Origin of the sequence: Halohasta litorea, assembly GCF_024494645.1 — an archaeon.
GTDB lineage: Archaea > Halobacteriota > Halobacteria > Halobacteriales > Haloferacaceae > Halohasta > Halohasta litorea.
The window spans coordinates 56,103-500,343 of record NZ_JANHDJ010000001.1 but is presented as its reverse complement, the minus strand read 5'-3'; the positions used below and the strand labels follow the sequence as shown (position 1 = coordinate 500,343).

460 protein-coding genes, 4 tRNA genes and 6 pseudogenes (2 of these 470 only partly in view) are annotated in these 444,241 nt (G+C 62.0%); 245 read left to right on the top strand and 225 right to left on the bottom strand.

The window, feature by feature from the left end; translation table 11 throughout:
* The 6 genes from NO877_RS02615 to NO877_RS02590 form a co-directional block, all read right to left on the bottom strand.
* Positions 1-17 carry the 5' portion of a hypothetical protein gene (locus tag NO877_RS02615; RefSeq protein WP_256394737.1) on the bottom strand. 682 nt of this gene lie to the left of the window's left edge, so 17 of the gene's 699 nt are visible here — the first part of the coding sequence; its start codon is at positions 15-17; the stop codon falls past the left edge of the window.
* A 67-nt stretch (positions 18-84) separates the two neighbouring features.
* Positions 85-990, bottom strand: coding sequence for an aminotransferase class IV (locus NO877_RS02610; protein WP_256394736.1), 906 nt, complete (start codon positions 988-990; stop codon positions 85-87).
* Positions 983-1,633, bottom strand: a complete 651-nt coding sequence (locus tag NO877_RS02605; protein WP_256394735.1) for an anthranilate synthase component II — start codon at positions 1,631-1,633, stop codon at positions 983-985. The genes NO877_RS02610 and NO877_RS02605 overlap by 8 nt, the downstream gene beginning before the upstream one ends.
* Positions 1,630-3,204 carry an anthranilate synthase component I family protein gene (locus tag NO877_RS02600; protein ID WP_256394734.1) on the bottom strand — a complete coding sequence of 525 codons (1,575 nt, stop codon included), beginning with the start codon at positions 3,202-3,204 and terminating at the stop codon, positions 1,630-1,632. The genes NO877_RS02605 and NO877_RS02600 overlap by 4 nt, the downstream gene beginning before the upstream one ends.
* Positions 3,205-3,270: 66 nt before the next feature.
* Positions 3,271-4,008 (bottom strand): helix-hairpin-helix domain-containing protein, encoded by a 738-nt coding sequence (locus NO877_RS02595; protein ID WP_256394733.1) that lies wholly within the window; start codon positions 4,006-4,008, stop codon positions 3,271-3,273.
* 76 nt (positions 4,009-4,084) lie between these two features.
* Entirely contained in the window at positions 4,085-4,897 is an 813-nt protein-coding gene (locus tag NO877_RS02590) for a shikimate dehydrogenase (RefSeq protein ID WP_256394732.1), read from the bottom strand.
* 95 nt (positions 4,898-4,992) lie between these two features.
* On the opposite strand from NO877_RS02590, the gene NO877_RS02585 reads away from it, so the two are divergent.
* From NO877_RS02585 to NO877_RS02570, 4 genes are all read left to right on the top strand, one after another.
* A complete protein-coding gene (locus NO877_RS02585) occupies positions 4,993-6,378 on the top strand; it encodes a D-aminoacyl-tRNA deacylase (protein ID WP_256394731.1) in 1,386 nt (461 codons plus the stop codon).
* Positions 6,379-6,445: 67 nt separating this feature from the next.
* Positions 6,446-7,624 (top strand): cell division protein FtsZ, encoded by a 1,179-nt coding sequence (gene ftsZ, locus NO877_RS02580; RefSeq protein WP_256394730.1) that lies wholly within the window; start codon positions 6,446-6,448, stop codon positions 7,622-7,624.
* 124 nt (positions 7,625-7,748) lie between these two features.
* A complete protein-coding gene (locus tag NO877_RS02575; RefSeq protein ID WP_256394729.1) occupies positions 7,749-7,922 on the top strand; it encodes a protein translocase SEC61 complex subunit gamma in 174 nt (57 codons plus the stop codon).
* A complete protein-coding gene (locus tag NO877_RS02570; protein ID WP_256394728.1) occupies positions 7,922-8,359 on the top strand; it encodes a transcription elongation factor Spt5 in 438 nt (145 codons plus the stop codon). The genes NO877_RS02575 and NO877_RS02570 overlap by 1 nt, the downstream gene beginning before the upstream one ends.
* Positions 8,360-8,532: 173 nt before the next feature.
* Here the strand turns inward: NO877_RS02570 and NO877_RS02565 are convergent, their stop codons facing one another.
* Both NO877_RS02565 and NO877_RS02560 read right to left on the bottom strand, forming a co-directional pair.
* Entirely contained in the window at positions 8,533-9,510 is a 978-nt protein-coding gene (locus NO877_RS02565) for a Gfo/Idh/MocA family protein (protein WP_256394727.1), read from the bottom strand.
* Positions 9,511-9,604: 94 nt separating this feature from the next.
* Positions 9,605-9,913, bottom strand: coding sequence for a DUF7565 family protein (locus NO877_RS02560; RefSeq protein ID WP_256394726.1), 309 nt, complete (start codon positions 9,911-9,913; stop codon positions 9,605-9,607).
* A 127-nt stretch (positions 9,914-10,040) separates the two neighbouring features.
* Between NO877_RS02560 and NO877_RS02555 the strand changes: the two genes are divergently transcribed.
* On the top strand, positions 10,041-10,805 hold the full coding sequence (locus NO877_RS02555) for a PHP domain-containing protein (protein ID WP_256394725.1): 765 nt from the start codon (positions 10,041-10,043) through the stop codon (positions 10,803-10,805).
* Between the two features lie 33 nt (positions 10,806-10,838).
* Here NO877_RS02555 and NO877_RS02550 read toward each other — a convergent pair whose 3' ends face one another.
* Complete coding sequence (locus NO877_RS02550) at positions 10,839-11,624, bottom strand: DUF7839 domain-containing protein (RefSeq protein WP_256394724.1); 786 nt, start codon at positions 11,622-11,624, stop codon at positions 10,839-10,841.
* An 86-nt stretch (positions 11,625-11,710) separates the two neighbouring features.
* Between NO877_RS02550 and NO877_RS02545 the strand changes: the two genes are divergently transcribed.
* Together NO877_RS02545 and NO877_RS02540 are read left to right on the top strand one after the other, a co-directional pair.
* Entirely contained in the window at positions 11,711-12,403 is a 693-nt protein-coding gene (locus NO877_RS02545; protein ID WP_256394723.1) for a metallophosphoesterase, read from the top strand.
* A gap of 106 nt (positions 12,404-12,509) precedes the next feature.
* A complete protein-coding gene (locus NO877_RS02540; RefSeq protein ID WP_256394722.1) occupies positions 12,510-13,550 on the top strand; it encodes an NAD(P)-dependent alcohol dehydrogenase in 1,041 nt (346 codons plus the stop codon).
* Between the two features lie 6 nt (positions 13,551-13,556).
* Here NO877_RS02540 and NO877_RS02535 read toward each other — a convergent pair whose 3' ends face one another.
* Both NO877_RS02535 and NO877_RS02530 read right to left on the bottom strand, forming a co-directional pair.
* The gene (locus tag NO877_RS02535) at positions 13,557-14,828 is read right to left on the bottom strand and encodes an NAD(P)/FAD-dependent oxidoreductase (RefSeq protein WP_256394721.1); all 1,272 of its coding nucleotides are present in this window, start codon (positions 14,826-14,828) and stop codon (positions 13,557-13,559) included.
* Positions 14,829-14,874: 46 nt separating this feature from the next.
* Entirely contained in the window at positions 14,875-15,849 is a 975-nt protein-coding gene (locus NO877_RS02530; RefSeq protein ID WP_256394720.1) for an alpha/beta fold hydrolase, read from the bottom strand.
* Positions 15,850-15,975: 126 nt separating this feature from the next.
* Here NO877_RS02530 and NO877_RS02525 point away from each other — a divergent pair, with 126 nt between their 5' ends.
* The 6 genes from NO877_RS02525 (at position 15,976) to NO877_RS02500 (ending at position 20,963) form a co-directional block, all read left to right on the top strand.
* On the top strand, positions 15,976-17,166 hold the full coding sequence (locus NO877_RS02525; protein WP_256394719.1) for a threonine synthase: 1,191 nt from the start codon (positions 15,976-15,978) through the stop codon (positions 17,164-17,166).
* 47 nt (positions 17,167-17,213) lie between these two features.
* On the top strand, positions 17,214-17,888 hold the full coding sequence (locus tag NO877_RS02520; protein WP_256394718.1) for a metal-dependent transcriptional regulator: 675 nt from the start codon (positions 17,214-17,216) through the stop codon (positions 17,886-17,888).
* Positions 17,889-17,978: 90 nt separating this feature from the next.
* Positions 17,979-19,034, top strand: a complete 1,056-nt coding sequence (locus NO877_RS02515; protein WP_256394717.1) for an NAD(P)-dependent glycerol-1-phosphate dehydrogenase — start codon at positions 17,979-17,981, stop codon at positions 19,032-19,034.
* A gap of 55 nt (positions 19,035-19,089) precedes the next feature.
* Positions 19,090-19,713, top strand: a complete 624-nt coding sequence (locus NO877_RS02510; RefSeq protein ID WP_256394716.1) for a DUF420 domain-containing protein — start codon at positions 19,090-19,092, stop codon at positions 19,711-19,713.
* 89 nt (positions 19,714-19,802) lie between these two features.
* Entirely contained in the window at positions 19,803-20,480 is a 678-nt protein-coding gene (locus NO877_RS02505; protein WP_256394715.1) for an NAD(+)/NADH kinase, read from the top strand.
* Between the two features lie 42 nt (positions 20,481-20,522).
* Positions 20,523-20,963 (top strand): DUF7313 family protein, encoded by a 441-nt coding sequence (locus NO877_RS02500; RefSeq protein WP_256394714.1) that lies wholly within the window; start codon positions 20,523-20,525, stop codon positions 20,961-20,963.
* Between the two features lie 359 nt (positions 20,964-21,322).
* Here the strand turns inward: NO877_RS02500 and NO877_RS02495 are convergent, their stop codons facing one another.
* The 7 genes from NO877_RS02495 to NO877_RS02465 form a co-directional block, all read right to left on the bottom strand.
* Positions 21,323-21,598, bottom strand: a complete 276-nt coding sequence (locus NO877_RS02495) for a DUF7314 family protein (protein WP_256394713.1) — start codon at positions 21,596-21,598, stop codon at positions 21,323-21,325.
* Positions 21,591-21,980: a DUF7315 family membrane protein gene (locus NO877_RS02490; RefSeq protein ID WP_256394712.1), complete on the bottom strand. Its 390-nt coding sequence runs from the start codon at positions 21,978-21,980 to the stop codon at positions 21,591-21,593. Before NO877_RS02490 ends, NO877_RS02495 begins: the two co-directional genes overlap by 8 nt.
* A gap of 45 nt (positions 21,981-22,025) precedes the next feature.
* A complete protein-coding gene (locus NO877_RS02485) occupies positions 22,026-22,799 on the bottom strand; it encodes a cytochrome b family protein (protein ID WP_256394711.1) in 774 nt (257 codons plus the stop codon).
* A gap of 4 nt (positions 22,800-22,803) precedes the next feature.
* On the bottom strand, positions 22,804-23,598 hold the full coding sequence (locus tag NO877_RS02480) for a cytochrome b (protein ID WP_256394710.1): 795 nt from the start codon (positions 23,596-23,598) through the stop codon (positions 22,804-22,806).
* Positions 23,599-23,600: 2 nt separating this feature from the next.
* Positions 23,601-23,990, bottom strand: a complete 390-nt coding sequence (locus tag NO877_RS02475) for a DUF7318 family protein (protein WP_256394709.1) — start codon at positions 23,988-23,990, stop codon at positions 23,601-23,603.
* Positions 23,990-24,628: a halocyanin domain-containing protein gene (locus NO877_RS02470; protein ID WP_256394708.1), complete on the bottom strand. Its 639-nt coding sequence runs from the start codon at positions 24,626-24,628 to the stop codon at positions 23,990-23,992. Before NO877_RS02470 ends, NO877_RS02475 begins: the two co-directional genes overlap by 1 nt.
* A 97-nt stretch (positions 24,629-24,725) precedes the next feature.
* Positions 24,726-25,631, bottom strand: coding sequence for a DUF7319 domain-containing protein (locus tag NO877_RS02465; protein WP_256394707.1), 906 nt, complete (start codon positions 25,629-25,631; stop codon positions 24,726-24,728).
* Between the two features lie 193 nt (positions 25,632-25,824).
* Here NO877_RS02465 and dph2 point away from each other — a divergent pair, with 193 nt between their 5' ends.
* Complete coding sequence (gene dph2 / locus NO877_RS02460) at positions 25,825-26,883, top strand: diphthamide biosynthesis enzyme Dph2 (protein WP_256394706.1); 1,059 nt, start codon at positions 25,825-25,827, stop codon at positions 26,881-26,883.
* Between the two features lie 71 nt (positions 26,884-26,954).
* Positions 26,955-27,434: a DUF7321 family protein gene (locus NO877_RS02455; RefSeq protein ID WP_256394705.1), complete on the top strand. Its 480-nt coding sequence runs from the start codon at positions 26,955-26,957 to the stop codon at positions 27,432-27,434.
* A gap of 78 nt (positions 27,435-27,512) precedes the next feature.
* Here NO877_RS02455 and nth read toward each other — a convergent pair whose 3' ends face one another.
* Complete coding sequence (gene nth, locus NO877_RS02450) at positions 27,513-28,199, bottom strand: endonuclease III (protein ID WP_256394704.1); 687 nt, start codon at positions 28,197-28,199, stop codon at positions 27,513-27,515.
* Positions 28,200-28,294: 95 nt separating this feature from the next.
* Between nth and NO877_RS02445 the strand changes: the two genes are divergently transcribed.
* The gene (locus NO877_RS02445) at positions 28,295-28,528 is read left to right on the top strand and encodes a DUF2061 domain-containing protein (RefSeq protein ID WP_256394703.1); all 234 of its coding nucleotides are present in this window, start codon (positions 28,295-28,297) and stop codon (positions 28,526-28,528) included.
* A 30-nt stretch (positions 28,529-28,558) separates the two neighbouring features.
* Here the strand turns inward: NO877_RS02445 and pan1 are convergent, their stop codons facing one another.
* The gene (gene pan1, locus NO877_RS02440; protein ID WP_256394702.1) at positions 28,559-29,773 is read right to left on the bottom strand and encodes a proteasome-activating nucleotidase Pan1; all 1,215 of its coding nucleotides are present in this window, start codon (positions 29,771-29,773) and stop codon (positions 28,559-28,561) included.
* Positions 29,774-29,917: 144 nt separating this feature from the next.
* On the opposite strand from pan1, the gene NO877_RS02435 reads away from it, so the two are divergent.
* The 3 genes from NO877_RS02435 (at position 29,918) to rad50 (ending at position 34,272) form a co-directional block, all read left to right on the top strand.
* Positions 29,918-30,178 carry a MarR family transcriptional regulator gene (locus tag NO877_RS02435; protein WP_256394701.1) on the top strand — a complete coding sequence of 87 codons (261 nt, stop codon included), beginning with the start codon at positions 29,918-29,920 and terminating at the stop codon, positions 30,176-30,178.
* A 150-nt stretch (positions 30,179-30,328) separates the two neighbouring features.
* Positions 30,329-31,576: a DNA double-strand break repair protein Mre11 gene (mre11, locus tag NO877_RS02430; protein WP_256394700.1), complete on the top strand. Its 1,248-nt coding sequence runs from the start codon at positions 30,329-30,331 to the stop codon at positions 31,574-31,576.
* Positions 31,573-34,272 carry a DNA double-strand break repair ATPase Rad50 gene (gene rad50 / locus NO877_RS02425; RefSeq protein WP_256394699.1) on the top strand — a complete coding sequence of 900 codons (2,700 nt, stop codon included), beginning with the start codon at positions 31,573-31,575 and terminating at the stop codon, positions 34,270-34,272. Before mre11 ends, rad50 begins: the two co-directional genes overlap by 4 nt.
* Here rad50 and NO877_RS02420 read toward each other — a convergent pair.
* The 3 genes from NO877_RS02420 to NO877_RS02410 all read right to left on the bottom strand — a co-directional run bounded on the left by NO877_RS02420 (position 34,269) and on the right by NO877_RS02410 (position 35,444).
* The gene (locus NO877_RS02420; protein ID WP_256394698.1) at positions 34,269-34,697 is read right to left on the bottom strand and encodes a DUF7346 family protein; all 429 of its coding nucleotides are present in this window, start codon (positions 34,695-34,697) and stop codon (positions 34,269-34,271) included. The two genes, rad50 and NO877_RS02420, sit on opposite strands and share 4 nt — an antisense overlap.
* A gap of 27 nt (positions 34,698-34,724) precedes the next feature.
* The gene (locus NO877_RS02415; RefSeq protein WP_256394697.1) at positions 34,725-35,186 is read right to left on the bottom strand and encodes a DUF7322 domain-containing protein; all 462 of its coding nucleotides are present in this window, start codon (positions 35,184-35,186) and stop codon (positions 34,725-34,727) included.
* A gap of 84 nt (positions 35,187-35,270) precedes the next feature.
* On the bottom strand, positions 35,271-35,444 hold the full coding sequence (locus NO877_RS02410) for a DUF7331 family protein (protein WP_256394696.1): 174 nt from the start codon (positions 35,442-35,444) through the stop codon (positions 35,271-35,273).
* A 131-nt stretch (positions 35,445-35,575) separates the two neighbouring features.
* On the opposite strand from NO877_RS02410, the gene NO877_RS02405 reads away from it, so the two are divergent.
* The 4 genes from NO877_RS02405 (at position 35,576) to sufD (ending at position 42,050) form a co-directional block, all read left to right on the top strand.
* Positions 35,576-38,314, top strand: coding sequence for a DNA-directed DNA polymerase (locus NO877_RS02405; RefSeq protein WP_256394695.1), 2,739 nt, complete (start codon positions 35,576-35,578; stop codon positions 38,312-38,314).
* A gap of 134 nt (positions 38,315-38,448) precedes the next feature.
* Positions 38,449-39,366, top strand: a complete 918-nt coding sequence (locus NO877_RS02400; protein ID WP_256394694.1) for an ABC transporter ATP-binding protein — start codon at positions 38,449-38,451, stop codon at positions 39,364-39,366.
* Between the two features lie 51 nt (positions 39,367-39,417).
* Positions 39,418-40,845, top strand: a complete 1,428-nt coding sequence (gene sufB / locus NO877_RS02395) for a Fe-S cluster assembly protein SufB (protein ID WP_256394693.1) — start codon at positions 39,418-39,420, stop codon at positions 40,843-40,845.
* A complete protein-coding gene (sufD, locus tag NO877_RS02390) occupies positions 40,842-42,050 on the top strand; it encodes a Fe-S cluster assembly protein SufD (protein WP_256394692.1) in 1,209 nt (402 codons plus the stop codon). The genes sufB and sufD overlap by 4 nt, the downstream gene beginning before the upstream one ends.
* 125 nt (positions 42,051-42,175) lie before the next feature.
* Here the strand turns inward: sufD and glpK are convergent, their stop codons facing one another.
* A complete protein-coding gene (gene glpK / locus NO877_RS02385; RefSeq protein WP_256394691.1) occupies positions 42,176-43,717 on the bottom strand; it encodes a glycerol kinase GlpK in 1,542 nt (513 codons plus the stop codon).
* A 316-nt stretch (positions 43,718-44,033) separates the two neighbouring features.
* On the opposite strand from glpK, the gene NO877_RS02380 reads away from it, so the two are divergent.
* Positions 44,034-44,849, top strand: a complete 816-nt coding sequence (locus NO877_RS02380) for a manganese catalase family protein (RefSeq protein WP_256394690.1) — start codon at positions 44,034-44,036, stop codon at positions 44,847-44,849.
* A gap of 162 nt (positions 44,850-45,011) precedes the next feature.
* A complete protein-coding gene (locus NO877_RS02375; RefSeq protein WP_256394689.1) occupies positions 45,012-46,547 on the top strand; it encodes a TrkH family potassium uptake protein in 1,536 nt (511 codons plus the stop codon).
* A 16-nt stretch (positions 46,548-46,563) separates the two neighbouring features.
* On the opposite strand, the gene NO877_RS02370 is transcribed toward NO877_RS02375, so the two are convergent.
* The 3 genes from NO877_RS02370 to hisS form a co-directional block, all read right to left on the bottom strand.
* The gene (locus NO877_RS02370; protein WP_256394688.1) at positions 46,564-46,959 is read right to left on the bottom strand and encodes a universal stress protein; all 396 of its coding nucleotides are present in this window, start codon (positions 46,957-46,959) and stop codon (positions 46,564-46,566) included.
* 81 nt (positions 46,960-47,040) lie between these two features.
* The gene (locus tag NO877_RS02365; protein WP_256394687.1) at positions 47,041-48,564 is read right to left on the bottom strand and encodes a TrkH family potassium uptake protein; all 1,524 of its coding nucleotides are present in this window, start codon (positions 48,562-48,564) and stop codon (positions 47,041-47,043) included.
* 60 nt (positions 48,565-48,624) lie between these two features.
* Positions 48,625-49,923: a histidine--tRNA ligase gene (hisS, locus tag NO877_RS02360; RefSeq protein WP_256394686.1), complete on the bottom strand. Its 1,299-nt coding sequence runs from the start codon at positions 49,921-49,923 to the stop codon at positions 48,625-48,627.
* Between the two features lie 191 nt (positions 49,924-50,114).
* Here hisS and NO877_RS02355 point away from each other — a divergent pair, with 191 nt between their 5' ends.
* On the top strand, positions 50,115-50,582 hold the full coding sequence (locus NO877_RS02355) for a hypothetical protein (protein WP_256394685.1): 468 nt from the start codon (positions 50,115-50,117) through the stop codon (positions 50,580-50,582).
* On the opposite strand, the gene NO877_RS02350 is transcribed toward NO877_RS02355, so the two are convergent.
* The 7 genes from NO877_RS02350 to NO877_RS02320 all read right to left on the bottom strand — a co-directional run bounded on the left by NO877_RS02350 (position 50,579) and on the right by NO877_RS02320 (position 55,442).
* The gene (locus NO877_RS02350; protein WP_256394684.1) at positions 50,579-51,457 is read right to left on the bottom strand and encodes a DMT family transporter; all 879 of its coding nucleotides are present in this window, start codon (positions 51,455-51,457) and stop codon (positions 50,579-50,581) included. The two genes, NO877_RS02355 and NO877_RS02350, sit on opposite strands and share 4 nt — an antisense overlap.
* 96 nt (positions 51,458-51,553) lie before the next feature.
* A complete protein-coding gene (locus NO877_RS02345) occupies positions 51,554-52,150 on the bottom strand; it encodes a DUF7411 family protein (protein WP_256394683.1) in 597 nt (198 codons plus the stop codon).
* Between the two features lie 6 nt (positions 52,151-52,156).
* Entirely contained in the window at positions 52,157-52,516 is a 360-nt protein-coding gene (locus tag NO877_RS02340) for a DNA-binding protein (RefSeq protein ID WP_256394682.1), read from the bottom strand.
* Between the two features lie 112 nt (positions 52,517-52,628).
* Positions 52,629-53,381: a DUF7537 family lipoprotein gene (locus NO877_RS02335; protein WP_256394681.1), complete on the bottom strand. Its 753-nt coding sequence runs from the start codon at positions 53,379-53,381 to the stop codon at positions 52,629-52,631.
* Positions 53,378-54,109, bottom strand: coding sequence for a cytochrome c biogenesis CcdA family protein (locus tag NO877_RS02330; protein WP_256394680.1), 732 nt, complete (start codon positions 54,107-54,109; stop codon positions 53,378-53,380). Before NO877_RS02330 ends, NO877_RS02335 begins: the two co-directional genes overlap by 4 nt.
* Positions 54,106-54,633, bottom strand: coding sequence for a TlpA family protein disulfide reductase (locus tag NO877_RS02325; protein ID WP_256394679.1), 528 nt, complete (start codon positions 54,631-54,633; stop codon positions 54,106-54,108). The genes NO877_RS02330 and NO877_RS02325 overlap by 4 nt, the downstream gene beginning before the upstream one ends.
* A 353-nt stretch (positions 54,634-54,986) precedes the next feature.
* Entirely contained in the window at positions 54,987-55,442 is a 456-nt protein-coding gene (locus NO877_RS02320; RefSeq protein ID WP_256394678.1) for a 30S ribosomal protein S19e, read from the bottom strand.
* A 187-nt stretch (positions 55,443-55,629) separates the two neighbouring features.
* Between NO877_RS02320 and NO877_RS02315 the strand changes: the two genes are divergently transcribed.
* Complete coding sequence (locus NO877_RS02315; RefSeq protein ID WP_256394677.1) at positions 55,630-56,013, top strand: hypothetical protein; 384 nt, start codon at positions 55,630-55,632, stop codon at positions 56,011-56,013.
* 105 nt (positions 56,014-56,118) lie between these two features.
* On the top strand, positions 56,119-59,337 hold the full coding sequence (gene carB, locus NO877_RS02310; protein ID WP_256394676.1) for a carbamoyl-phosphate synthase large subunit: 3,219 nt from the start codon (positions 56,119-56,121) through the stop codon (positions 59,335-59,337).
* Between the two features lie 177 nt (positions 59,338-59,514).
* On the opposite strand, the gene NO877_RS02305 is transcribed toward carB, so the two are convergent.
* Entirely contained in the window at positions 59,515-60,342 is an 828-nt protein-coding gene (locus NO877_RS02305; protein ID WP_256394675.1) for an NAD(+)/NADH kinase, read from the bottom strand.
* A gap of 163 nt (positions 60,343-60,505) precedes the next feature.
* Here NO877_RS02305 and NO877_RS02300 point away from each other — a divergent pair, with 163 nt between their 5' ends.
* A complete protein-coding gene (locus NO877_RS02300; RefSeq protein ID WP_256394674.1) occupies positions 60,506-62,071 on the top strand; it encodes a KaiC domain-containing protein in 1,566 nt (521 codons plus the stop codon).
* 18 nt (positions 62,072-62,089) lie between these two features.
* Here the strand turns inward: NO877_RS02300 and NO877_RS02295 are convergent, their stop codons facing one another.
* Positions 62,090-62,842, bottom strand: coding sequence for a hypothetical protein (locus NO877_RS02295; protein ID WP_256394673.1), 753 nt, complete (start codon positions 62,840-62,842; stop codon positions 62,090-62,092).
* Positions 62,839-64,194 (bottom strand): protein kinase domain-containing protein, encoded by a 1,356-nt coding sequence (locus NO877_RS02290; protein ID WP_256394672.1) that lies wholly within the window; start codon positions 64,192-64,194, stop codon positions 62,839-62,841. The genes NO877_RS02295 and NO877_RS02290 overlap by 4 nt, the downstream gene beginning before the upstream one ends.
* A gap of 213 nt (positions 64,195-64,407) precedes the next feature.
* Here NO877_RS02290 and NO877_RS02285 point away from each other — a divergent pair, with 213 nt between their 5' ends.
* A complete protein-coding gene (locus NO877_RS02285; RefSeq protein ID WP_256394671.1) occupies positions 64,408-64,683 on the top strand; it encodes a UPF0058 family protein in 276 nt (91 codons plus the stop codon).
* A 3-nt stretch (positions 64,684-64,686) separates the two neighbouring features.
* On the opposite strand, the gene NO877_RS02280 is transcribed toward NO877_RS02285, so the two are convergent.
* The 5 genes from NO877_RS02280 to NO877_RS02260 all read right to left on the bottom strand — a co-directional run bounded on the left by NO877_RS02280 (position 64,687) and on the right by NO877_RS02260 (position 68,362).
* Complete coding sequence (locus tag NO877_RS02280; protein WP_256394670.1) at positions 64,687-65,136, bottom strand: GtrA family protein; 450 nt, start codon at positions 65,134-65,136, stop codon at positions 64,687-64,689.
* Entirely contained in the window at positions 65,137-66,573 is a 1,437-nt protein-coding gene (locus NO877_RS02275) for a sulfatase family protein (RefSeq protein ID WP_256394669.1), read from the bottom strand.
* A 105-nt stretch (positions 66,574-66,678) separates the two neighbouring features.
* Complete coding sequence (locus NO877_RS02270; RefSeq protein WP_256394668.1) at positions 66,679-67,380, bottom strand: type I 3-dehydroquinate dehydratase; 702 nt, start codon at positions 67,378-67,380, stop codon at positions 66,679-66,681.
* Between the two features lie 71 nt (positions 67,381-67,451).
* Positions 67,452-67,886, bottom strand: a complete 435-nt coding sequence (locus NO877_RS02265) for an FAD synthase family protein (RefSeq protein WP_256394667.1) — start codon at positions 67,884-67,886, stop codon at positions 67,452-67,454.
* Positions 67,883-68,362: a Mov34/MPN/PAD-1 family protein gene (locus tag NO877_RS02260; RefSeq protein ID WP_256394666.1), complete on the bottom strand. Its 480-nt coding sequence runs from the start codon at positions 68,360-68,362 to the stop codon at positions 67,883-67,885. Before NO877_RS02260 ends, NO877_RS02265 begins: the two co-directional genes overlap by 4 nt.
* Before the next feature lie 105 nt (positions 68,363-68,467).
* On the opposite strand from NO877_RS02260, the gene han reads away from it, so the two are divergent.
* Positions 68,468-70,366, top strand: coding sequence for a Hef-associated nuclease (han, locus tag NO877_RS02255; protein WP_256394665.1), 1,899 nt, complete (start codon positions 68,468-68,470; stop codon positions 70,364-70,366).
* A 6-nt stretch (positions 70,367-70,372) separates the two neighbouring features.
* On the opposite strand, the gene NO877_RS02250 is transcribed toward han, so the two are convergent.
* Entirely contained in the window at positions 70,373-70,819 is a 447-nt protein-coding gene (locus tag NO877_RS02250) for a DUF7979 domain-containing protein (protein WP_256394664.1), read from the bottom strand.
* Positions 70,820-70,887: 68 nt separating this feature from the next.
* Positions 70,888-72,549 (bottom strand): phospholipase D-like domain-containing protein, encoded by a 1,662-nt coding sequence (locus tag NO877_RS02245; RefSeq protein WP_256394663.1) that lies wholly within the window; start codon positions 72,547-72,549, stop codon positions 70,888-70,890.
* Positions 72,550-72,651: 102 nt separating this feature from the next.
* On the opposite strand from NO877_RS02245, the gene NO877_RS02240 reads away from it, so the two are divergent.
* The 3 genes from NO877_RS02240 to NO877_RS02230 all read left to right on the top strand — a co-directional run bounded on the left by NO877_RS02240 (position 72,652) and on the right by NO877_RS02230 (position 73,905).
* Complete coding sequence (locus NO877_RS02240; protein ID WP_256394662.1) at positions 72,652-73,134, top strand: DUF456 family protein; 483 nt, start codon at positions 72,652-72,654, stop codon at positions 73,132-73,134.
* A 9-nt stretch (positions 73,135-73,143) separates the two neighbouring features.
* Positions 73,144-73,269, top strand: a complete 126-nt coding sequence (locus NO877_RS02235; protein ID WP_256394661.1) for a hypothetical protein — start codon at positions 73,144-73,146, stop codon at positions 73,267-73,269.
* Positions 73,270-73,374: 105 nt separating this feature from the next.
* Positions 73,375-73,905, top strand: coding sequence for a DUF4352 domain-containing protein (locus NO877_RS02230; protein ID WP_256394660.1), 531 nt, complete (start codon positions 73,375-73,377; stop codon positions 73,903-73,905).
* Between the two features lie 30 nt (positions 73,906-73,935).
* Here the strand turns inward: NO877_RS02230 and NO877_RS02225 are convergent, their stop codons facing one another.
* Positions 73,936-74,799, bottom strand: a complete 864-nt coding sequence (locus tag NO877_RS02225; RefSeq protein ID WP_256394659.1) for a 2-oxoacid:ferredoxin oxidoreductase subunit beta — start codon at positions 74,797-74,799, stop codon at positions 73,936-73,938.
* The gene (locus NO877_RS02220) at positions 74,796-76,559 is read right to left on the bottom strand and encodes a 2-oxoacid:acceptor oxidoreductase subunit alpha (RefSeq protein WP_256394658.1); all 1,764 of its coding nucleotides are present in this window, start codon (positions 76,557-76,559) and stop codon (positions 74,796-74,798) included. Before NO877_RS02220 ends, NO877_RS02225 begins: the two co-directional genes overlap by 4 nt.
* Before the next feature lie 197 nt (positions 76,560-76,756).
* Between NO877_RS02220 and NO877_RS02215 the strand changes: the two genes are divergently transcribed.
* Positions 76,757-77,395 (top strand): FAD-dependent oxidoreductase, encoded by a 639-nt coding sequence (locus tag NO877_RS02215; RefSeq protein ID WP_256394657.1) that lies wholly within the window; start codon positions 76,757-76,759, stop codon positions 77,393-77,395.
* 55 nt (positions 77,396-77,450) lie between these two features.
* On the opposite strand, the gene NO877_RS02210 is transcribed toward NO877_RS02215, so the two are convergent.
* Complete coding sequence (locus tag NO877_RS02210) at positions 77,451-80,252, bottom strand: PAS domain S-box protein (protein WP_256394656.1); 2,802 nt, start codon at positions 80,250-80,252, stop codon at positions 77,451-77,453.
* Between the two features lie 39 nt (positions 80,253-80,291).
* On the opposite strand from NO877_RS02210, the gene NO877_RS02205 reads away from it, so the two are divergent.
* The 7 genes from NO877_RS02205 (at position 80,292) to NO877_RS02175 (ending at position 86,097) form a co-directional block, all read left to right on the top strand.
* The gene (locus NO877_RS02205; RefSeq protein ID WP_256394655.1) at positions 80,292-80,453 is read left to right on the top strand and encodes a hypothetical protein; all 162 of its coding nucleotides are present in this window, start codon (positions 80,292-80,294) and stop codon (positions 80,451-80,453) included.
* A gap of 113 nt (positions 80,454-80,566) precedes the next feature.
* Positions 80,567-82,558: an acetate--CoA ligase gene (gene acs / locus NO877_RS02200; RefSeq protein WP_256394654.1), complete on the top strand. Its 1,992-nt coding sequence runs from the start codon at positions 80,567-80,569 to the stop codon at positions 82,556-82,558.
* A 136-nt stretch (positions 82,559-82,694) separates the two neighbouring features.
* Positions 82,695-83,156 (top strand): DUF4212 domain-containing protein, encoded by a 462-nt coding sequence (locus tag NO877_RS02195; protein WP_256394653.1) that lies wholly within the window; start codon positions 82,695-82,697, stop codon positions 83,154-83,156.
* The gene (locus tag NO877_RS02190; RefSeq protein ID WP_256394652.1) at positions 83,153-84,853 is read left to right on the top strand and encodes a sodium:solute symporter family transporter; all 1,701 of its coding nucleotides are present in this window, start codon (positions 83,153-83,155) and stop codon (positions 84,851-84,853) included. Before NO877_RS02195 ends, NO877_RS02190 begins: the two co-directional genes overlap by 4 nt.
* Positions 84,854-84,855: 2 nt before the next feature.
* On the top strand, positions 84,856-85,320 hold the full coding sequence (locus tag NO877_RS02185) for a universal stress protein (protein ID WP_256394651.1): 465 nt from the start codon (positions 84,856-84,858) through the stop codon (positions 85,318-85,320).
* Between the two features lie 10 nt (positions 85,321-85,330).
* Positions 85,331-85,555: a DUF8119 family protein gene (locus tag NO877_RS02180; protein WP_256394650.1), complete on the top strand. Its 225-nt coding sequence runs from the start codon at positions 85,331-85,333 to the stop codon at positions 85,553-85,555.
* A gap of 113 nt (positions 85,556-85,668) precedes the next feature.
* Entirely contained in the window at positions 85,669-86,097 is a 429-nt protein-coding gene (locus NO877_RS02175) for a hypothetical protein (RefSeq protein ID WP_256394649.1), read from the top strand.
* A gap of 171 nt (positions 86,098-86,268) precedes the next feature.
* Here the strand turns inward: NO877_RS02175 and NO877_RS02170 are convergent, their stop codons facing one another.
* The 7 genes from NO877_RS02170 to NO877_RS02140 form a co-directional block, all read right to left on the bottom strand.
* On the bottom strand, positions 86,269-86,487 hold the full coding sequence (locus NO877_RS02170; RefSeq protein ID WP_256394648.1) for a hypothetical protein: 219 nt from the start codon (positions 86,485-86,487) through the stop codon (positions 86,269-86,271).
* A gap of 57 nt (positions 86,488-86,544) precedes the next feature.
* On the bottom strand, positions 86,545-87,468 hold the full coding sequence (locus NO877_RS02165; protein WP_256394647.1) for a MinD/ParA family ATP-binding protein: 924 nt from the start codon (positions 87,466-87,468) through the stop codon (positions 86,545-86,547).
* Between the two features lie 80 nt (positions 87,469-87,548).
* Positions 87,549-87,953 carry a DoxX family protein gene (locus tag NO877_RS02160; protein WP_256394646.1) on the bottom strand — a complete coding sequence of 135 codons (405 nt, stop codon included), beginning with the start codon at positions 87,951-87,953 and terminating at the stop codon, positions 87,549-87,551.
* A 109-nt stretch (positions 87,954-88,062) separates the two neighbouring features.
* Positions 88,063-88,809, bottom strand: coding sequence for a GNAT family N-acetyltransferase (locus tag NO877_RS02155; protein WP_256394645.1), 747 nt, complete (start codon positions 88,807-88,809; stop codon positions 88,063-88,065).
* Between the two features lie 137 nt (positions 88,810-88,946).
* Entirely contained in the window at positions 88,947-89,345 is a 399-nt protein-coding gene (locus NO877_RS02150; RefSeq protein ID WP_256394644.1) for a DUF7520 family protein, read from the bottom strand.
* A 214-nt stretch (positions 89,346-89,559) separates the two neighbouring features.
* The gene (locus NO877_RS02145; protein WP_256394643.1) at positions 89,560-90,405 is read right to left on the bottom strand and encodes a DUF7847 domain-containing protein; all 846 of its coding nucleotides are present in this window, start codon (positions 90,403-90,405) and stop codon (positions 89,560-89,562) included.
* 111 nt (positions 90,406-90,516) lie between these two features.
* A complete protein-coding gene (locus tag NO877_RS02140) occupies positions 90,517-92,292 on the bottom strand; it encodes a cbb3-type cytochrome c oxidase subunit I (RefSeq protein WP_256395170.1) in 1,776 nt (591 codons plus the stop codon).
* Between the two features lie 257 nt (positions 92,293-92,549).
* On the opposite strand from NO877_RS02140, the gene NO877_RS02135 reads away from it, so the two are divergent.
* On the top strand, positions 92,550-93,854 hold the full coding sequence (locus NO877_RS02135; RefSeq protein ID WP_256394642.1) for an RNA-guided endonuclease InsQ/TnpB family protein: 1,305 nt from the start codon (positions 92,550-92,552) through the stop codon (positions 93,852-93,854).
* Positions 93,855-93,903: 49 nt separating this feature from the next.
* Here NO877_RS02135 and NO877_RS02130 read toward each other — a convergent pair whose 3' ends face one another.
* From NO877_RS02130 to NO877_RS02120, 3 genes are read right to left on the bottom strand one after another with little or no spacing between them, the layout of a single operon-like run.
* Complete coding sequence (locus NO877_RS02130) at positions 93,904-94,296, bottom strand: DUF6684 family protein (RefSeq protein ID WP_256394641.1); 393 nt, start codon at positions 94,294-94,296, stop codon at positions 93,904-93,906.
* A gap of 41 nt (positions 94,297-94,337) precedes the next feature.
* On the bottom strand, positions 94,338-94,712 hold the full coding sequence (locus NO877_RS02125; RefSeq protein WP_256394640.1) for a DUF7541 family protein: 375 nt from the start codon (positions 94,710-94,712) through the stop codon (positions 94,338-94,340).
* Positions 94,713-94,769: 57 nt separating this feature from the next.
* Positions 94,770-94,973, bottom strand: coding sequence for a VNG_1110C family protein (locus NO877_RS02120; RefSeq protein WP_256395169.1), 204 nt, complete (start codon positions 94,971-94,973; stop codon positions 94,770-94,772).
* A 158-nt stretch (positions 94,974-95,131) separates the two neighbouring features.
* Between NO877_RS02120 and NO877_RS02115 the strand changes: the two genes are divergently transcribed.
* From NO877_RS02115 to NO877_RS02100, 4 genes are all read left to right on the top strand, one after another.
* Complete coding sequence (locus NO877_RS02115; protein WP_256394639.1) at positions 95,132-96,241, top strand: OBG GTPase family GTP-binding protein; 1,110 nt, start codon at positions 95,132-95,134, stop codon at positions 96,239-96,241.
* A complete protein-coding gene (locus tag NO877_RS02110; protein ID WP_256394638.1) occupies positions 96,242-96,709 on the top strand; it encodes a TIGR04206 family protein in 468 nt (155 codons plus the stop codon). It begins immediately after the preceding gene.
* Positions 96,710-96,891: 182 nt separating this feature from the next.
* Entirely contained in the window at positions 96,892-99,315 is a 2,424-nt protein-coding gene (locus NO877_RS02105) for a hypothetical protein (protein ID WP_256394637.1), read from the top strand.
* A gap of 391 nt (positions 99,316-99,706) precedes the next feature.
* Positions 99,707-100,351: a helix-turn-helix domain-containing protein gene (locus NO877_RS02100; RefSeq protein ID WP_256394636.1), complete on the top strand. Its 645-nt coding sequence runs from the start codon at positions 99,707-99,709 to the stop codon at positions 100,349-100,351.
* A 66-nt stretch (positions 100,352-100,417) separates the two neighbouring features.
* Here NO877_RS02100 and NO877_RS02095 read toward each other — a convergent pair whose 3' ends face one another.
* The 3 genes from NO877_RS02095 to NO877_RS02085 form a co-directional block, all read right to left on the bottom strand.
* Positions 100,418-101,662, bottom strand: coding sequence for a transposase (locus NO877_RS02095; protein WP_256394635.1), 1,245 nt, complete (start codon positions 101,660-101,662; stop codon positions 100,418-100,420).
* Positions 101,663-101,892: 230 nt separating this feature from the next.
* Positions 101,893-102,525: a restriction endonuclease gene (locus NO877_RS02090; protein ID WP_256394634.1), complete on the bottom strand. Its 633-nt coding sequence runs from the start codon at positions 102,523-102,525 to the stop codon at positions 101,893-101,895.
* Positions 102,518-103,045, bottom strand: coding sequence for a hypothetical protein (locus NO877_RS02085; protein WP_256394633.1), 528 nt, complete (start codon positions 103,043-103,045; stop codon positions 102,518-102,520). Before NO877_RS02085 ends, NO877_RS02090 begins: the two co-directional genes overlap by 8 nt.
* Before the next feature lie 177 nt (positions 103,046-103,222).
* Here NO877_RS02085 and NO877_RS02080 point away from each other — a divergent pair, with 177 nt between their 5' ends.
* On the top strand, positions 103,223-103,450 hold the full coding sequence (locus NO877_RS02080; RefSeq protein ID WP_321169421.1) for a hypothetical protein: 228 nt from the start codon (positions 103,223-103,225) through the stop codon (positions 103,448-103,450).
* A 399-nt stretch (positions 103,451-103,849) separates the two neighbouring features.
* Here NO877_RS02080 and NO877_RS02075 read toward each other — a convergent pair whose 3' ends face one another.
* The 3 genes from NO877_RS02075 to NO877_RS02065 form a co-directional block, all read right to left on the bottom strand.
* Positions 103,850-105,049 carry an orc1/cdc6 family replication initiation protein gene (locus tag NO877_RS02075; RefSeq protein ID WP_256394632.1) on the bottom strand — a complete coding sequence of 400 codons (1,200 nt, stop codon included), beginning with the start codon at positions 105,047-105,049 and terminating at the stop codon, positions 103,850-103,852.
* A 640-nt stretch (positions 105,050-105,689) separates the two neighbouring features.
* On the bottom strand, positions 105,690-106,505 hold the full coding sequence (locus tag NO877_RS02070; protein ID WP_256394631.1) for a glycosyltransferase: 816 nt from the start codon (positions 106,503-106,505) through the stop codon (positions 105,690-105,692).
* Between the two features lie 97 nt (positions 106,506-106,602).
* Positions 106,603-107,712, bottom strand: coding sequence for a glycosyltransferase family 4 protein (locus NO877_RS02065; protein WP_256394630.1), 1,110 nt, complete (start codon positions 107,710-107,712; stop codon positions 106,603-106,605).
* Positions 107,713-107,820: 108 nt separating this feature from the next.
* Between NO877_RS02065 and NO877_RS02060 the strand changes: the two genes are divergently transcribed.
* The 4 genes from NO877_RS02060 to NO877_RS02045 all read left to right on the top strand — a co-directional run bounded on the left by NO877_RS02060 (position 107,821) and on the right by NO877_RS02045 (position 112,285).
* Complete coding sequence (locus tag NO877_RS02060; protein ID WP_256394629.1) at positions 107,821-109,203, top strand: sulfatase-like hydrolase/transferase; 1,383 nt, start codon at positions 107,821-107,823, stop codon at positions 109,201-109,203.
* Between the two features lie 331 nt (positions 109,204-109,534).
* Positions 109,535-110,488 (top strand): D-glucuronyl C5-epimerase family protein, encoded by a 954-nt coding sequence (locus tag NO877_RS02055; protein ID WP_256394628.1) that lies wholly within the window; start codon positions 109,535-109,537, stop codon positions 110,486-110,488.
* A 485-nt stretch (positions 110,489-110,973) separates the two neighbouring features.
* Positions 110,974-111,450: an alkaline phosphatase family protein gene (locus NO877_RS19785; protein WP_256394627.1), complete on the top strand. Its 477-nt coding sequence runs from the start codon at positions 110,974-110,976 to the stop codon at positions 111,448-111,450.
* A complete protein-coding gene (locus NO877_RS02045; protein WP_256394626.1) occupies positions 111,443-112,285 on the top strand; it encodes a sulfatase-like hydrolase/transferase in 843 nt (280 codons plus the stop codon). The genes NO877_RS19785 and NO877_RS02045 overlap by 8 nt, the downstream gene beginning before the upstream one ends.
* Positions 112,286-112,669: 384 nt before the next feature.
* Here the strand turns inward: NO877_RS02045 and NO877_RS02040 are convergent, their stop codons facing one another.
* The 3 genes from NO877_RS02040 to NO877_RS02030 form a co-directional block, all read right to left on the bottom strand.
* On the bottom strand, positions 112,670-113,959 hold the full coding sequence (locus NO877_RS02040) for a sulfatase-like hydrolase/transferase (RefSeq protein WP_256394625.1): 1,290 nt from the start codon (positions 113,957-113,959) through the stop codon (positions 112,670-112,672).
* A 51-nt stretch (positions 113,960-114,010) separates the two neighbouring features.
* A complete protein-coding gene (locus NO877_RS02035) occupies positions 114,011-115,483 on the bottom strand; it encodes an oligosaccharide flippase family protein (protein WP_256394624.1) in 1,473 nt (490 codons plus the stop codon).
* A 245-nt stretch (positions 115,484-115,728) separates the two neighbouring features.
* Entirely contained in the window at positions 115,729-117,126 is a 1,398-nt protein-coding gene (locus NO877_RS02030; RefSeq protein ID WP_256394623.1) for a sulfatase-like hydrolase/transferase, read from the bottom strand.
* A 450-nt stretch (positions 117,127-117,576) separates the two neighbouring features.
* On the opposite strand from NO877_RS02030, the gene NO877_RS02025 reads away from it, so the two are divergent.
* Positions 117,577-118,776 (top strand): hypothetical protein, encoded by a 1,200-nt coding sequence (locus NO877_RS02025; protein WP_256394622.1) that lies wholly within the window; start codon positions 117,577-117,579, stop codon positions 118,774-118,776.
* A gap of 176 nt (positions 118,777-118,952) precedes the next feature.
* Here NO877_RS02025 and NO877_RS02020 read toward each other — a convergent pair.
* Positions 118,953-119,048, bottom strand: a pseudogene (locus NO877_RS02020) (IS6 family transposase); the annotation flags it as partial.
* 18 nt (positions 119,049-119,066) lie between these two features.
* On the opposite strand from NO877_RS02020, the pseudogene NO877_RS02015 reads away from it, so the two are divergent.
* Positions 119,067-119,236 (top strand): annotated as a pseudogene (locus NO877_RS02015) (IS5/IS1182 family transposase); the annotation flags it as partial.
* Positions 119,237-119,754: 518 nt separating this feature from the next.
* On the top strand, positions 119,755-120,612 hold the full coding sequence (locus NO877_RS02010) for a hypothetical protein (RefSeq protein WP_256394621.1): 858 nt from the start codon (positions 119,755-119,757) through the stop codon (positions 120,610-120,612).
* 529 nt (positions 120,613-121,141) lie between these two features.
* On the opposite strand, the gene NO877_RS02005 is transcribed toward NO877_RS02010, so the two are convergent.
* The 8 genes from NO877_RS02005 to NO877_RS01970 form a co-directional block, all read right to left on the bottom strand.
* Positions 121,142-122,110 (bottom strand): glycosyltransferase, encoded by a 969-nt coding sequence (locus NO877_RS02005; RefSeq protein WP_256394620.1) that lies wholly within the window; start codon positions 122,108-122,110, stop codon positions 121,142-121,144.
* A 47-nt stretch (positions 122,111-122,157) separates the two neighbouring features.
* Positions 122,158-123,231: a non-hydrolyzing UDP-N-acetylglucosamine 2-epimerase gene (gene wecB / locus NO877_RS02000; protein ID WP_256394619.1), complete on the bottom strand. Its 1,074-nt coding sequence runs from the start codon at positions 123,229-123,231 to the stop codon at positions 122,158-122,160.
* Between the two features lie 65 nt (positions 123,232-123,296).
* Positions 123,297-124,661 (bottom strand): nucleotide sugar dehydrogenase, encoded by a 1,365-nt coding sequence (locus NO877_RS01995; protein ID WP_256394618.1) that lies wholly within the window; start codon positions 124,659-124,661, stop codon positions 123,297-123,299.
* On the bottom strand, positions 124,654-125,637 hold the full coding sequence (locus tag NO877_RS01990) for a Gfo/Idh/MocA family protein (protein ID WP_256394617.1): 984 nt from the start codon (positions 125,635-125,637) through the stop codon (positions 124,654-124,656). Before NO877_RS01990 ends, NO877_RS01995 begins: the two co-directional genes overlap by 8 nt.
* Before the next feature lie 46 nt (positions 125,638-125,683).
* Positions 125,684-126,775, bottom strand: a complete 1,092-nt coding sequence (locus NO877_RS01985; RefSeq protein WP_256394616.1) for a DegT/DnrJ/EryC1/StrS family aminotransferase — start codon at positions 126,773-126,775, stop codon at positions 125,684-125,686.
* Positions 126,772-127,332: an acyltransferase gene (locus NO877_RS01980; protein WP_256394615.1), complete on the bottom strand. Its 561-nt coding sequence runs from the start codon at positions 127,330-127,332 to the stop codon at positions 126,772-126,774. Before NO877_RS01980 ends, NO877_RS01985 begins: the two co-directional genes overlap by 4 nt.
* Positions 127,333-127,883: 551 nt before the next feature.
* A complete protein-coding gene (locus NO877_RS01975) occupies positions 127,884-128,189 on the bottom strand; it encodes a hypothetical protein (RefSeq protein ID WP_256394614.1) in 306 nt (101 codons plus the stop codon).
* Between the two features lie 1,313 nt (positions 128,190-129,502).
* Complete coding sequence (locus NO877_RS01970) at positions 129,503-130,963, bottom strand: sugar transferase (RefSeq protein ID WP_256394613.1); 1,461 nt, start codon at positions 130,961-130,963, stop codon at positions 129,503-129,505.
* A gap of 154 nt (positions 130,964-131,117) precedes the next feature.
* Between NO877_RS01970 and NO877_RS01965 the strand changes: the two genes are divergently transcribed.
* The 4 genes from NO877_RS01965 (at position 131,118) to NO877_RS01950 (ending at position 133,597) form a co-directional block, all read left to right on the top strand.
* A complete protein-coding gene (locus tag NO877_RS01965) occupies positions 131,118-131,594 on the top strand; it encodes an OB-like fold-containing membrane protein (protein WP_256394612.1) in 477 nt (158 codons plus the stop codon).
* Entirely contained in the window at positions 131,587-132,078 is a 492-nt protein-coding gene (locus tag NO877_RS01960) for a metal-dependent hydrolase (RefSeq protein WP_256394611.1), read from the top strand. The genes NO877_RS01965 and NO877_RS01960 overlap by 8 nt, the downstream gene beginning before the upstream one ends.
* Before the next feature lie 93 nt (positions 132,079-132,171).
* On the top strand, positions 132,172-132,987 hold the full coding sequence (locus tag NO877_RS01955) for a DUF4330 domain-containing protein (protein WP_256394610.1): 816 nt from the start codon (positions 132,172-132,174) through the stop codon (positions 132,985-132,987).
* Positions 132,988-133,081: 94 nt separating this feature from the next.
* Positions 133,082-133,597 (top strand): hypothetical protein, encoded by a 516-nt coding sequence (locus tag NO877_RS01950; RefSeq protein WP_256394609.1) that lies wholly within the window; start codon positions 133,082-133,084, stop codon positions 133,595-133,597.
* Between the two features lie 51 nt (positions 133,598-133,648).
* Here the strand turns inward: NO877_RS01950 and NO877_RS01945 are convergent, their stop codons facing one another.
* Positions 133,649-134,476: an undecaprenyl-diphosphate phosphatase gene (locus NO877_RS01945; RefSeq protein WP_256394608.1), complete on the bottom strand. Its 828-nt coding sequence runs from the start codon at positions 134,474-134,476 to the stop codon at positions 133,649-133,651.
* Between the two features lie 326 nt (positions 134,477-134,802).
* On the opposite strand from NO877_RS01945, the gene NO877_RS01940 reads away from it, so the two are divergent.
* The gene (locus tag NO877_RS01940; RefSeq protein ID WP_256394607.1) at positions 134,803-136,086 is read left to right on the top strand and encodes a COG1361 family protein; all 1,284 of its coding nucleotides are present in this window, start codon (positions 134,803-134,805) and stop codon (positions 136,084-136,086) included.
* A gap of 31 nt (positions 136,087-136,117) precedes the next feature.
* Here the strand turns inward: NO877_RS01940 and NO877_RS01935 are convergent, their stop codons facing one another.
* On the bottom strand, positions 136,118-136,534 hold the full coding sequence (locus NO877_RS01935; RefSeq protein ID WP_256394606.1) for a zinc ribbon domain-containing protein: 417 nt from the start codon (positions 136,532-136,534) through the stop codon (positions 136,118-136,120).
* A 166-nt stretch (positions 136,535-136,700) separates the two neighbouring features.
* Between NO877_RS01935 and NO877_RS01930 the strand changes: the two genes are divergently transcribed.
* The 3 genes from NO877_RS01930 (at position 136,701) to NO877_RS01920 (ending at position 142,338) form a co-directional block, all read left to right on the top strand.
* Positions 136,701-140,255: a carboxypeptidase-like regulatory domain-containing protein gene (locus NO877_RS01930; protein ID WP_256394605.1), complete on the top strand. Its 3,555-nt coding sequence runs from the start codon at positions 136,701-136,703 to the stop codon at positions 140,253-140,255.
* A gap of 137 nt (positions 140,256-140,392) precedes the next feature.
* Positions 140,393-141,187, top strand: coding sequence for a VOC family protein (locus NO877_RS01925; protein ID WP_256394604.1), 795 nt, complete (start codon positions 140,393-140,395; stop codon positions 141,185-141,187).
* Positions 141,188-141,234: 47 nt separating this feature from the next.
* Entirely contained in the window at positions 141,235-142,338 is a 1,104-nt protein-coding gene (locus NO877_RS01920; RefSeq protein ID WP_256394603.1) for a tubulin/FtsZ family protein, read from the top strand.
* A gap of 4 nt (positions 142,339-142,342) precedes the next feature.
* Here NO877_RS01920 and NO877_RS01915 read toward each other — a convergent pair whose 3' ends face one another.
* Positions 142,343-143,635, bottom strand: a complete 1,293-nt coding sequence (locus NO877_RS01915; protein ID WP_256394602.1) for a COG1361 S-layer family protein — start codon at positions 143,633-143,635, stop codon at positions 142,343-142,345.
* Between the two features lie 652 nt (positions 143,636-144,287).
* Between NO877_RS01915 and NO877_RS19880 the strand changes: the two are divergent.
* The 4 genes and pseudogenes from NO877_RS19880 to artA form a co-directional block, all read left to right on the top strand.
* Positions 144,288-144,395: pseudogene (locus tag NO877_RS19880) on the top strand (surface glycoprotein); the annotation flags it as partial.
* Positions 144,396-144,521: 126 nt separating this feature from the next.
* On the top strand, positions 144,522-146,915 hold the full coding sequence (locus tag NO877_RS19780; protein WP_256394601.1) for a BGTF surface domain-containing protein: 2,394 nt from the start codon (positions 144,522-144,524) through the stop codon (positions 146,913-146,915).
* 163 nt (positions 146,916-147,078) lie between these two features.
* The gene (locus tag NO877_RS01905; protein WP_256394600.1) at positions 147,079-147,519 is read left to right on the top strand and encodes a universal stress protein; all 441 of its coding nucleotides are present in this window, start codon (positions 147,079-147,081) and stop codon (positions 147,517-147,519) included.
* Positions 147,520-147,615: 96 nt separating this feature from the next.
* Positions 147,616-148,632, top strand: a complete 1,017-nt coding sequence (gene artA, locus NO877_RS01900; protein ID WP_256394599.1) for an archaeosortase A — start codon at positions 147,616-147,618, stop codon at positions 148,630-148,632.
* 41 nt (positions 148,633-148,673) lie between these two features.
* Here the strand turns inward: artA and dph5 are convergent, their stop codons facing one another.
* Both dph5 and NO877_RS01890 read right to left on the bottom strand, forming a co-directional pair.
* Entirely contained in the window at positions 148,674-149,483 is an 810-nt protein-coding gene (gene dph5 / locus NO877_RS01895) for a diphthine synthase (RefSeq protein ID WP_256394598.1), read from the bottom strand.
* A gap of 45 nt (positions 149,484-149,528) precedes the next feature.
* Positions 149,529-150,215 (bottom strand): DUF6517 family protein, encoded by a 687-nt coding sequence (locus NO877_RS01890; RefSeq protein ID WP_256394597.1) that lies wholly within the window; start codon positions 150,213-150,215, stop codon positions 149,529-149,531.
* 182 nt (positions 150,216-150,397) lie between these two features.
* On the opposite strand from NO877_RS01890, the gene NO877_RS01885 reads away from it, so the two are divergent.
* The 4 genes from NO877_RS01885 to NO877_RS01870 all read left to right on the top strand — a co-directional run bounded on the left by NO877_RS01885 (position 150,398) and on the right by NO877_RS01870 (position 153,735).
* Positions 150,398-151,771, top strand: coding sequence for a geranylgeranyl reductase family protein (locus NO877_RS01885; protein WP_256394596.1), 1,374 nt, complete (start codon positions 150,398-150,400; stop codon positions 151,769-151,771).
* Positions 151,772-151,839: 68 nt separating this feature from the next.
* Entirely contained in the window at positions 151,840-152,676 is an 837-nt protein-coding gene (locus NO877_RS01880) for an aldo/keto reductase (RefSeq protein ID WP_256394595.1), read from the top strand.
* 111 nt (positions 152,677-152,787) lie between these two features.
* Entirely contained in the window at positions 152,788-153,498 is a 711-nt protein-coding gene (locus tag NO877_RS01875; protein WP_256395167.1) for a hypothetical protein, read from the top strand.
* 45 nt (positions 153,499-153,543) lie between these two features.
* The gene (locus NO877_RS01870) at positions 153,544-153,735 is read left to right on the top strand and encodes a DUF7333 family protein (protein WP_256394594.1); all 192 of its coding nucleotides are present in this window, start codon (positions 153,544-153,546) and stop codon (positions 153,733-153,735) included.
* Here NO877_RS01870 and NO877_RS01865 read toward each other — a convergent pair.
* The 3 genes from NO877_RS01865 to NO877_RS01855 all read right to left on the bottom strand — a co-directional run bounded on the left by NO877_RS01865 (position 153,732) and on the right by NO877_RS01855 (position 156,312).
* Positions 153,732-154,832, bottom strand: coding sequence for a DUF373 family protein (locus NO877_RS01865; RefSeq protein WP_256394593.1), 1,101 nt, complete (start codon positions 154,830-154,832; stop codon positions 153,732-153,734). The genes NO877_RS01870 and NO877_RS01865 overlap by 4 nt on opposite strands.
* An 80-nt stretch (positions 154,833-154,912) precedes the next feature.
* Positions 154,913-155,824, bottom strand: a complete 912-nt coding sequence (locus NO877_RS01860) for a coiled-coil protein (protein WP_256394592.1) — start codon at positions 155,822-155,824, stop codon at positions 154,913-154,915.
* Positions 155,825-156,105: 281 nt separating this feature from the next.
* The gene (locus NO877_RS01855; protein WP_256394591.1) at positions 156,106-156,312 is read right to left on the bottom strand and encodes a hypothetical protein; all 207 of its coding nucleotides are present in this window, start codon (positions 156,310-156,312) and stop codon (positions 156,106-156,108) included.
* A gap of 111 nt (positions 156,313-156,423) precedes the next feature.
* Between NO877_RS01855 and NO877_RS01850 the strand changes: the two genes are divergently transcribed.
* Complete coding sequence (locus NO877_RS01850; RefSeq protein ID WP_256394590.1) at positions 156,424-156,846, top strand: DUF371 domain-containing protein; 423 nt, start codon at positions 156,424-156,426, stop codon at positions 156,844-156,846.
* Positions 156,847-156,894: 48 nt separating this feature from the next.
* On the top strand, positions 156,895-157,875 hold the full coding sequence (locus tag NO877_RS01845; protein WP_256394589.1) for an arsenic resistance protein: 981 nt from the start codon (positions 156,895-156,897) through the stop codon (positions 157,873-157,875).
* Positions 157,876-157,899: 24 nt separating this feature from the next.
* On the opposite strand, the gene NO877_RS01840 is transcribed toward NO877_RS01845, so the two are convergent.
* The gene (locus tag NO877_RS01840) at positions 157,900-158,346 is read right to left on the bottom strand and encodes a zinc ribbon domain-containing protein (RefSeq protein WP_256394588.1); all 447 of its coding nucleotides are present in this window, start codon (positions 158,344-158,346) and stop codon (positions 157,900-157,902) included.
* A 97-nt stretch (positions 158,347-158,443) separates the two neighbouring features.
* Between NO877_RS01840 and NO877_RS01835 the strand changes: the two genes are divergently transcribed.
* Complete coding sequence (locus tag NO877_RS01835) at positions 158,444-160,204, top strand: DNA mismatch repair protein (protein WP_256394587.1); 1,761 nt, start codon at positions 158,444-158,446, stop codon at positions 160,202-160,204.
* A 15-nt stretch (positions 160,205-160,219) separates the two neighbouring features.
* On the opposite strand, the gene ileS is transcribed toward NO877_RS01835, so the two are convergent.
* Together ileS and coxB are read right to left on the bottom strand one after the other, a co-directional pair.
* Positions 160,220-163,375, bottom strand: a complete 3,156-nt coding sequence (ileS, locus tag NO877_RS01830) for an isoleucine--tRNA ligase (RefSeq protein ID WP_256394586.1) — start codon at positions 163,373-163,375, stop codon at positions 160,220-160,222.
* A gap of 119 nt (positions 163,376-163,494) precedes the next feature.
* On the bottom strand, positions 163,495-164,262 hold the full coding sequence (gene coxB / locus NO877_RS01825; protein WP_256394585.1) for a cytochrome c oxidase subunit II: 768 nt from the start codon (positions 164,260-164,262) through the stop codon (positions 163,495-163,497).
* 150 nt (positions 164,263-164,412) lie between these two features.
* Here coxB and NO877_RS01820 point away from each other — a divergent pair, with 150 nt between their 5' ends.
* The 3 genes from NO877_RS01820 to NO877_RS01810 all read left to right on the top strand — a co-directional run bounded on the left by NO877_RS01820 (position 164,413) and on the right by NO877_RS01810 (position 166,818).
* Positions 164,413-165,813 carry a heme o synthase gene (locus tag NO877_RS01820; RefSeq protein WP_256395166.1) on the top strand — a complete coding sequence of 467 codons (1,401 nt, stop codon included), beginning with the start codon at positions 164,413-164,415 and terminating at the stop codon, positions 165,811-165,813.
* Positions 165,810-166,487: a DUF7546 family protein gene (locus NO877_RS01815; RefSeq protein WP_256394584.1), complete on the top strand. Its 678-nt coding sequence runs from the start codon at positions 165,810-165,812 to the stop codon at positions 166,485-166,487. The genes NO877_RS01820 and NO877_RS01815 overlap by 4 nt, the downstream gene beginning before the upstream one ends.
* Before the next feature lie 94 nt (positions 166,488-166,581).
* Positions 166,582-166,818, top strand: coding sequence for a SelT/SelW/SelH family protein (locus NO877_RS01810; protein WP_256394583.1), 237 nt, complete (start codon positions 166,582-166,584; stop codon positions 166,816-166,818).
* A 5-nt stretch (positions 166,819-166,823) separates the two neighbouring features.
* Here NO877_RS01810 and NO877_RS01805 read toward each other — a convergent pair whose 3' ends face one another.
* A complete protein-coding gene (locus tag NO877_RS01805) occupies positions 166,824-168,392 on the bottom strand; it encodes an FGGY-family carbohydrate kinase (protein ID WP_256394582.1) in 1,569 nt (522 codons plus the stop codon).
* 227 nt (positions 168,393-168,619) lie between these two features.
* Here NO877_RS01805 and NO877_RS01800 point away from each other — a divergent pair, with 227 nt between their 5' ends.
* Together NO877_RS01800 and NO877_RS01795 are read left to right on the top strand one after the other, a co-directional pair.
* Positions 168,620-169,690 carry a 2-hydroxyacid dehydrogenase gene (locus NO877_RS01800; RefSeq protein WP_256394581.1) on the top strand — a complete coding sequence of 357 codons (1,071 nt, stop codon included), beginning with the start codon at positions 168,620-168,622 and terminating at the stop codon, positions 169,688-169,690.
* 41 nt (positions 169,691-169,731) lie between these two features.
* A complete protein-coding gene (locus NO877_RS01795) occupies positions 169,732-170,403 on the top strand; it encodes a class II aldolase/adducin family protein (RefSeq protein ID WP_256394580.1) in 672 nt (223 codons plus the stop codon).
* A gap of 37 nt (positions 170,404-170,440) precedes the next feature.
* On the opposite strand, the gene NO877_RS01790 is transcribed toward NO877_RS01795, so the two are convergent.
* The 3 genes from NO877_RS01790 to NO877_RS01780 form a co-directional block, all read right to left on the bottom strand.
* Positions 170,441-171,457, bottom strand: a complete 1,017-nt coding sequence (locus NO877_RS01790; RefSeq protein ID WP_256394579.1) for an aldo/keto reductase — start codon at positions 171,455-171,457, stop codon at positions 170,441-170,443.
* Between the two features lie 131 nt (positions 171,458-171,588).
* Positions 171,589-173,229, bottom strand: coding sequence for a DUF255 domain-containing protein (locus NO877_RS01785; RefSeq protein WP_256394578.1), 1,641 nt, complete (start codon positions 173,227-173,229; stop codon positions 171,589-171,591).
* A 168-nt stretch (positions 173,230-173,397) separates the two neighbouring features.
* Positions 173,398-173,964, bottom strand: coding sequence for an archaellin/type IV pilin N-terminal domain-containing protein (locus NO877_RS01780; RefSeq protein WP_256394577.1), 567 nt, complete (start codon positions 173,962-173,964; stop codon positions 173,398-173,400).
* 209 nt (positions 173,965-174,173) lie between these two features.
* On the opposite strand from NO877_RS01780, the gene NO877_RS01775 reads away from it, so the two are divergent.
* Together NO877_RS01775 and NO877_RS01770 are read left to right on the top strand one after the other, a co-directional pair.
* Positions 174,174-174,761 carry an FxsA family protein gene (locus NO877_RS01775; RefSeq protein ID WP_256394576.1) on the top strand — a complete coding sequence of 196 codons (588 nt, stop codon included), beginning with the start codon at positions 174,174-174,176 and terminating at the stop codon, positions 174,759-174,761.
* Between the two features lie 156 nt (positions 174,762-174,917).
* Positions 174,918-174,991: transfer RNA gene (locus NO877_RS01770), tRNA-Ile, on the top strand.
* 289 nt (positions 174,992-175,280) lie between these two features.
* On the opposite strand, the gene NO877_RS01765 is transcribed toward NO877_RS01770, so the two are convergent.
* Positions 175,281-175,625: a four-helix bundle copper-binding protein gene (locus tag NO877_RS01765; RefSeq protein WP_256394575.1), complete on the bottom strand. Its 345-nt coding sequence runs from the start codon at positions 175,623-175,625 to the stop codon at positions 175,281-175,283.
* 235 nt (positions 175,626-175,860) lie between these two features.
* Here NO877_RS01765 and NO877_RS01760 point away from each other — a divergent pair, with 235 nt between their 5' ends.
* The gene (locus NO877_RS01760; RefSeq protein ID WP_256394574.1) at positions 175,861-176,229 is read left to right on the top strand and encodes a DUF8062 family protein; all 369 of its coding nucleotides are present in this window, start codon (positions 175,861-175,863) and stop codon (positions 176,227-176,229) included.
* Between the two features lie 37 nt (positions 176,230-176,266).
* Here the strand turns inward: NO877_RS01760 and NO877_RS01755 are convergent, their stop codons facing one another.
* Positions 176,267-177,223 (bottom strand): DUF5787 family protein, encoded by a 957-nt coding sequence (locus NO877_RS01755; RefSeq protein WP_256394573.1) that lies wholly within the window; start codon positions 177,221-177,223, stop codon positions 176,267-176,269.
* Between the two features lie 73 nt (positions 177,224-177,296).
* Here NO877_RS01755 and NO877_RS01750 point away from each other — a divergent pair, with 73 nt between their 5' ends.
* A complete protein-coding gene (locus NO877_RS01750; protein WP_256394572.1) occupies positions 177,297-177,698 on the top strand; it encodes a hypothetical protein in 402 nt (133 codons plus the stop codon).
* Complete coding sequence (locus tag NO877_RS01745; RefSeq protein ID WP_256394571.1) at positions 177,691-178,248, top strand: NUDIX hydrolase; 558 nt, start codon at positions 177,691-177,693, stop codon at positions 178,246-178,248. The genes NO877_RS01750 and NO877_RS01745 overlap by 8 nt, the downstream gene beginning before the upstream one ends.
* A 10-nt stretch (positions 178,249-178,258) precedes the next feature.
* Here the strand turns inward: NO877_RS01745 and NO877_RS01740 are convergent, their stop codons facing one another.
* Both NO877_RS01740 and NO877_RS01735 read right to left on the bottom strand, forming a co-directional pair.
* Entirely contained in the window at positions 178,259-178,765 is a 507-nt protein-coding gene (locus NO877_RS01740; RefSeq protein WP_256394570.1) for a universal stress protein, read from the bottom strand.
* Positions 178,766-178,866: 101 nt separating this feature from the next.
* On the bottom strand, positions 178,867-179,388 hold the full coding sequence (locus tag NO877_RS01735; RefSeq protein ID WP_256394569.1) for a universal stress protein: 522 nt from the start codon (positions 179,386-179,388) through the stop codon (positions 178,867-178,869).
* A gap of 152 nt (positions 179,389-179,540) precedes the next feature.
* On the opposite strand from NO877_RS01735, the gene NO877_RS01730 reads away from it, so the two are divergent.
* Positions 179,541-179,894: a rhodanese-like domain-containing protein gene (locus tag NO877_RS01730; protein ID WP_256394568.1), complete on the top strand. Its 354-nt coding sequence runs from the start codon at positions 179,541-179,543 to the stop codon at positions 179,892-179,894.
* A 98-nt stretch (positions 179,895-179,992) separates the two neighbouring features.
* Here the strand turns inward: NO877_RS01730 and NO877_RS01725 are convergent, their stop codons facing one another.
* Positions 179,993-181,744 carry a M61 metallopeptidase family protein gene (locus NO877_RS01725; protein WP_256394567.1) on the bottom strand — a complete coding sequence of 584 codons (1,752 nt, stop codon included), beginning with the start codon at positions 181,742-181,744 and terminating at the stop codon, positions 179,993-179,995.
* A 120-nt stretch (positions 181,745-181,864) separates the two neighbouring features.
* On the bottom strand, positions 181,865-182,158 hold the full coding sequence (yciH, locus tag NO877_RS01720; RefSeq protein WP_256394566.1) for a stress response translation initiation inhibitor YciH: 294 nt from the start codon (positions 182,156-182,158) through the stop codon (positions 181,865-181,867).
* 250 nt (positions 182,159-182,408) lie between these two features.
* Here yciH (NO877_RS01720) and mutS point away from each other — a divergent pair, with 250 nt between their 5' ends.
* Both mutS and mutL read left to right on the top strand, forming a co-directional pair.
* The gene (gene mutS / locus NO877_RS01715) at positions 182,409-185,249 is read left to right on the top strand and encodes a DNA mismatch repair protein MutS (protein WP_256394565.1); all 2,841 of its coding nucleotides are present in this window, start codon (positions 182,409-182,411) and stop codon (positions 185,247-185,249) included.
* A gap of 79 nt (positions 185,250-185,328) precedes the next feature.
* The gene (gene mutL, locus NO877_RS01710; protein ID WP_256394564.1) at positions 185,329-186,990 is read left to right on the top strand and encodes a DNA mismatch repair endonuclease MutL; all 1,662 of its coding nucleotides are present in this window, start codon (positions 185,329-185,331) and stop codon (positions 186,988-186,990) included.
* Positions 186,991-187,012: 22 nt separating this feature from the next.
* Here mutL and NO877_RS01705 read toward each other — a convergent pair whose 3' ends face one another.
* The 3 genes from NO877_RS01705 to pyrH are packed head-to-tail and all read right to left on the bottom strand — an operon-like array spanning position 187,013 to position 189,655.
* Positions 187,013-187,243 carry a DUF7573 domain-containing protein gene (locus NO877_RS01705; RefSeq protein WP_256394563.1) on the bottom strand — a complete coding sequence of 77 codons (231 nt, stop codon included), beginning with the start codon at positions 187,241-187,243 and terminating at the stop codon, positions 187,013-187,015.
* A gap of 40 nt (positions 187,244-187,283) precedes the next feature.
* The gene (lysS, locus tag NO877_RS01700; protein ID WP_256394562.1) at positions 187,284-188,939 is read right to left on the bottom strand and encodes a lysine--tRNA ligase; all 1,656 of its coding nucleotides are present in this window, start codon (positions 188,937-188,939) and stop codon (positions 187,284-187,286) included.
* Positions 188,936-189,655, bottom strand: a complete 720-nt coding sequence (gene pyrH / locus NO877_RS01695; protein WP_256394561.1) for a UMP kinase — start codon at positions 189,653-189,655, stop codon at positions 188,936-188,938. Before pyrH ends, lysS begins: the two co-directional genes overlap by 4 nt.
* A 109-nt stretch (positions 189,656-189,764) precedes the next feature.
* Between pyrH and NO877_RS01690 the strand changes: the two genes are divergently transcribed.
* The 3 genes from NO877_RS01690 to NO877_RS01680 all read left to right on the top strand — a co-directional run bounded on the left by NO877_RS01690 (position 189,765) and on the right by NO877_RS01680 (position 192,407).
* A complete protein-coding gene (locus NO877_RS01690; RefSeq protein WP_256394560.1) occupies positions 189,765-190,568 on the top strand; it encodes a molybdopterin synthase in 804 nt (267 codons plus the stop codon).
* Positions 190,569-190,857: 289 nt separating this feature from the next.
* On the top strand, positions 190,858-191,130 hold the full coding sequence (locus NO877_RS01685) for a DUF7123 family protein (protein WP_256394559.1): 273 nt from the start codon (positions 190,858-190,860) through the stop codon (positions 191,128-191,130).
* A gap of 134 nt (positions 191,131-191,264) precedes the next feature.
* A complete protein-coding gene (locus tag NO877_RS01680; RefSeq protein WP_256394558.1) occupies positions 191,265-192,407 on the top strand; it encodes a site-2 protease family protein in 1,143 nt (380 codons plus the stop codon).
* Between the two features lie 30 nt (positions 192,408-192,437).
* Here NO877_RS01680 and thiL read toward each other — a convergent pair whose 3' ends face one another.
* On the bottom strand, positions 192,438-193,298 hold the full coding sequence (gene thiL / locus NO877_RS01675) for a thiamine-phosphate kinase (RefSeq protein ID WP_256394557.1): 861 nt from the start codon (positions 193,296-193,298) through the stop codon (positions 192,438-192,440).
* 135 nt (positions 193,299-193,433) lie between these two features.
* Here thiL and NO877_RS01670 point away from each other — a divergent pair, with 135 nt between their 5' ends.
* Positions 193,434-193,856 (top strand): DUF2391 family protein, encoded by a 423-nt coding sequence (locus NO877_RS01670; RefSeq protein ID WP_303646866.1) that lies wholly within the window; start codon positions 193,434-193,436, stop codon positions 193,854-193,856.
* On the opposite strand, the gene NO877_RS01665 is transcribed toward NO877_RS01670, so the two are convergent.
* A complete protein-coding gene (locus NO877_RS01665; RefSeq protein WP_256394556.1) occupies positions 193,853-194,281 on the bottom strand; it encodes a VOC family protein in 429 nt (142 codons plus the stop codon). The genes NO877_RS01670 and NO877_RS01665 overlap by 4 nt on opposite strands.
* Before the next feature lie 59 nt (positions 194,282-194,340).
* Positions 194,341-194,850, bottom strand: coding sequence for a DUF7097 family protein (locus tag NO877_RS01660; protein ID WP_256394555.1), 510 nt, complete (start codon positions 194,848-194,850; stop codon positions 194,341-194,343).
* Between the two features lie 50 nt (positions 194,851-194,900).
* Here NO877_RS01660 and NO877_RS01655 point away from each other — a divergent pair, with 50 nt between their 5' ends.
* The 3 genes from NO877_RS01655 (at position 194,901) to NO877_RS01645 (ending at position 197,397) form a co-directional block, all read left to right on the top strand.
* A complete protein-coding gene (locus NO877_RS01655; RefSeq protein ID WP_256394554.1) occupies positions 194,901-195,269 on the top strand; it encodes a DUF192 domain-containing protein in 369 nt (122 codons plus the stop codon).
* A 189-nt stretch (positions 195,270-195,458) separates the two neighbouring features.
* Positions 195,459-196,988 (top strand): (R)-citramalate synthase, encoded by a 1,530-nt coding sequence (locus tag NO877_RS01650; RefSeq protein ID WP_256394553.1) that lies wholly within the window; start codon positions 195,459-195,461, stop codon positions 196,986-196,988.
* A gap of 79 nt (positions 196,989-197,067) precedes the next feature.
* Positions 197,068-197,397: a DUF8081 domain-containing protein gene (locus tag NO877_RS01645; protein WP_256394552.1), complete on the top strand. Its 330-nt coding sequence runs from the start codon at positions 197,068-197,070 to the stop codon at positions 197,395-197,397.
* Positions 197,398-197,598: 201 nt separating this feature from the next.
* Here NO877_RS01645 and NO877_RS01640 read toward each other — a convergent pair.
* The 5 genes from NO877_RS01640 to NO877_RS01620 all read right to left on the bottom strand — a co-directional run bounded on the left by NO877_RS01640 (position 197,599) and on the right by NO877_RS01620 (position 199,304).
* Positions 197,599-197,683 (bottom strand) — tRNA-Ser (locus NO877_RS01640).
* Between the two features lie 107 nt (positions 197,684-197,790).
* Positions 197,791-198,132, bottom strand: a complete 342-nt coding sequence (locus tag NO877_RS01635; RefSeq protein WP_256394551.1) for a hypothetical protein — start codon at positions 198,130-198,132, stop codon at positions 197,791-197,793.
* Between the two features lie 148 nt (positions 198,133-198,280).
* Positions 198,281-198,583, bottom strand: a complete 303-nt coding sequence (locus NO877_RS01630; RefSeq protein WP_256394550.1) for a DUF8036 family membrane protein — start codon at positions 198,581-198,583, stop codon at positions 198,281-198,283.
* Positions 198,584-198,856 (bottom strand): winged helix-turn-helix domain-containing protein, encoded by a 273-nt coding sequence (locus NO877_RS01625; protein ID WP_256394549.1) that lies wholly within the window; start codon positions 198,854-198,856, stop codon positions 198,584-198,586. It lies immediately after the preceding gene.
* Between the two features lie 172 nt (positions 198,857-199,028).
* Positions 199,029-199,304 carry a DNA polymerase V family protein gene (locus tag NO877_RS01620; RefSeq protein ID WP_256394548.1) on the bottom strand — a complete coding sequence of 92 codons (276 nt, stop codon included), beginning with the start codon at positions 199,302-199,304 and terminating at the stop codon, positions 199,029-199,031.
* A gap of 160 nt (positions 199,305-199,464) precedes the next feature.
* Between NO877_RS01620 and NO877_RS01615 the strand changes: the two genes are divergently transcribed.
* Positions 199,465-200,607 carry an MBL fold metallo-hydrolase gene (locus NO877_RS01615; RefSeq protein WP_256394547.1) on the top strand — a complete coding sequence of 381 codons (1,143 nt, stop codon included), beginning with the start codon at positions 199,465-199,467 and terminating at the stop codon, positions 200,605-200,607.
* Here NO877_RS01615 and NO877_RS01610 read toward each other — a convergent pair whose 3' ends face one another.
* The 3 genes from NO877_RS01610 to NO877_RS01600 form a co-directional block, all read right to left on the bottom strand.
* Positions 200,608-200,838, bottom strand: coding sequence for a DUF6684 family protein (locus NO877_RS01610; protein WP_256394546.1), 231 nt, complete (start codon positions 200,836-200,838; stop codon positions 200,608-200,610). It lies immediately after the preceding gene.
* Positions 200,839-200,935: 97 nt separating this feature from the next.
* Positions 200,936-202,468: a cobyric acid synthase gene (locus tag NO877_RS01605; RefSeq protein ID WP_256394545.1), complete on the bottom strand. Its 1,533-nt coding sequence runs from the start codon at positions 202,466-202,468 to the stop codon at positions 200,936-200,938.
* Between the two features lie 8 nt (positions 202,469-202,476).
* A complete protein-coding gene (locus NO877_RS01600; RefSeq protein WP_256394544.1) occupies positions 202,477-203,175 on the bottom strand; it encodes a cob(I)yrinic acid a,c-diamide adenosyltransferase in 699 nt (232 codons plus the stop codon).
* 102 nt (positions 203,176-203,277) lie between these two features.
* Between NO877_RS01600 and NO877_RS01595 the strand changes: the two genes are divergently transcribed.
* The 5 genes from NO877_RS01595 (at position 203,278) to NO877_RS01575 (ending at position 208,158) form a co-directional block, all read left to right on the top strand.
* Positions 203,278-204,009, top strand: a complete 732-nt coding sequence (locus tag NO877_RS01595; RefSeq protein ID WP_256394543.1) for an ABC transporter ATP-binding protein — start codon at positions 203,278-203,280, stop codon at positions 204,007-204,009.
* Positions 204,002-205,234 carry an ABC transporter permease gene (locus tag NO877_RS01590; protein ID WP_256394542.1) on the top strand — a complete coding sequence of 411 codons (1,233 nt, stop codon included), beginning with the start codon at positions 204,002-204,004 and terminating at the stop codon, positions 205,232-205,234. Before NO877_RS01595 ends, NO877_RS01590 begins: the two co-directional genes overlap by 8 nt.
* A 101-nt stretch (positions 205,235-205,335) precedes the next feature.
* Entirely contained in the window at positions 205,336-205,551 is a 216-nt protein-coding gene (locus NO877_RS01585; RefSeq protein WP_256394541.1) for a zinc ribbon domain-containing protein, read from the top strand.
* A gap of 3 nt (positions 205,552-205,554) precedes the next feature.
* The gene (locus tag NO877_RS01580; RefSeq protein ID WP_256394540.1) at positions 205,555-205,755 is read left to right on the top strand and encodes a DUF8143 family protein; all 201 of its coding nucleotides are present in this window, start codon (positions 205,555-205,557) and stop codon (positions 205,753-205,755) included.
* Positions 205,756-205,803: 48 nt separating this feature from the next.
* Positions 205,804-208,158 carry a DEAD/DEAH box helicase gene (locus NO877_RS01575; protein WP_256394539.1) on the top strand — a complete coding sequence of 785 codons (2,355 nt, stop codon included), beginning with the start codon at positions 205,804-205,806 and terminating at the stop codon, positions 208,156-208,158.
* 6 nt (positions 208,159-208,164) lie between these two features.
* Here the strand turns inward: NO877_RS01575 and ppk1 are convergent, their stop codons facing one another.
* Positions 208,165-210,567, bottom strand: a complete 2,403-nt coding sequence (ppk1, locus tag NO877_RS01570) for a polyphosphate kinase 1 (RefSeq protein ID WP_379826930.1) — start codon at positions 210,565-210,567, stop codon at positions 208,165-208,167.
* A 98-nt stretch (positions 210,568-210,665) separates the two neighbouring features.
* Positions 210,666-211,382, bottom strand: coding sequence for a metallophosphoesterase family protein (locus tag NO877_RS01565; RefSeq protein ID WP_256394537.1), 717 nt, complete (start codon positions 211,380-211,382; stop codon positions 210,666-210,668).
* 183 nt (positions 211,383-211,565) lie between these two features.
* Here NO877_RS01565 and NO877_RS01560 point away from each other — a divergent pair, with 183 nt between their 5' ends.
* The 4 genes and pseudogenes from NO877_RS01560 to NO877_RS01550 all read left to right on the top strand — a co-directional run.
* A complete protein-coding gene (locus NO877_RS01560; protein WP_465262054.1) occupies positions 211,566-211,883 on the top strand; it encodes a DUF7999 family protein in 318 nt (105 codons plus the stop codon).
* A complete protein-coding gene (locus tag NO877_RS01555; protein WP_256394535.1) occupies positions 211,880-212,032 on the top strand; it encodes a hypothetical protein in 153 nt (50 codons plus the stop codon). The genes NO877_RS01560 and NO877_RS01555 overlap by 4 nt, the downstream gene beginning before the upstream one ends.
* 9 nt (positions 212,033-212,041) lie before the next feature.
* Positions 212,042-212,338: pseudogene (locus tag NO877_RS19875) on the top strand (hypothetical protein); the annotation flags it as partial.
* A 29-nt stretch (positions 212,339-212,367) separates the two neighbouring features.
* A pseudogene (locus tag NO877_RS01550) lies at positions 212,368-212,905 on the top strand (transposase); the annotation flags it as partial.
* Between the two features lie 152 nt (positions 212,906-213,057).
* On the opposite strand, the gene NO877_RS01545 reads toward NO877_RS01550, so the two are convergent.
* Genes NO877_RS01545 through phnD form a run of 5 tightly spaced genes read right to left on the bottom strand, consistent with a single transcriptional unit; the run spans position 213,058 to position 217,546 of the window.
* Complete coding sequence (locus tag NO877_RS01545; protein ID WP_256394534.1) at positions 213,058-213,912, bottom strand: glycerophosphodiester phosphodiesterase; 855 nt, start codon at positions 213,910-213,912, stop codon at positions 213,058-213,060.
* 42 nt (positions 213,913-213,954) lie between these two features.
* On the bottom strand, positions 213,955-214,749 hold the full coding sequence (gene phnE / locus NO877_RS01540; RefSeq protein WP_256394533.1) for a phosphonate ABC transporter, permease protein PhnE: 795 nt from the start codon (positions 214,747-214,749) through the stop codon (positions 213,955-213,957).
* Positions 214,749-215,564, bottom strand: a complete 816-nt coding sequence (gene phnE, locus NO877_RS01535; RefSeq protein WP_256394532.1) for a phosphonate ABC transporter, permease protein PhnE — start codon at positions 215,562-215,564, stop codon at positions 214,749-214,751. Before phnE (NO877_RS01535) ends, phnE (NO877_RS01540) begins: the two co-directional genes overlap by 1 nt.
* Positions 215,565-215,569: 5 nt before the next feature.
* On the bottom strand, positions 215,570-216,385 hold the full coding sequence (gene phnC, locus NO877_RS01530) for a phosphonate ABC transporter ATP-binding protein (protein ID WP_256394531.1): 816 nt from the start codon (positions 216,383-216,385) through the stop codon (positions 215,570-215,572).
* Between the two features lie 30 nt (positions 216,386-216,415).
* Positions 216,416-217,546 carry a phosphate/phosphite/phosphonate ABC transporter substrate-binding protein gene (gene phnD / locus NO877_RS01525; protein WP_256394530.1) on the bottom strand — a complete coding sequence of 377 codons (1,131 nt, stop codon included), beginning with the start codon at positions 217,544-217,546 and terminating at the stop codon, positions 216,416-216,418.
* A gap of 349 nt (positions 217,547-217,895) precedes the next feature.
* Here phnD and NO877_RS01520 point away from each other — a divergent pair, with 349 nt between their 5' ends.
* Positions 217,896-219,161, top strand: coding sequence for an MgtC/SapB family protein (locus NO877_RS01520; RefSeq protein ID WP_256395164.1), 1,266 nt, complete (start codon positions 217,896-217,898; stop codon positions 219,159-219,161).
* A gap of 4 nt (positions 219,162-219,165) precedes the next feature.
* Here NO877_RS01520 and NO877_RS01515 read toward each other — a convergent pair whose 3' ends face one another.
* Entirely contained in the window at positions 219,166-219,837 is a 672-nt protein-coding gene (locus tag NO877_RS01515; protein ID WP_256394529.1) for a phosphoglycolate phosphatase, read from the bottom strand.
* Positions 219,838-220,061: 224 nt separating this feature from the next.
* On the opposite strand from NO877_RS01515, the gene NO877_RS01510 reads away from it, so the two are divergent.
* Positions 220,062-220,847 carry an HAD-IIA family hydrolase gene (locus NO877_RS01510; protein WP_256394528.1) on the top strand — a complete coding sequence of 262 codons (786 nt, stop codon included), beginning with the start codon at positions 220,062-220,064 and terminating at the stop codon, positions 220,845-220,847.
* A 33-nt stretch (positions 220,848-220,880) separates the two neighbouring features.
* Positions 220,881-221,636 (top strand): sulfite exporter TauE/SafE family protein, encoded by a 756-nt coding sequence (locus NO877_RS01505; RefSeq protein WP_256394527.1) that lies wholly within the window; start codon positions 220,881-220,883, stop codon positions 221,634-221,636.
* A 393-nt stretch (positions 221,637-222,029) separates the two neighbouring features.
* Here the strand turns inward: NO877_RS01505 and NO877_RS01500 are convergent, their stop codons facing one another.
* The 5 genes from NO877_RS01500 to NO877_RS01480 all read right to left on the bottom strand — a co-directional run bounded on the left by NO877_RS01500 (position 222,030) and on the right by NO877_RS01480 (position 228,064).
* Positions 222,030-223,049: a phosphate signaling complex PhoU family protein gene (locus tag NO877_RS01500; RefSeq protein ID WP_256394526.1), complete on the bottom strand. Its 1,020-nt coding sequence runs from the start codon at positions 223,047-223,049 to the stop codon at positions 222,030-222,032.
* 383 nt (positions 223,050-223,432) lie between these two features.
* Entirely contained in the window at positions 223,433-224,368 is a 936-nt protein-coding gene (gene pstB, locus NO877_RS01495) for a phosphate ABC transporter ATP-binding protein PstB (protein ID WP_256394525.1), read from the bottom strand.
* Between the two features lie 2 nt (positions 224,369-224,370).
* Complete coding sequence (pstA, locus tag NO877_RS01490) at positions 224,371-226,008, bottom strand: phosphate ABC transporter permease PstA (protein WP_256394524.1); 1,638 nt, start codon at positions 226,006-226,008, stop codon at positions 224,371-224,373.
* 40 nt (positions 226,009-226,048) lie between these two features.
* A complete protein-coding gene (gene pstC, locus NO877_RS01485; RefSeq protein WP_256394523.1) occupies positions 226,049-226,981 on the bottom strand; it encodes a phosphate ABC transporter permease subunit PstC in 933 nt (310 codons plus the stop codon).
* A 78-nt stretch (positions 226,982-227,059) separates the two neighbouring features.
* Positions 227,060-228,064, bottom strand: a complete 1,005-nt coding sequence (locus tag NO877_RS01480) for a PstS family phosphate ABC transporter substrate-binding protein (protein ID WP_256394522.1) — start codon at positions 228,062-228,064, stop codon at positions 227,060-227,062.
* A gap of 585 nt (positions 228,065-228,649) precedes the next feature.
* Between NO877_RS01480 and phoU the strand changes: the two genes are divergently transcribed.
* On the top strand, positions 228,650-229,312 hold the full coding sequence (phoU, locus tag NO877_RS01475) for a phosphate signaling complex protein PhoU (RefSeq protein ID WP_256394521.1): 663 nt from the start codon (positions 228,650-228,652) through the stop codon (positions 229,310-229,312).
* Positions 229,313-229,322: 10 nt separating this feature from the next.
* Here the strand turns inward: phoU and NO877_RS01470 are convergent, their stop codons facing one another.
* Entirely contained in the window at positions 229,323-229,685 is a 363-nt protein-coding gene (locus NO877_RS01470) for a hypothetical protein (protein WP_256394520.1), read from the bottom strand.
* 260 nt (positions 229,686-229,945) lie between these two features.
* The gene (locus NO877_RS01465; RefSeq protein WP_256394519.1) at positions 229,946-230,344 is read right to left on the bottom strand and encodes a 2Fe-2S iron-sulfur cluster-binding protein; all 399 of its coding nucleotides are present in this window, start codon (positions 230,342-230,344) and stop codon (positions 229,946-229,948) included.
* Positions 230,345-230,476: 132 nt separating this feature from the next.
* Between NO877_RS01465 and NO877_RS01460 the strand changes: the two genes are divergently transcribed.
* Positions 230,477-231,130, top strand: coding sequence for a DsbA family protein (locus NO877_RS01460; RefSeq protein ID WP_256394518.1), 654 nt, complete (start codon positions 230,477-230,479; stop codon positions 231,128-231,130).
* 4 nt (positions 231,131-231,134) lie between these two features.
* Here NO877_RS01460 and NO877_RS01455 read toward each other — a convergent pair whose 3' ends face one another.
* A complete protein-coding gene (locus NO877_RS01455) occupies positions 231,135-232,436 on the bottom strand; it encodes a DUF7405 family protein (RefSeq protein WP_256394517.1) in 1,302 nt (433 codons plus the stop codon).
* Positions 232,437-232,549: 113 nt separating this feature from the next.
* On the opposite strand from NO877_RS01455, the gene NO877_RS01450 reads away from it, so the two are divergent.
* The 3 genes from NO877_RS01450 to NO877_RS01440 all read left to right on the top strand — a co-directional run bounded on the left by NO877_RS01450 (position 232,550) and on the right by NO877_RS01440 (position 235,232).
* On the top strand, positions 232,550-232,819 hold the full coding sequence (locus tag NO877_RS01450) for a hypothetical protein (protein ID WP_256394516.1): 270 nt from the start codon (positions 232,550-232,552) through the stop codon (positions 232,817-232,819).
* Positions 232,820-232,906: 87 nt separating this feature from the next.
* Positions 232,907-233,974 carry a DUF7350 domain-containing protein gene (locus NO877_RS01445; RefSeq protein WP_256394515.1) on the top strand — a complete coding sequence of 356 codons (1,068 nt, stop codon included), beginning with the start codon at positions 232,907-232,909 and terminating at the stop codon, positions 233,972-233,974.
* A gap of 7 nt (positions 233,975-233,981) precedes the next feature.
* Positions 233,982-235,232, top strand: coding sequence for an MFS transporter (locus NO877_RS01440; RefSeq protein WP_321169419.1), 1,251 nt, complete (start codon positions 233,982-233,984; stop codon positions 235,230-235,232).
* Positions 235,233-235,253: 21 nt separating this feature from the next.
* On the opposite strand, the gene msrA is transcribed toward NO877_RS01440, so the two are convergent.
* Genes msrA through NO877_RS01420 form a run of 4 tightly spaced genes read right to left on the bottom strand, consistent with a single transcriptional unit; the run spans position 235,254 to position 238,476 of the window.
* A complete protein-coding gene (gene msrA / locus NO877_RS01435; RefSeq protein ID WP_256394514.1) occupies positions 235,254-235,802 on the bottom strand; it encodes a peptide-methionine (S)-S-oxide reductase MsrA in 549 nt (182 codons plus the stop codon).
* Positions 235,803-235,848: 46 nt separating this feature from the next.
* Positions 235,849-237,312, bottom strand: a complete 1,464-nt coding sequence (locus tag NO877_RS01430) for a small ribosomal subunit Rsm22 family protein (protein WP_256394513.1) — start codon at positions 237,310-237,312, stop codon at positions 235,849-235,851.
* The gene (locus NO877_RS01425) at positions 237,309-238,067 is read right to left on the bottom strand and encodes a prephenate dehydrogenase/arogenate dehydrogenase family protein (RefSeq protein WP_256394512.1); all 759 of its coding nucleotides are present in this window, start codon (positions 238,065-238,067) and stop codon (positions 237,309-237,311) included. Before NO877_RS01425 ends, NO877_RS01430 begins: the two co-directional genes overlap by 4 nt.
* Positions 238,068-238,113: 46 nt before the next feature.
* Positions 238,114-238,476, bottom strand: a complete 363-nt coding sequence (locus NO877_RS01420) for a hypothetical protein (protein WP_256394511.1) — start codon at positions 238,474-238,476, stop codon at positions 238,114-238,116.
* Positions 238,477-238,648: 172 nt separating this feature from the next.
* On the opposite strand from NO877_RS01420, the gene NO877_RS01415 reads away from it, so the two are divergent.
* Positions 238,649-239,689 carry a LolA family protein gene (locus NO877_RS01415; protein WP_256394510.1) on the top strand — a complete coding sequence of 347 codons (1,041 nt, stop codon included), beginning with the start codon at positions 238,649-238,651 and terminating at the stop codon, positions 239,687-239,689.
* Positions 239,690-239,713: 24 nt separating this feature from the next.
* On the opposite strand, the gene lpdA is transcribed toward NO877_RS01415, so the two are convergent.
* Both lpdA and NO877_RS01405 read right to left on the bottom strand, forming a co-directional pair.
* Entirely contained in the window at positions 239,714-241,111 is a 1,398-nt protein-coding gene (gene lpdA / locus NO877_RS01410) for a dihydrolipoyl dehydrogenase (protein WP_256394509.1), read from the bottom strand.
* Between the two features lie 112 nt (positions 241,112-241,223).
* The gene (locus NO877_RS01405; RefSeq protein WP_256394508.1) at positions 241,224-241,511 is read right to left on the bottom strand and encodes a hypothetical protein; all 288 of its coding nucleotides are present in this window, start codon (positions 241,509-241,511) and stop codon (positions 241,224-241,226) included.
* Between the two features lie 135 nt (positions 241,512-241,646).
* Here NO877_RS01405 and NO877_RS01400 point away from each other — a divergent pair, with 135 nt between their 5' ends.
* Positions 241,647-242,117 carry a carotenoid biosynthesis protein gene (locus NO877_RS01400; RefSeq protein WP_256394507.1) on the top strand — a complete coding sequence of 157 codons (471 nt, stop codon included), beginning with the start codon at positions 241,647-241,649 and terminating at the stop codon, positions 242,115-242,117.
* 185 nt (positions 242,118-242,302) lie between these two features.
* On the opposite strand, the gene NO877_RS01395 is transcribed toward NO877_RS01400, so the two are convergent.
* Together NO877_RS01395 and NO877_RS01390 are read right to left on the bottom strand one after the other, a co-directional pair.
* Complete coding sequence (locus NO877_RS01395) at positions 242,303-242,758, bottom strand: hypothetical protein (RefSeq protein ID WP_256394506.1); 456 nt, start codon at positions 242,756-242,758, stop codon at positions 242,303-242,305.
* Between the two features lie 560 nt (positions 242,759-243,318).
* The gene (locus tag NO877_RS01390) at positions 243,319-243,786 is read right to left on the bottom strand and encodes a hypothetical protein (protein ID WP_256394505.1); all 468 of its coding nucleotides are present in this window, start codon (positions 243,784-243,786) and stop codon (positions 243,319-243,321) included.
* 203 nt (positions 243,787-243,989) lie between these two features.
* Here NO877_RS01390 and thrS point away from each other — a divergent pair, with 203 nt between their 5' ends.
* Positions 243,990-245,921 carry a threonine--tRNA ligase gene (gene thrS, locus NO877_RS01385; protein WP_256394504.1) on the top strand — a complete coding sequence of 644 codons (1,932 nt, stop codon included), beginning with the start codon at positions 243,990-243,992 and terminating at the stop codon, positions 245,919-245,921.
* Positions 245,922-246,003: 82 nt separating this feature from the next.
* Here thrS and NO877_RS19705 read toward each other — a convergent pair whose 3' ends face one another.
* Positions 246,004-246,105 carry a C2H2-type zinc finger protein gene (locus NO877_RS19705; RefSeq protein ID WP_303646864.1) on the bottom strand — a complete coding sequence of 34 codons (102 nt, stop codon included), beginning with the start codon at positions 246,103-246,105 and terminating at the stop codon, positions 246,004-246,006.
* A gap of 149 nt (positions 246,106-246,254) precedes the next feature.
* On the opposite strand from NO877_RS19705, the gene NO877_RS01380 reads away from it, so the two are divergent.
* From NO877_RS01380 to NO877_RS01365, 4 genes are read left to right on the top strand one after another with little or no spacing between them, the layout of a single operon-like run.
* A complete protein-coding gene (locus NO877_RS01380) occupies positions 246,255-246,704 on the top strand; it encodes a pyridoxamine 5'-phosphate oxidase family protein (RefSeq protein WP_256394503.1) in 450 nt (149 codons plus the stop codon).
* A 44-nt stretch (positions 246,705-246,748) separates the two neighbouring features.
* Positions 246,749-247,780 (top strand): M48 family metallopeptidase, encoded by a 1,032-nt coding sequence (locus NO877_RS01375; RefSeq protein WP_256394502.1) that lies wholly within the window; start codon positions 246,749-246,751, stop codon positions 247,778-247,780.
* Between the two features lie 41 nt (positions 247,781-247,821).
* The gene (locus NO877_RS01370) at positions 247,822-248,802 is read left to right on the top strand and encodes an alcohol dehydrogenase catalytic domain-containing protein (RefSeq protein ID WP_256394501.1); all 981 of its coding nucleotides are present in this window, start codon (positions 247,822-247,824) and stop codon (positions 248,800-248,802) included.
* Positions 248,803-248,861: 59 nt separating this feature from the next.
* Complete coding sequence (locus tag NO877_RS01365; RefSeq protein WP_256394500.1) at positions 248,862-249,566, top strand: SDR family oxidoreductase; 705 nt, start codon at positions 248,862-248,864, stop codon at positions 249,564-249,566.
* A gap of 12 nt (positions 249,567-249,578) precedes the next feature.
* On the opposite strand, the gene NO877_RS01360 is transcribed toward NO877_RS01365, so the two are convergent.
* On the bottom strand, positions 249,579-250,904 hold the full coding sequence (locus tag NO877_RS01360) for a sodium-dependent transporter (RefSeq protein WP_256394499.1): 1,326 nt from the start codon (positions 250,902-250,904) through the stop codon (positions 249,579-249,581).
* 193 nt (positions 250,905-251,097) lie between these two features.
* On the opposite strand from NO877_RS01360, the gene NO877_RS01355 reads away from it, so the two are divergent.
* The 3 genes from NO877_RS01355 to NO877_RS01345 all read left to right on the top strand — a co-directional run bounded on the left by NO877_RS01355 (position 251,098) and on the right by NO877_RS01345 (position 254,912).
* Positions 251,098-252,903, top strand: coding sequence for a hybrid sensor histidine kinase/response regulator (locus NO877_RS01355; protein WP_256394498.1), 1,806 nt, complete (start codon positions 251,098-251,100; stop codon positions 252,901-252,903).
* A gap of 124 nt (positions 252,904-253,027) precedes the next feature.
* Complete coding sequence (locus NO877_RS01350; protein WP_256395163.1) at positions 253,028-254,572, top strand: acyl-CoA carboxylase subunit beta; 1,545 nt, start codon at positions 253,028-253,030, stop codon at positions 254,570-254,572.
* A 1-nt stretch (position 254,573) separates the two neighbouring features.
* Positions 254,574-254,912: a DUF8022 family protein gene (locus NO877_RS01345; protein ID WP_256394497.1), complete on the top strand. Its 339-nt coding sequence runs from the start codon at positions 254,574-254,576 to the stop codon at positions 254,910-254,912.
* 1 nt (position 254,913) lies between these two features.
* Here the strand turns inward: NO877_RS01345 and NO877_RS01340 are convergent, their stop codons facing one another.
* Together NO877_RS01340 and NO877_RS01335 are read right to left on the bottom strand one after the other, a co-directional pair.
* A complete protein-coding gene (locus NO877_RS01340; protein ID WP_256394496.1) occupies positions 254,914-255,273 on the bottom strand; it encodes a DsrE family protein in 360 nt (119 codons plus the stop codon).
* The gene (locus NO877_RS01335) at positions 255,270-255,536 is read right to left on the bottom strand and encodes a glutaredoxin family protein (protein WP_256394495.1); all 267 of its coding nucleotides are present in this window, start codon (positions 255,534-255,536) and stop codon (positions 255,270-255,272) included. Before NO877_RS01335 ends, NO877_RS01340 begins: the two co-directional genes overlap by 4 nt.
* A gap of 196 nt (positions 255,537-255,732) precedes the next feature.
* Here NO877_RS01335 and NO877_RS01330 point away from each other — a divergent pair, with 196 nt between their 5' ends.
* Positions 255,733-256,629 carry a methyl-accepting chemotaxis protein gene (locus NO877_RS01330; RefSeq protein WP_256394494.1) on the top strand — a complete coding sequence of 299 codons (897 nt, stop codon included), beginning with the start codon at positions 255,733-255,735 and terminating at the stop codon, positions 256,627-256,629.
* A 2-nt stretch (positions 256,630-256,631) separates the two neighbouring features.
* Here the strand turns inward: NO877_RS01330 and NO877_RS01325 are convergent, their stop codons facing one another.
* Complete coding sequence (locus NO877_RS01325; protein WP_256394493.1) at positions 256,632-256,844, bottom strand: DUF7987 family protein; 213 nt, start codon at positions 256,842-256,844, stop codon at positions 256,632-256,634.
* A gap of 154 nt (positions 256,845-256,998) precedes the next feature.
* Here NO877_RS01325 and NO877_RS01320 point away from each other — a divergent pair, with 154 nt between their 5' ends.
* Positions 256,999-258,801, top strand: coding sequence for an acetyl-CoA carboxylase biotin carboxylase subunit (locus NO877_RS01320; protein WP_256394492.1), 1,803 nt, complete (start codon positions 256,999-257,001; stop codon positions 258,799-258,801).
* Here NO877_RS01320 and NO877_RS01315 read toward each other — a convergent pair whose 3' ends face one another.
* Positions 258,802-259,416: a DUF7509 family protein gene (locus NO877_RS01315; RefSeq protein ID WP_256394491.1), complete on the bottom strand. Its 615-nt coding sequence runs from the start codon at positions 259,414-259,416 to the stop codon at positions 258,802-258,804.
* 102 nt (positions 259,417-259,518) lie between these two features.
* Here NO877_RS01315 and NO877_RS01310 point away from each other — a divergent pair, with 102 nt between their 5' ends.
* From NO877_RS01310 to meaB, 8 genes are all read left to right on the top strand, one after another.
* Positions 259,519-259,929 carry a winged helix-turn-helix domain-containing protein gene (locus NO877_RS01310; RefSeq protein WP_256394490.1) on the top strand — a complete coding sequence of 137 codons (411 nt, stop codon included), beginning with the start codon at positions 259,519-259,521 and terminating at the stop codon, positions 259,927-259,929.
* An 84-nt stretch (positions 259,930-260,013) separates the two neighbouring features.
* Positions 260,014-261,237: an HD domain-containing protein gene (locus tag NO877_RS01305; protein ID WP_256394489.1), complete on the top strand. Its 1,224-nt coding sequence runs from the start codon at positions 260,014-260,016 to the stop codon at positions 261,235-261,237.
* Positions 261,238-261,285: 48 nt separating this feature from the next.
* On the top strand, positions 261,286-262,299 hold the full coding sequence (locus NO877_RS01300; protein WP_256394488.1) for an amidohydrolase family protein: 1,014 nt from the start codon (positions 261,286-261,288) through the stop codon (positions 262,297-262,299).
* 85 nt (positions 262,300-262,384) lie between these two features.
* Entirely contained in the window at positions 262,385-262,627 is a 243-nt protein-coding gene (locus tag NO877_RS01295) for an amphi-Trp domain-containing protein (RefSeq protein WP_256394487.1), read from the top strand.
* Positions 262,628-262,687: 60 nt separating this feature from the next.
* Positions 262,688-262,882 (top strand): cold-shock protein, encoded by a 195-nt coding sequence (locus NO877_RS01290; protein ID WP_256394486.1) that lies wholly within the window; start codon positions 262,688-262,690, stop codon positions 262,880-262,882.
* 253 nt (positions 262,883-263,135) lie between these two features.
* A complete protein-coding gene (locus tag NO877_RS01285) occupies positions 263,136-263,840 on the top strand; it encodes a CAP domain-containing protein (RefSeq protein ID WP_256394485.1) in 705 nt (234 codons plus the stop codon).
* 42 nt (positions 263,841-263,882) lie between these two features.
* Positions 263,883-264,299 (top strand): cobalamin B12-binding domain-containing protein, encoded by a 417-nt coding sequence (locus tag NO877_RS01280; protein ID WP_256394484.1) that lies wholly within the window; start codon positions 263,883-263,885, stop codon positions 264,297-264,299.
* On the top strand, positions 264,296-265,387 hold the full coding sequence (gene meaB, locus NO877_RS01275; RefSeq protein WP_256394483.1) for a methylmalonyl Co-A mutase-associated GTPase MeaB: 1,092 nt from the start codon (positions 264,296-264,298) through the stop codon (positions 265,385-265,387). Before NO877_RS01280 ends, meaB begins: the two co-directional genes overlap by 4 nt.
* Positions 265,388-265,415: 28 nt before the next feature.
* On the opposite strand, the gene NO877_RS01270 is transcribed toward meaB, so the two are convergent.
* Positions 265,416-265,907, bottom strand: a complete 492-nt coding sequence (locus NO877_RS01270; RefSeq protein WP_256394482.1) for a metal-dependent hydrolase — start codon at positions 265,905-265,907, stop codon at positions 265,416-265,418.
* Positions 265,908-266,007: 100 nt separating this feature from the next.
* Between NO877_RS01270 and NO877_RS01265 the strand changes: the two genes are divergently transcribed.
* Positions 266,008-267,114, top strand: coding sequence for a pyridoxal phosphate-dependent aminotransferase (locus tag NO877_RS01265; protein ID WP_256394481.1), 1,107 nt, complete (start codon positions 266,008-266,010; stop codon positions 267,112-267,114).
* Between the two features lie 50 nt (positions 267,115-267,164).
* A complete protein-coding gene (locus tag NO877_RS01260) occupies positions 267,165-268,337 on the top strand; it encodes an ArsA family ATPase (RefSeq protein ID WP_256394480.1) in 1,173 nt (390 codons plus the stop codon).
* A 10-nt stretch (positions 268,338-268,347) separates the two neighbouring features.
* Here the strand turns inward: NO877_RS01260 and NO877_RS01255 are convergent, their stop codons facing one another.
* From NO877_RS01255 to NO877_RS01235, 5 genes are all read right to left on the bottom strand, one after another.
* Positions 268,348-269,172, bottom strand: a complete 825-nt coding sequence (locus NO877_RS01255; protein WP_256394479.1) for an SDR family oxidoreductase — start codon at positions 269,170-269,172, stop codon at positions 268,348-268,350.
* 107 nt (positions 269,173-269,279) lie between these two features.
* Positions 269,280-270,104 carry an endonuclease V gene (locus NO877_RS01250; RefSeq protein ID WP_256394478.1) on the bottom strand — a complete coding sequence of 275 codons (825 nt, stop codon included), beginning with the start codon at positions 270,102-270,104 and terminating at the stop codon, positions 269,280-269,282.
* Positions 270,105-270,107: 3 nt separating this feature from the next.
* Complete coding sequence (locus tag NO877_RS01245) at positions 270,108-271,034, bottom strand: rhomboid family intramembrane serine protease (protein WP_256394477.1); 927 nt, start codon at positions 271,032-271,034, stop codon at positions 270,108-270,110.
* A gap of 58 nt (positions 271,035-271,092) precedes the next feature.
* On the bottom strand, positions 271,093-271,239 hold the full coding sequence (locus NO877_RS01240; RefSeq protein WP_256394476.1) for a hypothetical protein: 147 nt from the start codon (positions 271,237-271,239) through the stop codon (positions 271,093-271,095).
* Positions 271,240-271,378: 139 nt separating this feature from the next.
* On the bottom strand, positions 271,379-271,909 hold the full coding sequence (locus NO877_RS01235; RefSeq protein WP_256394475.1) for an inorganic diphosphatase: 531 nt from the start codon (positions 271,907-271,909) through the stop codon (positions 271,379-271,381).
* A 293-nt stretch (positions 271,910-272,202) separates the two neighbouring features.
* Between NO877_RS01235 and NO877_RS01230 the strand changes: the two genes are divergently transcribed.
* Positions 272,203-272,562 carry a PadR family transcriptional regulator gene (locus tag NO877_RS01230; protein WP_256394474.1) on the top strand — a complete coding sequence of 120 codons (360 nt, stop codon included), beginning with the start codon at positions 272,203-272,205 and terminating at the stop codon, positions 272,560-272,562.
* Positions 272,563-272,564: 2 nt separating this feature from the next.
* Here NO877_RS01230 and NO877_RS01225 read toward each other — a convergent pair whose 3' ends face one another.
* Together NO877_RS01225 and rnhA are read right to left on the bottom strand one after the other, a co-directional pair.
* Positions 272,565-273,122, bottom strand: coding sequence for a DUF7108 domain-containing protein (locus tag NO877_RS01225; protein WP_256394473.1), 558 nt, complete (start codon positions 273,120-273,122; stop codon positions 272,565-272,567).
* Complete coding sequence (gene rnhA / locus NO877_RS01220; RefSeq protein ID WP_256394472.1) at positions 273,115-273,705, bottom strand: ribonuclease HI; 591 nt, start codon at positions 273,703-273,705, stop codon at positions 273,115-273,117. Before rnhA ends, NO877_RS01225 begins: the two co-directional genes overlap by 8 nt.
* Positions 273,706-273,808: 103 nt before the next feature.
* Between rnhA and NO877_RS01215 the strand changes: the two genes are divergently transcribed.
* The 3 genes from NO877_RS01215 to NO877_RS01205 all read left to right on the top strand — a co-directional run bounded on the left by NO877_RS01215 (position 273,809) and on the right by NO877_RS01205 (position 276,601).
* Positions 273,809-274,762, top strand: a complete 954-nt coding sequence (locus NO877_RS01215) for a transcription initiation factor IIB (protein ID WP_256394471.1) — start codon at positions 273,809-273,811, stop codon at positions 274,760-274,762.
* Between the two features lie 67 nt (positions 274,763-274,829).
* Positions 274,830-276,092, top strand: coding sequence for a DNA repair protein NreA (nreA, locus tag NO877_RS01210; RefSeq protein ID WP_256394470.1), 1,263 nt, complete (start codon positions 274,830-274,832; stop codon positions 276,090-276,092).
* Between the two features lie 53 nt (positions 276,093-276,145).
* Positions 276,146-276,601 carry a ferritin-like domain-containing protein gene (locus NO877_RS01205; RefSeq protein ID WP_256394469.1) on the top strand — a complete coding sequence of 152 codons (456 nt, stop codon included), beginning with the start codon at positions 276,146-276,148 and terminating at the stop codon, positions 276,599-276,601.
* 16 nt (positions 276,602-276,617) lie between these two features.
* Here the strand turns inward: NO877_RS01205 and NO877_RS01200 are convergent, their stop codons facing one another.
* Together NO877_RS01200 and NO877_RS01195 are read right to left on the bottom strand one after the other, a co-directional pair.
* Complete coding sequence (locus tag NO877_RS01200) at positions 276,618-277,073, bottom strand: DUF302 domain-containing protein (protein WP_256394468.1); 456 nt, start codon at positions 277,071-277,073, stop codon at positions 276,618-276,620.
* A 38-nt stretch (positions 277,074-277,111) separates the two neighbouring features.
* A complete protein-coding gene (locus NO877_RS01195) occupies positions 277,112-277,396 on the bottom strand; it encodes a DUF5789 family protein (protein WP_256394467.1) in 285 nt (94 codons plus the stop codon).
* Positions 277,397-277,549: 153 nt separating this feature from the next.
* On the opposite strand from NO877_RS01195, the gene NO877_RS01190 reads away from it, so the two are divergent.
* Positions 277,550-278,467, top strand: a complete 918-nt coding sequence (locus NO877_RS01190; RefSeq protein WP_256394466.1) for a cell division protein CdpA domain-containing protein — start codon at positions 277,550-277,552, stop codon at positions 278,465-278,467.
* A 110-nt stretch (positions 278,468-278,577) separates the two neighbouring features.
* Here NO877_RS01190 and polX read toward each other — a convergent pair whose 3' ends face one another.
* Positions 278,578-280,344: a DNA polymerase/3'-5' exonuclease PolX gene (polX, locus tag NO877_RS01185; RefSeq protein ID WP_256394465.1), complete on the bottom strand. Its 1,767-nt coding sequence runs from the start codon at positions 280,342-280,344 to the stop codon at positions 278,578-278,580.
* A 93-nt stretch (positions 280,345-280,437) separates the two neighbouring features.
* On the opposite strand from polX, the gene NO877_RS01180 reads away from it, so the two are divergent.
* Positions 280,438-281,382: a zinc ribbon domain-containing protein gene (locus NO877_RS01180; protein WP_256394464.1), complete on the top strand. Its 945-nt coding sequence runs from the start codon at positions 280,438-280,440 to the stop codon at positions 281,380-281,382.
* Positions 281,383-281,386: 4 nt separating this feature from the next.
* On the opposite strand, the gene NO877_RS01175 is transcribed toward NO877_RS01180, so the two are convergent.
* Positions 281,387-281,824: a DUF5788 family protein gene (locus tag NO877_RS01175; protein ID WP_256394463.1), complete on the bottom strand. Its 438-nt coding sequence runs from the start codon at positions 281,822-281,824 to the stop codon at positions 281,387-281,389.
* 147 nt (positions 281,825-281,971) lie between these two features.
* On the opposite strand from NO877_RS01175, the gene NO877_RS01170 reads away from it, so the two are divergent.
* The gene (locus NO877_RS01170; protein ID WP_256394462.1) at positions 281,972-283,318 is read left to right on the top strand and encodes an alkaline phosphatase family protein; all 1,347 of its coding nucleotides are present in this window, start codon (positions 281,972-281,974) and stop codon (positions 283,316-283,318) included.
* Here NO877_RS01170 and NO877_RS01165 read toward each other — a convergent pair whose 3' ends face one another.
* Positions 283,319-284,407 (bottom strand): tubulin/FtsZ family protein, encoded by a 1,089-nt coding sequence (locus NO877_RS01165; protein WP_256394461.1) that lies wholly within the window; start codon positions 284,405-284,407, stop codon positions 283,319-283,321.
* Between the two features lie 104 nt (positions 284,408-284,511).
* Between NO877_RS01165 and NO877_RS01160 the strand changes: the two genes are divergently transcribed.
* From NO877_RS01160 to NO877_RS01135, 6 genes are all read left to right on the top strand, one after another.
* A complete protein-coding gene (locus NO877_RS01160; protein ID WP_256394460.1) occupies positions 284,512-284,940 on the top strand; it encodes a DUF5791 family protein in 429 nt (142 codons plus the stop codon).
* Entirely contained in the window at positions 284,941-285,849 is a 909-nt protein-coding gene (locus NO877_RS01155; protein ID WP_256394459.1) for an SDR family oxidoreductase, read from the top strand.
* Positions 285,850-286,020: 171 nt separating this feature from the next.
* The gene (locus NO877_RS01150) at positions 286,021-287,202 is read left to right on the top strand and encodes a DHH family phosphoesterase (protein WP_256394458.1); all 1,182 of its coding nucleotides are present in this window, start codon (positions 286,021-286,023) and stop codon (positions 287,200-287,202) included.
* A 36-nt stretch (positions 287,203-287,238) separates the two neighbouring features.
* Positions 287,239-288,327, top strand: a complete 1,089-nt coding sequence (locus NO877_RS01145; RefSeq protein ID WP_256394457.1) for an aldo/keto reductase — start codon at positions 287,239-287,241, stop codon at positions 288,325-288,327.
* 59 nt (positions 288,328-288,386) lie between these two features.
* Positions 288,387-288,752 (top strand): methylglyoxal synthase, encoded by a 366-nt coding sequence (locus NO877_RS01140; protein WP_256394456.1) that lies wholly within the window; start codon positions 288,387-288,389, stop codon positions 288,750-288,752.
* Between the two features lie 79 nt (positions 288,753-288,831).
* Positions 288,832-289,314 carry a DUF7332 family protein gene (locus tag NO877_RS01135; RefSeq protein WP_256394455.1) on the top strand — a complete coding sequence of 161 codons (483 nt, stop codon included), beginning with the start codon at positions 288,832-288,834 and terminating at the stop codon, positions 289,312-289,314.
* Between the two features lie 3 nt (positions 289,315-289,317).
* On the opposite strand, the gene NO877_RS01130 is transcribed toward NO877_RS01135, so the two are convergent.
* Positions 289,318-290,139, bottom strand: coding sequence for an endonuclease III domain-containing protein (locus NO877_RS01130; protein WP_256394454.1), 822 nt, complete (start codon positions 290,137-290,139; stop codon positions 289,318-289,320).
* A 243-nt stretch (positions 290,140-290,382) separates the two neighbouring features.
* Here NO877_RS01130 and NO877_RS01125 point away from each other — a divergent pair, with 243 nt between their 5' ends.
* From NO877_RS01125 to NO877_RS01110, 4 genes are all read left to right on the top strand, one after another.
* On the top strand, positions 290,383-291,360 hold the full coding sequence (locus NO877_RS01125; protein WP_256394453.1) for an HPP family protein: 978 nt from the start codon (positions 290,383-290,385) through the stop codon (positions 291,358-291,360).
* Between the two features lie 128 nt (positions 291,361-291,488).
* Positions 291,489-291,836 (top strand): hypothetical protein, encoded by a 348-nt coding sequence (locus NO877_RS01120; RefSeq protein ID WP_256394452.1) that lies wholly within the window; start codon positions 291,489-291,491, stop codon positions 291,834-291,836.
* Positions 291,837-292,037: 201 nt separating this feature from the next.
* Positions 292,038-292,952, top strand: coding sequence for a serine/threonine-protein kinase RIO2 (locus NO877_RS01115; RefSeq protein WP_256394451.1), 915 nt, complete (start codon positions 292,038-292,040; stop codon positions 292,950-292,952).
* 178 nt (positions 292,953-293,130) lie between these two features.
* A complete protein-coding gene (locus NO877_RS01110; protein ID WP_256394450.1) occupies positions 293,131-293,964 on the top strand; it encodes a hypothetical protein in 834 nt (277 codons plus the stop codon).
* A 214-nt stretch (positions 293,965-294,178) separates the two neighbouring features.
* Here the strand turns inward: NO877_RS01110 and NO877_RS01105 are convergent, their stop codons facing one another.
* The 7 genes from NO877_RS01105 to NO877_RS01075 form a co-directional block, all read right to left on the bottom strand.
* Entirely contained in the window at positions 294,179-295,450 is a 1,272-nt protein-coding gene (locus NO877_RS01105; RefSeq protein WP_256394449.1) for a DUF6498-containing protein, read from the bottom strand.
* Between the two features lie 26 nt (positions 295,451-295,476).
* A complete protein-coding gene (locus NO877_RS01100) occupies positions 295,477-296,541 on the bottom strand; it encodes an ABC transporter ATP-binding protein (RefSeq protein WP_256394448.1) in 1,065 nt (354 codons plus the stop codon).
* Positions 296,542-296,544: 3 nt separating this feature from the next.
* Entirely contained in the window at positions 296,545-297,351 is an 807-nt protein-coding gene (locus NO877_RS01095) for an ABC transporter permease (RefSeq protein ID WP_256394447.1), read from the bottom strand.
* Positions 297,326-298,234 (bottom strand): extracellular solute-binding protein, encoded by a 909-nt coding sequence (locus tag NO877_RS01090; protein ID WP_256394446.1) that lies wholly within the window; start codon positions 298,232-298,234, stop codon positions 297,326-297,328. The genes NO877_RS01095 and NO877_RS01090 overlap by 26 nt, the downstream gene beginning before the upstream one ends.
* A gap of 56 nt (positions 298,235-298,290) precedes the next feature.
* Positions 298,291-298,470 (bottom strand): hypothetical protein, encoded by a 180-nt coding sequence (locus NO877_RS01085; protein WP_256394445.1) that lies wholly within the window; start codon positions 298,468-298,470, stop codon positions 298,291-298,293.
* A gap of 107 nt (positions 298,471-298,577) precedes the next feature.
* Positions 298,578-299,624, bottom strand: coding sequence for a TrmB family transcriptional regulator (locus NO877_RS01080; RefSeq protein WP_256394444.1), 1,047 nt, complete (start codon positions 299,622-299,624; stop codon positions 298,578-298,580).
* 59 nt (positions 299,625-299,683) lie between these two features.
* Positions 299,684-301,846: an alpha-amylase family glycosyl hydrolase gene (locus tag NO877_RS01075; RefSeq protein ID WP_256394443.1), complete on the bottom strand. Its 2,163-nt coding sequence runs from the start codon at positions 301,844-301,846 to the stop codon at positions 299,684-299,686.
* A gap of 103 nt (positions 301,847-301,949) precedes the next feature.
* Between NO877_RS01075 and NO877_RS01070 the strand changes: the two genes are divergently transcribed.
* The 11 genes from NO877_RS01070 to NO877_RS01020 all read left to right on the top strand — a co-directional run bounded on the left by NO877_RS01070 (position 301,950) and on the right by NO877_RS01020 (position 314,097).
* A complete protein-coding gene (locus NO877_RS01070) occupies positions 301,950-303,998 on the top strand; it encodes a DUF7997 domain-containing protein (RefSeq protein ID WP_256394442.1) in 2,049 nt (682 codons plus the stop codon).
* Positions 303,999-304,186: 188 nt separating this feature from the next.
* Entirely contained in the window at positions 304,187-304,720 is a 534-nt protein-coding gene (locus tag NO877_RS01065; RefSeq protein ID WP_256394441.1) for a GNAT family N-acetyltransferase, read from the top strand.
* A 373-nt stretch (positions 304,721-305,093) separates the two neighbouring features.
* A complete protein-coding gene (locus tag NO877_RS01060) occupies positions 305,094-305,684 on the top strand; it encodes a 50S ribosomal protein L15e (protein WP_256394440.1) in 591 nt (196 codons plus the stop codon).
* A 178-nt stretch (positions 305,685-305,862) separates the two neighbouring features.
* Positions 305,863-307,689, top strand: a complete 1,827-nt coding sequence (locus tag NO877_RS01055) for a methyl-accepting chemotaxis protein (RefSeq protein WP_256394439.1) — start codon at positions 305,863-305,865, stop codon at positions 307,687-307,689.
* Between the two features lie 57 nt (positions 307,690-307,746).
* Positions 307,747-308,580 (top strand): SAMP-activating enzyme E1, encoded by an 834-nt coding sequence (gene ubaA, locus NO877_RS01050; protein WP_256394438.1) that lies wholly within the window; start codon positions 307,747-307,749, stop codon positions 308,578-308,580.
* A gap of 49 nt (positions 308,581-308,629) precedes the next feature.
* Positions 308,630-308,803 (top strand): ribbon-helix-helix domain-containing protein, encoded by a 174-nt coding sequence (locus NO877_RS01045; protein ID WP_256394437.1) that lies wholly within the window; start codon positions 308,630-308,632, stop codon positions 308,801-308,803.
* Entirely contained in the window at positions 308,793-309,533 is a 741-nt protein-coding gene (locus NO877_RS01040; RefSeq protein ID WP_256394436.1) for a queuosine precursor transporter, read from the top strand. The genes NO877_RS01045 and NO877_RS01040 overlap by 11 nt, the downstream gene beginning before the upstream one ends.
* Before the next feature lie 206 nt (positions 309,534-309,739).
* A complete protein-coding gene (locus tag NO877_RS01035) occupies positions 309,740-312,076 on the top strand; it encodes a cation:proton antiporter domain-containing protein (protein ID WP_256394435.1) in 2,337 nt (778 codons plus the stop codon).
* A gap of 77 nt (positions 312,077-312,153) precedes the next feature.
* Positions 312,154-312,696: an NADPH-dependent FMN reductase gene (locus NO877_RS01030; protein WP_256394434.1), complete on the top strand. Its 543-nt coding sequence runs from the start codon at positions 312,154-312,156 to the stop codon at positions 312,694-312,696.
* Between the two features lie 180 nt (positions 312,697-312,876).
* A complete protein-coding gene (locus tag NO877_RS01025) occupies positions 312,877-313,182 on the top strand; it encodes a hypothetical protein (RefSeq protein WP_256394433.1) in 306 nt (101 codons plus the stop codon).
* 144 nt (positions 313,183-313,326) lie between these two features.
* The gene (locus NO877_RS01020; RefSeq protein ID WP_256394432.1) at positions 313,327-314,097 is read left to right on the top strand and encodes a pirin family protein; all 771 of its coding nucleotides are present in this window, start codon (positions 313,327-313,329) and stop codon (positions 314,095-314,097) included.
* Between the two features lie 35 nt (positions 314,098-314,132).
* Here the strand turns inward: NO877_RS01020 and NO877_RS01015 are convergent, their stop codons facing one another.
* Positions 314,133-314,444, bottom strand: a complete 312-nt coding sequence (locus NO877_RS01015) for a DUF7964 domain-containing protein (RefSeq protein WP_256394431.1) — start codon at positions 314,442-314,444, stop codon at positions 314,133-314,135.
* 138 nt (positions 314,445-314,582) lie between these two features.
* Positions 314,583-314,653: transfer RNA gene (locus tag NO877_RS01010), tRNA-Gly, on the bottom strand.
* Positions 314,654-314,809: 156 nt separating this feature from the next.
* Between NO877_RS01010 and NO877_RS01005 the strand changes: the two genes are divergently transcribed.
* The 4 genes from NO877_RS01005 (at position 314,810) to rpiA (ending at position 317,655) form a co-directional block, all read left to right on the top strand.
* Positions 314,810-314,989: a DUF5786 family protein gene (locus NO877_RS01005; RefSeq protein WP_256394430.1), complete on the top strand. Its 180-nt coding sequence runs from the start codon at positions 314,810-314,812 to the stop codon at positions 314,987-314,989.
* A gap of 44 nt (positions 314,990-315,033) precedes the next feature.
* Positions 315,034-315,594, top strand: a complete 561-nt coding sequence (gene thpR, locus NO877_RS01000; protein ID WP_256394429.1) for an RNA 2',3'-cyclic phosphodiesterase — start codon at positions 315,034-315,036, stop codon at positions 315,592-315,594.
* Positions 315,595-315,763: 169 nt separating this feature from the next.
* On the top strand, positions 315,764-316,888 hold the full coding sequence (locus NO877_RS00995; protein WP_256394428.1) for an ORC1-type DNA replication protein: 1,125 nt from the start codon (positions 315,764-315,766) through the stop codon (positions 316,886-316,888).
* 74 nt (positions 316,889-316,962) lie between these two features.
* Positions 316,963-317,655 carry a ribose-5-phosphate isomerase RpiA gene (gene rpiA / locus NO877_RS00990; RefSeq protein WP_256394427.1) on the top strand — a complete coding sequence of 231 codons (693 nt, stop codon included), beginning with the start codon at positions 316,963-316,965 and terminating at the stop codon, positions 317,653-317,655.
* Positions 317,656-317,727: 72 nt separating this feature from the next.
* Here rpiA and NO877_RS00985 read toward each other — a convergent pair whose 3' ends face one another.
* The gene (locus NO877_RS00985; protein ID WP_253737876.1) at positions 317,728-317,895 is read right to left on the bottom strand and encodes a DUF1931 family protein; all 168 of its coding nucleotides are present in this window, start codon (positions 317,893-317,895) and stop codon (positions 317,728-317,730) included.
* Positions 317,896-318,079: 184 nt separating this feature from the next.
* Between NO877_RS00985 and larB the strand changes: the two genes are divergently transcribed.
* From larB to NO877_RS00965, 4 genes are all read left to right on the top strand, one after another.
* The gene (gene larB, locus NO877_RS00980; RefSeq protein ID WP_256394426.1) at positions 318,080-318,847 is read left to right on the top strand and encodes a nickel pincer cofactor biosynthesis protein LarB; all 768 of its coding nucleotides are present in this window, start codon (positions 318,080-318,082) and stop codon (positions 318,845-318,847) included.
* Positions 318,848-318,949: 102 nt separating this feature from the next.
* Positions 318,950-319,096, top strand: a complete 147-nt coding sequence (locus NO877_RS00975; RefSeq protein ID WP_256394425.1) for a DUF7563 family protein — start codon at positions 318,950-318,952, stop codon at positions 319,094-319,096.
* A gap of 121 nt (positions 319,097-319,217) precedes the next feature.
* Complete coding sequence (locus NO877_RS00970; protein WP_256394424.1) at positions 319,218-319,484, top strand: GIY-YIG nuclease family protein; 267 nt, start codon at positions 319,218-319,220, stop codon at positions 319,482-319,484.
* A gap of 52 nt (positions 319,485-319,536) precedes the next feature.
* Positions 319,537-320,910 carry a phosphoglucomutase/phosphomannomutase family protein gene (locus tag NO877_RS00965; RefSeq protein ID WP_256394423.1) on the top strand — a complete coding sequence of 458 codons (1,374 nt, stop codon included), beginning with the start codon at positions 319,537-319,539 and terminating at the stop codon, positions 320,908-320,910.
* Between the two features lie 15 nt (positions 320,911-320,925).
* Here NO877_RS00965 and NO877_RS00960 read toward each other — a convergent pair whose 3' ends face one another.
* Positions 320,926-322,659 (bottom strand): ATP-binding protein, encoded by a 1,734-nt coding sequence (locus NO877_RS00960; protein ID WP_256394422.1) that lies wholly within the window; start codon positions 322,657-322,659, stop codon positions 320,926-320,928.
* Between the two features lie 197 nt (positions 322,660-322,856).
* Between NO877_RS00960 and NO877_RS00955 the strand changes: the two genes are divergently transcribed.
* From NO877_RS00955 to NO877_RS00945, 3 genes are all read left to right on the top strand, one after another.
* Positions 322,857-323,600 (top strand): DNA polymerase sliding clamp, encoded by a 744-nt coding sequence (locus NO877_RS00955; RefSeq protein ID WP_256394421.1) that lies wholly within the window; start codon positions 322,857-322,859, stop codon positions 323,598-323,600.
* Between the two features lie 142 nt (positions 323,601-323,742).
* Entirely contained in the window at positions 323,743-323,988 is a 246-nt protein-coding gene (locus tag NO877_RS00950) for a PRC-barrel domain containing protein (protein WP_256394420.1), read from the top strand.
* Position 323,989: 1 nt separating this feature from the next.
* Positions 323,990-324,187 carry a DUF1328 domain-containing protein gene (locus tag NO877_RS00945; protein WP_256394419.1) on the top strand — a complete coding sequence of 66 codons (198 nt, stop codon included), beginning with the start codon at positions 323,990-323,992 and terminating at the stop codon, positions 324,185-324,187.
* 20 nt (positions 324,188-324,207) lie between these two features.
* Here the strand turns inward: NO877_RS00945 and NO877_RS00940 are convergent, their stop codons facing one another.
* Entirely contained in the window at positions 324,208-324,804 is a 597-nt protein-coding gene (locus NO877_RS00940; RefSeq protein WP_256394418.1) for a DUF7474 family protein, read from the bottom strand.
* Positions 324,805-324,902: 98 nt separating this feature from the next.
* Here NO877_RS00940 and NO877_RS00935 point away from each other — a divergent pair, with 98 nt between their 5' ends.
* On the top strand, positions 324,903-326,009 hold the full coding sequence (locus NO877_RS00935; RefSeq protein WP_256394417.1) for a DNA primase large subunit PriL: 1,107 nt from the start codon (positions 324,903-324,905) through the stop codon (positions 326,007-326,009).
* A 55-nt stretch (positions 326,010-326,064) separates the two neighbouring features.
* Here the strand turns inward: NO877_RS00935 and NO877_RS00930 are convergent, their stop codons facing one another.
* Positions 326,065-326,289, bottom strand: coding sequence for a DUF7472 family protein (locus tag NO877_RS00930; protein ID WP_256394416.1), 225 nt, complete (start codon positions 326,287-326,289; stop codon positions 326,065-326,067).
* A gap of 142 nt (positions 326,290-326,431) precedes the next feature.
* Between NO877_RS00930 and NO877_RS00925 the strand changes: the two genes are divergently transcribed.
* The gene (locus NO877_RS00925; RefSeq protein WP_256394415.1) at positions 326,432-327,133 is read left to right on the top strand and encodes an SWIM zinc finger family protein; all 702 of its coding nucleotides are present in this window, start codon (positions 326,432-326,434) and stop codon (positions 327,131-327,133) included.
* Between the two features lie 5 nt (positions 327,134-327,138).
* On the opposite strand, the gene NO877_RS00920 is transcribed toward NO877_RS00925, so the two are convergent.
* The 8 genes from NO877_RS00920 to NO877_RS00885 all read right to left on the bottom strand — a co-directional run bounded on the left by NO877_RS00920 (position 327,139) and on the right by NO877_RS00885 (position 332,502).
* The gene (locus NO877_RS00920) at positions 327,139-327,576 is read right to left on the bottom strand and encodes an Ig-like domain-containing protein (RefSeq protein ID WP_256394414.1); all 438 of its coding nucleotides are present in this window, start codon (positions 327,574-327,576) and stop codon (positions 327,139-327,141) included.
* A gap of 79 nt (positions 327,577-327,655) precedes the next feature.
* Complete coding sequence (gene hjc / locus NO877_RS00915) at positions 327,656-328,078, bottom strand: Holliday junction resolvase Hjc (protein WP_256394413.1); 423 nt, start codon at positions 328,076-328,078, stop codon at positions 327,656-327,658.
* 103 nt (positions 328,079-328,181) lie between these two features.
* Positions 328,182-328,376 carry a hypothetical protein gene (locus tag NO877_RS00910; RefSeq protein ID WP_256394412.1) on the bottom strand — a complete coding sequence of 65 codons (195 nt, stop codon included), beginning with the start codon at positions 328,374-328,376 and terminating at the stop codon, positions 328,182-328,184.
* A 45-nt stretch (positions 328,377-328,421) separates the two neighbouring features.
* Positions 328,422-329,711, bottom strand: coding sequence for an adenosylhomocysteinase (locus tag NO877_RS00905; protein WP_256394411.1), 1,290 nt, complete (start codon positions 329,709-329,711; stop codon positions 328,422-328,424).
* A 43-nt stretch (positions 329,712-329,754) separates the two neighbouring features.
* Entirely contained in the window at positions 329,755-329,931 is a 177-nt protein-coding gene (locus NO877_RS00900; RefSeq protein ID WP_256394410.1) for a hypothetical protein, read from the bottom strand.
* Between the two features lie 56 nt (positions 329,932-329,987).
* Positions 329,988-330,443, bottom strand: coding sequence for a DUF6653 family protein (locus NO877_RS00895; protein WP_256394409.1), 456 nt, complete (start codon positions 330,441-330,443; stop codon positions 329,988-329,990).
* Positions 330,444-330,499: 56 nt separating this feature from the next.
* Entirely contained in the window at positions 330,500-331,789 is a 1,290-nt protein-coding gene (locus tag NO877_RS00890) for an amidohydrolase (RefSeq protein WP_256394408.1), read from the bottom strand.
* Between the two features lie 32 nt (positions 331,790-331,821).
* Positions 331,822-332,502, bottom strand: coding sequence for a M48 family metalloprotease (locus NO877_RS00885; RefSeq protein ID WP_256394407.1), 681 nt, complete (start codon positions 332,500-332,502; stop codon positions 331,822-331,824).
* 82 nt (positions 332,503-332,584) lie between these two features.
* Here NO877_RS00885 and hisG point away from each other — a divergent pair, with 82 nt between their 5' ends.
* On the top strand, positions 332,585-333,430 hold the full coding sequence (gene hisG, locus NO877_RS00880; protein ID WP_256394406.1) for an ATP phosphoribosyltransferase: 846 nt from the start codon (positions 332,585-332,587) through the stop codon (positions 333,428-333,430).
* A gap of 7 nt (positions 333,431-333,437) precedes the next feature.
* Here the strand turns inward: hisG and NO877_RS00875 are convergent, their stop codons facing one another.
* From NO877_RS00875 to NO877_RS00860, 4 genes are all read right to left on the bottom strand, one after another.
* On the bottom strand, positions 333,438-334,412 hold the full coding sequence (locus NO877_RS00875) for a CPBP family intramembrane glutamic endopeptidase (RefSeq protein WP_256394405.1): 975 nt from the start codon (positions 334,410-334,412) through the stop codon (positions 333,438-333,440).
* Positions 334,413-334,475: 63 nt separating this feature from the next.
* A complete protein-coding gene (locus tag NO877_RS00870; protein WP_256394404.1) occupies positions 334,476-334,853 on the bottom strand; it encodes a DUF7473 family protein in 378 nt (125 codons plus the stop codon).
* Positions 334,854-334,899: 46 nt separating this feature from the next.
* Positions 334,900-335,460 (bottom strand): TATA-box-binding protein, encoded by a 561-nt coding sequence (locus NO877_RS00865; protein WP_256394403.1) that lies wholly within the window; start codon positions 335,458-335,460, stop codon positions 334,900-334,902.
* 59 nt (positions 335,461-335,519) lie between these two features.
* On the bottom strand, positions 335,520-335,837 hold the full coding sequence (locus NO877_RS00860) for a DUF5658 family protein (protein ID WP_256394402.1): 318 nt from the start codon (positions 335,835-335,837) through the stop codon (positions 335,520-335,522).
* Between the two features lie 158 nt (positions 335,838-335,995).
* Here NO877_RS00860 and NO877_RS00855 point away from each other — a divergent pair, with 158 nt between their 5' ends.
* From NO877_RS00855 to NO877_RS00840, 4 genes are all read left to right on the top strand, one after another.
* On the top strand, positions 335,996-336,994 hold the full coding sequence (locus NO877_RS00855; protein ID WP_256395162.1) for a methyltransferase domain-containing protein: 999 nt from the start codon (positions 335,996-335,998) through the stop codon (positions 336,992-336,994).
* A gap of 52 nt (positions 336,995-337,046) precedes the next feature.
* The gene (gene pyrE / locus NO877_RS00850) at positions 337,047-337,568 is read left to right on the top strand and encodes an orotate phosphoribosyltransferase (RefSeq protein WP_256394401.1); all 522 of its coding nucleotides are present in this window, start codon (positions 337,047-337,049) and stop codon (positions 337,566-337,568) included.
* A gap of 51 nt (positions 337,569-337,619) precedes the next feature.
* On the top strand, positions 337,620-337,808 hold the full coding sequence (locus tag NO877_RS00845) for a multidrug transporter (RefSeq protein WP_256394400.1): 189 nt from the start codon (positions 337,620-337,622) through the stop codon (positions 337,806-337,808).
* 67 nt (positions 337,809-337,875) lie between these two features.
* A complete protein-coding gene (locus tag NO877_RS00840) occupies positions 337,876-338,466 on the top strand; it encodes a DJ-1/PfpI family protein (RefSeq protein ID WP_256394399.1) in 591 nt (196 codons plus the stop codon).
* A 7-nt stretch (positions 338,467-338,473) separates the two neighbouring features.
* Here NO877_RS00840 and NO877_RS00835 read toward each other — a convergent pair whose 3' ends face one another.
* Positions 338,474-339,592, bottom strand: coding sequence for a DUF373 family protein (locus tag NO877_RS00835; RefSeq protein ID WP_256394398.1), 1,119 nt, complete (start codon positions 339,590-339,592; stop codon positions 338,474-338,476).
* Positions 339,593-339,737: 145 nt separating this feature from the next.
* Here NO877_RS00835 and NO877_RS00830 point away from each other — a divergent pair, with 145 nt between their 5' ends.
* Positions 339,738-340,733, top strand: coding sequence for a radical SAM protein (locus NO877_RS00830; protein ID WP_256394397.1), 996 nt, complete (start codon positions 339,738-339,740; stop codon positions 340,731-340,733).
* Positions 340,734-340,880: 147 nt separating this feature from the next.
* Here the strand turns inward: NO877_RS00830 and NO877_RS00825 are convergent, their stop codons facing one another.
* Positions 340,881-342,065, bottom strand: a complete 1,185-nt coding sequence (locus NO877_RS00825) for an inorganic phosphate transporter (protein ID WP_256394396.1) — start codon at positions 342,063-342,065, stop codon at positions 340,881-340,883.
* A 91-nt stretch (positions 342,066-342,156) separates the two neighbouring features.
* Here NO877_RS00825 and NO877_RS00820 point away from each other — a divergent pair, with 91 nt between their 5' ends.
* From NO877_RS00820 to NO877_RS00795, 6 genes are all read left to right on the top strand, one after another.
* Entirely contained in the window at positions 342,157-343,026 is an 870-nt protein-coding gene (locus NO877_RS00820) for an HVO_0234 family beta-propeller protein (RefSeq protein WP_256394395.1), read from the top strand.
* A 51-nt stretch (positions 343,027-343,077) separates the two neighbouring features.
* Complete coding sequence (prs, locus tag NO877_RS00815) at positions 343,078-343,938, top strand: ribose-phosphate diphosphokinase (protein ID WP_256394394.1); 861 nt, start codon at positions 343,078-343,080, stop codon at positions 343,936-343,938.
* Between the two features lie 51 nt (positions 343,939-343,989).
* Entirely contained in the window at positions 343,990-344,220 is a 231-nt protein-coding gene (locus NO877_RS00810; protein ID WP_256394393.1) for a DUF7860 family protein, read from the top strand.
* 36 nt (positions 344,221-344,256) lie between these two features.
* The gene (locus tag NO877_RS00805; protein ID WP_256394392.1) at positions 344,257-344,901 is read left to right on the top strand and encodes a uracil-DNA glycosylase; all 645 of its coding nucleotides are present in this window, start codon (positions 344,257-344,259) and stop codon (positions 344,899-344,901) included.
* 61 nt (positions 344,902-344,962) lie between these two features.
* A complete protein-coding gene (locus tag NO877_RS00800) occupies positions 344,963-345,382 on the top strand; it encodes an HIT family protein (protein WP_256394391.1) in 420 nt (139 codons plus the stop codon).
* A gap of 152 nt (positions 345,383-345,534) precedes the next feature.
* Positions 345,535-346,395, top strand: a complete 861-nt coding sequence (locus tag NO877_RS00795) for a transcription initiation factor IIB (protein WP_256394390.1) — start codon at positions 345,535-345,537, stop codon at positions 346,393-346,395.
* Between the two features lie 278 nt (positions 346,396-346,673).
* Here the strand turns inward: NO877_RS00795 and NO877_RS00790 are convergent, their stop codons facing one another.
* Positions 346,674-347,786, bottom strand: coding sequence for a 60S ribosomal export protein NMD3 (locus NO877_RS00790; protein WP_256394389.1), 1,113 nt, complete (start codon positions 347,784-347,786; stop codon positions 346,674-346,676).
* Positions 347,787-347,856: 70 nt separating this feature from the next.
* Positions 347,857-348,483 (bottom strand): phosphoribosyltransferase, encoded by a 627-nt coding sequence (locus tag NO877_RS00785; protein WP_256394388.1) that lies wholly within the window; start codon positions 348,481-348,483, stop codon positions 347,857-347,859.
* Positions 348,484-348,605: 122 nt separating this feature from the next.
* Here NO877_RS00785 and htpX point away from each other — a divergent pair, with 122 nt between their 5' ends.
* A complete protein-coding gene (gene htpX / locus NO877_RS00780) occupies positions 348,606-349,478 on the top strand; it encodes a zinc metalloprotease HtpX (protein ID WP_256394387.1) in 873 nt (290 codons plus the stop codon).
* Positions 349,479-349,524: 46 nt separating this feature from the next.
* Entirely contained in the window at positions 349,525-349,926 is a 402-nt protein-coding gene (locus NO877_RS00775; protein ID WP_256394386.1) for an SHOCT domain-containing protein, read from the top strand.
* Between the two features lie 34 nt (positions 349,927-349,960).
* Here NO877_RS00775 and NO877_RS00770 read toward each other — a convergent pair whose 3' ends face one another.
* A complete protein-coding gene (locus NO877_RS00770) occupies positions 349,961-350,881 on the bottom strand; it encodes a PhzF family phenazine biosynthesis protein (protein ID WP_256394385.1) in 921 nt (306 codons plus the stop codon).
* 47 nt (positions 350,882-350,928) lie between these two features.
* Entirely contained in the window at positions 350,929-351,840 is a 912-nt protein-coding gene (locus NO877_RS00765) for a PLP-dependent cysteine synthase family protein (protein WP_256394384.1), read from the bottom strand.
* Between the two features lie 109 nt (positions 351,841-351,949).
* Between NO877_RS00765 and NO877_RS00760 the strand changes: the two genes are divergently transcribed.
* Positions 351,950-352,327 (top strand): TlpA family protein disulfide reductase, encoded by a 378-nt coding sequence (locus NO877_RS00760; protein ID WP_256394383.1) that lies wholly within the window; start codon positions 351,950-351,952, stop codon positions 352,325-352,327.
* Between the two features lie 17 nt (positions 352,328-352,344).
* Here the strand turns inward: NO877_RS00760 and NO877_RS00755 are convergent, their stop codons facing one another.
* From NO877_RS00755 to NO877_RS00745, 3 genes are all read right to left on the bottom strand, one after another.
* Positions 352,345-353,598 (bottom strand): Glu/Leu/Phe/Val family dehydrogenase, encoded by a 1,254-nt coding sequence (locus tag NO877_RS00755; protein ID WP_256394382.1) that lies wholly within the window; start codon positions 353,596-353,598, stop codon positions 352,345-352,347.
* A gap of 188 nt (positions 353,599-353,786) precedes the next feature.
* Positions 353,787-355,895, bottom strand: a complete 2,109-nt coding sequence (locus NO877_RS00750; RefSeq protein WP_256394381.1) for a thioredoxin domain-containing protein — start codon at positions 355,893-355,895, stop codon at positions 353,787-353,789.
* Between the two features lie 67 nt (positions 355,896-355,962).
* On the bottom strand, positions 355,963-356,472 hold the full coding sequence (locus NO877_RS00745; RefSeq protein ID WP_256394380.1) for an OmpH/Skp family outer membrane protein: 510 nt from the start codon (positions 356,470-356,472) through the stop codon (positions 355,963-355,965).
* Positions 356,473-356,569: 97 nt separating this feature from the next.
* On the opposite strand from NO877_RS00745, the gene NO877_RS00740 reads away from it, so the two are divergent.
* The 7 genes from NO877_RS00740 to NO877_RS00710 all read left to right on the top strand — a co-directional run bounded on the left by NO877_RS00740 (position 356,570) and on the right by NO877_RS00710 (position 363,752).
* On the top strand, positions 356,570-356,875 hold the full coding sequence (locus tag NO877_RS00740) for a DUF8152 family protein (protein WP_256394379.1): 306 nt from the start codon (positions 356,570-356,572) through the stop codon (positions 356,873-356,875).
* 81 nt (positions 356,876-356,956) lie between these two features.
* Positions 356,957-357,544 carry an AsnC family transcriptional regulator gene (locus NO877_RS00735; RefSeq protein ID WP_256394378.1) on the top strand — a complete coding sequence of 196 codons (588 nt, stop codon included), beginning with the start codon at positions 356,957-356,959 and terminating at the stop codon, positions 357,542-357,544.
* Positions 357,545-357,620: 76 nt separating this feature from the next.
* Positions 357,621-358,619 (top strand): DUF7490 domain-containing protein, encoded by a 999-nt coding sequence (locus NO877_RS00730; protein ID WP_256394377.1) that lies wholly within the window; start codon positions 357,621-357,623, stop codon positions 358,617-358,619.
* Positions 358,616-358,963, top strand: coding sequence for a DUF8060 family membrane protein (locus tag NO877_RS00725; protein WP_256394376.1), 348 nt, complete (start codon positions 358,616-358,618; stop codon positions 358,961-358,963). Before NO877_RS00730 ends, NO877_RS00725 begins: the two co-directional genes overlap by 4 nt.
* Positions 358,964-359,072: 109 nt before the next feature.
* On the top strand, positions 359,073-361,667 hold the full coding sequence (locus tag NO877_RS00720; RefSeq protein ID WP_256394375.1) for a heavy metal translocating P-type ATPase: 2,595 nt from the start codon (positions 359,073-359,075) through the stop codon (positions 361,665-361,667).
* Between the two features lie 65 nt (positions 361,668-361,732).
* Positions 361,733-362,983: a HEAT repeat domain-containing protein gene (locus NO877_RS00715; RefSeq protein WP_256394374.1), complete on the top strand. Its 1,251-nt coding sequence runs from the start codon at positions 361,733-361,735 to the stop codon at positions 362,981-362,983.
* Between the two features lie 76 nt (positions 362,984-363,059).
* Positions 363,060-363,752: a DJ-1/PfpI family protein gene (locus NO877_RS00710; RefSeq protein ID WP_256394373.1), complete on the top strand. Its 693-nt coding sequence runs from the start codon at positions 363,060-363,062 to the stop codon at positions 363,750-363,752.
* Between the two features lie 17 nt (positions 363,753-363,769).
* On the opposite strand, the gene NO877_RS00705 is transcribed toward NO877_RS00710, so the two are convergent.
* Positions 363,770-364,057, bottom strand: coding sequence for a transcriptional regulator (locus NO877_RS00705; RefSeq protein ID WP_256394372.1), 288 nt, complete (start codon positions 364,055-364,057; stop codon positions 363,770-363,772).
* A 278-nt stretch (positions 364,058-364,335) separates the two neighbouring features.
* On the opposite strand from NO877_RS00705, the gene NO877_RS00700 reads away from it, so the two are divergent.
* The 3 genes from NO877_RS00700 to NO877_RS00690 all read left to right on the top strand — a co-directional run bounded on the left by NO877_RS00700 (position 364,336) and on the right by NO877_RS00690 (position 366,375).
* On the top strand, positions 364,336-365,316 hold the full coding sequence (locus NO877_RS00700; RefSeq protein ID WP_256394371.1) for an ABC transporter ATP-binding protein: 981 nt from the start codon (positions 364,336-364,338) through the stop codon (positions 365,314-365,316).
* Positions 365,313-366,077 (top strand): ABC transporter permease, encoded by a 765-nt coding sequence (locus NO877_RS00695; RefSeq protein WP_256394370.1) that lies wholly within the window; start codon positions 365,313-365,315, stop codon positions 366,075-366,077. Before NO877_RS00700 ends, NO877_RS00695 begins: the two co-directional genes overlap by 4 nt.
* A gap of 61 nt (positions 366,078-366,138) precedes the next feature.
* Positions 366,139-366,375 carry a hypothetical protein gene (locus tag NO877_RS00690; protein WP_256394369.1) on the top strand — a complete coding sequence of 79 codons (237 nt, stop codon included), beginning with the start codon at positions 366,139-366,141 and terminating at the stop codon, positions 366,373-366,375.
* Between the two features lie 110 nt (positions 366,376-366,485).
* Here the strand turns inward: NO877_RS00690 and dpsA are convergent, their stop codons facing one another.
* Entirely contained in the window at positions 366,486-367,034 is a 549-nt protein-coding gene (gene dpsA, locus NO877_RS00685; RefSeq protein ID WP_256394368.1) for a DNA starvation/stationary phase protection protein DpsA, read from the bottom strand.
* A 156-nt stretch (positions 367,035-367,190) separates the two neighbouring features.
* On the opposite strand from dpsA, the gene NO877_RS00680 reads away from it, so the two are divergent.
* Positions 367,191-367,649, top strand: a complete 459-nt coding sequence (locus NO877_RS00680; protein ID WP_256394367.1) for a transporter — start codon at positions 367,191-367,193, stop codon at positions 367,647-367,649.
* A gap of 83 nt (positions 367,650-367,732) precedes the next feature.
* On the opposite strand, the gene NO877_RS00675 is transcribed toward NO877_RS00680, so the two are convergent.
* Both NO877_RS00675 and NO877_RS00670 read right to left on the bottom strand, forming a co-directional pair.
* The gene (locus NO877_RS00675; protein ID WP_256394366.1) at positions 367,733-368,158 is read right to left on the bottom strand and encodes an FxLYD domain-containing protein; all 426 of its coding nucleotides are present in this window, start codon (positions 368,156-368,158) and stop codon (positions 367,733-367,735) included.
* Between the two features lie 266 nt (positions 368,159-368,424).
* Positions 368,425-368,497: transfer RNA gene (locus tag NO877_RS00670), tRNA-Arg, on the bottom strand.
* Between the two features lie 294 nt (positions 368,498-368,791).
* On the opposite strand from NO877_RS00670, the gene NO877_RS00665 reads away from it, so the two are divergent.
* The 4 genes from NO877_RS00665 to NO877_RS00650 all read left to right on the top strand — a co-directional run bounded on the left by NO877_RS00665 (position 368,792) and on the right by NO877_RS00650 (position 372,572).
* Positions 368,792-370,282 (top strand): single-stranded DNA binding protein, encoded by a 1,491-nt coding sequence (locus NO877_RS00665; RefSeq protein ID WP_256394365.1) that lies wholly within the window; start codon positions 368,792-368,794, stop codon positions 370,280-370,282.
* A gap of 102 nt (positions 370,283-370,384) precedes the next feature.
* Positions 370,385-370,816, top strand: a complete 432-nt coding sequence (locus NO877_RS00660) for a histone family protein (protein WP_256394364.1) — start codon at positions 370,385-370,387, stop codon at positions 370,814-370,816.
* Positions 370,816-371,823, top strand: coding sequence for a histone deacetylase family protein (locus tag NO877_RS00655; protein WP_256394363.1), 1,008 nt, complete (start codon positions 370,816-370,818; stop codon positions 371,821-371,823). The genes NO877_RS00660 and NO877_RS00655 overlap by 1 nt, the downstream gene beginning before the upstream one ends.
* A gap of 53 nt (positions 371,824-371,876) precedes the next feature.
* The gene (locus NO877_RS00650) at positions 371,877-372,572 is read left to right on the top strand and encodes a phosphoribosyltransferase (protein ID WP_256394362.1); all 696 of its coding nucleotides are present in this window, start codon (positions 371,877-371,879) and stop codon (positions 372,570-372,572) included.
* Here NO877_RS00650 and NO877_RS00645 read toward each other — a convergent pair.
* From NO877_RS00645 to NO877_RS00630, 4 genes are all read right to left on the bottom strand, one after another.
* Positions 372,569-372,958, bottom strand: coding sequence for a pyridoxamine 5'-phosphate oxidase family protein (locus NO877_RS00645; protein ID WP_256394361.1), 390 nt, complete (start codon positions 372,956-372,958; stop codon positions 372,569-372,571). The two genes, NO877_RS00650 and NO877_RS00645, sit on opposite strands and share 4 nt — an antisense overlap.
* 66 nt (positions 372,959-373,024) lie before the next feature.
* The gene (locus tag NO877_RS00640; RefSeq protein WP_256394360.1) at positions 373,025-373,921 is read right to left on the bottom strand and encodes a segregation and condensation protein A; all 897 of its coding nucleotides are present in this window, start codon (positions 373,919-373,921) and stop codon (positions 373,025-373,027) included.
* Complete coding sequence (gene smc, locus NO877_RS00635) at positions 373,914-377,546, bottom strand: chromosome segregation protein SMC (protein WP_256394359.1); 3,633 nt, start codon at positions 377,544-377,546, stop codon at positions 373,914-373,916. The genes NO877_RS00640 and smc overlap by 8 nt, the downstream gene beginning before the upstream one ends.
* A 60-nt stretch (positions 377,547-377,606) precedes the next feature.
* Positions 377,607-377,945, bottom strand: a complete 339-nt coding sequence (locus tag NO877_RS00630; RefSeq protein WP_256394358.1) for a DUF7518 family protein — start codon at positions 377,943-377,945, stop codon at positions 377,607-377,609.
* A gap of 142 nt (positions 377,946-378,087) precedes the next feature.
* Here NO877_RS00630 and NO877_RS00625 point away from each other — a divergent pair, with 142 nt between their 5' ends.
* The 3 genes from NO877_RS00625 to NO877_RS00615 all read left to right on the top strand — a co-directional run bounded on the left by NO877_RS00625 (position 378,088) and on the right by NO877_RS00615 (position 381,291).
* Complete coding sequence (locus NO877_RS00625; protein ID WP_379826713.1) at positions 378,088-378,492, top strand: SHOCT domain-containing protein; 405 nt, start codon at positions 378,088-378,090, stop codon at positions 378,490-378,492.
* 60 nt (positions 378,493-378,552) lie between these two features.
* Positions 378,553-380,043: an Asp-tRNA(Asn)/Glu-tRNA(Gln) amidotransferase subunit GatB gene (gene gatB / locus NO877_RS00620; protein ID WP_256394357.1), complete on the top strand. Its 1,491-nt coding sequence runs from the start codon at positions 378,553-378,555 to the stop codon at positions 380,041-380,043.
* A 603-nt stretch (positions 380,044-380,646) separates the two neighbouring features.
* Positions 380,647-381,291, top strand: coding sequence for a helix-turn-helix domain-containing protein (locus NO877_RS00615; RefSeq protein WP_256394356.1), 645 nt, complete (start codon positions 380,647-380,649; stop codon positions 381,289-381,291).
* A gap of 15 nt (positions 381,292-381,306) precedes the next feature.
* On the opposite strand, the gene NO877_RS00610 is transcribed toward NO877_RS00615, so the two are convergent.
* The 3 genes from NO877_RS00610 to NO877_RS00600 form a co-directional block, all read right to left on the bottom strand.
* Entirely contained in the window at positions 381,307-382,737 is a 1,431-nt protein-coding gene (locus NO877_RS00610) for an MATE family efflux transporter (protein WP_321169418.1), read from the bottom strand.
* Positions 382,738-382,795: 58 nt separating this feature from the next.
* Complete coding sequence (locus tag NO877_RS00605; RefSeq protein WP_256394355.1) at positions 382,796-383,452, bottom strand: NAD-dependent epimerase/dehydratase family protein; 657 nt, start codon at positions 383,450-383,452, stop codon at positions 382,796-382,798.
* 97 nt (positions 383,453-383,549) lie between these two features.
* On the bottom strand, positions 383,550-383,819 hold the full coding sequence (locus tag NO877_RS00600) for a hypothetical protein (protein ID WP_256394354.1): 270 nt from the start codon (positions 383,817-383,819) through the stop codon (positions 383,550-383,552).
* 121 nt (positions 383,820-383,940) lie between these two features.
* Between NO877_RS00600 and NO877_RS00595 the strand changes: the two genes are divergently transcribed.
* Complete coding sequence (locus NO877_RS00595; protein ID WP_256394353.1) at positions 383,941-386,478, top strand: DNA topoisomerase I; 2,538 nt, start codon at positions 383,941-383,943, stop codon at positions 386,476-386,478.
* Positions 386,479-386,528: 50 nt separating this feature from the next.
* On the opposite strand, the pseudogene NO877_RS00590 reads toward NO877_RS00595, so the two are convergent.
* Positions 386,529-386,902: pseudogene (locus NO877_RS00590) on the bottom strand (DUF2237 family protein).
* Positions 386,903-387,321: 419 nt separating this feature from the next.
* A complete protein-coding gene (locus NO877_RS00585; protein ID WP_256394352.1) occupies positions 387,322-389,808 on the bottom strand; it encodes a bacterio-opsin activator domain-containing protein in 2,487 nt (828 codons plus the stop codon).
* Positions 389,809-390,041: 233 nt separating this feature from the next.
* Here NO877_RS00585 and NO877_RS00580 point away from each other — a divergent pair, with 233 nt between their 5' ends.
* On the top strand, positions 390,042-390,770 hold the full coding sequence (locus tag NO877_RS00580) for a phosphoglycerol geranylgeranyltransferase (RefSeq protein ID WP_256394351.1): 729 nt from the start codon (positions 390,042-390,044) through the stop codon (positions 390,768-390,770).
* 59 nt (positions 390,771-390,829) lie between these two features.
* On the opposite strand, the gene NO877_RS00575 is transcribed toward NO877_RS00580, so the two are convergent.
* On the bottom strand, positions 390,830-392,035 hold the full coding sequence (locus NO877_RS00575) for a DUF418 domain-containing protein (RefSeq protein WP_256394350.1): 1,206 nt from the start codon (positions 392,033-392,035) through the stop codon (positions 390,830-390,832).
* 217 nt (positions 392,036-392,252) lie between these two features.
* Between NO877_RS00575 and NO877_RS00570 the strand changes: the two genes are divergently transcribed.
* From NO877_RS00570 to NO877_RS00535, 8 genes are all read left to right on the top strand, one after another.
* The gene (locus NO877_RS00570) at positions 392,253-392,681 is read left to right on the top strand and encodes a CBS domain-containing protein (RefSeq protein ID WP_256394349.1); all 429 of its coding nucleotides are present in this window, start codon (positions 392,253-392,255) and stop codon (positions 392,679-392,681) included.
* Positions 392,678-393,091 carry a DUF2267 domain-containing protein gene (locus NO877_RS00565; protein ID WP_256394348.1) on the top strand — a complete coding sequence of 138 codons (414 nt, stop codon included), beginning with the start codon at positions 392,678-392,680 and terminating at the stop codon, positions 393,089-393,091. Before NO877_RS00570 ends, NO877_RS00565 begins: the two co-directional genes overlap by 4 nt.
* 65 nt (positions 393,092-393,156) lie before the next feature.
* Positions 393,157-394,461 (top strand): aspartate--tRNA(Asn) ligase, encoded by a 1,305-nt coding sequence (gene aspS / locus NO877_RS00560; protein ID WP_256394347.1) that lies wholly within the window; start codon positions 393,157-393,159, stop codon positions 394,459-394,461.
* Between the two features lie 236 nt (positions 394,462-394,697).
* Entirely contained in the window at positions 394,698-395,096 is a 399-nt protein-coding gene (locus NO877_RS00555; RefSeq protein WP_256394346.1) for an SHOCT domain-containing protein, read from the top strand.
* 111 nt (positions 395,097-395,207) lie between these two features.
* Positions 395,208-395,843: a hypothetical protein gene (locus tag NO877_RS00550; RefSeq protein WP_256394345.1), complete on the top strand. Its 636-nt coding sequence runs from the start codon at positions 395,208-395,210 to the stop codon at positions 395,841-395,843.
* A gap of 34 nt (positions 395,844-395,877) precedes the next feature.
* Positions 395,878-396,726, top strand: a complete 849-nt coding sequence (locus tag NO877_RS00545; protein WP_256394344.1) for a pantoate kinase — start codon at positions 395,878-395,880, stop codon at positions 396,724-396,726.
* 54 nt (positions 396,727-396,780) lie between these two features.
* Entirely contained in the window at positions 396,781-397,530 is a 750-nt protein-coding gene (locus NO877_RS00540) for a 4-phosphopantoate--beta-alanine ligase (RefSeq protein WP_256394343.1), read from the top strand.
* Between the two features lie 82 nt (positions 397,531-397,612).
* On the top strand, positions 397,613-399,730 hold the full coding sequence (locus NO877_RS00535) for a hypothetical protein (RefSeq protein ID WP_256394342.1): 2,118 nt from the start codon (positions 397,613-397,615) through the stop codon (positions 399,728-399,730).
* A 12-nt stretch (positions 399,731-399,742) separates the two neighbouring features.
* Here NO877_RS00535 and NO877_RS00530 read toward each other — a convergent pair whose 3' ends face one another.
* Together NO877_RS00530 and NO877_RS00525 are read right to left on the bottom strand one after the other, a co-directional pair.
* Entirely contained in the window at positions 399,743-400,753 is a 1,011-nt protein-coding gene (locus tag NO877_RS00530) for a glutathione S-transferase family protein (RefSeq protein ID WP_256394341.1), read from the bottom strand.
* 83 nt (positions 400,754-400,836) lie between these two features.
* Complete coding sequence (locus NO877_RS00525) at positions 400,837-402,279, bottom strand: methyl-accepting chemotaxis protein (protein ID WP_256394340.1); 1,443 nt, start codon at positions 402,277-402,279, stop codon at positions 400,837-400,839.
* Positions 402,280-402,423: 144 nt separating this feature from the next.
* On the opposite strand from NO877_RS00525, the gene NO877_RS00520 reads away from it, so the two are divergent.
* The 3 genes from NO877_RS00520 to NO877_RS00510 all read left to right on the top strand — a co-directional run bounded on the left by NO877_RS00520 (position 402,424) and on the right by NO877_RS00510 (position 403,929).
* On the top strand, positions 402,424-403,353 hold the full coding sequence (locus NO877_RS00520; RefSeq protein WP_256394339.1) for a sulfide-dependent adenosine diphosphate thiazole synthase: 930 nt from the start codon (positions 402,424-402,426) through the stop codon (positions 403,351-403,353).
* A gap of 73 nt (positions 403,354-403,426) precedes the next feature.
* The gene (locus NO877_RS00515; RefSeq protein ID WP_256394338.1) at positions 403,427-403,687 is read left to right on the top strand and encodes a hypothetical protein; all 261 of its coding nucleotides are present in this window, start codon (positions 403,427-403,429) and stop codon (positions 403,685-403,687) included.
* A gap of 65 nt (positions 403,688-403,752) precedes the next feature.
* Complete coding sequence (locus NO877_RS00510; RefSeq protein ID WP_256394337.1) at positions 403,753-403,929, top strand: hypothetical protein; 177 nt, start codon at positions 403,753-403,755, stop codon at positions 403,927-403,929.
* A gap of 3 nt (positions 403,930-403,932) precedes the next feature.
* Here the strand turns inward: NO877_RS00510 and NO877_RS00505 are convergent, their stop codons facing one another.
* Positions 403,933-404,607, bottom strand: a complete 675-nt coding sequence (locus NO877_RS00505; RefSeq protein WP_256394336.1) for a class I SAM-dependent methyltransferase — start codon at positions 404,605-404,607, stop codon at positions 403,933-403,935.
* Between the two features lie 245 nt (positions 404,608-404,852).
* Here NO877_RS00505 and NO877_RS00500 point away from each other — a divergent pair, with 245 nt between their 5' ends.
* Positions 404,853-405,047 (top strand): hypothetical protein, encoded by a 195-nt coding sequence (locus NO877_RS00500; protein WP_256394335.1) that lies wholly within the window; start codon positions 404,853-404,855, stop codon positions 405,045-405,047.
* Between the two features lie 27 nt (positions 405,048-405,074).
* On the opposite strand, the gene NO877_RS00495 is transcribed toward NO877_RS00500, so the two are convergent.
* Positions 405,075-405,980: a thiamine-phosphate synthase family protein gene (locus NO877_RS00495; protein ID WP_256394334.1), complete on the bottom strand. Its 906-nt coding sequence runs from the start codon at positions 405,978-405,980 to the stop codon at positions 405,075-405,077.
* Entirely contained in the window at positions 405,977-406,597 is a 621-nt protein-coding gene (gene dcd, locus NO877_RS00490; RefSeq protein WP_256394333.1) for a dCTP deaminase, read from the bottom strand. Before dcd ends, NO877_RS00495 begins: the two co-directional genes overlap by 4 nt.
* A 102-nt stretch (positions 406,598-406,699) precedes the next feature.
* Between dcd and pth2 the strand changes: the two genes are divergently transcribed.
* Positions 406,700-407,038 (top strand): peptidyl-tRNA hydrolase Pth2, encoded by a 339-nt coding sequence (gene pth2 / locus NO877_RS00485; protein WP_256394332.1) that lies wholly within the window; start codon positions 406,700-406,702, stop codon positions 407,036-407,038.
* Between the two features lie 3 nt (positions 407,039-407,041).
* On the opposite strand, the gene NO877_RS00480 is transcribed toward pth2, so the two are convergent.
* Positions 407,042-407,521 (bottom strand): phosphate-starvation-inducible PsiE family protein, encoded by a 480-nt coding sequence (locus NO877_RS00480; RefSeq protein ID WP_256394331.1) that lies wholly within the window; start codon positions 407,519-407,521, stop codon positions 407,042-407,044.
* Between the two features lie 82 nt (positions 407,522-407,603).
* Entirely contained in the window at positions 407,604-407,900 is a 297-nt protein-coding gene (gene yciH, locus NO877_RS00475) for a stress response translation initiation inhibitor YciH (RefSeq protein WP_256394330.1), read from the bottom strand.
* Between the two features lie 194 nt (positions 407,901-408,094).
* Here yciH (NO877_RS00475) and truD point away from each other — a divergent pair, with 194 nt between their 5' ends.
* Entirely contained in the window at positions 408,095-409,447 is a 1,353-nt protein-coding gene (gene truD / locus NO877_RS00470; RefSeq protein ID WP_256394329.1) for a tRNA pseudouridine(13) synthase TruD, read from the top strand.
* Positions 409,448-409,617: 170 nt separating this feature from the next.
* Positions 409,618-410,694, top strand: coding sequence for a sensor histidine kinase (locus NO877_RS00465; protein WP_256394328.1), 1,077 nt, complete (start codon positions 409,618-409,620; stop codon positions 410,692-410,694).
* A gap of 33 nt (positions 410,695-410,727) precedes the next feature.
* On the opposite strand, the gene NO877_RS00460 is transcribed toward NO877_RS00465, so the two are convergent.
* On the bottom strand, positions 410,728-412,185 hold the full coding sequence (locus NO877_RS00460; protein WP_256394327.1) for a sensor histidine kinase: 1,458 nt from the start codon (positions 412,183-412,185) through the stop codon (positions 410,728-410,730).
* A gap of 211 nt (positions 412,186-412,396) precedes the next feature.
* On the bottom strand, positions 412,397-412,930 hold the full coding sequence (locus NO877_RS00455; protein WP_256394326.1) for a DoxX family protein: 534 nt from the start codon (positions 412,928-412,930) through the stop codon (positions 412,397-412,399).
* A gap of 163 nt (positions 412,931-413,093) precedes the next feature.
* Between NO877_RS00455 and NO877_RS00450 the strand changes: the two genes are divergently transcribed.
* The 6 genes from NO877_RS00450 (at position 413,094) to NO877_RS00425 (ending at position 415,306) form a co-directional block, all read left to right on the top strand.
* Positions 413,094-413,822 carry a DUF2103 domain-containing protein gene (locus NO877_RS00450; protein ID WP_256394325.1) on the top strand — a complete coding sequence of 243 codons (729 nt, stop codon included), beginning with the start codon at positions 413,094-413,096 and terminating at the stop codon, positions 413,820-413,822.
* 70 nt (positions 413,823-413,892) lie between these two features.
* A complete protein-coding gene (locus NO877_RS00445; protein ID WP_256394324.1) occupies positions 413,893-414,159 on the top strand; it encodes an eL43 family ribosomal protein in 267 nt (88 codons plus the stop codon).
* 8 nt (positions 414,160-414,167) lie between these two features.
* The gene (locus NO877_RS00440) at positions 414,168-414,302 is read left to right on the top strand and encodes a DNA-directed RNA polymerase subunit P (RefSeq protein WP_256394323.1); all 135 of its coding nucleotides are present in this window, start codon (positions 414,168-414,170) and stop codon (positions 414,300-414,302) included.
* A gap of 9 nt (positions 414,303-414,311) precedes the next feature.
* Entirely contained in the window at positions 414,312-414,578 is a 267-nt protein-coding gene (locus NO877_RS00435) for a KEOPS complex subunit Pcc1 (protein ID WP_256394322.1), read from the top strand.
* Between the two features lie 95 nt (positions 414,579-414,673).
* On the top strand, positions 414,674-415,063 hold the full coding sequence (locus NO877_RS00430; RefSeq protein ID WP_256394321.1) for a prefoldin subunit beta: 390 nt from the start codon (positions 414,674-414,676) through the stop codon (positions 415,061-415,063).
* Positions 415,064-415,306 carry a DUF3194 domain-containing protein gene (locus tag NO877_RS00425; RefSeq protein WP_256394320.1) on the top strand — a complete coding sequence of 81 codons (243 nt, stop codon included), beginning with the start codon at positions 415,064-415,066 and terminating at the stop codon, positions 415,304-415,306.
* A gap of 104 nt (positions 415,307-415,410) precedes the next feature.
* Here NO877_RS00425 and NO877_RS00420 read toward each other — a convergent pair whose 3' ends face one another.
* From NO877_RS00420 to NO877_RS00410, 3 genes are all read right to left on the bottom strand, one after another.
* Positions 415,411-416,067 (bottom strand): trimeric intracellular cation channel family protein, encoded by a 657-nt coding sequence (locus NO877_RS00420; protein ID WP_379826700.1) that lies wholly within the window; start codon positions 416,065-416,067, stop codon positions 415,411-415,413.
* Between the two features lie 106 nt (positions 416,068-416,173).
* Positions 416,174-416,722: a GMP synthase subunit A gene (locus tag NO877_RS00415; RefSeq protein WP_256394319.1), complete on the bottom strand. Its 549-nt coding sequence runs from the start codon at positions 416,720-416,722 to the stop codon at positions 416,174-416,176.
* 80 nt (positions 416,723-416,802) lie between these two features.
* Positions 416,803-417,015 carry a hypothetical protein gene (locus NO877_RS00410; protein ID WP_256394318.1) on the bottom strand — a complete coding sequence of 71 codons (213 nt, stop codon included), beginning with the start codon at positions 417,013-417,015 and terminating at the stop codon, positions 416,803-416,805.
* Positions 417,016-417,211: 196 nt separating this feature from the next.
* Between NO877_RS00410 and NO877_RS00405 the strand changes: the two genes are divergently transcribed.
* Positions 417,212-417,529, top strand: coding sequence for an RPA12/RPB9/RPC11 RNA polymerase family protein (locus tag NO877_RS00405; RefSeq protein WP_256394317.1), 318 nt, complete (start codon positions 417,212-417,214; stop codon positions 417,527-417,529).
* A 45-nt stretch (positions 417,530-417,574) separates the two neighbouring features.
* Here NO877_RS00405 and NO877_RS00400 read toward each other — a convergent pair whose 3' ends face one another.
* From NO877_RS00400 to NO877_RS00390, 3 genes are all read right to left on the bottom strand, one after another.
* Positions 417,575-418,105, bottom strand: coding sequence for a DUF5815 family protein (locus tag NO877_RS00400; RefSeq protein ID WP_256394316.1), 531 nt, complete (start codon positions 418,103-418,105; stop codon positions 417,575-417,577).
* A gap of 99 nt (positions 418,106-418,204) precedes the next feature.
* A complete protein-coding gene (locus tag NO877_RS00395) occupies positions 418,205-419,803 on the bottom strand; it encodes a sensor histidine kinase (RefSeq protein ID WP_256394315.1) in 1,599 nt (532 codons plus the stop codon).
* A 129-nt stretch (positions 419,804-419,932) separates the two neighbouring features.
* Complete coding sequence (locus tag NO877_RS00390; RefSeq protein ID WP_256394314.1) at positions 419,933-420,529, bottom strand: DUF6149 family protein; 597 nt, start codon at positions 420,527-420,529, stop codon at positions 419,933-419,935.
* A 165-nt stretch (positions 420,530-420,694) separates the two neighbouring features.
* On the opposite strand from NO877_RS00390, the gene NO877_RS00385 reads away from it, so the two are divergent.
* The 3 genes from NO877_RS00385 (at position 420,695) to mptA (ending at position 423,436) form a co-directional block, all read left to right on the top strand.
* Positions 420,695-421,933 carry an NAD(P)/FAD-dependent oxidoreductase gene (locus tag NO877_RS00385; protein ID WP_256394313.1) on the top strand — a complete coding sequence of 413 codons (1,239 nt, stop codon included), beginning with the start codon at positions 420,695-420,697 and terminating at the stop codon, positions 421,931-421,933.
* 45 nt (positions 421,934-421,978) lie between these two features.
* The gene (locus tag NO877_RS00380; RefSeq protein ID WP_256394312.1) at positions 421,979-422,398 is read left to right on the top strand and encodes a DUF7124 domain-containing protein; all 420 of its coding nucleotides are present in this window, start codon (positions 421,979-421,981) and stop codon (positions 422,396-422,398) included.
* Positions 422,399-422,503: 105 nt separating this feature from the next.
* Positions 422,504-423,436, top strand: coding sequence for a GTP cyclohydrolase MptA (gene mptA, locus NO877_RS00375; protein ID WP_256394311.1), 933 nt, complete (start codon positions 422,504-422,506; stop codon positions 423,434-423,436).
* Positions 423,437-423,460: 24 nt separating this feature from the next.
* On the opposite strand, the gene NO877_RS00370 is transcribed toward mptA, so the two are convergent.
* Positions 423,461-424,264, bottom strand: coding sequence for a TrmB family transcriptional regulator (locus NO877_RS00370; protein WP_256394310.1), 804 nt, complete (start codon positions 424,262-424,264; stop codon positions 423,461-423,463).
* A 129-nt stretch (positions 424,265-424,393) separates the two neighbouring features.
* Between NO877_RS00370 and NO877_RS00365 the strand changes: the two genes are divergently transcribed.
* The 3 genes from NO877_RS00365 (at position 424,394) to NO877_RS00355 (ending at position 427,792) form a co-directional block, all read left to right on the top strand.
* A complete protein-coding gene (locus NO877_RS00365; protein ID WP_256394309.1) occupies positions 424,394-425,020 on the top strand; it encodes a metal-dependent hydrolase in 627 nt (208 codons plus the stop codon).
* Complete coding sequence (locus tag NO877_RS00360; protein ID WP_256394308.1) at positions 425,020-425,691, top strand: metal-dependent hydrolase; 672 nt, start codon at positions 425,020-425,022, stop codon at positions 425,689-425,691. The genes NO877_RS00365 and NO877_RS00360 overlap by 1 nt, the downstream gene beginning before the upstream one ends.
* 301 nt (positions 425,692-425,992) lie before the next feature.
* Entirely contained in the window at positions 425,993-427,792 is a 1,800-nt protein-coding gene (locus tag NO877_RS00355) for a methyl-accepting chemotaxis protein (RefSeq protein ID WP_256394307.1), read from the top strand.
* Positions 427,793-427,892: 100 nt separating this feature from the next.
* On the opposite strand, the gene NO877_RS00350 is transcribed toward NO877_RS00355, so the two are convergent.
* The 3 genes from NO877_RS00350 to NO877_RS00340 all read right to left on the bottom strand — a co-directional run bounded on the left by NO877_RS00350 (position 427,893) and on the right by NO877_RS00340 (position 431,135).
* Entirely contained in the window at positions 427,893-428,609 is a 717-nt protein-coding gene (locus NO877_RS00350) for a diphthine--ammonia ligase (protein ID WP_256394306.1), read from the bottom strand.
* Positions 428,610-428,647: 38 nt separating this feature from the next.
* Complete coding sequence (locus tag NO877_RS00345; protein WP_256394305.1) at positions 428,648-430,090, bottom strand: aldehyde dehydrogenase family protein; 1,443 nt, start codon at positions 430,088-430,090, stop codon at positions 428,648-428,650.
* Positions 430,091-430,163: 73 nt separating this feature from the next.
* A complete protein-coding gene (locus NO877_RS00340) occupies positions 430,164-431,135 on the bottom strand; it encodes a phosphoadenosine phosphosulfate reductase family protein (RefSeq protein ID WP_256394304.1) in 972 nt (323 codons plus the stop codon).
* 186 nt (positions 431,136-431,321) lie between these two features.
* Between NO877_RS00340 and NO877_RS00335 the strand changes: the two genes are divergently transcribed.
* Together NO877_RS00335 and NO877_RS00330 are read left to right on the top strand one after the other, a co-directional pair.
* The gene (locus NO877_RS00335; RefSeq protein WP_256394303.1) at positions 431,322-431,909 is read left to right on the top strand and encodes a DUF7978 family protein; all 588 of its coding nucleotides are present in this window, start codon (positions 431,322-431,324) and stop codon (positions 431,907-431,909) included.
* Between the two features lie 54 nt (positions 431,910-431,963).
* Positions 431,964-433,046: a S1C family serine protease gene (locus NO877_RS00330; RefSeq protein ID WP_256394302.1), complete on the top strand. Its 1,083-nt coding sequence runs from the start codon at positions 431,964-431,966 to the stop codon at positions 433,044-433,046.
* 68 nt (positions 433,047-433,114) lie between these two features.
* Here NO877_RS00330 and NO877_RS00325 read toward each other — a convergent pair whose 3' ends face one another.
* The gene (locus NO877_RS00325) at positions 433,115-434,746 is read right to left on the bottom strand and encodes an ABC transporter permease (RefSeq protein WP_256394301.1); all 1,632 of its coding nucleotides are present in this window, start codon (positions 434,744-434,746) and stop codon (positions 433,115-433,117) included.
* 169 nt (positions 434,747-434,915) lie between these two features.
* Between NO877_RS00325 and NO877_RS00320 the strand changes: the two genes are divergently transcribed.
* From NO877_RS00320 to NO877_RS00305, 3 genes are all read left to right on the top strand, one after another.
* A complete protein-coding gene (locus NO877_RS00320) occupies positions 434,916-435,422 on the top strand; it encodes a gluconate 2-dehydrogenase subunit 3 family protein (RefSeq protein WP_303646861.1) in 507 nt (168 codons plus the stop codon).
* Positions 435,419-437,038, top strand: a complete 1,620-nt coding sequence (locus tag NO877_RS00310) for a GMC family oxidoreductase (protein WP_256394300.1) — start codon at positions 435,419-435,421, stop codon at positions 437,036-437,038. The genes NO877_RS00320 and NO877_RS00310 overlap by 4 nt, the downstream gene beginning before the upstream one ends.
* Before the next feature lie 187 nt (positions 437,039-437,225).
* Complete coding sequence (locus NO877_RS00305; protein ID WP_256395158.1) at positions 437,226-437,873, top strand: dolichyl-phosphate hexose transferase; 648 nt, start codon at positions 437,226-437,228, stop codon at positions 437,871-437,873.
* Positions 437,874-438,007: 134 nt separating this feature from the next.
* Here the strand turns inward: NO877_RS00305 and NO877_RS00300 are convergent, their stop codons facing one another.
* A complete protein-coding gene (locus tag NO877_RS00300; protein ID WP_256394299.1) occupies positions 438,008-438,337 on the bottom strand; it encodes a hypothetical protein in 330 nt (109 codons plus the stop codon).
* Between the two features lie 341 nt (positions 438,338-438,678).
* Between NO877_RS00300 and NO877_RS00295 the strand changes: the two genes are divergently transcribed.
* Both NO877_RS00295 and NO877_RS00290 read left to right on the top strand, forming a co-directional pair.
* Positions 438,679-438,984, top strand: coding sequence for a hypothetical protein (locus tag NO877_RS00295; protein ID WP_256394298.1), 306 nt, complete (start codon positions 438,679-438,681; stop codon positions 438,982-438,984).
* Between the two features lie 131 nt (positions 438,985-439,115).
* Complete coding sequence (locus tag NO877_RS00290; RefSeq protein WP_256394297.1) at positions 439,116-441,206, top strand: bacterio-opsin activator domain-containing protein; 2,091 nt, start codon at positions 439,116-439,118, stop codon at positions 441,204-441,206.
* A gap of 110 nt (positions 441,207-441,316) precedes the next feature.
* Here the strand turns inward: NO877_RS00290 and NO877_RS00285 are convergent, their stop codons facing one another.
* Together NO877_RS00285 and NO877_RS00280 are read right to left on the bottom strand one after the other, a co-directional pair.
* On the bottom strand, positions 441,317-443,488 hold the full coding sequence (locus NO877_RS00285) for a DUF7846 domain-containing protein (protein ID WP_256394296.1): 2,172 nt from the start codon (positions 443,486-443,488) through the stop codon (positions 441,317-441,319).
* Positions 443,489-443,496: 8 nt separating this feature from the next.
* Positions 443,497-444,241: the 3' portion of an extracellular solute-binding protein gene (locus tag NO877_RS00280; RefSeq protein ID WP_256394295.1), read on the bottom strand. Its footprint extends 392 nt past the window's final position; only the last 745 of its 1,137 coding nucleotides appear in the window; its start codon lies off the right edge, out of view — the gene reads right to left on this strand; it ends in the stop codon at positions 443,497-443,499.

Here is a 444,241-nt window from a genome sequence, read left to right as displayed (position 1 = left end):
GATGAACGCAAACCCATATATCGAAACGTGTTTCGCAACTGTATAATTATTCAGGAAATCAACCGCCTTTCGGTCGACGACTGGTCAGTCGTAGTACGCCGACTCGACGCGGGCATCGAACAACCGCGACAACAGCGTCGTCACCGGCCCAGCGGCTGTCCCTGTCGACCCATCGTCCGCCTCACTAACAGAGAGCCCGTCGACGGTCTCGACCGGCCTGAGTTCCCACGTCGAATTCGTCAGAAACACCTCATCGGCACTCCGGATCTCCTCAGGGGAATACTGGCCCTCCTCGACCGGAATCCCCTCTTCGCGTGCCAGTTCAAGAACCACGCGCCGGGTGATCCCCGGCAGCACCGGCCCGTCGAGACTCGGCGTTCGGAGGGCATTATCGCGGACGAAAAACAGGTTGCTCGTCGCCCCCTCGGTGACGTGGCCCTCGGCGTCGACCAGCAGGGCCTCGTCGGCCCCCGTCACTCGGAGTTCGAGCCGGGCGAGGATACCGTTGAGATAGTTGTGGGTCTTCGCGCGGGCGGGAATCGAGGCATCGGGGATGCGCTTGGTTTTGACCGTCTGGAGCGTTGCCGGGCCGTCCCAGACTGGCTGGCTCCCCTGTCCGCCTCGCGGCAGTTCACTGACGATGACGACGACGGTGGGGTCGACCGCCTCGTCGGGCGTTAGTTTCCCCGGCTGGACGCCACGAGTGATCGACAGGCGGATGTAGGCCTCCTGGAGGGTGTTCGCCGCAAGCGTCTCGTCGACGCGCTCTCGTAGGTCGCCGTCGCTCAGTCCATGGTCCAACCCGAGTACCTCGCAAGTCTCTGCGAGCCTGTCCATATGGGCCTCCCACTCGAATACATCGCCGCCGTAGGCGCGCATCGTCTCGAAAGCCGCATCGCCGTATAAAAAGCCGCGATCACGGACGTTCACCGTCGCCTCGTCGGCCGCCACGAGGTCGCCGTCGACGTGATACACAGGCTCCTCAGTCATCCTCGACCTCCGCACACCGCAGAACGAAGTTGCCGACCATTCGCTTGCCGTCGTCGGTCAGGATGCTCTCGGGGTGGAACTGGACGCCGAAGTGAGGTTTACTGCGGTGGCGAACGCCCATAACGACCTCACGTTCGTCGGTCGTGTGGGCGGTCTCGACCAGTTCGTCGGGGAGGTCGGCGCGGTCGACACACAACGAGTGATACCGGCCGACTCGAAGGCGCTCGGGGAGGCCTTTAAATAGTCCCTCGCCGTCGTGGCTGATCTCCGATGGCTTGCCGTGGACGACATCCGGCGCGTGGCCCACCGGCGCACCCAGGGCGGCACACATCGCCTGATGGCCGAGGCAGACGCCGAAGATCGGCCGGTCGAGTTCGAAGACGTCCATCGAGACGCCCGCCGACTGCGGGGTTCCAGGACCCGGCGAGAGGACGATCCCGTCGGGGTCGAGCCGCCGAATCGACGCGAGGTCGATCGCATCATTGCGACGAACCGCCACCGCACCAGCAAATTCGCCGACGTACTGGACGAGGTTGTAGACGAACGAGTCGTAGTTGTCGACCACGAGAATCCGGGGGCCGCCGTCGACGTTCCCGGCGACGACGCCCTCGCCGGTCCGCGGCTCGGCTTCGGCGGCGGTCATTCCGCGGCCTCCTGGATGGTCATCTGACCGGCATCCAACGCCTCGTCGATGGCCGTCACAAGGGCCTGGCCCTTCGCCATCGTTTCGTCGTACTCGGCGTCGGGCTCGGAATCGTGGACGATCCCCGCCCCAACCCGGAGCCGATACCGGTCGTCGTGCCGCGTGAGGGTCCGAATAATTATATTGAGCGTCGCCCGGCCGTCGAAGCCGAAGATCCCCATGCTCCCGGTGTAGGGGCCGCGCTGAGTCGGCTCCAACTCGTCGATGATCTCCATCGTTCGGGGTTTCGGCGCGCCGGTGATCGTCCCGCCAGGGAAGACCGCAGCGATGGCGTCGGCCAGCGAGCGATCCTCGCGGAGTTCGCCGTTGATACGCGAGACGAGATGCATCACCTCCGAGTAGCGGTCGACACGCCGGTACTCGCCCACCTCGACGGTGCCGAAGGCGCTGACCTTGCCGAGGTCGTTGCGTTCGAGGTCGACCAACATCGCGTGTTCGGCCCGTTCTTTTGCGTTGCTCAGCAAATCGGCCTCAAAAGCGTCGTCGGCCTCCGGAGTAGCGCCACGGGGTCGCGTGCCAGCGATCGGTTCGGTGAGCAGTTTGTCGCCCTCGCGCTCTAAGAGGAGTTCCGGGCTCGCACTGACGAGATCGAGCCCGCTCCATCGATCCTCGCCGCGGCCCGAGAACTCCAGGAGGCCCGAATAGGGTGCGGGGTTGACCCGCCGGAGGGCGTCGTAGGCCTCAACCGGGTGGACGGCCGCCGGAGCCGTCAAACACTGCGAGAGGTTCGCCTGAAACGTATCGCCGTCACGGATATACCGTTTGATCTGCCGAACACGGTCTGCGAACGCCGCCCGGCCACACTCGCTTTCGAACGCGGCGGCGGCCGACTCGACCGGTGGCTCACCCACGTCGGGATCACCAGCCGCGGCAGCGGTCGCAAGCGCCGTCGCCCGATCGACTGCCCGGTCGTAGATCGCATCCAGTTCGGACTCCGCAAACCCTTCCGAATCGGGGAGTTTCGGACAGCAGGTGACGTGGAGCCGAACCGGCTCCTCGTGGGGGGCTTCCCATGCGGCCACACAGTCGAAGACACCGACCTGGAGTCTGGGGAGTCGGCGGTCGGCGGCCGCGTCGCCGGGCAGCGTCTCTAGCTCTCTGGCGATATCGTAGGAGAGCCAGCCGAAGGCGCCACAGGGGTAGGGAACCGAACAGGGACCGCGGACCAGCGTCTCCCCCGAGAGTAGCCCATCGAGAGCCGCCAGCGACGGGGTCTCACGCCGGTAGTTGCCCATCGCGTTCGTCGCGGTGGTGGCCTCACGGTTGGCGACGGCGGCGTCGGGGGAGACCGTGAGTCGGTCGACCGGCTCGGTCGCAAAATATCCCCAGCCGGACTGGCCGCCGGTGGTCTCCAGGAAGACGCCGCCGGGGCCCTTGCGGGCGCGGCGGTAGGAGGTAAAGGGGTCCCGAATGTCGGTTCGAACCTCGATGGGGACGCGTGCGCCCGGTGGCGCGTCGGCAGCCACCGACCGAAAGGTGGGCCGGTCGGTGACAACGGTCGGCGTTGACATACGAAACGGGAGTCACCCCCTGCGGGTAACAGTTTCGCGTTCCCCTGAAGGGCCGCGAGTAAGGCCCTACTGGGCTTCGGCGCGGTCGATCCAGTCGGCGACGATCTTGGGCGAGACGTCGATCGCCTCGCCGAGTTCCTCGGCGTCGGCTGCGGCGAGCGCCGATACCGATTCGATCCCGGCATCACCGAGGCGGTCGGAGTAGGCTGGCCCGATGCCCTTGATCGTCTCGACCGAGGCCTCGGCATCCGGCTCCGACTCGTCGTGGTCGTCGACCGAGTCCTCGGCATCCGGCTCCGACTCGTCGTGGTCGTCGACCGAGTCCTCGGCATCGTCGATGCTGCCGGTCGGCGGTCCGGTTGCCTCGCCGGGTTCGGCGGCGTCGTCGGGGTCGGTCCCGTCGCTGTCGACCAACGAGTCGGTCGAGGCTGTCGCGTCAGTGCCAGCGGCGACAGCGTCCTCGGAATCGCTCGACGGTTCGGCCTCGTCGATAACGTCCTCGACATCCTCGTCGTCGGCATCGGCTGGAGGGGCGGCAGCTTCGCTCGGTTCGGCGGCAGTTTCGGGGTCGTCGGCCGCCGACTCGGTCATCGAGCCGGTTGAGGCCGTCGCGTCGGTGCCAGCAGCGACCGGCTCGTCAGCGTCGGTCGATTCGCTATCGGAGGGTGGAGATGCTTCGGTGTCCTCCGAGGCGGGTTCGCTGGCCTCGCGTTCGACCGTCACGGACGTATCCGTCCGCTGATCCTCTCTATCGCGGCCGCCTCCGATACCGAGAATCGACTTCAATTTGTTCAACAGGGCCATTGGGTGTAGCTACATGACGACTGTATTTAAACGTTACAAGCGACCTATAACGTGCCAGGACGCTGGTAGTCAGTGGCTACTCAGAGGAGTCGAGGGCCTCCCGTAGCGCACGGTTCATCACCTCGACTGGGGCCTCGCGGTCGGTCCACTGCTCGAAAGCCTCGACGCCCTGAAACAGCAGCATCCACGCGCCGTCGATGGTGGTCGCTCCGGTCTCACGTGCCTCCTGGAGCAGGCGCGTTTCGAGGGGGGCATACACGGCATCAAGCACCGTGAGATCGCTGTGGAGACAGTCTGCGGGAACGGGCGTCTCGTCGGATTCCATGCCGACGCTCGTGGCGTTGACGAGGATCGATGCGTCGCCGATCTGTGAATCGAGCGTATCGAGGCTCCCGCCGGTGCCGTCGGAGACGTCCGAGGCCAGCTCGATCGCCCGGTCGACGGTTCGGTTGGCGATGTGGACTTCGGCTCCAGCATCCGACAGCGCGAAGGCGGCCGCCCGGCCAGCCCCGCCTGCGCCGACGACGACGGCTTTTCGACCGGTGAGGTCGACGTCGTGATGTTCGAAGGCTCGCGTGACGCCCGCAGCGTCCGTATTGTAGCCGCGTGGTGCGCCCTCGCCGAACTCGATCGTGTTGACCGCGCCGATGCGTTCGGCGAGCCCGTCCGGCTCGACCAGCTCCAGTACGTCCTGTTTAAACGGGATCGTGACGTTGAGCCCGGCGATTCCCAGCGTTTGTGCGCCGCCGATTGCCTGTCTGATCTCATCGACCGGCGGCTCGAAGGCGACATAGGAGGCCTCGATCCCGAGTTCCTCGTAGGCCGCCTCGTGCATCGGTGGCGACACCGAGTGGCCGACCGGATTGCCGACCAGTCCATATACGTCCATAGACGTTTGTTAGCCGGTTCGTTCTTAAATATCCGGAGTCGACGCCGTCGCCGCAAGCCGATGCGGTTTTGCGGGCCGACCACCGAGGAGGGGTTGTGATATGGATCGTCGTCAGTCGGGCCGATCAGGCCTCGGCACACATCGGCGAGCAGCTGCGCGACCGCGAGGGCTGGACGACACACGTCGACGAAAGCCGACCGGATGCCGACGGCGGCGGTGAGTTTTATCGACGGAAGGGATTCGAACTCAGGAGCTTCGAGCCGATCCACGTCGAACTCGACTCGCCCGAAGACGCCTTCAGCGACCCCGAAAAACTCGATTTCCTCGTGTTCGTCTCGAAACATGCCGGTGAGACGGGCGAACTCTTGACCGCCCACTTCACGGGTAACTTCGGACCCGCCGACTACGGCGGCCAACCGGGGTCGTTCGCCCGCGCCGCGCCGGGCGTCCAGAAGGCCGTCGTCGCGGCCCTCGACCGGCATGCACCCGAGGGGTACGACGTCGGCATCGAGTGTACCCACCACGGGCCGACCGCTCCCGAAGTCCCCTCGCTGTTCGTCGAACTCGGGAGTAGCGAGACCGAATGGGCCGACCCCGACGGGGCGCGAGCAGTCGCCGATGCAGTACTCGATCTCCAGGACGCAGCAGCCGACCACCGGCCGGTCGACGACGAGCCACCTCGCCACGTCGTCGGCTTCGGCGGCGGCCACTACACCCCACGCTGTACCCGGATCGTCGCCGACAGCGAGTGGGCCGTCGGCCACATCGGGTCGGACTGGCAACTGGAGGCGATGGGCGACCCGGAAGCAAACCGCGAGGTGATCGACGCCGCTTTCGAGGCCAGCGCGGCCGAACTGGCGGTCGTCGATGGGGAGAAACCGGAGCTCGAAGCCGTCATCGACGATCTCGGCTACCGAGTCGTCTCCGAGACGTGGCTCCAAACAGTCGAGAGTCGGCCCCTCCCGGTGGTTTCGGCGCTCGAAACCGCGCTGTCGACGGTCGAAGACGGCCTTCGGTTCGGCGACGTATCGATCGGAGCCGACGGCGAGTGGCTCGCCGTCGAGTTGCCCGACGAACTGATCGGAGCCGCAAACGGCGTCGACACCGACACCGTCTGGGAGGCCATCACCGAGAACACTGTCGCCTTTGAGACCGTCGAGGGTGGCACCCTCCCGGCCGGGCATGCCGCGGTGGCGACAACCGACGACTTCGACCGGCTCGTCGAGCGGCTTGTCGGCCTGCTCGACTCGAAATATCAGACTGTCGAGCGAACCGACGGCGAGGTCGTCGCCCGACAGACGAGCTTCGACCCCGGGAAGGCCGCCACCCTCGGGGTACCGGAGGGACCAAAGTTCGGGAAACTCGCCGCAGGCGAGGCCGTGACCGTCAACGGGAAGACGGTCGAACCCCACGTCGTCGAGAGCCAGCAGGTCGACCGGTTCGATCTCTCGCGGCCGGAAATTCGGGAAGCCGACAGATAGAGTCCGACGACTGTCTGACAAATGGGGAAAGATAAATACGCTCGGTCTGCAAGGCACGGTTATACTGATGGACTCTATCGTTGAGGACGCGATCGACGAGGCCGAGGATGGCGAGGGCGAGGCATCCGAGGAACTCACCGGGACCAGCCCCTCCGGCGGCGCGCCACAGTCCGGGACCATGACCGACGACGAACTGAAGGACGTCCTCCAGGACCTCCAGACCGATATCACGGTCGTCGGCTGTGGCGGCGGTGGCGGCAACACCGTCAACCGGATGCACGAAGAGGGGATTCACGGTGCCAAGTTGGTCGCCGCGAACACCGACGTACAGCATCTCGTGAACATCGAGGCCGACACCAAGATCCTGATGGGCCAACAGAAAACCCAAGGACGCGGTGCTGGCTCGCTCCCACAAGTGGGTGAAGAAGCCGCCCTCGAAAGCCAAGAGGAGATCTACGACGCCATCGAAGGCTCGGATATGGTCTTCGTTACTGCGGGTCTCGGTGGGGGAACCGGCACCGGATCGGCTCCCGTGGTCGCCAAAGCCGCCCGTGATTCGGGTGCACTTACCATCTCGATCGTCACCACGCCCTTTACCGCCGAGGGAGAGGTCCGACGCACCAACGCCGAGGCCGGACTCGAACGGCTTCGGGACGTGAGTGACACGGTCATCGTCGTTCCCAACGACCGACTCCTGGATGCGGTCGGCAAGATGCCGGTCCGTCAGGCCTTCCAGGTCAGCGACGAGGTGCTGATGCGCTCGGTCAAGGGGATTACCGAGCTCATAACAAAGCCCGGGCTTGTCAACCTCGACTTCGCTGACGTGCGGACCGTCATGGAGAAAGGCGGCGTCGCCATGATCGGCCTCGGCGAGTCAGACTCGGAGTCCAAAGCCCAAGATTCGGTCAAAAGTGCCCTCCGTTCTCCCTTGCTTGATGTCGACATCTCCGGTGCGAACTCTGCGCTGGTCAACGTCACTGGTGGCAACGATATGTCCATCGAGGAGGCCGAAGGCGTCGTCGAGGAGATCTACGACCGGATCGACCCCGACGCCCGGATCATCTGGGGGACCTCGATCGACGAGGAGCTCGAAGGCAGTATGCGGACGATGATCGTCGTCACCGGCGTCGACTCCCCACAGATCTACGGCAGCAGCGAGACCGTCAAGAGCCGCACACAAGACACCCAAGCAGCCGCCGCCTCGGAGTCGGTCGAGGAGTCAGACGATATCGACTACGTCGAGTAATCGAACGGTCGAGGGTTCGGTCCCGGCGAGAGGCTTTTTTGAGCGAACTACTGGTCGAGAGTGATGTTCGGGCACGCGCAGTACCAATAGATAGAAAAAGCCCGACACCTAACGACCGGCTACCATGAACGTTCCGTACGATCTCAACAGCTACATTCGCGTACTGAAACTGGCGAGTACGCCCTCGTGGAACGAGTTCTCGCAGGTCTCGAAGATCGCCGGTGCCGGGATCATCCTGATCGGGATTATCGGCTTTATTATCTTCGCGATCATGAGCTTCCTGCCCGGTGGTGTCTGATGGGTATTTACGCCGTCAAAACCACCGCGCGACAGGAGCAAACCGTCGCCGACATGATCGCAACCAAGGAGGAAGACGAGATCCACGCCGTCCTGTCGCCGGATTCGCTCACTAGCTACGTGATGGTCGAGGCTGACGGCACGGCGGCCCTCGAACGGCTCTTCGACGAGATACCCCACGCTCGCTCGATCGTCCCCGGCGAGTCCGGCCTCGCCGAGGTCGAACACTTCCTCTCGCCCACCCCGGACGTCGAGGGGATCGCCGAGGGCGACATCGTCGAACTCATCGCCGGTCCCTTCCAAGGCGAGAAGGCCCGTGTCCAGCGGATCGACGAGGGCAAAGATCAGGTGACCGTCGAGCTCTACGAGGCGACCGTCCCGATCCCGGTGACGGTCCGCGGCGACCAGATCCGCGTGCTGGACAGCGAGGAGCGGTAGCTCCTCGGGCCGTGCGAGTAGCGAGAGATTCGAAGAATCTCTCGGACCATGCGAACGGGTGCGAAGCACCCGTGAGCAGACGGCAACGCCGCGAGCAGATAGTGAGGAACGGTAGTTCCTCGGTCGACTGAGAACTTTTTTAAAATTGGCAGCTCCCAGATGTCCCTCCCGAGTTAGGAGAGGTCGACTGGTGTGCCACTGGTCGCGCTCTCGTAGAGCCCGTCGATCACGCGCATATTCGCGATTGCCTCCGCACCGTCGGTCAGTGGCTGGCTGTCGTTCTCGACACAGTCGGCGAACCCTTCGACCTCCAGTCGGTACTGGTCGACCGGGTCGAACTGCTCGGTGTGGCGCTGGCCATCGACCTCGTAATCGAGTTCGAGTGCCTCGTCGGTCGGGACGTCGAAGGCATCAGGGACCTCGATCCAGCCGTTCGTGGCCTCGATCCGGTAGCGTTGGACTTTAGGCGTATCGAACCCGGAAGCAATTCGAGCCGACGAGCCGTCGTCGTACTCGAGGACGCCCGCGAGTTCGGTGTCGACGCCTGTCCCTCGGGAATCGTCGGAGTGGGCGTAGACGCGGTCGGGTTCGCCCAAGAACTGCCGGGCAGCCGACACGGCATAACAGCCGACATCCATCAGACTCCCCCCGGCAAGCGTCGGATCGAGTCGGATGTCGTCCGGATCGCCGTACAGCGAAAACTTGAACGAGGCCGACACCGACCGGACCTCGTCGAGAGCGGTGTCGGCGAGTTCGATGGCCCGCTCAGTGCGGGGATGGTATCGGTACATAAACGCCTCCATGAGCGTACAGTCGCGCTGCCTGCAGTACTCGACTATCTCACGAGCCTCGTCGGCGTCGACTGTCAGCGGCTTCTCACAGAGCACGTCGAGCCCGGCGTCGGCGGCCCGGCGGATCCACTCGGCGTGCAGCCCGTTCGGGAGCGGGATGTAGACCGCATCGATCCCGGTGTCGTCGAGCAGCGCCTCGTAACTGCCGTAGTGACGCGGGATCGAGAACACCTCGGCGACCGCCGCCGCGCGCTCGCGGCTTCGTGAAGCGATCGCACCGACCTGATGCTCGCTGGCAGTAATCGCAGGTAGGACGTCCTTGCGAGCGATTCCGGCAGTGCTGAGTACGCCAAATTCCATGCACGGAGGAGACAACACCGGTAGTAAAGATCTGTGATTTTCGTGAAGGATCTAGTATCGCTTACAGGGTAAGGCGAGCGCTGGCCGGTGAGCGTTACTCGATCTGCTTTGAGGGCGTATCGAGTTGGTCGACGACAGCGTTGAGATCGGCCGTGGCCTCGACTTCGGCCTGGATCTCCTCGCGGCGACGGACGGCCGCCGAGTCGGCGTCGTAGGCCCGGACGTACTGGGCGCGGGTGTGTTCGTCGAAGACATGCCGGATCGCGAAGTAGCCGTCCGGAATGAGTGTCCCACAGACCTGACACTCGTGTTTGTCATGTTCGGTCGTCTGATGGATAATCAGCGACTCTACGTCCTCGAATCCCTGTTCACAGTCGCCGATTCCACAGCGCCAGCCGGACATATATAGGGGGTTGCCCGCAGGGCCTATAACGGTTTTCGTGCGTCAGACGGCCATTGTAGTCGCTCCCGACTGCGTCCAACACGCCGGAAACGGCATCCACTAATGGGAGGAGTCGCTACCTGTCAGTGTGACCGGCTCCGAGCAGACGCGCGTCGACATGCACGTGAAGATCCTCAGCGACGAGGTCGTCGCGCGGGCGAAACGCCGCGGGATCGACGTGCTGGTCTATGCACCTCACTTCACCCGACTCCCGGAGATCAAGCGGACGGCCGCCCGCTACAGTGACGAGGAGCTATTGGTCGTCCCGGCCCGCGAGATATTCACCGGCGACTGGAACAACCGCCGACACCTCCTTGCGATCGGTCTCTCCGAACCGGTTGCGGATTTCATCACCTTCGAGGCTGCGATGGCCGAATGTGAAAGACAGGCCGCAGCCGTGGCAGTGCCCCATCCCTCCTTTATGAACGTCAGCCTCACGTGGGCGGAAATCCGTGCCCACGCGGATCGCATCGACTGTGTCGAAACCTACAACGCCAAACTACTTCCCCACCAGCGACGCCGAGGCCAACGTATCGCCGCCGACCTCGACCTCCCGGGTTTCGGCTCCTCGTATGCCCATCTGCCGTCGACGGTCGGCGAGGCCTGGACGCTGTTCGAGACCGATATCGACAGCGAAGCGGCACTCGTCGAGGCACTCGAAACGGCAGCCCCCCGGCGCGTCCAGCATCGGGCAGGCATTGGCCATCGGGCCCGCGGGCTCGTGGAATTCAGCCATCTGCTCTACGAAAACAGCTGGAAGAAAGTCGACCGACTGCTGCTGTCGGGCGACGAGCCAACCCATCCACGAAATCTCGTCTACGAGGGTCGGTTCGACGATGTCAGCGTGTATTGAGCCTCAGTAACCTGTGTTTTTCCACCGGTAGCCTCAGGCTACCGGGTTCGTCACTTCGTAGGAGACGTTGCCGTCGCGGAGCGCGTCGGTCACCCGGCCCATGGTATCGGTCGAAGCGACGACGACAACGCGTTGTCCAACGGCGGCGGCCGCGGCAGCGACCTCGCCAGCCGCGACTGTTACCGCCGGTTCGCGGTCGGCCTGCCGAAGCGAGACGACGGCCTCGACGCCCGCCGCGACGACGAGGTCCGCAGTTGCGCAGCTATCGGCGAGTTGGTCGGTGTCGACGGCTCGACTGCCACCATCCCTGGCTGGCGGAATCTGGATGACAGTGACCGTCCCGGCAGTCATATCGATGACACCCTCGAAGGAGGTCACACTCACGTCGGTTCCTTCGTCGGCGTCGGTCGTCGCCACGCCGGTCGCAGGGCCGGATTCTCCCGGCGTTGCGTGGAGCAGCCCGTCCTGGACCGAGATGGTGACCGCTTGGCCCGCCTCGATCTGGGCGGTTGCGATGGCGGTGTCCTCCTGGACGGTGCCCAGCACGTCGCCGGTGACGTGGTCGGCGAACCGCTGGAGGGATTTGGCCTCCTGGAACAGCCAGTCGACGCCCTCCTTGGTCACGGAGTAGCGCGATCGACCCTCCTTGGTCACGAGGTCGTCGTCGACCAACTCGCGGATGTACTCACTGACCGCCTGACTGGTGACGCCGACCGCGTCGGCGATCTCGCCTTGGCTCACCGCGGGCTGTCGGTCGGCGATCTCGACGAGCACCCGAAATCGGGTGGCGGTTCGCTTGTCGGCCAGCGCATCGCTCATATCCCCTTGTCCGTGCGGGGGCATTAAAAGCCCCGCGGGCACGCGCCGACGGTGGCATTTTAGGCACTGCCTTCCGAGCGGTCGGTGTGGACGAGTTGGCCTTTCGTGATCGGGCGGTCTATCTCCCGGCGACCGAGACGCTGGTGGTGGCGGATCTCCACCTCGGCCGCGAGGCCGTCTCGAACGTTGCGGCCCCGCTCGGCGAGCGGCGCGACCTGCTCGATCGGCTGTCGCGGCTCCGCTCGCTTTTCGACCCGACGACAGTCGTGTTTGCGGGGGATCTGCTCCATAGCTTTTCGACCGTCCCCGATGGCGTCGAAGAGACCATCGAGGAGCTGTATCTGGAATGTGTCGACGACGGCATTGAGGTGGTCGCCATCGAGGGCAACCACGACCAGTTGTTAGAGACCGTCTGGCCCGCGAGTATCAAGTCGTCGGTGAAACTCGACGACGGCACGGTCGTCTGCCACGGCCATGAGGAGCCGGACCTGGAGGGAAATCGGTATCTGATCGGCCACGATCATCCGGCGATGACCATCGAGGGCGTCAAACGGCCCTGTCTGTGTGTCGACCCGACGGGCTACCGCGGACGCGAACTGGTGGTCCTCCCGGCGTTCACCCGACTCGCTGGCGGTGTCGAACTCAACCGTCTACGCGCCGACGCCCTGCAGTCGCCGCTCGTGTCGTCGGTCGGCTCGCTGCAGCCGACTGTTTGGGACGCCGACACGGAGCAAACGCTTCGATTCCCGCCACTCGGAGAGTTCCGTCGGCTGCTCTGAGATCGACTTGGCAAGACATGTCGAGAATCTAGCCCACATTCATAATTCCATCCGCCGAGTTTTTAATTAACTATAATGCAGTTTAGAGAGAACGGTCGTATGGACTATGGACGCAGCTAGACTCCACGAGTACACGGACGATATGTCGAACGGGCTATCAATTGACGACATCGACAAGCCACAGGTACAGCACAGCGACGACGTCATCGTCGCGGTAGAAGGAGCCGGATGGTGTCAGACTGACAACCATATCATCGAGGGAATGTGGGAGCAGTACGTCCCCCAGCCGCTCCCGATGACACTGGGCCACGAGAACGCCGGAACCGTCGTCGAGGTCGGCGAGGAGGTCGAGTTGGTTTCGGAGGGCGACCAGGTGATCTGCCATCCGGTCCAGACTTGTGGCACCTGCCGACCCTGCCGACAGGGCGAGACGATGTACTGTGAGAACGACGCGTTCAACGGGCTCACTACCGATGGGGGGTTCGCCGAGGAACTCCATACGAGCGAGCGGTCGGTCATCCCGCTGCCCGACGGCGTCGACCCGGCCGACATCGCGCCCCACGCCGACGCGGGGATCACCGCCTATCACGCCGCAAAGAAGGCCGTCGGCGGGCTCAACCCGGGCGACGCCGCGGTCGTCATCGGGGTCGGCGGCCTCGGCCACATCGGCCTGCAGTGTCTCGAATCGATGAGCGCCGCGGACATCGTCGCGGTGGATATCAAACAGTCCGCCCGTGACCTCGCCGACGACCTGGGCGCACACTACACGGTCGACCCCAAAAGCGAGGACGTCGCCGACGCCATCGGCGATATCACCGACGGGACCGGCGCAGCCCAAGTGCTCGATTTCGTCGGGGCCGACGAGACGACGGCGCTGGCCCCCGACATCTGTGCGGCCGGCGGCGACCACCACATCATCGGCTACGGCGGCCACATCCACGAACCCGCACAGGCGCTGGTCAACGGCGAGTTCTCCTTCGTCGGCAACATCGTCGGCCGCTACGCCGAACTCCAGGAGCTGGTCGCGCTGGTCGAACGCGAGGCCGTCGATCTGCACACCACCCGCTACGACCTCGGCGAGATCAACGAGGTCGCCGAAAAACTGGAGCACGGCGAGATCGAAGGCCGGGCCGTAATTACTCCCTAATCGGGATTAAAAGTCTTCTACCACTGCTTCGGCGGCCTTTCGCCCGCTTTTCATCGCGCCCTGAATCGAGGACCACTCGGTGTACTCGCCAGCGAGATAGGTCCGCGGGCCGCCGTCCCGAACGTCCGGCAGCGAGTCGTGGACGCCCGGTGGTTGGGCGAACTGGGCGAACGGAATCCGGTCGGTTGCGAGGGGTTCGAGGCTCTCGAAGCTCCGTTCGGGATACCACGAGTCGAGCGTATCGCGGGTGGTTGCCGCCAGCTCGTCGCTCGGTGTATCGAAGAGGTCCTCGTCCAGGAAGGTCGCATTCAAAAGAAGATCGTCGCCGCTGGCGTACTCAGGGGCGACCTCCGAGATCGGGACGACCGTATTGGGCTTAGTGCCGCCTGCATTGAGGAGAAGTCGTTTGCCGGTGTCGAGCGGCGAGCCGCCGGAAAGCCGGTAGTACTGGGTGACACAGCCGACGCCCTCGGTCGGGATATCGTCGTTGCCGGTGAGCCGGGCGGCAACTGTGGGTGGCGTGGCGACGACGACCGCGTCGACCGCGCGTCGATCCTCGTCGGTGACGACAACGGCGTGTCGGCGCTTCGGTTTGAGTTCAGTCACCGCTTCACCGGTTTCGATGGTTGCGCCTGCCTCGGCAGCGCGGGCGGCCAGTTGGCGGGTGATCTCGCCCATCCCGCCCGCGGGGAGGACGCTCCGGCCGTCGCTGAGGGCCTTAAACGTGTACTCGAAGACCCGCTTCGAAGTGCCCAGTGAGCGGTCGAGAGTGATCCCGCCGTAAAAGGGGGCGATGAAGTTCGACAGATACCGCTCGGAAAAACCCCACTCGCGGAGCCACTCGCGGATCGAGGCGTCGGGACGCTCCAGGAGCGACTCGTAGTCCCGCCCCGAGAGGTCCTGCCGGAGTGCGAGGGTTCGGAGCTTGTCGCTGAAGGAGACCTCGCTGTTGGTCAGGCTCTCGACGGTGGCTTTCGGGTCACCCAGGGGGTCCGAAAGCACAGACCGCTGGCCAGGGCGGGCGATCACGGCACCCGGTTTAAATGGCCGGAGATCGAGGGCGTCGAGATCCAGTTCCCGTTGGACCGCCGGGTAGGCGGTAAACAGGACCTGAAACCCGTAGTCGAGGGTACAGCCCTTGTGCTGGCGTGATCGCACACGGCCACCCACCGTCTCGCGCTGTTCGTACACCGTCACGTCCGCACCCGCCTCGGCGAGGTGTCGTGCGGCGACGAGTCCGGCCAGCCCGCCACCAACGACGACAACAGAACGACTCATACCTGCCGGTTCGGGCGGCCGATACAAAGAAACTGCTACTATCGGATCACAACGACTTTCGGAGTGCTCGGAGCCAGCCGACGATGGGATCGACGGCTGCATCGCCGAGGACGGTATCGAGATGTGAGACACCGTCGAGAACCTCGACGCTAGCTGCCTCCCGGTCGGTAAACAGTGGTTCGTAGGCGGCAGCGTCGGCTGTCACGTCGGCGGTGCCAGCGACCGTCAGCGTGGGTGCGTCAACCATCTCACTGACCGCTCCCTCGTTGGGCGTGTACGACGCCATAAGTCGATAGGTGTGTTCGAGCGTCGTACTGTCGTCACGAACCGATTCGGGAATATCGAACTCGACGGTCGTCATCTCGCTGTAGTTGTCGAGCCCGAACCCGGTGAGCACCCGGAGCATGACGATCCGGTCGCCGTAGAAGTTCGCCCAGCCGCCGAGCCCCTGCCGTGTCGTCGGGGCGTCAGGGCCGAGATACGGAGCCAAAAGCAGGTAGCCGTCGGCGAGCGAGCCGGTAGATGGGGCCGCAAAGCGAACCACGATCCCGCCGCCGGTCCCGTGTCCACCGATGACGACGTTCGCATCGGGATACATCAGGCCGACGCTATCGATGAGGTGTCTGAGATCGTCCTCGTACTGTCCGATATAGCTGATATCGCCGCGCGTGTTCGGATTCGGCCCGTGGCCACGCAGATCCGGCGTGATGACGTGTGCAGCCCCGGCGTCCGAAATCGCGGTCGCCAACGGTTGGAGGGTACGACTGTCGAAGGCGGCCGTATGGAGGAGGATCAACGCGATATCCGCATCGTCGGCGTCGTACCGGCGATAGGTCGGGAAGGGCCGTTCGTCGGTCCGATAGTTCTGTCGGTCCGGCAGTGCTGCCTCATCGATTCGGTCGAGGCCATCGAAATCCAGCGTTCCCTCCGGAGGGTCGCCACCGAGACAGCCAGCGAGCCCGGCGACGAGTGCCGTGCCACCGAGCTGTAGCGTTCGCCGTCGCGTCGGCGAAGAGTCCATACGCTGACCATCTGCAGATGGTATATAATTGTTGGTATGTTATTATTGATATTGGTAATTCGGGCGTTCGATCGACACCGCCCTGGAGACGGGAAGGGCTTAGTTAGTTCCGTGGTAACCAAGCCTATGGAGCTGACTCCGGCGTTTTCTGGACTCGTCTGCACCGATTGTGGGTCGAATTTTACCGTCGATGTCGACCAGCGGTGCCCCGACTGTGAGGGGGTCCTGGAGCCGACCTACGAGTACGATTCGGTCACACCGGCGGACCTCTTCGATGGGGGAACGACAACCGGACAGTGGCGGTTCGACGCGCTGCTGCCGTTTGGGCGCGACAGTGCGGTCACGGCCGCCGAAGGGGAGACCCCGCTCGTTGCGGCCGACCGGCTGGTCGACGAACTCGGTGTCGGCGAAGTCTATATCAAAGACGAGGGGAGAAATCCGACCGGTACGGTCTACGACCGGGGGATGAGCCTCGCGGTGACCGCGCTGTCGGATCACGACGATCCCGACTCGCTCGAACCGCTGGCGCTCGCCTCGACCGGCAACAGCGGGCAGTCGGCGGCGGCCTACGTCGGCCGACTCGGCCTCCGCTCGTACGCCTTCGTCCCCTCGCGGTCGGCGTTTTCGAACAAGGCGATGATCAACGTCCACGGCGGCCAGATGCGGGTGGTCGGCGGCCGGTACGCCGACGCCGCCAGCGCGGTCGACGACCAGTTAGCCACCGACTACTACTCGCTGCAGGAGTTCACCACCCCGTACCGCCACGAGGGAGCCAAGACGGTCGCCTTCGAGCTGTACGCCGATCTCGATGAGTTGCCCGACGTGGTGTTCATCCCGACGAGCACGGGCGAACTCGTCGCCGGGATCGCCAAGGGGTTCGAGGAGCTAACCGAGATCGGGGCGACCGAGGAGACCCCGACGATCGTCGCGGTCCAGCCGACCAGCTGTGGACCGATCGCCGCGGCCTTCGACCGTGGCCTCGACGAGCCCGAGCCCTGGGCCCATCCGGATACGATTATCGGGGAACTGGAGGTGACAGATCCGGCTGGCGGAGCCGAAGCAGTCGACGCCCTCCGCCGACTCGACGGCGCGGCGGTGACCGTCGACGACAGCGACAGCCTCGAATCGGCGACAGCGATCGCCCAACACGAAGTCATCGAGATGGGCGCGGCGGGCGGGGCGGCCGCCGCGGGGGCATGGAACTGGCAGGAAGCCGATCAGTTTTCGGGCGACGAAACCGTCGTCCTGCTCAACACCGAATCGGCGGTCAAAACGCCCGATGTGCTGCGGAGCCACCTGATGGGACAGGGCGTCTGAGTCGGCCGACCCGGTAGCTATTTGCCGCCGACACCGATAGGGAAGATATGTTCAGCGACGTGATGGAGGACTACCTGAAGGCGATCTACGTGCTTCAGGCCGAGGGCGATCCGCCCGTCTCGACGTCGGCGATCGCGGAGTACCTGGACAAGACACCGCCGACGGTCACCAGCATGGTCGGCAAGCTCGAAGACCACGCGTTGGTCGACCGCGAGAAATACAAGGGCGTCGAGCTCACACCGGAGGGAGAGACCGTCGCCCTCGAAGTGATCCGTCACCACCGGCTGTTGGAGACCTATCTGACCGAACAGCTCGACTACTCCTGGAGCGAGGTCCACGAGGAGGCTGACCGGCTCGAACACCACATCTCCGAGGAGTTCGAGCGCCGGGTCGCCGAAGCACTCGACTATCCGACTGTAGACCCCCACGGCGATCCGATCCCGGATGCAGATCTCGAACCGCTCGGCGAGGACGAATCGGTTGCCCTCAGCGAGTTCGCCGAGGACGACCACGTCGTCGTCACCCGCGTTTCCGACCGCAACGACGAGGAACTCGCGTATCTCGAAGACGCGGGCATCACCCCGGGGACCGAACTCGTCGTCGACGATATCGCTCCCTTCGGGATGATGACCGTCCGAACACCTGAGGGCCGCGAGCAGAGCCTCCCCGAATCGGTCGCCCGCTCGATCCGGGTCGAACCGGCCCTCGAAGAGACTGTCTAAGGCGACATCGGGGCAGTAGTTGGCGACTACGGTGGCACATGGGCGGCGGAGACACAAACAGTTTCACGGGCGGCCCCCGTTGGGGCGACCATGTTCGACAAGTCGACGTGGATCAAACTCCCCCGCAACGTCGTCGTCGGCCACGGCGTGGTCGACGAGCTCGGGGAGACGATCTCCGACCTCCATCTCACCGGCGAGCCGCTGATCATCACGAGTCCGACCCCCAACGAGCTGGCGGGCGGCCTGGTTCGCGCCCAGGTCCCCGAATCGGCGACGATCATCGTCGAGGAGGCGAGTTTCGAGTCGATCGAACGGGTCATCGAGACCGCCCAAGCCCAGGCGGCCGACTACCTCATCGGTCTCGGCGGCGGCAAACCGATCGATATCGCCAAGATGGCCGCCGACGAGATCAACTGCGGGCTCGTTTCCTTGCCGACTGCCGCCAGCCACGACGGCATCGTCTCCGGTCGGTCGTCGATCCCCGAGGGCGACAGCCGCCACAGCGTCGCTGCCGATCCGCCGCTGGCGGTCGTCGCCGACACCGAGATCATGGCCAAAGCCCCCTGGGAGCTGACGACCGCGGGCTGTGCCGATATCATCTCGAACTACACCGCCGTCCAGGACTGGCGACTGGCCAAGCGCCTGAAAAACGTCGAGTACTCCGAGTACGCCGGGGCGCTTTCGGAGATGACCGCCGAGATGCTGGTCGACAACGCCGACTCGATCAAACCCAACCTCGAAGAGTCCGCCTGGATCGTCGTCAAGGCGCTGGTCTCCTCCGGCGTGGCGATGTCGATCGCGGGCTCCTCGCGTCCGGCCTCGGGGGCCGAACACCTCATCTCCCACCAGTTGGATCGGATCGCCCCCGGTCAAGCACTCCACGGCCATCAGGTCGGCGTCGCCTCGATCATCACCGAGTACCTCCACAACGGCGACGGCGGCCAGTGGCGCGCGATTCGGGACGCGCTCAAGAGCATCGACGCACCCACCACCGCCGCCGAAATCGGCATCAGTGACGACGATCTCCTGGAGGCGTTGACGACCGCCCACGAGATCAGAGACCGGTATACGATCCTCGGCAACGGCGTCAGTCTCGATGCCGCCTACGAGACCGCAGCTGTGACGGGTGTTATCGACCGCCAGTAAGGGCTCACCGGATGGGAATCCGAAGACCGATAGGCTGGGAGTCCTAACTGTCAGTATGGACACTCCGTTGGTCGACGGTCCGGCTCGGTCCCATCCGAAGGCCGTCACCGCACTGCTGTCGGTTGTCGGCTACGCGGCTGTCGTCGGTGCCTTTGTCGTGCCGTCGGTCCAAGCACTGTTTCCGACGCTGAGTCTCTCGCAGGTCAACCTGCTGGCGGACGCCATCGCGGTCGTCAACTCGATCGCGGTCGTCCTGCTCTGTCTGGGCTGGTACTGGATTCGGCAGGGCGAGGTCGAAAAACACGCCCATGCGATGGTAAGCTCGTTCGTGCTCATCCTGTTGTTCCTCTCGATGTACCTCCCGAAGGTCGCCGGTGGCGGCACCAAGGAGTTCGTGCTCGATTCGGCCTACGCGTGGGTGCCGCTGTGGGAGTGGGTGTATCCGGCCTACCTGCTCATGTTGGCGATCCACATCCTGCTGTCGATCCTGGCGGTGCCGCTGGTACTGTATGCGATCGTTCTCGGGCTCACCCACACCCCCGAGGAGCTGCGGACCGAGACGCCACACCGCCGTGTCGGCCGGATCGCCGCGGGTTCGTGGATCCTCTCGCTTTTCCTCGGCGTCGTGACCTACCTCCTGCTCAATCACCTCTATGCATGGGAGTTCGCCCCGGCCTGATGAGTTCTCGACAGTGCTCTCAGGAGGTTTTTATTCATCAGTACCGAAAGGTAGCCTGTGACTAACCGGAGCAAGGCGGAGGAGTGAGAATGCGCGTTACGCTCAGCGGCGGCGACCAAGGGCTTCGAGAGCGCCTCGGCTCGGTCGTCGACATCGTGTGTGCCGACGATGAGGACCCAACGCTCGTAATTACCGTCGGCGAGGAGCCGCTCTCGGCGGCCGCCGCACGCAGCGAGCAGCGACCGGTGGTACCGGTCGGCCTCGATGCGGCGTGGAGCCCGTCCCGCGAGGTACTCCCGGAGCTGCTCGCGTCGCTGACCGACCGATCAGTGCCGACCGTCGAGGCTCACCCGCTGGTCGTCTCGGCCGACGGGACGCAGTCGACGGCGGCCTTCGACACGACACTAGTCACCAGCGAACCGGCCCGGATCTCCGAGTACGCCGTATCTGTGGACGGTCGCCAGCACGCGGCGTTCCGTGCGGACGGTGTCGTCGTCGCCAGCCCGCTGGGGAGCCACGGTTACAACCGCGCGGCGGGTGGGCCACAGCTCGGGTTCGGCACCGGCCTCGCGGTCGTCCCCATCGCACCGTTCGCCACGATCGCCGACGCGTGGGTCGTCGAGCCGCCGCTGTCGGTGAGCGTCGAACGCGAGACCGCAGTTTCGGTGTTCGCCGACACCGAGCAGGTCGCCACGGGGGGGTCGGCGCTCACAGTCGAGATCGAAACCGGCCCGTCGATAGCAGTCGTCGACTCCCGGCGGCTGTAGCAATTGGAAAAACTCTAATGAGTCGTTGCCCCAGACATACGTATGGACCCACTGCAGTTTCTCGTTCCGCTGGGCTGGATCGAGACTATCGGACCGATCGTTCCAATCGCCATCCTCGTACTAGTCGTTGCGAACATCGGGGCGCGCATCCTCGAAAACCGGCGACAGTCCTGGCAGATCGAACACGACGAGCCGGTTACGCGACATCCGCTCAACACGTTCACGACGATGGGGATCGTCACCCTCGGCCTGCTTTTCGTCCTCTACCGGCCGATCAGCGGGATGATCATGATGATCCCGATCTTCGGGCTGTTCGTCGCCGACGTCTTCGAGTTCGAGGGGCGACAGGTTGAAGCCGACAACGGCCTCGAATTCGAGTGGCCCAAAGCCACGCTGCTGGCGTCGGGACTCACACTCATCTACGCGATGTACTACGCCCTGACGCCGCTGTACTCGCCGATTCTCGACGCACTCCTCGCCTGATCGGCCGACCCACTTTTCTTATATCACTCACCGCCGACAGCCGCCCTCGACTGTCGGAGCGAACCCGGTGTCGACAAGCAACCGGTCGCGGCACGACACCAACTGGAGAGGGAGCTCTCGATTCGAACGGTCCGCAGTCGGCGAGCGGCTGTCTTTAGTACCGAGTGGCGGGTGAGACGGACAGGTTGTCGACTCCCCGATAGTCAGGCTCAATGTGTCTCGTTCGGGAGACGATATCCCGCGTCAGTGTGGCCGTCTGCGATCTTGACACCGGCTGCACGCGCATCCGACATGGGTCGTCAGCCGAGACTGTAGTGTTACCACTCCGAATGCGGTTGTCAACGGAGAACGGAGACGGGTTAGCTCGATTCCCGTCGACTTTCGATCGCCGCAGCGGCTTCACGCCCGGCCGGGATGAGGATCCAGAACGTCAGTGCCCCGAGGATCGCCGTCCAGAGGAAGACGTCGATGAGGAAAATCGAGATCGCATCGAACACGTTGCCCGGCTCCGGCGGCGGAGCGATCAGTTGGTTCGTCATGAAAAACGACGGCGTCTGATACCAGCCCGCAAGCACCATCCAGACGAGCCCTGCTCCGGTCAGGATGCCGAACCCTTTGATGAACTCATCAGCCATTGTTTGATTCTTCGTCGGCGTCCTCTTGAGCGTTTCCCATTCCCGCAGCCCGGAACCGGCTACTCAGGATGAAGACGCCCGATCCGAAGGCCATCAGCCCCAGACCGGCGATCGCGAGTAGCCCACCCAACAGGTCCTGGTTCGGCGTGACTCCGACGGCTTCGATCGCCGAGACGATCAGGTTCCGGAGCACGCTTACCTGCAAGGTCGCGGCGTCCAGGAGAATAAACCCGGCCAGAATACTCGCCGCCGCGATCAGCGTCGAAAACACCGTGATCGTCTTATAAAGCCGCAACGGGACGACGACATCGCGTCGACCCCCCTCGTCGGTGTCGGTCGCTGCGGTGCCGCGGCCCTCGGTGGCGGCATCTGAATCGCTCATAGGAAGAAAACGGGTCGAGACGTATATTTATCCGGCGTTTCTCGCCTATTTCGGCGGCCGAAGCATGTAGTACCGGCGGTTGAGCCCGTACATGTAGCCCTCGCGCATCGTCTTGAGGACGGCGTAGGTGATGATCCCTGCGACGACCGGGAAGACGAACACGATGTTGAGCTGGAGCGGTAGCGGGATCGGGATCAGGTTCTGGACCGCCAGCGCCGCGATCGTGATCGAGAACACCGCCCCGCCAACGCCGATGGCCGCCCAGAACGGCTGTTCGACCGGTCTACGGGCGCTTCCCTTGTTGAGGTAGGGCAGCAGCGCGACCGCGCCGACGACGACGACGTTCGCGAGCACGCCGTAGAGCTGGTCGGACATGATCTTACCGCCCTCAAGGACGGCCAGACCGGGGTTCAGCGGGTTGAGCTTCAGCAGCCCGAACGACCAGTAGAGATACCAGTCGGGCAGGATGATCTCGGGGGTCGAACTCGGGTCCGCCGGGGCTTCGAGGCTCGGCGGCAGCGCCGCCGCGATCAGGACGATCATCCCGACGAAGAACATCGAAATCGAGAGGTTGCGGATGACCTCGTGTGGCCACGTCGGGAAGCCGAGCACGTCGCGTTCGACGTAATCGGACTCGTTGCGGAGGTCCTGGTCTTCTCGGCGGGAGCGTTCGAAGTACTCGTAGGTCAGCCGGGGCAGTCCCGCCTTCCGTTCCTTTCGCTCGCTCCACGTCGGAACCTCGTCGTCCGGCGCGACGATCCCCGTCTCGCCGGAGCCATCGGTTCGAACCGCGTCGTCTGTGGTATCTGTCTCGCTCATTGTCTTAGTGTGGCTCCGCGATCCCCTGCACCCAGACGATGCCGATGTGGAGTGCGATCAGCGCGGTCACCACGAACGGCAGGACGAACACGTGCAGGATGTACATTCGGATGATCGTTGCCTGTCCCAGCGTGAAGCCGCCGAACAGCAGTTGGGCGGCCCACTCCCCGACGATCGGGGTCGCCAGCGCCATCTCGACGCCGATCTGTCCGGCCCAGAAGGCCAGTTGGTTCCACGGTAGCAGGTAGCCAGTATAGCCGAAGACCATCGAGAGGCTGATCAGAATGATACCGAGCAGCCAGTTCAGCTCACGGGGCTCCTTGTAGGAGCCAGTGAAGTACACCCGCAGCATGTGGAGGAAGACCGCCGCCATCATGATCTGGGCGGCCCACCGGTGGATGCTCCGCAGGGCGAAGCCGAACTGGAGTTCGGTCATGATCATCTCGATGGAGGCATACGCCGTGCTCGGATCGCCGACCGCAGATGGCTCGTAGTAGAAGCCCAACAGCGCGCCGGAGACCGCGGCGACGATGTACGCTAGCGTCGAGAAGAATCCCAACGAGTAGAGCGGATACCAGTACCAAAACTTGTTGTCCAGATCGTACTGCTCGGTGTGGCTCTTCGGCATCTGGAGGTTGACCTTATAATAGGCGTTCTCCAGGAGTTCCAGGTAGTCGACGATGCGGAGCCGACGGTCGAGGAACACCAGCGTCGTCAGAAAGACCGACTCGATCGGAGTCAGGTCCTTCGTTTTGAGCCACGCGTTGTGGTCGAAGTCGTCCTTTTTCTCTAAACTCATTGTTATCGTTTGTAGTAGGGGTAGATCGCCCGTTTGACGGTGTCCCAGGCCTGCTCGCTACCGAGCTGTACCCCGTCGGCCTGATCGCTGTCGATGTAGAGGTCCTCCCACTTGCGACGGCGTTTCTTGACGATCATCACGTCCGGGAGGAACTCCTTGCGGTACAGCGCGAGGATGAAGGCGAGATCGATGAAGACCAAGCCGAGAATCGCCCCGAGGAACATGTTCCCGAACTCGGTCCCGGCCCAGCCGGAGACAAGCGCGAAAATGAAAAAGAACACGAGGACGACCTCGACCAGCGTCAACATGACGATCCCGATGGCCGCCGCCGTCGACTCTCTGGCCGGTTCGTAGCGGTGGATGTCGCCGTAGGTACTGCCGGATGACGACATCAGGCACCACCCTGTCCCGTGTTCGGCGATTCACCGTACTTCAGCACGTAGAAGGTGAACACGAGGCTCACCGCGATGCCGAGGAAGCTGGCGATGCCGACGTAGTGTTTCTGGATCGGCACACCCGCGTCGTGGGCGAGGTCCTCGGGCCAGCCACCGGCCGAGCCACCGACCTCGACGGTCGGGACGTCCTCGCCGACGGCGACCGCCCCAAGCATCCCCAGCGAGGCGTGGGGGTCACACTGGTAGTTAGTGATACCCGCGTGCTCTTCGGTGAACTCGAACTCGTAGGTAAAGCCCGCCTCTCCGATCGTCTCGCTTTCGAGCGATGCCGGGCCGTCGGTCGCGACGACGTTGTGGTCGCCACCTTCGCCGGTCCACTCCCAGATCACGGTCGTTCCTGGATCGATCCAAATGCCAGCCGGGCTGAAAGCAACGTTGCCACCGTTGCCGCTGGCGCCGACTTCCACGGTGACCTCGCTTTCGCCACGGAGGTCCTCGATGCCGCCATCAATGCCCTCGAGTTCGGTAAAATCCGGTTGTACCGTCTGGGCGGCAGCCGTTCCGCTCCCTGCGGCAACGGCTGTGGTGGCGGCGGCAGACCCTCCTGCAGTTCGAATGAAATCCCGCCGTTTCATACACCACCAAATCAGCACGCGGCGGGCTTAAACCCACCGACTATCGGTTGGGCCGAACGGGTCGCTACGGCCCTTCAGTCGTGTGATCTCGGCTTTCTCAACTGGCGTCACGAGCAGTCGACTCGGCGTCGGGCTCGCCGCCGGAATCGGCCTGCTCACCACCGTCGATCTCGGCGGCTGGCTCGTGGTCATCGATCCCTGCCGGGCGCTCGAAGCCACCGGTTTCGACGGCTTCGAGTCGGTTTCGGTACTGTTCGGCCCGGAACCGGTCGGAGAGCCGCGCGTTGGCCACAAGCGAGAACAGAAAGAAGCCGACGGCCAAAAATAGCCCGCCGATCACTGGCGCGACGAGGCCGATGTCGGTGACGATCCACGCGCCGATCAGTCCGAGCCCGCCGAGCAGCTGCATCCCGGCGATGAGCTGGATCATGAGATTGCCCAGCTCGCCGGTCTGTTCGGGGACCGCCTCCGGCGAGGGGAGCTGATAGTTTTCGGGTGGGTCGTCGATTTCGTACTCCTCCATCGAACACAGCGCGACCATGGGCTCGACATCCCGGAGGATGCCGCCCTCGCCCTCGACGCTGCCGTCGGGTGCGACCGTCACGTACCCCTCGTCGGAGTACACCAGCAGGCGGTCGACCCCGTCTACGGTCTCGCGTTCGATCACGCCGAAGACGTCCCGGCTGGCGATCTTGTTTTTGAGGTCCGTTTCGAGCCGGTCGAGCAGCTCCGGCCCGGTGATCCAGGAGTCGGCGTCGAAGGCCGCCTCCCACTCCTCGGCGCTCATTTCGGCCATATCCGCGGGCCCGAAGTTATCGAAATCGTATTTCTCGTCGACCTGCTCGCGGAGTGCGTCGAGATCATCGGCCGCAGTGGAATCCGACGGCCCCTCGGCCCCGGCAGCCGACTGCGTATCGGTGGTGGCACCACCATCGCCACCGGCCTCGGCACCGCCATCGGTATCGGCGCGGTCGACCGCCTGATCGTCCGATGAGTCGCTCATTGGCTAGCAGATAGGTCGGAACCCATGTTAGAGTAGCGGTTTCTCGACTACCAGCGCCCAGATGTTTCCTGACAAACGTCAGATACAATCACCGAGATCGGTTGACAGCAGCCGGTTTTTGAAACGGTATTCGGTAACACTGTTGGCTCGTCGAAACGTCGTGGTTTTACGTCTCGGTTCGAAAGGGGAGACAATGAGCCACGACGCCACTGACGATGGGTATTCCGAAGGCGACCTTCGGAACACCGGGATGAACCTCCGCCACGACCGCGAGTGGGATTACGAACTCGAACGGATCGTCGAGGAGATCGAGGAGCGGGACGCCGAGAAGGTCGGCCTTCAGTTCCCTGAGGGCCTCAAACGTCGCGGTCCGGCGGTCGCCGACGATCTCCGCGAGGTCGTCGGCGACGACATCACGATCATGCTGTCGGGCCAGCCCTGCTACGGGGCCTGCGATCTCGATACGTTCCTGATGCGGCGGACGGACGTGTTCGTCCACTTCGGCCACTCGCCGATGAAGGAGTCGGACAAGATCATCTACGTGCCGCTGTTTTCGAACGTCGATCCCTTCCCGATCCTCGAAGAGTCGCTCGACGAGCTCGAAGACCCCGACGACGACCCCGCCGTGGGGCTGGTGACGACCGCCCAGCACATGAACCGGTTCGGCGAGATGGTCGACTGGCTCGAAGAGCGAGGGTACGAGGTCCACACCCGGCGCGGCGACGACCGACTCACCTACGAGGGCCAAGTCTTGGGCTGCAACTACGCCTCTGCCGACATCGACGCCGATCAAGTCCTCTACGTCGGCGGCGGGAAGTTCCACCCGATGGGGCTGGCGATGGAACACCAAGAGAAGAACGTCGTCATCGCCGACCCGGTCAACAACGTCGTGAAGATCGCCGACCCCGACCAGTTCCTCAAACAGCGGTACGCCACGGTCCACAAGGCGATGGACGCCGAGAAGTGGGGTGTCATCTTCTGTACCAAGATCGGCCAGGGACGCTGGGAGATCGCCGAGGAGATCCTGGAGAACAACGAGAACGCCTATCTGATCACGATGGACGAAGTCACCCCAGATCGACTCCTCAATTTCGATATGGACGCCTTCGTCAACACGGGCTGTCCGCGGATCACGACCGATGACGGGCCTCGATTTAAAAAGCCGATGCTCACCCCCGGCGAGTACGAGATCGCAATGGGCAACAAGCCGCTCGAAGACCTCGAATTCGATACCTTCCACGGTACCTGGTAGCCCCGCCCACCGTCGGGACGGCTGCCAGCCAAATGCGGATGTTTTAGACCGTCGACTGTCAACATAGCCTAATGGTCGAAGACGTGACGATCGCGACGCTGACGGCGCTGTCGGTGACCGCGAGTTTCCCCTTCTTTCTCTATGGGGCGTGGATCATGATCGACGCCGAGACGGTGACGTGGGACGTGCTCACCTACCACCTCAAATTCATCGCTGTCGGACTGACGCTGACGACGGTGCCGATGGTTACGTGGATGATCCCGCGGCTGTTCGACCAACTCGGCGGCCTCTCGGCGCTCCATGCGTTCCTCGGATTGCAGGCCTACGCGCTGTTGCTCGCCGGACTAACTGGGATCGTCCGCATTTTTCAGGCCAAGCGGAACGCCGACCTGTATAAAAATCCGGACCAGGACGTCGACCTCGATGATCTCCACGAGAACATGAGCGCGTGGCGCGCCCGCCTCCGAGTCGGCGTCTTCGGCTACACGCTGTTTTGGATCGCCGCGTGGCTGGTCGGGATGTATCGGTACGTCCTACGATACTTCTTATAAACCGAGCAGTCGATGCTGTGATCGCCGAAGCGAACGACGGCGACGTATCAGTAGTCGTCGACTATTTATAACCGACTCTCAGTCCCACGGGTCGCCGGAGGCGAGGTCGACCTCGTTGTCGAGTTTCGACGAGGGGCAGATGTCTTCGAGCAGACAGTCCGAACAGTCGGGGTTGATCGCCGTACAAGTCTCCCGGCCGTGGGTGATCATGAGGTGGGTGTACCACTGCCAGTCCTCTTCGGGGACGATCGGCATGAGGTCCTGTTCGATCGCCTCGGGTCGCTGTTCCTCGGTGATACCCAGTCGGCGAGAGATGCGCTGGACGTGAGTGTCGACCACGATCCCCTCAACGATTTCGTGGCCGTGCTGGAGGACGACGTTGGCAGTCTTCCGGCCGACGCCTGCGAGATCGGTAAGTTCGTCCATCGTATCGGGCACCTCGCCGTCGTGTTTCTCGATAATATCCGAACAGGACGAGCGGATGTATTTGGCCTTGTTGTTGTAGTAAGTGATCGAGGAGATGTCTTCGGCGAGTTCCTCCTGGTCGGCCGCCGCGTAGTCGGCCGCACCGTCATACTTCTCGAACAGCTCTGCTGTGACTTTGTTTACCCGCTCGTCGGTACACTGGGCCGACAGCATCACAGCTATGAGGAGTTCCAATCGGCTTGAAAAGTTCAGCGAGATCGTCGTGTCGGGGTAGGCGTCGTGGAGCCTGTCGATTACTTCGAGTGTCTGCTCGTGTCGACTGTCGAATCGCGTGCCCATACAGCACTGTTGACGGGTAGCCTGTTGAGTGGTTCGGAGTCGGCGAGGGGATCGACTCGGACAGTGCTTATAAAATCCGGGTCCGTAGCCAGCGTATGGGGTTGTTTTCGCGGTCGGCGCTGCAGGCGCGGAAACGCGCGCTCGTCAAGACGCTTTGTTATCGGCTGGTTATGATCCTCGTCACCGTCGCAGTCGCGTGGGTTTTTATTGGTGATGTCGGAAATGCACTCAACATCGGGATCGTTGCCAACGTCGTCAAAACGGGAACCTACTATCTCTACGAACGGCTGTGGGATCATATCGCGTGGGGTCTCTCACAGCCGAATTAAAAACGACAAGTAAATCGGGGCTACCGGGTGTTAGGCGAACGCTAGGGAGCTGCCAACGTCCTCGTCGGCGTCGACCTGAATCTTCTCCCAGGCGTCGACGAAGTCCTGGCGGTAGACCTCGGTGCGGTCGTCGCGGATCGCAAACATTCCGGCCTCCGTACAGACAGCCTTGATGTCCGCACCCGAGGCGTCGGTCGCCAACTCGGCGAGTTCGGAGAAGTCCACATCGTCAGAAACGTTCATATTGCGGGTGTGGATCTGGAAGATGATCTCTCGACCATCCGCTTCGGGTTTCGGCACCTCGATGAGACGATCGAAGCGACCCGGCCGCAGGATGGCGGGATCGAGCATATCGAAGCGGTTGGTCGCTGCGATGAGGCGGATATCACCGCGCTCGTCGAAGCCGTCCATCTCCGAGAGTAGCTGCATCATCGTCCGCTGGACCTCGGCGTCGCCGGAGGTCTTCGAGTCGGTGCGCTTCGAGGCGATGGCGTCGATCTCGTCGATGAAGATCACGGCGGGTTCGTTCTCGCGGGCGACCTCAAAGAGATCCCGGACGAGTTTGGCCCCTTCGCCGATGAACTTGTGGACCAGTTCCGAACCGGCCATCTTGATGAAGGAAGCGTTGGTCTGGTTGGCGACCGCTTTGGCGAGCATCGTCTTGCCGGTCCCGGGCGGGCCGTACAGCAGGACACCCGACGGTGGATTGATGCCGACTTCGGTAAACATCTCCGGCCGGTCGAGCGGCATTTCGACGGTCTCTCGGACCTCCTGGAGCTGGTCGGCGAGCCCGCCGATGTCCTCGTAGGTCACATCGGGGCTGTGGTCGACCTGCATCACGCGGGCGCGCACGTCAGTCTCGTTGTCGAGCCGTTTGACGATCGACAGCGAGTTGTTGACCGCCACCCGGGCGTCGGGTTCGAGCTCCTCGCGCATCTCGGGGGTGACCTCGGTCAGGGCCTCCTGGTTGTTGCCGTGCTGCTTGATAATCACGCCCTCCTCGGAGAGCTCCTGGACGGTGGCGACGAACAGCGGCGACTGCTTGAGCTTCTTGTTCTCGTGAGTCAGCCGCTCTAATTTCTGTTTGTACTTGTTGTTCTCCGCGTTGGCGTCGAGCAGTTTGTCCCGCATCTCCTCGTTTTGGGACTCGATGACGCCTAGGCGATCCTGCAGCGCCTCGATTTTGTCTTGTCGGGACGCCGTCTCCTCGTAAGGTAGTTCGACGTCGTCCACGGTGTCAGTCATCGACGGCACTAAGGCGGTGATTAATAAGAGGTTTCGGGTCGGGGTGCTCCTCGCCGCTCATGATAACACACCCACACCATGCCCATAGGTAATAGCAAGTAATAGCAAGTATTATCATACAGCATTCGAGACTAGCCGGTATCCATGAGCGCACCAGAAGCTGTTTCCGCCGACGAATCGGGTGACCGATGGGCTGCGGTCCGTGATCTGCCGCCGAGTGCGAAACTCGTTGCCAAGGTCTTAGAGTACAACGACACGCTCACACAGAGCGAACTCGCCGAAGAGACGCTGCTGCCACCGCGGACGGTTCGGTACGCGCTGAGCCGACTCGAAGACGCCGACGTGGTCGACTCTCGGTTTTCCTTCTCCGATGCCCGCAAGCGGCTCTACAGTCTCAATATCTAAGAGACTGGTTCGGCGGCGGTCGATGTCGAAGACCCGTCCGGTAGTTCAATAGACGGTCAGTACGTTTATCCCAACAGTCGCACACACTGCAGCAGCCTCGCCCGACGAGCCACGGAACCGATATACCACACGAGGAACAACAGACGGGCAATGACACGGGTGATACACACCGGCGACACCCATATCGGTTATCAGCAGTACCACTCCGCCGAGCGTCGACAGGACTTTCTGGACGCCTTCGAGCAGGTGGTCGACGACGCCATCGAGATGGACGTGGCGGCGCTCGTCCACGCCGGGGACCTGTTCCACGACCGTCGGCCCGAGCTTCCTGATCTCCTTGGGACGCTCAACGCGCTTCGCCGACTCGCTGGGGCCGACATCCCGTTTCTCGCAGTCGTCGGCAACCACGAGTCGACACGCGGCGGCCAGTGGCTCGACCTTTTTGAACGGCTGGACCTCGCGACCCGACTCGGCTCCGAGCCGGTGATGGTCGACTCGGCGGCAATCTACGGACTCGACCACGTGCCGGTCTCTCGGCGTGAGGATCTCGACTACGAGTTCACCCCACCGTCCGACGACGTGACCCAATCGGTGCTCGTCAGCCATGGTCTGTTTACACCATTTGCACACGCTAACTGGGAGACTGAGACGGTCCTCGCGGAATCGAACATCGACTTCGATGCAGTGCTCCTCGGCGACAACCACGAAGCAGGCATCGAACAGGTCGACGAGACGTGGGTAACGTACTGTGGATCGACCGAGCGCGCGAGCGCGAGCGAACGCGACGGCCGCGGCTACAACGTCGTCGAATTCAGCGACGAACCCGGACCTTCGGGCGTCGACATCCGCCAGCGATCCGTGAAGACACGCCCGTTCGTCTTCGTGAGCGTCGACCTCGCCGAGGGAGAGGGCAGCAGTCGCGTCCGCGAGCAGGTCCGCCAGTACGATCTCGACGAGGCCGTCGTTAGCGTCGAAATCCTCGGCGATGGCGACCCCGTCACCCCCGCAAACATCGAGGAGTTCGCCCTCGACCGCGGGGCACTGGTGGCCCGGGTCACCGATCGGCGGGAGATCGAAACCGAGACCGAACTCTCGGTGAGCTTCGCCGATCCCGACGCTGCCGTCGACGAGAAGATCCGTGAACTGGAGCTCTCGGAGACTGCCCTCGACATCGACGAGACAGTCCGGGCCAGCAAGCTCGCCGACAGCAACGTCCGTGAGGCGGTCTCCCAGCTCGTTGAAGACGGAGTAGAGGACGAGCCTGCTGACCCGGCCGACGATCCCGTGAGCGACGACCAACCGGAGGCGGAATCCGAAACAGCAGGTGATAAATCTACAGACGAGCCCGCGAACGAACCGGCGACCGACGGCCAGCTCTCCCTGGAGGATCTCCAATGAGGTTCACCCGGCTCCGACTCTCGAACTTCAAGCCCTACGGCGACGTCGACGTCCGGTTCCGCGATGGCGTCACGGTGATCCACGGGCTCAACGGCAGCGGTAAATCTTCCCTTCTGGAGGCCTGTTTTTTCGCCCTCTACGGCTCGAAAGCCCTCTCGGGAACGCTCGGCGATGTGATCCGAAACGGCGAGGAGGAGGCCTCGATCGAACTGTGGTTCACCCACGAGGGCGTCGACTACTCGATCGAACGCCAACTCCGTCGGAGCGGCGATCGGGTCTCGACGAGCAAATGCGTCCTGGAAGGCGACGACGGCAGCGGCGAGCCGGTCTCACGGGACGGCGCGCGTGCGGTCCGGACCTTCGTGACCGACCTCCTACGCATGGACGCCGAGGCGTTCGTCAACTGCGCCTACGTCCGGCAGGGCGAGGTGAACAAGCTCATTAACGCCACCCCCCAGCAGCGCCAGGACATGATCGACGATCTGCTCCAGTTGGGGATGCTCGAAACCTACCGCGACCGGGCCGGAGAGGCCCGACTCGGCGTCGACGACGTGCTGAAAGACGCGCGAGGATCGCTCAAACAGGTCGACTCCCAGATCGAGGCCAAAGAGTCCCAGAACCTCCACACCAAGCTCAACAGTCTCGAGAGCGATCTCGAGGACGTCGAAGGGGAGATCGACCATTTCGAAGACCAACAGGCAGAAGCCGAATCGACGCTCGAAGACGCCGAATCAACACTTGCCGAGTACGAGGACAACCGCGCCGAGATCCAGGAGCTCGAAGCCGAGATCCAGGAGCTCGAAGCCGAGATCAGCGACACCGCCGCGACGAGGGACAACCTTGGCGACGACCAGCGGACGGCCCGCGAAAAGCGCGAGGAACTCGAAGCCGACCTCGCCGACCGGCTCGCGGAAACCGAACTCTCCGAGGCCACTGCCGAGGCGATCGCCGACCGAAAATCGACACTGGCCGACCGCCAGGAGGAACTCGCCGAGGAGATCAGCGACCTTCGAGTGAAAGCCACCGGCTTCGAGAACCAGGCCGACAACCTCGAAACGACAGCTGACGAGCTGGAGACAGCAGCTGAGGAGGCCGACACAGCCGCCGAGGAGGCCGACACAGCAGCCGAAGAAGCCGAATCGGCCGCCGAGGAGGCCGAAGCCAAACGAGAGTCATTGGCCGACGAGCAGTCGACGCTCCGCGCCGAGTTCGAGGACACGCCGGTCGCAGTCGGCGAGGCAACCGCCCACCGCGAGCAGCTCCAGGAGCGCCGCCAGAAGCTCGGCGAACGGGAAGCCGAAACCAACGCGACACTGAGCAGCGTCCGCGAGTCGGTCGATGAGGCCGAGGCGCTGCTGGCCGAGGGGAACTGTCCGACCTGTGGTCAGCCGGTCGACGACGCGCCCCACGTCACCGACATCGACGACCAGCGCGACCGGATCGAAACGCTCGAAGCCGAACTCGAAGAGATTCGCGAGGAGCGCGAGGATGTCGACGACGAGATCACGGCCGCAACCGAACTCGTCGAGGCCGAATCGACGCTCTCGGAGCTCGATGCCGACCGCGAACGACTCGCCGACCGGATCGAAACCCACCGCGAGACGGCTGTCGAAAAACGCGAGGCGGCCGACGCCAAGCGCGAGAAAGCCGTCGAAAAACGCACGGAGGCAGCCGAACGCCGGGAGGCGGCCGAAACGAAACGCGAGGAGGCCGCCGACACCCGCGAGGAGATCGAGCGCCTGACCGAACGGCGCGCCGAGCTCACCGAGGCGATCGACCGACTCGAAGCAGTCGACGAGCTACGGAGCGAGATCGAGGAGCTTTCATCGAGAATCGATCGCCTCGCCGACAAACGCGAGTCACTGGCCGAGCGCAACGCCGACCGCCGCGAGTGGCTGGCCGACAAGCGCACACAGTACGACGAACTGCGAGAGGCCTTCGACGAGTCGGCCGTCGAAGGGGCACGCAAGCGGAAGGCCAACGCCGAGGACTACCTCGAACGGGTCGGCGAGAAACTGGCCGAACTCCGCGAGCGGCGCGACGAGCTCCAGAACGCCATCGGCGGCGTCAAAGCCGACATCGAGGGGCTCGAAACCCTCCGGGAGGACCGCGAGGAGATCGCCGCCCGCGTCGACCGGCTCGAAGCGCTCCACGAGGAAACCGAGAGCCTCGAAGCGATGTACGGCGAGCTCCGGACCGAGCTCCGGCGGCAGAACGTCGAGAGCCTCGAACGGATGCTCAACGAGACGTTCGACCTCGTCTACGGCAACGACGCCTACTCGCACATCGAACTCGACGGCCAGTACGAGCTGACCGTCTACCAGAAGGACGACCAGCCCCTAGAGCCCGAACAGCTGTCGGGCGGCGAGCGCGCGCTGTTCAACCTCAGCCTCCGGTGTGCAATCTACCGGCTGCTCGCGGAGGGGATCGACGGGGCGGCACCGACGCCACCCCTAATTTTGGACGAGCCGACGGTGTTCCTGGATTCGGGCCACGTCGGCCGACTGGTCGACCTCGTCGAGGAGATGCGCGGCTTCGGCGTTCGCCAGATCCTCATCGTCAGCCACGACGACGAACTCGTCGGGGCGGCCGACGACCTCATTACGGTCGAAAAGAACCCCACGACAAACCAGTCGACGGTGAGCCACACCGACGACGCCGATCTGGCCGTCCTCGGGCAGGTAGGCGACGACTAACGCTCTGTCCGGAGTTGGTCGATGGCGGTCGCTGCCAGTTCAGTTGCGTCGTATCCACGCTCGCCGTAGCTGGTCGCCTCTTCGACCAGCCCGGCGGCCCGGAACTCGACGAGCAGACCGTGAAGGTCGCTTTCACAGAGGTCGTAGCTGTCGAGCAGTTCGATCGTCGAGCAGGGACCCTGATCGACCAACTCGACGAGCAATCCCACCGACTGGTCGTTGTGGGTCGCCGTGAGCAGTCGGCGCACAGGCGCGTCGATAGCCGTGGCCGCCGTCTCCAGCGGCGACTCGCCGTCGACCACGTCGAGTCGGTCGTTGTCGATATACTGCTCGGCCCCCGTCTGTGGGTTTCGAACGAGGCTCGTCTCGCTCGACTGTTTGATGAGGAGATAGCGGGTCCCGTCGGCAGCTGACACGGTTCGCATTCGGGTCGACGGAGGGATTCAACGGAGTTAGCGATTGTGTCCCGAGTCGGCCTGGTCCGATTCGGGACTCTCGACTGGCTCGGATTCCGACGGAAGTTCTGTAGCGGTTGGCTCGGAGTCGTCGCGGTCGCGCTTGTACGACCGGTAGACCTGTCGGAGCCGGAACAGCGTTAGAGAGCCAATAACGAAGAGCCCACCGCCAAGCTGGAACATGTCGCGGACAACGACAAGTAAGAGACCGACACTGACCAGCAGGACGCCGAGGTTGGCCAACAGTACACAGACCGTAAAGGTGTTGAGGAGATCGGGGTCGACCTCCGAGAGATCACGGGTGAGTTCCTCGGTGGTTGGCTCATCGGGCTCGTAGTCCGAGGCCTGGGTGAACTCGGAGACGAGATCGGACTCTGCGGGGTCGCCGAAGGGGTGTTCGAGATCTCCCCACCGGTCCAGGAGGCTGTCGTCCTCGTCATCGGCTGAATCGCCGGGCACAGTCAGCATTCGACGACTGGGCGCAAAAGAATTCGCGTTTCGAGGTGGCTCCCACAGGGAGCCGAACAAGGAGGCCGATCCAGTTCAGGCGAGATCAGTGAGCCTCACAGCCTGAGTGGTTTCGACCCATGCAAGCGGGTTTTCCGCGTCGTAGAATACCACACCCCCATCGACTTCATACGATTCGACGGTCTCGACTCCATCCGGTTCGGCTGCGTCAGCACGATCCCACTGCGTGTCGTCTACGTGGGTGGACATAATCACTACATGGTAACGTTTGACACAGTATATACCTTGTTGTTGCGCTGATCGTTGCCACACCACATGCGATGGGCGTGGCTGCTGGGAGAAAGCCCGGTCTTTTTGGTGAGACGGCCCAAGGGGTCGCTATGACACAGTCGGATCTCTCGACCTTCTCTTCTCCCGACACCGAATCGGCGACCGCCGAGCCCGATGCCGCCGAAGCCGCCGCTGTCGTCGCTGGCAACGGCGGTGGCCGGGTCAGCGAGGTCGTCGACATCGACGAGGCGCGGTTCCCCGACTCGACGGGCACCGTCGAGCTGATGGTGACGCAGGTCGACTACACGATCGAAGGCAGCGGCCGCGAGGAACACCCCGTGATCCACGTCTTCGGTCGCCGCGAGGACGGCGGCCACGAACACGTCCGGGTGCTCGGCTTCGAGCCTTATTTTTACGTGCCGACCGACTCGCTGGAGGCCCCGCCCGAAGAGGAGTACGACGCGCTTATCGACAGCCGCGAAACGGACCCGGAGGGCGAGCCCTTCGAGAGTATCCGCGGCGAAAAACTGACCAAGATCATCGGCCGGACACCGCGGGACGTCGGACAGATCCGCGACGAGTTCGACCACTACGAGGCCGACATCCTGTTTCCGAACCGGTTCCTGATCGACAAGGGGATCAACAGCGGCATCGAGGTCTCGGAGCGTCGGCTCGACGACGACTCGATTCAAGTCCCCCACAACGAGGTCATTTCCGCGGACGTCGACAGCGACCTCCGGGTGAATATCTTCGATATCGAGGTCAACGACAGAAACGGCTTTCCCGAAGACGGCGAGGAGCCGATCGTCTGTCTCACCAGCTATGATTCGTTCGACGAGGAGTACATCGTGTGGATCTGGGAGGCCGAAGAGGGCGACGGCGAGATTCCCGCCGACCTCCCGGACTACGAGCCCTACCGCGATGCGATCACCGTCGACGTCCGTAGTTACGACACCGAGGCGGCGATGCTGGACGCCTTTATTAGGTATATCGAGGCTACCGACCCGGATATTCTTACAGGGTGGAACTTCGAGGACTTCGACGCGCCGTACTTCCTCGACCGGCTGGAGGAAGTCGACAAACGGCAGGACGTCGATGAAGACCTCTCGATCGATCGGCTCTCGCGCGTCAACGAGGTCTGGCGCTCGGGCTGGGGTGGGCCAGATATCAAGGGCCGGGTCGTTTTCGATCTGTTGTACGGCTACAAGCGTACGCAGTTCACTGAACTCGACTCCTACCGGCTCGACGCCGTGGGGGAGACGGAACTCGGGGTCGGCAAAGAACGCTATTCGGGCGATATCGGCGACCTCTGGGAGAACGACCCGACGCGACTCCTGGAGTACAACCTCCGGGACGTGGAACTCTGTGTGGAGATCGACCGCAAGCAGAACCTGATCGCCTTCTGGGACGAGGTGCGAAAATTCGTCGGCTGCAAGCTCGAAGACGCACCCACACCCGGCGACGCGGTCGACCAGTACGTTTTGCATAAGGCCTACGGCAAGTTCGCCCTCCCAACCAAGGGGAAACAGGAATCCGAGGATTTCGAGGGTGGCGCAGTGTTCGATCCGATTACGGGCGTCAAAGAGAACGTCACCGTGCTCGACCTCAAGAGCCTGTATCCGATGTGTATGGTGACGATCAACGCCGGACCCGAAACCAAGGTCGACGACGACTTCGAGGGCGAAACCTACCGCGCGCCCAACGGGAGCCAGTTCCGCAAGGAGCCCGACGGAATCATGCGAGAGATGGTCGACGAGTTGTTGACCGAGCGGGAGAACAAAAAGGAACTCCGGAACGAACACGACCCGGACAGCTCCGAGTATGCCATTTTCGATCGGCAGCAGGCAGCTGTCAAAGTTATTATGAATTCGTTGTATGGCGTTACGGGGTGGGATCGGTTCCGACTCTACGACAAAGAGGGCGCAGCAGCGGTCACCGCCACCGGCCGGGAAGTCATCGACTTCACTGCAACCGCGGCCAACGAACTCGATTACGAGATCGCATACGGAGACACTGACAGCGTTATGCTCGAACTCGGCAAGGATACGTCAAAAGCCGACGCCATCGACCAATCCTTCGAGATCGAGGAGTACATCAACAGCCGATACGACGACTTCGCCAGCGAGGAGCTCAACGCAGACGCCCACCGGTTCCAGATCGAGTTCGAGAAGCTCTACCGGCGGTTCTTCCAAGCGGGCCGGAAAAAGCGGTATGCGGGCCACATCATCTGGAAGGAGGGCAAGGACGTCGACGATATCGACATCACCGGCTTCGAGTACAAACGCTCGGACATCGCGCCCATTACCAAACGTGTCCAGAAGGACGTTATCGAGACGATCGTCACCGGTAACGATGTCGACGATGATATCGAGGAGGTCCGGGAGTACCTCACAACCGTCATCGAGGAGTTCCGCAACGGCGAGCGGAGCGTCGACGAGATTGGGATTCCAGGAGGCATCGGCAAACGGCTCGACGCCTACGAGACACCGACGGCGCAGGTCCGGGGCGCGCAGTACGCCAACCTCCTGCTCGGGACGAATTTCGACCGTGGCTCGAAACCCAAGCGGCTGTATCTCGAAACCGTCCATCCCGACTTCTTCCGGCGCATGGAAGACGAGGAAGGGTTCGACCCACAGACCGACCCACTGTACGGGGAGTTCAAGCGCGATCCGGACGTGATCTGCTTCGAGTACGCCGACCAACTCCCCGAGGAGTTCGAAGTCGACCTCGACAAGATGCTGGAGAAAACGCTCAAAGGGCCGATCTCCCGGGTGATCGAAGCCCTCGGAATGTCCTGGGAGGAGATCAAAACCGGCCAGACACAGACCGGTCTCGAACAATACTGGTAGAGAGATCGTCACGAACCGGCTGTCCTTTTCGATTCGGGAAGTTTTCTTTTCTCATCTGCAGATTTGAAGGGGTGAATGCGTAACCATTATGGGCGTTACATCCCACTACCCTCATACGAGGCAACGAATCAACAATGGCAACACTCGAAATCAAAAATCTACACGCAGCAGTCGCAGAAGAGGACGGCGAGACGATTCTTCGGGGCGTCGACCTCGAAGTCAACTCGGGCGAGATCCACGCGCTGATGGGTCCCAACGGCTCCGGAAAGTCGACGACCGCCAAGATCATCGCCGGACACCCGGCCTACGAGGTCACCGAGGGTGAGATCCTCCTTCATCTCGACGACGAGGACGTCGAGGACATCGACGAGGACCTCGACGCCGAGGATCTGTCGTGGAACCTCTTGGAGCTCGAACCCAACGAGCGCGCGGCGCTCGGTATCTTCCTCGGCTTCCAGTATCCCGCCGAGATCGAAGGCGTCACCATGACGAGCTTCCTCCGCCAGGCGCTCAACGCCAAAGCCGAGGAACGCGAGGAGCTCTTCGAGGACGAAGACGAAGAGGAAGCAGCCGACGACGACGAGGAAGGCTACGACACCTCGCCGATGGAAGGGCCCGCCGACGACGGCGCGGTCAGTGTCGCCGAGTTCCAGCAGATCCTCAGCGAGAAGATGGAGCTGCTCGACATGGACGAGAAGTTCATGACCCGCTATCTCAACGCCGGGTTCTCCGGCGGCGAGAAGAAACAGAACGAGGTCCTCCAGGCAGCCTTGCTGGAGCCCGCCATCGCCGTGCTCGACGAGATCGACTCGGGGCTGGACATCGATCGCCTCCAGGACGTCTCGAAAGGCATCAACGCCCTCCGCGACGAGCAGGGTACCGGCGTGCTGCAGATCACCCACTACCAGCGCATCCTGGATTACGTCGAACCCGATCACGTCCACGTCATGCTCGACGGCAAGATCGCCAAAAGCGGCGGTGCCGAGCTCGCCGAGAAGCTCGAAGACAAGGGCTACGACTGGGTCCGCGAGGACGTCTACGAGACGGCGTAATCAACACTGTTTACGCACAGCACTATAAGCAACCAACTCCAAACACAATACATGAGTTCCGAAGAACACATCAAACAGACAGACACCGAGGCCCGATTCGAGTTCAAGAAGGAGGAAGCCTCCGCCTTCAAGAGCGAAAAGGGACTGACCGAGGAGACAGTACGGGTCATCTCGGAAGACAAGGACGAACCGGAGTGGATGCTCCAGCGCCGCCTCCGCGCCCTCGAGCACTTCCAGAACATGCCGATGCCGACCGACTGGCCCGAGATCCCGGACCTCTCGGAGGTCGACGTCAGCGAGATCGTGCCATACATCCGACCTGACATCGATGTCCGCGGCGGCGTCGACGACTGGACGGACCTACCGGACGACATCAAGGACACCTTCGACAAGCTCGGCATTCCGGAAGCCGAGAAGAACGCGCTGTCGGGCGTCGGCGCGCAGTACGAGTCGGAGATCGTCTACCAGAACATGCAGGAGCAGTGGGAAGAGAAAGGCGTGATCTTCTGTGACATGGACAAGGCGGTCCGTGACCACGAGGATCTCGTTCGGGACTACTTCATGAACAAGTGCGTCCCACCGAGCGACAACAAGTTCGCCGCACTCCACGGCGCGATCTGGTCGGGCGGCTCGTTCGTCTACGTGCCCGAAGACACCAAAGTCGAGATGCCGATTCAGGCCTACTTCCGGATGAATTCGGAAGGAATGGGCCAGTTCGAGCACACGCTCATCATCGCCGAAGAGGGCTCGGAGGTCCACTACATCGAGGGCTGTTCGGCCCCGAAATACTCCGAGTTCAACCTCCACTCCGGCGGCGTCGAGGTCTTCGTCGGCGAAGACGCTCACGTCCAGTACTCGACGGTCCAGAACTGGTCGAAGAGCACCTACAACCTCAACACCAAGCGCGCCATCGTCGAGAAGAACGGCCGCATGGAGTGGATTTCGGGCTCGATGGGCTCGAAAGCCACGATGCTGTACCCCGCCTCGATCCTCAAGGGTCGCGGGGCGAGCGACAACCACATCACCATCGCCTTCGCGGGCGAGGGTCAGAACATCGACACCGGCGCGAAGGTCTACCACAACGCCCCCGAGACGAAGTCGACTGTCGAGTCGAAATCGATCTCGAAGGACGGCGGTCGGACCAACTACCGGGGACTCGTCCACATCGCGGACGGCGCGGAGAACTCCTCGACAGCAGTCGAGTGTGACGCGCTGATGTTCGACAACGAGTCCACGTCGGACACCATGCCGTATATGGAGATCAACGAGTCGAAAGTCGACGTCGCACACGAGGCGACCGTCGGCAAGATCGGCGACGAGGACATCTTCTATCTGCAGTCCCGCGGTCTCGACGACGACGACGCCAAGCAGATGATCGTCTCCGGCTTCATCGAGCCGCTGACCGAGGAACTGCCGATCGAGTACGCGGTCGAACTCAACCGCCTCGTGGAACTCGAAATGGAGGGCTCGCTCGGATGAGCGTGCAGGTTCCAGCCACGATCTCCGAGGAGACGGTCCAGGAGATCTCCGAGCAACGAGACGAGCCCGAGTGGCTCCTCGAACGCCGCCTTGCGGCGCTCGATGCGCTCGACGAGCTCGAACTGCCCGATGTCATCCAGACGCCGGGGCGACGATGGACCAACCTCGAAGAACTGGACTTCGAGAACCTGGTCGACCCCCTCGACCAGTCCGACGCGACCGAACGCGTCGAGGCCGAGGGCGCGACCGTGCTCTCCTTTGTCGAGGCGCTCGACGAGCACGAAGCGCTCGTCAAAGAGCACTTCGGCTCGATCGTCGACGCCGAGGAGAACTACCTGACCGCGCTGTCGGCAGCGCTGTTCACGACGGGAACGGTCGTCTACGTCCCCGAGGGCGTCGACGCCGAGGATATCACGATCCGCGCGGAGATGAACTCCCGGTCGCTGTTCAGCCAGACGCTGGTGGTCACCGAGAAGTCTGCCTCCGCGACGATCCTCGAATCCATCGAGTCCGGCGAGGACGTTGAGGGAGACCGTTTCTTCAGCAACATCGTCGAGGTAGTGGCTGGCGAGAACAGCTACGTCCAGTTCGGCTCGCTGCAGAACCTCGACCAGGAGACCTACCACGTCACGCTCAAGCGTGCGGTGACCGACACCTACGCCACCGCCAACTGGATCGAGGGCAACATCGGCTCTCGACTCACCCGCTCGGACGTCGAGACGGAACTCAAGGGCGACGGCTCGGAGACAAAGGTCGTCGGGGCCTTCTTCGGCCACGAGGACCAGCATCTCGATGTCAACGCCCGTGTCTGGCACCGCGCCGAGCACACGACCGCCGACCTCGTCACCCGTGGCGTGCTCGACGACGTGGCCCGGTCGGTCTACGAGGGCGTCCAGGACGTCGGCGAAGGCGCGTGGAACACGAGTTCCTACCAGCGTGAGAACACCCTCATGCTCTCGGACGACTCCGAGGCCGACGCCTCGCCCAAGCTGATCATCAAGAACCACGACACCGAGGCCAGCCACTCGGCGACCGTCGGGCAAGTAGATCAGGAGGACCTCCTGTATATGACCTCCCGCTCGATCGACCCACGGACGGCCCGCAACATGCTCGTCGAGGGCTTCTTCGTGCCGGTGCTCGAAGAGATCGACGTCGAGGCCTTCCGCGAGGACCTCTCGGACCTCATCATCGAGCGGCTCAACTAACGCAGCCGACAGCGGCTCCGATTTTATTTATAAGTAGCCAGTGAGCGGTCAGCGGCGGCTATTTATAAATAGAATATAAAGAAGCAGGGTCGATGACGTGATGAGTGTCGACCGAGCAGCGGCAGCTACTCGTCGCCGGTCGATTGGGCCCAGCCCATCGACCGGTCGACGGCGTCGTGCCAGCGGTCGAACTCCTCGGAGTAGTCGGCGTCCTCGTCAGGTTCGAACTCGCGGTCGACCTGCCAGTTGCTTCGGAGCTCGTCGACGGTGTCCCAGTAGCCGACCGCAAGCCCGGCGGCGTAGGCCGATCCCAGCGCAGTCGTCTCGTCTACCACCGGCCGGACGATGTTCGTGTTGACGATATCAGCCTGGAGCTGACAGAGGAAGTTGTTCTTGACCGCCCCGCCGTCGACCCGGAGATCGGCCAGGTCGATCCCGCTGTCTTCGACCATCGCTTCGGCGACGTCTTTGGTCTGGTAGGCGATCGCTTCGAGCGTTGCTCGAACGATGTGGGCCGGGCGGGTACCGCGGGTCATCCCAACGATGGTGCCGCGGGCTCGTTGGTCCCAGTGTGGGGCCCCGAGTCCGGTAAAGGCGGGGACGAAATAGACGCCGTCGGTGGAGTCGACGCTCCGAGCGACGGCCTCGGACTCCATCGCGTCGTCGATCAGCGTCATGTCTTCGAGCCACTCGATGGCCGCACCGGTGATGAAGATCGCCCCCTCGAGGGCGTACTGGACCGGCTCGCCGGAGCGCTGGAAGCCGACGGTCGTAAGCAGGCCGTGGTCGCTTGCGACGGCCTCGTTGCCGGTGTTCATCAGCATGAACGAGCCGGTGCCGTAGGTGTTTTTGGCGTCACCGGAGTCGAAGCAGGTCTGGCCGAACAGCGCCGCCTGCTGGTCGCCGAGCGCGCCCGCAACGGGCACTTCGGCACCGAGGAAGCCGTCGGCGTCCGTGGAGCCGTAGGTCTCGTCGTCCGAGGAGGGACGGACTTCGGGCAGCGTCGCGGCGGGAACCGAGAACTCCTCCAAGAGTTCGTCATCCCAGTCCATCTCGTGGATATCGAACAGCATCGTCCGCGAGGCGTTCGAGACGTCGGTGATATGGTTGCCGGTGAGGTTGTAGATCACCCACGTATCCATCGTCCCGAACATGAGATCACCCTCCTCGGCGCGCTCGCGGACGTCCTGGGGCCGGGCGCGCTGGAGTTTGATCGGATCGGTGTTATCCAGGAGCCATTCGGCTTTGGTCGCCGAGAAGTAGGCGTCGGGTTCGAGCCCCGTTTTCTCCTGGACCATCTCGGCTTTTCCCTCGTCTTCGAGGGTTTCGATCCGGTCGGTCGTCCGGCGGTCCTGCCAGACGATCGCGTTGGCGATCGGATCGCCGGATGCGGCATCCCACAGCAGCGTCGTCTCCCGCTGGTTGGTGACGCCGATCGCTTCGAGCTGGTCGGGCTCTATTCCACCCTCGTCGAGGGCCGTGTTGATGACGCTCTTCGTGTTCTCCCAGATCTCCGTGGGATCGTGTTCGACCCAGCCGGGCTCCGGATAGATCTGTTCGTGTTTCTCGTATGCGCTTGAGACGACGTTGCCACCATGGTCGAAGACCATAAACCGTGTGCCAGTGGTCCCTTGATCGACGGACCCGACATATGTATCAGTTGCCATAAATAATCACCAGTGTGTCTGCGGGTAGCACGCGCCGGTCCGGTCGCTGGAGGATGCCGTCGACCGTCCGGACGGTGTGTAACCACTACCCGATCCACAGGTAGTAATCAATGATTCATATAATAAATATTATCATCTACACGATAATTTTTATAATGTAATAAGATATTCGTAGAGTAATGAACGGATGTCGACGCCAGCGAGCGGTCTCGTCGCCGGGTAGTCGTCGGCTGCTGTAATTCAGACGCCAGATAATTTCGCAGTATGAGTGCAGTGTAAAATTTTACGGTGCGTTCGACAGTGACTACCTAGTGGGATGTTTTACCAGGAGCCAGCCCTTCAGTACGAGGTGACAGTCGAGGAGCCGGATCCGCAGTTCGGCAAACTGCTCCAACAGGCGATCGGCGGCCAGGAAGGCGAGATGCGGGTGGCCCTCCAGTACATGTTTCAGGCGTGGGCGCTGCCGCCGGAGTACGACGAGTTCCGGCAGCTGTTGATGGAGACCGCCGCCGAGGAGCTCGGCCACATCGAGATGCTGGCGACGGCGGTGACGAAAAACCTCCGCGGGGCCGACGCCCAACTCGACGCGGAGGCCGATCAACACCCGCTCGGCGAGAGCGTTATGGGCGGCCAGAATCCACGCACGCTGCTCTCGTCGGGACTGTCGGCGATGCCGGTCGACAGCAACGGCGTGCCGTTTACGGGCGGCTACGTCGTCGCTTCGGGGCATCTGGCCGCCGACCTCTATGCCAACGTGATGGCCGAGTCGACGGGTCGGCTGCTGGCCAGCCGACTGTACGAGCTGACGGACGATCCAGGAATGGAGGAGATGCTCTCGTACCTGATCGCCCGCGATACGATGCACCAAAATCAGTGGCTCGAAGCCCTCGACGCGCTCGACGATCCCCACCCGATCCCGTCGAGTTTCCCCCAGGAGCAGGAAAACCAGTCGGTCAACTACTCGTTTATGTCGACAGCCAGAGAACAGCAGCCGGACCCCGAGCTGCCGTGGACACAGGGTACCTCCCCCGATGGCAAAGGGGAGTTCGAGTTCATGGCCGACCAGCCCGGCGGGAACGTGCCGACGGTTCCGGCCCCCGCGCCGATGCTGCACAGCGATCCCAACGAGTAGCGGCTTCGGCTCGTCGAGACAGCCACCGGCGGATTCGTTTTTTGAGCCCCCCGAGAGTGTAACGGCCGTCACAAACAGTGACCGGTGATAGCTCCGACTGTGGTATCGAAGCGTTGATACAGCAACTGTGAGTTACGGTCGACAACGAATGGTGTCGCGTTTATGAGGTGGCGGCTCGACTGGTATGCAAGCCTGAGTCTCGTCGGGACCGTTATCAAATATCTCGCGTTGACGATGGTGGTTCCCCTCATCGTGGCAGTCATCTACGGAGAGGATTTCTGGGTCTTTCTCGTCTCGCTGGCAGTCGCACTGGGGATCGGAATCGGGCTCGAACAGTTCGACGACGATCCGGATCTCGGTCCGCCGGAGGCGCTGTTACTCGTCTCGGTGTCGTGGCTCGCGGTCGCGGTGGTCGCCGCGGTTCCGTACGTGTTGGCGGGCTACGGCACGGAGTCGACGCTCCGATTGCCGGTGAACGCGCTGTTCGAGGCGACAAGCGGAATCACCACCACGGGGGCGACTGTTATGGGCGAGATCAGCGTCGACAGCCACTCACACGCGATTATGATGTGGCGGCAGCTCACCCAGTGGCTCGGCGGGATGGGAATTATCGTCCTGATGATCGCAATTTTACCGGAGCTGGCGGTCAACGGCGCGCAGTTGATGCAGTCGGAGGCCCCCGGCCCGGAGCTCCAGAAACTCACGCCGAAGATCGCCGAAACCGCCCGCGCGCTGTGGATCATCTACTTCGGCTTTACGATCGCGCTGATCGTCATCCTCTATGGGCTCAATCTGGTTGGACTGGCTCCGGAAATGAACCTCTACAACGCGATCGCTCACGGCTTTTCGACGCTGCCGACCGGCGGCTTCTCCCCGCAGGCCGACAGCATCGCCGCCTTCAGTGCGGTCGTCCAGTGGGTCATCATTCCGTTCATGGTGGTTGCCGGTGTCAACTTCGCGCTGTTCTGGCACGTACTGCGGGGCGAGTTCCGCACGCTGGTCGACAACACCGAGTTTCGCGCCTATGCCGGGGCGATCGCCGTATTGGTCGCCGTGCTAACGTCGGTGTTGGCCCTCGGGGGCGCACCGGCACTGGAACGTGGCGGCGTCACTGAAGGACTCACTGAGAACACGATTCGACAAGCGGCCTTCCAGATCGCCTCGCTGATGAATTCGACTGGCTTTGCGACCGCCGATTTCGCCCAGTGGGATCAGCACGCCCAGATGCTGCTGCTGTTTACCATGTTCATCGGCGGCTCGGCGGGCTCGACCGGCGGCGGCGTCAAGGTCGTCCGGTGGCTGGTCGTCCTCAAAACGATCCGCCGCGAACTGTACACCACGGTCCATCCCGACGCCGTCCAACCCGTCCGCCTCGGCGGTAAGGTGATCGACGAGGACGCGATCCGCGGTATCATGGTGTTTACGCTCCTGTACATCGTGCTGTTCGCCGTCTCGGCGGTGTTCCTCGAACTCGATTCGGCCCGGATCGGCGAACCGATCTCGACGCTCGAAGCCTTCAGCGCCTCGCTGGCGACCATCGGCAACATCGGACCGGGATTCGGTTCGGTCGGCCCCTTCGGCAACTACGAAGGGTTTTCGGCCCTCTCGAAACTGTTGATGGTGTTTCTGATGTGGATCGGGCGGCTCGAAATCGTCCCAGTGCTCGCGCTGTTCGTCGGGCGAATCCAGGACCGATAGCTACCGGTGGCAGCTGTCAGTCGACGACTTCGAGCGTCGTACTGAGGCCCTTTGCGAGTTCGGCTTCGAGATCCGGATACAGCCCGAACAGTTGGCCGATCCGCCGTCGAATCCGGCCGCGCTTGGTTTTGCCGACCATAACCCGGTCGGCCGTTTGCCTGGCGGCCTCATCGACGATGGCCTCTTCGAGGACGTACCCCTGTCGGACGACGTAGTGGGCCGGGATCTCGCCGAAGGCGGCTTCGACCGCCGCCCGAAGTTCCTCGCGGGTGATGCTGTCGCCGTTCTGGAGGAGGGCGACGTGGAGGACGATCAGCGAGTCGCCGTCGGCAGTGTGGTCGAGCCCGCGGCTGATCGTCCGGTGACTGTCATCCGTCAGCGGATACCGGACCGAAACGAGCGTGGTTGTCACGACCGGAGTTCGCTGAGCGGGTATATTTGTCTTCCTTCCACAGAATCCGATTTGATATTTACAAGAGTGTCACGAAATCAGTTAGCTCTGCCAGAACGACCGGGTGAACAGCACCAACACGGGGATGATCTCGATCCGACCGATCCACATGAAAACGACCAGTGCGGCTTTGGTCGACATCGAAAACACGTCGTAGGTGCCGTACGGCCCCGCGGGACCGAACGCCGGACCGATGTTGAGGAACGTGGAGGCCGCCGCGCCCAGCGCATCGAACTCCCCGAACCCTCCCTCGACCAGATAGAGGCCGGTCCGTGCGCCGTCGACGACGATCAGCACGGTCACGAAGAAGACGCCGACGATGGCGATCAGCGTATACGAGTAGATGTTGCGTATCGTATCCTCGTCGACGGTAACGCCGCTGAGTCGGACCGGTCGAATCGCCTCGGGATGGATGACCGTAAACAGATCCCGCCGGAACGCTTTAAATACGACCAGCCACCGCAGGGATTTGATCGAACAGGTCGTCGAGCCAGCCATTCCGCCGAGGAACATACACATCAACAGCAGGTGTTTGGCGAACGGCGACCACAGATCGAAATTCGCGTTGGCGTAGCCGGTCGTCGTGATGATCGAGACGACGTTGAACACCGACTGCCGGAACGTGTCCGAAACCCCGGTGCCGGTCGGGTTTTCTTTGAGCAGCAGGATCGTGACGATCAGTCCGGAGAACACGATGACGGTGCCGAGATAGAACCGGAACTCCTCGCTGTTGCGGAGCCGGGCGAGGTTGCCCTGCAGCACGAAGTACATGAGGACGAAGCTGGTCGACCCCAGAAACATCACGACGATCAGCACCCAGTGGACGACCGGTGCGAAGGCCTCGATACTCAGCGGCTCCGTGGAGAACCCCGCGGTCGACACGCTCGTAAAGGCGTGGGCGACCGAATTATAAAGGGTCATGTTCGGTGCGAGGCCGACCAGATACAGGATATATAAAACTGCGACGGTGCCGAGCGTCAGGCCGGCGTACAGTTTGCCGATCAGGCGGGCGGTGTCTTCGATATGCGGAGTGAGCTTGTCGACGTTGTCGTACTGGGTTTCGGTCTCCATCAGCTGTGCCCCACCGACCGAGAGCCGCGAGAGGATCGCGGTGGCGAGGATCAGGATGCCGAGCCCGCCGAGCCACTGGGTGAGCTGTCGCCACATCATGATCGACCGGGCGTGGATATCGAACTGCCTGAGGACGGTTGCTCCGGTCGTGGTGATCCCACTCATCGACTCGAAGGCGGCGTTGATCGGATGGGCGATAGTCCCCTGGCCCGCAACAACGAAGGGGACCGCACTCACCAGCGCGACCAACAGCCACGTCAGCGACACCATGAGCAGCGCCTCTCTCGGCCCGAGTCGCTCCTCGCCGTCGAGCCGTTTGAGCCGTTCGAGCAGCCCACCGCCGCCGAGGGCGACGCCGATGGTCACGAGAAACGGCGCGACCGGCTCGGCGTAGTAGACCGCAACCAGCAGGGGAAAACACAGCGGGGCGGCCAGCCATTTGACGATCGTGCCGGTCAGACTGAGGCTGTACCGCCACGACACTCGGACGTTCATTCGGATGGTCGACTCGATACAGTGACCACTCCCAATTAAGTACGGCTATCGATCCCCGGATTACTCCCAGTCCTCGTAGGTCGGCCGCTCCAGATCGCCGGGGAACTCGTCGACCGGCGCGGTCGTCTGATCGCCGGTTTCCATGTCCTTGATCGTCACCTCGCCGTTTTCGAGATCGCGCTCGCCGACGACCACGACCGTCTCGGCGTTGATCGAGTCGGCATAGCTCATCTGTGCGCCGAAGCTCCGATCGGAGACGTCGCTCTCGACGACGTGGCCCAACTCGCGGAGTTCGCGGGCGACCGCGGCGGCGACCGCGCGGGTATCGCCCACCGAGAGCACGTAGTAGTCCGTCGCCGGAGCCTCCTCGGGCCAGACACCGGCGCGCTCACAGAGCAGCTGGAGGGTGGCGTGGCCGGGCGCAACCCCAACGGCGGGTGTCGGCTGGCCGCCGAAGCTCTCGATGAGGTCGTCGTAGCGGCCGCCGCCGAACACGGACCGAGAGACCTCGCCGGTCGAGTCGAAACACTCGAAGACCACGCCGGTGTAGTAGTCAAGCCCGCGGGCGGTTTCCAGCGAGATCTCACAGAACTCGCGTGCGCCGAAGTCCTCGACGGCCTCCAGGACCGCTTCGAGATTCGAAACGGCATCGGCCACCCGGTCGGTCCCGGCGAAGTCGACCAGCTCGGCGAGGTCGTCGGTACCCAGCAGGTCGTCGAACCGTTCTGCCTGGTGGTACTGAAGCCCTACATCGGTAAGGAGTGCATAATACTCCTCGTCGTCGATCTTATCGCTCTTGTCGACCGCTCGGATCGCGGCCTCGGTGTCGACTTCGGCGTCGAAGGCCTCCAGCAGCCCACCCAGGATATCGCGGTGGGAGACCCGAAACTCGAAGTCCTCGCCCGTCAGCCCCAGATCGGTGAGTGCGTCGGCCGCAAACGCGAGGATTTCGGCGTCGGCCTCGGGTTCCGCGGAGCCGAAGATGTCGACGTTGGTCTGGTAGAACTCCCGGAACCGTCCCTGTTGGACCTGCTCGTACCGCCAGAAGGGCCGCGTCGAGCGCCACTTGATGGGCTTCGAGAGCGCCTGGCTTTTGGCGACGACCATCCGGGCGACCGTCGGCGTCAGTTCGGGGGTCAGCGTCACCTCGCGGCCGCCCTGGTCGGTGAAGTTGTACAGTTGGTCGACGATCTCGTCGCCGGATTTGTCGGTGTAGAGCTCGGTTGCCTCCAAGGTCGGCGTGCCGATCTCGCGGAAGCCGTAGCGGGCCGCCGCAGCCTCGACGGTGTCGATGACCTCCCGGCGGGCGGTCATCTCGTCGGGATAGAAGTCGCGGAACCCTTTGAGTCGGTCGTACATAGCGAGGCGTTGGCGGTAGCCGCGCTTGAAAGCTGTCCTTTGTCGGTCGGAAAGCCAACCCCCGGTACCCCCGTCGAATCAACGGGGATCGACTGGCGTAGACAGTCACTACTGTCGTCGACACTCCCGAAAGCAACTGCATAACGATAGGTGACAGTCCCGATCTGCGGACATACAGCACCCCTCGATCCATGATTGGCTTCCCCATTCGGCTCCAGGTCCGCACGTGGCTACAACGCATCAGCGAGTGGTACTCCCCACCCGACTCCCTCGATGAGGTCCAGGAGGTGACGACGATCGGCGACTGGATCGAAAGCCAGGAAATCGGCAGTCGGCTCCCCGACGGCTGGAGTGTCGACCGCGAGATCGTCCAGTTCCGCGGCGAGTCGCTGGCCGAAGTCCTCCGGCTCACCAATCGTAGCGACGGCTACCGGATCACGCTCAAACCCACCGACATGACGGACCCGACAGGACGGATCAGGATCTACACGCGTCCGTCCCCGTTTAAAAGCCGAGAGTACCGGCAGACAGCCGACTCGTTGTCGGCGGCGATTGGGACGGCCACGGAGATCGCAGCCAGTCGTGACACCCGGCAGCGACAGTCAGCCGAGGGACCACGACGTGAATCGGCTGCTATCGATCGGTCGGCGTCGGTTTAGAGAGCGATCATCGTGACCCCAATGACGGCCAGCAGCGCGGCGAGGAGTCGCGTCCCGAAGTACTGCTCGTCGAGCAGGACGCCGCCGAGGAGGACGGCAACGATCGCCTGAGTGTTGACGATCGGCGAGGCGATACTGGCGGGAACTACCGCGAACGCGAGCGTTGTCAGGTACTCGGCGAGCGCCACGAGTGCGCCGAGCGCCGCCAGTTTCGGGAAGTCGTCCCGAACCCTCTCGGGGTGCGAACGGACCGCGATCGGGAGGACGATTACCAACACACAGCCGAGCAGCAGCGGTACCCAGAGCGCCGACGGAATCGCCAGTTCCTGGAGGGCAACCCGTTTGCCGACATCGCCGACGGCGAAACAGGCCGCACTGAGGACCGCCAGCTGTGCAGCACGAGACGACGCCGCCCGCCGGAGCGGCGCGGCGAGCGAGCCGCCGCGGAAGTTGGCGACGTAGACGGCCGCCGTGGCGACGACGACGCCCGCGATCTGCAGCGGCCGAAGCACCTCCTGGAGCAGAAGCACTTCGATCGGTAGCACGAACACGGGGACGATCTTGCTAATGGGTGCGACGTACGAGACCTCGCCGACATCCAAGGCCCGAATAAACGAGACGATCGCTGCAGCAGTCATGGCCGCAGTGAGGACCAACAGGGCGAGCTGTGAGCCGTCGAGTCCGGTGATTGCGGTCCGCGTGCCGTCGACACCTATCGACGCGAGGAGGACCGGCGCATACCACAGGAGGGCAAAGCCGTTGGCGTAGACGATCAGGACGGTCGCCGGAAAGCCGTCGAACAGCCGCTTGAGAACGAAGAGGTAAACGCCCCAGACCAGTGCTGCCGCCACCGCGAACCCGATGCCCGGAGCCATTACCGAACACGAACACGACGGGGATCATGAACAGTTCGGTCGTCTCTCCGGGCAGTGGCAATCGGAGCTCCGGTCGCAGCAACAGGTACAAGCAGACTACTGGCCGCGCCGACCGTGGACGTAGGTCTGTTCGTGGTCGGGGAACACCTCGGCGACCGCCTCGGGGCCGTGGCGGTCGGCCAACAGCGTGCGGAGTTCGTCCTCGTAGTCGGCCTTCTGTATCTCCTCGCTGGGGCCGACCTCGACCTCGAAGGTGGTCTCGACGAGCCGGTCGACCGCGTGGCGGCCGAACCCGGAGAGTGGAGCGATGTAGTCGACGCCGCGGCGGTCCTCAATGCTCTGGGCGCTGGCCCGCGAGACGTTCGGCACCCGGTCATCCCGCCGAGTGCCGTCGGCGATCGCGGCCACGTCGAGGGCGGCGACCGATTCGAGGGCGTGGTCGTGGACCTCCTGGATGCCGTTTCGGGGAAAGCCGTCGTCGGCCATCCGGTCGACCGCTGCCTTGGCGACCTCGGGATCGAGGTCGACGGTCTCGAACGGAAAGCCCAGCGCCTCGGCGGCACTCCGGGCGTGTTGCCAGTCGTCGGTGATACCGAAGGTGGCAGTCACGAGCCGGATTTCGTAGAACTCGTCCAGAAGGAGGGCAGCGAGCGAGGAATCCTTGCCGCCGCTGTACAGTAACGCGAGCTCCATGGCGGACTACCGCCGCCGAATGTCGAACGACTGGGACTCCGGCTGGAGCTCCTTGAGCAGCGACTTCATCTGGTCTTCGTCGATCCGGTCCTGGATGCGGCCGCTCCGAGCTAAGGCGATGATCTGCTGTTCGACTTTCTCGGCGAACTCCGGCTTCGACATCTGGACGGCGTTGAGCCGCTGACGCGCGCCGTCGGTGAGGTGCTGTTTCAACATCGCCTCCTTTTGGGCTTCGGCCTGCTGCTGGGCGGCCTCCTGGGCCTCCTGGTCCTGCGCGGATTGGCCCTGTTGTTGGCGCTGTTCGAGCTCCTTGCGCTTCTGTTCGCGAAGCTCTTCGAGTCGGTCGTCGTCGGGGCTGTTGCTCATATCTATCTGTTTTCCTGCACCGCCAAAAACGGTTTCGGAGCGGTCGACAGGTAACCCCACGACACACGACCACTCCGTCGCGTCGACGATGACACCGAGATAACGCGTGAAATCAGGGTGACGAGTCATCGGCAGAAGAACTGACCCACGTCGGTCGATCAACTGCCGTGGTGCCGATGTCGGTAATGCGAATCCGCTGGGTTATCCGACGTGGTCCCGTCCGATACCGGACTGTCCGACTGGTCTGAATCTCCCGAACGACTCCGTCGCTGTCGACGAACAGTGTCATGGACGCGTTCGTGGTAACACCGGTGTCGTTCAACGAGGCGTCGACCCGATACAGCTCCCGTCCGTCCCGTGAGACGCGGTCGACGCTCGTATTCGAGCTGGTTGTGAGGTCGTAGATCGTCTGGCGTTGGAGTACCGGGTTCAGTTTCACCGACGTGTTGAGGAAGTCGACCTCTCGCTCGGTGACGCTCCCGTTGGCTTCGACGCGCTCGACAGTGGTCCGCCCGCGCCGCCACACCGACCTGCGCTCGGGTTGTTGTCGATACGGTTCGGGTGCAGCACCCGTTACGTTGGTGCTACTTACCACCGAGCCGCGGAGCGTTTCGGTTCCGTCTATCTTCCAGGTCCGGTTGGTCGTCACCGCGAACGCTGGATCGGTACTCCGCATCGTTCGCGTCGACCGAACCGTAAACGAGGTCGACTGCAGGGCCTCAGTGTGGGCTTCGACGAGGGCGCTCGTGTCAGTGACACCGTTCTCGGAGACCCCCGGCGGTGTGGCCGGTCCCGGCGAGGCAGTACACCCTGCGAGGGCGAGCAGACAGACGACACCGATGGCGAGGGCGCTACGTGTTCTCATACCGAAATCACCTCCGGAAACCCATAGAAGTAGTAGTAGATCTCGGCGATCCCCGAGAGCACCAGCAGCCCGCCGGAAAGCCGGTAGATGCGCCCCGTGTGTCGACTGAGCCTCGTGGCCACCGACGAACCACCCAGTGCGGAGACCACCGTCAACACGACGAGCACCACGCTCATGCCGAGGGCGTAGGCGACCGCCAGTCCGACCCCGAGGGAGGGGCCGGCAGCGAGCCCGCGCGCCATCACGGCGATGAACAGTGGTGCCGTACAGCCCGCAGCCGCGGCGGCATACAGCACGCCGAAGGCGAAGAAGCCGCCGAACGAGCGTCGACGCTCGGGGAGTCGAACGTGAACCCGGTCGAGCGTCCAGCCGAGGGCCATCGCACCCCCGACGACGATGAACACCGAGCCGACGACGAGTTCGAGCACCGCGATATCCGTGAGTGCTCCCGCGCCGAGGGCGACGGTCGTCCCGGCCAGGCCGACGTAGACGAGCGTCATGCCGAGGCAGGCGGCGATGCTCACGAACAGCGCCCGGGCCAAGGGGTTCTGTACTCGCTTTATGAATCGGCCCTCGGTCGCCCCCTCGTCGACGGCCGTCGAGGCGGTGTCGCTGAGGAAATACGAGAGGTAGCCCGGCAACAACGGAAAGGCACAGGGGGCGAAGAAGGTGGCACTCCCCGCCGAAAACGCCAGCGAGAGGAGTCCAATAGAGCCGACCCCCGTCATGAGGAGTCCTCGACCAGCGGTTCGATTCTCGATTGGAGCCCCTCGAAGTCGCGGACTCGGAGTCCGTGGCCTCCCTCAGTCACCTGTTCGCCGTTGCGGTCGAACAGGAGGTTCGTCGGGTAGCTGTTGGCATCCCACCGGTCGGTGGCCTCCAAGGCGGGATCGTTGACGACCGGCCACGTCCCCTCGTGTTCGCTCCAGAACTCCTCGATGAGTTCCTCCTCGACCTCGGGGGTGATCGACACCATGTGGAGCGTCTCGGCGTCGTACTCCGCGCGAAGCCGACGGAAATGGGGCATCTCGTCGACACACGGTTTACACCACGTGGCAAAGAAGTTCAGAAGCGTCACCGTCCCCTCGGGGATGAGTTCGACCTGTCCTTCAGGGAGGTCACCGGTGGTGACAACTGATGGGAGCGTCAGCGACTCCGAGGAGTCATCCGTGGAGTTCACGCTCGCCGAACAGCCTGCCAACCCGACTCCGAGCGCCGCTCCGAGCGTGCCCAACAGGGATCGACGCTGCATCGGTGAACCTTCAGGCATGGCTCCGACGAACCCCCTGACACGGTGGTAGACCGGGGGTGCCCAAACAAGGGCAGACAGACCCACTGAATCGTCCGTGAGTGCATACGATCGCCGTACCGAGCTCGACGGGTTCCAATGGTCCGCACTCCGGTACCGTCTGAGGCTGACATCTCATGCGAGATCAGTCGGGGATGGAATCCCCGACACGGACAGAACATCGAGGACAGCCACTATATACCCGGTGAAGGGTTAAACGGTTGTTTGTGGCTTTGAGACAGGTCTGTCCGCCGGTACTCGTGTACGCCGCTCAGTCGAGAAAACGAGGAGTCGACCCGAAGTCGGGTAAAACGGAGTTAGGCGTAGCGTTCGAGTTCCGGCCGGTCGAGCGAGTCGAAGACGTCCTGTGCGACCTCGTCGAGGAACGAATCGCCCTCGGCGGTGGTGCGGCGGCCCTCGCCCTGTGCGGTCTGGAGAAGGTCTTCGTCTTCGAGCTGGGTCAGGATCTCGCGGATGATCTTCTTCGAGCCCGAGACGTGGTTGGCTGGGGCGACGGCGTATCGGTTCGAGCCGCCTTTGGTGCCGCCGTACTCGGTGGCGAGGCGTTCGACACCGATCGGTCCGTTCATCGCGACTTTGCGGAGGAGGCTCGCGGCGCGCGTCTCCCAGAAGTCCTCCTGCTGTGGCGGCAGTTCGCGGTCCTGGCCGGTTTTGGTGTATTCGACCCAATCCGGGGTGTCGACGCGATCGGCGAGCCGGTCGGCGAGTTCCTCGATGAACTCCTCGGCCGGGACGTCGTAGAGAGTTACCATACGAGCGTATTCCCGATTGCAGTGTTTAAAGCCATCGTATTGCCGACGTACGGCGTATGCGGGGGAGTCACGTCCGGTGGTCTCGGCCGGATCAGGGCCTCGTAGCCTGTGGTTACCGAACGAGCTGTGAGTCAATGGGACCGTATGCTGTTCCTAACGAAACGTTTCGACCGCCTACGAGGGGCAGATGGCATTCGCAATCGTTCATTTCACGGTTGGGTTCGTGAGTATCCTTGCACTCCTGTGGGCGCTCCCACTTACCCGGTACCGACTCACGGGGGCGTTTCTCGGCGGGATTTGGGCGCTCGTCCCCGATGGCTCGAAAATCCTCGATGGCAGTCAGGGGACGGCAGTCGAAACCATCCACGACGGTGAACTCGCCGATCTCTTCTTTTTTCACGGAACGCTCGATGAACCGGTTTTTCGCGCGCTGAATATCGAACTCACGTTCCTCGCGCTGTGCGCGCTCGGCATCACGTTTCTCTTGTACGACTGGCGGTACGGCCGACACACACCCGTCGTCAACCGATTCGGCTCGGCGACCGACCCGCCACCGACCGACTCCGACTGAGCAGTGTGTGGTATGCTACAGCATCACTTTCGAAATTCGGAAAATCACTACGGATCTCGCAATTTATCGTCGGCCTTATTACGATGAGCGTACTTCGGCCGTGTAATGAGTACGGAGCGCAGTTCGGCCGACACGGAAGACCGCACAATCCTCCTCATCGGCAGCGGCCCGATCCAGATCGGGCAGGCCGCCGAGTTCGACTACTCCGGTGCCCAGGCCTGCCGGGCACTCCAGGAGGAGGGCGCACGGGTCGTACTGGTCAACTCCAACCCGGCGACGATCATGACCGACCCCGAGATGGCCGACGAGGTCTACATCGAGCCGATTACGACCGAAGCCATCGCCGACATCATCGAACAGGAACAGCCCGACGGCGTGATCGCCGGGCTCGGCGGTCAGACCGGGCTCAACGTCACCGCCGAACTCGCCGAGGAGGGCGTTCTCGACGAATTCGATGTCGACATCATGGGGACGCCGCTGGACACGATCTACGCGACCGAGGACCGCGATCTGTTCCGCCAGCGGATGGAAAACATCGGCGAACCCGTGCCGAAATCGACGACCATCTCGCTCGATGAGGGTGAATCGGTCACCGACTTCGACGAAGACGCCTTCCGCGGGCGCGTCAAGGACGCCGTCGATGCGGTCGGCGGCCTCCCAGTCATCTCCCGGACGACCTACACCCTCGGCGGGTCGGGGTCGGGCATCGTCCACGAGTTCGAGGAGCTCGTCGAGCGCGTGCGCAAAGGACTCCGCCTCTCGCGGAACAGCGAAGTGCTGGTCACCGAGTCGATCGCCGGCTGGGTCGAACTCGAATACGAGGTGATGCGCGATGCCGACGACTCCTGTATCATCATCTGTAACATGGAGAACATCGACCCGATGGGCATCCACACCGGCGAGTCTACGGTCGTCACCCCCTCGCAGGTCATCCCCGACGACGGCCACCAGGAGATGCGCTCGGCGGCGCTCAAAGTCATTCGGGAACTCGGAATTCAGGGCGGCTGTAACATCCAGTTCGCCTGGCACGACGACGGCTCGCCGGGCGGCGAGTACCGCGTCGTCGAGGTCAACCCCCGCGTTTCGCGGTCCTCCGCGCTGGCCTCGAAGGCGACCGGCTACCCCATTGCCCGTGTGACCGCAAAGGTCGCACTCGGCAAGCGGCTCCACGAGATTACGAACGAGATTACGGGCGAGACGACTGCGGCCTTCGAGCCCGCGATCGACTACATCGTCACGAAGGTGCCACGGTGGCCGATAGACAAGTTCGAGGACGTCGACTTCGAGCTCGGGACGGCGATGAAATCGACCGGCGAGGCGATGGCGATCGGCTCGACGTTTGAGGAGTCCCTGTTGAAGGCCCTGCGCTCCTCGGAGTACGACCCCGCCGTCGATTGGGTCGATGTCGACGACGAGACCTTAGAGGCCGAGTATCTCGAATCACCGACGCCGGACCGACCGTACGCCATGTTCGAGGCCTTCGACCGCGGCTATTCGGTCGACGAAATCATCGAACTGACCGGCATCAAAGAGTGGTACGTCGAGCGGTTCAAGCGTGTGGCCGATTCGGCCCAAGCAGCCCAGGACGGCGACTTCACGCCCGCTGCCGTGGCGGGGCATACCAACAACGAGATCGCCGAAATCGCTGACGGAGGCGTCAGTGTGGATACCGTCGAACAGGAGGTACCGGGTCGTAACTACAAACAGGTCGACACCTGTGCCGGGGAGTTCGCCGCCCAAACCCCCTACTACTACTCGGCGCGCCTGCCGGAGTTCCAGAAGGGTCCCCTCGTCGGGGATGCCGCCGCGGGCGAACTGCGCGTGAACAAGGACGTCGAGAGCGTCGTCGTGGTCGGTGGCGGCCCGATCCGTATCGGCCAAGGCGTGGAGTTCGACTACTGTTCGGTCCACGCCGTCCAAGCCCTGCGCGATATGGGGATCGAGGCCCACGTCGTCAACAACAACCCCGAGACGGTCTCGACGGACTACGACACTTCCGACGGGCTGTTCTTCGACCCCATTTCGGCCGAGGAGGTCGCCGACGTGATCGAAGCCACCGGCGCCGACGGCGTCATGGTCCAGTTCGGCGGCCAGACCTCCGTGAATATCGGCGAGCCGCTCCAGGAGGAGATCGACCGCCGCGAACTCGACTGCGATATCATGGGCACCACGGTCGAGGCGATGGACCTCGCGGAGGACCGCGACCGGTTCAACGAACTGATGGACGACCTCGGCATCGCCCAGCCCGAGGGTGGCACTGCGACATCGAAAACCGAAGCCCTCGAACTCGCCCACGACATCGGCTACCCCGTCCTCGTACGCCCGAGCTACGTGCTCGGCGGCCGTGCGATGCGAGTCGTCCACGACGACGCCGAACTCGAACACTACATCGAGGAGGCCGTCCGTGTCTCGCCCGACAAGCCGATCCTTGTCGATCAGTTCCTCGACGACGCAGTGGAACTGGACGTCGACGCGGTCGCCGACGGCGAAGACGTGCTGATCGGCGGCGTGATGGAACACGTCGAGAGCGCGGGGGTCCACTCCGGGGACTCGGCGTGTATGATCCCGCCGCGCTCGCTGTCCGACGAGACGATGGCCCGCGTGCGTGATGTGACCGAAGGGATCGCCGAGGCGCTCGAAACCGTCGGCCTGCTGAACGTTCAGCTGGCCGTCAAGGACGGCGTCGTCTACGTGCTTGAAGCGAATCCGCGCTCTTCGCGTACCGTCCCATTCGTCTCGAAGGCCACGGGTGTCCCGATCGCCAAACTCGCCGCGAAGGTGATGACCGGGACGACGCTCGCCGAGCTGGACGTCGACGAGCAGATCCCAGAACAGACCAGCGTCAAGGAGGTCGTCCTGCCGTTCGACCGCCTCCAGGGCTCCGATCCGCGTCTCGGCCCCGAGATGAAATCCACCGGCGAGGTCATGGGCAGCGCCGACAGCTTCGGCAAAGCCTACGACAAAGCCCAGGACGCCACCGGCAAACCGATCCCCAAGTCGGGCGTCGTGGCGATCGATCTCTCCGATGAGACGTTCCCCGACCCCGACACCGAGGCCGGTGAGGCGCTGGTCGAAGGGTTCGGCGAGTTCTTCGAGTTCTGTGAGGCCGTCGACCTCGTGGATGCCGCCCGCAAAGGGGACGTAGATCTGATCATCTCGCGGGACCGCAACCTCCTGGAGGTCGCCGTCGAGGAGGATCTCACCTACTTCTCGACCGCGGCCAGCGCGAACGCCGCCCTCGAAGCACTCCGTGCCGCCGACGAGCCGCTCGACGTGGTCTCGATTTCGGATCGCCCGAAACAGGTCGCCGAGTGGGGCAAGTAGGCGGTCACTAACGCCCGAAATCTGTTTTTAACTAGGTGCTGGAGGTCCGTTTTTCCGGAAGTCGGTATCGGCGAAAGGGTCGACAGCGGCGGCTACAATCACAACCAGTAGTACACTTTTTATAAAAGGCGTTTTCAGGCCGTTTCGTAAGCCGCCGTGTATTTATAAGCAGTCGGCTCAGGAGAGCTTGCCGAGTGCTTCGAAGAAGTCGGCGACCGGCCCGGCAAGTCGGACCGGTGGCTCGGATCGTGAGACAGTGATCTCGCAGGGGACATCGAGTTCGTGGGGTCGGCGGCCGTCGCTCACGACGACGACGTGATCGGCGTCCTCAACCTGAACGGTGACCTCACAGTCACCGGCGACCACCAGCGGCGGCATCGCCTCGGTGCCACACATCTCGTTGATGATCAGGCCGTTGATCGAGGGGTGGACCAGCGGCCCGCTCTCGCTGAGGTTGTAGGCCGAACTCCCCGTGGGGGTGGCGATCAGAATGCCGTCGGCGTGGCCGCTGGTGTAGGGCGAGCCGTCGATTGCGACTGCGAAACTCGCGCCGCCTCCATGGCCGCGCCGCGGGCCGGTGACGACGATCTCGTTGACTGCCGGGACGCTCTCCCAGCCGCCAGTGTCGGCACTGAGTCGGGGAGCCTCACGGACCTCTTGGCTGCCGTCGCGGAACGACGCGACCTCCTCGCGGACGGCCTCGATGGCCGTCTCGGGCGTGACGGCGTTTAAAAATCCGACCTCGCCGAGGTTGACGCCCAAGATGGGCGTCCCACCGGCCCCCCGGGCGGCGAACAGGAACGTACCGTCACCACCGATGGAGACGACGAGATCACACTCCTCGAAGCTGTCGACGGCTGCGGCGGCCTCGGGAACACCGATGGCGGCCGCGGTCGACTCGTCGAGCCGACAGCCGACGCCGTCGGCGGTGAGTGCGGTTCGGAGCTCGCCAGCCAGCGTGGTCGCCCGGCTGTTGTCGCGCTGGGCAACGATTCCGACGTCCATGGAGTCAGGTCACAAGCCGGAGTCAAAAGCCCTCCGTCAGCCGGTCGGTGCGACGGGAACATTCATAGTTGCGGATACTCTTGATCCGGTATGAATCATCGACCACTGCGATCAGCGCGGCCAGCTGATTGGGTGGTGGAGTTCGCAGCCAGGGTGAGACCGGATGAGTAGCGACTGGTTCGAGGAGGCTATCAGCGAACTCGACGAGGAGGATGTCGAGGAGCTGGACGACGAACGCGACACGGACGAAGGGACGACCGACGAAACGGACGACCAGGATTCGGACGAAGAGACGGCCACCGACACATCCATCGACTCCGAGGCTGAAGCCGACACCGACGAGGAAGACGACGTATTCGGGTTTTCGGCTGCCGAGACGGGGGGCGACGAGGGCGAGCGTAGCGACGACGCTCCGTCGACCGATACAGCCGCCGACGAGGCGGCCTTCGGCGTCAAAAGCGAGGAGGCAACGAACAGTTCCTCGACGGCCCAATCCCCCGAAGAGTTCGGCTTCAGCAGCGATGACGGCGACGAAGGGACAGCTGACGACGAGGATGCTGATGGAAACGACCAAGCGGTCGACGATGCGGAGGCGGCTGACGAAGCGCCAGCCAGCGCGGACGACGAAGGCACAGCCGATGCTAGTGAGGCGACGACAGCCGACCAGCCACAGCCGACCTCGCCTGCTGGGACAGGCGAACCGGACACAAAGGGACCGTCGACGGCACAATCACCCGAAGAGTTCGGCTTCAGTATTGACGGGGACGAGGAGACCCCCGCCACAACCACGGACACCGAGACTGCCTCGTCGAAGCCCCAGACGGCGTCGACACCGGAGCCCGAGACCGGTGGCAACGACGACCCGTTCGGCTTCGGTGATAGTGCCGGAGGTGGCAGCGGTAGTGGCCAGGGAATGGGCCAATCGGGCGACGACGACTTCGGCTTCGGCGGCTTCGGTGGCGGCAGTGGTGGCGGTGGCTCGCCGACGCCGTCGAGCCCCGAGGATTTCGACGACGAGGATTTCGAGTCGGATATCGACCGGATCGATCTCGGGATCGACGGACTCGACGAGATGATCCTCGGCGGGGTACCGGAGCGCTCGCTGATCGGGATCATCGGCGGGGCCGGGACCGGCAAGACGACGTTCGCCCTCCAGTTCCTCAACGAGGCACTGGAAAACGGTGAGCGCGCGGTCTTCATCACGCTCGAACAGACCGAGGAGGCCGTGTTGTCGACCGCCGAGGAGAAGGGGTGGCCGTTCCGGGAGTACGCCGACAACGATCAGCTGGCGGTCGTCGTGCTCGACCCCGTCGAGATGGCCAACAGTTTGGCGAGTATTCGGGGCGACATCTCGCGGCTGATTCGTGAGTTCGGTGCCTCGCGGCTCGTGCTCGACTCCGTTTCGCTGTTGGAGATGATGTACGACCATCCCGCCAAACGACGGAGCGAGGTGTTCGATTTCACCCGGTCGCTGAAGGAGGCGGGCGTCACGACGCTGTTGACCTCGGAGGCCAGCGAGGATTCGAGCCACGCCTCCCGATACGGCGCGGTCGAATACCTCACCGACGCCGTCTTCGTCCTGCGGTACGTCCGTACCTCGAACTTCGAGGAGACCCGGCTGGCCATCGAGATCCAGAAGATCCGGGATGCCAACCACTCGCGGGCAACCAAGCCCTACGATCTGACCGACGAGGGGATGAGCGTCCACCGTCAGGCCAACATCTTCTGAGCGACCGATCCCGTCCCTCTATACCGATACATCAGCAACATTCTGTTTGAGTCGCGTCGTGAGGACGAGCAGGAAGGTGATACTCATAATCGTCAGCACGATGCTGATGGATTCGACAAGCGCGGGCTGGATGTCGGCGAGCACCCCGACCTCGACAGCGCTCGCACCGCCCGCGCTGAGCAGGATCGCGATGATGTAGGTGAGCATGGTGTCCAGGACGGTCCGGCTCGACATTGCCGCTCCCTTGATCCGGGTGGCAAACGAGACGCCGTAGAGCGTAAAGCCGATGCTCGCGGCCAGTTGGACGATGAGCGTCACGTTGATCAGGTCCAGGAGGATGATAGCCATGAACTGGAGGAACGCGATACAGAGGAACCCCGCCTCGATCCACCGGATGCTCTCGATGGAGATCGGGAGGTCCGCGCCCCGGTCGCCGGTCCCCTGTGGGGACTCGAAGTACAGCTCCCGCATCGACAACGCGAGGAAAATAATAAAGAACAGCTGGCAGAGCCGTCGGATCGAGCCGACGAAGCCGATGTCGGCGTCGAGGACCTCCGCCGCCGCGATGACCTCGGCGGTGCCGGTGAGCGCATACAGCGTCCCGGCGATCCCCGCGAGGATGACATACCCCCACATCTCCGAGCGGATCGTCCGGCGACGGGAGTTCTGCATCGTGTAGTAGGTCAGACTCATCGAGGCGACGAACAACAGCAGGTAGGCGGTCAGTCGGGTGACGACCACGGTGCCCGCGGGGTCCTCCAGCAGCGTCATAGCGACCCGCCACCCAGCACCTGATCGAGTTCCGTCCGGAAGTCCTGGACCGTATTATACCGGTAGAGTTTCGACTTCCGGAAGCATTTCGCGAGCACCGTGTCGACGCCCTCCGAGAGCCCGTCGTTGAACTGACTGGCCGGTGGGGGCTGTTCGGTGACGGCTTTTTGAAGAACAACGCCCGGCTGGTCCTCGAACGGCAGCCGCCCGGTCAACAGTTCGTAGACGATCAGCCCCAGATGATAGATGTCGGTCGAAGCGTCGACGCCGCCGAACTCCTCGGGGTCGACCTGCTCGGGGGCCGCGTACTTCGGCGGGACGCCCATCGGGAGTGCCGACAGCTGACAGAGCAGTTGTGAGATTCCCCAGTTGCTGATCTTTGGGTACGACCAAACGTTGTCATCGTAGCTCCGGCTGAAGATCACGTTTCGGGGGGTGAGCCCGCCGTGGATCACGCCGGAAGCGTGGGCGTGACAGACCGCATCGACGATTCGGTCGATGATCCAGCGTGTCTCCCGGTCGGAGATGCCCCCGAGGCGGTCGCTGAGCCGACCACCTTCTTGATATTCGACGACAAACCACGGTTTGGGGATCGTTCCGTGGGCGACCACCGGGACGATAGCGTCGTGGTCGTCGACCGACTGCCACTCGTCGAGCGTCTCGGTGAACTCCGTATCGAAGGCCGCGGGGGCGCGGTGTTGAATCCGTTTGAGTAGCGCCGAGTGGGTCCCGGAGCCGGTCGAATAGCGGACCAACCAGAGGTCGACGTGGCTCCCCGCGCCACGGGATTTGACCGGATCGAACGCATCGCGTTTGGCGTCGATCGCTGGCGGGGTCGGCGGCGGCTCCTCGGGCGGGCGGCTCCGCTGTTCCGGTTCGGGACGCTCCTCGGCCGGTTCGGAATCGTCGTCGACCGTCCCGAGACCGGTGTATTCGGATTCCGCGCCGGTGAGCGTCGTCACCGACCCCGAGAGCTCCCGATCACGCACCGCTGCAATGAGCTGTTTGTGTCGAGTGTCGTCGCCGAGGTCGAGCTCCTCGATGGCATCCCTGACGAGGTCGGGGAACTCGGCGGCGATGTAGCCCAAGCCCCGGAGGATGTCGTCGTGGTGCCGCGTGGGTTCGCTTTCGAGCAGTGAGGCGAGTGCGCGAACCGACCCCGAGACCGCCTCCGGGTTGGCCGAAACGACGAGACCAAGCGCCCACGACGCCGAGAGCCGCACCGTCTCGTCGCGGCTCTCGAAGAGGTGGAGAATCCGTTTTATCTCCTGGGAGTCGAACGTCTCGGGTTCCGTGACCGCCGCGGTCAACACCGTCTCTGCGGTGCGCTGTTCACTCCCCGATTCATTCATTATTTCATGTAGATTGTTTTCTACCATATAGTTTCTCTGAATATGTGGTCGAACAGACAGCCGACACGGTTGTGACGGCCGATAACGGAGCTGACCACCGGCACCAATAGTTCCGACTGGTCTCGGAGATTCGAGGAGTAGAACGCTCCTAACCAACGAGTAGTCAGCAATTACCGCAGAGGGTTTACTTTGCTTGGGAGCCAACACCACGGTGTGAAGAAAACCGAGCTCGTTCATTTGCACGCCCTATTGGTGCTGTGCTCCGAGCGGCTCGTCGACCGGGGGATCGTCGACCGATCGTACTTCGAGCCCTACACCGAGCTCGGGGTGACGCCGGTGTCGTTTCGCGCGCGGCGGGACCACCATGAGGCGGCAGTCCTCCTGCTCGCCGCACTCCTGGCGGCGGCGGTGAGCGACGAGTACGAACCACCGGCGGACGTCGAGGCCGTTCGGACCGACTCGGACTCCACGTCGAAGCGGGCGTCCTGACTGTCAGCCCCACGTCCACGTCGCATCCAGGACGAACCGATAGATCCCACTGATAAGGATCGCAACCCCGTTGCCTATCAGGACAATCGCAACCCCGTCGGGTGCGAAAAACGGGACCAAAAGCCATTCGACGAGTGCATAGAGGATGCCGAGCTGGATCGGGATCGCCGAACCGCGGATGAGGTTCGTTTTTAAAAGGCCGACCAGATAGGACCCCCATCCCGTATTCTGTGAGCGCTCGAAGGTCCAGGCGTTGTTGAGAACATAGGAGAGAACGATCGTTATCTCGATGGCGATCAGCGCCCCCAGCAGGTAGTTCAGACTGGCCCAATCGAGAAACAGCCACAACAGGAGCTGTTGGACGCCAGCGGTGAGCACGCCGACCGCGACGAACCGGCGTAGCAGTCGGGTGAGGGGGCCGTGAGTGAGGTTCCTGAGAAACGATCTAAGCATCTATTTGTAGCCGAGGGCTTCGAGGCGTGCGTTGAGATCCTCGTCTACGGCCTCGGCAGTCGACTCGTCGGCGTCCTCGCCCGTCAGTATTGTTGCTGCGTGGGCTTCGACCCGCTGGCTGAACCGATCGATCACCTCCGCTTGCTCGGCGGTCGGATCGGCCGAGAGATCGGTCTGTTGGGTCGGGTCCGACGGCCGGTGGTAGAGTTCCCGCTCGTCGGCGTCGACGTTCTCGATGTAGATCCAGTCGCGATCCCGGACACTGACCAGTAGCTCGCCGTCCGACAGCGATCGGGGGATTGGCTGGGTGGTGACCTCCTCGCCGCGAACCGTCACCGAGACAACCGGCTCGTCGGCGGGTTCTTCGCCGCTCGATACCGCGGGGACGAGCGAGTCACCCATCCAGTCGGGATGTGGGTCCACACCGAGCAGGTCGGCGACGGTCGCCGGAATCGACGCGAGGCTTACCTGTGGGTCGACACACCGCGGGGCCTCGCCGGGGATATCGACGATAAACGGCACTCGAATCAGCTCGTCGTACAGTTTGGGGTAGTGGGCGAGGTGGCCGTGCTCCTGGAACTCCTCGCCGTGGTCGCCTGCCAGGATGATCGCCGTGTCCTCGGCCAGCCCATTGGCTTCGAGGGCCTCCCGGAGGCGGCCAATGCTGGCGTCGACCTGCCGGACGGCCGCCGCATACAGCGTCCGAAGTTCGTTGAGCGTGCGGTCGTCGACCTCCCAGCCGAGGCCGGTTCGGAGGTGGGCATGCAGCATCCGGTGGGTCCCGAAGAAGTTCGAGGAGACCTCACGGATGTACCGCGGGGCCGGGACGTAGGGCGTGTGGGCATCCATGTAGTGGACCCAGAGGAAAAACGGCGCGTCGGCCGTCTCGAGAAACGAGGTGGCGGCGTGTTCGACGTCGAACATCCTGGAGGTGTCGAGGAACGGTCTGTCGTCGGTGTTGCGCCGGAGCCACGAGCCAGCCCGCCGGAGCGGCGAGGTGGCCAGCTGGACCCACGCCTCGACGGTCGGATGGGTCGCCAGATACTTGCTGTAGACGCTCGATCCGACACTCGCCACGAAGGGTTCGAATTCGTCGAATCCGGCGTCGTACCCCCAGTGAGAGGTCAGAAAGCCGTTAGCCGCATTGAAGCCAGCAGTCGAGATGCCTGCCTCCGAGAGCACCGATGCGAGCGCCCGCTCGGCGGTGATCCCGATCCGGCCCGAGTCCGCAAACACCGGCCGCGCCGAAAGCATCGCTGGAAACGAAAACGGCGTCCAGTTGCCGGTCGCAAACGCCCGCTCGAAGACCGTCCCCGCCTCGGCGATCGAATCCATAACCGGCGTATGTCGACGCTCGTCGTAGGCACCGACCGCATCCGCCCGGAGCGAGTCGACCGTCAGCAGAACGACATTTGAAACGGCTCCAGAGCTATCCATAATTTTCAGTGAGTATCAGTATCTGAGATATAGCTGCGCTTGATATTTTCGGTTGGCCGCTCAGATGGCCCTGACCGCCCAACGATTGAACAGAAGAGTTCGCCGCTACTGGAGCTCGTCGACCAGCCTGCGGAGCGTTGCGAGATCGTACTGGCCGGGGGCGGTCGCCCCCTCGGGGTCGACCGGTGCATAGCCAATCGCCGAGCCGTAGACTGGCGCGACCGCCCGCGTGTGCTGACCCGCCGCCCCCATCGCCATCGTGGCAACGGTCCATCCGGCTTCGGCGGCCCGGTGGGTCGCCGACAGCACCGCCAGCGCGTCGCTGCGGTCGGCGGCGGTCACCGCGAGTTTGCCGACATCGCCCTCGTCGCTGGCCGTCTTTAACAGCTCTGTCAGCCCGTCGACCGATGGCGTCGACTCGAAGTCGTGGACCGAGGCGATGACTACGATACCGGCATCTCGGGCCGTCTCACGCAGTTGCCGTGCCCGATTGGTGTCGGCGGCCGCGATGCTGCCATCGAGCGCACCGCATTCGATGTCGACCGCCGTGACTGCCTCGTGGTCAACTGCCGCTTCGAGCGTATCGAGTCGCCGGATTTCGTCGTCGGCCTCACCACCCTCCCAGGTGGCGCGGTTGGTGACAATCAGCGGGAGTTCGCCGTCGTACGCTGCAAGCTGGTCGAGCGGGTCGGTCGCCAGATCCAGGCGGAACTCGACGGCATCGGCGTCTTCGCGGGCCGCAGGCTCTGCTTCGAGGTTGTCGGTCGCCGCCGCAAGCACGAACGAGTCGAAATCGAGTGTCGGCATACCTCGCAGTTCTCGGCGACCCGCAAAACAGCACCGTTAGGCAGTGGCTATTTGATAACTCGAAGCGACGATCAGCCGCGCTGTTCGAGGATTCGGTCGACGATCCGGCCCGTCGAGAGCAGTTCGTCGGGATGGTCCTCGCGGGCGGTGGCTCGTTCGACCCGGCAGTCGATCCCCCGTTCGCGGAGTGCGGCTCGAATCCCCTCAGCGTCGTGGTGTTGGTCGTAGCCCAGCACGATCACGTCGGGTTCGATCTCCTCGATGGGGACGAAGATGTCCTCGGGATGGCCGAGTCGGGCATGGTCGACGACCCCGAGGGCCCGAACCATCTCGACGCGCTGGCGGTCCGAGAGGATCGGCGGGGCTTTGTGGGTGACGTTGTCGGCGCGGGCGACGATGACGTGGAGTTCCTCGCCGTAGCTGGCGGCGTCCCGCAGGTAGTGGACGTGTCCTGGATGCAGGATGTCAAACGTGCCCTGGGCGACTGCACGGGTTTGCCTGCTCATGAGAGCTCCTCGTCGATATCTGCCTGCGTGAAGTCGAAAAACTGCTCTTCTGGCAGTGGCACGTCGAGAACATCCAGCGAGCGTGGCTCGCCGCTGCTGTCGAAGACCTGCCAGTCGCTCCAGCCGTAGGGTGCGCCGATAATGATGTGGACATCGCCCTTATGGAAGGTGGCGAGGTCGGCGTCGCTTGGCCGGAGGACGCCGTTGGGGTGGGAGTGAACCGAGCCGACCGCTTTGATATCGTTGGGAACCATATTGGTCTGGACGGTCGCGCTCGTCGGATCGGATTTCGTGCCCGGGATCACAAGCACGTCGGTGATCACCTGGCCCTTCCTGTCGAGGCCGAGTTTGCGGGCGTCTTCGGCCCGCAGAAAGCCCATATACTCGTTGGGATGAGTCTCCTCGGAGGCTTCGAGCGCGAACTCCATGGTGTCGCGGGCGATGCCGAGGATCTCGCTCGATCTGAAGAGCCGCATTGGCGGATTTCGGTCCGGCGTCCATCTAAGCGTTCCGAACCGTCGACTCCCCACTGGGCGGCGCGAGATAACAAGCTTAACACGTCGGTCGCCCAAACGGGGGGTATGACCGACGATACCGCCGGGGAGTCCGGCGAGCGGGACGATTCGCGTCCCGTCGTTTACGATCTCGCGCCCGACTGCACGCTCGCAGACGTCGAAGTCGGTGCGAACTATCACGCCGTCGTCAACGGTGTTGTTGCCTACGGCGTTTTCGTTGACATCTCCGACTCCGTCTCCGGCCTCGTTCACGAATCGAACCTCGACCGCGACTACACCGTCGGCGACCGCCTGATCGTCGAACTCGAAGAGCGGAAGGAAAACGGCGACATCGCCTTCGACGTCCCCGACATCGAGGACTATCGCACCGACGTGGTCGATCACGAACCCGACATCACGCCGATCGGCGACCTCGAAACCGGCAGCGAGGCGACCATCGAGGGCTCTGTCGTCCAGATCAAACAGACCGGCGGCCCGACGATCTTCCACATCAACGACGGCACGGGAATCGTCAGCGCCGCCGCCTTCGAGGCTGCGGGCGTCCGGGCCTACCCGGAGGCCGAGATCGACGACATCGTCCGGATCAGCGGCAGCGTCGAAACCCACCAGGACGTCCAGCAGATCGAGGCCGACTCGCTTGCGGTCCTGGAGGGCGAGACCGAAGCCGACGCCCGCGAGACCCTGGAGTCGGCCCTCGACGAACGAGCGGCCGCGGCCGACATCGAGCCGCTCATCGAGTGGCCCGCCTTCGAGCCCGTCTTCGAGGAGCTCAAAGGCGTCGCCCGGCTGCTCCGGGAGACCGTCCTGGAGGGCCGACCGATCCGCGTCCGGCACCACGCCGACGGCGACGGGATGTGTGCGGCCGCGCCGGTCCAACTCGCGCTCGAAAACCTCATCGAGGAGGTCCACGGCGACCCCGAAGCGCCGCGGCATCTATTTAAACGGCTACCGAGCAAGGCCCCCTACTACGAGATGGAGGACGTCACGCGGGATCTGAACTTCGCCCTGGAAGGCCAGGAGCGACACGGCCAGAAGCTGCCGTTTCTGCTGATGCTCGACAACGGCTCGACCGAGGAGGACGTGCCCGCCTACCAGAACCTCGCTCACTACGACATTCCCATTGCCGTCATCGACCACCACCACCCCGATCCCGAGGCGGTCGAGCCGCTGCTCGATGCCCACGTCAATCCCTACCTCTACGACGAGGACTACCGGATCACCACGGGGATGATGTGTGTCGAACTCGCCCGGCTGATCGACCCCTCCATCAGCGAAGATCTCGAACACGTCCCGGCAGTAGCGGGGCTGTCGGACCGCTCGAAGGCCGACGCAATGGGCGACTACGTCGAGCTCGCCGACACGGCGGGCTACGACCGCGGCCATCTCGAAGACATCGGCGAGGCACTCGACTACGCCGCCCACTGGCTCCGCTACAGCGAGGGCAAAACCCTCGTTACGGATGTCCTGGACGTCGGCTGTGACGACCCCGAGCGCCACGCCGAACTCATCGAGTTCCTCTCGGCGCGGGCCGAACGCGATATCGACCGCCAGCTCGAAGCGGTCGAGCCCCACGTCGAACACGAGCGACTCGACTCGGAGGCCCACCTGTATCGGGTCGACCTCGACAACTTCGCCCACCGATTCACCTACCCCGCGCCCGGTAAAACGACCGGCAACCTCCACGACCGAAAGGTCACTGAGACGGGCGAGCCGGTCATCACCATCGGCTACGGCCCGGATTTCGCCGTGCTCCGCTCCGACGGCGTCCGACTCGACATCCCACGGATGGTCACCGAACTCAACGAGGAGCTGCCCGGTGCCGGTGTCTCCGGTGGCGGCCACCTCGTCGTCGGCTCGATCAAGTTCGTCAAAGGCCGCCGTGAATCGGTGATCGATCTCCTGGTCGAGAAGATGGCCGAGGCCGACCTCGACGAGTCGCTGTCGACGGCCGCACCGCTGGAATAACGTCGCTCAGGACTCGCTCGTTGTCGACTGACGGATTCTTTTATAAAGACCAACGCCGATTCCAGCTACCGCGAGGAGACCACCGACGGTAAACAAGCCATATCGGAGCAGCGTGACGAATATCCATGCGCCGTCGCCGTGATACAGGGAGACGCGATAGAGGTCGCCCTCGTGTCTTATATATTGAGTCTCGTCAAGACGGTCGAGTGCCGGGTCCCCTTCGATATACATCGGCTCCGACTGGCCCGACGGATCGAACGACTCCTGGACGACTGGGGGCAGTTCGTCGTATTCGATGACGCCCGATTCGTTCCCGGTCTCGTCGACCGGCGACGCGTCGAGGAAGTACGGTGTCTGCCCGTAGTTCGGCCAGACGACCGGGACGAGCAATGCAGATGCGACGACGAGCGTACCGACAAGCAGGAGTACTACCGAATCCGAGAGTCGTTCCATTAGTTCGGTTGTCCGGTTACCGTTCTGATGTATATGTTTTGTTGGAACGGCGACATCGGCGACACCGTTTAAGAGCGCTGCCGGTTCGGCTGGTCGGCGAATTCGAGCCGACGCTTCAGCGCCAGGACGGTCCCGCCAGCAGCACCGATCGTGACGACGAGAATACCGACCGGAATCTCGCGGGTTCCGTCGCTGCTCCAGTCACCGTCGAAGACCTCGGCGTAGTAGTCGGCGACCGCTTCGTCCTGGATGGCGAGCGCGACCTCGCGGTTGTTTCGGAGGGAGTTGTCGTTCCAATTCAGGCTGCCGACAACCGCTGTGTCGTCGGCGACGACCCCCTTGGCGTGGATCTTGCCGAACCGACCGTTGCCCTCCGCGAGCCGGATGTTGAGGTTGTCCGACCCCTCGGTTCGCTCGCCGAGCCGGGATGCGAGAGCATCGTTTTCCTCCTCGTTGTACCACTGGCTCCCGAGCAGGATTCGAACGTCGACGCCGCGGTCGGCCGCCCGCATGGCTGCTTCGAGCAGCGGGAAGTCGGCGCTGCCGATAGACGGCTGGACGATCAACAGGCGGTCATCCGTCTCATTTATAAGCTCGATCAGTTCCTCGTCGGTGTTGTCGGGTGCTGTGAGCACCGTCACCGAATCGGCGGTTGTCGTCAGCGGTGGATGATTCCGGGCGTACGATCCGGTCGAGGACTCCTGGTCGGTGGTCTCGACGGTCGACCGGAACTCGGACCACCGAACGGTATCGTTCCACGTCGCATCGTGCTTAAATACGGCCGCGAGATCGTCGGCCGTGGCGGCGGCATCGACACGCACGCCCCAGCCGCGGTTGTCCGCACCGCCGGTACCGGAGGGTTTCCAGTTCTCGGTGAGGACGACCGCGCGGTCGTCGACCACCGCGTACTTGGCGTGGTGGTAGCGGAACCGCGCCCGCTCGCCGGTCATGGCGTGGACCTCGGCGCCCGCCTCGGCGAGCCTATCCAGCCGGGCGGCCTGCTTGGTCGACATTCCCCCGACCGGTCCTCCCTCGACGAGCACGCGCACCTCGGCACCACGGTCGTGGGCGGCGATCAGTTCCTCGACCACCCGCTCGGAGGTCAGCGTGTAGGCCGCCAGATAGAGCCGCCGGTCGGCCTCGGCGATGGCCTCGGTTGGGGCTCCAGGAGCGTCGGGCAACACGAAGGCTTCGACCGAAGTAGACCCAGTGGTCGCGGGGTCCCGGGGTCGGAAGCCAGCGGGCTGCCAGTGAGGGTCGCGATCGCGGTGCCACTGCTGGCTTTCGGGGGCGTCCTCGTAGGAAACTCGGTCGACCAGCCTGCCATCCCGCCGGAGTTCAAGCGTCTCGCCGCTGACAGCAAGCTGGAACGAACCCCCAGCCTCGACCGCAGTAACGTTCGTATGGGTGGCCGTCTCCGCGGGGTGGCGCGTGACGGCGAACTCGCCGGTCCGGTCGGGGAGCCGTGCGGTCCCCTCGCCGTCGGTCACCGTCCAGTTGCCCGGCCTATCGAGGTCGACCGTCACGTACTCGCCGCGGTTCTGTGCGGTCGTCGGGTTGGGATACACCTCTATGATTCGACCGTCGGCCCCTGCGGAGGCAGTGTGTGTCGACTCACCGGCGCTGTGGGCGAGGGCGGTCCCGCCGCCAGCGACGAGCGCGCCGCTGGCGACCGCGAGCACCAGAAGCGTGAGCAGTCGGCGTCGGCGAGTGGATGAAAGCCGGGCCACGGTCCGGATGGTGCCGTATTCGTATAAATATCTCCGGTGGATGGTCGGCCGATCGGCAGCTGTCGGCGTGGTACTTATCGGGATGTCGCCCGAAGCCCCGATATGGTTGAGTTGGTGTTCGTCGTCGCCGTCGGACTCCTGGTCGCCGGGGTCGCTGGCAGCGTGCTCCCGCTGATCCCGGCGGGACTGGTTTCGTTGGCTGGCGTCTGGACCTACGTCCTCTTCGGAGCCGAGCCGGTCGGGGTACTGGCGGTCGTGAGCCTGACGCTGGCGGGGCTAGCTACCGTCGTCCTCGAACAGTTCGCTGGCCCGCTCGCCGCCCGCGCCAGCGGTGCATCGACCGAGGTGACCGTTGCCTCGGCGATCGGTGGCCTCCTGATGCTGTTGGTCCTCGGACCGATCGGGATCATCGTCGGTGTCGTCGGCACGGTGTTCCTGCTCGAACTGAAAAACGGGAGCGACACCGAGCGGGCTGCAAAGCGATCGCTGTACACGGCGGTCGGTGTGCTCGCGTCGTCGGTCGCTCAGGTTCTGCTCACGCTGTCGATGCTCGCGGTCTTCGTGCTGTCAGTGACACTCTTCTGAGACCCAAGTATGCAGTGCCTGCTGATTTCCGGCCCGACGCAGGCAGCCTACGGATCGATCGTCGCACTGGCGGTGCTGTCTGGCTGTACAGCAGTTCCCGGCGGTTCGGTGGCAAACGGGATCGGCGACGCTTGAACCCCTGGCGAGCCCGGTACGGCGTGGTTGATCCCGCGTTGCGTGGCCCCGAGCAGTCTCACGAATATCCCCAAGGAATTTATTAGATCGGTTGCTGTGACCAGTATGAAACGACGAAGCTATCTCGGGGTGGTCGGTATGGCGGCACTGTCGGGCTGTTCGGCGCTTTCGGGAGCCAATCCGACCGACGATGTCGGCGAAAGCTACACCACCGACGAGGAGCTCGAACTCACCGTCGACCAGCTCGAAACACAGGCTGGCGGGTCGATCACGCTCGGGAACGGATCGGAAATCAGCAGTGCGAGCAGTGCGGTCACGTTCGTTATTCCACATCTCGTCGCCACGAATACGACGGAGTCGCCGCTTTCGGTGCCGGAGCCCAGCAGTTTCAATCTGTTGTCGGGTGGACAGCGACAGGACCCCTACCGGGTCGACTACAGCGAAATAATGGATGCGATCCAGTCGTCGATCAGCGAGCCGGTATCGGGACCGCTGTTCCCGTCGATCTCCGAGGTCGGTCCCGAGGAGGAAGCCGAAGGCTGGCTGGTATTTACCGTTCCGGAGGCCGGAGAGACCGTGAGTCTCGAACTCCGTCTCAACGACGATGTCCAGTTCAACTGGTCGCTGTTAGTCTGACCGACGCAATCGGCGGCAAGCCGCTGGTGATCAGTAGAATTCTCGGACGAGATCCGTCGCGTCGTCGGGCGCGCCGTCGGGGATCTCGGCCATGTTCTCGGTGAGGCCGTGGGCCTGCTCGTAGGAGGCGGCGTCCTCATTCTGGTAGAGCACGCCCTGGTACTCCTTGTCCATATCCAGGATGAGGTCCTTGGCGGCGTCGTAATCGGTCCGGTCGTGGTCGGTGTCTTCGACATCCACCAGCGAATCGCGGAAGTAGTCGTAGGTATCGACGTCGTTGAACGTCACACATGGTGAAAAGACGTTCACGAAGCCGAAGCCGTCGTGTTCGATCGCCTCCTGGACGATCTCGGCGTGGCGCATCGCGTCCGACGAGAACGACTGGGCGATGAACGTCGCCCCAGCCGACAGCGCCAGTGCGAGCGGATTGACAGGGGGCTGTTTCGGCCCCTCGGGCGTCGTCGAGGTCTCGAAGTCCTCCCGCGAGGTCGGCGAGGCCTGTCCCTTGGTGAGGCCGTAGATCCGGTTGTCCATCACGACGTAGCTCATGTCGACGTTGCGCCGGACGGCGTGGATGAAATGCCCCACACCGATGGAGTAGCCGTCGCCGTCGCCGCCCGCAACCATCACTTCGAGATTCGGGTTGGCGAGTTTGACGCCCGTGCCGACCGGCAGCGCCCGGCCGTGGACGCCGTGCAGCGCGTAGCTGTGCATGTAGGTCCCGATCTTGCCGGAACAGCCGATTCCCGCCACAACGAAGGTGTTGTCGGGGTCGTTGCCGGTGTTGGCGAGGGCTTTCATCATCCCGTTCATCGTCCCGAAGTCACCGCAGCCGGGACACCAGGTCGGTTGTTTGTCTGATTTGAAATCCGTGAATCGAACGTCTGAGCTCATTGGGTTGCCTCCTGTGAGGCCGCAAGTGCAGCCTTGATTTCCTCGGCCAGCTCGTCGGCCTTGTATCTGACTCCGTTGTACTTGTTGATCCGCTGGACGCGTGCGAGTGCGTCGTGCTCCAGGAGATCCGCGAACTGCCCGGTGTTGTTACACTCGACGACGAGCACGTCGTCGGCGCTGGTGATCTCCTCGCTGAGGTCGGGCCGCGGGAAGATGTAGGGCACCGAGATGAAGCGGATGCTGATCGCCTCTTCTTCCAAGAGGTCGATGGCTTCGACCATCGCCCCTTCGTTCGAACCCCACGAGATGACCAGCGTGTCGCTCTCGGGATCGCCGAACTCGCGCGGACTCCAATCTTCCTGCTCTTGGGCCGTCTCGACCTTTCGGTTGCGCTTGTCGACCTGTTCGACGCGCATCTCGGTGTCTTCGGTCCGCCGCCCCAACTCGTCGTGTTCGAGGCCGGTCGTCATATGTGCGCCCTCGGTGGTGCCGGGCAAGGCCCGCGGACTCACGCCGTCGTCGGTCAGGGCGTGGGGTTTGAACTGCCCCTTTTCGTTCTGCCACTCGTCGATCGACTCCTCGTCTACGACCTTGCCACGGTCGATCTCGACGTCGTCCATGTCGAACGCATCGGGCGCAAACGTCTGTTCGGTGACCGCCATCGAGAGGTCCGCCGTGAGGTAGACGGGAATCTGGTACTTCTCGGCGAGGTTGAACGCCTCGACGGTTTTCCAGAAACAGTCGTCGATGGTCGTCGGCGCGAGGACGAACCGCGGAATTTCGCCGTGGCCGCCGTACAACATCTGGTTGATATCGCCCTGTTCCTGTTTGGTCGGCATTCCCGTCGAAGGGCCCGAGCGCATGACGTTACAGATCACAAGCGGCGTCTCACTGGTGGCGACCAGGCCGAACGTCTCGGTCATGAGGTCGATCCCCGGCCCGGAGGTGGCAGTCATCGCGCGTGCGCCAGCCCGCGCGCCACCGAGTGCCATGTTGATCGCCGACAGTTCGTCTTCGGCCTGGACGACGTGGCCGCCGTAGTTCTCGATCCGGCCCGTGAGGTACTCCATCACGTTGGTCGCGGGGGTGATCGGGTAGCCAGCGTAGAACCGACAGCCCGCGGCGATCGCTCCCATCCCGATGGCCTCGTCGCCGTTGATCAGGACGTAATCCTCGTCGGTGGTGTCGAGATCGTAGGCGAAATCGTGATCGTAGGTCTCCTGGACGTAGTCCCGACCCGCGCGGGCGGCCTCCTTGTTGTTGTCGACCAGTTTCTGGCCTTTCGAACCGAACCGTTTCTGGAGGGCGCTATCGAGGTTCTCGATCGGGAAGTCGGCGACCGCACAGGCCGCCCCGAGGGCGACGACGTTGCGCATGATCGCCCCGCCTGCCTCCTCGGCCAGGCGTTTGAGCGGCACGTCGAGGCCGATCACGTCGTCCGGGATGGTGGCGTTCTGCATCGTCGTCCGCTCGCCGTCGTAGATGATGACCGACCCGTCGTGGAGCTCCGAGCGGTTCTCGTCGATCGTCCGTGGCGTCAACGCGATGAGGACGTCGAGTCTGTCGACGACACTCTGGACCCGGTCGACCGACGTGCGGATCTTGTAGGCCGTGTATCCGCCGCGGATACGTGAGGCGAAATCCTTCGAGGTAAACACGTGCCGACCGGCCCGTGAGAGTGCCCGAGCGAAGATCTTCCCCGTCGAGTCGATGCCATCGCCAGCCTCGCCGCCGATGGCCCAGTTGAAGTCCGCAGGCATGATATTGTCTACCCTTTCTAATGGTAAATCAAAAGGCTTCTGAAAGGTACTCCGGCGACATTTCTGGGCATTGTCGAACATGTATCGGACAACAATGAGTACTTATCAAATTTTATTCCATATCATGCTGTATGTCTGCGTCCCGCATGGATGCAATGGAGAGAAGAACCCTTTAGCCCGCGGTAAGTACGGGTGGTATGGACGCCACAGTTACGGTCACCGAAAGGGCGGATGTCGGTCCCGAGACGGTCTCGATCGCCTTCGAGACCCCCGAGGGGTTCGATGCCCAGCCCGGCCAGTTCGTCAAGCTCAGCGCCGAGATCGACGGCGAGCGCTACGCCCGTTTTTATACGATTTCCTCGCCGGATATGGTCACAGAGTTCGAGATCACGATCGAGATCGACCCCACGGAGAGCGGCCCCTTCAGCGAACGGCTCGCCGACCTCTCGGCGGGCGACGACATCGAGATGAGCGGGCCGTTCGGCACCGACTACTACGAGAACGAGCCTCGTGTCGTCGTCCTCGCGGGAGGACCGGGAATCGGCCCTGCGGTCGGAATCGGCGAACGCGTCGTCGACGACGGCGGCGAGCTGGCGATCGTTTATAAAGATGACGCGCCCGCACACGAGGATCGGCTCTCGAAACTCGATGCGGCCGGGGCGAGCGTGGCGATCACCGACGGCTCGATCACTGAGGCCGTCGACGCCGCACTGACCGGCCGCGAGGACGAACAGGTCTTCGTCTACGGCTTCGCCGACTTCGTAGAGGAGGCGATCGACGCGATCGAGGCCGCCGGTGGCGATCCCGACGCAGTAAAGGTCGAAAACTTCGGGTAGGAACCGCCGACTGAGTACCGAATCGGAGAGATAGGCTACCACTCGGCGGCACGTTTTAGTGATCGACCGACGGCTCGCTGTCGGCGTGTTCGATCTCGGTTTGGGCCTCGGGATCGACCGGTTGGGCTCCGGTGATTTCGAAGCGACTCCCGCCGTCGGGACCATCCTGGGCGGTAATCGTCCAGCCGTGTGCCTCGACGATTTTGGCGACGATCGAGAGCCCGAGTCCCGACTCGGACTCGTGGGTCTCGCTGTCGAGGCGGGGCGGACCGTCCTCGAAGCCGTGGCCGTCGTCGGCGACGGCGAACCAGTCGTCGTGACATTCGACGGTGATCGTCAGCTCCGGGCCGCCGTGTTCGACGCTGTTGCGGAAGAGGTTCTCGAAGACCTGCTGGAGGCGCGGGGCGTCGGCCTCGACGGTGAGTTCGCCCTCGATTTCGAGGTCGGCGTCCCGGGAGTCGACCGACTCCCAGGCCCACTCGGCGATCGTCTCGACGTTGGTGGGGCCGACCATGTCGATCACTTCTCCTTTGCGTGCGAGCAGCAGCATATCGTCGATCAGCGTCTGCATCCGGTCGTGGGCGCGTTCGACCGCCGCTAGCGTCTCGGTGTTTCCGGTCTCTTTGACCTGATCGATATACCCCTGGGCGACGCTCAGGGGGTTCCGCAGGTCGTGTGAGACGTAGCCGGTGAACTCACTGAGCCGGTCGTTTTGGCGCTGGAGTTCGACCTCGCGTTCGACCCGAACCATCGCCGCGCTCACGCTGGCTGCGAGAATCCGCAGCAGATCGACTTCGAGATCGGTGAACTCCCGCTGTTCGAGCGTCGCCGTGACGAGGACACCGTAGGACTGGACGGGGACGATGATCTCGGATTTGATATCCGTGTCGGTCGAATACCGGTCGGGTTCGGCCTGCACGTCGTCGACGACCACCACTGAGTTCATCGCATACGCCTTCCAGATGAGGCCCTCGCCGCCCTCGAAGCGGGGCTGGCTCTCGAAGTGGGCGTCGGCCTCCTCGGTCTGGGTCACCGGCAGCAGTGCGTCATCCTCGTCGTCGTGCTTCCAGAGTGCTGTCAGCGGGAGTTCGAGGATCTCGGCGGCGGCCTCCATGGCGAGTTCGGCGACCGCCTCGTCGTCGTCAGCCGTCAGGAACTCCTGGGTCGTCTCCTGGAGCTCCCGGAGCTTCGACTCCGTCGAGCGGCGTTCGAGCTGGTAGCTCACCCACTTGGTCAGCACCTCGACGAAGGCGAGTTCGGTCTCGGTAAACGACTGTTCGCGTGGATCGTCGTCGGCAAACCACAACGTGCCGTACAGTCGGCCGTCGATCCGAATGTTGCCGCCGAGATAGCAGTCGAGTGCGAGCCGCTGGTAGGCCGGATCGTCGGCCCACCCTTCCTCGGGGGCGTTTTCCAGGCTAAACAGCGAGTCCTGCTGAATCGTCTTCCGGCAGTAGCTCTCCGAAAGCGGGGCTGTCGCTCCGGGCTGGAGCCGGTCGTGGTCGCCGTGGACCGAGACTATCTGTCGCCGGTCGTCCTCGACCGTCGACAACACGCCGTAGCGCAGATCCAGCCGGTCGCAGGTCAGCTCCAGGACGCGGTCGATCCGGTCGGCGAACGACAGCGTCGTATCAGCAGAGAGCTGATAGAGCTGCCGCAGGGAGTCGACGTTCTCCCGAAGCTGGGTTTCGAGCCGTCGGCGCTCGGTGATGTCCTGGACCGAGCCGATGATCTCGGTTACCTCGCCGTCGGTTTCCTTGGGCGAGCCGTGAATCCGAACCCATTTGTGGTCGCCCGCGGGCGTCCGGAGCCGGGCTTCGAGGTCCGCGGGCTCGCCTGACCGAAGCCCCTCGAAGGCCTCCCGGACCGCGTTGGTCGGATCGGGGTGGTACTGGAGGATGTTCTCGATGGTCGGATCGAAGGAGTCGGGCAGTTCGTAGATATCGTAGACCTGGTCGGTGACCTCGACGGCGTTGTCGTCGAGATCCCACGCCCAGCCGCCGATGGCCGCAAGCTGCTCGGCCTGTCGGAACAGGTCGTTCTGGCGTTCCATACGGCGCTGTTCGGCCAGCTGCTCGGTAATATCGCGGCCGATCCCGACGATCCCGACGATCTCGTCGTCGGAATCTCGGTAGGGGCGGGCCAACACGTCAGTCGTGTAGGTCGGTGCGTCGTCGGGATGGTGGGTGAGCTGGATGCGAAACTGTTCGCGGCTCCCCGCAAGGAGCTCCTGCAGCCCGCGTTCGAATCGGCCGTAGTCCGGACCCTCCAGGAGCGTTTCGTTGAACACGTCGGCGAGTGGCTGGCCGATGAGATCGCTCGCCGAGAGGTCGAGCCGCTCGATCAGCCTGTCGTTGACGTAGCTGATCCGCAGCTCGCTGTCGAGGACCCACGCCGAATCCTGCATCTGTTCGACGATCGCCTCGTGGAGCGCCGAGGTGTCGACCGCCTCCGCGCCAGCGGTTTTCGACATCGGCGTCTCGGTGTCGATCCGGGCTTCGAGTTTGTCCGCGCTCTCGGCTCCGACAGGCACGTAGCCGTCGGCCGCGGTCACGAGTACGTTCCGCACTGCGGTCGGGTCGTCGGGTCCGGCGACGATAAACGGGATCGAAAACGGCTCCGGGAGGCGGTCCAACACGGAGACGAGATCCTCGATGGTGCTCGATCGCCACCGGTAGACGACCGCGGCGTACCGACTCGCCGTCGACTCCGCGGCGAGTTCCTCGACCGAATCCGTGTGGTCGACGTCGAAGGTCGACCAGAGGGCGGTGTAGAACTCCGATTGGTAGGACCCGACGACATCGCTCGCAGCGTCGTAGACGAGTATCGGCTCTTTGTCGGTTTGTATGTCGATCATCAGTACTCGACTCCGGGTCTTCTTTCTGGAGGTGAAGGTTTGCGTCTGAATAAAGCCATTGATGCGCCAAGCCAGCCCCCGGTGAGGCGGCTGTCTGCCGGGATGACGACCGGCGAGGACGTCACCGACGAGCTGTTTCGGTGGGGTGTGTGGCTCGGTCGACCGGAAGCCATCCCCCCACGCGTCATAGATAGTATATAAAGCGCCGTGTCGACTGGTCGGGAGAATCGGCCGAACTATTGGTTAGGCAAACAGTTCTCTCATGACGGTTGTTGCCATAGGTTTATCATAGACAATACAGACAGTTATGGCGTATGTCTGAGACAGATGTCGACCTGGAGGCCAGACTGGCCGAACAGGACTCGTTCGAACCCCCCGAATCGTTTGTCGAGCAGGCGAACGTCTCCGACCCCGAGATCTACGATGAGTTCGAGAACAACTGGCCGGAGTGTTGGGAGGCCGCCGCCGATCTCCTGGAGTGGACCGACGACTACGACCAGGTCCTCGACGACAGCAACCCACCCTTCTATCAGTGGTTCACCGACGGCGAGCTCAACGCCTCGGCGAACTGTCTGGATCGCCACCTCGAGGAGCGCGCCGACGAGGCCGCCATCGAGTGGGTCGGCGAGCCGGTAGACGAGGACAACCGGACCTACACCTATGGCGAACTCCATCGGGAGGTAAACGAGTTCGCCGCCGCCCTGCGCGATTTGGGCGTCGAGGAAGACGACGTCGTGACGCTGTATATGCCGATGATCCCCGAGCTCCCGGTCGCCATGCTGGCATGTGCCCGGATCGGCGCGCCCCACTCGGTGGTGTTCGCCGGGTTCTCGGCGGACGCCCTCGCGACTCGGATGAACGCCGCCGACTCCGAGTATCTCGTCACCTGTGACGGCTACTACCGCCGCGGCGACCCCCTCGACCACTTCGATAAGGCCACCACCGGCCTCGACGGCGTCGAGCACGCGGTCGACACCGTGGTCGTCGAGCGACTCCCGAGTGAGGACGCGTTCCCCAACACCTGGCCCGAACAGACTCGCGGCTACGACGAACTCGTCGAAAACCATGCGGGCGAAACGGTCGAGCCGGTCGATCGGGACGCCGAGGACATGCTGTTTCTGATGTACACCTCGGGGACGACCGGCCAGCCGAAGGGGGTCAAACACACGACGGGCGGCTATCTCTCGTGGGCCGCCTGGACCTCGCAGGCCGTCCTGGATATCAAACCTGACGACACCTACTTCTGTTCGGCCGATATCGGCTGGATCACCGGCCACTCCTACATCGTCTACGGCCCGCTCGCACTGGGGACGACGACGATGATGTACGAGGGAACGCCCGACTACCCCGACCGCAACCGGCTGTGGGAGATCATCGAGGAGTACGAGGCCAATCAGCTATACACCGCCCCGACCGCGATTCGAGCCTTTATGAAGTGGGGCGAGGAGTACCCCGATAGCCACGATCTGTCGAGCCTCCGACTGCTCGGCACCGTGGGCGAGCCGATCAATCCGCGGGCGTGGAAGTGGTACTACAAACACATCGGCGACGAGTCCTGCCCGGTCGTCGATACCTGGTGGCAGACCGAAACCGGCGGCATGATGCTCACCACGCTTCCAGGAGTCGGCGAGATGAAACCCGGCTCGGCTGGCCCACCGCTGCCGGGACTCAGCGCCGACGTGGTCGACATGAGCGGCAGTCCCGTCGGCGCGGGCGAGGCGGGCTATCTCGTTGTCAACAAGCCATGGCCCGGGATGCTCCGCACCCTGTACAACAACGATGACCGCTTTATCAACGAGTACTGGCGGGAATACTCCAACGTTGACAGCGACGATTCGGCCGACTGGGTCTACTTCCCCGAGGATGGCGCAAAACTCGACGAGGACGGCTATATCACCGTTCTGGGCCGTGTAGACGACGTCCTCAACGTTTCGGGCCACCGCCTCGGGACGATGGAGATCGAATCCGCAATCGTCGGCGTCGAGGGCGTCGCCGAGGCCGCCGTCGTCGGCGGCGACCACGATATCAAGGGCGAGGCCGTCTACACCTACGTCATCACCGAGGACGGCTACGAGGAAACCGAGGAGCTCCGGGAGGCGATCATCGAGGGCGTCGAGGACGCCATCGGCCCGATCGCTCGGCCGGAAGCCGTGATCTTCACCCCCGAGTTGCCGAAGACCAGATCTGGAAAGATCATGCGCCGACTGCTGGAAAACATCGCCAACGCCGAGGACCTCGGCGACACGAGCACTCTCCGAAACCCGGAGGTCGTCGAAGACATCCAGCGGAAAGTACAGAGCGACTAACTACTGCAGAGCCACGGTGAACCGAGCGAACAGACAACAATCTCGATAGTACGCGGCCCCCTCCGGCCGTCTGCCGTTTCACCCACTCCGACGGGGGTGGACGGTTCGAGAAAACTATCACGATTAAAAACAAACAATGAACGAAACAGACCCCGACGAACGGTCCCCAAACCCCGCCGAGCAGCTCGAAGCCGACGGCGGACTGACCGATGTCCAGCGAGAACAGCAAGCCGACTACCTCGATGTCGAGATCAACCTCCTGAAACCCGCGACCCCGTTTATGCGGGATCACCTCCGAATCATCTGGATCGGATTTGCGATCTGGACGCTTACCACCTTCGGCCCCATCACGTTGACGCGTATCGTCCCGGAGCTGATGACCGCGACGATGCCAGCGATCGGCTTCCCGTTGCACTACTTTCTGATCGCTATCGGCGGGCCGTCGGCAGCACTGATCCTGTCGGTATGGTACGCGCGCAAGCGGGACCAGATCGACGAGAAGTACGGGATCACACAGATGCGGACCGAAGAGATGGAGACGCCGACCGAGACGACAGGCGAGGAGGTCACCGCGACTGACGGAGGTGTCGACGAATGAACCTCGCAGTGACCGTGCTCCAACAGGAACTACTCCCTGAGGGACTCAACATCTCGTTCAAGCTCCTGCCAGGGGTTATCGTCGTCACGATGATGCTGTCGTTCCTCGGGGTCGGCTACTTCTACAAGGTCGCCGATACCGGGAACATGTGGGTCGCCGGTCGCTCGATCGGCAACGTCGAAAACGGGATGGCGATCGGTGCCAACTGGATGTCGGCGGCCTCCTACCTCGGGATGGCCTCGTTGATCGCGCTGTCGGGCGTCTATGGGCTGGCCTACGTCGTCGGCTGGACGACCGGCTACTTCATTTTGCTCATCTTCCTCGCAGCGCAGATGCGACGGTTCGGCAAGTACACCGCCCCGGACTTCGTCGGCGACCGGTTCAACTCCGACGGGGCTCGCGCGCTGGCGGCGGTGACGACGTTCCTCATCGGCTTCGTCTACGCGCTCGGTCAGGCCCGCGGGATGGGGCTGGTCGGGATGTACATCCTCGGCGACATCACCGCCGTCGTCCCGCTGGCGGGGTTGAGCGCCTACCAGGCGATGATGATCCTGTTCATGGTCGTCACCATCGGCTACCTGGCGCTCTCCGGCATGCTGGGGGCGACCAAGAACATGGTGCTACAGTTCATCATTCTCATCGGCGCGTTCCTGATCGGCCTGCTCGTCACCGGCTGGTCGGCCGGGTTTTCGACGGTGCTGCCACAGCTCGAATACGGTGCCCTAATAAGCGAACTCAGCGCGGAGTTCTCCGCGCCGTTCGCCGGTGGGAGCTACTATCTGTGGGTCGCGACCTGCTTCAGTCTCGTCTTCGGGACCTGTGGGCTGCCGCACGTCCTCGTTCGGTTTTATACCGTGCAAAACGAGCGGGTCGCCCGCTGGTCCTGTACCTGGGGGCTGTTTTTCATCTGTTTGCTCTACCTGAGTGCGCCCGCCTTCGCGGCGTTCGGAACCGCGCTGTACGGCTCCCAGATCGGGCCCGTGTACGGTGACCCCGGCATGAGTAGTGCCGCTGGCGACGTGATCGTCGTCCTCGCCTCACAGCTCGCGGGACTGCCGACGTGGCTCGTCGGACTGGTGGCCGCTGGCGGGATCGCCGCCGCGGTCGCGACTGTCGCGGGACTGTTCATCGCCGCCTCTTCAGCGATCTCCCACGACATCTACGCCAACATCATCAACGAGGACGCCACCCAGCGCCAGCAGGTGCTTGTGGGGCGGCTCAGCATCGTCGCCATCGGCCTGCTGACGATCGTCTTCGCGCTCGATCCACAGCAACCGATCGCGGCGTTGGTCGGCTTCGCCTTCTCGCTGGCCGCCATCGTCCTGTTCCCGATGTTCTTCCTCGGGCTGTGGTGGGAGAACGCCAACCGACAGGGCGCGCTCGCCGGGATGGTCTCGGGGCTCGTCCTCTGGTTCATCCCGATGCTCAACGAGGGCAACTTCGGAATCATCAACGGCGGCGAAGGATGGGGAATCGAGATCCTCGCCACCTGGATGCCAGCGGTCGGCTCCGCACTGATCGCCACGCCACTCGTCTTCCTCGTCGTGATCGTCGTCTCGGCGGTGACCGACGAGCCGCCGGTCGACACGAAGATGATGGTTCGACAGTGCCACAGCCCCGATCCGATGCCGAAGGACAAGACCGCAGCCGACGTGGTTGCCGAAAAGACCGACAACGTCCCGCCCGCTGACGACTAACAATGTACGATCGAATACTGGTTCCAACGGACGGAAGCAACGTCGCCGAGGCCGCCGTCGACCACGCCGTCGACCTCGCCGAAAAGTACGACGCCGAGGTCCATGCGCTGTTCGTCGCCGACGTCGACGCCGTCACCTACAGCCTCGGCACCGAACAGATCGACCGCATCCGCCAGGGCAACTTTCAGGGGATGACCGATCTCCGGGAGGACGCCGAAGAAGCCACTGGCTACGTGAAACGGCAGGCCGAACCGCTCGGCCTGTCGGTGGTCGAACGCCACGCCGGTGGGCGACCCCACGCGGTGATCGCCGACTACGCCGCCGACAACGACATCGAGCTCGTCGTCATGGGGAGCCACGGCCGCTCGGGCGTCCGCCGGGCGCTGCTCGGCAGCGTCACCGAACGGACCCTCCGGTCGACCCACGTTCCCGTGCTCGTGGTCGACTACGAGCGAGCCGACGAATGACGATATATAAATGAGCCTCGTCGACCGCCTCCGCGACCACGCCAGCGAGCACCGACAGGGCATGCTTTATGACCTGATGTTCGCGGTCGTCTGGGTCGGGGTCGTCTCGATCCTGTTCGATCTCGTCTTCGTGACCGCACCCACGTGGGCCTACTACCTGTTCATGGTCGCTGGAATCCCGGCCTACTTCGGGTTCGTCTTCTCGTTGGGACAGGCAGAACAGGCGAACCAGTAGTGAATGAGATTCGTACTACATCCATATTATAAATAAACATTCCCGATGTAGTCTGGTTTTAATGTGTCTGATTTCCAGAAGAAATTTGATCAGTCATACATTGTATCTCATACATGAATCGTCGTACATTTATCGCCGCATCCAGTTGTTCACTTCTTCTATCTACAGCAGGGTGTACTGATGAAGAACCACTAAATCAAAGAAATCAGAGAAATGTCGAAGAATTCTGTTCTAAAGAATGGGGTGTGATTGTATCTAACACATCTGACGAAGTGAGATCAGTAACAGTTCGAATTACGAATGATGAGGGTGTGGATTTATTCTCAGATACGCTTGAACTAGAAAAACATAAAGATACGTTTGCAGGTGTTGAAATCGATACCAAAGTTCAGTATGACCAACAATATACATTTGAAGCAAGTCTCTCTGAAAATAACACACTAAATACGGAAGAGGTAGTTAATTGTGGAAACATATACATATTTGTCAAAGAATCTGAGGAGATAGGAATACGTACAGAAGATAATAGGGATGATTTATGAAACAACAATAGAATAAACGTATGCTATTTACCATATCTGTTTTAAATTTTATATTTATAAGGCCACAGGGATTTCTTTCTGATAATAGACGCGGAGATAATTAATCGAGCATGGTAAATTCATATTGAGTAATCCAGCCAGCGATTCGGAACATGCCAGAGTTCAACGGTTTTAGTTGGTATCGCGAGCCGCGATATATCGCTGTCTCAGACGAAAACTGATGAGACTTGCGGCACCGAAAATAATCGGCAGTGCGATGTCACCAAGTGAGCCAGAGAGGGCCGGAAACACGCTCATTCCAGCCATCAGCGCAAATAAAAAGGCAAGCAGTCCGGTAATCGGGACTGCAAACCCATCCGGAAACGCAGTCCCATCCGATTCGTTTCCCATAGCTACCCCTTCGGTCGACATCGGGTAAAAAGCTCGCCCGCTGATAAAGAGATGTGATTACTGGGAGTCGCCCTTCCGTTTGACGAACTCGAAACCGCCATCGTCGTCGTCGGCCTCACCGGTGTCGAGTTCGTCGCCCTCCAGAGGACGCGTCGAGCCATCGAGATTGTCGGGGTCAGCGTTGGCTGCGCTCTCGGCAATTTTCTCGGCGTTCTGGAGGTCGCTCACCCCGCCGGTGCCGAGGACCTGCTCGCCCTCGTCGTCCGAGTCGGGTGTCGAAAGGATCAGGTTGTCGGCGATGCGCTGGTAGGCTTCGGCCGCCGGGCTCTCCGGGTCGTACGTCGAGACGGGCTGGCTCCGGTCTTGGGCCTCCGCGACGGTCGGATCGTTCGGCACCGAGCCCAGCAGGTCGGTCTCCAGGAACCCCGCCAGCCGTTCGGGTGGCGGTGCCTGGCCGGTTCCTGCACGGACGAGAACGACGCCGCCGACCGTCCCGTTGACGCGGTCGGCCAGCTCGATCGTCTTTTTCGCATCCCGGATCGAGGCGACCCGGGGCGTCGAGACGATGATCACCTCATCGGAGAGCCGCAGCGGGTATATCGTCTCGGGACTGACGCCCGCCGCAGTGTCCAGGATGATCCAGTCGTAGGCCGGACGCAGGCTCCGGACCACGGGGGCGAGGGCGGCGACGTTGATCGCATTGAAATCCGCGAGCTCGGTTCCCGCCGGGAGGACGTGGAGCCGGTCGTCGACCGCGTACAGTGCTTTGGTGGTCGTGACGGTGCCGGAGAGCACGTCGTGGAGGGTGCGTTCGGGCTCGAACTGGAGGAAATCGACGATGTTGGCCATCGCCAGATCCATCTCGACGATGGCGACCGTTTCGCCCGCCTCAGCGAGCGCGACGCCGAGATTGACTGCCGTGGTGGTCTTGCCGACGCCGCCTTTCGCTCCGGCGACCGCGAGGACACGCCCGTCTGCCATAGGACCTTCTCACAGCGACACCAACATAAATCCACGTTCTCGAAAATCACCGCTGAGAACAGCGCCGAGAGCTCGCCGGGCTACGTCGGCGTTTCCCGATCGGAGCCGACCTCGCCGACGATCGGCAGCGGTGGATCCCACAGCGAGTACGGCCCGGTCCCGAGGGCGACGATGGTGAGACACGACAGGAAGACGGGAATGTTGAGCCTGCTTGGGCCAGCGGCAGACATGGCGACGACCATCACGACCGACAGTGCCGCAGCACCGTACCGCCCCCCGAACCCGAGCGCAATCGTGAACATGGCGATGAACTGGACGACGCCTGTAATCGGGACCAGTAGTTCGGGGTTCGGAATTCCCCACATCTGAAACTCGGCGACCTGCTGACTGTACGCGGCGAACTTCCCCAGCGCCGGGATGAACGTGATCCCGACCGCGACCGCTCGGGCGAGGCCCTGGAGTCTGGCACGGGTTCGATCCTGCATACCGTAGAGGGGCCGAGAGAACCCGAATAGTTTCGTGCAACATCTTGAACGCATCACGCCGCAGGCGGTCGACACGGGCCACACACGGTAAGGAAGTCAGGGAGACGGGCTACAGATAGGCAGCGTCCCACCGGGTGGGTTTGCGAGCGTTGCCGCAGTCGTTGCATTCGAGCCGCCCCATCGGGTCCATGCCGACTTCCGTGCTGTTGCAAGAGCCACAGACGTAGCCGTACCGTTCGGTGCGGTCGGTGTCGGTGTAGGCGGGGTAGAAGGGACCGTTCGAGCCTCGTTCGCGCTCGTCGGTGGCGAGGTACAGCTGGGCAGCGTCGCTCTCGACAGTGGCAAGGGTCGACGCCTCGCGGTCGTCCCGTTTCCGGTACCGCCGTTCGGTGAACGTTCGGCCGCCGATCTCGATAGGTCGCTCCCCGACCTCGCTAAAGGAGTGTGATTCATAAAAGTCGCCACCGGCAGTATTGGCAGCCAGTACGCGGCCCTCGACGGCGTCGACGTCCTGCTCCTGGAGCCGCGTCTCTAACTGCCCGAGGAGTTCGCTACCGATTCCTTTGCCTCGTCGGTTGGGATCGACGTGGAGCCAGTCGATCCGGCCGACCCGGTCGGGGCCGTCGATCACTGCTCCCTGAACAACGCCGACGAGATCACCGCCCTCGACGGCGACCAGAAACACCGACTCGTCGTCGGCCAGTCGCTCGGCAAGGGTGTCTGTCCCGTACCACGCCTCGACTGCGCGGTCGCGGCTCTCGGCGTCGACGACGTGACTGTAGGAGGCTGCCAGCGACGCCTCGGCCACCTCACGGATCGCCTCAGCGTCGATTTCCGTTGCTGGCCTGATTTGCATGATCACACATACCACGGACAATTATTAAAACCCAACGAACAAACAGGATGGGCGATAGTATAGTTATAAATGCATAGAATTCTGGCCAATCGTTTGTTTGTATCGGCTATTTGCACACCACGACGGATGAATGTCTACTAAGGAGCGTTCGGATCGTCGGTGGTGTCGGTTGGGCTGTTGGCGGAGCCAGTCGGCTCGTCCGTCGCCTGGCTCGATTCGTCGGATGGTGCGGCCGGTTCCGTCGAGGGATCGGTCGATGGCGTAGTCGCCTTGCTGTCGCCGGGTTCGGCATCGTCGAACCGGTCGGAGACGACCGTCACCGCGACCAGGAGGACACCGAGAACGAAGCCGATGGTTCCTGCGCCGAAAACTGCCAGCCCGATCGGCGTCGGAGGTACCTCGATAAGGAACAGCAAGCGTGGGGGATCGATCTCGCCGACGACGGTCGCGGTCATGTAGCCAGCGACGCCGGTGAAGGCGACGATGATGAGGTAGATCCCGACGACGACTCGCTGGCCGCGTAGTCCGGAAGACACAGTCGTAGTTGCTCCGGCATGGGATTAGTGGTTTCGCTGTCGACCGACGCCGTTTTGCGCCGTGACTCCGAACGTCGTGTATGGATGACAGCGACCTGCTCGGCGTAGTCCTCGCGGGAATCGCCCTGCTGATGTTCGTCACCGGCATCGTGCTGGTAATGTAGCTATTTTTATATTACCCGTGAGTCGGCCCTCCAGGTACCGCTGTAAGTAGTTACACCGTCGGTCGAATCGAGCGGTACACTGCGGTCGAATACGCCGCAAACAGGCCGCCGACGCCTGCGCTCAGGAGGACGACGACGAGCGTCAGACCGACAACGCCAGCGGTTCCGATAGTCGGCACGGATTCGGCGACTCCGGACATCGGTGTCGTGGCACCCGGCGACGCGGTGAACGAGGGGTTGCTGAGTATCGATATCGCGCCAGTGAGCAGTCCAACACCTGCCCCAACGATTCCAGTGATGAGGTTGTAGCCGAAGACGGTCGAGAGGTTCCGTCGCACGGCGCGAACGCTTCGTTTGACGCCGTCGACCGCACCGACCCCGTCGAGGACGATGGCATGGGCGTAAAACTGGAGGAAGAACACGACTCCGAAATAGACGAGCAGCCCGAACAGACCGACGACCGCGACCACTACGAGTACCGCGGGACTGAACCCGACGCCACCGCCACCGCTGCCGAAGCCGATGGCGAAGGCCCCACTGACTGCGATGGTGACGATGGTGAACAACCAGAGCACGATATAAAACGCAAGCAGTCCAAGGGAAACCGCGAGGATCGAGAGATAGTTGTCCTTCCCCGCATCGAGCAGTGTTCCAACTTCGGTTCGGCCGTCGATTGCTTCGTTGGCCATCGCGATCAGTCCGCCGAAGAAAAACGGCATCAGGAGAACTAACACCCCCGAGACTCCGAGCGAAACGACGCTCCCGAGCAGTGGATCGATCGACTGTGCGACCAGTCCAGGAACCTGAAACAACCCGAAAGCTGCAACGACGACGAACAGGATCGGATTGCGTTTGACGGCGCTCCCGGCCGTGCCAAGGGCACTAATGACAACCATGTAACTAACTGACTCAGATCTGGGAAAGAAGTATCGACTTCGGACGCCGCTGGTGGTCAATGATGATCAAACACGGCGGCCGCAAAAACTTCGAGAGGAGTCGACGGATCGTTAGGCGTCGGTCTCGTCGGCAGCGTCGCCGTCAACCGATTCGGGCTGTCCGCCATCGGTTGCAACGTCCGGGTCGGCCTCTTCGCCGCCGTCAGTCGCAAGCGAGGTTTCGAGCTTGTTCTCGAACCACTGCCATTCGACGGTGTTGACGCCATCGTCGGCAAGGTTCCACGGGTCTCCGCTCTCGACGCGTTTGCCCTCGAACCACGACGAGACCATGTTCCAGAACCAGATGAGCTGGCCCACGAAGATGATCAGGGCCCCGAGAGTGGCGACCTGGTGGAGCGTCGCGAACTCCGGCAGGTAGGTCGCATATCGCCGCGGCATCCCGCCGTAACCCAGCAGGATCATCGCGAAGAACGTCACGTTCGTCCCGACCATCGTCAGCCAGAAGTGGGCTTTCCCGAGACTGGACTGGTACATCCGTTTGGTGACAAGCGGGAACCAGTAGTAGATGCCCGCGAAGCCAGCGAAGGCGATCGCGCCCATGACGATGTAGTGGAAGTGACCGACGACGTAGTAGGTATCGTGGAGCACGAGGTCGACCGGGATCGACGCGAGGAAGACCCCAGTGACGCCGCCGATGATGAAGTTGGAAACGAAGCCGATACAGAACAACATCGGCGTCGTGAGGCGAATCCGGCCGTTCCACAGCGTCGTAATCCAGTTGAACGTCTTCACCGCAGAGGGGATCGCGATCGCCATCGAGACGGCCATAAAGGAGGTCCGGAGCCGTGGGTCCATCCCCGTCGAGAACATGTGGTGGGCCCAGACGCCGAACGACAGCACGCCGATCGCGAGCGTGGAGTAGACGACGAACTTGAAGCCGAACAGCTGTCTGCCCGCGAACCGCGGGAGGACGTAGCTGACGATTCCCATCATCGGCAACACGAGGATGTAGACCTCGGGATGGCCGAAGAACCAAAAGAGGTGCTGCCACAGCAGGGTGCCGCCGTCCGAGAGGAAAAAGGTCGTTCCGAAGTTCCGGTCGGCCAGCAACATCACCAGCGCGCTGCCGAGCAGCGGGAACGCAAACAGGATGAGCCCCGACTGGGTAAGGACCGTCCAGGAGAAGATATCGAGGTTGGCCCACGTGACCTTCTCGCCGCGGTGGGTGAAGATGGTCGCGATGAAGTTGATCGCCCCGATGGTGGCGGCGACACCCGAGAGGTGGAGCCCCAACAGCATCAGGTCGACGCCCGCGCCGCCGACCATATCGGAGCTGGCACCAGCCTCACCGAGCGACAGCGGCGTGTACATCGTCCAGGCGGTCTGGGCCGGACCAAACAGCCCGAGCGGTTGGGCGAAAAAGCCCGCCCAGATCAGGAGCGCTGCGGGCGGCAACAGCCAAAAGGCGATGGCGTTGATCCGGGGAAAGGCCATGTCGTCGGCCCCGATAATCAGCGGAATCAGGTAGTTGGAGAAGGCGGCGATGATCGGCGTCCCGAAGAGGAACAGCATCGTGATCCCGTGGCTGGTAAGCAAGCCGTTGTAGGTCGCCGTTCCGAGCAGCGATTCGGTCGTCACGAGATCGATCCGCATCGCGGTCACCATCAGCCCACCGACGACGAAGGCGGTGATGCCGTAGAGCCCGTAGAGAATGCCGATATCCTTGTGGTCGACCGTCGTTAGCCAGCGAATGATTCCCGCGGGTTTCTCCTCGTCGACATAGCCCGACTCGTCGATGAAGGAGCCACCGCCGCCGACCGGCGTGTAGGAGCGCCAGTTCTCGACGCGTGTGAGCCACGTGGCGACGGCGACGAGAAACACCCCCATCAGCACCGTCAGACTGATCTGCGCGCTAATATCCATACCGTGAGTCAGGAAGTGGAGGGTAAAGAAAGATTCGGGTGGCGACGACCGCCGAGCCTGCCGCGGGTTGTCGGCAGTGGGCTATCTTCCTGCGAGGAGAGAATCCCGGCGTTTACGCCGGGCGTGAATCCGACAAATCCTCGACAATCCACCGCCGATGGCAAGCCGGATATTCAACGTCAAACCACACCATTAAGTAGGATTATCTACATAAACTATGTATGGCGATTCGGGTCACTCGAACCTATGTTGCTTCCATTCGGAACCAGCAACAGGTCAAGAGTGACTTGGACTCGCTCGGGTTCGCCGCCTCGAAACTCTGGAACATCGCACGCTGGACGTGCGACCGCATCTGGAGTGAAACTGGGACAATCCCCGAGGATGGCCCGCTCAAGGCATACCTGAAGACCCACGAACGCTACGCCGACCTCAATTCTCAGTCGAGTCAGCGAGTCATTGAAGAACTCGCTGAAGCGTTCAAAGGGTGGTATGCCAAGCGCCGAAACGGGGACGACCGCGCAAACCCACCGAAGTATCGCAAAAACGGCGACGATCACCCACGTTCCACAGTCACATTCAAAGAAGATGGATTCAAACACGACAGCAAGAACAATCGGATTCGACTCTCAAAAGGCCGAAATCTGAAGGAACACTGGTCAGACTTTATTCTCTGCGAGATCGAAACCCGACCAGATGTTACTGTCGAGAATGTTCGTCAGGTGAAAGCAGTCTGGAATGGAGTTGAATGGGAACTCCACATCGTCTGCAAACACGAGATCGAAGCTGAGTCACCCGGTGATGGAACCGCTGGGATTGATCTTGGTATATCGAACTTCGCCGCCGTCTCGTATTCAACGGGCGACCACGAGTTATATCCAGGGAACGCCCTCAAGACTGATGAACGGTACTTCGCCAAGGAGATAGCGAAGTGTAACTCGTCTCGGTCAAATAAAGCCTTGAGACTCTACAAGAAGCGGTCTAAACGTCGGTCGCACTACTTACACGCCGTCACGGAATACATCGTTGCAGCATGTGTTGAACGGGATGTCGGGACAATTGCTGTCGGCAACCTCGAAGGCATTCGTGAAGACGACGAGACTGGTGAAGCTCGAAATTGGGGCGACCGTGGCAACGAAGGCTTGCACGGATGGGCGTTCGACCGCTTCACGAATTTGCTCACGTACAAGGCGAAAGCCGAAGGTATCGCTGTGGTCGTAGTGAGTGAGCGAGACACGTCGAAGACGTGTTCGTGTTGTGGACAGAAACGAGACGCCAACCGTGTTGAGCGTGGCTTGTACGTTTGTCGAGGGTGTAATGCTGTGATGAACGCCGACTCGAATGGTGCGGAGAACATTCGGCGTCGGTTAGACCAAGTAGAAAAGGTAACTCTGAGTCCTCAGTCTTCTGGGGATAGGAGTAGCGGGCGTGTGGCACGTCCAGTAGTCAACCGGTTCCGTCGTGGGAAACACGACCCGAGCTGTGAACAGGGGACGTTCGCTGAACAAGCGAGCAGCTGCAAACCATAAACATCCCAACTGCGGTCGGGAAGCCTCGCCGTTTACGGCGAGGAGGATGTCACTCGGTGTTGGTCGAGTCGTCGGCGTCGGCTCTGTCGCTCCCGTCGACCGCCATGCCGTCGGCCTCGCGGGTCGTCTCGGCACCGTCGGTTTCGGCGTCGGCTTCCAGCTCGTGGAGCGGGGTTGCGCCATCGAGTCCGGCCTGTCCCTGCGCGTAGACGGTGGCCCGTTTCTCATCCCCGGCGATCGCTTTCGCCGAGAGGTAGGTCAACACCAACAGCGCGACGAACATGATGCCCATGATCGCAAACATCTGTCCCGACGGCATGAGGTCGAACCCCCACGGTGCGAAAACAGCGAACGTCCCGATGAAAAAGAGGATGATCCCCAACGGAATGAAGTTGACCATCAGGTCGAGGATCGTCTCTCTGTCGAAGGTCTCGGATTCCATACCCGAACGGTTGGGAGGGCCGCCCAAATAGGTTTCCGGTTTCAGCTATCGAACTGCCGTTTCGGAACGAAGAGTTTCCCTGCGACCACCGCGGCAACGAGGATGCCACCGCTTGCTATCATCGCGTACGCGCGAAGCGTCAGGTCGATCCCGCCCGGATTGGCGACATATACCCAACCGCCAGCCGCGAACAGTAGCAGGGCCATCGCGCCCAGCGAGTTCCACGGCGCTGCGACGTAGCCGGACTCCTGGAGCATCCCGGCGATACAGCCACAGAACAACAGCAGGCCACCGACGGCCACCGGAAAGATGTCGAAGACGAGGCCGATCTCGGAGATCGGCACACCGAGTGCGATAAACAGCGGCCACGGACTCGCCTTGCGATACTGCTCGCTGAGTCCCGGGGTCTCTTCCATGCCCTGAGGGACGGTACCCAGCCTAAGAAACGCTTCGGAACGCCGACCGCCACCGGCTTACGGGAGACTGATGCCGTGTCGGCTCAGAAACGACGAGACGGCCTTGATTTCGACCGGGCTGCCGACGATGCGACACTGAGCGGGATCGTCCTGGAGGATCGTCACCGTGTACTCAGCTTCGACCTGGTCGCGAAGCCCATCGAGGGAGCGGGCGGGGAGTTCGATCTGTGTGCTATCGCGGAGACGCGAGGGGTTCGGCATATCGCTCATCTAAACGTTAGTAACATGGTGTAAAACCGTGTCGAATCGTGGTTTTGGCGGGCAATACAGTGGGTATGGCGGCATCTCGACACGCCCGAGGCGGGGGCGAACCCACCGAATGAACAGGTTTTTCGACGGCGACAGCCCAGTGGCCGATAATGGGATTGGAGGAGGAAATCGAATCGATCCGCGAGGAGATCGCCGAGACGCCGTACAACAAGTCGACCGAGGCCCACATCGGCCGACTGAAGGCGAAACTCGCGGAGAAAAAAGAGAAACTCGAAAACCAGTCCTCCGCGGGCGGCGGCCAGGGGTACGCCGTCGAGAAACACGGCGACGCCACGGTCGCCCTCGTCGGCTTCCCGAGTGTCGGCAAATCGACGCTGATCAACGCGCTGACCAACGCCGACAGCGAGACCGGCTCCTACGAGTTTACGACGCTCGACGTGAATCCAGGAATGCTCCAGTACCGCGGGGCGAACATCCAGATCCTGGACGTGCCGGGACTGATCGAGGGCGCAGCCGACGGCCGCGGCGGGGGCCAGGAGGTGCTGTCGGTCGTCCGCACCGCCGACCTCGCGGTATTCATGCTGTCGGTCTTCGAGATCGACCAGTACGAACGACTCCGCCAGGAGCTGTACAACAACAAGATCCGCCTCGATACGGAGCCGCCGAGCATCCACATCCGGAAGCGACACAAAAACGGGATACAGGTCAACAAAAGCGACAGCGTCAGCCTCAACGAGCAGACGATCAAGGACGTGCTCCGGGAGAACGGCTACGTCAACGCCGAGGTCACCGTGCGGGGCGATCCCTCCATCGACGAACTCATCGACGGGATGATGGACAACCGGATCTACATCCCCTCGATGGTGGCGGTCAACAAGACCGATCTGATCGACGAAAGCTACATTCCGACCGTCAAGGAGAACCTTCGGGCCCACGATATCGACCCCGAGGAGTGTACGTTCATTAGTGCCGAGAAGGAGAAAGGGCTTGAGGCCCTCAAAGAGCGGATTTACGAAAAACTCGGGCTGGTCCGTATTTATATGGACAAACCCGGCCGGGGCGTCGACTACGACGAGCCACTGATGCTCCGGGAGGGCGCGACTATCGAGGACGCCCTCCACAAACTCGGCGGCGAGTTCGAAGAGCGGTTCCGGTTCGCCCGGGTCAGCGGGCCGAGTGCGAAACACGACGACCAGCAGGTCGGCACGGGCCACGAGTTGGCCGACGAGGACGTACTGCGGATCATCACGAGTCGGTAGATGGATCGAGTCTCCTCACGGGCGGCACTGGCGGCGGTCTGTGGGCTCGTGGTTGTTCCATGGGTCGCCCTCCCAAACGGCGCGGGTGAGCTGACGTTCGTGATGTCGTGGGGACTGGTCAACACGAACCCGTGGCACGTCTTCGGTCTCCCCGAGTATCTCGGTGCGACACGCGGCTTCGGGACGCTGCCGTGGTCGCTGCAGGTGTGGCCGATCAGCCTCGGTTTTTATATTGGGGCCGTAGCGAGTGCAGCCAGCGGCGTCATCCTCGACCGCGAGGACCCCCGGCTGACCGCCGGACTGCTCGTGTTGTCAGCGGTTGGGTCGACGATGGTCTGGTGGAGGTTGGCTGGCCGTAGCGTCTCCGGACCGATTCCGGTCGGTGTGATTGCGACCGGCGTCGTTATCTGGTGGTTCTACTGGCCCGCCCTGCGACGACTTGGGAGTGGTAGTCGACGGATTGAGTGACATGGCTCTCTGGGGGAAACGGTATCGGAATCTTATCAAACAGTTGTAAATAGTGTAGTAATATTTAGCGCAAACTGAATAGCTGCACACATAATTTATCTCCTCGTCTTAGTAGTGGTTTGATGTTTCGATAGCTTTCTAAAACGAAACCATCATGAGATCTGATTCTTATCGTGTTGACAATGACTTCTGATGCCGACTCGGGGACTGACACCGATGCAACATCTTCGTTTCTTGCAGATCATACTGACGGAGAACGGGCACTTGCAGCTGTCCTTGCAGTCGACTCAGAGACAACAACGTGGACCTTCGACGATATTGCAATCGATTCTGGAACGTTTGGCGAGCTTGTCTCGCGAGGAATCGTCGAGAAGGTCGATGGGGAGTATCAAATAGCAGACCCCAAAAACGTTCAGGCGGTCTTGGATGGAGATCTGGTAGACGAAGAGACTAGCGCAGATGAGCCGGCACAGAATCTGTCTCTACCATCGGTCGACCGCCAAGCAATGGCCGGGCTATTCATTGGGTTGCTAGCAGTCGCTGGGGCACGGATGACCGCGTTTGGGTCGATCTTTCAACGTGGCTATGCCATCTCGCCGGGCAATGACCCCTACTATTTCCGGTACTGGATGGGTGAGTTGTTGGCAGACTCTTCGGGAGTGACCGATTACAACGTCTTGGTCGACGCACCAGTTGGTGTCTCTGGAGTACGACCGTTTGCCCATGCGACAAACTGGTTTGTTGCAACAGTGCTTGGTGGAGGTCAGGTGGCCGCAGAGACCGTTGCCATCTGGCTCCCTGTTTTAGGGTCCGTTGCACTTGGGGTTGTGATTTACAAACTAGCCGTAATTCTCACCCAAGACGTCCGTGTCGGAATCACGTCGGTGCTCGTATTTGCTGTGACACCGATTCATGCAGTATATACGGGGCTGGGCTTTCTCGATCACAATGTCCACCAGTACTTTTGGCTCGGCATAACGCTGCTTACGCTTGGGTGGCTTGCGGTCGACCTCCAGCAGCGACTCGAAGAGAGTAGTGATACGCGAGGGGCTGTTATGTCGCATCTCCGGTCAATTCTTACGTGGGGCGTTGCAGTCGCCTTTGGTCTCTCAGTTGCGTTTGGTACTCATGCGTGGGGTGGTTCACCACTTCTTTTGATGCCGCTTGCGGGATACATTGGACTGCGTGTGGCACTGGATACCCGAGCAGACGTTTCGCCAGTGTTGGCAAATCTTCCAGCGTTAGTTGGTGTGGGTATCGGGAGTGTCCTTACACTTGTACTGCATCTTCGCTGGGGCTGGCACTCAGGGTTCGTTTCGACAACTCCGCTGTTGGTGTTCGGTGGTGCCGTTGTCGTGGCTGCACTCGCAGAATTGTGGCGTCGACATGAACTAGATTATCGTGGTCTGCTTGTCGGTGAGGGTGTCGTTGCAGCGGGTGGTCTCTTCGTGTTCCGATGGCTCCGTCCTGAAGACTGGGCGGCGGCTCAACGGCGGGTTGATGATCTGTTTTTCCGTGAGGATATAACAGAGACTGCGTCGTTGTTCTCAACGGAGTATGCTGTATTGCTCGGGCCAATATACCAGCTTGGCATGGAATTCTACATTGCATTGGCTGTCTTGGGATGGGTTGGGCTGGTTGTCTATCGACAGTACGAACCCGGCTGGTTGTTGCTTGGGACCTACAGTGGATTCTTGCTTGTTCTCGCAGGAATCCAAGTTCGATTCGCCGGGCAACTTGCGATTCCCTTCTCGATCCTCGGTGGACTCGGAGTGGTGTATGTCCTGTCGGTTGTTGATCTAGCACGGCCTCCAGCACCATTCGAAGCACAGACAGCCTCGAAGGTTTCTGATAGTGGACCATCCATGCCATCCATTTCGCTGCCCGACCGTCACAAACTGGTCTATCTGGTAGGCATTGGCGTGTTGATTTTCGGGATGAGTCTCATTTTTGTTCCGGGATTAACAGCACAGGCGACCTATAGCGGTCCACAAGCGAGTGCCTTAGAGGCGATTGACGACCATGCCACGGAGTTCGATCGCGAATATCCGGCTAACTTCGTGCTGAGCGAGTGGGGAGACAATAGGATGTACAATCACTTCGTAAATGGAGAGTCACGAAGCTATAGCTACGCCCAAAATAATTTCCAGGACTTTCTGTTGGATGCGGATCCTGACGGCTGGTACAGTCAGTTCGACGGCCGCGTTGGCTATGTGGTTCTGACGGAGGTTGATGCAGATATCCCAGCCGAGAGTACACAGAATCAGTTGCTCACAAACCTCGGTACTGGTGGAAACGGTACAGAGGCACTGTCACACTATCAGCTGTTATCTGTCGACGACGATCGGTCTGCGGCTGCATTTGTCGTCGTTCCGGGAGCAACGATTACTGTACCCGAAGAGCCAGGTGAGACGGTTAACGTGAGTACAGAGGTGTCTGTTGATACCGCATTATTCACTTACGAACGTGAGGTGACTGTTGGAGACTCTGGGCAAGTCGAGGTGACTGTTCCCTATGCTGGTGAGTACAGCGTTGGGTCAGCGAGTGTTGAGGTGACTGAGACGGATGTGCTCGATGGAACGGTAGTTGCGGCCGGTAGTGGATAGAGGTAAAATAGTATGTGTCTCTTGGATTCGTGGACTGTCGGTGAAGATCAGTCTAACCGATTTTGAAACTGCCCGCACAGATTCGAAAATTGTAACTTCAGAACAATTGGGTTCTTACCAAGCAACCACAACGGATCATTACAACAACTTGGTAAGAACGTAGGGTTGCATCGATCAGAGCAGGTCCTTCGTGGCCAGTTCGATCCGGGACATGGCGTGCGCGTTGGCCTCCGAAAATCGGGCTTTGGATGCATTGTGGCCATCGAGTTGTCAGACCGCCACTGAGAGTGTCGTCGACTACTGATCGTTCGACCATGACGGAAATTTCGATGATATCCGTCATGACCTCTACGAAACATTTAGTGTCGTGGCAGGGGTAACTATTACCACGATGAGTGATCCAAATATTTCCTCTGATCAGCATATCTGTAGCACAGATATCTCGGTTGAGTCTGTCTTCGATGTAGATGGTTCGATCCCAGACGAAACACCACAGACGGTCCAGCAGTATCTCTCCCAAGAGACACGACACAATATCCTCCAACTAATCCTCGGTCACCCACACCACCTTGTTTCGGTTACTGAGTTCGACTACTACATCCCCAAGAGTCGCTCAACCATCAGCGAACAGTTAGCCGACCTCGCCGACCACGAAATACTCACACAGTATACCCATCAGCCGAATGCTGAGGTAAGAGATCTTCCCACCGATTTCTGGGGGTTCACGGAGTTTGGTCTGCGACTCATCGCAGAGTACAACTACCTTCGAGGGCTCCCCATCATGCGTGCGGCCCACGACGCCACAGACAAGACTGAGAAAGTACAGCGACATGAAGCTGCCCCGCGACCGACTCTCCCAGCGTTGATTCAATCTGTGTTAACATTCGACGAGACAGATCAGGCAGATCCAAGAGTTACTGCTGATTCATGTACTGAATTCCATACACAGACGCTCTATGCAGACGCAGCTCCCGCTGATCCAAGCGTTCTGAATGCGGATGCAGACGGTGATCGAACGCTTGAGGAACTGTTTTAAGTGACATCCTCACCCGCCGTGAACGGCGAGGCTTCCTACAAAGGAAGCCTCGCGTTGAGGGAGGTTTCAGGACTGAAACGCCACAAGCGTCGTCTGTCCGGGTTTCGGACTCGGCGTGTGGTGTCCTGTGGCGGTGTCACAACCGCTCCTATCCTGTGGCGAGTCATCGCCTGCCGGTTTCCACGGCAGGCTCTCTCCCCACGGGTCAAGGCGACCAGCGATATTGGCCGCGGCGTTGACATCTGCTTGGTACTCTGTGACCCAACACTCACTGTTCGTACACCGGAACTCTGCTTGTGAATCCCGCCGACCGATATGGTTGCAGGCGTGGCACGTTTTCGAGGTGTAGGCTGGATTCACGAACCGAACTGGAATACCTGTGTCGGCAGCTTTGTCCTCGATTCGGTCAGTGAGACGGGCGAACGCCCACCCATGCAGTCGACGGTTCATGTATTTCCCGCAGTCCAGATTCTCACGGATGTACGACAGGTCTTCGAGGACGATCACTGGATCATCGAACTGTTGGGTGTAGTCGATTGCTTGCCGAGACGCTTTTTCGACAATATCGGTGAGCGCGTTCTGGTAGTAGTCGAAACGTTCATCACGTCGCCACTCCGCACAGTCGCGTTCTTGCAGGCGTTTGAGCGTGGTGTGCATCTCTTTTCGGAGATGCCGGGCGCGGCTACCGTCGAACAGAAACGGCTCTTTCGGTGTTCCATTCTCTGTCAGGGCACAGCCCGTCAGGAGTTTGGATTCGCCGATATCGAAACCAACTGGTGTTGGGTCGTCCGGTATCTGGACAGGTTCAATCTCGTATTCAACGGTGACGTGCAATACCCAGTTCGTTCGGTTGCGTTGCAGTCGGAACTCACCCGGCGACAACTCGCCGTCAAACAGATCAGCCCATAACTCACGTTGATCTGGATTGATCCGCAGTGGAATCCAGAAGGCGTTGCCACGCCCGGCCTGCGGGACACGCCAGCAGAACTCGTGTCGACGGTCCTCGGAGTGGTCAATACGAAACCCACGGTTCGTGAACCGAACCGGGTGGTCGTCGTCAAGTTCCGACGCGTTGTATGTGTCGCGGAGTTTCGGGACGTAGCTCTTGAGGGCGTCTTTGGCGTAGGAGGTGAGCGTGTATGGTGTCACAACTTCGTTGACTGCCGACTGCGTATCCGCACCACTCTCGAAGGCGTCTTCGAGGGCCTGGCGGTAGGTCGCCACCGTTCGCTGAAGCCGCCGCTCTTTGTGTGCCGTTGGTGGCGCGAGGGTGGCTTCAAGCGTCTTTGTAGCCGTTGGTTCGGGAGTCATCTGACAGTACGCTGTAGGCGGCTAATGTTGTCGGTAGTGCGTTTGATGGCCTTCTGGACGAGGTTAGAATGCAATTCGTCTGTTGTTCAGGGGAAGATATCTCACCTACTTCTTATGGCAGCCCGTCGTGGAACTCGTAGTCGCTGTCGTAGGCCGATACATACTCATCGTGGCCGGTCCGATCCGGCACATAGCAGGGCGGAACATTGGGGTGGCCGAAGACAGGCCCTTCAATGTCGTACTCGCAGGCTGGCGTCCGACACAGTAACAATGGGAGCCGCGAACGAAGGTCGCGGGGGAACTCTCCCTGTCGGTGGGGGGGTCGTGCCAGCCGGTGGGCGACGGGCGGTCAACGGTGGCAGTTGGTCTTTGTCGAGGTCATCGAGCGTTAGGAGCCGAACGTCGTAGGCTTGGGCCAGCTCCCAAGCGTGGTCGGTGAGATGGGTGGTGTGACACAACACGGGCATCGCGCGAGCGATGAAGGCCAACAGACACAGCCGAATGATCGTCTGTTCGCCGACTAGCTTGGTCGCCCAATCTTTGCATTCGACGACGAGGAAATCGCTGGGGTCGTCTTGGGGCTCTTCTCGGCGGGCGGCGACATCTGCGGTGAGTGCCAACAGTTGGGTCCGTGTGGTGGTTCGGTAGCCCCACTCTTCGAGAGCTGTTGCGACGCGGTCTTCGAGCCACTTGCCGTGGCCCGGCCCGCGTCCTGGTGTGGTTTCTCGGGGTGGATCAGTCGACTGTTCGGTGTTAGTGTTTGTTTGCTGTGGGTCAGCCTTGGGGTGGGTCTCGGTGGTGTCCTCGGGGGTCGTGTTCTCGTCGGTGTTGGTGTCTGCCGAGCTATTGGGATTGTCAGTCATCGGTCTCGAACACCCCCAGCGTAGGCTCTGTCGACGGTGTGGACTCGGTGTCTTGGATTTGGTTCGTATTGGGTGTCTGTGAGGCGTCGTCTGGGAGTTCGGAAGCTGCTATTTCGGTGGCCGTGGTCTGGAGTGTGTTGGCAACCTGGATTGCCTGTTGTGGGGTCAGTTCGATCGTGGTCGACTCTCTATTGGTGATGAGTCCGAGAGTGAGTGTTGGGTCGGTGGTTGCGGCCCGTGTGATTTCGAGGCTGCCGGTGGTGTGGTCGGCTTCACGCTGGCGGACGATGGTTGTGTTGAGTTTGAGCGCTGGGCCTTCGGTTGTGTGGTCGGTGGTGTCCTTGTCGGTGTGTTTGTGGGAGGCTGCGTTAGGTGTTTGATTGGGACTGCAGTCGTGAGCTGCGATCCGTTTTGGGAGGCCAACCACGCCGCAGTTCGGACAGGATTGGAGTTGCGGGCCACTCCATTGGTTGCTGTGCTGTTCGACAGATTCATCTGGCGTAGATTCGGAATCATTCATGCTTCGTTTGGTCGCGAAGCACGGAGGTCGGTGGTGCAACACCGGCCTCACTTTCTGAGGCGGTACCCCGTGCTTCTCGATTAAATGTCGATTCCGAATCTACTTAAAACTTTGCACTATAGCAAACTATTGGCTATGGTGCGAAGTTAAATTGCGGTGATGCTAACGTAGAAGTATATGGCTTCTGAATCTACAAACATGGGCAAATACCGCGCTATTATGACAACGACTGATCGGGAGAGGATCTCTGGTGAGTCTGATGTGTCTGATGAAAAACGGTATCAAGCGATTCATCGTGTTCGTAGTAGAATTGAAGAATTAGAAACAGATGTTGATGTTCTTTCAGAACATCATCCAGAACTCCTCGAAGAGCTTCGAGAGGTCGTTTGTAAAGGTGAATTATAGATCATCGACGCACTGAAATGGTGAACAACCGCTCATAAAGTGTGGCGTCGACCATTAGTTCCATATGAATATAGAGAGCATTCAGACCCTTCTTTCCAAGGATTGCCTCAGTCCAATTGAGGTGTTATTTCAGGTGATTTGTTGACTCCCCAGAGCAACGCTGCAACCGTATCCCAACTAAAGAGTACCAATAGCGACGTCTGAAAATAATTAGAATGTGTTGGTCGACGGCCAAGGATTCGCAGTTTGGCTATAGAGCTTCGATATTCACACACCCCTCGTTTCGTCTGTTCTCAGAGTAAATTGGGGGCTCCAGTTCACACGGAGAAATAGCACCTTCCTAGTCAACCTCACACCCCTCATTTCGTCTGTTCTGGCGTTATATTGGTAGTAGCAGAGTCACTGCTCTTCAGCTTCAATGGCATTTCGAGTATCGATAATGATCTCAGGATCAAGCGTTAGCTCGTACTGGTAGTGTGCCCCACCTGCTCGGCCTTCATTCTGTTCGGTTCGTTCGAGAAATCCGAGCATTGTGAGGTCCGAGAGGTGATTTTGGATACTTTTGAGTGTGGTAAGTGGATCGTGGTTCCACTCATTAGTGATGTCCACGTATACATTTTGGATCTCTTTCGATCGTACGGGAACTTGGCCACGGATCTCTAGGTGAGCCAGTGCCTCCAAAATTAGTTGGGCGTGCATTGTTTGGTCACGAAGCTTATCTTGGACGCGACCTCGTTGGACTCTCTCTGCGGCGATCTCGATATGAGAATCTGTGATTGCCTCATCACCTTGTTCTTCAGCCACATCGCCGCCTTCGCGGAGGAGATCAATCGCTTGTCGGGCACTTCCTGTATCTTTTGCAGCTCTTGCTGCGGCCAGTCTGATCGCAGAGTCATCGCAGGCGTCATCGACCAATGCTTTCTCCGCACGTTCGGCGAGAATTGATTGTAACTCTTCGGCATCATATGGCGAAAATGCCAGTTCTTTTTCCATCAGCGTATCTTTCACTTTCGGGCTCAGTGAGGATCGGAACGTGTAGTTGTTGCTAATCCCGATCACACCAACACTTGCAGTCTCTAGGTGGCCATTTGCTCGCGCCCGCGGGAGTTCGTATAGTAAAGAGTCTGGATCCGAAAGGTGGTCAATCTCATCAAGGATGAACAGAAACGTCCCACCAACTGCTTCCATTTCTTCATACAGTGTTTCGAGGGCGTGCGATGTTGAGAGACCTGTTTCAGGGAACTGCTCTTGATGATCTTCACGGATACTGTTGATCAGCGAGCGTACTGTGCGATATACACTATCATCGTTGCAGTTTCGAGAGTGAACGTGCAACTCGTCGGCAGCCTCTCGACGTTGGACTTCTGCTTGCAGTGCCTCGATGATGTATTCGGTGACGGCAGTCTTCCCGACGCCGGTTTTGCCATATAGAAAGACGTTCGATGGATTTCGACCGAAGAGCACATCTTTGAGTGCTGTTCGGTAGGCATCGATCTCATCATCTCGTTCGACAATCACGTCTGGACGATACTCCTCGGAGAGAATTGACTTGTCTTCAAACAGTGTCTCAGTCATATCCGCAAAGAGGTCGTCACTCATTTCAGTAGCTAAAGTATCAATACCACCTTGTAAAAGTATTGTGTTTCGTGTGTTTCGTATGTTTTGTCTGTATCTGGTTTTTCGTGTATCGTGTCGTAGTACACGGTTTGGGAATTTAGAACAGACGAAATGAGGGGTGTGTCTGTTTGATTCATTTGTCGGATACATCTCGGTAGCGAGAACAGACGAAATGAGGGGTGTGTCGGTTTTCACTCGTTACGTGGTGTGGGTAATTTTATCAGGGATCAGGCTTTCTTTGCCTCGTCGGCGCATAGGCAACCACCTCTTAGATCTCGCAATGCATAGGATCCTCAATCGGCAGTCTCGAAATGAGAGTCGTGCTGGTGGCCAATGCTACGAGTACGAATCCAATGTCTGATTGAGACAGGGACTCTTATTGAGACGATAGGCCTCCGACTCAATGTCGACCGATTGAGTTCTTACCAAGCTGTTGTAACTGTGTATTCCAATGACTTGGTAAGAACGGGTGTGTGAGCTTGTTACACCAAATGCAGAAGAATATTCAACTCTAATGGGATCTGAGAGACCGGTTGAGTCGTGTTAGTAAGCGATCGATCCCATCGTCCGGCTCATTGAGACAGATTGTGCCGACGTAATGTCGATCCACACTGTGGAATACTTATGTCCGTAGAAATCTGTAATAGAGTCCTCGAACAAGTCGTTCTGGAAGCAGACGCAGTGGAATCCTAACACTGAGATTTATAATTGCTGTCCACCACCCATAGAATCCAGATTGGACGATAGCACGCTGTAGTTTAATTTCATGTCGAGCGATCTTATATCCCCGGCGACGACTTATCAATTCCGAAGCCCGAGCTTTCACCAGTACTTCCGGTATATTATCTAAAATTTTATTGTTGGATAACAGCCGACACCAAAGTTCATAATCCTCTCCATATTCCATTTCTCGATAATTTCCCACATCGATTATAGCGTCTCGCCGGAACATAACGGTCGGATGGTTGATTGGGCAACGATGATAGGCCATTTTTTCGACGTCATCTGGATTTGTTGGCACCTCTCGAATACCCTTGATTTCGTCAGGCACCGTCTCAAATTCTCCAATATATCCGCCGACAGCGTCAGTAGACGGATTTTCACACAGATATTCAAATTGTACCTCTATCCTGTTTGGACATACTATATCATCTGAATCAACAATAGCAACAAACTCTGAGGAGGCTTTTGTAGTACCAACTTTCCGAGCATATCCTCTTCCACGCTCGTTAACTGAGATATCGCGTACAGTGAAAGCTGTAGTCGACTTAAATTCAATAATAGCTTTTTTTAGCTCAGCTCTCAGATTGTGCCCGCGTACTACTATAATTTCATCAGGCTGTTGTGTTTGTTGTATAAGACTCTCAAAACATTCCTTTAAATAGGATACCTCATCACCATCATATGTCGTCATGACTACTGAGACGCTTTTATTCATTGGGATGCATAATTACTCAGAGGTACTTTCGCATATCATACGAATAGTTTTTGAAAGCCGGTATTTCCATTTTTATGCTTTTGGTACATTCTATAATTTATTCTAGAAGATCCTCATAGAGAGCGATTAGCTTCTCGGCTTCCTGCTCCCAGCTATACTGCTCCTCAACTATCCGTTGTATTGTTTCTTGGTCATGCTCCCTATCTAAGGCTCGTCGCACAGCCTCGGCGGCGGCCTCTGTGTCTCCCTGTGGTACGACGTACTTGTACTCTGCAGGTAGGAACTGGCTTGCTGCATCAACTGGTGTGGTCACGACTGGGAGCCCAGCATAGAGGTACTCAAAGAATTTTGTAGGGATTCCCCCCTCATAATGTTCGACGTCTAGTAGGGCAAGCCCTACGTCTGCAGATGCTAACCAGCGGAACATCTCCTCATATGTTAAGTATCCTGGAAAGGTGACCCGTTCTTCGAGAGAATGAGTTTTGATGAACTCGATTGCGGCATCACGATCGGCGTCTGGCTTCCAAGATCCGAGTGCCCACAATTCCGCGTCGACACCATCTGCAACAAGATATCGAAGGAGATCGAGCATCTGATGTATACCACGAACATCAACAAGTCCCCCAACAAAACACAGAGTACATTCAGCAGTCGTCTCGATGGTCCCGTCGACTGAGGGCATCGACGTTGTTTGTGGGAAATTGTGTATCGTTTCGACGGTGTCAGTAACATCATGAAACGGTTTGCCGATCCAATCAGAAACAGCGACGACAGCGTCGAATCGTCGTGCAGATATTGATTCAGCAATCGGGATTCCTTTTGAAAGAGCGTATTCTGCCCAACTTGGAACCCAATCACGCATCGGCACGATGTGTCCGTAATCCTCATGTGCATCGTACACTACTGCGCCATCCGTCGCATAGGACAGATACACACCAACCGGAATTAGTTCTGGATCGTGGAAATGGTAGATCCCGGCATCAGCGTTCTGCGCGATCCGAGCGACATCACGAATACTCGTCCATCGGTCGGTCCGAGACTTTGCAGTTCCGAGCGACTGGAATTCTACGCCATCTTGTGGCTCATCTGATGTATCATGAGCAACAATCTCGATGTCGAACCCAGCCTCAACGAGACTTTTGGCCTCTTTGTCAAAAATCCGTGTGTCAGTGCTATTATGCGCTGTGGTCAAATGTAGTGCATCCATATCTGTACACAAGTATCAGTATCTTTTCCGGTCAACCCCCGTATTAACCTGTCGTAATTGTCTCCAGCAATTCATCAGATTCTTAGCGACCCACGGTGAGCAAAAAGTATGACTCGCCAACCGAATATATTTATTCTCTCTGTAGACTCTCTTCCGTACGCCTCGTTCCAAGAGGCTAGTGAACGAATTGCTTCGCTCGTCGACGGCGTGAACTTCACTCAAGCAGTGGCTCCGGCTTCGTTTACTGGTTCTTCAATGCCTGCCATAACAACGGGGTCACTGACGGATGAGGTTCCTGCGTGGGGACTTCCAGAATCAGGTGAACCCACTCCAATCGCTGAAGTGCTGGCCGAACATGGATATGCGTGCGGTCTTTGGACCGATAACTATCTCTTCGGTGAAATGTACAACTACGATCGGGGATTTACTGCGGGGAATCTCGGACGGCCGGGGGTGAAGAAGCGTCTTGCGAACGTCGTCCGTGAAACACCATTGAGTCGGTTCTTTTGGCTTTTCGAAACGGCGTACTTCGGGCTCATCGAACCGCTATTGTCGGCCTCAAGCGGTGAAGAGTCATTCTACCGCCCCGCACAAGCGCTAAACGAACAAGCACTCAACTGGCTAGAGAGTCGAGAGAAAGACGCGCCCGTGTTCTGTTGGCTACACTATATGGACACGCACCACCCATACCAGCCGCCTTCGTCGTACCTTGATAAGCAATCGTTCTCAAAGGAGCGGAGTCGAAGTGAGCTCGGAAAGTTCACCCGAGAGGCCATCAAGTCAAACGGGGAGGAACTTTCGGCTGCCGAACAGGCAGATCTCAAGACCGCTTTCGAGGCTTCGTGTGCCTATACTGCTGACCAATTGCCACAGTTTATTGAGCAATTACAGGAGAGCGGTCACTACGACCCGGATATTGATATTCTTGTTGTGACAGCAGACCACGGAGAAGTACTCGACCGGTCGAAGTACGGGATGCTCGGACACGTACCGCCAGCGTTCTGGGAAGAAATCATCCGAGTTCCGCTGATCATCGGCCACCCGGACTGGGAAACTGATACCGTCGCCGAGCAGGTAAGTCTCCTTGACCTCAAAACGACCATCTTGGCTGCGGCGGGTGTGACTGACGACTCAGTCTCCCCGAGTGATCTATTTCGGACAGTCACACCAGTTGTCTCTGAATGGGACGAAAGAGATGACTCGGTTACGACATACAGGGGCCTCAGGAGAGCTGACGGCCGGAAACTGTTTGGTGCCAAACGGGACGGTGTCGACACGCTGGTCGCCACCGAGGTTGGATCTACTGGAAGTGATACGGTTATGTTTGAGGGAACTCCTGACGTATCACATGAGGAACTTCCGGAGTGGGCTCAAGAACTTCGAGACGAACTGTCATCATTTGGTGATGCAGTCGAACCGAATTCAACACCAGAAGACGTGACAGTTGAGGTCGACAAACAGCACCTAAAGAACCTAGGGTATATTGAATAAACGGTCTTCCAGAGTCTATTTGGTCCGAAATTACAACCTATGAGAATATTATAAATGTGCTTGTGAGAGGGGTAAATAAAGCCACCAATCATCTCTAGTGGTTCCTGAGCTCGTGTTCGTCCGTCTGTCAAAGCGAATCTTGAACTCTTCGAGAAATTCAGAAGAGCAATTCATCAACAACGCTACTGTCTCCACGAGAATCAGGACAGCTCTACAAAGAGTTCTTGCAGTCATCCACCACAGCATGCACCCTTGCTCGTCGATGTTGTAAGGGTTGTATGACTCCATTGATTTCAGAGTAATTTTATAAGAAGTAGATTAACAAACCACTATGAACCGTCGTGTCTTCTTAAGTTCGCTTACAGCAGGAGCGGTATCTGGGTTAGCTGGTTGTTCTGCACTCTCTTCATTTGGGTCTGAAAATAATCAGAATCTGTTAATGGATGAACACATTATTTCTGAAAGTTATGATTATACTGAACTCGAAACCGAAGATCTCCCACAGAAGGGGGGTAACAATTATGGAGTTAGTGAGCTTGAGAACCTACCGACCGTTATAACACGGGATAATGATGGAGAAAGTGCCCTCCATCCAGTAGCAACAGCACGCCACTTGCTTAGTTTATTAGAAATGTACCGTGCTGACAACGATAACCGATATAGAAACAAGGCACGTGAAGTAGCAGAAGCATTTGTTGAAAGATCTATCAAACATGATGGCGGGATATATTTTCCATATGAATTTACATTCCCGAACGGAGTGTATACTTTTGGAAAGCCTTGGTATTCCGGAATGGCACAGGGAATTGCTTTGTCAGCATATACACGAGGCTATGTAGAATCAGAGGACGAGTGGTATCAAAACCGAGCAGATGAAATTTTTGAAACATTGGTAACTTTTCCATCGGATAGAGATACAAAACCGTGGGTTGTTGCAATCGATGAAAAGGGATATTACTGGATTGAAGAATATCCTAAGCCAACTCTAATACATACATTAAATGGGTTCAATTTTGCAATCTGGGGAATATACGAATACTGGTTATTAAATCAGTCTGAGTTGCCGAAAAGAGCTCTTGATGCAAGTATAACAACAATAAAAAATCATCTACAAGACTACCGGAGACCGAACAAGACAAGCCGATACTGGTTAGGTGCCACACACTCAAATACAGTCAAATATCATAATATACACATCCAGCAGTTGAGAACATTATATGATCTGACTAACGACCATTATTTCCAGATGATGGCTCAGGTATTTGAGGATGATATACAGTCATAACCAGTCTCTTGACTAATCAAAAATCCCTTCGCTCTGGCGTAGATTGTTACTGAGATAGAGTTCAGTTTGGAGAATTAGGTTCTATACAATCACTAGATGGTACCGGGATCGGTCGGTAAAGAGCTGAAGCGGAACAGTAGTAGTTTGGATGAACGTACCGCCCGCCTCATCGAATATATTATGTCTCTATCTGAACATTATTTCGATGATTCGAACGAAACTGCATGCCAGAAGGCGGCGGCAATTTCGTCAAGTGTGCGATAATCTCTGTTGACGAGCAGGGATTTTGATTAATGAGACCTATGAGATGATCAACAACCAGTTGTAACCGATGCTGCCAATTTTGAAGATCATCGAGCTTGAGCCTGAGCATCTCCCACATCTATCGACGTATAATATGTCGTCGACAGTAATAGGCTGGCTGCAATGTGTGAATTACACCTTCGATGAATATATCTGTTCTAAGTACGATTGAAGCGATAGATATGGATTGCGATATCGAACTCTCAGATATTATATTAATTACTGTAGACTGTTGGCGAGATGACGCGACGGAATATATGGACCATACTCGCGAATATATCAGCAAAAACGGATTTCAAAGGAAAACAGTAACAACTCACGCAGCAGCAACCGCATGGTCTACGCCTTCTCTTTTAGCCGGTCAGCACTTTCCAAACGTCTTGGAGCTTCAAAGTGATTCGATTCAGAGTAGTGAAATCCCAATGGTGGATGAGAATGTAGATGTTCTTCCACAGTTGCTATCAGAGGCTGGTTACGAGACGGCGGCTTTCATAGGAGACAACCCATATCTTGAGATGTGGGAACCGTTCTTTGACACATGGTCGAATAAATCAAAACCAATCATCAACGGAATGGAGAATCTCCCCTCAAAATTGGATTCTTTGTTTCATCTCGGATTACAAAAAAAAGAAATCTCCGGCGTCCCATCTCGTGAATAAAGCACTCGATTGGATCGAAGAGACAGACTCTCCAAGGTTCGTTTGGGTCCATCTCATGGAGCCGCACGGCCCCTATTACGCGGGTTTATCCGAGGCATGGAATAACGGATTGTTGGAAACATATCAAACGTTCTATATTCAGGGAACAAATACCCGTCAAGAACTTATAGAGTCAGATAGATATAGCGAATTTAGGCATCAACTTCAGAAATTGTATAATTCTACGAACAGAGTCTTAGACAATTCAGTAGTACGTTTACTATCTGCTTGTAGCTCGGATACAAAAATATATCTTACAGCAGACCATGGTGAGGAATTTAGTGATGAATGGTATGGACATTCCCGTCCGTACGATGACTGTATAAAAGTACCCTTCTATACAAATGTAGATCCGACCCACGATAATATTTCAAGGCACGTCGAGATCGCATCCGAAATCCTTGCCCAGGAGGGAATCAAGCCGCCGAAAGATTGGAAACGAGCGGCAGAATACTCCGACGATTGTAGCTTTATTATCCATCCTTCTATTCACGGCTATGGTCAACTCTTCGTTGGATGCCGCACTCCAAACTACCACTATCTACAACTACGTAATCCTACGGATGGGCGTATTGAAAGTGAAGAGTTGTATCAGGATGATGCATTCACAAACTCAAAAAAAGATATTTCAGAGGCTGAGGAAAAAAAGACAATCGAACTAAGACAGAAAGTAGATGCATTCATAGAGGACTTTGAGATAGAGATTGATATGTACACATCCATTGGTCGAGGGGCGGAAGGGAATGTTGATGAAAGTGTGAGTGCACGCTTAGAAGAACTCGGATATATTGATTAAAATAGCTATATAACTGATTAACTGATGACTTTGTAGCGGAGATTACTGACGCAGCATAAAACAGTTCCGAGGGGGTTTAGGGCCTCCTTGAGGGGTCATAGAACGATTACACATGACGGGTAGGACGAACGCTGGGATGACCTGTGCTCAGCGATCCTGTGACATAATAATTTGGTAGAGTCGTTTTTCAGTATCGCGGGGACTGGGACGTGAGCTCTGTTTGAGCATCTCTCCTTCAACTGTTTGTCCTTGGAAATATCTCAATATGGCGAGGGTCAAGTTCATGCCAACGACCATAGCTGTTCGCTGGTATCGACGTGCACATCTCCGTTGTTGTATTTTCCGACCCGTGGACGACATATTAAATATGCTGCTTGTAGATGTCTATGCATATCCTAAATTTCGCAACTGTTCAAGGGCATCTTTAGACAGGTCTTGGTTGGTCGACACATGGTGTTTGATCGCAGCCTCAATTACCTCTGCACGGTCTTCGAGTTCCGCCCGGGTCTCGGTCGAGTTACGTTCACCGTTTGAAATCCGCTGGTAGGCGTAGTTTTTCCTGTCAGATACGTGTCCGACAAGCGGTTGATCGTACACGTCGACCGTCGATTCAGCAAATCCATATTCACAGAGGATATCACGACGCATTTGCCGAAATCCGTGGTACTCCGTAAAACAATCCCGATCAGGAGCTTTTTTTCTTAGGTCGACACCTTCCGACTCTGTCTGAACATCCATCAATTCTGCGATAGTTCGATGGACATCGAGGAGAGATCGTGTACTGTCAGTCGCCACGTCATCGTCGTTGAAGCCACTTACACAGAGTGGTACGTGTACCAGTTCAGGGTACACTCCGTGGAAGTGAGCACGTGCTCCATGTTCCCCGAACAGTTCTCCATGGTCGGAAAGAGTGAAGACGTAGTCGAAATCGTCGCTGATTGCTTCAAAAATCTGCTTATACAAGTCCGAAAGCCATTGTACAGCTACTTCGTACCGTTCACGGTGGTTCGAAAGGTCGACATCACCTTCCAAAATAGTGTTTGGATCGACTGGTTCGGTAGTAGGCATCTCATACTCGTCCGGCGCGCGGTACGGTGAGTGAGCTTCCATAAGATTAACGAACAGGAAGTCAGCCTCTCGGAATGATCCTGAACGAGCCATCTTGAGAACGCGTCGACCACCGTCGTGATCGGCGAACTTCTGTCGCCAGCCCAACCGAAGTGAGGGGATAGTAGCAGTGTCGGAGCGGAGACAACGCCACACAGCTCGAACGTCTCGGAGTGGTCCGGGTGGAATTTCGCGGACTGCACGACTCCAGCCAAACACGTCGTCATCCATCAACCTGACACGCCAACTCGTGTGATACTGATCGAAACCTCTATCGAAAGATCGATTCTCGGTCAATAATCCGTTGGCAGTGAACCCGGCTGTGTCGTATCCCGCCGTACTGATCTCCTCCACGAGAGACGGTTCTTTACAATCGAACTGCTCATGTTTTGCTCCAACGCCAACTGTACTTGGGTACCGACCAGTGAATAGACTAGCGTGAACGGGGACGGTGTAGTGACTCGGCGCATACGTCCGATCGAACCGAGCGCCGGGGAGCCAATCGAAGTGTTGGTCAAAGCTATCTTTCCGGAGTGTGTCGAGGACAAAAACGGCGATGCTGGTCACGACAGTTATACCTTCTTTTAAACACAGTAAAATCTCTATCGATACTCTCCGTTAGCGGGACATTCTGTTGAGTTGTGTCGATACTTGGTCGATAAACGAAGCGAGTACAGACTGTCCGTCGAGCAGTCCGAGAGAGTGAGCGAGGACGAAGAATACGAGTCCACCGATCGGTGGGAACACGAGCAGTGACTGAACTGGGGACAAAGGTATTACTGACACTGGTACGACATATAACGTTACGAAGCCGACAGTCAATGCACCGAGCCGAATCCACAATTTCGTGCCCGGCCCCTCGATTGGTGTCTGCCGCAATATGAGTATCGAGCCGATAATAATTGAAACGTATGAAACGGTTGTTCCGACCACCGCCCCAATAACACCGAACCGGGGAATGAGTATGAGGTTCGCGACGACGTTCAGACCGAGTGCAGCCACATTCGTCGCCTGCTGCTGTCTCAGTTTACCAACCGCCTGAAGAACGGGTATGTACAGTCTGTTCATCCCATAGACGGCAGTACCAATGAGGAGTATCCGGAGTGCGAAAGTGCTCTCTGTGTATTCCGATCCAAAATAAACTAATAAAAAGTCATCTGTAAGTGCAAATAGACCGCCACCGAATAGAATAATCGCTCCTACGCCATATTTTATACTAGTGTGTAACGTCTCACTCACACTATCGATGTCGTCGTTGCTCCATTTGGCTGCGACATCTTGTAAGAGGGCACCTTGTATTGCTCCAGGAACAATCCAAATCAGTTCGGAAGAAAAAGTTGCGGCTTGGTACCCTGCGGTAGCACTGTCTCCGATAAAGTACTGTATTAAAAGAATGTCAACCCTATATAATAAGAAGGCAGAAATATATCCCAGTATGCTAACAGCACCGTAACGAGCCACACGGTCGAGCTGTGGTCGGTTCGGTAGTGCGGCCGTAGTGATCCATCCTGCCCGATATCCGAGACCTAACCCAACAACTGCGGCAAAAAAGAACGAGACTGCATATCCGGTGAATATCCCAACAAGACCGAGTCCTGTGTACGCAGCTCCGAGTCCCAAGACGGTGTATATCCCTTTTCGGAATAGCCGCAGAATCTCTGCGGCACGCTCTTGTTTGAGCCCATACAGATATCCGCGGACTACCTCGAGGGGGTTCCGGAATACGATGACAGCGATAGCGGCATAGGCTATTGTAGTTCCAGTGAACAAATTGAATGGCGAGTACGTCGTGAGACCGTAGACCACAATGACGGCCACAGCCGAGTACGCGACCGCGAGTGCGAGCCCTGCAATGAATACGCTCTTTCGTTCGGAATCCGCAGTGGCTGCTGTATGCTTTTTCATTGACTGGAACAGTCCGACGTTCGAAAGCACTTGGATCAGCTCTAAGACTACAAGTATGCCAACAAACTGCCCATACTGTGATTTCGTCAGGGCGCGAACGAGCAGGGGTGTAAAAAGGAAACCTAAAAATTTGATAGAAATGTTTCCTATCAATATATCGATTACAGACCGAGCGAGTCGCTTCATTCCTTGTTATTTAAGTATCACAGCTACAATTATACTTTAATGAATGGAAACGGCCCCGGATACATAATGTGAATTTCATTTTAAGTTCGCTAATGAACTGTATTTTTTCACGGTCCTAAGGCACTTTATTACCCTCCGATTCTGCACTGGCACGTAACCCCGACGCTCTTGCTCCTGTGGATCAGAAACACTTGCGACGCTGAGTTACCTCTAATCGTCGGTCAGTCTTACTGAGCTAAAACACGTTACAGATACCCCAGATCTGCTAGATCTTCTTTAACATCTGCACTGATTTTCATAGAATCGATCTTCTTTTTATACTCGGCCATATCAATGTCAAAGAATTCGTCGGCCGTATCGGGTATCGTTATGTTTGTTTCAATGAGTTCTTGTCGACATGGGTTATCTGAGGTGATATGATACTTTTTTTCTCCGCCAGCGGTATCCCATTCGAATTTAGTCTCATCTTCATAGATGACTCGGATTGAACGATTCCAATATTCCCACTCTTCCTGAGTGCCCGGGAATTTTTCAAACTTGCTTTGCGGACTGCCAAACCCTTCGTGTTCGGACGCAATTGTCCCACCAACAATATCGTCAATGTGACTATCACCGTGGGAGAGACGGACGATTAATTCTCCCAAGTCGAGATGAGAGAAGTGTTCGGTAACTTCGTTCGGGAACCCGGTCGGTGGGTTGATCATTATTAACGGGATATGTAAAACACCCTCACTCATTGAACAACCGTGGCTAAACAGGTGATCTTCATTAGGATACCCTAAATTATGACCGTGATCAGCAGTAACGAGGACTGTGGTTTCGCGCTCGGTAGTCGACTGAATATGATCGATAAGACGGGAAAGTTTCCGATCCAGATATTCGATAGACGCTCCGTAGAGTTCTCTGTAGTTGGTGGTATAATCCTCATCAAGCTCTGGATTGTCTTGCATCTCCCAGACCTCGTATGATCCCTCATCCCAGAATTCCGACGCGGAATATAATTCCGGATCAAGATACCGGTTTACCTGTATAGGTGAGTGAGCCTCTAGGTAATTCGTGAACAGGAAAAACGGTTCTTGCGTCTTTTCTACTTCTTTTTTTATTATGTGTGATGTTTCACCGGTATCAATGTCTGGTCGTTCAAGATATGGAAGCATAGATAACTGAGAATCGAAGGTCGACCATACTCCATCTTGAAGTCCCTTATAAATAAGATACGAGTCAGATTGTTTGAATGATTCAAATGCAAAATTTAAATATTTTTTATATCCCTCATCAGTGCCAAGGTTATTTCTTATCTGGCGTGTCGGCGTTGTTCTGTGTACATCAAAGTATTTGTCAAAAGAATACTTGGGCTGCAATAAGTTATGGTATGCCACACATATTCGAGAAAATTCATCAAGTTCACCAAGAAAAGTATCCGAGACATCTACGTCATTAAAATTTTGTTGGTTTGCATGAACACCGTGTTGGTGTAGAAGTTCCCCTGTTAACATACTTGCATGGCTTGGCGTACTCCAAGAACTTGCAGCCCTACACTGTTGAAATATACAATCAGATCGTTTGAGAAGTCGGGACGCATATTCGTGAAAAAAATCTTTTCGAACCGTATCTAAAACGATAAGGACAACATTGCGTCGCATATCAAATCAAATATACGGTCTACCTATAAACCTGTGGCTCTATACTTTCGCTAAATGTAGCAACAACGGCCTCGTTATTTCTGTAAAAGTGAAGAGACGAGAATTGTGACTTCTGAATTCTATCTCTGCGCCGTGCTGCAGTGGCTAACGCAGTTACTAAACGACCGTTTTCGAGCACTGAAGTCACTCCGCTCTGGAATGTCAAAACGCAGTACAGCACTGACATCTGCCCGGTCACCTCAACGAAACACGATGCGAATCGACCTGTGAAGCCGAGGCGGCGGCTGATTTCCACCATAGACCAGCCGAAATTCACTTCGACTCATTCATCAGTCATAACCAAACATGATCGGAACTATAGAGCCAAATCTATTTATCGCTGAACGAAAATGAGTGGATTACTGTTTAGTTATGACTCGCCTGAGGAAGTTCCCATATCCCTATTCGGCTATGCTAGCTATTTCCAATGATATAGATGGAACCGATATCCAGAATTTTCGGGAACTTCATCGCTTCTTGAATACGGAGAAAGATACGCGAATAGGTTCTGGTGTCGGATTAGATATCGCTGATTCATTTTGGATGTATAATTTGGCAGACAAAACAATCAACGGGAAAACCCAGTATGCGGGAGACGACACGATGTCGTATTGGAAAGGGCATTGCTCCAAGGCGACTCAAAACGCGGAGGAAATCCGCCAATACATCAATTGCGGATGGATTGATACACTACACTCATATGGCGATTTTTCGATAGAGGGAGGGTTCACTAGAACACATGCTGAAGAGGCGGTAGCCGAATTGAACGCGATGGGATGTCAGATTCAGGTCTGGACGAACCACGGTGACATTAAGAATAGCCAGAATTTCTATGGAACGATAGATGACAACTTCACTGGTGACAACCCCGACACGGATGCCTACCATACAGATTTGACACTTAATAGTGGAATCGAGTTCGTGTGGAATAAAACGGGAAGTCAACTTGGATACGAGAGTATTATTAAACCAGTCTCACTGTGGGACGGACAACAAGTGTGGGGGTTTCAACGATTCACTCACAACACCGGCCCAAAATCATTCCTCCGAAACCAGCTCGGGAAAGTCGCAAACAGGGTTGAAACAATAACCGGAATCTCCTCTCGGATCTTCACAGTACTTAAATCAAATCTATGGCATCCAGAACGACTACATGAACAACTTTCCGAAAAGAACCTCCAGCAGTTAGTCGACAATGGCCAATATGCCATTATCGGCCAGCATCTTGGATGTAGAGAAAAACCGCTCCCAGTTTCGGCACGCAAGGCATTGAGAAAACTTCGAGAGCGACAAGATGAGGAAGAAATTCTCGTCAGCCGAACATCGAGGTTGCTGGAATACAACCGAGTATGGAAATTTCTTGAATACAACGTACATGGAGATGTAATAGATATTTCCCACGTCGCCGATCCGATATTTGACAATTTTGTTCCGGAGCTCAAGCAACTTCGAGGGATAACCTTCTATACTGAGAGCCCATCTACCACGAGTATTACACTACGTGGCGACCCCATTCCTGAAGACGAACTGCAAGAAAACCCCCCGGATGGGGAAATGTCGTCAATCGGTGTTCGGTGGTTTGAACCAGACAGGACGGATTATACGCCTTAACAACCGACTTTTTGATTTCCTCGGAGTCCGATTGTTCTATTAGTTTGTTAGAAACACTGCTACGCCATGAGAGCAGAAGAGACCAACCGCGATTCCGTGCCAACGAGCAAGTCCTAGACTGGTCGTGTGTGAAATAAGCCGATTCAGAGGCGTTACAGCCTGGATGCCACGACTGGGGAGGTCGTCGGCTCCTCAACAACCTGTTCGAGTGTCCAGTTCCACACAGCGCCGTGAGATCGATCTATTCCGAGTAACTCCAAGATGGTAACGACTAATTACATCCATGAGACCGCATGGGTGGTGATCGGTTTACCAGCGATTCATATCATAGCCCGTCTTCCTTTCAATCAAGTGTACGCTCGGTGCCGCCGTTCGTACGTGAGGCTTGTACTCAGTGTTCCGAGAAACGCTGCTGAAAGCTACCGTGTATAACCTTCGCCGGAGTATCCGATATCCGTGAAATAACAGAATAGCGGGACTACAGAGCCGAAATAGGATGAGTTGCGCTACAAGAAAGATGCTATCGCATTCAGTAAATATAACTTATTCACCGATAAATACAGTTTCACCGTGCCATCGAATTACGGACAACGTGCAGGCGAACACAACTACGGATTTCCGCCTTGGGTTAAGAGCGTTACACTTCTCTTGATTTCACTTGTAGTTCTTGGACCAATACTACCGGGTATCCAGACAAGTTCGGGCGAATTATTTCCGTTTCGACTGTTCCTACCCATTTATATTGCGATCCTCGCGGCAGCGATTAGTTCATACAGTCAGGACAAAATCCGTTTTCCGAGAATAACTGTTCCACTGTTTATACTCATGTGTCTTGGTATTTTCAGCTTCCTTTATGCTGTGTCAACCGGAAAGGGATTCCAAACTACACAGCTCATAGTAATCTTAACACGATGCGTTCTCCTCATTAGTATTATAATAGTTATAGATACACGTGACTGGATCTACCGGGCGTGGACAGTGCTCATCGGACTCTTTTTACTCGCGATGATTGTAGCTTTATTCGAACATACTACAGGATGGCATTTTGCGGGTAGTCAAATTCATCGGCTCCCTGACCGTGCACCTTACTCGACTTGGGTAACTGCATGGTATGCTAACGTCAATGACTTTTCATTCTTTCTACTTATGACAACAATCCCTGCGCTAGTTCTCGGGCTAACTCCTACAACGGACTCTCGAATACGTGTATTCTCTATTGGTGTTTGGACTATCGGTGCTTCTCTCACTGTTCACCTTAGATCCCGAGCGGTAATACTCGCTTATATTATTGTTGCCACAACCGCTTTCGGACTTACACACGTTAACACTATTCGCCGAATAATCGAACGAATACCGCGCCGTATTGGAAAAGTTGTGCCCCCCATATTTGGATTTGTTTTAGCAGGGCTTTTTGTCTTAGTGCCTAACCCAATTACGGAGCACGGCTCGTCACTCTGGACGCGTTGGCAACTTCAAAAAGCTGCAGTGCTTGAGGGGGGATTCTGGGGTAATGGATTTGGCAGTAGCCCTGTTGTTATTAGTCAATCCCCGATCGACACAGGTGGCACAGTATCACCTCACAGCTGGTATGGGGCTTTCATTACTGATACGGGAATACTAGGGCTTACTCTCTTTCTTGTATTTTATGGGAGTCTTGTAGCTGGCATAGTTCGAACTGCTAATTTACGAGATCCGATTTCAATTATAAGTATAACTTCGTTAATTGCACTTCCTGTTGCTGGCCTTGGTTCAAGTAATGCACTTATTTTACCAACGTTTTGGATCGTGTTAGGCCTCTCAATTAGCACTTTTAGATCACAAATGTATAGTGAATAGATATAAGAAAGCAATTAACAAATTCTAATTTTAGAGGTATATTTAATACAAATATTTAATTTCAATTATATAAATAGAACCAATTCGATCAATCACACCGGTTTACCCTACATCTGGTTACTCTGACCGGGATCACACCGATTCTTTTTTCAGTCGACTTTCAATAAATGTCGGCCAGCCAATATGGAGTCGGTGGAACCTATTTCAGATTGCAAGGCAAGTAGCGACATCATCAATATGCGGAGCGAGTGTATCGAGTGTTGGGGAACTTTGGGCTCGTCGGGACAGCACTGTTTCTAACCATTTATGGGTCACTGCTGGTGAACACCCTCCACAACTATCTCCGTTGGGAGGAGCCGGTGAATCTCGGGGTCTTTACTGCACTCATTTCGTTCCCGTTGTCTGTAATCGGACCTAGTAATGCTTTCATAATGGAACTGAGCTGGATTCTATTCGGTGTCGCACTCGCAGCCGCCCGGCTAGGTTCCAACTCACACCAATAGCAGAGATAGAGTAACTTGGTGACAACTCAGAGGATCCGTTCATAGACTGCTGACACTTGTTGTGCGACCATCTCTGGGTCATGTGTCCGCTCTACAAACTCTCTGCCTCGATGTGCTAATCTCCGTCTACGATCTGGGTTCTCAAGAAGTTGGGCGAGTTCATCTGCCAATGTTTCGTGGTCGACATTAACGAGGGGTGATTTGAAGTTATCAGGTTCCAACTCTCGGTTAATGTATACACAAACTGGTTTCCCGAGTGCCATCGCCTCGATACTGACGAGTCCGTACCATCCGAGGTTTAGTTGATCGACGACTACATCGGCCGCTGCGAATCGATCCAGAACCTCTGATCTTGTGACGCCCTCGACCAGATCCAACTTGATGTCGTAGCCAGCATCAGCGAGTGTATCGACTGCTTGGATCACAGCATCTGTTCCTTTACTTTTGCGATCTGTAGGAGCGTGGCACACTGTGTACGGTGGACCGGTGGTAGCCGGCCCGTTGAATGGCAGCTGCCCAATGTCGACAGGGTTTGGGACCCATGTTCCGTCTGGTGTCCATTCAAGCAGATCTGGAGTCGACACAAGGATTTCATCGGCAAAGAGACGGTGAAACCATGGTTCTCCTATTCCACGGATATCACTACCATGATGGTGGAGGACGACGCGAGTTCCGGAAAACTGATACACCGGATCGTCGATTCCTCTCGGGAAAAACGGTTTCGAGTAATCAAGACACGACATGCTATGGAAATGAATGATATCGTAGTCACGTGCCAGTGTGATTATTTTTCGGAATTCCCCAATTTTCCGTCTCAAGCGTTGCCAGAGTGACTCATTAGAACTATTCGACTCCATTTTGTAACAATAGTCATAGCCGAATTCAAACCGGTCGTGTGTGACAAAGACATCGGACTTCATCCCACGCTTCTGCTGTGCTTCCGACAAATGCGTAGCTGCCCCTGCAGGATTGTGTACATGAAGTACGGAAGTCATATCAACAGTACACCTTTAAATTGAAGGAGTTTGTGACACCGATCATCTCATTTCCTCGCGTACTCCTCGATAGCCAACCGAACTTCTCTGGACGCATTCCCGTCCCCATATGGCTCGGGTTTCTCCACAGGTCGTTCCCAGTCACGATTCAAAGCCGCACTAATCATATCGAGATCAGCACCAACAAGCGTGTTCCAGCCTGCGTCAACAGTTTCGGTCCATTCCGTTTCATCCCGCATCGTCACACAAAACGTGTCTAAGAAGAATGCTTCCTTTTGAATGCCACCGGAGTCAGTGACAATTCGCTCGGCAGCGTCCATCAGACAGACAAAATCAAGATAATCCAGCGGGTCAACAATCTGTATATATTCGTTAGCAAACTCCCACAGACCATATTCCTTCAGGTAGGACTCGGTACGCGGATGCAGCGGAAGGATCACTGGAAGCGGTGCGTCGCTAAGTGCTTCAAAAATCGCTTCAAGTCGGTCACGACTATCGGTGTTCACAGCTCGATGAACCGTACTCAAGATGAACTCACCTTCGGAAAGCGAATACTGCTCAAGAACATTTGATTCCTCAGCTACTCGATCACGGACCTCAAGGAGTGCATCGTACATCACATCGCCGGTCTCGACTGTCACTCCGTCGCGGCCTTCTGTAGAGAGTTGGTCGACAGCAGTTGGACTCGGGGCAAGCAGCAGATCGGCTCCGTGGTCGGTGAGTACCCGATTGATCTCTTCGGGCATCTCGCGGTTGTGGCTTCGAAGGCCCGCTTCGACATGAGCGACTTTTGTGTCCAGCTTTGTACCAGCAATCACACCTGCCAGTGTTGAGTTCGTATCACCATACAGAAGCACAAAATCAGGTTGTTCATCCTCAATTAGTTCCTCTAAGCGAACGAGCATCTCGGCTGTCTGTTCCCCATGTGATCCAGACCCCACTCCAAGATTATAATCTGGCTGTGGAATATTCAACTTCTCAAAGAACACATCCGAAAGCTCCTCATCGTAGTGTTGGCCTGTGTGAACAAGCACTTCCTCGTGTTTCGTCCGGAGTTCCTTCGAGACCGCAAACGCCTTAATGAACTGTGGCCGCGCGCCAACAACTGAAAGAATCTTCATTGTAGTATTCTCGAACAAGCCGACTGTTTTGTTATATCATTCGATATGCCGAGTCGCTATTCGAGCTACTGGATTCCGCTTCCAATCGTATACACTCGATGTACTGTCTCAGCGAGATCAAGCGACTGTCGACCGTCAATGACAACTAGTGGATCAAACCGCTCCCACTCAATATCATCGAACTCTTCGTGTGGTGTGACCATGACAGCAGCATCTGGGTCACAGTCGTAGATCTCTTCAAGCCCTACCTGAGTGCCGGTGAACGCTTCGAAGTCGTCCAAAACTGGATCAACGAGTCGAACATCTGCACCGTGTTCGGCCAGTTGTTCTGCAATTGGCAGAGATGGTGTGGCTCGAATCTCGTTGACTCCTGGACGGTAGGTGAGGCCGAGTACGAGAACCGTTGCATCGTCTAACTCTCGGCCTTCTGCCTCAAACTCTTCATGGAGCTTTTGGACTGTGAATTCGGGCATCCCATCGTTGATTTCACGAGCCGTGCCTAGTAGTGGGGCCTCAGTATCGAATGGATGAATCAGGAAGTGTGGATAGTATGGAATACAGTGACCACCGACACCGGGGCCGGGCGCATGAAGATCGACGTATGGCGAAGTATTTGCCATCTCGATTGCTTCGTTAACATCGATTCCAAGTTCATCAGTAAACCGTGCCAGTTCATTCACCAGCGCGATATTTACATCACGATATAGTCCTTCAAACAGTTTTACCGCTTCTGACACGGTAATATCTGATGTCGGAAGGACACCAGAACTGTTGATTTCTTCGTAGATGATTTGTGCAGCGGTCGTACTCTCTGTATCTACACCGCCGACGATCTTTGGATAGGCCCCACGAATATCTTGCAGTGCACGCCCGCTTGCAGTCCGTTCTGGACAGAACGCAAGCCCGAACTCACCGAGCGACATCCCACTCTGTGTTTTGAGGATCGGCAAAACGACATTTCGAGAGGTCTGTGGGGGAACCGTCGACTCGACGATCACGAGGTCGCCTTCATCTAACTCGGACCCGATAGATTCACTGACTGCACGAAGGATCGAGAGATCCGGTTCGTTGTTCTCATCGATGAGCGTTGGGACGATGATAATGTGTATGGCCGCGTCTGATGCTGCTTCACTAGGGTCTTCGACCGCACGAAAAGCACCGTCTGCGACAAGCTCGCCGATGAGGTCGTCAAGTCCTGGTTCGCCATCGACATGGCTTTCGCCACGTTCGAGAGCCCCAACAACATCTGGGTCAATATCTGCACCAACCACGTTCCCCGTTACGTCGCCGTACACTGCCGCAAGTGGCAGACCCATTTTCCCGAGTCCATAGACTGCCACAGGTATGTCTCCCGAGACGAAGGCCTCTCGCCGTTGGGATTTAGAAACATCAGTACCGTAGATCGACTGTAATGTGTCGTGTTTACTCATTGTTTGTTGCTGTAGAGTCGCGAGTAGTGAGTTCTTCGATCGCCTCAACATACTCGACTGCTCGCAATCCGTCTTGACCCGACACGGTTGGGATGTTTCCAGTCTGTGCTGCATCGATGAACGCAGATAGTTCGCTTTTTAATGGCTCGGCGTTGTCAACCATCGGTCGCTCGACGATGCTCTCGTGTCGGTAGCGAATATCGCCGTTTTCCTCAATGTACTCTGGTAGCGAGTGACGATATATTTCGACCGACTGGTCGATATAATCCACTTCAACATGACACGATTCCGCAGTGATCGTGAGTTCTCGGACTTTCCGTTGAGTAACGCGGCTCGCAGTGAGACTGCCGACGGTGCCGTCGTCGAATTCGAAGTTGGCAATCGTATGGGCCTCATTGGTGTCGAACGCAGCTACCGACGTTACAGATGCGTCGATCAGCCACAGTAGAATATCGATGTCGTGAATCATCAGATCTCGAACCACAGTATCTCCGAGTTCCCGGTCGATGGGTGGGCCAAGTCGTTTGGCATCTACACTGATGATATCGAGATCAGGGACGATATCTCGAAGTGCCATGATTGCGGGATTGAATCGCTCAATGTGGCCAACTTGGACGAGGACGTCGTTTTCGTCAGCCTGTGCCAGCAACTCCTCGCCTTGATCACGCTCGTCGACGAAGGGCTTCTCAATAAGGACGTGGACACCATGCTCGATGGCTTTGGTCGCCATCTCGTAGTGGTAGGCTGTCGGCACTGCAATCGAAACTACCTCAACAGAGGCAAGCAGTTCGTCGATTTCTAAGGCCTCTGTGCCGTTTTTTTCGGCTATTTCGACTGCCTGTTCAGTATCCACATCGTATACACCCACGAGGTTGGCTTCTGGGAGTTCATTATAAATCCGTGCGTGATGCTGACCCATACTCCCAACACCGATAACACCGGCTGTCAACGATTCAGTATCCGTCTCTCGAGTCATCGATCTCCTCCAAACGCATCAATAGATGTCATATTTACCGGTTAAATCAATTCCCGTGGTCAAACGCATTGACTGTATCGATGATCGTTGAGATGTCTTCCTCAGACAGCTGAGGGTGGACGGGAATAGAGACGACCTCATCAGCAATCTGCTCTGCGACAGGACAGCTATACTCGTAGCTCTCGGCATCGTAGGCAGGTTGCTGATGGATACATTTTGGATAGTATATTTTCGCCCCGACACCGTGCTCATGGAGATATTCAAGGAACTCAGCTCGTTTGTCGGTCCGGACGGTATACTGGTGATACGCGTGTTCACACGTATCCGGGACGGACGGAAGCGTAACGGAATCATTGTCGATTTCCGTATCGAAACGCTGTGCGTTTGCCCGACGATCAGTAAGGAACTCGGGGAGTTTCTTGAGTTGTTCCTGTCCGATAGCAGCAGCAATATTGGTCATCCGGAAGTTATTCCCAAGCTGGACGTGTTCGTAGCCACCGTCTGGGGGACGTCCGTGATTTCCGTAGCTCCGTGCAGCCTCCGCGACGTCTTGCCGATCAGTTACAACCATCCCTCCCTCGCCGGTCGTCATGTTTTTTGTTGGGTAAAACGAGAAACACCCGATGTCACCAACAGACCCAACAGGCTGTCCGTTGTAGGTGGCACCGTGTGCCTGCGCACAGTCTTCGATCAGAGGTAGGTCGTGTTCATCAGCAATCTCACCTAAGGCATCGAGATCACTCGGCAACCCATAGAGATGGACCGTTAGGATCGCATCGACGTCCTGCTGAGCAACAACGTCGGCGACCGAATCGGGATCCAAATTATACGTCTGTGGATCGATATCGGCAAAGACAGGCTTGGCACCGGTAAGTCTGATTGCGTTGGCACTGGCAACAAACGAAAATGGAGTCGTCACGACTCGGTCACCGTGTCCAATTCCAAGTGCCTTCAGACCAGAGTGGAGTGCCGTCGTTCCGTTGCTCGTTGCGACACCATAGTCAGTGTTACAGAACTCCGAAAAAGCATCTTCGAACGCTCGTACGTGCTCTCCGTCAGCAACCATTCCACTGTGTATTACTTCACTAACACTCTCGGCTTCCGGTGTTCCGAGATCCGGATTTGCAATCGGGATCACAGGTCATTGCCTCCCGCAAGCCGGGCAGGTAACTCACGGTGTTCTGCAGGAGTTCCAATGGCTAACGTATCAGGTGGCACATCGGACGTTACTGTGGCACCTGCCGCAACAAACGATCGTTCACCGATTGTCACGCCGGGAAGAATCGTCGCATTAGCCCCAATTGAGACATCTGGCATGATCGTCGGGCCCTCTAGGTCGACGTCCTCACGAACCGGCGAGGTATCATTGGTAAGTACCGCACCAGGCCCAATGAACACTCGATCGAGGATAGTCGATTGTTTGGGGACATAGACACTCGTCTGCATACTGACGTTTGATCCGATAGTACTGTGCCCGTCGATAACACTGTTTGTTCCTACCACAACATCATCACCGATCTCTGTTTTTTCACGTATCAACACGTTGTGACCGGTACTGATGTGATCACCTATTTGCACATCATTGTACACTACTGTTCCTCCACGGAATGTCGGGTCTGTGCCTATGTCTGGAGAAGTTGATTCAGGCGAATACGAATGCCCAACCGTTACATCCGATAGCTCGTTGTTCTGCATACGCCCTATGTTTATTTTGAAGTATAAAAACATGAATATTTGATCGAAGATGATGGATCATCAAGATATACTGTTCAAATTTATAGTTGAATAATCTGCCAACAAGATCGGACAGATCCGCCACAAGCGAGTCGACCGCATCAATCGATGATCAAGCACCAGCTGAGGAAGTCACTAACTAAACAGGGCCATTTAGTATGGAATCTTATTCAAGAAATGTGTATACTCGTGAATTCTCAAACAGCTCATCAGGAACAAAATCACCATTAACTAATTGTAGATAACCCCTATTTGTGATCGTCACATATTCTGTCTTTCCAGATATGCCATTATTAAACTGATAAAAATAATGTTTAGAGATGGGTACACCATGATAATCTCGAAGAGTTTCGGCATTTATTGGATCTGAAAGACAGTCGTTAGAGTCTACACAATCAGCCATGACAATAGATCAAGATAGGGTAAATATATGCTTTCCGACCCTTCCTACTCCAAGTAGCTGATTTTATAGGAATTTGATCTGGTAATTACTGTTTAGCGCGGAGTGGATGTCAAACGAGTCGGACCTGTGCCGGAGGATGCACACTGAGCGCCTCACAGTCCATCAGAACTCGTGTTACGTCTGCTGCCACATTGTGATCGACACCACAGATGTCTTCGACAATGTAGGCGACCGCCGAAAAGTCGATGTCTGGCTGAAAGGCTCCATCCCTGAGAGACAATGTGTCGGGGTCGTCGACACGCTCCTCGAATATTTCTCTGGCCTCAGTTTCGAACCACTCGAGACTTGCGGACTCGAAGTCGTCCCACCGGTCGACAAGCGTCACCAGTGCGGCGATCGTTTGATCACCGTTCACATTGTCACGTGCTCCAGGGAACTGGTCGCGGCCACGCCACGCTGGGAGGGTATCTTCGACAGCTTCTTTCGAGAAGGACCCATTATGTTCAACCACAAGGTCACCGACTGCTTCGACTCGAAACTGGGCATCTCTAATCTGGCAATCCTCTGGAACCCGAACCCTTACAGAACGATCGGACCCTTCAATTGCATATACACGACATCGACCGCCATGATCTAGTCGATCGTGACACTGAAGCTCCCAGTTGTCGGGAATACTCCAGATTTGGTCGCCAACGTCGGGGGTCGACCATTCTGCATCCTGACGGAGTGTCCATCGATGAGCAGGTTCGGTCGATCGAAGATACACGAAGTGGTCTTTCCCATCACGGAATACCTTCAGGACACCATCTGCAGTATATTCTCGAAGGACTGTGAGATTCTGCGATGTGGTTTCGTAACTGGGGAATGTTTCGCCACCATCGGCAAGCACGAGGATCTCGCTTACCGGTGTGGTGTCGTTAGTTGTAGACTGTACGACTGGGGTCGTCTCACTCGAATCAGCTACCGACGAGTGAGCGAACTCTCTGAGGTGTGTTTGTGTTGATTTTATATCTTCTAATCATCGTCTATTCTTGTGGTAGTGGCCCGCTTGTGTTGTATTGGTATCGACCGAGAGACTGTCTTCTGGGACCACTTTGGGACAGCCGCTATTTCTCTGCCGAATGGCTATTGGCCTATGTCTGGGCAGTGTGTGTCGTACTGTTGGTCTCGAAAAGAAAGCTCGGGCCTTCTGGTTAGCGTAGGCTCCAATGTCGATCCGTCGCTATCGTCTGTCTCACCTTTGGATGTCTAGTTTCCCAGCGACGGCAATCTACCGTCGTTCTGATCGTGCTGTTGGCCCAGCAGTGGCCTCCAGGATAATACCAAATCGTAAGATCTCAAGGAACAAAACAGCAAGTACGCTCAGTTTCGACCAAAGACAGCAGGTCTAGTTGGCCTTCGCCGTCGGTAGTAGAGTTAGATCTGCTTGGGTCCCCCCTGAAAGTATATTCACAGCAGTCAGAATTGGAGTTGGTTGTAGTATTACTATTATATCAGTCGTAGGAGACTGCCTCGAACCCAACGCCTCCATGCGGTTTTCCGACAAGGTCCCCCGCAGTCGATGAGAGGCACAGATCGATGCTCCTCAGACTGCCTTTCACCGCTGTTTGTGTGAAGATGGGTCCTACAGAAAGAATTCAACACCAACCAAAGTGTATACAACACATTTCAGCGTGAGTTTTGCGCTGGGGAATCCTTTCTGTGAGTTAGGGCCTGGAGATCCGATACTTACTTTTCAAAGGGGAGCTCTCGGATGTCAGTCAATACTTTCCAGATTTGCCGAATAACAATCTTCAGATCAAACCAGAACGACTGCTGACGAATATACTCTAGATCGTATCGCAATTTTAGATTCGGATCCGTACTTTTGGCATCATTAATCTGTGCTAAGCCAGTCAATCCTGGCTTGACGAACCACCGTTTCCGCCATGCAGGCTCGTCATCCTCAAGCAGTACTTCCTCTTCTGTCCATACCGCCCGTGGTCCGACAACACTCATATCGCCAACGAAAATAGACCACAGCTGGGGAAGCTCGTCTAGGTGGGTTTTGCGCAGTAAACGTCCAACACGAGTAATTCGACTGTTCTCTTCGTCCTCAGTCGGCGTTGTATCTTCCCTCTCTGGAATCATGGATCGAAACTTGTACACTGGGAACGTTTCCCCGAAACCTGCGGTTCGATCTTGACAGTAGAATACCGGCCCTGGACTATCGAGTTTGACTGCGACGGCTATCACAGTCATCAGTGGTGCGAAAGCAACCAGCCCAACCGTCGCAAACACAATATCAAATAGCCGCTTGAGCAGATGATCTAGTGGATCCCACGGTTCGAGATCAACATCCACAAGATCTCCAACATCACCCTCCGAGACCAACACACTGTCGGCGTACTCCCGATGGACTTTCGCGTTCACACCATGGTCGTGACAGACATCGAGTGCCCCGAAAAAGTCCCCACGATCAGCCTGCCGGAACGCCAAGACGACGGTATCGATATCCTCCTCGACGAGCACGTCATTGAGACGCGAGAGCCCGCCGAGATGCGAGAGAGATTCAAGTCCTCCGTGGCCGTCGACCTGCTCGGCCGCCGTAGCATTACCCCTAGCGGACTCCTGTGGAGAGTCAGACATTGAGAGACCACCGTCGGCAATCACAGTCTTATCGGCAGTCACCGCTGGACGAAGGCATCCAACGACCTCCGAGTCGACCGTTAGCGCTATCCGCTCGATTTGTTCGAGATCGTCACCAACCAGTAACGTCCGCCCGGCGTCGGCAATCGGCCGTCGACGGATCCAGACGAACCAGATTGGCACAGTAACCAGCAACAACCCGACGGTCATCGTGAGTGTTGCCCGCGGGAGGCGGTGAGACCACTGGAAATATCCAAACGCCGCCAGTCCAAGCCCACCAACAATAACCCGCTTTTGAGCATAAAACACCGTATCGAGCACCCGACTCGGCCGCGGTCTGTACAACGGCAACAGACTCCCCCCAATGACAACCACACTCGACAGTACCGCCCACCACAGCGAGACGACGTTTAGAACCGCCGGTTCGAGCCGATTAAATAGCGGCACGTAGGTCGTGAACAACTGCTGGACTGCGGGGTGATTGGCAATAAGGAGACTACTCACGACGAGCGCGACAACACCAGTCACACTCACAGCCCGGTATCGCCACCCTGTCAACATTCATCTATGACCAAATGGGCAATTTATATAAAATGTACTGTATCTCTTGTTCTCACAACAGGAACAGCCGCCGACACGTAGTCAATATATACAAGTACGCTACCCCTCTCGGACAGTACATATGCGAACCGGGCTCCGAGTCGCCGTTTGCATCTTGCTGCTGTTCGGTGCTTTCGGTCTCTGTATCCACTACGGCGCTACCTACGACACAAACTGGCCACACCCGACAGGCGAGCAGCTTGACACCGACTACGAGGAGTACGTCGATGAGCGTATCCTCCTAATTGGAGAGGTCCAGTCCACAGACCCTGTCGACGAGACACTCACAATCGAGATCACCGATGATGCCGACGAGGTTGCAGCCGAAATCGAGGTCCACGACACCACTGCTACAGTCGAGCCAGGCGGTACTGTCCAAGCCTACGGAACACTTCAGGCCGACGAGACCATGACGGCCTCAGAAACCGTCGTCGTAAATCACGGCCCAACGGAGTCTCAGTACAAACTAGCTGTCTCTGTTGTGGGCATTCTGTTTGCGATTGGATACTTCCTCACCCAGTGGCAACTCAACCTCCAGCAACTCACATTTGATCAGCGATCAAATACCACAGAGGCAGATCACAATGGCTGAACTCCTTTCGCATGTTTTGATTGCCTACACCATTTTTACTGTCGCAAGGTGGTACGTTGAGTGGTTCACAAAACGTTGGGTCGCAATGGGAATGATAGGAGCCCTACTTCCGGATCTCAGCAGAATTGGGCTGTTCGTCACCGACGCGACCATCGAAACCACACTCGGGGTTCCATTCAATATCGGCGCAGTCCACACACTCGGTGGCATCAGTATTCTCGCTGCTATTGGATCGCTGGTCGTTGCTGATCACCATCGAACTGCGTTTATATTACTAGTGGCCGGTGGGATTTCACACCTGCTAACCGATGGTCTCAAAATATGGGCCGACGGGGCTGCAAGCGCCTGGCTGTATCCCTTTTCGTGGTATCGCCACCCGACACCAGGGCTGTATGTCTCGTCGGACTATCGAGTGCTTGTGGTAGTTGGGTCTATTGCACTTATAGTAGCACTTGTCGACCGTCGCATAATCCACCAACAGTAAGCACTAACAAACGTCGATAGATCACAAAGAAAAGATAGTAATACCTATCCTAACGGAACAGACTCGTTTGCATATGACTCTCGGGGGCACTCTATGGAGCTAATCGACGATGAAGGCAATCTCTTTGGCGCGATCAATGTAATCGATGCACTAGCGATCCTTCTAGTCGTTGCTATTGGAGTTGCTGGTATCGCAGTTGTTGTTGCGCCAAACGCTGATGACATAGGATCTGACAACTCCGAGTTGAATACCCGATATGCAACTATTAACCTCGGAAACCATCCAGACTACGTCGCCGACCGTATCACAGCAGGCGACACCATGGAACGTGAGGGCCACAATCTGACAGTGACTGATGTGTATTCAACTCCTGTCGACGCGACCACCGAAGCAGTCACCATTAGAGCCGAACTGGAGGGAGACATCGCCGAAGCAACTCCCAACACACCACGATTCGAATTTGCTGGAACTCGATTCCGTGTCGGAGATACTCTCACCATCGAGACCGATGAGTATGGTGCCGAGGGATCGATACAACGCCTCGACAAAGATGGTTCGGATCTAAATACTGAGTACATCACGACGGAGGTAAAACTCGAGGATATCGACCAAGATGTTGCAGCGGGAATTTCGGAGGGACTGACCCAAACTAGCCATGGTGAGCCACTTGTGACAGTTCAATCGGTGACCACACAACCTGCGGAGGTCGTCCTCGAAAGTGATGACGGCAATATCTATCTTCGCGAGCATCCAACGAACAGAGACGTTAGACTCACAGTCGAGTTGCGGACCATTGAAACCGAGTCTGGAAATCGATTCCACAATAGTCCCCTTCGAATCGGCCAGCAACTGAGACTCGATCTCGGAACAACAACAGTCACAGGAAATGTGAGTGAGCTGAGCCAATAAGATGTCCAACACAACCCGTGACGGATCGATAACAGTCAGCCTAATCCGACGGGGAAGACGGTGGATCACCTCAACAGCCAATCGGTCGACCAACGTGATCCAACGTGTAGTCTCTGGGTCGTTTATTTACCGATGGCTTACGGCCAAACCTGAACCGGAGGTGATCGTAATCGATCTCCGAGAGACGTGGACTGTCGGCCCCGTCATCGAACTCATAGATCGTCTCCTGGAGGAGCTCACACAGAGCGCCCAAACGTCGACGCTCATGAGTGGAGTACACAACGGTGTCACTGCGTTCCAAGAGCGTCCAGTCAACGTTGTCAGCTTCGGTGTCATCGCGAGTGCGCTGGGCGTCCTGCTTGTTGGTGGACTAACACAGAGTCTATCAATCGTAAGCACAGTAGTCGCAATCCTCATGGCCCTTGTTGGACTGTTTGGGCTTGGCTCACAACGGACACTAAGAGATATTCAAGAGACGAAAGCTGTACAACTGATCATCTCCGCTTTTGAACCGCCAGAACCACCGTCATCGACAAACACAGAGACTACTGACTCTCATCGTGAGACCGCAGAGGACGATGTAGATTCGAACGAGGCCGACACCGAGTAGTACAGATACCCTCGCCAGCAGATATCAACATCCGGTTTTGTTTTTGAGGCCTCATACGATCAACGAGACGACGCCACCACCAATGATCGCGAGGCCACCAAGCCCAAAACAGATGAGCCAAAACGGGAGTCGCTCAACGATTCGCATCAACGCATCAATAGTCACATAGCCAACGACAGCGCTGGTAGCAGTTGCAGCAATCGCCCCCGCTGGACTGATTCCAGGGAGGCCACCAGCACCAACGACAGTGAGGACCGCAGCCCCCAAACTAGCGGGAATCGACAGTAGAAATGAAAGCCGAAATGCAACCGGTGGATCGTAGCTTCGGAACAACAGCGTGCTTGTTGTCGTCCCGGACCGAGAAATGCCGGGGAGAATAGCGACCCCCTGTGCAGCGCCGACGAGACAGGCATCCACCAGTGTGGGGTGTTCTCGATAGCCTGCGCCGACTGATTCAGATGCCAACTGCAAAACTCCCGTTAGAATAAGGAGGACACCGATCAGTCCAATAAACAGTCCACCGGACAGTTGACCCGCAAAGTCGACGGCATACACATATAGCGGAATCCCGACGAGCCCAGTCATAAGACAGGCAATCAAAATGAACGAAACCAGCGCATTCTGTTGGTCAAACGCAGCCTGTGGCCGCCATAGCGGCAGTCCGCGGGCCGCAGTCGCAATCTCCTCGCGATAGTAGCTGGCAGCCGAGAGAGTCGTCCCAATCTGAAGAAACAGTGCGAGCTGCAGTGCGATATCCGGAGACATCCCCACGCCAGTCAAAAACAGCGAGAGATTACCTTGACTGGAGACCGGAAGCCACTCAACGATTCCTTGGACGATACCAGCCAGAACCGCAACGAGAAGATCCGTAGCACTCACTGAAACGTTGTTCAATCGGACTCTTATAATACGTGTTGGTTCCCGTGAGTTCAAGCGCGCGACGTCATAATAGAGTACAGTACGGATTGTGCTCGTTGTACCACCTCAATCGTCCGTACGGGTGCGATGACTCAACCATCTGGAGTAGTTCATAGGCCCTTGAAAACAATGGAATAGAGGAATATCACAACGTATCGATTAAAAGAATGGTCAGCGACGATGGATATAATACGTCCGCGTTACAGCATAGGTGTATGACTCAGCCACACTTCGACTGCTCGAATCGATCGTTCATCTCTGTTGTAGGCGGTTTCGACGGGTAACCCATGAGTGAGCACACGCGGGTCGTGGTATGTGTGGTGCTGCTGGCCGTGCTTGGGGCTGTTGCGAGTGTGGGCACTGTCGGTGCATCGACAGCGAGTGCCGACCAGCCGGTGTTTCTCTCACACACCGACGATGACGCCGAGCGAAACGGCGTCGACCGGCATCTAAGCTCCGGAGACCTCTACTGGCAGGGCCAGACGCTCTGGTTCGAGGACCCCCACAACGAGATCGACGCCGAGGGACTCCTCCTCCGAGAGTACGATACCGAAACCGAGGAGGTCGGACCGCTTGTTCGCGAGATCACATTCGAAGACAATGAAACGACCTTGGAGACAACCGATCTCGAGGGCACGTACGTGTTGGTCCTCGGCAATAGTCGCGGGACGACCGTCGACATCAACGACGGGGCTGTGGCTGGCACTACGTCCGTCGAAAACGCAGCCCCCTTCGAAGTGCTCGAACAGACGCTTGCGGTGGAGTGGGAGGGTGGGGCATCCAGCACGTCACAGAGCGATCGGGAGATCGAACTGCAGTCGAACCGCGTTCGATACAACGTCAACGTAAGCAGTCCAACACTCTCCTACACCGAGTTGGAGGGAGTGTTCATGAGCGATCGAATGCTCCGAGACCACAACAGACCGTTCGCCGACCGGACGCCGTTCGGAGAGCGCCGCCGAATGTATGACACCCACGCCGATGCAGACGTGATCGTGCTCCGTGGGTTCAACGATGGATCTCTGGAGACGGATTTCAGTACGATCGAGACGTTCCCCGATGCGATCACTGTCGAAGTAACTGACACCGGCCGCACCGAGACCGTGGCACTGCCAAGCGAATCCCCGGAGGGCGGGCCGTTCCGTATCTCGTCGCTCGACATTTCCGAGCGTGTCGAGCCCGGTGAGTCGGTGACAATCACCGCGACGGTGACCAATGAGTGGCCGACGACCGAACGGGGAGACGTCGTCTTCGAGTTGGGCGAGGAGTCACGGGCTTCGGTTGGGACACGGCTCGACTCGGGAGCCGAAACCACGGTGTCGACGACACTACAGGCCCCCACCGATCCGGGTGAGGCCGCATACGCCGTCACCACCGACGGTGACAGTGTTGAGGGAACGATCACAGTCGAGGGCACCGAGTCGGAGTCGGAGACCGGCGACGGCGAAGAAACCACCGAGAGCGGTGGGATTGTCGACACCTTGATCGGGCTGTTGTATCCACAAGCGCTCATCGGGCTCGTCATGACCGCACTCTCGGTGGGGACGTTCGTCGTCTGGCGTCGACGGTAGAAATAGACAGCAGATTTACTTTCCAGACTTCTTACAAGATGTAGTGAATCGCAGTGCCGAGAAGCATCAACACGACTGCGACGGCCGCGTTGAATTCCGCTTTAAGTGGCGATCCGAACACTCGTGCTGAGAGCTGTCGGACGGGTGGGAACAACAGTAGTCCGCCGAGGAGCGTGAACACGCCTCCAGGACTCGGGAGGACCGAAACTGCCGAAACGACAAAAATGAATCCAAACGCGTAGCCTGCGCGCTCGATGAGCTCGTCGCGCTGGCTCCGTTGGCTTGTCGACTGGCTCGATCCAGCCTGCTGGCTGGCCTGTTGGCTGGCCCGCTTTTCGATCTTCTGATCGAGCCGGTTTTGAGCGGTTGGGTTCTGTGGCTTCCCGCAGTTCGGACAGAAGTTGGCCGACTCCCCGACTTGGGTGCCACAATTTGTACACTCCGGCATACTCGTTAGTGACCCAACGAAAGGTCACCACATCAAGCCTTTCATCTGTCCGTCGGTCATACTCAGCTGATCGCGCAATAAATTATATGAATTGAGAATTACAGCAAGAAGATTAAATACCCATACTGAGAGTATTCGACATCTACTGCGCACCCGCTTCACAACCATGAGATCCTTAGTTTTCGGACGAACCCATCGGCTTGTCATTCTTTTTACCCTCCTATTGCTGGGTGGTGTCGTGCTGTTGACCGGGAGTGTTGCTGCCGATCATCAAGACGGTGACCCAGCTAGTGGCAACATCACGGGAACGATCGAAAACGAGATCGGCGAGCCGCTTGGCGATGTGACAGTCAGCATCGCCAAATACGACGATCTCGAAACAACGACCGACAGCGATGGTACCTACCGTCTTGAAGATGTCCCCTATGAGGACCAGACACTGGAAATCAGCGATCCGAACAACAACTACAAGAGTGTCAACAGAGAAATTTCCGTCTCAACCACCAACTCACCGGTGACCGAGAATTTCATTGACAATCAAGCGCTGGAACGAACTACCGGGAACGTGTCTGGAACAGTCGAGTCGACGGGGGGAGAAATCGAGGGTCCGATACCCGATGTGGAAATAGCGGTGAGTCACCGATCCGATCAGGACCTGATCGAAGGCACTGACTTACCGTCAACTGTTGAAACGGATGCAAACGGAGAGTATTCGATTGAGGTTCCAACTGGTGTGGTCGATATCGAAGCAACACAGGACGGCTTCGAACCAGCCACACAAAGCGATATCTCCGTGAACGAGGGCAGCACGACCAGCGTCAACCCAGATATGAGCGAACGGCTCACGACTGTCTCCGGGTCAGTCACGAACACTAGGGGAAATCCGATCCGAGACGCCACCATTGAGGTCGCAGTCGACGACCCCGATATGTGGCCGGGGTTGGGATCGCTGACCGCAACGACCGATTCGAGCGGCGGATACACGATTAACAACGTTCCTGTAAGTACGACCTCCCCCGAAAAAACGCGGACGATCACCGCCTCGGCGGATAATTTCATGTCTAGCGAAGAGTCGTCATCGATTTCAGAGTCTGGCGAGACGGTGAATTTCGAACTCGATCACGTTAACGGCGGGCTTGAAGGGCGTGTCGTACAGTCCGTCGATGGGTCGAGTGCACCGCTCCACGGAATTAACGTCACTGTCGAGGGTGAAGACACGACCACAACCGATTCGAACGGTGAATACTCATTTGCCGATCTCCCGTTCGGCTCCCACGAGCTGACCGTCGAGCATCCGAAGTACGAAACCGAAACCCGAGAGATCCAGATCAGACAGGGAGAAACGAGCGAGGAGGAGTTCACGGTCGAGCGAACGGAACCCGTCGAACTCAGTATCGACTCAGTCGCGCCGGATTCCTGGCAGGCCGGTGATGAAGTAACTGTGAGCTACTCGTTCAACGAAACAGTATACGATACAGTCGATTTCAGCGTCGACGGAATCGTCTCCCCAACCACATTGGATACTGAGTACGGGACATTCGAAGGCGAGACGACGTTCACCGTACCCGAACGCCAACAGATCAATGACGGACAGTACACTATCGATCTCTCGGCCCTCGGGACGAGCAAAACCGAATCGTTCGAAGTCTCGAACGTCTTCGATTCCGAACAGGTCGAGTTCTCCGAGACGGATTATCAGTCGCCAGCCGGTGACTTCGTCGAGGTGAGTCTCTCGACCGGAGATCTCGACGAGGCATACATTCTGATCGGTGGCGACCGGGAGGCCAACGAAGGGAACCTGCAGAACTATCTCGATGTGTTGCACGTCTCCGGCGATGCCACCTTCGTTATCAACACCCGACTCGTCGGCAGTGATCGGGATTCTGAGGACGTTTATATTCCGGTCGAAGGTGATGTCACGAGCTACGCCCACTCGATCGGCGCGGGCAGCGAGCCCACAGGCGAGTTCTCGGATGTGTCCTTCGAGGACGAAAACGGAAACGAGATCGCCGGGACGCTGGCCGAATTCCGCACGGAGATGGGGCTCTCGGCGAGAGGCAGCCCGCTGCAGGCCGGTCGGTACCGGCTGGTCGCTGGCGGCAGTGGCACGGTGATCGAACGGAACGACAACATCCCGGACTTCCGGCAGCCCGTTGCCCGATCGAACCTCGTGTTTACTCAGCCGGAGATCGGCGAGGTGACGACCTACACGCTTCCACCGGCTGCGGCGGACCGTGTCGAGCAGTTCGACGACACCGACGAATCGATGGGAACCGGTGATATCGGGGCGCTACTCGGTGCGGCGACCGAAACCGACAGAGTCGCTCGTGGGGATCGGATCCTCATAGAAGTCCAGTCGGTCGGGATGTACGGGGCGCTCATGGACCGCCAGGCCAGCGAGAACTCAGTCGTCAACACCAACCAAGATGGTCCAGGTAATATCCCAGCCGATTGGGTCCAGACCCTGCTCGACCGCCACGAAGGAGTTCACATCGAGCTCACAGATACCGAACTCGGTGCGCCGAATCACGGGGGATCGACCCTCCAGTTCGAAAATGTAGACGAGAGTGATCTGTATATCCTCCCGGACGATAGCGCCGACCAATGGAACAACACCGATGCGATCGGCACCGATCCCCTCATCGGTGGCTTTTATGTCGTCATCGACACCCGTGGAAATGACCCGTTCGACAGACAGCCGCGGGATGGCGACGAGCTCACGTTCGATATCGCCTATGAGTCACCACCCGATAGCCGGTACGAATACAAAAACTACGACTTTTCGATCGGCGCGAGACCCAACCCGTTCGATCCGGCCGTCAACGAAGTCGACGGACTCGAACACTTCCCGTACTTTGGATCGAGTGATACGACCGTGAGTGCCAACGATTCGTTCGTCTTCGAGGACCCCTACATCGATTACGGCGAGACCACACTGAATGACGAGCTGATCGTTGCTGCCGAGGAGGGGAGCGTTATCTCGGGGGAGACTAACATCGCCCCGGGCTCGCAGGCTGAAATGCAGTTGATCGCGAGCAACCGTCCGAATCCGAAAACGATCACGATCGAGGACGTCGAAATCAGCGAGGACCGCACCTTCGAGATAACCGAAGACTTCTCCGATTTCGAGCCGGGCGAACGGGTCGAAGTCGAGTTCTACTCTCAAGGGCGGCTCATCGAGAACCGACTCATCGACAAACGCGGCGTGAGAGTCGTCGACGATCTCGACAACCCATCAAACTTTGAGATCGAATCGTTGACCGAAGAGGCAGAAGTCGTTCGCGGCCAGCGGCTCTCGGCGATCGAAACGACGATCGTCAACACCGGTGAGATCGCCGATCGGCAACTGGTCGAATTCACTCTCGACGGGGAGACGATCAGAAACCAATCCGTGACACTCGAAGCTGGCGAAGACGTGTCTCTGGATCTGTCCGATGAGTTCGTCGTGCTGCCGGTCGGTGAGTACGAGTATACCGTCCGAACCGAAGACGACGAACGGACCGGCCAGCTCACCGTTACCGAACCCGATTCGGAGAACGACACCCGAATCAACAGTCTCGACTCCGAGGGGCCAACAGTGAGCGGTTCGCCCGAGGAGACAGGTGACCCGACAGAGTCCGACCCCGAGGGGCTGTTTGGGCTGTTCGGTATCCGGAGTCGGGATGTCGCGGTCGCAGCGACAGTCACCGGTGCGATGCACCTCCTCGGCCAGTGGACCTGAGCGAATCGAACCCGGAGATGGATTCGGACCGTCGCCGGTCGTGACGACCCAATCCGAAGCGTCGACGTCTTACCGAAACCAGAGGTTTCGGCAGCCTTCGGTATCCTTTTCGACCCGGCGTTCAATATTGATCATGTATGACTGGACTCTTCGATCACGTAATGCTGCGCGTCGACGACCTCGAAACATCGGTCGACTGGTACCAGACCCACCTCGGCTATGAGGAGAAAGACCGACACGAGGGCGACGGCTTCACCATTGTCTATCTCGGGCCGGAAGGAATGCACGACGACGGTGCGATGCTCGAACTCACCTCGAACCACGGCGAGACCACAGACGAAGTGGGCGACGCGTGGGGCCACATTGCGGTCCGAGTCCCCGAAGGCGAACTGGAGGCCCACTACCAGCAGCTCATGGACGAGGGCGTTGAGGACTACCGGGACCCCGAATCCTGTGGGGGCCGCTACGCCTTTGTCAAAGACCCCGACGGCCACGAGGTCGAGATTGTCCAGCGCGACTACGGTGCCCTGTGGTCGATCGACCACACGATGATGCGCGTCGAGGACGCCGACGAGGCCCTCGGCTTCTGGACCCGGAAGTTCGAGTACGTCGAACCGCGGAGCCGCTGGGAATCCGACAGCTTTGCGAACTACTTCATGGGCCCCGAAGACGCCCCTCAGGAGGCGATGTGGCTCGAACTCACGTATAATTATGATGGCCGCTCCTACACGATGGGCGATGCGTGGGGCCATCTTTGCGTGCGCGTCGACGATCTCCAGGAGGACTGGGACCAACTCATGCTCCGCGAGGCAGCGGACTACCGGAGTCCCGAAGAGTGCGACGACCTGTATGCCTTTACGACCGACCAGGACGGCCACGAGATCGAACTCATCGAACGCGATCCCGACGCCGAGTCGCTGTTCCCGTTCTAGGGGTCACCGAGCACATTCTTTTTTGCGTACCGCTCCGAGGAGTCGCTATGCAACTCATCGTCTGTGGACTCGGCGGCGCAGGTTCCCGGATCGCCGACACGGTGGCAGCGGCTGACGAACGCGGCTCGCGGTCGGCGGTCGTCGACACCGTTGCCCTCGATACCGACCAGGGGTCGCTGGCCGACCTCGAAACGATACCCGAAGACAACCGCCATCTGTACGGTACACTCACCGGCTCCGGGCGAGGGTTCGATGGTCACCGCAACCGCGGGCAGGAGGCTGCCGACGAGGAGCTGACCGAGCTGTTTCGGGCGGTCGACGATCTCGCAACCTCCCGTGGCGATGCATTCCTGCTGTGTACCAGCCTCGCTGGAGGCACCGGGGCGACGCTACTACCGACACTCGCCGCCGAACTCCGTGAAGTGTACGGGGTGCCGATCTACGGCGTTGGGGTGCTGCCGGAGACGGAGCGAACCGAGACCACCGACCAGCAACGCCGGGCGGCCAACGCCGGGAAAGCGGTCGACCCCGTGTTGGAAGCGACCGACGCGCTGTTCGTCTTCGACAACGCGCTGTGGACGAAAACTGCCGAATCCGCGGCCGAACCCGAAGTTCGCACTCGGCTCAACGAGACGCTGGCGACCCGACTCATCGCGCTGTTCGAGGCCGGAGAAGCCGACCGCAGCGGTCGGGTCGCCGAGAGCGTCGTCGACGCAAGCGAGGTGATCAACACTCTCTCGGAGGGTCGGATCGTCGCCCTCGGCTACGCCACACAGGAAATCGAGCGGCCGACCGAATCCCGGTTCGGACTGGGGCTGTTTACCAAGGAGGTCGACCTCGACGAGACAACGGCGATCAAGGCCATCGAAACCACCGTCCGACGGGCCGTTAATGGGAAGCTAACGGTCGATGTCGACCGCGGGGCGGTCGAACGGGGACTGTTGGTAACCGGCGGACCGCCCGAGTGGCTCAACCGCCGAGCGATCGCCGACGCACGGTCATGGCTCGCCCAAGAGACCGGCAGCGTCGAGATCCGCGGCGGCGACATTCCGACACCCGACACCGACGAGATACTCGCGCTCGTGGTGTTGGCTGGCATCGGAGACTGCCAACGGCTTGCCGAACTCCGGGCGGCCGCCGAAAACGAATAGAAGGTTATTGGCCGCGGTACCAGACGTAGCCGCCGCCGACCGCGAGCAGCGAGACGATCAGCATTGCAACGGTACCGAGCGAGCCCAGCCCGCCGCTTTCTTCGGGTTCAAGTACCTCGACCGGCAGCCGGTAGCTGTCGGTTATCTGGCTGTTGCCCTCAGCGTCCTGGTAGCGAACGTCGACGGTGACCGGGTAGGTTTTCGGCGTCGCCGACCCCTCCGCCGAGAGGTCGAAGGTGACTGTCTCGGATTCGCCGGGGGCAAGTGACTCGACGAACCCCTCGCTGCTACTGCTGCTGAACGGCGAGTCGGTGAACAGTTTGGGCTCGATGTCGGTCAGCGTCTCCTCGCGGTTGTTGGTGAACGTTACTTCGAAGGTGGTACCGCTCCCGGCGGTGATCGTACGGTTGACCGGCTCGACGCCGAAGGTGTCGCGTTCAGGTCCGATGTCGGCGAGGAACTCGGGGTCGTCGTCGGTCTGGCGGATGCCGTTTTCGTCACGGAACGAGACGGGGAGATCGAACCGTTTGGGGACGGCCTCGGCCTCGCTGCCGACCTCGATGGGGATACGGAACTCGGCGGACTCCCCGGCCTCGATATTACCGACGGCGACGGCGGTCTCCTGTGGGAACAGGTTCTCGGCGTCGGTCGGGAACTGGACTTCGGCGTTAGTTGCGTCCTCGCCGCCGACGTTCTCGATCTCGCCCGTTATGTCGCCCTCCTCGCCCACGCGAAGAGTACTATTAATATCGGTGATACGGAAGCGAGCGTCATTGCTGATTTCGATTTTGACCTCCTTGCTTATTGATCGACTCTGAGTGGTTTGTGACGGCCTGTATCCAGGGAGATCTTCGGCCTTACTGGTATAGGTGTACTCCATGTCGAGTTCCATCTCGTAGGTCCCGGGTTCGGCATCGTTCGGGACCTCTATTCTGAAGTCGACGTTTTCGGGCTCGGATTCTGTTATGTCACCGACCGATTGAGTCCCTGTTTTGACTGTGATCGGTATATCATCAGCCTCAAGTGTGGTAATAACACTTCGGGCGGTCGTAACGTACTGCCGGTCGGCCGGGTCACCATCGGTAACCTCGCCGTCGTTGTCGAGTTGGACTGTGAACGTCGTTTCACTACCGGGTGTGACCTCGTTGTCCGGCGCGTAGACGCTGATATCCGGCGACCCTTGTACATCTATTGACGAGCCACTTTGTGCCGAGACGACACTACTGGTGGCAGTCATGAGGAGGAGCAGACACACACCGATTGCGAGACCCTTCGAGGTAATTAAAGAGATATTCATTGCTTACTCCGTGCGATGATATGAACTGTTCGACCTACGTACGGTTCCTCACGGATAGATGTAATAGAACTCACCACCGCAAAAACTGATCGACTCTCGACACCGAAAAGACCGGTTTGTGTATGCATGGCTTCGATTCACGTTCGCAGAATAAAGGTCATTATGAAATTGGGACTCTGTTTAGCACTGTTTATTATAAATACTCATTTGAATAACAATAATAGGGGGGAATCAAGAGACGTTTACCAACTTCGTTCTGAGGCAAGTTACTCATAACCAAACTAACTCGGCGTCTATGACGGATTCATAAAACAACACGCGTGTTTGTCTAGCTGTACCACACTATACAAATCAAACTCATTCCTCACTTGTTAGTATAGGCTACAACTACCGTGTTACTAGCAGAATACCGGATCGAATGCTGTCGGTTATACCAGTCTCCTATATCCACTGTCAAACACAAAGTATATACCAGATTGCCTTCGTGTTTCAGACACCCCTACCCAGGACAGCACGGTAGAGTACGTCCGATGTAGTACGACTTGTGATGGCACAGGTCAACAGTGAGGCTCGGTCGGTGTAGGACGGTAGTGGACGGAAATAGAGTGTTGTCGATGCAGTGCAGTTGCAGTACAACGAATCAACACAACATATGACACGAAACGACACAACATCATATCGCGAGAAGGGACGTGCAGCGTTCCTTGCCGCGCTTATGATCCTTTCAGTCGTCGCCGTTCCCGCAGCGTTTGCGGGCGGTGCGGCTGCGACAGCACCCGAAGAAGTAGGTAACTCTGGAATTCCATCAACAGTTTACACTGGGCAGGAATTCAACACAACAGTACCGGACTCAAGTAACTACACAGCAGGTGACAGTGCGTACCTGGTGGAAGTTTCGAGAGATAATGGTGATATTGACGGGACCAGCCTCATCGGTACGCTGAACCCAGAAGCGACCGATGATTCGACATTCACCAATTACGAGGTAGATACCACGGATCTCGAGACCGGAGCCGAGTACGGTATCTCGAACACAGCGAACTACCAGAGTGGTAACACGGAAATCGTCCAGACCTTCTCGGTTATTAGCGAAGGCTTCAGTGCTGAGTTCGATGACAGCGAGGTTGACGGAACCGACAACGCAAGCGTTATCGAACTCGATTCGGACCGACAGGCCACAGACTACAATCTAACGGTCAGCGTCGACGGTCCTGACTCCTTCGACGCAGAGATGATCGAAGACCTGTTCGAGACGAAGAACGGGACAACCGGTACGGTCACCGATTCGGACGATCTCCCGCTCGATCACCTCGGCTACGATCGTGAGGACGGCGACAACATCAATGACATCCGAGATGACGATTACGTCACGCTCAACCTAGACACACTCGAGAGTAACGGAACGGTTTCCGGTAGCGATCTCCAGATGAACGTTTCGAACCTCGAGAACAACGCCGGACTCCCAGACGCTGGTGAGTACGAGTTCGAGTTCATCGTGTCTGATACCGGCGCAACCGCAACAGATACGGTCAGTATCTCCGAATCCGACGAAGGAGCGTCCTTCAGTGAGGGTGCAGTCACCGACACCGCTGGTGACATTGCAACCTTCGAGTTCGAACTGGAAGACACCGACGAGACGTGGGTCCAGATCGGTGATGAAGACTCTGACTTCGTTGAAGTCCTGTACGTGCAGGCTGACGACGAAGACGAGCCAGTAAGCATCTCGGCCAACACCCGTCTCCTCGGTACCGATCCGGGACTTGACACAGAAGAGGTCTACGACACTGAGAACGTCGACACTATCGAGAGTGGTTACCACGAAGCAGGACCAAACGGTGGTACCTTCCAGAACGTCCCCGATGATGCGAAGCTCTTCGGTGACGATGAAGGTACCAGTGATAGTGCTTCCAACGATTACATTGATTACATCACGAGCGATCTCTCGCTCTCTGATGAGTACGACTCCCAGCTAACCCGACCGCTCCAGCCGACGGATTACGAAATCCAGATCGGTGGCACGGACATCGACACGGAAGACGAGTCCGTCTTTGATGCGAGTTCCGGTGGCGAAGCCACCGACCAGCTCGCAAGCGCTGTGCTGACACTCGAGCAGCCAACGATCGGTGACATCACCGTTCATACGGCACCTAGTGAGAGTGCAAACGACGAAACCGAAGTCAGCGAACTCGTCGACGCTGCAACGGTCCGTGACGAGGTCGCTATCGAAGACCGTCTCATCGTCCAAGTCGAGGCAACCGGTCTCTACGGTGGCCTAGTCGCCGGCGCAGATGGTGACACCGCTGCCAATTCTGACTGGGATCGACTCGACGACGGTGTTTCGAGTGACGTCCTCTACAAGTTCGTTGAGGACACCAACGAATCGATCAACTTCGAGGTTACTGCGGAAGAATCTACCGGTAACCAGGCCCCGCTGAAGGTTAACCTGGAAGACGGTGGCGACAGCGACACCTTCGTGGTGCTTGACGAAGAGAACGGTCAGTTCTTCGTCGTCGCTGATACGAGTTCGGACAGCGCCTTCAAGAACGGTGACGCGCCTGAAGAAGACGTTAGCTTCAACGCAGAACTCGAATACGATGCTGACAACGAGGACAACCGGTACGAGTTCGCTACCGACCAGAGTCCGGCTCCGTTCGGTAACGCAGACAACGCCGAGAACTACCCGTACCTCGCACAGGGCGAGACACTCAGCAGCAGTGCCCAGTTCGATCTGGCACCGCGTAGCATCGACTTCGATAACGTGAACGTCGATGATGTCCTCGAAGCCGAGAACATCGAAGACTCCGAGATCAGTGGTGAGACGAACGTCGCACCCGGAACCGACGCGACGATCCGCGTCTCTTCGACCGAAGCCTCGTCCTCGTTCCGTAACGGACAGGACGTCAACATCACTGAAGACGGTTCGGTCTCGGCCGAATTCGACTTCAGCGATCAGGATGTCGAAGATCAGTTCCAGACCGAATACCGCGTGAGTGGCTCGTCGGTTGACTCGGTCGACTCCATGCTCGTCGAAGAGGGCACTCTCGAAGACGAAGCCCCTGAAGACGACAGCTCGTCCGACGACAGCTCGTCCGACGACAGCTCGTCTGACGACAGCTCGTCCGACGACAGCTCGTCTGACGACAGCTCGTCTGACGATAGCGCATCCGACGACGGTGAATCCGACGACTCCTCCAGCGAGGAGACGCCCGGATTCGGTGCCATCGTCGCACTCGTTGCAGTCCTCGGCGCAGCACTCCTCGCGACCCGACGTCAGAACTAATCTGACGACGCTTCGCGAGTAACTGCACGCCGTTTCAACCACCGGCCTCGTGCCGGTCCCTTTTTCATTCTTTCAGCCGCCGAGCAGCAGCAGTCGGTTTCGATACTCATTATAAACACTACCTAAGCGATTCATTCACTACGGTTGAGTACAAGGGCCAACTATGTACGATACCGTGCTGTTTCCGACCGACGGAAGCGAGACCGCAACCGAGGCCGCGGTCCACGCGATCGACCTCGCCGACCGCCACGACGCCGATATTCACGTTCTGTACGTCGTCGACCACGAGCGGGTGGGCCAGATGGCACCCAAGCTCGGCACCGACCACATCAAAGAAACGCTCCAGGAGGAAGGCAAAACGGCCACCAGCGAGATCGCCGACCGCGCCGCGGCGGCCGGGCTCGAAACCACAACGAGCATCCGCGAGGGCGCACCCGCCGACGTGATTACGAGCTACGCCAACACTGTCGAGGCCGACGCGATCGTCATGGGAACCAACGGCCGAACCGGGATGGACCGGCTCCTGCTCGGCAGCGTCGCCGAACGCGTGATCCAGACGACCGACCTCCCGGTGACGACGGTCAAATCGCCCGCCGACGAGTAACCACAGCAGTAACGAGGCCAGCGCGACACCGACGCTGTGACGACGCGCTCGCACACAACGACAAGGGATTTATGACCAGTAGTCGACCTATCACCCATGCAAACGGCGACTGAGTGGCTTCGCAGCGAACTGTTTACCGTGGGGCCACTGTCGGACGCCCTGGCGTGGGTCGTCATCGGCCTGTTCGTCCTCGCCGGAGCCGTCGAGTGGTACGGCCGCCGGACCGACGCCGACCTAATGGATACCGCCCGCCCCATCGCGGTCGCGGCGTGGGTCGGCTTCGGGCTGTTTTGGCTGAATCTGTTCCCGGCCTTCGCCTTCGAACATCAAAGCTACGTCGAGGGAATCCTGAGCCTCGTCGGCTTTCCGGCCAGCCTCTATGTCGCAAAACTCCTCTACGACGGCCGGGATACGCTGTTCGTCCTCTCGCGGGCGGTCGCGGTAATGGGAGTGATCTATCTCCCCTTCGAGACGATCCCGGCGTTCACGGTGGGTGGAGCGACGTTCCCCGCACCGCGACAGTTCCTCATCGAGTTCGTGACGATGCTGACCGGCGAGATCATCACGCTGTTCGGCTACTCGCCAGCGCTCGTCGAGAGCCCCGAGGGGTATATGGCGACCTACCAATGGATCCTCGAAGACGGCCATCGCTACAACGTTTCTATCGTCCTGGCCTGTACCGGCCTCGGGAGCATCGCCATCTTCGGCGGCCTCATCGGGGCGGTGCGGGCCCCACTGAGCCGCAAACTCCGGGGGCTGGCTGTGGCGGTGCCGATCATCTTCGTGCTCAACGTCTTCCGGACGGCGTTCATATCGATCGTCTCGGGCAACCAGCTGATGCACTGGTTCCCCGAGGTCGTCCTGTTCATGTTCGGCGAGACCAACGCCTATCGGGTCTCGTTTCTCGTCTCCGACCGCATCATCAGCCAGCTGCTGGCGGTCGTCGCACTCATCGGGATTACGTATCTCGTCGCCCGTCAGATCCCGGAGCTGTTGACCGTACTCGAAGACATTCTCTACATACTAACGGGCGAGGAACACGACCTCCAGGACGCCCTGGATCTCCCACGGGAGCCCGCGGTCGAACAGCCCGAGGCCCGCCGGGCAGACTAACCGTCAGCCGTCGGCACTTCCCTTCACCGTCGGTGGGCTGGTCACTCGTCGATGTCGACCAGTTCGGCGGGTGCGTCGGCCAACACTGCCAGCGCGTCGGCCTCGACGTGATGGAGGTCTCCAGGAATCACCAGGAGATGAAGCGGCTCGCCGAACTCGCGGTCGGCCAACGCCGACAGACGGTCGGCCGCAACGAGCGGCTCGGGGCTCCCCGCGCGGGCGACGACGACCGCCAGGGCATCGTCGTCCCACTCGGCGGCCAGTAACTCCGCCGCGTGGCTTGCGGTCATATACGGGTCCTCCAGGTCGGGCCCGCCGCGGCGCTTGTGGTAGTCGACTTTGATATCGAGGTAGACAAGCGTGTGGAGTCCGCGCTCCTGGTTGGCCTCGATGGATTCGATCACGCTCGGCGGCACGTCTCCGGCCCCGTGGACGAACGGAAATGGGAGGGTGACGGCCTTCCCAAACCGATAGTTCTGGAGGCCGGTCAGCCCGCTGGCGGCGGTTTCGGCGGTCACACCATGGAGAACACGCGTTTCGATACCGCGGGCTTCGGCCCGGATGCGGAGATCCGAGTGGGTCGTCGAGATCATCGTATCTCCGGCGGTCAGAAAGGCGACGTCCTCGGTTTCGGCGGCCGCGAGAATCGCCTCGGGGTCCTGCTCGACACCTGCTCGATCTCTGACCTCTATGTCGATGTCGTGGGCGGCTTCGAGGTCCGCGACGGTGGCTCCGAGTAGCGTGCTGGTATAAAATTCGGCGAACACACGGTCGGCCTCACGGAGGGCATTGCGACCCTCACAGGTGATCGAGTCGGCATCATAGAGCCCGAGTCCGATGAACGTAAGCATGCGTCGACCGAACCGCTCGGCCCGAATAACAGTTGTTGAACCGCGTTAGGTCGTCTCGTTGGTCTCGGATGTAGGGCCGACGGGGTGTTCGATACCCTCCAGGAGCGCCTGGATATCCTCGCTGGCGTCGATCGACTCCGGATGGATACCGATCGCAAGCAACACGTCCTCCTGATGAGTGGTCGACAGCAGGTAGAGTCGAACGGGGATCTCCCCGTTTTCGGCACCCTCGATCTGCGGGTTTTCGGACCCCTCGGCTTCGACCACCGCCGAGAAGATCGGGACCGTTCGCTCCGCGCCGAGGATCGACAGGGTGACCTCGTCTTCCTGCTCGATCTCGCTGACGGCGAAATCGCCCTCCGTTTGTGCCAACCCCTCGTCGACGAGACGGGCAATGAGATCCGCACCGCTGAGCCGGGCCAGCGGGTTCACCGAGATTCCGGCGACAGAGGCGTCCGGGGTACTGAACAGGAACACCGAGCTCTGATCATCCGAGTCAGTATAGGCCGCGGAGTAGGTCGTCACCCGGATATCACGTTCGACCCCGCCGACTTCGATCGTCTCGTCGATGGAGAGTTCCTCCGGCCCATCGGCCTCGTACCCCAGCTGGTCGGCAGTCGTGATCACCGCCGGAGCGGCAGCCGCAGTTATTTCTCCGTCCTCACCCAGACAGCCAGCAACTCCGGTCAGCCCCACAGTCCCGATAAGCGTGAGTGCCCGTCGACGATCCATACCAGCTACAGATAGCGAGCACACAATTTTGTTTCGGTTACAGTCATGATATTTATCATATTTTCGAAGCGGTCGACAGAGGGCTGAGATACAGCGAGAAACACATCAAAGATACTGTTCGAGATGTAACTCGTTGGTCTACAGATGATGACCTTTTTTATCATCGCCAGCAAAGAGGATCTATGTCAGCCGAGTCATATGATATCGTTGTCGTCGGTGGCGGCACCGGCGGTGCGTTTGCCGCGGCAACCGCGGCGACTGCGGGTCTCGACACGGTTATTCTGGAGCGAAAGCCCGTCGAGGCCGCGGGCCACATCGCCTGTGGCGATGCAATCAAAGGAACCGCGACGTTCCCCGACGTCATCGACCTCGACTATCTGAAAGACGAGGCGTTCACGAACCAGTCGATCACCCGGGCAGTGTTCGAAAACCCCTCCAGCAACGACGACATCGAAATCGGCTTCCGCGGGCCGGGAGCCGTGTTGGACCGCAAACGCTACGGCGAGGTCATCCTCGAAGAGGCCGAACGCCTCGGAGCGGACATCCACTACGACACGGTCGTCCAGGACGTCGTCCAGGACGACGACGGCACGGTCACGGGTGTCACCGGGAAACGAACGGGCCAGTCGGTCGCCTACGACGCCAAGATCGTCATCGACGCCGCGGGCGCGCTGTCGATCCTCCAGGACAAAGGCGAGTTCGGCGACAGCTACTTCGATACCAATGTTCGGTACTCGCAGTTCTGTTCAGCCTACCGGGAGGTCATCGAGGTCGATGAGCCGGTCGACTGGGACGACGCCCTTGTCTTTAAACCCACCAAGGAGCTGGGCTATCTCTGGTATTTCCCCCGCAGCCCGACCCGGATCAACGTCGGCGTCGGCTTCCAGATGGACCAACCCGAAATGCAGATGATCTCGGCGATCGAGGAGGACGTCGAATCCCGCCCCGAACTCGTCAATCCGACCGTCGTCGACAAACTCGGTGCGGCCGTGCCGACACGTCGGCCGTACGATTCGGCGGTCGCCGACGGCTACATTGCGGTCGGCGACGCCGCGGGCCACGTCAACCCCACGACGGGCGGTGGGATTCCCGGCGCGGCCAAATCGGCCCACTGGGCGACCAAGCGGGCGATCGCGGCTATCGACGAGGGCGACGTAAGCGAGGCCGCCCTCTGGGAGTACAACCGCGACGTGATGACCGACTTCGGCAAACACTTCGCGGCGATCGACTGCTACAACATCTGGGGGACCGCCCACGAGGTAGATGAACTCACCGAGATCGTCTCGTCGGTCCCGGCCCAGCATCTCGCCGACGCGATGGCGGGCAAGGACACCGGCCCCATGCCGCTGTCACTGAAGCTCCGGACGGTCAAAGACACCTACGGCCACTGGGAGAAGCTCATCCAGTTGGTGAAGGTCCGCCGCAAGGCCTCGGCGCTGGCCGACCACTACGACCGGTATCCCACCACCCCCGAAGGGTTCCCGGCGTGGCAGTCAGTCCGCGACGACATCATGGACGAGATCTACGAGATCTCGGGTGCTGAGCCGAAATACTAGTCTCACAACCGCCTCAATCACCGGCCTATCACAACCCCTTTTCGGCAACAGCCCAAACAGTCGAGTGTATGTCTGATGACGATCCAGCAGTAGACGACTGTCCGTACAGCGGCGACATCCCGATGCTCGGCCTCGGCACCTGGGAGAACACCGATCCGGACGCCTGTGCGGCGTCGGTCGAAACGGCCCTTGAGATGGGCTACCGACACATCGACACCGCCCAAGCCTATGGCAACGAGGCGGATGTCGGCGACGGACTCGCGGCGGCCGACGTCGACCGCGAGGAGATCTTTCTGGCGACCAAGGTTTGGATCGACAATCTCGCCTACGACGACGTGATCGAGACGACCGAGGCCAGCCTCGACCGCCTCGGCGTCGACAGCGTCGACCTCATGTACGTCCACTGGCCGTCCCGCACCTACGACGCCGAGGAGACACTGGAAGCACTGAACGAACTCTACGACGACGGGAAGATCGACCGGATCGGCGTCAGCAACTTCGAGCCCGAGCAGTTCCAGGAGGCCATCGAGATCTCCGATGCGCCGATCGTCGCCAACCAGGTCGAGTGCCATCCGTTCCTGCAGCAGGAGGAGCTTCGAGAGGTCTGCGAAGCGGAGGGCGTCGAACTCGTGGCCTACTCGCCGCTGGCCCGTGGTGACGTCCTCGAAAACGAGACGCTCCAGGAGATCGCCGCCGACCACGACGCCAGCCCCGCCCAGGTGAGCCTCGCGTGGCTCCGCCAGCAGGGGATCACGGCGATCCCGAAGGCGACAAGCGAAGCCCACATCCGGGACAACTGGCAGTCGCTGTCGGTCAGCCTGAGCGACGACGAGATCGAGCGGATCGAGTCGATCGAGCAGACCGGCCGCCGTGTCGACCCCGGATTCGGCCCGTGGAACCAGTAGCGACGGATCGAAACCGCAGCCAAACGGTCGGCATCGATCAGTAGCCGAACACAAAGTTCACATTCTCCGGCCTATCAGTAGGAGTAAATGGAACGTCGATCACCAGGGCTGTTGGGCGCAGTCCGTATCGATATGCTGCGGCTCCACGAGACGTGGATGGAGGTCGTCTTCCCACGTCAACTCAACCCCGGTCACGTCCTCGGCAAGTGGAAGCCCGAAACGACCCTCCAAAAAGTAGGCTACTACCTGTGGGCGACGATCGGAATGCTGCCGGTGTTGCTCGGCTACCCCCTCCTGCTCGTCGGCTTCGGAACCCGCTACTACGCTGGCAAACTCGACAGCGCGGCGACCCGACTCGGCATCCTCGGTGCGATCCTGTTGTCGGTCGTCGTCTGGGGTGGGCTGTCGGTCGTCGCCCGCTTCCAACTGTCCTTCGAGGGGTTTATTGCCGTCCTCGCTGCCAGCGTAGTCGCCACCGTCGCCGCGGCGGCGGCGGTGTTGTTCGCCCGCATCGGCGGTCGGCTCACGAGCATTCTGCTGGCCTACCCCTCGGCGATGACCGCGCTGTTCCTGCCGCCGGTGGTCGCGGCGCTCTACTCGCCGACGCTTGGGGGGATCATCTTCCCCAACAGCGAACAGCTCGCGATCTTCATTCTCGATAACGTCCTGTTCATCGGTGGGCTCAACGAGCTCCTCCGCGAACAGTTCGCCCTCGAAGGCGTCTATTATGCGTTGATGTGGTTCGGCCTCGCGGTGCCGGTCGGCTGGGGACTGGGCGTGCTCGTCACGTTCGCCGACCTCGTTCGGCCCAAAGACGACTAATCGTCGTTTCGGAGCGTTTAGGCGTTCGGAGTTCCTGTTTCCGGTATGGAGTTCGACCGCACAACGACGATTGGACTGTTCGTTGCTGTCATCGCTATCGGAACGATCGCACTTGTCGCCGCACCGATGATGCAAGCGTCGACGGTGCTGATGATGGTGCTGCCATCGATGGTCGTCTTCGGACTCATCACCTTCGGTATCGGCCTCAAACACGGCCAGTATCAGGCGGGCCGCTAACGCTGTTGGTCGACAGCCCGCCCGACGGTCCACCGTTCGAGCAGGCTCGTCACCCGCACGCCGATTAGACTCACGAGAATCCCGATACCGATATAGACGACCAGCCGCTGGGCTGGCGTCAACACCGCCGGACCGACCGCCAGTTCGGTCTCGAAGGCGTAGCCAGTGAATCCTCGAACGACGATCCCAACCGACAGCAGCGCAAACGGGAGGTTGAGGTACGGCGTCTGGACCGTCTCGGCGGCCAACAGTTCGTCCAGGAGCCGACCCGTCCCCGCGGTGACCGCCGCCAGCGCGAGCCACGGAATACTGTAGTGGACGAAGCCGACCGCGGCGATCGGCTCCAGCTCGGTCCCGCCGGTCTCCGAGACCCCCAACGCCCCGACGAAGAGACCGATCGCCGCCAGCCCGACCGCCGCCACATAGGTCACAACCGCGACCCGGCCGGAGTACAGTAGCTCGCGGCTCCAGGACGACAGCGAGCCGATCCGTTCGTCGACCCCCAGTCCTTTATAAAGAACGGCAAGCCCGAGCAGCGCGGCCACCCCGCCGAGGGCGACCGCAGGCGAGAACCAAAACAGGAGGATGGGTATCAACAGCAGGCCGACACCGAGCGGGACGAGCACGGTGGTCCGAAGCTCCTCGTCGGCCAGAAACTGTTTGAGCAGGTAGTAGGTCGACTCGATGTCGCGGGTCTGGCGGACGATCACCCGATCGACCGCGTCGACCCGAAGCCGACTTTCGACGATCGGAACCACGCGTTCGTCGGCGGCGCTGTCGACGACGACGATCGCGTCGCTGGGATCGTAGCGCTCGACGAGGCTGTCGATCTGGGCGGCGATCGCGCGGTCGGCGGTGACCGGCGACTCGCTGCTGCCCGACAGCACTGCGACCACCGCGTCGTCGCCCTCATCGCGGAGTTCGCGGGTGACCCGCAAGGCCTCAAGCAGGCTGTTGACACCCGTTGCCTCGGGCTCGGCGAGCCCGACGTCGATCACGAGCGAGCGCACCGCTTCCCAGCCGGCGATCGGGGGCCGAACCCCCGCTTTCCGGCCGATGTCGTTGTCGCGGTCGACACAGCAGACGAGCGTCGTCACAGCCGCTCAAAGCACACCTGTCGGTAAAAATCCCGTCGGTGTCACGCTCAGTTGTCGGAAAAGGAAACTCCCAGGTCGATCTACAGAAGGCCGGTCTTCTGGAGCTTCATCAGATCCTCGGTGTCGAGGGTCTCGCCCTCTTTGAATTTCTGATAGATGTCCTCGGCTTCCTGCTTTTCTTCCTCCATCTTCTCCTGGCGCTCGTCCTTCCGCTCTTCTTCTTCCTCTTTGTCCAGCTCGCGGAGGCGCTTCTGGACGCGGACGAAGTCCTCGTGGTGGCGGTCGGCCGCTTCCTGGGCCTCGACGAACAGCTCGTGCATCTCGTCGGCCTTGTCCCGGATCTCGTCGGCCTCACGGTAGGCCTCGATCATCTGGTTGTGATGTTCCTGGGCCTTGTCGGCGAGCTCAGTCACCTTCTGGTGGTGCTGGGACGCCTCCGAGCGGACCTCTTCGGCCTCCTCGACGAGCTCGTCGAGCTCGCCGGTGTCGTCGACTTTCTCCTTCTTCTCGGCGAGTTCCTCGCGTTTGTCCTCGATCTTCTCGATGAGCTCGCGCTCGTCTTCGGTCGAGAGGACTTCGGTCTGCTGTTGGAACTCCAGGTCTTCGATCTCGGATTCGAGCTCTTCGATGGGCTTGCCATCGTCGAGTTCGAGATCCTCCTTCATCGATTCGACCTTGTTGAAGAGTTTGTTGGCCTCCGCGTTGAGCTCGTTGCGGCTCTCTTTGTGTTCCTGGACCTGCTCGTTGAGAGAGTCGCGCTCCTCGCGGTGTTCTTGGGCTTCGTCGACCTTTTCGCGGGTCTCCGCGTTGAGGTCGTCGCGCTTGGAGGCGCGCTCGGAAGCCATCTGGTTGAGTTCGTTGCGGCGGTCTCGAAGCTGACCTGCGAGTTTGATCAGTTTGCCTTTCGAGCCGTTTTCGAGCCGTTCGTCGGTGAGCTCGACGTTATCGGAGTCGTTGAGCTCTTCGATGTCGTATTCGTTTACTACACTCATAGTTGAAACCTCGGTACCATTGTTGCTCCGGACATGGCAGTGGCCTGCCACTGTGCGACCGACCGTGGATAAGAGTTCCCGATCATTCTGCGTGCGATGCCACCAGCGCCGGAGGCGTTCTGGTACCTACTCATACTGGTGGCCCCAATATAAATACTTCGGTGACAGTGACTGTGAAAAGAGGTACCATACCGCCCGAATTCGGCGCATGCGACAGCCACACATGATACACAGAAGTATATAAAGAAACGAAACGATCAGTGGCTCGGACGCATCAGGAACTACTCGTATTCCCAGTAGTAATACAGCGTGAACGCGACGAAGACGATTCCCATCGGAATGAGGATTCCGAACAGCGGACTGCCGCTAAAACCGAGCCCGAGAGCACCGAAACTGGCACCCATCACGAGTGCAATGAGGTATATCAGCACCGCTACGCTGACCGTTCTCGTGATATCATTTAAAAGAGTGTCTTCGTCCTGAGCCATGTAGTAACGACGGCATATAAAAGTGTCAATTTAAAAATTGTTTTGATCGCCGAAGGTCACCCCGAACGAGAGAATCGAGTGATCTTTTCGGCCACCGGAGTGAGATGATGTATGGAGTACACCGAGACGATTCACGCACGCGGGCACGAACACGTCCAGTCGACCCACGCCAGCACTTTCGAAGTCACCAGCGACGACTGGCTCACTCCGGCGGGCGACTGCATTCTCGCCATCGAGGCCGACCGCACTCCCGCCGATTTTTCCGACGAGTTCGTCGACGCTGCCCAGTCCCACGACGCCGAGATCACCGCCACCCTCTCGACCGACGACCACACCCACACCATCACGGGTCACGGCCACCCCGAACTCACTTTTAAAGACGACCGGAGTGCGGTGGGCCGGACGAGCGACTACGTCGACGACCGGACGATCATGGTCGGCGCGGAGGGAGCCGCCGAGAGCGTCGACCGCGAACTCGTAGCGGCCCTCGCTGATGGCGCTGATCTCACCCTCAAACTCCGCGTCGAACGATAGACATCCAAACCGGGTTCTTCAAGCGACTCGCAGGGGTTCCCCAACGAAATGGATTCCGTCGAGAAGTACCAGACCGTCTTCGTCCTGCTGGCTGTTCTCGTCGGGCTCGGAGCCGGACAGGTCGACGGCGTCCCCGCTGTTGCGGATCGACTGATCCTCCCCTTTCTGATGGTGATGCTATTTGCGTCGTTCACCGGGATTCCGCTCTCGCGGCTACGGGCCGCCTTCGGGAACCGTCGCGTGGTCGGCTCCAGTCTGGTGACCAACTTCGTCTGGAACCCGCTTTTGGCGGTCGGCCTCGGTGCGGTCTTCCTTCGGAACCAGCCCGCGCTGTGGGTCGGCCTGATCATGCTGCTGGTCACCCCCTGTACCGACTGGTATCTGATCTTTACCGACATCGCCGACGGCGACGTGCCGCTGGCGACCTCGCTTTTGCCGTACAATCTCGTGCTCCAACTCCTCCTGTTGCCGGTGTATCTCTACGCCTTCGCGGGGATGCTCGTCGACCTCCCGCTGGGCGTCCTGCTCGAAAGCGTGCTGTTGGTGCTCGTGGTGCCGCTGACCCTCGGCGGGATCGCCCGCGTTGGCATCACGCGAACGAAGGGCAAGGAGTGGTTCAGAGAGCGGTTCCTGCCCAAACTGAGCCCGGTCCAGATCGGCTTTCTGACCCTCGCTATCGGCGCGATGTTCGCCTCGCAGGGTGCGGTGATCCTGGAGAACCCTCGCCTGCTCGGCCTCATCGCGGTGCCGGTGGTTACCTTCTACGCGATCAATCTCGGTGTCGGCTTCGGCGTGGGTCGGCTGCTCTCGTTTTCCTACCGGGAGCTGGTCTGTTTCAACAACACAGTGCTGTCACGGAACTCGCCGACGGCACTGGCGATCACGGTGGTCGCGTTTCCGAACGAGCCGCTGATTCCGCTGGCGCTGGTTATCGGGCCGCTGTTGGAGCTGCCGCTGTTGGGTGTCATTTCGCAGATCCATATCGCGATCAGGGATCGAGCGTGGTGGCAGCCAGTGGCTACCGAGTAAGAGTGAGAGAGGCAGTGATCGTGCTTAGTCGCTGTCTTGGGTCTCTGTCACCTGGAGCGGCTCGGTACACCACGTACAGAAGTCGAGTTCGGGGTCGGTCGACCGGCCGCAGTGGGGACAGGAAACCCCGTTGTCGCCGTCACCATCGTCCCCAATACCCGGCGTCATCTCGGCTTCGCGCTGATCGAGGAACGCGACCAAGAGCGCATCAACGACGCTGAAGCCGAGAATCACGACCAGCGGGGTGATCACCTCGGGAGGGAAGGTCGTGATATCGTAGGGGTCGACCGTCTCCAGGTCGGGGACGTAGACCGACACCAATGCGAGAAACGAGCCCATCGAGACCAGAAACCAGAGTATCGATCGCCGCCACTTCCGGAGATAGGCGTGGCCAGCGCCACCGATACCGAGAGCCGCGCCGACGACCCCGATGATGGCCGTCAAAACCAGCCGTCGTCGTAGATTGCCCATACGGCCACTACGGCCAAGACCATGTTAAACATCGGTATTTCTGCTGACGCGGTCTATCAACAACAATCACTATACGCGCGGCTGTCGAGGCTGGCGTATGCGACTGGAAGCCTACTGGGGTGTGGGACCGAAGACCGCCGAGTTGCTCCGGGAGTCGATCGGCGAGTCGGCGGCCATCGACGCCATCGAGAGCGCGGATATCCGCACGCTAGCCGAGGCTGGCGTCCCCCGCGGTCGGGCGGTCCGAATCCTCCGTCGGGCCAACGGCACTGCGGGAATCGACGTGCTCGGAACGAGCGACACCAGGAGCGTCTACGACGACCTCCTCACGCTGGCCAGCAGCTACGCGGTCGCCGACCACGCCGCCGACCGGATCCGCGTCATGACGCCGCTGACCGACCGCGAGGCCATCGAGAGCCGACTCGACGACGTCCTGGCGGCCAAAGCCGTCTGGACCGACCTTACCGACGACGACCGCGAGCGCGTTCTCGCGGCCTTCGAGGCCTACGACGAGGCCGGTGGCACCGATCGCGCGGCCGTCGAGGCCGCCCTCGAACTCCGCGACGTTGGCCTCGGGGGATCGACCTTCGAGGCGCTTGGCGCGGTCGACGAGGCCGCACTTACTGAGGCCGCGGGCGCACTGGGCTACATCCGCGAGTCCTCGGACGGACCGCGCGTGGTCGAGGGAGCGGACGAGGAGCTCGACCGGCTCCGCGAGCAACGCGATGCGGCCCGCGAACTGAACAACGCGGCCTTCGATATCATCGACACCGTCCGCGACGGCGGGGTGCGGGATATGCAGGCTTTCCGGAGCGGCGTCGTCGACCACGTCGCCAGCGAGACCGGCATCCCGCACAACACGATCCGGTCGGCCGCCCCCGACGAGGCGGTCGACGCCGCCGACTACGTGAGCGCGACGCTCCGGGAACTTGTCGCGGATCTCGAAACCGAAGTCGAGAACCGCGAGGCAACCGTAATCGAGGAGTTACGGAGCCGGATCGAAACTGCCGAAGGCGACGTCGAAGCCGCAGTTGAGGCGGTCAGCGAGATCGCCCTCTCGCTGTCGCTCGGTAGATTCGCCGCCGAATACGACCTCCAGGAACCCACGCTAACCGACGATGGGCTGGCAGTGGTCGGCGCGCGGAACCTCTTTTTGGACGGCGAGGTCCAGCCGATCACCTACGGGGTCGGCAACCACGAGCTGGCCGACACGCCGCGAGCCGTCTCGCCGCCGACTGGCGACCGCGTGACCGTCCTCACGGGGGCGAACTCCGGCGGGAAGACCACGCTGCTCGAAACGTTGAGTCAGGTCGCCCTGCTGACGGCAATGGGGCTGCCGGTCCCCGCCGACCAGGCCGCCGTCGGCACCTTCGAGACGATCGTCTTCCACCGCCGACACGCCTCGTTCAACGCTGGCGTGCTCGAATCGACGCTGAAATCCATCGTCCCGCCGCTGACCACGGAGGGGAAAGCGCTAATGTTAGTCGACGAGTTCGAGGCCATTACCGAGCCGGGGCGGGCCGCCGACCTCTTAAACGGGCTCGTCTCGCTGACCGTCGACCAGTCGGCGCTGGGCGTCTACGTCACCCATCTCGCCGACGACCTGAGCCCCCTACCCGAGACCGCCCGGATCGACGGCATCTTCGCCGAGGGGCTGACGCCCGATCTCGAACTCCGGGTCGACTACCAGCCGCGCTTCGGGACAGTTGGCAAATCGACGCCGGAGTTCATCGTCTCGCGGCTGGTGGCGAACGCCAACGACCGTGCCGAGCGGGCTGGTTTCGAGTCGTTGGCGGCAGCTGTGGGTGAGGAAGCGGTTCAGCGAACGCTGTCGGATGCGCAGTGGGATGAAACATAAAACTGAAGCCGATTTTTAAGCGGTCTGCTCGGCGACAACTGCAACACCGATCGTCACGTCGACGCCCTCGATCTCCCAGTCTTCGATCAAATCGCCCGCGGCGGCGGGTTCGTCGACGAACTCGGCGGCCCGAACCTCCTCGGCGATCAGTTCGCGGTGCTCATCGACGAACTCCTCGATGCGCTTGTCGTCGATGCTGAGGCCGACCTGGATCTCGCTTTCGACATCCAGATCGAGGTCCTTGCGCATCTCCTGGACCCGCCGGATCACATCACGGGCGTACCCCTCGGATTCGAGGTCCTCGGTCAGCGTGGTATCGACGTACACCGTCCCGCCGTCGAACTCGGTCCCGGTGACGTGCTCCGGCGGCTCGCTGCGGTATTCGACCATGCTTTCTTCGAGGTCCACGGTATCGCCGTCGACCTCGATGCCAGCCTCGACCGCGGCGCGTGCGGCTCCCTCGACGGCCGACATCACTTTCTGGGCATCTGCGCCAAAGGCGGGACCGATCTCGCCCATCTGCGGCTCGGCGAACTCTTCGAGTTCGTCGAACTCGTCGACAACCTCGATCTTGCGGGCATTGACACGCTCACCCAAGAGGTCCGAGAGGTTCTCGACCGCACTGGCCACGTCTTCATCGTCGGTCTCGACAACGATGCGCGAGACGGGCCACCGGAGTTTGCGGCCGCCGCGCTGGCGGGCGTTGGCGGCGGCCTCCTCGACATCCCGGAGGACGGCCATGTCGTCTTCAAGCTCGGGGTCGTGGAGTTCCTCGTCGACTTCGGGCCACTCCAGGGCGTGAACCGTCGTTTCGCTGCCATCGAGAATCTGGTACATCCGTTCGGACATGTACGGCGTGAACGGAGCCAAGAGGCGGATGACCTCGTTTTGGACTGTCGCAAGCGTCGCGTAGGCCCCGAGTTTCGACGGCGAGTCGCCGTCGTCCCACATCCGCTCGCGGGTCGCCTTGACATAAAAGCGCGAGACGTCCTCGGTGACGAAGTCGAGCACCGTGTTCAGGGCGTCATCGACGCGATAGTCGTCCCACGCCTCGGTGGCTTCCTGCTTGACATCCTGCAATCGCGAGAGCACCCACTCGTCGACGACGGTGAGTTCGCCCTCACTCAGGTCCGGCTCGGCGGGATCGTAGCCGTCGAGATCCATGTACGTCAGTGGGAAGCGGAAGACGTTCCAGAGGATATTCAGGCGGCCGACCATGCTGCCGAGGCCGTCCCAGTCAAAGGAAAGATCGACGCCCTGCTGGTCGTGGCTCAACAAGTAGGCTCGCAGTGGGTCGCGGCCAGCGCGCTCGATCGCTTCTTCGGGTGTCACGATGTTACCAACCGACTTGGACATCTTGCGGCCGTGTTTGTCGTTGGCGAAGCCGTGCATCAGGACCTCCTTGTAGGGGCTCTCGCCGAAGGCCGCGGTTCCCATGCCAAGTTGGGACCAGAACCAGCCGCGGGTCTGGTCGTGGGCCTCGATGATGAGGTCGGCGGGCCACAGCTCTTCGAATTCCTGGGTTTGGCCGGGGTAGCCGATCGTCCCCCAGGTCGCCACCGAGGAGTCGAGCCAGACGTCGAAGACGTCCTGGATCCGGCGGTAGGTGGTACCTCCTTCGGTGATCGTGATGTCGTCGACGGTCGGCCGATGGAGATCAATCTCCTCGGGGTCGATCTCCTGGTCGGCCCGCTCGGCCAACTCCTCGCGGGTGCCGATGACGATCATCTCCTCGTCGAGGGTACCCTCGCTACTTTCCGCGTCTTCAGGAATCCAGATCGGGATCGGGATTCCCCAGTAGCGCTGCCGCGAGACGTTCCAGTCGGGGGCGTTCTCGATGAAGTCCCTGAAGCGGTTGTCGCGGGCCCACTGCGGATGCCACTCGGCCTCGGTGATGTTGTCCAGGAGTTCGTCTTTGATATCGGTGATCGAGATGAACCACTGGTCGGTCGTTAGCTGAATGATGTCGGTGTCGCAGCGCCAACAGTGGCCGTAGGAGTGCTCGTAGGTCTCGCTCGCAAGGAGCGCGCCGTGAGAGTCGAGATCAGCTTTGATCTCGTCGTTAGCGTCGCGGACGAACTGGCCTGCGTACTTGCCGCCAGCCTCGGTAAAGGTGCCGTCGCCAGCGACCGGACAGAAGATGTCGAGTCCCAACTCTTGGCCGCGATGGAAGTCCTCCTCACCGTGGCCGGGTGCGGAGTGGACCAGTCCGGTGCGGTCGGCCTCGACGAAGTCGGCAGTGTAGACTTCGCCCGCGCCCTCGAAGCTCGGGTAGTCAGGCACTTCCTCGCTGAGTGGGTGGTCGTAGCTCCAGCCGACGAGTTCGGAGCCATCGAGTTCGGCTTCGACCTCGTAGTCGTCGTACCGGCCCCGCCCCAGCACGTCGTCGACACACTCGCTTGCGATATAGAGGACGGCCTCGTCGCCGCCCTTGGTGGCTCGGACCTTGTTGTAGGTCAGCTCCTCGCCGACGCCGACGAAGGTGTTGGCGGGGATCGTCCACGGCGTCGTCGTCCAGATGACGAGGCTCCCCTCGCGGTCGCTGAGGGGGAATTTCACGTAGATCGAGGGGTCTTCGACCTGATCGTACTCGACCTCGTTGTTGGCGATTCCGGTCTCACACCGTGGACACTGGGAGATCGAGCGTTTACCCTGTTCGACCAGGCCGCGTTCGGCGACCTGTTTAAAGCCGTGCCAGGCGGCCTCCATGTACTCGGGCGAGACCGTCTCGTAGGGGTTGTCCCAGTCGAACCACGCGCCGATCGACTGGAAGTCCTCGTCCATCGCCTCGCGGTTCGTCTGGGCGAACTCCATGCACTCCTGGATGAACGCCTCCATCCCGTAGTCCTCGATGTCCTGTTTGTTCTCAAAGCCGAGTTCCTCCTCGACTTTGACCTCGATCGGCAGACCGTGCATATCGTACCCCGGCCGGTCGGTTACCTGATGGCCGGTCATCCGCTTGTGGCGGATGACGGCGTCCTTCAGCGTCTTGTTCCAGGCGGTGCCGAGATGCATCTGGCCGGAGGTATAGGGCGGCCCGTCGACGAAAAAGAAGGTGGGGTCGTCGGCGTGTGCCTCCTTGGTCGCCTCGTAGGCGTCGTGCTCGTCCCAGTAGGCCTCGACCGCCTGCTCTACGTCGGCGGGCGAGTACTGGTCGGTGACATCATCCATACTCGAACGGTGTTTTCGGGTGTATATCAAAACGGTGGTCCTGCGGCGACCGACGGCAGGTCAGCAGTCGCTGGTCGACTGGACGGGAAAGTCGATAGAAAAGGGGTGGAGTATCGGCGTTAGGCGCTCGCGTTCGCGGTTTCGTTGCCAGCCTCGCCGCCGGATTCGGACTCGGTCTGCTCGGCGATCCACTGGTCGTACTCGGCCTGGTCGACGACCTCAACGGTGAAGTACATATTCGAGTGGGCGAGACCACAGTACTCCGCACAGTAGCCCTGATAGGTGCCCTCTTCGAGGTCGCTGGTCTTGAGGTACTGGGTCTCCTCGGGGATCGCATCCATCTTCAGCCCGAGGTCGGGGACGTGGAAGGCGTGGATCACGTCCCGCGATCCCACGCCGATGTAGACGTCTTGTCCTTCAGGGAGGTAGATCGTTGGCCCCTCACCACTGCTCTCCATGCTGATATCGTGCTCGGGGTAGGTCATATTCCAGCCCCACTGGTAGGCTTCGGCTTGGATGAGCACGTCACTGTCGTCGGGGGCGACTTCCTCGTCGGCAGCACCGAAGGTCACGTTCGGATCGGCCATCACGCCGTAGGAGGCGACGCCGACGAAAAGCAGAATAAAGGCGGTGGCGACCGTCCAGGTGATTTCGAGGCGTCGGTTCTCCTTGGTGGGCTTCGGCTCGTCGTTGTCCTTGAACCGGAGGACAGCGTAGATGAGGATGATCTCGACCAACAGCGTGATCGGCAGGGCGATATACAACAGTTTGTCGTTGAGCTCGTTGATGAGATCGGCCGAGGTCGACTGCGCGGCAACCGGATCGGCCAGAAGGACCAAAACGGCCGCCGACAGCAGCGAAGCGAGTGTGAAACGCTTGGCGTTCATGCTGCTTCGAAACTAGCATGGCTGGCCTAAATACCTACTGACTTGCCCGACCTACCGACCGCCAGCCACCGGCTCAGCAGAAAGCGACCACTGGGGAGGACAGCCGAAACGGGGCTCCTATATACGGCGATACCCAAGACGGAGGTAGTGATTTCGAGTCTCCGATCACCGGATCGGTTCCCGGGCCTGCTGGCGGCGACAACGATGGGTGTCTATCTCCTGCTCATCATCGGTGTGGCGACCGCGCTCACCGACGCCGCAGCGGCCTGCACAGCGTGGCCAGCCTGCGGCAGTGGCTGGTCGCTTCCGGCCAGCCTCGACGGCTGGGTCGCCTTCGGCCACCGGATCGCCGCCGTGCTGGTCGGCTTCGGCGTGCTGGCGACGACGATCATGGCGTGGCGAACCGACACCAGCCGACGCGTCCGGGCGGCGCTCTCCCTCGCACTGCTTTTGTTCCCCGCCCAGGCCGGACTCGGCGCGCTCGTTGCGACGACCGGCGGCACCCAAACGATCTCGATTCTCCACCTCGCCGCCGGGGTGACGATCTTCGGCGGGCTGCTGGCGGCGCTGGCGTGGTGGCTGGAGGCCGAAACCGGCGACCCCGAGGACGTCCCAGAGACCGGCCCTGAGATGGCCGAGCCGCTCGATCCGACCGATCGACCGCCGGTACCAACTGACCCGACCGCCCGCGCCAAAGCCACGCTCTTTGCGTACTTCCGACTCATGAAACCGCGGCTGATGTGGCTGCTGTGTCTCGTTGCGGCTGCGGCAATGGCACTGGCGGGCGGCCCCGGATTGACACCCTATACGGCCGCCGCCACGCTGATCGCCGGGTCGCTGTCGATCGGGGCATCAGGAACGTTCAACCACGTCCTGGAGCGCGATGTCGACCGCCGGATGGCTCGCACCAACGACCGGCCGCTGGCGACCGACCTCGTGCCCGTCCCCAACGCCGTGGCCTTCGGCCTGCTGCTGACCGCCGTCTCGGTCGGCCTCTTTTGGACGATTAACTGGCTCGCGGCGGCCCTCGGCCTCATCGCGATCGTCTTCTACAGCGTCGTCTACACGCTGATCCTCAAACCGAACACGGTCCAAAACACCGTCATCGGCGGTGCGGCCGGAGCACTGCCTGCCCTCATCGGCTGGGCAGCAGTCACCGGCGAGATCGGCCTCGGTGGGGTGCTGTTGGCGACGCTGATCTTCCTGTGGACACCGGCCCACTTCTACAACCTCGCGTTGGCCTACAAGGACGACTACGCCCGCGGCGGGTTCCCGATGATGCCGGTCGTTCGCGGCGAGACAACGACCCGTCGGCACATCGTCTGGTATCTCGGGGCAACCTTGATCGCGGGCGCGGCGCTGGCGGCCTCCGAAACCCTCGGCTGGCTCTATGTCCTCACGGGTGTCGTCTTCGGTGGGGTCTTCCTGTGGATGGTGGTCCAACTCCACTACGAGCAGACGAAAGCCGCCGCCCTCCGGTCGTTCCACGCCTCGAACGCCTACCTCGGCTTCGTGCTGCTGGCGATCGTCGTCGAAGGCCTCGCGCTATGAGCGAACAAGGAACTGGCCTCGCGATTCCGGTGCCGACCGGCAGGCGGCTCTACTGGGGCCTATTTATCAATAGCCAGCTGTTCGCACTCGCGCTCTATGTGCTCCTATCGCCCGCCGGTCTCGGATCGGCCCGGCTGGTCGGCTACGGCCTGATCTGGATCAACGTCTCGGCGTGGGTCGTGGCCAACAGCCAGGCCGACCCCTCGACACCGGCGGTTCGACGGCGCGGAAAACTGATCGCCGCGGGCTACTTCGGGCTGCTGTTGTTCGCCGGTGGCGTCGTGGGTGCCGGAATCGGCGATGCCGCGACCGGCTTTCGGATCGCGTGGCTCCCGTTCGGCTTCGGCCCGGCGGCGCTCTACAGCGGCGCGCTGGTGACGATCAACCTGATCCCGATCTACCTGCTCGGCTACGGCGCACTAGCGTATCTCGTCTATGTGACGGTGGTCGACACCGCTGGCTCGGCGGCTGCCGGACTCATCGGACTGTTTTCCTGTGTCTCCTGTTCGTGGCCGATCGTCGCTTCGCTCGCCTCGGCGGTCACCGGGGGCAGTTCGATTCTCGTCGCCTCGGCGCTGCAGATCTCCTATGGCCTCTCGACGGCCGTCTTCGTCCTCACGGCGGCGCTGCTGTACTGGCGACCGACGTGGCAGCACCGGCTCATCGGACGGTAGCTGGCTTGGCGGCTGATAGCTGACTTTGGTGGTCGGTGGCCTGCTCGGCGTCGCGGTAGCCACCCTTTTCGGCTGCTGGCCCGACTAGTAGCCTATGACCACCGTCGAAATCGAGTACTGCGTTCCCTGTGGAATGTTGGATCGAGCGCTGACCGTCCAGGAGGCGATTCTCAGACAGTTCGCCGACCGGCTGGACCGGGCGTCGCTCGTCATGGGCGACCACGGGATCTTCGTCGTGCGCGTCGACGGCGAGACCGTCTTCGACAAGGAGGAAGACGGCTTCGACGTCGACGAAATCGTCCGGCGCGTCAGGCCATACGTCGGCGAGTAGCGCGATCAGTCGTCGGCCTCCTCGGTGACCGACGAGGGCTGCTCGCTGGCCGCCGAGGCACGCATCGCTTCGAGGTCGTCGACCGCCTCGGCGCGGTGGGACCAGACGTCGAACGTCGCCTCGTAGGCCTCTTTATAAACGTCGTACCAGCGGTCGTACTGTTGGGCCTTCTCGGGGCGGGGCTCGAAGGAACGCTCGACGGACGACGTTCGGTCGACCGCCGACTGGAGGTCCTCGTAGACGCCGACGCCGATTCCGGCGAGGATCGCCGCTCCTTGGGCACCGAACTCGCTGCCGTTCGGGACCGCAATCGAGGCGTCGAGGGCGTCGGCGAACATCTGACACCAGAAGTCGGAGTTCGCCCCGCCGCCGCTCAGGAAGATCTCGTCGGTGTCGTACGGGAGATGTTCGTAACAGTCCCGCATCGCCAGCGAGATCCCCTCATAGACCGCGCGGACGAGATGGGCTTGGGTGTGTTCCTGGCTCAAACCCATGAACTGCGCGCGGGCGTTGGGGTCCGAAAACGGCGCGCGCTCGCCCGCCGAACTCAGGAAGGGGTGGTAGATGATACCGTCGGAGCCGACGGGGATCTCGCCGACGGCCATCTCGACGAGATCGAACTGCGAGAAGGCCATGATCTCTTCGAGCGCCCAATCGAGGTTCGGCGTGCCGGTCATCGAGGCCATAAAGCGTGCCCACAGCCCCTCGACGCCGAGGGCGGCGGTGATGCCAACCGGCGTCGATCCCTTGTAGGGCTCGTCCAGGATCGTCTGGTTCAGCGAGGTCGTCCCGACCACCGATGAGCCGTCGCCAGCCGCCGACGCCCCGCTGCCGATGCCGGAGGCGGGCACGTCGAACATCCCGGAGACGACCGGGGTACCCTCGGGGATACCCGTCCGCTCGGCAGCGGTGTCGGTAACCTCGCCGATTATCTCGTCGCCGTTTGTGATCGGGGGAAGCGCGTCGGCGACTGATTCGAGCCCGGCGAGTTCGAGCACCCGGTCTTCGTACTCGACGGTCTCGATGTCGAGATACGGCAGCGACATATCCGAGGGGTCCGAGACGATCTCGTCGGTGAGCTTGTACTTCAGCCAGTCTTTACACCAAAAAACCGTCCCGATCTGTGCGAACGTCTCGGGTTCGTGATCCTTGAGCCACTGGAGGATCGTGAGGCTCGACCCCGGAAACAGTCCACCGCCACAGATGTCGTAAATCTCCTGGCTGATCCCCTGGTCGGCCCACTCGCTGACGATGCTGTTGGCGCGGCTGTCGGACCACAAGATTGCCGGGCGGATCGGCTCGTTGTCCTCGTCGAGTAGCCAGCAGCCGTCGCCCTGTGCGGTCACCCCGACGCTGAGGATCTCGTCGTCGCTATCGAGTTGGTCGACGACCTCCTGGAGCACCTCGGCGGTCGTCTCCCAGGTCGCCGCCATCGACTGTTCGGCATACCCCGGCTCGGGGCTGTCGACGGCGTTATCGAGGCTGTGATGATGGAGTTCCTCGCCATCGAGCGAGAAGGCCACTGCTTTGATCACGGTCGTGCCAGCGTCGACGCCGATAAGCACTTGTGACATAAAAAATAGTTATAATTAAAGGCGAATAATACTTTTTCACAAATACTGGCATATCTACCCTACATATCAAACAACCACCAAATGAAGGTCAGAACGTGTACGACACGGCGATTCCTCCGAACACAGTGTTCGATTGTTGGGAGCTACCACCACATATATAACGGTTGTTAACCTCAGACCCGCTGTGGAGCGTTCGGTCCCAGCGAACGTCCGGCTACACCCACCTCATGAACGCACTCATCACAGCGAACTTCGATCCAGCAGTCGTAGCGACCCTCCGAGACGAACTCGGCTTCGATGTCGAGTACGCCCCGATCAGCGAGCGCGATGGGCGGCTTCCTGACGACGAGTTTCGACAGCGGCTCGACGGCGTCGAAGTCCTTATCGTCGGCTATGAGGGCGTCTCCGAATCGGTTCTCGCCGACGCCGACGATCTCGAAATTATCGCCTGCCCGCGCGGCGGGCCGGATGCAAACGTCGACATCGAGGCCGCCACCGACCACGGGATTCCGGTGCTCTATACGCCCGGCCGCAACGCGGTCAGCGTCGGGGACTTCACGTGGGGACAGATCCTCAGCCTCTGCCGCAACATCGCCCACTCCCACCACCTGCTGCACACCGGCACCTACACCGGCGAGCCGCAGGCCGACGCGGCGGGCGGCGGGAGCCGCGAGGACGTGACGTGGGGGATGGGCACCGATTCGCCCTACACACAGCTCAAAGGAACCGAACTCGCGGGCAAGACGGTCGGCCTCGTCGGGATGGGTGCGGTCGCCCGCGAGGTCGCTACACGCGCCCAGGGGTTCGAAGTCGACCTGCTGAGTTTCGACCCCTACATCGATGCCGAAACGATGGCCGACTACGGGGCCCAGAAGGTCGACCTCGACGAGCTGCTCGATGAAAGCGATATCGTCTCGGTTCACGTCCCGGTCACCGATAGCACCCGTGGGCTGCTCGGCCCCGCGGAGTTCGAGCGGATGAAAGACGACGCGTTCTTTATAAACAATGCGCGTGGTGCGATCATCGACCAGGAGGCCCTCGTTGCGCAGCTCCAGAGCGGTGGACTCGGCGGGGCGGCCCTCGACGTGTACGATCAGGAACCGATTCCGGACGATCACCCCCTACTCGAACTCGATAACGTCGTCACGACGCCCCACCTCGGCGGGGCGACCGAGGAGGTCATCAGCCGACACTCCGCGATGATTCGCGACGATCTGGAGGCGCTCTTCGAGGGCGAGGAGCCCCAGCACGTCGCCAACGAAGCCGTGCTGTCGTCGTTTTCGCCGCCCGAGCAGTAAGCACAGCCACAGCTCGCAACCCCACACAACAACACAGACCAATGACGATCCCAGATTCCATCGACACCGACGAACTGACCACGAAACGCCAGACGATCGCCGACACCGGCCGGGATATGCTCGACCAAGGGCTCACGAAGGGCACCGGCGGCAACGTCAGCGGCCGCGTTGGCGACGAGTACGCCGTCATCAGCCCCTCCGGAATGGCCTACGAGGAGATCGGTGGCGCGGACGTGCCGCTTGTCGACTTCGAAGCCGAGACACTCGACGGCGAGTTCGAGCCTTCCGCCGAAACCCCGATGCACACGATGGTCTACCGCCAGCGCGACGACGTCGGCGGGATCGTCCACAACCACTCGCCGTACGCCAGCACCTTCGCCAGCCTCGGCGAGCCGATCGGTCCCTCACACTACCTGATCGCCTTCGCTGGCGATCAGGTCCCGGTCGCCCCCTACGAGACCTATGGGACCCCCGAGTTGGGGAAAATCGCCGCCGACACCCTCGGCGACGAGTACAACGCCTGCCTGCTCGAAAACCACGGCGTGCTTGCGGTCGGCGACGATATCGGCTCGGCGTTCGAGACCGCGCTGATGGTCGAATACTGCGCACGGATCCACTACCAGGCGCTGTCGATCGGCGAGCCGAACCTGCTGCCGGACGATGAAATAGAACGGTTAACCGAGTCGTTCGCCGGCTACGGCCAGCAGCACTGAGCTGCGGAGGCCGTCGCTGCAAGCGGTTAGTCAGTGACTAATGACCCCAGCGCCGACCGTCTTCATCGAATCGAGCGTCGGTGATCCGATCGTGCTGGTCAGCCGTGAGCGAGACCTCGGCGGCTCCGAGGTTCTCTTCGAGCTGGTCGGTGGTTCGTGCACCGACGATCGGCACACAGGTGAACGCCTCCTGATCCATGAGCCACCGCAGCGAGACCTGGGCGGGCGAGGCGTCGACTTCGTCAGCGACCGCGCGGATCTCATCCAGGACCTTCCAGCCGCGTTCGGAGAGATAGAAGCGCTCGAATCGCTCGTCGAAACTCCCCCGCGAGCCGTCGGGTGCCCGAACTGACTTCGGATCGTCAGGATCGGCGCGTTCATACTTGCCCGTCAGGAAGCCACCGGCTAACGGCGAGTAGGGACAGACTGCGAGGTCCTGATCTGCACAGACGTCGAGGTAGTCCTCGACGTCCTTGTAGTAGCCCGCGTGGAACAGCGGCTGGGTCACGTCGAACCGCTGGTAGTCGTTGATATCCGACTTCCAGAGGGCCTTCGTGAGCTGCCACGCGGCCATCGTCGAGGCCCCGAGGTAGTTGACCTTCCCCTCCTCGACGATGCGGTCGAGCGTCGACAGCGTCTCCTCGATCGGCGTGTTCTCGTCCCAGCGGTGGATGTAATAGAGATCGAGGTAGTCGGTGCCGAGGTTATCGAGCGTCTTGTCGATCTGGTTTCGGATGTGGGTCCGCGAGAGGCCCGACCCGTTGGGATTGTCTTCGTCGTACTCGAAGTAGACTTTTGAGGTGAGGACGTAGTTTTCCCGATCGCGGTCTTCGAGCCACGAGCCGATGTAGGACTCGCTGGTCCCGTTGGGATCACCGTAGACGTTGGCCGAATCGATGAAGTTGCCGCCGTGGTCGGCGAACGTATCCAGGAGTTCGTGTGCCTCCTCCTCGTCTGTTTCGAGGACACCATTGGTCTTGCGCCCGAAACGCCAAGTGCCGAAACAGAGTTCTGAAACGCGCGTGCCCGTCGATCCGAGTTGTCGGTACTCCATACCTACTCACGCGTCGAGAGGCGTATAAAACGTGGCGAAAACCTTCATAATTTGTACGTATGAATATCAGTTGATGGCGGTCTACAGCAGCGAATCGGCGCGTGGCGGTCGACTGGTAGCGATCCGAAGGGCTATTCGGCCTCGGCGGCCTCGGAGACGCGAGCGAGGAGTTCGTCGGGCGTTGCGGCCGGTGGGAGGTCGCTGTTCCGGAGGTTCGCGGTTCCGGCGTCGGCCCCCTCGGCCCCGGGGACGACGACGGTTTCGTGGTCGGCGATTCTGAGCGCGGCTCGGTGAAGATCCGAGCCCGCCGGGTCGCCGACGTCGACGACGAGATCGCCGTTGGTCAGCCGGGCGGCGACACTGCCGTAGCCAGCGACCTGGACGCCGATCCGGTCCCACGCGCCGGCGAAGGCCTCGATGGCCTCGGCTGCGAGCTCGCGGTAGCGCGGCTCGCCGGAGAGCACTGCGAGGTCCAACAGGCTGTCGGCGAACTCGACGCCGCTGTCGATGGGGTAGAGTGGTCGGTCACAAAGCCCCTCGCCGCGGGACGGGCCGTCGCGGAACGCACCGTCGTCGTGGAGTACATCGATGGCTTCGTCGGCGACGCGTTGGGCGACGTCAGTGTATCGGCTATCGCCGAGGACCTGATGGGCGCGGGTCCAGCCGTTGACGACGTGGGCGGCGTCTTCGAGCAGGTGTGTCTCGCCCGTCTCCTCGCCAGCGCGGTAGTGGGTAACAACGCCGGAGTCGGTGTCGACCAGCTCATCTTCGAGTGCCGCGAGGATGCGCTCGGCGTAGCTGCGGGCGGTCTCGTCGTCGGTGTAGCTGTAGTAGGCCAGCAGGGCGTCGACGGCCAGCGCGTTGCCGCCAGCGAAGACGGTGAGGTCTGTCCGCGGAGACTCGTGGTCGGCACGCTCGTCGGCCGAGAGTGTGTAGTACGCTGCCCCTTGGCCGGGTCCCTGGCTCCCGCCGATGGCGATGCCGGTCCACAGCGTGTCTGTGAGATACTCGACCGTGCGGGCCGCGGGCTCGCGGTAGGCCTCCTCGCCGGTGTAGAGGTAGGCGTTCGCAAAGGCCCGGAGCAGTGCGGCGTTGGTGTCCAGGACCTTCTCGTAGCGCACGTCGGACCAGTCGCCGCTGGTGGCGAATCGGAAGAAGCCGCCGTCGACGGTGTCATGCAAGTGTTGGGCGATCGCATCCAGCGTCTGGAGGGCCTGCTGTCGCTCCCGTTTGAGGGCGAACTCGATGGTCCGCGACATCGGGAACTTGGCCTCGGTGCCCCAGCCGCCGTGGTGGGGGTCGAACTGCTCGGTAAGTTGACCCGCGATGTGTTCCTCGATGCGCTCCGAGAGCTCGCCTGCAGGGGTCGGTTCATCCGTGAGTGCGCGAGGAACTCGGCCCGCCGCAGCTCCCTTCTCCGACCAGAGTTCGCGAATGCGGTCGACGACCTGTCGCATCCCGTCGGGGCCGAGATAGGTCGCACCCGTCAGCAGGTGGCCCTGCGGGGTGAGGAACGCGGTGGTCGGAAAGCCGCCCATGTTGTAGCGTTCCCGGACACGCGGGTGGCGGTCGACGTCGACGCGGATCGGGACGAAGCTGTCGTTGATGTTGGCGGCGATACGCGGCTCGGCGTAGGTTCGGGCATCCATCTCGTGGCAGGCACCGCACCACGTTGCCGAAAGCGAAAGGAGAATCGGGGTGGCGGTCCGTTCGGCCTCCGCGAAGGCCTCCTGGCCCCACGACCGCCATTCGACTCGGGTCGACTCGTTCATAGATGCGTTCGGCGCGGCTGTCGCCTAAGGGCTTCGCTCATCGATTGGATACACACGGGGATGGAAAGCGATCGTCGTCTCCAACGATACCCGTAAACGGACCACTAGCCACCATAGCTGCCAATAAAAAAGCAGGTAGGACGCTACGCTTCGGACCGCCGACCGATCTTACAGAGAGACTGCGTCACGGTCGACCAGTGAATCCGGAACGCGGAGTTCAGCGACTGTCGAGGCACCCGCAGCGGTTGTGAGTGTTATTTCGACCGAATCTCCGCCCTCGATGGTCTCAGAGAGGATATCGGTGTTATTGAACTCGACCTCGTACCGATCCGATCGGTCAGTGATCACGTTGTCATCCGTCTCCGATGAGATGGAGCCGATCGTCACACCATCATCAGTGAAGACACCGGTTACAACTTGATCATCTGTAACGATCTGGTAGCTCACATTATCCAGTTGGATGTCACCCGCACCGGGTGATTTGGTGAGCGTGAGGTTCGTCTTATTAATTGAAGTCGGGCTGGAGTCGCTGTCGACCGTCCCGGTTGCACTCTGGATCTGGATGCGGTCGGCAACCTGTTGTGTGGACTCCTCACCCGTTGCTTCCGCCTGCGTCTGAAGTAGCCCGGCCGTGTTGATCAGTACGCCCGCTGCGATCGCCGCCACGAGGACCATCGCAATGAACACAATCAGTGTGCCGATTCCGACTTGGCCTCTGTCGTTGTCTGTAAACATTGGTTTGTGAATGTCCGTAGGTTCGTCGGCTCTACGGACGTTATCTCTGGGAAGTAAGTTTGTCCAGATAAATGTGCGTTCCTGAATTTCATTTTTGATAGAGCGGTGTGCGGTTTCGAAGCCGACGGTTCCGAATAGCTGTTGTTGGGCTCTCGGCATTGCCGCAGTCGACAAAAGAGGTTATAGACGGCCGCCATCAACGAGTAGCTATGCGAACGCGCTATCTGCTCGCGCTGTTGCTCCTCATCCCGCTGATCGATGCCTTCGTCCTCGTCGCCATCGTCGGGATGGAGCTGCTGACGTGGCTCCAGACGGTCGCACTGGTCGTCCTCACCGGCCTCATCGGAATGATCCTCGTCCGCGCGGAGGGACGCTCTACCTTGGCCAGCTTTCAGCGCAAGCTCGCCTCCGGCACCCCGCCGACCGACGAGCTGCTCGACGGCGGGCTGCTGATCGCCTCGGGAGCCTTCCTGCTCACACCTGGCCTCGTCACCGACCTGCTCGGCTTCCTGCTTGTGTTGCCGCCGACGCGGCTCCCGATCCGGGTCGCGCTCAAGCGCTGGGTGGTCGTCCCCTACATCGACAAACAGACCGGCGGCCTCGGCAGCGGAAAGGTCTGGACCTTTGGCTTCCCCGATCCCGACCAGGCCGCGGGCAACGGGGAGAACCCCTTCGATATGGGACAGGGGGAGACGACACAGCAGTCGCGGGACGGCAGCGGCGACGACGACATCGTCGACGTCGACTTCGAGCAGGTCGACGAGGACGACGCGGGCGAACACCGATCCGATTCGTAAGGCGCGGGCGGGTTTTTCGGACGACGAGCAGAAACCAGCGGCGCGCCCGTCTCGTGGGGTGTCGACGAGCGTGTGAACTGTGAAACCGGGTGACGTGACGGTGGGGAAAGGAAACGCTTAAACAGAACCCACCGCTACGAAGAGATGCGCCACTCAGGGTCGATAGCTCAGTTAGGTTGAGCGCTCGGCTGATAACCGGGAGGTCCGCGGTTCAAATCCGTGTCGACCCATCTCGTGGCGGCTTCGGCCGCACACAAACGGCGCACCTCCCCAGCCAATTCTTACCGGTCTCACAGTGTTGAGCTGTGTGTCTTTATTTTTGGCTTGCAGATATTGACTGCACCAGAGAGACGTTTATGACAATAAAGAATGCGACGGGCAGGAGTTGCACGCTGCGTTACGGTCGTGGATCGACCGCGTGATACTGCTACACTACCGTCGCCTACCCCGACAAACCGGCTCCGGGGTAATTGTTAGTCGACAGCTACACGGTCGATAGTCGGTCCGTATGGGGCCACCTCAGGCTGCCATCGACCGACAGCTCTCGATACAGGGTTCCAGGACCTCGGCGCAGGTCTGGCAGTGGTCCATGTCGTGTTGGGCACACTCATCGCGGCAGGCTTCGGCGGCGTCGGCGACCAGCGAGGCCTGCTCGGCGTGGAACTCGGACTCACGGGCCATAAACCGGGCGTGCATCGAGGCGAGATCGGCGACGTCCCGACAGAGCCGGAGACACCGGGCCATCTCTTCGCCTTCCTCGGCGCAAGCATCCGCACACATCTCGCAGGCCTGGGCGGCCTCCGAGCAGTTATCGATACACTCGCTCATCTCGCTGTCGTGCTGTTGGAGCTGTTGGATTGCCATCGCACACCACTCATCCACGAGCGCACCAACAGGCGTTGTGGCGAGATGGCTTCGTAATACCTACAGCACACAGCGGCCGACAGCTCGCGGATCGGGACACAACGACCTGACCGCGGAGTCCGGCACATGGGACGACTCGGTCCACATAAGGGATGCGGAGTTTCGCGGCTGTGTGTGAGTAGACGCCCCATACCGGGTGAATAGATACATATGCTCGGGGCAGGTAGGAGGAGATGTGCCGACCTCGCCAGACGACATCGATGTGACACCCTCGGCCGTCGACGCGGTCGACGACACGCCGACGATCACGTGTTCGCGCTGTGACCGAGACTGGGAACTGACCTACGAACTCGAAACGCTGTACGCCGGCAATCAGGCGTTCGAACAGTTCGCCCTGGATCACAAACGCCACACGGGCCACTTTCCGGACGACGTCTCGCCGTGGCTCGTCGACTGCCAGCAGTGTCCCGACGCCGAGGCCTATCTCGACGAGCGACCGGCCAGACGCTGGGCCGAAACCCATGCCCGTCACACGGACCACCCGGTCGACCTCTCGTATGCCGCTGGCGATGTCGACGAGCGAATCGAACCCGGTAGTCACTGACTACGCCGCGAGTAGCCGCTGATTTCCCCGTGAGTACTCACAAAAACTGGTCCAACCCGCTTTGGCTCCGACTCGTTCCGTCCGGATCGGCGACCCACGGACTCCGGCGGTCCCGCAACGTCTCCATGTCGACCGCGGGCGGTGCGGCCGAGTCGAACCCCTCGCAGTCTGCCCCACACGCGACCACGGGGTCGACCACGCGGCCGAACCACGAACACCGGGGTCGCCCGTCGTCGGTCGCTTCCATGTGTCGACAGCCGGGGAACTCGTAGGTTCGCCACCCCTTGCCGTAGGCGCGCTCGGCGATCCGGCGGCGTTTCCGTCTCTTCTCGGCGGGCGTGACGAACTCGATATCCGTCCGGAGCGGCCGTTTCGTCTGGGGTTCGACACCTGGCCCCTCGGTCGACAGCGGAGTTGACTCCCGAACCACCCTCTGCTCGCCGGTGTCGGGATCGAACCGCCAGACGCCGACGGCCTCGGGGAGTCGGTTGAGATGGGCCCGCGTGACGTAGCTCTCGGTGGCGAGGATCACCTCGTCGAACAGTCCGAGCGAGACGTCAAGCCGGAGTTGGCGGTCGAGATCCCCCGGCTGCGACAGATCGGGCTTGTTTTCGATCCCGACGAGGCCACCGAACCAGTCTGGGTACCGTGCTGTCTGTCGGACGTACTGCCGACCGTTGCGGCGTTCGACCTCGAAAAACCCGCAGTCGACCGCCCGCTCGATGACGCTCCGAGCGTGATCCGGGGAACAGTCGAAGGCCTCCCGCCAGTAGACGGCCTCGCCCGCGCCAGCGCTGCTTTCGATCGCCAGTGGGGGGATCTCGCGGCTGGTGATCCGGGTTCGCTGGTCGAACTCGGGGCCGGGTTTCAGTCCGCAGACGTCGACGATCCGGCTGCCGGGTGAGGCGACTGCGCCACCGAGCTGGCGAGCGACCAGCCAGTCGGTGTGGGTTTCGAGCCAGCCACAGAGCGCCACCTCGAACCGGAACTCCATGTGGGTGGTGGGAACGCCGGAAAAATAAACCCGCTGTCGAAATCCGTATCCGGAGCCGCTCCCTACCGACGGTATGCGCAGAATCATGCGGAACGCGCTCGTCGCCGTCGGGGTCGTGGCACTCGTGTTGCTGGCGTTGGGTGCCCTCCCCGGCTATCTCGGCTCGGGCGAGCAGTATTATCTCGAAGTCAGCGCGACCGACGACGACGGGACCGCGGTCAACGTCACCGAGATCAGCGAACGGCGGTACCCGTACCTCACGACTGCGCTGTCCGCTGATGATGGCCGCTCGGCGGGCTACCAGCGAGCCCTCGGCGGGTTTAAGGACGCCTTTACGCACACGCCGTTCGACGAGCATAGCGCCCTCCAGCAGTTGGAGCCCGACGCCGCCCGCGACGGCGGCGAGCGGGTGATCGTCGAGCGGGACGGCCAGCGATACAGCGTCGACGTCGTCTCGGAGGCCGCCGATGAGTAACCACGCGCTCGCCGAACTCGCCGACCCCGAGTGGCCGGTAATCGAGTCAGTCACCGAGTACGAAACCGGCTGGTTTACCGGCGGCTACGATCTGGTCGAACAGCCCGACGGCTCCGAGAAAAAATACTACTGGGCCGAACTCGCTCCCGCAGTCGTGATCGTCGCGGTGACCGACGGTCAGCTGCTGTTTGTCGAGCAGTACCGGCCGACCGTCCGCGAGACTCAACTGGAGCTTCCGGCGGGCATCGTCGAGCCGGGCGAGTCCTTCCGCGAGGCGGCCGCTCGTGAGCTCCGCGAGGAAACCGGATTTGCACCCGCCGAGACCACGCTCATCCAGGATTTCTGGTGTTCGACGGGACTACTCCGACACCGCCGTGGGTTCGTCTTCGCCGAGGACCTCACCCCGGTCGACCGGGAACTCGATTCCAACGAGTTCCTGCGGCCGCGGGCCGTCACCGTCGAGGAGGCGGCCACAGTCGCCCGGAGCGAACCGACGAACGACGCGACTGTCGAGGGTGTACTGCTGGCTGAAAAAGACGGGATGCTGTAGGGGCGACACCTTACTGTCGGGCGGTCAGGACGGGAGTGTCGGCAGTTCGGATCACCTTCTCGGTGACACTGCCGATCAGCTGTCGGCTGAGCCCGCTTCGACCGTGGGTCCCCATGACGATCAGATCGATGTCGTTGTCCGCGGCATACGAGGTGATCACCTTGTGCGGTCTGCCCCGCTTGCAGGCTGTCGCCGTTTTGTATCCCTCCTGTTGACTCAGTTCGCCAGCGATCTCCTGGATGAGCTCGGTGCCCTCCCGTTCGAGGAGCTCCAGGACGTCGATTTTGTCTTTCGACATCCCGCCCCGATTGCCATCGGAGTCTCGACGGAACATCCCTGTCGTCCAGTTGCCGTGTTGGTCGCGCTGGAGGGTCATCGACGACTTGTTGTGATCTGAATCCACGACATAGAGGATGTGTATCCGGGCGTCGTAGGCGTCTGCAAGGCTTTTGACGTGTTTTTCGACGACCTCGGCTGCCTCGCTCCCGTCGGTGGGGTAGAGAATGTGATCGTACATTGTAACCACTCCATGTATATTTTGTATAATAATTATATAAAAGTGGTGCCACGTTTACCAGCCGCTGCAAACTGCCGGTCGAAACCCTGGAGGGAGGCCGACTACTCGTCTTCGATGAGTCGAACGGTCATCACCGGCGATTCGGAGAGCCTGACGACTTTTTCGGTGACGCTGCCGATCAGGCGGCGGCGGATACCGCGTCGGCCGTGGGTACCCATCGTGATGAGGTCGATATCGTTCTCCTCGGCGTACTCCGTGATCGTCTGGGCCGGGACGCCGTGTCTGACCGCAGTCACGGTCTCGATGCCTTCATCGGCCAGCCACGAGGCGGTTTCCTGTATCAGGTGGTGGCCCTGTTCTTCGATCGACTCTCGCATCTCCTCTTCGTGACGGATCATATGGCCCCTGCCATCGGTCGGTTCGGTGTCCCGTTTTACCATCCCTGTTTTCCAGTCGCCGTCCTCCCCGCGTCGGACCACCATCCCGGTTTCGGTGTGATCGGCGTCGACGACGAACAGGACGTGTAACGTCGCATCGTACGTTTCGGCGAGGTTGCGGGCGTGGTCCAGCACCGCTGCGGCACCTTTGCTTCCGTCGGTGGGGTAGAGGATGTTGTCGTACATGGGAACCACTCCGGAAACCCAAACGGCCGATAAACATATAAGTGTTCTGTCTAATCTCATATTAACCAAACTGTCTATAATTTCGTAACAAACTGTATGGATGACCGTCGGGACGACGAGGGACTTATTTGAGGCCGCCGGGTTGGAGAGGTATGGACGGCGAGATCAGTCCCTCTGAGGTCGAAACGCTGTTGGAGACCGACGACCCGCCACGGATCGTCGACATTCGGTCACCGGCTGCCTTCCGACAGGGCCACATCCCCGGCAGCGAGAACGTGCCGTTCAACCAGCTGCCACAACGTGTCGAGACGCTGGCCGACGCCGACCACATCGTCACCGTCTGCCCGCACGGACAGGCCAGCGTGCAGGCCGCCCGGCTGATCGGCTCCTACGAGGGTACCGACACCGCCCGCGTCGAGAGTATGCACGGCGGACTGACCGAGTGGGACGGGGAGATCGAGGCCGAGTCGACGGCCCCCGACGAGGGGCCTGAAGCCCCGTTTTGATCAGCCGGTCCCTCGCTCTCGACAGCTGATCGGTTTTATAAGTACGTAGCAACGTCTACCAACGATCGGCAGGACGCTTTTAAATAGGTAGTCACAGCCTACGCCCGTCGCCGCGCGAGGAGCCCCGACAGTAGGAGCGCACTAACAGCCCCTCCGACACCGAATCCAGGCGTTTCGATACCGATCGGCTCCTGGAGTCCCCTATCGGGTTCGACCACACGAATATCGAGCTGTTCGTCGCCGACAGAGACCGTATAGCGACCTGGCTCGGAGAACGTCTGATCGAACCGGTGGCTCGACGATTCGTTCGGCCGAAGCCGCCCGCTTGCGGTCGTTTGACTCTCATTGACGCGGAACAGGAGTTCGTAGTCGCCGACGGTGCCGCCGACGTTTTCGGCGACCATCTCGACGGTCAGCGTCTCGCCGACGGTCAGCGTTCCCGACGTGCCGTTGAGGGACCTCGAACCGTCGTCGCCGGAAACACGGATCGGATCGTCGGCCGCGAAGGAGTATCGGAACTGGGCCGGAAGCTGGCCGAAGACCTCGCCGTGGGTTCGGCTGTCCCACATCGTCGGCGCGGCGTCGGTGGTTGCATACCGCATCGAAGCGGCAGCCACCTCGCTGCCGCCAGCCGCCCCGAGGTAGGCTTCGAGATCACCGGCGGTTACGGGGTCGGCGTCGCGTGCGTCGGTGGCGTGGCTGTTGAGCGAACGGAACACCGCCTCGAAACTCGACTCGCTGTCGGTGGCCGCCCGGATCGACCGGTCGGTGTCACCGACGACGAGCGATCCCTTCCAGTAGTTGGCGTTGTTCTCCCAGCTGTCGGGCTGGCTCAGCACGGAGTTCGACTGCGGGGCCTCCTCGCCGCGGTCGAGTACACGCCGGAAGCGGTCGAAGTCGACGTGGCCGCCTTCGAGGGCCAACGAGGCCCCGTAGTAGGTCGCAGTCGCCTCTCTGAGCCACTGCGTCTCGTCGGTCGTTTCGAACGACTGTCTGGTGTGGACGTACTCGTGGAGCCAGACGTTGGTGGCCAGCTCCATCTCCTCGCTGTCCTGGACCCACATATCCGAATCGCCGACCTGGAGCCCGCGGACGCCCCACGACACCGACTCGGTCGGGGCGGCGACCACGAACACCTCGGGGTCGCGGTCGCCGACACGAAGCCGGTCGGAAGCGTGGCTCAACGAGTCGAAGACCTCCTCACTCGACGGTTCGAGGTCGGCGGCCTCGGGGACGACGAGTCGGAACGTCTGACCGTGTGCGGTGTGTGTCTCGACCTCGTGGGGGCCGAGAAACGCCATCCGGTCGCCAGCCACGCCGGGTCCCGAAACCGTCGTCTCACGGACGAACTCGAGGTCGTCGCTGGGTGATCCGGTTCGGGTCCACTCGATGCCGAGTGACGGGATCTGGACCAACGCCCACTCGTCGGTCTCGGTAAAGAGGTATCGGCCATCCTCGGCCAGCGGTCCCTCCTGGTCTGTCAGCCTGTCGGCGTCGACCCGAAACGTCACCGACGGCTGGTCGGTCCGTTCGTCCCACGCGTAGTCGCTCGCCGTCTCGCGGTCGAAGCCGTCGGTTTCGGTGACGGTGGCTCCCTCCGGAAGCCGGGCTGTGAACTCGGTGACGCGGTCGGGGAACCGAAAGGAGGTTGTCGCGGTGATCTCGCCAACCCGGTCCGGCGTCCGGTCGAGCGTGGTCGTCATCCGTATCTCGTCGTCGGTCAGCTGTGCCGAAGCGGCCGTCGAGTCCGTCGCGGCAACGGCATCGCCCGGCAGCCCGGCAGCAAGCGGCACTCCGGCCGACCCAACGACGAGGAACACGGCGATTAGTACGGCGACGTGACTTCGCATACCGAACCGAACGACCCGAGCACCAATAGCTCTTCAGGCTTTCTGATATGTATGTGAATCAGGGCAGTCGCTCGGGAAAAGTATCAGCGGCGGCACTCGACGTGTGGCGTTAGGTGCTGGTCACGCGACTGTAAAGCCTTTGTCGCGGAGGAAGTCCTCCACGCGGCCGCGGTGGTTCCCCTGGAGTTCGATCGCGTCGTCCTCGATCGTGCCTCCACAGGCGAACTTCGATTTGAGATCCGAGGACAGACTACTCATGTCCACATCCCGCGGGTCGAATCCTTCAATGACCGTTACCTCTTTTCCATAGCGGCGCTCGTCGATGCGGATGTTGATCTGTTGAGACTCTTTGGCGACGTCCTCGCAGACGCAGAGTTCATCAGGCAATCCACACGTCGAGCAGACTTCCGACATTACGTCCGGACGTACAAGACGGGCATATTAAACAGTGTCGGGAACTCGCGGGTCGACCGGCCGCTCGAAGCCGGTCAGCGGTCACTACTCGTGGTAGTCACAGGCTACGAACCGTTCTCACTCGGTGACAGTCTTCGGTAGAAACGTTGTTCTCGTACCATCGAACGAGAGGGTGTATCGAGAATCGAGTATATCTCGATTTCTTGATATTAGCGAGGCGTTTATGTCGCTTGGGTACTGCCTACTGCCAATGACAACCGCCACCGGGCCGCCGTCGACGATGGCCGAAAAGGAAGACGAGCTGACTCCCATGCTGAGCCAGTATCTGGAGCTGTGTGAGGCCCACGACGAGGCCCTCGTGCTGTTTCAGGTCGGCGACTTCTACGAGGCGTTCTGCGAGGCCGCCGAGGTAGTCGCCCGTATCTGTGAGGTCACGCTGACACAGCGGGAGGATTCGACGGGCACCTATCCGATGGCTGGAATCCCGATCGACAACGCCAGCTCCTATCTGGAGCGACTGGTAGAGGCCGACTACCGGGTCGCCATCGCCGACCAGGTCGAGGACGCCGAAGCCGCGACCGGCCTGGTCGACCGGGCGGTCACCCGCGTCATCACCCCGGGCACTGTCGTCGAGGAGGAACTGCTGGCATCGGGCACGACGAACTACGTCGCCAGCGCCGTCGAAAGCCAGCAGGGAGGGTTCGGAATCGCCGCTGTCGACGTCTCGACCGGCGAGTGTTTCGTCACGAGCGTCGCCGACCGCGCGGGGCTCGCGGAGGAACTCGACCGGATCGCACCCTCGGAACTGCTTGTGGCTCCCGAGACGCCAACGGTCACGCCCGCCGACGCGGCCACCGGCTGGATGGAAACCGAGGTCGACCGCACGCTGTTCGACCACGAGGCCGCCATCGACTGCCTGTCAGCCTACGTCGACCCCGACGGTCGACTCGCAACCGACGCCGAACGCCGGGCCTGCGGGGCAGTGTTGGCCTACGCCGAGTACACCCAGGGTGACGACGGCTCATTGGACTACGTCTCCCGTATCCGCCGCTACGAGCAGCAAGAGCACCTCCGACTCGACGCCGCCGCCCTCCGGAGTCTGGAACTGTTCGAAAACCGCGGGTTGGGCGCTGGCGACACCCTTTTCGACGTGATCGACGAAAGCGCCTCAGCACTCGGGCGGCGCTGTCTCACACGGTGGCTCCGTCGGCCACTGGTCGAGCGTCGGGCGATCGAAACCCGACTCGACGCCGTCGACGCGCTCGTCGAGGCGTCGGTCGAACGCGCCGAACTTCAGGACGGGTTAGCCGATGCCTACGATCTCGAACGGCTCGTCAGCCGGGTCTCCCGTGGCCGGGCCAACGCGCGAGACCTCCGGGCGCTCCAGGCCACCCTGTCGGTCGTCCCCGACCTCGTCGAGACCCTCGACGGGATCGATGCGCTGGCTCCCTACCGCGAGCGGCTCGATCCCCTCCAGGAGATCGCCGACCTGATCGAGAGCGCGATCGTCGACGAGCCGCCGACTGAACTCACCGAGGGCGGCGTCATCAAACCGAGTTTCGACGCGGACCTCGACGAGCTGCGAACCACCGAACGGGAGGGTCGACAGTGGGTCGCCGAGCTGGAGGCCGCCGAACGCGAGCGGACCGGGATCGACTCGCTGTCGGTCGGCCACAACCAGGTCCACGGCTACTACATCGAGGTCACCAATCCGAACCTCGATCAGGTACCCGACGACTACACGCGCCGCCAGACCCTCAAGAATTCCGAGCGGTTCTACACGCCGGAACTCAAAGAGCGCGAAAACGAGATCTTCGGGGCCGCCGAACGCGCCGACAGCCTCGAATACGAACTGTTCTGCGAGGTCCGAAGCGAAGTTGCCGCCGAAACCGAGCGGATACAGGCACTGGCGACCGCCATCGCCGAACTCGACGCCGTCTGTGCGCTGTCGACGGTCGCCGCCGCGGGCGACTACATCCGGCCGCAGTTCCACGACGGGTCGGTCGAGACCGGCGGTATCAGTATCGAAGGCGGTCGGCATCCGGTCGTCGAAACCACCCAAGAGTCGTTTGTCCCGAACGACGCCGACCTCTCGCAGGGAGAGGTGGCGATCATCACCGGCCCCAACATGAGCGGGAAATCGACGTATATGCGGCAGGTCGCGCTCACCTGCCTGCTGGCACAGATCGGGAGTTTCGTTCCCGCCGAGGCCGCCGAACTACCGGTGCTCGACCGGATCTTCACCCGCGTCGGGGCAAGCGACGACATCGCTGGCGGGGAGTCGACGTTCATGCGTGAGATGAGCGAACTCACCGAGATCCTCCACGACGCGACCGAAGAGTCGCTCGTGCTGCTCGATGAGGTCGGCCGGGGGACCAGCACCGCCGACGGGCTGGCGATCGCCCAAGCAACCACCGAGTTCATCCACGACGAACTCGGGGCGACGACGCTGTTTGCGACCCACTACCACGGACTCACTGCGCTGGCCGACGAGCGGGAGGGCGTCGTCAACCGCCACTTTGCGGCCACCCGCGAGGGCGACGAAGTCACCTTCCTCCACCGGGTTGCGCCGGGTGCCTCCTCGGCATCCTACGGGATCGAAGTCGCCCGGATGGCTGGCGTCCCCGAGACGGTCGTCGACCGCGCGCGGTCGGTCGTCGAGTCGGCCAACGGCAGCCGAGCCGAGAGCGGATCGGCGGGGAGCCAGCCGACAGCCACTGCCGACCAAACGCCGACCGACAGGACACCGGATGCACACTCGGAGATGAAACGGGACGGATCGGGGACGGCCACCGATTCGGCGAACGAACAGACCGGAGCGGTCGACAACGACCGCCCCTCGTATCCCGAGGAGGAACTCGATGTGGGGGCCGAAGAAGCCGATTCGGAAGCCGAGGCGGCCGACCACCGTGCCTCCTACCCCGACGAGGAGTTCTTCGGCGGGGCGGCCGACCCCGCGGTCGACGACCCCCTCGACGAGGAGTCGATGGTTCGGGTCGCCGTCGCGCTCCGGGCGGCCGACGTGGCGAGCATGACGCCCCTGGAGGCGCTCAACACGCTGGACGAACTGCGGTCGGAGCTTCGCGAATAGGTAGTCACTGCCTACTACCATCCACCGTCACCCGGCCCGAAGGGGCTAAAGTCGTCGGGCGACTGCGGTCGACCAACGGATGGACAGGCCGACGATTCACCGACTCGACGAGGCCACGGTCGCCCGGATCGCCGCTGGCGAGGTGATTACCCGCCCGGTCCGCGTCGTCGCCGAACTCCTGGACAACGCCCTCGATGCCGGAGCCGGGCGCATCGAAATCACGGTCGACGGCGACGGCACCGAGCGCATCCGGGTCGCCGACGACGGCTGTGGGCTCTCCCGGGCCGACGCCGAACGTGCCGTCGAACGTCACGCCACGAGCAAACTCCCCGCCGAGACGGCCGCCGATCTGACCGGTGTGTCGACGCTCGGCTTCCGGGGGGAGGCGCTGGCAGCGATCGCCGACTGTGCGACCCTCGAACTCGTGACCAACGACGGCGAGGCCGTCGGGACGAAGCTCCGCATCGAAGACGGCGAGGTGACGGTCACGAACGCCGGGCGCGCACAGGGGACGACCGTCACCGTCACCGATCTGTTCGCCGATCGACCCGCCCGCCGTGAGTCGCTGGCCGAAGCCGCCGCCGAGTTCGGCCGGATCAGCGAGCTGGTGGCCCGGTATGCGCTGGCGCGTCCGGCGGTCCGGTTTTCGCTGACCCACAACGGCACCGAGACGCTTTCGGCAAGTGGCAGCGGGCTCCAGGATGCCCTGCTTGGAGTCTACGATGCCGGAACCGCCAGTCGGTCGACGACGATCCACCACGAGACGAGCCTTGCAGCCGGTGGCGATCTCTCGGTAGACGGGATCTGCTGTTATCCGTCGGTGACCCGCGCGACGCGGGAACACGTTCGCGTCTCAGTCGGTGGCCGCCCGGTCACCGACACCGGGCTCCGGCAGGCCGTACTCAGTGGCTACGGCTCGCTGGTCGCTGGCAACCGATACCCGGTCGCCGCGATCGACGTCGACCCACCGGCCGGGACGGTCGATCCGAACGTCCACCCCGCCAAGGAGGAGGTCGGTCTGACTGCCCGCGAAGCGATAGAAACGGCCGTCGAGCGGGCGGTCTCGGAGGCGCTGACGACCGCCGATATCCGACGAACCGACGCCGCCGCAACCGATCTCGAAACCGAACTCCGGGCCGTCGACCGAGCCGATCCCTTCGGCGAGGTTCGTGTTATCGGCCCGTTTCGGGATCTCTACCTGCTCTGTGAGGACGGCGACGAGCTGCTGGTGGTCGACCAACACGCCGCCCACGAGCGGGTGAACTACGAACGACTCCGGGCGACGGTCGCCGACGAAGGGGTGCCGACCGCGCCGCTCGACCCGCCGGAGACGGTGTCGGTCGGCCCCGGGGCCGCGGCAGCCGCCGAGACTCACGCCGACCTGCTGGCCGACCTCGGCTTCGATGTCGAACCGTTCGGCGGCGGGACGCTTCGGGTGTCGGGACTTCCGGCCCCGCTTGGTCGGGTCGCCGAGACGGACGCACTCGTCGAGACGCTTGATCGGCTCGCTGCCGGTCACCAGCCCGACGACCGGCGGGACGCGTTGCTGTCGGATCTGGCCTGCCATCCCTCGCTCAAGGCTGGCGACCGGCTCACGACGGGCGAGGCCGAGCAGCTCCTGGAGCGGCTGGGCGAGTGTGAACAGCCGTTTGCCTGCCCCCACGGCCGACCGACGGTCTGCTCGCTCGACGAGTCGACGCTGGCGGCGGGCTTCGAGCGTGGCTCGACGCGGTTTCGCTGACTGAAAAGGGAGTAGTCACAGACTACGCCCAGCTTTTGCAGTCGGGACAGACGAACGCACTGTCGTCGAGCCACTGTTTCTCGGTGGAGTCGCCGCACTGAGCACAGACAGCGCCCTCGGACCGCCAGCGGTAGGTGACCGTCGCCGGTTCGATGGATTCGGCGTTGTCACCGTCGTCAGCCCTACTGTCGTCGGCGTGGCTCTCGGCAGCATCGGTCGACGAAAACTCGGTTAGCGATCGCTCCTCGCTCATAGCTGTCCTTCCGTACCAGAATATAAAAGCTGCTGGGGGCTCAGCGGTCCCGGCGGAGCCGCCCGACGACGAACTCGGTTTCCAACTCCCCGAGGAACTCCCCGAGCCGGGGGCCCTGGGTTTCGTCGAAAAAGAGCCGGTAGCCAGCCTCGAACAGGTCGCCGATCTCGATATCGTGATCGCGGGCAGTATCGTAGATTTCGCCTTGAATTTCGTCGCCGTCGTGGCCCGCTGCCACGAAGTCGGCCAGCGCGTCGAGGGCTGACTCAACGGACTCGTCGAACTCGGTGTCGGGGAGGTCGGTCTGGAGCCGGTAGTTGTAGGCGTTGTCCATCCGCTCGGCCCAGTTGCGGGCCTTCTCGACGCGAGCGAGGGCGGCCTCGATGGTCGCCTCGTCGGCGTCGGCCGGAATGTGGCCCTCGTCTGTGGCGAGTTTGATCCGGAGGTCCCGTTCCTCGACCATCCCCAGGACGGCCGCGAAGGTGTAGGGCAAGCGGATCGGCTGGTCATCGGCCACCGAATCGACCACGTACGGGTAGGCCGCCTCGGCGAACGCCGTCACAGACTCGTCGTCGACGCCCTCGTAGTAGGCCCGTTCAAACCGGTCGTAATCGTCGACTAACTGGTCGAGCCGCGAGAGATCGAGGTCGCGGGCCTTCTTCGGGTCGAGCGCGAAGAAGTAGCGGATGACTTCGGGCTCCAGCAGGTCGAGCAGTTCGGAAACGGTGACGATGTTTCCGGCCGACGAGGAGAGTGCCTCGCCGTTGAGCGTGAACCACTCGTAGACCATCGGTACCGGTGGCTCGATATCCAGGACGTTTTCGGCGATATCGACGCCGGATGGCCACGAGCCCTCGGCGTGGTCCTTGCCGAACGGCTCGAAATCGACCCCCAGCACCTGCCACTGGCCGGGCCACTCGAAGCGCCACGGCAGTTTCCCCTCGCGGAAAGTGGCCGTTCCCTCGTGGCCGCAGCCCTCAATGGTCTCGTCGCCGACCTCCATGTCGGTACAGACGTAGTCGACGGTTTCGCTATCGAGGTCGATGTTCGTGACCGTCTCGGTCAGTTTGCCGCACTCCTGGCAGACCGGATTGAAGGGCACGTACTCGACGTCGACCTTGGCCTGATACTCAGAGAGGACGTCGCGGGCCGTCTCGGCGTTCGCGAGGACGTGGGAGACGACGGGGTCGAAGGTGCCGTCGGCGTACAATGCGGTGTTGGAGTGCATCTCGATGGGGACGCCGAGGCGGTCGGCGTCGGCCTCCAGGAGCGCCGCGAAGTGGGCCGCATACGAGTCGGCCTCGCCGAAGGGGTCGGGGATCGCGGTGTAGGGCTTGCCGAGGTTCCGGCCGAGCGCGCCCGCGTCGACCTCGCCCAACCCGACGATCTGTCCGTCGGCGTCGGCCAGTTTGCGAGGGAGTTTTCGGAGCGGGTCCTTGTCGTCGCTCGTAAAGACCTGCCGGACCTCGTGGCCGCGGTCCCGGAGGACTTCGGCGACGAAGTAGCCCCGCATGATCTCGTTGACGTTGCCGAGGTGGGCGACCCCCGACGGCGAGACGCCACCCTTGACGACGATCGGTTCGTCCGGGTCGCGTGCTTCCACCTCGTCGGCGATGGTCTCTGCCCAGAAGTCCCGGTGGGTAGACTCGTCGTCGGCTGCGAGCGTGTGCGGCGAGCCGCTGCTGTCGTCGCTCATTCGGTCTCGACCCAGTGGGCGGGTTCGCTGCTGCCCGGCGGGATGATGTCGGTACCGGTGTGGTCCCCGCGGAGCACTGCCGACTCGACGTTCGAGGGCTCCGAGCCATCCAGGACGACCGTGCGCATTCCCGAGCGCTCGATGAGTTTGGCCGCCAGAATATCGACCGGCGCGGACGCCCCGGCATCCCGGCTCATCGGAACAATGAGGTCGACGAGTTCGGCGGGCGACATCGTGGTGTATTTGATCGCCTCGGGGTCGGCGTTGGGGTCGGCGTCGTAGACACCGTCGGTACTGGTCGCATACACCAGGAGATCGGCACCGACGTACTCGGCGAACGCCGCGGCGACCGCGTCAGTCGTCTGGCCCGGGGTGATCCCGCCCATCACCGAGATATCGCCGCGCCGGAGGGCATCGCCCGCAGCATCGTAGTCGGTCGCCGGAGTGGGTTTCACGCCCGATCCGAGGGCCGATATAAGTAGGCGGGCGTTAATCCGGGTGACGTCGATCCCGAGCTGGTCAAGTTGGACCTCGTTGGCACCGAGGTCCCGTGCAGCCGTAATGTAGTCGCGGGCGACGCCGCCGCCACCGACGACGAGACCGACCTCACAGCCCTCGGCAGCCAGCGATTCGATGACCTCGGCGTGGGCGGCCACGCGGTTCGAATCGAGCTCCGGAGCGAGAATACTTCCACCGATCGAAATGACGACTCTCATTGCTGTCGGCTAACTCCGAGTTGACCTTAAGCGTTGTCAAGCACGTACTCCGCGGAACTCCCCGCAGTCGACTACAACACTAAAGGGCGACTGGGCCGCCCCTTGAGCCATGCAAACGCTCTGTATCATCGGCGATGGAAGCCGGTCGGCGATGGAGGGACTCGCCGATCGGGTGGCCGAGAGCCGCGAAGGACCGGTGGCGACGGTCGACCACACGGTCGAATCGGTAGCAGCGCCCGACGACGAGAACGCCGACGGCACGTTTCGGGTCGACGGCAACGGTCGGTGGACCGGCAGCGGAACGGATCGGTCGGTGATGGGTCTCCTGGACTCGCTGGCTCCCGAGTACGACTACGCGATCGTCGCGGGGCTGGCCCACCACCGGCTGCCGACCGTGGTGATCGGCGATGCCGAAACCCCACCCTCGGCGGAGATCGTCGCCAGCGCGCCGACAGCCGATGGGCTTGACATCGCATCGATCGTCGATCAGCTCGACGACGTGGAACCGCACATCACGCTCGAAACCCTCATTCAGCGGGCAAAGGCCTCACCGAAGGCCGACCGATCGGGGGCGATCGCGACGTTTACCGGGCGCGTGCGAGCGAAGGACAGCCCCGAGGACGACCGAACCGAACACCTCGCGTTTGAGAAATACGAGGGCGTCGCCGAGGATCGGCTCGACGCGATTAGCCAGGACCTAACCGAGCGCGAGGGCGTCTTCGAGGTGTTGCTGCACCATCGCGTCGGCCGCATGAACGACGGCGAGGACATCGTCTTCGTGGTCGTCCTGGCGGGCCACCGGAGCGAGGCGTTCCGCACGGTCGAAGACGGAATCGATCGGCTCAAAGCCGAGGTGCCTATTTTTAAAAAAGAGACGACCACCGACGAGGAGTTCTGGCTCCACGAGCGGTGAGTGACCGCGCGCGCTGTCGAGAACTACTGCTGATCGCCGACAATCGTGGTCCGTTTCGTCCACCGAGGCCCCTTATCGGCGCGTAAATGGGGTTGTATAATTCTCTGAGTACGGGTGAGAAATATAATTTCTGCAACCGATTTAAAACGTTTAAACGTTTCAAGAAGCGTTAGAAGAAGGCTGATTTGAATCGGTTTACGATCGTTTGAGCGGTGAAGCGGGCCGAATTCCGGGCAACGATCTGGTTTATATAACAGATGTGGTGAACAAGCGGCTACCGAGGATCACAATGAGCGCAACCACACCCTCCACCGAGACTACTCACGAACCAGTCGACGGGAACCCGAAGGCCGAACGCCTCCGACAGTACCTGCGTGAGCGTGCAGCAGCCGGGGACCGCTACTTCAAAAGTAAGTTCATCGCCGAGGATGTGGCGCTGTCGCCGAAGGAGATCGGTGCGCTGATCGTCCGGCTCCAGGAGTCGGCGACCGATCTCTCGATCGAACCGTGGTCCTACACCGGTGCGACGACGTGGTACGTCGAGCCGGTAGACGCCGCCTAACCGACGCGGGAACAGCTACCACGACCCACCACACTCCTTCGAGACCACAACACCGGAGCGACAGCACCGGGCATGTTCTGACAGGCCAGCGCTAACGACGGGTGTTTATCACCGTCGACCACGTAGCGGACCCGATGGCTGACTCGGAGGCCACCGTGCCGCGTCCCGACGATCTGGAGACGTGGTACCGCCTCACCGACGTTCGAATCCAGGATGGACGGATCGTCTACTACGGCGAGCCGCTGATCCCCGAGCGTCGGCTGCTCGACGAACTGTGGCCAGCGTTCCAGGAGGCTGGCTACGAGCTCAAACTCGCAGAGTCAGAGCGGAGTCCGGGGACCGCACTCGTTGCGGATCCGATCGAAGACGACGAACGCGGTGGCATTCCGTGGACCAACATCGGGCTACTCGTTGCGACGGTGCTGTCGACGCTGTTCGTCGGTGCCTCGGTGTGGTACTACGTGCCGCTCGGAGCGATCAGCTCGAATCCACTGTCGATCCTGGAGGCGTGGCCGTTTACCGCCGCCGTCCTCGGCGTGTTGCTGACCCACGAGCTCGGTCACTACGCGCTGGGCCGATACCACGATGTCGATGTCTCGCTGCCCTACGTAATCCCGTTTCCCACCTATTTCGGCACGTTCGGTGCGGTAATCAGAATCCGCGGACGGATACCGAGCCGGAAAGCGCTGTTCGATATCGGCGTCGCCGGGCCGATTGCGGGGCTGGTTGCGACCGTCGTCGTCACGGCCGTCGGTCTCTCGCTAGGCCCGATAGAGGTTCCAGCCGCAGTCGTCGAGCAGAGCGGGTCCGGCACCTCGGTCGTCTTCAATAATCCGCCCCTACTCGATATTATTGCCTCCCTACTCGGCGAGCAGGCGAGCTACAGCGACCCGTCACTCAATCCGCATCCGGTGATCATCGGCGGCTGGGTCGGGATGCTGTTTACCCTCTTGAATCTGATGCCGGTCGGCCAGCTCGACGGCGGCCACATGGTTCGGGCGATGGTCGGTCGGCGCCAGGAGACGATTGCCGCCCTCGTCCCGGCAGCGCTGTTCGGGATCGCTGGCTATCTCTACTACGTCCGGGAGCTGTCGCTCAACGATTCGGTCATCCTCTGGGCGGTCTGGGGCGGCGTTGCGCTGGTAATCGCGTTCAACGGCCCCGCCGAGCCGGTCGACGAGCGTTCGATCGGCCTCCCGCGACTCCTGGTCGGGCTGGCGACTTTCGGGATCGGCCTGCTGTGTTTCATGCTGGTCCCGATCCAAATCCAGGGCTGAGCGCAGCGCGAAATATAGAGTCCGACGACTTCAGTGGGTGTAACCGCGATCGGGCAAGGGCTCGCCATCGACGGTCACACCCGCTTCGGCGTCGGTGACGCGACCGATCACCGTGATCGGCACGTCGGTCTCGACAGTCGAAAGCGCCGCTTCGGGCAGTGTACAGACGAGTTCGAAATCCTCGCCGAAATGGACGCCCGCCTCCCAGCGGTCGATGTCAAGCGATTCAACGGCCTCGTCGACCGGGACGCTGTCGCCGTCGACCGCAAAGCCGCAGTCGCTGGCCTCGGCGAGCTGGTGGAGCGAGCGGGCCAACCCGTCGCTGGAGTCCATCATCGCCGTCGCGGGTCCGGCCAGCTGCCGACCCGCCGCGATGCGTGGGGTGAACTGAAACAGCTCGTTGGCCCGATCAGTCTCGCCGCGGTCGAACAGCGCGAGGGCCGCCGCGCTCCGGCCAACGGTACCGGTGACACAGACCAGTTCGTCGGCGCTCGCGCCCGACCGGAATACCGGCCGATCGGCATTGCCGATGGCGGTTGTCGCCACCGTAAACTCCGAGTGATGGTCGAGATCGCCGCCGACGTACTCCGCGCCGACAGTCGCGCATACTGCGCGTGCGCCGTCGACGAACGCCCGAAGCTCCGCCTCGATGAACGCCTCGTCGGCGTAGGCGGCGACGGCGGCGGTCGGATCGGCCCCCATCGCCGCGAGATCCGACAGCGAGGCCGCGACCGACCGCCAGCCAGCGGTGTACCGAGTGGTCCCCGCGGGGAAGTCGGTCGACTCGTGGAGCATATCGGTCGTAATCGCCGTCGAGCCGACGACAGCGGCGTCGTCACCGGCGTGGGAGAGATCGGAACCGAGCAGTCGGAGCGCCTCGCGTTCGTCCATCGGGTTCTACACCCCGTTTCGACCTCGTACCTAAAAGCATCGGTGACTTGTGGGCGGTTCCGAAACTGTCGTTCGTTACAATATGATAGCTATCGAACCCGAACAAGTAAACTCCTGAACCGATAGGGAACGATCATGAAAGAACGCCGAAAACACGAGCTTGCGGACACCGCCCAGCAGATCGTCGGCGGCTTTCTGTTGTCCGGGCCGTTCGTCGTGACCCAGGAGGTGTGGCTGCTCGCCCGGAACATGACCGTCTTCCACAGCCTGTTTCTCGTCAGTGCCGTCATGGCGATCGGCTACGGCGGGCTCTATGGGGCCGACAACGACCGCGATCCGAGACGCGAGGCCGCCATCGTCGGGATTCCGATCCGGTTCATCTCGGTGATGATCGTCGCCTTCGGCTCGGTCGCCATGCTCGCCTTTTCGATCACCGCACCGGATCTGTTCCTCAGTGACTATTCGACACCCGATCGGCATTTCATCACCTTTCGGGCGATGAGCGTTGCGGCGGTGTTCAGCGTCGTCGGCGCGGTAACGACCGACAGCCTATTTTAACGTCTCGCCGGATCGAACCGGCTGTTTTCGCCGTTCCACCGTCCGTCCTCGGTCTCGCGGGTGTCGACGTAGAGTTCGACACCGTTGCCGTCGGGATCGTCGAAGTAGATCGCCTTACTGATCCCGTGGTCGACCGGACTCACCGTGATTTCACGGTCGGCGAGCCACTCGTAGGCGTCGCCGACCGCCGCAAGCGAGTCGAGTTCGAACGCGACGTGGTAGAGTCCGGTGCTCTGTGGTGGCGGCGAGGACGCTCCCTTGTGGGCCTGTAACGCGAGGTCGTGGTGGTGATCACCGAACGAGAGGAACGCGAAGTTGGCGTGTCGCTCGGTGACCGCGAGGTCCAGGAGTCCAGTATAAAACTCGACCGCGCGGTCGAGGTCAGTGACCTTTAGGTGGACGTGGCCGAGGTGAGCGTCGGACATACGGCTAGTAGGAGGCGACTACCGTTTACGCTTCTGCCGAAAGCGTCGACAAACAGATCCTACTCCTCGAACCGCTTGCGGGCCGAATCAAAGCCGAACTCCTCGTGTTCGGCCGCCCGTCGTGTCTCCCGTTCAGCGACTGCTTCGGGGTCCGGTTCGGCATCGTCGTCGATGCGTGCGAACGACTGGTGGACCTTGGCGTGACACCACCGACACAGCGAGACCGTGATCTCGTGGCTCGTTCCCTCGCCGTCGGGATACGAGAGATGGTGTTCTTCGAGCAGCGGTCGACGCTCGTCGTGAGCGACGCGGACTTCTTCGAGCCCGCAGCGCTCGCATTTTCGGTCGGTCGTCGTCGACCGGTAGTGTCGACACGCTGCCCACTCGCCGTTGTCGCCGACATGGCAGGCGTACTCGTCGGCCGCCCGCTCGGCGGCGAACTCGGGGTCGACACCCGCGTGTTGGAGTGCGAGCCGACACCGGCCGTCGTCGGTGAGATGGTCACAGACCCCAGCGATCTCGTAGGGATCGTCGACACCGACGGGCGTTCCCTCGGGCGTTCGCTCCATACGGTCGCTGGGATCCCCATATATAAATAGTGGCCGCCTAATCCGACGCTGTGCGCCTCGTACACCGCCGCGGCCCGCCGGACGACCTCTCGCCCGAGGAGCGAACAGTCGCCACCGAGATCGAGATCGCCGACTCGTTTCTGTCCCGAGCCCGCGGACTCATGTTTCGGCGGTCGATTCCAGACGACTACGCCCTCGTGTTTCAGTTCGAGACGCCCGACAACCGGGATTTGCATATGGTGTTCGTCCCGTTCCCGATCGACGCCGTCTGGCTCGTCGGTACCGAAGTCACCGCCGTCAAGCGGCTTCGCTCCTGGATCGGCCTTGGTCGAAACACCGCCGACACTATTATCGAACTTCCGGCAGGGGCCGCAGCCGACATCGAGCCGGGCGATACCGTCGAGTTGGTCGACGAGTAGCGACGGACCGTCGACACCCACCGAAACGGGACGAGAGAGACGGCAGCTTTATTTCCCTGTATGTGTGAACGATTGGTACAATGGAGCACGCAGACTCCACCGAGGATAGAGTAAGTCGGGGCAACCCGGCTGGCCGTGAAATCGACCGCTGAGTCACCTTTAGTCGTGAATTCAAACAATACATCCGAGTTGTACAGTGACAACTCAACGCGATCGGCGATTCCTGCAGACGACGTACAGCTGTTAGATACCACGCTCCGGGACGGCGAGCAGGCCCCCGGCGTCTCGCTGACCCCCGACGAGAAAGTCGAGATCGCCCACGCCCTCGAAAACGCGGGCATGGACGTCATCGAAGCGGGCAGCGCCTGTACCTCCGAGGGCGAACGCGAGTGTATCCGCCGTGTGACCGACCTCGGACTCGACGCCACCGTCACGAGCTTCGCCCGCGGCATCAAATCCGACATCGACCACGCCTTAGACTGCAATGTCGATGGGGTCACCATCGTCGTCCCCTCGTCGGACAAACACATCGAGACGAAGGTCGGCTCGACCCGCGAGGAGGTCATCGAGAAATCGGTCGACCTCGTCGAGTACGCGCTGGAGCACGACCTGTGGGTCGAACTCCTGGGCGAAGACGGCTCGCGTGCCGATCCAGAGTTCCTCGTCGACCTCGCCAAGGCGGGCCACGAGGCCGGGGCCGACCGGTTCTGTTATGCCGACACCGTCGGCCACGCGAGCCCCGAACACACCTACGAGATGGTCTCGAAGCTCGCTGAACTCGGGCCAACGAGCGTCCACACCCACGACGACCTCGGCTTCGGGATGACCAACGCCCACGCCGGGCTCAAAGCCGGAGCCGATTTCGTCCACGGGACGGTCAACGGGATCGGCGAGCGCGCCGGGAACGTCGCCATCGAGGAGGTCGCCATCGCCCTCAAACACAGCTACGGGATCGAGACACTGAATCTCCCGGCGGTCTACGAGCTGGCGACCACCGTCAGCCACAACACGGGCATCCCGCTTGCGCCGAACAAGGCCGTCATCGGCCAGAACACCTTCACCCACGAGAGCGGCATCCACACCGACGGCACACTGAAGGATTCGGCGATGTACGAGCCCTACCCACCCGAAACCGTGGGCCGCGAACGGCGGCTCGTCCTCGGCAAACACGCCGGACGCGCGGGCGTCGAATCCGCGCTCGCCGAGCACTCGGTCGACGTCACCGACGACGAACTCGCCGACATCGTCGAGCGCGTCAAATCCCTCGGCGAGCGCGGCAAGCGCGTTACCGACGCCGACTTGCTGGCGATCGCCGAAGACGTCCAGGACCGAGACCGCGAGCGGTTCGTCGAACTGCTGACGCTGACGACCGCCAGCGGTGGCGATGTCCCGACGGCGAGCGTCAAACTCCGGGTCGGTGACGACGAGCGCGTCGCGGCGGGTACCGGTTCCGGCCCCGTGGACGCTGCGGTCAAGGCAGTCCGTGAGGCGCTCGGCCCGGCGGCCGACGCCGATCTGGACTCCTTCCACGTCGACGCCATCACCGGCGGGACCGACGCGGTCGTCACCGTCGAGGTGGCGATGACCCGCGGCGATCACTCGGTGACCGTCGCGGCCTCGGATTCGGACATCACGCGTGCCTCGGTGACCGCGATGGTCGACGCTCTCGACCGCCTCCTGGCGGCGAAGCCGCCGGAACAGCCGGTCGCCGACGACTAAGGTCGTTTTTAAATAGCCAGCAGGAGTGCGGTTTTCAGCGAATCCGTATATATAAATCAGATAAGCCTGTAGCGTCGCTGTGGCGTATCTCGTCGAGATCAAACCCTCGGCCCGCAAGCGCAACGGCGACGTCGGCCGGGCGGTCAACCGCGAGGGGTCGACCCGCCGATTCGAGAGCCGCGAGCGCGCCGAGGCGTGGGCCGACGAGCTCACCGGCGGCGGCCGGGACCACGTCTGGATCAAAGCCGCCCATCCACAGGATCAGTCCAGCGTGGACGGCTATCTGGTCTCCAGGAATGCACGTGGGAAGTTAGAGGCCGCCTACGACAAACGCAGGCGTCGACTGCGCGGCGGCGACCACAGCCAGCAACAGGGCCTCGACGACGGCAATGCGTCGCTTGACGTGTGATTATTTATAAGAGATCGACCTCGCTGGTCGGGTGTCGACTGAGTGACTAAGTCGCGCCGAGGGAGTGATTTGAACCACGGTCGCTCTGCTCACTTTGTTCGCTTCGCTCCCTGATTCAAATCTCCCGACTGACGCACACGCCGACACAGTGTTCCGCGGCGCGATAAAACGCGCCGCTAAGCGATTGGTGTCGGCGAGAAGCGCCGAGGGGGAGATTTGAACTCCCGAGTCCGAATGGACAGTAGATTTCGAATCTACCGCCTTGGCCAGGCTAGGCTACCTCGGCTTGCATCCATACGTGTGGCGTTATTGGGTTAAAAGATTCCGGTCGACGGGGACGCTGTTTTGCGATTCCATCCCATATTCGCTGACGGGTGACCGTCGCTGTGACAGTTATTGACCAGCCGGAACCGGCTCGGTGACCTGCCCCAGTTCGTCGGCGGTGAGTTCGACGATTCCACCAGACGGAACCGAACTCGATCCCGAAACGGGGGTGAACTTCAGGGCGTACTCGTGCCAGTCGCCGATTCTGGCGGTCGGATCGAGGATCTCGGCCTCGCTGAAGCCAGCGTTCGACTCGGTGATGACGACCTTCGAAGAGGTCGACCGCGCCGCCGACCGGGGTTCGAGTTCGAGGTCGTAGGTGTGCCAGTCGCCGAACCGCGCGGTGACATCCAGGATCTCTCCCTCTCGGAAGCCGCCGATCGATTCGTTGAGTTTGAAGGACTGTTGCATTGTATCCGGTAGTAGGCCCCGGAGACGTAAAAAGTATTTTTTGAATGAACAATCAGTGAGTTGAATGATCGATTCCTAGCGTTCGTAGTATGCCGTACCAAGGCGGCTCGTATCCGAAAACCCCAGTTACGGACCAGAGACGGGAGGGTCACTTCACCGTGACGTAGGTGAGGAACGCCAATGCGATCGTCTGGAGGATACGGAGCGCGGCGACGGCCTGCTGGGCAGTCGGCGCGCCCGCATACAGCATCCCACTGCTGAAAAAGAAGTAGATCGCCACGGCGTTCTCGATCAGCAGGACCGCCGCGAAGGCGGCCAGTCCGGCGGTCAGCTCCGAGCCGAACGTCCGGTAGTTGCGCACCCAGACGGTCGTCAGTGCGCCCAGTAGGACGACGTTAACGCCCGAAAACAGGGTTGCGACCGCCATCCACGGCTCCATGATCCCCAGCATTCACATCGCCTCCAGGACCCGTTCGAACTCCTCGCGGTGGTGTTCGAAGCGGTCGGTCAGGAAGTAGAGTTTGCCGTAGTCGTCGCCACCGGCTTCGATCACGTCGTGGTCTTGTAACATATCGAGGTGGTGTCGCACCGTGTTGTAGTCGACCTCCAGGCACTCGGCGATCTGGTTGGCGTTCCGTGGTCGCTCGTCGATCGTGCGGATGATACGCGCGCGGTTCTCGCCGCCACGCGTCCCGACGAGCAGATACCAGAGTGCCTTCTCCATCCGTTCGGTCCGTCTCAGTGAGGGGTTATTAGTTCGGCGGTCACGAGATTCCGTTCAGATATCACTTCTGCCGACTCTCCGCCACCTCGCTGAAGCGGTCGACTGTCGCTCAGGCTGCCTCGGCGGGGTCGGTCGCCCCTATATTGTTTTCTGTCAACATGATATCTGTCGGTTAGTTTTCCATTGATCCATTCCCCATGGATTCATCCTCCATGGAGTCGTCTTCCATTGATTCATCGTTCATAGATTCGTTTCCCATAGCTCCGCCATCCATAGATTCAGTTTCCATGGATCCGTTTTCCATAGATTCATCATCCATAGATTCATCGTCCATGGATTCGTCGCCCGACTCTTCTTCGGCTGGATCGCCCGTACAGCCAGCAAGGGCGGCAGTTACGAGTGCACCTGTTGCTCCAATAACCGATCGTCGTGTCCGATTGTACGACATACAGTCGGCCAGTTCAGGGCGGTACGGTAAATGAATATTTCAATAATAATACAAAATCCGTGCTGAGTCCGTCAGAGGTCCGTTCAAATTTCGTTCAATATTCGACGGCGAGCCGGACGTCGACGTGAGACTTTTGCGGCCACCACGCGAGGGAAACAGTATGCACCAGTCACTCACCGCCGAGGAGTTCCGCGACCGGCTGGATTCAGGCGAGCCGACGGTCGTCGTCGATACTCGACCGCCGGAGAGCTTCGAGAGGTGGCGGATAGCCGATTCGATCCAGTATTTCTACAAACCGTTCCACGAGTTCGACCGTGCCGACTTCGAGGCCGAAACCGGGCTCGGCCCAGAGGACCCAATCGTGACGATGTGCGCGAAAGGCCAGGCCTCCGACGACCTCGCCGCGGAGTTGGCCGAGGCGGGCTACGAACACGTCGCGGTCGTCGAAGGCGGAATGCGGGCCTGGAGTGCGGTTTACGATCACGTCCGGATCGAGTACGACGCGTTCAGCGTCGTCCAACTCCAGCGCCGCGCCAAGGGCTGTCTGGGCTATGTCATCGAAAGTGACGGCGAGGCCGCAGTCGTCGATGCCACCCGCCACACCGGGGAGTTCGAGGCCGCTGCCGAAGCCCTCGACAGCGAGATCGTCGCCGTCTTCGATACCCACGTCCACGCCGACCACATCTCCGGCGGCCGCGACCTCGCAGCCGACCGAAACGTACCCTACTACCTCGGAGAGACGGCGACCGATCGGGACGTCGACTACGAGTACGACCCGCTCGGGGCCAACGAGGTCGTCTCTGTCGGCGGACTCGACATCAAGGCCCTCGAAACGCCGGGCCACACCTCCGAGATGGTGAGCTACCTCGTCGGCCACGAGGCCGTGTTAACGGGTGATACGGTCTTCGTCGACTCGCTTGGCCGGACGGAACTCCAGTTCGGCGACGGCGATGCCACGACCGGGGCCGAGCTGCTTTACGACTCGCTGCACCGAACGCTGTTGGCCGAACCCGACTCCGTCACGGTGCTGCCGGGCCACTTCACGGTCAACAACGACGGGACGACGGCGATCACGCCCGGCGAGCCGGTCGATACCACTGTCGGCTTGCTCCGGACCGGCCTGGAGATACTGTCGGCCGACCGTGAGACGTTCGTCGACGCACTCACCGAGCGGCTCCCGGAAAAGCCGCCGAACTACGAGCGGGTGATCGGGATCAACAGGGGCCAAGAATCGGTCGAAAACGAGGTCGAGGCGATCGAACTCGAACTCGGCCCGAACCGGTGTGCCGCCGAGGCCGACTGACTACTCCTCGCGGACACGGCCCCCCTCGATCGCCCGGAGCGTGAGATACGTGATGAGCGCCAGAAGCACGAAGGGAACGACGTGGAGGCCGGTCATGAGGAGGATCGGAAACGGCTCGTAGCCCCACGGCGCGAAGACGAGAAACAGGATCGAAAAGAAGGCGATGATGGCCAAGGGGACGAGATTGACCACGATATCCAGGATCGCCTCTCGCGTGAACAGTGTGGACATAACTCACGGTTCGTCTGTCGAGCCGAAAAGCAAATCTGCGAGATACTGGCCGCGCGCCGACAGTATATAATCCGACACCAGTCGACGGTCGGCCGGGTCAGCCCAGCCAGTCGAGCGTGCAGTGGTCGGCGAGCAGTGCGGCAGCCCGATCGTACGGTGATGGCGCAGCCGCCGTCCCCAGTGGTCGGTGTCGGTCGGCCGCGTCGTACACGCTGTTTATAAATGCGTCCCGAAGCCCGTCGTTCTCGAAGAGACCGTGGAGATAACAGCCGACGACCTTTCCACGCCGGGCTCCGAGTGCCGCGGTCGACTCGCCATCGCGGCCGAACGGGGTCTCGACTGCTCCGGCCGACTCGGTGGTCCCCATGTGGATTTCATACCCCGAGACGGGTCCATCGGCCCCCGCAAAGGGCCCCGTGCCGTCGAGTTCGAGGGCGGTGTCGACCACTCGCTTGTCCTCGCTGAACGTCGTCTCGACCGGCAGCAGTCCGATCCCCGAGACCGTCGAGGCTCCCTCTGGACGGTCGGTTCCTTCGATATCGGCCTTATAAATCCGCTCGCCGAGCAGTTGGTAGCCACCGCAGAGGCCGACGATGGGGCCGTCGAACGTGCGGAGTCGCCGGTCGAAGCCCGCCTCCTGGATCGCCAGCAGATCGTCGACCGTGTTTTTGGTGCCGGGGATCACGACCGCGTCGACACCTTTTAAATTGGCGTCCAGCGGCAAATAAGCGACTCGAACGCCAGCCTCGGCGGCCAGCGGTTCGAGATCGGTGACGTTCGAGGCCCGCGGTAGCCGCGGGACGCCGATGGTGACCGTCCGGTCGGCATCAATGCCGTCGTCATCGCCGAAGACGGCCCGTTCGTCGGTCGAGGGCAGCGCGAGGCTGTCCTCTTCGGGAAGGCCAGGATCGTCGTACGGGAGGACGCCGAGGACATCGACGCCCGTTCGGGCTTCGAACTCCTGGAGGCCGGACTCGAGCAGCGAGAGATCGCCGCGAAACTTGGTAATAATGACGCCGCGGACCTGCTGGCGGAGGTCCTCGGGCATGAGTTCGACCGTCCCCACCAGCGAGGCGAAGACGCCGCCGCGTTCGATGTCGCCCACGAGAACGATTTCGGCATCGGCGAAACGGGCGGTCTCGACGTTCGCGAGGTCTCGGTCCTGGAGGTTGATTTCGGCGATCGAGCCCGCTCCTTCGGCGACAATCACGTCGTATGCGTCGGCAAGTCGACCGTGGGCCGCCTCCGCAGCATCGCGGGCCTCGTGCCAGTGGTCGTCGTAGTAGCTCCCGGCCGCGAAGTGGCCGACAGCGCGGCCGTCGACGACCAGTTGGGACTCGCCGCCACCCCGCGGTTTTAACAGGACGGGGTTCTGGTCGGTCGTCGGCGCGATGCGGGCCGCACGGGCCTGGACGTACTGGGAGACGCCGATCTCGCCGTAGGGGTGGCCGCTGTCTCCGTTTTTAACTGCTGGTGCTCGCGGGACGGCACGAGCGTTGTTGCTCATGTTCTGGGCTTTATAAGGAGCAACCGAAACGCCACGATCAGAGAGGAGTCGGCAGAGTCCGGCGGCGACGGTGCTCTTGCCGACGTGGGAGGCAGTGCCAGCGACGAGAATCGTTCGAGCCATCGCAGTGGTCAGTATTCGGTCCCGCGACGGGCGCGCTGTCCGGCGTCGATCGGGTGTTTCTCCTTACCGATCTGTGTGACGAGATCCGCGCTGCCGTAGAGGTAGTCGGGTTCGGTGTGGCTGCCCGTGATCACGAGTTCGAGATCGTCGGGTTTGGTCTCGACCAGTTCGACGACAGCCTCGGGGTCGACGAGATCGCGGTCGGCCGCATACAGCAGTTCGTCGAGAATCAGCATATGGACGCCATCTTCAGGTGGGGCATCGAGATCGAAGGGTTCGGAGAGGTCGGCCTCGTCGGCGGCGGCGATCAGGTCCGCGGCGCGCTCGAAGCCCGCCTCGGCGTCGGTCTGGTGGTCGACCTCATCACTCCCATCGGCCATCCCGTGCCAACCGTAGTGACCGGTGTTCTCGTAGGAAAAGCCGGGCATGGCGGCGATGGCGTTGTACTCGCCCCTGACGTCTTCGACGCTGTCCGCGCCGCCCTTCATGAACTGGAGCATATGGACCCGGAAACCGTGGCCCGCGGCGCGGAACCCCATTCCCATCGCGGCAGTCGTCTTTCCTTTGCCGTCGCCCCAGAACAGTTGGACGAGGCCGAACTCGTCGGGAGCGCTGGGTTCGATCGGTCGGGCCTCGGGGCTGACGCCCTTGCCCGGTGTGCGGCGGTGTGGGGGCGCATCGTCGACCGCAGGATCGGTGTCAGTCATCGGTACCTGTTGGTTAGGCTCGAAGGCTATTGTCGTTGTGTTCGGGTCCGACCTGACGCCGAACCGGCGAACGTTCTTACTCCACGACACCCAAACCGAAGTGTGAGCGAGACAGCAGGCACCCCGACGCCCGACCCCGATGCGACCGTGGTCGTCGACGATGTGACCAAACAGTACGCAGTCGGCACCACCGTCACCGCCCTCGACGGCGTGAGCCTCTCGCTGCCGCGCGGCTCCTACACCGCGATCATGGGCCCCAGCGGCTCCGGCAAAAGCACCTTGTTAAATCTCGTCGGCGGCCTCGACACCCCCTCGGCCGGTCGGGTGACCGTCGACGGCCACGACGTCTCGACGGCCGACGAGGCCGAACGCGCCGCGATCAGAGGGACGGAGATCGGCTTCGTCTTCCAGACGTTCAATCTCATGCCGCGGCTCACGGCGGTCGAAAACGTCGCCCTCCCGCTGGTGTTCGACGGCTGGAGCCGCGCTGATCGCCGCCAGCGCGCCCGCGAACTGCTCGAAAGCGTGGGCCTCGGCGACCGCCTCGACCACGTCCCGTCGGAACTCAGCGGCGGCCAGCGCCAGCGCGTGGCTATCGCCCGCGCACTTGCGCCCGACCCGGCGCTCATCCTCGCCGACGAGCCGACCGGCAACGTCGACACCGAGACTGGCGCGACGATCCTGGACATCTTCGAGGACCTCCACGCGGCGGGCAACACCATCCTGCTGGTAACCCACGAGCGCCACGTCGCCGAGCACGCCGACCGGATCGTCCACGTCCAGGACGGCCACATCCGTAGGATCGAGGAACTCGGGGAGGACACCGATGGATAGCCGCGAGTCGCTCCGGATCGCCGTCCGGTCGATCCGGGCCCACAAACTCCGGTCGGCGCTGACGGTGATCGGCGTCGTCATCGGCATCGCCTCGGTGATCACCTTCGCCACCTTCGGCGCGAGCGTGCAAAGCGAGATCGTCGGCGATATCGGCGACAGCAGCGCAGGGAATATCTACGTCTTCGGCACGCCCGAGGACGAAGAGGGGTTCGAGCGGGCCTTCCAGCCGGTCTTCACCGAGTCCGATGTCGATGCCCTCCGCGAGATCGAGGGCGTCGAGGCGGTGCTCCCGCGCGGCATCGTCCAAGTGGGGTCGGTACGACAGGGCAACGAAACCCTTGCCAGACAGCAGGTGACCGCGACGACGCCCGCCAGCATCGCCCCCGACTCGATCGTCTCGGGGCGGCCGTTCACGCCGGGCGAACAGGAGGTCGTCGTCAACGAACGCATGGCCGAATCCTTCTCGCAGAACCTCACCGCGGGGTCGACGCTGACGTTGGTCCTCCCCGACGGCGAGGAACGCGAGGTGACCGTGACGGGCGTCGTCAACGGTACCCGTGGCGAGCTTCCTGTCAGCGGCTTCGCCCGCCAGTCCCGTCTGTATGCGCCGGTCGACCCCTTTTATGAATCGGTGGTCGAGAGTCCCTCGGCGGGCGTCCGCCAGCGGGCCTATCCGCAGGTAACGGTCGTCGCCGATCCGCGGCAAATTCCCGAAACCAAAGCCGCCATCGAGGCGTTCCTTGCCGAGTCGGACGCTCGGCAGCTATCGGGCGCTGACACCGAGCTGGTCGCCCGCTCGGGCAGCGACTTCGTCGACTCGGTCAGCGACGTGATCGACCAGATCACCCGCTTTGTCACGGGGATCGGCGTCATCTCGCTTGTGGTCGGCGCCATTGGGATCGCCAACGTCATGCTGGTCAGCGTCACCGAGCGCACCCGCGAGATCGGGATCATGAAGGCCGTCGGCGCGCGGAACCGCGACGTGATGGGCGTGTTCCTCATCGAGGCCGGACTGCTCGGCACGCTCGGCTCGGTGCTGGGGGTCCCGCTCGGCCTCATTGTCGGCTTCGGGGCCACGCGGTACGCCGAGGTCGGCTTCGCGCTGGCGCTCGACTGGATGGCGCTGGCGGTCGTCGTCGGCATCCTCGTGGGGATCGTCGCCGGGCTCTACCCCGCCTGGCGCGCCGCCCGCGTCGACCCCATCGACGCGCTCCGCCACGAGTGACTCCGCGATCTTGTGGCACCCACTCGGACAGTCGGTTACTCCCTGTCGCGGTGACTGTCCAGGGGAAAATTAATACCACTATTGACGCAATTCACGGATGTATGCCCTTCGATGAGACGGACGACAGCGGCTGTCCGAAATGTGGCCACACCGAAGCGGAAGTCGACAAGATCTCGACGACCGGCGGCGGTCTGAGCAAACTGTTCGACATCCAGAACCGCGGCTTCAAGACGGTGTCGTGTACCAGCTGCGGCTACACCGAGCTCTACAAATCCGACGCCGGGTCGAGCGATCTCCTGGACATCTTCCTCGGGTAGCCCATGATCGAACTCCTCGTCATCCTGCTTTTCGCCGTCGGCGGTCCCCTGCTGCTCTGGTGGGCGATTCGGTCGGAGACCGACGACAACCGAGTCACGGATCGACAGGCCGCCGAGCGAGCGGTCCGCGCCGACACGAGCACTGAGCGAGATGGACAGCGAAACACACCGACAGAGAGTGGGTCCGACGAGACGCGACTGTAACCACAACCGCACCACAATCGGTATGTCGCCAGCCCGCCGAGACCGACTGTGAACGAGTTGGTCGACTGGCTCCGCGGCCGCCCTTACTACGACGGCCAGATCGCCGCCCACCGAACGCTGCCAGCCCGCGGGGCCACCCATGCCGACCTCGACCTCGAACCGCGGCTCGAATCCGCCCTCGCTGACCGCGGCGTCGATTCCCTTTATAACCACCAGGCCGACGCCATCGAGGCGGTCCGCGAGGGCGATAACGTCGTAATCGCTACCGAGACCGCCAGCGGCAAGTCGCTGGCCTACACCGTCCCGGCCTTCGAGCGGGCGATGGACCACGGCGGCCGCACCCTCTATATCGGCCCGCAGAACGCCCTCATTGCCGACCAGCAGGAATCGCTCTCGGACCTCGCTCGGGGCCTCGGCTTCGCCAGCCGGGTGTCGGTCGACCAGTACACTGGCCGCCTTTCGAAAACGGAAAAACGCGACGTGCGGGATCGCAGGCCAACTGTCGTCCTCTCGAACCCGGATATGCTCCACTACGCGCTGTTGCCGTATGCCGACCGGCTCTGGGAGTGGTTCTTCTCGTCGCTTGAACTGGTCGTGATCGATGAGGTCCACAGCTACCGCGGCGTCTTCGGCACGCAGGTCGCCCTCGTGCTGCGGCGGCTCAACCGGCTCTGTGAGCAGTTCGACAGCCAGCCACAGTTCGTCTGCTGTTCGGCAACTATCGGCAACCCGGTCGAACACGCCAGCCGGATCACCGGCCGCGAACAGGGGACGTTCCGGCTCGTTGACGACGACACCAGCGCCCGCGGGCCACGCCACTGGCTGCTGTGGAACCCTCCGGAGTACGGCGACGGCTGGCAGGACCGCGGGTCAGGACGACGAAAATCGAGTCACACCGAAGCCAAACAGCTATTTGTCGATCTCGTCTCCCGTGGGCACCAGACGCTCGCCTTCACTCGCGCCCGGCAGGCCGCCGAGCAGTACGCCACCGAGAGCAGCCAAGAACTCCGCGAGCGCGGCGAGAGTGACCTCGCCGGGAAGGTTCGGGCCTATCAGGCCGCCCTGAAACACGACACCCGCCGCGAGATCGAGGCCGACCTCCAGTCGGGTGATCTGCGGGGGATCTGGAGCACCAACGCCCTGGAACTCGGGGTTGATGTTGGTGGACTTGATGCGGTGATCCTGGATGGCTACCCAGGAACCCGAATGTCGGCCAGCCAGCAGGCCGGACGGGCGGGCCGCGGCACCGACCCCGCGCTGGTGGCGTTTGTCGGCGGCGAAGACCAACTCGACCAATTCCTGATGAAACACCCCGAGGAGTTCTTCGAAGCCGACCCCGAACGCGCGGTTTCGGACCCCGAGAACCGGGAGCTACTGCCGGACCATATCGCCAGCGCGGCGGCCGAAAACTGGCTGTCGGTCGGCGACGAGACCTTCTTCGGCGACGCCTTCCCCGAGATCGTCAGCCAACTGGAAGCGGAGGGTCGGCTCGAACGCCGCCAGACGAACGACGGTCTCCGGTGGACCTACAGCGACGACGGCAGCCCCCAACACGAGATGAGCCTCCGGACGGTCGGGGATCGGGAGGTGGACCTCCTGGACGCCCGTTCCAACGACGTGATCGCCACCCTCGGTTTCGACGACGCCCTCCGGGACGCCCACCGCGGGGCGATCTACCACCAGCAGGGCCAGACCTACGAGGTGAGCAAACTGAATCTCGATCGTGATGTAGCCGAACTCCAGCCGACGTGGGCCGACTACTACACACAGGTGCTGTCGGACAAATCGATCGTCGTTAATCAGGACCTGACTAAAAAACCGCTGCCGTACGGCGATGCGAGCGAGGAGTCGTCGACGGTCCACTACGCGGATGTGACCGTCACCGAGCAGATCACCGGCTTCCAGCGGAAGGACCGCAAAACGGGCGACGTGATCGGCGAGGAGGCCCTCGATCTCCCCGAAACGACACTTCGAACCAAGGCACTGTACTTCACGGTGCCGCCTGCCGTCGAGAGCGACCTCCGAGCCGACCACACCGACGACGAGTTCAACGGCGGCATTCACGCTGCGGAACACGGGATGATTTCGCTGTTCCCGTTCATGTTGCTCTGCGATCGCGGCGACATCGGTGGTATCTCGACGCCCTACCACACCCACACTGATCGGTCGACTGTCTTCATCTACGACGGCTACCCCGGCGGCGTCGGCCTCACCGAGGCCGGATTCGAGATCGTCGACGACCTCATGGCGCGGACGGCCGAGCTGATAAACGACTGCGACTGTGCCGACGGCTGTCCGGCCTGCGTCCAGTCGCCGCAGTGTGGTAACGGGAACGAACCACTGACGAAAGCGCCCGCAGTGCGACTGCTCGAAACGTTGAGCCAGTCAGAATCAGACCAGTAGAGACCCCTATTGGTCGAACGGCTCTTCTAAATACACGTCATCGAGGTCGACGGCGGTCTCCCGCTGGTCCGGCTCGGCGGTCTCGTACTCGGTGGGTGTATCGGGAACTGCCTGACGAGCCCGCTGCATCAGCTGCTCGTGGGCGATCTGCTGTGGTCCGTCTCCAGGACGCTGCTGGACGTACCGCCCGGTGGCATCCATCTCCCAGCGCTTGCGGTTGTCCCCCAGCAGGGAGTCGAGAATTCGATCCAGCTCGTCCTGGAGCGTCGCGTTTTCCACGGGTGTGACCGCCTCGACCCGGCGGTCGAGGTTCCGCGTCATCCAGTCCGCGGAGCCGATGTAGTACTCCGGCTCACCGGCGTTCCCGAACTTGAATATCCGCGAGTGTTCAAGGAACCGCCCGACGACGCTGTGAACCCGGATCGTCTCGCTCAACCCGTCGATCCCCGGTCGGAGCCGACAGATCCCGCGGACGATGAGATCGATGTCGACGCCAGCCTGCGAGGCGGCGTACAGCTCGCGGACGATGTCGGGATCTTCGAGGGCGTTCATCTTGGCGACGATCCGCCCCCCGTGGCCGGCTCGGGCGTGGTCGGCCTCCCGCCGGATGAGGTCGGTCATGCGGTCCCTGAGCGTCTCGGGGGCGACCAGCAGTTTCCGGTAGGATTCGTGTTGGGAGTGGCCGGTAAAGGAGTTGAACAGTTGGACGAGATCCTGCCCGATATCGCGGTCGTCGGTGAACAGCCCGAGATCCTCGTAGCTTTTGGCGGTCTCCGAGTGGTAGTTGCCGGTGGCGATATGCGAGTAGAGCTCGACGTCGTCGGTCTCGCCCTCGTCGCGGACCGCCAGGGCGACCTTGCTGTGGGTTTTCAGGCCGATCGTGCCGTAGGTGACGTGGATGCCCTCCTCCTCTAAGCGTTTGACCCACCGGAGGTTGTTCTCCTCGTCGAAGCGGGCTTTGAGTTCGACCATCACCGCGACCTGTTTGCCGTTTTTGGCGGCTTCGATCAGCGACTGGATCACCTGTGAGTCGGGAGCCGTCCGATAGATGGCGACCTTGATCGCGAGTGTGTCGGGGTCGTGGGCCGCCGTATCGAGGAACGTCTGGACCGTGTTGGTAAACGAGTGGTAGGGATGATGGACCAGAATGTCGTCGTCAGCGATCTCGCCGAACAGGTCGTCAGGTCGGTCGCTGTCATGGCCGAGAAACCGCGGATGGGGCTGTGGCTCCCACGACGGCAGTGTGAGCGCGTCGGTGTCGAGTTCCAGGAGCCGGAAGAAGTCTTGGAAGCCGAGCGGCTCGGGGCGTTCGAACAGTTCGCGCTCGGTGATCTCCAGCTGGTCGACCAGCAGCGACCGGACCTCGCTCGGCATATCGGCGTCGACCTCGACCCGCACGACAGTCGCAAACCGGCGCTGGCGGAGCACGTCCTCGATCATCTCGATCAACCCTTCGGCGACCTCTTCGTTTCGCCTGACCTCGGCGTTCCGCGTCACCCGGAACGTCGAACAGTCCAGGACCTCGACGTTGGGAAACAGCAGATCGATGTTGGCCGCGATCACCGATTCGAGCCGGACGAACCGGCCGCCATCGGCGTGGGAGACGGCCGTGTCGTCGTCCGGGACAACCGGTTGCTCATCGGTCGCGGAGACGGGGACGAGCCGGGGCCGGTTCTCCGGGAGTTTCACCCGCGAGAACTTCTTGGTCCCGTCGTCGTCGACCGACAGCACCGCCAGCGAGAGGCTCAAATTCGAGATGAACGGGAACGGATGGGCCGGATCGAAGGTCAGCGGCGTCAGCGTCGGCAGCACCGCCCGCTCGAAGTACGATCGGAGCGCTGCGGTCTCTTCGCCGGAGAGCGACTCGTAGTCGACGATTTCGATCCCGTTGTCGGCGAGGGCGGGTTTGACCGCCTCGTGGTAACACCGCGATTGGGTCTCGAAGATCGGCCGAGCGAACTCGAGTGCCTCCCCCCACTGTTCGTGTGGGGCCCGCCCGTCGACGGTCTCGTCGGTCACCTCGGCGTCGATCTGCTGTTTGAGCCCGCCGATCCGTTTCATGAAGAACTCGTCCATGTTCTTGGTGAGGATGGCGAGGAACTTCAGCCGCTCAAGCGGCGGGTTCTCGTCGTCGAGCGCCTCGTAGAGGACGCGCCACTGGAAGGAGAGCTCGCTGAGCTCGCGGTTGAGATACGCCGCCGGGTTCGCAAGCTCGTCGCCGGTCCCCGCGGTGCCGTCGCGGATCGCTTCCCACTCGACGGCCGTGTGGCCGTTGGTGTCTCCCGACTTGGCAATCGGCGGCGTTCGCGGTCGGCTGTCGGTCCGCCACGTCGACGGCGAGAGGTCGATCGGGGAATCGTCCGTCTTGGAGGGCTGGTCGGTCGGTATGTCACTCTCCTCGGAGTGCATCGTGATCTCGGTGTGATCGGCGTTGGGCTCTCTTTTTTCCGGGGCGATCCATAACGACTGCAGCCGATCCAGCAGCGAGTCGGGGGCGGACTGCTCGGTCATTTGGGAACGCAGGTGTACTCGGCATCGATCGACTGGGTGGGCTCGATGAACTTCTCGTCGCGGCGGTCGACGACCGTCTCGGCGGCCGAAACCGCGATCAGTTCGTCGCGCCGCCAGTCGTAGGCCGTCAGCTCGCCGCCGTACACACAGCCCGTATCGAGGCCGACGGCGTGCTCCCGGACGATCGGTGCTTCGAGCACCGTGTGGCCGAAAAAGACCCGTTCGGGGCCCGCGTACTCCTCGAACCAGTACGGCGGGTCGTAGCTCCCGCCGGGAACCAGCGATCGGGTGTTCTGGAAGTCGTCGACGCTATGGTCGGCCCGCGGCTTTTCGGGGTCGATCCCGCCGTGAACGACCAGCGTATCGGGCAGCGTGATGACGACCGGCAGCGAGGCGATCCACTCCAGATCGTCGTCGGTGAGTTCCTCGAGGGTCTTGTCGCCCCGCAGGAGTTTCTCCTCGTTGTTGCCGCGGACGGTCAGCATGTTCGGCGCGTTTCGGACCCGGTCGAGGACCCCCTTGCTGTCGGGGCCTTTGCGAACTAAATCGCCGACGAACACAAGCAGATCATCGTCCGAGAGGTCCAGTGCGGCACAGAGCGTGTCGAGTTCGGCCCGGCACCCATGGGGGTCGCCGACGATGTAGATGTTCTCCCAGTCGGCGGCCGTCACGTGTCGGTGAGGAACGTCGGTAGACTCCAGGAACGCGGTCATTGAATCTCTGAGGAAGCCATCGAACCGGTAGTAATAAACGGTTGGTAAGACCCCTCCTGACTGATATATAGTACTCTATGAATCCCTCGTGCCGTCGTCTGGTTATATAGTATGTATACTACTATCGGAGGATTAGTATTACACATAGTCGGCTTTACATAAAACGCGCGCCGACGGTTATCTATGCGGGTGGCATCGTCGACACGGCACAGATCGTGTACAGTGACGGTCGAACAGAACCGGTACGGGGCGATGACACTCCGGTCGGCAGCAGACCGAACCTATCAGGTCGTCGGCAGCGAGAGTCCGGCGGTCGAAGAGACGTTGGCCCGACTGACCGCCGGGAGTGAGGTGTCGGTCACGCTGACTCGGGCCCACGGTCGCGGTGACGGCTGGTATGTGGCGGCCGTCGACGCCCCCGAGGTGGCCCGCCCGGCGATCCACGAACGGACGGGAACGACTGACCGGCCGGAGCCGTCGTTCCGGCGGGAGTCGCGATGAGCGCCGACCGGGCCGATACTGTCGGAGTCAGTCGGCGACTCCCGAGCAGGGCGACAGTTCGGGAGGGACTGCTCACGCTCGTCTATCTCATCACACTGGTAGTCGGGAGCTCGCTGCTCGTCACCCTCGAACTGGTTGTCCGGCTCTAACCGCTCCGGATGAGGGTGACCGCTGTCCATCTATATATAAATCATAGCTGTTTTTACATAAGTCGGCGGGTAATTCATACGTGTATGTCCGATGGCAGGCAGCTTCCCCCACGAGGCGGCGTTTCACTGCCCGACGAACTCCAGGACCTCCAGATCGGGATCGTGGTCCACGACCCCGAAACCGGGGCGATGCTGGACGCCAACCGGCGGCTCGAAGCGCTGTACGGCTACACCGCCGCGGAGTTGCGGGAGCTGACCGTCGAGGCGATCAGTGCCAACACCTATTCGTACACCCAGCGGGCCGCCCAGCGTCGGATCACGGCGGCCGCCGAAGGAACCCCCCAAGAATTGGAGCGATTGATGCGACGTACTTCGAGCGCTCGCCTGCGAGCCGCTCGTACAGTACCAAGACAAAATACGACGTACAAGATCTCAAGGCAACGAAAGTCGTTGATACAGACACGAACGTTATCCTTGATTTACACTGCACAACCACCAAAGAAGGGAGTGACGCTGACATCTACAAGCAACTCGCCCGCGTGCTTGCGGGCGAGTTGCAGGCTCTCACCGCCGACAAGGGCTACGACTGCACGTGGTTGCACGAATACCTTCGAGAAGATCTCGGCATCCATCCACTGATCAAGCACTGCATCAACAAGCCCTACGATCACGCCCACAACGACCGGATTAACGATGATCTCTACCACCAACGCTCTATGTCAGAAAGTGTCTTCTCGTCGGTCAAGCGCGCTGGGCGTTGCCCTGCGAGCGCGTATCTGGTACCGAGAATTTCGTGAGCTTGCGGTGATGTGTGCAGTCTATAACATCAAGAAGGCCGCAGACCAAGAGATTCCGATCCCTTCGGGCGATTAAACACGCCCCTTCCAATGGAAGCGCAACGATATTGAAGTCCCTACCGTCGACACTGTGAGTCAATGTTTAGATGATTGAGCAAAGTCGTATCCCATTACAGGTATGAGGTCCATAACACAGGATTCCAAACGGTCATAGTTGTCTGTTCGGGGTTATGAGTCTAATTCCGCGGCCGAGAGCAGGTCTGGATAATCGGCGATGATACCATCGATACCAGCAGCAACGAGTTCTTCAATCTCAGATGAGGTAGTGACAGTGAATACATTTACATTGTGACCCTGATCGTGAGCAGTTTCAATCAATTTGGTATCTTCCCAAGGCCCCTCTGTATAATATGGATCTCCAAAGAACGACGTTTGTTCAACCATATTATACGGTGCGTGAACTGCTTTAGCACCATATCTTTTTGAAATTTTGAGCCCGCGGTCAATCGAATTCCAAAGTAGTGGTGCAACTGGATAGTCTGACAGTTCATCAACGAGCGCTAACGGAGCTTCGTAGAATGATGAAATAAGGAAATCATTATTATATTGTCCGATAATGTTTAGAAGATCTACAACAAAATCACCCCAAATATCTTTTTGAACCGAGATTTGTTGACCAGAAAGTAACTTATCAAAAAATACATTCGATGATCCCGGATTTTTTATCTCAATATTAACGCCAATATGATTAGGGATCGCTGCGAGCAATTCAGTTAGAAGTGGAATTGTTTCACCACTTTGGCCAATTTCACACTCAATAACTTTTTTTGTAGGCAATTCCCAAATATATTCACAATTTATGCCAGAGTGGTGATTGGTGTTGGTGTGGTCAGATAAGGATTCATCATGGTGAACAATAATGTCATTTTCCATTGTTGGCATCACGTCGATCTCAATTAGGTCAGGGATATTCGACTCGGGCAGATCGGATGACCGGTGACCTGAAGCTGCAGATACCGCTTTGATAGTATTTTCAGGATAGACACCAGCAAACCCGCGATGCGCAATTAAATCTATATTCATATATGACACACAGAGTAATAAAACGAAATTAGGAAAGTGTATTTACATCACTTTCTTCCGGAGATACGCCGATACGGCTTCACTCACAAGAACAAGACCAAGAATCGCAATAAGGATTGTTAGGACAGCTTCCCAATTGAAATAATTGATTTCAGTCTGTAACGGGACACCAATACCACCTGCACCAACGAATCCGATAATTGTGGATGCACGGACATTTATGTCCCAACGGAGTGTCGTAACACTGATGAATGCCGGCTTAATCTGAGGAACGATACCGTATATAAGCACGTCTAGTTGAGATGCCCCAACGGCGGTTACAGCTTCAACTGAGCCTTTGTCAATTTCTTCGATCGCTTCAGCGATTAGCTTAGCTGTGAACCCAATCGACCGAACAGCGATTGCTAAGACACCTGCAAGAGCTCCTGGCCCAAACACCACAACGAAAATTAGGGCCCAAATGATGACATTGACAGATCTAGTAAAGGAAATAATAAATTTCCCGAATAGATATGTCGCTTTATTTGGAGTGGTGTTACTAGCACCCAAAAAAGCGACAGGGATAGCCATCAAGATAGCCAGTGCTGTACCAAGAATTGAGATGTTGAGCGTCTCAAGTAGAGCACCTGTGATTGTCGTTGAATATCCCACGTCAGGGGGATACATCCGGCTGAACAGATCTGCTAGCTCAACTGGAGCAGTGATGGCATAGCCATAATTGACTTCCATCGCACGCCATGCTGCAACAATAATCACAAGTCCAGCGAACAACATGAAGAAGCGGATGAGCCGCTCTCGGCGATCAAAGCGTTCCCATGATTCAGGGTTGCTAGACATCACTGAATCCTCCGTCGAGCAACCGCACTGATTCCTTCACCAATCATTACAATTACCACAATAACAGAGATAATGGCCATACTGAATTGGTAATCATATTTATCGAAGGAATTCAACAGTGTAATCCCGATACCGCCTGCGCCAACAATACCAACGACAGTACTGTGACGGAGATTGATATCAAGGCGGTAAATGCTGAGTCCAACGATTCGAGGCATTACCTGTGGGAGGACACCGTAGAGATATCTCTGAATTGAATTCCCACCAACAGCTGTGACTGCCTCCATTTGTCCGTGATCAATATCTTCAATCTCTTCAGCAAGGAGTTTCGCGAAGAACCCTATCGTTTTGAATGCAAGGGCAAGTACGCCAGCAAGCGGTCCAAATCCGACTGCCTTGACCATAACAATTGCAACAATTAGCTCGTGAAGAGACCGAGTTGTTGCGACGATACTACGGCCAATATAGTAGATCGGACCAGGCACCAAGTTGTCCGAAGCCATAACTGCGACAGGGATGCTGATGATGATCCCAATCACAGTGGCAACAATCGCCATGACGATACTCTCAATTATACCCTGAATGAGGAGTTCACGTTGTGTCGGCGTGTATGCGGGGGGTAGCATACTTGAGATGAGTTCAACGCCAGCTCCTAACCCTTGAATAAACCGGGCAGGCGACATTCGAAGGTTCCAGAAGCTGTAGGCGAAGAACAGCAATATCAGCGCGTAAATTCCATACTTGACATTCTTGCTATAGAATGCAGTTGGTCGCTCCCACGACCCGTTGGCTGTTGAGCCAGGCTCAGCTGCCATAGAGTTTAGTCACCCCGTTCGACAACTGCATCACTTATATTAGTCTCCGCTTCGGAACTTGCCATCTGTTTTTGCTCAAGTGATTCTCCCCCACGATAGATCTCGTCTCTTGCCTCTTCATCAAGTTTGTCAGCAGAGCCATTGAATACGACTTCACCGTTGCTAAGACCGATTATTCGGTCAGCATGTTCAATAGCTAGGTCGACCTCATGGATATTAATGATAACTGGAATATCATCCTCATGCGCGATATCCGTCAAGAGGTTCATGACCTCTCTAGACGTTTCTGGGTCCAATGCACTAGTTGGCTCGTCAGCTAGTAGGATCTTTGGACGTTGGATAACTGCACGAGCGATCCCAACCCGTTGTCGTTGCCCACCAGAGAGTTCATCGGCTCGGTTATTTTCGACACCATCTAAGTTCACGCGACTGAGGATTTCGCGTGCGCGACTGATATCTTCTGGTGGAAAGTTCCGGCGGAACGCGTCCCAAGTACTCAGATAGCCGAGTCGTCCGGAGAGAATATTCTCCATTACAGTTAGGCGCTCGACAAGATTGAACTCCTGGAATATCATCCCCATATCGCGCCGGGCATTCCGGAGTTCTGACTGTCCAAGATCCGTTAATTCTTTCCCATCCAAAGTAATTGAACCACCAGTTGGCTCTGTTAACCGGTTGATACTCCGGATAAGGGTGCTCTTACCAGCGCCGCTTGGCCCAATAATTGCGACGATTTCGTTCCCACTGACTTCAAATGAGACTGATTTAAGCGCTCTATCACCAGTATCATACGTCTTTTCTAATTCAGTTACTTCGAGCATAATATATATTAAATTTAATGTGTTTTAAAGTTATTCTCCAACGTTATCGATTTGGTAACTAATGTCGTTGTTCTCCTGAATCTGTAGGATAACATCGTACACGGTCGCGTAATCGATCTCGGTCCACGTCCCACGACCACCGAACACCTCTGCAATTCTAGTATCAGAGTAGTCATAATCAATGAACGCAGATCTAATACCGTCTTGAATTTCCGGCGTCAAGTTGTACCGGTAACAGAAACTCGTCGTCGGGAATGGGTTACTTGCCCAGACAACCTTCAGATTGGTTGGATCAATGTTGTCAGCCTCGGCAACACGAGTAACACACGTGCTACAAACAGGCGCAGCATCATAGTCACCGTTGGCTACCCCAAGAATACCCTGTTCGTGACCACCAGAGTATGACACCTCATAATCCTCACCAGGTGTGACACCCTGATTGGAGAACAAGGCGCGCGGAGCTAAGTTACCAGAGTTCGACGATGGTTCAGCATGTGCAATGCGCTTACCAGAAATGTCTTCTAAGGAATTGATGCTATCATTGTCTGCCTGAGTTGCAAGCCAGAGACGGTAACCGAAGTCACCTTCTTGTGAGACCTGCAGAGAGAACGGTACAGCACCAGCTAAATTCACAGCAAACGGCGTCGGACCGGTCGAAAAGCCAGCGACATGGAGTCGCTCAGACCGCATAGCTTCAACCTGAGAAGCGTATGAATTAAGTGGGAAGTATTCAACATCCTTCCCGGTTTCCTCTGAGATATTATCCATGAGGGGCTGCATCGTGTCCCGATAGACTGCGGGGTCCTCAGTGGGAGTCATCGCAAATGCGATCCGGTCAGGATCGATGAGTTCACTTTCATCATCGGGAGTCTCCTGTACTGGTTCGCCGTAGCGAGGTTCGTCCCGATTTTCCATATTCTCGAGATCCTCGAGTGAGCCAGTCTGGAATCCAGCATCAATGAGTGTATTCATCAGCTGGGGGAATTCAGGGTTAGCAGGATCAAACTCAGCGTAATTATTACTGGAACTACTACTGTTTCCACCGCTACTGGATTCGTCTTCCTCATTATTATTTTGTTCAGTACATCCTGCGGCGCCCACTGCGAGGGCAGCTGCACTAGTTTTCAAAACCGAACGTCGGTCAAGTGGTTGATTACTCATTGTCAACACTATCAATCATAAAAGATAGGTAAAAAAGTCTTTTTATTATATATATGATATATAAAAAGGTGCTAAAAATGGGTTTATTCGCCCTCTTAGCGTACTTTAGCTATTATACATCAGACAAAAATGTATGACTTAGTTCTGTCACTTATGACTAAGAGTGTGGTGTAGTGTCTGATTATTTATATTTTTTGGTGATTACCCGTGCGTCAAGGGTAACACCTATTACCTATCACTATGTTTGCCTCCATAGACACAATAGAGATACATAGTCTATATAAATATGCCGGAACTCATATTAACAGCCCTGAATTTCACCGTGGACAATATTACTAATCAGGCCATGATGGTAGGTATAGAAACATTTGCACTCGATACAGAGATCCTCAATCTCTTCATTGCTGGATCGCTGGGGATGCTACTTGGTCTTGAACGAGAATGGTCTAACAAGTCTGCAGGCATCCGAACATTCACGTTAACTAGCTTAATTGGCGCAGCAGCAATGTCTCTAGACGAAACTGTGCTATTAGCATTGGGAGGAATACTAGTTTTAGTTCAAGGAAGTCTACTGGGTGTCCAAGGTTTGGTAGCGCAATCAAAGGAATCAATCAGTAGTTCAGAATTTAGTTTATCTCTGACGACATCGACCTCACTACTTGTCGCGTACGCGGTAGGCATACTTGTAGGTGCAGAGCATGTTCTTATTGGCGTCATCATAGGAATTACATCCTCATTCTTACTTGTACTACGAGGCGAGCTTCATGGGTTCGTGGACCAGCTCTCACGAGAAGAGGTGCGGAGTGCAGGCGAATTTGCAATTATTGCCTTTGTCGTCTATCCACTACTTCCTGTGGGTACTTACGGCCCTTGGGATGCTATTAATCCCAGGCTAGTCTGGACACTCGTGATCGCGGTGAGCGGCATCGGATTTGTCAATTATATTGTGATGCAGCGGTACGGAAGTATGGGCATAGCTGTAACCGGTTTCTTTGGGGGCCTCGTCAATTCCACGGCTGTAATCGGTGAAATCGCAGGACGTGCGAAAAACAATGTAGGAATCACAAGGCTCGCAGTAGGGACAATATTGATAGCTGATGCAGCGATGGCTGTCCGAAATCTAGCAATAATTGTCGTATTTGTTCCAGAATCAGCTATCAGTGTTGGATTACCTCTCGGTTTGATCGCTATCAGTGGTATTGGGCTTGCGTTCTACGATAATGATTGGGAAGGTGAACTGAACCTCGACTTCAATTCGCCGTTTAGTAGTGCAAATGCATTCAAATTCGGGCTGCTCTTCCTCGGAGTATTAGTACTAACAGCGGGAGCACAGCGGTTCTTTGGAACTACTGGATTCCTGCTTACCAGTTTTCTTAGTGGTATTGTATCAAGTGGAACCACGACTACTACAGCAGTTTCACTATCTTCAACAGGTCAAATCTCTCCAGCAGTAGCAGCGCAAGGTGTTCTTGTTGGCACGCTTTCGAGTATACTCGTTAAAATCGGATTTGCAGCAAGTATCAATCGATCACTACTGAGGCCGATAGTACGAAAATCAATGTACTTGTCCGTGATGGGAATTATTGGCGTAGTTATTAGTGTTCAATTGATATGAAAAATCAATCCGAACAGAGGATATCGAGTGCTTCGATGGTCCCTGCAGAGAAGGGACTATCAGTAACCTCATCAGCAGCTGCTTCTGCAGATGCATCACAATTAGCCACAGAAAATGAGTATTTACACACATCAAACATTTCAGAGTCGTTCTCCGAGTCACCGATTGCGACGAAGTCAGTCGTTTCAAGCCCTAATTCCTCAGCTACGTACGCGAGCCCACCAGCTTTCGAGATGCTCGGTGATTTGACATGGTAGGAATAACCGGTGTCGACAACTGTTTGTCCATGTGCTTCCGCGAACTCGGACAGTACACTGACATCGACAGTAGTTGCGACAGAAACTTCTGTTTCCCGCCATCGGTTGTGAAGATCATTGTCTCCACGCTGGATGTCGTAACCAGCAGATTCGAACGAATAAACGGCGTTTCGAGCAGCTTTCCCGTCACCGAGAATAGCGACGGAGTCATCAGTGCAGGCGACGCCACCATTTTCAGCGACGACTTGAGTCGGTATCCCAATAAATTCACAGAGGGCTACAGGGTACGGAAATGCTTTTCCAGTAGCTATAACAACAGGTTCTGGCCAGTCATGGAGAATGTCAAACAACTTAGGATCAATTCCACCGTCTGGTTGGGTCATAGTGCCGTCAATATCTATTGCCACAGGAGTCGACATAAGTCAAAATAGCAATCAGTGTTAATAAATTTTTGTGTCAAAGTTATATTTAATCTATAGGTTGTTTATTCAATATAATTCGCTATATAGTATTATGAATGAATAGCAAAAATATTAATACACATATCTCGTACCTTGCAGGGTATGTTGGTAATAAACCAATTTGAGCGCGGCAAGCATCGGCACAAAATAAAATCAGGACCCCTAGTTATTGGGTTGGATTCATGACATATAATGCTGCAATAGTCGATCTTGATGGGACGGTATATCGAGGAAAATCACTAATTCCCAACGCAGCGGAGGGGATAAAAACACTTCGTGAGGCTGGGATCCAAATTTTATTTGTCACAAACAAGCCAATTGATAGGCGTGAAAAGTATTGTGATAAGCTCAATGATTTGGGAGTGGGTTGTAATCCTGATGAAATTATAACCTCCGCTACTGCATCAGCAGATTATTTGTCCCAGAATCATTCAGAAGCTGAAGTCTACGTCGTTGGGGAGAAAGCATTGGTGGAGGAACTACACTATGCGGGAGTACAAACAACAACCTCACCGCAAAGGGCTAATGTTTTAATTGCATCAATTGATTTCGACTTCGACTATCAAGTCCTCCAAGATGCATTGACTGTACTAAGCGAGAAGGGTACAATATTCGTTGCGACAAACCCAGACCAGACCTGTCCTATTGATAACGGAGAAATACCTGATGCAGCAGGAATGATTGGTGCAATTGAGGGGGTAACCGGCCGTGAATTGGATCAATTGATCGGAAAGCCCTCAAACGTAATCCTTCAGATGGCTTTGAATCGATTGGACACCGATCCAGAACAGTGTTTGATGATTGGAGATCGTCTTGAGACAGATATCAAGATGGGTAACCAGGCAGGGATGACGACAATATTACCAATGACTGGAGTTACTAGTCATGTAGATATTCGGCAGGGTGAGGTAGATGTTGACCATGTCGTGTCAGATCTGTCGGAGCTGGCAGAAAACATAACATTATAATCTGAACAAATTGCGACTATGGATGTGTAATTTGTGGAATTAATTATTTTAATGGCTGCTATCGGAGTGATAAGTGGAAGTATTGGTGGAATTGGTGGTCCGGGAGGCGTACCAGTACTACTCCTGCTAAATCTTGGCATTGCTCTGTCACCGCCAGTCGCTGCTGCGACCGCAAGTAGTATCTTTGTGATTGCAACGATAACTGCGACTGGGCTTTACTATTATAGTGACGGGATCGACTGGCTTTTGGCTGCTTCTGTCGGGGTTCCAGCACTTATTGGGACACGTATTGGCGCGCAAGTTACTCCGAAGCTCCCGGTTCACGTATTCGAAACAATATTGGCTGGAATCCTATTACTCACTACGATCGGTATTGTGTACCAACAGCGTCACTCATCATCATCCCCTTCAGAATATGCGCTGGAATGGAGAACGGCTCAAATTTTAGTAAAAATCACGCTCAGTAGCTCGTTGATTGGAGTAATTGCAGGTCTCACTGGTATTGGTGGACCAGCACTGACCGTTCCTCTGCTGATCTATTTTGGAATCGCTCCTATTACAGCTATTGGGGCTGGGTTGGCTAGCGGTATCTTGATTAGTATAAGTACGGCCTTAGGCCATGTTTTTCAGGGTAATACCCCTGCTTTTTACCCGTTTATCACCATTGGAGTCCCATACATTTTCTCACAGGTTATCGGATGGAGATTTGCGCATAACGTTTCAAAAAAGACGGTGTCATATACTATCGCGGGGGTAGCAGTATTGGGAAGCGTTCTTTTATTTGTTTAATAATATCAGAAATAGTGAAGCCACTGCTTCGCGATCAGGCTCGGTACTAGTCATCCCGCGTTGATTACGATGGCGACGATGACGAAGCCAGCAAGTTGCGAAACGCATCGAGGAAGTTATCACGGAAGACGGCGCACAGATCCAGTACGAACCATTCTGAGGTACACCCGTCCTGACCGTGTTGGTGTATTCTTGTGTCGGGACCGTCATCCCCATCTCGAATATCGAGCTCCGGATGGTAGACAAGGCTAATGTTGGAGATCGAAGCCCTCGACGAGTATACCGAGACGACAGCCAAACGACGCGACAGGGAACACGGTCTCCTTCTATCTCCCGCCGAAAGCGCCGCCGGACGACACCACGAAGTAATAGCGGGTCTGTCGTCGACCGGCCTCAGTCGTGGGTCGACGACGAGCCGGGGGTGGGGGCGGCCTTCTGGAGGGCAGTCTCGGCGATGTTGCCGCCGTAGTCGGCGGTCCGCGAGACGGAATCGACGATCCGGCCGACCAGCTGGGCCCGTGCCGGATCGAGTTCACGGAGCAGTTCGTCGATCCCGCGGGCGGTCGCATCGACGTCACGGACGCGCTCCCGAACGTCGTTGGCCAGCCGGGTGGCCTCCTCGCTGTCGTCGGTGAACAGCGCGTCCATCCCGCCGTCGATGACGGTGACGACCTCCGAATGGAGCTCGTCGATGGCGTCCAGCGCCTCCTCGGGGACCTCCTGTTCGATGTCCAGGGAGATGTGGGCGATCTTGGTCGCGTGGTCGCCGATCCGCTCCAGTTGGCGGGCGCTGGAATGATAGTCGAAACAGACCTCCCGCGGCAGCCCGAGCTCTTCGGTCGCCTTGGGGGTTCGGAGCGTGGCCCGGAAGATCCGCGAGACGACCATCCACAGCCGGTCGACGTCGTCGTCGCGCTGGATCACGTCGTGGGCCAGATCCCGGTCGAGATCCCGCAGCGCCAGCAGGGCGTCTTCGAGCATCGACGACGCGATGAGTCGCATCCGCGTGACCGCGTTGTGGATCGATAGCTCCGAGGAGTCCAACAGGTCCCGGATGACGATCTCGCCTTTGGTCTCCTCCAAGACTTCGAGGCCGACGAGACTCTGGGTGGCCTCCCGGATCGTCCGCCGCTGGTCGTTGGAGATTCGGGCGCTTTCCAGCCGGATAATGTCGAAGCCGCTGACGTACATCGTCGTCACCGCGCGAATCAGTTCGGTCCCCATCAGGTTCGTGATATCCAGCGTTCCCTCGGTTCGCTCGTCGGCACCCGCAGGTGTCATAAAGAGTGAATCACCCTCCGGGTAGAACTCGACGGTGCTCCCCGCGCTCACCCCGTTGTCGTTGGCCCACGATTTCGGAATCGAGACGGTGTAGGTCGACCCACCTGTCACTTGGACTTTCCGCGTCTCCATACCATACAGTCACGTGAGATACGTGATAAATGTACTCATATATGTAGTCATACGAATATCAACATAGTCTCGAATATCAGAGAAATAGCGTTCGAGAAGCGATTTTAGCGCAGTTTGCGCCAATAGATAATCTGTGATAAAACATAACGTACGTACTACTATATAGATTCAGGAACGGTATGTTTCTGTAGATGACCCCAACAGGGTGGAACAGATTTGGCTCCGCCAGCTGGACTAGCAACTGACGATCAAGAACATCTCGACGGATGTAGCCTCACAGATGTCGTGAGTACACTCACAGAAGAGACGCGGACAGCACACGATTCGTTCGCTCAGTGGCTCGAAACCGACCGAGCCCTGCGAAACCACCAGCCGCCGAGCAATCAGCCGAACTTGCCGGTGATGTAGTCTTCGACGCGCTGGTTGTCGGGGTTCTCGAAGATATCTTTGGTGTCGTCGTACTCCACGAGCTCGCCGCCGGTCAGGAAGACCGCCGTTTTATCCGAGATCCGGGCAGCCTGCTGCATGTTGTGCGTAACGATGATGACGGTGTACTCCTCGGAGAGATCGGCGATCAGATCCTCGATCTTCGAGGTGGCGACCGGGTCGAGTGCGCTCGCGGGCTCGTCCATCAGAATCACCTCAGGGTCGGGCGCGATGGCACGGGCGATACAGAGTCGCTGCTGTTGGCCGCCGGAGAGTTCGAGCCCCGACTCGTCGAGTCGCCCGTCGACCTCCTCAAGCAGGGCGGCCCGTTCGAGCGCACGCCGGACGGTTTCGTCGGTGACCGCCTCGTCCTGGACTTCGAGGCCGAAGGCGACGTTGTCGTAGATCGACTTGGGGAACGGGTTGGGCTGTTGAAACACCATGCCGATCTTCCGCCGCAGGGCGACCGGATCGACGTCCTCGTCGTAGATGTTTTTCCCCTCGAAGCGCACCTCACCGTCGACATTGGCGATATCGATGAGGTCGTTCATCCGGTTGAGACACCGGAGGAACGTCGATTTGCCGCAGCCCGAGGGACCGATGAGTGCGGTGACCTGCTTTTCGGGAATCTCCATCGAAACCGACTGGAGTGCCTGCTCGTCGCCGTAGTAGACGTCGAGGTCGCGTGTTTCGATGGCGGTCTCAGCCGCCTGCGGTCGATCCTCGTCATCGTCCGAGACGGTAAACGACGACGACACGTCGACGAGTTTCTCTGAGTCGCCGTCGGCTTCTGTTGGGTCGGACGTCGATTCGGCGTCATCTGTGGTCGAGACGCCGCCGTCGGTTGCGACTCGTCTCTGGTTTCGATCCGGTGAGGGGTCAGTAGGGGTCATGGTTATTGGGTCTGTTGTGAGCGGTTTCGGAGCACGATCGCCGCGGCGTTCATCGTCAACAGCACGACCAGCAGCGTCACGACACCCGCCGCGAGCACGCCGTATCGGAACTCGGTGGTGATTTGGGTCGACCACGAGAAGATCTGTCTCGGCATTGCACCGGTCCGACTCAAAAACGAGTCCGGTGCGATGCGAACGGTCGCCGGGATACCGATCATCAGCAGCGGTGCGGTCTCGCCGATCGCCCGGCCGAGCGCGAGGATCGTCCCGGTGAAGATCCCGGCGAGCGATTCGGGCAGGACGACGTTTCTGACCGTCTGCCACTTGGTCGCACCCATCGCATAGGAGGCCTGTCGGTGGGAGTCGGGAACCGCTCGGATCGCCTCCTGGGTCGAGATGATGACGATCGGGAGGATCAACAGGCCGACGGTGAAGCCAGCGACGACCGCCGTCCCACGGCCCATCCCGATGAGGTTGATGAAGATCGCCAGTCCGAGCACACCGTAGACGATCGAGGGGACACCCGCGAGGTTGGCGATGTTGACCTGAATCAGCTCCATCACGGTCCCGAAGCGACCCTGTGAGGTGGCATACTCTTCGAGGTAGATGGCCGCACCGATCCCGACCGGAAACGCCGAGAGCACGATCACGAGGAGAATGAGCACCGAGCCGACGAGCGTCGGATAGATCCCGGCTTCGGAGGGATCGGTGTCGTGAGCACTGGTCAGGAAATCCATATTGAGCCACGCGTCGGGACCGGCAAAGCCGAGCAGTTGGGTGACGGCCAGTCCGGCGAAGACGCCAGCAACGACGACGACGGGGAACGCGAGCCCCGAGAGGCCCTTGTCGTTGCGGACGACGTGTTCGACGTAGACGACGAGCGCGCCGACGATCGGCGCGGCGAAGACGAACCAACTCGTCGGATGGATACCGACCAGTGGACCGAGGCCCAGTCCGGCGAGCCCGCCGGCGACGGTGATCCCGGCGGCGATAGCGCCGTCACGGTCGGCGTCGCGAACGGCTCGCACGCGCCAGCCGACGATCGCCGCGACCGGCAGGACGAACCCGAGTATCAGCGAGAACAGCGCGTTCGGCAAGACCGGCAGGAGATACAGGAACTGACCGAGGCCGGGGAGGACCGTCGGAATCCCGACGACCACAAGCAGCGGCACGAGCACCGTCACCACGAGTCGCTCGGTAACGGCGTCGTGTCGCACACGCGAGTGGCCGACGACGAGACCGCCTGCAACGACGATCGAGACGACCAACACGAACCATTCGCGCGGCGAGACAATGTGGCGGAACAGCAGCCAGAGACCGCCGGAGGCAAGCGCGACCAACACGGGCAAACCGAGAGCCGTGTAGGCGACCTGGCCAGCCGACCGGTCGCGGCGGTAGTAGTAGCCCGCGAGCAGGGCGATGGGAACGACGACCGTGAGCCCCATCGTTGCGAGCCAGCCGGGATCGGCCGAAAACGGCCTGAACGCGTCGTTTGCGACGTACAGCAGGAAGACGAGCATCAACGCCAGGGTGAGCACGGTCGCACCGAGACAGGTCCACTTGAAGATGCGGCCACGGAGTCGACCGACCTTCTCCGCGGAGCCGAACCACGTCCCGGAGCTCGGTGTTTCGCTGGCCATTAGAGGCTCACCTCATCTGTGTGTCGGGGGTGTCGATCGATCATTGGTACACCTCACGGTAGCGGGCGGCGATGCGGTTGCTTGCGAGATTCATGAGGAACGTGATTGCGAAAAGCGAGAGGCCGATGGCGAACATGCTGTAGTACTCCGGCGAGCCACCGGTGGCGTCACTCGTGACGGCGTTGACCATCGCGGCGGTCATCGTCCGGCCCGAGCCGGCCAAACTGCCGAACGGATCGAGCGGGTCGAACAGGTTCGTCTGGAGGCCGCCAGCCATGACGACGATCATCGTCTCGCCGATCGCCCGCGAGAGGGCGAGGATGTACGACGAAAAGACCCCCGAGACCGCCGCCGGGATAACGATCCGCGTCGACACTTCGTACTTGGTCGCGCCGAGCCCGTAGCCCGCCTGTCGGAGCGAATCGGGCACGGCGCTCATCGCGTCCTCGGAGAGCGACGAGACCATCGGCACGATGAGGATGCCGACCATGATCGACGCGCTGAGGAGGTTGAAACTCCCGAGCGGGAGGCCGATGCTTCGAAGCCACGGTGTCAGGTAGACTAACGCGAGGTAGCCGTAGACGACCGTCGGGATCCCCGCGAGGATTTCGAGGGCGGGTTTGATCACCGACCGCATCTTCGGGCTCGCATACTCCGAGAGGTAGACGGCCGCCGCCGTGCCGATCGGGATCGCGACCAGCGCGGAGACGACCGTAACGATCAGCGTCGAACTCACGAGCGGCCAGACGCCGTAAAAGCCGTTTCTCGGTTCCCATTCGAGTTCGGTCAGAAAGCCGACGACCGACGTTTCGTCGAACCCGAAGAACGTGACTGTGTCGTATGCAAGCGTAAACAGAATGCTTGCGGTCACGAATATGGTCAGTGCTGCACAGGCAAACAACAACACACCGACCAGCCGTTCTTTGACGTCGCGGTCGGTCGCACCGCGCGTCAACGCTGACTCGCCATTCATTGGTGACTCATAGGTATTGTGTGGAAGGCTTAATTCATTCGTGATTCGACAGCGGGGACATCAGCGGACGCAGGCCGATTAGGCGTACTCTTCGAGCGTCGAGAGGTTCTCGTCGACTTGCTCTTGGTTGGAGGGGACGTAGCCGATGTCGTCGGCGATGAACTCCGCACTGGAGTTTTCGAGGTAGTACTCGGTGAACGCGTAGACCTGGTCTTTCTCGCTGAGCGAGTCGGCGCTGGCGTAGATGTACAGCGGCCGGGCCATCGGGTAGTCGCCAGCCTGTGCGGCCTCGAGGCTCGGAGCGGTCGGCTCATCGTCGGCGGTCTCGGCGATGTCAAGCGCCTTGAGCTGGTCTTGGTTCTCCTGGTAGTAGGCGTAGCCGAAGTAGCCGATCGCGTACTCGTTGTTCGAGATGCCCTGGATGATCGTGTTGTCGTCCTCGGTCGGCTCGTAGTCGCTGCGGTGGCTGCCGGCCTCGCCGACGACGTTCTCGGTGAACCAGTCGAACGTCCCGGAGGTATCGTCGGGGCCGAACAGTTCGAACTCTTCGTCGGGCCACTCCGAGTTGATGTCGGCCCACGTCTCGGCGGGGTCGTCGCCTCTCCAGATCTGGGCCAGCTCGTCGAAGGTCATGCTGTCGACCCAGTCGTTGTCGGGGCTGACCGCCATCGTCAGGGCGTCGCCCGCGATCTGGAATTCGACAGGTTCGACATCGTTTCCGCTACAGTCTTCGACCTCGGCGTCCTGGATCGGTCGGGAGGCACCGTTGATGTCCGAGGAGCCGGGACAGAAGTTGTTGGCGAAGCCGCCACCGCTGCCGGTCGAGTCGACGGTCACGTTGACGTTCCCGTTTTCGCTCATGAACCGCTGGGCAATCTCGTCGGAGACCGGAAAGACCGTACTCGATCCGGTAACGATGACCTCTCCGGAGAGACCATCGCCCCCGTCGTCGCTGCCACCGAGACCGCCATCGCCGGTGCTGGTACAGCCTGCGATGCCAACGGCACCGGCAGAGCCAGCACCGACGAGAAACTTCCGTCGCGATACTGCGTCGAGAGAACGGCCGTGGTCGTTAGCTGCCATCACCACTCTGTTTTGATACGGGATAAAAATACGATGCTATGAGTAGTATATACCCTCACAACACCAATATAGAACTATATAGATCGACTCCCGAACGCGGTGGTAGCCGAACCGGTCGGCCGTAGAGCACGCAGTGCGTGTCAGTTGCGTATTCGATGAGGGCAGCGTCAGTGCGGTCACTCATCGCCTCGACACCCAGTTCGGGTCGCCTTGCTGGCCGTGACAGCGGCTACCGCGACACAATCGGCTAACGGTTCACACCGACACGGTGGGATCGACCGGGGACGGTCGCCTCCACGTCTCGGCTCCGGGTTATACTGTCGGCATCGGGGACGGGGTTCACACTGGCTATATATTGCTACTGTGGCCTCCCCAACCGATGATACCGCTCTTAGCAGTCGATTTATGACTGGTTGCCGAAGGATCAGCCGACGAGCCGTCCCGGCACGTATCCTGATCCCTATGGCAACCCACCAGTCGGACTCTCCCGTTACGAGCGAGGAATCGAGCAGCGAACCCGCCCTGATCGGTTCCCGAGACCGCCTCCAGGAGAACACCCACAGTATGGGCACGGCCGGATAAGCGATGTCCCGCAGCGACTACCGCGAGCGGCTGGCGTGGCTCGAAACCGAGGTCATCCTGATGGCCGAGTTGGTCGTCGACCGCTATGAGGATGCCCTCACAGCCGCCGCCACCGGCGACCGCTGGCTCGCCGACGAGGTGGTGGCGGGCGACAGCGAGATCAACGAGCGGTATCTCGAACTCGAAGCCCAGTGTATGGACCTGATCGCCCTCCAGCAGCCGGTGGCCTCGGATCTCCGGCTGATTACGGCCTCGTTTAAGATCAGCACCGATCTCGAACGGATCGGCGATCTCGCAACCAATCTCGCCGCCCGGACCCGCGCCGGACACGAAGGGATACATCCCGCGGTCGACGTCGAAGCCCTCGGCAGCGATGCGGGCACAATGGTTGCGGCGGCAATCGAGGCCTACGAAGCGGGCGATCCGGCGGCCTGCCGGGCGGTCGCCGAACGGGACGACGGCCTCGATTCGGCCTGCGACCGGGCCACCCAGCGGGTCATTCGGTCGCTGCTCTCGGGGACCGACGGCGACCGGGAGGCTACCCGGACGGCCGCCTCCCGCGGCCTGCTGACGGTGCGGGACATCGAGCGGGTCGGCGACCACGCGGTCAACATCGCCGCCAGGAGTTTATATATGGTCGACGGCGATGATCAACTGCTTTACTGAGAGGTTAGATTTAGCGGGACGGTTCAAGCGACGGTAGCTTACCTTGCTGGCTTTTATAATAGATAAGTAGTACCATCGGAACACCGAACGCTGCAAGTCCGAGTAGTAGAAAAATAAATGCTAAATCTATCAGCGGGGGCATTCCATACGCACCCATTAACCCAATAATAAATAGAATCGAAGCTGAGAAAAGCGTAATAAGTGAAAAAATCGCACCATATGCAATGAGTTTTGCAAGCCAATTGTTCCTACTATCTTCCCTGTGATTTGGCCCCAGTCCAGCGATCAACAATCTTGAGCCAGCAACGATCACTGCGGCCAACAAAGCGATTACTTGTAAGCCCCCCAACGCAACTGACGAGACGGTTGCCATATCCATATGAAAACCAGTCGCTACGTCATTCTTTCCACTGTGGTGTGGTCGCTCGGGAATTATCCAGACCGCCGGTTCAACACCAGACGAGAATTTAGCTAGTTTCGACACCGCAGTACATTCGGTGAATCGCCTACACCGAGGTATCACAGCAACTCAAACTGATCGAACCGCTTTGCAAGACTCGCGCCCGCAGTCTCGCATTCAGTCGATAATGTTTTATAAATACCAGTATCCGAAGTAGTCGAACCGTTCGACACTCAGTCGGCGGCTGTCTCGCTCGGCCCCGGATCGGCATCGTCATCGGCCTCGTCACCCTCGTCGACCGGCGGCAGCGGTCCATCGGCGATCTTCGTCCCCCAGTAGCCCGGATACTTCTCGACCGCAACGTCGCCCATTACTTTCGTCTGACAGGAGAGTCGCAGATCGTAGTTCGGGTGGTGCGGCGGGACGAGCAGTCGGCCCTTCTCCCGAATCCCGACGTCGCTGACCTCGCCATCGACGGCGACCGCACAGGTACCACAGGAGGCAAACCCCTTGCAGTTGAACGTCTCGGCCTTCCCGTTGTGCGGCGAGAGCCCGGCCCGCTGGAGCACGTTCCGAAGCGTTTCGCCTTCCGTGCACTCGATCTCCCGGCCGCGAAACGTGACTGTCGGCATACACTGTTCTCTGTCGACATACCCCATAGTCCTATCGCCATTTCGGAGGGTGGCGGCCGGTTCGGGTGGCGTCGGTCTCACCACCGGCGGGGAGGTCAGTGGGCATATATATTGTCACACCTATGGGAAGATATGAAACAGACTCGGCGACGGTATCTCGCAGCGACGGGCGCAGTGACGGTCGGAACTGGGGTCGCGGGCTGTCTCGGTGGCGGCGGATCGGGAGCCGCCGACACCTCCCATAGCTGTGAGCTGACCGACCGTGATCCGGTCGACGAGCTACCACAGCCGACCGTCGGCAGCGACGAGGCGGCGGTCACCGTCGATCTCTTCGAGGATTTCGCCTGTCCGCACTGTGCGGATTTCGCGACGGATGATCTCGTCCGACTCGAAGAGGAGTATGCGGGCGACGAGGTCCGGTTCCGCCGGTTCGACTTCCTCGTCGTCAACAGCGACTGGAACGAGCCGGTGGCCAACGCCGCCCGGAGCGTCCAGAAGGAACTCGGTGACGAGGCGTTTTTCGAGTTCGCACGCGCGGCCTACGAGAGCCAATCGGAGTACTCCTGGCAGGTCATCGGCGACCTCGCCGAATCGGTGGGCGACGATCCCTGTCGGGTACTGAGCGACGCCAACGGCGGCACCTACGACGGGGTGCTACAGGCCGACCAGACCGCTGGCGAGGACCTCGGCGTCCCCGGCACGCCCGGGGCGGTCGTTGACGGCCAGCTCTTGGAGGGGGCCGCAAGCTACGACACCGTGAGCAGCGCTATCGACGCGAGCTTGTAGCCGTCTATGGCGATCCGGTCGGTGTCGGAAACGCCCGCACCGACCGCGGCGGCACGAGGAAGTTCCCCCGATTCTCCACGAAAATGTAGCGGAAGATCCCGTTTTTGACCCGTGGGTCGATCTCGGGGTGGTCGCCGACGAGATCCGTCCCGTTCATCGCCTCCTGGACGGCCTCGAACTCCCCGATGCCTTGCTGATAGGAGGGGAACTGCAGGCTGGCGTTGTCGTTGTCGGTCGACTCGACGTGGCGGCGCAGTGTCCGGACGTTCCCTTCGCTGTCCCGATTGGCTCGGGCTGCCTTTTCGGCGTGGCCAACCAGGCCGAACTCGCTGGCTGTCTCGTCGATCCGCTCGTAGATTTCTTCAGTGATGCCGCTGTCGTCACCGAGATTGGTGCCGACGCCCTCGACAGCTCCGTCCTCGGCGAGTCGGGGGCTGAACAGCTTGCTCACCATCTCGTCGTGGCTGTTTTCGGCGTACCACTTGTCGAGCTGCTGGCGGATCCGGGCGACGTGTTTGGTCGTCCCACCAGTAAAGGGGCCCTCCTGGATCGTGACGTACGCCTCGGTGGCCTGATTGGCGGCGAACCCGGCCTTGAACCCCATAAAGAGGGGCGACTCCTCGGGGACGGGACCGTCTTCGGGAATTCCACCGATCCCCTGATTCGCTGCCGGGAGCCCCGGTCCGATGAATCCGGTTCGGCGGTCGTCGACCGCGAACACGTCGCCGAGCCGCCCCGCGACCTCGATGCCGTTGAGCGTCTCGCCCGTTCCAAGGAGGGTCTCCTCGATCCGCATGAGCGCGTCCGAGCGGTCCGAGGCGAGATGCAGTAGGGCATCCTGGTCGTCGAGGGTGGGCGTGTCGACCGGCGTGAGTCGAGTGGGCGGCGGGAGATCGATGGAATCGGGCAGCGGCGCCTCGAAGCGGTCGAAGTAGCGCGGCGAGTAGCCGAGATCGAACACGACGCCCCGGTTGCTCCACTCGAAGGCGCGTTCGATGGTTCGGAGAGCGGCTTCCAGCGTGTCGCGGTCAGTGGCGGTCGGAATCCCGTCGCTCGCCTCACCGTCGTACCGTACATACAAAAAGAGGTGATGCTCGGGGAGGACGACGTTGCCGCCGTCGTCGCGGTCGAGACTGTCGTTCCAGGCGAACTGCCGGTCGGGGAGGGTGGTCGGATCGTCGACGCCTTGCGGGATCGGCTCGTCGCCGAACCGGTCGAGACAGGCCGACAGCGCGCTCGCGCCGCCGACCGCCAGGGCCGCTTTCAAAAACCGTCGACGCGAGGCGTTCGGTCCCGGGAGCTCCATGGGCGCCGTAGGCGGTCAGCGTCCAAATGGATTCTGATCAACCGATCCGAACCGGTCGGCGTTCCACACGGATATACCGGATCAGCTACTACGCTTCACTGTCCGAAGAGACGATGAGTAATAGACAGTCGCTTGAAATTATCGGAGTGGCCGGTGTCTATCTGTTCGTGTTCACTACCGGTTTCGGCCCGGCCATCGAATCGATTACCGGCTTCGAAACGGTATCGCCCGGCGTTGGTGTCGGCGCTGCAGAGCGGTTCTGGGAGCTGGTTTCACACCCACAGGGCTGGCTCCTCGCTTTCGGCTACGTCCCGGTGCATTTCGCCTACCTGTTCGTCCGGGCTCGGCTCGCCGGGGAGTCGGTCGATGACTACTGGGAGTAGCAGCAGGGGAACAGATCGAGGCTGCCATCGGTCGGGGTTCGACTGTCGAACCAGAATCCGTATGAGGTCGAAGTACTTAGGACGAATATGGATAGACGACGGTTTCTCGCAGCGACGGCCGCGGGACTCACAGCGACGGCCGCGGGCTGTGTCGAGGCCTTCGAGTCGGCCGCCGAGACGACCTACGGCCGGGAGCCACCGCTGGTCGACCCGCGACCCGAGCGGATCTACTGGCCGACCCACACCGAGCAGATGCAGATGGCCGGGATGGCCACGACCAGCGACGGGCGGCGCGTCAGTCTGATGTATACATTCCCCCACCGCTTTTGGCGCGTTTTCCGGGGCGACGACGGCGGCTACGAGTCCCGAATCTTCGAGGTCAACGCCGACGACGCGGTCCACCTGATGGCCAACGTTTGGGACGCCGACACTGGGGTCGTCCTCCCGGTTTCGAGCGTCGACATCGCCGTCACGGGCGGCGACGACGTCGACGAACGCGAGACGATCTACCCGATGCTCTCCCAGCGGATGGGGTTCCACTACGGCGACAACTACCACCTCGACGGCGACGGCGGCTACACGGCCGCAGTGACTGTCGGCAGTGTCACCGCCGACCGGTTCGGCGACTTCGAGAATCGACTCGACGCACCCGAGACGGTCGAGATCGACTTCGAGTACAGCGAGGCGGGCCGGAACGACCTCGACTTTACGGAGTACGACCAGGCGGGCGACGAGGGCGCGGTCGAGCCGATGGCGATGGATGGGATGCCGACGGGCACCGCCCGCGAACTGGGCGGGACGGCGATGGGTGAGGGGACCGCCGACGACATCCGCTACCGGGCGAGCCTGCTTTCGGCCGACCGCTTCGGTACCGATCCGTATCTCGCTGTGACGGCGGCGACCCGCTACAACGAGTTCGTTGTCCCGGATATGGGCCTCGATGTGACCCTCGATGACGCCAGCGGCGAGACAGTGCTGGCGGACTCGCTGGCTCCTGGACTCGATCCGGAACTCGGCTTCCACTACGGCGTCAGCGCGCCCGGCGTGACCGGCGAGGAATCGGTGACAGTCGAGGTGACGACCCCGCCGCAGGTCGCCCGCCACGAGGGCTACGAGACGGCCTTTTTCAAGACCCCGACCCATACACTCTCGTAGAAGCGAGATGGACGGGCCAGCGATCGGTCGACTGCGGACGCGCCTCGGCAGCCCCCGGCTCCGGCTGGGAGTCGTCGTCTGGGCCGTGCTGGTCTCGCAGGTACTGCTGTATCCTGGACTCGATGGGCTGATCGTCGCCCTCGGCGCGCCGGGCGAAATTCGGGCGGGGATGTGGTTCCTCGTCGCCGAGTTCGGAGCCTTCGTCGCGTTTGCTGTGGTCTGGGGCGCGGCCAGCGACGCGCTGGGGCGACGCACCCCCCTCGTGGTCGCCGGAGCCATCGGCGGCGCGGCCAGTTACCTCCTGTTGGCGTCGCTGCCTACACTCGGCGTCGGCTTTCGGGGCGCGCTCCTCGTTCGGCTGCTCGGCGGCGCGTTCACCATCGGAGCCTTCTCGCTGGGAATCACGATGCTGATGGATCTCTCGGGCGGCAACGGTCGGAATATGGGTGCGGCGGGGATCGCGATCGGACTCGGGGCGGCCATCGGCTCGGTCACCGGAGGCCAGCTCTCGGCGATCGATCCCGTGGGGCCGGTGTACGCCGGAGCGGCCGTACTGGCGGCGGCGGGCCTGCTGGCGGCGACCGTCTCCGATACCATCGCAGAGGCCGACGACGCGGCACCGCAGCCAGCAGCCGACCGCCGCGACCTCGGGGCCGCCATCGAGACGCTTCGGTCGACCCCGTCTCTCGGCGTCCCATTCGCATTCGGATTTATCGACCGGCTGACGGCGGGGTTCTTCTCGCTCGTTGGCGTGTTCTACTTCGGCGACGTGTTCGACCTCGATGCGGCGGGAGTCGGGATCGCGCTGGCGCTGTTCTTCTTCCCGTTTGCCCTCCTGCAGTATCCCCTTGGATCGCTGTCGGACCGGATCGGCCGCTTTCTCCCGGTCGTCGCCGGGTCGATCGGTTACGGCCTGACGATCATCGCGGTTGGACTGGCCACAACGGTCGAGCTCGCGATGGGACTGATGGTGCTTGTCGGCGTGGCCGGGGCGTTCGTCGCTCCGGCGACGATGGCGCTCGTGACCGATCTGGTCGACCCCGGCGAACGCGGGGTGGCGATGGGCGGCTTCAACGTCTTCGGCAGCCTCGGCTTTTTAAGTGGGTTCCTGATCGGCGGCGTCGTAGGCTCCTCAACCGACTATCTGACGGCATTTCTCGTGGTCGGCGGGCTGGAAATCGCGATCGCCGTCATCGCGCTGCCAGCCGTCCGGCGGCTGGCTACGGCGGGCCAGCAGTCGGTGTCGACGGCCGACTAACGGCGAGCAGCAAGGACGGGGTCAGTGAACGGGCTGTTCTTTGAGTCGATCCGCGAACTGCTCGCGGACCTTGTCGAGTTTCGGCGGGATGTGGAACGAGCAGTAGCCTTGGTTCGGGTTCTTTTCGTAGTAATCCTGATGTTTGGGTTCGGCCTCGTAAAACGTATCGAGCGGTTCGACCTCGGTGACGATCTCGTCGTCGTAGACGCCTTCCGCCTCCAGTTCTTCGATGAACGCCTCGGCCTGCTCGCGTTGGTCGTCGCTGTGGGTGAGGATGATCGACCGGTACTGGGTGCCGACATCCGGCCCCTGGCGGTTGAGTTGGGTCGGATCGTGGACCGTAAAGAGGACCTCCAGGAGGTCGGCGTACTCGATTACCTCCGGTTCGTACTCGATCTGGACGACCTCGGCGTGACCCGTGTTGCCGGAACACACCGCCCGATAGCTCGGGTCGGCGGTGTCGCCGCCAGCATAGCCCGACGTGACCTCGTGGACGCCTGCCAGCTCTTTAAACGGGGCCTCGATACACCAGAAACAGCCGCCGCCGAAGGTCGCTTTTGCTGTGGACATAGGTTATATACGGCCTCGACGGGCTAAGAAGCTACGGACGACCGAGTCAGTAGCCCGACACCGCGTCGACGACCGTCTCCGCGTCGACGACCAGATTGTAGGCTTCCTCGTCGTCGTTCCAGAGGGCCAAGACGTTCTCGAACTCCAGGACCGCCCCGTAGGAGGCCGCCTGCAGATCCCGGTTGAGCCCGGACTCGTTGGTGAGGACGGCGTAGTGGTCGACCTGCTGGCTGCCGTCGCCGACCAGAAACAGGGGGTTGCCGCCGTCGCTGAGGTTGTGGCTGAGTTTCACGGCGAGAAGGTTGATCCGCTCGGTGACGTGCTCCTCCATCGTCGACAGCGGCGCGTGTCGTTTGCGGCTGGCCCGGAACGGGTAGCGACGCTCGCCGTCGGTCCGCAGCAGACTGTAGGCGAACTGGACGTCGACATTTATAAATGCATCCTGGGCCGTCTCGCCGTCGTCGGCTGACTGGCCCTCTTCGAGTCGGTGCTGAAACGGCGGCACTGCGATGTCCTCGCGCACGTCGAACGACCAGCCCCGGTCGTCCGGTGCCTTGCCCTCCCAGAGCCGGAGCGTCGGCGCGTAGATCGTCACGTCGCTGTCGGGCGGCGCGACCGCGCGCTCGATTTCGCGGAGCCCGGTCGCTGTTTCGAGATCCGCCGGTTCGAGCGCCAGCACGGTCCCGTCGTCGGCCAGCAGGTCGAGGGAGGCCTCGACGACGGCCGCGGGATCGTCGAGTTCGCTGAGGACGTTGCCGAAACAGATCAGGTCGAAGGACTCGGTCGGTGAATCGTCGAGATACGCCTCGATGGTCGAGCGGTGGATCGTCGACCGGAAGTTGCGCGCCGTTTCGCCGAGCATCGATTCGAGCACGTCGGCCGACGCGCTCGGCTCGACGGCGTGGTAGTCGACCAGCGCCGCCTCGGGATCGAGTGCCGTCTCGTCGCCCTCAGCGGTTTTAAACAAATAGTCGTGCAGCCCGAGGGCGGGACCGCCCGAGCCAGCGCCGACATCCAGGACGCGGAGGGTGCGGTCGAGCAGACCGCGCTCGGTGAGCGTCTCTAGGACGTAGCCAACTGCGGCGTAGTAGTCCGGCAGGTGGTAGATCGCGTAGCCGAGGGCGGCGGTCTCGTCGTACTCGACGTCGGCTCCGGCGAAGTAGTCTTCTTTTAACCCCGTGATGCGCTCTCGAAGCGTCGCCCCCGATTCGCCGCGGTGCCAGTTCGCGCCGTAGCGTTCGACTAACTGGTCTTCGAGGGCGAAACCGTAGGATTCGGGAAACGCCTCGGGGGCCCACTGGCGGTAGTCGACCGGCTCGTCGTCGATCGGCACGAAGGTACCGTCCTCACGCTCGACGAGTCCGAGATCGAAGGCCTCCTCGCGGAGGGTCTGTTTGACGACTGCAGGGTGGGGCTGGCCGTCGATATATTCGCAGATCTCCTCGGGGTCGATCGGCCGGACCGACTGGAGGTACTTCGCGTTGTCCCGGACCGACTGGCGGTCGATCACTGGTGGCGCTCCCGGCCGTCGACGCTCAGACCGTCTTTGGCCGATTGATACAGTTCGGCGAACGCTTCGTCGTCAGCGTCGGCGATCTCTCGGGCTGCTTTGGCGACCGCTTCCGCGCCGTCGAAGGTCGACTGGATCTCCGCGTAGACGCCGGGGTCGCCCTCGGTGACGGTCGTCGCCACCGCTTCGAGCTGGGCGGAGACGGGAGTCGCGAACTCCTCGCGGACCGAGTCGGCCGCCAGCGCGTAGGCCAAGACGGCGGTGTGGGCGCTGGCCTGCACCGTTTCCATCGCCGCGTCGTGTTCCTCGGGGGTCGTCTCGAAGACCGTGTTTCCGGCCTCAGCCATGTCGTCGCGGACAGCCTGCAGGCAGGGACCGTCCTCGGCGGTGACGACCGCGACGTTGCCGGGGACCCGCGGCGGGGCAAAGAGGGGGTGGAAACTTGCCCGTTCGAGGTCGGGGGCGTGGGATTCCATCGCGGCGAGCGGGTCGGCCATCACGCCCGAGACGTCGAAGACCGCCTCGGTGGCGAGCGGCGCATACTGGTCGACCGCGTCGTCGACCACTGACATCGGGACGGCGAGACAGACGACATCGAAGGCTTCGTCAGTGGTTGTTGGGACCCGGCGAGCCTGCCGGGCGGCGGCGGCATCGGCGGCGACGTCGGAGTCGGCATCGGTGAAGGCGACGTCCGCGTCGACGGTGTCGGCGACCCACCGACCCATCTCCCCGGCACCGACGACGAGTAGCTTCATACCTCGCCTTTCGGTCGGCGTCTCAAAAGGAGTTCGATGAGTTCGGTCACTCGATGGCGTCGAACCGGAGCGACTCGTTCGGCACGGTCTCGCCGTCGTGGTCGATGATCGTCTCGAAGGTCAGCCGGATCGATGACAGGTCGACCGGTTCGGTAAACCGGATCTCGAACAGCGGCGTCGGCTCCTGGATGTGGCGGGCCTCCCCGGTCATGTCGACGGCTCGCGCGCGGACGAACCGGCTGCCGACGCCGCCCTCGATGATCTCGAAAAAGCGTTCCAGCGCGCCCGGCTCGACGGACTCGATCTCGCCCTCGTCGCAGGCCACGCGGGCGGTGTACTTCTGGACGCCCTCGGGGGCGGCATCGACGACGACACAGACCGCCTGCGTCCGCTCGGCTTCAGGTGTCATACCGACACCTCGTGTGCTGGCTTCCTGTTGCTTTCGACTTCGGTGACGAGCCCGCGGCTGACCGACCACGGGAAACGGTTCTGGGAGACGGGAGACGGTTCTGGCAGCAATCGAGAACGCCGCGTGTCAAGCCGGAGAAACGTACTTACGCGGCAAGCCCGAACAGTCGACAATGCGACTATCCGGCTCCAGTCGACAGGCGGTACTGCTGATAGCAGTCGTCGGAATCGGGCTGGTAGCTGCCGGTGCGGCGACCGGGCTGCCGGGCGTGGCCCAGATGGACCAGCCCTCCGGCGACGAGATCCTCGACGACGTCGAACAGCGGTACGACGACGCCGAAACGCTGACCGGGACCGCCGAGGTCACGGTGAACAACGACAGCGAGACAAAAGCGGCGACCGTCGACTTCGCGTTTGCGGAGCCCGACCAGTTCCGGTTCGTCATTGAAACCGAGGACACAACCTCGGAGGTCGGCTCGAACGGCTCGGTCGTCTGGGCCGTCGGCGAGGAGGAATCGTTCGCTCGTGAGATCCCGGCCGACGGGGAGTACGACGACCACGAGCAGCCGGGCGATTTTGTGCCGAGTGAAGACGTCGACGCCGAGTTGGTCGACACGACCGAACTCGACGGCGAGGAAGCCTACGTCGTCGAGTTGACGCCGACCGACGACGCCGACGAGACGTACGAAGACGTCGAGTCGACGGTCTGGGTCGCTCAGGACGACTCACGGGTGTTGCAGGTCGAGACCACCGACGGGGACAAAGAGACACGGATCGAGGTAACTGACCAACAGTTCGACGTGTCCATCCACGACAGCACCTTCGAGCCGCCCGAGGATCGGGTCGAGGTGACGATGACTGACACCTACGACAGCTTCGACGATCTCGAAGCCTCGACCGATCTCGACGTGCCGGAGTACGATGACGGCGAGTTCGAAGAGGCAACCGAGTTTAGTTCCGCCGACGGGCAGGCCGTGATCCAGCAGTACACGACCGACGACGGTGAAGTACAGCTCATCACCGCGACCGGCGCGGAAGACCGGCTCGGCGACGTTGAGGACGGGGAGAGCGTGACCGTCGACGATGAGGACGCGACCGCTGTCGAACGCGACGACCGCAGCGTCGTCTTCTGGACCGACGACGAGGTGACGACCGGTGTCGTTGTCGACGGGAGTGTCGACGACGCAATCGAGGTCGCCGAAGAGATCCGATAACGAAAACAAGCTCCCTTTTACTAGTTAGTGCGTGTGAATTGCCTCGTTTTTTGCATCTTCAGCAGCCTCGACAAGGTTTTCGGGGAACGTCGGATGGGCGTGGAGCGTGTTGGCGATATCGTTCAGTGAGGCGTCCATCTCTAAGGCCAGCGTCGCCTCGGCGATCGTATCCGAGGCTCGGGGACCGACGATCCGCACGCCAAGTAGCTGCTCGTTAGCGTCGGCGATCACCTTGAGATAGCCCTCGGTTTTGTCCATCGTCAGCGCCCGCCCCGAGGCGGTCATCGGCACCCGACCGACCAGCACGTCGTCGTACTGCTCGGTGGCCTCGGCCTCCGAGAGCCCGACGGTAGCGACTTCTGGGTCGGTGTACATCACTGTCGGCATGTACTCGGTGTCGACAGCGGCGTCTTCGCCAGCAGCCACCGCGGCGGCGACCTTCCCCTCGTGGGAGGCGACGTGGGCCAGATATGGCGGCCCGGCGGCGTCGCCGACCGCGAGGATGTTGTCGGCGGTCGTTTGGCACTGGTCGTCGACCGCGATGAAGCCCTTTTCAGTGAGGTCGACATCCGTGGCATCCAACTGCAGTTGGTCATAGGCCGAGTTGGGTTCGCGTCCAGCGGCGACGACGATGTAGTCGCCCGACAGCCGGAGTTCGTCGCCGTTTTTCTCGGCGAGCAGCTCGGGGGTACCATCCTCGTCGTACTCGACGCCCTGAGCCAGTGTCGACGTGTAGATATCGTCGCTGTACATCTCGCTGGTCTCCTGGATCGAGTCGACGATCTCCGGCTCGAACTCCGAGAGCACCCGGTCCAGCGCCTCGACGATCTTCACGCGTGCGCCGAATTTGGAGAACTTGGTCACCGCCTCCATCCCGATGTAGCCGCCACCGACGACGACGATTTCGTCGGGGACCTCATCGACCTGCAGGATCTCCCGCGAGGAGATGACGCGGTCCTGGCTGTATTCGAGGCCGGGGATCTCGATGGGCTGGGAGCCGGTGGCGATGATCGCGTTGTCGAAGTCGATGGTCCGGTCGACCTCGCCGTCGACGTGGATAGTGGTGGCGTCCTCGAACCGGGCGGTTCCGGTTATAAACTCGACGCCGTAGTGCTCCAGACTGTCGAGGACCTGCCCGTCGAGTTTGTTGATGACATCGTCTTTCCACTCCTGGATGGCCCCGTAGTCGACGTCGACCGGTCCGGTCTCGATGCCGAGGGCGTTCCAGTGGTCGATATCCCGCTGGAACCCCGCCGCGTGGATCAACGCCTTGGCGGGGATACAGCCGTGGTTGAGACAGACGCCGCCGACCGTTTCGCGCTCGACCAGCACGACGTTGAGGCCCTTCTGTGCGCCGCGGATCGCGGCGGTGTAGCCGCCGGGACCGGCTCCGATGACCGCGAGGTCCGTGTCTCTGGACATATTGGCACGTGGTAGCGTGTCGTGATAACGGTTCTTCAGGTTCGTCCGAGTGGTTCGGTCGACGGTGAGGCGGCGCGGTGGTCGAGGACCGTCGAGCCGCCACGCCGACCGCCTACAGCCACTCACGGAGCGGCGGGACGAGATCCAGCGTCGCGGCCCCGAGGTAGAGCCCGAAGGCCAGGAAGACGATCCCGTAGCCGAGGTTGAGCGTCAACCCCGCCTCGGCGGCCGAGACCAGCATCGCGCCACCGAGCCACAGGAAAAACGCCGCGATGGCGAGCAACAGGAGCGTGCCTAGCACGCCGAGAATCGCGTCCTCGACCGCCGACCGGACGACCCGGTAGAGCGCCTGCTCGTCGAACCCCGTGTCGTCGGTCGACTCGGTCGGCGGCGTGGCCATACTGAATCCCACCGTGAGCGGTTTTAAAACGGTACTGGTGGCTTCAATGGGTGTTGTACGGTGGTCGACCGAGACGTGAAGACGTCGATTGTGAGAACCAGTAAGGCTTTTTGACAGATGTAGGAACGTAGTAGTATGACAAGCGGTCGGATGTTTGCAGCCACCACCGTCGGAGTGGGAGTCGTGGCACTCGCCCATGCGATACTCACGTGGCCACTCTACGCAACGATCGCGTTGTTCGGCGGCGGTGCGCTCATCGCGTTCGTCGCCGAGGCGATCGTCATCGATCTGGGCTGGCTCGAACACCATATCGGGCCGAAGGTGGTCGGCGTGCCGCCCTACCTCCTGTTCGGCTGGACTGGGGTGATTTATATCGCGTTCCGTGCGGCCCTCCTCGTGACCGATGGCTGGGTGGCCGTCGCACTGACCGGTGTGCTCGCCACGACTTACGACGTGCTGACTGACCACCACGGTGTCGACGACGGTCACTGGACGTACGTCGACAGCCTCCCAGGCCCCCGCTATCGTGGGGTGCCATGGTGGAACTACCTCGGCTGGCTCGGCATCAGTTCCCTCACGGCAGCGATTGCCCTCCCGTTTGTGTAACTGCTCTCGGTCGGTCATACCTCCCGGAGAGAGTATGAACTGTGTCGGTGGTATTTGCGCTGAAGACTTGGAACCTCCACCCAGGGCCAGTGCATCAGCCGCCGTCGATGGACGACATCACGCCGACGCTGTCAGCTACCCCCACCCCACTTTTCACGAGTGTTTCTCTGGTTCTGTGCTTGTTGTCAGGGATTGGTTCGTGAGCTGTGGGAGTGGGTCGACAGCAACGTTAAACACTCAGAAAGCCCCGACTGGCTCCGGTCGAGGGCCTCGCTGCGCGCTTCGTCGCTCACTCCGTTCGCTCCTGTAGTGCTTGCGTCGGCCGTCTTCCCGGACCCAGTCGCCCCTTTCATCCTCCCCGCAAGCCGGTGGACCAGCTGCCAGCGGTGGGAGGGACTGAAAGGGGCGACGCGCTCGACGAACCCCGACGAAGTAAGCACCGCAGGCCGGAGGCCGAGGAGCGCAACGAGTCGCGGGAGTCGAGCGCGTCGGGGCTTTCTGGTTCTCCAAAACAGTACTACCCAGTGGGAGATTTCGGTTGGACCGACGCTGCGTGGATCACCGCCGTTGACGGACGACAACCAGTCGATTGCGCGCTCGGTGCCGAAGCGACGACGCAGGCGAGTTCCAGGCGTCGACACACCGGTCTGCTGATGGCGCGGCTGTGGCCAGAAGTACGCGACTGTCAGTCACTAGAATTGAGTTCGATAGGGACTATATTGTGTCCATCGCATATTGCACTATCACATAGTTTGTTTTTGGTTTGTGGTGTGATTTCGTTGATAAAAGCGACAACAGGCGCATTCATAGCTAAGCGTTCAATCACAAATTCACACAACGACCAAAATTCCGATTTAAAATAAATGGGAGAGTTATACTATATCTGCCTAATTATCTTCTTTATTGCCACTGCCGTCAGTTACTGCTCTATAATTAGACTCCTGTCGAACTTCAGTTCGAATAATTCGGAGCAGTGGGACGTATCCTTCACGCACAGATGTGCGTTCACGGTACGCAATGATTGAGCCAGGACACCAATGTGTATCGTACGACAGTGTGAGTTTGCCGAGGTATGCAGGTGATTCCACGTCAATTATAACCCCTGACTCTCCAGAATATTCCACTTTTCCGGCAACATCATCGTATCCGTGGCGGTAGGCAAGCAACAGATTAACCTTGTCGCCTTTGTGAATATTAAGGATCATTCGTTAATATTCGGCTCTCCAAGTTCCTCCAACTTTTTCTCCCCATATTCACTGACACGGTATGCATACGAACCGTTTCCATCACGTTCTCTTTCAGCTAGTTTGCGTTCCCAAAGCTGTGTGAGTGCCGGAAACACACTACTTTCAGACACACCGGTAACAGTATTGAGAACCTTCTTGCCGGGAACGTATTCGTCAGGTCCACCAATTGATTGCAATGTTTGTAATACGGCATGGTGTGATGTGTTTGGCCGAATACTCCCTTTTACTCTATTTTTCTTTTTATCAGATTTATCTCCCATATTGACCTCATTTTTTTGTTTATCTTCCTTTTGACTATTGCTTTTTTTGTGTATTTTTATCTCAATGGCTTCGACATTTTCACTGTCGTAACCCTTGAGCAGATGACTGGCGTTCTTGATTGGATTGGTTCCACTGATCTCAATGACCTCTTTTTGTCTCATACATACCGTTTGTTACTTGACCCATATAAAGTTTGGCCAATTATAGGCTAGTTTGCCCACTTTGAGACACCCTACACTAGACTGGTTGCGACAATAATCACTCACATTGGGTTAGCTAGCACAAAATGATAGAATCAGGTTCATCCTTCCATCCACAACCGCATCCAACAACACTTATCCCCGCCTGTCGACTTCCGAAATTCATGAGCGAAATCGCTGTAATCCTCCCGGACGGCACGGAACTGGCCGTTCCGGAGGATGCGACGCTACAGGACGTGGCCTACGAGATCGGACCGGGACTCGGCGACGACACCGTCGCCGGCAAGATCGAGGGCGAACTCGTCGACAAGGAAACCCCGGTCTCGGAGGGCGACCGCATCGAGATCGTCACCGACCAGAGCGACGAGTACCTCGACGTGCTCCGCCACTCGGCAGCCCACGTCTTCGCCCAAGCCCTGCTGCGACTCCACGACGACGCCAAACTCACCATCGGCCCGTGGACCGACGAGGGCTTTTATTACGACATCACGGGCGTCGATCTCGACGAGGACGACCTCCAGGACATTGAAAACGAAATGCAGGAGATCGTCGACGAGGATTACGACATTGAGCGCACGACCTACAGCCGCGACGAGGCCGTCGCCAAATACGAAGGCGAGAATCCCTACAAGCTCGACATCCTGGACCGCGAGGCCGCCGACGCCGACGAGATCTCCTTCTACGAGCAGGCCGAGTTCGAGGACCTCTGCCGTGGCCCCCACGTCGAGTCGACGGGCCAGATCGGCGCGTTCAAACTCCTCAACATCTCGTCGTCCTACTGGCGCGGCGACGAAGAAAACGACACCCTCACGCGCGTCCACGGGACGGCCTTCGAAAAGGAGTCCCAGTTAGAGGAGTTCCTGGATATGCGCGAGGAGGCCAAAGAGCGCGACCACCGTAAACTCGGCCAGGAACTCGACCTCTTTTCGATCCCCACCGTCACGGGCCCCGGCCTGCCGCTCTACCACCCCAACGGGAAGGCGATCCTGCGGGAGCTCGAATCCTTCGGCGAGGCGATGAACGACGAGTACGGCTACGACTACGTCGAGACGCCCCACCTCTTCAGGACGGAGCTCTGGAAGCAGTCGGGCCACTACGACAACTACGTCGACGACATGTTCCTCCTCGACGTCAATGACGAGGAGTACGGCCTCAAGCCGATGAACTGCCCGGGCCACGCGACGATCTTCAACGAGCGCTCCTGGAGCTACCGCGATCTCCCGGTGCGCTACGCCGAAAACGGGAAGGTCTACCGCAAGGAGCAGCGCGGCGAACTCTCGGGGCTCTCGCGGGTCTGGGCCTTTACCATTGACGACGGCCACATCTTCGCGCGTCCCGAGCAGATCGAGTCGGAGGTCGACGACATCATGGACATGATTTATGAGGTCCTGGAGACCTTCGATCTGGACTACGAGGTCCAACTCGCCACCCGCCCCGAGAAGTCGGTCGGCAGCGACGAGATCTGGGAAAAAGCAGAAAGTCAACTCGAATCGGTCCTCGAAAACTCGAAGATGGACTACGATCTGGAAGCCGGTGACGGCGCGTTCTACGGCCCGAAGATCGACTTCGCCTTTAGCGACGCGCTGGGCCGCAAGTGGGACGGCCCGACGGTCCAACTCGACTTCAATATGCCCGAGCGGTTCGACCTCACCTACACCGGCGCGGACAACGAGGACCATCGGCCGGTGATGATCCACCGCGCGCTCTACGGGAGCTTCGAGCGGTTCTTCATGGTGCTCATCGAGCACTTCAACGGCAAATTCCCCTTATGGCTCGCCCCCGAGCAGGTCCGCATCCTCCCGATCAGCGACGACGAGCTCGGCTACGCCCACCGCCTGAAAAACGACCTGGAGGACAACGACTTCCGCGTCGACATCGAGGATCGCTCCTGGACCCTCGGCCGCAAGATCCGCGAAGCTCAGACCGACCGCGTGCCCTATATGGTGATCGTCGGCGGCGACGAGGTCGAAGACGGCACGATTTCGGTTCGGGATCGCAAAGAGCGCGAAGCCCAGGACGTAGCGCCCGGCGAGTTCGTCGATCACCTCATCGACGAACGCGCAGACAAGCGCGAAGAGCCGGACTTCCTCGCGTAACGACAGCGGGACCGTCACCCGTTCGCAGAGTCATCGACGCAGTGAAGACGACAACAGGTCCGAAAAGCCCGTTCGACAGTGGTTACAGCTCTTTGGTGTGGGCCGCTTTGGCGTGTTTTTTGAGCTCCGCTTTGGTGTCGAACGACTGGCCACACAGATCACACTCGTATTCGTCTGTTTTCATGACTATGGGTGTCGGTCCGTGTGACCAAAACGCTTCACAGTGTCCCGAATACGGGAACTGCCATCCGGAATCTGATTTCTCGACAAGCCGATTTTCTGTCGTTCCGACGGCTGTGAGCGATTTTGTACGAGGCGGGCACATAGTCGACCATGCAGGGGCTTCGCTGGGTCCAACTGAGCGACGCGGAGCGCGACGAGTTTCTCGGCGACGGCGGCACCGGCGTGCTGTCGTTCGCCACCACAGGCGACGAGCCACCGGTGTCGATCCCCGTCTCCTACGGCTACTTCGCCGACGCCGACACCATCTACTTTCGGCTGTCGGTTCCCGACGACAGCCGCAAGAAATCCCTCGTCGACAACCCCATCTCCTTCGTGGTCCACCGCGAGACCGAGGCGGGCTGGCGGAGCGTTGTCGCCACCGGTCGCCTCGAAGCAGTCGACGACGCTCCCTACGAGTCGGCCGCCCTCCAAGGGCTGTGGGCCGTCGACATTCCCACCGTGGACGTGTTCGAACGCCCGCCCTCGGAGATTCCCTACCGGACCTACCGGCTGCGACCCGACGACCTCACGGGCCGCAAGGAAGTCGACAGCAAACCCTGACCCGGAGTAATCCCTATCAGTGAGCCACCACAAAGGACGGACAGATGACAGTCGGGAGCCGCGCCCGCCTCTCGCTGGGCGTTCGCATGGTGGCCGCACTTGGAGCCGTCGCACTCGTCTCGGCGTCGATCGTCCTGGTGGCCGCGGCGGTCGCAGGCGGGCTGGTCGTCGGTGGCGTGATTCTCGGAGGCTATTTCCTCTCGCTGTCGGTGCTGCCCGCCAGCAACACCGTCGTCACCGATCTCGTGGGGCAACTCTCGCCTGCGACACTTGCAGGCGGAGCCGTACTGGTCGGGCTGTGTCTGCTCCCCGCGGGCTACCTCGAACCGGTCCGCGCCGAGATCCGCGAGTTCAAAACCGAGCTGGGGACGACGGGCCAACTGGCGGTCGACCGCCACCCGAAGATCGGCGCGATGGCCGGTCGGATCGCCCAGCAGGCGGGTATCCCCGAGCCGACGGTCAGGATCGTCACCCGGATGCGCCCCGAATCCTACGCGCTGGGTAGCCGATCCGACGGCACGATCGTCCTCACGCGCGGGCTCGTCCGCGCGCTGTCGGACGACGAGATCGAGGCTGTCTTGGCCCACGAGATCAGCCATCTGGCCAACGGTGACGGGCGGCTGATGGGCCACCTGCTGATCCCGCTGTTGCTCGCCGAACACGTCGGCAGCGACGACCGACCGACGCTCCAGCCGATCCACGCCATCAACGGCGCGATCTTCGTCTACGTCGGTCGGCTCCTCAGTTGGACCGTCGTCACAGCCGTGACAACGGTGCAGTTGTGGTGTTGTCTGGGCGCGATCGCGCTGTTCTCGCGGGGACGGGAGACCGCCGCCGACCGCGGGGCGGCCGAGCTCACCGGCTCGCCGAGCAGCCTCGCCAGCGCGCTCGAAACCCTCGACGGCAACCGTGGCCGACCTACCGAGGACCTCCGTGAGTTCAAACGCTCGGCGGGCGCACTCGATATTCTGCCGCCCGCCGACGTGACCGACCTCCCGCGGCCGTTCCGGACCCATCCGCCGACCGAGCGGCGCGTCCAGCGGCTCGAAGCCCTGGTCGGCAAGATCGAAACGTAGGCTCCTGTGGCTTTTTCATCGCGCCGTCCGTCGACCGATCCATGCGCGCAGTCCGCTTTCACGACCACGGCAGTACCGATGTCCTGCAGGTAGACGAGATCGACCGGCCCGACCCCGAGGGCCACGAAGTGCTGGTCGAAGTCCATGGCGCGGGCGTCAACCCCGTCGACACCTACTTCCGGGAGGGCTCCTACGAGCCGTTCACCCTGCCGATGATCCCCGGTATCGACTTCGCGGGCGAGGTCGCCGCCGTCGGCGAGTACGTCGAGGGCTTCAGCGAGGGCGAGGCCGTCTACGGGACGGGAATCGGCAGCCAACATTACGGCGGCTACGCCGAGTACGCCGCGGTCCCGGAGGATCGACTCGTCGGCCTCCCCGAGGGCGTCGACACCGTTGCGGCGGGCGGGGCTGGCGTCGTCGCCGTCACGGCGTGGCGCGCGCTGATCGACCACGCCGAACTGCAGGTCGGCGACCGGTGTCTGATCCACGGCGGATCGGGCGGCGTCGGTCACGTCGCGGTTCAGGTGGCCGCAGCCGCTGGCGCACAGGTGATTACGACCGCCTCGCCGAAGTACCACGACCGGCTTCGGGAGTTGGGTGCGGATGTCGTCCTGGACTACCATCGGGACGATCTCGCCGACGCGGTGGTCGAGGCCGCCGAGCCGATCGCCGGGCAGGCCGACGGCGTCGACGCGATCCTGGACCACCGAATGCACGAGTACCTCCAGTTCGACGCCGACGTCGCGGCCACCGGCTGTCGCGTCGTGGGGATCGGCGAAAAAGACCAAAACGTCGGCTTCACTCAGTCGTCGGCCGCTCGCGGGAAGGACCTCAATCTGACGCTGATGAGCATGTTCAACACGCCGGATTTCCGCCCCCGGCTCTCGAAACTGGCGTCGTTGATGGCCACCGGAGAGATCGAGATACAGGTCGCCGAGACCTACGGGCTCGACGAGGCAAGCGAGGCCCAACGGGCGGTGCTCGAAGACAGCCGTCTCGGAAAGCTCGTGCTCACCCCCTAACCGGTCGACACCGCGACTCGCCCCACCGATTTATAAATCGAGCCGCCGACTGACACCATATGACAGTCGAATTTGATTTCACCGACCGTGTCGCCGTCGTCACCGGATGCTGTGGCGCGCTTGGGAGTGCCGTCGTCAACGAATTCGCCGACGCGGGCGCGACCGTCGCCGCCTGCGACATCGTCGATATCGAGAGCGACGACTCGCTGCTCGACCCCCGGGAAGGGGTTAGTTTTTATCAGGCCGACTTCACCGACGAGGCTGCGGTCGAAGAGACGATGGGACAGGTCGTCGAGGACCACGGCGGGATCGACTTCCTCTTGAATATCGCGGGGACGTGGCGCGGCGGCGACCCGGTCGAGGAAACGGATGTCGGGCAGTTCGATATGCTGTTCGACGTCAACCTCAAAACGATGTTTCTGGCCTCGAAACACGCCCTACCCGAGCTGCAGGAACGCGAGGGGGCGATCGTCAGCGTCTCGGCGCGCTCGGGACTGGAGGGCGGCGAAGGCGACGGGCTCTACCGGTCGACCAAAGCCAGCGTGAAAATCATGACCGAAACCATCGCCGAGGAGAACCTCGGAACCGTCCGCGCGAACTGCGTGCTGCCAAGTGTCCTGGACACCCCGATGAACCGCGAGATGATGACGCCGAGCGAGGAGTGGGTCGAGCCGAGCGAGGTCGCCCGCGTCATGCAGTTCCTCTGTTCGGATGCCGCCGACGTGACAAGCGGCGCGGCGGTGCCGGTCTACGGCGAAGCCTAAAAACGAGAGTGCTCAGAGCACCGCAGTGACGGCCTCGGTGGTGGCGAGGACGCCATTGTAAAGGACGTACAGCAGGAGCACGGTGATCGGGATGCGGAGCAGCCAGATCCAGACCGTCCCGAGACCCTCAAGGCCGTCGCTTCCCGTCGTGAACTCTTCGAGGGCTTCGCCCGCGAAGAACCAGCCGACGAAGATCGCAAGCAGCAGCCCGCCGCCGATGAGCAGCACCTGGTTGGCCAGCACGTCGTAGGCATTGAGGACGTTGATATCGAGTGCTGTCGGGATGCCGATGAGGAAGATGACACCCGCGATACCGACCGTGGCCGGTTTGCGCTCGAAGCCGAACGTCTCGGTGACGTAGGCGACGATTACCTCCAGGATGCTGAAGGCGCTGGTGAGCGCGGCCATAAACAGCGCGATGTAGAACACGGTCCCGACCAGCTGGCCCGCGGGGAGTTCGGCGAAGGCGGTGCCGAGGGCGACGAAGACGGTGCCCGGGCCGCCGGTGCCGGGGTCGATCCCCTCGGCGAAGAGGAACGGGAAGATCGCCAACCCAGCAAGGAGGGCGATGAAGGTGTCGACGACGAGAATGAGCAGGCTATCGTTCAGCAGGCTGCGGTCCTCACCGAGATAGGAGGCGTAGGTGATCATCACGCCCATCCCGAGCGAGAGGGTGAAGAAGGCCTGCCCGGCGGCGTCGGGAAGGAGTCCGATCGCATCACTGACGAGCGTGGCGGGGTCCGGCGAGAGGTAGAAGGCGTAGCCCGCGCCGGAGCCATCGAGGGTCGCACCGTAGACCGACAGCACGATCAACAGGACGACAACACTCGGCACCATGAATTTGGCGGCGCGTTCGAGCCCGTTCCGAATACCGAGGGCGACGATTCCGGCGACGAATCCCATAAACAGCGCATCGAAGACGACGGCGTTGGTCCCGACCGAGGCGGTCTCGAAGTAGGCCGCCGGATCGGATGTGTAGGCCCCAGTGATCGAGGCGATGATGTACTGGATCACCCAGCCCCCGACGACGCTGTAGTACGAGAGGATGACAAAGCCCGCCAGCGCGCCGATCCCGCCGACGATCTTCCAGTTCGACCGGCCGAGTTCGTCGAACGCGCCGACGACGTTGCGTTTGGTCCGGCGGCCGATGACGAACTCCGCCAGAATGAGCGGCAGCCCGACACTGACGATCAAAATCAGATAGGCGATCAGAAACGCCGCACCGCCGGATTCGGCCGTCAGAAACGGGAACCGCCAGATGTTCCCGAGGCCGACTGCGCTCCCGGTCGCTACAAGAATGAAGCCGATGCGTGTCGCCCACGTTTCACGGACACTCATACCGACCGACTGGTTTTCAGTTATATAAACGTATTTGATATCGGATACAAGTTCAGCCGTGAAACAATGTCGACACTGAGAAGTATAGAGAATTGAGAAGTATGGAGAACTGAGAGCTGTTCCGTAGCGTACGTCAGTGAACCTATGAATTCAGAAACGCTTACATATAGTAGCCCGTATCTTACGGAAGAGAATGAGTCGGCCCGCTGATGAATTCGTGGTGTTGCATGTCGACGACGATCCACAACTGTTGGAGCTCTCCGAGGAGTTTCTCCCACGCGAGGACGACCGGCTGACCGTCGAGACGACAAGCGACCCGACGGCCGCAGTCGAGCGGATTCGAACCACCACGTACGATGCGGTTATCTCCGACCACCAGATGCCCGAGCTGACGGGGTTGGAACTGCTCGAACGGATTCGGGAGATCGAAGGCCACGAGCTGCCGGTGATCATGTTCACCGGAAAGGGCCGCGAGGAGGTCGCCAGCGAGGCACTGAACTTCGGTGCGGATCGCTACCTCCAGAAAGGCGGTGATCCCACCACTCAGTACACCGTGTTGGCCGACGCGGTGGTCCAGGAGATCGAACACGCCAACGCCAAAACGAGCCTCCAGGAGAACAAGGCGAAGTACGCGGGCGTCTACGAGAACGCGCCGCTGGCGTTCGTCATCTGGGACACCGAGCGGCGGGTCGTCGACTGGAACGACCGGGCCGAGGCGCTGTTCGGCTGGTCGGCCACCGAAGCCCGCGGCACACAGCTCGACGAGTTGGTGCTGTCGAGCGAGGAAGCCGACACCCTTGCAGCGCTCGCCCGGCCGCTGTTGACCGACGGCGAGCCGACCGAGCAGGTGGTAACGAACGTCACCAAAGACGGCCAGCGGGTCGTCTGTCACTGGTACAACACGCCGCTCCGGAACGCCGACAACGAGGTCAGGGAGGTGATGTCGATGATCCTCGATATCACCGGCTCCCGCGAGCGGAAGGCCACCCTCCAGGAGTACGCCACCGCCGTCGAGGCCTCCGACGACTCGATTTATATGCTCGACCCCGACGGGAAGTACGTCTTCGCCAACGGCGAACACCTCACTCGGTTGGCGGCCGACGGGAAGATCCAGCGGGCCGCAGAGGACGCCGTCGTCGGTCGAACCTACGCCTCGATTCACCCGGAGTCGGACGCCGAGCGGATCGACGAGATCCTCCAGGAGGTCCCCGCAAGCGGCGCGCCGAAAACCGAGGAGTACGCCTTCGAGACCGAAGACCGGTGGTCCTACCGGACCTACAGCCCGGTTTCCGACCCCGCGACCGGCGAGCAGCTCGGCGTGGTCGTCATCTCGAAGGACATCACCCAGCACAAGCGGATGGAGGAACGCGAGTCGTTCCTCTCGTCGCTGCTGCGTCACGACGTGAAAAACAAGATCCACACCGCCGACGGCTATCTCGGCCTCGTCGAGGACAGTGACTGTCCGCCCGAAACGATGGCCCACCTCGAAACGGCCACGCGGGCGCTGTCGGGCTCCCTCGAACTGATCGAACAGATCACCACGCTGAGCGAGTTGGCCCAAGAGGAGGTCGGCGTCTGTAACCTCCAGGAGATCCTCGACGATGTCGTCGACAGCTACGCCCCCCAGGCCGCCGCCGAGGGCGTCGACCTCAGCTACAACGGCTGCGAGGGGTCGGTCCAGGGCGGCCCGCTGCTCGAAGCGCTGTTCGGGAACCTGATCACCAACGCCCTGAAACACTCCAACGCCGACACCATCAGCGTCGACTGCCGCCGCGACGGCGAGGAGTACGTGGTCGTCGTCGCCGACGACGGCGACGGACTACCGACCGAGACGGCCGCCAGACTGCTCGAAGAGGGCGTCTCGGAGGGCGAATCCGCGGGGACCGGGCTCGGACTGTATCTCGTCGACCAGATCGCCGAGAGCTACGGCGGCCACATCGAGTTGGGCGATTCCGACGGCGGCGGGCTGCGGGTGGCGGTCCATCTACAGGCGGCCTGAGGGCAGCCTGGGTAGTTCGCGGCCTGATCAGTCGGCCGCGGAAACGGTCGGGTAGGATGTTGCGGAACCCTTTTGATGCCGCTGGTAGTCGATTAGAACCAATGACTGGTGGTCCGAAATGACGATGGACGACCGTATCGAGGAGCTTCGAGCAAAGCGGGAGGCCGCCGCCAAGGGTGGCGGCGACGACCGCATTGCCAAGCAACACGACAAGGGAAAGATGACCGCCCGCGAGCGGATCGACTACTTCCTCGACGACGGCACGTTCCACGAGTTCGACCAGTTCCGGACCCACCGGAACCACACCTTCGGGATGGAGGAAAAACAGATCGCCACCGACGGTGTGGTCACCGGCTACGGCGAGGTCAACGGACGGACTGTCTTCGTGTTCGCCCACGATTTTACCGTCTTCGGCGGCTCGCTCGGCGAGGTCTTCGCCGAGAAGATCTGCAAAGTGATGGATAAAGCGATGGAAGTCGGCGCACCCGTCGTCGGTCTCAACGACTCCGCGGGGGCGCGTATCCAGGAGGGCGTCGGCTCGCTGGGGGGCTTCGGCGAGATCTTCCAGCGCAACACCGACGCCAGCGGCGTCATCCCACAGATTTCAGGCATTATGGGCCCCTGTGCTGGCGGCGCAGTCTACTCGCCTGCGATCACCGATTTCGTCTTCATGGTCAAAGACACGAGCCACATGTTCATCACGGGGCCGGATGTCGTCGAGACCGTCACCGGCGAACAGGTGAGCTTCGACGAGCTCGGCGGCGCTGTGACCCACGCCTCCACGTCGGGAGCGGCCCACTTCGCCGTCGACAGCGAGGAGGAAGCCCTCGACCAGATCGCCCTGCTCCTTTCGTATCTGCCGCAGAACAACGTCGAGGACCCGCCGCGAATCGACCCGTGGGACGACCCCGACCGCCGGACCGACGAGCTGGCCGATATCGTCCCCAAAGCACCGAAAAAGCCCTACGACGCGACCAACGTCATCGATGAGGTCGTCGACGAGGGCTCGTTTTTCGAGGTCCACGAGAGCTACGCCAAAAACATCGTCGTCGGATTTGGCCGCCTCGATGGGCATTCGGTCGGCATCGTCGCCAACCAACCCCGCGTCAACGCGGGCACGCTCGATATCGAGGCCAGCGAGAAGGGCGCGCGGTTCGTCCGGTTCTGTGATGCCTTTAATATCCCCATCGTCACCTTCGAGGACGTCCCCGGCTTCATGCCCGGTACCGACCAGGAACACGGTGGGATCATTCGCCACGGAGCCAAACTCCTGTATGCGTACTCCGAGGCAACCGTCCCGCTGCTGACGGTCATCACGCGCAAAGCCTACGGCGGGGCCTACTGCGTGATGGCCTCGAAACACATCGGCGGCGACGTCAACTACGCGTGGCCGACCGCCGAAATCGCGGTGATGGGGCCGAAAGGCGCAGTGAACATCCTCTACCGGAAGGAACTGTCGGAGGCCGACGACCCCGAAGCCCGCCGCCAGGAACTCATCGACGAGTACCGCGAGGAGTTCGCCAACCCCTACACGGCCGCCGATCGCGGCTTCATCGACGACGTGATCGAGCCCGGCGAGACACGCCAGCGGCTGATTTCCGACCTCGATATGCTGCTGTCGAAACGCGAGGAGAAACCCTCGAAGAAACACGGTAACATCCCGATCTAACATGGCCACCGATTCAGCCGCCCTCGACGAGTCCGCCGCGACCGCCGCCGCAGCGGGCGACAACGACTCGCCGTCCGTCTCGGCCGACGACCTCGGTGGGCTGGCCGACGCCGACACCGAGGAGGCCGCCGCCATCGCGGTCGCCATCGCGGCCCACCTTCGGGACCGACAGGCAGCAGCCGCGGCTGCTGCGGCGGCCACCGAAGACGCCGACGGCGAGAGCCGCCGGAGCTGGGCGTTCGCCGGGCGGCTCGAAGCCATCGGCGAGCCCGCCGGTCGACCGCCGAACAACAGTCCAAAAGACGGCTGGACCGCAGCCGACCGCGCTGATCGGTTCTGAGTCAGGGGAGTTGTAGATAGTTCTTGCCCTGCTGTTGGGCGCGGACGACCTCGGCGACTCCGGAAGTAACGATTGTCACACCTTCGGTGACCGAACTCGGATCGTGATCGAACAACGACAGCGAGTTCGAACAGACACTCACCGTGACGCCAGCGGTCAGCATCTTCGTTATTTTGGGTGCATCGGGCGAGGAGTCCAACAGAAACCGCACCGCAGGGCCGTTGATCACGACCTGCATCTCCTCGGGCGGCGTCGACACCGAGCTATCCCGGACGAGGTTCTGGAGGTTCCGCAGGGCCATCTGCCAGTCGCTGGCCGTGTCGCTTGTGATGTGGACAACGAGGGCGTGCTGGCTGGTCATTCGGCAGTGGCCGCACGCTGGTCGTAGTTAGTTTTTAAATACTCCGCGATCTCGCTGCTGTCGGCGACCCAGCCGTCGGGATGATCGTCGTCGACCACCACGGGTACGCCACGCTGGCCGGTCAGTGCGTCGAGTTCGTCCCGGTCGCTCCGCGCTTCGGGGACGATGATTTCCTCGTAGTCGACCTCCAGGACATCGAGCACACGACGGACGCGTTTCGAGTACGGGCAGTCGGGGCGGTCGTACAGGGTGAGTGCTGCCATACAGGCTCCGTCGCGGTCGAACCCTCATATGATATTCTCAAGATCCGACCGAAGTGTGTGGAAAGAGTGTCTAGATTCTCCGCCAAATCAACCGGTCCAGTCAACGGCCACAGCGCGACGGCTTCGAGCGACCATCGAGTATCAGGCCTGATAATCCGTCCGGGTGTTATATGATTCTGCTCTCCGAAACGAACCCATGACAGCAAACAATGGGGCGGTCGCGGATTCTATCGATGATCTCGAAGAGGATTTAGATACCGTCGAAGACTCGGATGTGGCGTCATCGCTCGCGTCCCTGTATGATACCTCCGCAGAAATCTCCGAGGGGATCGAGACGATTGCCGACCGGGCCCACGAGCAGTCCAACGGAATGCGGGAGGTCTCGGCGGAGGTCGCCGATCTGAGCGCGGCCGTCGAGGAGATCGCCTCCTCTTCTGAAGAGGTCGCCATCGCCGCCGAGCAGGCCGACGACCGCGCCAGCGAGGGCGAGGACGCGACCGAAGCGGTGGTCGAGGCCATGGAGGAGATCCAGGACTCGACCGAAGAGGCGATGCAGGAGCTGCGAACCATCCGGGAGGGCGTCGAGGAGATCACCGAGCTGGCCGACGTGATCGACGAGATCGCCGACCAGACCAACCTGCTGGCGCTCAATGCCTCGATCGAAGCCGCCCGAGTCGGCGAGGAGGGTGCGGGCTTCGCGGTCGTCGCCGACGAGATCAAGAGCCTCGCCCAGGAGTCCCGCGAGCAGGCAACCGGGATCGACAGCACCGTCGAGCGAATCACCGACGACGCCGAACGCGCCGTCCGGCGGCTCGAAACGAGCGTCTCTGAGGTCGAAACCGGGATGCAGCGGGCCAACACCGCCCAGTCGAGTCTCGACGAGATCACCGACGCCGTCGGCGAGGTCACCGCGGGCGTCGACGAGGTCGCCGCGGCGACCGACGAGCAGGCCAAAAGCGCCACCACGGTCGCCTCGATGGTCGATCAGACGGCGACCAACGCCGACGAGATCGACACCGCCGCCAACCGGATCACCGACTCGGTGAGTTCGCAGGTCCAGCGCATCGAACAGCTCCGCCAGCAGGTCGAATAAATTTAAAAGCGGTACTCGTCGTCATCGCCATCGTCGACCGGCGGCTGCTGGAGCGAGACCGACCGCGTCACGACCGCCGGGAGGACGACCGCGACACCGATGAACGCCCCGAACTGAACCGGGAGGCTGATCTCGGTGAGCGCACCCAAAAAGAAGTAGCACGTTGCTCCGAGGACGATTGCGGTCCACTGTATCTGCTTGCCTGTGAGCTTCATATGGGGCAGGTCGAGTCGCCATACGTGACTGTTCCGATCTCCAGGACGGCTGGAAGCAATCGCGCCAGTAGCTATCAGTATTCGTGAGTATATAGCCGCTATCGGGCCTCCGTCGACCGATAGAATCAGGTGGCTGATGAGCAAACAGCCCCCTATGTTCAGCAAGGTTCTGGTCGCCAACCGCGGGGAGATCGCGGTTCGCGTGATGCGCGCCTGCGAGGAGTTGGGAGTCCGGACGGTGGCTGTCTACAGCGAGGCCGACAAACATTCCGGCCACGTCCGGCAGGCCGACGAGGCCTACAACATCGGCCCCGCACGCGCCGCCGACTCCTATCTCGACTACGAGGCGGTCCTCGATGCCGCCGAAAAGGCCGGGGCCGACGCCATCCACCCCGGCTACGGCTTTCTGGCCGAAAACGCCGAGTTCGCGGCCAAAGTCGACGATCGCGGTTTTACGTGGATCGGTCCCGACGCCGACGCGATGGAGGCCCTCGGCGAGAAGACCAAGGCTCGCTCGCTGATGCAGGACGCCGACGTACCGGTGGTCCCCGGGACGACCGAGCCGGTCACCTCGGTCGACGAGATTACGGAAGTCGCCGACGACTACGGCTATCCGGTCGCCGTCAAGGCCGAGGGCGGCGGCGGCGGTCGCGGCCTGAAGGTCGTCCACAGCGAGGATGAAGTTGAATCACAGTTCGAGACCGCCCAACGAGAGGGCGAGGCCTACTTCGATAACGATTCAGTCTACGTCGAAAAGTACCTCGAAGCCCCCCGCCACATCGAGGTCCAGATCATCGCCGACCACCACGGCAACGTTCGCCACCTCGGCGAGCGCGACTGCTCGCTGCAGCGCCGCCACCAGAAGGTCATCGAGGAGGCCCCCTCCCCCGCCCTCGACGAGGACCTCCGCGAGCAGATCGGCGAGGCCGCCAAACGCGGCGTCGACGCCGCGGGCTACACCAACGCCGGGACTGTCGAGTTCCTCGTCGAGGACGGCGAGTTCTTCTTTATGGAGGTCAACACCCGGATTCAGGTCGAACACACGGTGACCGAACAGATCACCGGCCTCGACATCGTCAAATGGCAGATCCGGATCGCCGCAGGCGAAGAGTTGAGCTTCGCCCAAGAGGACGTCGAGATCGAGGGCCACGCCATGGAGTTCCGGATCAACGCCGAGAACCCCGCGGCGAACTTCGAGCCCGCATCCGGCAGGCTCGAGACCTACGACCCGGCGGGCGGGATCGGGGTCCGGATCGACGACGCGATCCGGCAGGGCGACGAGATCGGCGGCGACTACGACTCGATGATCGCCAAACTCATCGTCGAGGCCAGCGACCGGGAGGAGTGTCTTACCCGCTCGGAGCGGGCGCTGGCGGAGTTCGAGATCGACGGTTTTCACACTATTATCCCGTTCCACCGGCTGATGCTGACCGACGAGGCCTTTTCAAAGGGAGAACACACGACCAACTATCTCGACGAGGTCTTAGATCACAGCCGGATCGAGGAGGCGGTCGCCCAGTGGGGGCCGACCGACGACGGCAGCGAGAACGGCGACGACGATGCGGAGTCGACCGAGCGCGACTTCACAGTCGAGGTCAACGGCAAGCGGTTCGACGTCTCCCTCGAAGAGCGCGGCGCGCCACCCATTGCCGTCGAGTCGGGGAATCCCAGCAACAGCGGCGAGATGGCCCGACCGCCGCAGGCCCAGCAGGACGACGACGAGGGCGGGGCGGCCGTCGAGGGCGGCGACACCGTCGCCGCAGAGATGCAGGGGACGATTCTCTCGGTCGAAGTCGAGGTCGGCGACGAGATCGACCCCGACGATGTGGTCTGCGTCCTGGAGGCGATGAAGATGGAAAACGACGTCGTGACCGAACGCGGCGGCACCGTCACGCAGGTGATGGTCGGCGAGGGCGACAGCGTGGATATGGGCGACGTGCTGGTCGTCCTGGAGTAGTTAGTCCAGCTGATTGAGGTCACCCCGACGTTCGCGGTGCATGATCCCTGCAGCGAACCGGCGGAGCGTATCGACGAGTTCTTCCTCGGACTCATACGTCTCGATCCGAAGATCCCAGCGAACAGGCGCAGATTGGATCATGGCACTTGTTACGTCCGCCTCGTGGACAAACACCAGTCGCTCGGTGTGCGTCTCCGAGAGCGTTTCGAGGACGCTTCCGGCTTCTTCGCCGACACCGAAGTTGTGTCCGAGATACGGAACCACGAACGCAGTTGCGTTGCTGTGCCGTGTGTACTCGATGCTCTGTGTCACTGCATCGATGTCGTCGGTGTCGACATCCACATCAAGAGCCAGAAACGCATTGACTCCGGGATCGGTCCGGAGTTTGCCCTGTATCCGCCGCAAGAACGCCTGAGCCTCATTGATCTCCGCCGTGTTCTGGAACAGTCGACGCAACGGTCCCGGTAGCTCCTCGATACTGATCTGTTCTCGCTCCTCTTCGCTGAGGATATAGTTGAGATTGAACGATTTGTATGGCCCCATCAGATAGAATAGAAATCGGTCGTATTTCACGTCTCCAAGTCGCTTGAAAATCAACTCTCGCGTAATATCCATTGATACGTGCGTATTCAGCGGGTAGTATATAAAGGAACTTGTTTTTGGGAGATGTTGGCTTGACAAAGACTAAACGTGTGTTCCCCGTATCGTCGTGTATCCATGTCGACAAAGCGAACACACACAGCCAAGGCGGATCTCCCGGCCGATCCGGAAGACCTCCTTCCGGAAGAGAGTATTCTCAGCCTCTCGGAGTATCTCGATATGCACGCGGCTGTTGGCCACCGGACTCGCTACGAAATCCTCTATCGGCTCGTGCATGGTGATGAGATGAGTCCGACTGAACTCGCCGACGCAATGGAAATCGACGACAGTACACTTCATTACCACCTCAACAAACTCGTCGACGTCAGTCTCGTCGAGAAGCGAAAACGCACCGACCGAGGACAGGACGGCCTATATACGTATTATCGGCCGACAGTTTTCGGTGAGGTCACGCTTTCGGAGGGTGTCGACGAGTTAATCCGCGGAGAGCAGTCATTCGAGGGGATGTACGATAGTTCGGCAGAATAGGTAGCGGGCTGGCGTGCTGGTCGTCCTGGAGTAGCCTCCCTCACTCGCAGTACTGTTTTTCAGGCTGGCCGTGAAATCGGGCCTATGGCCACCATTAAGGATAGCGTCCACGACCACATCGAGATCGAGGGCGTCGCCGAGGCCTTGCTTGACACCCCCACGGTCCAGCGGCTCCGCCACATCAAGCAGTTGGGCACGGTCCAACTCGTCTACCCCTCGGCGAACCACACCCGCTTCGAACACAGCCTCGGCGTCTACCACATCGCCAACCGCGCGCTGGGCGAACTCGGCATCGAAGGCACCCAGGCCGAACGCATCCGCGCCGCAGCCCTCCTCCACGACGTCGGCCACGGCCCCTTTAGCCACAACATCGAGGAACTCACCCACCGCCACACGGGCAAATACCACGACGACGTCGAGGAACTCCTAGACTCCGCCGAGGTCGGCGAGATCCTCCGCGATTATGACCTCGACCCCACCCACATCGCTGGTCTCGTCGCGGGTGAGGGCCAGTTCGGCCAGCTCGTCTCGGGCGAACTCGACGTCGACCGGATGGACTACCTGGTGCGGGACGCCCACCATACCGGCGTCCCCTACGGCACCATCGACACCGAGCGACTGATCCGCGAGCTGACCTTCGTCGATGGCGAGCTCGTCTTGGACGCGGGCAACGTCCAGACCGCCGAGAGCCTACTGCTCGCCCGCGCCCTGATGAACCCGACCGTCTATATGCACCCCGTTGCCCGGATCAGCAAGGCGATGTTGCGGCGGGCGAGCGAGCGGCTCCTGGACGAAACGGCCATCGACGCCCACCGCCTGCGCCGGATGGATGACCACGACCTGCTCGTCGCCCTCCGACAGACACCAGAGACCGAAGGGTTCGCCGAGCGCTACGGGAGCCGCCGCCTACTGAAACGGGCGGTCTGGGCCGAACTCCAGGACGTCCCCGATTCGTTGCTGGAAGCCGAGCATAGGGAGATCCGTGAGCTGGAGTCGACAATCGCCGACCGTGCGGACATTCCAGCCACCGATGTGATCGTCGAAATCCCCGACGAGCCGACGATGCGGGAGTCGACCAGCCGCGTGGTCGTCGGCGGCGAGATCCGCAAACTGGGCGACCAGTCGCCGTTAGTCAGTGCCTTACGGACCGCCCAGCGGGGCCAGTGGCGGCTCGGCGTCTATACGCGTCCGGAGGCGACCGACCGGGTGGGTCGGCTGGCGGCCGACGAACTCGGCCTCGAACTCCCCGACGGGCGGATTCGGGAGACCCGCCAGGGGCTCTATGCGAGGCTCGACGAGTTCGAGTAGCGCGGGACGGTTCGGGGGTTTCAAGCCGCCCCACTCGAAGCCATCCGTATGAACGTGGAGGGGACCATTCTCGTCGGGCCGGAGTTCGAGCCGGTGGAGGGCCGGGTCGTGGTCGAGGACGGCGAGATTCAGGCCATCGAAGAGGCCGACACGGGGTCGGATTCGATCGTCATTCCGGCATTCGTCAACGCCCACACCCATATCGGCGACTCGATCGCCAAGGAGGCCGGTGGTGGCCTCTCGTTGGACGAACTGGTCGCGCCGCCGGACGGGCTCAAACACCGCTTGCTCCGCAATACCGACCGCGAGACGAAGGTAGACGCCATGGCCCGGACGGTGACACAGATGGAGGAAACCGGCACGGCGAGCTTCATCGAGTTCCGCGAGGGTGGCGTCGAGGGCGTTGCGATGCTCCAGGACGCCCTGGCGCGTCGCGCGGTCGACCCCGTGATTCTCGGCCGCGAGACCGAAGCCGCGATGCACGAAAGCGACGGGTTCGGAGCCTCCGGCGCGCGAGACGGCGATTTCGATCAGCTCCGCAACGCGACCCGCCGGGCGGGCAAACTGTTCGGCATCCACGCGGGCGAGCGGGACGCCGCCGACATCCACCCCGCTTTGGATCTCGACCCGGACTTCCTGGTCCATCTGGTCCACGTCGAGGAACTGCATCTCGATCGGATCGAGGACAACGAGGTTCCGGCAGTCGTCTGTCCGCGGTCGAACCTCGTCACGAACGTCGGGGTGCCGCCCATTCGCCAACTCACCGAGCGGACCACCGTCGCGCTGGGCACCGACAACGTGATGACCAACAGCCCCTCGATGTTCCGTGAGATGGAGTTCGCCGCCAAGCTGACCGATCTGCCCGCCGAAACGATCCTCCGTATGGCGACGCGAAACGGCGCGAAGATCGCCGGGCTGAACTGCGGCGTCATCGAGGAGGGCCGGGACGCCAAACTGGTCGTCCTGGACGGCGACTCGGACAACCTCTCGTATGCGAAAGACGTGGTTCGGGCGGTCGTCCGACGCGCGGGCCACGCTGACATCAAACGCGTCCACCTGTAGCCGAGCGCCGCCGGTTGGTTACAGCCGACCGACACTCACCAAAAGTGTAAGAATTGTTTTAGGAGAGGCATACCTACCAGATGGTATGGTACAGCGGACGACAGCGGACGAGCGGCGTTCGCGCGAAGAGATCGAAAACTACCTCCAGACGCTGGCGGCGGCCTTCGGCAACGGCGAGGAGAGCGTGAGCATTCCGGTCGGCAACAAGACGGTCGACCTCACGCCACCCGAGGAGGACGTTGGGCTGTCGGTCGACGTCGTCGAACGCTCCTCACGGCTCCGCGGGGACTACGAGAAGATCGAACTCGAACTGGCTTGGAAGCGGTAGGTCCGAGGTATCGCGTCTCACGGGGGGTTTATCCATCTGGGGTACTATGGTTCAGATGCAATGGCGCAAGGAACCGTTGATTTCTTCAACGACACAGGCGGCTACGGATTTATCGACACTGACGATGCTGACGACGACGTCTTCTTCCACATGGAAGACGTTGGCGGCCCGGACCTCGAAGAGGGTCAGGACGTCGAGTTCGACATCGAGCAGTCCCCGAAGGGTCCACGAGCGGCCAACGTCACCCGCCTTTAAGGCTGGGTTGACCACTGTGCGATAACGACGCGTCGCGGTATCGACGCAATCCGTTTCTGCGGATTTCCGACTCCCGAGCGGTGCGGCCGTGGTAATCTGGATCGATGTGAAAGTCACTGCGAGAGACGTCTCACGATCGCTGAATTAGAGTAATACGGTACGCCGACCAAGTCCATCGTATCGTATTCGCGATGGCCCTCCAGGAGAAGTGCCCGCCAATGAGAGACACACAGCGAGGCCGGACGCTCACGTAATGTTCCGGCTGATCGCAGTCCCGATTCGGATCGCCCTTCGACTACTCGTTTTCTACCTCGTTATCATCGGCCTCGTCGCAACCGGCGGCTTTGCCGGGATGGGACCGCTGGCCGACGATCTCGGCGGCCAACCGGTTCCCCTCATCGGTGCGTCGACCGACGAGATCACGGAGTCGATCTCCGAGACGGTCGGCGGCTCCACTGGCGAGTTCGACGGCCAGCCGGTCACCCAGAACGCGACCGTCGCCGACGAGCAGGCCATCGAGCGGCTGATCCACGAGGAGGTCAACGCCGAACGCGCCGCCGACGGGCTCGACCGGCTGTCGACCGACGACGACCTCCAACGGGTGGCGCGCAACCACAGCGCGGATATGGTCGCCGACGGCTACGTCGGCCACGAGAGCCCCGACGGCGTGACACCGGCCGATCGGCTCTCGGCAGCAGGCTGTCGCGCAGGCGGCGAGAACGTCGCTCAATCCTGGATCGACGAGCCAGTCGCGGTCGACGGCGAGACGATCGTCGCTGAGGACGAGGAAGCGGTAGCCGCCCATCTGGTCGACCGGTGGATGGCCTCGCCGGGCCACCGCGAGAACATCCTCCGGGAGTCGTTTGCCGAAAGCGGGGTCGGCGTGATCGTCACCGACGATAATCGCGTCTACGCCACCCAGAAGTTCTGCACGGGGTCGGCCGGTGGACTCCTGTAGTTGTCCGGTACTCTCAAATCCACCTCGCACAATGATTGTGATATGAGCACGGATCACGCACAACGGGCCACCCGGTGTCTCGTGGCAAAAGTCGGCCTCGACGGCCACGATCGCGGGGCCCACGTCATCGCCCGTGCGTTCCGGGACGCGGGCTTCGAGGTCATCTACTCGGGACTCCACCGCGCACCCGAGGAGATCGTTCAGGCCGCCGTCCAGGAGGACGTCGACGTCCTCGGCATCTCAATCCTCTCGGGGGCCCACAACACGCTGATCCCCAAAGTGATCGAGGGGCTGCAGTCGTACGACGCCTTCGAGGACACCCTCATCCTCGTCGGTGGGATCATCCCCGAAGAGGACAAGCCCCAACTGGAAGAAGCGGGCGTCGATGCGATCTTCGGGCCGGGGACGTCGATCGAGGCGACCGTCGAATTCGTCCGCGAACACGCGGGCAGCGAGTGACCATGGCGGATCTCAGTGAGGCGAACGCCCGCCTGTACGAGTCGCTCCTGGAGGGCGATCACGCCGCCTTGGCCCGCGTCATCACCAAAATAGAGAACCGAACGCCCGGCTATCGGGAGCTGCTGGCTGCGCTCCACGCCGAAACCGGGAGCGCGTCGGTGGTCGGCGTGACGGGGAGCCCCGGCACCGGCAAGTCGACGCTGGTCGATTCGCTCACCAAACAGTACCGCGAGGCCGGAGAGACCGTCGGGGTGATCGCGGTCGACCCCTCCTCGCCGTATACGGGTGGCTCGGTGCTCGGCGACCGGATTCGGATGGGCTCGACCGCAGGCGACATGGACGTGTTCGTCCGCTCGATGAGCGCTCGCGGCCGTCTCGGCGGGCTCTCGATGGCGACCGCCGACGCGGTCAAAGCCCTCGATGCCTTCGGCAAAGACCGGATCATCGTCGAGACCGTCGGCGCGGGCCAAAACGAGGTCGACATCGTCGAAACAGCCGAAACGGTCGCCGTCGTCGTCCAGCCCGGCTCCGGCGACGACATCCAGCTTTTAAAAGCAGGCATCCTCGAAATCGGGGATCTGTTCGTCGTTAATAAGGCCGACAAGGACGAGACCGCCGGGACGGTCGCCGATCTCGAAACGATGATCCACATGGATGCCTCGCCGACCGCCGGACTGTCGACCGGCCACCACGGACCCAGCGCGGCGGAGCCCGACCCCGAAGACGGCGACACGGGCGACGACAGCGGCTGGACGCCGCCGGTGATCGAAACCGTCGCCACCACCGGCGAGGGCGTCGACGACCTCCGGGCGGCACTCGACGACCACCAGCAGTATCTCGTCGACTCCGGCGAAGCAGCGGGGCGGCGTCGACGGCAGGCCGAAACCGAGATTCGGCGGCTCCTCCGGACCGACCTCGGCGAACTCGCAGAGGGGGTGCTCGACCGCCGCGGCGGGATCGAGGCCGTCGCCTCGCAGGTCGCTCGACGCGAAACGGACCCCTACACGGTCGTCGAGGAGTTGGTCGACCCGCTCGAATCGGCGGTCGAGGAGTCGCTCGCTGCAGAATCCGAGGCGTCTGAAAAGTAGGCAGCGATTATAAACGGGGATACGGCGGCTACGGCAGCATCGTGGCGATCTGCTCCCCGTAGACGATTGCCTCCGGCCAGACGTAGTAGAGAATACCCGCAAAGGCGGCGATCTCCACACCGGTGACTAGCACCGTCACAAGGTCGGATTTGCTGCTGGAGACCGGAATCCCGACCGGGAGGTTGTACTCCTGGCTCAGGAGGGGATACCACAGCGCGATCCCGCGGGTGCTGCCGACGACATCCAGGATGTAGTGGGTTGCCACGCCGATCCAGACGTACTGGAGGTTCTCGAAGTAGAGCGGCCACGCCATGAAGATCGCCAACATCGGGAGGTTGTGGAACGTCTTCCGGTGTTTCCCGAAGGCGGTGTCGACGTCCGGCATCAGCGCGCCGAGAGTGACCGGCACCGAGAGCTTGACGATCATCTCGGCGGTCGCCACATCCCAGGTCGGCTGAAGGACGGCTCCGAGCCCGATACTCAACAACACCGCGTTCATCACGTGCCCACGTTTGTTCATTCTCTATGCCGTGAGTATCCATCCAGCTATGTGTATGTTTCCGACTGGAGACTGACAGCGATGGCGAAAGAAAGAGGGCGGCGGCGTCAAAGGGACCGGTATGAACTACGAGACGCCGCAGTTCTTCCACGTGATGCAGTACGCGGCGGCGGCCGACGGCGACGTGATCGACATGGTCAGCGGCAACCCCGACTGGGAGCCGCCCGAAGCCATCCGCGAGGGACTCGGCGAGTACGCCGAAGCCGACGCCGAGGAGTTCCAGTATCCGCCGAGCGACGGGCTCGGACCCTTGCGGGAGGAGATCGCCCAGCGCCGCAACGTCGACCCCGACCGCGTCATTGTCACCAACGGCACCGGCGAGGCCAACTACCTCGGGATGGCCCGCGCGCTCGAAGGCGGGGCTGGCGACGAAGTCGTCCTCATCGATCCTGTCTATCCTTACTATCCGGGCAAAGTATCGATGCTCGACGGCGAGACGCGACTAGTCGGTGCGGCCCGCGACGGCAGCCTCGACGTTGCGGCCACCTGCGAAGCTATCGGCCCCGACACCGCGCTGGTCGTCCTCAACACGCCAAACAACCCCACCGGCGCAGTCTACGACATCGACGCAGTCCGGGCAGTCGTCGAAACGGCAGCCGACCACGACGCGCTGGTCGTCGTCGACGAAGTCTACGACCACTTCGACTTTTCAGGGACTTTCGAAAGCGCGCTCTCGCTCGACGCCGACAACGTGATCGTCACCAGCGGCGTCTCGAAGTCGATGGCGATCACTGGCTTTCGTGTGGGGTACGCCATCTTCCCGCCGCAGCTCGTTGAGGCGGCCAAAACCCGCCATATGCTGGTCAACGTGACCGGGAGCCGGCCCGCCCAGCAGGCGGTATACACCGCCTACCGGGAGACAGGTCCCGACTACTACCGGGAGGCACGGGATCGACTCGCCGAGCGCGCCGACGCCTTCACCGCGGCGCTCGACGAGGCCGGAGCGGAGTACACGAGTCCCGACGGGGCGTTTTACGTGCTGGCACGGTTCGACGGCTTTCCGGGCACGATGGGCAACGTGAAGACGCTGATCGACGAGGCGGGGGTGGCGGGGATGCCGGGCGCGACGTTCGGGACCACCCGCAAGGAGTGGCTCCGCTTTGCGCTCGTGACGCCCCGTGTTACCGAGGCCGCCGAGCGGCTGGCCGACTACTTCGACGGGCGGTAAGGCGGTAGTCGACCGACGGCTACACAAGCCCCGGCGGTCTCCCCTCCCGTATGAGCGAGATCGATGTCGAGGCCGTCGACGAGGTCGAAGGCGAGGAGCCGAGCGGCGGGGAGTCGGAGGCTGACCACGCGACCGAGGGGCCACAGCCGGTCGAGGTCACGGCGACCGAGACCGACCTGCCCGCGGGCGTCGACGCCCCCGAGTACGTGCTGTACGGCGGCAAAGGCGGCGTCGGCAAGACGACGATGGCCGCTGCAACCGGGCTGTCGAGTGCCGCCGGTGGGGCCGCGACGCTCGTCGTCTCTACCGATCCGGCCCACTCGCTGTCGGATACCCTCGAAACGGCGATCCCCCCGACGCCGACCCGGATTCGCGAGGAGATCCCGCTGTGGGCCGCCGAGATCGACCCCGACGAGGCGATGGGAGAGGGGATGTTCGGAACCGACGAGGACCCCCTCGGCGGCATGGGCGAGATGGGCGAGGGACTCGGCCCGATGGGCGATATGCTCGGCGGCGATGAGGGCGACGACGGCATGGGCGGACTGGCTGGGATGATGGGGATGGGTGGCTCGATGCCCGGCGCGGACGAGGCGGTGGCGATGCGCCAACTGTTGGAGTATCTCGACGATCCACGCTTCGATCGGGTGATCGTCGACACCGCGCCGACCGGCCACACCCTTCGACTCCTGGAGCTCCCCGAACTGATGGATTCGATGGTCGGCCGCGTGATGAAGATGCGCCAGCGAATGCAGGGGATGTTCGATGGCCTCAAGGGGATGTTCGGCGGTGGGAGCGACGAGGCAGACCCCTCGGCAGATCTGGACCAGCTCCGGGAGCGAATCGAACGCCTCCGGGGTGTGCTTCGTGACCCCGACCAGACGGACTTCCGTGTGGTGATGATCCCCGAGGAGATGAGCGTCGTCGAATCCGAGCGGCTGGTCGACCAGCTGGGGGCCTTCGAGATTCCGGTCCAGACACTGGTGGTCAATCGCGTAATGGAGGACCTCGCCGACATCACCGACCGCGAGGTCGACCCTGAGTGGATCGTCACGCCGAACCTGGAGGACTGTGAGTTCTGTCAGCGACGGTGGCAGGTCCAGCAGAACGCGCTCTCGAAGTCGACCGACCTGTTCCGCAACCGTGAGGTCAAACGGGTGCCGCTGTTGGCCGACGAGGTTCGCGGCGAGGCAGCCCTCCGGATTGTTGCCGCCTGTTTAGCGTAAAAAGGAACCGCTACGTGAACCGGCGGACCAGCGACCAGAGCTGGTCGCGGAGCGTGTCGGGGATGAACCGCGCGAGGACGCTGACGCGGGCGACAGTGCCGACTGGGACGCGGGCGACCGGTTTGGTGGCGCTGGCGGCGTTGACGATGTCTCCGGCCACCCGCTGCGGTGGGACCGAGCCGGGACCGTCGCCGCCGATGGCTTCTGTGTCGTCGAACAGGCTATAGAAGTCGTCGTAGGCCGCGCTGCGGTCGTTGCCGTTGGTCTCGTCTGCGGCACGGTCGCTGAAGTTGGTCTGGACCGGGCCCGGTTCGACCACGACGACGTCGATGCCGAACTGTTCGACCTCCGCCCGAAGTGCATCGGACATCGCTTCGAGGGCGAACTTCGAGCCGCAGTAGGTGCCGCCGCCGGGGAAGGCCACGCGTCCGGCGACAGAGGAGACGTTGATGATCGTTCCGTCTTCCTCCCGGCGCATATGCGGCAATACGGCCCGAATCAGTCGATGGGGGCCGTAGACGTTGACTTCGTACTGTTTTTCGACCTGTTCGATCGGGACGTCCTCGAGGGGGCCGAACTGGCCGAAGCCAGCGTTGTTGACCAGACAGCCGATTGCTCCCTCCTCGTCGAGAATCCGATCGACCACGCGGTCGATGTCGTCCTGGTCGGTCACGTCGAGGCGGTCGGTCTTGCAGCCAGCCTCGCCGAGCGTCTCGATGTCGGCCGGATCGCGGGCGGTCGCATACACCGTCCACCCCTCGTCGGCAAATGCGAGGGCAGTGGCCCGTCCGATGCCGGACGAACAGCCAGTAATGAGTACCGTCTTCGGTTGCACATGCTCTCTTCTGGCCGGTGGGTGATAATTATGCGGCATCTTCCGGGCGATACCATCCCGCTCAGAATATTCACCGACTACGGATATTTATATGCTATTTATACCCATTAGTCATCGACGACCGACGACTTCACCTCATCGGCATAGCTGTCGGCCAGCCGCGTCGGTTCGGGGAGTTTGTAGCCGCCACCGAAGGCGGCCACGAGGTCGACGGCGGTCTCGGCGCTCACGCGGTGTCCAGGACTCACATAGAGCGGGTTGATATACCGATTGCCGGAATCGTACTGTCTCGACTGGTAGGCGTAGCCGATCGTCGTCCCCGATGGACAGTCGACCGCGTCAGTCGATTCGATCGGCGTGCGCCACCCCTCGGCTCTGTCGTCGACCGACTCGCGGGGCTCGCCACACAGCAGGTTCTTGGCGATGCCGATTGCCGGGAGATCGAAGACAACACCCATGTGGGTCGCCAGCCCCGCCTGCCGGAAATGGATCCGGCCGCTGCCGTCGAAACAGGCGAGATCCGGCTCGCAGTCGAGCGTTGCGAACGCCTCGACGATCGCCTCGCCCTCCCGAAAGGAGAGCAGGCCAGGGATGTACGGGACCGACAGCTCGGTGACCGCGTGGGTGCGTTCGATCACTTCGCCGTCCTGGAGGGCGACGATCGCACTGATCGCGGTATCGTTTATAAATGATTGGTCGATGCCCGCGACAACCGGGGGCTCGTGGGCGGTCGTCATCGGACGCTCGCCGGTCAGCGTCGACTGCGCCGATCCAGTCGTGTCGGCCGGTCCCGTCGTCTGGCTGACAGTGGCGGGATCGAACGGGAGGCGATCAGCGAACTCGGCGTCAGCAGCGACCGACCGCTGGAGGGCCTCCATCTCGGTGCGGGAGAGCGAAGGATCCGGGACGAAATCGGGGCGAACCGGCTCCATCGATCAGAACCGACCGCGGCCGGGGCCGCCCATGCCGCCGCCCGGGCCGCCGCCGAGCCGGAAGCGGTTCTGGGTGCGGATGTTCTGAGTGCGTTTGACGTACTCGCCGTAGGCGAGGCCGATGGCGAGGCCGACGAGGTGTGCGCCATGGGCGATTCCCGCGCCGCCAGCCTGGCCGGTCCCGATGAAGAAGACGCTGACCGCGGCGGTCCCGAGGGTGAGCAGCCAGATCGGGGCTGGGATGATGAAGTAGATCAGGACCTTGAGCTTGGGGTTCAGAATCGTTAGCACACCCATGATCGCCAGCGCCGCGCCGCTGGCTCCGAGCACGCCCGGCGTTGTTGGGGTGACCGTCGTCTCGAAGATGGTGAGGAGTGTCTGGCTCACCCCGGCGAGGACGCCACTGACGACAAAGAGGAGCGCAAACTTCTTCGAGCCGACGTAGCGTTCGACCAGCGGGCCGAAGAAGAAGATCACCATGCTGTTGAACACGATGTGGAGGAAGTTCGTCGGCGAGTGGGCGAACACCGAGGTGACCCACGTCCAGACGTACTCGGGGAAGGCGGGCCGCAGGACGAACAGCGTCTGGTGGAGTCCGCCGCCGCCGAGGAGGATGACGAGCCATTGGAGGATGAACGTGATCCACATGGCCGCCAGCATGGTGTAGGCCATGTTGCCGCGGAAGTAGCTCAGTGGTCCACCCGTGCCGGTCAGTTTGTCGACCATTCCTTTGGCTTTCGACGTGCGGCCGCCGCTCTCGACCGAATCGTCGAAGCCGCTATCGAAGACGCCGCCGGGGTCGTTCCACTCGTCGAGCCCCGGACAGTCGTGGTTCTCGGGGAGCCGATGGGCCGCACAGAACGTCTGGCCGCAGCGCCGACATTGATACGGCATGTTTTCGTGGGAGCCACACGCGTCGCATTTCGCCATTAGCTATTCCTAACAGTGGCGGGATGAAATGCGTTTGGCTCCGCTGTACCCACAGCGTTCACTCGCTGTCAGTGGCGGACGATGTGTTGCCAGCCGCCTCATCGTCAGCCGACTCCTCGTCGGCGGCCGATTCGGCGGTCGGCTCGAAGTTCGTCGGGACGACCGTTGGATGCCGCATCCCGAAGGTGGATTCTGTTGCTGCCATCACGGGTAGGAATTCGGGCTTCACGCCCAAATAATTACCCATGCGCATACCACATTCCGACTGGACGGAGTATGCGTGTGGCACATCTATGGCTACCAATGTGGACGTATGCTGCGAAAACAGGAGATTTCGTCGGGCGTTAGAACGTCTCGTCGTAGAGCTCTTGGCTGTGTTCGATCGCATCGAGCGCAGCCTGCTTGTCCTCCCAGTCGAGGACCTCAGCACCCTTGCCTTCTTCGAGATTTTTGTAAGTGTTGAAGAACTCGGTGATCTCGTCTTGGGTCTGCTGGGGGATATCGTCGAGGTCCTGGATGTGGTCGTAGCGTGGGTCCTCGGTGGGGACGGCGATGACCTTGTCGTCCTGCTCGCCGCCGTCGTCCATCCCCATCAGCGCGACGGGACGGGCTTCGATCACACAGCCGGGGAACGTCTGGTCCTCGACTAACACCAAAACGTCGAGGGGGTCGTCGTCGTCGTACCACGTCTGGGGGATGAAGCCGTAGTCCGAGGGATAGTGAACGTTCGAGTGGAGCACTCGGTCCAGGACGACCGCCGGAATGTCCTTGTCGTACTCGTATTTGTTCCGCTCGCCTTTCAGACACTCGACGACAGCGTAGATGGTCTCGGGCGCATCAGGTCCCGCTTCAAGCGTTTTCCAGAGGTTCGTCATTACGTGCGTAGGTTCTGAAACCTACTCAAAAGTCCTTTCGGGAACTGGTCGGTTGGTGTGGTATACTCATACATACAGCAACTGTCGGCGGTGGATGATGATGGGGCGCTCGCGCGACATGGGGCGACGTCTATCGATTTGAAATGTATTCAGAAGAGAAGTTCTGGAACGAAGTTTAAATCCTGCAACAATCGGGTAATTGAAGCGGTAATACCGCTAGATCCGGCTGATATCTATGCGAAATAAGGTCGGATTTGCGAAGTGTTAAATAGGATGATGACATTTGGCCAACTATGTCAGAGGCACAATCAGTTGCTGACGAATCGGGCCTGGCACGCGATCTGACCGCGTTCCAACAGAACATCCTCATGATCCTCGCCGAGGAACCGCGCTACGGGCTGGCGATCAAACGCGAGCTCGAATCCTACTACGGGACGGAAGTCAACCACGGCCGACTCTACCCCAACCTCGACGACCTGGTCGAGATGGATCTCGTCGAGAAAAGCGAACTCGACAAACGAACCAACCAGTACGAGCTGACCGAGACGGGCTACGAGGCCATCCTCGGCCAGTTCGAGTGGAAGCTCTCGAAGTTCGTGACCGACCACGACCGCGCACAGGACATCTACGACCTCGTCGACGCCCTGAAATAGCGTTACTCTGAGGTCGGACTTGGGCAGTCGGCTTCGGAAACGGACGAGAGGTATTCGAGGGAGGTCTCGACGATCTCCCGCTGCTTTTTATCGGGCCACGCGTTCCGCGGGAAGTACTCGGTAGTGAACTCCGTGATCTGTTCGTCGGTCGCCTCGTCGACCCGCCCGAGATAGTGGTTCCCCATGAAATCCGCGAAGGCACGGGCGTTTTTCTCGTGGCGCTCGCCGTACTCCGCGGCGACCGCCTCGACCAGTGCGGCGTTGTGAGCCTCAATCTCCTCCCACGAACCCTCGCCGCCGGTCGTCGACAGTGGCACCTCGACAGCACGATCCGTATCCTGGATTCGGTCGAGGACAACTGTCCCGTCTTCGAGCCACTCGTCGGGGTACAGGACGAGCGTGTCGTCATCCTCGCGGACGCGAGCAGTGTAGTCGTGGTCGGCGAGCGTCTCGGCGCGCCGCGTTCGGTAGGCCTCGGCCTCGTTGTCGTCGCCCACTTGCCGGGCGAGTTTGGTCAGTCGCTCTGCGGCTTCGACTGCGTCTTGTGGTAACTCACTCATCGAGTGCCTCGTTTGCCAGTTCGTCGGCGTGACTGTTTATTTCCCTCGGCACGTGTTCGAGCGACCAGCGATCGAATTCGGTCAGGAGTTCACGGACCCGAGCCCGGCGTTCCCGGAGCGTCGGCTCGTTGGCGTCCCACTCGCCGCGGACCTGTTTGACGATGAGTTGAGAGTCGCCCCGGAGATCGACCTCGTCGAGCCCGTAGTCGCGGGCTGCTTCGAGGGCGCGAATGAGGGCCTGGTACTCGGCGTCGTTGTTCGTGGTCTCGCCGATCCGCCCATTGCCGTCGGCGGCGATCCCGTCGCTGGTGACGATTACCCAGCCGACCGCCGCGGGGCCGGGGTTGCCGCGGGAGGCGCCGTCGAAGTAGACGTGGGCCCGGCCGCCGCCCTCCTGGAGCACCATCGTAAGCGAACTCGGATCGGAGCCCTGAACCACGACTTTGTCGTCGTAGGCGACCGCGACTGCGCCGTCGCGTTCGGCGCGCCACGCCTCGTGGTCGGTGTTTCCCGGCTCGATATTGACGCCCGCCTCTCGGAGCCGGTCGGCCGCCCGGTCGGGATCACAGTCGATCGTTGGCATGGGGTCCCTCGGCGGGGGATACTCAAAGGGGGTTCGTTCCCCGACGGTGACCAGCTGGCACCCAGTAGCTTTACAGTCGTGCCACAAATTAGTATGGAACTGGATGACACGGTCTACCCGCCAGCGCGCGGACAGCGAGACGCAGCACGACGAGGGCGACGCGGAGATCGACCTCGACGACGTCGACCCCGAAGACGTCGTCCGAACGTCGGACGGCGAACTCATTCACGAGGAAACCGGCCTCATCCTGGAGGACGACCAGATCGACCGCGGCCCCGAGTGGCGGGCCTTTACCCACTCGGAGCGGCAGGACAAATCCCGCGTCGGCGCCCCGACGACCAAGACGATGCACGACAAGGGGCTGACGACCACCATCGACTGGAAAAACGAGGACGCCTACGGCCGATCGCTCTCGTCGGAAAAGCGGAGTCAGATGCACCGCCTCCGGAAGTGGCAAGAGCGCATTCGGACCAAGGACGCCGGTGAGCGAAACCTACAGTTCGCCCTCAGCGAAGTCGACCGCATGGCCTCCGCGATGGGCGTCCCGCGAGCGGTCCGGGAGGTCGCCTCGGTCATTTATCGGCAGGCGCTCAACGAGGATCTGATCCGCGGACGGTCCATCGAGGGCGTCTCGACGGCCGCCCTCTACGCTGCCTGCCGAAAGGAGGGCATCCCCCGAAGCCTCGAAGAGATCGCCGAGGTCTCGCGGGTCGAGCGCAAGGAGATCGGCCGGACCTATCGGTATATCTCCCAGGAACTCGGCTTGGAGATGCGGCCGGTCGACCCCAAAAAGTACGTCCCGCGGTTTTCCTCGCAGCTCGATCTCAGCGAGGAGGTCCAGGCCAAGGCCAAGGAGATCATCGACACCACCGCCGAACAGGGCCTCTTGTCGGGCAAATCGCCCACTGGCTTCGCCGCGGCGGCGATCTATGCGGCCTCGCTGCTCTGCAACCAGAAGAAAACCCAGCGGGAGGTCGCCGACGTGGCCCAAGTGACCGAAGTGACGATCCGCAACCGCTATCAGGAGCAGATCGAAGCGATGGGACTCTCGGAGTAGGCCAGCTGTCAACCGACGCGACGGTCGACCAAACGTTGAAGCCGACCAGTACCCTCTCTCCGACTGAATGCGGCTCTCGGAGTTCATCGAGTACGAGGCAGGCGACCGTGCCGAGCGCCGCCGCCTCGCGAAGGACAAATCCTACGAGATTCTCGACCGCCTCGATGGCGTCGATGACCAGTTCGCCGAGATTGCCGACAACAACGAGTTCGGCAGCGTCTCGCCCTCCATATTCGTCGGCCGCGCGGGCTACCCCGAGGTCTCCACGGGACTCCTCTCGCCGGTCGGCAACGAGGCCGACGCCGCGCAGTTCGCCACCAGCGGCGAGTGGTACACCGAGGGCGTCTCGATCAGCGACGTCTTCGAGCGCCGCACGTCCCTATTAAATGCGAGCCAGTCGACGCCGGTCGAAACGAACGTCCACGACGCGTGGAACGGCTTTCTCGGCGTCCAGCGCGAAGTAGCGATCGCCGACCGCCCCGTCAGCGTCGAAGTGGGGCTCAACGGCTCGCCGGAGTTGGATCTGGGTCTGTCGCCGGGCGACGTCTCGACGCCCACCGGACCGCGTGCACCCGCAAAGGACGCGACGCTCACCGAGAACCCACACGTCCCGCGACCCGTTAAAAAGACCTTAGAGGACGACGACTGGGCGGCGACCGGCGCGATGAACTACCTGTACAACCGCGGCTTCGATGTCTACGAGATCAACACGATCCTCTCGGCGGGCGCGCTCGGCCAGCAGGAGAACCGCCGACTGGTCCCGACGCGGTGGTCGATCACCGCGGTCGACGACACGGTCGGCCAGTTTTTGCGAGGGAAACAGCGAACCGCGACGAGCGTTGATACGGTCCAGGTGTTCCACAACGAGTATCTGGGCAACAGTTTCTGGGTAATCCTCGCACCCGGCCAGTGGGAGTTCGAGCTCGTCGAGTTCAAGGCCCCGGGCAGCGTCTGGAACCCCGACCCGGAAGCGGGAATCTGGCTCGCCAGCGACTATGAAGGAAAATCCGGCCGGACGAGCTACGTCGACCAGACCGCCGGGGCCTACTACGCCGCCCGGCTGGCCGTCCTTGAGCATCTCGACGAAATCGGTCGACAGGCCAAGGTCCTCGTGTTGCGCCACGTCTCCGACGAGTACTGGGGACCGGTCGGCGTCTGGCAGGTCCGGGAGGCGATCCGCCACGCCTTCGACGGCGAACACGGCGAAAGCGAGACGTTCGACGCCGCGGTGAAGAACATCGTCGACCGGCTCCCGGTGTCGATGGCCCAACTTCGACGGCAGTCGACACTGGCGGCGGGCCGACAGTCCGGGCTGGACGCGTTTTTATAAGGTCGAACAAACCGGCCACTAAGCGTTTTCTCGCATAGGGCGACCGTGGATGTATGACCTCAGACCGCGTCGTCGACATCCTTCGGAACGCCTACACAGACGAGCTAGAGACCGTGATGAACTATCAGACGAACGCCATCGTGCTGGATGGGGTTCGCGCCGAAGAGATCAAAGGGAGCCTCCTGGAGGACATCCAGGAGGAACTCGACCACTCCCGACAGATTGGGAACCGACTGAAACAGCTGGACGCCCGGCCGCCCGGCTCCGCGGAGTTTACCGCCCGACAGGACTCGCTGCAGCCGCCGGAAGATTCGACGAACGTCTCGTCGGTGATTCAGGGTGTCTTGGAAGCCGAAGACGACGCGATCGCCACCTATCGAGAGCTCGTCGACGCCGCCACGGAGGCCAACGATCCGGTAACCGAAGACCTCGCGGTGACGATTCTCACCGACGAAGAGGCCCACCGAACGGAGTTCCGGGGCTTCGAAAAGGAGTATCAGAACGACTGACCGACACGAAGAGTGGCTATTCGGTGTCCGCGTGCAGTTCGTCGAAGACTGCCGCGACCATCTCGCCGGTGTCGTCGATGATCGAGTCAATCTCCTCGTCGTCGACTGCCATTCCGAGCAGTCGCGCGATCTTCATAATGGAGACGTGGTAGACGCGCTGAACACCCGTCTCCTCCTGCCAGATGATCATGTTACACGGCATCAGTGCGCCGAGCCGTTTGTCGGTGGCATCCAGCGCGCGGTCGGCGATCGCCGGGTTGCAGGCCCCCAACACGTAGTAAGGATCGCGGTCGGCGTCGACCTTCTCGTTGAGCATCTCGGAGGGCGAAAACTCCACCGGAACCCCGAACCCGGCGTCGGTACAGACCGCCCGGACGTACTCGATGGCCTCCTCGTGGTCCATTTCGAGGGTTGCCTGTTTCTCGCCGAAGTCATCGGGGTCGACTGCTGCGGGATCGAATGGGAGCGACATAGCTATCGGTTGGCGAGCCACCGGCAAAAAGCGGCCGGTTACTCGGTGGCGACCGGTTCGCGGCCGATTACGTCCAGGACGCTTTCGACGAACGTCTGGCGGCGGTCGAAGTAGGTGTCGTCGACCGACTCCAGGACGCTTTCGAGCGGTTCGGGGCCGTCGGGCGTTCGGATCTCCGTCTCGCCGACCTTTGCGACAATGTCGCTGTGGGTCTGTGGCCACGTGAGCCGGGCGGCGACACGAGCGACTGGTGCGCCCTCGACGCTACGGCCGTCACCGAGCTGAACTGTCGGCTCCGCGTCGGCTTCCTCGTCGTCTGCCATACCCGTAGGTTCGGTGCGGTCAGCCTAATGCTTTCGATACGGAGCCCGACGCCGCGTGATCGACTCTGAGTTGTTGCGATATATCATACAGATACAATCCGTTCGGCGACTGTCTGACATACTGTTTTGTATCCCGACGACATAGCCGCCCACATGACCGATCTATCCGAAGCCTATGGGGGGCGGGTCGCCGAACAGCAGGGGCGACACCGACTCTATCTGGGCGTCGGCCTCCTTCTCGTCGGTGCGGTCCTCCTGCTGGCGGGGATCGTCGTCGCTGGCTCCGGGCTCCTGACCGCGCGCGGCTACTCGATCGGCGAGACGCGGTGGCTCGGCGGCATTCTCGGCGGGGTCGGCCTCCCGGCGCTCACGCTGGGCGTATTTACCATTCTGCCAGCCAGCCGTCGGACCCGCTCGGCCGCGCTGATCGGGGCCTCGCTGTCTATCTTCGGCGTTGCGATCTTCGCCCACGCCTACCCCTGTCAGTGGATCGGGACGACCTGCGCCAATCCCGGCGTCGACCTCACGCTGCCGACCGCGGGCATCTACACCCTCGGCACGCTGACGACCATCTGGTGTCTCTTCATCGGCGTGGCGAACTTCAAAACGCGCAACAACCCCGGCGGCACGGTGACGATGGAAGTCACCCGGCAGGGCAAAACCGAGACCGTCGAGGTCGAACGCGCGGAACTCGGCGGCCTCGGTGGGATCGGCTTCCTCGGCTCGACGCCCGACGGCGAGGTCGAAACCCAGACCAATCCGGGCCAGCCCGGCGTCGGCGGGACGACCAGCGACGGCGGGGCCGCAGCCGAGTCGATCAACTCGCCGCTCGACCAGCAGGCGGCCAGCAGCACGGAGCCGACCGACAACGCGGGCGTCGACCGGATCGGCCCCGGTACGCCGAGCCAGTCACAGGGCCAAAACGGCAGCGACACCTCGGTCGACCGCTACTGCGGCAGCTGTGTCGAGTTCAAATACGTCCGCACCGACACCGGAATCCGGCCCTACTGTGGCCACCACGACGAACTGATGGACGACATGGACGCCTGCGAGGACTGGGACGCCCGCTGAACCGTTCCTCAACCGGATCGGTCAACACGGTAGCAGCCGACTACTTATAAACGAGTGCAGCCTCTTATAAACAGTATATAAATGGAGGAGTCGACGCCGACGAGTCTCGGCTAGCTACTGATAAATGACCGGAGCCGGTCGCTGTCCCACGTATTGATTACGTTCTCTGCTTCTGCCCAGCCGCGTCTGGCGGTCTGGACCCCGTACCGAACGTTGTCGAAGGCTCCAGGACCGTGGGCATCAGTATTGATTGCGATCGTCCCACCCGCCTCAACGACTGCGCGGACGGCCTCTCCGTGGAGATCGAGCCGCATGGGATTGGCGTTGATTTCGAGAGCGGTCCCATGCTCGGCGGCACACTCGGCGACCGCGGCGAAATCTACCGGCAGCCCCTCGCGGTTGTTGATCATCCGACCCGTCGGATGGCCGATGATGTCGACGGCGGGATGCTCGATCGCCGTACAGAGCCGCTCGGTGGCGGTCTCGGTGTCCTGATCGAGCGCGCTGTGTGGCGAGGCGACCACCACATCAAGATCGGCCAACACGTCGTCGGCGGTGCTCAGCGAGCCGTCGGCCTCGATGTTGGTCTCGACGCCGTGGAGGAGGTCGATGTCGACCTCGTCCCGTACCGCGGCGATTTCGTCGGCCTGCTCGCGGAGATCGGCGTCGGTGAGGCCGATCGACTCGATGATCCCCGCGCCAGTGGCGTGGTCGGTGACTGCGTGGAAACCGTAGCCTCGGTCGGCCGCGGCCTCGGCCATCTCCTGGACCGAATACCGGCCATCGGACCACTCGGTGTGGGTGTGGAGGTCCCCGCGGATCGCCGACGCTTCGAGGAGCGCCGGTAGCTCACCGTCGGCGGCCGCCTGAATCTCGCCGGTATCCTCGCGGAGTTCCGGCGGGATCCAGTCGAGTCCGAGGGCGTCGTACATCTCTTCCTCGGCTGCCCCGCCGAGTCGGACGCCCTCGCGGCGAGCGTCTTCGGCGGTCGATTCCTCGGGGTCGTCGAGCCCCGAGACGTCGAACACACCGTACTCGTTGAGCTTGCGCTCCTGGTCGATGGCGACGTTTCGGAGCCGGACGTTGTGGTCCTTGCTCCCGGTGAAGTACTGCAGCGCCGCCCCGAACTCCCTGGGCACGACCACCCGGAGGTCGACCCGCATGTCGTCGGCCCGCAGGCTGGATTTGTGGCTTCCGGCCTCGATCACGTCGTCGGCCTCGTCCCAGTCGGTGAACGCCGCGACGACGGCCTCGCTGTCGGCGCTCGCCGCCAGCACGTCGACGTCGCCGATGGTGTCCTTCCAGCGGCGGATCGAGCCCGCGACTTCGACCCGCTCGACGGCCTCGACCGCCTCCAGGAACTCCAGGACACGATCGGCGACCGGCCGGGCGTCGCCGAGCCGCTCGCGCTGTTGGCTCTGGCGGGCGAAGGGGATGTTGTCCAGGATGTTCTGTTCGGTTTTCGCGCCGAACCCCTTGATCTCCCGAATCTCACCGGCCTCGGCGGCAGCCTCCAGTTCGTCGAGATCGGTGATGCCGAGTTCAGTATATAAGGAGCCGACAGTTTTCGGGCCGACGCCCTCGACGCTGGTGAGGGCCTCGATATCGACGGGCATCGACTCCCGAAGCTCGTCGAGCTCTTCGATCCGCCCGGTTTCGACGTACTCGACGACTTTGGAGGCGATCGCATCGCCCACGCGGTCGATCTTCTCGACAGCCTCCTGGCCAGTCATCGCGAGCTGGTCGATCGGCTCGGGGTGGTCAGCGATGTTTTCGGCCGCCCGGCGGTAGGCGTTCGGCTTGTACTCAACGCCGTCGGCTTCGAGTCGGTCGGCGAACTCCGAGAGCAGCCGGGCGATCTCGTCGTTGTAACTCATTTCTTAGGGGTTCGGTATCCGGCTATTTAGCTCCCAGTCGTGTCGGCCGACCAAAATTTGAATACTCGACGGCGTCTACACCTAGACCCCCCAATGAGTACACCCGAATCGGGGCGTCGGGACTGCCAGCAGTGTGGCACGACCGTCGACCCCGCAGCGAACTTCTGTCCGCAGTGCGGCACGCGGGCCGACACCGACGTCTTCTGTTCGCACTGTGGCGAGACCCTCGGCCCCGGCGAGGAGTTCTGTTCGCACTGTGGGCAGGCGCGGTCGTCGGCCAGCCGACAGCAGAGCGAATCGCACGAGGCGTTCCGGCGGCGGGTCAGAGACCACATCGAAGCCGGATGGGAGCTAAAAACCGACCGCGGGGATCGGGTCACGCTCGTCGATCGCGAGATCGGTTCGATCCCGATCCACATCCTGCTGCTGTTTATCACGAGCGGGGTCGGCAACCTCATTTACGGCTGGTATCACTACGCGAAGCTCGCCGACTATCGATACCTCTCGGTCGGCGACGGTCGGCAGCCGCGACCGCCCGGACAAAGATCGACAAGCAATAACACAGCCAACGGGAGCGATACCACGAACGCAGTGCTGTCATATCTTGCAGGTGGTCTCGTCGGGTTCATGGCGATCTGGTTTCTGTTTATCGGTGCTGTCGGCACACCGGCTCCCGTGCTTGGGGTGCTCGGGGTCCTGTTCGCTCTCGGCGGGCTCAGTATCTTGCCGCCGGTCAGACGCCGGCTCGCTCGGCGACACGGCCTCACGAAGTTCGGCCGTCTCAAAACGGTCGACCACCGAGTCGTCTACCCACACGAGGGGTACGACGAGCCCTGTGTCGTCTGCGGCAGGCGGGGCCGAAGCGGGCTGCTCCGGCGGCGGCGCGACGAAACCGTCGTTGCGGGCGTCCCGCTCCGCACGCACGACCGGGATCACAACTTCTACTGCGAGCGGTGTGCGACCGACGATCTGTTCGGCGGGGCGGGGTTCGATACGGCGGACAGCGAGGCCGAACTGTCGACGGCCGAGACGAACTAAGGGACTACCGCCGGTTTCGTTTGTTCGAATCCTCGTGGCCCAGCGCCTTTTTGAGAAACGTCGTCCACCGCTTTTGGTCGGCCGCTTCTTTGCGCTTGGTCTCGGCTTCGAGGTCGACCGGCTCCAACTGATCGAGGGCGTTGAGCGCCCGGTCGATGCCGATAATCGACTCGGCGAGTTCCTCGCCGCGCTCGTAGCTCACCGCGTTGTCCTCGATGGCTTCGAGGCGCTCGACGCGTTCGCGGCGGAGGTTGCGCTTTGCTTGCTCGACGCGTTCGCGTTCGCCCGGCGGGATCGTCTCGCGGCGCTTGATCTCGAAGACGAACGTTCGGAGATCCAACTCCTCGCCCTGTATCTCGATCGCGTCAGGGATCTGTGCGCCCACCGTCGACCCGTCCCGACCCACGCGTTCGAGCAGTTGTTTGCGCTGATACTCCTGCACGGCTATCGGTAGGGGTGGGTCCTACTTCGGTGTGTCGACAGTAACCGGCTGTCGGCTCACTCCGGTCGCTTCCGGTTTCGTCATAGGAACCGTCGTGAATCGCCCTGAAACTGAAAGTTCTTAAGGGTCTCACCAGTACCGGAACCCATGGGTCTGTTTGATCGGTTGCGCGGCGACGACGCACCGCGTGTCGCCTTTATTGGTATTGATGGGGTTCCGTTTACGCTCCTATCGGAACACAAAGATCGGTTCCCGAACTTCGCCGCCCTCGCCGACGAGGGGTCGGCGGGCGCGATCGACAGCATCGTGCCGCCGGAGTCGAGTGCCTGTTGGCCCGCCCTCACCACGGGGGTTAACCCCGGTGAAACCGGCGTCTACGGCTTCCAGGATCGTGAGATCGGCTCCTACGACACCTACGTGCCGATGGGCCAGGACGTCCAGGCGACCCGGCTCTGGGACCGAGTGACCGAGGAGGGACGCGACGCCAGCGTCTTCAACGTCCCCGTGACGTTCCCGCCCCAGCGGAACGTCCAGCGGATGGTCTCGGGGTTCCTCTCGCCGGGCGTCGACAAGGCCAGCCAGCCCGACGAGCTTCGGGAGACCCTGGAGGCCAACGACTACCTGATCGACGTCAACGCCAAGCTCGGCCACAAGGAGGACAAATCGGAGTTCATGGACCACGCCCACAAGACGATGAAGCGGCGGTTCGAGACCTTCGAGACCTACCTCACGGCCGACGACTGGGACCTCTTCTTTGGGGTGTTCATGACCACCGACCGGGTCAACCACTTCCTGTTCAAGGACTACGAGGAAGACGGCGAGAACAAGGAGGCCTTCTTCGAGTTCTACGAGCAGCTCGACGACTACATCGGCCAGATTCGTGATCTGTTGCCCGACGACGTGACACTGATGATCGCCTCGGACCACGGCTTCACCAGCCTTGACCACGAGGTCCACTGCAACGCGTGGCTCGAAGAAGAAGGGTGGCTCTCCTACGAGGACGACGACCACAGCGAACTCGGCGATATTTCCGATGACACCCGCGCCTACTCGCTGATCCCCGGTCGATTCTATATCAACCTCGAAGACCGCGAGCCGCGCGGAAGCGTCCCTCAAGACGAGTACGACGAGGTTCGTGCGGAGCTCAAAGCCGAACTCGAAGCCCTCGAAGGGCCCGACGGCCGATCGGTCTGTGAGCGCGTCGTCGAGAAGGAGGTCGCCTTCCGCGGCGATCACGACGACATCGCGCCGGATCTGGTGGCGATCCCGAACCACGGCTTCGACCTCAAATCCGGCTTCAAGGGCCACGACGAGGTCTTCGGCGTCGGTCCCCGAAACGGGATGCACAGCTTCGACAACGCGACGTTGCTGGTCGACGATCCCGACGTCTCGATCGAGGACGCCGACCTGTTCGACATCGCACCGACGATCCTGGACCTCATGGAGATCGAGTACGACCGCACCGAGTTCGACGGCGCGAGCCTCCGGAAATAGCTAAAACAGCCCGTCGAGTTCGTCGTTCTGGAACGTTTTGTCGGCCTCGCGGGCCGTCTGGTCGATCTCGGCGGCCTCTTCGGCCGCCTGCTCGGCGCGGGTCATAAAGCGCTGGACGCGGTCGGAGCGTTCGACGCCGCCCAACAGGACCAGCGAGGCGAGTCGGCTGCTGTCGATCGGGAAATCCCCGCCTCTGACCTGCATACTTTCGGTTTCGGTCTCGACCCATTTGCGCGCCTTCTCGACGCCCTTCCTGGAGAGACGTTCGGGTTGCCCGGCAACGATCAACAGTGCAGCCTCGGCGTCGGTCGCCTCCGGCAGGCTCGACCCCGTCAGCATCGCGTTGCGGGTCGTGCTCGTGATGACGGAGATGTTTTCTGCAGCCTCCTCGGCGGCGGGCGTGCTGGCGTAGCCCAGCGAGGCGATGCCACCTGCCCGGAGCGTGTTGATGATCTCGCTGGAGTCGACGACGCTCTCGGCAACCCCCTCGGTCGCCTCGCCCGCGGCCAACAGCAGCCCCACGCGTCTGGCGATATTCTGGTTGATCGCCTCGTAGCCCTCGCTCATGGACTCGCCGGACTCCTTCCAGGCGTCGTTGTCGATCAACAGCACCGCGTCGGCCTCGCGAGCGAGCGTCTTGAGCGACCGCCCGGCGTTGACCTGGTACAGCGCGCCCTCGTCGGAGCCCGGCAGGACGCCGAGTCCGTAGACCGGAACGTCGTAGACCCGGCTGAGCCGCTTGGCCAACACCGGCGCGCCGCCGGAGCCGGTGCCGCCGCCGAGCCCGGCGACGACGAAAATCGACTCCGTTTCGGCAGAGATCCGGTTACCCAGAGCGGTCATCACCTGATCGATGTCGTTCTGCATGATCTCCGCGCCGAGTTCGTTGTCGCCGCCGACCCCGTGGCCGTTGACCCGGTCTTGGCCGATCAGCATCGTCTCGAAGGGGACCGACTGGAGGTCCGCGGAAGCGGTGTTGACCGCCAGCGCATCCCGCACCGCGCCGAACCCCATCTCCTCGTCGAAGGAGGCCAGCGCCGTGGTGAGTTTGCCGCCCGCTTGCCCGACACCCACGAGGACTGTTTTCATACCAGAACGTGACTCGTCACACCGCTTGAATGTTACCCACACGTTACAGCTACCGAGACACGTGAAGTGACAATCGTTTTCTTTCCAGCACAGTAATAGCCGGTATGTTACACGACGCTGCCGAGCAGGTATCTGATCTCTCGCCGGATGCGCTCCAAACTGCCTATGAGGACAGCCTCCAGTCGACGGTCGAAACCGTCGGCACCGAGACGGTTGCCGACGAAACCGGCCTCGGCGTCGACCGCCTTACGGCCCTCCTCGCGGGCGATGGGGCCGACCTCACCGTCCAGGAGGCCGCCGCGATCCTGGCGGTCGACCCCGACGAGCCCGACGCGGATGCCATCGTCTTCGAACTGCGGGACCACCTGTTGATGGGGATGACGACCGCGGTGTTGGACGTCGACACAATCGCCGCCAATATCGACGTCGATCTCACGGCCCAGGAGGTCCAGCAGGCGATCGAGGGGCGTATCGAGATGACGCTGCCCCAGCTCGCCGCGATCCAGTCGGTGATCGACGGTCGGGAGGCATAGATGGCGGACGCACGCGTCGTCATTCTGGGCTGTGGCTACATCGGGATCGAACTCGGCCGCCAGCTCACCGAGGCGGGCCACGACGTCGTCGGCGTTCGTCGCTCCGAGGAAGGGTGTGCGGCCATCGAAGACGCCGGCTTCGCGTCCCATCGGGCAGATCTCACCGACCCCGACGACGTCGAGGCCCTCCCCGCGGGCGACTGGCTCGTCTTCGCGGCCTCCTCCGGTGGCCGGGACGCCGAGGCGGCCCGCCGGATCTACGTCGACGCACTGGCGGACGTCATCGAGGAGTACGGCGAGCGCGAATCACCACCCGATCGGCTCGTCTACACGTCGAGTACGGGCGTCTACGGCGACCACGACGGCGCGTGGGTCGACGAGTCGACGCCTCTGGAGCCGACCACCGAGAAGACCGAGGTACTGGTCGAGGCCGAACGGATCGCCCGCGAGGAGAGCGCCGAGTACGGCATCGACGGCACCGTCGCCCGGTTCTCCGGACTCTACGGCCCGGACCGCTACCGACTGGAGCGCTACATCGAGGGGCCGGTCACCGAGGGGTACTTAAATATGGTTCACCGCGAGGACGCCGCGGGGGCGGTCGCATATCTGTTGCTCCAGGAGCGCGCGCGCGACGAGGCGGTGCTCGTGACCGACGACGAACCGGTCGACAAATGGACGTTTGCCGACTGGCTGGCCGACGAATGCGGCCTCGACAGTCCGCCGAAGCGAACGAAGCAAGAGCGGCTTACCGACGACGGGCTGTCGGCGGCCGCGCGTCGACGGATTCTCACGAGCAAACGGTGTTCCAACGAGAAGCTCCGCGAGTTGGGATACTCGCTCCGATACCCCACGTTCCGTGAGGGCTACCGTGCGGCAGTCGACGCCTACCGGAACCGAACGGCGAAGTAGGAGGTTCCTACCGACGTACTCAAGCGGTACGTACTCCGTAACCGCGTGAGGCTATCGTCCCGTTGTAAGAACAGACTACGGGAGAGCCGCCCGATGGGGACTAATTTTGTCCTTGCCAAGCCGACGGGAGCGCTGCCAACCTTCATAGTGAATGATGCAGACGTACGATATATGGGGCAGGTTGCTGTCGGCGGGATCTTCGCACTAATCGAGAATCTCGTCGGGACGCGGACCGAGTTGTTCGTTGCGATCGTTGCCATCGCGGGAGTGGCGGGAGCGGCTGCAATCGTCTACCGATGGCTCCGCCAGTCCAACGGCGAGCGGTTTAAGCAGCTCCTTGCGGACCGCGAGGCGGTGACGGTGTTGATGCATCCGAACCCGGATCCGGATGCGATGGCCTCGGCGACGGCGGTGGCCTCGCTCGCCGAGCAGCTCGACACCGAGGTCACGATCCAGTACTCCGGGCAGATCAGACACCAGGAGAACCGCGCGTTTCGGACCGTTCTCGAACTCGATTTGGAGCGCATCGAACACGTCACCGATCTCGCAGCCGAGGCCGTGATTCTCGTCGATCACAACGCGCCGCGCGGCTTTACCGGCGCGGAGGGAATCCTCCCGCTGGCGGTCGTCGACCACCATCCCGGCGAGGGGACCGGCGAGCTGTTCACGGACGTGCGAACCGACTACGGCTCCTGTTCGAGCATCGTCGCCGAATACTTCGAGGACATTGGCGCGGTGCCGGTGCCCGCCGAACAGCACGCCAGCGAGACCGGCTCGAAGTACGTCCTGCCGTCGAGGGCCGCCACCGGCCTGCTGTACGGCATCCTCTCGGATACAAAGAACCTCACAGTCGGGGCGGCGGCCGTCGACTTCGAGGCCGCGTCGTATCTCTATCCGGGCGTCGACCAGAACGAACTCGACCGGATCGCCAACCCGGAGGTCGACGCCGAAGTGCTCGAAATCAAGGCCCGGGCGATCGCGGGCCGCCGCATCAAGGGCTCGTTTGCGGTCTGTGATGTCGGCCCGGTCTCGAACGCGGATGCGATCCCGCAGGCTGCCGACGAGATCATCCGACTGGAAGGGGTAACAGCAGTAGTTATTGCCGGTGAAAAGGACGGGACGATCCACCTCTCGGGGCGCTCTCGTGACGACCGGGTCCACATGGGCCGGGTACTCGAAAGCGTCACCGAGGGGATCTCAAACGCGAGCGCGGGCGGCCACGCGCGGATGGGTGGCGGCCAGATCGCCCCGCAACCCCAGCTGTCGGACGGCGGCGAACCGGTGAGTTCGGAGACCATGCCGCGTGAGGCACTGATCGATCGGCTGTTTTCCTCGATGTCCGGCGACGTCTAACCCTACGCTTATTCGAGCGCGTCGGCAACGATAGCTATGGCAACCGCAGACGGAACGTGGGCCTACCGCGACCGGTTCGGCGACAGTTTCGGCCGTACCTACTTCCGACGTTTCCCACCGGGCGTCTGTTCCAGTATCGGTATCGGGAGCTACCTTGGCGAGCCGACCGACCGCGTCGACGAGGCCTACCGCGAGGCCATCGAGACGGCACTCGAAAACGGGATCAACCACGTCGACACCGCGATCAACTACCGCTGTCAGCGCAGCGAGCGCGTCATCGGCGATGTCTTAGAGCGGACCGAGATCGACCGCGAGGCGATCGTCGTGGCGACGAAGGGCGGCTTTCTGCCGTTCGACGGCGAGCGACCCGCCGACCCCGGCGAGTATATCCGCGAGCAGTTCGTCGAACCGGGCGTGGTCGACCCTGGCTCTCTCGTCCGGGGCAGCCACTCGCTGGAGCCGAATTTTATAAACGAGATGCTCGACCAGTCGCTGTCGAACCTCGGCGTTGAGACGATCGACTGCTACTACCTCCACAACCCCGAGACACAGCTGCTTGACGCCGACCCTGGGTCAGTCTACGACCAGCTCGAAGCGGCCTTCGAGCTCTTAGAGCGCCGCCGGGCGGCGGGCGATATCGGCGTCTACGGGCTGGCAACGTGGCAGGCGTTTCGCGTCCCTCAGTCCCACCAGCAGTATCTTTCGCTCCCGGCGGTGATCGAGCGCGCGGAGGCCGCCGCCGAACACGTCGGCGTCGACGATCACGGACTGGCCGCGATCCAGCTGCCGTTCAACGTCAAGATGGCCGACGCGTTTACTGTCAAGTCTCAGCCAAGCGACGAGGGACCGGTCAGCGCGCTCGAATACGCCCACGAGTCGGGGCTGTCGGTCGTCACAAGCGCCTCGATCGGGCAAGGGGATCTGGCGGCGGCGATCCCACCTGCGGTCGACGCCGAGCTGTCGGGCGATACGGCGGCCCAGCGGGCGATCAACTTCGCCCGGAGCGCGCCGGGAGTCACCACCTCGTTGGTCGGGATGCGTTCGGCCGACCACGTTGCCGAAAACGTCGCCGCCGGGACGTTCGACCCGCTCGGGGCCAGCGCCTTCGACACGGTGTTCGAGTAGCCCGCAGTGACTGTCACCAACAGGGGAATTAAGCCGACGGGGATTCCAGAGGGGGACGAATGCGACTCGCACTGATCGCCCACGACAAGAAGAAAGACGATCTGATGGCGTTTGCGACCGACCACGAGGAGACGCTCTCGCAGGCCAGCCTGATGGCGACCGGGACGACCGGCAAGCGACTGATGGAAGTGACCGATCTCGACATCGAGCGCAAGGAGTCGGGGCCACTGGGCGGCGATATGCAGATCGGCGGCGAGATCGCCGAAGACACGTGCGACGGCGTGATTTTCCTGCGGGACCCGCTGACCGCACAGCCACACGAGCCCGACATCAGCGCGCTGCTCCGGCTCTGTGACGTCCACGACATCCCGCTGGCGACGAACCTCGCGTCGGCCGAACTGCTCGTCGAGCAGTTTTTCGAATAGCCGTCAAGCCCCATCCATCGGGCCCGCCGACCAGTCAGTTCACCGTGGTGTTTAACCGCTACCGCGAGAATCTAGCCGTATGGTCCCGCGGACACCGGTCATTGCGGTCGTTTGCTGTCTGCTCTTCCTGTCGACGCCGATGGCGGCAGTCGTCGGCGCGCAGACGGCCACCGCCACAGCCGACGGCTCGACCGGCGGGACGCCGGGCGGCAACGCCTGTTTCCCGGGCGAGGGCTACGAGTTTACCATCGGCACCGAAGGCCCCGAGATCAGGATGGTGCTCCATCTCTCCTTGCTGACCAACCTCGGCGGGCCGGGCGCGATCGGTATCGAGCTCGCGGGGTCGATCGACGGGCCGCCGATCATCGAGCTCAAAACGGGCGTCGTCTTCACGGGCATCGAGAGCGCCACCGAGTTCCTCAACGACCCCTTCGGACCGTTTTCGATCGCCTTCGACTACCAGTTCGAGCTCCCGATGTTCGGCCCCGGCTACGACTACGAGGACACCGACGCGCCGATCGACGGCCCGGTTGGCAATGCGAGCTGTTCGTTCACCGGGTAGCTTTTAAATAGTCTCGGCGGGATCGACCACCGACTCGTCGATCTCGTCGACGCCGACCCGATCACACAGATCGTAGAGCGGGCAGGCTTCGGGTCCGTCGAGACAGGCCGGTTTGCGGGCCGTACAGTACTCCCGACCGAACTGGATCATTGCCGTGTGGCCGAAGCCACATTTCTCGGCTGGGACGTCGGCTTCGAGTGCGGCGCGAACCGCCTCGTGGTCGGCTTCGGGGTCGGCCAACCCCATCCGGCGGGCGATCCGATGGACGTGGGTATCGACCGGAAACACACCGCCGCGGCCGCCCGCGAACAGCAGCACACAGTCGGCGGTTTTCGGGCCGACGCCGTGGATCTCCAGGAGTCGCTCGCGAACAACTGACGGCGACTCCTCCCTGACGAACGCATCGAACTCGTCGGCACCCCCGAACTCCCGTCGGATCTCTTCGGCGGCGTCGATGATGACCTCGGATTTCTGATTGTACAGGCCCGCGCCGCTGATCGTCTCGGCGAGCCGCGACTGCTCGGCGTCGGCCAGCGCCGCGACCAGATCCCGGTCGCTGTCCTCGGCGTCGGCTCCGCTACCGTACCGATTTATAAGGGCGTCGTGGGCGGGCTGGCTGGCTTTGTCGCTGGTGTTCTGGCTCAGGATCGTCCGCACCAGACACTCGAAGGCCGCACGGCCGCCGTAGGCTTTCTGCCAGTACAACTCGCCCAGTACGTCGACGACCGCTTCGGCACGTGTCCCGGCAGTCGAGGGGTCGAAGTCGGCCTGTTGGCCGCCACCACTGACACCACCACTGATGTTTTCGTCCGGTTCCTGTGGCATATCTGAACGGCGGTCGACCACACTGAAAAACTGTCGTATGGACCGGATCACCGGCCGGGGGAGACGCCACAGCAGTCGGGAGACATTGAACCAGGCACAGTGCCGATGGTCGTTCTCTCACGTGCACACAGCCACCAGTTGGAACACCCCCGATGATCCTGCGTCGACCCCCCAACCAGCCGTCTTATACCTCGGAGGTGCCCACAAAAAGAGCCATCCGTCCGTGTCAACTACCATAGGATAATGCGTAACCGACTGTCGTGGTGGTACCGCTCGGCCCGAGATCGACTTCGGGAGTTCGAGCGGCGAGAGATCCGGGCGGTCCGCCACTGGTTGGCCGATCCCGAACACCTGCTTCATCTGTCGGCGCTGGTGTTTGTGCCGCTGCTCGTCGGCGGCGTGACGTGGCTCGCCAACGTCTCGCCGGTGGTGTCGTTCCTCGTCTATCCGCCGCTGGCGGCCGGGGCCTACACGCTGTTTTCCAACCCGGGCGGTCGCTACGCCTCCCCGCGGCGGTTCGTCGGCGGCATCTCGGCGGGGGCGATCTGTGGCTGGCTCGTCCTGGCGCTCACCGGCGAGTACTGGACCGCCGCAACGCTCGGCGAGCTGCGGGTCAACGCCGGGGCCGCCGCCCTCGGCATCTTCCTCACCGGCGTGGTGACGTGGGCGCTGTCGATCGAAGAGCCCTCGGCGTTTTCGTCGGCACTGCTCGTGTTGGTCACCGGCTCCGAGCAGCTGACCTACGTCGGCGGCATCATCGTCTCCAGTCTCATCGTCGCTGGCGTGTTCGTCCTCTGGCGTCGACACTTCTACGAGGAACGGGCCCGCTACCTGTTTCAGTCGACCCACGGCGACGATCAGGTGCTCGTGCCGATTCGGGGCGACGACCCCGAGTCCCTGGTGCTGTTTGCCGCCCGGCTCGCCGCGGCCCACGAGGTCGGGAAGGTGGTACTGATGCAGACGGTGAGTCCGGAGACGATCGCCGAAACCGAATCCAAAGTCGAAGCGGAGGTCGCGGCCACGACCGGCGGGGTCGACGACGAGGCGGTAACCCGAACGGCAGAAGCCCAGATCACCGACCGGCTCCGGCGGCGGCTCGAACGGCTCCAGGAGCTGGTCGTCTCGACGGTCGACGTTCCCTGTGAGCTCGCGGTCGTCGCCGAGGACGGCTCGGCCGGAAGGACGACCTCGACACCGCCGAAGCCGAGGGCTGTGATCTGATCGTCAGTCCCTACGAGGCCGACGACGGCACTCCGAGCCGGTTCGTCACCACGCTGCTCGATGGCCCGATCGACACCGTCGTCTTCCGACCGACGACCGGCCGAACCGAGTGGCACCGGCTGCTGGTGATGGTTCGCGGGCCGGGCGAGCAGGCCAACACGATGTTGGATTTCGCCCACCGACTGTTGACGACCGGGACGATTTCGGCCTGTCGCTGCGTCGGCTCCGACGCCGAGCGACGGGAGGCCGAAACCATGCTCGACAACCTCGTGGAGTCGTTCGACGCCCCGATCGAAACCCGGATCGGCTACACTCCCGTCGAAGAGTTCCTCCACGTCAACGCCTCACACTACGACGTGGCCATCGTCGGGGCGAGCACCGACCGAAGCCGCGCCTCGCGGTTCTTTTCGACGCCGACCTTCGAGCGGATTCACGACGTCGACTGCGACCTGGCGATCGTCCACCGGGGACGCTAGCGCGGTCTCGACTGTCGATACCTCATCCGGGCCGAGAAAACACCGAGACGTATCGTGTAGCGAGTGTCCCCGAGGAGACACTCAAACAGCGATTCATCCGTCTGTATCGCGCGAGCAGCAATTCGATATAGCAATATTTGATTTATTGCGGAGAATCGGTCGACTCGTCGGGCTTTTACGGTCCGCGGGCCTCCGTGGGGTATGGTTCAGAACGTCGCGGCGTTCTTTCGGGACCTCGAACCCGAGGATTTCTATCTGCTGTCGGGGATCGAACAGGGGATGCGCTTCTCGGAGTGGGTCCAACGCGAGAAACTCCCGAAGTACGCGAGCCTCACGAGCGAAGAAATAGAGTACCGCATCGACCGCTGTATGCAACACGAGCTCATCCAGCGGAAGACGATCCAGTACGAGGGCTACCAGCTCACCTTCGAGGGATACGACGCACTCGCCTTACGGAGCTTCTCAGAGCGCGATACGATCGACGGCGTCGGCGCACCGCTGGGTGTCGGCAAGGAAAGCGACGTCTACGAAGCGATGTCGTTCCAGCCGCTGGCGCTGAAATATCACCGCGAAGGGTATACGAACTTCCGCGAAGTCGACCGCGAGCGGGAGTACACCGCCGATCACAACCACGTCTCGTGGCTCTACACCGCCCGGAAGGCCGCCGAAAAGGAATACGAGGCGCTCGAAGGGCTGTACCCCGATGTGTCGGTCCCGCGGCCGGTCGACCAGAACCGCCACGCGATCGTCATGGAGAAACTCGACGGCGCGGAGCTCTCGCGTGCGCGACTCGAATCCGAGCAGGTGGTTGGTGTCCTGGATCTCATCCTCGAAGAGATGGCCGCAGCCTACCAGCGGGGATACGTCCACAGCGATATGAGCGAGTACAACGTCTTCATCGACGAAGAGGGGATCACGATCTTCGATTGGCCCCAAGCGGTCCCCACCGACCACGAAAACAGCGACGAACTCCTGGAACGCGATCTAACAAACATCTACGGCTATTTCAAGCGGAAGTATCCGAGTGAAACCCCCGACTCGGTCGATACTGGGGCGCTTGCGGAGGATATTACTGTCGATGAACTCGATTCGGTTCGGTCCTACAGCGATTCATAAATCATATTCTGCGATAGGAAATTCGTTCTACGTACAGATACCGCTGTTTCACTGTCTTCAGTAAGAGACATAACTTAATTATTCAGGGAGAACACTGAAAAGGTATGTGAAATTATTGACGGAATATTTGATACACAAATGACTATTTAAGTGGATTCATTAACAACTATTTATCCAAATGGGTCAGACTAAACAACTGGTAAAACAACTCCCATCGTCTGATATCGGACTATTAATTAGTATTCCAACGATTCTCGCTGCACTGCACTTTCTAACACCTGATTCGATATATACTGGTCTGTGCTTCTACTATAACGATCCTAGTATCGTAACAGCGTGGACAGCAGCATACACCCATGGAAGTAACGGACACTTGCTCTACAATCTTGGTGCATACACGCTCACGGTCGGCATTGCGTACTGGTTATTGACAGTTTTTGTTGATGCACGCAGAGTATTTTGGATTACCTTTGTATCCCTATTACTTCTCACTCCATTCCTTACAACTGCTATCGATTACGGTATTCTCTACCAGCATTATGAGTTGTTCCCAAGTGACGCAGATTCAAAGGGGTTCTCAGGTATAATCGGCGGGTTGGCTGGGATGACACTGGGTGGGATAGGCGTATACGTCGCACGAAGATATGGTGTCTGGCCGGGCATACATTCAGTAGTTGGAGTTGGATTGGCAGCAGTGGGCTTCCTCTCAGTTCTTCACGGCACATTATCGGCTCAAACAGGACTTCTACTGATTTTCGGACTGAGTGTGATCAGTGCAATATATATCTCATTTGATGAGATAAGGAGCTGGAGTCAAATTAGAAAGACGAGGGAGGAATACAATGATCCCATCGTGGTAATCCTTGGGTTCGGAATAATTGTCTGTGCATTTGTTTGGGCACTGATTCCAATTGATGTGATCCAATCCGGAAGTTTCGTTAATATATTTGCTCATGGAACTGGATTTGTTTTCGGAACGTTACTGACTGGAATAGTAGCAATAATTGAATAACTGCCTCACTGAGATATTCATAGAGTATCTTATATTTCTGCTCAGATTTGCCCTCTCATTTGTAATTGGATAAATTCGATTAAGCTACATCGTAATGATATCATTGACTAGTGTTTTGTAGGTGATGCTACTTTCCGAACTTATGTTGACCCCGACAGCGGCACTACAGCGGACAGTCGACGGGACGCGTCGATCCCATTCGACCGCCCACGAATCACTCGCCCGGCCAGTCGGCTCGCCGGTCGAAGGTATCGAGAATCGGCTGGGGATGGGCCAGCCGCGGCAAACGGAACGTCTCGCCGCCGACCAACTCGACGACGACCGTGTGGGTGCCAAGGAATTCGTCGAGCCGATCGCGTTCGACCCGGAGATCGGTCTCGTCCCATGGTTCGACGCGCCACAGCCCACCGCCGAACAGCCGGTCGACGGCGACGATCGCCTCGCCGTCGGTTCGATACTCGACGGCCCCGTAGCGGAGCCAGTAGTCGACCGACAGCAGCCCACCCGGAACGACGACCGCGACGCCGACAAGCAGCGCGGCGAGATCCCACACCTGCCCGGTCGCGAACAGTCCCGCGATGGCCAGCACGAAGACGCCGACCCCCGCCGCACCCGGTCGATGACAGAGGTTCGCTACCCCGCCGATCAGCCGCCCCCGGCGGTCGGGTCGGATGCGGTCGACCGCGCCCGAAAGCGTCGTCTCGACCGGCTCGACGGTCGGCGGCTCGTAGGCCCACCCCCACAGGATTTCTGTCGACTCGTCGAACGTCGCGAGGCGGTCGCCGTAGACGCCCGCCAGATCGAGACCGAACTTGACGCCGACGATGCCGACAAGCAGGGGCGTGCCGACCACCGCCGCGTCGAGTTCGGAGATGGGTACGTCGCTCGCGATCGAGTCGCTGACGAGCGCGACGGCCATGACCGTGAACAGCCCACCCACGAACAGTGTCATCCCGCGAACGAGGACGCCCCGGATCGCGGTCTGGGCGCTGTGATCCCGATACACTCCCCGATAGAAGTAGTCGGCGGCCGTCTCAGCGGTCTCACTGAGAAGGATGCCGACTGCGGCCAGCATCACAGTCCCCAGTGTAGCCTCAGTGAGGCTCCCATCGCCGACGACGCCGACAGTGAACGCGCCGACGAGGAACCAGAGAACCGCAAGCACCGGCACCGCAACGTGCAGCACCAGGAGGCTTGACAGACGAACGGCCACGTCAGTTCGTGGTATCCCAACCGACGCCGTTCGGTGAGCCAGCGCACCGAGGATCAGTGGATCGCCGTTGAACTCCGAGGGTCGACCGGCGAACAGCGCCCGAACCACGGCCAACAGACTGAGAACGCCGAGTTCAAGCCAGTAGAGGAAGAGGAGAGCGGCGGCGTCCCAACCGAGTGCGACGACACCGATCAGCGGGAGTCCGTTGCCGACGAGGACAGCGAACAGTTCCGGGCGAGGAGTCGACGCCCGCTCGACGACACCGAGAGCCATTCGTCGACCCTTCCTGTCGGATTGGCTTAATCCATAGGGATCGCCGACGACGAAATCAGGTGAACGGCATCCGGCGGGATCGTCAGCCGAAGGGGCGACCCGGGGTCGATCGACAGTCCATCGACAGCCGCAGGCCGAACGGTTGCAGTCAGCGATTCGGCAACCCCCTCGACCGAGATCGACACGCGGTAGTCGGTGCCCTCGTTGAGCCACTGCTCGACCACACCCGAGACCGTGTTGGTGGCTCCCGCATCGCCCGAATCTGTGGGAGTCAACTGCAGTCGGGCGGGGTGAATGCAGGCGGTCACCGTCGACCCGGTCGCCGTCTCGGCCGTCTCGGTCGATCGGAGCGCCAGCTCGCCGATCCGAACCGTCGTTCCGTCGGTCGAGCCGGTAACGGTCGCCGCGAAGACGTTCTCGGTGCCGGTGAACGAGGCGACGAACGGCGTCTCGGGATGAGACACCACGTCCGAGGGAGTTCCGAGCTGTTCGATGGTTCCATCCCGAATGACCGCCAGCCGGTCACCGAGGGCGGTCGCGGTTCGCTGGTCGTGGGTGACGTAGACGATTGGAATGTCGAGATCGGTGAACAGCGCGTGCAACTCGTCGCGGAGCCGCCGCCGGATCGGCGCGTCGAGACTCGACAGCGGTTCGTCGAGCAACAGTGCCGCGGGATCGGCGGCCAACGTGCGGGCGAGGGCGACGCGCTGGCGCTCCCCGCCCGAGAGCGTCGGCGGTCGACGGTCGAGGAGGTCGGCGAGTTCGAAAGTGGCGGCGAGTTCGTCGACCCGGTCGGGATCGGTCGCGGCGTAGGTGATGTTCTCGCGGGCGGTCAGATGGGGAAACAGCGCGCCGTCTTGGAAGACCAAACCCGTCTCCCGGTCGGCAATCGGGCGGCCGTCGAGCCGCCGTCCGTTCAGCGAGATCGTCCCCCCGTCCGGCTCGGCGGTGCCCGCGATCAGCGACAGCAGCGTCGTCTTCCCGCTGCCCGAGGGGCCGAGCACTGAGAGCACTTCGTTTCTGACCGTGAGGTCGAGGGGGCCGAAAGCGAACTCGGCGTAGCGTTTCGAGAGCGAAGAGAGTTCGAGCATGGGTTAGTCAAAGGGGTTCGAGCCGAGGGTGTTGAGCACGACGAGGGTGAGGACAGCGATGCCGACGAGGACGACCGCGACGGGAAAGGCGTTGTCGAGACCCAGCGTAGTGAAGGAGATCCAGATCTGGACCGGCATCGTTCGGGGGTAGTACGCCAGCATGATCGTCGCGCCGAACTCGCCGATCGCGCGGGCGAACGCGAGGGTGATCCCCGCGAGAATCCCCGGCCACGCGATGGGGAGTGTGATGCGCCGGACGGTTGTCAGTCGGCTCTTGCCGAGCGACTGGGAGGCGTATTCCAGCGCCGGATCGACGCGCTCGAAGGCCGCCTTCGCCGTAATGACGACGAACGGCGAGGCGACGAACGTCTGGGCCAACACGACCCCGGCGGTCGACCGCGTCAGGGCGATCCCGTTTTCGGCCGCCAGTCGCCCCACCAGCGTCTCCGGGCCGACGACCGTGAGCAACAACATCCCGCTGACGATCGGCGGGAGCACCAGCGGCAGGACGACGATGGCGGTTACGAGCGTCTTGCGGGGTCCCTCGGCGCGGGCGAGCCAGTAGGCCAGCGGGAGGCCGAGTCCGGTGGCGATAGCGGTGCTCACCACCGACGCGGTGAACGACGTCGCCGCCGCTGAGAGCACGGTCGGCGATGTCAGTCGACGGGCGACGACGCCGAGGGGCTGGCTGGCGACAAGCGAGACGAACGGCAGCAGGTAGTAACACAGCAACAGCACCCCGAGCAGGTAGGTCACCGAGAGCCAGTCGACCCGGCCGACGGACTCAGTCCGTGACTGTCTCGGGAACATTGTCACTGTATCGGGGATAGTCGTCGGGGACAATAAATCCGAACTCCGAGAGATAGCCGCCGGTGACGTGGGCCTCGAACACATCGCGGACCATGGGCGACTGGCGGCGGATCGTCGAGCCGTAGCTGATCGGCCCGCCGGTGACGACGGTGCCGCTCGGGAGTTCGTAGCTGGCGCGGGCGTAGCGGTCGGCCAGCGTCGGGTCACTGAGGTCGATTGCAGCCGGGAGTTCAAGATACTCGTAGTCCCGGTTGACAACCATGTTGCGATAGGTCACCGCGGCGTCGATCGAGCCCGTCTCGAACTGGCTGACGAGCTGGGTTTCGGGGTAGCGTTGCTCCCGGCTGAGGATCGCCTCCTGGAGGCCGACGTCGGTGTCGTAGTAGTCGGTTGCGAGATCGAACATGAACAGCGTCCGGTAGCCCAGCGGGTCGAGCGCCGGGTCGGTGCGCCCGAGGCTCACGTCGCCGTCGACCAGTGGTTGATACCAGCCATCCGACCCGGCATCGGCGAGCCGCTGACCGCCCTCGGTGTCGGGGTTGTAGGCGACCACCAGCGAGTTGGTGGCGAACTCGGCGAGCCACGGCGCGTCGAGCGGCCCGTCGAACAGCGCCGTGTCGGCCAGCGAGAGGATATCGGGGTCCCGTTGGCCCGCATCGACGAGCCGGGCGGCTGCCGCCGAGCCGCGGGCCTCGATCTCGACAGTCCCGTCGATGTCCGGCTGGAACCCGTTTTCGAGCGCGTTGTGGAGGCTTCCGGCCGCGAGCAACGAGACGCGCTCGGGGTCGTTCCCGGTGACGCCAGCACAACCAGCGAGTCCGGCCATCCCGGCACCGATGGCCGACAGCACTGAGCGGCGGTCGATGGGCAGGTCGCCTGCCATACTGGGACCACGCCGTGAATCATCAATAAGCCTCTCTTTCGCAACCGTGTCCGCGGTTAGAGGAATCCGCTGGCAGCCATCAGCGCGGTGGCGGTGAGCGAACAGCACGCCGAGACCCTGTTTACGCAGCCTCGGGAGATGGAGGGCGCGATCCGGCCGCCGGTGACGGTCGCGGGGACATCCAGACGACCGTGTTCCACGGCGTCGGCGACAGATCGATCGCGTGGCCGCCTCAAACGACATTTCGAGGCATGGTCGCGGCTGTAGGTCGAGCAGTGTATCGAAGCGCCAACCGGCCACATGAAGTCCGACTGTTTTTGCTGACCGCGCTCTCCCCGTCGTTTCAGTCGTCGAGCGTGAGCCAAACCCGGTCGGCTTCGATGGTCTCCAGGAACGCGCCGTAGCCGCCGACGGTGTAGCTCTCCCCGTCGGCTTCGACGGTCAGGCTGTGTTCGACCGGAAAGGAGTTGTTGGTCGGCTCGACGAGGCCTTGGGTGACGTCGACGACCCGGCAGTCGAGTTCGACGTACTCGTTGTCCGCGGTGGTCCGGCCCTCGATGGTTGCCCGGAGGTCGGCGTCGGCCCGGAGCCAGAGGGTCGCCTGAAAGATGCTGTGCCAGAAGTTCTCGTGGGAGGAGGGGAGTTCGACCGGGTCGGCGACCGCCGCCTCGCGGGCGACGGGCCAGTAGTTGCCGAAGAAGGAGGCGACGACGACCGGGCCGAGGTGTTGCTGGGCGAAGACGATCGCCTGGGTGTCGCTGTGGGCACTCGAAACCATCTCGATGGGGGCGATGACGCCGACCCGGCGGTCGACGGTCAACATCGTGGGCATCGTCTCGCTCCAGACGCGGGTGACGCTGGCGAGGTCGGCCAGTTCAGCGGGGAGTTCGTCGGTGCCCGAGACCAGCAGGACGATCAACACGCCGCGATCCCGTGCGGCCCGGAGGGCCCCTTCGACCTCGTCGAGCACGTCCAGCGGCACCGACAGCGTGAGTTCCTCGTCGGCACCGTCGATGAACGACCGGACTCGTTTGAGAACGGTGACGCGGCTTTTGACTATCTCGAAGCTATCGGTCGAGGGTTCGGTGCGGGTGTGGCGGGATTCGAGAGCGGGCCGCATCGCCTCGGCGTCTCGCACGAGTTCGTCGACGACCTGGTCCGGCGGGAGCGCCCGGATCGTCGTCGGGACGACGTGGTCGGTGACTTCGACGAACCCCCGGTCTTCGAGCGTCTCGCTGACGCTGTAGACGTAGCGTTTGGAGACGCCCGCCACGTCGGCGATCGTGCTGGCGGTGGCTTCGCCATGCTCCAGGAGCGTGAGGTAGGTATCGACCTCCTTCTCGGAGAGGCCGAACCGCCGCAGATGGGCGCGAAGCGTGGCGTCGTCCATACACCCCCTGTTCGGCGATACTACTTAAAACAGGGGCCGAAACCGGGCGAGGGCAGCGTTTAGGCTGACCGACAGATCACCACGTCGTCGACGAGCAGGAAGGTGTCGTCAGGTTGGTCCTCTGCGTAGCGTTTGCGGAGCGGGCTCCCGGTCCGGAGGTCGGTCGATCCCACGGCTTCGGGCAGACTGACCGCCTGCGGTTCGTCACCGAAGTTGAGCACGACGAGCAGCCGGTCGTCGCCATCGTCGCGGGCAAAGGCGGCGACGCGATCGGCTCCAGCAGCCTCGCCGCCGCCGTTTGCGGCCACGATTTCGCCGGTAGGCTCGTCCGTCGGAGTGTCGGTGTCGGCGGCTGCGGACTCGCGCCGCTCGGCAACGTGGATCGGGAGCCGCTCGACGCCGCCCGCTTTTAAAACGGGATACGCGCGGCGGAGCGTCGACAGCGACCGGTGGAACTCGGTGAGCGCGGCGTCGCCGTCGTACCACTTCATCGGCCCGCGTTGCTCGGTCATCCCGCGTTCCTGGCCGTAGTAGATCATCGGCGCGCCCGGTAACGTGAACGTCGCAGCCGCCGCCGCACGCAGGGCGGCCTCGTCGCACTCTTTTAAATACCGCATTTCGTCGTGGTTCTCGATGTAGCGGAGGTGGACCGCCGACTCGGGGAACCCCTGCCAGACGGCGTCGTCCAATGCTTCAAATAATTTCTCCGCGGGCGCGTTGCCGTGGCCGATATCCCGCAGTGCGCCGTAGAGGGCGGTGTCGTAGTGCATCTGGAACTCCGCCTCGTGGTAGTGGGGGTCCCGGGGAATCGTCTCATCCAGGAGCAAGAAATCGTCGGGGACGGATTCGCGGACTTCCTTCCAGAAACCGTGGGGAACCCCCCACGCCACGTCACAGCGGAAGCCGTCGACCACGTCGGCCCACTCTTCGACCACGTCAAGCATCCACCGGCGTACCGCCAGTGAACCGTAGTTGAGGTTCGGGATGCGCTGCCAGTTGAAATAGAACTCGGGGGCGTCGTCGCCCGCCCAGTCGACGCCAGTGCCGTCCCACGCCTTTGGCACGCGATTATAGTAGTCAGCATAGCGGTCGACGCCGCCAGCGTGGAGCTGGTAGACCGAATGGTCCCGTGAGGTGTGGTTGATGACGAGATCGAAGACGACCCGGATGTCTGCCTCGTGGCAGGTCTCAACGAGCGATTCGAAGGCCTCGCGGCTCCCCAGATCGTCGGCGGTCTCGAAATAGTTCGTGATGTGGTAGCCGTGGTCGGTCGGGCTGGCGAGGACGGGCGTGAGCCACAGACAGTCGACCGCAAGCGACTGGAGGTACTCGACGCGGCGTTCGATCTCGGCGAAGGTGGTCGGCAGCGTCTCACCCGTGAAGGAGCGAACGAATATCTCGTAGACGGTCGGCGACTCGGCCCACTCCGGCGGATCGTTCGGCCGCTCGATGGCGATCGACTCGCCGTTGTGGATCGTGAGCGAATCCGACACCGAGCGGCGCTCGCCGACGGCGACCGCATGGATGCGGAGGGTGTCGGGCACCGACTCGACCGGCACGCGGAGTTCTCGGTCGGTGATTTCGACCACCGAGTCGGGCAGCCAGTCGCGGTCGTCGACCACGAAGTCGACGTCGAGGTCGGTGTCGGCGTGGTCAGTATCGGGAGCGGCGGTGGCGGTCGCCGTAACGACGAGCGTGTCGTCACGGATCTCGCCGTCGAGCCGACACCGGGGGCGGCCCGGACCGGGGACGGTGACGGCGTCGTGGATCTGCTGTGTGAAATCGTCGTTCACACAGAACGCGTACGGATGGGTCCCCGGCGGGAGGTCGAGGTCGGCGACGAAGCGGTCGTCTTTGCGCGTGGGGCGAGTGCGCCCGGCGACCTGTTCGTTGAACGGGCCGACCACGGACATCGAATCGACCTCGGTGATGGAGTCCGAGAGGTCCGAAAAGGGGAGTTCGACCCGTATGGGGTGGCGTTCGTCGGGATACGCCCGGACCGTCTGGGTGTGGGTTTCCTCGGGCGTTTGGAGTTCGAGCCGGTAGTGGCCGGGGGTGTCGGGGGCGAACTCGACGACTGGCCCCGTGTCGACGGCGGCACTGCTGTCGGCGGGCGATTCGAGCAGCGTCCACCGGTAGTCGGCGTCGGGGGCGGGCGATCTTGGGGCGAGGTCGACGCTCTCGCCGACGGCGACGAACCGCGGCGGACCTGGTGCGTCCATACTTCCCACCCGGTGGCCAACCGTCTTGATTGTTGCCGTCGGAATAAACGTGTGAAGGAAAAATACACCAAGAATTAAGAGTGCAGAGAACAGGGAGATAGGTGTGCAACTACGTGACGCACTCGATGATTTTAAAGAATCATCGGGAACTACGACCCGTTTTCCGGGCGAACGGCGGACGATTTCCGGCCGTTTCTCCGGTGACGGCCGTCGACTGATTCATGTCGACGGGGGCAATCTGCGGGACTTCGGCTATCCACTCTCCGGGCTTACTGGCATCGAGCGGTCGCGGTTCGGGCTCCGTGTCGACGGGACACCCTTCTGGTTCGACGAGATGGACTCCGTCCAAGAGTACCACGAGGCGACGACGCTCGTCGAGACGACCCACGGGACACCGTTCGGGCCGGTGACCCAACTCGATCTGACGGTGGGCGATGCCCACCTCACCCGGTTCGACACCGCCGAGGCCGACTTCGGCGGGAGTCACACCGAGCTGATCGCCTACGTCTCGCTCGCGCCGGAGGGCCAGGACAGCCAGGTCGGCCAGCTCCACCACGAGGACGTGATCGAGGTCTACCACCAGCGGGAACACGACTTCGTCAGCTCGACGACCGGGTTTGCGGGCGTTCGGGGGCAGATTCCGGTTGCCTTCGAGGATTTGCTCGACGAGGAGCCGACCGAATACCCGCGTCCGGCCAGCGACCACCGCTACTCGGAAGACCGGCTCAGCGGCGACCTGATCTGTTCGCTGCCGCTCCATGGGGGCTCGACGACGCTCATCACGCTGCTGACCGATCGAACCGAAACCGACCGCGAGGCGGCCCTCGATCGGCTTGCCGAGCTCCGGGCGGAGTTCGATAGCAGCGACGCGTTCAGGGAGGCCGCGACGGCGGCGCTGCCGACCGCGGCCCGCGAGGACCACTCGGAGACACTCCGGGAGTCGGTGGGTGCGGATGTGCGGGTGCTGTCGCTGCTGCGGGGCGAGACCGGCCTGCGGATCGCCGGGCCGAACTTCGATCCCTACTACCGCTATTCGGGCGGCTACGGCTACACCTGGTTCCGCGACGACGCCGAGATCTCGCGGTTCGTCCTCGAATCCGACCACCACTTCGACCTTGGACTGGGCGAGTGGCACGCCGAGAGCGCCCGGGCCTACTGTGACACCCAGCGCGACGACGGCAGTTGGCCCCACCGCGTGTGGCCACACAACGGCGCGCTCGCGCCCGGCTGGGCCAACGCCAAGCTCGAAGCTGGCAGCGACGACGACTACCAAGCCGACCAGACCGGCAGCGTCATCGCCTTTCTGGCGAACTACTACGCCTCCGGCATCCAGGATGCGGCCCTCGAAGCGCAGGTCGTCGAGACCCTCGACGCCGCCCTCGAAAGCCTCGACGGGACCTTGGAGGCCGACGGCCGACCAATGGTCTGTCAGAACGCCTGGGAGGATTCAGTCGGACGGTTTACCCACACGACCGCGACGTTCCTGGAGGCCTACAGCGCGCTGGCGGCGACCGATCTCGATATCGCGGACCACGCCCACGAGCAGGCAAATCGAGTGTACGAGGCGATCAACCACCTCTGGCTCGACGACCGCGGCATCTTCGCACTGCGGGAACACGGCGGCGGCGGGCTCGATCGGCGGGCCGACTCGGCGACGCTCGCGCTCGTCGGCGCGCATCGCGCCTACAACGAGATCGACGAGGTCGACGACTACCGGCTCGACCAACTCGATTCCCATACGCACACGATTATCAAGGCACTGTGGCACGACCCCGAGGAAAGCGAGATTGCAGGCTTGTTCCGCTACGAGGGCGACGGCTGGCGGCAGGCCCACCAGGACCACGAGAAGATCTGGACCGTCTCGACGGGCTGGGGAGCCAACGCCGCCGCCCAGTTGGGCGCGCTCCTGGCGGATCACGACGACGAGCGGGCGGTCGAGGCCGCCGCGCGAGCGCGGGAACTACTTGAACTCGTGTTGCCCGGCGGCGTGCTGTGTGAGGACACCAGTTACCTCCCCGAGCAGTTCTTCGACACCGGCGAGCCCGACAGCGCGACGCCACTCGGCTGGCCCCATGCGCTGCGACTGGCGACGGTCGCACTGATGGACGAACGCGGCGTGCTGTATGCGGCGCACAAGATCGCCGCCGACTGAGGGCGACTGCTATTTTATACCATTTATATGCAGAGAGGGATGATGAGCGTTAGATTCATAGAACGAATTTTGCAGTGTGAGTGTTCAGTCATGGTCGACTCGCCCTCCACAACCGCCCTCCGTGTGTCACTGACTGCGAGCGATGGCAATAGATAGCTTCGAGTCGCCAGCGAACGGACCGGAAAGCGATGACAGTACTCGTTCGGATCGCCGACCCGACCGCAAATGCGGTCGAACGGTCAAAAACGGTTGCCGACAGCGGGATCGACGCGGCCGCAAAACGGGTCGACGGCACACCGACCGACGGTGCAATCGGCTCGTTGGCCACGATCGCTGCGATCCGCTATGCCGTCTTCGTCGTCGAACAGGGCGTCGACGTGGCGATCGAGTGGGACGACTACGAGACAGTCGCCGAACACGTTCTCTTGGTCGACGAGGGGCGGCCGATCGGAACCGCACGGGTTCGGCCCACCGACGACCAAGCCCTCAAATGCGAGCGGATCGCCGTCAGGGCCTCGGCTCGGGGTGCTGGCTGGGGCGAACGACTCATGGACAGCTGTGAGATGATCGCGCGCGAACACAGGATCAATGAATGCGTCCTCCACGCCCAGCAGCGCGTCGCGGAGTTCTACCGTCGACAAGGCTACGTTATTGTAAGCGAGCCGTTCGAGGAGGCTGGCATCCCACACGTCAAGATGCGGTTACAACTAGACGGCGAATAGTAACTCCCGACCAGTCAGACAGGTGATTAGCACAACGATGAGACGCATGAAGACGATTTGAGCGTGTTGACGGCGATAGCCTTCGAACCGAACGTCGGCCCTAGTGCCGTACTGAAGCGGAATCGGTCGTATAGCGAGCCGTCGGCCCGATATCCCGCCTAAATTCGGGCGACCGATCGGCGGGCAGAGAATCCTCAAGCGTACTGTCGACCGTGTTATACCACCACTCACCAACGCGGGTCCGAAGCCGTTAAAGGGATCTCAGGAGTAGACACGCCAACTCGCTGGCAGCGGGCCACCAGTGGGCACCCGGTTCGCCGGGACGAAATGTGGTCGGGATTCCGACTGAATCGCAAGCGCCCGAGGACAAACAATGGCAAAAAGCGCATACTCGCACATCCGAGACGCATGGAAGAACCCCGGCGAGGGCAAGCTCGCCGAACTGCAGTGGCAGCGGAAACAGGAGTGGCGGAACCAGGGCGCAATCGAGCGCGTCGACCGCCCCACCCGCCTCGACAAAGCCCGCTCGCAGGGCTACAAGGCCAAACAGGGCATCGTCGTCGCTCGCGTGTCCGTCCGCAAGGGTAACGCACGCAAACAGCGCCACAAGGCCGGACGACGCTCCAAGCGGCAGGGTGTCAACCGCATCGGTCGCCGGAAATCGATCCAGCGCATCTCCGAGGAGCGAGCCTCCAGGAAGTTCCCCAACCTTCGCGTGCTGAACTCCTACTGGGTCGGGGAAGACGGCTCCCAGAAGTGGCACGAAGTGATCCTCGTCGATCCCGAGCATCCCGCCATCGAGAACGACGACGATCTCAACTGGATCTGTGAATCCCAGCACAAAGGCCGAGCCTTCCGTGGCCTGACCAACGCTGGCGACAACGGTCGCGGCATGCAGAAACGCGGCAAGGGTACCGAACACGCCCGCCCGAGCGTCAACAGCGACCGCAACCGCAGCAAGTAACCCGACGGTCGACTCCCGGTTTTCGTTTTTTGCGTCCACGCAGGTCACAGAGCCAGCCACAGCGACCCTCCTCGCTGGAGTGCGCCGATAGAAAACCCGACCGAGCACACGGGCAGATTCTCAGCAACTGAAAATCGCTGCGGTAATTAATTAACTGAAGTTTAAATATACACCCAGTATGTCATTCATGGACTCCTATGAGGCGGTCCTGTGGGGGATGATGGACAGCCTCGGCATCACCGGCTCGGTACGGCGGAAGATGTTGGCAGCGGTCGCCATCCAGTTCGGTGGCGCTGTCGGGCTGTTCGTCCTCCCGTTCGTCCTCACGGGGACCGTACTGCGGGTCATCCAGGGCGTCATCTTCCTCGGTGCGGTGGTAGCGTTCGTCAATACGCTGTTGATCATCCAGCGGGACCTGATCACGCCACTCGGTGAGATCGAAGCGGCCGCCCGGGAGATCGCCGACGGCCACGTCGACACCGAGCCGGTCGTCGTCGAGCAGAACGACGAGGTCGGTGGCCTCGCCGACTCGTTCGCCGATCTCCAGGCGTATCTCTCGACGGTCTCGGCCCAGGCCGACGCGCTGGCCGACCAGCAGTTCGACGACCCCGCCCTCGACGAGCCGGTACCCGGCCCCTTCGGCCAGTCACTCCAGCGGATGGCCGAGAACCTCGAAACCCACACCCGCGAGATCGAAGCCCGCTCCGCACAGCTCCAGCGGCTGGTCGATGCCTTCGAGTCCTCGACAACGGCCGCCATCGACGGCGATCTCACGGCGACGATCGATCCCGAACTGGTCGAGGACGGCGAGGAGAGTTACAGCGTCGTCATCGACCGGTACAACGAACTGCTCCGGACGCTCCAGGACTCCATCGGCGAGACGACAGAATTCGCCGCCGCCGTCAGAGAGTCCACCGAGGCCGTAGACGAGAGCACGACCGAACTCGATCAGGCGGGCTCGGAGATCGCCGCCGCGACCGACGAGATCGCCGCCGGAGCCGACGAGCAGCGCGAGCAGCTCCAGACCGCAGTCTCGGAGGTCAACACGCTGTCGGCGACCGTCGAAGAGATCGCCGCCTCCGCCGAGGAGGTCAGCGAGACTGCCGCTACCGCCAGCGAGGCCGCCAGCGAGGGCCGGGAGGAGGCGACCGAGACCGCCGCCGAGCTTGCGACGATCGAATCCGAGATCGCCGAGGCCGCCGACTCCGTCGAGGAGCTCGTAGCCCGGATCGACGAAGTCGACGAGATCGTCTCGGTGATCAGCGACATCGCCGAACAGACCAACCTCTTGGCGCTCAATGCCTCGATCGAGGCCGCCCGCGTCAGCGACGGCGGCGAAGGGTTCGCCGTAGTCGCCGAGGAGGTCAAAAGCCTCGCCGACGAGACCCGCCAGTCGGCCGAGGAGATCGCCGACCGGCTCGAAGACATCCAGGACCAGTCGGACCGCACCATCGAAGACGTCGAGGCCGCCAGCCAGCGGGTCAGCGAGAGCACCGACTCCGTCGAACGCTCGCTGGGCCGGTTCGACGAGATCGCCGAGGTCGTCACCGAACTCAGCGACAGCATCTACGAGATCAGCGATGCGACTGACCAGCAGGCGAGCTCCGCCGAGGACGTCGCCGCGATCGTCGACGACGTGGCGGCCATCAGCGACTCGACCGCAGCCGATGCGGCCGACGCCGCCGCCGCGGCCGAAGAACAGACTACCTCGCTGTCGACGGTCGCCGACACCGTCTCGGGGCTCGCCGACGAGGCCAGCGAACTCGAAGCCCAACTCGACGAGTTCGAAATCGACGACGAGGGCCACATCGACACCGAGGCGGTCGATCACGGCGAAGCGACCGACCACACCGAGCCGGACGACTTCGGTGAGTCGGACGAGCCCAGCGAGCAGTCACTCCGCGTCGAACAGTCGGGCGGATCGCTCGACAGTCGATCCAACGGCGCAGACGGGTCGGATGACGAGGAGGCACTCGATGAACCAGTGACGATCACTGTAGAGTAGTCCGATTACCGAGCCCGTCGACCACATTCTTATTCGCGCTGGCGTCAAACGGGAGGTATGAGCCTCTCACTCGATGCGACCCAGTTAGACCGCTACTCGCGGCACATCATCATGGACGAGATCGGTCCCGAGGGGCAGGCCCGACTGCTCGACAGCGAGGTGTTGGTCGTCGGTGCCGGTGGCCTCGGCGCGCCCGTACTCCAGTATCTCGCGGCCGCAGGCGTCGGCACGCTTGGCATCGTCGACGACGACACTGTCGAGCGGTCGAACCTCCAGCGGCAGGTGATCCACAGCGACGGAGATGTTGGGACACCGAAAGTCGACAGTGCCGAGTCGTTTATAAATACACTCAACCCCGACGTGACCGTTGAAACCTACGAAACGCGGCTCACAGCGTCGAACGCCGCGGAGATCATTGACGGCTACGATCTGGTTGTCGACGCCTCCGACAACTTCGCGACACGGTATCTCGTGAACGATGTCTGTCGGCTGGCTGGAATCCCGATCAGCCACGGCGCTATTTATAAATTCGAGGGCCAGGTGACAACACTCGTTCCCGAGGGGCCGTGCTACCGGTGTCTGTTCCCCGAGGCTCCCGAGCCGGGGACTGTCCCGGACTGTGCGACAACCGGCGTCTTGGGTGTCCTGCCGGGAACCGTCGGCTGTCTCCAGGCGACCGAGGCGGTCAAGCTCCTTTTAAATAAAGGCGAGCCGCTCGTGGGGACGATGCTGTGTTACGACGCGATGGAGTTGTCCTTCGAGCGGGTGCCCTACCAGTCGCGCGATGACTGTCCGGTCTGTGGCGACGACCCGATCGAGTCGATAGAGGGCGTCGACTACAGCGAGAGCTGCGGGATCAGCGCGGACTCCGAGATGGCGTCGTCGCAGTAGCACAGGCGAGATGGGATGTTTTCAAGTATTCGCTCGATATGATCACGGTATGGCCAAAATAAGCGTGGAAGTACCGGACGAGCTATTGGAGGATCTCGATAGCCACGTCGGCGAAGACAAGAAGTTCGTCAACCGCAGCGAGGCGGTCCGGGCATCGATCAGAAAAACGCTGGATCAGTTGGACGATATCGACACGCGGCGAGGTCGGCTCGATGACGAGTAACCTGCTCGCGCCGGGCGAATCGACCGACCTGCTGGCGGTGGGCCAGATCACCCTCGTCGGCCTCTTTGTCACCGCGCTGGTGACCGCCCAACTGACGGCGGCAAAACTGCTGGCGCTGCCGCTGCCGGTGGCGCTGCCGACCGTCGGGAGGGAGATCATCCTGCCGGGGGCCGCGCTGGCCTACGCGCTGACCTTCTTCGCGTCGGACTGCTATGCCGAACTCTACGGTCGCCGGGCCGCCCAGGTGATGGTCAACGTCGGCTTCGCGCTGAACGTCGTCGTCCTGGTGTTGGTCTGGTCGACGATCCGTGCGCCCGCCGCCAATCCGGCGTTCGCCGAGACGTTTGCGGCCGCACTCGCCCCGAGTACGAACATCGTCCTCGGGAGCCTGCTGGCGTACGTCGTCAGCCAAAACTGGGACGTGGTCGTCTTCCACTGGATTCGGGACTACACCGCCGGGAAACACCTCTGGCTCCGCAACCTCGCCTCGACGGCAAGCAGCCAGGCCATCGATACGGTGATCTTCGTGACGGTCGCGTTCGTCGCTGCCCCCTCGCTCCTCGGCACCGGCCAGCCTGAGTCGACGGCAGTCGTCGTCGGCCTTATCGTCGGCCAATACCTGCTGAAGCTCCTGATCGCGGTGATCGATACCCCGTTCGTCTATCTGGTTGTTCGGACGCTACGGCCCGGCAGGGTCGGCTCGCCGAGCGGCTACACGGTCGACGACTGATCGCACTGGTTGACGCTGCGTACCGCTGACACGTCCGGCCATCAAAGTACGACCGGGTAGAGAACTAAGGCATGGAAGCCGTCCCACAGCCTCGATACCCGGCCAGCGGAGTCACCCGACACTCGAATACTGATCCGTTGTTCGCGGTGGGGCGTCGACACCTGCGTGGACCGAGAGCCCCCACCGGTGACGATAGGAGCAGGTAGATGGTCATCGAGCCGCTCGGCCATCACGAACTGCTGGTGGTCGTCACCCAGCTCGCGGTGTTGCTGTTCGTCGCCCGAGCTCTGGGTGAGGCGGTCAGTGCAGTCGGCCAGCCGGCGGTCGTCGGCGAACTGTTGGCGGGTGTCGTGCTCGGACCGTCGATACTCGGCGTCGTCGCGCCGACCGTCTACGCCGATCTGTTTGTCGTCTCCGAGAGCCAGTTTCACCTGCTTGAGATCGTCTCCTGGATCGGCCTCATTATGCTGTTGATCGTCACCGGCCTCGAAACTGACGTCGACCTCGTCGTGAGCAAGGGTCGAACGGCCCTCCTGCTGTCGCTGGGCGGGATCACCGTCCCCTTCGCCACGGGGTTCGCGCTGGGCTGGTATCTCCCAGCCGAGTTCGTCGCGACGGCCGACGGGCGGCTCGTTTTTAGCCTCTTTATCGCCACCGCGATGAGCATCTCGGCGATCCCCGTCATCGCCAAGGTGTTGATCGAACTCGACGTGATCCGGCGGGATATCGGCCAACTCATTCTCGCGGCGGGAATGGTCGACGACACCATCGGCTGGATCCTGCTGGCGACGGTCGCCGGACTCGCCCAGCGGGGTGTCGTCGACCTCGGGGCGGCCGCGACGACGGTGCTGTCGGTGATCGTCTTCCTCGGGATCGCGTTTACCGTGGGCCAGCGCGCCGTCCAGGAGCTGGTTCGGTGGGTCGACAACACCGTCGGCGGCGAGACCGCGATGCTCACCCTGCTGATGGTCCTCGCCCTCTCTGCCGGCGCGATCACGCAGTATCTCGGCCTCGAAGCCATTCTCGGCGCGTTCGTCGTCGGCATTCTGGTCGGCCAGGTCAACCGCTTCGATCAGGCGCTTCGCCACACCTTCGAGGTCGTTACCCTCGGGATCTTCGCGCCGATCTTCTTCGCCATCGCCGGACTGCGAATGAACGTTGCCGCCCTGCTCGACCCGACGGTGTTTGCGGTCGGGCTGGTCGTCCTCGGGGTCGCCTGTTTCGGCAAGTTCGTGGGCATCATCGGCGCGGCCCAGCTGGCGGGGCTCTCCCGCTGGGAGGGAATTACCATCGGCGGCGGGATGAACGCCCGCGGCGCGATGGAGATCATCGTCGCCACCATCGGCCTCGGGCTGGGGATCTTGACCATCGAGATGTACAGCATCATCGTCATGGTCGCCATCGTCACCTCGCTGATGGCTCCGGCGGTGATGCGGTGGTCGATCCCGAGAATCGAGATGAGGGAGGACGAACGCCGGCGACTGGCGGGCGAACGCCAGCGGCGACGGAGCTTCGTCGCCCGGCTCCAGCGCGTCCTGCTGCCGACGCGCTGTCGGCCGAACTCGCAGTTCGCCGCCCAGCTGGTGGGCTCGCTGACCCGCGAACAGGATATCGAGGTGACGACGATGTACCTCCAGCGAAACGCCGACGACGGAGGCCACAGTAGCCGCACAGGATCACTGATCGACCGCGTCCGGCACACACTCCGAGGGGTAACAGGAACGGGCGGGTCGACCCGCGATCGGGGGGCGGGTCGAGCGTCGCCACCCGATCACTCGACGAACGAACGGCGGTCCCACTACGAGGACGACCAACGGTCCACCCGCGAAGACGAACGGCGGTGTCACGATCTGATGGAGCGACAGCTCGGTCTCCCGCGATCGCAGCGACGGTCGATCACCCGGCGCGAGCGGACGAGCGCCAAGGAGACCGTGCTTGAGGAGGCAGCAGCGGGCTACGACCTGTTGGCGCTGGGGGCGACCGAACACGACGCGTCGACCGGCGACGCCCTGTTTACGGCGACGACCGACGAGATCATTCGCGATGCGACCTGTACGGTCCTCATTGCGAACACGAACCGGACGTACGGTGCGGACGCGGCCATCGACGAGCTGTCGATCGATCGGATCCTCGTTCCGACCGGCGGCAGCCAGTACACCCGCCACGCCGCGGAGATCGCCTTCGCCATCGGGCGCGATCGGGAGGCGGTCTGTGACGTCACCCACGTCGTCACGCGCCCGCGGGCCGACGACGCCTTCGTCGACCGGCCTGGCGTCGAGTCGGCGGTCGGCCTCGGCGAGCGACTGGTCGACGGCGACGCGAATCTGGGCCGCCGAATCGGCGCGGACACCCGGCGGAACGTCATTGTCAGCGACCGTGACCCCGAGGCCGAACTGGTCGCGCTGACCCGGCGGGAGGAGTACGATCTGGTCGTCCTCGGGGGCAACCTCCGGCCGCTTTCGGGCCGAGCGTTTTTCGGCTACCGCGTCGAGTACGTGTTTCAAAACGCCGACTGCCCGGTCGTCGTGTTGGCGTCGAGCTAAGGACGAACCGTATCGGGGGCCGGGAGCCGACTGACAGCAGAAGACTGAACTGCGTCGTTCGCTTATAAGTGGTAGTAATGAGAACTCCGACCGTTGTTGCTCTCTGTGGAAGCCTTCGGGATACGAGCTACACCCGACTGGCCCTCGAACACGCACTCGATGCCGCCGCGGCGGCCGGTGCGGAGACCGAACTGGTCGACCTTCGGGAGTGGGAGCTTCCGCTGTTCGATCCGGGCCGCCGGGATCGCGGTGACGCCGCGAAACTCAAACAGGAGGTTGGCGAGGCCGATGCGGTGTTGATGGGGACGCCAGTGTATCACGGCATGATCTCCTCGGCGCTCAAAAACGCCTTCGACTACCTCGGAAAGGACGAGTTCGAGGGGACGACCGTCGGACTGCTGGCGACCGCTGGCGGCGGCTCGTACGCGCCCACGCTCGAACACCTGCGCACCGGCATCCGAACGGTCCACGGCTGGAGTCTCCCACACGAGGTCGGGATTCGCGGGGCGTCCAACGCCTTCGAGGACGGCGAGTTCGTCGACCCAGATCTGGCGGCCCGCGTCGAAACACTCGGCCGGATGGCCGCGGAGTATGCGCGGATCGAGACACACTCGCTGTGACCTCCACTCGATCGAGACACACTCGCTGTGACCTCCACTCGATCGAGACACACTCGCTGTGACCTCCACTCGATCGAGACACACTCGCTGTGACCTCCACTCGATCGACACTCATTTCGGGCGGTAATTCAGGACAGCGAGCCACATAGCCAAAGGACACAGGAAGCCATTGCGAGGACGATGTCGACTGAAACACGGGAGGGATACGTCATCGATCTGGGCTGTATCCGAAAGAACCCTCGTGAGGAACTGCTCTCGAAAGCCGAAACGCATACCCGAGACTGCGCGCTGATGGGCCACTGTGTCGAAAGCGGGTACGGAATCGTCACTGACGATGATCGCCTGACAGTGTTGGACGCCGACGCCACGCCGAAAGTACTCAACGTGATTCAGCGGAGCAGTACGGAGGAAGGTATTCGCCTCGAAATAAAGCGCGAAGAACAGGATGGAACGATGGAGACCGTCGCTATCAAAGAGGCCACCTGAACCGTCTCGGCTCCGATGGAAGACTCGTGTTCTCTCCGATATCGAACAGAGCCTCAATGGAGACGGCGAGTCGACGAATGCGAACTGAACGGCGAGAACCAACGCGCAGAAGCCACTTAGGATCAGGCGTCGTACTGGTCAGTAATGGACGATACCGATTCGGCGTCGACCCAAAAGCCGACTCTCTACACGAGCCCTCGGACCGATATCTCGCAGAACCAGGGCAAATTCCGGATTTATTTCAATTTCCCCGGTCGCGCGGTCCCAGGCCACGACGACCACGGCTACGGCCCGCTGTCGACGGTCGTCGAGTCGTTCATGGACCCCGGCACGCTGATCCGGATGCACCAACACCGCAACGAGGAAATCATCTCCTGGGTGCCCGAGGGCGTGATGCGCCACGAGGACCGCCAGGACAACACGCTCGTTACCGACCCCGACCACCTGATGATTATGGGCGCGGGCAGCGGCTTCTGGCACAGTGAAGAAACGCTGGCCGACGATCCGCCGCTCCGGATGCTCCAGATCTTCGTCCGGCCCCACAGCCTCGACCTCGATCCCGAAATCCAACACGAGCCGATCCCCGAACCGACGCCCAACGAGTGGCGGCATCTCTTCGGCCCCGAAGACGGTGACGCGCCGTTCTCCGTCCGCAACGCGGTCGACTTTTATGACTGCTGGCTCGATGAGGGCGAAACCGTCAGGCTCCCCTCCCAGTCGGAGTGGGACACCTACCTGTACGTCTTCGAGGGAGCGGTAACGACCGACAACGAGACGACCATCGGCTACACCGAAAGCGCGCTGGTGACCGGCGACGGCGAGCAGCGGGTGACGGCGACCGAGGACGCGATTCTGGTCGCCTTCTGTATCGATCCCGACGCGCCGATCACTCGCCAAGGGACGATCGGCCGGTAGTCGTCGACGGGATAGTCACGCCGATGACCGGCCGGTCACGCCGACGCGCCAGCATGCTGGGAGGCCGTCGACTGCAACGCTTCGATGAGATCCATATCGTCGACGTGGACGCCGCCGTCGACCGGGTGGGCCAGCTCGCGGCTCTCGATCAGTTCCCATCCCTCGCCGTCGACGTCGTAGCTCAGCGCGTGGGCCGTGGCGTCGATCACCAGCACAAGGCCGATGGCGAACCCCGAGACCTCTTCGAGGTAGACCGGAAAATTGCCGACGATCTTGTCACTGTCGTCGAGGGCATCGACTTCGGACTCCTGGAGCGGGCGATCGGGAAGGAGATCTGTGAGTGCCATGTGCTTATAAAGCGGACAGAACGGTTTGAACGCGGTGGTTCGTGGTCGGCTGATAGCTGCTTAAAAGTGCGCCGTCCGGGAGTCCCGCGAGCGAGCGGAGTGAGCGAGTGGGACGTTGGACGGCGCACGACGAAGGAGTGCGCCGTCCGGGAATTGAACCCGGGCTAGAGCCTTGGGAAGGCTCTGTCCTACCACTGGACCAACGGCGCGCAAATGAACCGACGGGGTCGCCACGAATAAATCTCATCATTCGACCGGCGGGCGGTCGACCGAACGATGCGACCGCGAGCGGTCTCGTTGTGATTCGACGGCTACAGATGGCAGAACCGTTGGACCTATCCCGTTGCTGACCGGAGCCGACAGCAATGGGCTTTGGAAGCTACGATGAATCCGAACAGGAGCAGCCGGGCGACAACGAAGACGACGAGGGCGAAGCCGTCAACGTTCACGAGAAGGATTACGATGGCGAGATGTCCGTCGACTCGGATGCGTCGACGGACGAGCTCATCGACCAGCTCGGAGAGATCAAAGACGACGCCGAATAAACCGCAGCCGACAGTTCTTCACGAGCCGCTCCAGTAGCATCGGTATGCGACTGTTCGTCAGTGTCGACCTCCCCGCGACCCTTGCGGAACCGCTCGAAGCCGTCCAGAACGAACTGAGCGACGCCGATAGCCTCCGTGTTACCGATCCGACACAGGCGCACGTTACACTCAAATTCCTCGGCGACACCGACCCCGAGCGCGTCGAGGAGATCGAAGCAGCCATCGAAACCGCCGTCGGCAAAAGCGGAGTCGACCCTTTCGACTGCATTATCGAGGGACTGGGCGTGTTTCCCTCGCTGGACTACATCAGCGTCGTCTGGGCGGGCGTCCGCGACGGTGGCGGCGCGGCCGCGTTGAGCCACCTGCACGACGCAGTCGAAACCGAGCTTACGGCGCTGGGCTTCGAGGCCGAATCCCACGAGTTCACGCCGCACGTCACGCTGGCACGAATGGACGACGCGCGGGGGAAATCGGTGGTCCAGGAGGTCGTTCGAGAGACCGAGCCGACGGTGGGGACGTTTCGGGTCGACAGCGTCTGCCTGACCGAGAGCATGCTCACCGACGAGGGGCCACAGTACGAGACGGTCCGCGAGATCGACCTATAAATAGTGAAACGAATGGAAGAGGTCGGCTTATAAAAAGGAGGGCGAATGACGGAGAGTGATTCGGGGCTTTCTGGGTACTCGAACTCGCTACGCCAGAGATACCGACCGTGCCAAATCCAACAGATAGCCGGGGAATCATTAAGTAGACGGGATGGGTTCACACAGGCAGATGTCGGACGAGCCCGAGGAGATGTTGTCGTGGGACGAGACCGTGTTCCGTGACGAACACGTCTTCGAGATCGACTACCTCCCCGATGCCTTCCACCACCGCACGAGCCAACTGGAGAGCCTGAAATACGCCCTCCGCCCCGCTGTCCGCGGTTCCCGGCCGCTCAATACGATGATCCAGGGGCCGCCGGGCACGGGCAAAACCACAGCGGTGCAAAAACTGTTCGGCGAACTCGGCGGCGAGACCGACGTGCAAACGGTCCGCGTGAATTGCCAGGTCGACTCCACCCGCTATGCGGTCTTCTCCCGCCTGTTCGAGGGGATCTTCGACTACGAACCACCCTCCTCCGGGATCTCCTTCAAGAAGCTCTTCGGCCAGCTCACCGAGCGACTGGTCGACGACGAGGACGTGCTGGTCGTGGCGCTCGACGACGTGAACTACCTGTTTTACGAAAACGAGGCCAGCGACACCCTCGGCTCGCTGCTGCGGGCCCACGAGACGCATTCGGGCGTCAAGATCGGCGTCATCATCGTCTCGTCGGACCTCTCGTTGGATGTCATCGACGAGATCGACACCCGCGTCCAGAGCGTCTTCCGGCCCGAGGAGATCTACTTCCCGCGATACGCGGTCGACGAGATCCGGTCGATCCTCCGGGAGCGCGCCGACCGCGGCTTCCACGAGGGCGTTCTCGACGACGCCGAACTCGAACGCGTGGCCGAACTCACTGCCGACAGCGGCGACCTCCGGGTCGGCATCGACCTCCTGCGGCGGGCGGGGCTCCACGCCGAAATGCGGGCCTCCAGGACGATCAGCGACGAGGACATCGAGGCGGCCTACGAGAAATCCAAACACGTCCATCTCTCCCGAAGCCTGCGAGGGATTTCCGACTCCGAGCGGGCGCTCCTGGAGGTGGTGATCGACCACGACGGCCAGCAGGCGGGCGAGATCTACGAGGCCTTCGAGGAGGAGACTGACCTGGGATACACGCGCTACACCGAACTCGTCAACAAACTCGACCAGCTCGGCGTGATCGCCGCGCGCTATGCCGATGTCGAGGGCCGGGGGCGCTCGCGGGAACTCTCGTTGGAATATGAACCGGAAGCGATCCGGGACCGGCTCGACTGATCGAAGACGATCCACGACCGGCTCGACCGACCGCATCCGATAGCTGTTTGAAGGGGCCACACACAGCCACACGTATGAAATCGACAGGTGGAAGCAGCGACGCCAAGCGTCGCGCCGGGGAGGCCGCCGCCGAGGGAGTGACCGATGGAATGGTCGTCGGCCTCGGTACCGGCAGCACCGCGGCCCACGCGATCAGAGCACTCGGCGCAGCCGTCGACGACGGCCTCGATATCGTCGGCGTCCCGACGTCGTTCGCCAGCCGCGAGTTGGCTATCGAGCAGGGAATTCCCCTCGCGGATCTCGACGAAGTAGACGGGCTCGACATCGCCATCGATGGGGCCGACCAGATCGTCCTCGAATCCGGGAACTGCATCAAGGGCGGCGGGGCGGCCCACGCCCGCGAGAAGCTCGTCGCGGCTGCGGCCGAGGAGTTCCACGTCGTCGTCGACCCCACCAAAGTCGCCGAGCAGCTGGACCACACCGTCGCCGTCGAGGTGCTTCCGGCGGCCCGCACCGGCGTCGAAGCGGCTGTCGAGAAACTGGGCGGTGAGCCGAGCCTGCGGCGGGCGGCCAACAAGGACGGACCCGTAGTCACCGACAACGGGAACCTCGTGGTCGACGCCGACTTCGGCGGGGTCGACGACCCCGCGGAGTTGGCCGCATCGCTCTCGGCGGTTCCGGGCGTCGTCGAACACGGGCTGTTCGTCAGCTATGCGTCGGCAGTCTACGTCGGCAGTGAGGACGGCGTTAGCGAAACGACGTACTGATCGGCGGTCACAATCGACCGACAAACCACTGACTACCGGCGTAGCGTCGAAAAAACGGGGATCGGATCGACCTTACAGGTCGCGGGGCTGGACCGTCTTCCGGTCGTTGTCCTCGGCGCGGCGGGCTGCGTCTTCGAGGAGCTCCTCGACTTCCGCATCGAGTGCGTCGTAGAAATCCGAAGCAACGTTTTTGTCGTTCAGCGCTTCCTTAACGGCCGCTTTGACGATAAGATCTGCCATGCACCCTTTCGTACCGAGTCCTACTTAATAAGGGTTGTTATGTTATTCGTGGGCAAACCGGCTGGACGGCGGTTTCGACCCCTGTATGAGCCAAATTATGAATGTCGATTCCCACCGGTTTCGCCACCATTATATACGTTCGCCGAGCGACAGCTACGAACCGGTTCAACACATCGACCCAGCTATGAGAGAGACGCTTGAGGCGGTTGCGGACGGCGAGCTATCGGTGGCGGCCGCCGAGGCGCGGCTGTCGGGCTACGCAACGACCCCTTCGGGCCGGTTCGACGCCGCCCGCGAGCACCGACGCGGCATCCCCGAAGGAATCCTTGCGGAGGGCAAAACCCCCGAAGAGGTCCGCGATCTCGCCGAAGCCGCCGTCGAGACGACCGGCCGCGCCCTCGTGACCAGGGCCGACGAGACCCACCGCGAAACCGTCGAGTCGACGTTTACACCGACCGCGGCGACCGTGAGCGTCGACGACCGCGCCGGAACGATCACCGTCACCAGCGAGGCGTTCGAGGAGCCCTCGCTGGCGGCCGCGGTCTGTATTATCACGGGTGGTACCTCGGACTACCCGGTGGCCGGTGAGGCCGGCGCCGTCGTCGAAGCGGTCGGGGCCGACTGTACGGTGATCCAGGACATCGGCGTCGCCAACATCGACCGGCTGTTCGACCAGCTCGCCGAGATCCGGGCGGCGGATGTCGTTATCGCGGTCGCGGGCCGCGAGGCCGCACTGCCCACAGTAGTCGCCGGGCAGGTCGACGGCCCCGTCATCGGCGTTCCCGTCTCCACCGGCTACGGACACGGCGGCGATGGCGAGGCTGCCCTCGGGGGCTTGTTACAGTCCTGTACGGCGCTGTCGGTGGTCAACGTCGATGCGGGGTTCACCGCCGGGGTGCAGGCGGCGCTGATCGCCCGAGCGGTCGACGAGGCAGCCGAGTCGAGAAAATAATCCGGCAAGTAACTGGTTAGTGTCGTGTATGTAACTCGAAGAAGAGTATTTGCCTGCGCTCCGTCTACGAAGCCTACCGGCCCGCAGTGGAGCCGGGGACAAATGTCACAGTGCGACCATTGTGGGTCCCACGTATCGGACCGCTTCGCGCGGGTGTTCGCCGACGAGTTCGGGCGGCTGTTTGCCTGTCCGTCCTGTTCGGCCAACGCCGGCATCGCCGAAGCCGCCCGAGACCGGACCCGTAGCTGAAAGGGGGATCGTGAACCGTCCGCTGAACACCGTGGCCATTGGGGGGCCGACAGCCGTCGGTCAGTGGCCGATTTTTCCGCGACGACTGGGGATTTAGCCGTGCCAGCGAGAGCATACGACCGTGAGCGACCACTACGTCTACATCCTCCAGTGTGCCGACGACACCCTTTATACGGGCTACACCACCGACCCCGAGCGCCGCCTCCGCGAGCACAACGCGGGCGAAGGGGCCAAATATACCCGCGGGCGGACACCGGTCGACCTGGTGTATCTCGAATCGTACGCTACCCGATCGAGTGCAATGAGCCGCGAGTACGAAATCAAAGAGCTCCGCCGAGAGGAGAAAACTCGACTAATCGGGGAACAGTCGGCCGAAGAGTGGGATTGAGCCGGTTGTTGCACCTTATACATTTTTACCAGATGCGACAGCAGGTAACGGTATGGATAAAATTGCCTTTGGCACTGATGGGTGGCGCGCCACCCTGGATGTGTTCACTGACGAACGCGTTCGCATCGTCGGCGAAGCGGTCGCTACCTATCTCGAAGACGAAGGATACACCGACCCCGTCATCGTGGGCTACGACGCCCGGGAGACCTCGCCCGGCTTCGCCGAGAGCCTCGCCGAGATCCTCGCGGGCCACGGCTTCGATGTCCTGCTTCCCACGCGGGACTGCCCGACCCCCGTCATCGCGTATGCGATCGTCGACCGGGGCCTGTCGTGTGCGCTGATGGTCACGGCCTCGCACAACCCACCGGAGTACAACGGCGTCAAATTCATCCCCGAGGACGGCGCGCCCGCACTGCCCGAACGAACGGAAAAGATCGTCGAGAACCTCGCCGAGCCCGACCTCCTCCCGGAGGACGAGTGGGGCGACATCGAGGAGGTCGATCCGATTCCGAACCACGCCGACCACGCCCACGAGCTGGTCGACGCGGATCTCTCGGATCTCACGATCGTCTACGACGCCCTCTACGGCAGCGGCCAGGGCGTTACTGACGCGCTCCTGGAGTCCGCAGGCGCGGAAGTCATCCGGCGGCGCTGTGAGAAGGACCCGACGTTCGGCGGCGGCGAGCCCGAACCGAGCCCAAGCAATCTCCAGCCACTCGCAGACGCTGTCGAAGAACACGACGCCGACCTCGGGATCGCCAACGACGGCGACGCCGACCGAATCGCCATCTGCACGCCTGACCGCGGCTATCTCGACGAGAACCTCTTTTTCGCTGCTGTCTACGACTACCTGCTCGAATCCGACTCGGGGCCCGCAGTGCGGTCGGTCTCGACCACCTTCCTGATCGACCGGATCGCCGAGGCAAACGGCGAAGAAGTCGTCGAGGTGCCGGTCGGCTTCAAGTGGGTCGGCAAGGCGATGGGCGAGACCGACGCGCTGATCGGCGGCGAGGAGTCCGGCGGCTTCTCGATCCGGGGCCACATCCGCGAGAAGGACGGCGTGCTGATGGCGCTGCTGGCTGGCGCGGTCACGGCGGCCGAACCGCTCGACGACCGGGTCGACAAGCTCCTCAAGGAGCACGGCGAGATCCACGCCAGCAAACGCAGCGTGGCTTGTCCCGACGACCAGAAGGAGCGCGTACTGTCGGATCTCGAAGCACACATCCCCGAATCAGTGGCTGGCTCGGCGGTCGCCAACACCGTCACCCTCGACGGCTTCAAACTCCTCTTAGAGGACGGGTCGTGGCTCCTCATCCGCCCGAGCGGGACCGAACCCAAGCTCCGGGTGTACGGCGAGGCCGGAAGCGAGGATCGACTCGAAACCCTGCTCGACGAGGGCGTCGACCTCGTCGAACCGCTGGTCTAAGCTCGCTACAACCGTTTACGCCGTTTCTTCGACGAGGTCTGCGGGAATACTGACCCGGACGCGGGTGCCCGTCTCGTCGGTGTCGAACTCGACGGAGCCGCCGAAACTGTCGGTGCCCCACTTGACGAGCCACAGCCCCAGCCCGCTGCCGTGTTCGAGATCGGTCTCCTGGGCGTTGTCGAGGACGGCGATCTCGTTGTCGTGGATGCCCGGTCCCTCGTCGGCAACGATCAAAGTCGTGCTCTCGTCGTCGTAGCTGACGGTGACCATGGAGTCGGTGTGTCGGACCGCGTTTTCGATCAGTTCCTCGATGATCGAGCCGATGACCATCGGGTTGATGCGGACCGCCGTCGACTTCGGTACCGACCCCGAGACCGGCACGTCATCGTACTCCTCGGCGACCGAATCGAGCGCGTCGGTGATCAACGCTGGCAGCGGGGTGGCCGACTCGGCCAGTGGGTCGGCATCCAGGACGTGTTCGGTGTTTTGGGCCTTCTTTCCGATCGTGACCAGATCGTCGAGGAGGGTCTCGATCTTCCGCTGATAGGGCTTGGTCCCACCACCACCGCCGTCGGCCATCACATCGACGTACCCTTTCGCCACGTTGAGGTCGTTGCGGAGGTTGTGCCGGAGGACGCGGTTGAGGACCTGAATCCGCTGTTGGCGGCGGCGTTCGGCGGTGATATCGGTGAACACGATCGTGCGGCCGATCGGGGTGCCGCTGTCGTCGGTCGCGGTGGTCATCACGGCCTCGACGACCGTCTCGCTGTTCGGCATTCGGACGGTGATCGGCTCTCCGTCCCGGAACTCGCTGCTGTCGACCGTCGCGGGCAACAGGTCGTCGAGCGACGCACCGACGGTATCGAACGCGGAGACCGAAAACAGCTCGCGTGCCGCGGGGTTGAGATCCGAGACGTTACCCTCGTTGTTGATGACGACGATGGCCGAATCCGAGGCCTCGAAGGCGGTCTGTCGGCCGACCGACCGCGAGGCCGGGAGCTGGTCGAACAGGTCGTACTCGGTGACCGCGAGCCACAGCCCCGCGAAGCCGACCGAGAGGCTCGCAATACGGAGGATACTGATCGACTGAAAGCCGGTGACGAGACCGAACCGATAGAGGTTCCGGACGAGCCACGGGAAGACGATCGGCACCGACAGGCCGACAACCGCCTGCTGGCGGAACGGCCGGTGGTTGGCCGCGGTTTCGTACAGCAGTCCGATGCCGACGCCGACGGCGACACCGGTGCCGAGGACCTCGACGGCGGAGGCAAACCGGTGGAAACTGGTCCGGAAGTCGGGGTCGATACTGATGAATTCGAACGTTGCCGCCGCGCCAACGAAGCCGTTCAACGTCGCGACGAGGAACGTGAGGCCGCCGAGGGCCGCGACGGCGACCTTTTCGCGCCGCCCGATGCGCCGCGTGTATCGAAGCGCGAACCAGAGCCACGCGAAGATCCCGGCGACCGTGAACAGCCCCGACAGCGGTGTCGTACTGATCAACACCAACTGTGTCGTCTCAGGCAACGACAGCGAGTGGAGCTGGCCTTGGGCCGTAATCCCGTTGCTGGCCAGCACGTAGACGACGAGCGACGCCGACAGGTAGTTCGCCCCCCAGAGGATCGAAAACGCCGCGAGGCTCTTGACGCCGATCCCGCGGTACCGTTTGAGGAGGAACCCGCCGAACAGCCCGTAGCCGAGACTCACCGCACCGGTGAGAAACGCTAGCTGAATGGACGCGGAGACGGTCACTGATTACAGACATTCAACGATAAATTAAATAACTTCCTTCCGAGTACTTGACGCCGTTATCGGACCGCAGAACGGGGTCCACCGGTTCGGAATGCCAGTCGGCGGGCAGCGGATCACGAGACGAACCGCCGTAGCTCCTGGAGACAGTCCACCGAACCGGATGCCTTTTTATCGGGGCCTTCCGTACAACGAGTTATATGTTCAAGGCCATCGTGAGCGCCGACACGCTCACAGACGCGCTCGATTCGGTGAGCGTGCTGGTAGACGAGTGTAAGATCCGGCTCAACGAGGAGGAGCTGTCGATTCGTGCCGTCGACCCCGCCAACGTCGGGATGGTCGACCTCTCCTTAGACGCCGCTGCCTTCGAGTCCTACGAGGCCGACGGCGGCGTCATCGGCGTCAACCTCGGGCGGCTCGAAGACATCGCCGGGATGGCAAACAGCGGCGACCTCATCCAGCTGGAACTCAACGAGGAGACCCGCAAGCTCCACATCCAGATCGACGGGCTGTCCTACACCCTGGCGCTGATCGACCCCGATTCGATCCGCCAGGAGCCCGATATTCCTGATCTCGATCTCCCCGCAGAGGTCGTCCTGGAGGGCAGCCAGCTCAACCGCGGCATTACGGCCGCCGACATGGTGTCGGACCACATCTCGCTGCGCGTCGACGAAAGCGAGGAGGCCTTCTATATCGAGGCCGAGGGCGACACCGACGACGTCGACCTCAAACTCACAAGTGAGGATCTGATCGACCTCACTGCCGGACCGGCCAACTCGCTGTTCTCGCTGGACTACCTGAAGGATATGAACAAGGCGATCCCCAAGGCGACCGAAGTCACCGTCGACCTCGGCGAGGAGTTCCCCGTCAAACTCCACTACGAGTTCGCCGAAGGGCTGGGCCACGTCACCTACATGCTCGCCCCTCGCATCCAGAGCGACTAACACCACGTCACCAGCGACCCCCAGTTTTACGCAGCCAGCCGACCACACCAGCGACCACCTATGTAAATCGACAGTCGACCGGTTCGACCGATCAGCCCGCCGGAAATCACGCCTTTAGGTGTGGCAGTGGTAGCCGTCGGGTATGGAATCGACACTCACCCCGGACGACGAGTCGAAACCGGTTATCAACGCCGACGGCGAGCGTGTCGGCCGCGTGATCGCCATCGAGGACGGCACCGCCGCCGTCGACCCCGATCCAGGACTCACCGAGACGTTCCTCTCGCTGCTCGGCTGGGCGGAAGTCGACGAAGAAAGCGGCACCTACACCCTGCAGTCCGAGGCAATCGAAACGATCACTGACGAGGAAATCCGGCTCACGGAGTTCTAAAATGGCTGGAATCGCTGTCGAGAGCGTTGTGGCCCTCCCGCTTCAGAGCGGGTTCCTCCGGTATGCGATCGTGTTTTTCCTGTTGGCGATCGTCGCGGGACTGGTCGGCTTCCGGAACGTGGCGGGGATCTCGATGCGGATCGCCAAGATATTCGTGCTGATCTTCCTCGCGTTGGCCGTGATCAGTCTCTTCCTGTAGGGTCGAGCGCCCCCGATCGCCTACCGCTGGCGGTCGATGACGGCCTTGGCCTCTCTGCCCGCCTGTTTCCAGCCGTAGCCTGCCTCGTAGACGTGGCGTTTGCTCTCGACGAGCTCCTCCGGCGATGACTCCTCGAAGCCGCCACGGTCCCACGCGCCGGACTCCCGGAGCCACTCGCAGACGGTGGCTTTGGTTTCGGCCCACGAGAGGTCGACCATCTCGTACCACGCGATCATCGCGAACACCGCGTTGTCGTGACAGCCCGGCACCGAGCCGTGCTCGTAGATGGTCCGCATGGGCTCGATGGTCGGCTCCGAGACGAGTTCCTTGTACTCCGCGGCGGTCAGCAACCGCAAGGTCCCGTCGTCGTCCTGCTCGACCCGGCTGACCGCCTGCAGCGTCGACAAGGCGGCCTTATGAAGCTCGCCCCACTCGCCGTGGACCGCCTCTCGAAGCGCCGACTCGGTGACCGGCGTCTGGCTGGTCGCCAACACCGACAAACAATCAGTATAGGCCTTTTCAATAGTCGGCCACGCCGTGCCCTCGAACCGGCAGTCGAGCTCGTGGAGGCTGTTTGTCGTCCGGCAGTCCGGGCAGGGGTAGCTGAAACGCGGCACTATCGGTCACTCTGTCGCCAGCCGACTATATGTTGTATGGTTTCGCGGCCGGGAGACCGTCGGGCTTATTCATACTGCCATGAAAGTCGGCGGTAGCTATGTCGACCCCGCTCTACGCCCGGTACCCCTTCCTCGAAGCGGCCCGTCAGGCCGTCGGCGAGCTGGGCGTCGACATCGAGACGCTGATCGCCGAGGGCGCACCCGCGGTCGATCGGGGCCGCGAGCGGGTCGAACGCGCGCTCCTTGCAGGGCGGGTCGACGCCGAGGAGCCCGCCGAGTGGCGCGACGAGGACGAACTGCTCTCCTACCCGATCGCCCGGATTCTCGTCTCGCTGCTCGATTCGGGGGCCGCGATCGACAAGTACGCCGCCGCCGAGGCGAAGACGGCCGTCCAGCGGTTAGAGAAGGATTTCGAGGCGGGCGACGACGGCCTGAAGAGTACGACCTCCGCGCGGCTCGATCGGGAAACGGTCCTGGAGGAACTCGATCTGTCGACGGCGATCAGACCGGAGACCAGCCACCCCAGCCGCGAGCCGGAGTGGTTCCGGGTCGGCGTGGGGAGCTATCTCCGATTGGCTTCCGGCGACCGCGGCGACAGCTGGCGGCTCGTCAACCGGGAAGTGGTTGACGGCGACGTACGAGTCGAACGCGGCGAGCTGTTCGCCCTGCTTCGAACGGCGATCCGCCGCCGCATCGCGGCTGGCCTCCCCTTCGAGGGACTGACCGAGGGCGAAGGGATCGTCGAGCCCCTCGAAGCCGATCTCGCCGAACTCCGGCGGCTGCTGTCGGAGCGCACCGTCGTCGGGAAGATCGATTTCGTCAACCGGGCGCTGTTTCCGCCGTGTATCGAGAACCTGTTGCAGAAGGCCGAAGACGGGATCGAACTCCAGGAATTTGAAAGTTTCACCCTGATGGCGTTTTTAACTGGGATCGGGATGGAGGCCGACGAGATCATCGAGTTCTGTGAGAACTCGTCGCTCGATCCCGAGGGGATTCGCTACCAGACGGAGTATCTCAAAGACGACCGCGGCACGCAGTATCCGCCGCCGTCCTGTGAGACGCTGAGCGCCTACGGCATCTGCCACAACGAGGACGACCACTGGAAGACCGCAGGCCATCCGCTGGCCTACTATCAGGCACGACTCGAAGCCAGCGACGACGACCTGGTCGACTGGCGAGAGAGACAGTCACAGCTCTCGGAGTAGTCGGCGACGACAGCTCTGGGCGAGGAGACAGCGGAGGTTGTTGGGGCCGTCGGCGTTAGTCGGTCGATTCGTCGTCGTTGAGTCGGGTAAGAACGACGCCGATGACGGCCATAAGCAGTACGAATCCGGCGAGCGCGCCAACGAGAGCCAGCGCGCCGTTACTCGGCAACCCTCCGGAACCGTCGAAGACGACGCCGATACCGATGAGGGAAGCGAGGAACAGCCCGACGGCAGCCAGCGACACTACCGTCTGTCGGCGCATTTCCTCGTCGATTTCCATATCGCTCCGTTTCCCCGGCCGTCTCAAAAGGGCTTCGAAACGCGCGGCGGGAAACCGGGATCGCACCCACTGTTGGCGGCTGATTTCGACCGAACAAGGGTTTAGATAGCTTCAGCGCCTAGTTACAGCGAGAGTCCCTCCCATGAGTACCCGACAGACCCTCCCCACCGAGCAGCCAGCCTGCCACCCACCGCCGGAGTCCCCACTGGCGGCCGCGGGCACCGGCGAGCGCGCACACCGTGCCAGAACCGAGCCGATGACGATCCGGGGCCTCCAGGATGGCCGAACGATCGTCGAGACCGACGGCGGAACCTACGTCGTCGATGCCGACCACGAACGCTGTACCTGCCCGGACCACGCGATTCGTGGCGTACGATGTAAACATCTCCGCCGGGTTGCTATCGAAGCTGCCGCGGGCACGATCCCACCCGCAGGGATGCGGGAAGGGGCGTGTGCGCTCTGTGGCGACCCCGTATTCGTCGAGTTCGACCAGCCCACCGCACTCTGTGAGCGCCATAGCTTCGAGCCCGGCGAGTGCGTCATCGACCGCGAAACCGGAAGCCTGCTGATCGTCGTCGCAGAGACGACCGACCGCGCCGACGAGCGGCGGATCGACGACGGGCGGCCCATCGCCGAAGTCGAAACCAACCGGAACTACAGTGGCCACGAACCGGTCGTTGAGGCCGTCTATGCCAGCGCGCTCGGTCGGCAGACGAACGGTCGGGCGGCCAAACGGTACGGGTTTCCGGCAAGTCGGCTCCGTCACACCGACCACGATCCGGTCCGGGGGCGACGGCTACTTGCCAGCCACCGGCCAGCCCAGCGGGCCGACGCCGCCGGTTGAAACGGCTACGGTTCGTCGGTCGCGTTTTCGGCGGACCCGTTGGCTTCTTCGTTCGGACACCGGGGCACCGAGACCGCCACCGACTCGTGTGCGGCACGCACGACGAACCAGCCACAGAACCCGCGCCCCATCGAGAGTTCGACGTACTGTTCGGCTGTTCGCTCCTCGTCGGTCGTGAGATCGGTGACGCCGATCCGGTAGCGTCCGGCGGTCTCGACGACCGCTGGCTCGGTGATCCGTTCGCCCGGCGGGATTTCGAGTGTCTCGTCGTACAGCGGCTCCTCGCGGACTCGATCGACGACGACCGACAGCTCCCGCGGCCGATTGGACCGGTTTTCGATCCGCAGATCGAACGGCGTCGACAGCGACGACTCGCCGAGACAGCCCGCTGAAACCAACAGCGACAGCGATCCAATCACGACCCGGCGGCGGTCTACACGCATTGGTATAGGTACCGACTACCTGCGGATAGTGTTTATTCAACCAATAGAGAATCTGTATATAAATTGAATGAGTTGACGATTAAATGTCGTCGAGCGTCGTTTTCGTGCTGCGGCCGACGAACTCCTCGAAGTCGACGCCGTCGGCGAGGGCGGTCTCCTTTTTGACGCGGTAGTTACCGCCGTCGGTCGTATAGAGGTCCCCAGGGTGGAAAAAGTACCAGTCTTCGCGGTCGAACCGGACGCCGATGCGGGCTTTCGCGCCGAAGTTCTGAGCGAAATAGATGAGGGCTTCGACCTCCTCGCCGGAGAGGTAGATCGGATCGCCGCTGCTGGATTTGGCCTCGATGGCATAGAACCGCTCGCCGTCGCCCGCAAGCACGTCGGGGAGCTCGCGGTCGGTCGCAGAACCGCTTGCGGGGGCACGCATGACGGCGAACCCAGACTCGTCGAGGCGGTTGACAAGTTCCCGCTCCCTGCGGTCGCCTTTTCTATTCGCGGACATCAGCCCTCCACTCGTTACGGACAAATGGTCGACAGCTACGTAGACACAACATACTGGGCGTTAGGCGGTCGATACTAAAAGCCAACCGGGCATCGATCGTTACTCACTCTGTCGACTCGGCGTCATCGGCCTCGCGGACTTTCCGGCCGTCGGTTATCTCGGTGGACCCCTTGTAGATGAACAGGAGCGAGCTCACAATAACGAGGTCACCGTAGGGATCGTAGTTGCTGAGTGCCAGAACAGCGCCGAAGACGACGAGAATCGCCGCGATTCCCATATATGCCCAGCCGACATTCATACCGGCTGGTCTCGCAGCGAGGCTAAAAGGTCGACGGTTCTGCCCCTATGTGCCGTGGTCCCAGCTGCCCATATACTCGCGTTGCTCGTCGGTCAGCGAGTCGTGGTCGACGCCCTCGGCGTCGAGTTTGATTTCGGCGATCTCGCGGTCGAGCTCGTCGGGCACGTCGTGGACGCCCGCCTCGTAGGCCTCGCCGTTGGCGGCGAGTTCGCGGACGGCGACCGCCTGGACACCGAAGCTCTGGTCCATCACCTCGACGGGGTGGCCGAGCGCGACCGGCGCGGCGAGGTTGACCAATCGGCCCTCGGCCAGCACGTTGAGGCGGCGGCCGTCGTCCATCTCGTAGGCCTCGACGCCGTCGCGTGCCTCGTAGACATCGACCGCGCGCTCTTCGAGCGCCACGAGGTCGATCTCGATGTCGAAGTGGCCCGCGTTTGCGAGCAGTACGCCGTCTTTCATTTGGTCGAAGTGCTCGTCGACGACCACGTCGCGGTTGCCCGTCGTCGTCAAAATCAGGTCGGCCTCGGCGGCAGCCTCTTCCATCGGCATGACCTCGTAGCCCTCCATGTGGGCCTCCAGCGCCTTCCGGGGGTCGACTTCGGTGACGATCACGTTGGCGTTTTGCCCGGCGGCCTTCTTGGCGACGCCCTTCCCACAGTAGCCGTAGCCCGCGACGACGACGTTCTTGCCCGCATACGAGAGGTTCGTCGTCATCGCGATGGTCGCCAGCGAGGACTCGCCGGTGCCGTGGACGTTGTCGAACAGCGTCTTCATCGGCGTGTCGTTGACCGCGAAGACGGGGTATTCGAGCGCACCGTCGTCGTCCATCGCGCGAAGTCGGTGGACGCCGGTCGTCGTTTCCTCGCAGCCGCCGACGATGGAATCGATGAGCTCGGGATGGTCCTCGTGGATCGCCGCGATCATGTCCATCCCGTCGTCGACCGTGATCGTCGGCTCGTGGGCGATGACGGCGTCGATGGCCTCGTAGTATTCCTCGTCGTCGACGCCCCGGACCGCATAGGACGTAATGTTCTCGTGAGTGTCGAGGGCGGCGCTCACGTCATCGTGCGTCGAAAGGGGATTACAGCCGGTGATGGCGACCTCGGCGCCGCCCAACGCGAGCAGTTCGACCAGATTGGCGGTCTTGGCCTCGACGTGCATCGCCATTCCGATCGTCTCACCCGCCAGCGGTTGGTCGGCTTCGAACTCCTCGCGGAGCGACTGCAGGATCGGCATATGCTGTAGCGCCCACTCCATCTTGCGTCGGCCCTCGGTCCGTGCGGCCTCGACATCGTCGAGGTGCGCAGCGACCGGCGGGTAGGCTGATTCGCTCATACGGAACGATCAGCGCAGGCGGTGAAAACGGTACCGAAGCGGGTCAGAAGGAGGTGTCGTCCAACACCGTCTGAAAGAGCAAAGCACCGACGAGTGCGCCGACCAAGATGAGGCTCTCGCCGAGGCCGTACTGGAAGGGGTAGACGGTCAGCGCGAGGAGGCCAGCGGCTCCCAGCGCCATGATAACTACGGTGAGTAGCACACGCGTCGACCGCTCCATATGCGAGCGTAGACGGCGAGTTCTTTTAAATATGGATGACTGTCAGGATAGCCGTCCTACTGGCAGTTATAAATACGATAGCGACGGACGAGGCTGTCGACGAACCACACCTTGAGGCCGATGGTAAGCAGGCCACCAACTGTTGTAAGCCGCGGTCGACGCCGGAGCGCCGCATACAGCGTGACCAGCAGCGTCGGTACGCTCAGGTAGTTTATACTGCTCGGAAACCGCGGCTCGAAGGTCGTATGACCCTGTTCGTACCACCAGCGTTCGGCGAGCACGACCTCGCTGAGCCAGTTGTCCGTCCGCTCGGGTTCGGGAAACAGGATCGGGTTTATGAGTAGGAACCCAATAACGGCAGCGAGCAGTCGGGGGCGACGGTGGTAGATGGCGTATAACAGCAGCGGCATCGCCGCGAATCGGGAGCCGCCGCTCCAGGGGTTCGAGTGGCGCGCCCAGAACCAATCAGGAAAGGAGCCAGGAACGGAGCCGGTCGAATCGGACTGTGTCATACCGACTCGTAGGCGACACCGGAAGAAAAGTCCGTAGGCAAGACTAGTACAAAGCGTTACTCAGCGCGTTCGACCAGCGCGGCAGCCGCTTCCGAGGCCCGCCGTTTCACGGCTTCCTCGTCGAGCGTCCGGATCTCACGGTCCGCCATCAGCACCTCGCCGTCACAGATCGTGTGCCGCACGTCGGAGCCGCGCACCGCGTAGGCGAGGTGACTCACGTAGTCGTGGACCGGAGTAAGGTGCGGTGCGTCGAAGTCGACCACCGCGATGTCGGCCGTGCCACCGGCCTCGATTCGGCCGACCGGCAGGCCGATCGCCTCGGCGCTACCCTCGATCGCCATCCGCACAGCGTCCTCGGCGGCCACGTCGCGGGCGTCGCCACGGGCCAGTTTGCCGATCATCGCCGCATCGCGGATCTCGTCGAACAGATCGAGATCGTTGTTCGAGGCCGCGCCGTCGGTGCCGAGGCCGACGTTGACACCCGCATCCAGCATCTCCTGGATCGGCGCGATCCCACTCGCCAATTTCATGTTCGAGGCCGGACAGTGGATCACGCTCGCGCCCGTCTCCGCCAGCCGGTCGATCTCGCGGTCGTCGACGTGGACACAGTGGGCCAGGAAGTCATCGTCGGTGAGCATCCCCAGCTCGTCGGCGTATTCGAGCGGGCGGACGCCGTGGGCGTCGACGATGGGGTCGACCTCGTTTTGGGTCTCGTTGGCGTGGAAATGCAGCGGCACCCCGGCCTCGCGGGCCTGCGGGACGAACTCCTCCAGATACTCGGTTTCGGCGGTCGTCAGCGAGTGGGGCATCAGCGCGGTCGTGATCCGGCCGTCGGCCGCCCCGTCGAACTCGCGGGCGATATCCAGTCCCTCTTGGGCGTCGGCGCGAGCAGCCGCGTCGTCCTTGCCGATGGTGATGAAGGCGTGACAGAGGTTGGCCCTGAGGCCCGAGGCCTCGGTGGCGGCGGCGATTTCGGGGACTTCGAAGTAGCTGTCGGCGAAGCCGGTAATCCCGTTTTTGATGAACTCGACGAGGCCGAGTTCCGTCCCCACGCGGATGTCCTCGGGGGTGAGTTCGGCCTCGACCGGCCAGATGTCCTCCTGGAGCCAGGAATCCAAGGGTTTGTCGTCGGCGTGGCCCCGGAGCAGCGTCATCGCGACGTGGGTGTGGGCGTTGACCAGCCCGGGCATCACAAGCGAGTCGGTTGCGTCCAGCGTTTCGTCGGCCGACACGTCGCCGACCTCGATAACCTCGCCTGCCTCGCGGTCGACCAGCACGTCGGCTTCGCGAACCTCGAAGTCGGGCGTAAGCACGTGGCCGCCCTCGATCGCATATACGTCGTCCATACCGGCGGTTGGGGCGGCGGTCCCTTAAGAAATCAGGATCGGTCCCGGAGCCGGGCGATCCGCTGGCCCAGCGGCGGCTGGACTTCGAACCACGTCCGCCAACTCGCGGACTCGGGTTCGATACCCCGGCGGGCGGCGGCCGTCTCGAAGGCCGCCGCGAGCGTCTCGCTGCCGACCTCTCGGGTGGCCGCACTGTCGGCGGCGAACTGGAGCCGTCGGCCGACCCAAAACAGCCCGAGGGCGGCGACCGCGATCAAAAAGAGGCCGTCGGAAAAGTCGAGGAGCCCGCCGAACATCCCAGTGGCAATGCCGATCACGCTCGCGGCAGCCAGCGCGCGGTACTCGAGATATAGATATCGGCCACGAGCGAGTTCGGCAGCGAGGAGTGACTCGGCAGTCGTCTCGTCAAGCTCGGCCAGGACGGCCGTCGACAGGAGTAGGGATCGCCTACCGGGCGGGCCGCGGAGCGACACCTCGATCCGGTCGGCGTCGCCCTCGACGACGTGGACCCGGTCAGGAGCGTCGTCGGCTCCTAACTGGGCGAGCCGGTCGCGCTCGTCGGGTGTCGGCTCCCGGGTCTCCCGGAGCGACAGCGCAATCATCGGTGCGATGATCGCCCCGAGGCCGAAGACGACCACGGCGACCACAACGAAGGAGATGGGGTCGACCGACACCTGGAGCGGCACGACGAACGGAAACGAGAGGCCGGACATACCATGTGTTGTCCGCGAGGCCGTCAAATCGGTTGCGCTCCAGGAGGGAAAGACAGTTGCCCCCTCGACAGAGAGGGAGGGTATGCGCATTGCCGTTCCTAACAAGGGCCGACTACACGAGCCGACGGTGAAGCTTCTCGAACGGGCGGGCCTCCACATCGAGAACGGAGCCGACCGCAAACTGTACGCCGAGACGGTCGACCCCGAGGTGAGCATTCTCTTCGCACGCGCCGCCGATATCCCCGAGTACGTCGACGACGGCGCCGCGGAGGTCGGGATCACCGGCCTCGATCAGGTCCACGAATCCGACTCGGAGCTCTCGGAGCTCTTGGATCTCGAATACGGCCGGTGCCGACTCGTGTTGGCTGCGCCCGAAGACGGCGATATCACCGACCCCCAGCAGCTCGACGGCAAGAAGGTCGCCACCGAGTTCCCGACCATCACCGAGCAGTACTTCCGGGCCCAGAACATCGACACAGAAATCATCGAAGTCACGGGCGCGACCGAACTCACCCCGCACGTCGAGATGGCCGACGCGATCGTCGACATCACCTCGACGGGGACGACGCTGGCGGTCAACCGACTCGGCGTGATCGACGAGGTGCTTTCGAGTTCGGTCCGGCTGTTCGCCCGCGAGGAGACGGCGGGCAACGAGAAGGTCCAACAGCTCGTGACGGCCTTAGAGTCGGTACTGGCGGCCAACGACAAACGCTACCTCATGATGAACGTCGCCGAGGAGAACCTCGCGGCCGTCCAGGATGTCATCCCCGGCCTCGGCGGGCCGACGGTGATGAACGTCGCCGGGAGCGAGGACGTGGCCGTTCACGCCGTCGTCGATCAACAACAGGTATTCGAGGTAATCAACGATCTCAAAGCCGAAGGTGCCACCGGGATTTTAGTCACCGAGATCGAGCGACTCGTCGAGTAGCCACCACCTACTCAGTCGGCGTTATGTCCCGGAGATCCGGCGTTGTGATATCGGAATCGATAGCCAGCGTACCGTACCGGGAGCGACAGTACATTACGATTCCGAGCGCGGAGACGCCCACACCAGCCAGCCCCAACAGCCCCGCTTCGGGCCCGAACGCACCGCCGGAGACGATTTGCGGGCCCCGGCTCGTCGTCTCGACCAACGAGACCGGCAGTTCGGCACCGCTGACCGGCAGGCCGTAGACGAGTCCCTGAAAGGCGTTCCACGTGATATGGACCCCGATCGGGATCGCCAGCTCCCCAGTGTACAGATAGCCAAGCGCGAGCATGACCCCCGCCGCCGAGATGACGGCCGTACTCAGCAGCGTCGCGTTCGGGTTGGTCGCGTGGAGGCCGCCGAAAACGAGCGACGACAGCAGCGTGGCAGAGAGGGCGGCGGCGCGGGGCGAAAGCCGGTCGAACCACCGGAACCCCTCGGCGAAGTTCGTCAACAGATACCCCCGAACGAGCAGCTCCTCGTAGACCCCCACGAGCAGAAAGACGGCGACCAACCCGGCCAACTGCGGGAGCGTGCCCGAGAGGCCAACCGATTCGACGGCGAGCAACCCGCCAGCGATGCCAACGACGACCATCGCGGTCATCACGCCGCCGCCGAGTGCGAGGCCGAACCCACAGTCGACCCACCACTCGCGGTCGATGCCGAGGCCGAAATCCGTGAGATATCGGCGGTCGAGCAACCACGCGACCGCCAGGAGTGTACCGAGGACGACGAGCCCGCCGATGGCGTTCAACACCAGCGGGCGGGTGGCCGGTCCGAACCCGGCAAGCAGGCTGATACCCGCGATTTCGCGCAACAGCTGTAGCGACAACAGGGTCGCGATCGATACCAACAAAAAGAGGACTGTACCGAGGAGGAGCCGCCACGGGGTCCGGAGTCGGCGCTCCGATCCGTTCCAGAGAGCCCACTGGAGTCGGCGCATAGCAGGGTATCCACCCACAGCCTCCTGTAACCCACGGTTGGAACAGGGCTTGTTCGGACCGGATCACCCCGGAATGCTGGCGGCGAGAATCAGCCCGCCGATCAGGACGGTCCCGAGCAGCACCGAAACGATCGCGTGAACGGCGGTTATCCGCACCGTCGTACGGCGGGGCTGGTCGTAGAGCAGCTGGATGACCAACCCATCGACGGCCAGTGCGACGAGGACGCCGACCCCGCCGGGAACCGGCGACAGTTGTGTCACAAGCGAGACGGCCGCGGGGCCGAATCCCACACCGAGTGCCTTGGCGGGCGAGACATCGCCGAGGACGTTGCGGGCGGCGAGATGGGCCGTCAGGGAGAGAAACAGCCCCAACAGTCCGACAGTACCGATGACCGCGATCGGCCCCGGCGACGTTTGGAAGAGAGCGTAACTGGCCACCATACCGGAGCTACCGGCTACAGGGTGTCGAATCTGTCGGTTTTCGAGATCAGGCCAGCAGGCCGAGGTCGTCGAGCCGGTCGGTGATGACATCGACGGCGGCCTCGGCGTCGCTGGGCTCTTTGCCGCCGGTGATGACGAGCTTGCCGGAGCCGAAAAGCAGGGCAACGACATCGGGATCGTCGAGGCGGTAGACGAGGCCGGGGAACTGTTCGGGCTCGTACTCGATGTTTTCGAGGCCCAGCCCGATCGCGATCGCGTTGAGGTTGAGATCGGTCCCCAGATCGGCGCTCGTGACGATGTTCTGGACGGTAATCTCGGGGTCCTCGGCGATCGGGATCTGGAGGTCTCGAAGCTTCTCGAAGACGATGGCGAGGCTCTCGTGGACCGCCTCGGTCGAGTTCGCGCCGGTACAGACGATCTTTCCCGACCGGAAGATCAGCGCCGCGGATTTCGGCGACTGGGTTCGGTAGACTAGTCCTGGAAACTGTTCGGGGTCGTAGTCGGCGCCTTCGAGGTCCATCGCCACGCTCTGGAGATCGAGTTCCTGGCCGATCCCCGTCGAGGCCACCACGTTCTCGATGGAGATCGTCGTTTTGGGATCGTGCATTCTATGTCGGCTATCGTTGGTATTGTGTATAAAAGTAAGTCAATAGGGAAAGTGGTCGGTCAGTCCGTTCGGACGATCATCGCCGCATTCGAGAGCGTCACGAGCCCGCCGAGCAGGGCGATCCCGACCGGGACGCCGATGGCGATCGGGCTCTCGGAGATCGCCAAAAAGCCGAGAAAACAGACCACAAGCGCCCCGCCTTTGAGCAGGCCGAAGCCGACCGGCCCCGGCTGATCCGACAGCAGGGCGACGACCGCGGGGTTGGCCTCGATCACGTCGGCTCGACGGACCGCCAGCACGGTGGTTACGTAGTCGCCGACCCCATAGAGGAGGACAGCGAGAATCCACCACTGGAGTTCCACCGTCGAGACATCCATACACGCCGTTGGGGACCCCGGGTTATCAGTACAGCCTGATTACCCGACCACAACCGCCGACTACTCCCGGCACACACCAGCCGACGCCAACCTCACCGGTCGATTACTTCCCGTCGCGGACCGACACGCTGATAGCCGACATCGAACTGTGTGTGGACGTGTACTGTCTGGAGCTGGCCGGAGACGAGGACGCCTTCGCGGCCTGCGAGGCCGCCGCGGGGGCCTCGGCGGTCGAAATCGTCGCTCCCGGGGTGGCGACCGCCCGTGGCATCGACGCCGACCGGGTTCGGAATTTGGCCTACACTCACGCCGCCAGCGAGCTGATCGCCAGAACCGACCCCGACATCGAGGCCGCTGTACTCGCACTCGATGCCGCGGGTATCGACCGTACCGGCTCGGTCGCGGTCCGCGCACGGGACGTGCGGAGTCAAGCCGGATGTAGCACCCAGGAGGCCGAACAACGGCTGGGCTCGGTCCTCGTCGACCGCGGGTTTACGGTCGATCTCGACGACCCCGACCACGAACTCCGCGTCCTGTTTTCGAGCGGCGAGGTCGACGGCGAAAAGCGAGAGGCCTGTCTGCTGGGCTGGCTGGCTGCCGAAAGCAAGCGCGATTTCGGCGACCGACGGCCGACCGACCGACCCTTCTTCCAGCCGGGAAGCATGGCCCCCCTCGACGCCCGCGCGCTGGTGAACATCGCGGGCGCTGGACCCGACACGAGAGTCGTCGACCCGATGTGTGGGACCGGCGGCCTGCTGTTGGAGGCGGCGCTGGTCGGCTCCCAGGTTGTGGGCGTCGACGCCCAATGGAAGATGACTCGCGGCAGTAGAGAGAACTTAACGGCGCTCCTGGAGGAGGCCGATTTCGAGATCATCCACGGCGATGCGACTGCCCTCCCGGTCGTCGACGAGTCGGCCGACGCGGTCGTCTTCGACGCCCCCTATGGCCGCCAGTCGAAGATCGCCCGCCACGAACTCGCCGACCTCGTGGGGGGCGCACTCGCGGAGGCCCGGCGGATCGCCGACCGGGCGGTCGTGGTTGCGGATCGGTCGTGGGAAGCGGAGGCGCGGGAGGCGGGGTGGACGGTCGACCAACGGTTCGAGCGGCGGGTCCACGGCACGCTCGTCCGGCACGTCCACGTGCTGTCGGCGGAGTAATGCCGAACCGAGATCCGCCCGGTTTAAGCCGACGGCCTGCCGACGGCCCACAATGACGAATCAGGAACTCATCGCGGCGCTCCGCGATGCCGATGCGGTCCAGTACGGCGAGTTCGAACTCTCTCATGGCGGCACCAGCGACTACTACGTCGACAAATACCTCTTCGAGACCGACCCCCACTGTCTGGAGCTGATCGCCGAGGCCTTCGCCGCAAAGATCGACGAGCCGAAACTCGCGGGCGTCGCCCTCGGGGCGGTCCCGCTGGTGGCGGTCACCGCGACCGAGACCGACCGCCCCTACGTCATCGCCCGGAAGAAGGCCAAGGAGTACGGGACGGCCAACCGGATCGAGGGGCGATTGGACGAGGGCGAGGAGGTCGTCGTGCTCGAAGACATCGCCACCACCGGCAACTCCGCGATCGATGCCGCCGAGGCGCTGCGGGAGGCGGGCGCGACAGTCAACCGCATCCTGGTGGTCGTCGACCGCGAGGAGGGCGCGACCGAACGACTCGCCGAACACGACCTCGAACTCGACGCGCTGGTGACTGCCAGCGAGCTGCTGGCCGACCGGTAGTCCCGAACCGCGGGGATACCCTTTTTTGCGGCTGTGTTCGTATTGAGACACATGGTCTCCAGGAACAGTCGTCAGTCATCCCTGCGTACCGCCGTCGGCGTGCTCGTTGCGCTTGTCGCCATCGTGGGGACGCAGTTCCTCGGCTGGGAATGGGGGTCGGGACAGCTCGTCCCGACAGTTATCGGCGCTGCCGTCGCCGGGATCGCCGTCGCGATTGCCGCCAACCGAGCGCTGTCCTGACTGGCGACAGTCACCGATTCTGACACCGTATTTATCATTATAAACAGAGTACAGTGCAGTGGTCCCTATGAGCAAAGACATCCTCATGATCGTCGGCGATTTCGGCGAAGACTACGAGATCATGGTCCCGTATCAGGCCCTCGAAATGGTCGGCCATAGCGTTGATGCGGTCTGTCCCGACAAGGAGTCCGGCGAGACGGTCAAAACCGCGATCCACGACTTCCGGGGCGACCAGACTTACATGGAAACGCGGGGCCACGACTTCGAGTTGAACGCGACGATGGCAGAGATCGACCCCAGCGAGTACGATGCCCTCTGTGTGCCCGGCGGCCGCGCACCCGAATACCTCCGGACCTACGACGCCGTCATCGAGGCGGTCCAGCACTTCTTCGAGAGCGACAAGCCGGTGGCCTCGCTGTGCCACGGCCCCCAGATTCTGGCCGCCGCGGGCGTGTTGGACGGCTACGAGATGACGGCCTACCCCGCGGTTCGCGCCGAGTGTGAGGCCGCGGGCTGTTCGTGGGTCGACGGCGTCGTCCGGGACCGGAACCTCGTCACCGGTCAGGCGTGGCCCGACCATCCCGAGTGGCTCGCGGCGTTCCTGGAGCTGTTGGGCGACGAGATCAACCACACCGAACCCGCAGCAGCCGACGATTAGGCACCGGCTACGAGACGGCCTCGGGCCGTGAGGGGTAGCGTGACTCGGCGATGGCGAAGGTGAGCGTGCTGAGGACGCCCAGCAGCGTCCCGATAGTCAGCGCGAGCGCGAGATCCGGCAGCGAGAGCGTGACGATCCCCTCGACGCTTGGCAAGAAAAAGCCGGAGAGCCCGTAGAGGACGATCCCGATAGCGACCACGTAGAAGGGAGCGTTGAGGTAGCGCCAGCGGAACCGCCCGGCGAGATACTCGTCGGTGACTTGGCCGAGGCTGCTGGTGATACCGGCGGCGGCGAACCACTGGACCGCACCGTGGACGAACGCCGCGGCGGCGGTGGCGATCTCCATTGGTGGCGGTGTGGTCGACTCGACGGTGTCGATCATCGAGACGCCCTGGACGCCGCCGACGATAATCAACGCGAGGGCGACGATGTAGGTGATCAGCGTGACCCGACCGGCGTACAGCCCGTTGCGTACGCGGTCGACGGAGCTGTCGATGGAGTCTTCGAGGCCGAGCCCGCGAAACAGCGAGTAGAGGCCGACGAGCGCCGAAATGAGCCCGAGGACGACCGCCCCGGCGACATCGAAGATTCCCGCGATGACAACCAGCGGGTAGATGAGCAGCAGGATACCGAGCGGAACCAGGATCGTCCCGCGCGTTTCGGGGTCGGCCAGCACCTGCTTGATCGTGTAGTACATCGATTCGAGGTTCTGGGCCTGCCGGACGACGACCCGGCGGACGCCGTCGATGGGCATCCGCGAGCGGATCACTGGCACCACGGACTCGTCCTGTGCGCCGTCGGTGATGATGATCGCTCGGACCTCCTCGCCGGTCCGGAGACCAGCGAGGGTAGTGTCGATCTCCTCGCCGACCGTCCGGTTGGCCCGCACGTCGTTGCCCTCAACCCCGGTGACGACCGCGACTTCGACCTCCTCCCCGCCCTCCTCACGGAGCGACTCGTAGGTCGAGAGCCCCTGGAACATGACGTTGACATCGGAGTCTTCGGGGTCGACCGTCGCCAGCGCGACCGCCGCCTCGCGGACCGCCTCGCTCCCGACGACCGGCGTCGAGAGACCGGTCTTCCGGCCAACGTCGTCGTCGAGGTCGACACAGAGGACGAGCAGCATTCGTGTAGGAATAGGTGAGCACGCTGTTAAGACTTTTCTGGGGCCAGCGGTGGAGACGAGGCACGGGGGCGGTCGACACCGAGTCCCACGGAGAGTGGCCGTTTCGGACGCTTTTTGTGGCCGCAGGCGGTATCATTGGTAACTGATGATCTCCAAAGGCTGCGAACAGTGCGCCAAAGGCGGGAAGATGGTGCTTTTCGTCTACGGCTACTGCGACCAGCGGGACTGTTTCTACTGCCCGCTGGGAGAAAACCGGAAGAACGTCACCGACGTCTACGCCAACGAGCGGAAGGTCGAAGACGACGCCGACATCATTGAGGAGGCCCACCGGATGGACGCGCTGGGCACCTCGATCACCGGCGGCGAACCGCAGGAGGCGATGGAAAAGACCTGTCGCTACCTCAGCCTGCTGAAAGAGGAGTTCGGCGAGGACCACCACACCCACCTCTACACAGGGATTACCGGCGGCCGGGAGAACATGCGTCGACTCTCGGAGGCCGGACTCGACGAGATCCGGTTCCACCCGCCCTACGAGCAGTGGGGCGACCTCCACGGCACCGAGTGGGAAGAGATCCTTTATATTGCCCGCGAGGAGGGGCTCACGCCCGCCTTCGAGATCCCCGGCATTCGCGCCGAGGAGGAGTTCCTAGAGTTCCTCGACGAGGGCGCAGCCGAGTTCTGCAATATTAACGAGTTCGAGATGAGCGACGGCAACTTCCGCCGGATGAAGGAGGAAGGCTACGAGCTCCAGGAGGGCCATATGTCCGCAGTCGATGGCTCCAAGGAGGCCATCCTGGAGACGATGGGCGACCACGAGCGCGTCTACTTCTGTACCAGCGTGTTCAAGGACGCCGCCCAACACCGCAACCGCCTCAAGCGGATGGCCCGCGTGATCCGCCGGGAGTTCGACGAGATCACCGACGACGGCACCTTAGTCTACGGCAAGGCCTGGGAGTCGGAGGCTCGACTCGAAGAACTCGGCGTTCCCGAGGAGTTCTACACCGTCAAGCCCGACCACGTCGAACTGGCGTGGTGGCTCCTCGAAGAGATGGTCGACGAGGGCGACGTAACCGAAGGCGAGATCGTCGAGCAGTATCCGACCGTCGACGGGACGGTCGTCGAACGGACGCCGCTGGCGTAACGCGCTTTTATACTGCTGTGCGGTAGCGGTGCGGGTAGTCACCAGCTAGTGAGTCGTGACGAGCGACCGCAGGGAGCGAGGAACGTTTTAATCGACGTTTTTCCGACGGAGCGAGCGCAAGCGAGCGACGGAGTAGAAAAACGTCGTTTAGAAGCCAAAGACGGGGACGAACCGGAAGACGAGGTAGGCACCGACAGTCGAGATCAGCGGGACGACGTTCTGCATCAGCACCACGCGGGCGGTCGTGCCGGGGTTGAACAGGTCCGAGGCGCTCGGGATATCTTCGGGCTCCTCCTCGCCGATCGGCGGGAGGGATTCGCCCTCAGTGTCGGCCGCAAGGGAGCCGACCGACATTCGGGTTTCGCCAGCTTTCTCCGAGATCGATTCACGGGAAACGCGCATCGTTCGGGTCGCCCGGCCCCAACCGAGGCCGATGATCGACATCGTGGCGATGACGACGAAACTCGCGGGAATACCGATCGCCGAAAGGCCGACGACGAGGATGGCGCTGACGGTGGCGACGACGATGGCGGCAGTCAACGGCAGTTGGGTGATATCGCTGCCGAGGGTATCGAGCGTCCGGCGAGCGATGGTGAACGCACCGATCCCGACGGCGACACAGGCGATGATGATCCCGGTGTTCATCTCCAGGGAGCCGCTGCCGACCAGCGGTGCGATCGCGTTGGCGACGTTGCTCGTCCCGGAGCTGAAGGCCATGATACAGCCGATGCCGATGACGACGCCGGTGCCGAACAACTCCCGTGTGGTCGTGTTCGGCCCAAGGCTGATCGCCGGGATGAGCCCCGATCGATCGACGGTCAGAAGCTTCCCTTCGCTTTGGGCGAGCGCGATCCGCTCGTTGAGCGTTGCATAAAAGTAGCGACCGATTACTGCCGAGATCCAAAAGCCGATCACGGGGGCGACGAGCCACCAGGAGACGATTTCCCCCATGACAGCCCAATCAAGCGAACCGCTGGCGAGTCCGAGGCCGGCGATCGCGCCGACCGCGGTCATCGAGGTTGAGGCGGGAACGCCGAAGACGTTCCCGACGAACAGCGCGAGCCCGATGAAAAACAGCACCGTGATGCTGGCGGGCAGGGTAAATATTCCCGGGTCAGTCACCAGTTCGGTACCGAGAGTATCGACGACGCGGCGACCGATGGTCCACCCGCCGATGAAGAAGAAGACGGTCATCAGTCCGGCCGCGAGCGTCTTCGAGAGCGCCCCGGCACCGACTGCGGGGCCGAAGGCGGGCCCCGTCGTCGACCCGCCGATGTTGTATCCGACGAAAATCGCTACGACCACCCCGATAATCAACAGTACCTCAGTCACAGTACGGTAACTTTCTGGCGACGGCTGTTAAGTCGTCGGATATCTCGCGGGGACCGGCGATGTTTTTGCAGTTGGGCCGCCGAGTCCCTGTATGCAGACGCTCACCGAAAAACGGGTTTTCGGCAGCAAGTTCGGGACGACCGCGCTGTTCGTCGCCAGCGAAACCGGCCTCGTCGAGGTCTCGGTATCGGCCGACCAGATCGGCGAGTTCGGCCTCGCCCACCGCGAGGGAGTCAAGACGGTGGCGGCCGACGACCGCGGCGTCCTGCTCGGCACCGACGGCGACGTGCTCCATAGCGAACCCGATACCGACGAGGAATCAGGGAGAGCCCAGTCGCGTGCGTTTTCGTCGCTCGACGACGCGCCGTTTGAGCAGGCGGTGGCCGTCGGCTGGGGGCCGGGCGGGCCGGTCGCCGCCGACACCGCTGGGACCGTCTTCGAGTGGTCGAAAGCGGGCAGCACCTGGCACCGCCTGGGCGAGACCGGAGGCGTCCGAGCCATCGACGGCGGACTGCTCGCGGCCAGCGACGGCGTCTACCGACTTGCCGACGACGGGCTGGAGCACGTCGGCCTCTCGGCGGTGCGAGATGTCGCGGGCCACGGGACACCGCTGGCGGCGACCGCCGACGGGCTGTTCGCCCTCGGCAACGGCTGGCAGCGCATTGCAAAGGGGGTCTTCGACCGCGTCGCCAGCGACGGCCACGGCCACGCCCACGCGATCGGGTCTGTGGGGCTCCGTCGGCAGCGTGGAGGGGACAACTCGGTCCTGGAGGGATGGACTGACGACGAACTGCCGGTCGGCTCGCCGGCGGTCGATATCGCCTACGGCAGCGGGATCGTCGCCGCAGTCACCGAAAACGGCACACTCGCAGTCGACGCGGGCGACGGGTGGCGACACCAATTGCTCGGTGTCAATGGGGTCCGTGGGCTGGCTATTGGACCGGGAGCATCCGGCGAGTAGTCGCGGCCGCACACCGAAACCGGGTTTAGGTGGGACGGGAAACGGGGGAGTATGACCACGATCGTCCCTGCCTCGACATCCCAGGCGCTGGCGGCCGCCCTCGCCGACGAGGGCGTCGGCTCGCTGACCGTCCCGACCTACGACCGATTCGCCGACGGCGAAACCCTCGCTGCGGTTCCCGAATTCGACGACGAGGAGGCAATCGTCGTCGCCTCGACGGCGACCAACGACGCCCACATCGAACTGCTCCAGCTCCAGGATTCGGTCCGGGAGGCCGGAGCGACCGACATCACGACAGTTATTCCGTATCTCGGCTACGCACGCCAGGATAAGGCGTTCAAACAGGGCCAACCGATCTCGGTGCGTGCGACCGCCCGCGCGATCAGTACCGGTACCGACCGTGTGTTCCTCGTGGAGCCACACGAGCCAGCCGTCGCCGACTTCTTTACCGTGCCGACAGAGCCGATCGACGCCGCCGCCCGACTGGCCGAGCCGCTGGAGGGGCTCGACGATCCACTCTTTGTTGCACCCGACGAGGGAGCCATCGAGCTGGCGACGACGACGCGGGACGCCTACGGCGAGGGGGCAGTCGATTACTTCGAGAAGGACCGCGACTACGAGACCGGCGAGATCGAACTCACGCCGAGCGACGCGCCCGTCGAGGGCCGTGACGTGGTGGTGGTCGACGATATCATCGCCACCGGCGGGACGATGAGCGGGGCCATCGAGGTGCTCGACCGCCGCGGGGCGGGCCGGATCTACGCGGTGTGTGTCCATCCGGTGTTGGCCGAGGCCGCCCGGACCAAACTCGCCGCCGCGGGGGTCGAACGCGTTATCGGCACCGACAGCCTCGAAGGCGCGGTCAGCGACGTAAGCGTGGCTCCGGCGATTGCCGCGCGGCTCGGGGAGTAGCTGGGCGGCGGAGCCGGAACCCCTTTTATTATCCACGGCAGAACGGGAGGTATGGCAGGACGATACGGAGACCTGGACTACTCGAAGACGGTCAAAAACGGCGTGCTCGGTGGCGGCCTGCTGGTCGTGCTGGGCTTTCTCGGCGAAGAGACGGGCCACCTACTGTACGGCGATCTCACCGGCGCGCTGAACACGCTGTTTACCACGATGGAGTTCGGCGGGATCGTGATCGCGATGATCGCCGTGTTCGTCTTCGGCATCGCACTCCCGCTGACCGAGTAGCGTGGTCGATCGGTCCCGCGAGGACGGCACAAATATATGACTGACGACCAATCGACCGACCGAAGCGAGGCGCTTTCTCACCCGACCGACAGCCACGTCCTGAGCGCTGGCTGTAGTCGCTGTCCGGCGTTAGTCGAGTCCCGGAACTGTATCTCGTGGGGCAATGGCCCATTGGACGCGACACTGCTGGTCGTCGGTGAAGCCCCGGGAGCGGGCGATCCCGACGCCGAAATCTGGCAGGGCGGCAACCACACCGGCTGTGCCTACACCTCGCGGCACTCGGGCCGACGCATCCGCCGACTGATGGCCGACCTCGGCTACGCCGGGGATGTCTACTACACCAACGCCGTCAACTGTTTTCCCGAAGGTGACGACGGATCGAATCGCGAGCCGACGCCAACCGAACGCGAGAACTGTCGACCGTACCTTCGGGAAGAGATCGACCGGGTCGAGCCGCGGGTGGTGGTTCCGACCGGTAAGCACGCCACCATCTCGGTACTGGCCTTCGAGGATCGTACGGTCGAGGGGTTCCTGGAGTTGGTCGGCGAGCCGATCGACTGTCCGACCCTCGGCGTCACCGCGCTGCCGATCCTCCATCCGTCCTACGAGGAAGTGTGGCGCTCGCGGCTCGGGTACGACGCGGCGTCGTACCGCGAACAGATCGCCAGCCATCTCCCATGAACAGCGCGCAGTGAGCTGTCAGCCACCAACGTTCTTTATGAGTGCGAGTATACGGGGCTGTATGGCATCCAAAACGATCTTCGAGCAGATCAGAGACGGGGAGATTCCGGCCCGAATCGTCCACGAAACCGAGACGACGCTGGCGTTCCTCGACGCCCATCCGCTTGCGCGGGGCCACACGCTCGTCGTTCCGAAGGAACCCTACGAGCACCTCCAGGATCTCCCCGCCGACCTCTCGGCGGACCTCTTCGAGACCGTCCACGAACTCACACCCGTCATCGAGGAAGCGGTCGACGCCGACGCCTCAACCATCGGCATCAACAACGGCGAGGCGGCCGGTCAGGAGGTACCACACGTCCACATCCACATCATCCCCCGATTCGAGGGCGACGACAGCGGCCCGATCCACGCCATCGCGATCGATTCGCCCGACCTCACCGAGGACGAACTCGACGAGATCGCCGCCGCAATCGACGCCTAACGGCGGGTCACGGCTGCTTTTGTAACCTGACCCCGAAGCAGCGAACCGGCAGACCTTTTATCAATTCATCATATAAAAAATCCAGACAACCTCGAATATTTGTTAATTATACAACTGTTATACTTATCACTGAATAACAACTATGCGTTGCGATGCCCTCCACGACTGCACGCTGCCCCGACTGCGGCAGTGCCATCTATACCGATGCCGACGAACAGCTGTGTGAAGACTGTGGCCTCGTCGTCGACAGCGACCGGCTGGACCGTGGTCCCGAGTGGCGGTCGTTCGCCGACGACGAGACGAACCCCAAGCGGACCGGCTCGCCGTTGACCGACGCGCGCCACGACCGTGGACTGTCGACGGAGATCGGCCACACCGCCGAGCTGAGTGCAGCCAAGCGCCGACAGTTCGTCCGGCTCCGCCGCCAACACAACCGCGCCCGGCTGGGCGACAAGCGAACCAGAAATCAGGTCCACGCCTTCACACGAATCAAACACGTCGTCAGCAACAAGTCGCTACCCACGCAGGTACGGGATCACGCCTGCAGGCTGTTTCGGTCCGCCCAGCGGGAAGGCCTACTTCGCGGCCGATCGATCGAGGGCTTCGTTGCCGCCTGTCTGTATGCGGTCTGTCGGATGGAGTCGCTCTCGCGGACGATCGACGAGATCACCGAAGCCTCCCACAGCAGCCGCGAGGAGTTTCAGGCCGCCTACGACGCCCTGAACCGCGAGCTCGGCCTCCCGGTGGCACCGACCCATCCGCGGGAGTACCTCCCCCGGTATGCCGACCAACTCGAACTGTCGACGGCGGTCGAACGCCGCGCCCACGAACTGGCTGATCGGACCGAGCGCGAGGGGATTCTCAACGGTCGGAATCCAAGCGGGGTCGCGGCAGCCTGTCTGTATACGGCAGCGAAAGAAAACGACGCCGACCTCACACAGAGTGAGGCCGCGTCGGTCGCATCCGTGACACCGGTTACGCTTCGAACGACCTATCAGGAACTCGGCCCCTGAGGGGCGCGAGATGACAGCACGGTCGACGAGACACCACCGAGCGGGCCGCGTCTCAAGCCGTGTTACGGACCCACCCCACGACGCAGCAGCCGCCTCGGCACGTCTCGGGGGCCACACCGGGAGCTGGCTCGAACCACCGACAGACCGGTGGTCCGGAACACTCCCACCTACGACTGTTGCCACCTACCTAAAAAGTACACACGCGATACTCATCTGCAATCACGAACCAGTTTACGTCAGCGACAGTATGGCCGTCCATTACGGACGGAAAAGGTCGCTTATAGAGTCTCTTCCGGCAGAATATAGACGGTCGTGCCGTGTTTGAGCACGGGGACGGTGTCGTCTGGCTCGAAGTAGTCGGGCCGACGGACCGTTTTGGCTTCGTAGGTCTCGGGATCGAGAACCTGGACGGCGTGTTCGTCCTCGACGGTAACGACCGTGGTGTCGACCGCGTCGTCGGTGCGGCCGATCTTCGTGACGTCCGGGGTGGTTCCGTCCTCGTTGCTGGCCTCGTAGCGCTCCCCCGAACGGAGCCGCGTGCCCTTGAGACGGTCGTGGGCACTCGTGACGAGCACGGGGCCATCGCCGTCTTCGGGATCGATCACGTCGCCGGAGGTGTACTTCGGGAGCCGGGCGACGAAGGTGACTCTGTACACTTCGTTGCCGTCGCCGTCCTCGGTAACGAGCGTCGGATAGTCGTGTACCGTGCCGCCGAACCGATCGGTGATGCGGTTGGCGACAGCCTGGCCGAGTTTGTTCGTCGAGAGCTTCACGTTCGGCCCGGCCTCGTTGCTCCGGTCGACCGAGGTAATAAACGCCTCGCGGTCCCCGTCCTGCTCCCTGTTGGCGACGTAGGATTCGACCATCTCGATGGCCTCATTGGCCTCCTCGGACCGCACGGGGCGATCCTCGGCACGGATCTGGAGAATGCTCGCGAAGTAGCCGCCGGCGATCCGGCCACACCGGTCGCAGACCTCCTTGGAGATCCGGACCGGGACGGTTAGCTGCTCGCTAATCGGGGTGCCGCGGACGACGCCGGAAAACGAACAGTGCATCCGGATCGTCGTCTCGTCGACCTGTTCGGGCTCGACGCCCCACTCGATGTCCTCGGCGTTGATGTGGACCGACAGCGCCTTGCTGACGGCGTCGACGGCGACATCGGTGTAGTCGACCGCCCCGAGGTCGACCCAACGGTTGCCGCGGTGGACCGCGCCACACCGCCCGCAGACGGTGACCTGCACGCGGTCGGGGGCGTCGATGAGATCGAAATCCTCGAAATAACAACCGTCGCAGAGCACCGAATCCCCGCTTCGCGGCTCGCCGGGGCGGGGTTCGGCCCGCTCGGCGACCGGGTCGCCACACCGGGGACAGAACTCGCGTGACTCGCTCATAGGCCCTCCTATGGCCGTCGATCGGTTAAGCGCCGCGACACCGAGTCCGATCTGTGAATCCGTGTCACGCTCACTGTTCGAGGAGCTCGATCGCCGCCTCGTCGGTCACCTGACCGAAATCGCGGTAGTGGCGGCCGACCGCCTGGAACGGACGGGGTTCCTCGACGACCACCACGCGGTCGGCCTCATCACGGAGGTCAGCGCGCGCCGAGGCCGGGGCAACCGGGACCGCGAGGACGACTTCCGCGGCGTCGGTGGCCTGGAGCTGCCGCAAGCAGGCGATCGCGGTCGCTCCGGTCGCGATCCCGTCGTCGACCAACACCACGCGTTTGCCCGCCACATCGGGCAAGGGCTCACCGCCGCGGTAGTCGGAGACCTTCTGGCGGGCGGCCTTGGCCTCGCGTTCGCGTTCCTGTTGGATGTACTCGTCGTCGACGCGCAGTTGGCTCACGAGATCGTCGTTGAGCCAGTAGCTGCCGTCGCCAGCCACCGCGCCGATAGCGAGTTCGGGGTTCGAGGGCGCGCCGAGTTTGGTCGCGACCACGACGTCGAGCGGAACCCCGAGTCGGTCGGCAACCGCCCGGCCGATCGGGAGCCCGCCGCGGGGGATCGCACAGACGAGATCGGCGTCGACGCCCGCCTCGATCAGTCGGTTGGCTAGCTGTTCGCCACCCTCGGTTCGGTCGGTGAATGGCATGGAAACACCTCTCATGGAGAGTTCGGCCCGGAGGCGCAAATAGCTCCGGACCACGCCGTCAGCCGACAGAGGGCCCAGTCGGCTCCGGTAACGTTTAACGGATCGAACGGCTACGAGTAGGTATGAAATGGTCGACCGATTGGGGACTGCGCGGTCGGATGGGACTGACGATGTTCCTGCTGGTTGCCCTCTATTTCGTGTTTATAGGGGCTCTCGTTACGTTCACTAACGCAGGGATCTTGACAATCGTTGTAGTGATGGGTGCGTTCTCGTTCGCCCAGTACTTTTTCAGCGACAAGATGGCCCTCTACAGCATGGGTGCGCGAGTGGTCGATGAAAGCGAGGAGCCGGAGCTCCACCGCACCGTCGAGCGGCTCTCCCAGCAGGCCGATCTGCCGAAACCACAGATCGCCATCTCCGACTCCCGGGTGCCGAACGCGTTTGCCACGGGACGAAACCAGCAGAACGCCACGGTCGCGGTCACGCAGGGGCTGATGGGTACCCTCAATCAGGAGGAACTGGAGGGTGTGCTCGCCCACGAACTCGCCCACATTAAGAACCGCGACGTGATGGTGATGACGATCGCCTCGTTCCTGTCGACGCTCGCCTTTATTGTCGTCCGATGGGGCTGGCTCTTCGGCGGCAACGGCCGGAATCAGGCCCCGGTCTACGTCGCCATCCTCGTCTCGCTGGTCGTCTGGGTGATTTCGTTCTTCCTCATTCGGGCGCTCAGCCGCTACCGCGAGTATTCGGCCGATCGGGGTGCGGCCTCGATCACCGGCAACCCCTCGGCGCTGGCCTCGGCGCTGATGTCGATCAGCGGCCGGATGGACAAGGTACCACAGGACGACCTCCGCGAGCAGGCCGAGATGAACGCGTTCTTCATCATCCCGATCCGCTCGGGCTTTATCGGCAAGATCGCCTCCACCCACCCGCCGACCGAAAAGCGGATCGAGAAACTCCGCGAACTCGAACGCGAGCAGGAACTGGCCTGATTTCAGCGAGCGAAACGTCTTTGCGTTGTCACGTGGATAGTCCGCTATGGACCGCTGGCTCTCGTGGCTCCAGGACCATCCGTTCGGCGGCGCACTCCTAATTCTCGCGGCCGGTGGCGTCGGCCTCACAGTGCTGTCGGTGCTGCTCGTACCCGTCTTCATCCTCGCCGAATCCAGCGCCGTCCTCGGCTTTTTTGCCTTTTTCGTGCTGCTGTTTATGAGCGGGTTCGGCGTTCAGCAGCTCCGCGGCGACGACAGGGAAACCAAAGAGAGCGACACCGTCGACCCGGTCACGGAGCTCGAAGGGCGATATGTCCGTGGCGAACTTACAGACGAGGAGTTCGAACACCGCCTCGATAAGATCGTCGAGACCGAAGACGGGATCGACCGAGCAGAGACGGACCACACTCGCCGGGCGAGCCGCGAAGTCGAGACAGAACGGACGTAGCGACCCGGCTACTGCCAGATATTTATACCGGTGCTCAGGCTTCGATGATATCGTCGGCCTCGTCTTCGGGGACAGTAATGGTTCCGTCGACCGTTCGTACTGCCTGCCCACCCACCCGAACACGCCACGATCCGTTCGCATGGTCGACCCGTGTTCGGACGCGCCCGGCCCGGTCGAGGAAATCGCCCTGTTCGAAGACGAGTTCGTCGTCGAGGTCGTCGAAGGCGGCACTCCCGGCCGTATGGAAGTAGGCCGCACAGGCCCCGCTGGCGGTGCCGGTGACGGGGTCTTCGTCGACGCCGACTGCGGGGGCGAAAAACCGACCGTGGGCGGTCGAATCGGCCGAGAGGGTATCGAACGTGAAGACGTAGATGCCCGCCACGTCGAACTCCTCGGAGAGCGCTTCGATCGCGCCGAGATCCGGCTGGAGGCCGCCGAGCGATTCGAGGAAATTGATCGGCACGACGAGCACCGGGAGGCCGGTCGATGCACGAGCGACCGGGATATCCGCGCCCACGTCCTGGAGGGTCGAGACCTCACAGCCCAGTGCCCCGGCCAGCCGGTCGTAGTCGATCTCCTGTTGTTCGACGGTCGGCGTTTCCTGTGTCATCCAGACCGTTCCGTCTTTGTCGATCTCGATATCTAACACGCCGACGGCGGTTTCTAGGCTGTGGCTACCGTCGCCGAGTTCCCCCTCATCGTGGAGGAAGGCGTGGGCTGCAACCGTGGCGTGACCACAGAGGTCGATCTCTTGGGTCGGGGTGAAATACCGGACCTGTCGGTCGGCGTCGGTCGAAGCCGAGAGAAAGGCGGTTTCGCTCACCGCGAGTTCGCGGGCGATCGCCCGACACTGGGCGTCGGAGAGGTCGTCGGCGTCGGGGACCACACCGGCGGCGTTGCCCGAAAGCGGGTCGGTCGTGAAGGCGTCGACGAGGGCCATCGAACGAGTCTGCATGGGCCGACAGAACAACTACCGGATAAAAAGGATTCCGCGCCCAACGGCTACTCGGCCTCGAACATCCCGGTCGAGACGTAGCGCTCGCCGCTGTCCCAGAAGACCGTGATCACCAGCGGCTCGTCGGCTCCCGACTCGACGAGTCGCTCGGCGACGCGTTTGGCCGCGAGGTTCGACGCGCCGCTGGACTGGCCGACGAAGATTCCCTCCTCGCGGGCGAGCCGCCGACACTCGGCCTCGGCGGCGTCGGCCGAGACGATTTCGACGCCGTCGAGGAGATCGGTCTCCAGGTTCGGACTGATGAATCCAGGACCCATTCCCTGAAAACTGTCGCCGGTGGGCTCTTCGCCCGAGATAACGGCCGAATCGTCGGGTTCGACCGCGATGATCTCGATCTCGGAGAACTCCTCGACCAGCCGCCGCCCGATCCCCGTGATCGTCCCGCCGGTGCCGACGCCCGCAACGAGAGCATCGACCGTCCGGTCGCCGATCTGATCGAGGATCTCCGGGCCGGTCGTCTCGTAATGCGATTGGGGATTGGCGCTGTTCTCGAACTGGCGGAGTTGGACGGCATCACCCGCGGCTTCGATCTCGTCGGCCCGGTCTTTCGCATCGGAGATGTCGCCCTCGACGAGTTCGAGCTCCGCACCATAGGCCCGCATGATCGAGCGGCGCTCGGGGGATTTCGAGGCGGGCATCACGATCCGGACGTCGTAGCCTTTGGCCGCCCCGACCATGGCGATTCCAATGCCGGTGTTGCCGCTGGTCGGCTCGACGATCGTGTCGCCGGGCGACAGCTCACCCTCGTCTTCGGCGGTTTCGATCATCCACAGCGCAGGTCGGTCTTTGGCCGAGCCGCCCGGATTCCGCGATTCGAGTTTGGCTGCGATCGTCGCACCCTGGGGCGCGTCGACTTCGACCAGCGGCGAACCGATCGTGTCGAGAATGCTGTCGTCCATTACCGTCTCCTACTAGACCGGGGCCTAAACGCCTAACGGACACCCGTAGTTACCAACCGACTACTCTTCGAGCCGGGGAGGTTTTAGCCCTCGCTGGCGAAAAAGAGGTATGGAACTACAGACGATGCAGCCGAGTACGGAGTGGGAGCCAGCCGGGTTCGAGGAGTCGATCGCCGCGCTCGGGGCCGACGACTACACCTTCCACGTCTGGGGTGGCGACTGGTGTATCGACTGCCAGGAGCAGCTGCCGGATTTCGGGGCCGCACTCGATGCGGCGGGCGTCGACCCGGCGAACGTCGAACACTACCCGGTGGAAAAGGAAGACGATGGCTCGAAAACCGGCCCCGGCGTCGAGGAGTACGGGATCGAATACATTCCGACCGTTGTCGTCGAACACGAGGGTAATGAAGTCGCCCGGTTCGTCGAATCCGAAGACGTGCCGATCGCGGTCTATCTCGGCAAAGAGCTGCAGGCCCCTACCGAGTAGCGGCAGTTAGGAAGTCCCTACGGCCAGTTGCCGCCCTGCAGGTAGGCGTCGACGACGCGCTCGATAGCGACGACGTAGGCCGCCGTCCGGAGGTTCGGGGTTCCCTTCGAGTCGTAGGTCTCGACGAGGTCGTCGAAGGCGCTTGTGATCACGCGTTCGAGCTCCTCGTTGACGCGCTGTTCGGTCCAGGAGAACCGCTGGCGGTTCTGAACCCACTCGAAGTACGAGACGGTGACGCCGCCCGCGTTGGCGAGGATGTCGGGGACGACGTAGACGTCCTTGTCGGTGAGAATTTCGTCGGCAGCTGGCGTGATCGGGCCGTTTGCGGCCTCGGCGATCACGTCGGCGCTCACGTCGTGGGCCAGCGACTCGTCGATGGCGTTTTCGAGCGCCGCCGGGACCAGAAGATCGACATCGAGCGTCAGCAGCTCGTCGTTGGTGATGTCCTCGGCGACGTCGTGATCAACGACGCTGCCGGTCTCGGCTTTCGTGTCGGCGACCGCCTCGGCGTCCAGTCCGTCGGGGTCGTAGATCCCGCCGCTGGAGTCCGAGACCGCGACGATCGTCCCGCCCTGCTCGTCGATGAGGCGGGCGGCGATCGAGCCCGCGTTGCCGTAGCCCTGGACGGCGACGGTCGCATCCGAGAGATCACGGCCGAGCCACTCGAAGGTCTCCCGAGCGGTCAGCATCGTCGAGCGACCGGTCGCCTCGACGCGGCCCTCCGAGCCGCCGGAGTCGAGGGCTTTCCCCGTGATGACGCCCGGAGAGGTCGTGTTTTCGAGGGTCTCGTAGGTGTCTTTGATCCAGTTCATCTCTCGCTGGCCGGTGTTGACATCCGGTGCGGGGATGTCTTTGTCCTCGCCGATCAGCGGGCGAAGCTCGGCCGCAAACGAGCGTGTGAGGCGTTCGAGTTCGTCTTCGCTGTACTGTTTGGGGTCGACGACGATTCCGCCCTTGCCGCCGCCGTAGGGAATGTCGACGATGGCGCACTTGTAGGCCATCCAGCCGGAGAGTGCCTTCACCTCGTCACGGGTGACTCCGGGGTGATAGCGAATCCCGCCTTTATACGGCCCGCGGTCACCGTTGAACTGCGAGCGGTAGGCATCGAACAGTTCGATCGATCCGTCATCGAGTTCGACCGAGAGCGTGGTTTCGAGGACGCGCTCGGGGTGTTTCAGCCGTTCGAGTACGTCCGACTGGACGTCGACGTACTCGCCGGCGACATCGAGTTGTTCCTGGAGACTTTCGAACGGATTGGCTTGGTCAGCCATACCTATGGGTTCTCCGGATGATTTTTAACGGTATCGCACTAATCCTACTGATTGGGAATCCACGCCGAGCCCGGCGGTTCGGCCAGTAGCGACTGCCTACTGTGGCGTCGCTTCCGGGCTGGTATCGGACGAAATCGTCTCGACCGAGCCGTGAGCGGTCGAGCGAGAACCGTCTCTCAGAGACAGAATCAGCGGTTGGAATCGAGCCACTCGAGTGCGGGCTCGATGTCGGTTTCGGGCGGCGAACAGCTGAACGACTGACAGGCATAGACAGTCGGCTCGCCGTCGACCGCCTCGCGTCCGGCCCACACCGGCGGGGCATCGTCGAACCCGAGCCGGTCGAGCCACGCGTCGAGGCCCGCCTCGGTCGGCGGGCGGTGGGCAAGGACGACGCCGGGCAGGAACCGGTCGGCCAACTCCTCGTGCCAGTCGATCGGGAGTTCGTCGGCCGCGACGGTGAGCTCCGCACCGCCGTGGGCATAGCGGTCGGCGGCCAACGTCAGCGAGACGTGTTGGAGCGGATTACCGCTGATCCGGTTGCCGTGGGTTTCAAGCACGCGCCCGGCGATCTCGGTGTAGTCAACGTTTGGAACGAACCCATCCAGGACGAGCAGCAGATCAGTCGCCACCCCGAGACTGGAGGGCGTCGACTGGTCGTCGAGCTCCTGGGGCCGGGTGACCAACTGCTCGCCACTCTGGGGCGTGAAGTAGATCGTTCCCTCCTCGGGGTCCCAGAACTCCGCGACGATGGTGTCGGCGAGTTCGAGGGCGAACTGGAGGTGGTCGAGTTCGCCGGTGGCCTGATAGGTGTCGAACGCGCCGCGCGCGAGGAAGGCGTAGTCTTCGAGATACCCCTCTCCCTTGGTGTCTCCGTCGATAAATCGGCGGGTAAGTCGGCCGCTGTCGGCGTCCCACAGCTCGTCTTCGATAAAGGAAAGCGCGGCAGTAGCCCGGTCGGCGTAGTCGGCGTCGAGCACCTGCGCGGCCGTCGCGTAGGCGGAGATCATCAGCCCGTTCCACCCGGCCAGAACCTTCTCGTCGCGCGGCGGCCGGGTTCGCTCCTCGCGGGCCTCGAACAGCGCCGACTCGGCGTCGGCCAGGCGGCGCTCGACCTCGTCGACTGGCAGCTCGTACTCGTCGGCGAGATCTTCGACGGTCGCCGAGACGTTCAACACCGTCGTCCCGTGTTCGAAGTTGCCCTCCTCGGTGATTCCGTACCGGTCACAGAACAGGTCGGCATCCTCTTCATCGAGCAGGTCGCCGACCTCCGCGGGCGTCCAGACGTAGAACGTTCCCTCCTCGTCGCCGCTGCGAGCATCGAGGGTGCTGTAGAAACCGCCCTTGGGGTGGGTGAGCTCGCGGTCGACGAACGTTAGGGTCTCGCTAACCACGTCGGCATAGTGGTCCCGGCCGGTGAGTTGGTGGGCGGCCAGATACAGCGGCGGGAGGCCCGCGTTGTCGTACAGCATCTTCTCGAAGTGGGGGACGGTCCACTCCCGGTCGACCGCATAGCGGTGGAAGCCGCCGCCCAACTGGTCGTAGACGCCGCCGGTCGCCATCCCGTCCAGCGTGGTGGTGGCGACATCCAGCGCATCGGTGGTGCCGCTCCGGGCGTAGACGCGGAGCAGGAGATCGATCCGGCCGGGGTGGGGGAACTTCGGGCCGTCGGAGCCGAAGCCGCCGAACTCCCGGTCGGCCGACCGCAGCGCCGCCCGCACGGCGTCGTCGAGCTGTTCGGTGCCGGGCGACTCGCCGGGTTCGTCGGGTGTCGACTCCAGTTGGTCGCGTGCGCCGTCGGTCCACTGTTCGGCGCGCTGTTTCATCTCGGCGCGCTGGTCGGGGTCGCTCCAGGAGCTGCTGATCTTCTCTAAGAGGTCGCTGAAGCCGGGCATCTGGCCCCGCGGCTCGGGCGGGAAGTAGGTGCCAATGTAGAACGGCTTGCCCTCGGGGGTGAGCCAGGCCGACAGCGGCCAGCCGCCCCGGCCAGTGACCAGCTGGCAAACCGTCATATAAATACTGTCGAGGTCGGGCCGCTCCTCGCGGTCGACCTTGATCGGGACGAAGTGCTCGTTGAGACGTTCGGCGACCGCTTCGTCCTCGAAGCTCTCTTCTTCCATGACGTGACACCAGTGACACGCCGAGTAGCCGATCGAGAGGAAGATGGGTTTGTTCTGTTCTTTGGCGGCTTCGAGGGCGGTGTCGTCCCACGGCTGCCAGTTGACCGGGTTGTCCTCGTGTTGGCGGAGATACGGGCTGGCCTCGTCGTCCAAGCGGTTGCGGGCGAGGGGATCGCTCATACGGCTAGTGGGCCAGCGAGACGCAAAAAGGGTCCGTGTCGGGACCGGAACCGCGGTCGAAGGGCGACTACTCGCTCGACTCGTTCGTTTCGGTCGGTGGCTGTTGTTGCTGTTGCTGCTGTTGCTGCTGTTGTTGTTCCTGGGCTGCCCGTGCCTGCTCAAAGAGTCCCCCGGCGGCGATCGCTTGCACGACGTCTTCATCGAGCGCGTCGAGAATGTCGCCGTCCGCTCCGGAGACCAAAAGCAGCCCTTGTGAATCGAGCTGGTCTTCGATCGAAAGCCCCAGCTCACCGAAGGAGTCTTCGGCGGTGTCGATGGCGTCAGCGAGCGCCTCCTGTTGCAGCGTTTGGATCTCCTGTTGGGCCTCCTCCTGGGTCGTGTTTCCGGCCAAGACCTCCTGTTGGAGCTCCCGTTGACGGGTTTGGAGTTCCTCCTGGTCCGGTTGTAGTGAGACGGCTACTTCTCGACTGTCGCCACTGCCACCGGTCTGTCCCATACAGCCTGCCACGGCAACACCAGTGCCGACCCCAGTGAGTTCGAGAACACGCCGCCGATTGACCGTCGGTTTGTCTGTCATAAGACTAGTTCGACACTCACGACCGCACATATATAAACGAGGTGATCGACATGCGGGCGGCGAAACAACTACACGAGCGGCCGAAGTACCTTCGTAGGTGACTGACGATCCGACCGATATCCCGACCGACCCACGGGCGGCCGTCGACGCGCTGGCCGACCACCTCACCGCGACCGCCGAACGGCCGGTCCCACCGGCAACGAACCGGTGGCTCGGCGAGGCCGAAGCTGTCGCCCGCGACGGGGCGAGTGAGGGACTCGATCCCGAGACGCGCCGCAAGCGCGTCCGGCAGGCCGCCGACCTGCTCGAATCGGCTGCCGAAACCGGCGACGAGATCGCCGACGACCACATCGAGGCCGCCAAGCAGTGCTGTCGGGTGGTCCTCGACGGAGACGGCTTGTAAGATCCGGATCCTTCGTGGATCGAGTTTCGAAACCAAAGGCGGATCGTAAGCGACACCGGTCTCGGTTACGTGGGTCGACCTATGCGTGACCTCGACGACACCGACCGGACAATTATTCGGCTTCTCCTGGAGAACTCCCGCCGCCCCTACAGCGAGATCGCCGACCACGTCGATCTCTCGCCGCCTGCGGTCGCCGACCGGATCAGTCGTCTCGAAGATCTCGGCGTCATTGAGGGATTCACGCTGGATCTCGACAGTTCGATGCTCCGAGAAGGGGTGGCGGTGCTCGTCGACCTCTCGGTCGTCCCCGGCCGAACCGAGGCGGTCGCCGAGGGGCTCCGCGGACGCGAGCGGATCGAACACTTGTATGTGACCGCCGACGCGCGTGTGGTCGTCCACGCGACGCTCGGGCCGGACGGCGTCGACGGCCTCCTGGATGGCGTCGACACAGACCACCTGCGGGAGATTGACGTGAGCCTGCTGTCGGATGCCTCCTGGACGCCCCGGATCGGCGAGGCCCAACTCGCGGTCGACTGCGACGAGTGCGGCAACGCGGTCACAAGCGAGGGCGAATCCGCCGTCATCGACGATACCCAGTACCACTTCTGCTGTGGCTCCTGTCTGGCGAACTTCGAAGAGCGCTTCGAGCGGCTGCAAGAAGGGACGTAGCCGGTAGCAAAGCGCCGCCGCAGCAGCCGTTTGATTCTTCACAAAGCATTTATAAGCAACAGATAACGGCTGTGATATGAATCTCGAAAAGACAGTCGTCGCCGCGGCCATCGTCGTGGTCGTGGCCTCGGGTGTCGCCGCCGTCGCGGTTCCCGACGCCCTGGCCGATCCGACCGACGACCTCCGGCCGGGGAATCTCGACATCGAGGAGGTCCCCATCTCGCCGGGCGCGGTGACCGGCGAGACGGCCACCCTGGGCGTCGAGGCCAGACTCAGCCACTTCGGGAACCCGACCGAGAACGTGACCGTGCTGTTCCGGGCGACCGACAGCGAGTCGAACCTCGTCGCAACCGAGCGGCGCGTCGACGTCGGCTTGCTTGAGGGCGACCGCGAAACGCCGGTCCGAGCCAACCTCACCGTCGACCGCGAGGGCGGCTACCGGATCGAGACGATCGTCTTCCGCGACGGCGAGCGCGTCGATGTCGCCACACGCAGCGTCAGCGGCCTCGAAGCCCTGACGCCCGCCTACGCCGAATCGAACGTCGAGTTCGCCGATACGGGCGCGGTCCAACCGGTGTCGGTCGCCATCGGTTCGGCCGACGACAGCGAGGTACGCCTCGACCTCTCGGGAGCACTGACCAACGAGGGTGACGCCCAGACCAGCGATCTCGAAGTGACGTTCACCGCCAGACAGGCCGAGTCGAACGTCGTCGCCGACCGCGTGACCGTCCCCGTCGGCGACATTCGCGCCGGGCGCACCGCCACTGTCGACGCCGAGGTGAGCGTTCCCAACGAGTACAACTACTACGTCGACGCCGTCCTCTGGCGCGATGGGGTCCACGTCGACTCCGCCCAGAGCGTCGCCAACCTCAACCCGAGCGAGCGGATCAGCGCCGACGAAACGGAAGAGGAAGTGGCCTTCGAGGCTTCGGACTTCGAGTCCGAACCCGGCGAGGAGACCGCCCGTGATCGCGGAGAGGCGAACACGAGCGAAGAGACCCCCGGCTTCGGCCTCGCGGTCGGCCTCGTCGCCCTGCTTGCGATGGCACTGCTGGCCCGGAGGCGATCGGCATGAGCGACGAGAGAGCCACACCACCGAACGACGACTCCTGGACAATGAGTAATGACACCCACGACTCGGACCGAGCCGAACCGACCCACCTGCGAAGCGATGGCGGACAAAGTACGGATTCCGTGTTCGGCTCGCGGGATCTCCGCAGCGTTCTCAACTACCTCGCGCTAGCGGGGCTCGTCCTGTTCGCCCTCGTTTCGGCGGTCCAGCTGTATGCGGCCGTCGGCGGGATCATCAACGAACTGATCGCCAGAGAGTACCGCGTCTTCTTCCGTGCGGCGTTCAATCTCGTCGTGTTGCTGCTCTGTGTCGGTGGGATCTCGCTGCAACTCGACCGCATCACCTGAACGGGTAGTATTTCGCGGCGATCTGACTGTCGAATCGAAATTTAAAATCCGATTTTGCTTTCGTTTTGAAACCACAATCCGCATGAAATAGGGGCCCGTATATACACCCATGAGTCGAACAACGCGATTGGAGATCGAAGGGATGTCGTGTGCCACCTGTGTCGGCAACGTCCAGGAGGCCGTCGGCAACCTCGATGGAGTCGAGGAGGTGAGTGCCAACTTCGCGTCCGACGAGGGCTCTGTGACCTACGATCCCGACGCGGTGAGTCTCGGTGAGATCTACGAAGCGGTCGAGAAGTCGGGCTACGAGCCGGTCACGGAGACGCTGTCGGTCGAGATTGGCGGGATGTCGTGTGCCACCTGCGCCTCGACCAACAAGGAGGCCATCGAGTCGGTACCGGGCGTTATCGAGGCCAGCGTGAACTTCGCAGCCGACGAGGCGACCGTCGAGTACAACCCGATCGACACCGACCTCGAAGCGATCTACGACGCCATCGAGTCGGCGGGCTACGAGCCGGTGCGTCCCGAAGAGGGCGACGACGAAGCGGGCACCGAACGCGAGTCGGTGGCCCAACGCGAGATGGAAAAACAGTGGAAACTCGTCGTCTTCGGCGGACTCCTGACCGCCCCCTTCGCGCTCGTGATGGCTGAGATGCTCGTCGGGGAGTTCCTGCCATCGACAGTCGCCGGGGTACCGCTGGGCTGGATCGAGTTCGGCCTCGTCACCCTGCTGATGGCGACGCTGGGCAAGGAGTTCCTCGTCGGCGCCTACCACGCGGCGGTCAACAACGGCCAGGCCAACATGGATACCCTCGTCGCGATGGGAACGTCTGTCGGCTACATTTACAGTACGGTCGTCCTGTTGGGCCTGTTGTCGGTCGACAGCGGGCTCTACTTCGAGGCCGTGGCGTTCATCCTGTGGTTCATCACCCTCGGCAACTGGCTCGAAGCCCGCTCGAAGGCCCAGGCCAGCGACGCGCTGCGATCGCTGTTGGAGCTCGAAGCCGAGGAAGCAACGGTCATCCGCGAGGACGGCACTGAAGAAACGATCCCGCTGGCCGATGTCGAGGTCGGCGACCACCTGAAAGTCCGACCGGGCGAGCGCGTGCCGACCGACGGCGTCGTCGTCGACGGCGAGAGCGCGGTCGACGAGTCGATGGTGACCGGCGAGAGCGTCCCGGTCGAAAAAAGCGAGGGCGACGAGGTCGTCGGCTCGACGATCAACGAAAACGGCGTGCTGACGGTCGAAGCGACGCGTGTCGGCAAGGATACGGCGATCCAGCAGATCGTCGAACGCGTCAAGGAGGCCCAGGCCCGCCAGCCCGACATCCAGCGGCTGGCCGATCGCGTGAGCGCCTACTTCGTTCCCGCGGTGATCGTCAACGCCCTGCTGTGGGCCGGACTCTGGTATGTGTTCCCCGAGGCGCTGTTCGGCCTCGTTGAGACGCTGCCGCTGTGGTCGCCGGTTGGCGGTGGCCCCGTGGCCGGTGGGGTCCCGCTCGTCGAGTTCTCGATGATCGTCCTCGCCAGCGCGCTGCTGATCGCCTGTCCCTGTGCGCTCGGACTGGCGACGCCCGCCGCGACGATGGTGGGCTCGACCATCTCGGCGACCAACGGCGTCCTATTTAAAGGTGCAGACGTCCTCGAAAAGGCCCGCGGCATCGACACCGTGGTCTTCGACAAGACGGGGACGCTGACCCACGGCGAGATGGAACTCACGGATGTCGTGGTCCTCGACCAGCCCGCGACCGACGGCGGCGTCGCCGAGCGCGTCGACGATGCCGACCCGGTCGGCGCGCCACCGGTCGACGAATCGCTCGTCCTCGGGGCCGCGGCCAGCGCGGAGTCGGGCTCCGAACACCCGCTGGCAGAGGCAATTGTCGACGCGGCTCGTGAGCGTGGCGTTGCTGTTGCCGAGGCCGAGGAGTTCGAGAACGTACCAGGCCACGGCGTCCGCGCCGAAAGCGAGTACGGCGAGACGCTGGTCGGCAACCGCAAACTGATGGCCGACAACGGGATCGACCCCGAACCGGCCGCCGCGGAGATGGAACGGTTAGAGAGCGAAGGCAAAACGGCGATGCTCGTCGCCGTAGATGACCGCCTCGTTGGGGTCGTCGCCACCGCAGATACGGTCCGGGAGAGCGCCAAGGAGACCGTCGCCGAACTCCGCGAGCGTGGCCTCGGGGTCGTCATGCTGACCGGCGACAACGCGCGGACCGCGAGCGCGGTCGCCAAAGAGGTCGGGATCGACCCAGACAACGTCCGGGCGGAAGTCCTGCCGGAGGACAAGGCCGACGAGGTCGACGATCTGCAGGCGGATGGCAGCCGTGTGATGATGGTCGGCGACGGCGTCAACGACGCCCCCGCGCTGACGACTGCCCACATCGGCGTGGCGATCGGCTCGGGGACCGACGTGGCTATCGAAAGCGCCGACGTGACGCTAATGAGAGACGACCCCGCCGACGTGCTGAAGGCGATCCGCCTCTCGGAGGCGACGCTGTCGAAGGTCCGCCAGAACCTGTTTTGGGCGCTGGGCTACAACGCGGTGCTGATCCCCGTGGCCTCGCTGGGGCTGCTGAACCCGGCGCTGGCGGGACTAGCGATGGCCGGATCGAGCGTGAGCGTAATGACGAACAGCCTGCTGTTCCGCGGCTACGACCCCCACGAGGACTACCACCTGCTCGTGACGCGGCCCTTTAGATAGGGGACGCGGAACCGGAGGCTACCGAATGGAAACGCTCTTTTGACCCTCACACGCAGATATGGTATATGAGCAACGGCGACGAGGAAGCCGAGACTGTCGACAGCCTCACCGAGCGACTGGAGGCCGTCGGCGAAGCCCTGGAGGCCGCCGAGACCGAGGCCGATCTCGACGAGATCGAGGCCGACCTCGACGCAATCGAGTCGGAACTCGACGAATCGGAACTCCCGGTTCCCGACGACGAAGAGAGCCCGGCCGACGAACTCGAATCCCAGATCGAGGACTACCGCAACAACCTCGAAGCCCAGCGCGGTCCCTACGCCGAGGATGTCACCGACGACATCGAGGCGGCCAAGCCGACTATCGAGGACGGCGAGTGGACCGAGCAGGGCGAAGGCGAGGTCGTCGAGGCCGTCGCGGCGTTCGCCGAGACGGTCGGCGAGATCCTGGAGTCGCCGATCGACGACGCGGTGACTGGCCTCGATAGCGCGCTCGACGCACTCAGCGACAGCGCACTCGCGGTCACGAACGCCGACCTCGATCCCGACGAGGACAGCGAAACGCTCGAATCGCTGGTCGAAGCCGTCGACACCCTCGATGCTGACCTCGACGAGGCCCAAGAGTGGTCGGATCTGACCGTCCGGGAGACCCTCCGGGCGGAAGGCTACTACGACGTGCTGGGCCACATCAAGGACTACCCGCCGGAGTGGGCCGCCCTCAAGGAACACGAAAAGCGGGGCAACACCGAGATGGTCCTGCTGGCGTATGACCTGCTCGATTCGGACTTCATGGAGGAACACTGCCTCGACACGCTCGCGCGCATGGGCCCGGTCGCGGCCACCGACGAGGCCATCGACGAGATGCTCCAACTGGCGGGCAAACGTGACAAAACGGCGATCAAGATCCTCGGCAAGATGGGCGCGACCGAAGCAGTAGAGACCCTCGTGGAGTACGTTGACGCCGACTCCGACCCCACGCTCCAGAAGGTCACCTTCCGCGCGCTCGGCGAAATCGGCGACGAGGAAGCCATCCAGCCGCTGGCGAACAAGCTCCTGATGGACAACGACAACGTCCGACCACAGGCCGCCCGCGCGCTGGGGCTACTTGGCGACACGCGGGCGATCAAACCGCTCTCGGAGACCCTCAAAGCCGACGAGGATTCGAACGTCCGCGCACAGGCCGCGTGGGCGCTCCGCCAGATCGGCACCAAACGCGCCCTTGAGGCCGTCGTCGACCACGGCTCCGACGAGACGTTTATCGTCCAGACCGAGATCGACAAGGCCCGCCGCGCGCTCGACGCCACCGTCCCGAACGCCTGAATCGAGTTTCGGCTGACTGAATTGTCCACCCCGTCGACACGGTTCCTTTTGCGGCTTCAGTCCTAAACACAACTGCATGACGAACGCACTATTCGTGGTTAGCGAGCGGGGCTACTGGGGCGAGGAATGTATCGAGCCGTTGCTGGCGCTCGACGAGGCAGGCGTCGACGCGACGGTCGCCACACCGACCGGCGAGCCGCCGGTGGTCGACGAGCGATCGATCGACCCCGAAGCGGTGGGCAAGGAGGTCGCCAACCGGGTCAAAGAGTGCGACAACAACGACGAGCGACTGGCCGACCCCGAGCCGATCGCCACGGTCGACGCGGCCGACTACGACGCCGTCGTCTTCCCCGGCGGCCACGGCACTGCCTGGGACATTAACACCGACCGCCACGCCCGCCAGCTGCTGGCCGACGCGGTCGCAGGCGACGAAGGAAAGGCGCTGGTCGTCTGCCACGCGGTCGGACTGCTCGGCTTTACTCACGACGAAAACGGCGAGTATCTGGTCGAGGGACGCGAGGTCACGGGGTTCCCCAACGAGTGGGAGGATGACATTATCGACGACAACGACCTGATGCCTGACGGCCGGAAACTGCCGTATCTGACCGAAGACGAAGTCATCAAGGCTGGCGGCAACTGGGACGCCGAACTCAATTCGGAGACGAGTGTGACGGTCGACGGCGACTTGATCACCGCCCGCGGCCCCGAATCCTCGGCGGCGGCCGCCGAGACACTGCTGGCGGAACTCGGCGTCGAAACCCCGGCCTAACTGCCGGTCGGTACGGGCTACTCTATTTTGAAGACGGCCTCCTGGATCGACTCGCTGCGGCACTCCGGACACCGTGAGGGGTAGTTGACCGGATCGTCGTAGTTGCTGAACCCGCAGCTGCTGCATTCGGGCGGTGCGACCAGGAACTCGCGGTCCTCGGCGGAGCGAACCGACCGGGCGACGTGTTTGAGGTCCTGATAGACGGTCGAGACCGGCGTGTCGAGTGTATCGGCGAGCTGGCTGGCGGTCGCTGGTTCCGCGCCGAGCGTCTCGGCGAGCCGCTCGCGTCGTGTCGAATCGGTCATACCCGGTCTCGGGGCTACGGAACCAAAAACACATCCCGTCGGGGGACTGCGGTGAGGCACTTGCAGTGGCTGGTGGCTACAGGAAGATCGCCAGGCTGACTGTAAAACCGATCGCGATAACGATGACTATCAGCATGAGGAGGCCGACAGTCGACAGGATCGCCCGACGGTCCATCACGACCCCCTTTGTAACGAAGCAGTATAGCTGGTTCGGCTCTGAGAAGGAGAACCGACCGTCGAAACGGAATTTTTAGGCCCGAACCACCCCGACTGCCGGTATGAACGAGGCTGTCGTCGCCACTGGTGTGGGCAAAACCTACGGCGACACCGTTGCGCTCGATGGAGTCGACCTCACGGTGGCCGAAGGCGAGGTGTTCGGCCTGATCGGCCCGAACGGGGCCGGGAAAACCACGCTCATCCGGGCGCTCACCGGGACGACACCGGTGACCGGCAACATCGAGGTCTTCGGAGCGGAGCCAACCGCGGTCGACAGCGAGCGGGTCGGCCTCCTCCCGCAGTCGTTTTCGCCGCCCGCGCGGCTCACCGCCCGGGAGATGATCGACTACTACGCCGGGCTGTACGACAACGCCCGCGACACCGACGCCGTCCTCGCAGATGTGGGGCTCACCGAAACGGCCGACAGCTGGTACGAGACGCTCTCTGGCGGCCAACAGCGCCGCGTCTGTGTCGGGACCGCGCTGGTCAACGATCCCGATCTGCTCTTCTTGGACGAGCCGACCACCGGCATCGATCCCGCCGGTCGGCGCGCGCTGTGGGAGCTGCTCGAATCGCTGGCGGCCGGTGGGACGACAGTCGTACTCACCAGCCACTCGATGGCCGAGGTCCAGCGGCTCTCGGATCGCGTCGGGTTGCTCCAGGACGGCCAACTCGTCGCGGTCGGGACGCCCGAGGACCTGATCGCCGACCACGGCGGCCGGAGTCGGCTCGTGATCGGGACCGACGCCAGCAGCGCGGCGGCCTCGGCACTGGCTGCGGCCGACTTTACGGCGACTGCGAGCCCGAGCGAGGTCGTCGTCGACGGCGTCTCGCCGGTCGACATCGGCGATGCAGTCGAGGTACTGTCGGAGGCGGGCATCAGCTACGACACCCTGACGTGGACCGAACCGAGTTTGGAGGACGTCTACTTGCAGCTCACCGGCGAGAGCTTCGAGGGCGCGATGACGCCGGGAGCGAGCGCGATGGCCGAAGAGTCGAGCGAAGAACCAACCGAACCTGCGGCAGCAGGAGGCGACCGATGAGCCGGAGTCGACGGATTCGATCCGAGGCGGTCGCCGCGTGGCACTCCTTCCTCCGCCGCCGGACCGCGGTGTTCTTCACGTTCTTCTTCCCCGTAATCTTGGTCGTGATCTTCGGCGCGCTGGTCCGGACCCAGCCGACCGACGGCGGGCTGTTCGCCGAACCGGCGGCCTACTACATCCCCGGCTATCTGGCGACGGTCGTGCTGTTTACCCCGCTGTCGCGGGTCGGCAGCGAGATCGCCCGGCACCGCGACGACAATCGGTTCGAGAAACTGGCGACCACACCCCTGAGCCGGACCGAGTGGCTCGTGGCCCACACGGCTGTCAACACCGTCATCATCGGGTTGGCCAGCCTGCTCATCCTCGGGCTCGTCGTGCTCCTGACCGATGCCTCGATCCCGATTACCGCCTCGTTAGCGCTGCTCGTGCCGTTTATCGTGCTGGCAGTGATCCTGTTCTGTGGGTTCGGGGCCGTCCTCGGTCGACTGGCTGACTCTCAGGACGGCGTCATCGCCGCGAGCAACACCATCGCCCTGCCCTTGCTTTTCCTCTCGGATACGTTCATCAGCCTCGACCAGTTGCCCGGCTGGTTCGGGCCGCTGGTCGAACTCTCGCCGCTGACCTACTTCGCCCGCGGCGTGCGGACGCTCACCTACGGGCCCGCGGCTGGCGAGCCGTTCCTCGGCAATCTGCTGATCCTCGCGGCACTCGCGGTGGTTCTCTTCGTGGCGGGTGCCTACGCGATTCCCCGGACCGACTGAGAGTCACGAGGTCGGGGCTGTCCTGCGGTTTTTCCCTTGGCGAGACGGAGGTCAGTATGTCATGTCCCTCCAATCCGCCGCAACTCCGGTCGAAACGCTGCTCAGCGAGAGCCGACTCAAACAGTTGAATACGGTGTCGTTGCTCGCCCAAGCCGGTCACGCCCTCCAGGACGGCAACGAACAGCGGGCGGCCCTGTTGTTCGGCGCGGCAGTCATCGCGCCGAAATACTCGGGTGCCTCCTACCTCATCCAGGGCGCGCTCACCGCGAACGATCTCCGCCGGAAACTGCAGGGCTGATCGGCTCCGGACAGTCGACAGGACTCTCAGATCCGGCTGTCGCTATCGGTTTTTAAAAATGGAAAACTGTGGCGGGATTCCGTCGACCGTCCGTGCTGTGTATCGAGCAGTTAGTGCGTCGACGATTCGAGGACGAGCGAGTCGTCTTCGAGGTAGTGCTCGATGTGGTGGGCGTCCTCTTCGATGTCGGTGAGGATCTCCTTGAGCAGGTGTTCGGTCGTCGGGTCGCCGAGATTGGCCGCCAGCTGGATGTGGTCGCGCATCCCCTCGATGATGTCGCCGTAGGCTTCCATGTCGTTTTCGAGCGACGTGCGGATGTCGTAGACGTCCTCGCCCTCGAACTCGATGGTCGCGCGTTCCTCCTGGTTGGCCGGGCCCGCAATCGGGACGCCGCCGATCGCCTGGGCGCGCTCGGCGATCATGTCGGCACCCATTTCGAGGTTCTCGTAGGCCTCCTGGAGGAACAGGTGGAGGTCGCGGAACTCCGCGCCCTCGACGTTCCAGTGGTGTTTGTGGATCTGGTGATAGAGGACGTAGGCGTTGGCCAGATCGGTGTTCAGCGCATCGATGATCTGCTCGGCTTTGTCCTCGTCGAGCCGAAGCGCGTCGGACTGTTCGACGCTGCCGAACTGCTGTCGGACGGTTTTCTGCGTGCTCATAACAACTATGTATTCAGTCGCCACCCACTTAAAGCTTGACGTTGTGGAAACGCTTTTTTGGGATTTAGAAAGATATGTTTACCATACTCCCGTCTCGAAGGGGAGAGTCCGCGTTGACCAGTGACATATATCAGGCTGTCGTCCAATCGATCGAGTATGGCAGTAATCGATTCGGTGATGCAGGTCGTCCACGTGTTGTTCGCCGGGCTCTGGACCGGGAGTGTATTGTTCGTCGTTGGAGCCGTACTTCCGGCGTCGGCCGCGGGCTCGATCTCGTCGGCTGCGATGGAGACCATTTCGACCCGACTCTCGTGGCTGACCCGCATCAGTGCGGTCGTTTTCGTGGCGACCGGCGGCCACCTTGCAGGCACGGGGTACACCGCGGAGTCGCTTTTCAGTACCGGCCGCGGCCAACTCGTCGTGGCGATGTTGGTGCTGTGGTTCGTGCTGACCGGGCTCGTTGAGGTCGGCTGCAAGCGCCTCGGCGGCTCGGCCGCAGCCGACGATGTTGGGGCGGCCGTCGAATCGACGCGACCGATCTTTCTGGCCGCCGGGGGCGTCGCCGTGCTTCTGCTCGTCGACGCGGGGCTGTTGGCCAGCAATATCAGTTTGTAGTGGTGACAAAACCACGCCAAAAATTAGGTCGGCGACGGATACCAGTGTTCACGAGAGTAAGAGACTGATCAAAACAACGGTAACTAGAAGTTAGAGACGTCCGTTTCAATTTCGTAGGTATCAATTCGGTCTGCTTCATCGCCCAAGTACATAGCATCGAACTCCCAGCGACGCTCGGGAGCGAGGTCAGTGGTGTTATCGAGGCCCTCATCGATTTGAGTTCCGTCCGAGTCTAAAAAGAATATTTCAACCGCAACATAGGACAGTTCTTCACCAGAAACGTTCTCTAAGGTACCGCTAACGCCAACGTCAAATTGGCCCTCATTATAAAGCTCGTGATCAAGTAGTTCAACGTCTTGCTCAGATTCACCTTCTCCCTCATCTGATCCAGATTCGCGATCTCCACCGATTGATCGTTCCCGTCCGTCGCCGTCAGTATCTCCACTACATCCTGCGATAGTGAGTGTAAGCACGGTCCCGCTTGCTACAAGCAATCGTCTACGCTTCATATCTTTCTGTCATTTCCTGTCGCTAAATGTATACTTATTTAGAGAATTAATGATTCGAATAATAATACAAATGGATGTAGAGGGTTGTATAATGGTTTCTATACCTCGAAAATCCGTCTACGGTATAGAGACCAAGGCCACAGAGGGCTCTCAGAGTGTTGTGCCGTGGAAGAACGTCCCGTCGGAGTTCCACGCGAACGAACGTGAGCGTGGAGCAAGACGGGACGTGAGAGACTGAGCGAAGCGAAGCAGTCCGAAAGAACGAACGTCCCGTCGGAGATTTGAACTCCGGTCACTGGCTCCGCAAGCCAATAGGATAGTCCACTACCCTAACGGGACTCATTCCTTGATACCCGTGGTTTACTTAAGACGGTTACGGTACGGCAGCCCCGTGGCGACTGTCGACACGGCACGCTCAAACCGACCGAGTCTCGACATCGGACAGCCAGCGCTCCGACTGCTCCGGAGGTTTTTATCCGATCCCGACACAGCGAGCCGTACGATGGATTTCACACCCAACGTCCCCCCGAGTGATGGAACAATACGGGGGCGACCGGCCCGGGTCGACAGCCCCCTTGAACCGTCGCAAGGACAACGCTTATGCGCGGTCTGGCCCTGTCTCAGCGTATACTTATGGGTGTCATAGCGGACGTCTACGACGACCTCGACACCGACGTGCCCCTCGAAGAGTTTCGGGCGGCCGTCGAGGACAAGGTCGAACAGATGGGCGGGCTAGCCGACGAGGAAACCGCGGCCATGCTCATCGCACACGAACTGAAAGACGAGGAGGTAAACGGGATCGCCGACATCGAACCGGGGATGGACGAGGTGAAGTTCCTCGGCAAGATCGTCTCGATCGGCGAGCTCAGGGAGTTCGAACGCGACGGCGAGGACCAAGAGGACGGCTACGTCGTCAACATGGAGGTCGCCGACAGCACGGGCCGCATCCGCATCTCGATGTGGGACCAACAGGCGATTTCGGCGGTCGGCGACCCCGAGGGCGAGCAGTACGGCCAGCTCGACGTGGGCGATGTCCTCCGCATCGCCGGTCGACCCAAGGACGGCTACAACGGCGTCGAGGTCAGCGTCGACAAGGCAGAACCCGATGACGAGGCCGAAGTCGACGTCGAAGTCCTGGATGTCTACCGCGTCGAGGACCTCACGCTGGGCCTCTCGGATGTGAATCTCAAAGGCAAGATCCTCGACGTGGGGACTGTCCGCACCTTCGACCGCGACGATGGCTCGGAGGGTCGGGTCTCGAACATCGCGGTCGGCGATCCGACCGGCCGAATCCGAGTCACGATGTGGGACGAGAAGGCCGACCGGGTCGAGGAGCTCAGTTCGGGCGAGTCCGTCGAGATCGTCGACGGCTACGTCAAAGAGCGCGACGGGAGCCTCGAACTCCACGTCGGCTCCCGTGGCGCAGTCGAACCCCTCGACGAAGAGATCGAATACGTCCCCGAGACGACCGACATCGGCGGCGTCGAGATCGGCCAGACGGTCGACATCGCTGGCGCGGTCATCGAGGCCGACGAGAAACGCACCTTCGACCGCGACGACGGCTCGCAGGGCCAGGTCCGCAACATCCGCCTCAAAGACGAGTCCGGCGATATTCGGGTCGCCCTCTGGGGCGACAAAGCCGACAAGGATATCGAACTCGCCGATCAGGTGTTGGTGACCGACGCCGAGATCCAGGACGGCTGGCAGGACGACCTCGAAGCCAGCGGCGGCTGGCAGTCGACGGTGAGCGTCCTCGAATCCGGTTCGGGCGGCGAGAGCGCGGCCAAGACACCGACCCAAACGACCGAACGCGAGGCCGAAGCCGCCGCGGCCGCGGGCGGGCTGTCGGCGTTCGAAGACGGCGGGGCGGCGGGAGCCTCGGCGTCAGCGGGGGACAGTGAGTCGACCGACGACGATGGATCAGCTGACGGCAGCGAGTCGACGGAGTCCGGGGCGGTCGTCGAGTTCACCGGCACGGTCGTCCAGACCGGCAATCCGGTCGTCCTGGACAACGGCAGCGAAACACGGAGCGTCGAGACGGGCGATACCCTGCGGCTCGGCGAAGAGGTGACCGTTCGCGGCAGCGAAACCGACGGAACGATCGACGCCGACGAGCTGTTTTAATAATTGTTCTTTTCGAACACGGAGCGTCGAACCGTCGAAGAAAACGACCAGTGAGCGACCGTAACGGAAAGCATTATACGACACACACCCACGTATTTGGGTATGAGTGTCGAGTTGCCGTTCGCCCCGGTAGATGCTATTATCCGGCGCAACGCGGGGTCTCTCCGGGTGAGTGCCGATGCCGCCGAAGAGTTGGCACGGCGTATTCAACGCCACGGGGCGAGTCTCGCCGTCGAGGCCGCAGCAACGGCAACCACCGACGGACGGAAAACCCTGATGGCGAGCGATTTCGGCGTCCATCAGGTCATCGACCGCGACGATCTCGAACTCCCCGTCGCCCCGATCGACCGGATCGCCCGCCTAGAGATCGACGACAGCTACCGGGTATCGATGGACGCCCGGATCGCCTTAGCGGACATCCTCGAAGATTACGCCGACAACGTGGCCGCCGCGGCGGTCACACTCGCCCGCCACGCCGACAGACGCACCGTCCAGGCCAACGACATCGAGACGTACTTTGCACTGTTTGAATAATGCGATTCGGATACAGCGAGGCCTGTCTGGAACACGATACCGGCGAACGACACCCCGAGTCGCCCGACCGCCTGCGGGCGATTAAACGCGGCCTCCAGCACCAACACGGCGTCGAGTATCATGACGCCCCGCCCGCCGACCGCGAGGTCGTCGCCTCGGTTCATGCCGACGACTACGTCGAGGAATTCGAGGAGTTCTGCGAGGATGGCGGCGGCGACTGGGACCGCGATACGGTCGCCTCGGAAGGGACCTGGGAGGCGGCTCTCCAGAGTGCGGGCCTCGCCCGCTGGGCCGCCGAGGAGGCCCTGACAGGGGCCGATGGCCGACAGACGCCCTTTGCAGTCGGTCGACCGCCGGGCCACCACGCCGTCGGCGACGACGCGATGGGCTTTTGCTTTTTCAACAACGTCGCAGTCGCCGCCCAGGGCCTGATCGATGCCGGAGAGATCGACCGCGCGGCGATCTTCGACTGGGACGTCCACCACGGCAACGGTACCCAGGACATCTTCTACGACAGCGACGACGTCTTCTATGCCTCGATTCACGAAGAAGGGATTTACCCCGGATCGGGCGATGTCGACGAGATCGGCGAGGGCGACGGCGAAGGGACGACGCTCAACGCGCCGCTTCCGGCCGGTGTCGGCGATCCCGACTATCTCCATATCATCGACGAAGTCCTCGACCCCGCCCTCGCGGAGTTCGACACCGATCTGCTGATCGTCAGCGCGGGGTTCGACGCCCACCAACACGACCCGATCTCCCGACACCGGGTCTCCACAGAGGGGTATGCGCTGATGACCGACCGGATGCGAACGATCGCCGACCGCAACGACGCCGCCTTGGCGTTCGTCCTGGAGGGCGGTTACGGACTCGATACCCTTTCGGATGGCGTCAAGATCGTCCACGAGACGTTCGACGGCCGCGAGCCGATTGCCTGCGAGGAGGAGCCCGACGAGCCCGCCGTCGAAATCGCCGAGGAGCTCCGGACGCAGTTGGCTCTCGACTGACACCTCCTGTGGAGTTCCAGCCGATTTAACAGGGCCTGCTTACTACGGCCCGTATGGACGACGCCGAGACGTTCAACTGCACCATCACGGACTGGGACTACCTGTATGCCCGCTGTCGAGATGTCAGCGACGAGGTCCGGGCCGCCGATTTCGAGCCCGACGTCATCGTCGCCTTGGCCCGCGGCGGCTGGTTCGCCGGGCGCTGTCTCTGTGACTTCCTCGGGCTCGACGACCTCACGAGCCTCAAGATGGAACACTACGTCGGCACCGGCGAGACCGCCGACGAGCCGCAGGTCCGGTATCCGATGCCTGAAGGCACGCTCGACGGCAAGGACGTGCTCATCGTCGACGACATCGCCGACACCGGCGGCTCGATCGAGTACGCCTACGAGTACGTCACCGACCGCACCGAGGGGACCGTCCGGACAGCCACGCTCCAGCTGCTGGGGACGAGCCGGTTCGAACCGGATTTCGTCGGCGAGGAGCTCGACACGTGGACGTGGGTTGTCTACCCGTGGAACTTCATCGAGGACCTCTCGGAGCTCATCGAACGTGTGCTGTCGGCCGTCGACGCCGAGGCAGTCGACCGCGAGACCATCAGGGGGAAGCTCGCCGAATGGTACGATATCGGCCGCATCGAGATGGAAACCGCCCAGCCCGACCGCCTTGAGGAGGTCCTCGACGAGATGGTCCGCCGCGGCGTCATCGAGCAGACGGGCGACGACGAGTGGCGGCTCCCCCGTAGCTAATACGTCCGATAGTTCGCGGAGCCGACCGAAATCCGAACCAGCGTGTTTCCCTCGTAGGCGTCCTCGTCGGCACCGTACTTCGCGTTGATTCGGCGGTTTGCATTTGTAAAGGCCTCCTCGTCGTCGACTATCCTTGCGGTCCCGAGCAACGAGACCATCCACTCGGTGTGGCCCGCGTGGTCTTTTTGAACCGAGAGAGCGACCCGCGGGTTCATACGGATGTTGTCGAGCTTTTTGCCGCCGGTGACGATCTCGACTGTTTCGTCCGCGTAGCGATACCACACGGGTACCACGTGGGGGCGGTCGTTGAGACTGGTCGCCAGATGGGCAATCAACGGTTCCGAAGTGAGGAGGGTTTCGACAGTTTCTGGAACAGTAGCCGTCACCGCAGACTAGAGCGGCGGCGCGATAAAAAGTCGACTGGCCACAAAAACGACTCACCGTTCGGCAAGTCAGTCGGCGATCGGTTCGACCTCGGATTCGGGGTCGGTATCGGTGTCCTCGGCGTCGTCGCCCTCCTCGACGGCTTCGGGGTCCTGGACCCAGAGGTCGCCGAACAGGTCGTCCTGCTGGAGCCGGATGCGGCCACGATTCGAGAGGAAGAGAAGTGCCAAGTAGGTCATAAACGGTCGACCGCCCGCCGTTTCGATCTCTGTATACAGGAGCTCCGCGCGTCCCTTGTCGAACTGCGGCTGCAGCACGCCGATCACGTCCTCGATCACGCGGTCGATATCCTCGGCGTGGGTCGTTCCCGTCACGTCGTTTTCGGTCGGCTCGTTGTCCTCCCGAAGCTCGTCGGCCGATCGGTAGTCGACGGTCTGGGTGCCACGGCTGAACCCCTGTGGCGACTCGGAGGTATCGTACTCCCGGCGGCGCTTCCACCAGTTGTCGCGTTCGGCCTCCCGGAGCTCCCGGACGAGTTCATCCAACGTCTCGGGGGAGCCACGGGTGGTTTTGCGCTCCAGCCGACGGTCCATCTCGTCTTCGAGAGCGTCGACCGGGTCGAAGTCGGGCTCGGCGTCGGCGGCTTCGGTCATCGCCTGCTCCCACGGCTCGGGTTCGGGCTCCTCGGGCTCCGGATCGGCAAGCAACTGGTCGCCCTTCATCCGCAACAGGACGCTCGCGTAGAACAGCGCGCGGGCGGTCGTCCGGAGGTCGGTCTCCTGGAGCTTCGAGAGGAAGGCGTCTGTCACCTCGACGATGTCGATATCCCAGGGGTCGATCTCGCCGTCCTCGGCCAACTGGACGAGGAGTTCGACCGGCTCGACCTCGTCGTCATCGACCTCATCGGGCGGCGAGGGGTCCGCACTCGCCCCACCGACGCCAGCAATCTCCGGGGCGTCAGTCATCGGCCGTCGCCTCCTCAATCGCGTCGGGGTCGTCGCCATCGCCCTCGCTGCCATCGTCCCCGCCGCTGTCATCCTCGCCGAACTGAATCCCGGTGACGGCGCTGTAGTTGTCGTCTTGCATCGTGACGCCGATGGCGCGTTCGGAGCGTTCTAGGAGCGCTGAGCGGTGGGAGACGACGACGAACTGGGCGTCGCCCGCCAGATCGTCGACCATCTCGCCGACGCGCTCAGCGTTGACGGCGTCGAGGAAGGCATCGATCTCGTCGAGCGCATAGAACGGCGCGGGGTTGTGGCGCTGGATGGCGAATATAAAGGCGAGGGCGGTCAGCGACTTCTCGCCGCCGGACATCGCCGCCAGCCGCTGAATCGGCTTGTCGGCGGGCTGGGCCTTCATCGTGAGACCGCCCTCGAAGGGATCGTCTTCGTCTTCGAGGACGAGTTCGCCGCTCCCCGCCGAGAGCCGCGAGAAGATGTTTTTGAAATGGTCGTTGATCGACTCGAAGGCGTCCATGAAGGTGGCCTTCTTCTGGGATTCGTACTGGTCGATCCGGTCGCGGATACCGTCCCGCTCCTCGACGAGCGTGTCACGGCCCTCGGTGAGCGTCTCGAGTTCCGCCTGGACCTCGTCGTACTCCTCGATCGCCAGCATGTTGACGGGTTCGAGGGCTTCCATCTTCGCCGTCAGCTGCTCGATCTTGGATTCGACCTCGTCGTGATCGGGGATCGCCTCGGGGTCGTAGTCGCCGACCGCCGACTGGAGTTCGTCGATCTCCCACTGGAGACGGTCGATCTCCTCGCGGTGGCTCTCGAGGGTCGATTGGATCTCGGCGACCGCCTCCTTGGCCTCGTCGCGCTCGGCTGTGGCCGCCTTGACCGTCGCCTTGAGGTCCTCACGGTCGGCTTTGAGCTCCTCTAGTTCGCTTTCGAGTTCCTCGACGGCCGCCCGCTTCTCGTCGAGGGTTTCTTCCTTGGCCTCTATCCGGTCTTCCAGTTCCGAAATCTGGTCTTTGGCCTCGGCCTTCCGGTTTTGGGCCGTTTCGACGGTCTCGTGAAGCTCTTCGATGGCCTCCTCGGCGTACTGGAGTTCCAGCTGTTTTTCGTTGATTCGGCCGTCGACTTCCTCCATCCGCTCGTTGTGATCGTCGATCTCGGCTTTGATCTCGTCGGCCTCGGCGGTGAGTTCGGGGATTTTGGAATCGGCGAGTTCCGCTTCGAGGTCGGCGATCGTCTCCTCGACGGCCTCGCGGTCGGCCTCGAGTTCCTCGATCCGGTCGTCGACCGCTTCCATCTCCTCAGTGACTTCTTCGCGTTCGGCCTCGATTTCTTCCAGTCGCTCTTCGAGCTGCTCGATCTCGCTTTCGGTGTCGTCGATCTCTTCGCGCGTGCGTTCGATATCGGTCTCGATCGAGCGCACCGTTTCGGTCGCATCGGATTTCCGGTCCCGAGCGTCGTCGATGTCGCTCTCTAACTCTCTGATTTCGGAATCGAGGCTGCGCCGTTTGTCCTCCAGTTGGGCGATCTCCGTGGCGATCCGTTCGAGTTTGCCGCCGCCGGAGTGGGAAAACGAGTACCGCGAGCCGCCGCCGGAGCCGCCGGTCATCGCCCCCGACCGCTCGACGAGGTCGCCGTCGAGGGTGACCATCCGGTAGTCGCCCATGAACTGCCGGGCGGTCTGCATATCCTCGACGACGAGCGTCGAACCAAGGACGTAGGAAAAGATCGACTCGAATTTGGCATCGTAGTCGACGAGGTTGCGGGCGAAATCGACGACTCCTGGATCGTTCGGCAGCCGCGGCAGGCTGCGGTTGTCCATCTTCGAGATCGGGAGGAACGTCGCTCGGCCAGCGTTCCTGGATTTGAGGTAGTCGATGCAGTCCGACCCCACCCCGTCGTCGTCGACCACGACGTTGGCGAGCCGCCCCCCGGCGGCGGTCTCACAGGCGGTCGCGTACTCGGAGTCGACGCTGCCGAGATCGCCGACCGCGCCGTGGACCCCCGCCATATTCGCGTTGAGGATCGTCGTCACGGCGCGTGGCCACGAGGTGTCGCCCGAATCGGAGGCACGGGCTTCGAGTTCGGCGTATTCGGACTGTTTCTCCCGGAGGTCGTCGTCGATCTCGTCGAGTTCGTCCTTCAGCTCGCTGCGCTCCTCGTGGAGCGTCTCGATGGTCGACTCGATTTTGTCCCTGTTCTTTTCGGCCTTGTCCAACTCGCTGTGGAGCTCCGAGAGATCAGCCTTCAGGTCGGGGAGGTCCTCACGGGCGGCTTCGAGGTCCTCCTGTGCTTCGGTGACCTCGTTCGACCGCCGCCGGGCGTCGTCCAGCAGACGATCTTTCTCACGCTGGGCCTCGTTGGCGTCGGCTTTGAGCGATTCGAGCCGCACTTTCTCCTCGCTTAATTCGGCTTTGAGTTCGTCGAACTCGGTGTCGACGTTCTCGATTTCCGCCTCGACCTCGGCGAGTTCCGACTCCTTGGTCTGGATCGTCCCCTTGATCGAGGCTTTCTTCACTTTGTGATCGCGGATCTCGTCTTCGAGTTCTTCGACCTGCTCCTGCTTGCGGTCGAGGTCGACGAAGGCGCTACGACGCTCGTTTTCGGCGTCCTCGACGCGCTCCTCGGCGGTCTCGATCCGCCCTTCGAGTCTGTCGATCTCTCCCTTGACAGACTCGATTTCGCGTTTGATCGCGAGCTGTTCGTCCTCGCCCTTGCGTTCGATCTCGCGGTTGAGGTCCGCCAGTTCGTCTTCGAGTCGGGTGAGTCGACCCTGTTTGGTGTCGAGCGTCGACTGGCGCTCGGCGAGGGTTTCCTCCTTGGACTCTATTTTCGCCTCGATCTCGGCGAGCGTCTCGCGTTTCTCTTCGAGTTCGGCGGCCTTCAGATACCCCTCGTACTCCTCTTTTTCCTCGCGGTGGGACTGGTATTCGAGGGCGGTTTCGCGTTCGTCGGCCAGCTGGTCGAGGCGGTCTTCCTTGTCTTCGATCTTGAGCGTGGCCTCGTTGATGCGCTCCTCGACGGCATCGAGCTCCTCGAAGGCGGCCTCCTTCTTCTGGTCGAACTCGGCGACGCCGGCGATCTCGTCGATGATGCCGCGGCGCTGGAACGGCGACATGTTGATGATCTCGGTCACGTCGCCCTGCATCACGACGTTGTACCCCTCGGGGGCGATGCCTGCTTGAGAGAGCAGGTCCTGGATGTCCCCGAGATTCACCGAGCGGTCGTTGAGATAGTAGTACGAATAGTAGTTGTCGTCGGTCTGTTTGACCCGGCGTTTGATCGTGATCTCCTCGACGTCGCCGATCCGGTCGCTCCCGGCGGCGGTGACGACCTGCTCCCGGGTGAGGGTACCGTCGCTGTTGTCCAGGATCACCTCGACGCTGGCCTCGCGGGTGCCGCCAGCGGCTTCCGCCTCGCCGTCGTGGCCGGGATTATAAATGAGGTCGGTCAGCTTCTCGGCGCGGATACCGCGAGTGCGGGCGAGGCCGAGGGCGAACAGCACACCGTCGATGATGTTGGACTTCCCCGAGCCGTTGGGGCCGGTGATGACCGTGAAATCCTCGTAGAAGGGGATACGTGTCGGTCGCCCGAAGCTCTTGAAACCGTCCAAAACGAGGGCTGAAATGTGCATTAGGTAGGTGACTGTGGCTGCTGGGTTGGGTGTCGACCGAAGCCGCGGAACGCCGCCCGTTTAGGCGACGATGATATCGCTCTGCTCGGTCCCGTCGTCGGTCGACTCATCTGTCGACTCTTCCGTCTCGGGGGTGTTATCCCCTTCGAGTGACGACGCCCCCAACTCGTCGCTGGGCTCCTGTTCGACGACCTCGACGTGATCGTCGCTTTTGGTCGTCTCGGAAGTCGCCGATTCGACCGGGTCGGCCTCGGCGAAGCCGTCGTCTTCGGCCTCTTCGGCTTCGGTTTCGAGTTCGCGGACCCGGGCTTTGGTCTCGACGAGTTCTTCGGTCAGACCGTTGACCGCCGCACGGAGCTCTGCGATCTCGCTTTCGAGATCGTCGACTCGATTAGTCATGAATGTTGAACGTTCCCACGGACTCATAAATCTGTGTCAGACATCTGTGGGACAACTGAGAAGAGTCGGCGCTTTGTTGGTTCCATCGGTATCTGATTCATCGTGTATTTTATTTGACCACCGGGGTCACAATCGGACAGAAATGCTGTACGAACTGATCCATCGGTATGCGCCGAAAACACCGGGGGGTCGGGCAATCGCTGCAGTTCTCTTGTCGCTGGTCGGCGTTCCGGCACTGGTACTCGGATTTATCGGGCTTTCTGGAAACCTCGGGGTAGCGCTCCCGCTGCTTTGTGTGAGTCTCATAGCACTCTTCGTCTCCGGGCAGTTGACATGGGGGATCGTCCAACAGGCAAACATGGCCCCCGAGGCGAGCCCGCTCGACGGAGCCCAAGCGGACGACCACAGCGAAACCGCGATAGAAACGCTTCGTCGACGGTATGCGGAGGGGACGATTAGCGACGAGGAGTTCGAGCACCGCTTAGACCGACTGCTTGACTCCGAAGAGACAGCACGGTCGGCGACCAGCGAACGGATCGTGGAGTGATCGATCCGTTCGACACGCTGCTCCGTTACTCTTTAGCCAGCGGGCGGCAAACCCCGGGTAATGACTGCGCAGGCCGTCGAAAACCGAGAACACGCGGTCGTCATCGGGCTGGAGGTCCACGTCCAGCTCGAAACGTCGACCAAGATCTTCTGTGGCTGTTCGACCACGGCCGCCGACGACGAGGAGCCGAACACCCGAACCTGTCCCGTCTGTCTGGGACTCCCCGGCGCGCTGCCGGTGCTCAACGAGGGCGCCGTCGAGGCCGCCGTCAAGATCGGCAAGGCCCTTGAGGCCGACATTCCCGAACGCACCACCTTCCACCGGAAGAACTACTACTACCCCGACCTCCCCAAAAACTTCCAGCTGACCCAGTACGACGCCCCGATCTGCCAGCAGGGAAGCCTCGAAATTTCGGTCGAGGGCCAGCGCCGCGAGATCGGCATCACCCGCGCCCATCTCGAAGAAGACCCCGGCAGCCTCCAGCACAAAGGCGGACAGATAGACACCGCCGAGGCCACGCTGATCAACTACAACCGGGCCGGAACGCCGCTCGTGGAGATCGTCACCGAGCCGGACTTCCGCTCTCCCCAGGAGACGCGGGCGTTCCTCGCCAAACTCGAAGGCGTCCTGGAGTACCTCGGCGTGTTCGATGCCACCCGCGACGGGAGCCTCCGGGTCGACGCCAACATCTCGCTGGTCGACGCCGAGGACGTCGCCGAGGACGGCTCGATCTCGGACGATGTGCTGGCGGATGCGAACCGCACGGAGGTCAAAAACATCTCCAGTCACAAGGGAGCCGAGAAGGCTCTCGCCTACGAGGTCACCCGCCAGAAGAACGCGGTCCGCCGCGGTCGGGCGGTCGAAACCGAGACCCGCCACTGGGACGAGTCACGCGGCATCACGGTCTCGATGCGCTCGAAGGAGTCGGAGGCCGACTATCGGTACTTCCGGGAGGCCGACCTGCCACCGCTCGAAGTCGCCCACTGGAAAGAAGAGATTCCGATTCCCGAACTACCGGATGCCCGCCGCGAGCGATTTAAAAGCGAGTACGGTCTCGGCGAGGAGGCGGCCTCGAAGCTCACCTCCACGAAGGCCGTCGCGGACTTCTTCGAGTCGGTCGCCGAGGGGTTCGATGCCGACCTCGCGGCGACGTGGGTCGCCGACAACCTACTGGGAGAGCTGAATTATCGGGATATGGAAATCACCGACGTCGAGGGGCGACTCGACGAGTTCGAGCGACTGATTGAGCTGGTCGACGGCGACGAGCTCACGGTCAAAAATGCCGAGGAGGTCGTGCTCCGGGAGATGCTCGACGAGGGCCAAGATCCGGAGACGATCATCGACCGCGAGGGGCTCGGCAAGGCCGACGACGACGCGATTGAGGGCTTCGTAACGGAAGCGATCGAGGAGAACCCCGACGCCGTCGAGGACTACCACAACGGCGAGGACGGCGCGCTGAACTTCCTTGTCGGCCAGGTCATGCAGAAGTCACAAGGATCGGCCGATCCGGGTAGTGTGAACGAACTGCTTCGGGCGCAGTTGGCCGAATAAGTCGCAGTCGATCCGTTATATTTCGAAGCTATGGAACCGGACTCTATTGGGGATAGATCAGCTGGCATCTCCATTTCGGCTTCGGTTATTGAGACACACAGTCATTAAAACAGCCATATTGGTCGACGTTTGCTGAAATAGCTCGTTACTATTCATCTGTTGGAGATTTTGGGGAGGGCGACTCGCCGCTCATCATCGAAATCAGGCGCTTCGATCAGCGTAGACGAGTAAGGTAATGTTACCGTCGTTTACACGTTTCGGGGGTGGTCGACGGCCGTGATTAAAGGGTGAAGTATAACGGGCGTATCCTATTGCTGTATCCACCCATACGTACTATCGTGGAAGTAGTAACTGGGCAACTCGCATTCAATTGGGGGATTCGCATGCCGTTGTCTCGGGGGAGCTATTTCCACGGTGTGAAACGCGTTTCGTCACGAAACGTGTTTCATTCAGTTGTGCGTAAACTCCGGGCTGTCGGGCAATCAGGGTAACCACGAGTTAGGTGGAGGGTAGTCAGGGCCACCGTATTGTACTGGTTTGTGAACCAGTTCTCGAATCCGCATTAGGGTTTTTTGTCTACACATCGCCTATGCCATGTAGCCAATGAGTGTGATAGCTACGTTTGAGGTTTCTGCAGACAGTTTTCCGCTCGGGAAATCCATCGAAAACCAGTCGACGGCCGAGATAGAAATCGAGCGTGTCGTACCGATGAGACAGGGACAGTTCCCGTTTATATTCGTGTGGAACCACACGGACTTCGAGGAGTTCGAACGGTCGGTTTCAGGGCTTCCCGAAATCGAATCGGTCGTGCTGCTCGAATCCTTCGACAACGGGAGACTGTATAAGATCATGTGGAGTGACGGTGACTGCCCGGTGATCGCTGAAATAATCTCTAACGAGGGGACGCTACTCTCAGCCATCGGCGACCCCACAGAGTGGGTTTTCGAAATCCGGTTTCCGGAACACACGAACGTCTCCGATTTCTTTCGGGATGTGACCGACGCGGACGACGTCGAACTCTCGCTCAAATCGTTGGTCAAAGAGATCGACTTCGAGTCGGTCGACGGTGGTATCCTGACCGACAAACAGGAGCAGACGCTCAAGACGGCCTTCGAGATGGGATACTTCTGCGTGCCTCGGGAGGCCCACCTCGACGACGTCGCCGACCGACTGGGAATCTCGCCGTCGGCAGCCAGCTCCCTGGTACGCCGGGGCTGTGCCCAGCTGTTCGAACACAAATTCGCCTGAACAGCCGTCACTCGGTCAATCCGTCGGAGCTGCCGTCGACTCTTCGCGGTCGACCACGCCACCTTTCCACGTACCGAGTCGGAACCAGCCGACAGCGACGACAAAGGAACCAAACGCCCCGACTGCGTAGGCCCACCACAGGCCGTCGACGCCCCAGTCGAGGGCCGCAATCGTGAGGCTCGTCCCTGGCACGGTGTACGCCCAGCCGAAGGCAAACAGGAGCGCGAACGGAACCCGGAAGATCCACCGCGAGAGGAAGGACAGGACCATGGCGACTTTCGTCACACCCGCGCCCCTGAAACCGCCCTGAATCACCATCACGCCGCCGAAGAAGGCCCACGAGGGCGCGACGATCCGGAGGAAGCCGATCCCCTCCTCGATCACCCCCGGTTCGTCGATGAACACACCGATCGCGGCCGCGGGGAACGCGACCACCAGCCCCGCGGCGGCGAACAGCAGGGCCATCGTCGCCGCGGCCGCCTTCCAGATGACCTCCGCGGCACGGTCGGGCGTGTCGGCCCCGAGGTTCTGGCCGACGCCGGTGGCGGTCGCCTGGCCCACCGCTCCCGCGACGGTCCAGGAGACCGACATCAGCCGAACGCCAATGCCGTAGGCTGCGATGGCGGCCACGCTGAACTGGGCGACGAAGGCCGCCATCACGACCGACGAAAAGCTCCGGGCCCAGCCATCGATCGTCGCGGGCGTGCCGATGTCGACGAGCCGCCGCTGGAGCTCCCAGTCGGGCCGGAGATCGGCCAGCCGGAGCCGAACGCCGAACCCGCCGGTGAGGAGGAGATAAATCCCCGCGGCGGCCGCCGCGCCGCGAGCGATGAACGTCGCTACCGCCGCCCCCTGCGTGCCGAGGGCCGGAACCGGCCCCCAACCGAGGATGAAGATCGGGTCGATAACGACGTTCAACCCGGCAGAAAGCAGCATGAGCCACATCGCGGTCTTGGTGTCGCCCGCGCCCTGTAAGGCGGCCCGAAACGCGAAAAACAGGAAGGTCAACGGCAGGGTGAGAAAGATGATCTCGATGTAGGCCAGCGCCTCGGTATACACTTGACCCTCCGCGCCGATCGTCGATAGCAGTGGCTGGCGAACGGCAAGCCCGACGGCCGCCAGCACGACCGCGACCGCCGTCGTCAACAGCGCCGACTGGCCGACGACGCGGTCGGCTTCCCGCTTATTGCCCGCGCCGATATGCTGGGAGACCAGCGCGATCGTCGCCGCCGTAATCCCCATCGCCGTCGAGACGAACATCCAGGACAACGGAAACATCAGCGAGACCGCGGCGACGGCCTCGTCGCTCACCCGGCCGACCCAGAACATATCCGCGAGATTGTAAAACGTCTGAAGCAGGTTTCCCAACACGAGCGGCCACGCCAGCGAGAACAGCCGCGGCGTGATCGCCCCAGTGGTCATATCGACCGGCGACGACTTGCTCACGATGGGTACCTCGGTTGCAGCGGCGGCATAGTCGTCATATAACTAGTTGTGATCCTCCTCAGTGGGGATGGGCGATGTCCTCGACGGTCAACAGACGCGTCTCGGGGTCGACCGCCGCATCGAGCGCGGCATCGGCGACCCGGTCGACGGACAGCGGGCGGGCCTCGCCGAGCCGCTCGGCCAGCGGGTCGATCCCGTCGACCAGCCGACAGAGCCAGTTGAGCGGCTCGGGGAAATGCGGCTGGTCGGGGCCATAGACGGCACCGGGCCGCAGCACCACCGTCTCCATGTTGAGGTTCTCGACGGCGCGTTCGGCCCGGCGTTTCGACTGGAGGTACGCCCGGCGGGCGGTGGGATAGTTGGCCGCCGATGAGAGGAAGACGTAGGTATCGACACCCGCGCGTTCGGCCTCCAAGGCGGTGATAATCGCCGAATCGCCGTTGAGCCGCTCGAAGGTCGCGCCCTCCCGTGGCGTTTCGTGGGCGATACCGACCGAATGGACGACGGCATCGACGCCACGGAGGCGGTCGCGCCACGTGTGCGGCGAAAACAGGTCCGCGCTGGTCCACTCGACGCGGTCGACCCAGCGGTCGGAAACGTCTTCGGGACGACCGCCGCGGGAGACGCTCCGGACCTCGTGGCCCGCCTCGATTGCCCGCCGACAGATCGCCCGGCCGATAAATCCGCTGCCGCCGACGACGAGAAGCCGTGCCATAGCTGTAGGTAGGGGCGGCGGGTACGTGGGAGTTGTGGTCGACTACCGAGCCAGTACCACGGTAGTGACCACCTACCACCGGACAGCGACGGGACGCTCAGATTCGGTCGACGGTGTCAGAAGACTCGGCAGGCGTCGCGTCGGCGGTCGAGGGTTCATCGGCCGTCGCACGGTCGGTTTTGATCGCCGCACGGATCGCCACACCGAGGAGGATAAGCCCCTCGATTCGGGCGGCGGTGACAACCCAGGGCTTCGCCGTTGGGGCCTCGCCGTCATACTCGTAGCTGAAATCCGTCAGCGTGCTTATAAACCGATCCGGGTACAGCGCTTCGACGAGTCCGACCAGACCGATAAGTAGTTTGAGCATACGAAGAGATTCGTCCGGGGAAAAGAAAAATCCGCGGGTCGGCAACCGGTCGGAACCCCGAGCGGGAAAGCCAGCGGGCGGCACGAAAGGTTTAGGCCACAAAGCGGCATACCTCCGCCCAATGAGTCGTGGGCCTGCACTGATCATTACGGAAAAGGACAACGCCGCCCGGCGGATCGCCGAGATCCTCAGCGGCGGGACCGCCGACGCCGAACGTGAACACGGCGTCAACGTCTACAAGTGGGGCGGCAAGCGCTGTATCGGCCTCTCGGGCCACGTCGTCGGCGTCGACTTCCCCAGCGAGTACAACGACTGGCGGGACGTCGAGCCGGTCGAACTCATCGACGCCCCGATCGAGAAACAGCCCACCCAACAGAACATCGTCTCGGCGATCCGGACGCTCGCCCGCCACGCCTCGAACGTCACGATCGCCACCGACTACGACCGCGAGGGCGAGCTGATCGGTAAGGAGGCCTACGAGCTGGTCCGGGAGGTCAACGAGGACGTCGACATCGATCGGGTGCGCTTCTCCTCGATCACTGACCGTGAGGTCCAGGAGGCCTTCGACAATCCCGACGAACTCGACTTCGACCTCGCCGCAGCGGGCGAAGCCCGACAGGTGATCGACCTCATCTGGGGGGCCGCACTGACCCGATTCCTCTCGCTGTCGGCCCGCCAGCTCGGTGACGATTTTATCTCTGTGGGCCGGGTGCAGGGACCCACCCTGAAGCTGATCGTCGACCGCGAACGCGAGATCGACGCCTTCGATCCCGAGGACTACTGGGAACTGTTCGCCGACCTCGAAAAAGCCGACGAGGGCGGCTTCGAGGCCCAGTACTTCTACCGCGACGAGGACGGTAACGAGGCCGAGCGCGTCTGGGACGGCGACCGCGCGGAGGCCGTCTACGAGGTACTCTCCGGGACCGACGCCGCGACAGTCGATTCGGTCAACCGTCGGACCCGAACCGACAGCCCACCCGCGCCGTTCAACACCACCCAGTTCATCCGGGCGGCAAGCTCGCTGAACTACTCGGCCCAGCGGGCGATGAGCATGGCCGAGGACCTCTACACTGCGGGCTACATCACCTACCCCCGGACCGACAACACGGTGTATCCGGAGGATCTCGACCCCGAAGAGCTGCTCGAAGCCTTCCTGGATGACCGGACGTTCGGCGACGATGCCGAGCAGTTGTTGGACGTCGAGGAGGCGATCGAGCCGACCGCTGGCGACGAGGAAACCACCGACCACCCGCCGATCCACCCGACAGGTGAACGACCGACTCGTAGCGACCTCTCGGAGGACGAGTGGGAGATCTACGAACTCGTCGTCCGGCGGTTCTTTGCGACAGTTGCCGACGACGCGACGTGGGAACACCTCAAAGTCGTCGCCCGGGTCGCTGCCGCGACCAACGCCGCCGAGACCGACATCGACGAACTCCGACTCAAGGCCAACGGCAAGCGACTGGTAGAGGCGGGGTACCACGACGTCTACCCCTACTTCAACCAGCAGGAAACCCACGTCCCGGACGTCGAGGAGGGCGAATCCTTGGCAATCACCGAGACGCGGATCGAGGACAAACAGACCCAGCCGCCGCGGCGCTACGGCCAATCGCGGCTGATCGAGACGATGGAGAAGATGGGGATCGGGACGAAGTCGACCCGTCACCACACCATCGAGAAACTGTACGACCGGGGCTACATCGAGAGCGACCCGCCGCGGCCGACGATGCTCGCCCGCGCCGTGGTCGAGGCCGCCGAGGAGTACGCCGACCAGATCGTCAGCGAGGATATGACCGCCCAGCTGGAGGCGGATATGCAGGCGATCGCGGCCGGCGAAACGGCCTACAGCGAGGTGACCGCAGAGTCCAAGGAGATGCTCCAGCGGGTCTTCGACGAGCTTACCGACTCACGGGAGGACGTGGGCGACCACATCCAAAAATCCCTCAAGGCCGACAAGACCCTCGGCCCCTGTCCGGAGAGCGGCGACGACCTGCTGGTCCGCAAGAGCCGCCACGGGTCGTACTTCGTGGGTTGTGACGGCTACCCCGACTGCACCTACACCCTGCCGCTGCCCTCTACTGGCAAACCGCTTATCCTGGATGAGACCTGCGAGGACCACGAGCTCCGGGAGGTCAAGATGCTCGCCGGGCGCAAAACGTTCACCCACGGCTGTCCGCAGTGCAAGGCCGACGAGGCCGACGAGGAGGAGGATCTCGTTATCGGTGAGTGTCCCGATTGTGGATCCGAGGAGGGTGGCGAACTGGCGATCAAGCGGCTCCGCAACGGCTCGCGGCTGGTCGGCTGTACCCGGTATCCGGACTGTGAGTACTCGCTGCCGCTGCCGCGGCGCGGCGAGATCGAGGTCACCGACGCCCGGTGTGACGAACACGACCTGCCCGAACTCGTCATCGACAACGATGACGACGAGCCGTGGGAGCTCGGCTGTCCGATCTGTAACTACCGAGAGTATCAGGCCGACCGAAACGGCTCGGAGCTCGAAACCGTCTCCGGCATCGGCGAGAAGACCGCCGACAAACTCAAAACCGCGGGCGTCGCCGACGTTGCGGCGCTCAAAGACGCCGACCCCGACGCGCTGGCCGAGGAAGTAGACGGCGTGGGTGCCGACACGGTCCGCAACTGGCAGGCCGACGCCGACTGATCGACTGCGAGTGGGCGAGTAGGCAGCGTCTACTCGGTTGTAATCGCTTCTTACGGGTCGTACTCGTGTGCTCGTAGTTCGTCGATCGAGAGTTCATCCAGGACACCCTCCGAGGTCGCCTCCAGGACGACCGGCGGGGCGCAGTCGGCCTCGCGGGCTTCGATCCACCGCGGCAGACAGACACACACCAGCGGTCGCCGGGATGGAGTCCGGGGAAGTCGAACTCCGGCCGTGGCGTCACGAGGTCGTTGCCCTGCTGGCGGCTGTATTCGAGGAACGGCTGTGTCATCACCGCACAGACCTCGTGTCGGCCGGGATCGCGGTCGAGGTGGCGGCAGTTCCCATCCCGCAGGAATCCGGTTTCGGGAGCCGTACTACAGGGTTCGAGCGGTGATCCGAGGACGTTTCGCTCGTTCGAAGACATACGTCGACCTCGCAGGACGGTCGGATAGCTATTGGGTCGAGCGGTGGGAAAAAGACGACAGTGGTGGCGGACGACTGCCCGGGGACCGCCCCCACGGCGGGTGCCGTGTAGCTGCAACCGGCGACCGCCGACAGCGGCTCCATGCCCCCCAGCGATGGAGCTACTCGGCTGTCGAAGGGTCGAACCGTATGGCAGTTTCAGCCGGAACGCGGATCGATGGCTGCCATCCCCCAATGACGGCCACAGCGGGCCCGTTCCCCCGAACGGGAACCGAGTAGTCGATCCCGGCGTGGTGCCCGACAGTGATCGGATCACCGTCGCGGCGACAGCCAATGGCTGTCTGCTGCCACATCGAACCGAACGGACTGTATAACTAAAACAGTCACTGCTATCTGTAACGTGTCGGTCGGCAGCCGAGTCTAGCTATCTAGGGTCGTTGCTGTCCGGTCCTCGAAGAGCGTCGTTAACAGCGTTCGAAGCGCGGCGCGGAGATGGTAATTGAACGTTGGCTGAGAGATCCCGAGCGACTCGCCGACTTCGGTTCCCGTCGAACCGCGCGGGGACTCGAAGTAGCGAGCGAAGTAGGCCGCCCGAAGGGCCTCCTGTTGACGCGGGGTGAGGCGGTCGAGGAGCTGCATCCGGAACGTCGACTGAGTCAGTATCTCTCGGTCGCGGTCACGCCGGGAGACGACAGTAGTCGAGGGATACTCGACCTGGAGGCGGTCGATCACGGTCCGTACGTCGGTGGTCTGTGGGATCGTGACCACGACCTGCTGTCGGTTGCCGTCGGTTTCGATTCGTGTCGGGATCGCCCCACAGTCGACGAGCGTCTCGGCGAGCAGGGGTCCCGAAACCGTCGCTTCGAACAGCGTCGCATCGGGCTGTGTCGTGACGACCCGAACTGATTCGACCGCGGGAGTATCGGCGGCCGCAGCTTCGATCCCATCAGGCGAGGCGTCAGTCGAAAAGTATAGCAACGAGTGATCACCGCGCTGTGGAACCACGCCCTCGAAGCAGAGCGTCGTCCCGAGTGCCGCGGCGAGGTCGTAAAGCAGATCGTCGCCGTCCGTGATGTCGAGTTCGACCTCGGTTCGACGGTCGGCGAGCAGTCCACGTTTGGTTTCGGTACACTCGATGACGTAGGCGATGAGGCGGCCGAACTCGGCGAGGACCGCCCGTGTGTACTCGTCGAAGCCGCCACGTGTGCCAGCATAGATCGTGAGGACGCCGAAGGTAATGTCATCATACGTGAGTGGCACGCTGAAGACCGACTGGTAGCCGCGGGATAACGCCTCCTTCCGCCACTGTGCGGTCTGCCAATCCTCCGAGATTCGGTCGACCGAGACCAGAGCGTTCGTTTCCAGCGCACGGGCGGCTGGCTCTGCGGACTCCGAGTGATCGTGGGCGGTGTGGTCGGCGAGCCAGTCGAGATACCCCTCGTCGTGGCCTGCGGAGGCCCGCGGGACGATGGTGTCCGAGCGGCTCTCGGCGGCACCGATCCAGACGAAGCGTGCGAACCCCGCCAGCACCGAACAGACGGCCTCTTCGATCTCCTCGCGGCTCGATGCCGCAAGCAGTTCGTCGACGAGCTCGCCGACGAGTTCGTTCGTGTGGGTCATCGCCTCCAGCTCGGCAGTTCGGTCGGCCAGTGCCTCCTTATGGGCCTCGAAACGACGCTCCGAAGCGAGTCGGCCGAAGGCCGCCGCGAGCGACGCGCCGAGCAGTTCGGCGACGGTCAGCGTCTGGTCGGCGGTGGTCCCGACCTCGGTGTCGGCGACGAGCAACACCCCGTGTTCACCGATCGGCGTGAAGATCGCACGCCGGTAGGGCGTCTTGGGGTCGTACACCGCCGAGAGTTGGCTCATATCCGCTGTGGCGATGGGCTCTGACTCGAAAAAGGCCTGGCCGGAGAGGCTGGTACTGCTGGCGTCGATCGACGGCATCCCGGAGAAGTTGTCCTCGGCCCCCGGGGTGTGTGCCAGCGGTCGAAAGACGTTGGTCTCCGCATCGTAGCTGAAGACGATCGCGTCCTCGAAGCCGAGAGTGGAGGCCGCAGCCTCGACGCCGATGTCGGCAATTTCCTGTTGAGAGTGGGCCGAAAGCAGGTCGTGGGCGGCTTCGTAGAGCGCGGTGAACATCGCCTCGGTCCGCTTGCGGTAGCTCAGATCCCGGACGACGCCGACAGTGCCGTTTTCGCCGCCGTCGAGTTCGATCGGCGTCATCCACGTTTCGACCGGTACCCGGTCGCCCGATTCCGTGGTGAGTTCCCCCGAAAGGATGGCTGGATCAGCGTCGCCCTCGAAGAGTTTTGCCCGCCGCTGGCGTGCGGTCTCCATATCGTCCCCATCGGTAACGAGGGCGGCGTTGGCCCCCAGCAGTTCGGCCTCGCTGTAGCCGACCAGTTCGGTAAACGCCTGATTGACGAAGACGAAATCCATGTTCGAATCCAGGATACAGACGCCGTCCTGGACCGATTTGACGATCGCCTCACACTGTTCGAGCGTGCGGTCGTACTGTCCGGTTCGGGCGGCCCCGCCGTCGAGCAGCGACCGGATGCGATGGGCCAGCAGGGTGGCAACACCGGCGGATGCGTGGTTATAAACGTAGTCGGTCGGCCCGTCGCCGAGCGTGTCGGCGACCATCTCGGCGGACTGATCGGAGAGCCAGACTACCGGGAGTTCGGGAACGCGGGAGCGGAGAGCTTCGAGGAACGACTGTGGCTCGCCGATCGTCGCAGTGTCGGCGACCACACAGCCGACCGGCTCGCGGCCACAGCGGGCCACCGCCTCGGCGGCGGTGTCGGCGTGATGGATCGACGTCGGCAGGCCAACGGCGTCGAGAGCGTCCGCGAGGGGTGCCGCCGCATCGGCGTCGTGGCCGACATAGAGGACCTGTCTCTGTTCCATTTGTTCTACCGAGATAGGGGCAGCAAGCGGTTAGGCCTTGTGTCCAAGAGGGGGTGATGTGCGAACCGACAACAACGGATACAGAGACGTGACACCACCGACAGGGACTCGGAAGCGGGCAGACAAGAGACAGTACAGCCGACAGCGACCGGAATCGCCCCGAACATACCGTCGAGTCAACAGAAGCCACCACCGCACCCTTTTTATTATCACACGAAACAACTCAAGCCAAGATGAGTACACGTCCGTGGACAGACTGGGACCACATCCTCAAGATCGACCCCGACAAGCCGCTCGTCGAGGGCGAAACCTTCGAGGACGTCTGTGAGACCGGTACCGACGCCATCGAGATCGGCGGGACGCTGGGGATGACTGAAGACAAGATGCAGCGGGTCGTCGATGCGTGCGCCGAGTACGACGTGCCGCTGTTCCAGGAGCCCTCGAACCCCTCGGTGGTCATCGACTCGCCCGCCCTGGAGGGCTACCTGATTCCGACCGTCTTCAACTCCAGCGATCCGTTCTGGATCGTCGGCGCGCACAAGGAGTGGGTCCGGATCGAAAACGGCCTCGACTGGGACCGCACCACGACCGAGGCCTACATCGTCCTGAACCCCGAGGCCTCCGTCGCGGAGTACACCGACGCCGACTGCGACCAGTCGGCCGACGACGTGGCCTCCTACGCGCGGGTGGCCGAGAAGATGTTCGGCCAGGAGATCATCTATCTCGAATACTCCGGTACCTTCGGCGACCCCGAGATCGTGAGTGCGGCCAGCGAATCGCTCGACGAGGCGACGCTGTTCTACGGCGGCGGCGTCCACGACTACGACGACGCCTACGAGATGGGCCAGTACGCCGACGTGGTGGTCGTCGGCGATCTGCTCCACGAGAAGGGCTGCGAGGCAGTGAGCGAGACGGTCGACGGCGTCAAAGACGCCCACACGGCCTCCGCACCGACGAAATAACGACGCTTCTGACGTCTCGACCGTTTTTATATCTCATTTTCAACTGACCGTCTGCCGACTCAGCCGCTCTTTTTCAGCGGCTGTCGACGCCCATAGGTCGCCGTTCGCCACAGCCATTCGACGGGACCGAACTTGAAGTACCGCACCCAGAGCACCGACAACACGATCTGAACGGTCCAGATGCCGACGACGACGCCGAGCAGTTCGACCCGGCTCAACATGCCAAAGAGACCCAGGCCGTGGCCGTAGAAAATTGAGGTCGCCAGCACGGTCTGCAGCAGGTAGTTGCTGAGTGCGGTGCGGCCGACCGCCGACAGCGCGGTGATTACCGGACCCTCGGTCCGCCACCGACAGTAGAGCATCACGGCCGCGATGTAGGCTCCGGCCAGCAGCGCGCTCCCCCAGTAGTTGAACTGTGGGCCGAAGTACACTGCTTGTGGAGCCGCCCAGTCGACGACCGTCGTGTTGTACCAGACACCCGTGAGGATCAACGCGAGCCCGCCGATGCCGCCGCCGATCAACAGCCGCCAGTAGAACCGCGTCGACCGGCGGTTCGAGAGCACGCCTGATTTAAAAAGAGCCATCCCCCACAGCATGAGGCCGGTAACCCGCCAGAACGTTCCGGCGACGAAGCCGCTCGTTTGGAGCAACAGGGCCGTCGAGGCGCGGTGGTCAAGTTGGGCGAGCCAGCCGCTCCGGTAGGTTTCGATCTCCGAGGCAATGGCCGCCTCCGAGGGGGCCCACCCGGAGATGGCCGCGTCCGGGGGGAGCGAGAGCCCCTGGAGGACCGACATCACTGTCGGCACCGCCACGAACAGCAAACCGTAGCGGGCCAACGTCCCGGGCTCCCAGTCGCGTACCGAGACGACAAACAGCGCACAGAGCGCATACTGGACCAGAATATCGCCGTACCAAAAGAGGTAGGCGTGGGCGAGACCGATACCGAGCAGAATCGCTGTCCGGCGGTAATGGAGGGAGAGTACTTTGGTATCCGGTTTGCTCCGAGTGAACAGAACGATCCCAGCCCCGAACAGCAACGTGAATAACGTGATGAACTTCTCCTGGGCGAAAACGTGGCCCCCCAGCCACGCGAGATAGTTCAGCCCGGAGAAATCACCGTAGGCAGTCGGGTTCTGCAACACCGCAAACGGCATCGCAAACACCCACATATTGATAATCAGAATCCCGAGCAGCGCGAATCCGCGGAGCACATCGAGGCTCACGAGACGATCCGACGGGGCTGTCGGACTCGGTCCAGCATCCATTGGCTGACTGTCCGATTCCACGAGCAAAAAGGTCGTGTATCACCGCGCTCCCGAGCGGAGACAGCACCACTGAGTCGGGACGACAGTAGCACCGACACTGCGAGCCATCGACTGGTCGGGTATTGATACGATGCAGTAGGATGATTATTCTTACCCATCTATTTTTCGTATAAAACTACAAGCCACGGGGGAGCGAACCGCGAGGTGGTGACAGAGAATGCCAGTAGATGATCTCGCACGCAGCGATGTCGTAACGGCAACCGAAGAGACACCCGTTTCGGAGCTCGGCCAGACGATGGCCGACGAGACCGTCGGCAGCGTGGTGATCGTCGACGACGAAATGCCGGTCGGGATCGTCACCGACCGGGACCTCGCCTTGCGATGTGTCGCCGAGGAAAGCGAGATGTCCGACAAAACCGCCGAGAACGTGATGACAGAGGACCTCGAAACGATCGATCGAACGGCAGGCTTCTACGAGGCCGTAGACCGAATGAGCGACAACGGGATTCGGCGGCTCCCAGTGACTGACGACTCCGGCGAGCTCGTCGGCATCCTCACATCGGACGACCTGACCACGCTCCTTGCTGACGAACAGCAGGGACTCTCCTCGGTCATCGAAGCCCAGCGCGCGCCCTACGACGAATGAACTACAAGACGTTCGTGGGCCAGGCCCAACACCGGCTCGAACTCGACGAACTCGGTCCGGCGGTGCGGGTGACGCGAGCCGTCCTCACCACGCTCGGCGAGCGCATCGACCCCGGCGAGGCCACCGACCTCGCCTCGCCGCTGCCGATGGAGGTCGACCGGTATCTAATCGACGGAGCCGAGCGGGCCGGTGGTGAGAAATTCACGTTCGACGAGTTTCTCGATCGGGTCGGCCAGCGGGCGGGCCTCGAACGGTCGGCGGCCAACTACTACACCCAGACGATCATCGGGCTCGTGGGCGAGGTCGTCCCGCCGGGCAACATTGAGAAGGTCCGGAACCAGTTGCCGAAGGAGTTCGACCCGATCTTCCAGTTCGTCGACGAGCCACATCCGCAGGCTGGCGGGCAATAAAAACGGAGCCACCCCCGTCGGGCGAAACCGGCCGAGTTTAAGGCTTCGGGCTGAAACTGGGAGGTATGCAGGACCGAACCTACACTGCGGATGCCGAACCCGGCGAGACCGCCACGGTCGCTGGCTGGGTCCACGAGATCCGCGACCTCGGTGGCATCGCCTTTCTTATCCTTCGGGACACGACCGGCAAGCTCCAGATCAAATTCGAAAAAGACGAGATGGACGACGAGCTGGTCGAGACCGGCCTCGGGGCGGCCCGCGAGAGCGTGCTCACCGTCACCGGCGATGTCGACGAAGAACCGCGCGCCCCCACGGGCGTCGAACTCACCCCTGACTCCGTAGAGGTCGTCGCCGAAGCCGATACTGAGCTTCCGCTCGATCCCTCCGGCAAGGTCGACGCCGAACTGTCGACGCGACTCGACAACCGCACCCTCGACCTCCGCAAGGACGAAGTGCAGGCGATCTTTGCGATCCGCGCGGAGATCCAGCGTGCGGCCCGGGAGACGTTCCGCGACCACCACGCCACGGAGATCAACACGCCGAAGATTGTCGCCACCGGGACGGAAGGAGGGACCGAGCTGTTCCCGATCACCTACTTCGGCGAGGAGGCCTTCATGAACCAGAGCCCGCAGCTGTTCAAACAGCTGATGGCCGGTTCGAACCTCGAACGCGTCTTCGAGATCGGCCCGATCTTCCGAGCCGAGGAACACAACACCCCGCGACACCTCAACGAGGCGACCTCGATCGACTTCGAGGGCGCGTTCTGCGACCACCACGAGGCGATGGACGTCGCCGAGGCGGTCGTCACGGCGGCCTACCAAGCAGTCGAGGAGAACTGCCAAGACGAACTCGAAGCCCTCGGCCTCGCTGAGGAGTTCGAAGCGCCGACCGGCGATTTCCCGCGACTCAGCTACGAGGAGGCCATCGAGCGCATCAACGCCACCGGCGAACTCGACGAGCAGCTGCTGTGGGGCGACGACCTGCCGACCGAAGGCGAGATCGCCCTCGGCGAGGACGTCGGCGAACACTACTTCATCACCGACTGGCCCAGCGAGATCAAGCCGTTCTACATCATGGATCAGGACAATGACGAGCAGCTCTCGACCGGGTTCGACCTGATGCATCCCCGGATGGAACTCGTCTCGGGTGGCCAGCGCGAACATCGCTATGACCACCTGATCGAGGGCTTCGAACAGCAGGGACTCGACCCCGAGGCCTTCGAGTACTACACGAAGATGTTCAAATACGGGATACCACCGCACGCAGGCTTCGGCCTCGGCGGCGAGCGACTCGTGATGACCGTCCTCGGACTGGACAACATTCGGGAAGCTGTGCTGTTCCCACGTGATCGTCAACGTCTGAGCCCATAGGCGAAGACGTTGAGAGCCAACAAGAACCACGAGCGGTGCGAGGCGCTTCGCGCCTCGAAAGCGAACGGCGACAGCGCGGAACGGAGTTCCGCGGACCATTTGAGCGGGCCGGTGGCCCGCGAAAAGGAGCCGTGAGCAACGCGAGTGCGTTCTCGTGGGACCGGCAGCGCCTGTCGCCATAGGCGACCCAACGGCTGACGTTTACTTTTTTGCGACCAGATAGTGTAGCGTCAGCTATGAGCGGGAGTCGACGCGAATCGCCACTCCTGGACGACGGTGACACCCCGCTCCAGAGCATCGTCGCTGGGGTAACGACGGGACTGGTTTTGACCGTCGCTTTCGGACTGTTGGCCCTCGGTGTGCCGTGGTTCTGGGTCGTCTTTCCAGTCGGCTTTGGCGGGCTGTTGCCGGTAACAATGGGGGTGACGAAGTGGTACGAGCACCGACAGACCGACCACCCCACCTCCGAGTCGACCACCACGGCCGAGGAGGATGCGCTCGAAACGCTTCGGAACCGGTATGCCCGCGGCAAGATCGACGAGGCGGAGTTCGAACGGCGGCTCGACGCGCTGCTCGAAACAGAATCGGTCGACGATGCTGGGGCCTACGCAGCCCGCGAGACGCTCGAAGAGTAGTACCCGGGTGGCGGTACAACAGCGGTCAGTTCGTGTTGCGTAGTCGTTGGTTACTCCATAAATACGATGACGGCCAGCCGACTTTTACTGTCGACCCACCTACAGTAGGTAATGAGTACCGACCTTTCGGACGCGGTCCTGGAGGAGGCGGCCTCGCGTGGCGAGACGCTCACGATCCACGACCTGCTGCGGCTGATCGAGCGGTTCGATACCGGGCCGGGCATCCCCGACACCCGGCTCGATAGGTATCTCGATGCGCTGGGCAACAGCCGGTTCAACGAGTCGGCACTCCGCGAAGGCCTCGACAGACGGCTCGTCGACGCCGCCGACTGGGAGACCGAAACCGAAGTCTACCGGCTCGATGGCGGGGTGAGTGCGTTTCCACCCCGATGGCACGACGATCTCACCGGCGAGACCGACCTCACGCGGTACGTGGCGACGATGACCACCGCCGTCGAGGAGGGCTCGGAGGGGTATACCCACGGCGGCCACGGCGACGGCGTCCCCGAAAAACTACTGTTGGATACGGCCGTCATCTTCGGCGACTACAATTATAAGCGAGCGATGGACGAGGTCGATCGCCTGCGCGACGAAGACCTCCTGGACGCGGGTGCCGACCAGCATCCCAACGCCCGGCTGCGACTCACACCGGAGGGGGCCGAACACCTCGGGATCGATCCCGAGGCCGACGACGTGGCGGTCAAAACCGGCACTGACCGGACGGACGATCCGCGAATCGACGAATAATAAGGGTTAATCGCTCGCTCGGTCCAGTGGGCGTATGCATCAGCCAGCCGGTCGACCGGCGGCGACGGCGTTCGTCCCCGGCCACGTCACCGGCTTTTTCAGTGCCCATCCGGCCCCCGATCCAGGAGCCGCCGGAAGCCGCGGCGCTGGCGTCGCCCTCTCGGACGGTGTCACCGTCACCGTCACCCCCGGTTCGGGTACCCGGCTCAACGGTGAGACGGTCGACATCGCGCCCGTTGGCACAGTTCTCGACCGACTCGGAACGGAGGCAAGCGTCGAGGCCGAAACGCCGCTCCCCATCGGGTCGGGGTTCGGCGTCTCCGGAGCCGTCGCGCTGGGCACCGCGCTGGCGGCCAACGCGGCCTTCGACTGCGGGAGGACCGAAAACGAACTCGTCGAGGTAGCCCACTGTGCGGAGGTCGAAGCCGGAACCGGTCTCGGCGACGTGGTCGCCCAGGCTCGTGGCGGGCTGCCGATCCGACTGGAGCCCGGCGGCCCCCGGCACGGAACGCTCGATGGCCTCCCGGCGCGGCCCCGAATCGAGTACGTCACGTTCGGTGAACTGTCGACCGAGACCGTGCTGTCTGGCGATACCGACCGGCTCTCGGCGGCCGGGGCGGAGGCCCTCGACGAACTGCTGGCCGAGCCGACCGTCGACCGGTTTATAAACACCTCACGGGAGTTCGCCGACGCTGCCGGACTCCTGACCGACGACGTGAGCGAGGCAATAGAGGCGGTCGAAGCCGCTGGGGGGCAGGCGGCGATGGCGATGCTCGGCCGGACCGTCTTCGCGACCGGCACCGGGCTGTCGGATGCGGGCTACGAGCCCACCGTCTGCCGAGTCGACGCCGCTGGCGGGCGGTTGGTCGACCGCGACGCCTGAGCGACCTGCCGCCGAAAAGCGAACGTTTTGACGCCGGAGTCGAATGGACAGCCAATGAGCGAGATCGAGATCCCGGAGGATCACCCCCGCTACCAGTCGTTGCTGACCAGACACCGGATCGAGGAGGGAGTTAATAGGGGAATCACCAGTAAACAGGGCCTCATCGCCGAGGGGCGCGGCGAAGCCTTCGACTACTTATTAGGCGAACGGACAATCGAGAGCGCCGACGCGGCCGAACGCGCCGCAGCGGCCCAGTTGTTGCTGGCTGACCATCCTGTGCTCTCGGTCAACGGCAACGTCGCCGCGCTAGTGGCCCCGGAAATCGTCGACCTCGCCGAGGCGGTAGATGCGGATATCGAGATCAACCTTTTTAATCGAACCGCCGAACGGATGGAGGCCATCGCGGCCCATCTGCGGGACCACGGCGCTGAGAACGTGAAGGGGCTGACCGCCGACGGTCGGATTCCGAACCTGAGCCACGAGCGGGCGAAGGTCGACGCCGACGGAATCGGGGCGGCCGACGTAGTGCTGGTGCCGCTCGAAGACGGCGACCGCGCCGAAGCCCTCGGAGAGATGGGGAAAACCGAGATCGTGATCGATCTCAATCCGCTCTCGCGGTCCGCACAGGTGGCAGCGATCCCGATCGTCGACAACATCATCCGAGCGATTCCGAACATAACCGATCACGCCCGAGAGCTGCGGACGGCCGACCACGATCAGTTGGCGGAGATCGTCGCCGCGTTCGATCCCGAGGCCGCACTCGCCGCGGCTGAGGCGGCGATCCGCGAGGGGGAACTGGCCTAAATCCGCTCCAGAAGACCTATCAACCGACCCGAGAAAGGCCGTCCATGTTCCCGCAGTCGCTGACCCACTGGTGTGATCGGTCGTGACGGACGCCGACAGCCTGCCACTCGACCGTCGAACCGTCCTCGCAGCAGTCGGGTCGGTGGGGGCCGCCTCGATCGCGGGCTGTACGGCCTTCGAGTCCGGCGCGGATTCCAGGACGACCGAACTCAGCGACGAGCAGGCCCGCGACCTCGCCGCGGAGTTCGCCCCGACGCTCTACTTCGACGAGGCCGAACAGTGGTTTCCGACCGACCCCCGCCCCTACGAAAGCCAGCAGGACGGCGAGGTCGTGGTCGACGGGTTCGACGCCTTCGATGGCTACACCGCCGCGGCCCGCGAGACCGAGGAGCCGCCGGAGCCGACGGTGTTCTACCACGCCGTCGCGTACGACGAATCGCCGCTGGCGGTCGTCCAGTTTTGGTACTACTCGGCGTTCGACCAGTTTACGACCAACTTCCACTGGCACGACTGGGAGGTGCTCCACGTCTTCGTCGACACCGACTCCGAGGAGCCACAGCTGTACGTCGCCAGCTCCCACTCGGGGCGCGTCCCCAACAACGAGTTCCTGGACCCAGACCAGCAGCCGCGAATCCTCTCGGAGCTCGGCTCGCATTCGAGTGCGCTGTCGATCAACGAGATCGCCGACCAGTTCCAGCGGCTCTCCGCAGCGGGTATTCTCGCAGACATCACCAACAGCGCCATCGAGACGCTCGAAGACGTGGCGAACATCCCCATCGCCTACGGGCTTCCGCGGGACGAGGGCTCGCGGCTTCCCTACGTCGTCCCCGAACTCGACGGCGCGCCGATCTATGACCACGACCGACTCCCCTCGGTCGACCGCGAGGATCTCATTACCGACGACCTCACCGTGCGGTCGTTCAGCGATCTCACGTCGCCGCCGGGTGACCTCCCGGCACGGTCGACCGGACTCGTCTTCGGCCACAGCGGTCAGGAGTCGGACGATGATACTGAGATCGATGTCGCCTACGAGCTCGTCTCGACCAGCGAGGTCGAACACATCACGGCGTTCACCGGCCCGCAGTTGAGCTTCGAGTTCTCGGTGCCCGAGTTCGCCGAAGACGCCATTGCGGGCCACATCACGACCGCTGGCGTCCCGTGGGACCAGCCCCGCTACGAGGAGCCTGCGGCCGATATCACCGATTCGAACCACCGCGCGACGCTGGCCGAGCGGTACGACGCCATCGGCGAACCAGCCTCGGTCAACAGCGTGATCGCGAATATATCGGAGGCGGTCACGAACGACGACGCACCCGACGGAGAGGGGCTGACCACCGGGACGCTGGCGACCGAAGCGCTCGCGCTCCTGGAAAGCGATCCCCATGCAGTCCCGACGTTCGGCGGGCTCGCAGTCATGCAGGGCGTCCCCGAGGGCGATCACCGGCTAACGATCAACGCCGCCGGGGTCGAACCCCACAGCGAGACGCTGGCGGTCGGGGACGACGCCGACCCGACGACCGCAGGCGTCGAGGGAGAGATTCCGCTGGTCGCCCGCGAGAACGCGATCAAACTCGAGTTCGACGCGACGGAGTCGGACAGCGAGATCACGAACCTCGCCGTTGAGGACGACTTCGCCGGGCGACTGTACGACGCGCCCCTCCCGGGAGAGGACGCGGTGTATCTCCACCGCGGCGGGGCCTACACCACGGAAGTGCGGGACAGCGACGACGAGATCGGTGCCGAACGCGTCAACCCGACCGACAACGAAGGGGTTCGCATCGAGAATCCCAAGACGGGGAAAGGCTCGCTTGCCGAGTATCTCGCCGACCTGGCCGCCGAGACAAGTGCGGCCGTGGCGGCCGTCGACGAGGAGGGCGATAGCGACGACGATGATGACGGCGATGACGACACCAACGGAAACGGCAGCGGTGGCGGATCGGCAAACGCGGTTCGGGGGCTCTCACAGGCACTGGAAGCGATCGCCGAGGCCGCCCGCCGGGCCGCCGAGCGGGCCGCCGCGGGTGATCGCGGACAGGCCGACCGAAGTTTAGCGAACGTCGAAGACCGACTCGAACGAGCAACAACGCGGCTCGCCGAGGCCAGCGACGACCTGCCGGACGACCTCGAACGGGCAGCCAAACGGCGACTCGATCAATCCCGCCGACGATCCGAGCAGGCCCAAGCAGCCGAAAAGTTATAATTTAAAACGGGACTACTGCGGGTTCGCGGTGGCCGCGAGTCGGTCGCGGTCGTGGGGTTCCGCAAAGTCGAGGTCCGGCCCCTTGGCGATGATCCCGTGAGGCGTCACGTCGGGATGGGTCGTGTAGTAGTGTTCTTTGATATGGCTGATGTCGACCGTCTCGGCCACACCGGGCTGCTGGTAGACGTCACGGAGGTATGGCCAGAGGTTCTCGTACTGGTGGATGTACTGGACGTTACACATGAAGTGGGTGTGGTAAACGTGATCGAACCGAATGAGGGTCGTGAACATACAGATGTCGGCCTCGGTCAACTGGTCGCCCGCGAGGAACCGCTGGTCGGCCAAGACCTCGTCCCAGTGGTCCAGCGCGTCGAACAGCTCCGTGACGGCCTCGTCGTAGGGCTTCTGCTTGGTTGCGAATCCGGCCCGATAGACCCCGTTGTTGATCGGCTCGTAGATGTCGGTGATGATCTCGTCGACCTCCCCGCGGATCGATTCGGGCGCGAGGTCGACGTCCCGCTCGGCCACGTCGCCGAACCCCGTCGAGAGCATTCGGATGATCTCGCGTGACTCGTTGTTGACGATCGTTTCTTCTTTCGTGTCCCAGAGAACAGGAACAGTCACCCGGCAGGTCGCGTCGGGATCGGCCTCGACGTACAGTTCCCGGAGGTAGTCGCTGCCGTGGAGTTTGTCCTCAGTACAACCCTCTTTTTCCGGCGAGAACTGCCAGCCGTCCTCGCCGCGCCACGGGTCGACGACCGAGACGTCGATGGTGTCTTCGAGCCCCATCAGTGCCCGGACGAGCAGGGTACGGTGGGCCCACGGACAAGCATACGAAACGTAGAGGTGGTAACGACCGGCTTCGGCCGCGAATCGGTCGTCCGGCTCGGCGTCGACGTGCTCCGGTACATCACTGCCTGCGATCCAGTTGCGGAACGGCGTCGTCTGCCGCTCGAAAGCGCCCTCCTCGTTGGTCGCCTGGAACGTGTCGGTTCGCCACTCGCCGTCGACAAGCATATTCATAAGTACCGTATCACAGGGACCGAACGGCAAAAGGGTGGCTCTCAGGTTCTCAGATTTAATAGCCGGAGGCGACGACGGCCGAACTACTCCGTATCGCTGAGTTCCCGCTGGACTCGCTGGAGAGTCGCTTCGAGTTCGGCAACCATCTCGGCCTGTTTCTCGTTGACGTCGGTGATCTCGTCGATCTCGTCGGCGACCTCGTCGGCCTGCTGGGCCGCCTCGTCGACGATGGCGGCGATCTTCTCGGCCCCGGCGGCCTGCTCGGCGGTCACGTCGGCGACCTGCTCGACGCCCTCGGCGGCGTCCTCGATCGCGTCTTCGATCTCCTGGAAGTTGTCCATCGTCGACTCCATCGCGTCGGTCCCGTCGTCGATCCGATCGGTGGTCTCATCGAGGTTCGCGACCGTCTCGTCGGTCTCGGCCTGAATCTCGTCGACCATCTCCTCGATCCGTCCGGCCTGCTGTTTGGACTCCTCGGCGAGGCTCTTGACCTCGTCGGCGACGACCGCAAAGCCCTCGCCCGCCTCGCCCGCGCGGGCGGCCTCGATCGAGGCGTTGAGCGCCAGCAGATTGGTCTGGTCGGCGATATCGTTGATCACGTCGACGATCTCGTCGATGTCCTGGACACGCGCCTGGAGGGTGTCGACGTCGCGTGCGACCCCGTCGGCCGAGTCGGCAACGTCCTCCATCACCTCAAGGGCCTGATCGGCGGAAGCGGTGCCGTCAGTCGTCAGCGTGCGGGCGTTGGCCGCGGTCGACTCGACCTCGTCGGCCGTCGAGGCGACCTCCTCGACCGTTGCGGAGAGATCCGAGACCTCGGCGGCAATGGTTTTGACCGTCTCGCTCTGTTCGTCGACCGACTGGAGGATGCCCTGCGAGCTGGTCGAGACGTCTTCGGAGACCGCGGAGAGCTCGCCGATACTCCCCTCGACGCTGTCGATCAAGCGGTTCAGTAGCTGGCGCTGGTGGTCGATCTGCTCCTCGCGCTCCTGGAGATGGGCCTCCCGCTGGAGGCGGTCGAGGGCGCTTTCGACGTTCGAACACAGCAGCTCCATGAACCGCTGGTCGGCGTCGTCGAACTCCTCGGGTTCGGGCGACGCAGTCAGCACGACACCGTACTCGCCGAGGGGCGCGATCAGCTCGCTGCGGAACGGCGTATCGGGGTTGTGGCTCTCGCCGCTCTCACTCCAGTAGTCGTCGACCCGCAGCAGTTGGCCGGACTCGAAGACCTCCCAGGCCATGCTGTCGGGGCCGAGATCCGGCGGCTCGCCGAGCTCGTCGTCGAGGGTGCCGCTCCAGTCGAACGGCGCGAGCACGCGCTGGCGGTCGTCGTGGAAATGCACTCCGGTCTGAGCGAGGCCGAGGACGTCGACCGCGGCATCGAGGGCAATCTCGACGACGACCGCGCGGCTGTCGGCGCTCGACAGCCGGTCGATCGCATCGTACAACGTAAACACCACGTCGATGTCGGCGGCTCCGTCGGCAGCCCTCTCTGAGGCATTGGCAGGTACTGAGTGGTCAGTCATGGCAGTAGCAACTGCATACAAAATCCAGGAGAATATTCATTATTCTTTTGATTAATTTCGGAAATGCCAGCCGAAACGACACATCGATACCGCCGTCGGGGGATCACAAACGACTTGTACCACCAAGAGATATCACTAGGTGGTATGTCACAGTTCAACGGCTTCAGTGCGGCAGGCGAAGCGGAAGTCACACGCGCAATCACCGAGGAGTTCAGCGAGGAGTTCATGGATTTCACCGAGAGCGACGTGATCATCGTCGGCGGCGGCCCATCCGGGCTGATGGCGGCCAAGGAGCTCGCCGAACAGGGTGTGAAGGTGATGGTCGTCGAGAAGAACAACTATCTCGGCGGCGGCTTCTGGCTGGGTGGCTTTTTGATGAACACGCTGACCGTCCGCGAGCCAGCCGACGAAGTACTCGACGAACTCGATGTCCCCCACCAGGAAAGCGAGGAGGTCGAGGGGCTTCACACCGCCAAAGGCCCACACGCCTGTTCGGCCCTTATCAAGGCCGCCTGCGATGCCGGAGCCAAAATCCAGAACATGACGGAGTTCACCGACATCGTCGTCCGGGAGAACCACCGCGTTGCGGGGATCGTCATGAACTGGACGCCGGTTCACGCCCTCCCTCGGGAGCTGACGTGTGTCGACCCCATCGCGGTCGAATCCGATCTCGTTATCGACGCGACCGGCCACGAGGCCGTCGTCGTCTCGAAGCTCCAGGAGCGGGGTGTCCTGGATGCCCCCGGCATCGCTCACGCCGAGGAGAACAACGTCGGCATGGACCAAAGCGAAGACGGCCAGTACGGCGCACCCGGCCACGACTCGCCGGGCCACGACTCGATGTGGGTCACCCAGTCGGAGGACGTGGTCGTCGAGGAGACCGGGAAAGTCCACGACGGCGTCATCGCCACCGGCCTCGCCACGGCGACCACCCACGGCCTGCCGCGAATGGGGCCGACGTTCGGTGCGATGTTGCTGTCGGGCAAACGCGCGGCCTCGGTCGCCCTCGACGAACTCGGCGAGGACGGGTCGGCGGTCGACTTCTCGGTCGCCCCGTCGCCCGCTGACGACTGAAGACAGCCCCCGCTGTTAGTACCCAGCCCGTACTCGTCGAACAGTTCTTGTCGACCGCAAGCCAACGCTCTCTATGTACGTGCTGGGCCACGTCGGCATCTCGCTGCTGTTGTTCGCGCCGCTGGCAGGGGTGTTGCTGTCGACGGGTCACCCGCTGATGGCGGGAGCCACCGGCCTGCTGTGTGTCGCCCTCGCACCGCTGCCAGATCTCGACACCTACACCGACCGCCTCGATCACCGCGGCCCCACCCACACCGTCTGGTTCGCTCTCGGGGTCGCCTGCTGGGCGGGCTCGTGGCCGGTCTCGGCATCGCACTCTGGAATCAGTATATAAGTAGTTACTCGCTACTACCAGCTTGGCTACCACTTTGGTTCGGCGGCGTGTCGACGCTGGCAGTAGTGGGCCATTTACTGGGGGACCTCGTCACGCCGATGGGACTGTGGCCGTTTCGGCCAGTCTCGAACCGGCATGTCACTGTCGACCTGACCCCCTCGAAAAGCCCACGGGCCAACCGGCTCTGTTTCGGGGCGGGAAGCCTCGCGCTGCTCACGGCGGTCGTGGTCGTCTCTTTATAAGAGTCAGTCGACCGTCCCGGCGCTCAGCCGCGCGAAGCCGAGGGCCCGCGTTGCGGAGTCGGCATCCGAACACCGCTCGCCGAGCTGTCGGTGAGCCGCCGCGACCCGGCGGTCGAGCGTGGCCAGCGGCGCGGTCGACTCCCGAACTGACCGCGGGTTGGCGGTCGTGACGAACCGCCGAAACAACCCGTTGAGCGGTCGGGCCCGCCGGTCGCTGCTTCGGGCGAGATCGAGCAGCCCGAGCCGACCGCCCGGTCCGACGAGGTCGGCCCACTCGTCGACCATCCCGGCGGGATCGTCGACCATTCCAGCGACCAGCGAGGCGAAGACGGCGTCGGCGCTCCCTTTCTCCACTGGCGGCTCGGTTGCATCGCCGCGAACGACGTGGACGTTCGCCCACCCGTTGCGGGCGACGCGATCGCTGGCGACCGACAGGACGCCCGTGCTGACGTCGATGCCAATCACCTGCCCGTCGGGGTCGACCTGCTGGCACAACAACGGGAGGTTCGCGCCGGTCCCACAGCCCATCTCGACGACGGTATCGCCCGCCTGGATGGCGAGACGGTCGATTGCGGCCGCCCGGAGCGATCCGATACCGGGCGTGTGGACGGCGAGGAGATCGTACAGCCGTGCCCATCGCGTGTAGAATCGCTGTGTTCGGCCGAGCCGATCGGTCATGGAACTCGCTGCCACCCGACACGGGAAAAACGGACCGGTGGGAACACCGTCAGCCACCCAGTACCGACCGACGGGTACGAAACACGATGAGATGACATACCGCGACAATCGTGGCGATAGTATGGTAAGTATACTGTGTGTAACCTAATCGTACACGGTTAAAATCCGGCTACGGATGAAGCGGACAGTCCGTTCGTATGGATATGGCGCGGCTAACAAAACGGTGTGTGAGCCGATGGGACGGTATGGCGACAGATGAGACACAGAGTCATGACGGTGAGAACCGACAAGAGGGCCGAGAGCGCGTGGCCCACTCGGAACGGACAGTGACGGTCGACAACCTGAGCCCCGCGGAGCTTCGCTGTGGGATCACGCTTCGGGACGCAGTCGAACCGGAGGAGACACGCCAGCCATCGAGTGCCGACGAGAGCGCCGAGTGACCGATCACGGCCCGCCGCAGTCGACGCTCAATTGACCGACCGAACGGCCGCGGCGACTGTCGGCGCGTCGGGACCGAGGATATAGGAGATCGGTTCGATACCGAAGCCACCGGTCTGGTAGAGGACGAACGTCTCGCTGAGCTCGGCGTCGGCGACCGCCTCGCCGATGGTCGATTCGAGTTCCTCGCGGGCCTCGGAGTCGAACGCCACGGTGGTGTAGCCAGCCTGCTCGAAGGCCTCGATGAGGTCGGGATCGTAGGTGATGTTCAGCCCGGCCTGGACGTCGACGTGGTTCCGCACGGCCAGCAGGACCGAGGCGGCGTGTTCGCTGACGCCGAACTCCGGGTCGGAAGGGACGGTCGCCCGGCCCTTGATATCGAAAATCCGCCCCGGGACGCCCGCGACGTCGTCGACAGTCGTCGCGTCCGGCAGACACTCGACGAGGTTCGAGCCGACGTTCGGGATCAGCGTGGCGAAGCCGCTCATGCTGGTGAGGGTCCGCAAGCCGCGGCGGACAGAGGACCGGACCTGCTCGGTGGTTCGGATGCGGCTGTCGGGATCATGAACCGAAAAGTCGATGTCGGCCTCGACGAGTGCGGGCATGGCCTCCTCGTGGAGATCCGCAAGCAGGTCGCCGTCCTCCAGTTGGCGGATCAGCACTTCGATCTCGACGAGCGCCTGAACCCGGCTCATATCGCCAGTCGCCAGGCCGTCGGCGACGTTCTCGACGAGGTCGACGACCCGGTCGTCAGCGGCGATCTGCTCGTTGCGGGCGACCTCGCCGTGAGCGTACTTCGAGACCGCCGACTGGCTGATCCCTAGCACGTCGGCGACCTCCCGCTGGGTCAGCTCGCGGTCGCGGAGGGCTTCGGCCAGCATCGATCGGATCGTCGGCAGAAAGTCCTCGACGACGAGTTCTTCGATGAACTTCATTGTGGATCACCTTGATCGGCCTCGGCATTGGCGTCGGTCGAGACGAACTCGGGGTCGTCCTGGATCTTCGAGGCTCGCGGCCCGGCCTGATCCTGATACTTCGAGCCGCGCTCGCTGCCGTAGGGGCGGGTCGAGGCGGATTTGAGTTCGGTAAAGACGAGTTGGGAGACTCTCATTCCGGGCGAGAGGGCGACCGGGGCCGCGCCGAGGTTCGAGAGCTCCAGGGTGATCTGCCCGCGGTAGCCCGGATCGACGAACCCGGCAGTTGCGTGGACGACAACCGCAAGACGACCAAGGGATGAGCGGCCTTCGACGGTGGCGACGAGATCGGCGGGAATCTCGACGCGCTCCTTGGTGGTGCCGAGGACGAAGTCGCCGGGGTGGAGGATGAACTCCTCGCCCTCTTCGACGTAGGTCTCGCGGACGTACTCGTCGACCTCCTCGGCGCGGTTGGGGTGGATACAGGGGATGTTGGTGCGCTGGAACTCCAGGAACTCCGAGCCGAGCCGCATATCGATGCTCGCCGGTTGGACCTGGGTGTCGAGATCGTCGATCGGGTCGACGACCAGATCACCCTCGCCCAGGCGTTCGAGCAGGTCAGTATCCGACAGGATCATTGTTTGCTGAGTTCGACGGGGACGGTATAAACCCTATACTTGTCCCGCTCGGTCCGTGAGCGATCCACAGCCTCTTAGCGTCGGCTTCCCGACTAACTCGGTATGAAGCAGGTCATCGCCGCCCGCACCGATATCGGCATGGGGAAGGGCAAACTCGCCGCCCAGGTCGCCCACGCCTCGCTGTCGGCCTACGAAGACACCGATCGCAAGACGCGCACAGCGTGGAAAGGCGGCGGCCAGAAGAAGATCGTCGTCAAAGCGCCCGACGAATCGACCCTCTTCGAACTCGCCGACAAGGCCCGCCGGGACGGGCTCCCGCATGCGATCATCCGCGATGCGGGCCACACCCAACTCGAACCCGGCACCCCCACGGCGATCGCGGTGGGACCGGGCGAGGAGAACCTGGTCGACCGCGTCACCGGCGACCTCTCGCTGTACTGATTTTCAGTCGGATTCCAGCGGCGACACGCCGCCGTAGACCCGCTCGGCGAACAGCAGCGCCACCAGCCCGAAAATCAGTAGCGTGTAGGCACCGGCAGCCAGCAGGGCGTCCTGGAGGGTCGCGTACTCGCCGGTCCGGAAGATGATCGCCTTGCGGACCATCGCGATCACGCCGGTGTAGATCACCAGTTGGACGATCCGCCGGGTGTTGCTCTCCTCGACGTAGGCGAGTACCGTCTGGTAGACTTCGACGATGATCAGAAGCAGGAGCCCGGTGTCGATAAACCCGATCACCACGAGCGGATCGGTGATACTGCCGGATCGAACCGCACCGGCGATCTGGAGGATCAAGTCGACGACGCCGACCGCAAAGAGGACCGCAAACACTGTCGCGGCAGCTAACTCGACACCGTGGACGAACCGCTCGACGAGCAGCGAATACTGTTCGGCTGCCGACGGCGTCGACTGGTCATCATCGCTCATGGATTCGGAAGGCGGTCCGACTCGTCGCTCAGCTGGCCGATGGCCGCAGAGGACCGACCGAGTAGTTCAACAGCAGCACGACTCAGGCGTCGACGCTGAATCCCTCGTCGCGGAGGAGTTCCGGAATCCGACGCTGGTGGTCGCCCTGGATTTCGATCGTCTCGCCTTCGACGGTGCCGCCCGCGCCGAGTCGCTGTTTGAGGCCGGAGGCCAGCTCCTGGAGGTCGATGTTCGTATCCTCGAAGCCCTCGACGATGGTCATCGGTTTGCCGTAGCGACGGGACTCCATGCGGACGCTGAGGACGGTTTCTGTGCGGGCTAGATCTTCCTCGATGTCGAGGTCGAGATCGTCCGGTAGGCCGGTAATGTCGTCAACCACGAGTCGGGGTACGCCACACCGGCACATACGTCTTGGTTCCCGCCGGGTTCGGTGAGTGTCGGCCGAACTGGACAGGAGTCGCGCGACCGTACCGAAGGGACAGGTCGATGTGTATGGACCGCAACTCGGAGGTATGTACCCATCTCCCGGTCGATGCCCTGTCGGCAGGCAACTATGTAAAAAGGTGAGCCGCTGTGCGTGAGGCCCACCCCATCGAGCAGGCGGTCGGCATCGCGTGCTACGTGAGCGACGCTGACGGCATCGGCGGGCGGCTCCGCGTCAAGCCCGAGGATTTCCGGGTCGAAGAGATCGAGAACTTCGATCCCGAACCGGTTGCGGCCGATCCAGGAGCCTACCCCGAAATCCTCCTGCGGGCAACCCTCAGCGAGTGGGATACCAACGATTTCGCTGGTCGGATCTCCGACGCCCTGGGAATCAGCCGCGAGCGGGTCGCGTGGGCCGGAACCAAGGACAAACACGCCGTCACCACGCAGCTGTTTTCGATCCGGGACGTCGACCCCGAGGCGGTCGCCGCCCTCGACGTTCGGGGCGCAGAGATCGAGGTGCTGGGTCGAACCGGCCGGTCGATCTCCTTCGGCGACCTCCACGGAAACCGCTTCGAGATCCGGGTCCGCGAGGCCGAGCCGGGAGCCGCCGAACGGGTCGAAGCGACGACCAGCGCACTTCGCGAATTCGTCGACAGCGAGACGACCGCGGGCGTCCCCAACTGGTTCGGCCAACAGCGGTTCGGCAGCCAGCGACCGGTCACCCACGAGGTCGGCCTCGATATCGTCCGTGGGGAGTGGCGCGAGGCCGTCCTCTCCTATGTCGCCAACCCCTTCGAGACCGAACGCGAGGAAACCCGAGCGGCCCGGCAGTTCGTCGCCGACGAGGCCGCCTCGGAGGACCCCGACTGGCAGGCCTGTCTCGATCGGATTCCGGGCTATCTCGGCTACGAGCGATCCATGCTTCACCGGCTGGTCGAAGATGGAGCCGAAACACCCGAGGAGTTCCGTAATGCACTCGAAGCCGTCCCCTGGAACCTCCAGCGGCTCTTTGTCAACGCCGCCCAGTCGTACATCTTCAACCGAATCCTCTCGGCGCGCCTGCGCCGCGGGCTCCCCTTCGACCGCCCTGTCGAGGGCGACGTCTGCTGTTTCGTCGACCGCGAGGCTCCCGACGGGCTGTACGCGCCGGATACGGATCGCCTCCAGGACGTGTCGGGCGAGCGGGTGAGCGTGATGGAACGCCACTGCTCGCGCGGCCGGGCCTTCGTGACGACCCCCCTCATCGGTACCGAAACGGAGCTCGCTGACGGCGAACCGGGCGAGATCGAACGTGAAATCCTCGACGACCTCGACCTCGCTCCGGCCGACTTCGATCTCCCCGGGAACTTCGAGTCGACGGGGACCCGCCGAGCAGTCCTGGTCCGGACCGATCTGACGGTCGAGGCCGACAAACTGCGCTTCGAGTTCGCCCTCCCGAGCGGTTCGTATGCGACCGCACTCATGCGGGAGTTTATAAAAAGCGAGCCGCTGGAGCTCTGAACTGGCCCACGGATCGCGGACAACGGGCGGTCGTCCGAATGCCAGTGTGCTGAACTCGACCAGTTTTGAGTCAACAATCCGCAAGTTTGCTGAGATATAGCTTCCAGTATATACAGTTACAAGCCAAAAACCACCAAAACGGTAATGTCCTCCTGTGGAGTATCAACTGTATGACCCGTGGGGACGAGCCAGCAGACCCGCTCGAAGGGCTCCAGGACAGTGTCGTCGGCGACTGGGAGATCGACCTCGACACCGGGCGGTTGGAGTGGTCCGAGGAGGTCTACCGCATTCGCGGGCTGCCGCTGACGTATACGCCGACGCTCGAAGACGGATTCGGGTTCTACCACCCTGACGATCGGTCCGTCATCGAGGCGGCCGTCGACCGGCTCAAAGCCACGGGCGAGACCTACGATCTGGAGCTCCGCGAACGCACTGACGGTGGCGAGATCTACTGGGTGCGGACCGTCGGCGTGCCGGTGTACGACGACGACGGCGAGATAACGGGTATTCGCGGCGTCTACCGGGATATCACCGACCGCAAGGAGCGCGAACAGCAGCTCGATGCGACGCGCCGCCAGCTGGAAGCCTCGAACCGCCAGCTCGGCGAGTTCGCGAGCATCGTCTCCCACGACCTCCGCAATCCCCTGAACGTCGCCGAGGGGCGGCTGGCACTCGCCGCCGAAGAGTGTGACAGCGAGCATCTCGTGGTCGTCGAGCGCGCCCACACCCGAATGAAGGCGCTGATCACGGATCTCCTGACGCTCGCCCGCGAGGGGAAGACGGTCGACACGGTCGAGCCGGTGGTGTTGGCCGATCTCGTGGCGGCGGCCTGGGAGAGCGTCGATACGGGCGAAGCGGTCCTGGAGCTCGATTCGACGCGGACGATTCTGACCGACCCCCACCGGCTTCAGCGGGTCCTGGAGAACCTGATCCGGAACAGCGTAGAGCATGGTTCCACTGACAATCGGCCGCAGACCGATGACGCGAACGACCACGACCGCGCCGAGGTAACGATCAGTATCGAGGAAATCGACGGCGGGTTCGCCGTCTCGGACGACGGGCCGGGGATCCCGGAAGCCGACCGCGAGGGAGTCTTCGAGAGCGGCTACTCGACCGCACGAGACGGGACGGGGTTCGGCCTCGCGATCGTCGCACAGATCGTGGCCGCCCACGGCTGGGAGATAGCCCTCACCGAGAGCGTCGATGGCGGCGCACGGTTCGAGATAACGGGCGTCGAGACCGGCTAACGGTCCGTTTCGGGAGGTCGAACGACAGCGGGCTCAGGTGTCCGCGTCGTCGGCCCGCGGGAGCGTGACGCTGAAGACCGCGCCCTCGGGGTCGTTATCGTGGACGTCGATCTCCCCGCCGTAGTTACCCACGAGCGTCTGGACGAGGTAGAGCCCGATCCCGGTGCCCGCGCTTTCGAGGCCCTTCTCGCCCTTGCCGAAGATCTCGTCTTTCTGGTGGTCCGGGACGCCGGGGCCGTTGTCGGCGATCTCGACGGTCACCACATCCTCGCGGTCGGTCACCGAGACGGTCACCGCGGGGACGGGTTTGTCGTTGTGTTGGATGGCGTTTTTCAGGAGGTTTCGGAACACCGAGTTCAGCAGATCGTTGCCCGTGACCGTGGCGTCCGGAATCGTCCCCTCGACGGTGATCTCGGCGTCGGTGTAGGTCGACCGGAGTTTGTCGAGTTCGGTCTCAAGGGCCGACCGGAGACTCGCCCGCCCGGTCTCCTCGCCTTTGTCTAAGAGGAGATCCGACATATCCCGCGCGGTCGTCGTGAGTTCGACCGCATGTTGGGCGCTCTCGATGACCGTCTCAAGATAGTCTGCCTGCTCCGGTGGGACCACGTCTTCGAGCATCTCGCTGTAGGCCAACACCAACTGGAGGTCGTTCCGCATATCGTGGCGCAGCACCTGATTCAGTACGTCCAGATCGTCGCGCTGCTGTTTGAGGTGCTGTTCGTAGGCGGCGCGCTCGGTGATGTCGATGATGCTCTCGACGATCCGCTCGACCTCGCCGTCGGCGTCGACGGTCGGTGCGGCGTGGACCTCGTGGACCTGCTCGGTGCCCTCGGCGTCGTAGTGGGTGTGTTCGACCGTCGTCGGCTCGTGGCTCTCGCGGATCGATTCTAGCGGACACGGCGAGGTCGCCGTCCCCTCGTGGCAGGGCTCCTCCCGGTCGTGGGTCATCTCATAGCAGGTCGACCCCTCGGTGACGGCCGCCGCCGCGTTGGCCTGTTCGATGGTGTAGGTTTCGGCGTCGATAACATACAGCGGGTGTGGCACCGCCTCCATCACGTCGCCCAAAAGCGAGCGGGCTTGTTCGGTTTCGGATTCGGCCCGTGCCTGCTCGGTGATGTCGCTGAACTGCCAGTGGGTTCGGACGGGGTCGGTGTCGGCCTCGCTGTCGACCTCGCCGCGGGCGCTGAACGACCCCATGAGCGTCCCGCCGTCGGCACGGAGGAGTTCGAGATCGAGGTTGTCAATTGTACCCTCCGCATCGAGCGTTTCGAGACGGGTCTCGAAGGTTTCGGTCGATGGGGCGGTCAGGAACTCCCCGAACCACGTGCCCTCGACGGCCACACGGTCGTAACCCAGTGTGTCGAGCCATGCGTCGTTGACCGCTCGGACCACGCCATCGTCGTCCAGCGAGTGGTACGGATACGGGGCGAACGCACCGAGCGTCGACTCGGCGGCCCGGTGGTTGCTGTGCGGCGCTGTGCCGTCTGTCATACCGCTAGCCCGGCCGTGGGTAGTAATAAAATCCGGACATTCTGCATTCCGAGAACATCGTTACGGTCGGGTTCGCGCGACTGGCCGGAACCCCCTGCACGGCGGTATGGAGTTCCTCGGAGAGACCCGCTTGAACTCGACGGTCGAGGACACGCCGAGGCGTCGAAGAAGTGTGGTTAAAAAGGGTCGTCAGCGATTCAGTTCGGGTGTGCTACCCGAGGAGGTAGCGCAGTTTCGGGTGCTGTTGGACGAACTCGGTGTCTTCGAGGACCGCATCGACCCCGAGGATGCGCCCGGCGGCGAAGACGCCGACGATGACGAACAGGACCAGTCCCATCAGGTCGGCGTTGACTAGCCCGTGGCCCCAGTCGGCGTTCCCGAGGTAGAACAGCACCATCAGGACCCCGCCGAAGAACGCCGCCAGCCGCGTCAGCGCTCCCAGCAAGATGCCCAGACCGATGAGGAACTCACCGACCGGGATCATGAAGTTCGTGAACTCCAGGAGCCACGGCGTCTCGGCGACGATGGCGAACAGCCACGCGATGGGGCTGTCGGCGTTGGCGAGGTAGCCCGCCGCGCTGAACGGCTCGCCAGCGACGAAGGCGAACTTGGTCCACCCAGCTTGGAGGAACCAGTAGCCGACGACGAGCCGCACGAGCAGCGTCGTGTAGCCCGCGACCGAATCGGCGTATTCGAAGTCGTGTCTGGTGCCGAGCAGTTTGACGGTCGATTGGTTTGTTGCCATAATTATTCCCTCACAGGTAGACAAACGGCAGTATCAGTGTTAAATACGCCAGCATATTCTCACGATATGGGAACAACATGGTCGACTGTGAGTCCCCGAGCCGCGGGGAGGGTCGTCCTCGGCGAACGAATGGAGTTTTACTCGGTGAGCCGAAGATTCCCGTATGCACTGCGGGCAGTGTCACGCCGACCTCGATCGACCGGGCGACTACTGCCTGGTGTGTCACACTGCCAACTGCGACGCCGTCGTGGCGGTCTTCGACCGGGAGGCGGCGACCCTCACCATGCTCGACGGCGAACAGATCCTCGGCGAGACGACAATCACGACCATCCCCGAGACCGACACCGACGACGACCGCGCGACCGTCGTCGAACTCCGCAACTTCGCGGGCCGGGTCGCCGACGAGATCCAGCGCAAGCGCCCCGAGACCGTCTTTGCGGCCGGGGAACGGGCCCCACTGCGGGAGACGCGCCGCCAGCTCCACTACGAGTTCTATCGCGTGCCCGAGGAGGATACCGTCCAGACGGTGATCGACCGCCGCGGGAACCGCGCCCTGGAGGTGGTCGATATCCCGCCGCGGGAGAAGATCGGCGGCAGCCACTCGACGATTATCGGCGACCGCCGCGGCCGTAAGGCGATCAGCGTGGTTGCGGACCACCCCCACATCAAGAAGATCATCCCCGGCCCGATCGACGCGGGCGGGATCGGCTCCCAGCAGGGGCTTCGTGCCAAAATCACGCGGGCCGACACCAATGGGAACGTTCGGATGCTGCTGCGGGACGGGTCGAGCGTCCAGGAGAACCGACTGGTGACGACGGCGATGGATCTCGAAACCGGCGAGCGGGTGCGGGCGGATCTCAACGAGGCACTGGCCGAGGCGGATCTCCAGTAGTTGCAAGGGACTCTCACGGCCGCGTCGACACAACAGCTTTTTAGGGATACTGGCAGTAGAGCCTGCTACTATGGCCGAAAACAAGGCACGATCGACCGGCAGCGCCGGACGCTTTGGCGCACGGTACGGACGAGTCTCACGCAAGCGGGTCAAAGAGATCGAAGCCGGAATGCAGAACGCGACAGTCGACGGCGACGACGTCACACGCGTCGGCACCGGCATCTGGGTCAACGAAGAGACCGGCGAGAAGTTCGCTGGCGGCGCCTACAAGCCAGAGACCCCCGGTGGCCGTCAGGTCCGACGGTCGATCCGCGCGGCACTCTCCGAAGACGAGTAACGCAACCGATGAGCTACAAATGTTCCCGCTGTAAGCGCGACGTGACGCTCGACGAGTACGGCGGCGTCCGCTGTCCGTACTGCGGTCACCGCGTCCTGCTGAAGGAACGCGGCGGCGGCATCAAAGAAGTCTCCGTCGAATAACCCCCGGTCGTGTCCCAACACGCCCACGCTGCAGCGCTTTCCTTCGAGTATCCGACTGTCGACGACGCGAGGCTCGTCGAGCGAAGTGTTCGCGTCGAGGTCGACCAGCTCGACGACGACCGCTCGACGGCTGGCGTGCGCCGAACCGACAGCCGGGTCGCCGTCGATATCGAAGCCGACGATCTGGTCGCACTCCGGGCGGGGCTCAACAGCTGGCTGCGATACGTCTCGGTCGCCGAGAGGGTCGCTGGCTGTGAGTCGACACGGCTCTCGTAACTGCCGAATGTGGCTGTTTGCGGCCTCGCAGCCGCTGTTTTGGGTGGCCGATAGAATTGCGGGGGTTTTTGGGTGTGGCGACCAACCCGAAAGGTATGCAGGGTAATCTGCCGCCGGAAGCCCAGGAGAAGCTCGAAACGCTCCAGGACCTACAGGAGACCGCACAGAACGTCGCTGAGCAGAAACAGCAGACCGAAACACAACTCAACGACACCGAGACCGCACTCGAAGCCCTCGACGGCGTCGACGAGGACTCGGTCATGTACCGCGAGGTCGGCGAACTGCTGATCGAGACCGACTACGACGAAGCCGAAGAGCAGCTCGACGAGAAACAGGAGAGCCTCGAAGTTCGCGTCGAACAGCTCACCAAACAGGAAGAACGCGTCCAAGAGCGCTTCGAGAACCTCCAGGAAGAGCTCCAGGAGATGCTCAGCGGTGCCGGCGGTCCCGGCGGCCCGCAGGGCCCCGGCGGCGCAGGCGCCTAAATGTCGGAGCCGACTGACGAGACCGTCGTCCAGACGGCCGCCGAGGCCGCCGAGGGGCTCGTCTTCGCCCGATTCGCGAACAGCGATGTCACGGATCTCGACATCACCGTCGGCTTCGACGACGGGATGCTTGAGGTCGATGTCTACTTAAATACCGTCGACGACGCCGAGGGCGACCCCGACGAGGTCGTCCAGGAGGCCGTCGAGGCCGCCGAAGACGCCGTCGACGACCTGTTTGCCTGAGCGGTGACGGGCCGCTGAGGCTGTTTTTGTATCCGTGAGCGGCAGTGCTACGTTCGACACGGGAAGAGCGGAGCGACCGGAGCCCAGTGTGAACGACCGTACCGCTACTTCGCGATCGATTTGAGGTTCTCGACGGTTGGAATATACCAGCCCCGCGTCACCGCAACGACTCGCACGGAAACGGTCACTGCGGCGCAGGCGATCGCCGCGCCGCCATCGATGACGCCGAGGGTCTCGACGAACCAGTACGAGCAGCCACCCAACACGGCACAGCTCGCGTAGAAATCGTCGAACAGGATAAACGGGGAGCGGTCCAGGAGGATATCCGCAAACGCGCCGCCACCGACGGCGTTGATGGTGGCGATCGCAACGACGCCGAACGCGGAGACACCGGCCTGGGTTGCGACGATTGCACCGGTCGTCGCGAACGCGGCGAGCCCGATCGCATCCGAGATCACCGTGATTCCGTGCTCGTCCGGGGCCCGCAAACCCATGCTCAGTGCGACCGCTAACCCCGAGCCGAGAAGTCCCAAGCTGATTTCGATCGGTGACTGCAACACGAGCGGAACGCGGTTCACCAGGAGGTCACGTGTGAGACCGCCAGCAAACGCGGTTGCCAGACCGACAACCACGACGCCGAACAGATCGAACTCCTCGCGGATCGCCTTGGCCGAGCCGACGAGGGCGAACGCGACCAGTCCGATCGTGTTCATCACGAGAAACGGGTCGCCAAACAGCGCCGTACCGAGCTGTCGGATCACGGTCGGTCACTGGGAGCGGCGTTTCGAGGGGCCCAAACCGGCATACGACGGTTCTGTGTATCTGTCATATGGAGTGGAAGCTGATAGGAACGAAACCCTCGCCGGGCTACTCGCAGATGTCGACGAAGTTCTCGAAGACTTCCTCGCCCTCTTCGGTGTGGATCACTTCGGGATGCCACTGGACGCCGTAGAGATCGCGGTCGGTGTCGCTCATGGCCTCGATACCACAGACGTCGGAGGTGCCAGTATGCGTAAACCCGTCGGGGACGGTTTTGACCTCGTCGGCGTGGCTGGCCCACACCCGTGTTTCGGGGGCCAACGAGCCGATAAGCGGGTCCTCCTCGTCGAGGATTTCTACCGTTACGTCGGCGTAACCGCCGTAGTCGCCGGAGCCAGTGGAGCCACCGAGTTCCTCGGCGATGAGTTGCATCCCGAGACAGATCCCGAGGACAGGGACATCGAGATCGAGATACTCAGCCGACCGACCGGCGCGATCCATATCGGGGCCGCCCGAGAGAACGATGCCGTCGGCCTCGACTGCTGCGGGATCGACATCGTTGTCGATCAGCTCGGTGTCGACGCCGAGATCCCGGAGGGCGCGGTGCTCCAGGTGGGTAAACTGCCCGTGGTTGTCGATAACGACGATGCGGGTCATGGGCGGTGTTGGACGGTCAGGCTCAAAAACGAACCGGATCGGTATCGAAATGTACGTGTTTGTGCAACACGCTCGGCCGCTTACTTGAGCGAATACCGATAGGGTTGTCGGCGGTCGACCGAGACCAGCCCGCGGTCGGCCAACCGGCCGAGGACGGTGGCGATCTGGTGTGGGCTCTCGAAGTCGGTCTCGTCGTCGTCGAGCGCCGCCAGGATCTCGCGGGCCGTCAGCGGCTCGTCGGCAGCAGCAAGCACACCCCGTAATCGCTCGATATCTCTGTGGGAAGTGCGCATACAACACGGTATGGCCGCATCGTGTTTTAACCTATGTGTGACACCTGTCAGACTGTTCGGATTTTGCCGGAGAGGCCGTTCGAAACACCGGTGTATCGGACCTGCTGTATCCGGAGATGCTACTGAGTAGTTGCCCGAAACCCGGGACGGATCGGAAGATAACAATATATCCGACACCCGTGTATGCATTCGGTATATGCAATTCTGCGACGAGTGTGGTTCGCTGATGCACACGGAGGGCGAGACGTGGTTGTGTCGCTCCTGTGAGAACGAGGAGCCGCGGGACTCCCAGGCGGAAGCGGCGATGGCGACCCAGGATGGACAGCGGGACAACGGGGCACCCGCCGTGGCCGACGCGACCCAAGACTCCAGCGAGACGATGCAGGAGCCCTGTCCGGCCGCCGAGTGCGAGGGCGACCGGGCCTACTACGAGATGATGCCGAAGCCGGGCGGCTCCTACGAGGTTCGGCTGTTCACCTGTGTCGAGTGTGGCCGCAAGTGGCGCGAGTCCTGATGGCGCTACTAGAACACCAGCGACGGAGAGATCGACCCGATCCGCCTAATAAAAGTCGTCGCTGCTGAGATCCCGTTGGTCGCGGTACTGCTCGACGAACTCGGGGATCGAAAACTCGTGCATCTGCTGTTCGAACTCGGTGAGTGCGGTGTTGTCTTCGGCGTGGGAGACGGCGTGTTCCATCAGCTCGATAACGAGTTCGACGATCAGTTCGTGGAGCCGCCGGGAGTCGAAGTCGGTCACCCACAGCATCGCAAAGCCGACGTCCTGGTCCTCGGTGGCGTCGTGCGAAGCGACGGCTTCGGGGTACTCTTCGAGGACGATCCCGAGTAGGTGGGGCGTCCCGAACTCCGGCATCTCGGCGCTGGTCGTCTCGATGGCCTCCTGGAGGATCTCGACGAGGAACTCCGGGAGGAACCGGTCGGGTGGATGGACGTCCATGACGACGCCGTGGGTCGACCCACAGTCGCAGTCGAACTCCCGCATCCCGAGGTCGAAACTGTCGATCGTGACCTCCTCGCCGCAGGGGAGTTCGAGGACCTCGCCCCGTCCACCCGGGACGCGTGGTTCTGCCATGGGCCCGCTTCGGCGGCGAGCCCGTTAAGCGTCGCGTTCTGTCACGGGGAGCCGACCGAGCGGCTGGCTGGAGGCTGCGCTGCGGTCGATGCTGGGTGGCTACTCGGTTTCGGGCAGCCGGTCGGCCGCCGACGCGTCGGCCTGCCGGACCCGGAGTTCGACCGCCGCCCCGCCGAGTTCCCGGTCGGGGCCGACGAAGGCGATCTCGCCGCCGTAGGCCTCGGCGATCCACTTCGCCAGCCAAAGGCCGAGCCCGCTGGCGTGCTCCAAGGGCGTGATCGACCGGCTCCCGTCGATGACATCCCGTTCGTCCGGCGGAATGCCGGGGCCGTCGTCGGCGACGGTGATGACGACCGACCCGCTGTCGGGGCGGGACTCGACGCGCACGTGGATTGTCGGCTCGGCGGCGGTGTGTTCGACCGCGTTCTCGACCAGCTCGACGACCGCTTCCCGGAGGGCGGGGCCAGCGACCGCGACCGCCGACGGGTCGACCGTGCAGTCGAGGTCGGCGTGAGGATACTCCGCGCGGAGCGATTCACAGGCGTCAGCGATCAGCTCGTCGACTGCGATGGGTTCGGTCTCGGTCTCCGAGCGGTCGATGACCGATTCGAGTTCGCGGGCCCGGCGGGTCGTCTCGACCAAATCGAGCGCGCGCTGTTTGAGCCGCTCGCCGACGGCCGTCGACTCCGTCTCGGCGGTCTCCAGGGAGGCCGTCAGCTGGTCTGCGAGGCCGAGGATCACGTTGAGGTCGTTCCGGAGGTTGTGTCGAAGCAGCCGGTTGAGCACCTCGTGGTAGCGCTGTTGGCTCTCCTTGTCGGTGACATCGGTGTAGACGCCGAAGCCGCGCTGTTGGCCGTCGTGGGTGAAGGGAATCCCGCGAAAGAGAAACAGCCGCGGGCCGTCGGCGGCCTCGCGGATGATTTCCGCGGAGGTCCACTCGCCGCTGGCGGCCTCGCGGTCCAGGACCGTCGCGTCGTCGACGCCCTCGGGGACGATATGCTCGTTGAGCGGTTCGTCGACCAACTCGGCGAGCTCGTAGCCGAACGTCTCCTCGAAAGCGGGGTTGATCGACGTAACGATGGGTTCGTCCCCGGAAAACCGGACCTCTGCGACCGGATCGGGGAGCTGTTCGAACAGCTCGCGGAACCGGTCGGGCCCGGCGGCGGCCTGTGGCTGGTCGACGCCGAGTTCGACCGCCGCAAGGCGGATCGTGCCGACAAGCCGGTCGGTCGCCGACTCCTCGGCGATGGGCGGAGTCGAGAACTCGATAGTTACCTCGCGCCGCTCGTCGGCCGTTCTAAGCCGACAGCCCGTCGACCGCACCGTTTCGGTGTCGGCTTTGCGAAGCCGCTGGCGAACCGTTCGGAGATGGGCACCGATGTCGGCCGCCGGAACCGCCAGCAGCGCCGAGAGATGCTGGCCCGGCGAGGCAGCCGCCAGTTCCGACAGCGGCTCGCTGAGCGTCGTCAGCTGGTCGGCGGCGTCGACGGCGAACAGATAGGGAGCCGCCGACTGTCGGAGGGCATCGAGGTCGGGGTTGCCGCGAGCGTCGCGGGAGACGCGATCGGTCCCGCCGTCAGTGACACACCGCGGGTGATCCCGGTCGACCGCGCCGATCCAGGAGCCAAGACCGACCGCTCGATCGAGTCGGTGTGAAAATCCGGTCGCCACCCGGAACGGAATCGGAATCAGTCTCATTGCCCGAACTGACGTTCGGTATGCCGACTAGATATAAAACAGTACTGTGTGCTCTCTCAGAGTATGATATTTCAACATGAGAATTATGAATTCACCGACAGCAACAGCTCCTCCGGACGTCGCCGGGAGTTAGCTGTCGGCGACGTCGGCCTCGTCGATGCCGGGGGCGTCGCTGGGGTCGACCGCGCTCGGTTCGTCGGTGCCGCCGCGGTGGACTGTCCCGGAGTCGTCCTGGACGTAGACGTCGGCGGCGAAGCCTTCGATGGCGTTTTCGTAGTCCGCGCCGTCGCGTTTCTCCGGTGTTTCGGGGGCCGAGGGAACGCCGCCGACCGGCGAAAGGTCGCCCAGCGGGTCGTCGACCGAGATCCCGTAGCGTTTGAAAAACTCCTCGTAGCGCCGGAAGTGGGCCTCGAACTCGTCGGCGGGGATCTCCATCATCTCGGTCCAGCCGTGGTTGAAGAAATCGAAGTTGGCCTGGATGTGGGTGATCTCGCGGGCCTCAGCCTCGCTGTGCCCGGCTTCGAGGGCGGCGACGTAGGTGTCCATCGTCGCATCGAAGAAGCCATCGAGGTGGGCGCGCCGGGCTTCGCGGGCCGACTCGTCGGCCTTCTCCAGGAAAATCTTGGTGTGGAGGTCGACCAGTTTGTCGTTCGCCACGTCCTTGACGACCGGGGTCGTCAGCGCCTTCTTGGCCGCCCAGTGACGCAGGTTCTGTCGGAGTTTCATGGCCCACAGTAGGGTGTCAACGGTCTTGAAGGCCACGACAGTCGGCGGCCGGTCGGGATCGCCGGTCAGTGCGGGCCACAGCGGGGAACGAGCCAGTGGGAGTCTCTGTCACGAACGTTCCGGGCGATAGCAACCCACTTTAGCCCTGACTACGAACGCGTGGGTATGACCGAGTCGTACGTGATCATCGGCGACGGGATCGCGGGAAGTTCTGCGGCGGAGACGCTCCGCGAGGAGGCCCCCGATGCCGACGTGACTGTCATCACCGACGAAGGGGAAGCCCTCTATAACCGCATCCTGATCAAGGAGTTTGCAAAGGGCAAGCTCCCCGAAGCGCCGATCTCGATCCACGACGAAAGTTGGTACGACGACCGCGAGATCGATCTGGAGCTCAACACGCTGGTCACCAACATCGACCCCGACGGCCACACGCTGTCGACCCACGACGGCGAGACATACGAGTACGACAAACTCCTCATTGCGACCGGCGGCACGCCGACCCAACTGCCGGTCGAGAACAGCGACGCCGACGGCATCCACCACTTCTGGACGTTCCAGGACGCCCGCAACATCCGCGAGGACATCGAGGACGCCGACTCCGCGGCGATCGTCGGTGCAGGCCTCCTGGGAATCGACCTCGCAGCGATCTGCGGGGCCCAGGAGGTCGAGGCCAACTACCTGATGCGCGGCGACTCCTGGTGGCGCTACGCGCTCGATCAGGAGGGCGCCGAAATCATGCACGACGCCATGCGCGAACGCGGCGTCACGCCGGTCTTCGGCAGCGGCGTCGACCACTTCGAGACCGACGCCGACGGTCACGTCGTCTCCACGGTCGATCCCAACGGAGAGACGTTCGACTCCGACTTTGTCGGCATCGCGATCGGTCTCGACTTCAATCTGGAACTGCTCCAGGACTTCGAGATCGAGACCGACGACGGCGTCGTCGTCGACAAATATATGCGCACCAGCGCCGACGACATCTTCGCGGCGGGAGACCTCACGCGCTACTACGACGTCATCCTGGGCGAACACGCCCAGAACGGCTCGTGGGGGTCGGCCAAAGAACAGGGCACCATCGCGGCCAAAAACATGATCGAGCCCGAAAGCGACGAGTTCCGCTGGGTGTCGTCGTACTCGATCACCCACTTCGACTTCCCGTTCCTCTCGTTCGGCCACCCGACACTCGGCGAGGACTCGGTCTCGAAAAAGTACTCCGAGACGGAGTGGCGACGGCTCGCCATCAAGGACGGCAAGATCGTCGGCGGCGTCCTGATCGGCGATCTCGCCCCCCAGAGCGGCTACAAACAGCTCATGCGAGAGGAGACGTTCGTTGGCGATCAAAAAGAGGCCCTCTTAAAAGAGGAGTTCTCGGCCGACGACATCGCACCGACCCAAGAACAGTAACGGCCGAAACGAAGCGGTTTTTGGCGGTCGTAGAGTATCTCGGATATGGACGGAGGAAGCGACAGCGGCGAGATGACGTTGGCGTTCGAACTCGATGCGCTCGAAACACTGGCGAGTCCCAACGTCGTCTTCAACGACGCCCGACAGTGGACGGAGTACGTCGGCGTCGTCAGCGAGAAGCCGACCTACGTCGTGACGAACTTCACACGGAAACACCGCGTCCGCCAGGACTTCTTCTCGGGACCGCGCGGTGTCGCCGAAAGCTTAGAGAACGTCGCCGAGCAGTTCGACACCGACCGCCACGTCTTCATCGGCACCTCCGAGGACGACGAGGCGATCGCCGAGGAAACCGGCTGGGAGTACCTCCCCCTGGAGCAGGCCGCCGAGGCCGCCGAGTGGGAGCTGGCCGACGACGAGAGCGACGAGGAGTACTTCGACGAGGAGACCCGCGACGACTGGCCCTAACTGCAGTCGACGGGACGACTAGACGCTAGTTCTGTGGGGCCTACGGTAGCTGCAGTGGTTTCGCCGACCGAAAGTCCTAATCAGCACACACACCAATTGTATCCAATGAGTCATCAGCTCCCTGACGTGCAGGCCAGCCGACCCGAGGTCGCCGTTGGGCTCAGCCAAGTTGGCGTCACAGGCGTCGAAAAACTCGTCAAACTCGCCCGCAACGGGAAGCGGCCGATCGTCCTGATGGCCGAGTTCGAAGTGTTCGTCGACCTGCCAGGCGGCCGCAAGGGGATCGACATGAGCCGCAACATGGAGGTCATCGACGAGATCCTCGAAGAGACCACCGAGGCCGAGGCCTACCGCGTCGAGGACGTCTGCGGCAACACCGCCGAACGGCTCTTAGAGAAGCACGACTACACCTCGACCGCCGAAGTCAAGATGACCGCCGAGCTGATCACCAAGGAGCAAACCCCGGCCAGCGACAAACAGACCCAGAACACCGCGACGATCATCGCCAGTGCGACCGCCACCGACGAGGGGACCCACGCCGAGATCGGCGCGGAAGTGACGGGGATGACCGTCTGTCCCTGCTCGCAGGGAATGTCCGAATCCCGTGCCCGCGAGGAGCTCCAGGATCTCGATGTCGACCGCGAAACGATCGACGAATTCCTCGATCGGGTCCCACAGCCGGGCCACTCCCAGCGCGGCCACGCCACCCTGACGGTGACCAGCGAGGGAAGCCCCGACGTCGACCTCCGGGACATCATCGACATCGCCCGGGATTCGATGAGCGCGCGGATCTACAATCTGGCCAAGCGCCCCGACGAGGACCACATGACCTTCGAGGCCCACTCCGATGCCAAGTTCGTCGAGGACTGTGTGCGTGCCCTCGCCGAGGGCGCAGTCGAGGAGTTCGACCACCTCGACGATTCGGCGGTCATCCACATCAAACAGTCCAACGACGAGTCGATCCACCAGCACAACGCCCACGCCGAACGCGAAGTCACCCTCGGTCAGCTGCGGGCCGAACTCAACGGCGAGGCCTAACTGGCCGAGACGCCGCCGGGGACGTTAGAACTCGAAGGAGTCCGCACGCTCCCACCGCGGGGCGAACTCCTCGCGAATATCGGTGGCGAAGGTGGCGTCTTTGAGATTGATCATTGCGAACGATTCGGTCGGGTCCAGCGGGTTCGGGACCTCGATACAGATCTCGACTCCATCGAGGAGCGCGAAGGTGCCGTCGACCGATTCGAGCATCCGGACCTCGAAGTTCTCGTACTGCTGGAAGCGGTCGTGGTAGCATTGGGTGTCTTCGACCGGAAGCTCGGAGACCAGCGCCGGTTTCAACAGGAGATCGATGTCGACGCCGCGTTCGAGGGCCGCTTCCAGCGCGTCGACCACGCGGTCGGTAACGGTTCGGAGATCGATGCCGGAGGCCGACGAGCCAGCGACGTAGATCAGCTCATCCTCGGCCGCCGAGATCCGTTCGAGCAGGAGTTCGAGCGTCTCATCCGGCCCGACGGCGGCGGTCCAAAACGTGTCGTCGACCGGCTCGCCGGTGTCGATCTCCTCGACGAGCGTCTCGACGATCTCCTCGTAGCGGTCGGCCTGCTCGTCGAGCTCGCGCTTTTTGGCCTCCAGGAGCCGATCGAGAGCGGCCTCGGGTTCGACCGCGACGTACTTTTTCGGCCGCCCCGAGGCCTGAGAGCGAACCAAACTGTGCTGTTCGAGGCTGTTCAACACGTCGTAGATCCGGCCCATCGGGACCTCACTCGTTCGTGACAACTCCTTGGCCGTTGTCGCACCCGTCTGGAGCAGTGACCGATAGACTCTATCTTCGTACTCAGAAAGCCCAAGATCGCGGAGCGTTGGCATACCGTGAGTCTTTGTTCCATTGATAAAAACACATCGGCAGTTTATTGACTCGATCGAAGCCGGAGCCGGGCCAGAGCCGCCCGACGGAGACCTACGAATTTAACACGACATACGTGTAGGAGTTCGATAATGCCACCAACACTCCTCAGCGTTGCCGTTGGGGTGCTGCTCGGGGTCGGGCTCCTGGGGGCGGCGTTCGACCGCCGCTCGCTTGCTGTCGTCGCCCTCGCGGCCGGACTCCCGGATGCCGACGCCATCCTCGCTGTCCTCGGGGTGGGGGCAGCCAACGCGTCGCTGCACTCGGCGTTCGTCGCCGTCGGGGCTGCCGGGCTGTTGTACTACGAGACCGAACGGCGCGAGCGGTCGTGGCTGCGGGCTCAGAGTGGTTGGTACGGCGTTCGGGTCGCGTGGGTCGCCGTCGCCGCCTACGCCGTCGCGGGGATCGGCCTCGATCTGTTCAGCACCGACGCCGTCGCCCTGTTATATCCGTTGTCGGACCGCTACTACGCCGTCGTCGGCAAGCTCGTGGTGTCGACACAGGAGGGACTCGTCCAGACGTACGTAGACATCGGTGAGGGCTGGCTCGGGCTGGCCTCGCCCGGCACCGTCGAGAGCCACACCGTCGGCTCGTGGTGGACGCCGGCGGGCGAGGAGCGTCGCCTCCGGCTCATCGAGTCGGGCTGGCAGGCGATCGTCGTCCTGACGGCTGCGGCGGCGATTCCGGCGAAAGGGCTGGTCGAGCGGGGTGATCGCTAATGCCGACCTCGACAGTCCATGCGGCGGTCGCGTTCCTAGTGGCGGTCGGCCTGCTCGGGGAGTATTACGACCGGCGGGCGCTGGCGATCATCTTGGGGATCGTGCTGTTTCCGGAGCTCGATACCGCCCTCGGGTTGGTGATGGACGGCGCCCATCGCACCGTGTTCCACACCCTGTTCACGTCGGTCGTGGCCGCCGGTGTCGTCTACTGGGATACCAGCCGGGAGGGCTCCTGGATTCGGGGCCGGTGGGGAGCCGCCGGCGTCCGGCTCGCGTGGGTCGGTGTGTTCGTCCACACCTTCGCCCATCTCGGCCTCGACTGGGCGCATCTCTCGGGGATCAACATCGCCTGGCCGCTGGTCGATCAGTTTTTCAGCCTCGACGGCGAGCTCTACTACTCCGCGACCGAGGGGGTCGTCCAGACGTTCGTCGACGTCGCGGTCGACCCCGAGACCGGCCGCCAGCAGGTCGACGCCGGAGGTGGTGGGACGACAGCGACCACTCACGTGTCGAGTCCGGTCCAGCCCTCGAAAGAGCCCAGTGAGGGACCGGTCGACCGCCGGTTCCCCATCGCTGTCGGCGGCTGGCAACTGTACTTCCTCGTCGTGGGCGCGTTCACGCTGCTGGCGCGACGAGTGCAGTCGACGCCGAAGGGGACCAAAGAAAGCTGATCCGTCAGGACTTCGAGATATACACACCAGCTGAAATACGCACACGAAGGGGAGGTGACCTGACAGCAGCAAAACAACAAATGTACAAATAAATTACATAATTTACCATATGTCCGATTTTGTAGCTAAAAACCATTTTTTAATTCATATACAGCGGTATTTAACATCCTAAATGTTGTTGTCGTTTCGTATGGTATCGACCACTGGATCTAAAATCGGCGTGAAGCTACGGCGATTTATTGGGAATACCCCCGATGGGAGCCGTATTTCGGACAGCGCCTTCGAAAATCGACATCGAGGTGTGCTGCTAACGACCGCGCTATTCCTCCCGTTTATTTTCGCGGTGAGCCGTCTCACCGGAGTCGAGTCGGTAACTGGGGCTGAACTGCCGTCGATCCAGCTGGTCCATTCGGTGGTCGGGGTGGGGCTGATTGCGGTGCTCCTCGGCGTTGCGGCGGTTCCAATGCTCCCTCGACGGGTACGAACATCACTCGCTTCGGCCGGGTTCATGACCACGGCTGCGGTGTTAGCGTATTTCACTGGCGGTTTTATCGAAGCGCATTTTCTCTACTTCGTCGGTGTCGGGGTCGTTGCGCTCTACGAGGATTGGGTTCCGTTCGGTGTCGCGATCGGCTACGTCGCGACACAGCACAGCGTCTTCGGGCTGATTGAATGGTTCACCGTGTACAATCACCCGGCAGCGATGGCGAAACCGGTTGTCTGGGGCGGGATTCATGCGGTGTTCGTCAGCATGCTTTCGGTCGCGATCCTCGTCCAGTGGCAGTCATTGGCAGTCGCGCGAAACGAGATCGAGGCCCAGCTCGCAGACGTCAAGCAGGCCAAAGCGGACATAGAAAAACAGAGCCAAAAGGCCGACAAACAGCGTCGGGAAGCCGAAAGACAGCGGCAACAGATCGAAGACCAACGCGAGCGAATGGCCGAGCTCAACACCCAGTTGGCAGACTCCTACGGCAGCGTCATTACGGCGTGTGCCAACGGCGACCTGACACAACGGCTCGATGAGGACGTCGACAACGAGGCGATGGCCAAAATCGCGGAGTCGTTTAACAGAATGGTCGACGAGTGGGAAGAGACAGTCGTCGGGATCCAGTCGTTCGTGATGGACGTCTCGGAGGCGAGCGACGGGGTAACGACCAGCGTCAGCGAGATCGAGCAGGCGGGTGAAGACGTCGCTCGATCAGTCGAAGACGTCGCACGGCGGGCCGATTCACAGAACGACCAGCTCCAGACGGTGGCCGGAGAGATGAGCGATATGTCGGCGACGATCGAGGAGATCGCGTCGTCGGCAGAAGAAGTCTCGGCGACAGCGACAACGGCAGTCGACCGAAGCGAGACGGGTCGGGAGCACGCATCGGACGCCACGGCACAGGTAGATGCGATCGAACAGCAGGCACATGAGGTGGCCGACCAGATCGAGACGCTCGACGACAAGATGGCCGAAATCAGTGGGATCATCGAGATGATCGACGAGATCGCCGATCAGACGAACCTGCTCGCACTGAACGCCTCGATCGAGGCCGCACGGGCTGGCGAGGCTGGCGACGGGTTTGCGGTTGTTGCCAACGAGGTGAAATCGCTGGCTGAAGATGCCTCGGCTGCGACCAACGAGATCGAACAACAGATCACCGAAGCCCAGTCAGTCACTGACGAGACCGTCGACAGTATCGATGAGATGACCGAGCAGGTCGCAGAGGGTGCGGCGACGATCGATACAACGATCGAGGTATTCGACGAGATTGCCGAGACGATCACTGAAGCCGAAAGCGGTATGGCTGAAATATCGAGTGCCACCGACGATCAAGCAGCGTCATCGGAGGAGATGGCAGCGATGGTCGAGGAGGCACTCACATTGAGCAACGAAACGGCCACTGATGCGGCAAACGTTTCGACAGCAACCGAACAACAGGCGGCCTCGCTCGCAGAAGTCACACAGCGTGTTCAACAGCTCTCCGAACGTGCTGCAGCACTTCGTGACGAGGCTGCCGCATTTGAGACCACTGAGGGAGCCGCACAAGCAGCCGCCGAGGCGGAGACAACGACTCCGGCAGCCACCGATGGCGGACAGGATCGTCGACAGTAGGCGTCATCCAAGCAAGCAGGTCATTTTTGCCGGGGAATCTTCAGAGAGAATCAACCCAGTTCAAGAGTATCACGGCACCCTGTCCGAGAAGACAGGTCAGCTACTCGCCGACTAACTCCGCATTCGTGATCCGAATCCGGCCACGGTTGCCGTTCCATTCGGTGTCGTATTCGAGGTCGATCCGCTGGGACATATGCGGGCCGTTGGTCACGAACGTCTCGAACTCCCCACCCTCGCCCAGCAGATGGACGCCGTACTCGTCGTTGAGTTCGCGGAGCTCGGCGATCGCCGCAGCGTCAAGGGTGCGACCGAGCCAGGATTCGTCGAGACCGTAGGCCGCAACCTGGAGAATCGTGATCTCGAAGCCAGCCTCCAGCATCTCGGCGGCCAGCTGTTCGGGATCGCGCTGCCACAGCGGCGCGAACAGATCGATGCCGAGGCGGTCGCACATTGCCTGGATCCGACTGGTCTGAAACTCGCTTTCGATCGCCCCCGCCGTGACACCTGCGAGATCGACCTCGTCGCTGAGGTCGACGAGGGCGGCCTCCAGGGGTTCAAGTTCGGCGTCACCCTGTGTGGCCGAATCAGTGGCAGCAGTCGCTTCGAGATCCCCCGGCTCGACCTCGACCAGCTCGATCCCGATACTTTCGGCCGCAAGCCGAGCCAGCCCTGTCTCGGGGACGTGGTACATATACGACTCTTCGGAAGGGTGGACCGTCAGGAGCCGCGAGACGTTCAGTCCGTCTTCGAGGGCCTGATAGAGCGCCCACGAGGAGTCCTTGCCGCCCGAAAAGAGGCTGACCCAGTCGTCTGTCATACCGTCTCTCAGGCCTGCCGTCGTAATACCGGCTTTGATTAGAGGATGATCGATTTCGTCCGCAGCATCTGCTCGATGGTCGAGTGGATGCCCTCGCGGTTGATTCCCGAGGCCCCGTTGCCGCCAAAGGGAACGTCACCCAGGCCGTGGGAAGGCGCACCGTTGAGCCGGACCGACCCCGCGTCGACCGCCTCGGCGACCCGCATCGCCCGGTCGTGGTCGGTCGTGAACACCGACGCATCGAGCGCTAACTCACCGGCGTTGGCGAGCTCGATCGCCTCGGATTCCTCCTGGAAGCTCGTCACCGCGGCGACGGGCCCGAACTGCTCTTCGTGGATGATCCGGGCGTCGTGTGGGACGTTTGCCAGCAGCGTCGGCTCGTAGAACGCGCCGTCACGCTCGCCGCCGCAGACGAGGTCCGCGCCCGCATCGATGGCCTCGTCGACCAGTTCGTCGACGTACTCGGCGTGGTCCGCGTCGATGAGCGGGCCGAAATCCGTCTCCTCGTCGAACAGATCGCCGACGACCCACGAGTCCATCGAGCGTTCGATCCGGTCGACCAACTCGTCGTGGACCGACTCGTGGGCCAGCACGCGGGAGACGGCCGAACAGCGTTGGCCGCCGAACTTGACCGACCCCGCCGTACAGGCTCCGGCGGCGTCTTCGAGGGCCGCGTCGGGGAAGACGATCGCCGGGGCGTTGCCGCCGAGTTCCATCACGAGGTTGACCATCCCCGACTCGCGGGCGATATGCTGGCCAGCCCCCGAGGACCCGGTCATGGCGATGGAGTCGACCCGGTCGTCGCCAGCCAGCGTGTCGCCGATCTCGCTGCCGCGGCCGGGAACGAAGTTGAACGCGCCGTCGGGCAGATCGACGGCGGTCGTGATCGCGTCGGTGAGGATCGCCGCGGTCAGCGGCGTCTTCGAGGAGGGTTTGAGCACGACGCTGTTGCCCGCCGCCAGCGCGGGGGCGATCTGCAGGACGGTCGTCTGAAGGGGGTAGTTGTACGGCGAGATACAGAGGACCGTCCCCATCGGTTCGGGTTTGACGATCGCCCGCCACCCCTCGTGGCCAGCGGTCGACCCCTCGCGGTACTCGCCGTGATTGACCGAGAGATCGCGGGCCTCGGCCGCTGCACGGCGGAACCGCTTGGCGGCCGCCGCGGGCGCACCGCGGGCCGACGAGATCGGTTTGCCCGCCTCCCGGATGATGGTGTCGACGAGCTCATCGGCGCGGGCCTCGATTTCGTCGGCGATCGACTCCAGCCAGTCGGCACGCTCGACCGGCGTCGTCTCCCGCATGGCCGACTCGGCCCGCTCGGCGGCCGCTAACGCCGCCGTGGCCTGGTCGGGATCGGCCGCCGCGATCTCGCCGACCGTCCCGTCGGCCGCGAGATCCCGAACGGGTATCGTGTCGTCTCCGTCGCGCCACGTTCCGTCAATGTACAGTTCCTCCCGCTGAGATAGACTCGATTCTGACATTCAGTCAGTGTTTTCGAGATTAGGAAAAAAGGTTGCGCTGTTGGTTAATCGTGCCGCATCGCGATTTCGTGACCTACATGTAGCCGAGATCGCGCAGGCGCTCCATCAGGTCCTCTTTGTCCTGGGCGCGGCCCGCGCGTTCGGTCGTGTTGTCGAGATCTTGGAGCCAGGCTGGCTCGTCGGTCGTCTTCTCGGTGCTGACTTCACTGCCGAGGCTCCGGAACCCGGCGAAGTATTTCGGCGAGATCGGCACGTCGTCCTGGTCGACGCCTTCGGGGAGGTCGTCGGCCGACTGCGGGACGTAGCCGTCCTCGGGGAACGCCTCGACGGTGTCCGGCACGACGAAGTTCCAGAACGTTTCCCAGACGTCGGCCTCGTCGAACTGGAGGATGGGCTGAATGCGGTCGTGCGGCGGGTAGATGTCGGGGTCGTGGCGCGGGCTAAAGAACGTCTCGTCGGCACGGGCCTCCTGTTCGTCCCAGCGCACACCCGAAATCACGCCGTCGATGCCGTGTTCCTCGAGCGCATCGTTGAGCGCGACCGTCTTCAGCAGGTGGTTGCCGACGTAGGTATCGAGCAGGAACGGGAAGCTGTCCTCCTCGTATTCGAGGATCTCCCGAATGTGGTGCTGGTTGTGCTCCGAGAGCGCCTCGACCGGGATGTCGTCGCCGGGTTCGAGGCCGTGTTCGTCGGCGTAGCTGCCCACGTCCTCGTTGCGGGCGTAGACGAGGTCAATGTCCCACTCGTCGGCCCAGTGCTCGATGAAGTCGGTGATCTCATCGAAGTGCTGGTAGTGGTCGATGAACACTGCGGTCGGCTTCTCGTAGCCGAATCGGTCGGCGACCTCGTTGATGAAGTAGAGCGTCAGCGTCGAGTCCTTGCCGCCGGTCCACATGACCGCCGGGTTCTCGTACTGTTCGAGCCCCGCCTTCGTCACTTCGATCGCCTTCTCGATTTTGGCCGGGATCGACGGATAGTCGACCGGGTCTTCGCCTTCGCCGTCGGTGTAGTCGACGTCGAGATAGTCGGGAAAGTCTGCTGACATCGTGTAATTAGATATAATTAGCCGAAATAAATGGTTTGTGGCTTTCGATTAGTATGCTATCTGTTGACGCCGAACGCAAAGCACGGAGGTCGGGTTGCTACCAGTACCACCGACACCGGGACCAATTGGGACTAATTCGCCGTCATCGTCGTGGGCGTTTTACCTGTCGGTCCGAATCATCAAGGGATGACAGCAACACAGCCCTCCGGCAGCGACCTCCTTTCGGGGACGGTCGCCGGAATCGCCTCCTGGATCGCTGGCTTCGTGACGACCTACCTGCTCGTCGCGCCGAACGTCCGCGAGTCGGGACTCGCCCGAATCATCGAAGCACTCGACGGTCAACCGGCGACCTACGAGCTGGTCGGTTGGGTGTTTTACAATGCCCATCTGGTCGAGACAGTGATCCGCGATATCCCGCTTGTCGGCTCGCGGACCACGAGCTACATCGGCGGCGAGGCAGGATTTACGACCCTGTTGTATCTCGTTCCGGTGGCGCTCCTGTTCGCCGCGGGACTGGGACTGGCACGGTATCGCGCCGTCGACACCCCCGCCGCAGGCGCACTCATCGGCAGTACGGTCGTGCCGGGCTATCTGCTCGCCGTGGCCGCGGGTGGCTTCCTGTTCGAGGTCTCGATCGGTGGTACCACAGGCGGCCCGGATCTCCTGGCTGCGGTCGTGCTCGCGGGGATCGTCTATCCGCTGGTGTGTGCTGGCGGCGGTGGCGCGGTCGGCGGACTGCTCGAAGCCCGGAGCCGTAACCAGCCCACAAACTGACCCCACCAACGGTCGTCAGCACTGTTATGTTGTCCCATCTGATAGACAGCCGTAATGAACTGGTCGACGCCGAAGGGCCTGGTAGCGATCGTTGTCCTCACCGTCGTCTGTAGCGGGCTGACCGCCGGTGTTCTCGTGGGCTCCGGGCTCGTTACGCCAAGCCCGACCGTCGAAGGACCCACCGCGACCGACGGGCCGATCGACAGCGAGCGGCTGTATACGGAGACGATCGACTCGGTCGTGACCGTCTACGTCGTCGGCGAGTCGGGGAGTTCGAGCGGCTCGGGGTTCGTCTACGACGACGCTGGACATCTGGTGACGAACCATCACGTGATCGACGGCGCGGAGACCGTCGAGGTGAAGTTCGGAGCCCGCGGGGAGTGGCGGCGGGCGACCGTCGTCGGCTCGGACCGCCGAACCGATCTGGCGGTCCTCGACATCGATGACCTCCCCGCGTCAGCGAGGCCGCTGTCGACGGCCAATCGATCCCCACAGCAGGGGGCTCCAGCGGTCGCCATCGGATCGCCGCGCCGACTTGAGGGAACGATTACCACCGGGACGATCAGCGGCGTCGACCGCTCGCTTCGGTTGCCGAGCGGGCCACTGGTGCCGGATGCGATCCAGACTGACGCCGCGATCAATCCCGGCAACAGCGGCGGGCCGCTGCTCGATCGGGAGGGGCGAGTCCTCGGCGTCAACACCGCCCGCGCCGACGGCGACAACATCGGCTTCGTCGTCTCGGCGGCGACTGTCGACCGCGTCGTCCCCTCGCTGATCGAGACCGGCTCCTACACGCATCCGTATCTCGGCGTCGAGACGCGGACGGTCGTTCCGGCCATCGCAACCGCGAACGATCTCAACGAGACCAGCGGCGCGGTGGTCGTGGGCGTCGACAGCGAGGGTCCGGCCGCCGGGACGATTCGCGGCCCACAGCGCGCCGAAACGGTCAACGGTCAGCGGGTGCCAGCGGGTGGCGACGTGATCGTCGCTATCAACGACACCCGGATCGAGACCGACCACGACCTCCTGCGGTATATCGCCTTAGAGACCGAGCCGGGCGAGACGGTCGCGGTCGAACTGATCAGGGAGGGCCAGCGCCGGACGGTCTCCGTCGAGCTCGGAGCCCGGCCGTCGTAACCGCCAGTAGCTGAATACGCTTCATATGACCGTGCGGCCAGTGTCGGAACCGACTGTCGGCCACCGGGTTACAGGCCGTCCCGGCCCTGTCGGAGGATGACGATCATCGAGAGTCCCGAGACCGCGAGCAACAGCACCGAGGGGATCACCGCATACTGGAAGAAGGCGTCGTCTTGGGCGCGCCAGACGATAGTAACGAGCGTCTCGAAGCCGGTGGGTCGGAGGATCAGCGTCGCCGGAAGCTCCTTCATCGTCGTCAGGAACACGAGGGCTGCCCCGGCGACGATCCCCGGCGTCACCAGCGGCAGCGTGATCTTCCGGAACGCCCGAACCGGGGAGTGGCCGAGGCTCCGTGCGGCCTCGACGAGTTTGGGGTCGACCTGGAGCGTCGAGGTTCGGATCGAGCCGACCGCCTGCGGCATAAACCGGACGACGTAGGCGAACACCAACAGCGGCAGCGTCTGGTAGAGCGCCGGGGCGACCGGGAGCTCGGAAACGGTGGTCTCGTAGCCCGTCGCAAAGAAGACCAAGGCGAGCGCGAGAACGACCCCCGGGACGGCGAAGCCGACGTAGGTCGCACGTTCAAAGAGCCACGAGAGCAGCGAGTCGTCGCGGGCGGCGAAGTACGCCACCGGCAGGGCGGCGAGGACGGCCAGCAGCGCCGCGGCCCCCCCGACGAAAAGCGAGTTGGTGACGTACTCCAGCCGCAAGGCGAGTTCGGGGCGGGCAGCGAGATCGGCGGTAACGAGCCAGAGGCCGAGAATCCAGATCGGCACGAGCAATGCGAGCCCCGTCACCGCAGCCGGGAACAGGGTCGTGGGCCACCGCCAGACGCCGAGTTCGATCAGCGGTTCGCCCGACTGGTCGCCGCCATCGCCGTGGACGGTGTCGTCGGGGCGAATCCTGGATTCGAGCGCGAGGACAACCAGCACGATAGCAAGCAGTTGGAGCGACAGGAGAGAGGCGTAATCCTGGTTGAACGAGCGGAACTCGACGAAGATCTGCTGGGTGAACACCGGCAGCCGCATGATTGCGGGGGTGCCGAAATCCGAGACCGCGTACAGTGCCGCCAGCAGCGCCCCGGCGGCGACCGCCGGTCTGACGTGCGGAAGCGTCACCTTCCGAAACGCAGCCCAGCGGCCGTGGTTGAGGCTCCGGGCGGCCTCAAGCAGCGTCGAATCGAACGAGAGCAGTCCCGCGCGGGCGGTGAGATAGACGTACGGATAGGTGTAGAGCGTGATCACGAGGATCGCCCCCGGCAGCCCGTAGATCTCCGGCAGCCGCTCGATGCCCAGCGGCTGGAGGATCGACTGGAACTCGCCGCGGGGGCCGAACGCCGAAACGAACGTAAAGGCTCCAATATAGCTCGGCACGACCAGCGGCAGGGCGACCGCAACCGACCAGAACCGCCGGAACGGGAGGTCCGTCTGGACGGTGAGCCACGCGAGTGGTACCCCAAGCAGGACTGAGAAGACAGTGACACCGCCCATCAACAGGAGGCTGTTGAGGACCGTCTCGACGGTCGACGGACGGACGAGCAGCTCCCGGGCCCGGGTCGGATCGACCTGCGTGGCTTCGAACAACAGCCACGTCAGTGGGAGGATCATACTCGCCGCGACCGCGCCAGCCAACAGCGTCAGGCCGAGCGGCCGGGCATCCGGATCGTCGTCGGTAGTCGTCAGTCGGTCGAGAGCAGTCATTGTCTGGAGAGGGAGCGTCGACGGTCGGCGGTCAGCGATGGGCCGGGTCGTCGACGGAGTGTTACTTACGGATCGGCCACCCGACGGGCTAACCCTGTCGGATTCCGACCGCTATCAGTTTCCGATCCAGTTCCAACGGATATAAGGTTTAGGTTTGCCTAATCCGCCCATGGAGCTGACGAGACGTGACGCGGTGGCCGCCCTCGGCGCCCTCGGAGCCGGAACTGCGGGGGCCGGGTGTCTCCAGGAGGACGCCAGCGACGAATCGGTCCAGGAGGCACTGGTCGCCACCGCTGAGGTGCTGTACCCTTCGGCAGTCGAAGGGATCGACGAGTTCGTCGAGACGTTCCTCGCGGGGCGGCTCGACGAGGGACCACACGCCGAGGGGGTCCGGGCGGCCGTCGACGCCCTCGAAACGCGGGCCGAGTCGTGGTACGGCGACCGCTTCGCTGGGCTCGCTGTCGGCGATCGCGATTCGGTGCTCCAGGAGGCCGGTGTGGCCGCCGCCGAGGAGGACCCCGACGGCACGCCCGCCGAACGGATTCGCTACTACGTCGTCAACGAGCTGCTGTTGGCCCTCTACAGTTCGCCGACCGGCGGCGAACTGGTCGGTATCGAGAACCCGCAGGGTCACGCGGGCGGCCTCGACAGCTACCAGCGGGGGCCGGAGGCGTGAGCCGGGCCGCCGAGAACGTCGACACCGGCGTGGGGTCGGCCGACCGAACGCCGGTCGAGGGGGCAGACGTCTGTGTGATCGGCGCGGGCCCGGCGGGCGCGCTGGTGGCCAGTCGGCTCGCCGAGGCGGGCCACGAGGTGGTCGTCCTCGACGCCGGGCCGCGGTTCGATCCGAGCGACCGGCTGGCCCGACAGGAGCGGGCGATCCGCCCCTTCTACGACCGGCCCGCCGTCTGGGAGAGCGACCCCGAACGGGACGCCCACTCGAACTCCGGCGAGCGGTTCTATCCCTTGAACCATGCCCGCGTAAAGGGCGTCGGCGGCTCGACGCTCCACTGGCAGGGGATGGTGATGCGGCTCCACGAGGCCGATTTCAATTCCCAGAGCGAGCGCGGTGTGGGCGTCGACTGGCCCATCGACTACGAGGACCTCCGACCCTACTACGCCGCGGCCGAAGACGAGTTGGGCGTCGCTGGCGGCGACAACCCCTTCGGGCCGCCGCGCCAGCAGCCCCGTCCCATGCCGGAGTTCCAGCCCTCCTACAGTGACAGCCTGTTTGCGGAGGCCTGCGACGAACTCGGGATTGCGATGCACTCGGTGCCGAACGCCCGCAACTCCGAGTCCTACGACGGCCGCAGCCAGTGTGTCGGCTACGGCACCTGCCAGCCGGTCTGTCCTTCGGGGGCCAAATACGACGCGACCGTCCACATCGAGCGGAGCGAGGAGGCGGGCGCGACGATCATCGACCGTGCGCCGGTCCAGCGGCTCGCCCACGACGCCGACGCGATTACCGCCGCCGAGTATGTGACTCCCGACGGCGAGTACCGGCAGGAAGCCGAGCAGTTCGTGGTCGCGGCGGGCGGCGTCGAAACACCCCGCCTGCTGTTGCTCTCCGAATCCGACCACTACCCCGACGGATTGGCGAACTCCAGCGGATTTGTTGGTAAATTCTTCATGGACCACCTGTTCGCTGGCACCGGCGGCGTGCTCGACGAGCCGACCCGACAGGGCTACATCGGATTTCTCACCAGCGAGAGCCACCAGTTCTACGACGAGGCCGACGAGGAGGTGGGACCTTTCAAATTGGAGTTCTTCAACTACGCCGGTCCGTCGCCGGTCGAGTCAGCGCTCACGGGCGACGATTGGGGCGACGCCCTCCTGGAGCGGCTTCGCGGCGAGTACGGCACCCACATCGCAATGGGCGGGCTGGTCGAGTCGATCCCCAGCGCCGACAGCTACATCGGCCTCAGCCGCGAGGAAACGGACGCCCACGGCAATCCGGTGCCGGACGTCCACTGGACGGTCGACGACCGGGCGCTGCGAACCATCGAGCGCGCCAACGAGATCCAGGAGCGAATCCTCAACGAGTTGGGCGCGGAGATCACCTGGCAGGTCGGCCCCGACGAGACCGGCCCGGCCTATCACCACATGGGGACGACTCGAATGGGCGACGATGCGAGCGAGAGCGTGGTCGACGCCTCCCTGCGGACCCACGACCTCGACAACTGCTGGATCGCCTCCAGTTCCGTCTTCCCCACCGGCGGGGCGATGAACCCCACCCTCACGATCGCCGCCCTCGCGCTGAAATGCGCCGAGGGCGTCGACGAGGCGCTGTAGCGTCTCACAGCGCTGCTTTAGGTAAACCTAAAAGTATAAACCGGAGCGGTCGAAACGACGGGTAATGAGTCAGGGTGCGTTTGAGGCAGACAGTATCGAGACACGAACGAACGGCGCGGCAACGGCCGAAGACACGACCGACGAGGAGTCGGCGGCGGAGTTCACCTTCGACGACGTGAGCGTCGTAATGGGCACCTACAACGAGGAGGCGGCGATCGAGAAGGTCGTCTCGGATATCAACGAGATCACTGACGGGAAGGCCGAGGTCGTCTGTGTCGACGGCTCGTCGGACCGAACCCCGGAGATCGCCCGCGAGCATGGTGCCCGCGTGATCGAACAGGAGCCACAGGGGTACGGCGTCGCCGTCAGCGCGGCGATCAGCGCACCGGACCGTCCCGTTGTCGTTACCACCGACTGCGACGACACCTATCCGATGGAGCAGCTGCCGGAGTTCCTCGAGGAGATCAACAACGGCGCGGATGTCGTCAGCGGCGACCGGCTCTACCACGGCGCGGCGGCGATGCCCGGCTTTAATCGGTTCGGCAATCAGGCCTTCGCCGCGATTGCGAGCGTGCTGATGGGCACGCGCGTCCACGACACAACCACGGGGATGCGGGCCTACCGCAAGGAGGTCATCGAGTCCATCGAGTGGACCGAAAACACCGGGCTCTCTGCCGAACTCCTCATTCGACCGCTCATGCGCGGCTACGAGATCCGGGAGGAGCCGATCGCCTACCGCGAGCGGGCCGGGGAGACCAAGCTCGATCCGATCCAGGGCGGCGCAGCGATCGCAAAGTCGATCGTGAAGGTCTGTCTCGAAGAGCGGTTCCGGTAGTCGGAAGAGCGGGTCGACTATTTAAAAACGGAATACTACTCACAGAGGTGGTTTGCAAGACTTAGAGTCTGGATGCAGCAAAACGTTATCTACAGAGCGGAACGGAATTCAGAGACGTTTTCAGCGGATGGCGGTTAACAGCCCAACCCACACATTCCGTAGAACTGCACCGTATACGCAGCGATGAGGCCAAAGGCAACGAAAGCGACGGCGGCGGTGGCGTGTGCCGCTCGGGGGGTGTAGAGACGATATGCGATAACGGTAGGGGCCAAAGTGAGGACAACTGCAGGGACAGCAACCGTAAAGACGAGGTCGGGTGCAATGGTATCAAGCCCGGTAGAGTCAAAGACGATAATGGAAGCGAGTTGAACGGGGAGAAGGAGGACGAGGGTCAAGATCCAAGCGAGAGAGAAACCGGCGTTTTGGAGGTTGAATTCGCGGGTGAGGAACTGTTGAAGAGTCATAAGAAAGATATGTAAGAGAGGTCCCAAAGAGGTTGGGGATCGATTTATTGACTCTACAATATACGCGTTCGCAGTCTGGCATCCACTGCGCGTCTGTCGAGCGAAAACACGGTCGACGAACACCAGTACTTCGCCAGTGAAACGACTACAGGTGAGACGTATGTGGTACTACGTCGACCGGCCCTCTCTATCATGGATAATATAACGGGTATAAAGCTAGCCCCTGTTGTCGCGTGCCGGGCTAGTAGTATGTCCGGTTTGCCTAACCGTGAATAGGGACTGTCACAAGATGCAATGTCTGAAATGGGGATGACAATAGTTCGGGCGGAGGGGGACAGATAATGGTGTGGCAAGATATGATATTCCTGGCGGGCAGTCTGCTGTCGGTCGGGTTTTTGGCACCCACGATTCGGAACGCAGCGGCGTGTGTTCCACGGGCAACAAGCGTTCCATCAATGGTGATCGGGTTCGTCTACTCGCTGACCTTTCTGAGTATGGGGATGGAGTTCTCGGCGTTCGGCTCGTTTGCTGCCTGTGGCATGTGGTCGCTGATCGTCTACTACCGGGGGCCGGAGATCGACGAATTCGATCTCTCCGTACTGCCGGAACGGCTTACAGACCACACCACGGCCGAAACAACGGAGTAGTCGCAGCCGAGTCTCTCGGGGGAGGGACTCCTGTCGACTGTCGCTAGATGATATCCGCTGGACGAATAGTTTTCAAAAATATATTTTCAAGCGAATAAAAATACAAACCCGTTGACGCCGGACACTCTGCAATGGGTTCCTTTCAGTCGGATCCGACATATTCGTTCGAAGCGATCCTCGACAAGCTCCCGGCTGGAATCGTCGTTCTGTCGACTGATGGGACGGTGCAGTACGCGAATGCCGCCGTTGAGCGGCTGTTCGGCTACTCGCCGGTAGAGATCGTCGGCGAGCCGTTCGGTAGCCTGTTTGCGACCGACAAGGACGCTCCGCCGCGGACCGATATCGTCGACGCGCTTGAGACGGTAGTCGAACATGGAAGTCGCGTCGAATTTCGGGTGACAGGACGCCATCGTGATGGAACCGAGTCAGTGCGACAGCTCGTAATGGATCGCTGTGAACTCGATAGCGAGCGGCATCTATTCGCAGTTATTGTGGCCTCAACCGACGAGAACACGTATGAACACAGCCTTGCCGAGCTGAGTGACTGTCTCCAGGAGCTTCCAACGGCCGAATCACCAAGCGAGATCTATACGCAGACTGTCGAAACGGCCCGCGGGCTGTTCGACCACTCGATAGCGGTGGTCGAAACGTACGACGAGGCGGCTGGTCGGCTCGACCCGACCGAATGGACACCGGAAGCCGAGGCGCTGACAAACGGGCCCCGGTTGTTCAGTACGGAGTGGGCGTTTCCGTGGCGGATCTTCTCCCGACAGGAGGGGGAACTCGTGGCGGACGTGGCGGCATACGACCGGATCGACAGCGACGAAACGTCGCTTCGAAGCGCCATACTGCTCCCGATTGGCTCACACGGAGTGTTCATCATTGGCGCGACGGAACCGGACACCTTCACTGAAACGGAGTTCGACATCGCAACGATCCTCGTCGCCGCGACCCAGGCAGCCAGAGAACGTGTCGACCACGAACGGAGGGTCCGAGAGAAACAGACACAGTTGAACCAGCAGTCGGCGTCGCTGGACCGGCTTCGTCGGCTAAACGATATCACCCGCGAGCTAACGAGCGGACTGACCGAAGCCGAGAGCCGAGCGGAGATCTATCGGACCGTCTGCGAGCGACTCGTCACGTTTTCACCCTACCAGTTCGCGTGGTTCGGAGCCCGTAACGGAACGGGCGAGGTGGTGCCGAAAGCCGCCGTCGGGAGCGACGGCTCGTCGCTCGAAACGTTCGAGCAGCCGTATACCGACGAGCCGACCGCCCACGGGACGGTGGGTCGTGCACTCGACGAACGGACGCCACAAGTCGACAATGCACTCCACCAGGACCCACCGTTCGAACCGTGGCGCGAAGCCGCGATTCAGCACGGCTACCGCGCAGCTATTTCGATTCCGGTCATCTATCAGGGGACCCTGTACGGAATCATTACCGTGTTTGCCTCGGAAGCCGACACGTTTGATTCGGTGGAGGTGTCGGTACTCCAGGAGCTCGGCGGGATCGTCGGCTACGCGCTGAACGCCGACGAGCGTCGACAGTCGTTCGTGAGCGACCAGTCGATCGAACTCGAGTTTTCGGTTCACGACCGGTCGGCGTCGGTGTTCTCGCTGGCGACCGACGTTGGCGGTGTATTCACACTGGAAAACCTCATCGAGCGTCCCGATGGGACGACGACCATGTTTTTTGCCGTCAGTGGTGCGACCGCGGCCGAGGTGGTGGCCTGGGCCGACGACCAGTCGTCGGTGACCGAGATTCGACTGTTGACCGACCGCGAGGAGGAGTGTTTGTTCGAATGCGTCCTCGAAGAATCGACCGTCTGGTCACAACTGCTCCAGCGTGGCGGGATGGTCCAGGATGCCACGGCGGCGCCGGAGACGACACGGATCGTCATCCGAATTCCACGGACTGCCGACCCTCGGACGTTCGAGACGGTTCTCCAGAAGCACCTCGGCACGGTCGACTTGGTTGCCCGCCGTGAGTACAACGAGCCGATACAGACCGCCGAACAGTTCGAAACGGAGTACCAAAACCAGCTAACCGAGCGGCAAAGAGAGGTGTTACAGACGGCATACTACGCCGGGTTCTTCGAATGGCCACGGGAGACGAACGCCGGGGAGTTGGCGGATATCCTCGGGATTGCACAGCCAACAGTGAGCCGTCATCTCCGGACGGCTGAACGGGAACTGTTCTCGATGGTGTACGATGATCGGTGAGCAGCCGAGCTGTCGACCATCATCAGATCGATCCGATGTAGCTACGCGAACTACGATATCGTCGTCAAACGAGATGGTACGCGTTCAGCAGGTACTCTCGTTCGACCGCCTCAGGCAGCGGGTTCCAACTCGGTTTCGAAGCCGACCCACGATGGGTGTGCATCGGGATCGTCGGGCAGATACGTTCCCTCGCTGCCACACAGCGTCACCAGCCGACAGACCGACCGCTCGGGCGGCCAGACGGCTTCGACCTCGCGGCCGTCCGAGCGGACGGCCGCCTCCTGGCGGTAAGTAAACGACGACCCCTCGGGGTCGACCAGCGTGATCAACAGTCGGACCTCGTCGGCGTCATCGACTGCGATCGCCGTCCCGTTGACCGCCACCGATCGGTCGCCGGTGCTCACGGCATCGAGGCGGGTTTCGTTGGGAGTGAGTCTCCAGTCGACGGTGATCGAGTCGGTCGGGGTCTGCAGGTCGTAGCTCGTGGCGTTGTCGTCGGTTTCGAGCCTGACGGTCGCCCGGCTGATCCGGTTGGGAACACCGATCGTCGACTCGCCAGCCAGCGTCGGACTGCGCCGCACCGCGAGGGCTTCGAGTTTCGGCGAGACGTAGTCCTCTGGGTTCGGCGTCCACTCGCCGCGGTAGTCGTAGCGGTAGTAGGTTCGGTTCGGGTAGGCATCCAGGACCGCGAAATCACCCGCCGGATCGCGGTCGAGCGCATAGACCACCTCTCCGTCGAGTCCGGGGTCGTTCCGCAGCGACTGGAAGGGGTGGTTCTGCCAGGGGCCGTAGGGGTCGGGAATGAACACGAGGGCGTTCTCGAAGTCGGCCTCTTCGATCGGTTCGTAGGCGGCCGCGAACTTCTGTGTGGGCTCGACGTTCTCCTCGAAGGGATCGGCGAGCAGTGCTGCGTTCGCGCCGCCGACCACGAGGACGCTCACCACGAGGGCGGCGACGGCGAGTCGCCGGGCCGTCGCGTCGGTGGTTCTGGCCGCGAAGCGGTCTGCAAGTCGGCTGTCACGGAGCCACCGCCAGCCAGCGACGAAGCCGATCGCCGCAAAGATCGACAACGGCACGAGCAGGTCGAAATAGTAGAAGGGGCCGAAGTGGGCCACGAGCCCGTTGGTCGGGTCGCTCAGCGTCGCCAACATGTTGTAGTTGCCCCAGAAGGCGAGGTTGCCCAGCGGCACCGAGACGAACAGGCCCGCCAGCAGCAGGCTGGTGGTCGAATCGATACGGGTCCCGGACCACCGCCACCGGCGGACGGCGACCCCCAGGCCGACAGCGGCTGCGGCCGTCCCGAGCAGCCCACCCGTAAACCAGCGGGTGCCGAGATACCGGAGGGCGTAGCTGTTGGCCTCGGCGGCCAGCGGGAGGGTGTAATCGACGGAGTGATCCAGGATCTCACGGTAGCCGAACCCCGGGCCATCGAGCGGGGCGAACACCTGATAGGGGAACACCAGCGGCGAGCCGGTGAGCCGGAGGTTGTAGGCCAGCGTGAGGCCGACGAAGGCGAGCCCGCCCAGCGCGGTCAGCGTGTTGCGCCGCACCGGGTCCGGAAGCGAAGCAAACCGCAGGCCGCCGCGGCCCATCGGGAGCCCGTCTCGACGCAGCGAGCCGCCGACAGTCCACAGCGCGTGGCCGATAAACGGCGCGGCGAACAGCACGGCGGTGTAGGGTCGAGCGAAGAAGGCGAGGCCGATGGCGATTCCCGCGGCCGCTGCCGCCCGCGTCGAGCCCGTGCGGACGCCGTAGAGGTAGGCGACCGCGAACGAGAGGTTGAGGAACGTCGTCGGCGCGTAGGGGAGAAACACCGACGACGTCAACAGCGTCATCGGCGCGGCCGCGAAGAGCGCGGCGGCGACGAAGCCGACCCGACGGTCGACGGCCGTTGCGCCGAGCCAGTAGACTAACCCGGTCGACCCCGCGGCGAGGGCCGCCAGCGTCACGCGTGGCTCGCCGAAGATCGCCATCGAGACCGCGTACATCGCCGCCGGAACCGGGCTGTACTTCGAGTAGAGCCGCCCGCCGTCCTCGATGAAGAACCACGGCCGGAACGCCTCGGCCAGTTCTCCGGCCTGCAGTTCGAGTTGGCCCTCCAGGAGCATCGCCGCCTGGAGGAGATAGACGCCCTCGTCGTGGTTCGTCGAGTGGTAGGGAAAAACCGCAAGCGCAATGAAGAGAACGACCGCCCCCGACAGCGCGGCCACGGTGGCCGCGAGCCATACCTCACGGTCGAGATCGGCAAGGCGGTCGGGCCGAAATCGGGGGTCGGACGCCACGGTTCGAGTTAGGTTTGGATGCCGACATCGCGCATCAGATCGATCGTCGCATCGACATCCGAGAGATCGAGCTCCGCGATCCGGAGATTCGGCACATCGAGTTCGTCGATCGACGGCAGCCGACCGACGGGATCGACCTCGGGGATCACGGGGTACTCGAAGGTCGAGGTGGCGAAGTACTCCTGGGCTTCGGCCGACAGCAGGTGGCGGATGAAGTTCTCGGCCATCTCGGATCTGTCGGTCTCGTCGATGACCGCCGCCCCGGCGACATCGAAGATCGAGCCCGCATCACCGCTGGTGAAGGCGGTCTGGATCGGCGCGTTCGGCGAGCCGTCCAGGACGCGCTGTATGTAGTAGTGGTTGGCGAACCCGGCGTCGAGTTCGCCGTCGGCGACCGCCTGGGAGACCGCGAACTCGTCGGGGTAGGGTTCGATTCCGGCGTCAACAATGCCCTCCAGCCACTCGCGGGTGGCCTCCTCGCCTTCGATCTGGCGCATTGCAGTCACGAACCCCTGACAGGAGGGATAGGAAGGAGCCCAGCCCATATCACCCTCGAAGTCGGGAAACTCCATGACGTCGGAGGGGATCTCCGATTCGCTGTAAGCGTTGGTGTTGAACGGGATCGATCGTGCGCGGCCGGAGGTGCCGACCCACTGGTCGGTGTAGAACTCGTCGCGAACCGGGTCCGTGATCTCCGACGACAGGCCGCGGGTGCGGCCCTCGTCGGCCAGCGCACCGAGCCCGCCGGAGTCG

What these genes read in the sequence shown, in the direction of transcription:
- NO877_RS00430 (WP_256394321.1), top strand. Translation starts at nt 414,674, where the DNA reads ATGCAGGGTAATCTGCCGCCGGAAGCCCAGGAGAAGCTCGAAACGCTC.
- NO877_RS01150 (WP_256394458.1), top strand. Translation starts at nt 286,021, where the DNA reads ATGGGGCAGGTTGCTGTCGGCGGGATCTTCGCACTAATCGAGAATCTC.
- NO877_RS00380 (WP_256394312.1), top strand. Translation starts at nt 421,979, where the DNA reads ATGGACGGAGGAAGCGACAGCGGCGAGATGACGTTGGCGTTCGAACTC.
- NO877_RS01880 (WP_256394595.1), top strand. Translation starts at nt 151,840, where the DNA reads ATGTCTGATGACGATCCAGCAGTAGACGACTGTCCGTACAGCGGCGAC.
- NO877_RS02480 (WP_256394710.1), bottom strand. Translation starts at nt 23,598, where the DNA reads ATGAGTTTAGAGAAAAAGGACGACTTCGACCACAACGCGTGGCTCAAA.
- NO877_RS01375 (WP_256394502.1), top strand. Translation starts at nt 246,749, where the DNA reads ATGACAGTCGGGAGCCGCGCCCGCCTCTCGCTGGGCGTTCGCATGGTG.
- NO877_RS01090 (WP_256394446.1), bottom strand. Translation starts at nt 298,234, where the DNA reads ATGGCAGGCGACCTGCCCATCGACCGCCGCTCAGTGCTGTCGGCCATC.
- NO877_RS02590 (WP_256394732.1), bottom strand. Translation starts at nt 4,897, where the DNA reads ATGGACGTATATGGACTGGTCGGCAATCCGGTCGGCCACTCGGTGTCG.
- NO877_RS00655 (WP_256394363.1), top strand. Translation starts at nt 370,816, where the DNA reads ATGCGATTCGGATACAGCGAGGCCTGTCTGGAACACGATACCGGCGAA.
- NO877_RS01565 (WP_256394537.1), bottom strand. Translation starts at nt 211,382, where the DNA reads ATGACCGCGTTCCTGGAGTCTACCGACGTTCCTCACCGACACGTGACG.
- NO877_RS00925 (WP_256394415.1), top strand. Translation starts at nt 326,432, where the DNA reads ATGAGTACCCGACAGACCCTCCCCACCGAGCAGCCAGCCTGCCACCCA.
- NO877_RS00350 (WP_256394306.1), bottom strand. Translation starts at nt 428,609, where the DNA reads ATGACAGACGACTGGGTCAGCCTCTTTTCGGGCGGCAAGGACTCCTCG.
- NO877_RS00895 (WP_256394409.1), bottom strand. Translation starts at nt 330,443, where the DNA reads ATGACACAGTCCGATTCGACCGGCTCCGTTCCTGGCTCCTTTCCTGAT.
- NO877_RS02520 (WP_256394718.1), top strand. Translation starts at nt 17,214, where the DNA reads ATGTTCAGCGACGTGATGGAGGACTACCTGAAGGCGATCTACGTGCTT.
- nth (WP_256394704.1), bottom strand. Translation starts at nt 28,199, where the DNA reads ATGGGCACGCGATTCGACAGTCGACACGAGCAGACACTCGAAGTAATC.
- NO877_RS00870 (WP_256394404.1), bottom strand. Translation starts at nt 334,853, where the DNA reads ATGGTGGCCAGTTACGCTCTCTTCCAAACGTCGCCGGGGCCGATCGCG.
- NO877_RS00325 (WP_256394301.1), bottom strand. Translation starts at nt 434,746, where the DNA reads ATGACTGCTCTCGACCGACTGACGACTACCGACGACGATCCGGATGCC.
- NO877_RS02465 (WP_256394707.1), bottom strand. Translation starts at nt 25,631, where the DNA reads ATGAGCGACTCATCGGACGATCAGGCGGTCGACCGCGCCGATACCGAT.
- NO877_RS01140 (WP_256394456.1), top strand. Translation starts at nt 288,387, where the DNA reads ATGCGACTCGCACTGATCGCCCACGACAAGAAGAAAGACGATCTGATG.
- NO877_RS01015 (WP_256394431.1), bottom strand. Translation starts at nt 314,444, where the DNA reads ATGGCACTCACAGATCTCCTTCCCGATCGCCCGCTCCAGGAGTCCGAA.
- NO877_RS02405 (WP_256394695.1), top strand. Translation starts at nt 35,576, where the DNA reads ATGACACAGTCGGATCTCTCGACCTTCTCTTCTCCCGACACCGAATCG.
- NO877_RS00875 (WP_256394405.1), bottom strand. Translation starts at nt 334,412, where the DNA reads ATGCGCCGACTCCAGTGGGCTCTCTGGAACGGATCGGAGCGCCGACTC.
- NO877_RS01775 (WP_256394576.1), top strand. Translation starts at nt 174,174, where the DNA reads ATGCGAACGCGCTATCTGCTCGCGCTGTTGCTCCTCATCCCGCTGATC.
- NO877_RS01135 (WP_256394455.1), top strand. Translation starts at nt 288,832, where the DNA reads ATGGTCCCGCGGACACCGGTCATTGCGGTCGTTTGCTGTCTGCTCTTC.
- NO877_RS00695 (WP_256394370.1), top strand. Translation starts at nt 365,313, where the DNA reads ATGAGCCGGAGTCGACGGATTCGATCCGAGGCGGTCGCCGCGTGGCAC.
- NO877_RS01080 (WP_256394444.1), bottom strand. Translation starts at nt 299,624, where the DNA reads ATGGACGACGCCACGCTTCGCGCCCATCTGCGGCGGTTCGGCCTCTCC.
- NO877_RS19705 (WP_303646864.1), bottom strand. Translation starts at nt 246,105, where the DNA reads ATGAAAACAGACGAATACGAGTGTGATCTGTGTGGCCAGTCGTTCGAC.
- NO877_RS01970 (WP_256394613.1), bottom strand. Translation starts at nt 130,963, where the DNA reads ATGTTGACAGGGTGGCGATACCGGGCTGTGAGTGTGACTGGTGTTGTC.
- NO877_RS00480 (WP_256394331.1), bottom strand. Translation starts at nt 407,521, where the DNA reads ATGAGCGATGATGACCAGTCGACGCCGTCGGCAGCCGAACAGTATTCG.
- NO877_RS00595 (WP_256394353.1), top strand. Translation starts at nt 383,941, where the DNA reads ATGAGTCGTGGGCCTGCACTGATCATTACGGAAAAGGACAACGCCGCC.
- larB (WP_256394426.1), top strand. Translation starts at nt 318,080, where the DNA reads ATGAGAGAGACGCTTGAGGCGGTTGCGGACGGCGAGCTATCGGTGGCG.
- NO877_RS02340 (WP_256394682.1), bottom strand. Translation starts at nt 52,516, where the DNA reads ATGAGCAACAGCCCCGACGACGACCGACTCGAAGAGCTTCGCGAACAG.
- NO877_RS00505 (WP_256394336.1), bottom strand. Translation starts at nt 404,607, where the DNA reads ATGACCGATCGGCTCGGCCGAACACAGCGATTCTACACGCGATGGGCA.
- NO877_RS02105 (WP_256394637.1), top strand. Translation starts at nt 96,892, where the DNA reads ATGACTTCTGATGCCGACTCGGGGACTGACACCGATGCAACATCTTCG.
- NO877_RS02345 (WP_256394683.1), bottom strand. Translation starts at nt 52,150, where the DNA reads ATGGAGCTCGCGTTACTGTACAGCGGCGGCAAGGATTCCTCGCTCGCT.
- dcd (WP_256394333.1), bottom strand. Translation starts at nt 406,597, where the DNA reads ATGATCCTGTCGGATACTGACCTGCTCGAACGCCTGGGCGAGGGTGAT.
- NO877_RS01160 (WP_256394460.1), top strand. Translation starts at nt 284,512, where the DNA reads ATGTTACACGACGCTGCCGAGCAGGTATCTGATCTCTCGCCGGATGCG.
- NO877_RS02140 (WP_256395170.1), bottom strand. Translation starts at nt 92,292, where the DNA reads ATGGGGGTGTTTCTCGTCGCCGTCGCCACGTGGCTCACACGCGTCGAG.
- NO877_RS01840 (WP_256394588.1), bottom strand. Translation starts at nt 158,346, where the DNA reads ATGGGCAATCTACGACGACGGCTGGTTTTGACGGCCATCATCGGGGTC.
- NO877_RS02335 (WP_256394681.1), bottom strand. Translation starts at nt 53,381, where the DNA reads ATGAGAACACGTAGCGCCCTCGCCATCGGTGTCGTCTGTCTGCTCGCC.
- NO877_RS01425 (WP_256394512.1), bottom strand. Translation starts at nt 238,067, where the DNA reads ATGAAGCTACTCGTCGTCGGTGCCGGGGAGATGGGTCGGTGGGTCGCC.
- NO877_RS01440 (WP_321169419.1), top strand. Translation starts at nt 233,982, where the DNA reads ATGGACGGGCCAGCGATCGGTCGACTGCGGACGCGCCTCGGCAGCCCC.
- NO877_RS00400 (WP_256394316.1), bottom strand. Translation starts at nt 418,105, where the DNA reads ATGGCAGAACCACGCGTCCCGGGTGGACGGGGCGAGGTCCTCGAACTC.
- NO877_RS01560 (WP_465262054.1), top strand. Translation starts at nt 211,566, where the DNA reads ATGCGGGTGGCATCGTCGACACGGCACAGATCGTGTACAGTGACGGTC.
- NO877_RS00460 (WP_256394327.1), bottom strand. Translation starts at nt 412,185, where the DNA reads ATGACAGACGGCACAGCGCCGCACAGCAACCACCGGGCCGCCGAGTCG.
- lpdA (WP_256394509.1), bottom strand. Translation starts at nt 241,111, where the DNA reads ATGTCCAGAGACACGGACCTCGCGGTCATCGGAGCCGGTCCCGGCGGC.
- NO877_RS01845 (WP_256394589.1), top strand. Translation starts at nt 156,895, where the DNA reads ATGGATTCCGTCGAGAAGTACCAGACCGTCTTCGTCCTGCTGGCTGTT.
- NO877_RS00415 (WP_256394319.1), bottom strand. Translation starts at nt 416,722, where the DNA reads ATGACCCGCATCGTCGTTATCGACAACCACGGGCAGTTTACCCACCTG.
- NO877_RS00640 (WP_256394360.1), bottom strand. Translation starts at nt 373,921, where the DNA reads ATGACTGACGCCCCGGAGATTGCTGGCGTCGGTGGGGCGAGTGCGGAC.
- NO877_RS01065 (WP_256394441.1), top strand. Translation starts at nt 304,187, where the DNA reads ATGACAGTACTCGTTCGGATCGCCGACCCGACCGCAAATGCGGTCGAA.
- NO877_RS01455 (WP_256394517.1), bottom strand. Translation starts at nt 232,436, where the DNA reads ATGGAGCTCCCGGGACCGAACGCCTCGCGTCGACGGTTTTTGAAAGCG.
- NO877_RS02135 (WP_256394642.1), top strand. Translation starts at nt 92,550, where the DNA reads ATGGCGATTCGGGTCACTCGAACCTATGTTGCTTCCATTCGGAACCAG.
- NO877_RS02540 (WP_256394722.1), top strand. Translation starts at nt 12,510, where the DNA reads ATGGACGCAGCTAGACTCCACGAGTACACGGACGATATGTCGAACGGG.
- NO877_RS02490 (WP_256394712.1), bottom strand. Translation starts at nt 21,980, where the DNA reads ATGAGCGATTCAGATGCCGCCACCGAGGGCCGCGGCACCGCAGCGACC.
- NO877_RS00700 (WP_256394371.1), top strand. Translation starts at nt 364,336, where the DNA reads ATGAACGAGGCTGTCGTCGCCACTGGTGTGGGCAAAACCTACGGCGAC.
- NO877_RS02605 (WP_256394735.1), bottom strand. Translation starts at nt 1,633, where the DNA reads ATGACCGCCGCCGAAGCCGAGCCGCGGACCGGCGAGGGCGTCGTCGCC.
- NO877_RS01345 (WP_256394497.1), top strand. Translation starts at nt 254,574, where the DNA reads ATGGCCACCGATTCAGCCGCCCTCGACGAGTCCGCCGCGACCGCCGCC.
- NO877_RS02225 (WP_256394659.1), bottom strand. Translation starts at nt 74,799, where the DNA reads ATGAGCTCAGACGTTCGATTCACGGATTTCAAATCAGACAAACAACCG.
- pstA (WP_256394524.1), bottom strand. Translation starts at nt 226,008, where the DNA reads ATGGCCAGCGAAACACCGAGCTCCGGGACGTGGTTCGGCTCCGCGGAG.
- NO877_RS02610 (WP_256394736.1), bottom strand. Translation starts at nt 990, where the DNA reads ATGACTGAGGAGCCTGTGTATCACGTCGACGGCGACCTCGTGGCGGCC.
- NO877_RS00680 (WP_256394367.1), top strand. Translation starts at nt 367,191, where the DNA reads ATGGCAGTAATCGATTCGGTGATGCAGGTCGTCCACGTGTTGTTCGCC.
- NO877_RS01270 (WP_256394482.1), bottom strand. Translation starts at nt 265,907, where the DNA reads ATGAACAAACGTGGGCACGTGATGAACGCGGTGTTGTTGAGTATCGGG.
- NO877_RS01300 (WP_256394488.1), top strand. Translation starts at nt 261,286, where the DNA reads ATGAACGTGGAGGGGACCATTCTCGTCGGGCCGGAGTTCGAGCCGGTG.
- NO877_RS01510 (WP_256394528.1), top strand. Translation starts at nt 220,062, where the DNA reads ATGACATATAATGCTGCAATAGTCGATCTTGATGGGACGGTATATCGA.
- NO877_RS01750 (WP_256394572.1), top strand. Translation starts at nt 177,297, where the DNA reads ATGCGCAGAATCATGCGGAACGCGCTCGTCGCCGTCGGGGTCGTGGCA.
- NO877_RS02240 (WP_256394662.1), top strand. Translation starts at nt 72,652, where the DNA reads ATGGTTGAGTTGGTGTTCGTCGTCGCCGTCGGACTCCTGGTCGCCGGG.
- NO877_RS02600 (WP_256394734.1), bottom strand. Translation starts at nt 3,204, where the DNA reads ATGTCAACGCCGACCGTTGTCACCGACCGGCCCACCTTTCGGTCGGTG.
- NO877_RS02275 (WP_256394669.1), bottom strand. Translation starts at nt 66,573, where the DNA reads ATGGATAGCTCTGGAGCCGTTTCAAATGTCGTTCTGCTGACGGTCGAC.
- NO877_RS00845 (WP_256394400.1), top strand. Translation starts at nt 337,620, where the DNA reads ATGGTCTCCAGGAACAGTCGTCAGTCATCCCTGCGTACCGCCGTCGGC.
- NO877_RS00425 (WP_256394320.1), top strand. Translation starts at nt 415,064, where the DNA reads ATGTCGGAGCCGACTGACGAGACCGTCGTCCAGACGGCCGCCGAGGCC.
- NO877_RS00920 (WP_256394414.1), bottom strand. Translation starts at nt 327,576, where the DNA reads ATGCGTGTAGACCGCCGCCGGGTCGTGATTGGATCGCTGTCGCTGTTG.
- NO877_RS02185 (WP_256394651.1), top strand. Translation starts at nt 84,856, where the DNA reads ATGTACGATCGAATACTGGTTCCAACGGACGGAAGCAACGTCGCCGAG.
- wecB (WP_256394619.1), bottom strand. Translation starts at nt 123,231, where the DNA reads ATGAAGATTCTTTCAGTTGTTGGCGCGCGGCCACAGTTCATTAAGGCG.
- NO877_RS00580 (WP_256394351.1), top strand. Translation starts at nt 390,042, where the DNA reads ATGAGTACACGTCCGTGGACAGACTGGGACCACATCCTCAAGATCGAC.
- NO877_RS02165 (WP_256394647.1), bottom strand. Translation starts at nt 87,468, where the DNA reads ATGGCAGACGGGCGTGTCCTCGCGGTCGCCGGAGCGAAAGGCGGCGTC.
- NO877_RS01145 (WP_256394457.1), top strand. Translation starts at nt 287,239, where the DNA reads ATGGCAACCGCAGACGGAACGTGGGCCTACCGCGACCGGTTCGGCGAC.
- NO877_RS02110 (WP_256394638.1), top strand. Translation starts at nt 96,242, where the DNA reads ATGGATCGAGTCTCCTCACGGGCGGCACTGGCGGCGGTCTGTGGGCTC.
- NO877_RS01625 (WP_256394549.1), bottom strand. Translation starts at nt 198,856, where the DNA reads ATGGAGAAGGCACTCTGGTATCTGCTCGTCGGGACGCGTGGCGGCGAG.
- NO877_RS00720 (WP_256394375.1), top strand. Translation starts at nt 359,073, where the DNA reads ATGAGTCGAACAACGCGATTGGAGATCGAAGGGATGTCGTGTGCCACC.
- NO877_RS01735 (WP_256394569.1), bottom strand. Translation starts at nt 179,388, where the DNA reads ATGTACGACAACATCCTCTACCCCACCGACGGAAGCAAAGGTGCCGCA.
- NO877_RS01420 (WP_256394511.1), bottom strand. Translation starts at nt 238,476, where the DNA reads ATGACACCTGAAGCCGAGCGGACGCAGGCGGTCTGTGTCGTCGTCGAT.
- NO877_RS00730 (WP_256394377.1), top strand. Translation starts at nt 357,621, where the DNA reads ATGAATCTCGAAAAGACAGTCGTCGCCGCGGCCATCGTCGTGGTCGTG.
- NO877_RS00715 (WP_256394374.1), top strand. Translation starts at nt 361,733, where the DNA reads ATGAGCAACGGCGACGAGGAAGCCGAGACTGTCGACAGCCTCACCGAG.
- NO877_RS01785 (WP_256394578.1), bottom strand. Translation starts at nt 173,229, where the DNA reads ATGAACGAGTCGACCCGAGTCGAATGGCGGTCGTGGGGCCAGGAGGCC.
- NO877_RS01195 (WP_256394467.1), bottom strand. Translation starts at nt 277,396, where the DNA reads ATGGCAGACGACGAGGAAGCCGACGCGGAGCCGACAGTTCAGCTCGGT.
- dph5 (WP_256394598.1), bottom strand. Translation starts at nt 149,483, where the DNA reads ATGCTTACGTTCATCGGACTCGGGCTCTATGATGCCGACTCGATCACC.
- NO877_RS00810 (WP_256394393.1), top strand. Translation starts at nt 343,990, where the DNA reads ATGGCAGGACGATACGGAGACCTGGACTACTCGAAGACGGTCAAAAAC.
- NO877_RS02085 (WP_256394633.1), bottom strand. Translation starts at nt 103,045, where the DNA reads ATGAATGATTCCGAATCTACGCCAGATGAATCTGTCGAACAGCACAGC.
- NO877_RS01610 (WP_256394546.1), bottom strand. Translation starts at nt 200,838, where the DNA reads ATGTCCACACTGTTCACGCGAGAGGCGATCCTGGATATCGTGGTCAAT.
- NO877_RS02420 (WP_256394698.1), bottom strand. Translation starts at nt 34,697, where the DNA reads ATGCGAACCGTGTCAGCTGCCGACGGGACCCGCTATCTCCTCATCAAA.
- NO877_RS01660 (WP_256394555.1), bottom strand. Translation starts at nt 194,850, where the DNA reads ATGGAGCGAACGCCCGAGGGAACGCCCGTCGGTGTCGACGATCCCTAC.
- NO877_RS00745 (WP_256394380.1), bottom strand. Translation starts at nt 356,472, where the DNA reads ATGACAGACAAACCGACGGTCAATCGGCGGCGTGTTCTCGAACTCACT.
- NO877_RS01800 (WP_256394581.1), top strand. Translation starts at nt 168,620, where the DNA reads ATGAACGCACTCATCACAGCGAACTTCGATCCAGCAGTCGTAGCGACC.
- NO877_RS01680 (WP_256394558.1), top strand. Translation starts at nt 191,265, where the DNA reads ATGGCTGACTCGGAGGCCACCGTGCCGCGTCCCGACGATCTGGAGACG.
- NO877_RS01685 (WP_256394559.1), top strand. Translation starts at nt 190,858, where the DNA reads ATGAGCGCAACCACACCCTCCACCGAGACTACTCACGAACCAGTCGAC.
- NO877_RS00330 (WP_256394302.1), top strand. Translation starts at nt 431,964, where the DNA reads ATGAACTGGTCGACGCCGAAGGGCCTGGTAGCGATCGTTGTCCTCACC.
- NO877_RS00630 (WP_256394358.1), bottom strand. Translation starts at nt 377,945, where the DNA reads ATGACTAATCGAGTCGACGATCTCGAAAGCGAGATCGCAGAGCTCCGT.
- NO877_RS01450 (WP_256394516.1), top strand. Translation starts at nt 232,550, where the DNA reads ATGAGTAATAGACAGTCGCTTGAAATTATCGGAGTGGCCGGTGTCTAT.
- NO877_RS01040 (WP_256394436.1), top strand. Translation starts at nt 308,793, where the DNA reads ATGACGAGTAACCTGCTCGCGCCGGGCGAATCGACCGACCTGCTGGCG.
- NO877_RS01870 (WP_256394594.1), top strand. Translation starts at nt 153,544, where the DNA reads ATGGAGTTCGACCGCACAACGACGATTGGACTGTTCGTTGCTGTCATC.
- NO877_RS02075 (WP_256394632.1), bottom strand. Translation starts at nt 105,049, where the DNA reads ATGAGTGACGACCTCTTTGCGGATATGACTGAGACACTGTTTGAAGAC.
- thiL (WP_256394557.1), bottom strand. Translation starts at nt 193,298, where the DNA reads ATGGACGAACGCGAGGCGCTCCGACTGCTCGGTTCCGATCTCTCCCAC.
- NO877_RS01100 (WP_256394448.1), bottom strand. Translation starts at nt 296,541, where the DNA reads ATGCTCGAACTCTCTTCGCTCTCGAAACGCTACGCCGAGTTCGCTTTC.
- NO877_RS01155 (WP_256394459.1), top strand. Translation starts at nt 284,941, where the DNA reads ATGGCGGACGCACGCGTCGTCATTCTGGGCTGTGGCTACATCGGGATC.
- NO877_RS01165 (WP_256394461.1), bottom strand. Translation starts at nt 284,407, where the DNA reads ATGAAAACAGTCCTCGTGGGTGTCGGGCAAGCGGGCGGCAAACTCACC.
- NO877_RS02190 (WP_256394652.1), top strand. Translation starts at nt 83,153, where the DNA reads ATGAACCTCGCAGTGACCGTGCTCCAACAGGAACTACTCCCTGAGGGA.
- artA (WP_256394599.1), top strand. Translation starts at nt 147,616, where the DNA reads ATGCAAACGGCGACTGAGTGGCTTCGCAGCGAACTGTTTACCGTGGGG.
- phnE (WP_256394533.1), bottom strand. Translation starts at nt 214,749, where the DNA reads ATGTCTAGCAACCCTGAATCATGGGAACGCTTTGATCGCCGAGAGCGG.
- NO877_RS02080 (WP_321169421.1), top strand. Translation starts at nt 103,223, where the DNA reads ATGGCTTCTGAATCTACAAACATGGGCAAATACCGCGCTATTATGACA.
- NO877_RS01580 (WP_256394540.1), top strand. Translation starts at nt 205,555, where the DNA reads ATGATCGAACTCCTCGTCATCCTGCTTTTCGCCGTCGGCGGTCCCCTG.
- NO877_RS02500 (WP_256394714.1), top strand. Translation starts at nt 20,523, where the DNA reads ATGGACCCACTGCAGTTTCTCGTTCCGCTGGGCTGGATCGAGACTATC.
- NO877_RS01205 (WP_256394469.1), top strand. Translation starts at nt 276,146, where the DNA reads ATGACCTCAGACCGCGTCGTCGACATCCTTCGGAACGCCTACACAGAC.
- NO877_RS01520 (WP_256395164.1), top strand. Translation starts at nt 217,896, where the DNA reads ATGGTAGGTATAGAAACATTTGCACTCGATACAGAGATCCTCAATCTC.
- NO877_RS00955 (WP_256394421.1), top strand. Translation starts at nt 322,857, where the DNA reads ATGTTCAAGGCCATCGTGAGCGCCGACACGCTCACAGACGCGCTCGAT.
- NO877_RS02055 (WP_256394628.1), top strand. Translation starts at nt 109,535, where the DNA reads ATGAACCGTCGTGTCTTCTTAAGTTCGCTTACAGCAGGAGCGGTATCT.
- NO877_RS00360 (WP_256394308.1), top strand. Translation starts at nt 425,020, where the DNA reads ATGCCGACCTCGACAGTCCATGCGGCGGTCGCGTTCCTAGTGGCGGTC.
- NO877_RS01130 (WP_256394454.1), bottom strand. Translation starts at nt 290,139, where the DNA reads ATGCCACAGGAACCGGACGAAAACATCAGTGGTGGTGTCAGTGGTGGC.
- NO877_RS01500 (WP_256394526.1), bottom strand. Translation starts at nt 223,049, where the DNA reads ATGGAGACGCGGAAAGTCCAAGTGACAGGTGGGTCGACCTACACCGTC.
- NO877_RS00320 (WP_303646861.1), top strand. Translation starts at nt 434,916, where the DNA reads ATGGAGCTGACGAGACGTGACGCGGTGGCCGCCCTCGGCGCCCTCGGA.
- NO877_RS00500 (WP_256394335.1), top strand. Translation starts at nt 404,853, where the DNA reads ATGGCGACAGATGAGACACAGAGTCATGACGGTGAGAACCGACAAGAG.
- NO877_RS02230 (WP_256394660.1), top strand. Translation starts at nt 73,375, where the DNA reads ATGAAACGACGAAGCTATCTCGGGGTGGTCGGTATGGCGGCACTGTCG.
- NO877_RS01630 (WP_256394550.1), bottom strand. Translation starts at nt 198,583, where the DNA reads ATGCTGGGGATCATGGAGCCGTGGATGGCGGTCGCAACCCTGTTTTCG.
- NO877_RS00675 (WP_256394366.1), bottom strand. Translation starts at nt 368,158, where the DNA reads ATGAAGCGTAGACGATTGCTTGTAGCAAGCGGGACCGTGCTTACACTC.
- NO877_RS02365 (WP_256394687.1), bottom strand. Translation starts at nt 48,564, where the DNA reads ATGAACGTCCGAGTGTCGTGGCGGTACAGCCTCAGTCTGACCGGCACG.
- NO877_RS00800 (WP_256394391.1), top strand. Translation starts at nt 344,963, where the DNA reads ATGGCATCCAAAACGATCTTCGAGCAGATCAGAGACGGGGAGATTCCG.
- ubaA (WP_256394438.1), top strand. Translation starts at nt 307,747, where the DNA reads ATGAGCCTCTCACTCGATGCGACCCAGTTAGACCGCTACTCGCGGCAC.
- NO877_RS01030 (WP_256394434.1), top strand. Translation starts at nt 312,154, where the DNA reads ATGAGAACTCCGACCGTTGTTGCTCTCTGTGGAAGCCTTCGGGATACG.
- NO877_RS00760 (WP_256394383.1), top strand. Translation starts at nt 351,950, where the DNA reads ATGGAACTACAGACGATGCAGCCGAGTACGGAGTGGGAGCCAGCCGGG.
- NO877_RS02550 (WP_256394724.1), bottom strand. Translation starts at nt 11,624, where the DNA reads ATGAGCGATGCGCTGGCCGACAAGCGAACCGCCACCCGATTTCGGGTG.
- NO877_RS00405 (WP_256394317.1), top strand. Translation starts at nt 417,212, where the DNA reads ATGCAATTCTGCGACGAGTGTGGTTCGCTGATGCACACGGAGGGCGAG.
- carB (WP_256394676.1), top strand. Translation starts at nt 56,119, where the DNA reads ATGAGTACGGAGCGCAGTTCGGCCGACACGGAAGACCGCACAATCCTC.
- NO877_RS00805 (WP_256394392.1), top strand. Translation starts at nt 344,257, where the DNA reads ATGACTGACGACCAATCGACCGACCGAAGCGAGGCGCTTTCTCACCCG.
- NO877_RS01460 (WP_256394518.1), top strand. Translation starts at nt 230,477, where the DNA reads ATGAAACAGACTCGGCGACGGTATCTCGCAGCGACGGGCGCAGTGACG.
- NO877_RS01670 (WP_303646866.1), top strand. Translation starts at nt 193,434, where the DNA reads ATGAAAGAACGCCGAAAACACGAGCTTGCGGACACCGCCCAGCAGATC.
- NO877_RS02260 (WP_256394666.1), bottom strand. Translation starts at nt 68,362, where the DNA reads ATGCGGCTCTTCAGATCGAGCGAGATCCTCGGCATCGCCCGCGACACC.
- NO877_RS00930 (WP_256394416.1), bottom strand. Translation starts at nt 326,289, where the DNA reads ATGGAAATCGACGAGGAAATGCGCCGACAGACGGTAGTGTCGCTGGCT.
- NO877_RS01515 (WP_256394529.1), bottom strand. Translation starts at nt 219,837, where the DNA reads ATGTCGACTCCTGTGGCAATAGATATTGACGGCACTATGACCCAACCA.
- NO877_RS01585 (WP_256394541.1), top strand. Translation starts at nt 205,336, where the DNA reads ATGCCCTTCGATGAGACGGACGACAGCGGCTGTCCGAAATGTGGCCAC.
- pth2 (WP_256394332.1), top strand. Translation starts at nt 406,700, where the DNA reads ATGAAGCAGGTCATCGCCGCCCGCACCGATATCGGCATGGGGAAGGGC.
- NO877_RS02305 (WP_256394675.1), bottom strand. Translation starts at nt 60,342, where the DNA reads ATGGACGTCGGAATCGTTGCCCAGCGCGACAACAGCCGGGCGACCACG.
- NO877_RS00295 (WP_256394298.1), top strand. Translation starts at nt 438,679, where the DNA reads ATGGTGTGGCAAGATATGATATTCCTGGCGGGCAGTCTGCTGTCGGTC.
- NO877_RS01600 (WP_256394544.1), bottom strand. Translation starts at nt 203,175, where the DNA reads ATGACTGACACCGATCCTGCGGTCGACGATGCGCCCCCACACCGCCGC.
- NO877_RS02180 (WP_256394650.1), top strand. Translation starts at nt 85,331, where the DNA reads ATGAGCCTCGTCGACCGCCTCCGCGACCACGCCAGCGAGCACCGACAG.
- han (WP_256394665.1), top strand. Translation starts at nt 68,468, where the DNA reads ATGACCGACGATACCGCCGGGGAGTCCGGCGAGCGGGACGATTCGCGT.
- NO877_RS02210 (WP_256394656.1), bottom strand. Translation starts at nt 80,252, where the DNA reads ATGATCGACATACAAACCGACAAAGAGCCGATACTCGTCTACGACGCT.
- NO877_RS02120 (WP_256395169.1), bottom strand. Translation starts at nt 94,973, where the DNA reads ATGCCGAACCCCTCGCGTCTCCGCGATAGCACACAGATCGAACTCCCC.
- NO877_RS02350 (WP_256394684.1), bottom strand. Translation starts at nt 51,457, where the DNA reads ATGGCTCCGGGCATCGGGTTCGCGGTGGCGGCAGCACTGGTCTGGGGC.
- NO877_RS01340 (WP_256394496.1), bottom strand. Translation starts at nt 255,273, where the DNA reads ATGACCAGCCAGCACGCCCTCGTTGTCCACATCACAAGCGACACGGCC.
- NO877_RS01590 (WP_256394542.1), top strand. Translation starts at nt 204,002, where the DNA reads ATGGATAGCCGCGAGTCGCTCCGGATCGCCGTCCGGTCGATCCGGGCC.
- NO877_RS00615 (WP_256394356.1), top strand. Translation starts at nt 380,647, where the DNA reads ATGAGTGTGATAGCTACGTTTGAGGTTTCTGCAGACAGTTTTCCGCTC.
- dph2 (WP_256394706.1), top strand. Translation starts at nt 25,825, where the DNA reads ATGAGCCACGACGCCACTGACGATGGGTATTCCGAAGGCGACCTTCGG.
- NO877_RS01940 (WP_256394607.1), top strand. Translation starts at nt 134,803, where the DNA reads ATGAGTGAGCACACGCGGGTCGTGGTATGTGTGGTGCTGCTGGCCGTG.
- NO877_RS00900 (WP_256394410.1), bottom strand. Translation starts at nt 329,931, where the DNA reads ATGGAGCGGTCGACGCGTGTGCTACTCACCGTAGTTATCATGGCGCTG.
- NO877_RS01180 (WP_256394464.1), top strand. Translation starts at nt 280,438, where the DNA reads ATGAGTACACCCGAATCGGGGCGTCGGGACTGCCAGCAGTGTGGCACG.
- NO877_RS02330 (WP_256394680.1), bottom strand. Translation starts at nt 54,109, where the DNA reads ATGACGGGGGTCGGCTCTATTGGACTCCTCTCGCTGGCGTTTTCGGCG.
- ppk1 (WP_379826930.1), bottom strand. Translation starts at nt 210,567, where the DNA reads ATGCACTCCGAGGAGAGTGACATACCGACCGACCAGCCCTCCAAGACG.
- NO877_RS01390 (WP_256394505.1), bottom strand. Translation starts at nt 243,786, where the DNA reads ATGAGACAAAAAGAGGTCATTGAGATCAGTGGAACCAATCCAATCAAG.
- NO877_RS01795 (WP_256394580.1), top strand. Translation starts at nt 169,732, where the DNA reads ATGACGATCCCAGATTCCATCGACACCGACGAACTGACCACGAAACGC.
- NO877_RS02130 (WP_256394641.1), bottom strand. Translation starts at nt 94,296, where the DNA reads ATGGAATCCGAGACCTTCGACAGAGAGACGATCCTCGACCTGATGGTC.
- NO877_RS00585 (WP_256394352.1), bottom strand. Translation starts at nt 389,808, where the DNA reads ATGGAACAGAGACAGGTCCTCTATGTCGGCCACGACGCCGATGCGGCG.
- NO877_RS00795 (WP_256394390.1), top strand. Translation starts at nt 345,535, where the DNA reads ATGCCCTCCACGACTGCACGCTGCCCCGACTGCGGCAGTGCCATCTAT.
- pyrE (WP_256394401.1), top strand. Translation starts at nt 337,047, where the DNA reads ATGACGAATCAGGAACTCATCGCGGCGCTCCGCGATGCCGATGCGGTC.
- NO877_RS01400 (WP_256394507.1), top strand. Translation starts at nt 241,647, where the DNA reads ATGACAAGCGGTCGGATGTTTGCAGCCACCACCGTCGGAGTGGGAGTC.
- NO877_RS00735 (WP_256394378.1), top strand. Translation starts at nt 356,957, where the DNA reads ATGCGTGACCTCGACGACACCGACCGGACAATTATTCGGCTTCTCCTG.
- NO877_RS01095 (WP_256394447.1), bottom strand. Translation starts at nt 297,351, where the DNA reads ATGTTCCCGAGACAGTCACGGACTGAGTCCGTCGGCCGGGTCGACTGG.
- NO877_RS00385 (WP_256394313.1), top strand. Translation starts at nt 420,695, where the DNA reads ATGACCGAGTCGTACGTGATCATCGGCGACGGGATCGCGGGAAGTTCT.
- NO877_RS00565 (WP_256394348.1), top strand. Translation starts at nt 392,678, where the DNA reads ATGAACTACAAGACGTTCGTGGGCCAGGCCCAACACCGGCTCGAACTC.
- NO877_RS02475 (WP_256394709.1), bottom strand. Translation starts at nt 23,990, where the DNA reads ATGTCGTCATCCGGCAGTACCTACGGCGACATCCACCGCTACGAACCG.
- NO877_RS00860 (WP_256394402.1), bottom strand. Translation starts at nt 335,837, where the DNA reads ATGGATGTCTCGACGGTGGAACTCCAGTGGTGGATTCTCGCTGTCCTC.
- acs (WP_256394654.1), top strand. Translation starts at nt 80,567, where the DNA reads ATGTCTGAGACAGATGTCGACCTGGAGGCCAGACTGGCCGAACAGGAC.
- NO877_RS00550 (WP_256394345.1), top strand. Translation starts at nt 395,208, where the DNA reads ATGAGTACCGACCTTTCGGACGCGGTCCTGGAGGAGGCGGCCTCGCGT.
- NO877_RS01250 (WP_256394478.1), bottom strand. Translation starts at nt 270,104, where the DNA reads ATGGAGCCGGTTCGCCCCGATTTCGTCCCGGATCCTTCGCTCTCCCGC.
- NO877_RS01925 (WP_256394604.1), top strand. Translation starts at nt 140,393, where the DNA reads ATGACTGGACTCTTCGATCACGTAATGCTGCGCGTCGACGACCTCGAA.
- NO877_RS00340 (WP_256394304.1), bottom strand. Translation starts at nt 431,135, where the DNA reads ATGTCAGCAGACTTTCCCGACTATCTCGACGTCGACTACACCGACGGC.
- NO877_RS01545 (WP_256394534.1), bottom strand. Translation starts at nt 213,912, where the DNA reads ATGAATATAGATTTAATTGCGCATCGCGGGTTTGCTGGTGTCTATCCT.
- NO877_RS00865 (WP_256394403.1), bottom strand. Translation starts at nt 335,460, where the DNA reads ATGCACGATCCCAAAACGACGATCTCCATCGAGAACGTGGTGGCCTCG.
- mutL (WP_256394564.1), top strand. Translation starts at nt 185,329, where the DNA reads ATGGACAGGCCGACGATTCACCGACTCGACGAGGCCACGGTCGCCCGG.
- NO877_RS00665 (WP_256394365.1), top strand. Translation starts at nt 368,792, where the DNA reads ATGGGTGTCATAGCGGACGTCTACGACGACCTCGACACCGACGTGCCC.
- NO877_RS01055 (WP_256394439.1), top strand. Translation starts at nt 305,863, where the DNA reads ATGTCATTCATGGACTCCTATGAGGCGGTCCTGTGGGGGATGATGGAC.
- NO877_RS00790 (WP_256394389.1), bottom strand. Translation starts at nt 347,786, where the DNA reads ATGAGCGAGTCACGCGAGTTCTGTCCCCGGTGTGGCGACCCGGTCGCC.
- NO877_RS01245 (WP_256394477.1), bottom strand. Translation starts at nt 271,034, where the DNA reads ATGGCGAAATGCGACGCGTGTGGCTCCCACGAAAACATGCCGTATCAA.
- NO877_RS02065 (WP_256394630.1), bottom strand. Translation starts at nt 107,712, where the DNA reads ATGGATGCACTACATTTGACCACAGCGCATAATAGCACTGACACACGG.
- NO877_RS02445 (WP_256394703.1), top strand. Translation starts at nt 28,295, where the DNA reads ATGGGGTTGTTTTCGCGGTCGGCGCTGCAGGCGCGGAAACGCGCGCTC.
- NO877_RS01075 (WP_256394443.1), bottom strand. Translation starts at nt 301,846, where the DNA reads ATGGACGCACCAGGTCCGCCGCGGTTCGTCGCCGTCGGCGAGAGCGTC.
- NO877_RS02170 (WP_256394648.1), bottom strand. Translation starts at nt 86,487, where the DNA reads ATGGGAAACGAATCGGATGGGACTGCGTTTCCGGATGGGTTTGCAGTC.
- NO877_RS02410 (WP_256394696.1), bottom strand. Translation starts at nt 35,444, where the DNA reads ATGTCCACCCACGTAGACGACACGCAGTGGGATCGTGCTGACGCAGCC.
- hisG (WP_256394406.1), top strand. Translation starts at nt 332,585, where the DNA reads ATGCGCATTGCCGTTCCTAACAAGGGCCGACTACACGAGCCGACGGTG.
- NO877_RS00370 (WP_256394310.1), bottom strand. Translation starts at nt 424,264, where the DNA reads ATGCCAACGCTCCGCGATCTTGGGCTTTCTGAGTACGAAGATAGAGTC.
- pyrH (WP_256394561.1), bottom strand. Translation starts at nt 189,655, where the DNA reads ATGAGAGTCGTCATTTCGATCGGTGGAAGTATTCTCGCTCCGGAGCTC.
- NO877_RS00750 (WP_256394381.1), bottom strand. Translation starts at nt 355,895, where the DNA reads ATGAGCGATCCCCTCGCCCGCAACCGCTTGGACGACGAGGCCAGCCCG.
- NO877_RS02560 (WP_256394726.1), bottom strand. Translation starts at nt 9,913, where the DNA reads ATGTCCGGCTGGCGCTGTGGAATCGGCGACTGTGAACAGGGATTCGAG.
- NO877_RS02250 (WP_256394664.1), bottom strand. Translation starts at nt 70,819, where the DNA reads ATGGAACGACTCTCGGATTCGGTAGTACTCCTGCTTGTCGGTACGCTC.
- NO877_RS02320 (WP_256394678.1), bottom strand. Translation starts at nt 55,442, where the DNA reads ATGGTAACTCTCTACGACGTCCCGGCCGAGGAGTTCATCGAGGAACTC.
- NO877_RS00545 (WP_256394344.1), top strand. Translation starts at nt 395,878, where the DNA reads ATGCATCAGCCAGCCGGTCGACCGGCGGCGACGGCGTTCGTCCCCGGC.
- pan1 (WP_256394702.1), bottom strand. Translation starts at nt 29,773, where the DNA reads ATGACTGACACCGTGGACGACGTCGAACTACCTTACGAGGAGACGGCG.
- NO877_RS02090 (WP_256394634.1), bottom strand. Translation starts at nt 102,525, where the DNA reads ATGACTGACAATCCCAATAGCTCGGCAGACACCAACACCGACGAGAAC.
- NO877_RS01805 (WP_256394582.1), bottom strand. Translation starts at nt 168,392, where the DNA reads ATGTCACAAGTGCTTATCGGCGTCGACGCTGGCACGACCGTGATCAAA.
- NO877_RS01045 (WP_256394437.1), top strand. Translation starts at nt 308,630, where the DNA reads ATGGCCAAAATAAGCGTGGAAGTACCGGACGAGCTATTGGAGGATCTC.
- NO877_RS01335 (WP_256394495.1), bottom strand. Translation starts at nt 255,536, where the DNA reads ATGGCAGCACTCACCCTGTACGACCGCCCCGACTGCCCGTACTCGAAA.
- NO877_RS02570 (WP_256394728.1), top strand. Translation starts at nt 7,922, where the DNA reads ATGGGTATTTACGCCGTCAAAACCACCGCGCGACAGGAGCAAACCGTC.
- NO877_RS00465 (WP_256394328.1), top strand. Translation starts at nt 409,618, where the DNA reads ATGACCCGTGGGGACGAGCCAGCAGACCCGCTCGAAGGGCTCCAGGAC.
- mre11 (WP_256394700.1), top strand. Translation starts at nt 30,329, where the DNA reads ATGACACGGGTGATACACACCGGCGACACCCATATCGGTTATCAGCAG.
- NO877_RS00885 (WP_256394407.1), bottom strand. Translation starts at nt 332,502, where the DNA reads ATGTCCGGCCTCTCGTTTCCGTTCGTCGTGCCGCTCCAGGTGTCGGTC.
- NO877_RS00905 (WP_256394411.1), bottom strand. Translation starts at nt 329,711, where the DNA reads ATGAGCGAATCAGCCTACCCGCCGGTCGCTGCGCACCTCGACGATGTC.
- hisS (WP_256394686.1), bottom strand. Translation starts at nt 49,923, where the DNA reads ATGTACGACCGACTCAAAGGGTTCCGCGACTTCTATCCCGACGAGATG.
- NO877_RS02280 (WP_256394670.1), bottom strand. Translation starts at nt 65,136, where the DNA reads ATGCTTAGATCGTTTCTCAGGAACCTCACTCACGGCCCCCTCACCCGA.
- NO877_RS02505 (WP_256394715.1), top strand. Translation starts at nt 19,803, where the DNA reads ATGCGCGTTACGCTCAGCGGCGGCGACCAAGGGCTTCGAGAGCGCCTC.
- NO877_RS00625 (WP_379826713.1), top strand. Translation starts at nt 378,088, where the DNA reads ATGCTGTACGAACTGATCCATCGGTATGCGCCGAAAACACCGGGGGGT.
- NO877_RS01110 (WP_256394450.1), top strand. Translation starts at nt 293,131, where the DNA reads ATGGGTCAGACTAAACAACTGGTAAAACAACTCCCATCGTCTGATATC.
- NO877_RS00345 (WP_256394305.1), bottom strand. Translation starts at nt 430,090, where the DNA reads ATGTCAGAATCGAGTCTATCTCAGCGGGAGGAACTGTACATTGACGGA.
- mutS (WP_256394565.1), top strand. Translation starts at nt 182,409, where the DNA reads ATGACAACCGCCACCGGGCCGCCGTCGACGATGGCCGAAAAGGAAGAC.
- NO877_RS00395 (WP_256394315.1), bottom strand. Translation starts at nt 419,803, where the DNA reads ATGAGACTGATTCCGATTCCGTTCCGGGTGGCGACCGGATTTTCACAC.
- NO877_RS02455 (WP_256394705.1), top strand. Translation starts at nt 26,955, where the DNA reads ATGGTCGAAGACGTGACGATCGCGACGCTGACGGCGCTGTCGGTGACC.
- NO877_RS01465 (WP_256394519.1), bottom strand. Translation starts at nt 230,344, where the DNA reads ATGCCGACAGTCACGTTTCGCGGCCGGGAGATCGAGTGCACGGAAGGC.
- NO877_RS00570 (WP_256394349.1), top strand. Translation starts at nt 392,253, where the DNA reads ATGCCAGTAGATGATCTCGCACGCAGCGATGTCGTAACGGCAACCGAA.
- mptA (WP_256394311.1), top strand. Translation starts at nt 422,504, where the DNA reads ATGAGTCATCAGCTCCCTGACGTGCAGGCCAGCCGACCCGAGGTCGCC.
- NO877_RS02435 (WP_256394701.1), top strand. Translation starts at nt 29,918, where the DNA reads ATGAGCGCACCAGAAGCTGTTTCCGCCGACGAATCGGGTGACCGATGG.
- sufB (WP_256394693.1), top strand. Translation starts at nt 39,418, where the DNA reads ATGAGTTCCGAAGAACACATCAAACAGACAGACACCGAGGCCCGATTC.
- NO877_RS01325 (WP_256394493.1), bottom strand. Translation starts at nt 256,844, where the DNA reads ATGAAGCTCACAGGCAAGCAGATACAGTGGACCGCAATCGTCCTCGGA.
- NO877_RS00830 (WP_256394397.1), top strand. Translation starts at nt 339,738, where the DNA reads ATGATCTCCAAAGGCTGCGAACAGTGCGCCAAAGGCGGGAAGATGGTG.
- NO877_RS00365 (WP_256394309.1), top strand. Translation starts at nt 424,394, where the DNA reads ATGCCACCAACACTCCTCAGCGTTGCCGTTGGGGTGCTGCTCGGGGTC.
- NO877_RS02355 (WP_256394685.1), top strand. Translation starts at nt 50,115, where the DNA reads ATGATTGGCTTCCCCATTCGGCTCCAGGTCCGCACGTGGCTACAACGC.
- NO877_RS01815 (WP_256394584.1), top strand. Translation starts at nt 165,810, where the DNA reads ATGAGCGAACAAGGAACTGGCCTCGCGATTCCGGTGCCGACCGGCAGG.
- ileS (WP_256394586.1), bottom strand. Translation starts at nt 163,375, where the DNA reads ATGGATGATGTCACCGACCAGTACTCGCCCGCCGACGTAGAGCAGGCG.
- NO877_RS00525 (WP_256394340.1), bottom strand. Translation starts at nt 402,279, where the DNA reads ATGACTGACCACTCAGTACCTGCCAATGCCTCAGAGAGGGCTGCCGAC.
- NO877_RS01555 (WP_256394535.1), top strand. Translation starts at nt 211,880, where the DNA reads ATGAGCGCCGACCGGGCCGATACTGTCGGAGTCAGTCGGCGACTCCCG.
- NO877_RS01290 (WP_256394486.1), top strand. Translation starts at nt 262,688, where the DNA reads ATGGCGCAAGGAACCGTTGATTTCTTCAACGACACAGGCGGCTACGGA.
- NO877_RS01920 (WP_256394603.1), top strand. Translation starts at nt 141,235, where the DNA reads ATGCAACTCATCGTCTGTGGACTCGGCGGCGCAGGTTCCCGGATCGCC.
- phoU (WP_256394521.1), top strand. Translation starts at nt 228,650, where the DNA reads ATGTCCCGCAGCGACTACCGCGAGCGGCTGGCGTGGCTCGAAACCGAG.
- NO877_RS02160 (WP_256394646.1), bottom strand. Translation starts at nt 87,953, where the DNA reads ATGCAGGATCGAACCCGTGCCAGACTCCAGGGCCTCGCCCGAGCGGTC.
- NO877_RS00985 (WP_253737876.1), bottom strand. Translation starts at nt 317,895, where the DNA reads ATGGCAGATCTTATCGTCAAAGCGGCCGTTAAGGAAGCGCTGAACGAC.
- NO877_RS02375 (WP_256394689.1), top strand. Translation starts at nt 45,012, where the DNA reads ATGAGGTGGCGGCTCGACTGGTATGCAAGCCTGAGTCTCGTCGGGACC.
- NO877_RS02125 (WP_256394640.1), bottom strand. Translation starts at nt 94,712, where the DNA reads ATGGAAGAGACCCCGGGACTCAGCGAGCAGTATCGCAAGGCGAGTCCG.
- NO877_RS01225 (WP_256394473.1), bottom strand. Translation starts at nt 273,122, where the DNA reads ATGAGTGAGTTACCACAAGACGCAGTCGAAGCCGCAGAGCGACTGACC.
- NO877_RS02005 (WP_256394620.1), bottom strand. Translation starts at nt 122,110, where the DNA reads ATGACTTCCGTACTTCATGTACACAATCCTGCAGGGGCAGCTACGCAT.
- NO877_RS01755 (WP_256394573.1), bottom strand. Translation starts at nt 177,223, where the DNA reads ATGGAGTTCCGGTTCGAGGTGGCGCTCTGTGGCTGGCTCGAAACCCAC.
- NO877_RS01020 (WP_256394432.1), top strand. Translation starts at nt 313,327, where the DNA reads ATGGACGATACCGATTCGGCGTCGACCCAAAAGCCGACTCTCTACACG.
- NO877_RS01200 (WP_256394468.1), bottom strand. Translation starts at nt 277,073, where the DNA reads ATGTCGCTCCCATTCGATCCCGCAGCAGTCGACCCCGATGACTTCGGC.
- NO877_RS02095 (WP_256394635.1), bottom strand. Translation starts at nt 101,662, where the DNA reads ATGACTCCCGAACCAACGGCTACAAAGACGCTTGAAGCCACCCTCGCG.
- NO877_RS01305 (WP_256394489.1), top strand. Translation starts at nt 260,014, where the DNA reads ATGGCCACCATTAAGGATAGCGTCCACGACCACATCGAGATCGAGGGC.
- NO877_RS01810 (WP_256394583.1), top strand. Translation starts at nt 166,582, where the DNA reads ATGACCACCGTCGAAATCGAGTACTGCGTTCCCTGTGGAATGTTGGAT.
- NO877_RS01890 (WP_256394597.1), bottom strand. Translation starts at nt 150,215, where the DNA reads ATGGATCGTCGACGGGCACTCACGCTTATCGGGACTGTGGGGCTGACC.
- NO877_RS02515 (WP_256394717.1), top strand. Translation starts at nt 17,979, where the DNA reads ATGTTCGACAAGTCGACGTGGATCAAACTCCCCCGCAACGTCGTCGTC.
- NO877_RS01235 (WP_256394475.1), bottom strand. Translation starts at nt 271,909, where the DNA reads ATGACGAACCTCTGGAAAACGCTTGAAGCGGGACCTGATGCGCCCGAG.
- pstB (WP_256394525.1), bottom strand. Translation starts at nt 224,368, where the DNA reads ATGACCCCTACTGACCCCTCACCGGATCGAAACCAGAGACGAGTCGCA.
- NO877_RS02495 (WP_256394713.1), bottom strand. Translation starts at nt 21,598, where the DNA reads ATGGCTGATGAGTTCATCAAAGGGTTCGGCATCCTGACCGGAGCAGGG.
- NO877_RS02295 (WP_256394673.1), bottom strand. Translation starts at nt 62,842, where the DNA reads ATGACGCTGCTGGAGGACCCCGCGGGCACCGTGGTCGTCACCCGACTG.
- NO877_RS00650 (WP_256394362.1), top strand. Translation starts at nt 371,877, where the DNA reads ATGGACGACGCCGAGACGTTCAACTGCACCATCACGGACTGGGACTAC.
- NO877_RS02175 (WP_256394649.1), top strand. Translation starts at nt 85,669, where the DNA reads ATGAATCGTCGTACATTTATCGCCGCATCCAGTTGTTCACTTCTTCTA.
- NO877_RS01125 (WP_256394453.1), top strand. Translation starts at nt 290,383, where the DNA reads ATGCGTAACCGACTGTCGTGGTGGTACCGCTCGGCCCGAGATCGACTT.
- NO877_RS01285 (WP_256394485.1), top strand. Translation starts at nt 263,136, where the DNA reads ATGTTCCGGCTGATCGCAGTCCCGATTCGGATCGCCCTTCGACTACTC.
- NO877_RS00890 (WP_256394408.1), bottom strand. Translation starts at nt 331,789, where the DNA reads ATGGACGACGTATATGCGATCGAGGGCGGCCACGTGCTTACGCCCGAC.
- NO877_RS00725 (WP_256394376.1), top strand. Translation starts at nt 358,616, where the DNA reads ATGAGCGACGAGAGAGCCACACCACCGAACGACGACTCCTGGACAATG.
- NO877_RS02270 (WP_256394668.1), bottom strand. Translation starts at nt 67,380, where the DNA reads ATGCCGACACTCGATTTCGACTCGTTCGTGCTTGCGGCGGCGACCGAC.
- hjc (WP_256394413.1), bottom strand. Translation starts at nt 328,078, where the DNA reads ATGTCCGCGAATAGAAAAGGCGACCGCAGGGAGCGGGAACTTGTCAAC.
- NO877_RS02070 (WP_256394631.1), bottom strand. Translation starts at nt 106,505, where the DNA reads ATGAATAAAAGCGTCTCAGTAGTCATGACGACATATGATGGTGATGAG.
- NO877_RS02060 (WP_256394629.1), top strand. Translation starts at nt 107,821, where the DNA reads ATGACTCGCCAACCGAATATATTTATTCTCTCTGTAGACTCTCTTCCG.
- NO877_RS01690 (WP_256394560.1), top strand. Translation starts at nt 189,765, where the DNA reads ATGCAAACGCTCTGTATCATCGGCGATGGAAGCCGGTCGGCGATGGAG.
- NO877_RS02030 (WP_256394623.1), bottom strand. Translation starts at nt 117,126, where the DNA reads ATGCGACGCAATGTTGTCCTTATCGTTTTAGATACGGTTCGAAAAGAT.
- NO877_RS00995 (WP_256394428.1), top strand. Translation starts at nt 315,764, where the DNA reads ATGTCGGACGAGCCCGAGGAGATGTTGTCGTGGGACGAGACCGTGTTC.
- NO877_RS00820 (WP_256394395.1), top strand. Translation starts at nt 342,157, where the DNA reads ATGCAGACGCTCACCGAAAAACGGGTTTTCGGCAGCAAGTTCGGGACG.
- sufD (WP_256394692.1), top strand. Translation starts at nt 40,842, where the DNA reads ATGAGCGTGCAGGTTCCAGCCACGATCTCCGAGGAGACGGTCCAGGAG.
- thrS (WP_256394504.1), top strand. Translation starts at nt 243,990, where the DNA reads ATGAGCGAAATCGCTGTAATCCTCCCGGACGGCACGGAACTGGCCGTT.
- NO877_RS00785 (WP_256394388.1), bottom strand. Translation starts at nt 348,483, where the DNA reads ATGCCATTCACCGACCGAACCGAGGGTGGCGAACAGCTAGCCAACCGA.
- NO877_RS00705 (WP_256394372.1), bottom strand. Translation starts at nt 364,057, where the DNA reads ATGACCGATTCGACACGACGCGAGCGGCTCGCCGAGACGCTCGGCGCG.
- NO877_RS01765 (WP_256394575.1), bottom strand. Translation starts at nt 175,625, where the DNA reads ATGGCAATCCAACAGCTCCAACAGCACGACAGCGAGATGAGCGAGTGT.
- NO877_RS02400 (WP_256394694.1), top strand. Translation starts at nt 38,449, where the DNA reads ATGGCAACACTCGAAATCAAAAATCTACACGCAGCAGTCGCAGAAGAG.
- NO877_RS01885 (WP_256394596.1), top strand. Translation starts at nt 150,398, where the DNA reads ATGTCAGCCGAGTCATATGATATCGTTGTCGTCGGTGGCGGCACCGGC.
- NO877_RS01310 (WP_256394490.1), top strand. Translation starts at nt 259,519, where the DNA reads ATGTCGACAAAGCGAACACACACAGCCAAGGCGGATCTCCCGGCCGAT.
- NO877_RS00765 (WP_256394384.1), bottom strand. Translation starts at nt 351,840, where the DNA reads ATGGACGACAGCATTCTCGACACGATCGGTTCGCCGCTGGTCGAAGTC.
- NO877_RS01915 (WP_256394602.1), bottom strand. Translation starts at nt 143,635, where the DNA reads ATGAATATCTCTTTAATTACCTCGAAGGGTCTCGCAATCGGTGTGTGT.
- NO877_RS01365 (WP_256394500.1), top strand. Translation starts at nt 248,862, where the DNA reads ATGACAGTCGAATTTGATTTCACCGACCGTGTCGCCGTCGTCACCGGA.
- NO877_RS02535 (WP_256394721.1), bottom strand. Translation starts at nt 14,828, where the DNA reads ATGAGTCGTTCTGTTGTCGTCGTTGGTGGCGGGCTGGCCGGACTCGTC.
- NO877_RS00710 (WP_256394373.1), top strand. Translation starts at nt 363,060, where the DNA reads ATGACGAACGCACTATTCGTGGTTAGCGAGCGGGGCTACTGGGGCGAG.
- NO877_RS01370 (WP_256394501.1), top strand. Translation starts at nt 247,822, where the DNA reads ATGCGCGCAGTCCGCTTTCACGACCACGGCAGTACCGATGTCCTGCAG.
- NO877_RS02470 (WP_256394708.1), bottom strand. Translation starts at nt 24,628, where the DNA reads ATGAAACGGCGGGATTTCATTCGAACTGCAGGAGGGTCTGCCGCCGCC.
- NO877_RS01230 (WP_256394474.1), top strand. Translation starts at nt 272,203, where the DNA reads ATGTCAGAGGCACAATCAGTTGCTGACGAATCGGGCCTGGCACGCGAT.
- NO877_RS01360 (WP_256394499.1), bottom strand. Translation starts at nt 250,904, where the DNA reads ATGAGTGTCCGTGAAACGTGGGCGACACGCATCGGCTTCATTCTTGTA.
- NO877_RS02220 (WP_256394658.1), bottom strand. Translation starts at nt 76,559, where the DNA reads ATGCCTGCGGACTTCAACTGGGCCATCGGCGGCGAGGCTGGCGATGGC.
- NO877_RS01725 (WP_256394567.1), bottom strand. Translation starts at nt 181,744, where the DNA reads ATGCGAAGTCACGTCGCCGTACTAATCGCCGTGTTCCTCGTCGTTGGG.
- polX (WP_256394465.1), bottom strand. Translation starts at nt 280,344, where the DNA reads ATGAGTTACAACGACGAGATCGCCCGGCTGCTCTCGGAGTTCGCCGAC.
- NO877_RS01320 (WP_256394492.1), top strand. Translation starts at nt 256,999, where the DNA reads ATGTTCAGCAAGGTTCTGGTCGCCAACCGCGGGGAGATCGCGGTTCGC.
- NO877_RS01935 (WP_256394606.1), bottom strand. Translation starts at nt 136,534, where the DNA reads ATGCCGGAGTGTACAAATTGTGGCACCCAAGTCGGGGAGTCGGCCAAC.
- phnD (WP_256394530.1), bottom strand. Translation starts at nt 217,546, where the DNA reads ATGAGTAATCAACCACTTGACCGACGTTCGGTTTTGAAAACTAGTGCA.
- NO877_RS01605 (WP_256394545.1), bottom strand. Translation starts at nt 202,468, where the DNA reads ATGGCTCGAACGATTCTCGTCGCTGGCACTGCCTCCCACGTCGGCAAG.
- NO877_RS02565 (WP_256394727.1), bottom strand. Translation starts at nt 9,510, where the DNA reads ATGGAATTTGGCGTACTCAGCACTGCCGGAATCGCTCGCAAGGACGTC.
- NO877_RS01995 (WP_256394618.1), bottom strand. Translation starts at nt 124,661, where the DNA reads ATGAGTAAACACGACACATTACAGTCGATCTACGGTACTGATGTTTCT.
- NO877_RS02145 (WP_256394643.1), bottom strand. Translation starts at nt 90,405, where the DNA reads ATGGTTGTCATTAGTGCCCTTGGCACGGCCGGGAGCGCCGTCAAACGC.
- nreA (WP_256394470.1), top strand. Translation starts at nt 274,830, where the DNA reads ATGCGGCTCTCGGAGTTCATCGAGTACGAGGCAGGCGACCGTGCCGAG.
- NO877_RS00935 (WP_256394417.1), top strand. Translation starts at nt 324,903, where the DNA reads ATGTCGACCCCGCTCTACGCCCGGTACCCCTTCCTCGAAGCGGCCCGT.
- NO877_RS02115 (WP_256394639.1), top strand. Translation starts at nt 95,132, where the DNA reads ATGGGATTGGAGGAGGAAATCGAATCGATCCGCGAGGAGATCGCCGAG.
- htpX (WP_256394387.1), top strand. Translation starts at nt 348,606, where the DNA reads ATGAAATGGTCGACCGATTGGGGACTGCGCGGTCGGATGGGACTGACG.
- NO877_RS01855 (WP_256394591.1), bottom strand. Translation starts at nt 156,312, where the DNA reads ATGGCTCAGGACGAAGACACTCTTTTAAATGATATCACGAGAACGGTC.
- NO877_RS01615 (WP_256394547.1), top strand. Translation starts at nt 199,465, where the DNA reads ATGCACCAGTCACTCACCGCCGAGGAGTTCCGCGACCGGCTGGATTCA.
- NO877_RS00950 (WP_256394420.1), top strand. Translation starts at nt 323,743, where the DNA reads ATGGAATCGACACTCACCCCGGACGACGAGTCGAAACCGGTTATCAAC.
- NO877_RS00515 (WP_256394338.1), top strand. Translation starts at nt 403,427, where the DNA reads ATGTACGTGCTGGGCCACGTCGGCATCTCGCTGCTGTTGTTCGCGCCG.
- NO877_RS00455 (WP_256394326.1), bottom strand. Translation starts at nt 412,930, where the DNA reads ATGGCAACAAACCAATCGACCGTCAAACTGCTCGGCACCAGACACGAC.
- NO877_RS01740 (WP_256394570.1), bottom strand. Translation starts at nt 178,765, where the DNA reads ATGTACGATCACATTCTCTACCCCACCGACGGGAGCGAGGCAGCCGAG.
- NO877_RS01620 (WP_256394548.1), bottom strand. Translation starts at nt 199,304, where the DNA reads ATGTCGTACAATCGGACACGACGATCGGTTATTGGAGCAACAGGTGCA.
- NO877_RS19785 (WP_256394627.1), top strand. Translation starts at nt 110,974, where the DNA reads ATGGATTGCGATATCGAACTCTCAGATATTATATTAATTACTGTAGAC.
- prs (WP_256394394.1), top strand. Translation starts at nt 343,078, where the DNA reads ATGACCACGATCGTCCCTGCCTCGACATCCCAGGCGCTGGCGGCCGCC.
- NO877_RS02315 (WP_256394677.1), top strand. Translation starts at nt 55,630, where the DNA reads ATGGCATTCGCAATCGTTCATTTCACGGTTGGGTTCGTGAGTATCCTT.
- gatB (WP_256394357.1), top strand. Translation starts at nt 378,553, where the DNA reads ATGACTGCGCAGGCCGTCGAAAACCGAGAACACGCGGTCGTCATCGGG.
- msrA (WP_256394514.1), bottom strand. Translation starts at nt 235,802, where the DNA reads ATGTCCACAGCAAAAGCGACCTTCGGCGGCGGCTGTTTCTGGTGTATC.
- NO877_RS02235 (WP_256394661.1), top strand. Translation starts at nt 73,144, where the DNA reads ATGCAGTGCCTGCTGATTTCCGGCCCGACGCAGGCAGCCTACGGATCG.
- NO877_RS01330 (WP_256394494.1), top strand. Translation starts at nt 255,733, where the DNA reads ATGACAGCAAACAATGGGGCGGTCGCGGATTCTATCGATGATCTCGAA.
- NO877_RS01860 (WP_256394592.1), bottom strand. Translation starts at nt 155,824, where the DNA reads ATGAGTGTAGTAAACGAATACGACATCGAAGAGCTCAACGACTCCGAT.
- NO877_RS01960 (WP_256394611.1), top strand. Translation starts at nt 131,587, where the DNA reads ATGGCTGAACTCCTTTCGCATGTTTTGATTGCCTACACCATTTTTACT.
- glpK (WP_256394691.1), bottom strand. Translation starts at nt 43,717, where the DNA reads ATGGCAACTGATACATATGTCGGGTCCGTCGATCAAGGGACCACTGGC.
- NO877_RS00835 (WP_256394398.1), bottom strand. Translation starts at nt 339,592, where the DNA reads ATGCTGCTCGTCCTCTGTGTCGACCTCGACGACGACGTTGGCCGGAAG.
- NO877_RS01315 (WP_256394491.1), bottom strand. Translation starts at nt 259,416, where the DNA reads ATGGATATTACGCGAGAGTTGATTTTCAAGCGACTTGGAGACGTGAAA.
- rpiA (WP_256394427.1), top strand. Translation starts at nt 316,963, where the DNA reads ATGAAATCGACAGGTGGAAGCAGCGACGCCAAGCGTCGCGCCGGGGAG.
- NO877_RS01240 (WP_256394476.1), bottom strand. Translation starts at nt 271,239, where the DNA reads ATGGCAGCAACAGAATCCACCTTCGGGATGCGGCATCCAACGGTCGTC.
- NO877_RS01260 (WP_256394480.1), top strand. Translation starts at nt 267,165, where the DNA reads ATGAGCGAGATCGATGTCGAGGCCGTCGACGAGGTCGAAGGCGAGGAG.
- ftsZ (WP_256394730.1), top strand. Translation starts at nt 6,446, where the DNA reads ATGGACTCTATCGTTGAGGACGCGATCGACGAGGCCGAGGATGGCGAG.
- NO877_RS01355 (WP_256394498.1), top strand. Translation starts at nt 251,098, where the DNA reads ATGAGTCGGCCCGCTGATGAATTCGTGGTGTTGCATGTCGACGACGAT.
- NO877_RS02265 (WP_256394667.1), bottom strand. Translation starts at nt 67,886, where the DNA reads ATGAGCAGGCAAACCCGTGCAGTCGCCCAGGGCACGTTTGACATCCTG.
- NO877_RS00290 (WP_256394297.1), top strand. Translation starts at nt 439,116, where the DNA reads ATGGGTTCCTTTCAGTCGGATCCGACATATTCGTTCGAAGCGATCCTC.
- NO877_RS01955 (WP_256394610.1), top strand. Translation starts at nt 132,172, where the DNA reads ATGGAGCTAATCGACGATGAAGGCAATCTCTTTGGCGCGATCAATGTA.
- NO877_RS01480 (WP_256394522.1), bottom strand. Translation starts at nt 228,064, where the DNA reads ATGGCAGCTAACGACCACGGCCGTTCTCTCGACGCAGTATCGCGACGG.
- NO877_RS01215 (WP_256394471.1), top strand. Translation starts at nt 273,809, where the DNA reads ATGACACGGTCTACCCGCCAGCGCGCGGACAGCGAGACGCAGCACGAC.
- NO877_RS00775 (WP_256394386.1), top strand. Translation starts at nt 349,525, where the DNA reads ATGGACCGCTGGCTCTCGTGGCTCCAGGACCATCCGTTCGGCGGCGCA.
- NO877_RS01445 (WP_256394515.1), top strand. Translation starts at nt 232,907, where the DNA reads ATGGATAGACGACGGTTTCTCGCAGCGACGGCCGCGGGACTCACAGCG.
- NO877_RS00450 (WP_256394325.1), top strand. Translation starts at nt 413,094, where the DNA reads ATGCACTGCGGGCAGTGTCACGCCGACCTCGATCGACCGGGCGACTAC.
- NO877_RS01905 (WP_256394600.1), top strand. Translation starts at nt 147,079, where the DNA reads ATGTACGATACCGTGCTGTTTCCGACCGACGGAAGCGAGACCGCAACC.
- NO877_RS02300 (WP_256394674.1), top strand. Translation starts at nt 60,506, where the DNA reads ATGAGTAGCGACTGGTTCGAGGAGGCTATCAGCGAACTCGACGAGGAG.
- NO877_RS02100 (WP_256394636.1), top strand. Translation starts at nt 99,707, where the DNA reads ATGAGTGATCCAAATATTTCCTCTGATCAGCATATCTGTAGCACAGAT.
- NO877_RS01745 (WP_256394571.1), top strand. Translation starts at nt 177,691, where the DNA reads ATGAGTAACCACGCGCTCGCCGAACTCGCCGACCCCGAGTGGCCGGTA.
- NO877_RS01835 (WP_256394587.1), top strand. Translation starts at nt 158,444, where the DNA reads ATGCGACTGGAAGCCTACTGGGGTGTGGGACCGAAGACCGCCGAGTTG.
- NO877_RS01265 (WP_256394481.1), top strand. Translation starts at nt 266,008, where the DNA reads ATGAACTACGAGACGCCGCAGTTCTTCCACGTGATGCAGTACGCGGCG.
- NO877_RS01405 (WP_256394508.1), bottom strand. Translation starts at nt 241,511, where the DNA reads ATGGCCACGCCGCCGACCGAGTCGACCGACGACACGGGGTTCGACGAG.
- coxB (WP_256394585.1), bottom strand. Translation starts at nt 164,262, where the DNA reads ATGAACGCCAAGCGTTTCACACTCGCTTCGCTGCTGTCGGCGGCCGTT.
- NO877_RS02325 (WP_256394679.1), bottom strand. Translation starts at nt 54,633, where the DNA reads ATGCAGCGTCGATCCCTGTTGGGCACGCTCGGAGCGGCGCTCGGAGTC.
- NO877_RS00945 (WP_256394419.1), top strand. Translation starts at nt 323,990, where the DNA reads ATGGCTGGAATCGCTGTCGAGAGCGTTGTGGCCCTCCCGCTTCAGAGC.
- rnhA (WP_256394472.1), bottom strand. Translation starts at nt 273,705, where the DNA reads ATGCCAACGATCGACTGTGATCCCGACCGGGCGGCCGACCGGCTCCGA.
- NO877_RS01470 (WP_256394520.1), bottom strand. Translation starts at nt 229,685, where the DNA reads ATGGCAACCGTCTCGTCAGTTGCGTTGGGGGGCTTACAAGTAATCGCT.
- NO877_RS00440 (WP_256394323.1), top strand. Translation starts at nt 414,168, where the DNA reads ATGAGCTACAAATGTTCCCGCTGTAAGCGCGACGTGACGCTCGACGAG.
- NO877_RS02025 (WP_256394622.1), top strand. Translation starts at nt 117,577, where the DNA reads ATGCTAGCTATTTCCAATGATATAGATGGAACCGATATCCAGAATTTT.
- NO877_RS02380 (WP_256394690.1), top strand. Translation starts at nt 44,034, where the DNA reads ATGTTTTACCAGGAGCCAGCCCTTCAGTACGAGGTGACAGTCGAGGAG.
- NO877_RS00605 (WP_256394355.1), bottom strand. Translation starts at nt 383,452, where the DNA reads ATGGCACGGCTTCTCGTCGTCGGCGGCAGCGGATTTATCGGCCGGGCG.
- NO877_RS00335 (WP_256394303.1), top strand. Translation starts at nt 431,322, where the DNA reads ATGACAGCAACACAGCCCTCCGGCAGCGACCTCCTTTCGGGGACGGTC.
- NO877_RS01115 (WP_256394451.1), top strand. Translation starts at nt 292,038, where the DNA reads ATGGTTCAGAACGTCGCGGCGTTCTTTCGGGACCTCGAACCCGAGGAT.
- NO877_RS02035 (WP_256394624.1), bottom strand. Translation starts at nt 115,483, where the DNA reads ATGAAGCGACTCGCTCGGTCTGTAATCGATATATTGATAGGAAACATT.
- NO877_RS01120 (WP_256394452.1), top strand. Translation starts at nt 291,489, where the DNA reads ATGGTTCGCGGGCCGGGCGAGCAGGCCAACACGATGTTGGATTTCGCC.
- NO877_RS01780 (WP_256394577.1), bottom strand. Translation starts at nt 173,964, where the DNA reads ATGTTTACAGACAACGACAGAGGCCAAGTCGGAATCGGCACACTGATT.
- NO877_RS01635 (WP_256394551.1), bottom strand. Translation starts at nt 198,132, where the DNA reads ATGCAACAGTCCTTCAAACTCAACGAATCGATCGGCGGCTTCCGAGAG.
- NO877_RS00840 (WP_256394399.1), top strand. Translation starts at nt 337,876, where the DNA reads ATGAGCAAAGACATCCTCATGATCGTCGGCGATTTCGGCGAAGACTAC.
- NO877_RS02595 (WP_256394733.1), bottom strand. Translation starts at nt 4,008, where the DNA reads ATGGCCCTGTTGAACAAATTGAAGTCGATTCTCGGTATCGGAGGCGGC.
- rad50 (WP_256394699.1), top strand. Translation starts at nt 31,573, where the DNA reads ATGAGGTTCACCCGGCTCCGACTCTCGAACTTCAAGCCCTACGGCGAC.
- NO877_RS00975 (WP_256394425.1), top strand. Translation starts at nt 318,950, where the DNA reads ATGTCACAGTGCGACCATTGTGGGTCCCACGTATCGGACCGCTTCGCG.
- thpR (WP_256394429.1), top strand. Translation starts at nt 315,034, where the DNA reads ATGCGACTGTTCGTCAGTGTCGACCTCCCCGCGACCCTTGCGGAACCG.
- NO877_RS01005 (WP_256394430.1), top strand. Translation starts at nt 314,810, where the DNA reads ATGGGCTTTGGAAGCTACGATGAATCCGAACAGGAGCAGCCGGGCGAC.
- NO877_RS00910 (WP_256394412.1), bottom strand. Translation starts at nt 328,376, where the DNA reads ATGAATGTCGGCTGGGCATATATGGGAATCGCGGCGATTCTCGTCGTC.
- NO877_RS01280 (WP_256394484.1), top strand. Translation starts at nt 263,883, where the DNA reads ATGAGCACGGATCACGCACAACGGGCCACCCGGTGTCTCGTGGCAAAA.
- NO877_RS02215 (WP_256394657.1), top strand. Translation starts at nt 76,757, where the DNA reads ATGGACGCCACAGTTACGGTCACCGAAAGGGCGGATGTCGGTCCCGAG.
- NO877_RS00530 (WP_256394341.1), bottom strand. Translation starts at nt 400,753, where the DNA reads ATGAATATGCTTGTCGACGGCGAGTGGCGAACCGACACGTTCCAGGCG.
- NO877_RS01990 (WP_256394617.1), bottom strand. Translation starts at nt 125,637, where the DNA reads ATGACTCGAGAGACGGATACTGAATCGTTGACAGCCGGTGTTATCGGT.
- NO877_RS01295 (WP_256394487.1), top strand. Translation starts at nt 262,385, where the DNA reads ATGGTACAGCGGACGACAGCGGACGAGCGGCGTTCGCGCGAAGAGATC.
- smc (WP_256394359.1), bottom strand. Translation starts at nt 377,546, where the DNA reads ATGCACATTTCAGCCCTCGTTTTGGACGGTTTCAAGAGCTTCGGGCGA.
- NO877_RS00300 (WP_256394299.1), bottom strand. Translation starts at nt 438,337, where the DNA reads ATGACTCTTCAACAGTTCCTCACCCGCGAATTCAACCTCCAAAACGCC.
- NO877_RS01930 (WP_256394605.1), top strand. Translation starts at nt 136,701, where the DNA reads ATGAGATCCTTAGTTTTCGGACGAACCCATCGGCTTGTCATTCTTTTT.
- NO877_RS01105 (WP_256394449.1), bottom strand. Translation starts at nt 295,450, where the DNA reads ATGGCTCTCGGTGTCGTCGAGCGGGCGTCGACTCCTCGCCCGGAACTG.
- NO877_RS00600 (WP_256394354.1), bottom strand. Translation starts at nt 383,819, where the DNA reads ATGCTCAAACTACTTATCGGTCTGGTCGGACTCGTCGAAGCGCTGTAC.
- NO877_RS00305 (WP_256395158.1), top strand. Translation starts at nt 437,226, where the DNA reads ATGGGCACCTACAACGAGGAGGCGGCGATCGAGAAGGTCGTCTCGGAT.
- aspS (WP_256394347.1), top strand. Translation starts at nt 393,157, where the DNA reads ATGCAGGACCGAACCTACACTGCGGATGCCGAACCCGGCGAGACCGCC.
- NO877_RS02530 (WP_256394720.1), bottom strand. Translation starts at nt 15,849, where the DNA reads ATGGACTCTTCGCCGACGCGACGGCGAACGCTACAGCTCGGTGGCACG.
- NO877_RS00445 (WP_256394324.1), top strand. Translation starts at nt 413,893, where the DNA reads ATGGCCGAAAACAAGGCACGATCGACCGGCAGCGCCGGACGCTTTGGC.
- NO877_RS01980 (WP_256394615.1), bottom strand. Translation starts at nt 127,332, where the DNA reads ATGCAGAACAACGAGCTATCGGATGTAACGGTTGGGCATTCGTATTCG.
- NO877_RS00495 (WP_256394334.1), bottom strand. Translation starts at nt 405,980, where the DNA reads ATGAAGTTCATCGAAGAACTCGTCGTCGAGGACTTTCTGCCGACGATC.
- NO877_RS01380 (WP_256394503.1), top strand. Translation starts at nt 246,255, where the DNA reads ATGCAGGGGCTTCGCTGGGTCCAACTGAGCGACGCGGAGCGCGACGAG.
- NO877_RS02290 (WP_256394672.1), bottom strand. Translation starts at nt 64,194, where the DNA reads ATGAATGAATCGGGGAGTGAACAGCGCACCGCAGAGACGGTGTTGACC.
- NO877_RS01035 (WP_256394435.1), top strand. Translation starts at nt 309,740, where the DNA reads ATGGTCATCGAGCCGCTCGGCCATCACGAACTGCTGGTGGTCGTCACC.
- NO877_RS00660 (WP_256394364.1), top strand. Translation starts at nt 370,385, where the DNA reads ATGAGTGTCGAGTTGCCGTTCGCCCCGGTAGATGCTATTATCCGGCGC.
- NO877_RS01190 (WP_256394466.1), top strand. Translation starts at nt 277,550, where the DNA reads ATGACCGATCTATCCGAAGCCTATGGGGGGCGGGTCGCCGAACAGCAG.
- yciH (WP_256394566.1), bottom strand. Translation starts at nt 182,158, where the DNA reads ATGTCGGAAGTCTGCTCGACGTGTGGATTGCCTGATGAACTCTGCGTC.
- NO877_RS00520 (WP_256394339.1), top strand. Translation starts at nt 402,424, where the DNA reads ATGTCACAGTTCAACGGCTTCAGTGCGGCAGGCGAAGCGGAAGTCACA.
- NO877_RS01350 (WP_256395163.1), top strand. Translation starts at nt 253,028, where the DNA reads ATGGACGACCGTATCGAGGAGCTTCGAGCAAAGCGGGAGGCCGCCGCC.
- NO877_RS00770 (WP_256394385.1), bottom strand. Translation starts at nt 350,881, where the DNA reads ATGCAGACTCGTTCGATGGCCCTCGTCGACGCCTTCACGACCGACCCG.
- NO877_RS00390 (WP_256394314.1), bottom strand. Translation starts at nt 420,529, where the DNA reads ATGAAACTCCGACAGAACCTGCGTCACTGGGCGGCCAAGAAGGCGCTG.
- NO877_RS01730 (WP_256394568.1), top strand. Translation starts at nt 179,541, where the DNA reads ATGGACGGCGAGATCAGTCCCTCTGAGGTCGAAACGCTGTTGGAGACC.
- NO877_RS00690 (WP_256394369.1), top strand. Translation starts at nt 366,139, where the DNA reads ATGTCCCTCCAATCCGCCGCAACTCCGGTCGAAACGCTGCTCAGCGAG.
- NO877_RS02510 (WP_256394716.1), top strand. Translation starts at nt 19,090, where the DNA reads ATGGACACTCCGTTGGTCGACGGTCCGGCTCGGTCCCATCCGAAGGCC.
- NO877_RS02195 (WP_256394653.1), top strand. Translation starts at nt 82,695, where the DNA reads ATGAACGAAACAGACCCCGACGAACGGTCCCCAAACCCCGCCGAGCAG.
- NO877_RS01415 (WP_256394510.1), top strand. Translation starts at nt 238,649, where the DNA reads ATGCGACTATCCGGCTCCAGTCGACAGGCGGTACTGCTGATAGCAGTC.
- NO877_RS01705 (WP_256394563.1), bottom strand. Translation starts at nt 187,243, where the DNA reads ATGAGCGAGGAGCGATCGCTAACCGAGTTTTCGTCGACCGATGCTGCC.
- NO877_RS01665 (WP_256394556.1), bottom strand. Translation starts at nt 194,281, where the DNA reads ATGTCCGACGCTCACCTCGGCCACGTCCACCTAAAGGTCACTGACCTC.
- NO877_RS01060 (WP_256394440.1), top strand. Translation starts at nt 305,094, where the DNA reads ATGGCAAAAAGCGCATACTCGCACATCCGAGACGCATGGAAGAACCCC.
- NO877_RS00755 (WP_256394382.1), bottom strand. Translation starts at nt 353,598, where the DNA reads ATGGCTGACCAAGCCAATCCGTTCGAAAGTCTCCAGGAACAACTCGAT.
- NO877_RS01170 (WP_256394462.1), top strand. Translation starts at nt 281,972, where the DNA reads ATGGGTCTGTTTGATCGGTTGCGCGGCGACGACGCACCGCGTGTCGCC.
- pstC (WP_256394523.1), bottom strand. Translation starts at nt 226,981, where the DNA reads ATGAATGGCGAGTCAGCGTTGACGCGCGGTGCGACCGACCGCGACGTC.
- phnC (WP_256394531.1), bottom strand. Translation starts at nt 216,385, where the DNA reads ATGCTCGAAGTAACTGAATTAGAAAAGACGTATGATACTGGTGATAGA.
- phnE (WP_256394532.1), bottom strand. Translation starts at nt 215,564, where the DNA reads ATGGCAGCTGAGCCTGGCTCAACAGCCAACGGGTCGTGGGAGCGACCA.
- NO877_RS02575 (WP_256394729.1), top strand. Translation starts at nt 7,749, where the DNA reads ATGAACGTTCCGTACGATCTCAACAGCTACATTCGCGTACTGAAACTG.
- NO877_RS02485 (WP_256394711.1), bottom strand. Translation starts at nt 22,799, where the DNA reads ATGAGCGAGACAGATACCACAGACGACGCGGTTCGAACCGATGGCTCC.
- NO877_RS00555 (WP_256394346.1), top strand. Translation starts at nt 394,698, where the DNA reads ATGAGCGGGAGTCGACGCGAATCGCCACTCCTGGACGACGGTGACACC.
- NO877_RS00410 (WP_256394318.1), bottom strand. Translation starts at nt 417,015, where the DNA reads ATGCGCACTTCCCACAGAGATATCGAGCGATTACGGGGTGTGCTTGCT.
- NO877_RS01790 (WP_256394579.1), bottom strand. Translation starts at nt 171,457, where the DNA reads ATGGAGTACCGACAACTCGGATCGACGGGCACGCGCGTTTCAGAACTC.
- NO877_RS00965 (WP_256394423.1), top strand. Translation starts at nt 319,537, where the DNA reads ATGGATAAAATTGCCTTTGGCACTGATGGGTGGCGCGCCACCCTGGAT.
- dpsA (WP_256394368.1), bottom strand. Translation starts at nt 367,034, where the DNA reads ATGAGCACGCAGAAAACCGTCCGACAGCAGTTCGGCAGCGTCGAACAG.
- lysS (WP_256394562.1), bottom strand. Translation starts at nt 188,939, where the DNA reads ATGAGCGACGACAGCAGCGGCTCGCCGCACACGCTCGCAGCCGACGAC.
- NO877_RS01850 (WP_256394590.1), top strand. Translation starts at nt 156,424, where the DNA reads ATGGAGTACACCGAGACGATTCACGCACGCGGGCACGAACACGTCCAG.
- NO877_RS00540 (WP_256394343.1), top strand. Translation starts at nt 396,781, where the DNA reads ATGAGCGAGATCGAGATCCCGGAGGATCACCCCCGCTACCAGTCGTTG.
- NO877_RS02155 (WP_256394645.1), bottom strand. Translation starts at nt 88,809, where the DNA reads ATGCAAATCAGGCCAGCAACGGAAATCGACGCTGAGGCGATCCGTGAG.
- NO877_RS00575 (WP_256394350.1), bottom strand. Translation starts at nt 392,035, where the DNA reads ATGGATGCTGGACCGAGTCCGACAGCCCCGTCGGATCGTCTCGTGAGC.
- NO877_RS02525 (WP_256394719.1), top strand. Translation starts at nt 15,976, where the DNA reads ATGGAGCTGACTCCGGCGTTTTCTGGACTCGTCTGCACCGATTGTGGG.
- NO877_RS01025 (WP_256394433.1), top strand. Translation starts at nt 312,877, where the DNA reads ATGTCGACTGAAACACGGGAGGGATACGTCATCGATCTGGGCTGTATC.